Origin of the sequence: Kribbella sp. NPDC049227 (assembly GCF_043197265.1) — a bacterium.
Classification (GTDB): Bacteria; Actinomycetota; Actinomycetes; order Propionibacteriales; family Kribbellaceae; genus Kribbella.
The window spans coordinates 115721-564719 of record NZ_JBICST010000008.1 but is presented as its reverse complement, the minus strand read 5'-3'; the positions used below and the strand labels follow the sequence as shown (position 1 = coordinate 564719).

Annotated in this window: 427 protein-coding genes, 1 tRNA gene, 3 pseudogenes and 1 riboswitch (1 of these 432 only partly in view); of the genes and pseudogenes, 206 read left to right on the top strand and 225 right to left on the bottom strand. The window is 68.6% G+C overall.

The annotated features are described in order from the left end of the window. Positions 1-406 precede the first annotated feature (406 nt). Genes ACGFH6_RS35850 through ACGFH6_RS35835 form a run of 4 tightly spaced genes read right to left on the bottom strand, consistent with a single transcriptional unit; the run spans position 407 to position 2607 of the window. On the bottom strand, positions 407-910 hold the full coding sequence (locus ACGFH6_RS35850; RefSeq protein ID WP_393393217.1) for an NUDIX hydrolase: 504 nt from the start codon (positions 908-910) through the stop codon (positions 407-409). Continuing rightward, the gene (locus ACGFH6_RS35845) at positions 910-1389 is read right to left on the bottom strand and encodes a hypothetical protein (protein WP_393393215.1); all 480 of its coding nucleotides are present in this window, start codon (positions 1387-1389) and stop codon (positions 910-912) included. Before ACGFH6_RS35845 ends, ACGFH6_RS35850 begins: the two co-directional genes overlap by 1 nt. Continuing rightward, on the bottom strand, positions 1386-2222 hold the full coding sequence (locus ACGFH6_RS35840) for a hypothetical protein (RefSeq protein ID WP_393393212.1): 837 nt from the start codon (positions 2220-2222) through the stop codon (positions 1386-1388). The genes ACGFH6_RS35845 and ACGFH6_RS35840 overlap by 4 nt, the downstream gene beginning before the upstream one ends. A gap of 7 nt (positions 2223-2229) precedes the next feature. Further along, entirely contained in the window at positions 2230-2607 is a 378-nt protein-coding gene (locus ACGFH6_RS35835) for a hypothetical protein (protein ID WP_393393209.1), read from the bottom strand. A 201-nt stretch (positions 2608-2808) separates the two neighbouring features. On the opposite strand from ACGFH6_RS35835, the gene ACGFH6_RS35830 reads away from it, so the two are divergent. After that, positions 2809-3690, top strand: coding sequence for a peptidylprolyl isomerase (locus ACGFH6_RS35830; protein WP_393393207.1), 882 nt, complete (start codon positions 2809-2811; stop codon positions 3688-3690). 80 nt (positions 3691-3770) lie between these two features. Here ACGFH6_RS35830 and ACGFH6_RS35825 read toward each other — a convergent pair whose 3' ends face one another. From ACGFH6_RS35825 to ACGFH6_RS35815, 3 genes are all read right to left on the bottom strand, one after another. Next, a complete protein-coding gene (locus tag ACGFH6_RS35825) occupies positions 3771-4925 on the bottom strand; it encodes a glycoside hydrolase family 76 protein (RefSeq protein ID WP_393393204.1) in 1155 nt (384 codons plus the stop codon). Positions 4926-5002: 77 nt separating this feature from the next. Then, positions 5003-6223: a SpoIID/LytB domain-containing protein gene (locus ACGFH6_RS35820; RefSeq protein WP_393393201.1), complete on the bottom strand. Its 1221-nt coding sequence runs from the start codon at positions 6221-6223 to the stop codon at positions 5003-5005. After that, positions 6220-7605 carry an N-acetylmuramoyl-L-alanine amidase gene (locus tag ACGFH6_RS35815; RefSeq protein ID WP_393393197.1) on the bottom strand — a complete coding sequence of 462 codons (1386 nt, stop codon included), beginning with the start codon at positions 7603-7605 and terminating at the stop codon, positions 6220-6222. Before ACGFH6_RS35815 ends, ACGFH6_RS35820 begins: the two co-directional genes overlap by 4 nt. Positions 7606-7781: 176 nt before the next feature. Here ACGFH6_RS35815 and ACGFH6_RS35810 point away from each other — a divergent pair, with 176 nt between their 5' ends. Together ACGFH6_RS35810 and ACGFH6_RS35805 are read left to right on the top strand one after the other, a co-directional pair. Continuing rightward, positions 7782-8621 carry a hypothetical protein gene (locus ACGFH6_RS35810; RefSeq protein WP_393393194.1) on the top strand — a complete coding sequence of 280 codons (840 nt, stop codon included), beginning with the start codon at positions 7782-7784 and terminating at the stop codon, positions 8619-8621. Between the two features lie 168 nt (positions 8622-8789). After that, the gene (locus ACGFH6_RS35805) at positions 8790-12683 is read left to right on the top strand and encodes a S8 family serine peptidase (RefSeq protein ID WP_393393191.1); all 3894 of its coding nucleotides are present in this window, start codon (positions 8790-8792) and stop codon (positions 12681-12683) included. A gap of 4 nt (positions 12684-12687) precedes the next feature. On the opposite strand, the gene ACGFH6_RS35800 is transcribed toward ACGFH6_RS35805, so the two are convergent. Then, the gene (locus tag ACGFH6_RS35800) at positions 12688-14067 is read right to left on the bottom strand and encodes an NAD(P)H-quinone dehydrogenase (protein WP_393393188.1); all 1380 of its coding nucleotides are present in this window, start codon (positions 14065-14067) and stop codon (positions 12688-12690) included. Between the two features lie 31 nt (positions 14068-14098). Here ACGFH6_RS35800 and ACGFH6_RS35795 point away from each other — a divergent pair, with 31 nt between their 5' ends. Both ACGFH6_RS35795 and ACGFH6_RS35790 read left to right on the top strand, forming a co-directional pair. After that, on the top strand, positions 14099-14560 hold the full coding sequence (locus tag ACGFH6_RS35795; RefSeq protein ID WP_131352789.1) for a gamma-glutamylcyclotransferase: 462 nt from the start codon (positions 14099-14101) through the stop codon (positions 14558-14560). A 24-nt stretch (positions 14561-14584) separates the two neighbouring features. Beyond that, complete coding sequence (locus ACGFH6_RS35790) at positions 14585-16249, top strand: phospho-sugar mutase (RefSeq protein WP_393393185.1); 1665 nt, start codon at positions 14585-14587, stop codon at positions 16247-16249. A gap of 68 nt (positions 16250-16317) precedes the next feature. On the opposite strand, the gene ACGFH6_RS35785 is transcribed toward ACGFH6_RS35790, so the two are convergent. From ACGFH6_RS35785 to ACGFH6_RS35775, 3 genes are all read right to left on the bottom strand, one after another. Further along, complete coding sequence (locus tag ACGFH6_RS35785; RefSeq protein WP_393393183.1) at positions 16318-16770, bottom strand: hypothetical protein; 453 nt, start codon at positions 16768-16770, stop codon at positions 16318-16320. A 203-nt stretch (positions 16771-16973) separates the two neighbouring features. Beyond that, entirely contained in the window at positions 16974-17843 is an 870-nt protein-coding gene (locus ACGFH6_RS35780) for an alpha/beta hydrolase (protein WP_393393180.1), read from the bottom strand. Between the two features lie 14 nt (positions 17844-17857). After that, positions 17858-18418: a PH domain-containing protein gene (locus ACGFH6_RS35775; protein WP_393393177.1), complete on the bottom strand. Its 561-nt coding sequence runs from the start codon at positions 18416-18418 to the stop codon at positions 17858-17860. Positions 18419-18500: 82 nt separating this feature from the next. Between ACGFH6_RS35775 and deoC the strand changes: the two genes are divergently transcribed. From deoC to ACGFH6_RS35755, 4 genes are read left to right on the top strand one after another with little or no spacing between them, the layout of a single operon-like run. After that, complete coding sequence (gene deoC, locus ACGFH6_RS35770) at positions 18501-19457, top strand: deoxyribose-phosphate aldolase (protein WP_360438649.1); 957 nt, start codon at positions 18501-18503, stop codon at positions 19455-19457. 3 nt (positions 19458-19460) lie between these two features. Further along, the gene (locus ACGFH6_RS35765; RefSeq protein WP_393393173.1) at positions 19461-20897 is read left to right on the top strand and encodes an aldehyde dehydrogenase family protein; all 1437 of its coding nucleotides are present in this window, start codon (positions 19461-19463) and stop codon (positions 20895-20897) included. A 19-nt stretch (positions 20898-20916) separates the two neighbouring features. Next, positions 20917-21762, top strand: coding sequence for an aldehyde dehydrogenase family protein (locus ACGFH6_RS35760; protein ID WP_360438655.1), 846 nt, complete (start codon positions 20917-20919; stop codon positions 21760-21762). 40 nt (positions 21763-21802) lie between these two features. After that, on the top strand, positions 21803-22816 hold the full coding sequence (locus ACGFH6_RS35755) for a S66 peptidase family protein (RefSeq protein WP_393393170.1): 1014 nt from the start codon (positions 21803-21805) through the stop codon (positions 22814-22816). Here the strand turns inward: ACGFH6_RS35755 and ACGFH6_RS35750 are convergent. After that, complete coding sequence (locus tag ACGFH6_RS35750) at positions 22813-23430, bottom strand: hypothetical protein (RefSeq protein WP_393393167.1); 618 nt, start codon at positions 23428-23430, stop codon at positions 22813-22815. The two genes, ACGFH6_RS35755 and ACGFH6_RS35750, sit on opposite strands and share 4 nt — an antisense overlap. Positions 23431-23474: 44 nt before the next feature. Then, entirely contained in the window at positions 23475-24500 is a 1026-nt protein-coding gene (locus tag ACGFH6_RS35745; protein ID WP_393393164.1) for a serine/threonine-protein kinase, read from the bottom strand. Between the two features lie 55 nt (positions 24501-24555). Between ACGFH6_RS35745 and ACGFH6_RS35740 the strand changes: the two genes are divergently transcribed. Then, complete coding sequence (locus ACGFH6_RS35740; protein WP_393393161.1) at positions 24556-25095, top strand: RNA polymerase sigma factor; 540 nt, start codon at positions 24556-24558, stop codon at positions 25093-25095. Here ACGFH6_RS35740 and ACGFH6_RS35735 read toward each other — a convergent pair. The 4 genes from ACGFH6_RS35735 to ACGFH6_RS35720 form a co-directional block, all read right to left on the bottom strand. Continuing rightward, positions 25082-26383 (bottom strand): S28 family serine protease, encoded by a 1302-nt coding sequence (locus tag ACGFH6_RS35735; protein ID WP_393393158.1) that lies wholly within the window; start codon positions 26381-26383, stop codon positions 25082-25084. The two genes, ACGFH6_RS35740 and ACGFH6_RS35735, sit on opposite strands and share 14 nt — an antisense overlap. A gap of 72 nt (positions 26384-26455) precedes the next feature. Beyond that, positions 26456-28897 carry an aminopeptidase N gene (pepN, locus tag ACGFH6_RS35730; RefSeq protein WP_393393155.1) on the bottom strand — a complete coding sequence of 814 codons (2442 nt, stop codon included), beginning with the start codon at positions 28895-28897 and terminating at the stop codon, positions 26456-26458. Positions 28898-28922: 25 nt separating this feature from the next. Then, positions 28923-29411: a hypothetical protein gene (locus ACGFH6_RS35725; RefSeq protein ID WP_393393152.1), complete on the bottom strand. Its 489-nt coding sequence runs from the start codon at positions 29409-29411 to the stop codon at positions 28923-28925. Next, on the bottom strand, positions 29408-30289 hold the full coding sequence (locus ACGFH6_RS35720; protein WP_393393149.1) for a LysR family transcriptional regulator: 882 nt from the start codon (positions 30287-30289) through the stop codon (positions 29408-29410). Before ACGFH6_RS35720 ends, ACGFH6_RS35725 begins: the two co-directional genes overlap by 4 nt. An 88-nt stretch (positions 30290-30377) precedes the next feature. On the opposite strand from ACGFH6_RS35720, the gene ACGFH6_RS35715 reads away from it, so the two are divergent. Both ACGFH6_RS35715 and ACGFH6_RS35710 read left to right on the top strand, forming a co-directional pair. Next, complete coding sequence (locus ACGFH6_RS35715; protein WP_393393601.1) at positions 30378-31115, top strand: sulfite exporter TauE/SafE family protein; 738 nt, start codon at positions 30378-30380, stop codon at positions 31113-31115. After that, positions 31112-31375, top strand: a complete 264-nt coding sequence (locus ACGFH6_RS35710) for a hypothetical protein (RefSeq protein ID WP_393393146.1) — start codon at positions 31112-31114, stop codon at positions 31373-31375. The genes ACGFH6_RS35715 and ACGFH6_RS35710 overlap by 4 nt, the downstream gene beginning before the upstream one ends. A gap of 1 nt (position 31376) precedes the next feature. Here the strand turns inward: ACGFH6_RS35710 and ACGFH6_RS35705 are convergent, their stop codons facing one another. The 6 genes from ACGFH6_RS35705 to ACGFH6_RS35680 form a co-directional block, all read right to left on the bottom strand. Then, positions 31377-31871 carry a YkvA family protein gene (locus ACGFH6_RS35705; protein WP_393393143.1) on the bottom strand — a complete coding sequence of 165 codons (495 nt, stop codon included), beginning with the start codon at positions 31869-31871 and terminating at the stop codon, positions 31377-31379. A gap of 36 nt (positions 31872-31907) precedes the next feature. After that, entirely contained in the window at positions 31908-32612 is a 705-nt protein-coding gene (locus ACGFH6_RS35700; RefSeq protein WP_393393139.1) for a S1C family serine protease, read from the bottom strand. Positions 32613-32843: 231 nt separating this feature from the next. Continuing rightward, on the bottom strand, positions 32844-33782 hold the full coding sequence (locus tag ACGFH6_RS35695; protein WP_393393137.1) for a VWA domain-containing protein: 939 nt from the start codon (positions 33780-33782) through the stop codon (positions 32844-32846). Beyond that, entirely contained in the window at positions 33779-34720 is a 942-nt protein-coding gene (locus tag ACGFH6_RS35690; RefSeq protein ID WP_393393134.1) for a DUF58 domain-containing protein, read from the bottom strand. Before ACGFH6_RS35690 ends, ACGFH6_RS35695 begins: the two co-directional genes overlap by 4 nt. Then, complete coding sequence (locus tag ACGFH6_RS35685; RefSeq protein WP_393393131.1) at positions 34717-35703, bottom strand: AAA family ATPase; 987 nt, start codon at positions 35701-35703, stop codon at positions 34717-34719. The genes ACGFH6_RS35690 and ACGFH6_RS35685 overlap by 4 nt, the downstream gene beginning before the upstream one ends. Further along, positions 35700-35867, bottom strand: a complete 168-nt coding sequence (locus ACGFH6_RS35680) for a hypothetical protein (RefSeq protein WP_393393128.1) — start codon at positions 35865-35867, stop codon at positions 35700-35702. Before ACGFH6_RS35680 ends, ACGFH6_RS35685 begins: the two co-directional genes overlap by 4 nt. A 121-nt stretch (positions 35868-35988) precedes the next feature. Between ACGFH6_RS35680 and ACGFH6_RS35675 the strand changes: the two genes are divergently transcribed. Beyond that, the gene (locus tag ACGFH6_RS35675) at positions 35989-36681 is read left to right on the top strand and encodes a response regulator transcription factor (RefSeq protein WP_393393126.1); all 693 of its coding nucleotides are present in this window, start codon (positions 35989-35991) and stop codon (positions 36679-36681) included. Further along, on the top strand, positions 36678-37949 hold the full coding sequence (locus tag ACGFH6_RS35670; RefSeq protein ID WP_393393123.1) for a sensor histidine kinase: 1272 nt from the start codon (positions 36678-36680) through the stop codon (positions 37947-37949). Before ACGFH6_RS35675 ends, ACGFH6_RS35670 begins: the two co-directional genes overlap by 4 nt. Here ACGFH6_RS35670 and ACGFH6_RS35665 read toward each other — a convergent pair. Both ACGFH6_RS35665 and ACGFH6_RS35660 read right to left on the bottom strand, forming a co-directional pair. Beyond that, positions 37938-38726 carry a phosphotransferase gene (locus tag ACGFH6_RS35665; protein WP_393393120.1) on the bottom strand — a complete coding sequence of 263 codons (789 nt, stop codon included), beginning with the start codon at positions 38724-38726 and terminating at the stop codon, positions 37938-37940. The genes ACGFH6_RS35670 and ACGFH6_RS35665 overlap by 12 nt on opposite strands. A 4-nt stretch (positions 38727-38730) precedes the next feature. After that, the gene (locus ACGFH6_RS35660; protein WP_393393117.1) at positions 38731-39684 is read right to left on the bottom strand and encodes a sugar-binding transcriptional regulator; all 954 of its coding nucleotides are present in this window, start codon (positions 39682-39684) and stop codon (positions 38731-38733) included. 150 nt (positions 39685-39834) lie between these two features. Between ACGFH6_RS35660 and ACGFH6_RS35655 the strand changes: the two genes are divergently transcribed. From ACGFH6_RS35655 to ACGFH6_RS35625, 7 genes are all read left to right on the top strand, one after another. After that, entirely contained in the window at positions 39835-41175 is a 1341-nt protein-coding gene (locus tag ACGFH6_RS35655; protein WP_393393113.1) for an ABC transporter substrate-binding protein, read from the top strand. A 12-nt stretch (positions 41176-41187) separates the two neighbouring features. After that, the gene (locus ACGFH6_RS35650; protein ID WP_393393110.1) at positions 41188-42156 is read left to right on the top strand and encodes a carbohydrate ABC transporter permease; all 969 of its coding nucleotides are present in this window, start codon (positions 41188-41190) and stop codon (positions 42154-42156) included. Further along, the gene (locus tag ACGFH6_RS35645) at positions 42153-42995 is read left to right on the top strand and encodes a carbohydrate ABC transporter permease (RefSeq protein WP_393393108.1); all 843 of its coding nucleotides are present in this window, start codon (positions 42153-42155) and stop codon (positions 42993-42995) included. Before ACGFH6_RS35650 ends, ACGFH6_RS35645 begins: the two co-directional genes overlap by 4 nt. Beyond that, on the top strand, positions 42992-44458 hold the full coding sequence (locus ACGFH6_RS35640; protein ID WP_393393105.1) for a mannitol dehydrogenase family protein: 1467 nt from the start codon (positions 42992-42994) through the stop codon (positions 44456-44458). The genes ACGFH6_RS35645 and ACGFH6_RS35640 overlap by 4 nt, the downstream gene beginning before the upstream one ends. Before the next feature lie 9 nt (positions 44459-44467). Continuing rightward, positions 44468-45925, top strand: coding sequence for an FGGY family carbohydrate kinase (locus ACGFH6_RS35635; protein WP_393393102.1), 1458 nt, complete (start codon positions 44468-44470; stop codon positions 45923-45925). Positions 45926-45970: 45 nt separating this feature from the next. After that, positions 45971-46570: a uridine kinase gene (locus ACGFH6_RS35630; protein ID WP_393393100.1), complete on the top strand. Its 600-nt coding sequence runs from the start codon at positions 45971-45973 to the stop codon at positions 46568-46570. A 98-nt stretch (positions 46571-46668) separates the two neighbouring features. Then, on the top strand, positions 46669-47325 hold the full coding sequence (locus tag ACGFH6_RS35625) for a hypothetical protein (protein ID WP_393393097.1): 657 nt from the start codon (positions 46669-46671) through the stop codon (positions 47323-47325). 30 nt (positions 47326-47355) lie between these two features. On the opposite strand, the gene ACGFH6_RS35620 is transcribed toward ACGFH6_RS35625, so the two are convergent. The 10 genes from ACGFH6_RS35620 to ACGFH6_RS35575 are packed head-to-tail and all read right to left on the bottom strand — an operon-like array spanning position 47356 to position 56350. Beyond that, positions 47356-50175 carry a BTAD domain-containing putative transcriptional regulator gene (locus ACGFH6_RS35620; protein WP_393393095.1) on the bottom strand — a complete coding sequence of 940 codons (2820 nt, stop codon included), beginning with the start codon at positions 50173-50175 and terminating at the stop codon, positions 47356-47358. A 9-nt stretch (positions 50176-50184) separates the two neighbouring features. After that, positions 50185-50634, bottom strand: a complete 450-nt coding sequence (locus tag ACGFH6_RS35615) for a TadE/TadG family type IV pilus assembly protein (protein WP_393393092.1) — start codon at positions 50632-50634, stop codon at positions 50185-50187. Then, on the bottom strand, positions 50631-51071 hold the full coding sequence (locus tag ACGFH6_RS35610) for a TadE/TadG family type IV pilus assembly protein (protein ID WP_393393089.1): 441 nt from the start codon (positions 51069-51071) through the stop codon (positions 50631-50633). Before ACGFH6_RS35610 ends, ACGFH6_RS35615 begins: the two co-directional genes overlap by 4 nt. Next, positions 51058-51486: a TadE/TadG family type IV pilus assembly protein gene (locus ACGFH6_RS35605; protein ID WP_393393086.1), complete on the bottom strand. Its 429-nt coding sequence runs from the start codon at positions 51484-51486 to the stop codon at positions 51058-51060. The genes ACGFH6_RS35610 and ACGFH6_RS35605 overlap by 14 nt, the downstream gene beginning before the upstream one ends. 9 nt (positions 51487-51495) lie before the next feature. Then, on the bottom strand, positions 51496-51705 hold the full coding sequence (locus ACGFH6_RS35600) for a hypothetical protein (RefSeq protein ID WP_238163343.1): 210 nt from the start codon (positions 51703-51705) through the stop codon (positions 51496-51498). A gap of 28 nt (positions 51706-51733) precedes the next feature. Further along, positions 51734-52651, bottom strand: a complete 918-nt coding sequence (locus tag ACGFH6_RS35595) for a type II secretion system F family protein (RefSeq protein ID WP_393393082.1) — start codon at positions 52649-52651, stop codon at positions 51734-51736. After that, entirely contained in the window at positions 52648-53532 is an 885-nt protein-coding gene (locus ACGFH6_RS35590) for a type II secretion system F family protein (protein ID WP_393393079.1), read from the bottom strand. The genes ACGFH6_RS35595 and ACGFH6_RS35590 overlap by 4 nt, the downstream gene beginning before the upstream one ends. Next, on the bottom strand, positions 53529-54836 hold the full coding sequence (locus ACGFH6_RS35585; protein ID WP_393393076.1) for a CpaF family protein: 1308 nt from the start codon (positions 54834-54836) through the stop codon (positions 53529-53531). The genes ACGFH6_RS35590 and ACGFH6_RS35585 overlap by 4 nt, the downstream gene beginning before the upstream one ends. Continuing rightward, the gene (locus ACGFH6_RS35580) at positions 54836-55636 is read right to left on the bottom strand and encodes a hypothetical protein (protein WP_393393073.1); all 801 of its coding nucleotides are present in this window, start codon (positions 55634-55636) and stop codon (positions 54836-54838) included. Before ACGFH6_RS35580 ends, ACGFH6_RS35585 begins: the two co-directional genes overlap by 1 nt. Further along, complete coding sequence (locus ACGFH6_RS35575) at positions 55637-56350, bottom strand: SAF domain-containing protein (RefSeq protein WP_393393071.1); 714 nt, start codon at positions 56348-56350, stop codon at positions 55637-55639. 220 nt (positions 56351-56570) lie between these two features. Between ACGFH6_RS35575 and ACGFH6_RS35570 the strand changes: the two genes are divergently transcribed. Both ACGFH6_RS35570 and ACGFH6_RS35565 read left to right on the top strand, forming a co-directional pair. After that, positions 56571-57512, top strand: a complete 942-nt coding sequence (locus tag ACGFH6_RS35570; protein ID WP_393393068.1) for a hypothetical protein — start codon at positions 56571-56573, stop codon at positions 57510-57512. Positions 57513-57575: 63 nt separating this feature from the next. Further along, on the top strand, positions 57576-62144 hold the full coding sequence (locus tag ACGFH6_RS35565; protein ID WP_393393065.1) for an FtsK/SpoIIIE domain-containing protein: 4569 nt from the start codon (positions 57576-57578) through the stop codon (positions 62142-62144). Positions 62145-62237: 93 nt separating this feature from the next. On the opposite strand, the gene ACGFH6_RS35560 is transcribed toward ACGFH6_RS35565, so the two are convergent. After that, positions 62238-62543, bottom strand: coding sequence for a hypothetical protein (locus ACGFH6_RS35560; protein WP_131516966.1), 306 nt, complete (start codon positions 62541-62543; stop codon positions 62238-62240). Positions 62544-62709: 166 nt separating this feature from the next. Here ACGFH6_RS35560 and ACGFH6_RS35555 point away from each other — a divergent pair, with 166 nt between their 5' ends. From ACGFH6_RS35555 to ACGFH6_RS35540, 4 genes are all read left to right on the top strand, one after another. Further along, positions 62710-63042, top strand: a complete 333-nt coding sequence (locus ACGFH6_RS35555) for a hypothetical protein (protein ID WP_360438773.1) — start codon at positions 62710-62712, stop codon at positions 63040-63042. A 92-nt stretch (positions 63043-63134) separates the two neighbouring features. Then, positions 63135-65159 (top strand): hypothetical protein, encoded by a 2025-nt coding sequence (locus ACGFH6_RS35550; RefSeq protein ID WP_393393061.1) that lies wholly within the window; start codon positions 63135-63137, stop codon positions 65157-65159. Continuing rightward, positions 65134-65751 (top strand): hypothetical protein, encoded by a 618-nt coding sequence (locus ACGFH6_RS35545; protein WP_393393059.1) that lies wholly within the window; start codon positions 65134-65136, stop codon positions 65749-65751. The genes ACGFH6_RS35550 and ACGFH6_RS35545 overlap by 26 nt, the downstream gene beginning before the upstream one ends. Positions 65752-66048: 297 nt before the next feature. Next, the gene (locus ACGFH6_RS35540; protein WP_393393056.1) at positions 66049-66666 is read left to right on the top strand and encodes a hypothetical protein; all 618 of its coding nucleotides are present in this window, start codon (positions 66049-66051) and stop codon (positions 66664-66666) included. A 48-nt stretch (positions 66667-66714) separates the two neighbouring features. Here ACGFH6_RS35540 and ACGFH6_RS35535 read toward each other — a convergent pair whose 3' ends face one another. The 10 genes from ACGFH6_RS35535 to ACGFH6_RS35490 form a co-directional block, all read right to left on the bottom strand. Next, a complete protein-coding gene (locus tag ACGFH6_RS35535) occupies positions 66715-67695 on the bottom strand; it encodes a hypothetical protein (RefSeq protein WP_393393053.1) in 981 nt (326 codons plus the stop codon). Next, a complete protein-coding gene (locus ACGFH6_RS35530; RefSeq protein WP_393393050.1) occupies positions 67689-68330 on the bottom strand; it encodes a hypothetical protein in 642 nt (213 codons plus the stop codon). Before ACGFH6_RS35530 ends, ACGFH6_RS35535 begins: the two co-directional genes overlap by 7 nt. Positions 68331-68418: 88 nt before the next feature. Beyond that, positions 68419-69378, bottom strand: coding sequence for a hypothetical protein (locus ACGFH6_RS35525; RefSeq protein WP_393393047.1), 960 nt, complete (start codon positions 69376-69378; stop codon positions 68419-68421). Then, positions 69372-70007: a hypothetical protein gene (locus tag ACGFH6_RS35520; RefSeq protein WP_393393045.1), complete on the bottom strand. Its 636-nt coding sequence runs from the start codon at positions 70005-70007 to the stop codon at positions 69372-69374. The genes ACGFH6_RS35525 and ACGFH6_RS35520 overlap by 7 nt, the downstream gene beginning before the upstream one ends. 55 nt (positions 70008-70062) lie before the next feature. Continuing rightward, positions 70063-71340 (bottom strand): thymidine phosphorylase, encoded by a 1278-nt coding sequence (locus ACGFH6_RS35515; protein WP_393393043.1) that lies wholly within the window; start codon positions 71338-71340, stop codon positions 70063-70065. Beyond that, entirely contained in the window at positions 71340-71735 is a 396-nt protein-coding gene (locus ACGFH6_RS35510; protein ID WP_393393040.1) for a cytidine deaminase, read from the bottom strand. Before ACGFH6_RS35510 ends, ACGFH6_RS35515 begins: the two co-directional genes overlap by 1 nt. Before the next feature lie 4 nt (positions 71736-71739). Next, entirely contained in the window at positions 71740-73002 is a 1263-nt protein-coding gene (locus ACGFH6_RS35505) for an ABC transporter permease (RefSeq protein ID WP_393393037.1), read from the bottom strand. Continuing rightward, entirely contained in the window at positions 72999-74108 is a 1110-nt protein-coding gene (locus ACGFH6_RS35500) for an ABC transporter permease (protein ID WP_393393034.1), read from the bottom strand. Before ACGFH6_RS35500 ends, ACGFH6_RS35505 begins: the two co-directional genes overlap by 4 nt. Next, positions 74108-75619, bottom strand: coding sequence for an ABC transporter ATP-binding protein (locus tag ACGFH6_RS35495; protein WP_393393031.1), 1512 nt, complete (start codon positions 75617-75619; stop codon positions 74108-74110). The genes ACGFH6_RS35500 and ACGFH6_RS35495 overlap by 1 nt, the downstream gene beginning before the upstream one ends. 116 nt (positions 75620-75735) lie before the next feature. Continuing rightward, positions 75736-76797, bottom strand: coding sequence for a BMP family protein (locus tag ACGFH6_RS35490; protein WP_393393028.1), 1062 nt, complete (start codon positions 76795-76797; stop codon positions 75736-75738). Between the two features lie 233 nt (positions 76798-77030). Here ACGFH6_RS35490 and ACGFH6_RS35485 point away from each other — a divergent pair, with 233 nt between their 5' ends. Continuing rightward, entirely contained in the window at positions 77031-78218 is a 1188-nt protein-coding gene (locus ACGFH6_RS35485; protein ID WP_393393025.1) for an amidohydrolase, read from the top strand. A 4-nt stretch (positions 78219-78222) separates the two neighbouring features. On the opposite strand, the gene ACGFH6_RS35480 is transcribed toward ACGFH6_RS35485, so the two are convergent. From ACGFH6_RS35480 to ACGFH6_RS35470, 3 genes are all read right to left on the bottom strand, one after another. Next, entirely contained in the window at positions 78223-79233 is a 1011-nt protein-coding gene (locus ACGFH6_RS35480; RefSeq protein WP_393393021.1) for a hypothetical protein, read from the bottom strand. A 77-nt stretch (positions 79234-79310) separates the two neighbouring features. Then, positions 79311-79943, bottom strand: a complete 633-nt coding sequence (locus ACGFH6_RS35475) for a hypothetical protein (RefSeq protein ID WP_393393019.1) — start codon at positions 79941-79943, stop codon at positions 79311-79313. Positions 79944-80009: 66 nt separating this feature from the next. Next, on the bottom strand, positions 80010-81590 hold the full coding sequence (locus ACGFH6_RS35470) for a methylmalonyl-CoA mutase (RefSeq protein WP_393393016.1): 1581 nt from the start codon (positions 81588-81590) through the stop codon (positions 80010-80012). Positions 81591-81857: 267 nt separating this feature from the next. Between ACGFH6_RS35470 and ACGFH6_RS35465 the strand changes: the two genes are divergently transcribed. Together ACGFH6_RS35465 and ACGFH6_RS35460 are read left to right on the top strand one after the other, a co-directional pair. Then, positions 81858-82970 (top strand): glycosyltransferase family 4 protein, encoded by a 1113-nt coding sequence (locus ACGFH6_RS35465; protein ID WP_393393013.1) that lies wholly within the window; start codon positions 81858-81860, stop codon positions 82968-82970. Positions 82971-83046: 76 nt separating this feature from the next. Beyond that, entirely contained in the window at positions 83047-84186 is a 1140-nt protein-coding gene (locus ACGFH6_RS35460; RefSeq protein ID WP_393393010.1) for a glycosyltransferase, read from the top strand. 105 nt (positions 84187-84291) lie between these two features. On the opposite strand, the gene ACGFH6_RS35455 is transcribed toward ACGFH6_RS35460, so the two are convergent. Continuing rightward, on the bottom strand, positions 84292-85107 hold the full coding sequence (locus tag ACGFH6_RS35455; protein ID WP_393393008.1) for an MBL fold metallo-hydrolase: 816 nt from the start codon (positions 85105-85107) through the stop codon (positions 84292-84294). 181 nt (positions 85108-85288) lie between these two features. Here ACGFH6_RS35455 and sdhC point away from each other — a divergent pair, with 181 nt between their 5' ends. Genes sdhC through ACGFH6_RS35435 form a run of 4 tightly spaced genes read left to right on the top strand, consistent with a single transcriptional unit; the run spans position 85289 to position 88541 of the window. After that, positions 85289-85621, top strand: coding sequence for a succinate dehydrogenase, cytochrome b556 subunit (gene sdhC / locus ACGFH6_RS35450; protein WP_328526863.1), 333 nt, complete (start codon positions 85289-85291; stop codon positions 85619-85621). Position 85622: 1 nt separating this feature from the next. Continuing rightward, positions 85623-86087, top strand: coding sequence for a succinate dehydrogenase hydrophobic membrane anchor subunit (locus ACGFH6_RS35445; protein WP_393393005.1), 465 nt, complete (start codon positions 85623-85625; stop codon positions 86085-86087). A gap of 7 nt (positions 86088-86094) precedes the next feature. Then, positions 86095-87837: a succinate dehydrogenase flavoprotein subunit gene (sdhA, locus tag ACGFH6_RS35440; protein WP_393393002.1), complete on the top strand. Its 1743-nt coding sequence runs from the start codon at positions 86095-86097 to the stop codon at positions 87835-87837. Further along, entirely contained in the window at positions 87837-88541 is a 705-nt protein-coding gene (locus ACGFH6_RS35435; protein WP_393392999.1) for a succinate dehydrogenase iron-sulfur subunit, read from the top strand. The genes sdhA and ACGFH6_RS35435 overlap by 1 nt, the downstream gene beginning before the upstream one ends. Before the next feature lie 40 nt (positions 88542-88581). On the opposite strand, the gene ACGFH6_RS35430 is transcribed toward ACGFH6_RS35435, so the two are convergent. Both ACGFH6_RS35430 and ACGFH6_RS35425 read right to left on the bottom strand, forming a co-directional pair. Beyond that, a complete protein-coding gene (locus ACGFH6_RS35430; RefSeq protein WP_393392997.1) occupies positions 88582-89013 on the bottom strand; it encodes a DUF2000 family protein in 432 nt (143 codons plus the stop codon). 52 nt (positions 89014-89065) lie between these two features. Further along, the gene (locus tag ACGFH6_RS35425; protein ID WP_393392994.1) at positions 89066-89893 is read right to left on the bottom strand and encodes a M55 family metallopeptidase; all 828 of its coding nucleotides are present in this window, start codon (positions 89891-89893) and stop codon (positions 89066-89068) included. Positions 89894-89906: 13 nt separating this feature from the next. Here ACGFH6_RS35425 and ACGFH6_RS35420 point away from each other — a divergent pair, with 13 nt between their 5' ends. After that, on the top strand, positions 89907-90710 hold the full coding sequence (locus ACGFH6_RS35420; protein ID WP_393392991.1) for an AraC family transcriptional regulator: 804 nt from the start codon (positions 89907-89909) through the stop codon (positions 90708-90710). Here ACGFH6_RS35420 and ACGFH6_RS35415 read toward each other — a convergent pair. The 7 genes from ACGFH6_RS35415 to ACGFH6_RS35385 all read right to left on the bottom strand — a co-directional run bounded on the left by ACGFH6_RS35415 (position 90700) and on the right by ACGFH6_RS35385 (position 99007). Continuing rightward, positions 90700-90921 carry an SCO4848 family membrane protein gene (locus ACGFH6_RS35415; protein ID WP_393392989.1) on the bottom strand — a complete coding sequence of 74 codons (222 nt, stop codon included), beginning with the start codon at positions 90919-90921 and terminating at the stop codon, positions 90700-90702. The genes ACGFH6_RS35420 and ACGFH6_RS35415 overlap by 11 nt on opposite strands. A gap of 160 nt (positions 90922-91081) precedes the next feature. Next, a complete protein-coding gene (locus ACGFH6_RS35410) occupies positions 91082-93838 on the bottom strand; it encodes an AAA family ATPase (protein WP_393392986.1) in 2757 nt (918 codons plus the stop codon). A 267-nt stretch (positions 93839-94105) separates the two neighbouring features. Continuing rightward, positions 94106-94825, bottom strand: a complete 720-nt coding sequence (locus ACGFH6_RS35405; RefSeq protein ID WP_393392983.1) for a FadR/GntR family transcriptional regulator — start codon at positions 94823-94825, stop codon at positions 94106-94108. 9 nt (positions 94826-94834) lie between these two features. Beyond that, on the bottom strand, positions 94835-95611 hold the full coding sequence (locus ACGFH6_RS35400; protein ID WP_393392980.1) for a 3-oxoacyl-ACP reductase: 777 nt from the start codon (positions 95609-95611) through the stop codon (positions 94835-94837). Continuing rightward, on the bottom strand, positions 95612-96958 hold the full coding sequence (locus ACGFH6_RS35395) for an aldehyde dehydrogenase family protein (RefSeq protein ID WP_393392977.1): 1347 nt from the start codon (positions 96956-96958) through the stop codon (positions 95612-95614). Beyond that, positions 96955-97668, bottom strand: a complete 714-nt coding sequence (locus ACGFH6_RS35390; RefSeq protein ID WP_393392974.1) for a gamma-glutamyl-gamma-aminobutyrate hydrolase family protein — start codon at positions 97666-97668, stop codon at positions 96955-96957. The genes ACGFH6_RS35395 and ACGFH6_RS35390 overlap by 4 nt, the downstream gene beginning before the upstream one ends. Continuing rightward, positions 97649-99007, bottom strand: a complete 1359-nt coding sequence (locus ACGFH6_RS35385) for a glutamine synthetase family protein (protein WP_393392971.1) — start codon at positions 99005-99007, stop codon at positions 97649-97651. Before ACGFH6_RS35385 ends, ACGFH6_RS35390 begins: the two co-directional genes overlap by 20 nt. A 190-nt stretch (positions 99008-99197) precedes the next feature. On the opposite strand from ACGFH6_RS35385, the gene ACGFH6_RS35380 reads away from it, so the two are divergent. Beyond that, a complete protein-coding gene (locus tag ACGFH6_RS35380) occupies positions 99198-100139 on the top strand; it encodes a zinc metalloprotease (protein ID WP_393392967.1) in 942 nt (313 codons plus the stop codon). A gap of 33 nt (positions 100140-100172) precedes the next feature. Further along, complete coding sequence (locus tag ACGFH6_RS35375) at positions 100173-101309, top strand: D-alanyl-D-alanine carboxypeptidase family protein (protein WP_393392964.1); 1137 nt, start codon at positions 100173-100175, stop codon at positions 101307-101309. On the opposite strand, the gene ACGFH6_RS35370 is transcribed toward ACGFH6_RS35375, so the two are convergent. The 3 genes from ACGFH6_RS35370 to trpS are packed head-to-tail and all read right to left on the bottom strand — an operon-like array spanning position 101306 to position 103990. After that, positions 101306-102376, bottom strand: a complete 1071-nt coding sequence (locus ACGFH6_RS35370) for a YihY/virulence factor BrkB family protein (protein WP_393392961.1) — start codon at positions 102374-102376, stop codon at positions 101306-101308. The genes ACGFH6_RS35375 and ACGFH6_RS35370 overlap by 4 nt on opposite strands. Positions 102377-102404: 28 nt before the next feature. Continuing rightward, entirely contained in the window at positions 102405-102917 is a 513-nt protein-coding gene (locus ACGFH6_RS35365) for a 2'-5' RNA ligase family protein (protein WP_393392958.1), read from the bottom strand. Positions 102918-102925: 8 nt separating this feature from the next. Continuing rightward, positions 102926-103990 carry a tryptophan--tRNA ligase gene (gene trpS / locus ACGFH6_RS35360; protein WP_393392955.1) on the bottom strand — a complete coding sequence of 355 codons (1065 nt, stop codon included), beginning with the start codon at positions 103988-103990 and terminating at the stop codon, positions 102926-102928. Positions 103991-104062: 72 nt separating this feature from the next. Here trpS and ACGFH6_RS35355 point away from each other — a divergent pair, with 72 nt between their 5' ends. Next, the gene (locus ACGFH6_RS35355; protein WP_393392952.1) at positions 104063-104608 is read left to right on the top strand and encodes an alpha/beta hydrolase; all 546 of its coding nucleotides are present in this window, start codon (positions 104063-104065) and stop codon (positions 104606-104608) included. Positions 104609-104612: 4 nt separating this feature from the next. Here the strand turns inward: ACGFH6_RS35355 and ACGFH6_RS35350 are convergent, their stop codons facing one another. The 5 genes from ACGFH6_RS35350 to ACGFH6_RS35330 all read right to left on the bottom strand — a co-directional run bounded on the left by ACGFH6_RS35350 (position 104613) and on the right by ACGFH6_RS35330 (position 109274). Beyond that, positions 104613-105017: a hypothetical protein gene (locus tag ACGFH6_RS35350; RefSeq protein ID WP_393392950.1), complete on the bottom strand. Its 405-nt coding sequence runs from the start codon at positions 105015-105017 to the stop codon at positions 104613-104615. Between the two features lie 125 nt (positions 105018-105142). Then, complete coding sequence (locus ACGFH6_RS35345) at positions 105143-106036, bottom strand: carbohydrate ABC transporter permease (protein ID WP_393392947.1); 894 nt, start codon at positions 106034-106036, stop codon at positions 105143-105145. Further along, positions 106033-107046, bottom strand: a complete 1014-nt coding sequence (locus tag ACGFH6_RS35340; RefSeq protein ID WP_393392944.1) for a carbohydrate ABC transporter permease — start codon at positions 107044-107046, stop codon at positions 106033-106035. Before ACGFH6_RS35340 ends, ACGFH6_RS35345 begins: the two co-directional genes overlap by 4 nt. Positions 107047-107048: 2 nt before the next feature. Next, positions 107049-108467 (bottom strand): N-acetylglucosamine/diacetylchitobiose ABC transporter substrate-binding protein, encoded by a 1419-nt coding sequence (ngcE, locus tag ACGFH6_RS35335; protein WP_393392942.1) that lies wholly within the window; start codon positions 108465-108467, stop codon positions 107049-107051. Between the two features lie 24 nt (positions 108468-108491). Then, positions 108492-109274 carry a sugar isomerase domain-containing protein gene (locus tag ACGFH6_RS35330; RefSeq protein ID WP_393392939.1) on the bottom strand — a complete coding sequence of 261 codons (783 nt, stop codon included), beginning with the start codon at positions 109272-109274 and terminating at the stop codon, positions 108492-108494. A gap of 257 nt (positions 109275-109531) precedes the next feature. Here ACGFH6_RS35330 and ACGFH6_RS35325 point away from each other — a divergent pair, with 257 nt between their 5' ends. Continuing rightward, positions 109532-110521, top strand: coding sequence for an N-acetylglucosamine kinase (locus ACGFH6_RS35325; protein ID WP_393392936.1), 990 nt, complete (start codon positions 109532-109534; stop codon positions 110519-110521). On the opposite strand, the gene ACGFH6_RS35320 is transcribed toward ACGFH6_RS35325, so the two are convergent. Continuing rightward, positions 110518-110901, bottom strand: coding sequence for a YciI family protein (locus ACGFH6_RS35320; RefSeq protein WP_360451445.1), 384 nt, complete (start codon positions 110899-110901; stop codon positions 110518-110520). The genes ACGFH6_RS35325 and ACGFH6_RS35320 overlap by 4 nt on opposite strands. Before the next feature lie 167 nt (positions 110902-111068). Between ACGFH6_RS35320 and ACGFH6_RS35315 the strand changes: the two genes are divergently transcribed. From ACGFH6_RS35315 to ACGFH6_RS35305, 3 genes are all read left to right on the top strand, one after another. Then, positions 111069-111911, top strand: coding sequence for an alpha/beta fold hydrolase (locus tag ACGFH6_RS35315; RefSeq protein WP_393392931.1), 843 nt, complete (start codon positions 111069-111071; stop codon positions 111909-111911). Between the two features lie 163 nt (positions 111912-112074). Further along, positions 112075-112668: a helix-turn-helix domain-containing protein gene (locus ACGFH6_RS35310; RefSeq protein ID WP_393392928.1), complete on the top strand. Its 594-nt coding sequence runs from the start codon at positions 112075-112077 to the stop codon at positions 112666-112668. 2 nt (positions 112669-112670) lie between these two features. Further along, positions 112671-113945 (top strand): MFS transporter, encoded by a 1275-nt coding sequence (locus tag ACGFH6_RS35305; RefSeq protein ID WP_393392925.1) that lies wholly within the window; start codon positions 112671-112673, stop codon positions 113943-113945. On the opposite strand, the gene ACGFH6_RS35300 is transcribed toward ACGFH6_RS35305, so the two are convergent. Next, positions 113887-115215, bottom strand: coding sequence for a hemolysin family protein (locus ACGFH6_RS35300; protein ID WP_393392922.1), 1329 nt, complete (start codon positions 115213-115215; stop codon positions 113887-113889). The genes ACGFH6_RS35305 and ACGFH6_RS35300 overlap by 59 nt on opposite strands. A gap of 169 nt (positions 115216-115384) precedes the next feature. Here ACGFH6_RS35300 and galT point away from each other — a divergent pair, with 169 nt between their 5' ends. Both galT and galK read left to right on the top strand, forming a co-directional pair. Continuing rightward, a complete protein-coding gene (galT, locus tag ACGFH6_RS35295) occupies positions 115385-116431 on the top strand; it encodes a galactose-1-phosphate uridylyltransferase (protein ID WP_393392918.1) in 1047 nt (348 codons plus the stop codon). Further along, positions 116428-117558: a galactokinase gene (gene galK, locus ACGFH6_RS35290; RefSeq protein ID WP_393392915.1), complete on the top strand. Its 1131-nt coding sequence runs from the start codon at positions 116428-116430 to the stop codon at positions 117556-117558. The genes galT and galK overlap by 4 nt, the downstream gene beginning before the upstream one ends. 33 nt (positions 117559-117591) lie before the next feature. Here galK and ACGFH6_RS35285 read toward each other — a convergent pair whose 3' ends face one another. Both ACGFH6_RS35285 and ACGFH6_RS35280 read right to left on the bottom strand, forming a co-directional pair. Then, positions 117592-118812, bottom strand: a complete 1221-nt coding sequence (locus tag ACGFH6_RS35285) for an MFS transporter (RefSeq protein ID WP_393392913.1) — start codon at positions 118810-118812, stop codon at positions 117592-117594. A 4-nt stretch (positions 118813-118816) separates the two neighbouring features. Continuing rightward, positions 118817-119629, bottom strand: a complete 813-nt coding sequence (locus tag ACGFH6_RS35280) for a DeoR/GlpR family DNA-binding transcription regulator (RefSeq protein WP_393392910.1) — start codon at positions 119627-119629, stop codon at positions 118817-118819. A gap of 79 nt (positions 119630-119708) precedes the next feature. Here ACGFH6_RS35280 and ACGFH6_RS35275 point away from each other — a divergent pair, with 79 nt between their 5' ends. The 6 genes from ACGFH6_RS35275 to ACGFH6_RS35250 all read left to right on the top strand — a co-directional run bounded on the left by ACGFH6_RS35275 (position 119709) and on the right by ACGFH6_RS35250 (position 126386). After that, on the top strand, positions 119709-120839 hold the full coding sequence (locus ACGFH6_RS35275; RefSeq protein ID WP_393392907.1) for a GNAT family N-acetyltransferase: 1131 nt from the start codon (positions 119709-119711) through the stop codon (positions 120837-120839). Positions 120840-120996: 157 nt separating this feature from the next. Beyond that, positions 120997-121659, top strand: coding sequence for a GNAT family N-acetyltransferase (locus ACGFH6_RS35270; RefSeq protein WP_360451418.1), 663 nt, complete (start codon positions 120997-120999; stop codon positions 121657-121659). Positions 121660-121752: 93 nt separating this feature from the next. Beyond that, positions 121753-122538 carry a CAP domain-containing protein gene (locus ACGFH6_RS35265; protein ID WP_393392903.1) on the top strand — a complete coding sequence of 262 codons (786 nt, stop codon included), beginning with the start codon at positions 121753-121755 and terminating at the stop codon, positions 122536-122538. A 217-nt stretch (positions 122539-122755) separates the two neighbouring features. Further along, positions 122756-123700, top strand: coding sequence for a CAP domain-containing protein (locus tag ACGFH6_RS35260; protein ID WP_393392900.1), 945 nt, complete (start codon positions 122756-122758; stop codon positions 123698-123700). 190 nt (positions 123701-123890) lie between these two features. Continuing rightward, the gene (locus tag ACGFH6_RS35255) at positions 123891-126047 is read left to right on the top strand and encodes a CAP domain-containing protein (RefSeq protein WP_393392897.1); all 2157 of its coding nucleotides are present in this window, start codon (positions 123891-123893) and stop codon (positions 126045-126047) included. A gap of 78 nt (positions 126048-126125) precedes the next feature. Beyond that, a complete protein-coding gene (locus ACGFH6_RS35250; RefSeq protein ID WP_131352892.1) occupies positions 126126-126386 on the top strand; it encodes a hypothetical protein in 261 nt (86 codons plus the stop codon). 613 nt (positions 126387-126999) lie between these two features. On the opposite strand, the gene ACGFH6_RS35245 is transcribed toward ACGFH6_RS35250, so the two are convergent. Continuing rightward, on the bottom strand, positions 127000-127938 hold the full coding sequence (locus ACGFH6_RS35245; RefSeq protein WP_393392894.1) for a GlxA family transcriptional regulator: 939 nt from the start codon (positions 127936-127938) through the stop codon (positions 127000-127002). 81 nt (positions 127939-128019) lie between these two features. On the opposite strand from ACGFH6_RS35245, the gene ACGFH6_RS35240 reads away from it, so the two are divergent. Beyond that, a complete protein-coding gene (locus tag ACGFH6_RS35240) occupies positions 128020-128793 on the top strand; it encodes an MBL fold metallo-hydrolase (protein WP_393392890.1) in 774 nt (257 codons plus the stop codon). Here the strand turns inward: ACGFH6_RS35240 and ACGFH6_RS35235 are convergent. Further along, the gene (locus tag ACGFH6_RS35235) at positions 128776-130029 is read right to left on the bottom strand and encodes a M1 family metallopeptidase (RefSeq protein WP_393392887.1); all 1254 of its coding nucleotides are present in this window, start codon (positions 130027-130029) and stop codon (positions 128776-128778) included. The two genes, ACGFH6_RS35240 and ACGFH6_RS35235, sit on opposite strands and share 18 nt — an antisense overlap. Before the next feature lie 34 nt (positions 130030-130063). After that, positions 130064-130927 (bottom strand): MOSC domain-containing protein, encoded by an 864-nt coding sequence (locus tag ACGFH6_RS35230; RefSeq protein WP_393392884.1) that lies wholly within the window; start codon positions 130925-130927, stop codon positions 130064-130066. A gap of 77 nt (positions 130928-131004) precedes the next feature. Between ACGFH6_RS35230 and ACGFH6_RS35225 the strand changes: the two genes are divergently transcribed. Then, positions 131005-131523 carry a helix-turn-helix transcriptional regulator gene (locus tag ACGFH6_RS35225; RefSeq protein ID WP_393392882.1) on the top strand — a complete coding sequence of 173 codons (519 nt, stop codon included), beginning with the start codon at positions 131005-131007 and terminating at the stop codon, positions 131521-131523. Here ACGFH6_RS35225 and ACGFH6_RS35220 read toward each other — a convergent pair. Continuing rightward, positions 131486-132292, bottom strand: coding sequence for a spermidine synthase (locus ACGFH6_RS35220; RefSeq protein WP_393392880.1), 807 nt, complete (start codon positions 132290-132292; stop codon positions 131486-131488). The genes ACGFH6_RS35225 and ACGFH6_RS35220 overlap by 38 nt on opposite strands. 242 nt (positions 132293-132534) lie before the next feature. Here ACGFH6_RS35220 and ACGFH6_RS35215 point away from each other — a divergent pair, with 242 nt between their 5' ends. Beyond that, positions 132535-133527, top strand: coding sequence for a malate dehydrogenase (locus ACGFH6_RS35215; protein ID WP_393392878.1), 993 nt, complete (start codon positions 132535-132537; stop codon positions 133525-133527). Between the two features lie 58 nt (positions 133528-133585). Here the strand turns inward: ACGFH6_RS35215 and ACGFH6_RS35210 are convergent, their stop codons facing one another. The 3 genes from ACGFH6_RS35210 to ACGFH6_RS35200 all read right to left on the bottom strand — a co-directional run bounded on the left by ACGFH6_RS35210 (position 133586) and on the right by ACGFH6_RS35200 (position 138254). Continuing rightward, the gene (locus ACGFH6_RS35210; protein WP_393392876.1) at positions 133586-136804 is read right to left on the bottom strand and encodes a S8 family serine peptidase; all 3219 of its coding nucleotides are present in this window, start codon (positions 136802-136804) and stop codon (positions 133586-133588) included. A 291-nt stretch (positions 136805-137095) separates the two neighbouring features. Then, positions 137096-137806 (bottom strand): transporter substrate-binding domain-containing protein, encoded by a 711-nt coding sequence (locus tag ACGFH6_RS35205; RefSeq protein ID WP_393392873.1) that lies wholly within the window; start codon positions 137804-137806, stop codon positions 137096-137098. A 10-nt stretch (positions 137807-137816) separates the two neighbouring features. Next, entirely contained in the window at positions 137817-138254 is a 438-nt protein-coding gene (locus ACGFH6_RS35200; protein ID WP_393392870.1) for a GNAT family N-acetyltransferase, read from the bottom strand. A gap of 107 nt (positions 138255-138361) precedes the next feature. Between ACGFH6_RS35200 and ACGFH6_RS35195 the strand changes: the two genes are divergently transcribed. Further along, positions 138362-139633: a glycoside hydrolase family 18 protein gene (locus ACGFH6_RS35195; protein WP_393392867.1), complete on the top strand. Its 1272-nt coding sequence runs from the start codon at positions 138362-138364 to the stop codon at positions 139631-139633. After that, positions 139634-140269 carry a phosphotransferase gene (locus ACGFH6_RS35190; protein WP_393392864.1) on the top strand — a complete coding sequence of 212 codons (636 nt, stop codon included), beginning with the start codon at positions 139634-139636 and terminating at the stop codon, positions 140267-140269. Here the strand turns inward: ACGFH6_RS35190 and ACGFH6_RS35185 are convergent. Beyond that, entirely contained in the window at positions 140236-141192 is a 957-nt protein-coding gene (locus ACGFH6_RS35185) for a helix-turn-helix domain-containing protein (RefSeq protein ID WP_393392861.1), read from the bottom strand. The two genes, ACGFH6_RS35190 and ACGFH6_RS35185, sit on opposite strands and share 34 nt — an antisense overlap. A gap of 71 nt (positions 141193-141263) precedes the next feature. On the opposite strand from ACGFH6_RS35185, the gene ACGFH6_RS35180 reads away from it, so the two are divergent. After that, positions 141264-141575, top strand: a complete 312-nt coding sequence (locus tag ACGFH6_RS35180; RefSeq protein WP_393392858.1) for a cupin domain-containing protein — start codon at positions 141264-141266, stop codon at positions 141573-141575. A gap of 2 nt (positions 141576-141577) precedes the next feature. Here the strand turns inward: ACGFH6_RS35180 and ACGFH6_RS35175 are convergent, their stop codons facing one another. Both ACGFH6_RS35175 and ACGFH6_RS35170 read right to left on the bottom strand, forming a co-directional pair. Then, positions 141578-142516 (bottom strand): hypothetical protein, encoded by a 939-nt coding sequence (locus ACGFH6_RS35175; RefSeq protein ID WP_393392855.1) that lies wholly within the window; start codon positions 142514-142516, stop codon positions 141578-141580. Between the two features lie 72 nt (positions 142517-142588). Further along, positions 142589-143575 carry a pirin family protein gene (locus tag ACGFH6_RS35170; RefSeq protein WP_393392853.1) on the bottom strand — a complete coding sequence of 329 codons (987 nt, stop codon included), beginning with the start codon at positions 143573-143575 and terminating at the stop codon, positions 142589-142591. Between the two features lie 196 nt (positions 143576-143771). Here ACGFH6_RS35170 and ACGFH6_RS35165 point away from each other — a divergent pair, with 196 nt between their 5' ends. The 3 genes from ACGFH6_RS35165 to ACGFH6_RS35155 all read left to right on the top strand — a co-directional run bounded on the left by ACGFH6_RS35165 (position 143772) and on the right by ACGFH6_RS35155 (position 145570). Next, complete coding sequence (locus ACGFH6_RS35165; protein ID WP_393392851.1) at positions 143772-144629, top strand: bifunctional methylenetetrahydrofolate dehydrogenase/methenyltetrahydrofolate cyclohydrolase; 858 nt, start codon at positions 143772-143774, stop codon at positions 144627-144629. A 37-nt stretch (positions 144630-144666) separates the two neighbouring features. Then, complete coding sequence (locus ACGFH6_RS35160; RefSeq protein ID WP_393393597.1) at positions 144667-144936, top strand: DUF3017 domain-containing protein; 270 nt, start codon at positions 144667-144669, stop codon at positions 144934-144936. 148 nt (positions 144937-145084) lie between these two features. Continuing rightward, positions 145085-145570 carry a GNAT family N-acetyltransferase gene (locus tag ACGFH6_RS35155; protein ID WP_393392849.1) on the top strand — a complete coding sequence of 162 codons (486 nt, stop codon included), beginning with the start codon at positions 145085-145087 and terminating at the stop codon, positions 145568-145570. Here ACGFH6_RS35155 and ACGFH6_RS35150 read toward each other — a convergent pair. The 6 genes from ACGFH6_RS35150 to ACGFH6_RS35125 are packed head-to-tail and all read right to left on the bottom strand — an operon-like array spanning position 145560 to position 152932. Continuing rightward, a complete protein-coding gene (locus tag ACGFH6_RS35150; protein WP_393392846.1) occupies positions 145560-147551 on the bottom strand; it encodes a CoA transferase in 1992 nt (663 codons plus the stop codon). The genes ACGFH6_RS35155 and ACGFH6_RS35150 overlap by 11 nt on opposite strands. Then, complete coding sequence (locus ACGFH6_RS35145; RefSeq protein ID WP_393392843.1) at positions 147548-148303, bottom strand: enoyl-CoA hydratase/isomerase family protein; 756 nt, start codon at positions 148301-148303, stop codon at positions 147548-147550. The genes ACGFH6_RS35150 and ACGFH6_RS35145 overlap by 4 nt, the downstream gene beginning before the upstream one ends. A 4-nt stretch (positions 148304-148307) precedes the next feature. Next, on the bottom strand, positions 148308-149270 hold the full coding sequence (locus tag ACGFH6_RS35140; RefSeq protein ID WP_393392840.1) for a dihydrodipicolinate synthase family protein: 963 nt from the start codon (positions 149268-149270) through the stop codon (positions 148308-148310). Continuing rightward, the gene (locus tag ACGFH6_RS35135; protein ID WP_393392837.1) at positions 149267-149713 is read right to left on the bottom strand and encodes a Zn-ribbon domain-containing OB-fold protein; all 447 of its coding nucleotides are present in this window, start codon (positions 149711-149713) and stop codon (positions 149267-149269) included. Before ACGFH6_RS35135 ends, ACGFH6_RS35140 begins: the two co-directional genes overlap by 4 nt. After that, the gene (locus tag ACGFH6_RS35130; RefSeq protein WP_393392834.1) at positions 149706-150839 is read right to left on the bottom strand and encodes a hypothetical protein; all 1134 of its coding nucleotides are present in this window, start codon (positions 150837-150839) and stop codon (positions 149706-149708) included. The genes ACGFH6_RS35135 and ACGFH6_RS35130 overlap by 8 nt, the downstream gene beginning before the upstream one ends. Continuing rightward, on the bottom strand, positions 150836-152932 hold the full coding sequence (locus tag ACGFH6_RS35125) for an acetate--CoA ligase family protein (protein WP_393392831.1): 2097 nt from the start codon (positions 152930-152932) through the stop codon (positions 150836-150838). The genes ACGFH6_RS35130 and ACGFH6_RS35125 overlap by 4 nt, the downstream gene beginning before the upstream one ends. 319 nt (positions 152933-153251) lie before the next feature. Between ACGFH6_RS35125 and ACGFH6_RS35120 the strand changes: the two genes are divergently transcribed. The 5 genes from ACGFH6_RS35120 (at position 153252) to ACGFH6_RS35100 (ending at position 158271) form a co-directional block, all read left to right on the top strand. Continuing rightward, a complete protein-coding gene (locus ACGFH6_RS35120) occupies positions 153252-153875 on the top strand; it encodes a hypothetical protein (RefSeq protein WP_393392828.1) in 624 nt (207 codons plus the stop codon). A gap of 202 nt (positions 153876-154077) precedes the next feature. After that, entirely contained in the window at positions 154078-154650 is a 573-nt protein-coding gene (locus ACGFH6_RS35115; protein WP_393392825.1) for a tripartite tricarboxylate transporter TctB family protein, read from the top strand. Positions 154651-154656: 6 nt separating this feature from the next. Beyond that, positions 154657-156192, top strand: coding sequence for a tripartite tricarboxylate transporter permease (locus ACGFH6_RS35110; RefSeq protein WP_393392821.1), 1536 nt, complete (start codon positions 154657-154659; stop codon positions 156190-156192). After that, positions 156189-157178, top strand: coding sequence for a tripartite tricarboxylate transporter substrate binding protein (locus ACGFH6_RS35105; protein ID WP_393392818.1), 990 nt, complete (start codon positions 156189-156191; stop codon positions 157176-157178). Before ACGFH6_RS35110 ends, ACGFH6_RS35105 begins: the two co-directional genes overlap by 4 nt. Positions 157179-157272: 94 nt before the next feature. Further along, entirely contained in the window at positions 157273-158271 is a 999-nt protein-coding gene (locus ACGFH6_RS35100) for a LacI family DNA-binding transcriptional regulator (protein WP_393392815.1), read from the top strand. 15 nt (positions 158272-158286) lie between these two features. On the opposite strand, the gene purH is transcribed toward ACGFH6_RS35100, so the two are convergent. The 3 genes from purH to ACGFH6_RS35085 are packed head-to-tail and all read right to left on the bottom strand — an operon-like array spanning position 158287 to position 161745. Beyond that, entirely contained in the window at positions 158287-159846 is a 1560-nt protein-coding gene (gene purH / locus ACGFH6_RS35095) for a bifunctional phosphoribosylaminoimidazolecarboxamide formyltransferase/IMP cyclohydrolase (RefSeq protein ID WP_393392812.1), read from the bottom strand. Continuing rightward, on the bottom strand, positions 159843-160475 hold the full coding sequence (gene purN, locus ACGFH6_RS35090) for a phosphoribosylglycinamide formyltransferase (RefSeq protein WP_393392809.1): 633 nt from the start codon (positions 160473-160475) through the stop codon (positions 159843-159845). The genes purH and purN overlap by 4 nt, the downstream gene beginning before the upstream one ends. Positions 160476-160485: 10 nt before the next feature. After that, complete coding sequence (locus ACGFH6_RS35085) at positions 160486-161745, bottom strand: DUF6350 family protein (RefSeq protein WP_393392806.1); 1260 nt, start codon at positions 161743-161745, stop codon at positions 160486-160488. Positions 161746-161920: 175 nt separating this feature from the next. Between ACGFH6_RS35085 and ACGFH6_RS35080 the strand changes: the two genes are divergently transcribed. Next, positions 161921-163255 carry a hypothetical protein gene (locus tag ACGFH6_RS35080; protein ID WP_393392803.1) on the top strand — a complete coding sequence of 445 codons (1335 nt, stop codon included), beginning with the start codon at positions 161921-161923 and terminating at the stop codon, positions 163253-163255. A gap of 64 nt (positions 163256-163319) precedes the next feature. On the opposite strand, the gene sucD is transcribed toward ACGFH6_RS35080, so the two are convergent. Further along, on the bottom strand, positions 163320-164210 hold the full coding sequence (gene sucD, locus ACGFH6_RS35075; RefSeq protein WP_393392800.1) for a succinate--CoA ligase subunit alpha: 891 nt from the start codon (positions 164208-164210) through the stop codon (positions 163320-163322). Between the two features lie 13 nt (positions 164211-164223). Beyond that, positions 164224-165396, bottom strand: a complete 1173-nt coding sequence (gene sucC, locus ACGFH6_RS35070) for an ADP-forming succinate--CoA ligase subunit beta (protein ID WP_393392798.1) — start codon at positions 165394-165396, stop codon at positions 164224-164226. 189 nt (positions 165397-165585) lie between these two features. Between sucC and ACGFH6_RS35065 the strand changes: the two genes are divergently transcribed. Further along, positions 165586-167235 (top strand): alpha-amylase family glycosyl hydrolase, encoded by a 1650-nt coding sequence (locus ACGFH6_RS35065; protein ID WP_393392795.1) that lies wholly within the window; start codon positions 165586-165588, stop codon positions 167233-167235. Between the two features lie 60 nt (positions 167236-167295). Here ACGFH6_RS35065 and ACGFH6_RS35060 read toward each other — a convergent pair whose 3' ends face one another. The 5 genes from ACGFH6_RS35060 to ACGFH6_RS35040 form a co-directional block, all read right to left on the bottom strand. Beyond that, the gene (locus tag ACGFH6_RS35060) at positions 167296-167826 is read right to left on the bottom strand and encodes a ricin-type beta-trefoil lectin domain protein (protein ID WP_393392792.1); all 531 of its coding nucleotides are present in this window, start codon (positions 167824-167826) and stop codon (positions 167296-167298) included. 261 nt (positions 167827-168087) lie between these two features. Next, positions 168088-168966 carry a carbohydrate ABC transporter permease gene (locus ACGFH6_RS35055; RefSeq protein WP_393392790.1) on the bottom strand — a complete coding sequence of 293 codons (879 nt, stop codon included), beginning with the start codon at positions 168964-168966 and terminating at the stop codon, positions 168088-168090. Further along, on the bottom strand, positions 168966-170036 hold the full coding sequence (locus ACGFH6_RS35050) for a carbohydrate ABC transporter permease (RefSeq protein ID WP_393392787.1): 1071 nt from the start codon (positions 170034-170036) through the stop codon (positions 168966-168968). The genes ACGFH6_RS35055 and ACGFH6_RS35050 overlap by 1 nt, the downstream gene beginning before the upstream one ends. 94 nt (positions 170037-170130) lie before the next feature. Next, positions 170131-171414: an ABC transporter substrate-binding protein gene (locus tag ACGFH6_RS35045; protein ID WP_393392784.1), complete on the bottom strand. Its 1284-nt coding sequence runs from the start codon at positions 171412-171414 to the stop codon at positions 170131-170133. Positions 171415-171770: 356 nt separating this feature from the next. Beyond that, positions 171771-172190 carry a cobalamin B12-binding domain-containing protein gene (locus ACGFH6_RS35040; RefSeq protein ID WP_393392781.1) on the bottom strand — a complete coding sequence of 140 codons (420 nt, stop codon included), beginning with the start codon at positions 172188-172190 and terminating at the stop codon, positions 171771-171773. Between the two features lie 133 nt (positions 172191-172323). Here ACGFH6_RS35040 and ACGFH6_RS35035 point away from each other — a divergent pair, with 133 nt between their 5' ends. The 4 genes from ACGFH6_RS35035 (at position 172324) to ACGFH6_RS35020 (ending at position 176142) form a co-directional block, all read left to right on the top strand. After that, positions 172324-173184 (top strand): esterase/lipase family protein, encoded by an 861-nt coding sequence (locus tag ACGFH6_RS35035; protein WP_393392779.1) that lies wholly within the window; start codon positions 172324-172326, stop codon positions 173182-173184. Between the two features lie 211 nt (positions 173185-173395). Further along, entirely contained in the window at positions 173396-174286 is an 891-nt protein-coding gene (locus ACGFH6_RS35030; RefSeq protein WP_393392776.1) for a M23 family metallopeptidase, read from the top strand. Positions 174287-174328: 42 nt separating this feature from the next. After that, entirely contained in the window at positions 174329-174847 is a 519-nt protein-coding gene (locus ACGFH6_RS35025; protein WP_393392773.1) for a DUF6886 family protein, read from the top strand. Continuing rightward, positions 174844-176142 (top strand): lanthionine synthetase LanC family protein, encoded by a 1299-nt coding sequence (locus tag ACGFH6_RS35020; protein ID WP_393392771.1) that lies wholly within the window; start codon positions 174844-174846, stop codon positions 176140-176142. Before ACGFH6_RS35025 ends, ACGFH6_RS35020 begins: the two co-directional genes overlap by 4 nt. On the opposite strand, the gene ACGFH6_RS35015 is transcribed toward ACGFH6_RS35020, so the two are convergent. From ACGFH6_RS35015 to pcrA, 4 genes are all read right to left on the bottom strand, one after another. Next, positions 176132-177112, bottom strand: coding sequence for an NAD(P)-dependent alcohol dehydrogenase (locus tag ACGFH6_RS35015; RefSeq protein ID WP_393392768.1), 981 nt, complete (start codon positions 177110-177112; stop codon positions 176132-176134). The two genes, ACGFH6_RS35020 and ACGFH6_RS35015, sit on opposite strands and share 11 nt — an antisense overlap. A gap of 79 nt (positions 177113-177191) precedes the next feature. Beyond that, positions 177192-177869: a TetR/AcrR family transcriptional regulator gene (locus tag ACGFH6_RS35010; protein ID WP_393392766.1), complete on the bottom strand. Its 678-nt coding sequence runs from the start codon at positions 177867-177869 to the stop codon at positions 177192-177194. Positions 177870-177914: 45 nt separating this feature from the next. Continuing rightward, the gene (locus ACGFH6_RS35005; RefSeq protein WP_360451303.1) at positions 177915-178478 is read right to left on the bottom strand and encodes a hypothetical protein; all 564 of its coding nucleotides are present in this window, start codon (positions 178476-178478) and stop codon (positions 177915-177917) included. Between the two features lie 119 nt (positions 178479-178597). Then, the gene (gene pcrA, locus ACGFH6_RS35000; RefSeq protein WP_393392762.1) at positions 178598-180916 is read right to left on the bottom strand and encodes a DNA helicase PcrA; all 2319 of its coding nucleotides are present in this window, start codon (positions 180914-180916) and stop codon (positions 178598-178600) included. A 108-nt stretch (positions 180917-181024) separates the two neighbouring features. Here pcrA and ACGFH6_RS34995 point away from each other — a divergent pair, with 108 nt between their 5' ends. Both ACGFH6_RS34995 and ACGFH6_RS34990 read left to right on the top strand, forming a co-directional pair. Beyond that, on the top strand, positions 181025-181669 hold the full coding sequence (locus ACGFH6_RS34995) for a class I SAM-dependent methyltransferase (RefSeq protein ID WP_393392759.1): 645 nt from the start codon (positions 181025-181027) through the stop codon (positions 181667-181669). Then, positions 181669-182556, top strand: a complete 888-nt coding sequence (locus ACGFH6_RS34990; protein ID WP_393392756.1) for an alpha/beta hydrolase — start codon at positions 181669-181671, stop codon at positions 182554-182556. The genes ACGFH6_RS34995 and ACGFH6_RS34990 overlap by 1 nt, the downstream gene beginning before the upstream one ends. A 3-nt stretch (positions 182557-182559) precedes the next feature. On the opposite strand, the gene ACGFH6_RS34985 is transcribed toward ACGFH6_RS34990, so the two are convergent. After that, complete coding sequence (locus ACGFH6_RS34985; protein WP_393392753.1) at positions 182560-182937, bottom strand: hypothetical protein; 378 nt, start codon at positions 182935-182937, stop codon at positions 182560-182562. Between the two features lie 97 nt (positions 182938-183034). On the opposite strand from ACGFH6_RS34985, the gene ACGFH6_RS34980 reads away from it, so the two are divergent. Both ACGFH6_RS34980 and ACGFH6_RS34975 read left to right on the top strand, forming a co-directional pair. After that, entirely contained in the window at positions 183035-183631 is a 597-nt protein-coding gene (locus tag ACGFH6_RS34980) for a ClpP family protease (RefSeq protein ID WP_393392751.1), read from the top strand. Continuing rightward, positions 183631-184239 carry a ClpP family protease gene (locus ACGFH6_RS34975; RefSeq protein WP_393392748.1) on the top strand — a complete coding sequence of 203 codons (609 nt, stop codon included), beginning with the start codon at positions 183631-183633 and terminating at the stop codon, positions 184237-184239. The genes ACGFH6_RS34980 and ACGFH6_RS34975 overlap by 1 nt, the downstream gene beginning before the upstream one ends. On the opposite strand, the gene ACGFH6_RS34970 is transcribed toward ACGFH6_RS34975, so the two are convergent. Then, positions 184219-185349, bottom strand: coding sequence for a serine hydrolase domain-containing protein (locus ACGFH6_RS34970; protein WP_393392745.1), 1131 nt, complete (start codon positions 185347-185349; stop codon positions 184219-184221). The genes ACGFH6_RS34975 and ACGFH6_RS34970 overlap by 21 nt on opposite strands. A 58-nt stretch (positions 185350-185407) precedes the next feature. On the opposite strand from ACGFH6_RS34970, the gene ACGFH6_RS34965 reads away from it, so the two are divergent. Both ACGFH6_RS34965 and ACGFH6_RS34960 read left to right on the top strand, forming a co-directional pair. Beyond that, complete coding sequence (locus tag ACGFH6_RS34965; protein WP_393392742.1) at positions 185408-186136, top strand: PIG-L deacetylase family protein; 729 nt, start codon at positions 185408-185410, stop codon at positions 186134-186136. Between the two features lie 40 nt (positions 186137-186176). Next, positions 186177-186908 (top strand): alpha/beta fold hydrolase, encoded by a 732-nt coding sequence (locus ACGFH6_RS34960; protein WP_393392739.1) that lies wholly within the window; start codon positions 186177-186179, stop codon positions 186906-186908. Between the two features lie 9 nt (positions 186909-186917). Here ACGFH6_RS34960 and ACGFH6_RS34955 read toward each other — a convergent pair whose 3' ends face one another. Beyond that, on the bottom strand, positions 186918-188240 hold the full coding sequence (locus tag ACGFH6_RS34955; protein WP_393392736.1) for an aminopeptidase C: 1323 nt from the start codon (positions 188238-188240) through the stop codon (positions 186918-186920). 139 nt (positions 188241-188379) lie between these two features. On the opposite strand from ACGFH6_RS34955, the gene rpsR reads away from it, so the two are divergent. Then, the gene (gene rpsR / locus ACGFH6_RS34950) at positions 188380-188622 is read left to right on the top strand and encodes a 30S ribosomal protein S18 (protein ID WP_131352936.1); all 243 of its coding nucleotides are present in this window, start codon (positions 188380-188382) and stop codon (positions 188620-188622) included. A gap of 91 nt (positions 188623-188713) precedes the next feature. Here the strand turns inward: rpsR and ACGFH6_RS34945 are convergent, their stop codons facing one another. Then, complete coding sequence (locus tag ACGFH6_RS34945; RefSeq protein ID WP_393392732.1) at positions 188714-189355, bottom strand: response regulator; 642 nt, start codon at positions 189353-189355, stop codon at positions 188714-188716. Next, positions 189352-190905 (bottom strand): PspC domain-containing protein, encoded by a 1554-nt coding sequence (locus ACGFH6_RS34940; RefSeq protein ID WP_393392729.1) that lies wholly within the window; start codon positions 190903-190905, stop codon positions 189352-189354. The genes ACGFH6_RS34945 and ACGFH6_RS34940 overlap by 4 nt, the downstream gene beginning before the upstream one ends. 194 nt (positions 190906-191099) lie before the next feature. Between ACGFH6_RS34940 and ACGFH6_RS34935 the strand changes: the two genes are divergently transcribed. From ACGFH6_RS34935 to ACGFH6_RS34895, 9 genes are all read left to right on the top strand, one after another. Further along, on the top strand, positions 191100-192443 hold the full coding sequence (locus ACGFH6_RS34935) for a PspC domain-containing protein (RefSeq protein ID WP_393392726.1): 1344 nt from the start codon (positions 191100-191102) through the stop codon (positions 192441-192443). Then, complete coding sequence (locus ACGFH6_RS34930; RefSeq protein WP_131352940.1) at positions 192440-192619, top strand: hypothetical protein; 180 nt, start codon at positions 192440-192442, stop codon at positions 192617-192619. The genes ACGFH6_RS34935 and ACGFH6_RS34930 overlap by 4 nt, the downstream gene beginning before the upstream one ends. Before the next feature lie 336 nt (positions 192620-192955). After that, positions 192956-193156: a cold-shock protein gene (locus ACGFH6_RS34925; protein ID WP_131352941.1), complete on the top strand. Its 201-nt coding sequence runs from the start codon at positions 192956-192958 to the stop codon at positions 193154-193156. 152 nt (positions 193157-193308) lie between these two features. After that, positions 193309-194463, top strand: coding sequence for an L-histidine N(alpha)-methyltransferase (locus tag ACGFH6_RS34920; protein WP_393392722.1), 1155 nt, complete (start codon positions 193309-193311; stop codon positions 194461-194463). After that, a complete protein-coding gene (locus ACGFH6_RS34915; protein ID WP_393392719.1) occupies positions 194460-195035 on the top strand; it encodes a hypothetical protein in 576 nt (191 codons plus the stop codon). The genes ACGFH6_RS34920 and ACGFH6_RS34915 overlap by 4 nt, the downstream gene beginning before the upstream one ends. A gap of 114 nt (positions 195036-195149) precedes the next feature. Then, on the top strand, positions 195150-197171 hold the full coding sequence (locus ACGFH6_RS34910) for a hypothetical protein (protein ID WP_393392716.1): 2022 nt from the start codon (positions 195150-195152) through the stop codon (positions 197169-197171). A gap of 99 nt (positions 197172-197270) precedes the next feature. Continuing rightward, on the top strand, positions 197271-198539 hold the full coding sequence (locus tag ACGFH6_RS34905; RefSeq protein ID WP_393392713.1) for an ABC transporter substrate-binding protein: 1269 nt from the start codon (positions 197271-197273) through the stop codon (positions 198537-198539). Further along, positions 198536-199477, top strand: a complete 942-nt coding sequence (locus tag ACGFH6_RS34900) for a carbohydrate ABC transporter permease (RefSeq protein ID WP_393392710.1) — start codon at positions 198536-198538, stop codon at positions 199475-199477. Before ACGFH6_RS34905 ends, ACGFH6_RS34900 begins: the two co-directional genes overlap by 4 nt. Next, positions 199477-200349, top strand: coding sequence for a carbohydrate ABC transporter permease (locus ACGFH6_RS34895; RefSeq protein ID WP_393392707.1), 873 nt, complete (start codon positions 199477-199479; stop codon positions 200347-200349). Before ACGFH6_RS34900 ends, ACGFH6_RS34895 begins: the two co-directional genes overlap by 1 nt. Here ACGFH6_RS34895 and ACGFH6_RS34890 read toward each other — a convergent pair. The 4 genes from ACGFH6_RS34890 to ACGFH6_RS34875 form a co-directional block, all read right to left on the bottom strand. After that, a complete protein-coding gene (locus ACGFH6_RS34890; protein ID WP_393392704.1) occupies positions 200339-200830 on the bottom strand; it encodes a hypothetical protein in 492 nt (163 codons plus the stop codon). The two genes, ACGFH6_RS34895 and ACGFH6_RS34890, sit on opposite strands and share 11 nt — an antisense overlap. Beyond that, the gene (locus tag ACGFH6_RS34885; protein ID WP_393392701.1) at positions 200817-201935 is read right to left on the bottom strand and encodes a hypothetical protein; all 1119 of its coding nucleotides are present in this window, start codon (positions 201933-201935) and stop codon (positions 200817-200819) included. The genes ACGFH6_RS34890 and ACGFH6_RS34885 overlap by 14 nt, the downstream gene beginning before the upstream one ends. Before the next feature lie 16 nt (positions 201936-201951). Further along, positions 201952-202362 carry a hypothetical protein gene (locus ACGFH6_RS34880; RefSeq protein WP_393392698.1) on the bottom strand — a complete coding sequence of 137 codons (411 nt, stop codon included), beginning with the start codon at positions 202360-202362 and terminating at the stop codon, positions 201952-201954. An 83-nt stretch (positions 202363-202445) separates the two neighbouring features. Then, positions 202446-203420, bottom strand: a complete 975-nt coding sequence (locus ACGFH6_RS34875; protein WP_393392695.1) for an LLM class flavin-dependent oxidoreductase — start codon at positions 203418-203420, stop codon at positions 202446-202448. 96 nt (positions 203421-203516) lie between these two features. Here ACGFH6_RS34875 and ACGFH6_RS34870 point away from each other — a divergent pair, with 96 nt between their 5' ends. The 3 genes from ACGFH6_RS34870 (at position 203517) to ACGFH6_RS34860 (ending at position 206893) form a co-directional block, all read left to right on the top strand. After that, positions 203517-204632 (top strand): mandelate racemase/muconate lactonizing enzyme family protein, encoded by a 1116-nt coding sequence (locus ACGFH6_RS34870; protein ID WP_393392692.1) that lies wholly within the window; start codon positions 203517-203519, stop codon positions 204630-204632. An 8-nt stretch (positions 204633-204640) separates the two neighbouring features. Continuing rightward, positions 204641-205603, top strand: coding sequence for a dihydrodipicolinate synthase family protein (locus tag ACGFH6_RS34865; RefSeq protein ID WP_393392689.1), 963 nt, complete (start codon positions 204641-204643; stop codon positions 205601-205603). A 66-nt stretch (positions 205604-205669) separates the two neighbouring features. After that, complete coding sequence (locus tag ACGFH6_RS34860) at positions 205670-206893, top strand: hypothetical protein (RefSeq protein WP_393392687.1); 1224 nt, start codon at positions 205670-205672, stop codon at positions 206891-206893. A 7-nt stretch (positions 206894-206900) separates the two neighbouring features. On the opposite strand, the gene ACGFH6_RS34855 is transcribed toward ACGFH6_RS34860, so the two are convergent. The 6 genes from ACGFH6_RS34855 to ACGFH6_RS34830 form a co-directional block, all read right to left on the bottom strand. Further along, entirely contained in the window at positions 206901-207926 is a 1026-nt protein-coding gene (locus ACGFH6_RS34855) for a zinc-dependent alcohol dehydrogenase family protein (RefSeq protein ID WP_393392684.1), read from the bottom strand. Positions 207927-207939: 13 nt separating this feature from the next. Then, positions 207940-208320 carry a VOC family protein gene (locus ACGFH6_RS34850; RefSeq protein WP_393392681.1) on the bottom strand — a complete coding sequence of 127 codons (381 nt, stop codon included), beginning with the start codon at positions 208318-208320 and terminating at the stop codon, positions 207940-207942. A 50-nt stretch (positions 208321-208370) separates the two neighbouring features. Beyond that, positions 208371-208646 carry a ubiquitin-like small modifier protein 1 gene (locus ACGFH6_RS34845; RefSeq protein ID WP_360451231.1) on the bottom strand — a complete coding sequence of 92 codons (276 nt, stop codon included), beginning with the start codon at positions 208644-208646 and terminating at the stop codon, positions 208371-208373. After that, complete coding sequence (thrC, locus tag ACGFH6_RS34840) at positions 208643-209905, bottom strand: threonine synthase (RefSeq protein WP_393392678.1); 1263 nt, start codon at positions 209903-209905, stop codon at positions 208643-208645. Before thrC ends, ACGFH6_RS34845 begins: the two co-directional genes overlap by 4 nt. A gap of 13 nt (positions 209906-209918) precedes the next feature. After that, a riboswitch (SAM riboswitch) is annotated at positions 209919-210056 on the bottom strand. A 91-nt stretch (positions 210057-210147) separates the two neighbouring features. Continuing rightward, entirely contained in the window at positions 210148-211377 is a 1230-nt protein-coding gene (locus tag ACGFH6_RS34835) for a cation:proton antiporter (RefSeq protein ID WP_393392675.1), read from the bottom strand. A gap of 27 nt (positions 211378-211404) precedes the next feature. Continuing rightward, entirely contained in the window at positions 211405-212199 is a 795-nt protein-coding gene (locus ACGFH6_RS34830; RefSeq protein ID WP_393392672.1) for a DNA-3-methyladenine glycosylase family protein, read from the bottom strand. A gap of 406 nt (positions 212200-212605) precedes the next feature. Between ACGFH6_RS34830 and ACGFH6_RS34825 the strand changes: the two genes are divergently transcribed. Further along, positions 212606-213073, top strand: a complete 468-nt coding sequence (locus ACGFH6_RS34825) for a hypothetical protein (RefSeq protein WP_393392669.1) — start codon at positions 212606-212608, stop codon at positions 213071-213073. Here ACGFH6_RS34825 and otsB read toward each other — a convergent pair. From otsB to ACGFH6_RS34810, 3 genes are read right to left on the bottom strand one after another with little or no spacing between them, the layout of a single operon-like run. After that, positions 213039-213872: a trehalose-phosphatase gene (otsB, locus tag ACGFH6_RS34820; RefSeq protein WP_393392666.1), complete on the bottom strand. Its 834-nt coding sequence runs from the start codon at positions 213870-213872 to the stop codon at positions 213039-213041. The two genes, ACGFH6_RS34825 and otsB, sit on opposite strands and share 35 nt — an antisense overlap. Next, the gene (locus tag ACGFH6_RS34815) at positions 213869-214495 is read right to left on the bottom strand and encodes a LytR C-terminal domain-containing protein (RefSeq protein ID WP_393392663.1); all 627 of its coding nucleotides are present in this window, start codon (positions 214493-214495) and stop codon (positions 213869-213871) included. The genes otsB and ACGFH6_RS34815 overlap by 4 nt, the downstream gene beginning before the upstream one ends. Positions 214496-214497: 2 nt before the next feature. Further along, entirely contained in the window at positions 214498-214806 is a 309-nt protein-coding gene (locus ACGFH6_RS34810) for a DUF3263 domain-containing protein (RefSeq protein WP_393392660.1), read from the bottom strand. 148 nt (positions 214807-214954) lie between these two features. On the opposite strand from ACGFH6_RS34810, the gene ACGFH6_RS34805 reads away from it, so the two are divergent. The 4 genes from ACGFH6_RS34805 to ACGFH6_RS34790 are packed head-to-tail and all read left to right on the top strand — an operon-like array spanning position 214955 to position 220163. Then, the gene (locus ACGFH6_RS34805; RefSeq protein ID WP_393392658.1) at positions 214955-216358 is read left to right on the top strand and encodes an amidase; all 1404 of its coding nucleotides are present in this window, start codon (positions 214955-214957) and stop codon (positions 216356-216358) included. Further along, positions 216349-217350: a Gfo/Idh/MocA family protein gene (locus ACGFH6_RS34800; RefSeq protein WP_393392655.1), complete on the top strand. Its 1002-nt coding sequence runs from the start codon at positions 216349-216351 to the stop codon at positions 217348-217350. Before ACGFH6_RS34805 ends, ACGFH6_RS34800 begins: the two co-directional genes overlap by 10 nt. A 7-nt stretch (positions 217351-217357) precedes the next feature. After that, positions 217358-218755, top strand: a complete 1398-nt coding sequence (locus tag ACGFH6_RS34795; RefSeq protein WP_393392653.1) for a trehalose-6-phosphate synthase — start codon at positions 217358-217360, stop codon at positions 218753-218755. Further along, a complete protein-coding gene (locus tag ACGFH6_RS34790; RefSeq protein ID WP_393392651.1) occupies positions 218742-220163 on the top strand; it encodes an FGGY family carbohydrate kinase in 1422 nt (473 codons plus the stop codon). The genes ACGFH6_RS34795 and ACGFH6_RS34790 overlap by 14 nt, the downstream gene beginning before the upstream one ends. Here ACGFH6_RS34790 and ACGFH6_RS34785 read toward each other — a convergent pair. After that, on the bottom strand, positions 220160-221158 hold the full coding sequence (locus tag ACGFH6_RS34785) for a hypothetical protein (protein WP_393392649.1): 999 nt from the start codon (positions 221156-221158) through the stop codon (positions 220160-220162). The two genes, ACGFH6_RS34790 and ACGFH6_RS34785, sit on opposite strands and share 4 nt — an antisense overlap. Positions 221159-221258: 100 nt before the next feature. Here ACGFH6_RS34785 and panD point away from each other — a divergent pair, with 100 nt between their 5' ends. Together panD and ACGFH6_RS34775 are read left to right on the top strand one after the other, a co-directional pair. Further along, positions 221259-221681, top strand: coding sequence for an aspartate 1-decarboxylase (panD, locus tag ACGFH6_RS34780; protein WP_393392647.1), 423 nt, complete (start codon positions 221259-221261; stop codon positions 221679-221681). A 17-nt stretch (positions 221682-221698) separates the two neighbouring features. Then, positions 221699-223168 carry an aminopeptidase P family protein gene (locus ACGFH6_RS34775; protein ID WP_393392644.1) on the top strand — a complete coding sequence of 490 codons (1470 nt, stop codon included), beginning with the start codon at positions 221699-221701 and terminating at the stop codon, positions 223166-223168. A 53-nt stretch (positions 223169-223221) separates the two neighbouring features. Here ACGFH6_RS34775 and ACGFH6_RS34770 read toward each other — a convergent pair whose 3' ends face one another. Next, positions 223222-225156: a M13 family metallopeptidase gene (locus ACGFH6_RS34770; protein WP_393392641.1), complete on the bottom strand. Its 1935-nt coding sequence runs from the start codon at positions 225154-225156 to the stop codon at positions 223222-223224. A 129-nt stretch (positions 225157-225285) separates the two neighbouring features. Here ACGFH6_RS34770 and ACGFH6_RS34765 point away from each other — a divergent pair, with 129 nt between their 5' ends. Further along, positions 225286-226323 carry an SMP-30/gluconolactonase/LRE family protein gene (locus ACGFH6_RS34765; RefSeq protein ID WP_393392638.1) on the top strand — a complete coding sequence of 346 codons (1038 nt, stop codon included), beginning with the start codon at positions 225286-225288 and terminating at the stop codon, positions 226321-226323. Between the two features lie 7 nt (positions 226324-226330). Here the strand turns inward: ACGFH6_RS34765 and ACGFH6_RS34760 are convergent, their stop codons facing one another. Continuing rightward, a complete protein-coding gene (locus tag ACGFH6_RS34760) occupies positions 226331-226624 on the bottom strand; it encodes an HU family DNA-binding protein (RefSeq protein ID WP_131352976.1) in 294 nt (97 codons plus the stop codon). Positions 226625-226757: 133 nt separating this feature from the next. Continuing rightward, positions 226758-227543, bottom strand: coding sequence for a phytanoyl-CoA dioxygenase family protein (locus tag ACGFH6_RS34755; protein ID WP_393392634.1), 786 nt, complete (start codon positions 227541-227543; stop codon positions 226758-226760). Between the two features lie 71 nt (positions 227544-227614). Between ACGFH6_RS34755 and ACGFH6_RS34750 the strand changes: the two genes are divergently transcribed. The 16 genes from ACGFH6_RS34750 (at position 227615) to ACGFH6_RS34675 (ending at position 243441) form a co-directional block, all read left to right on the top strand. After that, positions 227615-228448, top strand: coding sequence for a helix-turn-helix domain-containing protein (locus tag ACGFH6_RS34750; RefSeq protein WP_393392631.1), 834 nt, complete (start codon positions 227615-227617; stop codon positions 228446-228448). A gap of 54 nt (positions 228449-228502) precedes the next feature. Then, positions 228503-229519: an LCP family protein gene (locus tag ACGFH6_RS34745; RefSeq protein WP_393392628.1), complete on the top strand. Its 1017-nt coding sequence runs from the start codon at positions 228503-228505 to the stop codon at positions 229517-229519. Positions 229520-229539: 20 nt separating this feature from the next. After that, positions 229540-230319, top strand: coding sequence for a YndJ family protein (locus ACGFH6_RS34740; protein WP_393392626.1), 780 nt, complete (start codon positions 229540-229542; stop codon positions 230317-230319). Beyond that, positions 230316-230879, top strand: coding sequence for a DUF1990 family protein (locus ACGFH6_RS34735; protein ID WP_393392623.1), 564 nt, complete (start codon positions 230316-230318; stop codon positions 230877-230879). Before ACGFH6_RS34740 ends, ACGFH6_RS34735 begins: the two co-directional genes overlap by 4 nt. A 146-nt stretch (positions 230880-231025) precedes the next feature. Continuing rightward, on the top strand, positions 231026-231703 hold the full coding sequence (locus ACGFH6_RS34730) for a uracil-DNA glycosylase (protein WP_131352982.1): 678 nt from the start codon (positions 231026-231028) through the stop codon (positions 231701-231703). 189 nt (positions 231704-231892) lie between these two features. Next, positions 231893-232594, top strand: a complete 702-nt coding sequence (locus ACGFH6_RS34725; protein WP_131352983.1) for a DUF969 domain-containing protein — start codon at positions 231893-231895, stop codon at positions 232592-232594. After that, a complete protein-coding gene (locus tag ACGFH6_RS34720; protein WP_393392619.1) occupies positions 232591-233562 on the top strand; it encodes a DUF979 domain-containing protein in 972 nt (323 codons plus the stop codon). Before ACGFH6_RS34725 ends, ACGFH6_RS34720 begins: the two co-directional genes overlap by 4 nt. A gap of 8 nt (positions 233563-233570) precedes the next feature. Next, positions 233571-234548 carry a DUF2891 family protein gene (locus tag ACGFH6_RS34715; RefSeq protein WP_393392616.1) on the top strand — a complete coding sequence of 326 codons (978 nt, stop codon included), beginning with the start codon at positions 233571-233573 and terminating at the stop codon, positions 234546-234548. A 194-nt stretch (positions 234549-234742) separates the two neighbouring features. Then, a complete protein-coding gene (locus ACGFH6_RS34710; RefSeq protein ID WP_393392613.1) occupies positions 234743-235942 on the top strand; it encodes an ROK family protein in 1200 nt (399 codons plus the stop codon). After that, on the top strand, positions 235939-237192 hold the full coding sequence (locus tag ACGFH6_RS34705; protein WP_393392611.1) for a 6-phospho-beta-glucosidase: 1254 nt from the start codon (positions 235939-235941) through the stop codon (positions 237190-237192). The genes ACGFH6_RS34710 and ACGFH6_RS34705 overlap by 4 nt, the downstream gene beginning before the upstream one ends. Continuing rightward, a complete protein-coding gene (locus ACGFH6_RS34700) occupies positions 237183-238208 on the top strand; it encodes an N-acetylglucosamine kinase (protein ID WP_393392608.1) in 1026 nt (341 codons plus the stop codon). The genes ACGFH6_RS34705 and ACGFH6_RS34700 overlap by 10 nt, the downstream gene beginning before the upstream one ends. A gap of 10 nt (positions 238209-238218) precedes the next feature. After that, positions 238219-238749 (top strand): hypothetical protein, encoded by a 531-nt coding sequence (locus ACGFH6_RS34695; RefSeq protein ID WP_393392606.1) that lies wholly within the window; start codon positions 238219-238221, stop codon positions 238747-238749. Between the two features lie 213 nt (positions 238750-238962). Continuing rightward, complete coding sequence (locus ACGFH6_RS34690; RefSeq protein ID WP_393392603.1) at positions 238963-240396, top strand: GntP family permease; 1434 nt, start codon at positions 238963-238965, stop codon at positions 240394-240396. Positions 240397-240423: 27 nt separating this feature from the next. After that, positions 240424-241674: a CaiB/BaiF CoA transferase family protein gene (locus tag ACGFH6_RS34685; RefSeq protein ID WP_393392600.1), complete on the top strand. Its 1251-nt coding sequence runs from the start codon at positions 240424-240426 to the stop codon at positions 241672-241674. Then, a complete protein-coding gene (locus ACGFH6_RS34680; protein ID WP_393392598.1) occupies positions 241671-242576 on the top strand; it encodes a hypothetical protein in 906 nt (301 codons plus the stop codon). The genes ACGFH6_RS34685 and ACGFH6_RS34680 overlap by 4 nt, the downstream gene beginning before the upstream one ends. Positions 242577-242652: 76 nt before the next feature. Continuing rightward, positions 242653-243441 carry an IclR family transcriptional regulator gene (locus ACGFH6_RS34675; protein ID WP_360455019.1) on the top strand — a complete coding sequence of 263 codons (789 nt, stop codon included), beginning with the start codon at positions 242653-242655 and terminating at the stop codon, positions 243439-243441. Between the two features lie 76 nt (positions 243442-243517). Here the strand turns inward: ACGFH6_RS34675 and ACGFH6_RS34670 are convergent, their stop codons facing one another. After that, the gene (locus tag ACGFH6_RS34670; protein ID WP_393392594.1) at positions 243518-244486 is read right to left on the bottom strand and encodes a hypothetical protein; all 969 of its coding nucleotides are present in this window, start codon (positions 244484-244486) and stop codon (positions 243518-243520) included. Positions 244487-244720: 234 nt separating this feature from the next. Here ACGFH6_RS34670 and ACGFH6_RS34665 point away from each other — a divergent pair, with 234 nt between their 5' ends. Beyond that, positions 244721-245176: a GNAT family N-acetyltransferase gene (locus ACGFH6_RS34665; RefSeq protein WP_393392591.1), complete on the top strand. Its 456-nt coding sequence runs from the start codon at positions 244721-244723 to the stop codon at positions 245174-245176. Here ACGFH6_RS34665 and ACGFH6_RS34660 read toward each other — a convergent pair. The 4 genes from ACGFH6_RS34660 to ACGFH6_RS34645 all read right to left on the bottom strand — a co-directional run bounded on the left by ACGFH6_RS34660 (position 245169) and on the right by ACGFH6_RS34645 (position 249694). Continuing rightward, entirely contained in the window at positions 245169-246074 is a 906-nt protein-coding gene (locus ACGFH6_RS34660; RefSeq protein WP_393392588.1) for a neutral zinc metallopeptidase, read from the bottom strand. The genes ACGFH6_RS34665 and ACGFH6_RS34660 overlap by 8 nt on opposite strands. Then, positions 246074-246994: a neutral zinc metallopeptidase gene (locus ACGFH6_RS34655; RefSeq protein ID WP_393392585.1), complete on the bottom strand. Its 921-nt coding sequence runs from the start codon at positions 246992-246994 to the stop codon at positions 246074-246076. The genes ACGFH6_RS34660 and ACGFH6_RS34655 overlap by 1 nt, the downstream gene beginning before the upstream one ends. A gap of 173 nt (positions 246995-247167) precedes the next feature. Continuing rightward, positions 247168-248478: a neutral zinc metallopeptidase gene (locus ACGFH6_RS34650; RefSeq protein WP_393392582.1), complete on the bottom strand. Its 1311-nt coding sequence runs from the start codon at positions 248476-248478 to the stop codon at positions 247168-247170. Between the two features lie 28 nt (positions 248479-248506). Then, complete coding sequence (locus ACGFH6_RS34645; protein WP_393392579.1) at positions 248507-249694, bottom strand: neutral zinc metallopeptidase; 1188 nt, start codon at positions 249692-249694, stop codon at positions 248507-248509. 205 nt (positions 249695-249899) lie between these two features. Here ACGFH6_RS34645 and ACGFH6_RS34640 point away from each other — a divergent pair, with 205 nt between their 5' ends. The 3 genes from ACGFH6_RS34640 to ACGFH6_RS34630 are packed head-to-tail and all read left to right on the top strand — an operon-like array spanning position 249900 to position 251884. After that, the gene (locus ACGFH6_RS34640; RefSeq protein WP_393392576.1) at positions 249900-250667 is read left to right on the top strand and encodes an SDR family NAD(P)-dependent oxidoreductase; all 768 of its coding nucleotides are present in this window, start codon (positions 249900-249902) and stop codon (positions 250665-250667) included. A gap of 12 nt (positions 250668-250679) precedes the next feature. Continuing rightward, positions 250680-251417, top strand: coding sequence for an SAM-dependent methyltransferase (locus tag ACGFH6_RS34635; RefSeq protein WP_393392573.1), 738 nt, complete (start codon positions 250680-250682; stop codon positions 251415-251417). 44 nt (positions 251418-251461) lie between these two features. After that, the gene (locus ACGFH6_RS34630; RefSeq protein ID WP_393392571.1) at positions 251462-251884 is read left to right on the top strand and encodes a hypothetical protein; all 423 of its coding nucleotides are present in this window, start codon (positions 251462-251464) and stop codon (positions 251882-251884) included. Positions 251885-251910: 26 nt separating this feature from the next. On the opposite strand, the gene ACGFH6_RS34625 is transcribed toward ACGFH6_RS34630, so the two are convergent. The 12 genes from ACGFH6_RS34625 to ACGFH6_RS34570 form a co-directional block, all read right to left on the bottom strand. Continuing rightward, a complete protein-coding gene (locus tag ACGFH6_RS34625) occupies positions 251911-252405 on the bottom strand; it encodes a class E sortase (RefSeq protein ID WP_393393594.1) in 495 nt (164 codons plus the stop codon). Positions 252406-252638: 233 nt separating this feature from the next. Continuing rightward, positions 252639-253166, bottom strand: a complete 528-nt coding sequence (locus ACGFH6_RS34620) for an MOSC domain-containing protein (protein WP_393392568.1) — start codon at positions 253164-253166, stop codon at positions 252639-252641. 19 nt (positions 253167-253185) lie between these two features. Continuing rightward, entirely contained in the window at positions 253186-253920 is a 735-nt protein-coding gene (locus ACGFH6_RS34615; protein ID WP_393392565.1) for a phosphotransferase, read from the bottom strand. After that, complete coding sequence (locus ACGFH6_RS34610) at positions 253917-254927, bottom strand: LacI family DNA-binding transcriptional regulator (RefSeq protein ID WP_393392562.1); 1011 nt, start codon at positions 254925-254927, stop codon at positions 253917-253919. The genes ACGFH6_RS34615 and ACGFH6_RS34610 overlap by 4 nt, the downstream gene beginning before the upstream one ends. Positions 254928-254948: 21 nt before the next feature. Continuing rightward, positions 254949-255824: a carbohydrate ABC transporter permease gene (locus ACGFH6_RS34605; RefSeq protein ID WP_393392559.1), complete on the bottom strand. Its 876-nt coding sequence runs from the start codon at positions 255822-255824 to the stop codon at positions 254949-254951. Then, the gene (locus ACGFH6_RS34600; protein ID WP_393392556.1) at positions 255821-256774 is read right to left on the bottom strand and encodes an ABC transporter permease; all 954 of its coding nucleotides are present in this window, start codon (positions 256772-256774) and stop codon (positions 255821-255823) included. The genes ACGFH6_RS34605 and ACGFH6_RS34600 overlap by 4 nt, the downstream gene beginning before the upstream one ends. A 3-nt stretch (positions 256775-256777) precedes the next feature. Then, entirely contained in the window at positions 256778-258412 is a 1635-nt protein-coding gene (locus ACGFH6_RS34595; RefSeq protein ID WP_393392554.1) for a sugar ABC transporter substrate-binding protein, read from the bottom strand. Between the two features lie 166 nt (positions 258413-258578). Continuing rightward, positions 258579-259427 (bottom strand): DUF11 domain-containing protein, encoded by an 849-nt coding sequence (locus tag ACGFH6_RS34590; RefSeq protein WP_393392552.1) that lies wholly within the window; start codon positions 259425-259427, stop codon positions 258579-258581. A gap of 141 nt (positions 259428-259568) precedes the next feature. Then, positions 259569-262103, bottom strand: coding sequence for an ATP-binding protein (locus ACGFH6_RS34585; RefSeq protein WP_393392549.1), 2535 nt, complete (start codon positions 262101-262103; stop codon positions 259569-259571). 259 nt (positions 262104-262362) lie between these two features. Then, positions 262363-263103, bottom strand: coding sequence for a TrmH family RNA methyltransferase (locus ACGFH6_RS34580; protein WP_393392547.1), 741 nt, complete (start codon positions 263101-263103; stop codon positions 262363-262365). Between the two features lie 18 nt (positions 263104-263121). Continuing rightward, entirely contained in the window at positions 263122-263415 is a 294-nt protein-coding gene (locus tag ACGFH6_RS34575) for a DUF4287 domain-containing protein (protein WP_393392544.1), read from the bottom strand. Positions 263416-263493: 78 nt separating this feature from the next. After that, positions 263494-264261 carry an ANTAR domain-containing protein gene (locus ACGFH6_RS34570; RefSeq protein WP_393392542.1) on the bottom strand — a complete coding sequence of 256 codons (768 nt, stop codon included), beginning with the start codon at positions 264259-264261 and terminating at the stop codon, positions 263494-263496. A gap of 61 nt (positions 264262-264322) precedes the next feature. On the opposite strand from ACGFH6_RS34570, the gene ACGFH6_RS34565 reads away from it, so the two are divergent. Next, positions 264323-264913, top strand: coding sequence for a TetR/AcrR family transcriptional regulator (locus ACGFH6_RS34565; protein ID WP_393392540.1), 591 nt, complete (start codon positions 264323-264325; stop codon positions 264911-264913). On the opposite strand, the gene ACGFH6_RS34560 is transcribed toward ACGFH6_RS34565, so the two are convergent. Further along, positions 264901-266280 (bottom strand): pyridoxal phosphate-dependent decarboxylase family protein, encoded by a 1380-nt coding sequence (locus ACGFH6_RS34560; RefSeq protein WP_393392537.1) that lies wholly within the window; start codon positions 266278-266280, stop codon positions 264901-264903. The genes ACGFH6_RS34565 and ACGFH6_RS34560 overlap by 13 nt on opposite strands. Before the next feature lie 166 nt (positions 266281-266446). On the opposite strand from ACGFH6_RS34560, the gene ACGFH6_RS34555 reads away from it, so the two are divergent. Beyond that, complete coding sequence (locus ACGFH6_RS34555; RefSeq protein WP_393392534.1) at positions 266447-267637, top strand: MFS transporter; 1191 nt, start codon at positions 266447-266449, stop codon at positions 267635-267637. On the opposite strand, the gene ACGFH6_RS34550 is transcribed toward ACGFH6_RS34555, so the two are convergent. After that, positions 267558-268772, bottom strand: a complete 1215-nt coding sequence (locus tag ACGFH6_RS34550) for an MFS transporter (RefSeq protein ID WP_393392531.1) — start codon at positions 268770-268772, stop codon at positions 267558-267560. The genes ACGFH6_RS34555 and ACGFH6_RS34550 overlap by 80 nt on opposite strands. A 41-nt stretch (positions 268773-268813) precedes the next feature. Here ACGFH6_RS34550 and ACGFH6_RS34545 point away from each other — a divergent pair. After that, a tRNA-Thr gene (locus ACGFH6_RS34545) sits at positions 268814-268889 on the top strand. 594 nt (positions 268890-269483) lie between these two features. On the opposite strand, the gene ACGFH6_RS34540 is transcribed toward ACGFH6_RS34545, so the two are convergent. Both ACGFH6_RS34540 and ACGFH6_RS34535 read right to left on the bottom strand, forming a co-directional pair. After that, on the bottom strand, positions 269484-269891 hold the full coding sequence (locus ACGFH6_RS34540; RefSeq protein ID WP_393392528.1) for a hypothetical protein: 408 nt from the start codon (positions 269889-269891) through the stop codon (positions 269484-269486). Further along, positions 269888-271078, bottom strand: a complete 1191-nt coding sequence (locus ACGFH6_RS34535) for a hypothetical protein (protein ID WP_393392525.1) — start codon at positions 271076-271078, stop codon at positions 269888-269890. The genes ACGFH6_RS34540 and ACGFH6_RS34535 overlap by 4 nt, the downstream gene beginning before the upstream one ends. 340 nt (positions 271079-271418) lie before the next feature. Between ACGFH6_RS34535 and ACGFH6_RS34530 the strand changes: the two genes are divergently transcribed. The 4 genes and pseudogenes from ACGFH6_RS34530 to ACGFH6_RS34515 all read left to right on the top strand — a co-directional run. Continuing rightward, positions 271419-272993: a hypothetical protein gene (locus ACGFH6_RS34530; RefSeq protein WP_393392522.1), complete on the top strand. Its 1575-nt coding sequence runs from the start codon at positions 271419-271421 to the stop codon at positions 272991-272993. Positions 272994-273279: 286 nt separating this feature from the next. Next, positions 273280-275109, top strand: coding sequence for a DUF262 domain-containing protein (locus ACGFH6_RS34525; protein ID WP_393392520.1), 1830 nt, complete (start codon positions 273280-273282; stop codon positions 275107-275109). Between the two features lie 808 nt (positions 275110-275917). Next, the gene (locus ACGFH6_RS34520) at positions 275918-276283 is read left to right on the top strand and encodes a hypothetical protein (protein ID WP_393392517.1); all 366 of its coding nucleotides are present in this window, start codon (positions 275918-275920) and stop codon (positions 276281-276283) included. A 96-nt stretch (positions 276284-276379) separates the two neighbouring features. Beyond that, positions 276380-276685, top strand: a pseudogene (locus tag ACGFH6_RS34515) (class I SAM-dependent methyltransferase); the annotation flags it as partial. A gap of 384 nt (positions 276686-277069) precedes the next feature. On the opposite strand, the gene ACGFH6_RS34510 reads toward ACGFH6_RS34515, so the two are convergent. The 4 genes from ACGFH6_RS34510 to ACGFH6_RS34495 form a co-directional block, all read right to left on the bottom strand. Continuing rightward, positions 277070-280237, bottom strand: coding sequence for a type I restriction endonuclease subunit R (locus tag ACGFH6_RS34510; protein ID WP_393392514.1), 3168 nt, complete (start codon positions 280235-280237; stop codon positions 277070-277072). Then, on the bottom strand, positions 280237-281331 hold the full coding sequence (locus ACGFH6_RS34505; RefSeq protein ID WP_393392511.1) for a restriction endonuclease subunit S: 1095 nt from the start codon (positions 281329-281331) through the stop codon (positions 280237-280239). Before ACGFH6_RS34505 ends, ACGFH6_RS34510 begins: the two co-directional genes overlap by 1 nt. Before the next feature lie 61 nt (positions 281332-281392). Further along, entirely contained in the window at positions 281393-282976 is a 1584-nt protein-coding gene (locus ACGFH6_RS34500) for a type I restriction-modification system subunit M (protein ID WP_393392508.1), read from the bottom strand. A gap of 40 nt (positions 282977-283016) precedes the next feature. Beyond that, a complete protein-coding gene (locus ACGFH6_RS34495) occupies positions 283017-284891 on the bottom strand; it encodes a helix-turn-helix transcriptional regulator (protein ID WP_393392505.1) in 1875 nt (624 codons plus the stop codon). A 180-nt stretch (positions 284892-285071) separates the two neighbouring features. On the opposite strand from ACGFH6_RS34495, the gene ACGFH6_RS34490 reads away from it, so the two are divergent. After that, positions 285072-286490, top strand: a complete 1419-nt coding sequence (locus tag ACGFH6_RS34490) for a Fis family transcriptional regulator (protein WP_393392502.1) — start codon at positions 285072-285074, stop codon at positions 286488-286490. A gap of 67 nt (positions 286491-286557) precedes the next feature. Continuing rightward, entirely contained in the window at positions 286558-287259 is a 702-nt protein-coding gene (locus ACGFH6_RS34485) for a DUF4352 domain-containing protein (RefSeq protein WP_393392499.1), read from the top strand. A 454-nt stretch (positions 287260-287713) separates the two neighbouring features. Here ACGFH6_RS34485 and ACGFH6_RS34480 read toward each other — a convergent pair whose 3' ends face one another. From ACGFH6_RS34480 to ACGFH6_RS34455, 6 genes are read right to left on the bottom strand one after another with little or no spacing between them, the layout of a single operon-like run. Next, a complete protein-coding gene (locus ACGFH6_RS34480) occupies positions 287714-288460 on the bottom strand; it encodes an SDR family NAD(P)-dependent oxidoreductase (protein ID WP_393392496.1) in 747 nt (248 codons plus the stop codon). Beyond that, positions 288457-289902, bottom strand: coding sequence for an ABC transporter substrate-binding protein (locus ACGFH6_RS34475; RefSeq protein ID WP_393392493.1), 1446 nt, complete (start codon positions 289900-289902; stop codon positions 288457-288459). Before ACGFH6_RS34475 ends, ACGFH6_RS34480 begins: the two co-directional genes overlap by 4 nt. Positions 289903-289927: 25 nt before the next feature. Then, positions 289928-290800 (bottom strand): carbohydrate ABC transporter permease, encoded by an 873-nt coding sequence (locus ACGFH6_RS34470; RefSeq protein WP_393392489.1) that lies wholly within the window; start codon positions 290798-290800, stop codon positions 289928-289930. Further along, entirely contained in the window at positions 290797-291756 is a 960-nt protein-coding gene (locus ACGFH6_RS34465) for a carbohydrate ABC transporter permease (RefSeq protein ID WP_393392486.1), read from the bottom strand. Before ACGFH6_RS34465 ends, ACGFH6_RS34470 begins: the two co-directional genes overlap by 4 nt. A gap of 22 nt (positions 291757-291778) precedes the next feature. Then, positions 291779-292615: an aldo/keto reductase gene (locus ACGFH6_RS34460; RefSeq protein WP_393392483.1), complete on the bottom strand. Its 837-nt coding sequence runs from the start codon at positions 292613-292615 to the stop codon at positions 291779-291781. A gap of 18 nt (positions 292616-292633) precedes the next feature. Continuing rightward, positions 292634-294352 carry a glycoside hydrolase gene (locus ACGFH6_RS34455; RefSeq protein WP_393392480.1) on the bottom strand — a complete coding sequence of 573 codons (1719 nt, stop codon included), beginning with the start codon at positions 294350-294352 and terminating at the stop codon, positions 292634-292636. Between the two features lie 216 nt (positions 294353-294568). Between ACGFH6_RS34455 and ACGFH6_RS34450 the strand changes: the two genes are divergently transcribed. After that, entirely contained in the window at positions 294569-295246 is a 678-nt protein-coding gene (locus ACGFH6_RS34450) for a GntR family transcriptional regulator (protein ID WP_393392477.1), read from the top strand. 109 nt (positions 295247-295355) lie between these two features. Here ACGFH6_RS34450 and ACGFH6_RS34445 read toward each other — a convergent pair whose 3' ends face one another. Then, positions 295356-295490: a hypothetical protein gene (locus ACGFH6_RS34445; protein WP_393392475.1), complete on the bottom strand. Its 135-nt coding sequence runs from the start codon at positions 295488-295490 to the stop codon at positions 295356-295358. Positions 295491-295657: 167 nt separating this feature from the next. Between ACGFH6_RS34445 and ACGFH6_RS34440 the strand changes: the two genes are divergently transcribed. Continuing rightward, positions 295658-296584: a DUF4394 domain-containing protein gene (locus tag ACGFH6_RS34440; protein WP_393392472.1), complete on the top strand. Its 927-nt coding sequence runs from the start codon at positions 295658-295660 to the stop codon at positions 296582-296584. A 65-nt stretch (positions 296585-296649) separates the two neighbouring features. Here ACGFH6_RS34440 and ACGFH6_RS34435 read toward each other — a convergent pair whose 3' ends face one another. From ACGFH6_RS34435 to ACGFH6_RS34420, 4 genes are all read right to left on the bottom strand, one after another. After that, entirely contained in the window at positions 296650-296964 is a 315-nt protein-coding gene (locus tag ACGFH6_RS34435; RefSeq protein WP_393392469.1) for a hypothetical protein, read from the bottom strand. A 30-nt stretch (positions 296965-296994) separates the two neighbouring features. Then, complete coding sequence (locus ACGFH6_RS34430) at positions 296995-297318, bottom strand: hypothetical protein (RefSeq protein WP_393392466.1); 324 nt, start codon at positions 297316-297318, stop codon at positions 296995-296997. Between the two features lie 276 nt (positions 297319-297594). Next, complete coding sequence (locus tag ACGFH6_RS34425) at positions 297595-297960, bottom strand: hypothetical protein (protein WP_393392463.1); 366 nt, start codon at positions 297958-297960, stop codon at positions 297595-297597. 117 nt (positions 297961-298077) lie between these two features. Continuing rightward, on the bottom strand, positions 298078-299823 hold the full coding sequence (locus ACGFH6_RS34420; protein WP_393392460.1) for a hypothetical protein: 1746 nt from the start codon (positions 299821-299823) through the stop codon (positions 298078-298080). A gap of 151 nt (positions 299824-299974) precedes the next feature. On the opposite strand from ACGFH6_RS34420, the gene ACGFH6_RS34415 reads away from it, so the two are divergent. The 5 genes from ACGFH6_RS34415 (at position 299975) to ACGFH6_RS34395 (ending at position 304442) form a co-directional block, all read left to right on the top strand. Further along, positions 299975-301405, top strand: a complete 1431-nt coding sequence (locus tag ACGFH6_RS34415; RefSeq protein WP_393392457.1) for an alpha-amylase family protein — start codon at positions 299975-299977, stop codon at positions 301403-301405. Between the two features lie 76 nt (positions 301406-301481). Further along, on the top strand, positions 301482-301751 hold the full coding sequence (locus tag ACGFH6_RS34410) for a hypothetical protein (protein WP_393392454.1): 270 nt from the start codon (positions 301482-301484) through the stop codon (positions 301749-301751). Beyond that, on the top strand, positions 301711-302604 hold the full coding sequence (locus ACGFH6_RS34405) for a DUF1028 domain-containing protein (protein WP_393392451.1): 894 nt from the start codon (positions 301711-301713) through the stop codon (positions 302602-302604). The genes ACGFH6_RS34410 and ACGFH6_RS34405 overlap by 41 nt, the downstream gene beginning before the upstream one ends. 175 nt (positions 302605-302779) lie before the next feature. Then, positions 302780-304084, top strand: a complete 1305-nt coding sequence (locus ACGFH6_RS34400) for a serine/threonine-protein kinase (protein WP_393392448.1) — start codon at positions 302780-302782, stop codon at positions 304082-304084. Between the two features lie 61 nt (positions 304085-304145). Beyond that, positions 304146-304442 (top strand): hypothetical protein, encoded by a 297-nt coding sequence (locus tag ACGFH6_RS34395; protein ID WP_393392445.1) that lies wholly within the window; start codon positions 304146-304148, stop codon positions 304440-304442. An 18-nt stretch (positions 304443-304460) separates the two neighbouring features. On the opposite strand, the gene ACGFH6_RS34390 is transcribed toward ACGFH6_RS34395, so the two are convergent. From ACGFH6_RS34390 to ACGFH6_RS34375, 4 genes are all read right to left on the bottom strand, one after another. Next, positions 304461-305291, bottom strand: coding sequence for a sigma-70 family RNA polymerase sigma factor (locus ACGFH6_RS34390; protein ID WP_393392442.1), 831 nt, complete (start codon positions 305289-305291; stop codon positions 304461-304463). 208 nt (positions 305292-305499) lie between these two features. Beyond that, entirely contained in the window at positions 305500-305715 is a 216-nt protein-coding gene (locus tag ACGFH6_RS34385) for a DUF6458 family protein (RefSeq protein ID WP_360452772.1), read from the bottom strand. Positions 305716-305802: 87 nt separating this feature from the next. Continuing rightward, entirely contained in the window at positions 305803-306969 is a 1167-nt protein-coding gene (locus tag ACGFH6_RS34380) for a protein kinase (RefSeq protein WP_393392438.1), read from the bottom strand. A gap of 199 nt (positions 306970-307168) precedes the next feature. Continuing rightward, the gene (locus ACGFH6_RS34375) at positions 307169-308185 is read right to left on the bottom strand and encodes a DNA topoisomerase IB (protein WP_393392435.1); all 1017 of its coding nucleotides are present in this window, start codon (positions 308183-308185) and stop codon (positions 307169-307171) included. A 329-nt stretch (positions 308186-308514) separates the two neighbouring features. Here ACGFH6_RS34375 and ACGFH6_RS34370 point away from each other — a divergent pair, with 329 nt between their 5' ends. From ACGFH6_RS34370 to ACGFH6_RS34355, 4 genes are all read left to right on the top strand, one after another. Next, positions 308515-311535: a ricin-type beta-trefoil lectin domain protein gene (locus ACGFH6_RS34370; RefSeq protein WP_393392432.1), complete on the top strand. Its 3021-nt coding sequence runs from the start codon at positions 308515-308517 to the stop codon at positions 311533-311535. Between the two features lie 40 nt (positions 311536-311575). Continuing rightward, complete coding sequence (locus ACGFH6_RS34365) at positions 311576-312706, top strand: serine hydrolase domain-containing protein (RefSeq protein ID WP_393392429.1); 1131 nt, start codon at positions 311576-311578, stop codon at positions 312704-312706. 89 nt (positions 312707-312795) lie between these two features. Further along, a complete protein-coding gene (locus ACGFH6_RS34360; RefSeq protein WP_393392426.1) occupies positions 312796-314106 on the top strand; it encodes an esterase-like activity of phytase family protein in 1311 nt (436 codons plus the stop codon). Between the two features lie 42 nt (positions 314107-314148). Then, positions 314149-315078 carry an alpha/beta fold hydrolase gene (locus ACGFH6_RS34355; protein ID WP_393392423.1) on the top strand — a complete coding sequence of 310 codons (930 nt, stop codon included), beginning with the start codon at positions 314149-314151 and terminating at the stop codon, positions 315076-315078. Positions 315079-315104: 26 nt separating this feature from the next. Here the strand turns inward: ACGFH6_RS34355 and ACGFH6_RS34350 are convergent, their stop codons facing one another. Then, a complete protein-coding gene (locus tag ACGFH6_RS34350; protein WP_393392420.1) occupies positions 315105-315767 on the bottom strand; it encodes a DUF998 domain-containing protein in 663 nt (220 codons plus the stop codon). Between the two features lie 193 nt (positions 315768-315960). Between ACGFH6_RS34350 and ACGFH6_RS34345 the strand changes: the two genes are divergently transcribed. Next, entirely contained in the window at positions 315961-316560 is a 600-nt protein-coding gene (locus ACGFH6_RS34345; protein WP_393392418.1) for a dihydrofolate reductase family protein, read from the top strand. On the opposite strand, the gene ACGFH6_RS34340 is transcribed toward ACGFH6_RS34345, so the two are convergent. Next, positions 316557-317027 carry a GNAT family N-acetyltransferase gene (locus tag ACGFH6_RS34340; protein ID WP_393392415.1) on the bottom strand — a complete coding sequence of 157 codons (471 nt, stop codon included), beginning with the start codon at positions 317025-317027 and terminating at the stop codon, positions 316557-316559. The two genes, ACGFH6_RS34345 and ACGFH6_RS34340, sit on opposite strands and share 4 nt — an antisense overlap. Beyond that, entirely contained in the window at positions 317014-318405 is a 1392-nt protein-coding gene (locus ACGFH6_RS34335; RefSeq protein ID WP_393392412.1) for an MFS transporter, read from the bottom strand. Before ACGFH6_RS34335 ends, ACGFH6_RS34340 begins: the two co-directional genes overlap by 14 nt. A gap of 92 nt (positions 318406-318497) precedes the next feature. Between ACGFH6_RS34335 and ACGFH6_RS34330 the strand changes: the two genes are divergently transcribed. Then, entirely contained in the window at positions 318498-319100 is a 603-nt protein-coding gene (locus ACGFH6_RS34330) for a TetR/AcrR family transcriptional regulator (protein WP_393392409.1), read from the top strand. A 21-nt stretch (positions 319101-319121) separates the two neighbouring features. Then, complete coding sequence (locus tag ACGFH6_RS34325) at positions 319122-320240, top strand: MalY/PatB family protein (protein WP_393392406.1); 1119 nt, start codon at positions 319122-319124, stop codon at positions 320238-320240. On the opposite strand, the gene ACGFH6_RS34320 is transcribed toward ACGFH6_RS34325, so the two are convergent. The 4 genes from ACGFH6_RS34320 to ACGFH6_RS34305 all read right to left on the bottom strand — a co-directional run bounded on the left by ACGFH6_RS34320 (position 320241) and on the right by ACGFH6_RS34305 (position 323577). Continuing rightward, a complete protein-coding gene (locus ACGFH6_RS34320) occupies positions 320241-320603 on the bottom strand; it encodes a cupin domain-containing protein (RefSeq protein ID WP_393392403.1) in 363 nt (120 codons plus the stop codon). It abuts the gene before it with no gap. 118 nt (positions 320604-320721) lie between these two features. Further along, the gene (locus ACGFH6_RS34315; RefSeq protein ID WP_393392399.1) at positions 320722-321243 is read right to left on the bottom strand and encodes a gamma carbonic anhydrase family protein; all 522 of its coding nucleotides are present in this window, start codon (positions 321241-321243) and stop codon (positions 320722-320724) included. A gap of 10 nt (positions 321244-321253) precedes the next feature. After that, positions 321254-321919, bottom strand: a complete 666-nt coding sequence (locus ACGFH6_RS34310; RefSeq protein ID WP_393392396.1) for a response regulator — start codon at positions 321917-321919, stop codon at positions 321254-321256. After that, positions 321916-323577, bottom strand: coding sequence for an ATP-binding protein (locus ACGFH6_RS34305; RefSeq protein ID WP_393392393.1), 1662 nt, complete (start codon positions 323575-323577; stop codon positions 321916-321918). Before ACGFH6_RS34305 ends, ACGFH6_RS34310 begins: the two co-directional genes overlap by 4 nt. Before the next feature lie 163 nt (positions 323578-323740). Here ACGFH6_RS34305 and ACGFH6_RS34300 point away from each other — a divergent pair, with 163 nt between their 5' ends. The 4 genes from ACGFH6_RS34300 to ACGFH6_RS34285 all read left to right on the top strand — a co-directional run bounded on the left by ACGFH6_RS34300 (position 323741) and on the right by ACGFH6_RS34285 (position 328166). After that, positions 323741-324751 (top strand): Bug family tripartite tricarboxylate transporter substrate binding protein, encoded by a 1011-nt coding sequence (locus ACGFH6_RS34300; protein ID WP_393392390.1) that lies wholly within the window; start codon positions 323741-323743, stop codon positions 324749-324751. Beyond that, entirely contained in the window at positions 324748-325260 is a 513-nt protein-coding gene (locus ACGFH6_RS34295; protein WP_393392387.1) for a tripartite tricarboxylate transporter TctB family protein, read from the top strand. The genes ACGFH6_RS34300 and ACGFH6_RS34295 overlap by 4 nt, the downstream gene beginning before the upstream one ends. Further along, on the top strand, positions 325260-326762 hold the full coding sequence (locus ACGFH6_RS34290; RefSeq protein ID WP_393392383.1) for a tripartite tricarboxylate transporter permease: 1503 nt from the start codon (positions 325260-325262) through the stop codon (positions 326760-326762). Before ACGFH6_RS34295 ends, ACGFH6_RS34290 begins: the two co-directional genes overlap by 1 nt. A 78-nt stretch (positions 326763-326840) precedes the next feature. Next, entirely contained in the window at positions 326841-328166 is a 1326-nt protein-coding gene (locus ACGFH6_RS34285; protein WP_393392380.1) for an MFS transporter, read from the top strand. Here ACGFH6_RS34285 and ACGFH6_RS34280 read toward each other — a convergent pair whose 3' ends face one another. Continuing rightward, positions 328167-328760 (bottom strand): TetR/AcrR family transcriptional regulator, encoded by a 594-nt coding sequence (locus ACGFH6_RS34280; protein ID WP_393392378.1) that lies wholly within the window; start codon positions 328758-328760, stop codon positions 328167-328169. It lies immediately after the preceding gene. Positions 328761-328857: 97 nt separating this feature from the next. Between ACGFH6_RS34280 and ACGFH6_RS34275 the strand changes: the two genes are divergently transcribed. Together ACGFH6_RS34275 and ACGFH6_RS34270 are read left to right on the top strand one after the other, a co-directional pair. Next, positions 328858-329493 carry a VC0807 family protein gene (locus ACGFH6_RS34275; RefSeq protein WP_393392375.1) on the top strand — a complete coding sequence of 212 codons (636 nt, stop codon included), beginning with the start codon at positions 328858-328860 and terminating at the stop codon, positions 329491-329493. 386 nt (positions 329494-329879) lie between these two features. Next, positions 329880-331061, top strand: a complete 1182-nt coding sequence (locus tag ACGFH6_RS34270; protein WP_393392372.1) for a winged helix-turn-helix domain-containing protein — start codon at positions 329880-329882, stop codon at positions 331059-331061. A 7-nt stretch (positions 331062-331068) separates the two neighbouring features. On the opposite strand, the gene ACGFH6_RS34265 is transcribed toward ACGFH6_RS34270, so the two are convergent. The 4 genes from ACGFH6_RS34265 to ACGFH6_RS34250 are packed head-to-tail and all read right to left on the bottom strand — an operon-like array spanning position 331069 to position 337428. Further along, positions 331069-332313 (bottom strand): MFS transporter, encoded by a 1245-nt coding sequence (locus ACGFH6_RS34265; protein WP_393392368.1) that lies wholly within the window; start codon positions 332311-332313, stop codon positions 331069-331071. Then, positions 332310-333674 carry a GH1 family beta-glucosidase gene (locus ACGFH6_RS34260; RefSeq protein ID WP_393392365.1) on the bottom strand — a complete coding sequence of 455 codons (1365 nt, stop codon included), beginning with the start codon at positions 333672-333674 and terminating at the stop codon, positions 332310-332312. The genes ACGFH6_RS34265 and ACGFH6_RS34260 overlap by 4 nt, the downstream gene beginning before the upstream one ends. Then, entirely contained in the window at positions 333658-334248 is a 591-nt protein-coding gene (locus ACGFH6_RS34255; RefSeq protein ID WP_393392362.1) for a YbjQ family protein, read from the bottom strand. Before ACGFH6_RS34255 ends, ACGFH6_RS34260 begins: the two co-directional genes overlap by 17 nt. Before the next feature lie 27 nt (positions 334249-334275). Then, the gene (locus tag ACGFH6_RS34250; protein WP_393392359.1) at positions 334276-337428 is read right to left on the bottom strand and encodes a penicillin acylase family protein; all 3153 of its coding nucleotides are present in this window, start codon (positions 337426-337428) and stop codon (positions 334276-334278) included. Positions 337429-337544: 116 nt separating this feature from the next. Between ACGFH6_RS34250 and ACGFH6_RS34245 the strand changes: the two genes are divergently transcribed. Next, the gene (locus ACGFH6_RS34245; protein WP_393392357.1) at positions 337545-338633 is read left to right on the top strand and encodes an aminotransferase class V-fold PLP-dependent enzyme; all 1089 of its coding nucleotides are present in this window, start codon (positions 337545-337547) and stop codon (positions 338631-338633) included. A 50-nt stretch (positions 338634-338683) separates the two neighbouring features. Here ACGFH6_RS34245 and ACGFH6_RS34240 read toward each other — a convergent pair whose 3' ends face one another. Further along, positions 338684-340621, bottom strand: a complete 1938-nt coding sequence (locus ACGFH6_RS34240) for a DEAD/DEAH box helicase (protein ID WP_393392355.1) — start codon at positions 340619-340621, stop codon at positions 338684-338686. A 418-nt stretch (positions 340622-341039) separates the two neighbouring features. On the opposite strand from ACGFH6_RS34240, the gene soxR reads away from it, so the two are divergent. Next, entirely contained in the window at positions 341040-341513 is a 474-nt protein-coding gene (gene soxR, locus ACGFH6_RS34235) for a redox-sensitive transcriptional activator SoxR (protein WP_131353068.1), read from the top strand. Positions 341514-341550: 37 nt separating this feature from the next. Here the strand turns inward: soxR and ACGFH6_RS34230 are convergent, their stop codons facing one another. Beyond that, on the bottom strand, positions 341551-342027 hold the full coding sequence (locus tag ACGFH6_RS34230) for a hypothetical protein (RefSeq protein WP_393392350.1): 477 nt from the start codon (positions 342025-342027) through the stop codon (positions 341551-341553). A gap of 216 nt (positions 342028-342243) precedes the next feature. Between ACGFH6_RS34230 and snpA the strand changes: the two genes are divergently transcribed. After that, positions 342244-342912 (top strand): snapalysin, encoded by a 669-nt coding sequence (gene snpA, locus ACGFH6_RS34225; RefSeq protein WP_393392347.1) that lies wholly within the window; start codon positions 342244-342246, stop codon positions 342910-342912. 173 nt (positions 342913-343085) lie between these two features. On the opposite strand, the gene ACGFH6_RS34220 is transcribed toward snpA, so the two are convergent. After that, on the bottom strand, positions 343086-344105 hold the full coding sequence (locus ACGFH6_RS34220) for a LacI family DNA-binding transcriptional regulator (protein WP_393393592.1): 1020 nt from the start codon (positions 344103-344105) through the stop codon (positions 343086-343088). A 231-nt stretch (positions 344106-344336) separates the two neighbouring features. Between ACGFH6_RS34220 and ACGFH6_RS34215 the strand changes: the two genes are divergently transcribed. Then, positions 344337-345416: an ABC transporter ATP-binding protein gene (locus ACGFH6_RS34215; protein ID WP_393392344.1), complete on the top strand. Its 1080-nt coding sequence runs from the start codon at positions 344337-344339 to the stop codon at positions 345414-345416. 9 nt (positions 345417-345425) lie between these two features. On the opposite strand, the gene ACGFH6_RS34210 is transcribed toward ACGFH6_RS34215, so the two are convergent. Continuing rightward, a complete protein-coding gene (locus tag ACGFH6_RS34210; protein ID WP_393392342.1) occupies positions 345426-346424 on the bottom strand; it encodes a glycosyltransferase family 2 protein in 999 nt (332 codons plus the stop codon). 156 nt (positions 346425-346580) lie between these two features. On the opposite strand from ACGFH6_RS34210, the gene ACGFH6_RS34205 reads away from it, so the two are divergent. After that, complete coding sequence (locus tag ACGFH6_RS34205; RefSeq protein ID WP_393392340.1) at positions 346581-349007, top strand: YfhO family protein; 2427 nt, start codon at positions 346581-346583, stop codon at positions 349005-349007. Here ACGFH6_RS34205 and ACGFH6_RS34200 read toward each other — a convergent pair. Both ACGFH6_RS34200 and ACGFH6_RS34195 read right to left on the bottom strand, forming a co-directional pair. Further along, complete coding sequence (locus ACGFH6_RS34200; protein ID WP_393392337.1) at positions 348997-349989, bottom strand: ABC transporter permease subunit; 993 nt, start codon at positions 349987-349989, stop codon at positions 348997-348999. The genes ACGFH6_RS34205 and ACGFH6_RS34200 overlap by 11 nt on opposite strands. Next, positions 349989-350909, bottom strand: a complete 921-nt coding sequence (locus ACGFH6_RS34195; RefSeq protein ID WP_393392335.1) for an ABC transporter ATP-binding protein — start codon at positions 350907-350909, stop codon at positions 349989-349991. Before ACGFH6_RS34195 ends, ACGFH6_RS34200 begins: the two co-directional genes overlap by 1 nt. 177 nt (positions 350910-351086) lie before the next feature. Between ACGFH6_RS34195 and ACGFH6_RS34190 the strand changes: the two genes are divergently transcribed. From ACGFH6_RS34190 to ACGFH6_RS34175, 4 genes are read left to right on the top strand one after another with little or no spacing between them, the layout of a single operon-like run. After that, positions 351087-351392 carry a metal-sensitive transcriptional regulator gene (locus ACGFH6_RS34190; protein WP_131353076.1) on the top strand — a complete coding sequence of 102 codons (306 nt, stop codon included), beginning with the start codon at positions 351087-351089 and terminating at the stop codon, positions 351390-351392. Between the two features lie 34 nt (positions 351393-351426). Further along, a complete protein-coding gene (locus ACGFH6_RS34185) occupies positions 351427-351645 on the top strand; it encodes a heavy-metal-associated domain-containing protein (RefSeq protein WP_393392331.1) in 219 nt (72 codons plus the stop codon). After that, the gene (locus ACGFH6_RS34180; protein WP_393392329.1) at positions 351642-352649 is read left to right on the top strand and encodes a hypothetical protein; all 1008 of its coding nucleotides are present in this window, start codon (positions 351642-351644) and stop codon (positions 352647-352649) included. The genes ACGFH6_RS34185 and ACGFH6_RS34180 overlap by 4 nt, the downstream gene beginning before the upstream one ends. Before the next feature lie 11 nt (positions 352650-352660). Then, complete coding sequence (locus ACGFH6_RS34175; RefSeq protein ID WP_393392326.1) at positions 352661-354880, top strand: heavy metal translocating P-type ATPase; 2220 nt, start codon at positions 352661-352663, stop codon at positions 354878-354880. Here ACGFH6_RS34175 and ACGFH6_RS34170 read toward each other — a convergent pair. From ACGFH6_RS34170 to ACGFH6_RS34150, 5 genes are all read right to left on the bottom strand, one after another. After that, complete coding sequence (locus ACGFH6_RS34170) at positions 354873-356414, bottom strand: alpha-amylase family glycosyl hydrolase (RefSeq protein WP_393392323.1); 1542 nt, start codon at positions 356412-356414, stop codon at positions 354873-354875. The genes ACGFH6_RS34175 and ACGFH6_RS34170 overlap by 8 nt on opposite strands. A gap of 9 nt (positions 356415-356423) precedes the next feature. Then, entirely contained in the window at positions 356424-357293 is an 870-nt protein-coding gene (locus ACGFH6_RS34165) for a carbohydrate ABC transporter permease (protein ID WP_131353081.1), read from the bottom strand. Then, positions 357290-358063, bottom strand: a complete 774-nt coding sequence (locus tag ACGFH6_RS34160; protein WP_393392320.1) for a carbohydrate ABC transporter permease — start codon at positions 358061-358063, stop codon at positions 357290-357292. The genes ACGFH6_RS34165 and ACGFH6_RS34160 overlap by 4 nt, the downstream gene beginning before the upstream one ends. Positions 358064-358410: 347 nt before the next feature. Next, the gene (locus ACGFH6_RS34155; protein ID WP_393392317.1) at positions 358411-359784 is read right to left on the bottom strand and encodes an ABC transporter substrate-binding protein; all 1374 of its coding nucleotides are present in this window, start codon (positions 359782-359784) and stop codon (positions 358411-358413) included. 174 nt (positions 359785-359958) lie between these two features. Beyond that, positions 359959-360951: a LacI family DNA-binding transcriptional regulator gene (locus ACGFH6_RS34150; protein WP_393392314.1), complete on the bottom strand. Its 993-nt coding sequence runs from the start codon at positions 360949-360951 to the stop codon at positions 359959-359961. 66 nt (positions 360952-361017) lie between these two features. Between ACGFH6_RS34150 and ACGFH6_RS34145 the strand changes: the two genes are divergently transcribed. After that, a complete protein-coding gene (locus ACGFH6_RS34145; RefSeq protein ID WP_393393590.1) occupies positions 361018-362265 on the top strand; it encodes a DUF4032 domain-containing protein in 1248 nt (415 codons plus the stop codon). On the opposite strand, the gene ACGFH6_RS34140 is transcribed toward ACGFH6_RS34145, so the two are convergent. Both ACGFH6_RS34140 and ACGFH6_RS34135 read right to left on the bottom strand, forming a co-directional pair. After that, the gene (locus tag ACGFH6_RS34140; RefSeq protein ID WP_393392312.1) at positions 362266-363033 is read right to left on the bottom strand and encodes an SDR family NAD(P)-dependent oxidoreductase; all 768 of its coding nucleotides are present in this window, start codon (positions 363031-363033) and stop codon (positions 362266-362268) included. It lies immediately after the preceding gene. Beyond that, the gene (locus ACGFH6_RS34135; protein ID WP_393392308.1) at positions 363030-364181 is read right to left on the bottom strand and encodes an acyl-CoA dehydrogenase family protein; all 1152 of its coding nucleotides are present in this window, start codon (positions 364179-364181) and stop codon (positions 363030-363032) included. Before ACGFH6_RS34135 ends, ACGFH6_RS34140 begins: the two co-directional genes overlap by 4 nt. A gap of 85 nt (positions 364182-364266) precedes the next feature. Between ACGFH6_RS34135 and ACGFH6_RS34130 the strand changes: the two genes are divergently transcribed. From ACGFH6_RS34130 to ACGFH6_RS34115, 4 genes are all read left to right on the top strand, one after another. Further along, positions 364267-364851 (top strand): TetR/AcrR family transcriptional regulator, encoded by a 585-nt coding sequence (locus ACGFH6_RS34130; RefSeq protein ID WP_393392306.1) that lies wholly within the window; start codon positions 364267-364269, stop codon positions 364849-364851. A gap of 18 nt (positions 364852-364869) precedes the next feature. After that, entirely contained in the window at positions 364870-366525 is a 1656-nt protein-coding gene (locus ACGFH6_RS34125; protein WP_393392303.1) for an alkaline phosphatase D family protein, read from the top strand. Positions 366526-366568: 43 nt separating this feature from the next. Continuing rightward, positions 366569-367450: a S1 family peptidase gene (locus ACGFH6_RS34120; RefSeq protein WP_393392300.1), complete on the top strand. Its 882-nt coding sequence runs from the start codon at positions 366569-366571 to the stop codon at positions 367448-367450. Between the two features lie 128 nt (positions 367451-367578). Continuing rightward, positions 367579-368463 (top strand): S1 family peptidase, encoded by an 885-nt coding sequence (locus ACGFH6_RS34115; protein WP_393392298.1) that lies wholly within the window; start codon positions 367579-367581, stop codon positions 368461-368463. 49 nt (positions 368464-368512) lie between these two features. On the opposite strand, the gene rlmB is transcribed toward ACGFH6_RS34115, so the two are convergent. Both rlmB and cysS read right to left on the bottom strand, forming a co-directional pair. Further along, positions 368513-369472: a 23S rRNA (guanosine(2251)-2'-O)-methyltransferase RlmB gene (gene rlmB, locus ACGFH6_RS34110; protein ID WP_393392294.1), complete on the bottom strand. Its 960-nt coding sequence runs from the start codon at positions 369470-369472 to the stop codon at positions 368513-368515. Position 369473: 1 nt separating this feature from the next. Then, complete coding sequence (gene cysS / locus ACGFH6_RS34105; protein WP_393392291.1) at positions 369474-370910, bottom strand: cysteine--tRNA ligase; 1437 nt, start codon at positions 370908-370910, stop codon at positions 369474-369476. Between the two features lie 220 nt (positions 370911-371130). Here cysS and ACGFH6_RS34100 point away from each other — a divergent pair, with 220 nt between their 5' ends. From ACGFH6_RS34100 to ACGFH6_RS34085, 4 genes are all read left to right on the top strand, one after another. Beyond that, complete coding sequence (locus ACGFH6_RS34100; RefSeq protein ID WP_393392288.1) at positions 371131-372162, top strand: neutral zinc metallopeptidase; 1032 nt, start codon at positions 371131-371133, stop codon at positions 372160-372162. A gap of 115 nt (positions 372163-372277) precedes the next feature. After that, complete coding sequence (locus ACGFH6_RS34095; RefSeq protein ID WP_393392285.1) at positions 372278-373114, top strand: lysozyme; 837 nt, start codon at positions 372278-372280, stop codon at positions 373112-373114. Positions 373115-373155: 41 nt separating this feature from the next. After that, positions 373156-373713, top strand: coding sequence for a GNAT family N-acetyltransferase (locus ACGFH6_RS34090; protein WP_393392283.1), 558 nt, complete (start codon positions 373156-373158; stop codon positions 373711-373713). A 63-nt stretch (positions 373714-373776) separates the two neighbouring features. Then, entirely contained in the window at positions 373777-375069 is a 1293-nt protein-coding gene (locus ACGFH6_RS34085; RefSeq protein ID WP_393392280.1) for a peptidase C39 family protein, read from the top strand. A gap of 3 nt (positions 375070-375072) precedes the next feature. On the opposite strand, the gene ACGFH6_RS34080 is transcribed toward ACGFH6_RS34085, so the two are convergent. After that, a complete protein-coding gene (locus tag ACGFH6_RS34080; RefSeq protein ID WP_393392277.1) occupies positions 375073-376755 on the bottom strand; it encodes a DUF2207 domain-containing protein in 1683 nt (560 codons plus the stop codon). Between the two features lie 102 nt (positions 376756-376857). On the opposite strand from ACGFH6_RS34080, the gene ACGFH6_RS34075 reads away from it, so the two are divergent. The 3 genes from ACGFH6_RS34075 (at position 376858) to ACGFH6_RS34065 (ending at position 381309) form a co-directional block, all read left to right on the top strand. Beyond that, positions 376858-377928, top strand: a complete 1071-nt coding sequence (locus ACGFH6_RS34075) for a neutral zinc metallopeptidase (RefSeq protein WP_393392274.1) — start codon at positions 376858-376860, stop codon at positions 377926-377928. Between the two features lie 167 nt (positions 377929-378095). After that, entirely contained in the window at positions 378096-379121 is a 1026-nt protein-coding gene (locus ACGFH6_RS34070; RefSeq protein WP_393392271.1) for a neutral zinc metallopeptidase, read from the top strand. A gap of 1174 nt (positions 379122-380295) precedes the next feature. After that, entirely contained in the window at positions 380296-381309 is a 1014-nt protein-coding gene (locus ACGFH6_RS34065) for a neutral zinc metallopeptidase (RefSeq protein ID WP_393392268.1), read from the top strand. Here ACGFH6_RS34065 and ACGFH6_RS34060 read toward each other — a convergent pair. Next, positions 381306-382991 carry a DUF2207 domain-containing protein gene (locus tag ACGFH6_RS34060; RefSeq protein ID WP_393392264.1) on the bottom strand — a complete coding sequence of 562 codons (1686 nt, stop codon included), beginning with the start codon at positions 382989-382991 and terminating at the stop codon, positions 381306-381308. The two genes, ACGFH6_RS34065 and ACGFH6_RS34060, sit on opposite strands and share 4 nt — an antisense overlap. Before the next feature lie 57 nt (positions 382992-383048). On the opposite strand from ACGFH6_RS34060, the gene ACGFH6_RS34055 reads away from it, so the two are divergent. After that, on the top strand, positions 383049-384137 hold the full coding sequence (locus ACGFH6_RS34055; protein ID WP_393392261.1) for a neutral zinc metallopeptidase: 1089 nt from the start codon (positions 383049-383051) through the stop codon (positions 384135-384137). A 44-nt stretch (positions 384138-384181) separates the two neighbouring features. After that, positions 384182-385317: pseudogene (locus tag ACGFH6_RS34050) on the top strand (serine/threonine-protein kinase); the annotation flags it as partial. Between the two features lie 420 nt (positions 385318-385737). Here ACGFH6_RS34050 and ACGFH6_RS34045 read toward each other — a convergent pair. Beyond that, positions 385738-386286 carry an NUDIX hydrolase gene (locus ACGFH6_RS34045; protein WP_393392258.1) on the bottom strand — a complete coding sequence of 183 codons (549 nt, stop codon included), beginning with the start codon at positions 386284-386286 and terminating at the stop codon, positions 385738-385740. A 207-nt stretch (positions 386287-386493) separates the two neighbouring features. Between ACGFH6_RS34045 and ACGFH6_RS34040 the strand changes: the two genes are divergently transcribed. The 3 genes from ACGFH6_RS34040 (at position 386494) to ACGFH6_RS34030 (ending at position 392795) form a co-directional block, all read left to right on the top strand. Further along, positions 386494-387285, top strand: coding sequence for a class I SAM-dependent methyltransferase (locus ACGFH6_RS34040; RefSeq protein ID WP_393392255.1), 792 nt, complete (start codon positions 386494-386496; stop codon positions 387283-387285). Between the two features lie 240 nt (positions 387286-387525). After that, positions 387526-391461: a Pls/PosA family non-ribosomal peptide synthetase gene (locus tag ACGFH6_RS34035; protein WP_393392252.1), complete on the top strand. Its 3936-nt coding sequence runs from the start codon at positions 387526-387528 to the stop codon at positions 391459-391461. Next, positions 391461-392795: a M1 family metallopeptidase gene (locus ACGFH6_RS34030; RefSeq protein ID WP_393392249.1), complete on the top strand. Its 1335-nt coding sequence runs from the start codon at positions 391461-391463 to the stop codon at positions 392793-392795. The genes ACGFH6_RS34035 and ACGFH6_RS34030 overlap by 1 nt, the downstream gene beginning before the upstream one ends. Here ACGFH6_RS34030 and ACGFH6_RS34025 read toward each other — a convergent pair. After that, on the bottom strand, positions 392792-393046 hold the full coding sequence (locus ACGFH6_RS34025; RefSeq protein ID WP_393393587.1) for a LysR substrate-binding domain-containing protein: 255 nt from the start codon (positions 393044-393046) through the stop codon (positions 392792-392794). The two genes, ACGFH6_RS34030 and ACGFH6_RS34025, sit on opposite strands and share 4 nt — an antisense overlap. A gap of 103 nt (positions 393047-393149) precedes the next feature. Then, positions 393150-393656: pseudogene (locus tag ACGFH6_RS34020) on the bottom strand (LysR family transcriptional regulator); the annotation flags it as partial. 16 nt (positions 393657-393672) lie between these two features. On the opposite strand from ACGFH6_RS34020, the gene ACGFH6_RS34015 reads away from it, so the two are divergent. Beyond that, positions 393673-394701: a nitrilase family protein gene (locus ACGFH6_RS34015; protein ID WP_393392246.1), complete on the top strand. Its 1029-nt coding sequence runs from the start codon at positions 393673-393675 to the stop codon at positions 394699-394701. Here ACGFH6_RS34015 and ispF read toward each other — a convergent pair. The 3 genes from ispF to ACGFH6_RS34000 are packed head-to-tail and all read right to left on the bottom strand — an operon-like array spanning position 394682 to position 396350. Beyond that, positions 394682-395092 carry a 2-C-methyl-D-erythritol 2,4-cyclodiphosphate synthase gene (gene ispF / locus ACGFH6_RS34010; RefSeq protein ID WP_393393584.1) on the bottom strand — a complete coding sequence of 137 codons (411 nt, stop codon included), beginning with the start codon at positions 395090-395092 and terminating at the stop codon, positions 394682-394684. The genes ACGFH6_RS34015 and ispF overlap by 20 nt on opposite strands. A 56-nt stretch (positions 395093-395148) precedes the next feature. Beyond that, a complete protein-coding gene (gene ispD, locus ACGFH6_RS34005; protein WP_393392243.1) occupies positions 395149-395844 on the bottom strand; it encodes a 2-C-methyl-D-erythritol 4-phosphate cytidylyltransferase in 696 nt (231 codons plus the stop codon). Positions 395845-395864: 20 nt separating this feature from the next. Beyond that, the gene (locus ACGFH6_RS34000) at positions 395865-396350 is read right to left on the bottom strand and encodes a CarD family transcriptional regulator (RefSeq protein WP_012918679.1); all 486 of its coding nucleotides are present in this window, start codon (positions 396348-396350) and stop codon (positions 395865-395867) included. A gap of 264 nt (positions 396351-396614) precedes the next feature. Here ACGFH6_RS34000 and ACGFH6_RS33995 point away from each other — a divergent pair, with 264 nt between their 5' ends. Further along, the gene (locus ACGFH6_RS33995) at positions 396615-397229 is read left to right on the top strand and encodes a hypothetical protein (RefSeq protein WP_393392241.1); all 615 of its coding nucleotides are present in this window, start codon (positions 396615-396617) and stop codon (positions 397227-397229) included. A gap of 30 nt (positions 397230-397259) precedes the next feature. Here the strand turns inward: ACGFH6_RS33995 and ACGFH6_RS33990 are convergent, their stop codons facing one another. The 3 genes from ACGFH6_RS33990 to ACGFH6_RS33980 all read right to left on the bottom strand — a co-directional run bounded on the left by ACGFH6_RS33990 (position 397260) and on the right by ACGFH6_RS33980 (position 400248). After that, complete coding sequence (locus ACGFH6_RS33990) at positions 397260-398276, bottom strand: iron-siderophore ABC transporter substrate-binding protein (RefSeq protein ID WP_393392239.1); 1017 nt, start codon at positions 398274-398276, stop codon at positions 397260-397262. An 83-nt stretch (positions 398277-398359) separates the two neighbouring features. Next, a complete protein-coding gene (locus ACGFH6_RS33985) occupies positions 398360-399037 on the bottom strand; it encodes a response regulator transcription factor (RefSeq protein ID WP_131353111.1) in 678 nt (225 codons plus the stop codon). Continuing rightward, entirely contained in the window at positions 399034-400248 is a 1215-nt protein-coding gene (locus tag ACGFH6_RS33980; RefSeq protein WP_393392236.1) for a sensor histidine kinase, read from the bottom strand. Before ACGFH6_RS33980 ends, ACGFH6_RS33985 begins: the two co-directional genes overlap by 4 nt. A gap of 209 nt (positions 400249-400457) precedes the next feature. Here ACGFH6_RS33980 and phoU point away from each other — a divergent pair, with 209 nt between their 5' ends. Next, the gene (phoU, locus tag ACGFH6_RS33975; protein ID WP_393392233.1) at positions 400458-401168 is read left to right on the top strand and encodes a phosphate signaling complex protein PhoU; all 711 of its coding nucleotides are present in this window, start codon (positions 400458-400460) and stop codon (positions 401166-401168) included. A 47-nt stretch (positions 401169-401215) separates the two neighbouring features. Here phoU and ACGFH6_RS33970 read toward each other — a convergent pair whose 3' ends face one another. Further along, positions 401216-402400 (bottom strand): FAD-dependent monooxygenase, encoded by a 1185-nt coding sequence (locus ACGFH6_RS33970; RefSeq protein ID WP_393392230.1) that lies wholly within the window; start codon positions 402398-402400, stop codon positions 401216-401218. Between the two features lie 115 nt (positions 402401-402515). Here ACGFH6_RS33970 and ACGFH6_RS33965 point away from each other — a divergent pair, with 115 nt between their 5' ends. Next, positions 402516-403226, top strand: a complete 711-nt coding sequence (locus ACGFH6_RS33965) for a TetR/AcrR family transcriptional regulator (RefSeq protein ID WP_393392227.1) — start codon at positions 402516-402518, stop codon at positions 403224-403226. Positions 403227-403259: 33 nt separating this feature from the next. After that, complete coding sequence (locus ACGFH6_RS33960; protein ID WP_393392224.1) at positions 403260-403481, top strand: hypothetical protein; 222 nt, start codon at positions 403260-403262, stop codon at positions 403479-403481. On the opposite strand, the gene ACGFH6_RS33955 is transcribed toward ACGFH6_RS33960, so the two are convergent. The 3 genes from ACGFH6_RS33955 to mshA are packed head-to-tail and all read right to left on the bottom strand — an operon-like array spanning position 403462 to position 405954. Further along, a complete protein-coding gene (locus ACGFH6_RS33955; protein ID WP_393392221.1) occupies positions 403462-404208 on the bottom strand; it encodes a phosphoglyceromutase in 747 nt (248 codons plus the stop codon). The genes ACGFH6_RS33960 and ACGFH6_RS33955 overlap by 20 nt on opposite strands. 10 nt (positions 404209-404218) lie before the next feature. Then, complete coding sequence (locus ACGFH6_RS33950; protein WP_393392218.1) at positions 404219-404707, bottom strand: YbjN domain-containing protein; 489 nt, start codon at positions 404705-404707, stop codon at positions 404219-404221. After that, positions 404704-405954 carry a D-inositol-3-phosphate glycosyltransferase gene (mshA, locus tag ACGFH6_RS33945; protein WP_393393581.1) on the bottom strand — a complete coding sequence of 417 codons (1251 nt, stop codon included), beginning with the start codon at positions 405952-405954 and terminating at the stop codon, positions 404704-404706. Before mshA ends, ACGFH6_RS33950 begins: the two co-directional genes overlap by 4 nt. Positions 405955-406037: 83 nt before the next feature. On the opposite strand from mshA, the gene ACGFH6_RS33940 reads away from it, so the two are divergent. The 4 genes from ACGFH6_RS33940 to ACGFH6_RS33925 all read left to right on the top strand — a co-directional run bounded on the left by ACGFH6_RS33940 (position 406038) and on the right by ACGFH6_RS33925 (position 408303). Beyond that, a complete protein-coding gene (locus ACGFH6_RS33940; RefSeq protein ID WP_393392215.1) occupies positions 406038-406790 on the top strand; it encodes an SDR family NAD(P)-dependent oxidoreductase in 753 nt (250 codons plus the stop codon). Positions 406791-406870: 80 nt separating this feature from the next. Then, complete coding sequence (locus ACGFH6_RS33935) at positions 406871-407314, top strand: helix-turn-helix transcriptional regulator (protein WP_360458525.1); 444 nt, start codon at positions 406871-406873, stop codon at positions 407312-407314. A 35-nt stretch (positions 407315-407349) separates the two neighbouring features. Continuing rightward, complete coding sequence (locus tag ACGFH6_RS33930; RefSeq protein WP_393392211.1) at positions 407350-407871, top strand: hypothetical protein; 522 nt, start codon at positions 407350-407352, stop codon at positions 407869-407871. 81 nt (positions 407872-407952) lie between these two features. Beyond that, on the top strand, positions 407953-408303 hold the full coding sequence (locus tag ACGFH6_RS33925; RefSeq protein ID WP_393392208.1) for a DUF2516 family protein: 351 nt from the start codon (positions 407953-407955) through the stop codon (positions 408301-408303). A 15-nt stretch (positions 408304-408318) separates the two neighbouring features. On the opposite strand, the gene ACGFH6_RS33920 is transcribed toward ACGFH6_RS33925, so the two are convergent. Beyond that, entirely contained in the window at positions 408319-409119 is an 801-nt protein-coding gene (locus tag ACGFH6_RS33920; protein WP_393392205.1) for a L,D-transpeptidase family protein, read from the bottom strand. 131 nt (positions 409120-409250) lie between these two features. Between ACGFH6_RS33920 and ACGFH6_RS33915 the strand changes: the two genes are divergently transcribed. Continuing rightward, the gene (locus ACGFH6_RS33915; protein ID WP_393392202.1) at positions 409251-409760 is read left to right on the top strand and encodes an O-acetyl-ADP-ribose deacetylase; all 510 of its coding nucleotides are present in this window, start codon (positions 409251-409253) and stop codon (positions 409758-409760) included. Here ACGFH6_RS33915 and ACGFH6_RS33910 read toward each other — a convergent pair. Then, positions 409748-410311: a L,D-transpeptidase gene (locus ACGFH6_RS33910; RefSeq protein ID WP_393392199.1), complete on the bottom strand. Its 564-nt coding sequence runs from the start codon at positions 410309-410311 to the stop codon at positions 409748-409750. The two genes, ACGFH6_RS33915 and ACGFH6_RS33910, sit on opposite strands and share 13 nt — an antisense overlap. Before the next feature lie 138 nt (positions 410312-410449). After that, on the bottom strand, positions 410450-412315 hold the full coding sequence (gene typA, locus ACGFH6_RS33905; RefSeq protein WP_393392196.1) for a translational GTPase TypA: 1866 nt from the start codon (positions 412313-412315) through the stop codon (positions 410450-410452). A 285-nt stretch (positions 412316-412600) separates the two neighbouring features. Here typA and ACGFH6_RS33900 point away from each other — a divergent pair, with 285 nt between their 5' ends. Both ACGFH6_RS33900 and ACGFH6_RS33895 read left to right on the top strand, forming a co-directional pair. Continuing rightward, positions 412601-413236 carry a TetR/AcrR family transcriptional regulator gene (locus ACGFH6_RS33900; protein WP_393392193.1) on the top strand — a complete coding sequence of 212 codons (636 nt, stop codon included), beginning with the start codon at positions 412601-412603 and terminating at the stop codon, positions 413234-413236. A 96-nt stretch (positions 413237-413332) separates the two neighbouring features. After that, positions 413333-414604, top strand: coding sequence for an erythromycin esterase family protein (locus ACGFH6_RS33895; RefSeq protein ID WP_393392191.1), 1272 nt, complete (start codon positions 413333-413335; stop codon positions 414602-414604). Here ACGFH6_RS33895 and ACGFH6_RS33890 read toward each other — a convergent pair. Together ACGFH6_RS33890 and ACGFH6_RS33885 are read right to left on the bottom strand one after the other, a co-directional pair. Further along, a complete protein-coding gene (locus ACGFH6_RS33890) occupies positions 414597-415553 on the bottom strand; it encodes an asparaginase (protein WP_393392188.1) in 957 nt (318 codons plus the stop codon). The two genes, ACGFH6_RS33895 and ACGFH6_RS33890, sit on opposite strands and share 8 nt — an antisense overlap. Positions 415554-415599: 46 nt before the next feature. Further along, positions 415600-416595, bottom strand: coding sequence for a YgfZ/GcvT domain-containing protein (locus tag ACGFH6_RS33885; protein ID WP_393392185.1), 996 nt, complete (start codon positions 416593-416595; stop codon positions 415600-415602). Positions 416596-416706: 111 nt separating this feature from the next. Here ACGFH6_RS33885 and ACGFH6_RS33880 point away from each other — a divergent pair, with 111 nt between their 5' ends. Then, positions 416707-417528 carry an LLM class flavin-dependent oxidoreductase gene (locus ACGFH6_RS33880; RefSeq protein WP_393392182.1) on the top strand — a complete coding sequence of 274 codons (822 nt, stop codon included), beginning with the start codon at positions 416707-416709 and terminating at the stop codon, positions 417526-417528. 246 nt (positions 417529-417774) lie between these two features. On the opposite strand, the gene ACGFH6_RS33875 is transcribed toward ACGFH6_RS33880, so the two are convergent. Beyond that, entirely contained in the window at positions 417775-419157 is a 1383-nt protein-coding gene (locus ACGFH6_RS33875; RefSeq protein WP_393392180.1) for a cation:dicarboxylate symporter family transporter, read from the bottom strand. A 126-nt stretch (positions 419158-419283) separates the two neighbouring features. Here ACGFH6_RS33875 and ACGFH6_RS33870 point away from each other — a divergent pair, with 126 nt between their 5' ends. Both ACGFH6_RS33870 and ACGFH6_RS33865 read left to right on the top strand, forming a co-directional pair. After that, complete coding sequence (locus ACGFH6_RS33870) at positions 419284-420540, top strand: sensor histidine kinase (RefSeq protein WP_393392177.1); 1257 nt, start codon at positions 419284-419286, stop codon at positions 420538-420540. After that, the gene (locus tag ACGFH6_RS33865; RefSeq protein ID WP_393392175.1) at positions 420533-421210 is read left to right on the top strand and encodes a response regulator; all 678 of its coding nucleotides are present in this window, start codon (positions 420533-420535) and stop codon (positions 421208-421210) included. The genes ACGFH6_RS33870 and ACGFH6_RS33865 overlap by 8 nt, the downstream gene beginning before the upstream one ends. Here the strand turns inward: ACGFH6_RS33865 and ACGFH6_RS33860 are convergent. Continuing rightward, a complete protein-coding gene (locus ACGFH6_RS33860) occupies positions 421207-421704 on the bottom strand; it encodes an FABP family protein (RefSeq protein WP_393392173.1) in 498 nt (165 codons plus the stop codon). The two genes, ACGFH6_RS33865 and ACGFH6_RS33860, sit on opposite strands and share 4 nt — an antisense overlap. Positions 421705-421871: 167 nt before the next feature. On the opposite strand from ACGFH6_RS33860, the gene ACGFH6_RS33855 reads away from it, so the two are divergent. The 3 genes from ACGFH6_RS33855 (at position 421872) to ACGFH6_RS33845 (ending at position 423909) form a co-directional block, all read left to right on the top strand. Then, the gene (locus ACGFH6_RS33855) at positions 421872-422234 is read left to right on the top strand and encodes a DsrE family protein (RefSeq protein WP_360443465.1); all 363 of its coding nucleotides are present in this window, start codon (positions 421872-421874) and stop codon (positions 422232-422234) included. A 71-nt stretch (positions 422235-422305) separates the two neighbouring features. Further along, positions 422306-423457 carry a molybdopterin-dependent oxidoreductase gene (locus tag ACGFH6_RS33850; RefSeq protein ID WP_393392169.1) on the top strand — a complete coding sequence of 384 codons (1152 nt, stop codon included), beginning with the start codon at positions 422306-422308 and terminating at the stop codon, positions 423455-423457. Continuing rightward, a complete protein-coding gene (locus tag ACGFH6_RS33845; protein ID WP_393392166.1) occupies positions 423454-423909 on the top strand; it encodes a hypothetical protein in 456 nt (151 codons plus the stop codon). Before ACGFH6_RS33850 ends, ACGFH6_RS33845 begins: the two co-directional genes overlap by 4 nt. Here ACGFH6_RS33845 and ACGFH6_RS33840 read toward each other — a convergent pair. Beyond that, positions 423846-424676 (bottom strand): 3-keto-5-aminohexanoate cleavage protein, encoded by an 831-nt coding sequence (locus ACGFH6_RS33840; protein ID WP_393392163.1) that lies wholly within the window; start codon positions 424674-424676, stop codon positions 423846-423848. The genes ACGFH6_RS33845 and ACGFH6_RS33840 overlap by 64 nt on opposite strands. Positions 424677-424710: 34 nt before the next feature. Here ACGFH6_RS33840 and dtd point away from each other — a divergent pair, with 34 nt between their 5' ends. Continuing rightward, the gene (gene dtd, locus ACGFH6_RS33835) at positions 424711-425136 is read left to right on the top strand and encodes a D-aminoacyl-tRNA deacylase (protein WP_393392160.1); all 426 of its coding nucleotides are present in this window, start codon (positions 424711-424713) and stop codon (positions 425134-425136) included. Positions 425137-425141: 5 nt separating this feature from the next. Further along, on the top strand, positions 425142-426047 hold the full coding sequence (locus tag ACGFH6_RS33830; protein ID WP_393392156.1) for a GIY-YIG nuclease family protein: 906 nt from the start codon (positions 425142-425144) through the stop codon (positions 426045-426047). A 264-nt stretch (positions 426048-426311) separates the two neighbouring features. Here ACGFH6_RS33830 and ACGFH6_RS33825 read toward each other — a convergent pair whose 3' ends face one another. The 6 genes from ACGFH6_RS33825 to ACGFH6_RS33800 all read right to left on the bottom strand — a co-directional run bounded on the left by ACGFH6_RS33825 (position 426312) and on the right by ACGFH6_RS33800 (position 431151). Continuing rightward, the gene (locus tag ACGFH6_RS33825; RefSeq protein WP_393392153.1) at positions 426312-427538 is read right to left on the bottom strand and encodes a choice-of-anchor P family protein; all 1227 of its coding nucleotides are present in this window, start codon (positions 427536-427538) and stop codon (positions 426312-426314) included. Positions 427539-427840: 302 nt separating this feature from the next. Further along, positions 427841-428137, bottom strand: a complete 297-nt coding sequence (locus tag ACGFH6_RS33820) for a DUF1416 domain-containing protein (RefSeq protein ID WP_131518391.1) — start codon at positions 428135-428137, stop codon at positions 427841-427843. Positions 428138-428140: 3 nt separating this feature from the next. Beyond that, positions 428141-428989, bottom strand: a complete 849-nt coding sequence (locus ACGFH6_RS33815; protein ID WP_393392149.1) for a sulfurtransferase — start codon at positions 428987-428989, stop codon at positions 428141-428143. 15 nt (positions 428990-429004) lie between these two features. After that, positions 429005-429481 carry a DUF4395 domain-containing protein gene (locus tag ACGFH6_RS33810; protein WP_393392146.1) on the bottom strand — a complete coding sequence of 159 codons (477 nt, stop codon included), beginning with the start codon at positions 429479-429481 and terminating at the stop codon, positions 429005-429007. A 275-nt stretch (positions 429482-429756) separates the two neighbouring features. Then, the gene (locus ACGFH6_RS33805) at positions 429757-430647 is read right to left on the bottom strand and encodes an RDD family protein (RefSeq protein ID WP_393392143.1); all 891 of its coding nucleotides are present in this window, start codon (positions 430645-430647) and stop codon (positions 429757-429759) included. 63 nt (positions 430648-430710) lie between these two features. Beyond that, positions 430711-431151 (bottom strand): TlpA family protein disulfide reductase, encoded by a 441-nt coding sequence (locus tag ACGFH6_RS33800; RefSeq protein WP_393392140.1) that lies wholly within the window; start codon positions 431149-431151, stop codon positions 430711-430713. 72 nt (positions 431152-431223) lie between these two features. Here ACGFH6_RS33800 and arfB point away from each other — a divergent pair, with 72 nt between their 5' ends. Further along, positions 431224-431649 (top strand): alternative ribosome rescue aminoacyl-tRNA hydrolase ArfB, encoded by a 426-nt coding sequence (gene arfB / locus ACGFH6_RS33795; protein WP_393392137.1) that lies wholly within the window; start codon positions 431224-431226, stop codon positions 431647-431649. Positions 431650-431663: 14 nt separating this feature from the next. On the opposite strand, the gene ACGFH6_RS33790 is transcribed toward arfB, so the two are convergent. Then, complete coding sequence (locus ACGFH6_RS33790) at positions 431664-432374, bottom strand: winged-helix domain-containing protein (RefSeq protein ID WP_393392134.1); 711 nt, start codon at positions 432372-432374, stop codon at positions 431664-431666. A 127-nt stretch (positions 432375-432501) separates the two neighbouring features. Between ACGFH6_RS33790 and ACGFH6_RS33785 the strand changes: the two genes are divergently transcribed. Beyond that, entirely contained in the window at positions 432502-432741 is a 240-nt protein-coding gene (locus ACGFH6_RS33785; protein WP_360443427.1) for a MoaD/ThiS family protein, read from the top strand. Positions 432742-432805: 64 nt separating this feature from the next. After that, positions 432806-433114, top strand: a complete 309-nt coding sequence (locus ACGFH6_RS33780; protein WP_393392131.1) for a hypothetical protein — start codon at positions 432806-432808, stop codon at positions 433112-433114. A gap of 2 nt (positions 433115-433116) precedes the next feature. Here ACGFH6_RS33780 and ACGFH6_RS33775 read toward each other — a convergent pair whose 3' ends face one another. Beyond that, the gene (locus ACGFH6_RS33775) at positions 433117-434895 is read right to left on the bottom strand and encodes a bifunctional metallophosphatase/5'-nucleotidase (RefSeq protein ID WP_393392128.1); all 1779 of its coding nucleotides are present in this window, start codon (positions 434893-434895) and stop codon (positions 433117-433119) included. 117 nt (positions 434896-435012) lie between these two features. On the opposite strand from ACGFH6_RS33775, the gene mshD reads away from it, so the two are divergent. Next, positions 435013-435930 carry a mycothiol synthase gene (gene mshD, locus ACGFH6_RS33770; protein WP_393392124.1) on the top strand — a complete coding sequence of 306 codons (918 nt, stop codon included), beginning with the start codon at positions 435013-435015 and terminating at the stop codon, positions 435928-435930. Between the two features lie 128 nt (positions 435931-436058). On the opposite strand, the gene ACGFH6_RS33765 is transcribed toward mshD, so the two are convergent. Continuing rightward, complete coding sequence (locus ACGFH6_RS33765; RefSeq protein WP_393392121.1) at positions 436059-437114, bottom strand: alpha/beta hydrolase; 1056 nt, start codon at positions 437112-437114, stop codon at positions 436059-436061. Positions 437115-437207: 93 nt separating this feature from the next. Here ACGFH6_RS33765 and ACGFH6_RS33760 point away from each other — a divergent pair, with 93 nt between their 5' ends. The 8 genes from ACGFH6_RS33760 (at position 437208) to ACGFH6_RS33725 (ending at position 445963) form a co-directional block, all read left to right on the top strand. Then, complete coding sequence (locus tag ACGFH6_RS33760; protein ID WP_393392118.1) at positions 437208-439367, top strand: RNA degradosome polyphosphate kinase; 2160 nt, start codon at positions 437208-437210, stop codon at positions 439365-439367. A gap of 9 nt (positions 439368-439376) precedes the next feature. Then, positions 439377-440255: an NUDIX domain-containing protein gene (locus ACGFH6_RS33755; protein ID WP_393392115.1), complete on the top strand. Its 879-nt coding sequence runs from the start codon at positions 439377-439379 to the stop codon at positions 440253-440255. Positions 440256-440416: 161 nt separating this feature from the next. Further along, positions 440417-440881 (top strand): bifunctional nuclease family protein, encoded by a 465-nt coding sequence (locus ACGFH6_RS33750; protein WP_165555556.1) that lies wholly within the window; start codon positions 440417-440419, stop codon positions 440879-440881. A 255-nt stretch (positions 440882-441136) separates the two neighbouring features. After that, positions 441137-442249, top strand: coding sequence for a phosphate ABC transporter substrate-binding protein PstS (gene pstS / locus ACGFH6_RS33745; protein ID WP_393392111.1), 1113 nt, complete (start codon positions 441137-441139; stop codon positions 442247-442249). Positions 442250-442410: 161 nt separating this feature from the next. Continuing rightward, positions 442411-443496 (top strand): phosphate ABC transporter permease subunit PstC, encoded by a 1086-nt coding sequence (pstC, locus tag ACGFH6_RS33740; RefSeq protein ID WP_393392108.1) that lies wholly within the window; start codon positions 442411-442413, stop codon positions 443494-443496. Then, positions 443493-444413 carry a phosphate ABC transporter permease PstA gene (gene pstA, locus ACGFH6_RS33735; protein WP_393392106.1) on the top strand — a complete coding sequence of 307 codons (921 nt, stop codon included), beginning with the start codon at positions 443493-443495 and terminating at the stop codon, positions 444411-444413. The genes pstC and pstA overlap by 4 nt, the downstream gene beginning before the upstream one ends. 22 nt (positions 444414-444435) lie before the next feature. Continuing rightward, positions 444436-445212 (top strand): phosphate ABC transporter ATP-binding protein PstB, encoded by a 777-nt coding sequence (pstB, locus tag ACGFH6_RS33730; RefSeq protein ID WP_393392104.1) that lies wholly within the window; start codon positions 444436-444438, stop codon positions 445210-445212. Positions 445213-445360: 148 nt separating this feature from the next. After that, entirely contained in the window at positions 445361-445963 is a 603-nt protein-coding gene (locus ACGFH6_RS33725) for a DUF4190 domain-containing protein (protein ID WP_393392102.1), read from the top strand. Positions 445964-446004: 41 nt separating this feature from the next. On the opposite strand, the gene ACGFH6_RS33720 is transcribed toward ACGFH6_RS33725, so the two are convergent. Next, positions 446005-446445: a DUF2752 domain-containing protein gene (locus ACGFH6_RS33720; RefSeq protein ID WP_393392099.1), complete on the bottom strand. Its 441-nt coding sequence runs from the start codon at positions 446443-446445 to the stop codon at positions 446005-446007. A 105-nt stretch (positions 446446-446550) separates the two neighbouring features. On the opposite strand from ACGFH6_RS33720, the gene ACGFH6_RS33715 reads away from it, so the two are divergent. Both ACGFH6_RS33715 and ACGFH6_RS33710 read left to right on the top strand, forming a co-directional pair. After that, the gene (locus ACGFH6_RS33715) at positions 446551-447252 is read left to right on the top strand and encodes an RDD family protein (RefSeq protein WP_393392096.1); all 702 of its coding nucleotides are present in this window, start codon (positions 446551-446553) and stop codon (positions 447250-447252) included. A gap of 82 nt (positions 447253-447334) precedes the next feature. Continuing rightward, complete coding sequence (locus ACGFH6_RS33710; RefSeq protein ID WP_393392094.1) at positions 447335-447955, top strand: RDD family protein; 621 nt, start codon at positions 447335-447337, stop codon at positions 447953-447955. A gap of 3 nt (positions 447956-447958) precedes the next feature. Here ACGFH6_RS33710 and ACGFH6_RS33705 read toward each other — a convergent pair whose 3' ends face one another. Then, entirely contained in the window at positions 447959-448513 is a 555-nt protein-coding gene (locus ACGFH6_RS33705) for a hypothetical protein (protein WP_393392091.1), read from the bottom strand. Beyond that, positions 448510-448999: the 3' portion of a transposase gene (locus tag ACGFH6_RS33700; protein ID WP_393392088.1), read on the bottom strand. Its footprint extends 68 nt past the window's final position; only the last 490 of its 558 coding nucleotides appear in the window; its start codon lies off the right edge, out of view; its stop codon occupies positions 448510-448512. The genes ACGFH6_RS33705 and ACGFH6_RS33700 overlap by 4 nt, the downstream gene beginning before the upstream one ends.

Sequence of the window (448999 nt, the reverse complement as noted above, 5' to 3'; positions counted from 1 at the left end):
AGACCCGGCGCAGCGACGCCGATCCGCGATGGAACGCCGATCCTGCGAGGGCACCGATCGACAGCGCCGCCGCCACCCCGGGACGACCGCTCGCCGTACTCTGACCAGCCAACGGCCGTCACGTGGTTGTGGTGGGGACGAGGACACCACCCGCCGATGATCGACTGTGCGGTCCATCCAGGTGACGCCGTCCGCAGAGCCCTCCGTCGCCCCACGGCACAACGCAGCGATCGTCCCGGAACCCGCGCCGCACCCGAACCCCGAACCCAAACCCTCGCCCTCGCCCGAACCCGCGCCCGAACCCGCGCCCGCATCCGCGCCCGCACCGGCCCCTCGCCCTCGCCCGCACCGGCCCCGGCCCCGCGCCCCGCACCCGCGCCCCGCACCCCCAGCCGCAGCCGCAGCCTCAACCGAGACCCGGCCGTGAGCTCGCTGACCCGTCGCCGATGTCGATGGGCGATGCGGGGTAGCCGTCGCGGAGGAGTGCTGTGAGCCGGGGGCCCAGGTCGGGTGGGAAGACGGGGTCTGGTGTCGATGCGAGTTCGTCGGCGGTCCACCAGTGGGAGCCGGTGAGGTAGGTCTGCTCGTTGTCGGTCAGCGCGTGTGGTGTCGGGGTGAAGTGGTCGGTCCGTGCGACGAACCAGCGCTCATGCGTGTCGGTCTGGTTGCCTCGCCAGGAATAGACGTGCCGTCGGAGCCAGACCTCCGGCCCGATCTCCACCTCGCGTCGGCCGGTTTCCTCCAGGATCTCCCGACGGCCTGCGGCCACGGCATCTTCACCGTCTTCGATGCCGCCACCGACCGGGTACCAGATGGGTTCGTGTTCAGGCGATTCACGGCCGCGCAGGAGGAGCAGCCGGTCGGTCTGATCGAGGAGGAGGATCTTGACTGTCCGCCGGAGTACAGACATCAGGCGGGCTTGATGGAGAGGTCGGTGACTTCGGATTCGCGGAGCGCTTTGACGACTCGGTCCGCGGCGGCGAAGTGCCAGAACTGGAAGCCGGTGGAGAAGTGCAGGTCCTTGGTGGTGTCGTCGTCGAGGACTGCGAAGCCGACGAAGTCGCCCAGCGGATGACCGTCGCGGTCGAGTACCTCGACCGGGAATGTGCGGTAGCCCGTCGCGCCGATCGACTCCAGTACGTCGACGAAGCGGCGGGACGCGATCTTGGCGGCACCGGTGGTCCAGACCAGGTCGCCCAGCCGCGTCCCCCGGTTCGACTGCACGAAGCGGGGGACGAAACCGAGACGCTCGGTCTCACCGTTGGGGATGAGCTGATAGACGTCGGAGCCGTCCGGAAGCAGCCACGGGACCGGACTCGGCCGACCGTCGTACTCGAGCAGCACCCAGACGTCACGGTTGGTCGAGCGTGCCTCGAGGAGATAGGTCATGGGCAAGTGTAGGTATATCTGCCCTGGATGGAGTCCTTGTAGGCCAGCACCTGCGCCGCGGTCGGCGCCGGATTCTGCTCGAAGAACGTCTGCCACTGCAGGTTGTAGTCGTACGCCATGCTCTGATGGTTGCCTGGGACACCTGTTCTCGAGCACCACCAGCGCAGGTAGATCGGGTCGTGGATGTTCGGTATGCCGGCCGCGTTGAACTGCGTCTCGAACTTCTTCGGCAGCGTGTGGTGGGCCTGCGACTCGGCCTGCGCACCGTGCGTCTGCAGCGTGAGGTTCGGGATCTTGTTGGCGTTGGTGAACGGCAGGCCGATCCAGAACAGGCTGGACTTGACGCCGGTCGGCTCCAGGCCCGGCGGGCCCATCTCGGCGGTGAACTCACCGTCCTGACTGATCCCCCAGTCGTCCGGCTGGGCAGCGCACTCCGGCGGCACCGTCATGTCCGCCGTGACTTCCTTGAGGTCCTCGAGACCCTTCGGCTCCTCGCCGGGATCGCCGGGAACCGTGACGATCTGCGGATCCGAGTAGACGTTGACCGAGTCGAGGTCCGCCGTGATGCAATAGATCCGGAACCTGACCTGCGCCAGCGACGGAGTCGCGCTGTAGTTGCCCAAGGTGATGGACAGCTCGACCTGCATGCCCGGCAGGACGACGACGCGAGCGTTGACGTCGACCGAACTGCCCGGGCTGACGGTGTACAGCCCGGCGGGAGCGGCCGCCGTCGTGGCGGGCCCTGCCTGGGCGTGTGCCGTGAGCGGCACGATCGCCAGTACGGCGGCACCGAGACCGATCAGGGTCTTACGGACGAAGGTACGCATGATCATGCCGCCCTCAGCCCAGGACCACTTGCTTGTCCCAGCCGTAACACAGGTCCTTGGTCGGCCAGGACTTGTCCACGCAGGTCTGCCACAGGACCGTGGTCCCCTTGCCCATCGGAACCGCGCCGACGGTGAACTCTCCGCAGCCCAGCTTGTTCGGGATCGTCTGTACGGCGCCGCCGACGGTCTTCCACTGCACATAGACCGAATCGTCGTCGCACGCCGTGTCGTAGACCCAGATGTGCTTGAAGACCAACTGGAACTCTCCGCGGGCTCCTGTGATGGTCTGGGTCGTGGTGACCTCGGTGGTCCTGGCCGACGCCGGCAGCGCCGCAGCTAGTAGTAGGGCGGAGGCGATACTGATGCCGGTGATGAGGCGATGCTTGCGCATGGCAACTCCTTGGTTGGGGCGGTGACGTGTCTGAGGCTAGGGAGGTGGCCGGGACCATGGCGCGGGTTTTGCAGGTTGTTGCAGCGCCCGTTGCACCTTGTTGCAGAGAACGGGCGGGCAGACGGGTTCGGGGGGCTTGACAGGGAGTTCTCAGGTTGAGGCGGTAGGTTTCCGCCAGACATCTCGTGAGGAGGGTTCTGCATGTCCAAGAAGACCCATCAGCAGCAGCTTGCGGCGCGGAAGGCCAAGCGGCAGGCCGAACGGGCGGCTGAGCACGCACGGCAGCGACGGAATCTGGCGATCACGATCACGGCGATCGTGGCGGTCGTCGTGGTCGTGGTCGGGGTCTTCGTGGTGATCGGGACCGGGAACGACGGGGACACGCCAACGGCAGGGGCGTCCACGGCGCCGACGGAGTTGCCGGCGTCGGCGGGGCCGGACAACAAGCCGAAGAGCATTCCGACCGCCCTCGCGGCGGCGCCGAAGCGGGCGACCCCGCTGCCGGCCGAGGTGAGCTGCACGTACAAGAAGGGCAGCGAGGACTCGGGCGGGAAGAAGGTGGACCCGCCGGCCGACGGGAAGGTCAAGGCGTCGGGTACGTCGAACGTCAGCCTGAACACGTCGATCGGCGACCTGCAGCTGAAGCTGGACAGCGCGCTGGCGCCGTGCGCGGTGAAGAGCTTCGTCAGCCTGGTCGGGCAGAAGTACTTCGACGGGACGAAGTGTCACCGGCTCACGGTGGGTGAAGGCCTGCAGGTGCTGCAGTGCGGCGACCCATCGGGGACCGGGAGCGGCGGGCCGGGGTACAGCTTCGCGGACGAGGTGTTCCCGACGCTGAAGTACGGTCGCGGGGTGCTGGCGATGGCGAACTCGGGACCGAACACGAACGGGAGCCAGTTCTTCATCGTGTACGGCGACGCGTCCGGGTTGGGCCCGCAGTACACGGCCTTCGGAACCATCGACGAGCCGAGCCTGAAGCTGATCGACAAGGTCGCGCAGGCGGGCGTCACCCCGCAGCAGGGCCCGACCGACGGAACCCCCATCACCCCGGTGGAGATCAAGACCGCTACGTCGGCTGCCTGACCAAAAGGACAAACCGCGCCGCCCGTCCCTCCGGACGGGCGGCGCGGTCTATTTCAGGAGCGCGGCCGGCTGTGCCTCGGTCAGGCGAGGAGGCCGTACTTGGAGCGGGGCCAGGACAGAAGGGCCTGGATCTGGGTTATGCCGGCTTGCTCCAGCAACTGCACGGGGCCGTCGGCGAAGTGGTAGAGGTTGGTGGCGGGATCCCGTGCCTCGGTCCAGGCGCGGTCGGCGTACGCCTGCATGGTCTTCTTGTAGCGGGGGTCGGGGGCGACCGAGTCGAGGATCAGCAGGTTCTTGAAGTAGATGGAGTTGAAGCGCGTCGGCTGCTTCCACAGCCGGTCCTCGGCGCCGTAGAAGGCGAGGGACGCGTTCGCGACCGACTTCGCGTCGCGGAGGTACTGCCCGTCACCCGTTGCCTTGAACAACAATACGCCGGCGCCGAGCATCACGCCCTGGTTGTAGCTCCACTGGGTCTTCTCGACGGTCCCGGCCAGGTCGATGTGGTCCCAGTACAGACCGTTCGGCGCCAGCATGCAGGTCTGCGCCCACTCGTACATCCGCTTCGCCCAGGTCAGGTACGACTTGTCCCGGGTGAGCAGGTACAGATGCGCACCGAGCTCAGCGCCCGGCCCGTTCGACACCGTGTTGCGGTCCTGGCTCCACGGCGCCTGGGTCCAGTACACCCCGCCGGCACACGGGTGCGACGGGTCGGTGTCCCAGCCGTGCACGACGAGCGCGAAGATCTCGCGCGCACGGTCCAGCGCCGCGCGGTCCCCGGTCCGCTTGTAGTGCTGGACCAGGTTCAGCCCGATCCACTCGTTGTCGTCGTAGAACTTGTCACCACCCTGGCCGAGCGGCGGCCGCACGTACGAGTCGTACCCCTTCGGCGTCGTCCCGGCGTTCCAGTACGGCTCGTACGCCGCGATCCGCCGATCCGCCTCCTCGGATGCCGTCCGGCCGGCGCCGGGCACCCCGGCGAGGTTCTCGGCCGCGATCGCCGCCTGCGAGTACGGCCAGACGTAGGAGTACGGGTTGGTCTGCGTGTTCGGGTACTCCTCCAGCAGGAGCCCTTGCTGCCCCGCGTCGAAGTACTTGTTCAGTGCCTCGTACGACGCCTTGGCGCGGGAGGCCGGACCGGTCACGGCGTCAGCCGCCGTGAGGTGAAGTGATCCGAGGACGGCGACCGCGAGCACACCCGCCGCGATCCGACTTGATATACCAAATTTCCTGGGCATCGACCTGCTCCTCCTGGGCGGTGGCGGTTGACATCGATGTCACGTTCTAACCGGCGGACCGACACCCCGTCAATGCCTCAGCGATCCAGCGTCATGGACGGATCGGTTGGTATATCAAGGGGATCGACCGGGAACGCGATCCAGCCGGACCGCAGATGCAACCGGATCCGGAACTGGTCGGCGGTGAGCGCCCGCTTCCCCTTGGACCCGACGGCCTCCACGGTGACCGCCCGCCCACCGGACGGCCCGACCCCGGTCCGCTTCACCACCCGCAGGCTCTGGATCGTCCCGACACCGAAGGCCGCTTCGACCTCCGCCGCCGTCCGCGTCACCGTCCAGGTCACGTTCGGATTCCCGTTGCCCGGATACGCGTCCCAGCCGTCCGCCTTCATCACCTGGTAGGGAATCGGCCCGGCCGCCGTCGCCCCGCCGTTGGACGACGAGAACTCCGCGATGATCGGCTTTCCCTTGTACAACCGCACCTGCCCGGCCGTCGCGGCGATCGCGGTGTTCGTCGACGACTTCTCCGAGTCGTAGCCGCCGTACACCTGGCAGGCCGTCGTGTCACACAGGTCGTAGGCCTTCCGCGTTGCCCGGCTCCGATGGAAGACCGAATACGTGCGCGCGGCAACCGCCTGCGCCTGCAGGGCGGCCGGCTTCCAGCTGGACACGGCCTCCCGCGGTACGACGCCGCGCAGGTAGTACTCGAGGGACACGACGTTCACCGTGTCCAGATGCACACCGGACACGTCGACCGCCCGCAGCGCACCGCGATACCGCCGTACGGCGCCACTCGGCAGGATCAGCCCGATCACCGGTGCACCCTCGAACTGGGTGATGCCCGTGAACGTCTTCCACAGCGTCCATGTGCGCGTCTTGGTGTTGAACGAGCGCACCTTGGTGCCGTGGTCGCCGTACGGATCGATCGACCACTGGTTCCGGGTCGATGCCCTGGGCAACTCGTAGACCTTGCGGGTGACGAGATCACGAACCTTCAGGTGGTTGACGACGCCGACACGGATGCCGTCGGTGGTGTCCGCACTGACCCTGACCCGGATGCTGCCGGTCGCCTTACCCGTGGTCGTTCCCGGGTAGTAGAAGTCGAGGATCTGCTTGACCGACTTCCCCGCGATCGCCGCGCCCTGAGCGCCGTACTGCGACATCCCCCGTCCGTGGCCGAAGCCGCGACCGCTGATGGTGGTGTCCGCGGCCGCGGTCGGGTCGATCTCCCGCGCCTGCGCGGTCGCGCTGACCAAGGTGGAGGACAAGACGATCGCGGCGACTGCGCGCTTGTTCATGTCGCACTCCTGTACTGGACGGTGATCTGGCGCCGGCTCTGGTTGTAGTTCAGCCAGCCGTGCTGGTACCGCTGCCGCGAGCCACCTGCCATCTTGTAGACCTCGGTGGTCGGCAGCCCGAGCCGCGACCGCTCGGCGCCGAGGCTGCGGTACCGCGAGCGGAACATGCCGACCGTCGAATGGGGGCCGGTAGCAACGGAGTAGAAGATGTCGCGCTTGGCGAAGTACGTCGCCCAGCCCGTCCGGGTCCGGTGTTCACCCCAGAACGGCGGGCCGACCGTGCCCAGGCCGAGCTTCAGCGCGAACCGGTAGATCGGCGTCGCGACGCTGCCGCCCATCAGCACGTCGACCCGGTGCCTCAGCCACGGCAACTGCTTGTACAGCTGGGCGCCCGGGCACGCCGTCGCCTTCGTGTCGCGGTGCCCGGAGATCGTGAGCAGTTTGGTGCCGGCGAGCACCACGGTCGACTTCGGCGACCGGTAGTAGGCATCGAACTTCCACGCGATCACGCGCGCGGTCTTCTCCAGCATCGCCTGCGTCGGTGCGGCCTTCTCGAAGTTGCCGATCAACGCGATGCCGAACGAGTTCGTGTTGAACGAGCCGGTGTGCGCACCGAGCACGGGCAACTGCGCACCGCCGTACCGGCCCTCGAAGACGCGGCCGAAGCGGTCGACGAGGAAGTTGTAGCCGAGGTCGCACCAGCCGCGGCTCTTCACGTGGTACGCGTACATCCCGCGCACCATCGCGGCGACCTGCGTGCGGGTGTAGTCGTTGCGATCCGCGGTGTGATGGACGAACGCGGCCATCACGGTCTGCGTGTACGTCGGCCGCGCGCATGCCTTCCCGTTGTGACTGCGCAACCGCTCGTCCGCACCCCACTGCTTGCGGCTCGCCATCGCCGGCATCGGGTACGGCGTACTGCTCGCACTCGCCTGCACATCGGGCGGTTCAAAAGAATCACCGGCCAATACACCCGGCTGGATCAACACCACTTTTGCATCGGCGACCGATATACCGTCACGTAAGACAGCACTCGCCTGAACCCCGGTCGCATTACCGACCCACAACGGTTCGGTACCGGAGCGCTCAATTCCTTCAGGCACCAATGGATCGGGACCGTGCTCGTCCTCGACGGTCAGCGACTCCCAGGCGCTCCACTGGCCGTTCTGCTGGACGCGGACCTTGGCCTGCACTGCCTGCACACCCACGGGCCACGTGATGCCGACCATCGCGAAAGGCTTCGTCTCGACAGCAACAGAAAGTCCGTCGAGCGACAGTTCCTGGTACGACAGCTCGATCTCGGCGGTCGTGTGCGGCAGGTCGGGGAGGACCAGTGAGACAACGGTGACAGCGAGCGGGAGCAGTCGGGAGAACGTGCTCATGGGCCAGCCTTCCGGCGGAGGTACGACGGTCGCTGGGCGGCGCTCATCGATTATGCGCGCTGGGTGACCGCTTTCCCGGTATTGCGTGACCCTGCGTGGCGGCGAGGTTTTGACGGATTGGATAGGCTCGGCGTAAAGCCGTCGAGGCTTGATCCCTACGTTTGAAGAGGCCCGGCATGGAACTCATCCTGATCATCGCGGTTGTGGTGATCGCGGTGCTGGCATATCGCTCGTACCGTCGGACCCAGCTGCAGAACAAGCAGCAGCACCAGATCACCGCCGCCGAACTGGAATCGGTGAAGCGGACCGCCGACGAGGACATCACGCGGTTCGGCGAGGAGTTGCAGGACCTCGACCTGGACATGGTGGGCAAGGACCTCGGCGACGGGGCCCGGCAGGACTACCAGCGCGCGCTGGACTCCTACGAGTCGGCCAAGCAGGCGGTCGGCCAGGTAACCGAGGCGGATCAGATCAAGCACGTGATCGAGATCCTCGAGGACGGCCGCTACGCGGCGGCCTGTGTGCGCGCTCGGGTGAACGGCGAGCCGCTGCCGCAGCGCCGCCCGTCCTGCTTCTTCAACCCGCAGCACGGTCCGTCCGTGGTGGACGTGACCTGGGCGCCGCCGGGCGGTGCGCCGCGTGAGGTGCCGGCCTGTGCGGCCGACGCCGAGCGGGTCCGCGCCGGCGCCGAGCCGGATGTCCGCAAGGTGATGGTCGGCCCGCAGCGAGTGCCGTACTGGGAGGCCGGTCCGGCCTACTCGCCGTACGCGCAGGGCATGTTCGGCGCGCTGGGCGGTGTGATGACCGGCATGTTCCTCGGCACGATGCTCGGCGGCATGTTCGCGGGCGGCGGCTACGGCGACTACGCGGCCGGGTACGACGGTGGCGGCGATGGTGGGGGTGACGGCGGCGGCGATGGTGGCGGTGACGGCGGCGGCGACTTCAACATGGGCGACGGCGGCGGCGACTCCGGCGGCTGGGACTTCGGCGGCGGAGACTTCGGCGGCGACTTCTGACCGACCGCTCCACAAAAACCACCCGCGGACAGGTGTCCGCGGGTGGTTTTTGTTGCTAGCAGCAACTGGCAGACACACGACTTGGCGGGTTCAGGCCAGTGGGAATGTCTTGCTGGGGTGTCGTGCGGGTGGTGAGGATCACGGCGACGAACCATCTGGGGAGGATCCGTGAGGCGACACCTTCGGCGTACCTTGATCGGCGTACTGGCGGCAGGGTTGCTCGCCACGTCGGCGGTGAGTGCGCAAGCTGAAGAACGACCCGGCAAGGTCGAGCCGGCGCTGGCGGCGCAGCTCGATGCGGGGCAGTCCGGCTTCTGGGTGCGCTTCGCGCGGCAGCCCGAGCTGAAGTCCGCGGCACGGATCACCGACTGGAAGGCGCGCGGCGAGGCCGTCGTCTCCGCCCTGCGCGCCAAGGCGGACAGCGATCAGGCCGGCGCCACGAAACTGCTGCGCGAGGCCAAGGCCGACTACGTCAGTCTGTACATCGACAACTCGATCTACGTCCGCAACGGCAGCCGTGAGCTCGCCGCCAAACTCGCGGCCGATCCCGAGGTGGTGTCGCTGCGAGCTCCGAAGACTTACACGGTGCCGAGGGACGAGATCGTCTCGAAGGATGCGGCGAAGACCCAGCTCGCGGCCGGGCCTGAGCTCGGAGTCAAGGCGATCCACGCCGATCAGGTCTGGAACCGGTACCAGGCGACCGGCCAGGGCATCGTGATCGGCAGCATCGACACCGGTGCGCAGTACGACCACCCGGCGCTCGTTTCGTCGTACCGGGGCACCAACGGTGACGGCACCTTCACCCACGACTACAACTGGTACGACCCGGCCAGAGTTTGTGCGACGGAGACCCCGTGCGACAACGTCGGGCACGGCAGCCACACGATCGGGACCATGGTCGGTGACGACCACAACGGTCGCCAGATCGGAGTCGCCCCCGGCGCCCGCTGGATCTCGGCGAAGGGCTGCGAGACCGACCAGGTGTGCACCGACGTCGCGCTGGGCCTGAGCGCGCAGTGGATGCTGGCGCCCACGAAGCTGGACGGCTCGGACCCGGATCCGTCGAAGCGGCCGAACATCATCAACAACTCCTGGGGCTCCCCGGTGAGCAACCCCTGGTACCAGGAGTACGTCCGGCAATGGGTTGCCGCCGGCATCTTCACGACCTACGCGGTCGGCAACGCCGGACCCGGCTGCGCGACCGCCGGTTCTCCGGGTGACTACCAGGAGGCGTACGCGGTCGGCGCGGTGGACCCGCAAGGGGCGATCGCGAGCTTCTCCTCGCGCGGCAACCCGACCCGTGACGACATCAAACCGAACATCGTCGCTCCCGGTGTCCTGGTCACGTCGAGCCTTCCCGACAACCGCTACGGCATCATCAACGGCACGTCGATGGCCGCGCCCCACGTCAGTGGTGCCGTCGCCCTGCTGTGGTCGGCCGCGCCCCAACTGATCGGCGATCTCGCCGCCACCCGGGCGCTGCTGGACCGCACCGCACGCGACCACGACGACGCCAGCTGCGGCGGTACGGCCGGCGACAACAACGTCTACGGCGAAGGCATGCTGGACATCTACGAGGCGGTCAGTGACGCGCCGCGCCCCAACGCCGGCCTGCTCACCGGAACCGTCACCGACAGCGCGGGCGCACCGGTGTCCGGGGCCCGGCTGAGCGCACCGAACAGCAATGTGGTCACGACCGGCCCTGACGGCAGATACGAGCTGTACCTCGACGCCGGTGACCACGACGTGTCCGTGCAGACGTTCGGCTACGACACACAGCACGTCGCCACCCACATCGACGCGCGCGGCACGACCACGAAGGACTTCCAGCTCGTCACCACGCCACGCGCGACGCTGAGCGGTTTGGTCCGCGACGGCTCGGGCCACGGCTGGCCGCTGTACGCCAAGCTGACGATCGACGGCGTCCCCGGCCAGTGGTACACGAACCCGGCCACGGGCCGGTACACGCTCGACATGCCGGTCGGCACCAACCACAAGCTGACAGTGCGGCCGGTGTACGGCGGTTACACCACCACACCGGTCGAGGTGGAACTGGCCGACGATCTGGTCAAGGACATCAGCATCCCGATCGATCAGCGGTCCTGCAGCGCACCGGGGTACGACGCCCAGTGCCAGAAGGTCCGTGGCGGTCTGATCCAGGGTGTGGTCAAGGACGTGAACACCGGCCTGCCGGTGAACGGTGCCACCGTCACCCGGGCCACGCAGTCCGCGAAGACCGTCACCACGCCGGACGACCCGACGCGGCCGGACGGGTTCTACTGGCTGTTCGCGCCGGCCGGGACCGACAAGGCCACCGCCGCGATGCGCAGCTACCAGCAGCAGAAGAAGGCTGTCACGGTCCAGACCGACTGGGTCCGGACGCTGAACTTCTCGCTCAAGGCCGGACGGCTGAAGGTGACCGAACCCGAGGTGAGCGCGACGCTGCAGCTCGGCAAGACCGCGCAGCGCACACTGACCATCACCAACGACGGCACGGCGCCGGCGTCGTACTCGCTGTCCGACGTCCAGCGCAGCTTCGAGTTGCAGGGTGGCAGTACGGGGGGATTCGCCGGGAGGAGCTCCGGTACACCAGTTCGGCGTGTCCCCGTCCAGCCGGACGCGGGCCCCGTCACCCGGGCCGAGGCGGCCCGGACAGACGCTGCCGCCCAACCGGCCGCCGAGTGGTGGCTCCCGATCGCCAATCAACCGCTCGCGCGTGAGGACGTCGCCACCGCCACCCACGACGGTCTGCTGTACGCGGCCGGTGGCGCGGTTCCCGATCCCGCGACCAGCGGCACCATCATCGTGCCGGTGTCCTTCGTGTACGACCCGGTGACGCTCGCCTGGCGACGGATCGCCGACATGCCCGAGGGCCGGCAGCGGCCGTCGGCCGGATTCGTCGGCGACAAGTTGTACGTCGTCGGCGGATGGGCCGGCGAAACCCATCAGGTGGCTGCGAAGACGCTGATCTACGATCCGGCCTCCGATCGCTGGACGACCGGGGCGGACAACCCGAAGCCCTGGGCCGCGTCCGGCTCAGCCGTACTGGACGGGAAGGTCTACTCGGTCGGCGGCTGCGCGGGCGAGTGCCAGGTCGCGACGGCGGACGTGACTGCCTACGACGCGGCGCACAACAGCTTCCAGGTGCTGGCGCCGTACCCGGAGCCCATCTCCTGGCCGTCGTGCGGTGGCCTCGACGGCAAGGTGTACTGCGCCGGCGGCCTGACCGTGAACGAGGCGGGCACGCGGCCGAAGAGCACCCTGCACAGCTACTCCTACGACCCGCAGACGAACGCCTGGTCGAGAGTCACCGACCTCCCGGTCGAACTCTGGGCGAGCGCCTACGCGGTCGCCAACGGGAAGCTCGCCGTCAGCGGTGGGGTCGTGGGTCCCGACTCGACGCTGCTCACCAACGAGTCGTTCGAGTACGACGCGGCGACCGACACCTGGACCAAGCTGCCGAACTCCTCCACGCCGATGTACCGCGGCGCCGGGGCGTGCGGGATGTACCGGGTCGGTGGTCTCCAGGACTCCCGGATCGTCGCCAGCGCCGAGCAACTGTCCGGTCACGGCAACTGCGAGGCGTCAGGCTCCGACGCGCCCTGGCTGTCGGAGACGGCCGCCGGCGGCACCCTGGCTCCCAACAGCAGCGTGACGGTCACGCTGACCGTCGACTCGACGCAGGTGACCCAGCCAGGTGTCTACCGGTCGGATGTCTCGGTCCGGGAGGACACGCCGTACGCCGTGCCGCCGGTTGCCGTCACGATGAACGCGCAGGCACCGGCCAGCTGGGCTCGGGTCTCCGGGACGGTGACCGGTCAGGCCTGCGAGGGCGGCACGGTGGCGTTGCCCGGGGCGACTGTCGCGATCGACCGGCGGACGGACTCCTGGACGTTGGCGACGGCGAACGATGGCAGCTACGCCCTCTGGGTGCCTGGTGCCGCGGCGAAGGCGCGGATCGTGGTCGCCGCGGACGGCTACCGGCCGGCCTCGGTCGACGTAGCGCTCCAGAAGGGGGCGAACGTGCTGCTGCCGTTCACCTTGCGGCCGCTGTACTGCTGAGTGGTCAGCTGCGGAGGTGGAGGCGACGGGCGGCTTCGGCGATGGAGCCGGTGATGGAGGGGTAGACGGTGAAGGACTGGGCGACCTGATCGACGGTGAGGCGGGCGCCGACGGCCAGTGAGATCGGGTAGATGAGCTCACTGGCCCGTGGCGCGACGACGACACCGCCGACCACGATGCCGGTGTTCGGCAGGCAGAACAGCTTCACGAAGCCGTCCCGGACGCCCTGCATCTTGGCCCGGGCGTTGTCGGCCAGCGGCACCTTCACCACCATCGCCGTACTGCCGCCGGCGTCGACGACCGCCTGGGTCAGGCCGACCGTGGCGATCTCGGGCGCGGTGAAGACGTTCGACGACACGGTCGACTGGTCCAGCGGGGAGACCGCGTCGCCGAGCGCGTGCGACATGGCGATCCGGCCCTGCATGGCGGCGACCGAGGCGAGCATGAGTACGCCGGTGCAGTCGCCGGCCGCGTAGACGCCACGAGCCGTCGTCCGGGACACCCGGTCGACCGTGACGAACCCGCCGTCGCCGAGCGACACGCCCGACTCGACCAGTCCCATGTCATCGGTGTTCGGCAGCGACCCGACCGCGAGCAACGCGTGCGAACCCTCCACCGTCCGGCCGTCGGTCAGCGTCACCACGACGCCGTCGCCCTGCCGCTTGACCGACTCGGCCCGGGACTTGCCCAGCACCGTCAGCCCGCGCCGCTTGAACACGTCCTCCAGTACGGCGGCCGCGTCGGCGTCCTCACCGGGGAGCACCCGGTCCCGGGACGACACCAGGACGACGTCGCTCCCCAGGGCGTCGTACGCGCTGGCGAACTCCGCACCGGTGACGCCGGAGCCGACCACGATCAGCCGCTCCGGCAGTTCCTCGAGCTCGTAGACCTGCTCCCAGGTCAGGATCCGCTCGCCGTCCGGCTCAGAGCCGGTGAGGATGCGCGGCCTTGCACCGGTGGCGATCAGGATCACATCCGCGTCCAGCCGCTCGTTGCCGACGACCACGGTCTCGGGGCCGTCCAGCCGGCCACGGCCCTTGATCACTCGCACCTTGTCGCGCTCCAGCCGGCGCTCGATCCCCTTGCCCTGGGCCGTCGCCAGCGCCTTCACGCGCTGGTTGACGACGGACAGATCGACCCGCACGGAGTTCGCTGGATCCTCGTCACCGTCGTCCAGCCGGACCCCGAGCTCACCGGCCTCCTCCACCTCGGTCATCACCTCGGCGGTGGCGATCAGCGTCTTGCTCGGGACAGCGTCGGTGAGCACGCCGGAACCGCCGATCCCGTCGGAATCGACAACCGTCACCTCCGCCCCGAGCTGGGCAGCCGCACTGGCCGCTTCGTACCCGCCGGGACCGCCTCCGATGATCACAACTCGCGCCACGGGAGGCCATTGTTCCGTATCCTGTGTCGTCGTGACCCTGTACGCCGCGTTTGCGTCGAATCTGGACCCGAACCTGATGGCCGAGCGGTGCCCGTACTCGCCCCTGCGCGGGACCGGCTGGATCACCGGCTGGCGCCTCACCTTCGGCGGCGAGGAGCTGGGCTGGGAGGGCGCCATGGCCACCGTCGTCGAGGACCCGGCCGACCCGGCCAACCAGGTCTTCGTGGCGCTGTACGACATCCACCCCAAGGACGTCGAGCGCCTGGACGAGTGGGAGGCGATCGACCAGGGCATCTACCGCAAGATCCAGGTCCGGGTGCAGACCCTGGACGGCGAGCAACTGGCCTGGATGTACGTCCTGAACGCCTACGAGGGCGGCCTGCCGTCCGCCCGCTACCTGGGCATCCTCGCCGAGGCGGCCGAGGCCGCGGGCGCCCCGGACGACTACGTCGCCGACCTCCGCGCCCGCCCCTGCCAGTCGTCCGGCCACTAAAGCTGGTACGCCGGTTATCGTGCGGTGGTGACCGTCAACGATGACCTCAGGGCAGCCGCCGAAGCCTGGCTGAGCGAAGATCCCGACCCCGACACGCGCGCCGAACTGCGGCAGTTGCTGGCCGACGGCTCCGCCGAGGCCGGCGACGAGCTGGCCGACCGCTTCTCCGGCCCCCTCGAGTTCGGTACGGCGGGGCTCCGCGGCGCCGTCGCCGCGGGACCGAACCGGATGAACCGGGTCGTCGTGATCCGCGCCGCCGCCGGCCTCTGCGCCTACCTGAAGGACAAGGGCCGCACCGACGGGCCGGTCCTGATCGGGTACGACGCCCGCCACAAGTCCGATGTGTTCGCGCGGGACACGGCGGCCGTGGTCCGGGGGGCCGGCCTGGACGCCGTCCTGCTGGACCAGCACACGCCGACGCCGGTGATTGCCTTCGGAATCAAGCATCTCACGGCCGTGGCCGGCGTCGTCGTCACCGCGTCGCACAACCCGCCGCAGGACAACGGCTACAAGGTCTACCTGGGTGACGGCTCGCAGATCGTGCCGCCCGCGGACGCGGAGATCGCGGCGGCCATCGCGGCAGTCGGCCATCTGGACTCGGTGCCGCGAGGAGACGACTGGCAGACCATCGGTGACGAGCTCCTGAACGCCTATCTGGACCGCATCGCCAAGCTGGTGCCGGCCGATGCACCCCGGGAGCTGAAGGTGGCTTACACACCACTCCACGGCGTCGGACGGGCCCTGGCCGAGGACGCGATCGCCCGCGCCGGGTTCGCCGTACCGGCGGTGGTGGCGGCGCAGGCGGACCCGGATCCGGACTTCCCGACCGTGTCGTTCCCGAATCCGGAGGAGCCGGGAGCGATCGACGCCGCCCTGGAGCTGGCCCGGGCCGTGGACGCGGACATCGCGGTGGCCAACGATCCCGATGCCGACCGGTGTGCGGTCGCCGTACCCGATCCGGCGGCCGACGGCGGCTGGCGGATGCTGCGTGGGGACGAGCTCGGCGCGCTGCTCGGTGAGTTCCTGCTGTCGCCGCGGCCCGATGGGGTCGCCGCGTGCTCGATCGTCTCGTCGTCGCTGCTCGGCAAGATCGCCGCGTCGTACGGCGTCCGGTACGTCGAGACGCTGACCGGGTTCAAGTGGATCGGGCGGGTCCCGGAGCTCGTCTTCGGTTACGAGGAGGCGCTCGGGTACTGCGTGGATCCGACCGCCGTGAAGGACAAGGACGGTATCTCGACACTGATCCGGGTCCTGCACATGTCCGCCGCGGCGAAGGCCGAGGGGCGCACCCTGCTGGATCTGCTGGACGATCTGGCGCTCGAGTACGGCCTGCACGCCACGGACCAACTGTCCGTGCGGGTCGAGGACCTGTCGCTGATCGGCGCCGCGATGGAGCGGCTGCGAGCCACCCCGCCCACGTCGCTGGGCAAGTACACGGTCGAGCGGACCGACGATCTGAGCCAGGGTTCGGAGACGCTCCCGCCGACTGACGGGCTGCGCTACACACTGTCCGAGGGAGCTCGGGTGGTGGTGCGGCCGTCGGGTACGGAGCCGAAGCTGAAGTGCTACCTGGAAGTGGTCGTGCCGGTGGCGGATGCGGATGTCTCGAGCGCCCGGAGCCAGGCAGCGAAGAACCTGGCCGGCATCAAGCAGGCGCTCTCCACCGCACTGGGGCTGGAGAACGCGTGAGTGGTCAGCCGCTGGAGCCGAGCTTCAGCGGCTGACGTCGGACCGGAACACCTGGCGGGTGGCTCCGGTCAGCGGGCCGCGGCGGCCGCCGCGTCGGCCTCTTCGGCGCGCAGCGAGCTCTGCAGCGACGAGTGCAGGATCCGCAGCGTGCTGGTCGACTGCATCAGCGCGTCGCGCTCGTCCGGGTTCCGGTTGGCGAGGTTGGCGATGTCGTTGATGCTCGCCTCGATCCGGGCGATCCGGTCGGCGACCGAACCCTCCTGGCTGCTGGCCTTGCGGATCGCGTCGGACGTGACCGTCCAGACGTCCTCCTTGTCGTTCGTCCGCCGGGACATGTCGACCATCTGGCTCAGCGCCGCCAGGTCGTGGTCGACCTGGGTCCGCTCCACCGGCACGGTGATCCCGGTGGTCGCCTGACGCAGCCGGGTCACGTGACCGGACAGCTCGGACCAGCTGCACCTGCCGCTCTTGATCTTGTCCAGCACCTTGGCGTACTCGGTGTTGAACTCGTCGTAGTTCACTGTCCTTGACTCCTGCCGTTCGACGCTCGACTTGGAACTGTAAGGCGTGCGGACCCGAAACAAGTAACCACACGATCGCAGATCGTGTAAGTGTCGGCAAAACGCAACAGCCGCCCGGTACGGCAACGCGCACCGGGCGGCTGAGTTACGTGCTATGGCGCATTTGAGTCAGGCTACTGCGCCGGCGGCTCTCCTGACGCCGGCTACCGCGGCGGAGTTCCCGTCAGTTTCTCGCCGAGGAAGCGCAGCTGCTCGGGCAGCATCCGGCGCCAGTAGCCACCGGTGTGCGCACCGGCCTGCTGCCCGCCGGCCGCGTGCAACTCCCGGCGCAGGTCCCCCGCCGCGCCGGCGAACGGGTCGTCCCGGCCACAATCGATGCGCACGGCAACATTCTCGAGAGGATGGCCGAAGACCTGGTGCCGCTCGAAGTCGTTTGCCCCGTCGAAGGCGCCGCCCGCCACGTCGTCGTACCGGCGCCACACGGCGGGGCTCATCGCACCGATGGCGACCGCGGATCGTCCGCCCCACAGCAGAGCGCCGTACCCACCCATCGACCAGCCGAGTACGCCGACCCGGTCGGTGCGCAGTCCGCGTTTCTCCAGCAGGGGAAGGAATTCCGCGGACAGCATTCGCAGTGGATCGTCCCCGGTGGCGCGGGGATGCCAGTAGTTGTCCCGTCCACCGTCCACGGTCGCCACCGCGAACGGCGGCGTACCGGACCGCATCGCCGCGGTCAGGTAGCGGTCCATCCCGAGCTCGGCGATCGCGGACGTGTGATCCCCACCGCGGCCATGCAGCGCCAGTACGACGGGCAGTTCCGCGGAGGAGCCGTACGGGCGGACGACGCTGTAGCCGACCGTCGTACGCCGGGCAGCGGACTCGAACGTCCCGGACTCCACCGGGCCGGGCGGCACATCGGGTACGACGCCGTCCGGGCCGCTCAGCCCGAGGACGTCGTGCACCTTCGCGCGGCCCGGGATCGCACCGGTCTCCAGACCCGCGACCGCGGCGACTCCCGCGACCGTGGCGGCGGCGCCGGTGCGGAGCAGGGCGCGGCGTGACAGCAACGGCATCGGAACGCCGACGGTCAGCGGAAGAAGGCGGCCACGATGGCGATGGCCGCGAGCACACCGACGATGGTCAGCTCCGGCCGGGCCCAGGTGGTCACCACCTCGCCGTCGGCCTGTTCGGAGTACTGGCTCATGTGGGTCTCGATCCGGCCGACCACGAAGTCGGCGCGGGAGATCGAACTGTCGGATGCCAGCTTGCGCCCGCCGACCCGCTGCTTCCTGAGATCGCGCATGACGAGTTGGACGCCGGGAGCACGCAGCCGGTTGTCGGCAGTGTGCACGCGCAGGATGTCGGTGACGTCGACACCGGTCACCTTCGCCCACGGGATCAGATGGTCGCGCAGGTGGTTACGCAGCAGCAGATGCTCGGGGCTGAGGGTGACCGACGGCCGGATCAGACCGACGTACGCCAGCACCATCAGGATGCCGATCAGGCTGGCGACCAGTACGCCGGTGGCGGTCCGCCACTCCAGCACGATGTCGAGCAGGCCGACCGCGCCGATCACCATCACCACCACCCCGGTGATCCGGTTCGACGCGGACAGGTACTGCTCGCTCTCGGAGGACTTCGACTTCACCCGCACAAACTAACCGGCGACCGGTAGCAGGCATAGGACCAGTACGTCCACCGGCTGTCCGGATCCGCACTAGACTGCGCAAGTGACCACACTCGACAGCGGCGTCGACTCCTTGGCCGACGTGACCTCGTCCGAGGACCGGCTGCGCCGGTTCCTGCTCGGCCTGCCGGGCGTCGACCAGGTCGGCGCCGAGGCCAGGGCCGCCACCCTGAGCACGCGGTCGATCAAGACCACCGCCAAGGCGTACGCGCTGGACCTGGCCATCCGGATGATCGACCTGACCACGCTGGAGGGCCAGGACACCCCCGGCAAGGTGCGGGCGCTGTGCGCGAAGGCGATGCGGCCGGACCCGGCCGACTCGACCGCCCCGCAGGTCGCCGCGGTGTGCGTCTACCCGGACCTGGTGGCCACCGCCAAGCACGAACTGCGCGGCTCCGGGATCAACGTCGCGAGTGTCGCAACCGCCTTCCCCAGTGGGCGTTCCAGCCTGCCGATCAAGATCCAGGACACCAAGGACGCGGTCGCGGCCGGCGCCGACGAGGTCGACATGGTGATCGACCGCGGCGCCTTCCTGTCCGGGCGGTACGGCCTGGTCTTCGACGAGATCGCCGCGATCCGTGAGGCGGCCGGCGACGCGCACCTGAAGGTGATCCTGGAGACCGGTGAGCTGGTCACCTACGACAACGTCCGGCGCGCGTCCTGGCTGGCGATGCTGGCCGGTGCGGACTTCATCAAGACCTCCACCGGGAAGGTGTCCCCCGCGGCCACCCTGCCGGTGACGCTGGTGATGCTGGAGGCGGTCCGCGACTACCACGAGTCCACCGGCCTGCACATCGGCGTCAAGCCGGCCGGCGGCATCCGGACCGCGAAGGACGCGATCAAGTACCTGGTCACGGTCAACGAGACCGCCGGACCGGACTGGCTGGACCCGGAGCTGTTCCGCTTCGGGGCGTCCAGCCTGCTGAACGACCTGCTGATGCAACGCACCAAGCTGGCCACCGGGCACTACCCCGGACCCGACTACTTCACGCTGGACTGAGGCATGAGCAGATTCGAGTACGCACCGGCCCCGGAGTCCCGGGCCATCGTCGACATCAAGTCGTCGTACGGGCTGTTCGTCAACGGCCAGTTCGTCGAGGCGACGGACGGCAAGCCGTTCAAGACCGTCAGCCCGTCGTCGGAGGAGGTCCTCGCCGAGATCAGCGAGGCCGGACCGGCGGACGTCGACAAGGCGGTCAAGGCGGCCCGGAAGGCGTTCGAGAAGGTCTGGGGCCCGATGTCCGGCCGGGACCGGGCGAAGTACCTGTTCCGGATCGCCCGGCTGATCCAGGAGCGCTCCCGTGAGCTCGCGGTGCTGGAGTCACTGGACAACGGCAAGCCGATCCGCGAGTCGCGCGACGTCGACATCCCGCTGGTGGCCGCACACTTCTTCTACTACGCGGGCTGGGCGGACAAGCTCGAGTACGCCGGTGCCGGCGAGGACCCGCAGCCGTGGGGTGTCGCCGGTCAGGTGATCCCGTGGAACTTCCCGATGCTGATGCTGGCATGGAAGATCGCGCCGGCCCTGGCCGCGGGCAACACCGTCATCCTCAAGCCGGCCGAGACCACGCCGCTGACCGCGCTCGCGTTCGCGGAGATCTGCCAGCAGGCCGACCTGCCGCCGGGTGTGGTGAACATCGTCACCGGTGCCGGCCGGACCGGTCAGGCCCTGGTCGAGCACCCGGACGTCGACAAGGTCGCGTTCACCGGGTCGACCGAGGTCGGCCGCGCGATCGCCAAGTCGGTCGCGGGCTCGGACAAGGCGGTGACGCTGGAGCTCGGCGGCAAGGCGGCGAACATCGTCTTCGAGGACGCGCCGATCGACCAGACCATCGAGGGCATCGTCAACGGCATCTTCTTCAACCAGGGCCACGTCTGCTGCGCCGGCTCGCGGCTGCTGGTCCAGGAGAGCGTGTACGACGAGGTGCTGGCGCGACTGAAGCGCCGGATGGGCTCGCTGCGCGTCGGCGACCCGCTGGACAAGAACACCGACATCGGCGCGATCAACTCCGCGGCCCAGCTGGCCAAGATCCGCGAGCTGTCCCAGATCGGCGAGGACGAGGGCGCCGAGCGCTGGTCGCCGGAGTGCGAGCTGCCGGCCGAGGGGTACTGGTTCCCGCCGACCGTCTTCACCGGCGTGTCCCAGGCGCACCGGATCGCCCGCGAGGAGATCTTCGGCCCGGTGCTGTCGGTGCTGACGTTCCGCACCCCGGCCGAGGCGGTCGAGAAGGCGAACAACACCCCGTTCGGGCTGTCCGCCGGGATCTGGACCGACAAGGGCTCCCGGATCCTCTGGATGGCCAACCAGCTGCGCGCCGGCGTGGTCTGGGCCAACACGTTCAACCGCTTCGACCCGACCTCGCCGTTCGGCGGCTACAAGGAGTCGGGCTACGGCCGCGAGGGCGGCCGCCACGGTCTGGAGGCCTACCTTGCCCACTAAGGACAGTACCCGTCTGGAAGTGCGCAAGACGTACAAGCTCTACATCGGCGGCGCCTTCCCCCGCAGCGAATCCGGCCGGTCGTACGTGGTGAACAATGCCAAGGGCAAGTTCCTGGCGAACGCGTCGCAGGCCTCCCGCAAGGACGCGCGGGACGCGGTCGTCGCGGCCCGCAAGGCGTTCGGCGGCTGGTCCGGCCGGACGGCGTACAACCGCGGGCAGGTGCTCTACCGGATCGCCGAGGTGATGGAGGGCCGGCACGAGCAGTTCAGCTCGGAGGTCGCACTGTCGGAGGGCTTGTCGATCAGCAAGGCCCGTGCCGTCGTGGACGCCTCGATCGACCGCTGGGTCTGGTACGCCGGCTGGGCCGACAAGCTCGCCCAGGTGGTCGGCTCGAGCAACCCGGTGGCCGGCCCGTACTTCGACTTCTCGTTGCCCGAGGCAACCGGTGTGGTCGCGGTGCTGGCGCCGCAGGAGTCCAGTCTGCTCGGCCTGACCAGTGTGATCGCGCCGGCGATCGTCTCCGGCAACACGGTGGTCGCGGTGTCGTCGTACGAGCGTCCGCTGCCTGCTGTGACGCTGGGCGAGGTGATGGCGACGTCCGACGTACCGGGTGGCGTGGTCAACATCCTCACCGGTTCCGCCTCCGAGGTCGGCCCGTGGCTGGCGTCGCACATGGACGTCAACGCGATCGACCTGTGCGGCATCGAGGACCCGGACGAGGCCCGCGACCTGGAGGCCGCGTCGGCCGAGAACCTCAAGCGGGTACGGCGTCCGGCCGAGGAGGACTGGACCGAGTCCCCCGGGCTGTCGCGGCTCACGCAGTACCTGGAACTGAAGACCGTCTGGCACCCGATCGGCCTGTAAATCAGTCCTGTCCGAGCCCGATTCGTCGTACAGTCGCCGCATGCTTCAGCCTGGTGACAAGGTCGCGATCGTCTCGCCGTCTCGTGGGTTGCCGGAGCTCTTTCCGGGGCCGTACGAGCTCGGCCTGCGGCGGCTGCGCGACGACTTCGAGCTGATCCCGGTCGAGTACCCGACGACCCGCGTCCTCGGCGCCACTCCCGAGGAGCGGGCGGCGGATCTGCACGCGGCGTGGTCGGACCCGTCGATCCGCGCGGTGATCGCGACCATCGGCGGCGAGGACCAGATCACTGTGCTGAAGCACCTCGATCCCGCGGTGTTCCAGGCGGACCCGAAGCCGTTCTTCGGGTACAGCGACAACACGAACCTGCTCAACTTCCTGTACTCGCTGGGTTTGCCGGCCTTTCACGGCGGCAGCGTGATGGTGCAGTTCGGCCGCGGCGGCGCGATGCACCCGGACACCGAGCGCTCGTTGCGCGCCGCCCTCTTCACCCCGGGCGAGTTCGAGCTGACCCCGGCCGAGGCCTGGACGGATCACGATCACGACTGGAACGTTCCCGCCAATCTGGAGACCGAGCCACCGCTCTTCCCCGGCACCGGCTGGACCTGGCAGGGCTCGCAGCCCGTCAGCGGGCGGTTGTGGGGCGGCTGCGTCGAGATCCTCGACTGGCAACTGTCCGTCAACCGCTGGATGCTGCCCACCGACTCCTACGGCGGCATCCTGTTCCTGGAGACCAGCGAGGAGATGCCGAGTTCCGAGACCGTCTACCGGATCCTCCGCAACTTCGGCGAGCGCGGTCTGCTCGAGCGGTTCGACGCCGTCCTCTGGGGCCGCCCGAAGTCCTGGTCGATCGAGAACCACAGCACGCCGGCGGAGTCCGTTGCCTACGTCACCGGGCAGTACCTCGCGGTCGATCGCGCGCTGATGGAGTACAACCCGTCCGCGGTCGTGGTCAAGGGCCTCGACATCGGGCACACCGACCCAGCGCAGATCCTCCCGTACGGCGGCCAGGCGCGGGTCGACCCCGTCAACCAGCGGATCACCGTGACCTACTAGCGCACCTCGGTGTGGGTGAGTGCGGGATTGGGGTCGGGGTAGCAGGCGACCGGGGCTGTGATGGAGAGGAACTTCCACTTGATCCTGGCCTGCAGGGTCAGGCCCGGGTCGTCGTAGCTGGTGCCCTTGAGTCTGGTCTCGATGACCGTACCGGCGCTGCCTGCCTGCAGCCGGACCGCGAGCGTCGGCAACTGGTAGTTCGCGCCGCCCGAGATCGGGCCCGGGACCTTCACGACCGCGGCCCGGCCGTCGAGCTGGACGGTCGGCGTCGAGTTCAGGCCGGACCCGCCGGTGAGCCGGGAACTGACGTACGACGAGTTGGCCGGGATCGGCACGCGCAGGGACAGCTCGCGCACCTCCTGAAGTTTGAAGCCCTTGACCTCACCCGGCAGCGATCCGGGCTTGAGGTCGACAGTGATCGCGAACCGGGTGTTCGGCCGGACGGTCGCCGGCGCCTTCGCGTCGACCCCCTGCCGCAACGACACGAGATGCCGGCCGAACTTGGTGTCCGCCCGGCAGGCGTAGCTGGCGGTCGGCGCTGCCTCGGCACCAGTGGCGAGCAGCAACGGGAGTACGGCGACACCGAGAACGATCAAACTGCGATGAGTAGCCACTCAACTACTCTAAGCAGCCACGACCGCTTGAGGGACCCCTCGTCTCACTGACCGAACAGGAACCAGCCGCCCACTCCGGCCAGCATGAACACCACCGGCAGCGAGAGCAGGAACCACGCCCGGTTCCGGCGCCGTCGTCGTCGTACCGGCGGATCGGTCGCGACCGTCGTCGGCAGCTTGTCGTCGATGGCGATGCTGGTCCGCTCCATCGCCCGGAACGGCGCCTCCTGCTCTAGCCGGTACGCCTCCGCCTCCAACCGCTCGGCGAGCGCATCGGCGCGCTCCCAGCGATCGGTGACCCGGTACGCGAGCGCTCGCCCGAGGACATCGTCGAGCTGGCCGACGGCGTCGTGCAGCAGCGCTCGGAGACTCGGTGGCGGTAGATCCGGATCGCGGTTGACCACCTCGCCGATCGAGGACGAGAAGAACGGCGGGTGCCCGGTGATCAGCGCATAGGTCACCGCACCGACCGCGTAGATGTCCGCCCGCTCGTCGAACCCACCGTCCCCGCGCCCTTGCTCCGGCGCCATGTACGACGGCGTCCCGACAGCCTGGGTCAGGCCCGATGCCTCTGCAGCACGCTTGGCCAGACCGAGGTCGGCCAGGACGATCCGATGCGTACCACCGTCACCGGATTCGCCACTCTGGTTCGGCCGGAGCAGAAGGTTCGCCGGGGTGACGTCGCGATGGACGACACCCTCGTTGTGCAACGCGGCGACCGCTCGGGCCAGGTCGGCACCCCACCACACGGCATCGACAACGTCCAGTGGCCCGTGCCGCAGGACGTCGCCCAGTGAGCCACCGCCGACGTAGTCCATCACGAAGTACGGGCGTCCGTCCGGGAGCCGGCCGAGATCGAAGACCCGGACCACCCGGTCGCTGGCGATCCGCCGCATCAGCCGTGCCTCGGACAGGAACCGCTCGCGGACATCGGCGCGCGATGCCCAGTTGTCGGCGAGGACCTTGACGGCCACGTCCACATCGAGGTCGTCGTCGTACCCACGCCAGACGGTCGCGAACGCGCCCGCACCGATCTTGTCCTGCAGCCGGTACCTGCCGATGACATCCATCCCGGCTATTGTCGTGCACGGCTCGGTTGTCCGGCCAACACCACCCTGGGGGAGCATGAACGAGGATCTGGAACATCTCGCTGCGCGCGCCGCGGCCGGGGACCAGAGCGTGCTTCCGACCATCCTGGCGGCGATCCGCCCGCAGGTGCAGCGGCGGGTGGCCAAGTTCCTGCCGTACCACGAGGACGCCGAGGAGGCGGTCCAGGACACCTTGCTCCAGGTGGCCAACAAGATCCAGACCTTCAAGGGCACCGGCAGCTTCGTCGGCTGGGTCACCGTCGTGGCCACCAACCAGGCACGGCAGACCTACCGGTCGCTGAAGCGGCGCTCGATCGAGCAGTCCGCCGAGCTCCTGCCCGAGTCGGCCGATCCGCGCACCACCTCGGTGATCGCCGGCTCCCGGCTGGACCTACTGGAAGCCCTCGAATCCCTCGAGTCAAGCCACCCGCAACTCGTCCAGCCCCTGATCCTGCGCGACCTCGGCTCCCTCACGTACGCCGAGATCGCCGTCGAGCTCAACGTACCGCTGGGCACCGTCAAGGCCCGGATCCACCAGGCCCGCAAGGCCGTCGCAGAGCGCCTCACCGTCCGCTGACCAGCCAGCCCCGCAGGATCCTCGTCGCCTCGGCCCGCAGCGCTGTGGGCAGTCCCGCGATCGCCGCGTTGTGGTTGCCTGCCGGAACCGTGAACCAGTGCGAGTCGCGCGTGCCCGGTCCGGGCTCGAACTTCTCGGCACTCCACGGGTCGTTCTCCCCGTAAACAAAGAGCATCCGGGTCGCTGAGGTCTTCACCCAGCGATCGATGTCGGCCATGGCCGCGTCGTCGTGCTTGGGTTCGATGCCGTCCGGGACAGCAGCCGGCGCAGCACCGGCCTCCCGATAGTGAAGCAAGCCTTTGAGCCACGTCGTACCCATAGCGACGTCCGGCCAGTTGAGTTGGGCGGTCGCCTGGTAGTAGTACGCGAGGTACGGCGCTGTGCCGGCGTCCGAATAGGACGACCAGTCGGCGATCTGGCCGATGAAATCGAACAGTTGCTGGTCGGTGGCGGCGCGGCCTGGAATCAGCAGGCAGTTCGCCTGGGTGCGGTACTGCCAGAACTTGAACGGTGTGTCGAGCACCGCGGCCTCGAACGCGCGATCCGCCGAGCCGAAGGTGTGGTCGTACTTCAAGCCCTGCCTGACGAGAATCGGGAGCAGCGTCGCGCGGCGGTACAACGCGTTGCGTTGACCGGTCCGCAGGGCTTCGTTGCACTGCGCATCGGTGCCCGCGTGCTGGATGAAGTCGACGTACGAGTCCTGCTCGTTCACCGTGTCCTGCGGCGCCACGTAAGCGACCGTCGCGTCCACATCCGCCGGGTAGAAGCGCCGGTGGTAGACCGAGGTCATCCCGCCTTTGCTGGCGCCGGTCGACGCCCACTTGCCGCCGTACAAGGCCTTGAAGGCCTGGACGATCCGGTGGTGGTCGGTCGCCGCCTGCCAGATGTCGAGCTTCGTCCAGTCCTTGGTCGCAGGCGTCGACCTGCCGAAGAACCGCTCCTCGACGTTCACCTGGTTGCCGTCGACCAGGCGCGTCGGCTCGGCCGTGAACACCCCGTCGATCCCGGCGTACCCGGTCGTGTGCAGGACCGTGGGCCGGTCGAATCCCTTGTGCCACAAGGTGATCCGCTGCTCGAACTGCTTCCCGTCCGGGTGGTGCTGGTCCACCGGTTGCCGGAACCAGAGCACGAAGAACGGTTTGCCGTTGATCAACTGCCCGCTCTCGATCCGCAGCCCGGGGACCGTCTCCAAGCGCGCCCGGACCACCGCGACCGGATCGGCGGCGACGGCGGGCGTGCCGAGACCGGCGACAAACCCGAGCACGAGGAGAAACCTCAGCAGACGCATTCGGTGACTCCTCGGGCTCGGGACGACACTCTGCGTAATCAGAGTACGCCGGGATCCCGCACGGCCGAAAGGTCAGCCGAAGGTACGCCGGACCGCGAGCGCCCGGCGCAGGTCGTCCAGGAAGTTGGCCGTCTGCCGCCGGACCGAGGAGACCACGGACTCGTCGGCGATCAGCCGCTCGGCCGGCTCGACCAGGCTCTCGTCGATCGCGAACCGCGGCGCGATCCGGCGCGCGGTCAGCCCGATCACCATCCCGGACCGGATGGCATCCGTGTCCGCGATGTCGGTGAAGTAGCGCTGCACGTACGGCGCCGTGATCGCGGCCTGTCCCGGATGCCAGAAGCCGTCGGCCACGGCGAGCAGTTCCTTCACGCCGATCGCCGGGTCCGTCATGATCCGCGTCCACGCGGCCTCCTTGCCGGCGGGTAGGGCGGCCCGGCAGCGGGCGGCGTGGTTGACGCCCTCGGTCGACGTGTCGCGCGCCAGCTCGGCGTCGATCTCCGCGGCGCCGAACGCGTCCAGCTGGACGAGCCGCAGTACCAGCTCCCAGCGGAGATCCTGGTCGAGCTCCAGACCGGCCGGAGTCTCGACACCGTCCAGCCAGGACTTCAGCAGCTCAGCGTCGTCGGTGGTCGCGACGACGCCGCGGACAGTCGCGAGCTGCAGGCTGCTCCCCGGCTCGACGGTCGCCAGCCTCGCGCCCAGGGCATCCGCGACAGGACCGCGCGACTCGTCGTACGGGAGGTAGACGCCGAGCACGTGCTCCTCCAGCCAGCGCACCAACGAGCCGACGGCGATGTCGCTGTCCTCGTCCTTGATCGCGGTGACGAACAGGTCGAGCGCCTGCCGGGGATCGAGCTCGGCGTCGGCGGTGGAGTCGCGGATCGAGTTCCAGATCACCGCGCGGGTGGTGCCGTCGGCGATCTTCGGCAGGACCGCGGGCAGGTTGGCCAGACTCGTCGCGTCGAGCCGGATCTTCGCCCAGGTGTCGTCGTTCGCGTCCGGCACGATCACGGCGTACTCGTTGCTCAGCGCAACTTCCACGCTGTCCTGGTCGAGCATCACGTCCACGATGGTGGCCGCGCCACTGGCGTCGTACCCACCGACGCTCAGCTTGTGCGGCCGGCGCGAACCGTCCGGGCTCCCGCGGTGCAGGACGACGCCGTCGGCAGTGCGCTCGATCGAGATCGTGTCCAGGCCGGAGGTCCGCAGCCACTGGTCCGACCAGTTGGCCAGGTCCTGCGCCCCGGCCTCGGTCAGCTTCGCGATGAACTCGGCCAGGTCGGCGTTGCCGTACTCGTGCGCCTCCAGGTGCGCGTTCACACCCTTCAGGAACACGTCGTCGCCGAGGTACTTCGCCAGTTGCTTGAGCACCGCGGCGCCCTTGGCGTACGAGATCCCGTCGAAGTCGTCGAGCGACTCCCGGGCGTTCTTCAGGCTGTCCGGCGCGACCGGGTGGGTCGAGCTGCTCTGGTCCGTGCGCAGGCCCCACCACTTGCGGACGAAGGCGAAGTCGGTCCAGTTGCCGCCGTGGCTGGTGGCGTCCTCCGCGACCCGGTGCGCCATGTACTCCGCGAACGACTCGTTCAGCCACATGTCGTTCCACCACTGCATGGTGACCAGGTCGCCGAACCACATGTGCGCCATCTCGTGGTCGACGATCCGGGCCCGGGTACTGCGTTCCGCCTCGGTCACCGGGCCGCGGAAGACCAGGTGGTCGGCGAACGTCACGCAGCCCGGGTTCTCCATCGCGCCGAGGTTGAAGTCCGGCACGAACGCCTGCCAGTACTCACCGAACGGGTACCGCTGCCGGAACATCCGGTGGTACTCGTCGAACGCCTCGCCGGTGGTCCGGAACAGGTCCCCGGCCTCCCGGTCCAGGTGCTCCTTCAGCGTCTGCCGGCAGGCCAGCCCGAGCGGGATCCCGTCGTGCTCACTGCGGATCAGGTGGTACGGCCCGGCGAGGATCGTGACGAAGTACGTCGACAGCGGCTTCGTCTCGGCCAGCCGCCACTCCCCCGGGCCGACCTGCGTCGCCGCACCGTTGCCCAGGACAACCCAGTCCTCGGGACACCTCACAGTGATCGTGTACGGCGCCTTGAGATCCGGCTGGTCGAAACACGGGAAGTACCGCGGCGCCGACTCGAGCGACGACATGCCGTAGGTGTAAACCTTGCCGTCGGCGGCGTCGACGCTGCGCTGCAGGCCCTCGCCGTCCGCGGAGTACTTCAGCTCGGCCGTCACCACGAGCTCGTTCTCGTCCTGCAGATCGGTCAGTGGAAAGCGCCCCTCGGCCAGCAGACCGACGTCCAGCGCCGTGCCGTTCAGCTCCACCGCGAGCAATCGCTCGGGTTTCACGTCGACCCAGCTCGTGCCGGTCCCGGCCGAGAACAAGATCCGGCTGGTCGTCACGAAGGTGTCGCCCGATCCGGTCAGGTCGAACTCGACCCGGTACGACCGCACGGCAAGGTCTGTCGCCCGTTGCCGGGCCTCTTCCACTGTCAGAGCGCGCATATGTGCACGCTATCCGAGAGCCGTTCTACGGACCCGTCAGTTTCTCCCGCACGAGCTTGGCCCGGGCCCGGTCGCGCTCGTCGAGCGCCTGGTTGTCCGCCATCGTCTCCAGGACTTGGAGCAGTCGCGGGTTGGGCGTCCCGTCGGCTGGTACGGCGGCTGCGGCGAGAAGCGCGGTCGAGCGTACGTCGGCGTCCGTGGTGTCTTCGACGATCGTCGCGATCAGGTCCGCGTCTTCGGCCTCGGCCAGGCTGGTCAGGACGTTGAGCGCACTCAGGTGGTCGAAGGCGGCACGCAGTTCCTCATCGGCCTCCATCGGCGGTGCGGACAGCACGTTGCGCGCGACCTGACGGACGTCTTGGGCGAGCGGCTCGAGCGGATTCCCACCACTCAACCGCGTGTAGGAGGCGGCCACCTGGTACATGTTCAGGGCCCTGCACACTGTGGCGATGTTGTCGCTGTGCAGCAGCGCGCTGAACGCCTGCAGGGGGATGCCAACCTCGTCCGCACTCATACCCGCACGCTAGCGGCCGCGTGCAGGTGGGTGGCCAGGAGGTGGGCGGATGCGGGTGCGTTCGCGGCGTAGCAGAGCAGGTGCTGGCGGGTGGACCAAGAGTCCTGCAGCGGGCAGATCTCGACGGCTGTGTTCGTGTCGACGGCCCTGCGGGGAACGATCGCGAGACCGGCGCCCGCGGTGGCGAGCGTGATCAGGGTGTGCAGGGTCGGGACGAGAGTGCGGAAGCGGGGCGCCGGGGCGTGCGGACCGAGGCGGTCGTCCATCCATTGCGTCAACGGCGAACGGCGGTCCAGACCGACCAGCGGGTGCTCGGCGACTTCGGCGTACGCGATCGAGGCGCGGCCGGAGAGGATTCCACCGGCCTGGCCGATCACCACCAGGGAGTCGTCGGCCAGCGGCTCGGTCCGAAGTGGGGTGGGCTCGTCGTCGAGGATCACGCCGAGATCGGCCTCACCGGCGGCGAGCAGGCGAACGCTGCGGGTCGTCCGGCGTTCGCTGACGTTCACGTCGTACTCCGGATGGTCGCGCAGGAAGGTGGCGAGCGCTGCGGGGACGAGTTGGTGCATCGCGGAACCACCGGCGACCAGGCGGATCGGCGCCGATCCGGAGACGGCGTACGACGCGACGGCGCTGTCCAGGCGAGTGGTCTCGGCCAGGACCTCGCGGGCGTGCCGGGCGAGGGTCGCGCCCGCCGGGGTGAGCCGGACGCCGCGGCGCTCGCGGATGAGCAGCGGTACGCCGGCTTGCGCTTCGAGGGCTCTGACCCGCGCGCTGGCCGAAGGCAGACTCAGGTGCATGAGCCGGGCTCCGCCGGTGATCGAGCCTTCCGCCGCAACGTGGGTGAACAGCCGGAGGTCGTCCAAGTCGTACCGCATGACCCCAGCCTACGTCTCAGCCTGAGGCTGGCTACGGGGATCGCGCATTGTGGACTGCCCGCCGAGCCGTGATCCTCGAAGGGTGCTGATGATCCTCCTGGCCGGTGTCGCCGCCGGCGCGCTCAACGCCGTCGGCGGCGGCGGTAGCTTCGTCGCACTCTCCGCACTGGTCGCGACCGGCATGCCCCCGGTCACCGCGAACGCGACCACGACCGTCGCGTTGCTGCCCGGGAACGCGACCAGCGCCTGGGTCTACCGGCGGGAGCTGGAGGCGTTCGCGCGGCCGTCCACGCTCGGGCTGACGCTGGCGAGCGTGGTCGGCGGGGCGATCGGCGCCGGGTTGCTGCTGGTGCTGCCGTCGGAGTCGTTCGACGCGGCGGTGCCTTGGCTGCTCGCGTTCGCGACGATCGTGCTCGCGTTCGGACGGCGGCTGACCCGAGCGCTCCGCCTCGGCGCCCCGGGACCGGCCGCGATCCTGGCGGGCCAGTTCCTGCTGTCGATCTACGGCGGGTATTTCGGTGGCGCGGTCGGGCTGATGATGCTGGCGTTCTGGACCGCCACCACGACACTCGACCCGGCTCGCGGAAACCCCCTGCGCGTCATCCAGGTGGCGGCTGTCTACCTCACGGCGACCGTCGTCTTCCTCTTCGCTGCCGACGTTCTGGATCAGCCGATTCGCCTGGTGGCGCTGCTGATCGGGGCCGTCATCGGTGGGTACGCCGGTGCGCAGCTGGTCCGGCGACTGCCCGCATCGTTGCTCAAGGCCCTCGTTCTCACGACCGCGGTGGCGATGACCGCGGTGTTCTTCGTGCGGGCGGCCCGATGAACCGGGCACAGCTCGCAATGGCCTGTCAGGCGTGCGAGGTGGCCGACCTGGCCCGCTCGGTGGTCACTCTCACGAACCCGGCCGACGCTCGTGCTCAGGCTGAACTCGTGGTCGAGGCAGCCCAACGGCTGTTGGCGGCCGCGTCCCGGTTGGCCGAGCCGGCGCCGTACCCTCCAGCCGACTCTCTCCAGCTGTTCGCGTACGAGCACCCGGAGGAAGCCGCCGCGGATGTCGCGGACTGGCTGCGTTCCTCGGGCTGAGCTACCTCGTCCCAGGTTCGCGCCCGAGCTGGTCTCCTCGCCTTTGCTGGTCTCGCTCGCGACCGAGGTAGAGACCTGTCGCCGTCGACACGCTCGTGAGCAGCCACACCGCGACTCCGGCATCGTCGGCCACACCAATGATCGGCAACAACTCGGGAAGGATGTCGATCGGCGAGATCAGGTACACCAACGCCAACGCCCACAAGGCCATCCGGCTCTTGGGCAGGTCCGGATACGCCCCCTGCCGCGCCGCCCGCAACAGCCGTGGCAACGCGGCCGCCCGCTCGAACACGTTCCCCACCGGCTCCGGTTCTCCCCGCGCCGCCCGGCGCCGTCGTACCGCACGGCGCCGTACCACTCCCAACCCGGCCACCACCGCGCCGATGATCATCAGGCCGATCCCGGCCCCGACCGCAGGCACTCCGACCACGTCGCCGTCGCGGAACACCAAGGTCCCCAGCCCGATCAGCCCGAGCAACCCACCAAACCACACCATCCACCCAGGCTAGAGGAAGAGGGGGACTGCCGCGTCTCAGTCCACCAGGTCTTCCACGATCGTGGTCATGCGGTCGACGGGGATGGCGAAGCCGATGCCGATGTTGCCGGAGCGGCTGGCGCCGAGGGTGGCGATGGCGGTGTTGACGCCGACCACCTGGCCGGCGGCGTTCACCAGCGGGCCGCCGGAGTTGCCGGGGTTGATGGCGGCGTCGGTCTGGATCGCCGACTGGCGGTTGCCGTTGTCGCCGAAGCGTGCCTGCCGGTCGACCGCGCTGACGATGCCCGCGGTCACCGTTCCTTCCAGGCCGAGCGGTGAGCCGACGGCCAGCACCGGGTCGCCGACCCGCAGTTGTGCGGACCGGCCGAGCGTGAGCGCGCGCAGTCCCTCGGCATCGGCGGCCGAGACCTGGAGTACGGCGAGGTCGTTGTCCGCGTCGGAACCGATGACGTCGGCGTCGACCCGGCGGCCGTTCGACAGGACCAGGGATACATCGCTCGCTCCTTCCACCACATGCGCATTGGTGACCACGTGCCCCTCCTGGTCGATCGCGAACCCGGACCCGGTCGCGCGTCCGGCCCGGACCGACACCACCCCAGGCAACACGCTCGCCGCCGCGGCCGAGATCGACCCCTGCGCAGCCGCGGGCGGTGCCGCCGCCTGCGGCAGGTCGATCGCCGCCGGGTCGGGGTCCCGCGAGCCGGTCACCGCGCCGGCGAGCCCGCCCGCCACGATCGACATCGCGACGGTGGCAACCACGATCCCGGCGCGGCGCCCGGACCTCGCGGTAGGAGGAGGGGCCGTCACCCCGGCCGGAGGTGCCGCCGGAGAGGGGGGAGCCGACGCAGCGGCAGCCGGGGTGACGGGGAAGGTGGGTGGTGCAGTGGGTGGGGGTGTCACAGAGGGTGGTGGGCCGGGGTAGTAGTGGGGGCCTCGGAAGGGATGGCCCAGGTGTGGGGGCATGGTGGCTCCTCAGGGGAGGCGCGAGAACCAGAGGAGGGACGCCAGGGCGGCCAGGAGTGCCGCGGCCAAGGCGATTCCCGCCACCAGGTTGGTGATCTCGCGTGGTTCGGTGGTCCAGCCGATCGACGACTGGAGGTCGGAGTACACGTCGCGCAACTGCTCATCGCTCTCAGCGGCGTAGAACGAGCCATTGGTCGCATCAGCGAGCCCCTGCAACGACTCCGTGTCGGCAGGAACCGGGATGTCGCGCCCTTCGAGGTTCACAGTGCCTTCAGGCGTCCCGTACGCGATCGTCGACACCGGTACGCCGGCCTGTGCCGCGGCATCGGCCGCCTCATCGATCGGCCGCCCAGCAGTGTTCCCACCATCGGACAGCAACACGATCCGGCTCGGCGGCGGATCATCGGGGTCGATGGTCCGAACCGCCTGCAGGCTGGTCAGCACGGCCTCGCCGATCGCCGTACTGTCGCTCAACTCCAGACCATTGATCGCATCAACCGTCGCCTGGTGGTTCGTGCTCGGCGTCGCCACCACGGTCGCGGTCCGTGCGAACGACACCAGCCCGACGTTGAACTTCTCCGGCAGGTCCTGGACGAACTGCACCGCCGCCTGCTTCGCCACCTCGAACCGGTTGGGCGCGACATCGGTGGCCGCCATCGAGTTGGACACGTCCATCGCGACCAGCACAGTGGCCCGCTCCCGCGGCACCCGTACGTCGGCCACCGGACGCGCGATCGCGATCGTCAGCACAGTCAACGCGGCCAGGAAGGCCGCAGCCGGTGCATGCCGGCGCCAACCAGGACGCACGGGCGCGACCTTCTCCAGCATCGGCAGCGTCGCGAACCGGACGGCGTACTTGCTGCGGCGGCGCTGGGCGATCAGGTAGGCGGCGATCAGGGCCGCCACCAGCACCAGCAGCCAGAGCCACAGCGGTTGCTCGAATCTCATCGGATACCGGTCCTCCCGGTCGGGTGCCGCCGGATGCTCGACCGGCGGCGGGCGGTGGCGAAGGCGGCGACGTCACGGACCCAGTCGGTGTCGGTCCGCAGCACGAGGTGTGCGGCACCGGCGGCCCGGATCGCCTGGGTGGTCTGGGTACGGTGGGCGGTCATCGCATCGGCGTACCGCCGGCGGAGTTTGCGGCTGCCGGTCTGGACTTCCCGCCGCCGGCCGGTCTCGGGATCGACCAGGGTGAGCAGACCGACCTCGGGCAGTTCGAGCTCCCGCGGGTCCAGTACCTCGACGGCGATCACCTCGTGCCGCGCCGACAGCCGGCGCAGCGGATCGGCCCAGCCGTCGTCGTGGAAGTCGGACACGACCACGCGCAGCCCGGGTCGAGGATGCTCGCGGTTCAGCCGGGTGATCGCGCGGCCGAGGTCGGTCCGCGGGAACTCCCCGGGAGTTGCTCTGGGCAACGAAAGCAGCGACCGCAACGATCGACGGAGCTGGACCGAACCGGCCGCCGCGGGAAGCCGGCGTACTTCGTTGCCGATCGCAACACGGACGCCGAGCCGGTTGCCGGGACGGTCGGCCAGCAGCCCGACCGCCCCGACGATCGCGATGGCGAGGTCCCGCTTCTCGTTGAGCGCCGTACCGAAGTCCATGCTGGCCGAGGCGTCCAGCAGTGCCCAGGTCTCCAGCTCACGCTCGGCCAGCGGCGCGCGGACGTGCGGCTCCAGCGAACGCGCGGTGACGTTCCAGTCCATCCGGCGTACGTCGTCCTGACCGGCTTGGTACGGCCTGGCCTCGTTCGGTTCGCTGCCGGGACCGCTGCGCAGGCCGGTGATCTCGCCGTGCAGGAACCCTTCCAGCTTCCGCTTCACCGTCAGCTCGAGCGCCCGCAGCGCGCGCTCACGCCCGGCCAGCAGATCAGGACCGCTGCTCATGCCGCCGACCCCTGCGCGTCGTCGGCCGGCACCACGTGCGGCTGCTCGATGGTGTGCAGGATGCGCGACACGACCGCCCGCGGGTCGACCCCGTCGGCGAGCGCGTCGAAGGAGAGCACCAGCCGATGAGCCATCACGTCGAGCGCGACGTCGTACACGTCGGCCGGCAGGACGTAGTCCCGCCCGCGCAGCAACGCCAGCGCCCGACCGGCCGCGACCAGACCGAGCGTGGCCCGAGGGCTGGCCCCGAACTCCAGTACGCCGCTCAGGTCGTGGATCCCGTACTGCTGTGGTTCCCGAGTCGCATGCACCAGGCGTACGACGTACTCCGCCACGGCATTGTGGACGAAGACGTCTTCCGTTGCCTCCTGCAACTGGGCGACCTGCTCCGGGCTGAGTACCGCGTTGGCGTGCGGCCGGTGCGCACTCATCCGCTGCAGGATGGTGAGCTCCTCGAGCGGGCTCGGGTAGTCGACCGTGATCTTCAGCAGGAACCGGTCCCGCTGCGCCTCGGGCAGTGCGTAGACACCGTCGGACTCGATCGGGTTCTGGGTCGCGAGGACGAGGAACGGTTCGGGCAGCCGGTAGCTGGTGCCACCGATGCTGACCTGCTGCTCGGCCATCGCCTCCAGCAGGGCGGACTGCACCTTGGCCGGCGCGCGGTTGATCTCGTCGGCGAGCACCAGGTTGGCGAACACCGGGCCGAGCTCGGTGTCGAAGCCCTCGGTCGACGGCCGCCAGATCCGCGTGCCCATGATGTCGCCGGGCACCAGGTCCGGGGTGAACTGCAGCCGGGCGAACCGGCCGCCGATCACCTCGGCCAGCGTCCGTACGGCGAGCGTCTTCGCGACGCCCGGGACACCTTCCAGCAGGCAGTGCCCGCGGGCCAGCAGCCCGACCAGCATCCGTTCGACCAGGTGGTCCTGCCCGACGACTACCTTCTTCACTTCGAACAGCGCGTGCTCGAGATTGGCCGCGGTCATGCGTTCCCAGCCGGGTTCTCGCCGCCACTCTTCGCCGGGCAGTCGTCCTCGACGGTGACGTACCCCTGGTCCGGCGCCGGGTCGTTCGTCGCCGCGTACGCCGCCACCCCACCGGCACCGAGTGCTGCGACCGCTACCACCACACCGAGAATGAGCCGTTTCATCAGATCTCCTTTCGACTGGCCTCCAGACCATCAAAGGAGTGCGAAAACGGCAGGAAAGCGGAGCGAAAGTCCGCCGAAAGAGCACGCCGGAAGTTGCGGATCCTGCGGCTACCTTGGTTGCGTGCGACTACTGGTGGTGGAGGACGAGGAAGGCCTGGTCAGCGCGCTGCGCTCCGGACTCGGCCGGGCCGGCTATGCCGTCGACACGGCGCTGACCGGTGCCGAGGCGACCGAGAAGCTCGCGACCACGGCGTACGACCTGGCGATCCTGGACATCACACTGCCGGACACCAGCGGCCTCGACCTGTGCCGCGCCGTCCGCCGGGGTGACATCGAGGTGGCGTCCGGACGGGAACTGCGAGTGCTGATGCTGACCGCGCGCGCCTCGCTGGCGGACCGGGTCCGCGGGCTGGACGAAGGCGCGGACGACTACCTGACCAAGCCGTTCGCGCTGGTCGAGTTGCTCGCCCGGATCCGTGCGCTGCTGCGCCGCGACGTCACCAACGGCAGCACGCAGCTGCACGTCGGCGACCTGGTGCTGGACTCCTCCCGCCACCTCGCCACCCGGTCCGGTCGCGAACTCCCCCTGACGTTGAAGGAGTTCGGCGTACTGCGGTATCTGATGTCGCGGCCCGGGCACGTGGTGTCGGCCGAGGAACTGCTCGAGCACGTCTGGGACGAGAACGCGGACCCGTTCACCCAGAGCGTCCGGGTGACGGTCGGAACACTGCGCCGCAAACTCACCCAGGACGGCGAGGAGCCCGTGCTGGAAACGGTGATCGGCCGGGGCTACCGGCTTCGAGGTGACGAATGAAGATCCCCCGCCCACCCTGGGCCCAGACGATCCGCTTCCGGCTGACGCTGACGTACTCCGCTGTACTGATCGCGCTCTCCGCACTGCTGCTCGGCGGCGTCTACCTGACCCTGTCGCAGCTCCTGGACCCGAAGCCGCTGGACCAGATCCAGGTGAACAAGGTCTACAAAGATGCCGAGGGCAACCTCAAGCTCAAGCAGGGCCAGGTGATCCAGGCCGCCGAGATCTCCAGCGTCGAGTCGGCGGTGAACTACCAGACCCTGCAGACGTTGCGGAACTACTCGGCCGCCGGCATGGGCGTCCTGTTCCTGGTCAGCCTCGGCACCGGCTGGTGGCTGTCCGGCCGGGCGCTGCGGCCGGTACGGCGGATCACCGCGACCGCGCAGGAGATCTCGGCGACCGACCTGTCCCGCCGGATCGCGCTGGGCGGACCGCACGACGAGCTGCGGAACCTGTCCGACACCGTCGACGACATGCTCGGCCGGCTGGAGTCGGCGTTCGTGGCGCAACGGCAACTGGTCGACGACGCGTCGCACGAGCTGCGCAATCCGCTCGCGGTGATCCAGGCGAACGTGGACGCGGTTCTCGCGCACGACGACACGCCGCCGGAGGACCGGGCCCAGGCGACCGCGATCGTGAGCCGGGCGATCCAGCGGATGACGCGGCTGGTCGAGGATCTGCTCGCCTCGGCCCGCCGGTCCTCGCCGGCGTTCGTCGACGCGGACGTCGATCTCGCCGCGATCGCCGGCGAGGCGGCTGAGGAGTACGAACTGCTCGCGGCCGATCGCGAGCTGCACGTCGTACGCCGGTTGTCCCCCGGACCGACCGCGGCCGGGGACGCGTCGGCGTTGCGGCGGGCGGTCGACAACCTGCTCTCGAACGCGGTCCGGCTGGCGCGCGGTGGAAGCGAACTCGTGCTCGCGGTGGGCAGCCGCAACGGTTGGGCCTGGATCGCGGTGCGCGACGAGGGTCCAGGGATCGCGGCCGACGACGCCGATCGCGTGTTCGACCGCTTCTTCCGCGGCGGTCAGCGGCAGCCGCCGGCGACCATCCCCTCGACCGGGCAACGCCGAGCCGGCCTGGGCCTGGCCATCGTCCGCCAGATCGCCGAATCCCACGGCGGCACTGTTGCCCTGCACTCCGAACTCGGCATCGGCAGCACGTTCATCATCTGGCTCCCCGAACGCTCCCTCACCAACAACACCCGCCGCACCCCCACCCCACCCGACGAAGACCCTCTCGGTCCCCGCCCGAGCTCAGGCCAGTAGAGCCTGGTGTAGGGCGTCTGCGTGGGCGGTGAACCAGTGGTTGGTGCGCTGGGTGAGCGCGGCTTCGCCGGTGGTCCAGCGTTGGTGGAACCACGGGTGACCGGTTTCGGCGCCTCGGCGGACGTAGTCCATGCACCAGACGTGATTGTCCGCGGCCGCCTCGACCAGTCGCAGCCGGTCGGCTTCGGACAGGCCGTAGCTGTCGGCGAAGCGGCGGAGACGGGCGAACGTGCGGCCGCGGCGGGCGTCGTGGATGTCGGTGGCCGGGCGCAGCGGCCCCCACAACCGGATCGCGGCCGCCACATCCCATAGCGCCGAGCCAGGACCGGCGAGGTCGAAGTCGATCAGCGCGACCGCGACCCCGTCCCGGAACACGATGTTGTCCAGGTTCGGGTCGTTGTGGCTGACGATGTCCTCGACGTACGCCGGGGGCACCGGCTCGGACCAACTGAAGTCGTCAGGCCGGAAGCCGGCGACCGCCTGGTGATACTCGCGCAGCAACGCGGCGACGCTGTCCAGTGCGGCATCCGTCATCGACCACGCCGGGTACGGCGGCGTCACCGTGTCACCGGGTAGGTACGACAACACCTCACGGCCCTGCCCGTCGATCCCCAGGATCGTCGGCGCACCCTCGAACCCGACGTCGTCCAGGTGCTGGAGCAGCGCATGGATCGCCTCGCTGTTTCCGCGCAGCGGACGGCGTACGGTGTCGCGGACACGCACCACCAGTCCGCGGTTGGCGGTACCACCGAGCAGCGGGGTCTCGACCTCGACCATCAGGTCAGGTTGTCTCGTCCAGCAGGGCCCTCGCAAGTGGACTGTGTGTCACCAGGCCGTTCACCAGCCCGCTGCGGACCGCGGCGCGCACCGCGCCGACCTTGGCCAGTCCGTACGGGATCGCGATCACCTCGTCGATCGCGTCCATCTGCTCGGCGTTGATCGCGATCACCCGGTCGGTCACCCGGCTCTGCACCGCTACACCGTGCGCGTCGACGAACACCCCGGAGATGTCCGCGACCACGCCGCGGCGGAGCAACTGATCACACGCCTTCTCGTCCATCGCGTCGTACAGCGTGGACTGGTCGGCCGCCCAGGACCCGAGCCCGACCACGGCCTTGGTGACCGAGTCGAAGTGGCTGATCGCCTCCGCGACCTCCGGCTGCTGCCGCAACGCCCGCGCGGTCGCGGCGTCCGGCACGACCAGCGGTGCATAGAACAGGTACGCCGCTCCGCCGGACAGACGAGCGGTGTGCCGGACCAGCTCCACCGAGTTCGCCTCGACATCCGGGCGGGTCAACGCACCGGTCAGCTGGACGACGGGCACGGGAGCGAGTGAGGTCAGCTGCTCGGTCATCGCGGTGACCGCCCGGGCCCACGCGAGCCCGAGCACGTCGTCCGCGGTGACGATCTCGGACAGCAGGTCCGCGGCAGCCTTGCCGAGCTGGAGCCGCAGCGCGGCCGGGTCCTCCTCGGGAGTGTCCACCACGATTGCGCGACGCAGCCCGAGGGACTCCTGCAGGCGAGCGGACAGATCGAGGTCGATGGCGCCCGGATGGCTGATCTCGATCCGCACCAGCCCGCTGCTGCGCGCCTGGTCGAGCAGCCGCGCCACCTTGAAGCGGCTCAGCCGGAACTCGTCGGCGATCTCCACCTTGGACCGGCCGTCGACGTAGTACCGCCGCGCGATCGACGCCGTCAGCACGAGCTGTGCCGGACCGCCCGTCATGGGCTCCATAAGGCCTCCCCGCTCATATGAGCACTCCTGCGCACTAGTGTTGCACAGACTCTTGACAGGTCAAGGACGTTCCCGGTTCACTCGTGGTGTGAGCAGACGCGTGCTCAAATGAGCGGATCGAAGGAGCGGCTCGTGCCCGGACGAAGGCTTATGACTGTCGGGGTCGCACTCCTGCTGAGTGCGGTCAGCGGCTGCGCCGGCTGGGGCGGCGGCGCCGGTGGCGGCGGGACCGACAGCATCAACGTGCTGATGGTGAACAACCCGCAGATGGTCGACCTGCAGCAACTCACCGCCGACAACTTCACCAAGCAAACCGGCATCAAGGTGAACTTCACCGTGCTGCCGGAGAACGACGTCCGGGACAAGATCAGCCAGGAGTTCTCCAGCCAGGCCGGTCAGTACGACGTGGCGTCGCTGAGCAACTTCGAGATCCCGATCTACGCCAAGAGCAAGTGGATCGCGCCGCTGTCGGACTACATCGCCAACGACCCGTCCTTCGACCAGGACGACGTCCTGAAGCCGATGACACTGTCGCTGTCGGCCGACGACGGCAAGGTGTACGGCGAACCGTTCTACGGCGAGTCGTCGTTCCTGATGTACCGCAAGGACGTGCTGGCGGACAAGGGCGTCACGATGCCGGCCAAGCCGACCTGGCAGGAGGTCGCGGACATCGCGGCCAAGGTCGACAACGCCCAGCCGGGGATGCGCGGCATCTGCCTGCGCGGCCAGCCGGGCTGGGGCCAGATCTTCGCACCGCTCACGACCGTGGTGAACACCTTCGGCGGCACCTGGTTCACCCAGGACTGGCAGGCGCAGGTGAACTCACCGGAGTTCACCGAGGCGACCAGGTTCTACGTCGACCTGGTCCGCGCGCACGGTGAACTCGGCGCACCGCAGGCCGGCTTCACCGAGTGCCTGAACAACCTGATCCAGGGCAACGTCGCGATGTGGTACGACGCGACGTCCGCGGCCGGCTCGCTGGAAGCGCCGAACTCGCCGGTGAAGGGCAAGATCGGCTACGCGCCGGCACCGGTCGTGAAGACCGACAGCTCCGGCTGGCTGTACGCGTGGTCGTGGAGCATCCAGGAGGCCAGCAAGAAGAAGGACAACGCCTGGAAGTTCATCTCCTGGGCCTCCGGCAAGGACTACGAGACGCTGGTCGGCGAGAAGCTCGGCTGGTCCCGCGTCCCGGCCGGCAAGCGGGCCTCGACGTACGACAACCCGTCGTACCTGAAGGAGGCCGCGGCGTTCGCGACGCCGACCAAGGAAGCGATCGAGACCGCCGACCCGCGCAACCCGGGCACCCAGCCGCGGCCGGCGATCGGGATCCAGTTCGTCGACATCCCGGAGTTCCCGGACCTCGGCACGCAGGTCAGCCAGGACGTGAGCTCGGCGATCGCCGGGCGGATGAGTGTGGACGAAGCGCTGAACCGCGGGCAGGAGCTCGCCGACGACGTCGCCGAGCGGTACCGCTCGCGCGCAGCGAAGTAAGGGGAGCCGGTCATGTCTGTGGACGCCAAGCCCGACACCGCAACGCAACCGGGGCGCCGCCGCCAAGCGCCGCCGCCGGGTGCCGAAGCCACGATGATGCGCAGGGCCGGCGACTGGGCCCGGCGTGCACCGCTGATGCCGGCGCTGGTGTTCATGATCATCGTGACCCAGCTGCCGTTCGTGGTCACCATCATCGTGTCCTTCATGGACTGGAACGCCTACTACCCCGACGAGCGCGGGTTCGCCGGCATCGACAACTTCCGCCGGGTGCTGACCGACGCGAACACCCGGCACGCGATCTGGGTGACGGTGATTCTCACGGCCGGCGTCGTCCTGCTCAGCCTGGTCCTCGGGCTGCTGATCGCGCTGCTGCTGGACCGGAAGTTCCGCGGCCGGGGTGCGGTCCGGACGATGATGATCACGCCGTTCCTGATCGTGCCGGTCGCGGCCGCGCTGCTGTGGAAGCACGCGCTCTACAACCCGACGTACGGTCTGTTCAACGGCGCGCTGAAGTGGATCTTCGGTGACAACGCACCACAGCCGGACTGGATCAGCAACCAGCCGCTCTGGGCGATCATCTTCGCGCTGGTCTGGCAGTGGACGCCGTTCATGATGCTGATCCTGCTGGCGGGCCTGCAGAGCCGTCCGCTGGACGTGATCGAGGCGGCCGGCATCGACGGCGCCAACCAGTGGGAGATCTTCCGCTACATGACGCTGCCACACCTGCGGCAGTACCTGGAGCTGTCGGCGCTGCTCGGCTCGATCTACATCGTGCAGAACTTCGACGCCGTCTTCGTCATCACCTCCGGCGGCCTCGGGACGGCGAACCTGCCGTACACGATCTACCAGACCTTCTACACCGCCCACGACTACGGGCGTGCCTCGGCCGCGGGCGTGATCGTGGTGATCGGCACGATCATCATCGCGACCCTCGCGCTGCGGTCGGTGTCCACGCTGTTCCGAGAGGAGACGGGACGATGAGCGGGCAGGTCACGATCGTGACTGGTCGGAAGAACCGCGGCGGACTCGTGCTGAGCGGGGTGGCCTGGATCGTCGGCATCCTGTTCGTGCTGCCGGTGCTGTGGATGCTGCTGACGTCGTTCCACTCCGAAGAGGACGCGGCGAAGAACCCGCCGGACGTCGGCGCACCACTCACGCTGGACGGCTACCGGGCGTTCTTCGACTCCGGGCCGTGGCCGTCGATCGCGAACTCGCTGACCGCGAGCATCCTGTCCACCGCGTTCGTCCTCCTGCTCGCGTTCCCGGCGGCGTACGCGCTGTCGATCCGGCCGGTGAAGAAGTGGACCGACGTGCTGTTCTTCTTCCTGTCCACCAAGATGCTGCCGGTGGTGGCCGGCCTGCTGCCGATCTACCTGTTCGCGCAGTCGGTCAACTTCCTGGACAACATCTGGCTGCTGATCATCCTCTACACCTCGATGAACCTGCCGATCGCGGTCTGGATGCTGCGCAGCTTCCTGTCCGAGGTCCCGGTGGAGATCCTCGAGGCGGCGTCGGTCGACGGTGCTTCGCTGAGCCGGACGCTGCGGTCGGTGGTCGCGCCGGTGGTGACACCGGGCATCGCGTCCGCCGCGCTGATCTGCTTCATCTTCAGCTGGAACGAGTTGCTGTTCGCCCGAGTGCTGACCGGCACAGTGGCGCAGACGGCTCCGGTGTTCTTGACTGGGTTCGTGACCAGCCAAGGATTGTTCCTCGCCAAAGTCTGTGCCGCGTCCATCGTGGTGTCGTTGCCGGTGCTGATCGCCGGGTTCGCCGCCCAGGACAAGCTCGTCCAGGGTCTGTCGCTGGGGGCGGTCAAGTGACGGCACTGACCCCCACCGCGTTGGATGCTCTGGGCAACGACATCGCCACACCGGGCTACGACCGTACGGCGGTGAAGCCGGGCATCGTGCACTTCGGCGTCGGCGGCTTCCACCGGGCCCACCAGGCGATGTACCTGGACCGGCTGATGAACGACGGGAAGGCCCTCGACTGGGGCATCGTCGGCGTCGGCGTACTCCCCCAGGACAGGAGGATGTACGACGTCCTGTCCGCGCAGGACCACCTGTACACGCTGGTGATCAAGCACCCGGACGGGACGCTCGAGCCGCGCGTGATCGGGTCGGTCGTCGGCTACCTGTTCGCGCCGGACGACCCGTCCGCCGTCCTGGACCGACTCGTCGATCCGGCGACGCGGATCGTGTCGCTGACGATCACCGAGGGCGGCTACAACGTGAACCAGGTGACCGGTGAACTGGACACCTCCGACCCCGCGCTGGCCGCGGACCTGGAGCCGGGCGCGACGCCTGCGAGCGTGTTCGGGTTCATCGTCGAGGCGCTCGCGCGCCGGCGGGCGGCCGGAGTGCCGCCGTTCACGGTGATGTCGTGCGACAACATCCCGGGCAACGGTCATGTCGCCCGGAAGATGCTGGCGTCGTTCGCCCGGCTGAAGGATCCGGAAACCGCCGAGTTTCTGGAGACGGAGGTGCGGTTCCCGAACTGCATGGTCGACCGGATCACGCCGGTGACCACGGATGCCGACCGGGCCGCGCTGGCCGAGAGGTTCGGGATCGAGGACGGCTGGCCGGTGGTGTGCGAGCCGTTCACCCAGTGGGTGCTCGAGGACGACTTCGGTGGCGTCCGGCCGCCGTACGAGGATGTCGGCGTACAGATCGTGGGTGACGTCGAGCCGTACGAGCTGATGAAGCTGCGGCTGCTGAACGCGAGTCACCAGGCGCTGTGCTACCTCGGCTACCTGGCCGGCTACCGGTACGCGCACGAGGTGTGCCAGGACAAGCTGTTCGTCGACTTCCTGCTCCGCTACATGGACGACGAGGGGACGCCGACGCTGCCGCCGGTGCCCGGGGTCGACCTGGACCGGTACAAGCACCAGTTGATCGAGCGGTTCGCGAACCCGGAGGTCCGCGACACCCTGGCCCGCTTGTGCGCGGAGAGCTCGGACCGGATCCCGAAGTGGCTGCTGCCGGTCGTCCGTGAGCAACTGGCGGCCGGACGGAGCATCACACGGTCGGTGCTGGTGGTCGCGTCGTGGGCGCGGTACGCCGAGGGCGCCGACGAGCAGGGCGAACCGATCGAGGTGGTGGACCGGCTGCGCGACAAGCTGGTCGAGCGGGCACAGCACAACCGCGACGACCCGCTGCTGTTCATCTCGGACCCGGATCTGTTCGGTGATCTGGCGTCGAACGACGTGTTCGTGACGCAGTACACCGCCGCCCTGAAGTCGCTGCACGAGATCGGCGCACGCTCCACTCTCGAAGCCCTCTAATGTGGACGCATGACTGAGCTGAGGCTGGTTGCCGGGGTGGACTGCTCCACCCAGGCAACCAAGGTTCTGGTGTGCGACGCCGAGACCGGAGCGGTCGTGCGGGAGGGACGTGCGCCACACCCCGACGCCACCCAGGTGGATCCGGCGGAGTGGTGGAAGGCCTGGGAGATCGCGTCGGACGGGCTGCTCGACGGGGTGGAGGCGATCTCGGTCGGCGGCCAGCAACACGGCATGGTGCTGCTGGACGAGGCCGGCGAGGTCGTCCACCCGGCGGTGCTGTGGAACGACACCAGCTCCGCGGACGCGACCGTCGAGCTCGTCGAGGAGCTCGGTGGGCCGGGTGCCTGGGCCGAAGCGGTCGGGTCGGTCCCGGTGCCTTCGTTCACCGTGACCAAGCTGCGGTGGGTGCGGGACGCCGACGCGACTGCTCCCGGTGACGCGGCACGGCGCGAGGCCGCGGCCCGTGCGGCCGCGGTCGTGCTGCCGCATGACTGGATGACGCATCGGCTGGCGGCCGATCGGCACGGTATCGACGGCATCACCACCGACCGCGGCGACGCCTCTGGCACCGGCTGGTGGTCGCCCGCGACGAACAGCTACCGGCCGGACCTGGTCGAGCTCGCCTTCGGCCGCTCGCTGAAGCTCCCGCGGGTCGCCGGTCCGGCGGAGATCGTGGGCCACACCGCGTCCGGCGCCGTACTGGCCGCCGGCACGGGCGACAACGCGGCGGCCGCGCTCGGTCTCGACCTCCAGCCCGGCGATGTCGCGGTGTCCCTCGGCACCAGCGGTACGGCGTTCGCCCGCTCGACCCACCCGACCGCCGACCCGACCGCTCTGGTGGCCGGCTTCGCGGACGCCACCGGCGAGTACCTCCCGCTCGTGTGCACGCTGAACGCCGCCCGCGTCCTGTCCGCGACCGCCGAACTCCTCGGCCTGGACCTCGACGCCTTCAACGAGGCCGCGCTGACGTCGTCCGGCAGCAACGGCCTCGTCCTGCTGCCGTTCCTGGACGGCGAGCGTACGCCGGACCTTCCACACTCGACCGGGCTGATCTACGGCCTCACCCGCGCCACCGCCCAGCCCGCGACCATGGCCCGCGCCGCCGTCGAAGGCCTGCTGTGTGGCCTGGCCGACGCTGTCGACGCCCTCCGGGCTCAAGGCCTCCCGGTCCGCCGCGTGCTCCTGCTCGGCGGCGCCGCCCGGTCCCGTGCGGTCCAGGCACTGGCGCCTGCGCTCCTGGGTGCCGAGGTGATCCTCCCGGAGCCGGCCGAGTACGTCGCCTTGGGCGCTGCCCGGCAGGCGGCCTGGGCACTGTCCGGCGCCGATGCCCCGCCGACCTGGCAGGTCCCGGTCGGCAAGCCCGAGCCGTCGGTGATGTCCGACGCCGAGGCGGCGCAGGTCCGCGCCCTCTACGGCCAGGTCCTGACCAACACCGTCCCGCTGCTGTCCACGCCGTACAACCGGTAGCTCCCCCGCCCCGGGGCTGACCGGGGTGTAGCGGAGAATGTGGCGGTGAGTTCGCGTGTGGTGTTGCTGGCCGGGCCTTCCGGAGCAGGGAAGTCGCGGCTGGCCGAACTGGTCGGGCTGCCGGTGGTCCGGCTCGACGACTTCTACCGCGACGGCGGCGACGAGGCGATGCCGCGCTCCCCGCTGGGGATCGTGGACTGGGACGACCCACGCTCGTGGGACGGCGACCGCGCGGTCGCAGCCCTCGAGCAGTTGTGTACGACGGGCTCGGCGGAACTGCCGATCTACGACATCGCCGCGGACGGCACGGTCGGTCACCGGCCGGTCAGCACGCAGGGTTCGCCGCTGATCATTGCCGAAGGCATCTTCGCCGACCAGATCACCGGCCGGCTGCGCGAGCGCGGCCTGCTGGCCGCTGCCATCTGCCTGCGGCACCACCGGCTCGTCACCTTCGCCCGGCGGTTCCAGCGCGATCTGCGCGAACACCGCAAGCCGCCGTTCACCCTGCTCCGCCGCGGTCTGCTGCTGCTCCGCGACGATCCCCAGGTGGTCCGGCGCTGCATCGAAGCCGGCTGCGAACCCCTGCACCCGAAGGCCGCCCGGCGCCGGATCGAGACCTTGCTCACCGAGTCGCGATCCCTCTGATTCGCAAGGCGTTCGCCATTCGTTCACCTTGCTCTGATGACATCTGGCCCGAGACCTTCTGAAGCTCTCGGGGGCGAGAAGCCGGACGGAGAAACACCGTGACGCGGACTGCGCCAGGCGTTGCCGCTGTAGTGACCGCACTCCTGCTGGGGGTGACCGGCTGCGGGAACGACGCCGGAGCCACGGTCGGCACCGTGCAGACCCCGGCGGTGCAGTCCTCGGGGGCCGCGGTGCAGAAGGCGCCGAAGAGCGCACTGGCCGGACTGGTCGTTCTGCCCCGCGGCTACGTCGCCGATCCGCGCAGTGCTGCCGGACCGTTCACCGCGACTACGTTCCTGGCCAACTGGTCCGCCGTACCCGCTGTCGATCGTGCGCTGCTGCTCAACGCCGGCTTCGTCGACGGGTACCGCGCGTCCCGGGTCAGCGCGGACAAGAAGAAGCAATTCACCGTGCAGCTGTTCAAGGCGGCCTCGGCGGCCAAGGCGCAGACCTTGCAGCAGGGCTTCTGGGACCAGGACACTCACGAGCACTCGTTCGGTGTCCCGGGCGCGCTGAGCGACGGCAAGGTCCAGTACGACGGCGGCACCGGGCAGTCCGAGGCGATCGCGGAGGTGAGCTTCGTGGTGAACACCCTGGTCGTCCAGCTCAGCGTCCGCCAAGCCAGTGCCCTGGGCACCGATCCCAAGCCCGACACCGCGCTGCTCAAGACCATCGCCAGAGAACAACGAGCCCGCCTCACCACCAGCAAGAGCTGACCGCCGGCCCGGACCGGGCCGGCCTACTCGTCAGCCGGCGTGGCGCGAGCGCGGCGCCGTTGCGGGCAGGATGTCCTCGATGAGGGCCTCGGTCTCGGGGCTGAGGACCAGGCCGTACCGCTGGATGCGGTCGCCGAGGGCCTCGACGATCCGCTCGGCCGCCGCCGTACCGCCGTACCGGAACTCGGCGGTCAGGAGGTCACGCCACAGCAGGTCGGAGCTGTCGGCGAGGCGCAGACCGGCCTGTACGGCGCTCACGGCACCCGCCGCGTCGTCCGCGTTCATCGCCAGCTCCCACAGCCGGTGCGAGGCGTCGACGACGACGTCCGGCACCAGCCGCTCGAGATGCACCCGGGCGATCCACGAGTAGCCGCCGCGGGGACGGCCGCTGAGGAACGCGCCACGCACCAGATGCAGGCCCCGACGCAGCAACTCGCGCTCGTCCCGGACAGTCTGGGCGGTCCGGCTGCGTCGGGCCAGCTCGGTGAAGCAGTCCCAGTCGACAGCGACCTCCGGACCCAGCGCGAGCCGGCCCGAGGCGTCCTGGCGCAGGTGGTGACCGCCGACGGTGTCGGTGCCCAGCCACTGGCGCACCCGCTCCACGGCACCGTCGCGAACCTCGGGGGTGACCCCACGCGGCCAGACCGAGGCGCCGAGCACGCTCGGGTGCACGCCGCCGGGGTGCAGGGCCAGGAACGCCACGATCTCGGTGGCGAGCGGGACCCGCTCCGACTCCAGCCGGTTGGGTGCCCGGACGTCCAGGGGTCCGAGGACGCCGATCCGCACGGTCGCGGTCGACCAGCTCGAGTCGTCGCCGATCCGGCCGGTGCTGGGGAGCCGGACCCGGCTCGGCCCGGTCGGCGTCGGGGTCGGGGTCCGCGCGGCACCCAACAGCTCGGTGAGGGAGTCGACGGTCGGCTCGGACAGCCGGCTAGCCGACAGCGTCAGGCCGAGCGCGGGGATGCGCAACGTGCCCGACTCGTCGACTCGCAGCTGCCACCGTGCGCCTGGCACGGCACCGGCGACCATCAGGCCGAAGCCGGCCCTCGTCCGCGCCGCCAGCGCGCCCAGCCGGTTCGCGGTGTCCTCGCGCGGAGGTGCACCGAGTACGACGTACTGCGGGGCGGCGTCGGCCGAGCGACTCACCCGGCCGGCCAGCACCTCGGTCTCCACCGTGCCTCGCTCGAGGTCCGGGATGACCGCTTCGATGTCGTCCACCACCCGCAGGCGCTCGCCGAGCACGTCCTCGATCGCCTCCGGCAGACCGGAGGTCGTCACGCGCAGCATGTCGGTCCACGGGTTGGTCGCCAGCTGGACCGCGACCGACGTAGCGACCTCACGGGCCACCACCGGGTCGCCTTCCAGGCTCAGCGCGCCGCTGGCCGCCTCGAGGTCGACCAGAACGTCGCGGTCGTACTCGTCCCGGCCCAGGCAGACCAGGGCGGGGAACGGCGCGGGACCGGAGAGGTCGGTCGGGATGTCGGTCCCGGAGATCCGCCAGCGTCGGCCGTTGTCGATGTCCTGCCACGGCGCGGGCGGGTTGCCCTGGGCCGGCGCGAGCAGGAGCTCCACGCCGTCGTCGTCGACCAGTGCACCGAACAGTGGCGGCAACGGCTGACCGGCCGCCTCGCACTGCCGCACCAGCGCCCGCATCACGCGGTCGAGTGCGTCGGAGCGCTCGGGGTCGGCACCGACCCGCAGCGCCACCTCGGCTGTGGTGGCCGTTGCCTCCGGATCACGTCCGCGCCGCCGGTACCGCTCGATCAGCAGCAGGCCGAGCAGGCCCGCGCCGACCAGTCCGCCGCCGAGCAAGTCGGCGGGCAGCCGCCAGCGCGAGTCCTCCTGCGCGTCGCCGGCGTGGACCGCGTGGTGGTCCCCGGCGGTCGTCGTACCGGCTTCCTCGCCTTGCTGAATCGTCGGAGTCTGCGCGCCCTGCTCGACCGTCGAACCGGACTCCGTCGTGGTGGGGTTGCCGGGCTGCTCGGTGTGCGTCGTCACCGTGGCCGGCGGCGTCGCGGTCTCCAGCGGCACCCGGCTGACGCCGACGGCGTCCTCGGGCATGATCAGGTCCCACCCCGGCATGATCAGCCGGGCGAGGTGCAGGTGACTGCCGTCGGGCTGGACCCGCTCCTTGTTGAGCTCGTAGATCTCCTTGTACCGGCGACCGTCACCGAGGTGCTTCTCGGCGATGTCCCAGAGGCTGTCGTGGTGGTGCCCGACCGGTGCCTTGACCGTGTAGACCTTCTTGCCGGCCAGCGGATTGTTCTGGTTCGTCGCCGTCGTCGTGGTCGGAGCTCCGCCGAAGCGGTTGTGGTCGACCTGCGCGTTCTCCTCCGGCGCCGGCTGCTGCTGCGTCGTCGCGCTGATGGTGACCTGGGACTTGGTCTCCGTCGGCGCACTGGAACCGTGCCCGGTCGCCGCCGCGGCCTGGCCGGCCGCGATACCGGTCAGCAGCAAGGCGCTGACGAGGATGCGTGCGAGCCGCTGGCTGCCACCGCCGAGCGGGACTGCCACCGGAACACCACGGCCACGGACGGCACTGGCCATCTCGGCGATCACGCACACAACGAAGTGCAACCAGGCGATCCACACGACGGCGCGCAGCACCGTCAGCAGTGCGTCCACACCGATGGGTGCGGTCAGGTCCTCGCGACTCGGCCAGCCCGACGGCAACGGCGGCGGGCCGGTCAGGATCCACAGGGCCAGCGGTACGCCGATCACGAGAAGCAGGAGTGCGAGCGCGGCGAGCGCGGTCTGGCCGGCCGAGCGCGGTTCCGGCGGCCGTTCCTGGTGGAAGCGCGACGGGTCCGGTGGGCTCGCCACGAATCGGCCGGCCTTCTGCTGAGTCATGGGTGTCTCCTAGCCGATTCCGGTCTCGGGCTCGGCGACAGCGGTGCCGTGCACATCGAACTTGTTGATACCGACCAGACCGAGGATCGCGGTGTCCACGGTGGTGTCGGCGGATACGGTCACCTGGTTCCCGTTCACGGTGACCCGGATGTTGGTGTAGCCGCGCCCGGCGAGGAAGTTGGTGGCCACCGCGCGCGCCTGGCCGGAGTCGACCACCAGCTCGCCGCGGTCGCGCAGTGCGGCCACGTCGATCGCGTTGGCCCCGGCACGGGCGGCCTGCTCGGCGTCGTCGGTCAGCCGGCTGCGCTGGTTCAGGGCCAGGCCGCCGTCGACGACCAGCCCGGCGCCGACCAGCAGGACGGCGGCGAAGCCGAGCATGAAGACGGTGGCGGATCCACGCTCGCCTCGCGTCCGCCCGCGGGCGACGGCGTGACGAAGCCGCCGGAGCAGCCTGTTCATCCGGTCCTCCGGTACAGATCGATCGGGGCCGAGCTCTCGATCGTGACGGTCTTCGACCCGGGCAGCCCGATCAGGCCCAGACCGTCGTACGAGACCTGGCAGGTGATGCTGACGGTGATGGTCCCGCCGGACACGAAGTTCCCGCTCAGGGTGGCGTTCTGGCACTGGCCGACGTCCTGCAACTGCGCGTCGGCGGTGTCGACGGCGGTGGCCCGGGCGGCCGCCTCCGTCCGCTCCAGGCTGGCGGCGCGGACCGCGTCCCGGCTGGCCGCCTCGATGTCGCCGCGGACCGCGACGTACCGGCCGCCGGCCACGACGAGCATCATGAAGGCCATCATCACCGGTGCGAGCAGCACGATCTCCACCGCCATCGAACCGCGGTCGGTCCGGCGACGGCGGCGACGACCGGAGACGCGGCTCAGGTCAGTTGTCCGCACGGAACTCCTCCAGTGGGCCTTGCACGACCTGGGTGACGGTCGGTGGATCGAGGAACGGCGTGATCTTCTGCGCGTGCCCGGTGACCTCGACCCGCACCTGATCGGTGCCGACCGGTGTCACGATCACCTGCACGTCCTCAAGGATTCCCTGGCCGATGTGGTCGGTGTAGGCGCGGCCGGCGGCCTCCGCCTTGCCCCGGTCGAGCGACGTCCGGGCCACCCGCGCCGCCTCCCGGGCCGCGGCCGAGGCCGCCTGGTTGCCCAGGTAGATCAGCGAGAACTGGATGGTCAGGAAGATCGCCAGCATCAGGATCGGCGCATACAGAACGAGCTCGACGCTGCTCGCGCCGCGCTCGTCCCGCCGTGCACGGGTGCACCTGCCCCGGATCGCCCGGGCCCACCGCCGAACCGTCATCGCCGTCGGTCAGCCCAGGTCCAGGCTGTCGGCCTTTTTGGTCAGCTTGTCCAGGATGATCTTGCCGACGGCCAGCGCGACGCCGATGAGCAGCGCCGAGATCAGCACCCACTCGAGCGCCGACGCACCGCCCTCGAGCCGGCGGGCACGCTGGATGCGCGCGGCGATGAATACCCGCATGAACATGACGGTCGGGTTGTTGGGGTTGAACATCATCATTTTCCCTCCTCGGGACCGGTGGGACGGTTCACAGTCCGACCACCCGGGCAACAGCTGGATACGTCAGGAAGAGCAGGAAGCCGACACACAGCAACATCTGGGCCATCAACATGGACTGGGACCGCGCCTGGGCACGGCCTTCGGTGTCGGCCAGTTCGCGCCGGCGCATCGACACCGCACGGGCGACCAGCGAGTCCCGCACCTTGGCGCCGTCCTCGGCGACCAGGGCGAGGGCGGCCGACAGGTCACGCAGTTCGTCGATCGCGAGTTCGTCACCGAGCTCGCCGAGCGCCGCCCACGGGGTGACGCCCTGCAGCCTGGCGGTCTCCAACGTGTCCCGGATCCGGACGAACGCCCAGCCGTCGCTGATCCCGGACGCCGACGACAACGCCTCCGGCACACCGCGGCCACCGGCCAGGTTCATCGCGACCAGGTCCAGGAAGGCGCTGACCACATGGCGGAAGTCCCGCCGCCGGTCCGCGGCCTTGGTCCGCAGCTGGAGCGTCGGCAGGATGGCACCGACCACCGCGCCGACGATCCCGAGCCAGATCGGCACGAAGCCCGGCAGCCCGGCGCCGACGATGCTCAGCGGAACCAGCATCACCGTCGGCGCGACGAAACCCACCACGGCGCCGACCAGGCTGGTGGCCAGATGCGTCTCCAGCGACCGGCCGGCGATGCCCAGGTCGGCCGAGAGCGACACCGGCACCCGGATGCCCCGCGCCTCCAGCGCGCGGCGCATGCCAGAGCCCAGCCGCCGCATTCGCAGCGACTCCTCCTGATGCCGACGATCGGCTGTGAGGCTGACCTCGTTGCGGTAGCGGCGCATGTCCGCGTCGAGCTGCAACAGACCGGCCGCACCGCTGGGCGCGGAGTTGCCGACCAGACGGATCAGCACCAGCACCCCGAGTCCTGCCAGGGCGCCGCCGAGCATGACGAGCGTCATCCGCGACCACCTCCGTCCGGCACCCGGTCCCGGGCGTGCAGGAAGCGTTGCGGGGTCTCGAAGCTGGCCAGCCGGCGCAGCCACAGGAAGCCGACCGCGAACAGCCCGAGGATCATCATCAGCACGAGCTGACCCAGCGCGGTCGAGTACGGCTCGACGTACTTGCGGTTGAACAGGGACAGGCCGAGCACGAACGCCACGGTCACGACCATGACGATCTGGACGCTGCGCCGGGTACTACGACGGCCGGCGTTGACCCGCTGCCGCATCTCGACAGCCGCACGGGCCGACTCCGACAACGAGCTCAGTACGTCGCGCAGGCCCGGGCCACGCAGGCGCGCGTTCAGGATCAGCGCGGCGACGATGAGGTCGACACTGGAGTCGTTCATCTCGTCGGCGAACCTTTGCAACGCTTGGGGTAGTGGCACACGCACCCTGAGACGGTCCGCGAGCGCGGTCAGTTCCGTCTGGATCGCGGGAGATGCCGCGTACGCCGTCGCCGGGATCGCCTGCTCGAGGCCGACCGCGCCGGCCACGGTGTCACGCAGGGATTCGGTCCAGGCCGCCAGCCCTTCCAGCCGGGCGATCGCCTTCGACTCCGCCGCCGCGCCACCGAACAGGGCCGGCCAGGCGAAGGCCAGTGCCCCGGTCGCTGCGGCCGCGACGGGCCACTGGGTCAGCAACAGCACCAGCAGCGCCGAACCGACAGCGATCGGGAGCCGCGTGCCCGCTGTCCGCAGATGGGTGACGATCGACGACGGCCCCCGCATCACCTCGGGTGTGGTCTGCGGGATCAGCGCCCAGACGAGCATCAGGATCGCGCCGCCGACAACCGCACCCAGCAGCACGATCAGCATCAGGTCCAGTGACGGGACGGTCACGACGCCCACCCAGCCGGAGCGCTCGCTTGGTACCCGGCCGCCTGGAGCTCGGCCAGGCAGCTGATCGGCGCGGCCGGCTGGACCATGCCGTCGGGTCCGGCCTGGAAGATCTCGCTGGACAGCACCCGGCCGTCCACACCGTTGACCTCGCGGACCGAGGTGATGATCCGGCGCAGCCCGCCACCGGAGGAGAAGTCGTTGCGTCGTTCAACGAACACGACGAAGTCGATCGCGCCCGCGATCAGCATCATGGTGGCGTCGGCCGGCAGCCGCTCGGCCGACTGGATCGCGTAGGTGCAGATGCGGTTGAACACCTCGAGCGACGAGTTCGCGTGGATGGTCGACAGCGAGCCGTCGTTGCCCTGGCTCATCGCGTTCAGCATGGTGACGATCTCGTCGCCGAGCACCTCACCGACGATCACCCGGCTGGGGTTCATCCGCAGCGACCGGCGGACCAGCTCGGCCATCACGATGGCGCCCTGGCCCTCGCTGTTCGGCAGCCGCTCCTCGGTCGCCAGCACGTTCGGGTGCAGGTCCTCGAACTCGCCGAGGCCCAGCTCCAGCGAACGCTCGACCGTGATGAGGCGCTCGTCCGGCGGGATCTCGTTGGCCAGCGCCCGCAGCAGCGTCGTCTTCCCGGCGTTCGTGGCACCGGCGATCATGATGTTCTTGCGGGCCGCGACGGCGGCGGACAGGAACGACGCCAGGTCCGGCGTCATCGTGCCGTACTCGATCAGCATCTCCAGCGACACCCGGGACAGCCGGGCGCGACGGATCGAGACCGACGGGCGGGGGCAGACACCCATCAGCGCCGACAACCGGCTGCCGTCAGGCAGTCGCAGGTCGAGCTGCGGGTTGGCGGAGTCGAACGGCCGGCTGGCAAGGCCGGAGTACGCCGCCAGCGTCTGGATCAGCTCGACCAGCTCGTCGTCGGACTCGGCGACCGGGTCGCCCAGCTCCTCGCGGCCGTCGGCGAACCCGATGAAGACCCGGTCGCAGCCGTTGATGTCGATGTTCTCCACCATCGGGTCGTCGAGCAGCGGCTGCAGCCGGCCGACGCCGAACAGTGCGGCGTGGATGCCGTCGGCAAGGTCATGCTCCTCGGACGCTCCCGGTGGTGTCCGGCCGGCGGCGATCTCGGCCCGGGCGTGCGTCTCCAGCACCCGGCCGACGACTGCCCGGGCGAACTGGCGCTCGTCCTCCGCGGTCATCTGCGGCAGGCCGTTGGCGGCATCCTCCCGGCGCTGCCGGGCCAGGACCTCGGCGACCTCTTCACGGAGGCGGCGTACCAGCGACTGGTCCATCAGGCGACACCCCATTCCGCGTTCTGCGGCGTCGGCGCCGGGCGGCCCAGCCGGTGCAGCCGCTCGGCCACCTCGGCAGCCGACCGCACCAGCAGCGACTTGCGGGCCCGGTGGCCGTCGCCCAGCCGGATGGCCTCGGCGGCCTTCTCGTCCTCGGCGATGATGCCCAGCACGGAGACCGGCAACCGCGAGCGCTCCAGGATCGACTGCACGTCGCCGGTCACCCGGCCGTCCCGGTACGACGCGACCAGCGCGACGCCCACCGGGACCGCCTCGTACTGGCCGAACTGGAGTACGTCGGCGAAGCTGTGCAGCCGCTCCCGCAGATGCGCGAGGCCCTCGATCGTCGGACGGGCCACCATCAGTACGGCGTCCGCGTTCTGCAGCACCGGCACGGTCGCGGAGCCTGGCATCAGCCGGCCGCAGTCCGCGATCACGTCGCGGCCCTCGGGGTCCGAGCGCAGCAGGCGGGCTAGGTGCAGCCAGGCCGGGCCGAGGCCTTGCACCTGACTCGGCGACGTCACACCGGTCAGCACCTGCAGGCCGCCGGAGACGCGCTGGACGTGGTCGGTCAGGAGCGCCTCGCCGCTACCCCGCCGGACGCCGGCGCCCAGCGACAGCAGCCCCCGATCCGGGTCGAGCGGCGCGCCGGCCTCGTCGCGGTACCGCAGGGCGACATCCCCTCCGGCCGGGTCGAGGTCCGCAAGCACCGGCTCCACCGGCCAAGCGCCGGCCAGGACCACGGACGTCGTAGTGACCCCCGGCGAGCCCTTCGCCGAGGCGATGACGTACAAGCCCATCTACTTGTCTCCCAGTGACGAGCCGCTCTTCAGCAGCGCGACCGCGATCCGGTTGTTGCCTGAGGCATCGGTAATGGCTTTGACGTCGGACCGGTCGACCAGCATCGTCGCGGTCTGCGCGTCGGCGGTGTCCTTGCCCAGGCCACTGCCCTCGTCGGCGGACTGCGGCGAGTCCAGGACGACGGCATCGCCCAGCTCGGCCGGCGGCGTGTTGCCCTGGCCGATCCTGATCAGCTGGACCTCGTCGCCGGGCAGCAGTCCGGTGGCCGGCACCCGGCCGTCGAGCAGTACGACGCCGACGGCGGCCTTGTCGTCCGAGATCGGGGAGGACTTGGTGGTCTGCAGGCCGTCGAGCAACTGGCCCTTGACCAGGTTGACCTTGGCGTACCTGCCGAGGATCTTGTCGACGTCGTCGGCCGGGATCAGGTTGAGGTTGTCACCGGACACGCGGGTCTGGGCCAGGTCCTCCTTGGTGATCTTCGAGCCGACGCTGACGTCGCGCGCCACCTGCACCACCGCGACCCGCTCGTCCATCCGGACCGCGAGCACACCGGCGATCAGCGCGCCGCCGACGATCAGCAGAGCGGCGAGCGCGGCGAGGGTCGGCCGGCGCCGTTTCGACGCGGTCGGCAGTCTTCCGCCCGGAGTACGGTTCGAGGCTCGGTTGGCACGCTGGCGCTGCCGGTCGACCATCTCGGTGCCGGTGGTGGACATCTGCCCTACTTCCTTCTGGATCCTTCACGGGCCGTTCCGGCACCGGATTCGGCGCTTAGCCCTCGTCTGGCAGCCTCTGACCTTACCGTCTGTCCGGGGTCATCCAGCACCAGACCCGGAGTCCGGAAACGGGCACCCTCAGCACCCTTGATCTTACTCTCCGTCATCGATTTCCGGGGTCATCCAGACGGTGGACCCGCGCGATGGTCGAATGGCCGGTATGGCGGATCGCGTGGACCAACGCATCGCGGCGGGACGCTCTGCCCGCGCGGAGCTGCAGCCCCTGAGCGAGACGATCCACCGGCTGCAGCGCCAGATGGACGGCCTGTACGCCGAGACCAGGCACTGGGACAAGAAGGTTGCCCACGGCTACGACCAGTTGGACCGGCTGGAGCGGCGGACCGGATCCTGGCTCGGATCACTGTTCGGCCGCGGCCAGGAACAGCAACTCGACGACCTCCGCGCGGAGCTCTACGAGGCCGAGGACCGGTACGCCGACGCCCGCCGCCGGTTCGAGGAGACCCGCACCGAACTGGACGAGGCACGAGACCGGCACGACGACCTGCAGTTGGTCGCCGACGACTACGCGGCCGCGCTGGACGACAAGGAATCCGGCCTGCTCACGGCCGGGGACGACACCGCCGACCGCCTGCGGGTGATCGCCACCGAGCTCGAGGACCTCGCCGTACGGCTGAGCGAGACCGACGACCTGCTCACCAGCGTGGGCTGGTCGGATCGCGCCCTGGACACCCTCGAGTTCCTGGTGGGCCGGGCGATGCCGGCGGCCGCCGGCGACCTCGCGGGTGGCGGCATCCTGGCAGGCAAGGCGAAGTTCGACGAGTTGCAGGCCGTCGACAGCGCCGCGGCGTACGCCGACCGCTGCCTGTCCAAGCTGAGCGAAGTGCTCCGGACGTACAGCGAACGCCGGCCACTGCGGTCCGGGCAGCCGCTGGATGCCGGCGCCCGGCTGCTCGACGTCTGGCTGGATCGCCCTGGTCTCGACGTGAAGGCGTTCGTGCTCGTCCTGCAGGCGCGCAAGCAGATCCCCCGCACCCGGGACGTGGTCCGCCAGGTGGCTGACGACCTCGCCGTCCGCCGGACCGAGATCCTCGCCGAGACCGAGGCGCTCACCACCGAACGGACCGCCCTGCTGTCCGGCTGAACCGGCGCCCCCGCACGGTCCTAGACTGCGGAGGTTCGAGAGGCCGATGAGGGAGCCCTGACAGTGCTGCTGTTCCTGACCGCCGTAGACGCCCGGACCGGTGTGGCCCGGGATCTCACCATCGACGCCGAGGACGACACCACCATCGGCGACCTGGCGGGAGCCCTGGCGGGCAACTACGCCCTGCCCGCGCCGGACAACGGCGACGCCGCCGTCCGGTTGCTGCGGAGTGCTCCCAGCATCACCGGCGAATCGAGCCCTGGGACACCAGGGTTGTTCCTGCGCGGCGTACGGCTGCCGGACGACACCGTCCTGAAGTCGTCCGCGGTGCGGCACGGCGCGGTGATCGGCATCGGTGGACCGGTCGCCGACCCCAGCATCGAGCCGGCCGGTGCGGTCGACCTGCGCTGCACCGGCGGCGAAGGATCCGGGCTCGTCCACCGCCTCAGCGTCGGCTCGTACCAGCTCGGCCTCGAGCATTCGGCACTTCCGCTGGTCCCGGACTCTCCCGAGGTCGCCGTCTACCTCGACGTCGACGTGTACGGCGAAGTCCGGCTCAGGCCTGCGGCGACCGACTTCGGCACCATCCCCGCACCGGAGCGGCGGGTCCCCCTGGACGGACCGATCATCGTCGGCGACCAGCTCCCCGAGCCGCCCAAGCGGCGCTGGTGGCAGCGCAAGAAGCAGTCGATGGAGAGCCTCAGCACGTCGCGGGACACGATCAGCCCGGAAGATCCGCTGCCGTACCTGCGCCTCGACCGCGAGCCGGTGACCGCCGAGGTCGTCTGGGAGCCAGGGATGGTGCTCGGCATCGGCCGGCAGTACTTCGAGCTCACCACGGTCACCGCACCGGACGCATCCCTGGTGCCGTCGAGCGACGGCGCCACGATGGACTACAACCGGCCGCCGCGGCTGCTGCCCAAGGTCCGCAAGACGGAGTTCTCCCTGCCCGGGGTGCCACACCGGCCGGACAAGATGCCGATCCCGATCCTGGTGGTCTTCGCCCCACTGCTGATGAGTGGCGCGTCGTACCTGTTCACGCATTCGCCGTACACGCTGCTGTTCGCGGCGATGTCGCCGCTGATGATGATCGCGAACTTCACCAGTTCCCGGCGGATGCAGAAGACGCAGTACATCCGTCAGCTGGCCGAGTACCACGACCGCCTGCGCAAGGTGGAGCAGGACGCGTTCGACAGCCTGGTCGAGGAGCGCGGTGCCCGGCGCCGCGACTGCCCCGACCCGGCATCGCTGCTGCTGTTCGCGAACGGGCCGCGCGCCCGGCTCTGGGAGCGCCGGCCGCAGGACCCCGACTGGCTGGTGGTGCGGATCGGTACGGCGGACGTACCGAGCGCTGTGACCGTCAAGGATCCGTCCCGGATGCAGCACGAGGGACCGATGCACTGGACGGCTCCCGACGTACCGGCCGTCGTGCCGCTGGCCAAGACCGGTGTGGTCGGCATCGCCGGATCGGCCGAGATGCGGCGGGCGGTGGCGCGATCGATCGTGATCCAGCTGGCCACCATGCACAGCCCGGCGAACCTGCGGATGGCGGTGATCACCACGCCGGGCCAGCGCGAGAACTGGACCTGGTCACCGTGGCTGCCGCACCTGCGCCGCCGCGACAGCACGCTCGGGCTCGCGTCGGTGGCGACCGACCTCGAGACGGCTGGACGCCGGGTGAACGAGCTGCTGGCCGAGATCGAGCAGCGCAAGGCCCTGGAGGAGCAGCAGATCCCGTACAGCGACCAGATCGTCGTCGTTCTGGACGGGGCGAACGAGCTGCGCCGCAACGGCGGCGTCGTCACCTTGCTGCGGCAGGGACCCCGCTACGGAATCTTCCTGATCTGTCTCGACGAGGACCAGCGCCAACTCCCCGAGGAGTGCCGTGCCCTGGTGATCGGTACGACGGACGAGGTCAGCCTGGCCACCACCCAGGAGGCCACTCTGGAGGGCATCCAGCCCGACCTGGTGCCGATCAGCTGGTGCGACCGGCTGGCCCGCGCGCTGGCACCGGTCCGCGACGCCACGGCCGACGGAGCCGCATCGTCGTTGCCGGACTCGTCCCGGCTGCTGGACGTCCTGCGGCTGAACGACCCGACCGGCGACGACATCATCGGCCGCTGGGCGACCGGTGGCCGGACCACCCGTGCCGTGATCGGCGAGGGCATCGACGGGACCTTCAGCCTCGACATCCGCACCGACGGTCCACACGGCCTGGTCGCCGGCACCACCGGTTCCGGTAAGTCCGAGCTGCTCCAGACCATCATCGCTTCGCTTGCCGTCGGCAACCGTCCGGACGAGTTCACCTTCGTGCTGGTGGACTACAAGGGTGGTGCGGCGTTCAAGGACTGCAAGCTGCTGCCGCACACCGTCGGTATGGTCACCGACCTCGACGGCCACCTGACGACGCGTGCTCTGGAGTCGCTCGGCGCCGAGCTGCGCCGCCGGGAGCACCAGCTCGCGGACGCCGACGCCAAGGACATCGACGACTACTTGGCCGCCAAGGAATCCGGCGACGCCCCGATGCCGCGGCTGCTGCTGGTCATCGACGAGTTCGCGGCCATGGTCTCGGAACTGCCCGACTTCGTCGACGGTCTGGTCGACATCGCCCGCCGGGGCCGGTCGCTCGGCGTCCACCTGATCCTGGCCACGCAGCGTCCTTCCGGCGTGGTCTCGGCCGAGATCAAGTCGAACACCAACCTGCGGATCGCGCTGCGGGTCACCGACCAGCAGGACTCGTCCGACGTCATCGACGCCTCCGACGCGGCGCACATCTCCAAGTCGACGCCGGGCCGCGCGCTGGCCCGCCTCGGCCACTCGTCCCTGATCCCGTTCCAGTCCGCCCGCGTCGGCGGCCGCCCCCGCGGCGAGCAGGTCCGCAGCGACGTCAACGTCCAGGCGTTCGACGTCATGTCGGCGGCCCGGGGACAGGCGATGGTCGTCGTCGACGACGAGGACGACATGAGTACGCCGACCGACCTGACCTCACTGGTCCGCGCGATCGACAGTGCGACCAGCAAGCTGGCCATCCCGCCGATCCCGTCGCCCTGGCTGCCGGCTCTGGGCGAGGAGATCACGCTGGACGACCTCGAGCTGCCGAAGCGGGTCGAACGCGAGGTGCCGCCCCTGCCGATCGGGCTCGCCGACATCCCGCACCAGCAGAGCCAGCGCACCGAGACCTGGGACCTTCCCAAGGCGGGTCACCTGGTCATCGCCGGCGCCAACCGGATGGGCCGTTCGACGGCGCTGCGCTGCATCGCCGGTGCGGTCGGCCGGTTCTGCGACCCGCGCGACGTCCACCTGTTCGGCATCGACGCCGGCAACGGCGCACTCCTGCCGATGCTGTCGCTGCCGCACACCGGAGCCGTTGTCCAACGCAACCAGGTCGACCGGATGTACCGGCTGCTCGGTCTGCTGAACGCGGAAGTCACGCGACGGCAGCAATTGCTCGCCCAGCAAGGGTTCGCGGACATCAACGAGCAACGCAACGCCGTGGAACCGACCGATCGGCTGCCCTACCTGGTCGTGCTCCTCGACCGGCTGGAGGGATATGTGGCGGCCTTCGAGTCCCTGGACGGCGGCGTGCTCATCGACCAGGTCACCTCGCTGCTGCAAGAGGGCGCAGGCGTCGGCATCCGCGTCGTGGTCTCGTCCGATCGCAGCGGCGTGATGGGACGGGTCTCCACTCTGGTCGAGGACCGGATCATGCTCCGGATGCCGGATTCGGCCGACTTCGCCGTGATCGGTATGCGGAGCAAGGACGTACCCACCTCGATGCCGCCCGGTCGCGGTTTCCGCGCGGCGGAGCGCCCGCGGGAAGTGCAGCTCGCGCTGCTGGCCGAGGACCCGACGGGTGTCGCCCAGGTCGCGGCACTGCAGCAGATCGGCCGCACGGCCACCGACGAGGCCGGTCAGCTGACCGCGGCGGAGCGGCCGATGCGGGTGGACGAACTGCCGCTCAGCATCAGCGTCCCGGCCGCGCTCGAGCTGGCCGGGGACGAGCCGCTCGGGCAGAGCCAGGTGGCGGTCGGCGTCGGCGGCGACACGCTGGGGCTGCTGCGCTACGACCCGGCCCTCGACGGACCGGGCTTCATCGTGGCCGGACCGCCGCGGTCAGGGAAGAGCTCGGCGCTGACGTTCATGGTGAAGGAGGCGACCCAGCGCGATTGGCGGGTGATCTTGATCACCCCGCGAATCTCACCGCTGCGCTCGCCCCGGATCAAGCGGGGCGTCAACGCCCGCTTCACGGCCGACACCGATCCGGCCGAGATCGACAAGCTGCTGAAGTCGGTCTCGTCGCGCCACCTGGTGGTCCTGGACGACTTCGACGTACTGGGGCCGGACCACCCGATCTCGGACGTCGTCAACCAGCACTACGCCCGGCTGCGTGACACCGGCAACGCCGTGGTGGTCGCCTGCGGTCTCGACGAGGTCAGTGGCTACTACCGCGGTCTGACCTCGGAGGTCCGCAAGGGCCGGACGGGGTTGCTGCTGGCGCCGCGCTCGTCGAGCGACGGCGACGTCATCAGCGTCCGGCTGCCCCGGTCGGCGACGGCCGCCATGCCGGCCGGCCGAGGCGTCTTCGCCCGTCCCGGCGGCTGGGCCTGGACCCAGGTGCCCTTCGAGGGGTAGGTCCCCTGCACCCGGGCCCGGATCCGGATCCGGGCCCGGACATGGATCGGTCCCGCTGCCTTGACAGGCAACGGGACCGACAGTCGCGCGACGTCAGCGCGGGGAGGTGACCTTCGGCAACTGCCGGTGCTGGCCCTCTTCCTTGGCGCCGATCTTGAAGTGCTCCTGCTGGAAGGCAACGTCGTTGCCCGCGGCAGCGAACGCCTGGCACATCTTCACCAGGCTCGACTTGAAGTCGACCCACGCGGTGTTGAAGTCCGTGGCACCCTTCGAGGTCCACTCCTCGTTGGCCCGCGAGAGCGCGGTGTCCACGTCGCCGATGATCTGGTCGGACGAGTTCATGCTCGAGACCAGCTTGTCGTACAGGTTCTCGAGGTCCTCGATGTTTGCCTTAGCCATGTCCCAACCTCCAAGTTTCCCGGTCCCCGCCCTGGAGACCTGCGGCCGATGAGCAGCACATTAGGACGGCAGCGGGTCACCGGGGCACTCGGGGCCACCCAGGGCCGGATTGGCCCCCTCGGCCAACTATTCTGATCGGCGCTGGTCACCCCTGGGAGGCGCGGAAATGGCAGACAAAGAGAACAACTACTACAAAGACACGCTGCACACGTGCTATGTGACGACGATTCCGAACGCTCGGGACGCCGTCCACCACGGCACCGGCCAGCCCGGTGACTCGATCTCCTCGGCGATCTCCAGCGGCGGCTGGAAGTGCGCCAAGGCCACGGACTTCGTCACCGACTTCAGCGCCAAGGCCAAGCAGATCATGCCGGCCTTCGACGACGCCGTGACGGCGGCCAAGTCCGCTCACGACAGGGAGCCGGACGAAGTACCCGCCAAGGACCCGCACGGGCTCGCCTGGCCCCGCACGTGGTCGATGCGCCACAAGATGATCTAGCTAGACGTACTCGTCCCGGCTCATGGTCGGGGCACGCACGGTGGACATCGCCACCGCAATCTTGCCTTGACGGAGTCGGGAGGGCTTGGAACATGTCGGAATCGGTCGAGATCGACAGCAAGAAACTGAAGGTGGCCTACGACGGCCTGGACACGCTGGTCAGCACCGTGAAGGGCCAGGCGAAGTCGGCCAGCGACAACACGCCGATCTCGCTGCCCAGTCTGGAGGGCAGCACGTTCACCGGGCTGATGTCCTGGCTCGAGGACCAGAAGCCGGAGCTGAAGACCCGCCTGGACCTGGCGGTCCTGCTGGACACCAAGGGCACCGGGCACGTGACCTACTCGGTCGACAAGGACACCCTCGACAACACCAAGACGATGCTGGGCAACGCGCTCGCCGACCGCGGCAAGGAGCTGATGCCCAGCGGCGACCCGAAGTTCATCAAGGCGTACAACGAGATCCTGGCGACGTACACGACCGATGGCAAGGTCATGTCGCCGATGTTCCAGAAGCTCGGCCCCGAGGGCACCCTGACCGTGCTGTCGAACGTCGGTCAGGCCAGCGTGCCGCCGATGTCGGAGGACGTCGAGGCCAAGAAGCGCCTGATCGACCTGTACCGCCAGGGCCTCGGCGCCGCCTCGAAAGAGCCCGGCTTCCCGCACGAGTCCTTCGCCGACGGCCTGGTCAAGGCCGCCACCAAGGACCCCGAGGACTACGTCGGCCGCGGCACCACCGGCTACGGCCTGACCTCGGCGCTCAGCGTCCTGATGTACAACGCGCACTTCAGCGACGACTTCTCCAAGGACCTGGCCACCGGCCTGGACAAGTACGAGCGCATCGACCACAAGGGCCAGGACGGGCTGTGGAGCAACCGGCCCGACGCGATGGGCAATGACTTCCTGTGGGACCAGATGGTCCCCTACGAGGCCGGCGATGTCACCAACGACCCGATGATCTCGATGAACTCGATGCTGGCCAACTCCCCGAACGCGGCCCTCGACTTCTACAAGGACGACGAGCGGCAGAAGTACTACATCAAGGACCGCACCTGGCAGGGCGACGGCTACCAGAGCCTGAGCCACGTCCTCGACGTCGCCACCACCGACCCCGACATCGTCAAGGGCCCGCACGCCAAGGATGCCGCCGAACTGGCCGGCGCCACGGTCAACCTGCTCAGCGAGCGGCGCGGCAGCGTCGAGGACATGCGGACGTTCATCGACGACATGCGCGGCGACTCGGCCAAGAACTTCGCCCACATCCTCGGCACCTACATGGTCGGCGCGGACCAGGCGGTCAATGGCGGCACCTACGACTACAAGGACGGGGTCGACCCCAGCCAGAGCACCAGCGTCACGATGGATGCGTTCGGCAACGTCGTCAACATCCCGCTGTTCGACAAGGACGCGCTCGCCAAGTTCGGTGTCGCCGCGATGAGCACCGAGGACGGCATGCTCGAGCTGCGCAACGCGACGAACCGGTACGAGTCACAGAAGCTGAGCGGCCTGGCCAACCTGGTCACCCACCCGAAGGACGGTGTCGACGGTGAGATGGCCCTGCAGAAGGGCATCAGCGAGAACGCTCACCTCGAGGGCCTGTTCCTGAAGGCGAACGGCGACGTCGCCATTGCCGAGGGCAAGGACAGGGACGAGGAGGTCGGCAAGTGGATCGATCTCGGTGAGCAGGTCGTCGACCTGGTTCCCGTCCCCGGTGTCGACAAGATGGTCGACGGTACGGCGAAGGACGTCGTCAACATGGCCATCGACGAGGGCAAGTCGTCCGGCGTCGACACGCTCAAGGAGAAGCTCGCACACTACGAGAAGGACGCGACGAAGAAGTCGAACGGCGACGTCGACTCCGCGGTGGAGCAGCAGCAGTACAACACCGCCGCCGCGCTCTACGAGAACGGCCTGGCCAGCCATCCCGAGAAGCTCGAGAACTCGCCGCTGTTCAAGGACGGGCACATGCTGAGCTACAACGAGTACAAGCAACTCAGCGACGGCGACCAGGCCACGGTGCGCTCGAACCTGTACGGTGGGTTGAATGGAGTCGGCAACCACTGGGATCCGAACGAGTACAAAGAGGACCTCAAGAGTGATTTCCACGACTACTTCGAGTAGGGCGGTCGCGCTCGCGCTGGTGATCATCAGCGGTCTCGCACTGCTGACAGGATGCAAGGACGACGACAAGTCGTCGACACCGGCGCCGATCGCGGGAATCGTGGAGGGATCGGACCTGCCCGGCTCGCCGCAGCAGGAGTCGCTGGACGAGGACGGCATACCGATCAACGGTTGCCACCTCGACGGCTCGATGAGCCTTCAGGAACGAGCGGATCACAAGCAGTTCGTCAAGTACACCCTGGGCGACACCGTGGTGAGCTCGTATCTCTACACCTACACCAACACCCGGAAGCTGAAGCAGGACTGGGACTTCCTGGTCAACGGTCAGAAGCGGTGCGTCGGCGGTGGCGAGAAGGAGCCGGACGGCTCGTACACCCTGCTGCTGGACCTGCCCGCCAACACGACCGGGTACGACGCCATCCACCGCAGCGACAACCAGGTCGTGCACACGCAGCGCGCCTGGGCCCGCAAGGGCGACGGAACCGTGGTCTCCGTCATGGTCACCCGCACGGTCGACAAGGCCGGAGCCGAGCAGAGCCCGAGCCTGCCGGTCGACGCCAAGGCGCTCACGGTGAAGGCCGCCGCCGAATAGTCACTCGCATCACCTGGAGGGCCCGGCAGCACACGCTGCCGGGCCCTCCAGTTGTCCGATTCTGCCCACAGACAACTTCGTCATACTGCGGATGCGCCGCGACGCATCGCGTTCCTAGGCTCGTTCCGATACACACTCGGGAGGACCTGGACACGCTGGTCAACGTCGTGAAGGGCCGGGCCAAGGCGGCGCGTGACGAGACGCCGATTCCGCTGCCCAGCCGCTCGCCCGTGAGGCCGGGCCGGTCTTTCTGTATGCTTCCTCGATGGAACTCGCGTTGAAGGCGGCCGTCGGCCGGTGATTCGTACGTCGCGACGTGTGGTGCTGCCCGCCCTCATCATGGCCGGCGCGACGGTGTTGACAGCTTGTGGGAACGACGAGCCGCCGACGCTGGGACCGCCCGCGCCGGTGGCTGGTCTGGTGACGTCGGGTGATCTGCCGGGCTCGCCGCAGCAGGAGGCATTGGGCGAGGACGGCGTACCGCCGAACGGGTGCACGCTCGGCGGCGCGATGAGCCTGCAGGAGCACGCGGATCAGACGCAGTTCGTCCAGTACGCCCTGGCCGGCGGGACCGTGGTGAAGTCGTTCCTCTACACCTACCAGGACGCGGCGCTGCTGGCCCAGGACTGGAATCTCCTTGTCGCCGGCAACAAGAGCTGCGTCGGCCGGATGACCGGTCCCCCGAACGGCGGCTACGGCCTGCTGGAGGACCTCCCGGCGACCGTGACGGGCTACGAGACGTTTCTCCGCACCAAGACCCAGGTGGCCCACTCCGAGCGCGCCTGGTCCCGTCGAGGCACCGACAGCATCGTCTCCGTCCTCGTCACCCACACCACCACCGACCTCGCCGCCGACCCGGTGGCAACCCTCCCCGCCGATGCCAAAGCCCTCACCCAGAAGGCCGCGGCCGAATAACAGCAAGGACCCGGCTCGGAGCTGCCGAGCCGGGTCCTGTTGCCTGGATCAACGAGCGACGGCCTGAACCTCCAGCACGCCGATGTTGGTCGTGTTGCTCTGCGGAGCCGGCTGCTGCGGGATCGCGCCCATCTGCGTGCCGTTGTACGACCAGGTCGCGCCCCACGTGGTGGTGGCGGTGACCGGGGTGGTGCCGCCGAGCGGGCTGGCCTTGGTGAACTGGATCGTGCACGGATTCGCGGCGCCCGCGGCGTACGGCGTCCCCATGCCGTTGCAGGTGGTCGATCCAGCACCCGGCGCGGAAACGGTCAGCGTGGACAGCTTGGCGTCGACGCGGGCGGTCTGCGTACCGGTCACCGAGTTCGCGGTGGCGTCGACGTACAGGTTGTCGACCCGGTCCTTCACCCAGACCCAGGTGTCCATGTTGACCAGCGTGGAGCCGTCACCGGTGCGCTTGGGGTTCCAGTCGAGGACCGGCTCGGGGATCGTCAGTTCGCGCGACGCGACGTCCCGCAGCAGCTGCGGCGGGACCGGCGGGGTGGGCGGATTCTGTCCGGCCGGGACGTACACCGACTTGTGGTTGGCGAACCACTCGTCGGCGAACTTGAAGAACGAGTCCAGGTCGTCGCCGAACGTCTCGGACGAGCAGACGCCGCCGTACCAGTGGCCCTTGTCGTCGTCCTTGTACTGCTCGTACCCCGGGTACGGTTCGAACGCTCCGTCCAGGTCACCGCCGGTGTGATGCCAGTCGGCGTTGGCCTTCCCGCTGCTGACCCACTCGTAGTACTCCTTGCCGGTCATCCCGGGCTCCATGTAGCACGGCGCCGGCACCGACACGGTCCGCGACGCGCTGTGCCCACCGCTGCCGCCCCGCACCCCCGTTCCGGTCACGGTGATGACGATGGTGCCGCCGCTCGTCGTGGGGGTCGTGCCGGGCGGTGGGTCGAAGGCCAGGGCGGGTCCGGCCGACGTCAGCAGCAGGCCGACGCCGAGCCCGGTGGTCACCAGAGCCGTGCGCAGTTTCAGCATCGAGCTTCCTTCAGGGCGTAGTTGGTCACTCGCCAGACCCCTGTCGAGCGGGACAGGGTGGCCTGGATGGTCAGGGTGGGATTCCTTCGAATGCTCGCGTCGACGTACTTCGTGCCGTTCGCGCGATACGTGACCAGTTTGGTCTGGTCGAGGCAGCCGTTGACCGCGGCAACCTCTCCGCCGGCCTGCGCCTTGGAGACCCGGACGGTCATCGTGCCGCCCGAGCGTTCCTTCCGGCCCAGTTGCGGTTTCAGCACCGCGTCGAGGTACTTCACCACCACGGGATCCGCGAACCGCGACATCGGCGGCGGCGAGCTCGCACCGGCCGCCAGAGCACCGAAGGCCACGTGCAGTTGCTGGAAGACGACGACAGCCGCCGAGGCGGCGTCAGGGAGTCCCGCGGGTCGCCGCAGATCCACCGTCAGGTTCGCGTACTTCGCGGCCGCACGCGTTGGCTGAGTCGTCGGGGCCGGGCTCGCGCTCGAGGTCGCGGACGGTGTGCCCGGCGTCGCCGACGTAGGCGCCGACGAGTCGGTGACCGTCGGCAGGCCACCGGTGTCGTCTCCGCCTCCGCAGGCCGCCGGCAGCACCGCGAGCGGAGCCAGCAGCAGTACGGCCAGACGCGAGCGGGCCACAGAAACCTCCGTCGATAGGCGCAGAGCCGGGAACACGTTACCCGCTCAACGGTTCACCGCGACGCCGGGGTTCAGAGGCCGAACACCGTTATCGGTTGGGGACCTGGACCTCTACTACCCGGATGTTGGTGGTGCCGGGGGCCGGGTCGAGTTGTTCGGGGGTGTCGCCCTGGGGGCCGCCGGGATTGGAGGACCAGGTGGTGTGCCAGTTGGTCTTCGCGGTCACGGGGCTGGTGCCACCGCCGGCGCTGGCCTTGTTGAAGGTGATGGCGCACTCGCCGGTGGCGCCGGGGGCGTACGGTACGCCGGCGTCCGGGCAGGTCACGGTGTCCGCGTTCGGGGCCGACACGGTCATGCCGGTCAGGTCCGCGTCCACGCGGGCCGAGATCCGGCCGACCATCGAGTCGACCGAGGCCTCGACGTAGTAGTTGGTGGTGCGGTCCGTGAGCCAGACCCAGGTGTCGAGGTTGACGAGGGTCGCGGCATCGCCGGTGTGCTTCGGGTTCCAGTCCAGGCGTGGCGCCGGCACGGTCAGGGCGTCGAAGGCGACGTTGCGCAGGATCTCCGGCGGCACCGGCGGGATCGGGGGCGTGCCACCGGCCGGCACGTAGACGCCGCGGTGCTCGGCGAACCAGGCGTCGGAGTACTTGAAGAACGCGTCCAGGTCGTCACCGAAGGACGCCGACGAGCACATGCCGCCGTACCAGTGGCCCTTGTCGTCGTCCTTGTACTGCTCGTACCCCGGGTACGGATCGATCGTGTCGCCGTTGGGTCCGCGGCCCATGGTGCCGCCGTTCTTGACCCATTCGTAGTACTCCTTGCCGGTCAGGCTCTGGATGTACATGCACGGGACCGGCGTCGGCACCGTCCGGGTCCCGCCCTGTCCGCCCGAACCGCCACGGACCCCGGTCCCGGTGACGGTGATGCTGATGGTGTTGCCGCCGGCGCCCGGTGTCGGCGTCGTGCGGTCGGCGAAGGCCGGCTGGGCTGCTGTCACCACGCCCGCCACTCCGAGTGCGGTCAGGATCGCCAGTCGTCGGATCAACATGGTTCCGCCTTGAGGTTGTACTCGGTCACCTTCCAGACACCGGCGATGTTGCCGAGGATGACGCTCGCACTGAGCTTGGGATCCTTCTTGGCCCCAGGTCCCACGTACGTCGTCCCGTTGGCCCGGACCAGCACCGACTTCGACTGGTCGTAGCAAGTGTCCAACGCCGCGGCGGCAGCGCTCGTCCTGACCACCTTGGTGGTGACAGTGATCGCGCCACCGGTGCGCACCTTCTGCTTCTTCTGGCTCTGCAGGATGCTCCGGATGTCCTGCAGAGCAGCGGCCGCGCCCCACGTCGCCAGGGTCGGATCCTCGACGTTCGTCGCCTGGGTCTTGTGCGAGGCACGCTCGAAGGCGTCGTACGCCTGCAGTGCCAGGGCGGCGGCGGCCGGCGGGGCCGGCTTGTGGTTGATGACGAGGGTCAGCGCCCCGTACTTCTGGGTGCTGGTGGTCGGCGCTGCCGTGGGCGTTGCGGCCGAGGCCGGCGTTGTGGCCGGGGTGCTGCTCGAGGGACCACTCGAATCCGAACCTGCCTCCGGCAGACCACCTGTGTCGTCCGATCCACCACAGGCTGCGGGCAGCACCATCATCGGCACCAGCAGCAGGGCAGCAAGGCGTGAGCGAACCACAGACACCTCCGACTATCCGGTCGCTGCGGACACCTTACCGTCGGAGAGGGCCAGGTCACTCGCCAATGCGGTCGATCACCAGCGGGGGCCGGTCGTAGGACGCTGCGACCTCGACGGCGTCCGTGAGGGACTCCAGGGCGCGGTCGAAGCGGGTTGGGTCGTCGGTGTGGAGGGTGAGGAGTGGCTGCCCCTCGGTCACCTGGTCGCCGGGCTTGGCGTGGAGTTCGACGCCGGCGACCGGGGAGACAGGGTCCTCCTTGCGGGCGCGGCCGGCGCCCAGCCGCCAGGCGGCCACACCGATGCCGAGGGCATCGAGTTTGGACAGTACGCCGGTGGCCGGAGCCGGTACGACGTGTTGCTCCGGGGCGACCGGGAGCTCAGCGGACGGGTCGCCGCCCTGGGCCGCGATCATGGTGCGCCAGACGTCCATCGCCGTACCGTCGCGGAGCTTCTCGGCCGGGTCCACGCCCGTGACGCCGGCCGCGGCCAGCATCTCGGCCGCCAGCGCGATCGTCAGTTCGACCACGTCCGACGGGCCGCCGCCGGCCAGGACCTCGACGGATTCGCGGACCTCCAGCGCGTTGCCCGCGGTCAGGCCGAGCGGGACCGACATGTCGGTGATCAGGGCAACGGTCCTCACCCCGGCGTCCGTGCCCAGGGCAACCATGGTCTCGGCCAGCTCGCGGGCGTCGGCGAGGTCCTTCATGAAGGCACCGGAGCCGACCTTCACGTCCAGCACCAGCGCACCGGTGCCCTCGGCGATCTTCTTGCTCATGATCGAACTGGCGATCAGCGGGATCGCCTCCACCGTGCCGGTCACGTCCCGCAGCGCGTACAGCTTCTTGTCCGCGGGCGCGAGGCCGTCACCGGCGGCACAGATCACCGCGCCGACCTCGTCCAGCTGGCGCATCAGTTCGTCGTTCGACAGCGCGGCGCGCCAGCCCGGGATGGACTCGAGCTTGTCCAGGGTGCCGCCGGTGTGGCCGAGGCCGCGGCCGGACAGCTGCGGGACCGCGACGCCGCACGCGGCCACGACCGGTGCCAGCGGCAACGTGATCTTGTCGCCGACGCCTCCGGTCGAGTGCTTGTCCGCGGTCGGCCGGGACAGCTCGGCGAAGTTCATCCGCTCGCCGGAGGCGATCATCGCCGCGGTCCAGCGAGCGATCTCGCGGCGGTTCATGCCGTTCAGCAGGATCGCCATCGCCAGCGCCGACATCTGCTCGTCCGCGACGTCGCCCCGGGTGTAGGCGTCGATCACCCAGTCGATCTGACCGTCGCTCAGCTCGCCCTTGTCCCGCTTGGTGCGGATGACATCCACCGCGTCGAAGCTCACTACTTCTCCAGGTCCTCGGGCCCGAACGCGTCGGGCAACAGCTCACGCAGCGGCCGCGGCCCGGTCGGCGTCTCCAGCAGCAGGTCCGGCCCGCCGTTCTCGTGCAGCAACTGGCGGCACCGCCCGCACGGCGTCAGCAGGTCGCCGTGCTGGTCCACGCAGGTGAACGCGACCAACCGGCCGCCGCCGGTGCGGTGCAGCTCGGACACCAGCCCGCACTCGGCGCACAGGGCCAGCCCGTACGACGCGTTCTCGACGTTGCACCCGGCAACGATGCGCCCGTCGTCGACGTACGCCGCCGCACCCACCGCGAACCCGGAGTACGGCGCATAGGCACGACCCATCACCTCGACGGCGACCGCCCGCAGCGCCGGCCAGTCGACATCCCCCGGCACGGCGCTAACCTGCCTGACCGCGTCGGTACCTGAGTCCGTCGGCGGCAGGCATCCGGAGCCGCTGGGCGGCCAGCCCGAGCACCAGGAGGGTCGTCACGTACGGCGTCATCCGGGTGAAGTCGGCCGGCACCGTGTCGGTGGTGAAGAACCAGACCGCGAAGCCGACCGCGATCACCAGCGAGGTGGCGGCGGCGATCTTGAGCCCACGCCGGAACTGCAGGATGGCCACGCCCAGCAGGATGATCGCGACCAGGATCAGCAGCGCGTGCACGGCCTCGCCACCGGCCCGGAGCTGGAGGGCGTCGGTGTAGCCGAACAGCACCGAACCCACCACCAGACCGCCGGGCCGCCAGTTGCCGAAGATCATCGCGGCCAGGCCGATGTAGCCACGGCCACCGGTCTGCCCGTTCTGGTAGATCCCGGACGAGACGAGCGCGATGAACGCACCACCGGCGCCGGCGATCGCACCGGACGTCAGGACGGCGATGACCTTGTACCGGTAGACGTTGACACCCAGGCTCTCCGCCGCCACCGGGCTCTCACCACACGACCGCAACCGGAGGCCGAACCCCGTACGCCACAGCAGCAGCGCGCTGCCGACGATCAGGATCACCGCCAGCACCGTCATGCTCGACAGCTCGGTGGTCACCGCGGCGACGAGCGAAGCCAGGTCGGAGATGACGAACCAGTGCTTGCCCTGCAACGTCGTCATCGCATCGGAGATCCCGGGAATCGTGATCGACAGCGGCGCGTCCAGTGGTGGTGACTGGGTCGGGCCACCGCCGCGCAGGCCGGAGAACCAGGTGTCGGCGAGGAAGGCCGCGGTGCCGAGCGCGATGATGTTGATCGCGACACCGGAGACGATGTGGTCGACCCCGAAGTACACGGTCGCGAGCGCGTGCAGGGCGGCTCCGATCATGCCGAACACCATCGCGCCGACGATCCCGGCCCACGGGCCGTACCAGAAGCCGAAGTACCCGGCGCCGATGGTGCCCAGGATCATCATGCCCTCGAGGCCGATGTTGACCACGCCCGCGCGTTCCGACCACAGGCCGGCCAGCGCCGCGAGAGCGATCGGGACCGAGGCGTTGACCGTCTCGCGCATGGTGCCGGCCGAGTCGACCTCGTTGGCGCCGGTGAGCACCCGGACCGCGGAGATCAGGACCAGGCCGACGAGCACCCAGACGTAGATGCCGATCCGCCGGCGCGGCACCATGCCCGCGTACGGGGCTCCGGCGGGCCGGAGCTCTTCGGGAGCCATCGTCATCGGGTCGCCTCCGGGGTCGCGTCGGCCGGAGCCGAGCTACTGAGTTCCGCTGCCACCTGCCGCTGTTCCAGCGCGTTGCGGTACCGGCGGACCACCTCGTAGGCGATGACGACGGCGAGCACGATGATGCCCTGGCTGATCGCGACGATGTCCGGCGAGACCTGCGCGTTGATCTCGAGCAGGTTGCTCTGCTCGGTCAGGTAGGAGAACAGCAGCGCACCGAACGCGATGCCGATCGGGTTGTTCCGGCCGAGCAGTGCGACCGCGATCCCGGCGAAGCCGATACCGGCCTGGAAGGTGGTGCCGTAGCTGTGCGAGTTGCCGAACAGCAGCGGCAGCCCGATCAGGCCGGCCACCGCGCCCGAGATCGCCAGCGAGACGACCACCATCCGCCGTACGTCGATGCCGCTGGCAACGGCCGCGCTGGCCGACGTACCGGTGGCCCGGAGCGCGAAGCCGAACTTCGACCGGTTCAGCAGGATGGCGTAGCCTATCCCGCCGAGTACGGCCAGCAGGGACAGGCCGAGCAACTGGTTCGGGGCCCCGGACAACAACTTGATGCCGCCGACCCAGCTGTCCCGCGGGATCTCCTCGGTGGCCAGGTTGCTGCCGGTCGACACCCCTACTTTTCGCAGCATGTACGCCGTCAGCGAGACGGCGATCGCGTTCAGCATGATCGTCGAGATCACCTCGCTGACGCCGCGGGTGACCTTCAGTACGCCGGCGATCGAGGCCCAGATCGCACCGACCAGCATCGCCAGCACGATCGAGACGATCACGTTGATCGGCCCCGGCAACCAGCCCTGCGCGGCGAACACGGCGGCGGTGAAGACCGCCATCTGGTACTGCCCCTCGACACCGATGTTGAACAGGTTCATCCGAAACCCGATCGCGGCCGCCAGGCCGGACAGGTAGAGGATCGAGGCGTTGTTCAGGATGTTGATGACGTTGCGCTCAGCAGGCACCGAGAAGATCGTGCTGAGGAAGCCGGAGACCGAACTGCCGGCCGCCAGCAGGATCAGGCAGGTGATCACCAGCGCGACGACGATCGCGAGCACCGGCGCGGCGAGCGCCAGGGCGATCCGGCGCAGATCGAGCTTGCCCATCACTCCTCTTCTCCGGCACCGGTCATGGCCGAGCCGAGCTGCTCCGGGGTGACCGTGTCAGGGTCGAATTCGCCGACCAGCCGGCCGCGCAGGATGACCTGGATCGCGTCCGACAGGCCGATCAGCTCGTCCAGGTCGGCCGAGATCAGCAGCACGGCCAGCCCCAGCCGGCGGGCGTCGCGGATGTGGTCCCAGATCGCTGCCTGGGCGCCGACGTCCACGCCCCGGGTCGGGTGCGACGCGATCAGCAGGACCGGGTCGCCGCTCATCTCCCGTCCGACGATGAACTTCTGCTGGTTACCGCCGGACAGCGCCCGGGCGGTGGTCTCGATCGACGGCGTCCGGACGTCGAACTGGTCGACGATGCGCTGACTGTCCTTGCGCGAGCCGGTTTTGTTGATCCACGGTCCGCGCACGGTCGGCGGACGGTCCTGGTGACCGAGGATCCGGTTCTCCCAGAGCGGGAAGTCGAGCAGCAGACCGTGCCGGTGGCGGTCCTCGGGGATGTACCCGATGCCGGCGTTGCGGCGGGCCGCCGTGGACCAGTCGGTGATGTCCTCGGTCCCGAGCAGGACCCGGCCGGAGGTGGCCGGCCGGATGCCCATCACCAGCTCGACCAGTTCGGTCTGGCCGTTGCCTTCGACACCGGCGACGCCGAGCACCTCGCCGCGGTGGATCTGCAAGGACACGTCGTCGAGCAGGTTCCGCTCTCCCGCGCCGGCCAGCGTCACGTTCTCGACCGAGAGCTGGACGTCCTCGGTGACGGTCGACTCCTCGGTGCTGGGTGAGGGCAGCTCCGAGCCCACCATCAGCTCTGCCAACTGGCGGGCCGTCACGTCCTTCGGCTGGACGGCGGCGACGGTCGTACCGCGCCGCATCACGGTGACGTCGTCGGCGACCGCGAGTACCTCGTCCAGCTTGTGCGAGATGAACAGCAGCGTGTAGCCCTTGGACTTCAGCTCGCGCAGGTTGCCGAACAGCGACTCGACCTCCTGCGGCACCAGGACGGCGGTCGGCTCGTCCAGGATGATGATCTTCGCGCCCCGGTACAGGACCTTGAGGATCTCGATCCGTTGCCGCTGGCCCACACCGAGGTCCTCGACCAGGTGGTCGGGCGACAGACCGAAGCCGTAGGAATCCGACAGTTCCTTGATCTTGGCCCGGGCCTTGTCGCCGATCCCGTACAGCTTCTCGGCGCCGAGGACAACGTTCTCCAGGACGGTCAGGTTGTCGGCCAGCATGAAGTGCTGGAACACCATCCCGACACCGTGCTGGATGGCATCGGCCGGAGAGTTCAGGACGATCTGGTCGCCGCCGATCTCGATGGTGCCCTCGTCCGGCTTCTGCACGCCGTACAGGATCTTCATCAACGTCGACTTGCCGGCACCGTTCTCGCCCACCAGGGCGTGCACGGTGCCGGTCCGGACCTCGATGTCGACGTCGTGGTTGGCCACCACACCGGGAAAACTCTTGCCGATTCCCCTCAGCCGGACGGCCATCGTCTGAGTCATGGTGTCGATGTCGCACGCTCCCAGGTCTTGCGGCGACCTCGTTGTCGCCGGGACGAGCCTCGGGCCCGGGCCGCAACGCTACCGCGTCATCGGCCCGAGCCCGAGGGTTTCACTCGTCAGAGTTTCGACGGTGCAGTCAGCTCGCCGGAGACCAGCTTCGCCTTGTACTCCTCGATCTTGGCGGTCACGTCGTCGAGGAAGCCACCGCTGGTCGCGTACCCGACACCGTCCCGCTTGATGTCGTACAGGTCGTAGCCAGGCTTGGTGGTGCCGTCCTTGAACGCCTTCGCGAAGTCGAAGACGGCCACGTCGACCTTCTTCAGCGACGACGTCAGGATGTGCTTCTGCTGCTCGGGCGTCGCGGTCTGGTACTGGTCGGAGTCGACGCCGATCGCCCAGATGCCGTCCGGCTTGCTCGCCACGACGTCGAACAGGCCGCCGCCGGACAGACCGGAGGCGTGGAAGACGATGTCCGCGCCGGCGTCGTACAGCGCGGTGGCGGCAGTCTTCGCCCCACCCGGGTTCGCGAACGCCTTGTCGTCACCCTTGTCGGACAGCCACTTCATGTCGACCTTGATGCTCGGGTCGACCGCGGCCACGCCGGCCTTGTAACCGGCCGCGAACGGGTCGATGATCGGTCCCCGGGTACCGCCGATGAAGCCGACGTGCTTCGCCTTGGTCTTCAGACCAGCGGCGACACCCACCAGGAACGAGCCCTGCTCGACCGAGAACACCAGGTTGGTGATGTTCGGGCCCTCGGCGAACCCGTCGACGACCGCGAACTTCTTGTCCGGGTACTCCTTGGCGACCTTGTTCACCTCTTCGGTGTAGACGAAGCCCACCGCCACGATCGGGTTGAAGCCCGCCTCGGCCAGCGTGCGCAGCCGCTCCTCCTTCGCGGAGTCGGGCTCCTGCGCGGCAGCCTCGGACTCCTCACAGGTGGCGTCCAACTCGTCCACGGACTTCTTCACACCGGCCGCGGCCAGGTCGTTGAAGGAATGGTCACCACGGCCGCCGATGTCGTAGGCCAGGCCGATCTTGGGACCCGTCCCGGACTTGTCCGCGCACAGTTCGTCGCTGCCGCCGCCTGCCGCCCCCGGCTCTTCCTTCTTCGCGCAGCCTGCCACCAACAGCGCCACGGTGGCGGCGAGCGCCGCCAACGTCTTCGTGTGCCGCAAGATGCCTCCTCGATCCCTGATCGCCCCGTGCAGGCGTTCGCAGCGAAACGATAGACCCGGTGAGACCCCCCAGCCACTGACGATGCGTCACTGAAATGCTCGTTACTCAATCGTAGTTTCGGTCGTGACGCTCAGCCAGAACGCCGACGCGGCGGGTGAGGTGACGCTGACCGGATCGGTCCGGTGCCTGAGCCCGGGCCGTTGTTCCGCCGCTGCGATGCGAGAATTCCCCAATGACCATTTCGCAGCACCTGCTGCTCAGCGACCTGCAGAGCCGTGTCGCCGCGGTCCGGGACGAGATCGTGACCGTGCGTCGCGACCTGCACGCGCACCCGGAGCTGGGCTGGCACGAGGTGCGGACCACCGAGCTGATCCGGCAGCGGCTGGTGGCGGCCGGACTGTCCCCGCAGGTGCTGCCGACAGGCACCGGTCTGATCTGCGACATCGGCTCCGGCGACACGTGTGTGGCGCTCCGCGCCGATATCGACGCCCTGCCGGTGACGGAGGGTGTCGATTCCCCTTTTCGGTCGACGTACGAAGGCGTGGCGCACGTCTGCGGTCACGACGTCCACACCGCGATCCTGATCGGAGCCGCCGAGGTGCTCGCGCGGATGGCCGCCGACGGGCTGCTGCCCCACCGAGTCCGGCTGATCTTCCAGCCGGCTGAGGAGGTCATGCCCGGCGGCGCGCTCGGTGTGATCGCGGCCGGCGGTCTGGAAGGGGTACGACGGATCTACGGCCTGCACTGTGATCCCCGGCTGCAGGTCGGGCAGGTCGGACTCCGGGTCGGTGCGCTGACCGCAGCGTCCGACCGTGTCCTGGTCCGGCTGACCGGCGACGGCGGTCACACCTCCCGGCCGCACCTCACCGGCGATCTGGTCTACGCCCTGTCCACCCTGGTCACCGAGCTACCGGCCGCGTTGTCGCGCCGCGTCGACCCGCGGGCCGGGCTGTCGCTGGTCTGGGGCCGGATCACCGCCGGCTCGGCCGCGAACGCCATCCCGTCCCGCGGCGAGGCCGAAGGCACCGTGCGCTGCCTGGACGTCAGCGCCTGGAAGCTGGCCGCCGACCTGATCCCCCTACTGGCCGAGCAGTTGATCGCTCCGTACGGCGTCGAGGTCAGCACCGAGGTCACCCACGGCGTACCCCCGGTCATGAACGACGCGGAGGCGATCGCGGTGTTCCAGCGTGCGGTCAGCGAGGCGATCACGCCCGACGCGGTGGCCGCGACCGATCAGAGTCTGGGCGGCGAGGACTTCGCCTGGTACCTCGAGCACGTTCCGGGAGCGATGGCCCGGCTGGGAGTGCGACCGCTCGGTGTGGACGCGGCCGCCGACCTGCACACGCCCGGCTTCTGCCCGGACGAGGACGCCATCACCGTCGGGATGACGGTTCTGGCGTCCTGCGCCCTCTTGGACTGAAGGCTCAGCGGTTCGGAACCTGAACCTCGACGACCGGCACGTTGACGGTGGTCGAGTGGTAGACCTCCGGCAACGCCTCACCGGAGCCGTCGTTGCCGGACCAGGTGCCGCCCCAGGTGGTGCTGGCGGTCACCGGCCAGCCGGCGCTCGACCGGTCGAACGAGATCGTGCAGGCCGAGCCCTCCGAGGCGCCCGCGCCGTACGCGTACTTGGCCTGGTTGACCGAACACGACGTGGAACCGGCCGGCGAGGTGAAGGCGACACCGTTGCTCTGGGCGTCCAGCGTCACCGTCGTGTTCCCGGCGGTGGCCGTCAGATGCAGCTTGCCGTCGTCGGCGAGCGCGGTCGCCGGGTTGGTCACCCAGAACCAGGTCGGCACGTTCACCAGCGTGGCGCCGCCGTTCCCGGTGACCTTCGGGTTGCGGTCGATGGTCGGGTCGGTCAGCCCCTGCTGGGCGTAGTCCCACAGCGACGTGGCCAGGTCCTCGGGCGCGACGTAAGGCTCCGGCTGCTGCCCCTCGATGAAGGCGGCGAAGCCGATGCCGATCTCGGTGCCGTAGTAGGTGCCACCAGACTTGGTGTAGCCCTCCTTGACACCGCTGTGGCCCTCCTGGCACCGCAGGCTGTACCAGCGGTACTTCGCGCCGTTCTTCGCTGCTTCCGTCACGCGCTTCACCTCGTCGGCGTCCGGCATCGACAGCCGGCCCGCCGCGGCGTGCCCGCTCAGCAGCGGGATCGACTCGTCGTAGAACTTCTGGAAGCCCTCGGGTGTGGTCGCGTCGTTGCCCCCGATGTCGGGGTTGTACAGCTCCCACCAGCAGGTCGGCGCGACGGCCAGCGACGTACCGCCGCTCTTCACGACGCCGCCGGAGTCGCTGGTGATCGTGACGCTGACCGAGATCTTGTAGCCACCGTCACCGGACTGCTCGAGCCCACCCCCTGCGTGTGCCGGCGCGGCGACGACCGCCGCGGCAGCCAGTCCCGCCAGGGCGGTGGCGAATACTGTGCGCTTCATGGCGAATACTCCCCAGTTTGGTGGTCACACTCTATCGAGACGTGGGTTCTGACGTTCTATGACGCGGTTCGGTTGCGTCAACGGCAGGCGTTGTCGCCGCCGAACTTGATCGTCTTGACCAGCCAGACCTTCCCGCCGCCCAGTTCGAGCGTGCTGGTGATGTTGTAGAACGGCTTCGGCGCGCTCAGCGGCTTGCCCTTCGCGTCCACGTCGACCGTGGTGTTCACCATGCAGGAGGTCAGCGTCGCGGCCGACCCGCGCGCGGTCACCTTCGGGATGTCCACCCAGACCTCGCCGACCGTGTGCTGGCCGCGGCTGCGCAGTCCCGCGACGTCGGACCGTACGGCGTTCAGCGCGGCACCCGTCGACGTCTTGGCCAGGGCATCGAGGTCGACCTGCACCTTGTTGTACGCCGTCAGCCGGACGGTGATGTAGCTGATGAACGCGTCCGCGGCCGCCTTGTCCGAGGTCGACGCCGCCACGACCTTGCGCCGGTGCACCGCGATCGTGTTCGGCGGCCCGCCGCTGGATGATCCTGCCGTCGGGGAAGCAGTCATCTCTCCCGGCGTCGTGGCCGCACTGGACGGCTGCCCGCTCGACTCCGGCCCCAAGGTCGGCAGTCCGCCGCCCTCGTCGTCGCCAGGGCCACAACCGGCGGACATCAGCAAGCCCAGCACCACACCGACGACCGCCATACCTCGACGCCGCATCCCCAACCCCTCTCGACCCGCAGGTCCGCCCAACGCTAGCGTTCGAGCGGACCATATCGGCTCGAGTCAGAAGGTGTCAGCGGGGACGTAAACACCCCACACATCTCTGAGGGTGTTGCAGACTTCGCCTACCGTCGCTCGGGCCTTGAGGGCCTGTTTCATCGGGTAGAGGCAGTTGGCGTTGCCTTCGGCCGCCTTCTTCAGGGCGGCCAGGGCCTCGTCGACGGCCGGCTGGTCGCGTTCGGCGCGGAGCTTGGCCAGGCGTTCGACCTGCTGGGCCTCGATCGCGGGGTCGACCCGGAGCGGTTCGTACGGCTCCTCCTCGGCGATCCTGAACTTGTTCATCCCGACGACAACACGCTCGGCCGAGTCGATCTCCAGCGCGATCGCGTACGCCGACCGCTCGATCTCCTGCTTCTGGAAGCCCTTCTCGATCGCGGCGACCGCACCGCCGTACTCCTCGACCTGATCCATCAACTCGACCGCGGCCGCCTCCACCTCGTCGGTGAGCGACTCGACGACGTACGAGCCGGCGAACGGGTCGACGGTGGCGGTGACGTCGGTCTCGTACGCGAGCACCTGCTGGGTGCGCAGCGCGAGCCGGGCCGCCTTCTCGGTCGGCAGCGCGATCGCCTCGTCGTACGAATTGGTGTGCAGCGACTGCGTCCCACCGAGTACGGCGGCCAGCCCCTGAACGGCGACCCGGACCAGGTTGACCTCGGGCTGCTGCGCGGTGAGCTGGACGCCCGCGGTCTGGGTGTGGAACCGCAGCATCATCGACTTCGGGTTCTTGGCGCCGAACTCGTCGCGCATCACCCGGGCCCAGATCCGCCGGGCGGCACGGAACTTCGCCACCTCCTCGAGCAGCGTGGTCCGGGCGACGAAGAAGAACGACAGCCGGGGCGCGAACTCGTCGACGTCCAGGCCCGACGCGACCGCGGCCCGGACGTACTCGATCCCGTCCGCCAGGGTGAACGCGATCTCCTGCGCGGGCGTCGCGCCGGCCTCGGCCATGTGATAGCCGGAGATCGAGATGGTGTTCCAGCGCGGCAGTTCCGCCTTGCAGTAGGCGAAGATGTCGCTGATCAGCCGCAGCGACTCCTTCGGCGGATAGATGTAGGTGCCGCGGGCGATGTACTCCTTCAGTACGTCGTTCTGGATCGTGCCGGTGAGCTTGTCACCGGCGACGCCCTGCTCCTCGGCGACGAGTTGGTACAGCAGCAGGAGCACCGAGCCCGGGGCGTTGATGGTCATCGACGTGGACACCTGGTCCAGCGGGATCCGGTCGAACAGCACCCGCATGTCGTCGATCGAGTCGATCGCCACCCCGACCTTGCCGACCTCGCCGTGCGCGATCGGGGCGTCGGAGTCGTAGCCCATCTGGGTGGGCAGGTCGAACGCGACCGACAGACCCATGGTGCCGTGGTCGATCAGCTGGTGGTACCGCTGGTTCGACTCCGCCGCGGTACCGAACCCGGCGTACTGGCGCATGGTCCACGGCCGCTCCGTGTACATCGTCGGGTACACACCCCGGGTGAACGGGAACTTCCCCGGCTCCCCCAGCTTGCCGCCCGGCTCGAACCCGTCCAGCACCTCCGGCCCGTACACCGGCGCGAACTCGAACCCCGACTCACTCCGATGACTCATCCCCCCACGGTAGGCCGAACCACACCTCCACTGGTATGCACGAGCGGGGTGAGATCCGGCACGGCCTGACCGGGGCGGTGGGCGGGGAAGAAAGCAGCACTGTGACGACTCCCACAGTTGGCCGGGGCCTCACCGAACACGGCCGGGCTGGCAACCTGAAGGACACTTCAAATCCGCGAACGCGTCGACAGGGAATCGACGCGGTGTTACGAGAGTGTCGCCGAGGGTTCATGCGCGGTGGGGAACCTCGCAGCTGTGAGGATCGTGATGGTGGCTGAGACCTTCCTGCCGCAGATCAATGGCGTGGCGAACACGGCTCGCCACGTCGCCGATCGGCTGCGTGCCCGTGGGCACGAGCTGCTGATCATTGCCCCCGGCCCCGGTCCGGACAGCTACGCCGACGTGCCCGTGATCCGGGCCCGCAGCTTCCGGACGCCTGGGTACAAGGAGTTCCCGGTCGGCCTGCCCGATCCGTCGATCGAGCGGGCGATGGCCGACTTCAAGCCCGATCTGGTCCACGTCGCGTCGCCGTTCATCATCGGCGCCTACGGGCTGCGCGCGGCGCGCCGGCTGGGGCTGCCGACGGTGGCGATCTTCCAGACCGACATCGCCGGGTTCGCCCGCCAGTACCCCTGGTTCGCCGCCGCGGACCGCGGGATCTGGCGCTGGGTACGGCGTACCCACTCGCGGGCCGATCGCACCCTCGCACCGTCCACCGCATCGGTGGAGGCGCTGGTCCAGGGCGGCGTACCGCGGGTCCATCTGTGGGGCCGCGGCGTGAACCTGGACCTGTTCGACCCCGCTCACCGCGACGAGAACTGGCGCCGGGAGATCTCTCCGGACGGCAAGCCGATCGTCGGGTACGTCGGCCGGCTGGCCGCGGAGAAGAAGGTCCGCCGGCTCGCCGAACTGACCGACCTGGACTGCCGGATCGTCGTCGTCGGCGACGGACCGGACCGCGCGTCGCTGGAACACTCCTTGCCCAGTGCAACCTTCCTGGGGATGCGCCGGGGCGCCGACCTGGCCTCGATCTTCGCCGGGCTGGACGTCTTCGTGCACACGGGGGAACACGAGACGTTCTGCCAGACGATCCAGGAGGCGCAGGCCTCCGGGGTGGCCACCGTCGGCCCGGCCGCGGGTGGCCCGCTCGACCTGATCCACCCGGGCGAGAACGGTCTGCTGTTCGAGCCCGGCCGGCCCGGATCGCTGCGCGAGGCGGTCAAGACGCTGCTCGATCACCCCACGGCTCGCGGCCGGATGGCCGCCGGCGGCCTCGAACGCGTGCAGTCCCGGACCTGGCCGGCGGTGGTCGACGATCTGGTTGACCGGCACTACGCCGAGGTCCTGCGCGAGGCGGCGGCCGTACGGCGGGTCGCATGAGCGAGCGGAGCGAGCTCATCAGAAAGCACAGTCGGATTCGCGCCTCATCGGCGCCCGGAGCGAAGCGAGGACGCCGATGAGCTCTTTGCGGATCGCCCAGCTGGCCAACTTCGTCGGGCCGACGTCCGGTGGGATGCGGACCGCGATCGAGCACCTCGGTCAGGGGTACGTCGAGGCCGGCGCCGAGCGGATCGTGATCACCCCGGGCGAACGGGATGTCGCGATCGACACCGAGTTCGGCACGGTGGTCCGGACGAAGGCCCTGAAGATCGCCGGCGGGTACCGCCTCATCACCGATCCCTGGAAGGTGATCGAGACGCTCGAGCGGTTCCGGCCGACCACGGTGGAGATCTCGGACAAGTCCACGTTGCTGCCGGTCGCGCGCTGGGCCCGCAAGAACGACATCGGCTCGGTGTTGTTCAGCCACGAACGTCTGGACGCGATGTTGTCGTTGTACACCGCCCGGCCGCGGCGGCTCGGCGGTGAAGGAGCGCAGTACCGCCAGGGCGTCATCGCCGGCGTGGGCGCGCTGTACAAGATCCTGAGCCGCACGTATGACGCGGTCGTGGTGACGTCGAGGTACGCCGCGGCCGAGTTCGACGAGGTGACGACGCCGCTGGTCCGGATCCCGCTCGGGGTCGACCTGGACACGTTCCACCCGTCACTGGCCGAGCCGGTGGACGACGGCGTACTCAAGCTGGTCCACGCCGGGCGGCTGTCCCGCGAGAAGAGCCCGCACCTGGCGGTCGCCACCGCGGCCGAGCTGCATCGCCGCGGGGTGAACCTGCGCATGGACGTCTACGGCTCGGGCCCTCACCTGGACGAGCTGGTCGCGATCGCCGGTGACGCCCCGGTCGTCTTCCACGGGTACGTCGACGGCCGCCTGCGGCTGGCCACACACCTGGCCGAGGCGGATGTCGCGTTGTCCGTCTGCCCCGGCGAGACCTTCGGCCTGGCCGTCCTGGAGGCCCTCGCCGCCGGTACGCCGGTTGTCACGGCGAACACCGGCGGTGCGCGCGAACTGGTCGACGAGACCTGCGGCCGCTGGGCCTCCGCAAACCCGGTCGCGCTGGCGGACGCCGTCCTCGAACTGGCGAAGCTGCCCGGCCGCAGAGCCGCGGCCCGTCGCCGGGCCGAGCTCTACGACTGGGACTCCTGCATCCGCCACATGCTCGCCCTCCACACCCGGCTGGGCCAGGCGCGCCTGGCGGCCTGACCGTGCAGCTCGACAGGAGGTATGGCCCGATCCGGCGGTCCACAGGGCCGGGCTGAGCGTCACGGCAGCGCCCGACGGGGTACACCTCCTGTCGTCCTGCACAGATCAGGTCAGGTGGTCGTAGTCACCCCGGACCCAGGCGGCGTGGCGATCGGCCGAACGGCGTACGACGGTCTTGGCGTCCACCGGGATGGACGCGCCGAAGTTGTTGTAGAGCCGGTCGTACTCGAACGGGTCGAGTGCACGGGCGACCCGGTCCACGACCGCGCCCGACAGCGGAATCCGGTTCGGATAGCTGCGCATGAAGCTGACCGACGTACGGTCCGGATTGGCGAAGATCGTGTCCCCGGACAGGATCACGCCCTTGCCCTCGGCACCTTCCGCCCAGTGCACCACCGCACTGCCCGGGAAATGCCCACCCGGCTGGATCACCGTCACTCCGGGCAACGGGTTCAGCTTGCCCGACCAGGTCCGGATCACCGGGTCCTGCCGGGCCACCCACTCCGCGTCCGGCTCGGACACGTACACCGGCACGTCACCGAGCCGGTGGCTCCACTCGACCTGGACGCCGTACATGTGCGGGTGACTCGCGATGATCCCGGCCACCTCGCCCCGTTCGCGGATCCGCCGGACCGCGTCGTCGTCGACGTACCCGATCGGGTCCCACAGCAGGCTGCCGTCCGGGGTCACCAGCAGCATCGACTGCTGGCCGATCCCGGCCGGCGGCTTCGACCTGACGCCGTACAGGTTCGGCTCGACCTCCTCGATGGTCACCTCGGTGCCGGCCGCCGCCAGCTCCTCCAGCGTGGTCCAGTGCTGGCCGTCGGCCGGCACCCACTGCCGCTCGTCGGCGCAGATCGCGCAGACCTCCACTTGTTCGGAGTGCTCCACCGCACAGGTCGCGCAGATCCAGAAACTCACCGTGTTCTCCCCTCAGTCGGCCGACGCGACCGATCTCACACGTATCGCGATCGATGTCACATCTGTCAGTACATTTCACCCCAAGGTGCGGGTCTAGCATCAAGACGACCTGGTGAACGCGGTAGAGGAGGATCTGGTGCCCAGCAAACCAGCCGGCACGCTGTATCGCGGCCGGGAGGGCATGTGGTCGTGGGTCGCGCACCGGATCACCGGCGTGGGGATCTTCTTCTTCCTGCTGGTGCACGTGCTCGACACCGCGCTGGTGCGGGTGTCCCCGGAGGCCTACAACGAGGTCATCGGCACCTACAAGAACCCGATCGTCGGCCTGCTCGAGGTCGGTCTGGTGGCGGCGATCCTGTTCCACGCCTTCAACGGCATCCGGCTGATCCTGGTGGATTTCTGGGCCAAGGGCCCGCGGTACCAGCGGCAGCTGATGATCGGCGTCGGGGTGATCTGGGTGGTGCTGTTCGTGCCGTTCGTGATCCGGCACCTGACCCACGTCTTCGGAGGCTGAGATGCCGGAAACCCCAGGGATCGCAGCACCCCGGTCCAGCTCCCGCTCCCGCTCGCTGAAGGGCGGCGGCCGGAACCGCTCCGGTCAGACCAACTTCGAGCTGTACAGCTGGCTGTTCATGCGGCTGTCCGGCCTCGCCCTGGTCGTCCTCGTGCTCGGCCACCTGTTCGTGAACCTGATGCTCGGCGGCGGCATCACCGCGCTGGACTTCGGTTTCGTGGCCGGCAAGTGGGCCAACCCGCTGTGGCAGGTCTGGGACCTGCTGATGCTGTGGCTGGCCATGCTGCACGGCACCAACGGGCTTCGCACGATCATCAACGACTACGCCGAGAAGGACCAGACCCGGTTCTGGCTCAAGGCCTTGCTGATCACGGCGGCGATCGTCATCGTCGTACTGGGCACCCTGGTGATCTTCACGTTCGACCCCTGCCTCGACCCCAGCAGCACGCTGTCGGTCTGTAAGTAAGGACGTTATGCAACAGCATCAGTACGACGTGATCATCGTCGGCGCGGGTGGAGCGGGGATGCGCGCCGCCCTGGAGTCCAGCAAGCGGACCCGGACCGCGGTGCTCACCAAGCTCTACCCGACCCGGTCGCACACCGGCGCGGCCCAGGGCGGCATGTGCGCCGCGCTGGCCAACGTCGAGGAGGACAACTGGGAGTGGCACACCTTCGACACGGTCAAGGGCGGCGACTTCCTGGTCGACCAGGACGCGGCCGAGGTGATGTGCCGCGAGGCGGTCGACGCCGTCCTCGACCTGGAGAAGATGGGCCTGCCGTTCAACCGGACCGCCGAGGGCAAGATCGACCAGCGGTTCTTCGGCGGCCACACCCGCAACCACGGTGAGGCGGTCGTCCGCCGGTCCTGCTTCGCGGCCGACCGCACCGGCCACATGATCCTGCAGACGCTGTACCAGCAATGCATCAAGCAGAACGTCGAGTTCTTCAACGAGTACTACGTTCTCGACCTGCTGATGACCGACGGCAAGGCCAGCGGGGTGGTCGCCTACGAACTGGCCACCGGGGAGCTGCACGTGTTCTCGGCCAAGTCGGTGATCTTCGCCTCCGGCGGCTTCGGCAAGGTGTTCCGGACCACGTCCAACGCGCACACGCTGACCGGCGACGGGATGGGCATCGTCTGGCGCAAGGGCCTGCCGCTGGAGGACATGGAGTTCTTCCAGTTCCACCCGACCGGCCTGGCCGGTCTCGGCGTACTGCTGTCCGAGGCGGCCCGCGGCGAGGGCGGGATCCTGCGGAACAAGGACAACGAGCGGTTCATGGAGCGCTACGCCCCGACCGTGAAGGACCTGGCGCCGCGGGACATGGTCGCCCGGGCGATGGCCAACGAGGTCCGCGAGGGCCGCGGCTGCGGCCCCGACGGCGCGTACGTGATGCTCGACCTGACCCACCTGGAGCCCGCGCACATCGACGCGAAGCTGCCGGACATCACGGAGTTCGCCCGGACGTACCTGGGCGTCGAGCCGTACACCGAGCAGATCCCGGTGTTCCCGACCGCGCACTACGCGATGGGCGGCATCCCGACCAACATCAGGGGCGAGGCGCTGGCCACCAACGACGACGTGATCCCGGGCCTGTACGCCGCGGGCGAGGTCGCCTGCGTGTCCGTGCACGGCGCGAACCGCCTGGGCACGAACTCGCTGCTCGACATCAACGTGTTCGGCCGGCGCGCGGGCATCGCCGCCGCGGAGTACGCCGCCACGGCCGCCTTCGAGGAGTTGCCGGACGACCCCTCGGCGTACGTCGTCGAACTGGTCGAAGGGCTGCGCAACTCCACCGGCGAGGAGCGGATCGCGGCGATCCGGTCCGACCTGCAGGCGACGATGGACCTGAACGCGCAGGTGTACCGGACCGAGGGCTCGCTGAAGCAGGCGCTGGTCGACATCGAGGCGCTCAAGCTGCGGTTCGCATCCGTCGGTGTGCAGGACAAGGGCAAGCGGTTCAACACCGACCTGCTCGAGGCCGTCGAGCTCGGCTTCCTGCTCGACCTGGCCGAAGTGCTGGTGGTGTCCGCGCTGGCCCGCAAGGAGTCCCGCGGCGGTCACTTCCGGGAGGACTACGCCACCCGCGACGACGTCAACTTCATGCGGCACACCATGGCCTACCGCGAGCTCGATGCCGAAGGCAACGTCAACATCAGGCTCGACTACAAGCCGGTCATCCAGACCCGTTACAAGCCGATGGAGCGGAAGTACTGATGGACGTCAAGGTCAAGGTCCTGCGGTACAACCCGGAGGTCGTCGACGAGGCGGAGTGGAAGACGTACTCCGTCACGCTCCAGCCGACCGACCGGGTGCTGGACGCGCTGCACAAGATCAAGTGGGAACAGGACGGCACGCTGACCTTCCGGCGGTCCTGCGCGCACGGTGTCTGCGGCTCGGACGCGATGCGGATCAACGGCCGCAACCGGCTGGCCTGCAAGACGCTGATCAAGGACCTGAACCCGGAGAAGGAGATCACCGTCGAGCCGATCAAGGGCCTGCCGGTGCTCAAGGACCTGGTCGTCGACATGGAGCCGTTCTTCGACGCGTACCGCGCGGTGATGCCGTTCCTGGTCACCAGCGGCCACGAGCCGACCCGGGAGCGGATCCAGTCGCAGGCCGACCGGGACCGCTTCGACGACACCACCAAGTGCATCCTCTGCGCCGCCTGTACGACGTCCTGCCCGGTGTTCTGGTCCGACGGCCAGTACTTCGGCCCGCAGGCGATCGTCGGCGCGCACCGGTTCATCTTCGACAGCCGCGACGAGGGCACCGAGCAGCGGCTGGAGATCCTGAACGACAAGGAAGGCGTCTGGCGCTGCCGGACCACGTTCAACTGCACCGACGCCTGCCCGCGCGGCATCGAGGTCACCAAGGCGATCCAGGAGGTCAAGCGCGCACTGATCTTCCGCCGGGTGTGAGCACCAACCAACTCTGTCCCTCATCGTCGGGCTCCGCTGGCTATGGGTGCATGTGGGCACCTTTGAGGGTCTTGTCGACGGCGTTCTTCGGGCCGTAGAGGGCGATCCCGACCAGGTCCAGTTCCTCGGTCGCGACCGCCTTCACGGCCGCCCGGTTGTCCCGGTCGTTGCCAGTGGCAAACAGTTCCTGGGTGAAAACCGAGTGCTCGATCCCACGCTGCAACGCCCGCTGGTGCGCGATCGCCATGAACTCCTTGGACCCCTCGAACACCAGCACCGGCTGCCGGAACATCGGTAGGTACTTCACCCCGTCGGCATCCTCATACGCCTCCCCCACCACCTCCGGCCGCGTCCCCGCAATCCCACTCACCAGGAACGCCGCCACATTCAACCGCTGCCAGACCGCCAGGTCCTCCCGCAGCAACACAGCAATCTTCGTCTCGAACCTGATCGGCTCATTCGCACTGTCCACACCCCCAGAGTCCCGCCCGACCGAGACCCCGGTCTTGTACGTTCTTCACCTCTCAGCAGTACGGAGGGTTGGTGGTGACAGCGGTGGCGACGCGGAGGAAGAGGTTGAAGAGGCGGTAGAGGGTGAGCATGTCGGCTTCCACGGTGACGGTGCGGTCGTCCTGGCGGGTGACGCCGGGGATCGCGGTGAGGTGGGAGACGACGGAGGCGGACTGCCAGCGGACGGTCAGGCGGCGGGTGGTGGACGGCGCGGTGATGGTGGGGAGGGAGCGCAGGGCCTCGGTGGTGGTGGATTCGATGGCGGCGCGGGCCTCGAGGACCGGGACGAGTTGGGCGGCGAAGCGATCCTTGGCCTGTTTGACGGCGACCGTGCGTACGCCGGCGTCCCACGCGCTCATCTCGGCACAGGCCGTGTCGTCGCCGGTCAGCACCGCGACCGGTACGCCGTACGCCGCGGCCCCGGCGTGGAAGAGGCCGATCTCACCGGTGACCTGATCGTCCAGCCAGATGTCCTCGATCTCGTGGCCCATGAAGCTGTGGCTGAGTACGCCGAGCACCCCGGCCCGGGCGTGGTAGCCGACGCAGAGGACAGCGTCGTACTCGCTGGTGAGGCCTTCCATCATGCCCATCGGCTTCGGGCGGCCCTTGATCAGCGTGGCGCGTGGGTCGAGCAGGTCCGGCAGCAGGTTGCGCATCGGGCCGTGGGCGTCGTTGACCAGGACGGCGGTCGCACCGGCGGCGTACGCACCGCGGACAGCGGCGTTCACGTCCTCGGTCATCATCACCCGGCCACGCTCGTAGTCCCGGCCCGGCGGCTGGACGTCCTCCGCGTCGACCAGTCCGGTGATGCCCTCCATGTCCGCGCTGATGTAAGCCTTCACGGGACGCAAGCGTATGTTCTTGACTGTGAGCGGTGGCGCCGAGGTCAAGGCGTGGCGGCCCGAGCTGAGCGGGGTCGTCGAGGTCCTGCACGCGCACTTTCCCTCCCACGCGTACCCGAGCCACACGCACGACGCGTGGACCGTGCTGATCGTGGACGAGGGCGTGGTGCGGTACGACCTGGACCACCGCGAGCACGGACTGGCGCAGGCACAGGTCTCACTGCTGCCGCCGAACGTCCCGCACGACGGGCGCTCGGTCCGGCCCGAGGGCTTCCGCAAGCGCGTGCTGTACCTGAAGCCGGAACGGCTCGGCCGCGACCTGATCGGTGCGGCCGTGGACCAGCCCGAGTACGTCGATCCGCTGCTGCGGCACCGTCTGCACCAGTTGCACGGCGTACTGCTGGACGGGCGGGAGGACCTGGAGGCGCAGAGCCGGCTGACGCTGATCGAGGAGCGGCTGCGGCAACATCTGCGGCGGAACGTGCTCGACCCGCCGGATCGGGGCGATCCCGGGATCGCCGCGCGGCTGCGCGACGTACTGGACGCGAACGTGCCGGCCGGGATCACGCTGGACGACGCGTCGAAGCTGGTGCATGCGCATCCGGCGCATCTGGTGCGGGCGTTCAGCCGCGAGTTCGGGATGCCGCCGCATCGGTACCTGACCGGGCGCCGGGTCGACCTGGCCCGGCGCTACCTGCTCGACGGGCATCCGCCCGCGGACGTGGCGACGCTGGCCGGGTTCTACGACCAGTCCCACCTGAACCGGCACTTCCGCAAGATGCTCGGGGTGACGCCGGCGAGCTTCGTCAGGCGTTGACCTTCTGCGCGGCCTTGTAGGCGCGGACGCCCCAGGTGCCGAGCAGGACCGCGATCAGCAGGTTGACCACGATCAGGACGGTGTGGGCGACGTAGTACCCGGTCGGTCGGCCCTCGGTGGCGGCCAGGTTCTTGATGAACGTCACGTAGGTGACGACGTTCCAGACCGCGATGCCGAGCAGCACCAGCGCGTGCTTGCGTTCGAGTTTCACCCGGCCATTGTCCCCGTCGTTGGTAAACGGGGCGGCCGCGCCTCACTCGGCCGCCCCGCCCGGGGGGGCGAGCTCCTGTCATCGACCTTGGTTCATGGTCGGCGCGGCGGCAAGCGATCCAACTTACCCACGGGTCACCTCAAGGGTTTCCCCGCACGGTTCAGCCGTGCGGGCGGTCGACCATCCGGAGGAGCTGGGTGCGGTTGGCGACACCGAAGCGGCGGTAGAGCCGGGTCAGCTGGGACTCCACGGCCTTGACCGAGAGGTAGAGGGCGGCGGCGATCTCGCGGTTGGTGGAGCCGTCGCGGACCATCGCGACGATCTGCTGCTCGTTGTCGGTGAGTTCGGACGGCTGGCGGCTGCGGCTCGGGACGTCGAGGCGGGCCAGTTCGGTCTCGGCGACCTCGCGCCACGCCGGGGCGCCGTACGCCTCGAACTGCTCGATCGCGTCCAGGAACGCCGTCCGTGCCACCGACCGCCGGCGGGCCTGCCGGGCCACCCTGCCGCGGGTGAGCTCACACCGGGCCAGGTCCAGCGGGTAGACGCGATCGCCCGCCGTAGCGATCGTCTCCTCGAGCAGATCCAGCGCCGCCGCCGGATCGCCCTGCTTCGCGATCAGCAACGCCTCCGCTCGCGCCAGCCCGACCCGGATCACCGCACGATCCAGCGTCTCGGCCCGCGCCCGGATGTCCGCGATCAGCGCCGCCGCATCGTCCAGCCGCCCCGCCGCGACCAGCGCCTCGGCGTAGTCCGCGTGCCACGGGATCACCGCCGGGTCGAACGGCATCGCCGCCTCACCTGAGTTCGCGATCGCGTCGAACGCCTCCACCGCCCGCTGCGGATCACCCGTCAGTACGCCGATCAGCCCGAGACTGGCCAGCGCCGGGCCGGTCCACTCGTCGTTGCCGACCAGGCGGACCCCCTCCAGCGCCGCCTCCGCGAGCTGCCGGCCCATCGCCGCCGTACCGCCGGCCCACTCCGCGCGGCTGGCGATGATCATGCCGACCTCGGCCTCTTCACCGATGTCCTGCATCAACTGGTAGCACTCGTGCCCGGCGGCGAGCGCATCCGCTCCACGCCCGCTGCGCTCGTAGATCGCGGTCGCCGAGATCAGCACCGACGCCAGCCACCGCATCGCACCGCCGTCGCGCACCTCGTCGACCAGCGAGCTGATCGCCGTGATCGCCTCGTCGGTCCGGCCGCAGAACAACTCCCGCATGGCCGCCATCTGCCGAGCGTTGACCACGGTCTTGGTGAGCGGCAGGTCGAGCGCGAGCTCGGCCGCCTGCTGCAGCAAGGCGTCCGCGGTCTGCTTCGCGTCCCGCGACATCAGCACCGAACTGGCCGCGCTCAACGCATCCACCAGCGCCTCGGTGTCGCCGCTCTCCCGCGCCAGGCCCTCCGCAACCCGTGCGTCTTCCTGCGCCTCGTCGAGCCGGCGATCGAAGTACTTGCTGTGGCTGCGCATGATCCGCACCCGCGCCTCGAGCCGCCGGTCCCCGACCGACGCCTCGAACGCCTCGGCCAGGATCTCGCTCCGGCGATCCGGGTCCGGCCACGCGGCATCGACCAGCAACAACAGCGCAGGCACCTTGGTCTCCGGCGCAGTGGCCGCCTGTACGGCGAGACGCGCCATCTCAGCGGACTCCGCGAGATGCCCCGCGGCTGCGGCGTCGTCAGCAGCCCGGGTCAAGCGCCGAGCACGCTCGTCCGGCAGGCTGGACGGCGTACGCTCGGCCGCCAGTCGCCACAGCGTCGCGGCGGCTCCGGGTGCACCCCGGCCGGCTGCGACAGCGGCGGCCTCTTCGATCGCACATGCGAGCTCCGGGTCGGCCTCCTGGGTGGCCAAGGCCCGGTGGGTCGCGTTCTCGACCGGTTCGTCGACCACTGCGGCCAGCTGCGCATGGGCCTGACGACGAGCTGCCGAGGTGGCTTCGGCGTACACGAACTCCCGCAGCAGCGGGTGCGCGAACCGGAGCCGCTCGGAGGACACGTCGATCAGCCCGAGCGACTCGGCCTCGGCCAGGTCAGTGTCGATCGGCCGTCCGAGCGACTGCGCCAGCTGGGCGGTGGTCGGCCGCGGCGACGAGGCTGCGTGCAGCAGGAGCTCGTGCGCGGAGGAAGTCAGGTCGGACAGCCGGTCGCCGAGCAACGTCTTGAGCCGGCTCGACACCGGGAGCGGATCGTTCGGCGAGACGCCTTGCGGGTGCCGCAACACCGCCCGGCCGAGCTCCAGCGCCATGAACGGGTTGCCGGCGCTGGCAGTGAAGATGCGGCGAGCCGTGCGTACGGGCAGCGGGCTGGAGAGCCGTTGACGCAGCAGACCGAGTACGTCCGGCTCGGCGAGCGGCGGGACCTCCAGCTGCAGCACCGGCTCCGGGCACGCCTCGGCCATGACCGGCAGGTCGCCGTCGGCCACCTGCTCCGTGGCCAGCATGTGCACGCCCTCGGACAGCCGGCGGGCGCAGAACGTCAGCACCTCCAGGCTGGACGGGTCCACCCACTGGATGTCGTCGACGACCAGCAGCACAGGCCCGTTCGCCGCGAGTCGACGCAGCACATGCAGTACGGCGAGGCGCACGGCCAGCTCGTCGCGGACCGTGTCGGGCGCACTGGCCTTCAGCAGCGCGACCTCGAGCGGCTGACGGAGGTGGTCGGGGAGCACCGTCCACGCGAGCTCGAGCTGGTTGGACAGCAGATCGAGGAGGGTGACATACGGGAGACCGGCTTCGCTCTGGGACGGGGCGGCGCTGAGGACGCGGCACCCGGCGCGGGTCCGGTCGGCGACCAGGGCGCGGCCCATGGCTGACTTGCCGATCCCGGTCGGGCCGTAGAGCAGCACGCTGCCGCTGGTCTCGAGCTGCTTCTTCGCACGCTCGACCAGTCCGGCGCGCCCGACCAGCTCGTCGTCAGTCATCGATCCCACATACTCCTCGAAGGATTACCCTCGTCGATTATCACAGTCAATGACCGGACGACACGGCGAGTGTCACATGAGGAAACCATCCCGTCACCATCCTGTCACCCGACGCTGCCCAGATCCGAGCAGTCAGGCGGCACGATGGTGCCGGGGCACGGATCGCCCACCCCGACGTTGTAGACAAAGGACACACCGGCTGGGTATCTGGTCCGGTACCCAGCCCGAGGTGGGTCCAGCCGACGATCAGCTGGATTCGAGGCGGAGTCAGGCGAGAAACGCGCGTAGCAAGGTGGCGGTGCCGGACAGGTGCTCCTGCATCGCCAGCCGGGCGGCCGGCGCGTCGCCGGCCAGGATGGCGTCGACGATCGCCTCGTGCTGTTCGTTGGAGTGCCGCAGATTGCGTTCCAGCAAGGGGATGGCGTCGAGCAACTCGTTCAGCCGCATCCTGACGTCCGCGGTCGCCGACGTCAGCGACGGCGACCCGGAGACCTCCGCGATCGCGAGATGCAGCCGCGAGTCGAACCGGCGGTAGTCGGACAACCTGGCGGCCGAGGTCTCCGCGAGACAACGCCGGAGATGCTCCTGCTCGGCGTCGCCCAACGCGCGGCACGCCGCCGCCTCCGCTGCCCCGGTCTCCAAGGCAGAGCGCAGTACGAGGGCGTCCTCCAGCCCGTCGCCCAGTTCGCGGGCGAGCCGTCTGGCCGGCGTACGACGGGGTTTCGGCAGCTGGGCGTTGACGAACGTGCCGCCGTACCGCCCGCGCCGGGATTCGACGTACCCGGCCTCGGTCAGCGCGTGGATCGCCTCCCGCAGGGTGACCCGGCTGACGTTCAGCCGGGCCGCCAGGTCGCGCTCGGACGGGAGCCGGTCGCCAGGGACGACGACGCCGAGCTTGATTGCCTGCAGCAACCTCTCGACCGTCTCCTCGAACGGGTTGCCCGTCCGGACCGGCCGGAACACCGCGTCGTCTGCCTGGGCGACCATGAGCACAGATTAGATCGGGGTGACGTAGGCGCCCGAGATTCCGCCGTCGACGAGGAACGTGTTGGCGGTGATGAACGACGAGTCGTCACTGGCCAGGAAGGCGACCGCGGCCGCGATCTCCTCCGGCTCACCGAACCGGCCCATCGGCACGTGCACCAGCCGCCGCTGCGCCCGCTCCGGATCCTTCGCGAACAACTCGGTCAGCAGCGGCGTGTTCACCGGACCCGGGCAGAGCGCGTTGACCCGGATCCCCTGCCGCGCGAACTCGACGCCGAGCTCGCGGCTCATCGCGAGTACGCCGCCCTTCGACGCGGAGTACGAGATCTGCGAGGTGGCCGCGCCCATCACGGCGACGAACGACGCGGTGTTGATGATCGAGCCGTGACCCTGCCGTTGCATGTAAGGGATCGCGGCCTTGCAGCACAGGTACACCGAGGTCAGGTTGACCTCCTGCACCTTCCGCCACGCCTCCAGTCCGGTGTCCAGGATCGACGCGTCCTCGGGCGGCGAGATGCCCGCGTTGTTGAAGGCGATGTCCACGCTGCCGTACGTGTCGTACGCCTGGCGGAAGAGGTTCTCGACCGCGGCCTGGTCGGTCACGTCGGTGGCCACGAACAGCCCGCCGGCCTCGTCCGCGGCGGCCTTCCCGGCGGCCGGATCGACGTCGCCGATCACGACCTTGGCCCCTTCGGCGGCAAGGCGTCGTACCGTGGCCAGGCCGATCCCGCTCGCACCGCCGGTGACCACCGCGACCCGGCCTTCCAGCCGGTGTGCCTGTGAGTCCATTCAGTCCTCCGTGCTGATGAAGATGTTCTTGGTCTCGGTGAACGCGTCCAGCGCGTCCGGGCCGAGCTCGCGGCCGAGCCCGGACTGCTTGTAGCCGCCGAACGGTGTGGAGTACCGCACCGACGAGTTCGAGTTGATCGACAGGTTGCCCGCCTCGACACCCCGGCCGACTCGCAACGCACGGCCGGTGTCGCGCGTCCAGATCGAGCCGGACAGGCCGTACTCCGAATCGTTCGCGATCCGCACCGCGTCCGCCTCGTCCTCGAACGGGATCACCGCCACCACCGGCCCGAAGATCTCCTCCCGCACCGCCCGACCACTCGCGGGCGCGAGAACGGTCGGCGGGAACCAGAACCCCGGACCTTGGGGCGCTGTGCCCTGAAAAGCCGGATTCTCGACGTACGACGCAACCCGGTCCAGTTGGGCCTTCGAGATCAACGGACCCATGTCGGTCGCCGGATCCGACGGGTCGCCCACCGTGAAGCTCTTCACCGCGGGCTCGAGCAACTCCAGGAACCGGTCGTACGCCGACCGCTCGACCAGGATCCGCGATCGCGCGCAGCAGTCCTGGCCGGCGTTGTCGAACACGCCATACGGCGCCTGGGCCGCGGCCTTGTCCAGATCCGCGTCCGCGAAGACGATGTTGGCCGACTTCCCGCCGAGCTCCAGCGTCACGCGCTTCACCTGGTCGGCGCAGCCGGCCATGATCCGCTTGCCGACCACGGTCGACCCGGTGAAGACCACCTTGCGAACGGCGGGATGCGTCACGAACCGTTGCCCGACCACCGTTCCCTTGCCCGGCACGACCTCGAACACACCTGGTGGCAGCCCGGCCTCGAGGGCCAAGTCGCCGAGCCTCAGCGCGGTCAGCGGCGTCAGCTCGGCCGGCTTCAGTACGACGGTGTTGCCGGCCGCCAGCGCGGGAGCGAGACCCCAGCCGGCGATCGGCATCGGAAAGTTCCACGGCACGATCACACCGACCACACCGAGCGGTTCCTGGAAGGTGATATCGATGCCGCCGGCAACAGGAATCTGCTTGCCGAACAGGCGTTCCGGGGCCGCCGAGTAATAGGTCAGCACGTCGCGGACGTTGCCGGCCTCCCAACGGGCGTTGCCGATGGTGTGACCCGCGTTCTCGACCTCCAGTGCGGCAAGGTTCTCCAGATCCGCGTCCACCGCGTCGGCGAAGCGGCGCAGCAACCGGCCGCGATCCGCCGGAGCGACGTTTCGCCAAGTGTGGAAGGCCTCCGCGGCCCTGGCGATCGCCGCGTCCGCCTCCCGCTCGGTGGCCAGGGCGATCGTGCGGACCACCTTCTCGGTGGCCGGGTTGATCACGTCGTACGTCATGAACGGCTCCTCGCGGCGGCGATCAGGGCGGCGAACAGCCGCAGGTCGTCGAGGTTCTCCTCCGGGTGCGACTGCACGCCGAGAACGAAGCTGTGCTCCGGCGCCTCGGCCGCTTCGACCGTTCCGTCGCCGGCGCGGGCCGTGACCGTGAGGCTCGGCGCCAATCCGTCGATGGCCTGGTGGTGGTAGCAGCGGACCCCGGTGCGCTCGCCCAGGATGCGGGCGGTGAGAGTGTCCGGCTCGACCTTGACCTCGGTGGTGCCGAACACCGCCGCATCCGGTCGATGCGCCTCGTGGGCGACGACGTCCGGGAGATGCTGATGCAGCGTCCCACCCAGCGTGACATTGAGCATCTGCAGGCCGCGGCAGATCGCCAGCAGCGGCAGATCCCGGTCGAGTGCGCCCTGGATCAGGACACGCTCGTGCTCGTCCCGGCCCGGCCTGGTGTCGACCGTTTCCGGATGCGGCGGGGCGCCGTACGAGGCAGGGTCGACGTCGCAGCCACCGGAGACGATCAGACCGTCGAGAACGTCGAGGACGCTCGGGTCGGTGCCGACCGGCGGCAACAGCAGCGGCACGCCTCCGGCCGCGACGACACCGTCGAGGTAGGCGCGTGGGAGGAGGGCGGCTTCGCGCTGCCAGATCCCCCAGGCGGCCGGCTCGAGGTACGTCGTGATGCCGATGCGAGGCCTAGAGTCGTTCGAAGCCACGGATGCGCTCCCAGTCGGTGACGGCGGCGTCGTACGCGTCGAGCTCGACGCGGGCCGCGTTGGCGTAGTGGTCGACCATCTCCTCGCCGAAGGCGTCGCGGGCGATCTTCGAGCCGGTGAACAGCGCGGCCGCCTCGCGCAACGTGGCCGGTACGTGCTGCTTGTCGGAGTCGTACGCGTTGCCCTCCAGCAGGGGCTCGAGTTCCAGTTCGTTCTCGATGCCGTGCAGGCCGGCGGCGACGATCGCCGCGACGGCCAGGTAAGGGTTCACGTCGCCGCCGGGGAGACGGTTCTCGACCCGGAGCGAGTCGCCGTGGCCGACCACGCGGAGCGAGCAGGTCCGGTTGTCCAGGCCCCAGGCGACCGCCGTCGGCGCGAAGCTGCCGCGGACGAACCGCTTGTAGGAGTTGATGTTCGGCGCGAGCAGGTAGGTGAACTCGGACAGGCAGGCGAGCTGGCCGGCGACGAACCGCTCCATCAGCTCGGAGAACCCGTGCTCGCGATCACCGGCCAGGACGGCGTCTCCCGCGGTGGACCGCAAGCTCAGGTGGATGTGGCACGAGTTGCCCTCGCGTTCGTCGTACTTCGCCATGAACGTGAGGCTCTTGCCGTGTTTCGCGGCGATCTCCTTCGCACCCGTCTTGTAGATCGAGTGGTTGTCGCAGGTGACGAGGGCCTCGTCGTACCGGAACGCGATCTCGTGCTGGCCGAGGTTGCATTCGCCCTTGGCGGACTCGACGTAGAGGCCGGCGCCGGTCATGCCGTTGCGGATGTCACGCAGGAGCGGCTCGACCCGCGAGGTGCCGAGGAGGGAGTAGTCGACGTTGTACTGGTTGCCCGGGACCAGGTCGTGGTAGCGCTTGTCCCAGGCCGACTCGAAGGTCTCGTCGAAGACCATGAACTCGAGCTCGGTGCCGACGTACGCCCCGAGACCCCTGGCGGCGAGGCGGTCGAGTTGCGCGCGGAGGACCTGGCGTGGTGACGCGACCACCGGGGTGCCGTCGAGCCATTGCGCGTCGCAGAGGACCATCGCGGTCGCTTCCAGCCACGGGACGATCCTCAGGGTGTTCAGATCGGGCGCCATCACCAGGTCGCCGTACCCACGCTCCCAGGACGCCATGGCGTACCCGTCGACGGTGTTCATGTCGACGTCGACCGCCAGCAGGTAGTTGCACCCCTCGGTCCCGTGGCTCAGCACCTCCTCGAGGAAGTACCGCGCGCCACAGCGCTTCCCCTGCAGCCGCCCCTGCATGTCCGTGATCGCCACCAGCACCGTGTCGATCCGCCCGGACCCGACCAGATCCCGCAACTCCTGCACCCGAATCCTGCCAGCAGCCACGTCCACTCCTCGGATCTATTGGTCTGCCCCCAGTCCATTGACTCAAGCCCAGCCGGTCCTGTCAATGCTGCTGCCTGGCTGCGGCGTGGTGGTGCCGTGACACTGCGGGGTCTGGGCAGGGACCGGGGTGGCGCGGAAAATCGGGGGATTCGGCCGCACCGCCCAAGCGGCCCGATTCTGGAGGACCGCTATGCGATCTTTCGTTACCCGCCCCCGCGCCCTGGCCGTCCTGCTGGCCGGTACGGCGCTCGCGTTCAGCCCACTCGGAGGCCAGGCGACCGCCCAACTGCCGGTCGACCAGGTCGGCAACCCGTGTCTCACCCCGGCCGACGGTCCCGCGGCCCGCGGTGGGTTCGGCGCCGACCACCGCGACCTGTCCGCGGCCGAGCAGCAGTCGATCGAGGCCAGGACGGCGCAGATCCTCAAGGCCAAGGCGGCCCGCGGTCTGACGCCCCAGGCCGGAACGCTCGCCGCGGCGAGCGTTCCGGTCTACATCCACGTGATGCGCAGCAGCACCGGCGCCGGCGACGTCACCGCGACCCAGATCAACCAGCAGATCGCCGAGCTGAACCAGGACTTCGCCGGTGGCGAGTCGTCCCAGGCCGCGAACACCGGCTTCACGTTCTACCTGGCCGGCACGGACCGGTTCAACAACAACACCTGGCACCGCGACGGCCAGAGCACGACATACCGGTCACAAACGCGCAAGGGTGGCAAGAACGCCCTGAACATCTGGCTGGTCGACTTCTCGTACCTCGGGATCGCGACGTTCCCGTGGGACTACGCGAGCAACCCGTCGATCGACGGCATCCGGGTGCAGTACACCTCGCTGCCCGGCGGCTCGGCGACGAACTTCAACCTCGGCAAGACCGCCTCGCACGAGGCGGGCCACTGGTTCGGGCTGTACCACACGTTCCAGGGCGGCTGCACGAGCACGAACGACTCGGTGTCCGACACGCCGGCCCAGAGCAGCCCCAGCAGCGGCTGCCCGACCGGCCGGGACTCCTGCTCACTGTCCGGACTGGACCCCATCCACAACTACATGGATTACTCCTACGACTCCTGCTACAACCAGTTCACTCCCGGCCAGAGCACCCGCATCAGCAACATGTGGACGGCCTACCGGGCGTGACGCAGGGACCCGAAGCCGTCTAGAGTGCCGCCGATGCGTTTGCTTCTGACGGCCTGCGCAACCACCGCACTGGTGGTCGCGGGACCTCTGACAGCGACCGCCGCCGGCCAGGGCCCACAAGGCCCGGTCGGCGGCGACCTGCTGACCGCGAAGCCGACGGTCGTCGCCGACGGGGCGGCACCGCCGGCTGTCCAGGCATCGGCGTACGTGGTGGCCGACATCGACACCGGCGACGTACTGGTCGCGAAGGCGCCGCACGCGAAGCTGCGGCCCGCCAGCACGCTCAAGACGCTCACCGCCCTGGTCCTGCTGCCGCGACTGAAGAAGACCGATCCGGTCGTCGGCACGGATGCCGACGCGGGCATCATCGGCAGCAAGGTCGGCGTCTACCCCGGACTCCGCTACACCGTCGACCTGCTCTTCCAGGGCATGTTCCTGGCCTCCGGGAACGACGCCGTGCACGCGCTCGCCGCCCACGACCAGGGCGGCATCCCGGCGACGATCCAGCGGATGAACCAGAAGGCCAAAGAGATCGGCGCGGACGACACCCACGTGACCGACCCGACCGGTCTGGACGCGGACGGACAGTTCTCCAGCGCCTACGACCTGGCCCTGTTCGCGCAGGCCGGCTTGGCCCGGCCGGACTTCGCCAAGTACGCGGCGACGAAGTACACGGCCTTCCCGAACGCCGGCAAGGGCGGCACGTACCAGGTCGCGAACCAGAACAAACTGCTGTTCAGCTACGACGGCGCTCTGGGCGTCAAGACCGGTTACACGACGCTGGCCCGCAACACGTTCATCGGCGCGGCGCGCCGCAACGGCCACACGCTGGTCGTGACGCTGATGAACGCACCGCACGGCGTGACCGAGGACGCGAGCAACCTGCTCACCTGGACCTTCAAGAACTACACCAAGCTCAACCCGGTCGGCACGCTGGTCAAACCCGCCGCTGCGGTGCCTCCGAAGGCCGAGACCGGCACCACCGAGGGCAAGATCACCACAGGGACCAGTACTGCGCACCCACCGCGCAGCCGGACCGTGCTCAACCCCGGCCAGGCGGTCCAGTCGCTCGCTTTCCGCGTCCCGGCCTGGGTGTACGCCGCCCCACCCGTTCTACTGCTCGGTCTGTTCCTCAGACGCCCCAAAGCACTCCGCAGACGCCGCCACTAGCGGCGAAGCGTCCGGGCCGCCTTGGCGAGCTGACTCACCAGAGTCATCGCGGTAATGCCCAGCACGGCCCCTGCGGCGACGGAGACGGTGTCCGCCTTGCGCTGAGGCACTGGCACCACCTTGTAGCGCTTCCCAGGCGGTCCGGGCAGGAGAGGCTCCTCCACGGACAGCTCCGGCGGCAGCGGCTCCTCCGCAATCCTGAGGCGGCCGTCCCCGGACACCTCCCTGGCACCGGCGTCGAGGGTCGCTTCCTTCGCCCAGGCCGCGACGACCATCAGGGCCCGGGTCATCAGGTAGATCCACACCAGCAGCGCCAGCGGCAACGCCAGAGCGCCGTACGCCGCGTTGGTGCCGAGGACATGGTTGACGTAGAGGCTGCCGAGCTTCTGGGCGAGGTAGTACAGGACGCCGCCGGCCAGCGCCGCGATCAGGGCGACCTTGCGCGGCAGGAGGATCCGCGGCAGCGCGGTCTGCAGGTAGAGGAACAGGACCGCACCGGCCCCGATGCCGACCACGATGCTGACCGCGTCGATGCCCCAGCTCGCCAGCCAGGTCTCCTCCAGGTCGGCGGCGTCCACGATCCGCGCGGACAGCCCGGTCAGGATCGAGGACGCGCCGGTGCTGATCAGTCCGATCAGGCCGAGCCCGACGAGCGCTCCGAGGTCCGCGAGCTTCAGCTTGACGAAGTTGCCGGGCTGGTCGTCCAGCTCGTGCATCGAGCGGATCGAGGCGCGCAGCGAGTCGATCCAGCCGAGCCCGGTGAACAGCAGGCCGACGGCGGAGATGAGGCCGATGGTGCCGGCGTGCGAGATCAGGGCGTCGACGTCGATCCGGTCGGCGATCCCGGGCAGGCTGTTCTCGAGGGTGTTCTTCAGCGCCTCGATCGCCTTCGGGCCGAGGAACGAGGAGACGATCGCCCCGGCCAGCACGATCAGCGGGAACAGCGACAGGAACGCGAAGAAACTCGTTGCCCCCGCCAACCGGTTGCCCCGGCGGTCGCCGTACCGCTGCCAGGCCCGCCAGACCTGCGTCCGGCTGAACCAGCGCCAGGCCCTCTTGATCCCCATGCTTCTCCTGTACCCCGGTAACGGAGTCTCAGCCTGCCAGGGGGAACGACCGTTGCGGGCGCCACACGCCGTCGGCACCGTGTTCGTACCGGCTGAAGGCGTCCACGTCGAAGGCACAGTCGTACTCCGCCAGGGCGTCGTACGCGCGGTCCAGCGCGTCCTTGTCCAGGTCGTGCGCGACCGTGACGTGCGGGTGGTACGGGAACCGCAGGTCCACCTGGAGCGGCCCGGACCGGACCTGCGACTGCAGCACCTCGCAGGACGAGATGCCCTCAGCCAGCGGGACGAACACGACCGGGGAGATCGGCCGGAACGTCGCCGTACCGCGGAGCCGGATCCGGAAGCTCGGGAACCGGGCCGCGACCTCGAGCAGATGGTCGTCGATCACGGCGAGATCGGCCCCTTCCACCTCGGTCGGCGGCAGCAGGGTCACATGGGTGGGGATCGACGCGGCCATCGGATCACCGAACTCGGCACGGAACTTCTGCAGCTCCGAGCCGTACGGCTCCGCGATCGGGATCGCGACACCGATCGTCGCCATCCTCGGCCCTACCGGCCCGACTCGCGGAGTGCCGGTCCGGGCACGAAGCCCAGCCGGTCGTACACCCGCTGCAGGGTCGGCTCGGTGACGGCGCGCGCCCGCTCCGCCCCGGCGGCCAGGATCGCGTCCAGCTGTGCCTTGTCGTCGAGATAGCCGAGCGTCTTCTCCCGGAACGGGGTGACGAACTCGACCACCACCTCGGCCAGGTCCTTCTTGAAGTCGCCGTACCCCCGGCCGGAGTACTCGTCCTCGAGCTCGCTGATCTTGCGGCCGGTGAGTGCGGAGTAGATGGTCAGCAGGTTGGCCACGCCGGCCTTGTTCTCCGGGTCGAAGACCACGTCCCGGCCGGAGTCGGTGACCGCGGAACGGATCTTCTTCGCGCTCACCTTCGGGTCGTCCAGGAGGTCGATGATGCCGGCCGCCGACGAGCTCGACTTGCTCATCTTCGCGCTCGGGTCCTGCAGGTCCGCGATCTTCGCGGTCTCCTTGACGATGTGCGGCTCGGGCAGCCGGAAGGTCTTGCCGAACCGGTGGTTGAACCGCTGCGCCAGGTCGCGGGTCAGCTCCAGGTGCTGGCGCTGGTCCTCGCCGACCGGGACCCGGTCGGCCTGGTAGATCAGGATGTCCGCGGCCTGCAGGATCGGGTACGTGAAGAGGCCGACGGTCGCCCGGTCGGCGCCGCCCTTGGCGGACTTGTCCTTGAACTGCGTCATCCGGCTGGCCTCACCGAATCCGGTGATGCAGCCCAGCACCCAGCTCAGCTGGGAGTGCTCGGGCACGTGCGACTGGACGAACAGGGTCGACCGCTCCGGGTCGATCCCGGCCGCGAGCAACTGGGCGACCGAGCGGCGGGTCCGCTCCCGCAGTTGCTTCGGGTCGTACTCCACCGTGATCGCGTGCAGGTCCACCACGCAGTAGAACGCGTCGTGGTCGTCCTGCAGGGCCACCCACTGCCGCAACGCCCCGAGGTAGTTGCCGAAATGGAAGGAGTCCGCCGTCGGCTGGATCCCGGACAGCACCCGAGGGCGACGCTGGGAACCGGCTGCGGAGGGGTCAGACGCAGCAACAGACATACCCACGATTCTGCCAGCGCCCCCAGTCCACCCGGCACCGGGGCGGGTCTGCCGACTCATAGACTCACGACTATGACTTCGCGCACAGTGGTCGTCCTGCCCGGCGGTCAGTTCGGTCCCGCCTCGCCCCTTCCCATGTACGCCGGCGACGCCGCCGAGCAGCGGGGAGCGGAGGTGATCCGCGTGTGGTGGGACGAGCCGGATCGGCCGTTGACACTGACCGACGACGAGCGCGGGCCGTGGGTCCTGCCGCAGGCGACGCGGGCGCTGGAAGGCACCGAGGGTGAGATCCTGCTGGTCGGGAAGTCACTCGGCAGTTATGCCTGCCCCCTCGCCGCCGAGCGTGCCCTTCCGGCGGTCTGGCTGACTCCGAACCTGGCCAGCCCCTGGGTGGTCGACGGGCTGCGCCGGTCCACCGCGCCGTTCCTGCTGGTCGGCGGTACGGCGGACAAGTTGTGGGATCCCGTTCTCGCTCGCGAACTCACGCCGTACCTGCTGGAGGTGCCGGACGCGGACCACGGGATGTACGTCCCGGGCCGGCTCGCCGCGTCGGCCGCTGTCCTTGGTCAGGTGGCAACGGCGGTCGAGGACTTCCTGGACGAGGTCGTCTGGCCCTGAGGCATCACCAGGACCAGCCGCGCGAGGCCAGCTCCCGCTCCTCGAGCCAGCGCTTCTCCTCACTGCGCTCCAGGTCTGCCTCCCCCGGTACGCCGGCCAGCCGGCAGGCCTCGTCGAGCAGATCGTCGTACGCCGCCTCGGCGGCCTTCAACCGGTGTGCTCGCGCATAGATCCGGGGCGTGGTCTCGATCCGCCTGATCTCGCCGGCCAGATGGCCGAGCCGGGTCTGCAACCACAAGGTGTCGAACGGGTCTGCCTCAACACACGGGCGACGGCGAAGACGTCCGATCAAACGATCGATCGGGGACTGCACCCACCGATGCAGGCGCGACGGCCTCGGGTGCGGCAGCACGGCGTCGAGCAGCGCACACAGAAAGAAGAACAAGAACAGAACAGCCAACCACTCCATCACCCTCACTCCCTCTTCGAGGCTACGGCGAGCCACCGACAAGGGCGAGAGCTTTTTTGGTAACTATGCGCTGGTCACAGGGCTGTCGGGCGGGCGCTCGTCGTACCCGAGGAGCACCCGCCCGGCTACTTGACGCCTCCGGCGGCGACGGAGACCTGCAGCTGACGCTGGAAGATGATGTAGACCACCAGAACCGGCGCCACAGTGATGACCACGGCCGCGAACAGGGCACCGAAGTCGACCGCGTAACCGGCTTGCGATGCGAACGAGGCCATGCCCTGTGAGAGCACGTAGTTCTTCGAGTCGGTGTTCAGGGCTACCGGGAGCAGGAACTGGTTCCACAACCCCAGGAAGTTGAAGATGGCGACCGACGCCATCCCCGGCCGCGCCATCGGCAACATCACCGAGAAGAACGACCGCCACTCACCTGCCCCGTCGATCTGCGCCGCCTCGTAGACCTCGCCCGGCAGCGCCTTGAAGAAGCTGTGCAGGAAGAAGACGGTGAACGGCAGCGCGAACGCGACGTAGGTGATGATCAACCCAGGCAGGGTGTTGAGCAGCGCGAGGTTCTTCAGCACGAAGAACAGCGGCACGATCGCCAGGAAGACCGGGAACGTCAGCCCGGCCAGCATGGAGTAGTAGATCAACCGGTTGCCTGGGAACGTGAATCTGGCCAGCACGTACGCGCACATCGCGCCGAGGATCATCACCAGCACCAGCGCGACACCGACGACGATCACCGTGTTCGCGAAGTAGCGACCGATGCCGGCCGTCGTCCAGGCGCTGGCGTAGTTGCCGAAGCGCAGCGTGCTCGGCAGCGACAGCGGGTTGCCCAGGATCTCCTGCGTCGACTTGAACGAGGACAGCAGTGTCCACAGCAGCGGCAGGATCACCAGCAGCGACCACAGGATCAGCGCGATGTGGGCGGTCGTGGCCACGCCCCTGCCCTCGCGGGACTGGTTCCCTGGTGCGCGGGATTCGCCGGCGAGTTCGGCCGGGTCGGCGGTAGTGGTTGTCATCGGCGTACCTTCCGCTCACGTCCGCCGGTCAGGGCGTTCACCAGGAAGACCAGGAGCGCGAACAGCATCGTCACCGCGGCCAGGACTACGCCCATCGCCGTCGAGTAACCGAACTGCCCCTTGGTGAAGGCTGTGGTGAAGAGTTGCTGGGGCATGACGAGGGTCGAGTTCTGCGGGCCGCCGCCGGGATTCAGCGCCTGCATGTAGACGAAGGCGTCGAGGGCGGCGATACCGAGATAGATGTACGCCGTCTGCACGTTGTCCCGGATCAGCGGAATCGTCAGGAACACCGCCGTACGGAACCGGCCGGCGCCGTCGATCCGGGCCGCCTCGAACACCTCGGGGTCGATGCCCCGGATGGCGGCGATGAACAGCACCATGTAGAAGCCGACGAAGCCCCAGATCATCACGAACATCGACGCCGGCATCGCGGTCCGCGCGTCACCGAGCCACGCGTAGTTCTCGAACTGCTCCAGCCCGATCTTCGACAGTACGGCGTCCAGGATGCCGGAGCCCGGCGTGAACACCTGCGCCCAGATCAGGCCGATCACGATCGCGGGGATCACGTACGGGAAGAACGACACGATCCGGTAGAAGCCGGAGTTGCGCAGTCCGCGGACGGTCCCGGTGCCCGAGCCTCCGATCGTCACCAGCGTGGCCAGGGTCAGCGCCAGCACGATCGTCACGATCGGCACGACGATCGCGAGCTCGACGTTGTTGCGTACGGCCTTCAGGAAGATGTCGTCGTGGAACAGCTTGACGTAGTTGTCGAAGCCGACGAAGTTCATCCCCGAGCTGAACCCCGACCAGTCGGTCAGCGAGTAGTAGAGCGCCTGCACGAACGGGGAGACCACGAAGATCACGAAGACCGCGAGCGGCAGACCGAGGAACACGACCATGAAGCTGATCCGGTCGAAGGTCAGCGGCCGGCGGCGCCGGGGAGCCGTCCCGCCGCGCCGCCGGGGGGCGGACCGCTTGGGCCCGCCCTCCGGCACGACATCTTGTGTCACGGTCACTTCGTGACCGGGATCTTCTTGACGGAGCTGTCGTTACGCACCTTGTCGGTGATCTGCTGCAGGCCCTTCGTCAGGCCCGCCGCGTCGAGCTGGCCGGACAGGAACGAGTTCCAGACCACCAGGTTGTCCGTGTTCATGCCGTACAGGCCGACGAACTGGTAGTCGAAGATGTTGGTGCCGGCGGCGTCCAGCATCGCGGTCTGCGACTGCAGCGCGGTCGAACCGAAACCGTCCGCGGGAACGAGTCCCTTGACGATCGTCGGCGCCAGCCGCGTCTTGGCGAAGTTGGTCGCCGCCTCCTTGGACAGCATGGCCCGCAGGAGCTCCTTGCCGCCCGCCACGTTCTTGCCCTTCGACGGGACGATGAACGGCTCGCCGGCCGCACTGCGCAGCGACTCGTACGGCAGCTTCGGGCTGTCGGTGAGCGTGGGCTCCGGGATGCCCTTCATGGCGAAGCCCGACTTGGTGGCCTTCTTCATCTCGTTCTCGATCCACGAGCCCGACGGGTAGAGAACGGCCTGCTGGTCGTTGCTCCACTTCGCCTGGGCCGCGGTGAACTGGGTGCCGGCGCCGCCGGGGACGAAGTAGCCGTTCTTGACCATGGTCTCCATGGCCTTGAAGACGCCCTGGAGCTGCGGCATCGACCAGCAGTTCTCCTTGAGGTTCTCCAGCGCCAGCCGGACCTCGTCGCCACCCTCCTTGATCGCGGAGTCGACGGCCAGGGTGTGGTAGTAGGTCGCGGCTTCCTTGCCCCAGACGAACAGGTACTTGCCCTTCGCCTTGGCCTTGGCGCCGAGGTCGAGCAGCGCGTCGTAGGTCTTCGGCGGCTCCCAGCCGTTCTCCTTGAACAGGCTGTCGGAGTACCACAGGCCGTAGAGGGTCAGCACGTAGTTCATGGCGACGAACTTGCCGTCGAAGGTACCGGGGAGCTTGGCGCCGGGGTACAGGGTGTCGGCGATCTTCGTGCCCTCGTAGTTGTTGGCCTCGAAGACGTCGTCCAGCGTCGCCAGCTGGTCCAGGATCGTGTTGAAGCCGATCTGGTTCGCGCCGGAGTTGTCGATCAGGTCCGGCGGGTTGCCACCGACGAAGCGCGGCTGCAGCTGCTGGGCGATCTGGGTGGACGGAGCAACCTTGAACGTCGAGCCCGCGAACTTCTGCTCCGCGATCTTGGCCGCGAACGACACGTAGTCGTAGCCATAGCCGCCGTTGAAGATCACCGAGTCGACGGTCGCCTTGTCCGCCATGCCGAACGGGTTGTCCGCGGTCTTGTCGGCGCCCTCACTGCCGGAACCGCTGTCGTCGCTGCCGCTGGCGGCACAGGCGGCCAGCAGCGTGCTGCCGCCGGTCGCCAGCAAGGTGCCGACCGCTGCGCGCTGCAGGAACAGCCGCCGCGACAGGTTGTTGGGAGTGGTCATTGGTCCCGCCTTCCAAGGAGTGTTTCACGCAGTACGCCGGATGCGACCGGCGTACCTTGCTTCAAGGGCGTGGTTGTGTTCGTCGCCGCCCGGGATGTTCGCGGACAGGTACACCGGTGGAGTCTCACCGGCGTCGGTGAGCCTACGGAGCACCTCGGCCACCAGCATCTGCGCAAGGAGGGCGGCTGTGATGGACGACACGGCGCAGACCTTGCCCCCACCGCCGGGAAGATCGAGCACGGAGTCGCCGAACGGCGCGTGGTTGTCGAGCACCACGTCCGCGAAGTCGATCAGTTTCTTGCCGGACGGATGGCGCGAGTCCATCCCGCCGGTGTGTTGCAGCGAGGTGATCGCGATCAGCGGGTGGCCCTTCTCCTTCACCACGGTGGCGAACTCGACGATCGAGCCGTTCACCCCGGAGTTGGAGGCGATCACGAACAGGTCGTCGGGGTGCGGCTCGGCCAGGTCGTAGAGCCGGCGCGCGATCGACGGATCGCGCTCCAGTTCGCCACCGCGCAGTACCTGGATCGATTCGCCGCCGAGCAGCACCAGATCGCGCAGGGCGATCCGGTTGGTCGCGATCAGGCCGCCGGCGCGGCCGGCGATCTCCATCGCGAGCGCCTCGGAGTGGCCGGACCCGAAGGCCTGGATCACCCCGTCGGCGCGCAAAGCCTTGGTCATCAGGTCCGCGGCCTGCTGGATCGGACCGTCGATCTGCTCGGTGACCGCGGTCATGATCGGCGTCAGCGCGTGAACATAGTCCTGCGCGCTCACTCCGCCGGTCTCCACCGGGTTACTGCTGGCCATCAGCGGCCCCACCCCTCCACTAATGTGTTCGCTGCGACACTCCGGATGCCGACAAGTGCGCAAGTTTGCGGTTTGCTGGACAGAACTTTTCTCAACTGACAGCTAAAGTCAAGGCTCATCTCACTCTTCTTCCCAGATCGGGACCGTTGCGTGACCTTGTTCTCTTGTGCTTACTAAAGGGCTCTTTTGAGCAGTTTGGAGCATTGCGTATGTCGGTCGAACGCCCGCTGTCAGAACCTGCGGACTCAGTGGTCTTGATGCCAGCCTCGGCACTGGTCCTGGGCGGCGACCTCGGCGGCACCTCCACCCGCATCGTGATCGCCGACCATGAAGGCAACGTAGTGGGAAGAGGGGCCGCGGCCGGCGGGAATCCGACCAGCCACCCCGCAAGCGCGGCGGCCAACTTCGGCCAGGCGCTTCACGCGGCGCTGACCGGCCTGGATCCGACCGCGGTCAAGGCCGCGGTGGTCGGCGCCGCGGGTGGATCGGCGCTGGGACGCCCGGATGTGAAGGCCCAGTTCGACGCCGCCTGGTCCGGCGTGGGGCTCGTCGTGGAGCCGGACTTCATCGGCGACCTGGAGGTCGCCTTCGCCTCCGGTACGGCCGAGCCTGACGGCACCGTGCTGATCGTCGGCACCGGCAGCAACGCCGGTCTGGTCCGCGATCACCAACTGGTCCGCACCGCGGGCGGCCACGGCTGGCTGCTGGGCGATGAGGGGTCCGGATTCTGGCTGGGCCGGGAGGCTGTGCGCAGTGTGTTGCTCGCTCTCGATCTCGGCGAGCCGATCGGCCTCCTCGGCGAGGCCGTCGTCCAGGCGATCCTGCCGGACCGCGAGGAGCCGACGATCGCCTTGCGTGAGGGGTACGACGTACTGCGTGACGATTTGATCAGGACGGTGAACAGCCGGCCCCCCGTCCTGCTCGCTGAGTTGGCGCGGACCGTGGTGACGGCGTACGAACAGAATGACGAGACCGCACGGGCGCTGGTGAAACGCGCAGCCGAATTGCTCATTGAAACAGTGAGCCGGCTCACGACAACGTCGGACAAAGGCCCGATGGTGCTCGCGGGAAGTGTCGCGGGTGAATCCTCACCGGTCGGCAAATTGATCCGGGAGAACATCCATCGGCAGTTCTCCGGCGAGGTCCTGACCGCTCGGGACGGGGTCGGCGGCGCCACCTGGCTGGCCCTCGGCGCCCTCGACCCCGCCCTCGCGACCCGGGAGAACCACACCCGGCTGGTCAGTTAGTCGAAAACGGAGGCCGGGCGGACCTCGACCGCGTAGAACTCGGCCTCCGGGATGGTCGCGGCGATCTCCTCGGCGCGTTCGGGGGTGTCCACGTCGACGAGGAAGACGCCGGCGAGCTGTTCCTTGGCCTCGGAGTAGGGGCCGTCGGTGGTGGCGCGGACGCCCTTGCGGACCCGGACCACCTTCGTGCTGGCCGGCGGCTCGAGCGGCACGGCGTTGATCAGTTCGCCGGACTTGTCCAACTCGTTGAGGAGGTTCTCGAGTTGCGCGGCCAGGGCGTCGCGGGCCTTCTTCGGCAGCGCCCGGCCTTCCTCGGTGTGCAGGAAGGACGGGTGCGCCCAGGTGATCGGGTTGCTGTGAATCAGCAGCAGGTACTTCATGACGGTTCCTTTCGGAGTCTGGATGGATCTTCGCAGCAGAGGTCGGAGGCGGTCCGGAGGACTCGACATTTCGCCTCCGGGCAGAGTTCGCCGCCCGAAATGTCGAGTCCTCCCGCGGCCCTCCGACGTACCGCTCGCCAAGCCACTACCGACCTAAGGTGAGCGACATGTACGAGATGAACTTCCGGCTCGCGGACGGGCGCACGCTGCACGTGTACGACAGCGCGCCCGGCGACGATGCGCGGCTGGCGGTGTTCTGGCACCACGGCACGCCGAATCTGGGCGCCCCGCCGGCGCCACTGGCCGAGGCGGGCGAGTGGCTCGGGATCCGGTGGATCTCGTTCGACCGGCCCGGGTACGGCGGTTCGACCGCGGCGCCGGGCCGGACGATGGCGTCGGTGACCGCCGACCTGACCGCGGTCGCGGACTCCCTCGGCATCGGCACCTTCGCACTGATGGGGTACTCGGGCGGAGGTTCGTACGCCCTCGGTGCCGCCGCGATCCTCGGCGATCGGGTCGAGGCAGTCACGACGTTCGCCGCCATCGCGCCGTACGACGCCGACGGACTCGACTGGTACGACGGGATGATCCCGTCGGGACTGGCGTCACTCCAGGCCGCCGCGGCCGGCCGGGAGGCGAAGGTGCGGCACGAGGCCTCGGGGGTCGAGTACGACCCGGAGTTCACCGCCACGGACCTGGCGATGTTCGAGGGTCCGTGGGGCTGGCTGGGTTCGGTCGCCGGCGACAAGTCGATGCCCGACGGTCCCGACGGACTGATCGACGACGACTGTTCTTATGTAGTGCCCTGGGGCTGCGACCCGACCACCATCACCGCGCCCACTCTGCTCTTCCACGGTCAGACCGACGGCATCATCCCCAGCTCGCACGGCGCCTGGCTGGCCGGGCACATCCGCCCGGCCGCCCTTCGCCTCCTCCCCGGCGACGGTCACATCTCCGTCCTGGCCCAGGCCGAGACCGGCCTCGAGTGGATCCGCGACCAGACCGGCTGACCGCCGTACCGACGAACGGGTAGTAGTCGACCCCAATTCAGCGCAGCCGGTCGACCTCCGCCGGGCGTCGTGCTGCGCCGCCGACCACTACCCGTTCGTCGGTACGTCACAACATTCCAAGCAATGGCTTGACATCGCATTCGGCCTGACGCATATTCCAAGCATGTCTTTGGAGAATGAGCCGCGGCGGATGCGGCTGCTCGACGATCCGCTCGCGATCCGGGCGATGGCACACCCGGTGCGGCTGGATCTGCAGGGGTTGCTGGGGCGGGAGGGGCCGATGACCGCGGCCGACGCGGCGCGCCGGCTCGGGATCAGCCAGGCACTCGCCTCACACCACCTGCGGCAGCTGGCGAAGTACGACTTCGTCGAGCCCGCTCCCGGCAAGGACAACCGGGAGCGGCCTTGGCGGCTGGTGTCGACGTCGCAGTCGTGGCGCGAGGCCGCCCAGACCCCGGAAGGCGCCGCGGCGGCCGACATACTCGAGCAACTGCTGGCCGAGCGGGCGCTGGAGTCACTCAGCAAGTGGCAGCAGCAGCGGCCGGCCGAGGACCCGATCTGGCGCGACCACTCCGGCATCGGGCAGAGCGGTGTCTACCTGACCGGCGAGGAGCTGGCCGAGCTCGTCGAGCAGATCAACGCTCTCGTGCAGCGGTACATCGACGAGCGGCCGATCGACGACAAGTCCACCCGTCCGGCCGAGAGCCGGCACGTCTCCATCACCCAGATCGTCACGATCACACCGGACGAGGAGTAGCGATGAAGGACCTGTGGGGCGTCCTCGTGCGGCAACGCGACTACCGGCTGATGCTGAGCGCCGGGCTGATCTCTCTCACCGGCGACTGGCTGCTCCGCACCGGCCTGGCGTTCCAGGTGTACGTGCTGACCGGATCCACGCTCGCGTCCGGTGGACTGCTGCTGGCGTCGTTCGTGCCACCGGTCCTGCTCGGCTCGCTGGCCGGCGTCTTCGTCGACCGCTGGGACCGGCGGACGACGATGATCGTGACGAACATCCTGAACGCCGTGGTCCTGCTTCCGCTCCTGGCGGTTCGGGACGAGAGCGCGATCTGGATCGTGTACTGCGTCGTCCTCGCCCAGAGTTGTCTGCAGCAGTTCTTCACCCCGGCCGAGCAGTCCCTCGTCCCGGCCCTGGTCGAGTCCGGGCAGCTCGTGACTGCCAACGCCCTGAACAGTCAGATCCGCGACATCGCGCGGCTCGTCGGCGCCGCACTCGGCGGTGTGCTCGCGGCCGTCGGCGGCCTGTCCCTGCTGGCGATCGCGGACGCGGCGACCTTCCTGGTCGCGGTCGCGCTCGTCGCCGGTATCCGCCACCGGGCCACACGCCCTCGTGCAGAAGAACAGACTGCGGAGGAGGCCGCCGAAGGGGCGATCAAGCGACTGAAAGCGGAATGGACCGAAGGACTCCGGCTGTGTGTCGGCAGTGCGGGGATGCGGCTGCTGTTCGGCTTCTGCGTCGTCACCAGTGTCGGCGAAGGCGTGATGAGCACGCTGTTCGCGCCGTTCGTCAGTACCGAGCTGGGCGGCGACGGGAAGGCGTACGGCCTGATCGTCTCGTCGCAGGCGATCGGCGGCATCGTCGGCGGCCTGGTGGCGGCGTCGATCGGCTCACGGTTGCCTGCAGCAACGATGCTCGGGGTCGGGTCACTGCTGTTCGGCCTGGTCGACCTGACGCTGTTCTGCTACCCGCTCGTCTCGGACAGCCTGATCCCGGCGTTCGTCTGCATGATCGTCGTCGGCGTGCCCGGCGCGTTCACGATCGCCGGCCTGATGACCGTGCTGCAACGCCTCACCGAGGACCGCATCCGCGGTCGGGTCTTCGGCGCGATCGCTGCCGCCGAAGGCGTCGCGGTGCTGGTCGGCATCGTGACCGCCGGTGTCCTCGGTGACGCGGTCGGCATCATCCCGGTCCTCGTCTTCCAGGGACTCGGGTACGTCGTCGCCGGTCTGGTGATCGTCAGTCGGCGGCGGACGCTGGCTCCGCATCCGGAACCGGCTCACCGTCTGCCGGCTTGATCAGGTGCACCCGGACGCGGGCGACCCGGCGGCCGTCCATCGCCATCACGATCAGGTTGTGGTCGGCGACCTGGACCTCCTCGTCCGCGGCCGGCACCTTGCCGAGCCGGGCGGCGATGAACCCGCCGACCGTCTCGTACGGGCCGTCCGGGAGCTCGACACCGGTCTCGTCGGCGAAGTCGTCCAGGTTGAGCAAGCCGTCGACCTCGATGTCGCCGCTGCGCAGCCGGGTGGTCTCGACGGACTCCTCGTCGTACTCGTCGCGGATGTCGCCGATCAGCTCCTCGACCAGGTCCTCCAGCGTGACGATGCCCGCCGTACCGCCGTACTCGTCCAGCACGATCGCCAGGTGAGTACTGCGGCGGCGCATCTCGGTCAGCGTGGGCAGCAGCTTCGCGGTGTCCGGCAGCATCAGCACCTCGCGGGCCAGGTCGCCGACCCGGACCGAGCGGGACGCGACCGCCGGGTCGAACAGGTCCCGGACGTGGACGAACCCGACGATGTCGTCGGCGGAACCGTTCATCACCGGGTAGCGCGAGTGCGGCCGCTCGGCCGCGAACTTCACCGCCTTGTACGCCGGCATCTCCGCGTCGACGAAGTCCACCTCGGTGCGCGGGAGCATCAGCTCGCGCAACTGCCGGCCGCCGGCCTCGAAGACGTCGTCGACGATCCGGCGTTCCTCCTCACCGAGCGACTCGTGCCCGGAGACCAGGTCGCGCAACTCCTCGTCGGACATCACCTCACGGTTCGCGTTCGGGTCGCCGCCGAGCGCGCGGACCACCAGGTCGGTGGACCTGGACAGCAGCCAGATGACCGGGCGGGCGATCGAGGCGATCCGGTCGACCAGTGGGGCGAGGCCGAGGGCGAACGTCTCCGCCCGCTGCAGCGCGAGCCGCTTGGCCGCGAGCTCGCCGAGCACGATCGAGACGTAGGAGATGGCGATGGTGATCAGCACCAGGGCGGCCGTGTTCGCGACCGACTCGGGCAGGCCCAGCTTCTGCAGGTGCGGGGAGAGTGAGTCGGCCAGCGTCGCGCCACCGAAGGCGGCGGACAGGAAGCCCATCAGGGTCACGCCGATCTGGACCGCGGACAGGAACCGGTTCGGGTTGGCGGCCACCTTGGCCACGATCTCGCCGCGCCGGCCGCGGTGCGAGAGGGACTTGAGCTGACTCTCGCGCAGGGAGACCAGGGCCATCTCGGCTGCGGCGAAGACCCCACCGATCAGCACGAAGACAAGAATCAGGACGATATTGAGCAGCGTGTCGTTCATGGGTGGGAGTTCCTAGCGCCCTCTCGTCACATGCCGAGAGGGCGTTCGTTGGGCGTAGTCGTCCATTGATCTACCCTACCGGCGGCAGGTGCCAGCATGCATGTTCGAGTTTGTTGGTTTACGATGATTCCTGGCTGACCAGTATCGGGGCGGCCGGGAGGGTCAATCGATGAACACACCGCGTGGCGCGCGCCGGACGGACACCAAGCTGTCCGACGGGCGCGAGCTCATCTACTACGACCCGGCGGATGCGCCGGTGCGGGTTCCGCTGGAGGACACCCGCGGGCTGCCGGCACCACAGCCCCAGGTCGAGATGCGGACCGACCCGCTGACCGGCGACGTGATCACGTACGCGACCCACCGCAACACCCGGACCTATCTGCCGCCGGCCGACCAGTGCCCGTTGTGCGCCAGCAAGCCGGGCAACCCGACCGAGATCCCGGACCACGACTACAACGTCGCGGTGTTCGAGAACCGGTTCCCGTCCTTCGCCGGCCCGGGCCGGACCGAGGTGGTCTGCTTCACCAGCGACCACAACCAGTCCTTCACCAACCTGTCCCAGGGCCAGGCCCGGCTGGTGGTCGACACCTGGGCCGACCGGACCGCCGAGCTCGGCGCCCGCGACGACGTCGAGCTGGTCTTCCCGTTCGAGAACCGCGGCCGCGAGATCGGCGTGACGCTGAGCCACCCGCACGGCCAGATCTACGCCTACCCGTTCCTGCCGCCGCGGATGCGCACCCTGATGACCCAGGCCCGCCGGCACCAGGAAGTTGCCGGCAGCAACCTGTTCGCCGACGTGCTGGCGGCCGAGCGCAAGGAAGGCACCCGGGTCATCGCCGCGAACGGCAACTGGACCGCGTTCGTGCCCGAGGCCGCCCGCTGGCCGGTCGAGGTGCACCTGTACCCGCACCGCCAGGTGGCCGGGATCGACGAGCTGTCGGTCGGCGAGCGCGACGACTTCGCCGAGCTGTACCTCGACGTACTGAGCCGCCTCGACGGTCTGTACGGCGACCCGCTGCCCTACATCGCCGCGTGGCACCAGGCCCCGGTCCGGATCGACCGCGAGCTCGGCTACCTTCACCTCGAGCTGTTGTCCATCCGCCGGGCCGCGGACAAGATCAAGTACCTGGCCGGGTCGGAGTCCGGGATGGGCGCGTTCATCAGCGACACCCGGCCCGAGGACGTGGCCGAGACCCTGCGGAAGGTTGGTTCGTGAGCTCGTTCGAGGACGTCTTCGGCACCATGCCGGACGGAAGGTGGCGGGCGCCCGGCCGGGTCAATCTGATCGGCGAGCACACCGACTACAACGACGGCCTGGTGCTGCCGATCGCCCTGCCGAACCGGATCCTGGTCACCGCGTCGCAACGCGACGACGGCCGGATCGCGGTCGCCTCCACCGGGCATCGGGGCGTGATCGAGTTCGCCATCGACGAGCTGACACCTGGTTCGGTCGGCGACTGGGCGGCGTACCCGGCAGGTGCGGCCTGGATCCTGCGGGAGTCCGGCTACCCGATCGGCGGCGCGAACCTGCTGGTCGACTCCGACCTCCCTTCGGGCGCCGGCCTGTCCTCATCCGCGGCGCTGCTGTGTGCGACGTCCGTCGCGCTGCTCGGGCTGCGCGACATCGACGTCGACCCCGGCGAGGTCGCGCGGCTCGCACAACGCGCCGAGAACCAGTACGTCGGTGCCCCGGTCGGGCTGATGGACCAGATGGCGTCGATGTGCTGCACCGCCGGTCATGCCCTGTACTTCGACATCCGCGCGATGTCGACGGAGCAGATCCCGTTCGACCCGGCCGCCGACGACCTCGCGTTGCTGGTCGTGGATGTGAAGGCACCGCATCGGCACGTCGACGGTGAGTACGCCGCCCGCCGGACGAGCTGCGAGCAGGCCGCGGCGGAGCTCGGCGTACCGGCGTTGCGATCGATCGCGTTCGAGGATCTCGCTGCGGCACTCGATCGTTTGCCTGACGACGTCGTACGGCGCCGGGTGCGGCACGTGGTCACGGAGATCCGCCGGGTCGAGGACGCGGTGGCGTTGATGCACGCCGGCCGGTTGCGCGACGTCGGGCCATTGTTCACCGCGTCGCACGCGTCGCTGCGGGACGACTTCGAGATCACCGTGCCCGAGTTGGACGTCGCGGTCGACACCGCTCTCGCGGCCGGTGCGCTCGGTGCGCGGATGACCGGCGGCGGTTTCGGTGGCTGCATCATCGCGCTGACCGAGGCGAGCGCGGCCGACTCCGTCCTGGCCGCGATCGAGAAAGCCTTTGCGGAACACGGTTTCAACGCCCCGAGCGCGCTGGCAGCCACGCCGTCGGCCGGAGCATCCCGCGCCGACTGAGATGCCCGAAGCTGTTCGGCCCGACGTACACGATCAAGGCGTAGCCGTCGCCGCTCGCACCTCGCGACGGATCAACGGCGCGGAGACGACGGTGGCCGCCAACTGGATCAGGCCCATCACCAGGTAAGGAGTGCGCAGGTCGGTGCGGTGGGCGAGGAACCCCGCACCGACAGCACCCAGCGGTGCCGCGCAGAACGCGACCATCCGATAGACCGCGGTCACCCGGCCGAGGAGTTCGGCCGGTACGACGCGCTGCCGCAAAGTGATCGAGACGACGTTCCACCAGGTGCTGCCGAAGCCGAGGGCCACCGCGGCCACGGCAACCGGGGCCAGGTCGGACAGTACGCCGAAGAGCACGACCGCGACGCCGCTGACGAGCATCGCCCCGATCAGGCTGGTGGAAGTCGAGAGCCGGCGGGACAATCGCGGCGCGACGAACGCACCGAGCACACCGCCGATCGCGTAGATCGCGACCAGCCAGCCGAAGCCCGCCTGCGGCAGGTGCAGCACCTCGAGGACGTACAGCACCAGGATCGCGACGATGCCGGCGCCGACCGCGTTCACGATCGTGAGCAGCAGGCACAGTGATCGCAGCAGCTTGTGCTGCCAGAGATAGACGAGTCCCTCCTTGAGTTCGCGGCCGAGGTGGCGGTCGGCGTCGACGACACGAGCCGGCGCGGAGTTCCGGATGATCCAGACGAGCAACGCCGCCCCGGCGAACGAGACGGCGTTCAGCAGGATCGGCAGTCCACGGCTCAGCACGAACAACGCCGCGCCCAACGGTGGTCCGATCAGGCTCGTCAGCACCACGAGCGAGGCCTGGCTGTAGCCGTTCGCCCGTTCGAGTGAGGCCGGTACGACGACGTCGGTCACCACGACCGACGCGGCGTTGTCGAAGAACGGTGCGAGCAGACCGAGCAGGAACGCGGTCAGCAGCAGGAGCAGGATCGTCCCGAGGTCGAGCAGGACGACCACCGCGAACGCGCCGGCGACCACGGCCCGGATCGCGTCGACGATCCACATCGTCGTCGTACGCCGCCAGCGGTCGACCATCACGCCGGAGATCAGGCCGAGCAGCAGCCAGCCGACTCCTGTGACCGCCTCGGTGAGCGAGACGATGCGGGGATCGCGGGTGATCGATGCGGCCAGCAACGGCAGCGCGCCGAACATGATCCCGTCACCGGCGAACGAGACAGCGCCAGCGGTCCAGAGAACCCAGTACGGCCTACCGAGCGGAGCCTCCCGGCTCCTCATCCCCTCATGACGCGATGACCAGATCGCACCCTGTGTCGCGCATGGCTTTGCGGGCTGCGGCGGACAGGCCGGAGTCGGTGACGATGACGTCCAGGTCCGACCAGGTCGCGAACGTACTCAGGCCGACCGTGCCCCACTTGGTGTGGTCCGCGACCACCACCACCTCGCGACTCGCGCCGATGAAGGAGCGGTTGGTCTCGGCCTCCATCAGGTTCGGCGTACTCAGACCGTGCTCCGCGTCGACGCCGTGCGCACCGAGGAACAGCAGGTCGAGGTGCAGCGACGCCAGCGCCGCTGTGGCGATCGGTCCGACCAACGCATCGGACGGCGTACGAATGCCACCGATCAGTACGACGGTGCGGTCGGAGCGACTGTTGCCGTGGAACACGTCCGCGATCCGCGCCGAGTTCGTCACGACCGTGAGGTTCTCCACCCGGAGCAGCTGACGTGCCAGCGCGTACGTCGTCGTCCCGGCACCGATGCCGATCGCGCTGTCCGGCTGCACCCGTCCGGCTGCCTCGGCCGCGATCGCCTGCTTGGCCGCGGACTCCTGCGTCAGCTTGGCGTCGAACCCGGGCTCGTGCGCACTCCGCAGCCCCACCGAGGTGGCACCGCCATGCACCTTGTGCAGCAGGCCGCTCGAGTCGAGCGCGTCCAGATCGCGCCGGATCGTCATGTCCGACACGCCGAACCGGTCGACCAGTTCGGCGACGGTGATCGCGCCACGACTGTTGACCTCGGCAACGATCGTGGCCTGCCGCTGGGCGGCCAGCTGCCCTCCCCGGCCCTTCGGAGCCTCTGTTCCAGCTGCGTTCACCCCCACAGACTAGTGGGAGAGCGTGCTGCTGTCAGGGAAATGGCATTGCCGCGACGATGACACCTTGTCACCCTGAAGTATGCGATTTCCCGAGGATGTTCCGGTCCTGACCGATGGCGTGGTGACCCTGCGCGCGCACACGGCCGACGACATCGAGTCCGTCTACCAGATGTGCCAGGACCCGCTGATGCAGCGGTGGACCACGATTCCGGTCCCCTACCTGCGCGAGCACGCGGTCAATTTCCTGACCGAGCTCATCCCGGACGGCTGGCGTGACGGCACCATGTGGGCCTGGGCGATCGAGTACGACGGCCGGTACGCCGGGACCATCGACCTGCGCGACGGTGAGGGCGGCGTCGGCGAAGTCGGGTTCGGGGTGACACCGGAGGTCCGCGGCGCCGGGGTGATGACCCGGGCGCTGAAGCTGACCGTCCGGCACGCGTTCGACATCCTCGGCTGGGACCGGGTGATCTGGCGGGCCTTCACCGGCAACTGGGCGTCGCGCCGGGTCGCCTGGAAGGCCGGCTTCCACGACGTGGTCGTCGTACCAGGAGGTGGGCGGTCGCGTGGCGTGCGGCAGGACGAGTGGATCGCCTCGGTCGGGCGGGACGACGAACTGGAGCCGCACGGCACCTGGTGGGACGTGGCCGTGCTCGAAGGCAACGGTCTGCGGCTGCGCCCGTTCCGGTCGACGGATGCCGAGCGGATCGTCGAGGCGTGCAACGACGAACGGACGCAGTACTGGCTGGCCGGGCTGCCGTCGCCGTACACGCTCGGGGACGCGCACGGCTTCCTGCGGAACCGGCAGGACAACCTGGCGTCCGGCGACGGGATCTCGTGGGCGGTCGCCGACCAGCAGACCGACGAACTGCTGGGTTGCGTCAGCATGTTCGGGATGAGTACCCGGATGGACAAGACCGTTGGCGAGATCGGCTACTGGATGCACCCGGGCGCGCGCGGACGCAAGGTGATGTCGACCGCGGTCGGACTGCTGATCGACCACGCCTTCAAGCCTGTGGCCGAAGGCGGTCTGGGCCGGCGGCGGCTGGTCCTGTTGGCTGCCGAGGGCAACAGCGCGTCGATGCACGTTGCCGAGATCAACGGCTTCACCCAGTTCGGCCGGATGCGGCAGGCGGCGGCACACCGGGACGGGACGTACGTCGACCACCTCGGCTTCGACCTGCTCGCGCCGGAGCGGCTGCCGGGCTGACCGCCGTACGGCCGGAATCGGACGGACCCGAGGACTTGCGGACTCACCGGTCCGGACGGTAGTGGTCACCGCCCGAAATCGGCGGAGTACGGCCAGTTGGTGCCAGACCACACCGTTTCCCCTCGCCGTCTCGGCATCTGGCTGCTTGAATCGACGGGTGAGAGATCGTGAGGAGCTGGTCCGCCGCTGGCAGGCCGGGTGGTCAGTCTCGCGGGGCTGGACCACAGTGGAGGACGACAACGACGGCATCCTGACCGTCCGCGCGGGTGAGGAGAACCGCGCGATGGAGTACGTCGTCCTGGATGCCGACGACAAACCGGAACGCGTCGAACGCGCCGCCGAGCTGGCTCTGGCCGAGGGCGGTGGTCGCGGGGCGGGCTGGATCACGCTGGCCACCGACGACAAAGAGGCCCGGATCGAGCAGCTCGAGGATCTCGGCCTCGAGGTCCAGCAGGACCAGGACTGGCTGATGACGATCCAGTTGTCGGAGCAGCCGGCGCTGAAGCTGCACGAACGCTATGCCCTGCACACCGAGCTCGAGTCCGACCTGATCATCACCCGCGCCACGCTGCACGGCGGCGTGGTGTCGAGCGGCCGGATGGCGGTGGTCGGCGCGGACGCTGTGGCGGACCGGATCGAGACCGATCCGGCGCATCGGCGGCGCGGTCTCGGCAGTGCGGTGATGGCTTCGCTGGTCGAGACGGCCGCTGCCCAGGGCGCGAAGCGCGGCATCCTGATCGCGTCGATCGACGGTCTGCGGCTGTACCGCAGCCTGGGGTGGAAGGTCGTGGCGGACATCATCATCGCCCGCTCTCGCTGACCCGGCGTTCAAACGCATGAGTTTGTCAAAGCTTCGTGAAGTGCGGCACGGGCGGGGAGTCACGCCGTACTGCCGTGGGCAAGGCTGCACACCATGACGAACCACAAACGGTCGCTTGGTAGCGGAGTGGCCGGTCCCATCCTCGCGTCCCTCTCCGCCCTGGTCCTGCTGACGGGTATCGGGTGGTTCGTGCTGCGGGACACCGGTTCGGGCAAGCCGACCAGCCAGGAGCAGCCGGTCACCTCGATCACCGACGACGCCTCGTCGACGCCGATCAGCCCGAGCACTCCGACGTACACACCGAGTCCGACGCCGACACCGCCGAAAGCGACGCCGACGCGGCCGAAGACCAAGAGCCCGACGCCGACGCCGACCCGGAAGAGTACGGCGCCCAGCCGCGACGCGACCCGGAAGCCGTCGCCGAAGCCGAGCCACACCTCTACTCCGAGGCCCACCAAGACGACGAGCAAGCCGTCCGGTGGATCGGGCACTGCCGAGGCACAGGTGCTGTCGCTCACCAACGACGAGCGGGCGAAGGCCGGCTGCGGGCCGCTGCGGATGAACAGTGCACTGTCCAGGGCCGCCGAGGCGCATGCGTCCGACATGGTCGACAAGCACTACTTCGCGCACGACAGCCTGGACGGCCGTAGTCCGTTCGACCGGATGAAGGCGGCCGGCTACAGCGGCGGCGCGATGGCCGAGAACATTGCCGTCGGCTATTCCAGCGCCGCGGCCGTGGTGAAGGGCTGGATGAACAGCCCGGGCCACCGGCAGAACATCCTCAACTGCACCTACAAGTGGCTCGGCGTCGGATACGACTCCGGCCAGGTCAAACCGGACTGGTCCAACGGCTCCTGGGTGCAGGATTTCGGCGGCTGATCCGCGCTGTTCACATCGTTGCCACCGGCCCGTGGGCGAGCCGGTGGTAAATCGGTTTCCGCAAACCTTCAGGAATCGTTAAGAGGGATCGCGGAGCTGTAACGGTGACCTATCTGATCGGTTAGGGTCACTGCCTGACACCAGGGGGGACCTGGCTGGCCCGAGGGGAACGACGAAGTACTCGGTACGACGAAAGACGAAGAGGACTCGCCCACCCATGACGGATTCGCCTCCCCCCCGGCGACACCGCGGAACCCGACGCGCGCCCCGGCGTAGTCGCGGCCTGATCGGCCCGATCGTCAGCGCCCTGTCGGTTCTGCTCGCGATCGGCCCGGTGGTCTGGCTGATGTCACGCGACCACTCGACGGTCCAGGACGCGACCAAGGTTCTGAACGTCTCCGAGGACACCCGGCAGGACTCCACGGGCGACGACGCCCGGCCGAGGACGCCGGGCATCACCGTGACCAAGACCCTGCCGAACGGCGCGACCACCATCGTCACCCCGACCCTCGGTGCGGCCGCGTCGACCACGACGTCGTCGGACACGCCGCAGACCAGCGGCACCCCGAGCACCACCCCCACGGACGGTCTCACCACGCCGACCGCCCCGGTCACGACGGTGACGGTGACCCCGGCACCACCGCGGACCACGAACGGCAGCGACCGGCCGAAGCCGCGGCCCAGCCGCAGTACGCCGACCAGGACAGCCACCAACGACCCGACACCGAGCGACCCGCCGCGGCCGCCGTCCGGAGGTGGCGGCACCAACTCGCAGGAGCGTGAGGTGCTGAACCTGACCAACCAGATCCGGCAGCAGCAAGGCTGCGGTCCGCTCCGGCTGGACAGCGCACTGGTCGAGGCGGCCGGCCGGCACGCGTCCGACATGGTCCGCCGGCACTACATGGACCACACCAACCCCGACGGCCAGGATCCGGGCGACCGGATGGCGGCCGCCGGGTACCGCGGTTCCAGCTGGGGCGAGAACATCGCCGCCGGCTACTCGACCGCACAGAAGGTCGTCGCTGCCTGGATGCAGAGCGACGGGCACCGCAAGAACATCCTGAACTGCCGGTTCACCTCGATCGGCATCGGCTACGACTCGGGTCAGGTCCGGTCCGACTGGGGCCCGGGCAGCTGGGTCCAGGACTTCGGCCGGAGCTGAGGGCTGTCATTGTGTGCAGAGCACTGAGTGTGACGGAGATGTTGTCTCACGGTCACAATGTCCGGCCGGTTCACGGCCGGTCACTGCGGGTAGGTCCGTTCTTGTCATGTCGCCGGTCCGTCCTGGGGGGCTCCGGTGCAACGACTGACGAGGCACGTCTTGGGGCGACAGTGAAGGGAACAACGACATAATGTCCGAGTCCGGCGGCAGCGGCCGGTACAAGCCACGCAGGAAGGCGACCCGCGCCTCCTCGCGAGCAGCCCGGTCCAACCGGTCCACCCCGGCGGAGAACACGACCCCGCCGGCCCCTCCCGAACCACCGCGGTACGCACCACGCCCGACCGACGACGCACCCCTCTGGTCCGGCCCCGACACCACCCCGCAGTACGCCCCGCGCTCCTCAGGCTTCAACTCGCCCGAGTCGGGCTTCGGCGGGTCGTCCGAGCCGGGCTTCGGGTCGTCACAGCCGGGGCTCAGTGGCTCCGGCACGCGCGCGGCCGGCGGCTCTCCTTCGTGGGTCACGCAGTCGGCGGCCGGTGCGCCGGAGGACGAGGCGTCCACCCGGAGCGGAGCGCGACGTGCGGCCCGCCGGCCGGCGTCCTCGGACACCCCGCAGTACAACGCGCGCCGGGTGGCAGCGCCCAGGATCTCGTCCGAATCCAGCGGACGCACGGCCGGGACAACCGCCTCGGCCTGGGACTTCGCCGCACAGGCGGAGTCCCGCGACCGCGGACAAGCCTCGGGTACTCCGGCCTCGGCGTGGGACTTCGCATCCCAAGCCGACGCCCGCGCCTCCGAACCACCCGCCAGCACGGCCGCCTCCGCCTGGGACTTCACCAATCCCGACGAAGGACGCTCGGGAGGAACCCCAGCATCTGCCTGGGACTTCACCACCCGAGCGGACTCGGCTGGCACGAAGCCGACCGGTTCCAGCGACACAACGGGCACGGACTCCACCCCCTGGACCAGCAGCAGCACGACCGGGACGGAGTACGGCCGAACCGGCAGCCCGACGGGGACGGAGTACGGCGCCCGGAGCGGCGGCATGTCCGGAGCCGGCGCGGAGTACGACGCCCGCAGCGGCGGCACGAGCGGGTCAGAGTACGGCGCCCGGGGCGGCGGCACGAGCGGGTCGGAGTACGGCGCGCGGAGCGGTGGCACGAGCGGGTCGGAGTACGGCGCCCGGACCGCGGGTCCGACCGGGATCGGGAACGAGTTCGGGACGCTGACCGCGACCGGGACCGCTCACCTGGGAACCAGCCCGCGGACCGGCTCCACCGGACTCGGTGGGTCGCGGACCGGGGCCACCGGGCTTGGTGGCGCTACTGGTACTGCGGACACAACGAGCCGGCTTGGGGCCAGCGAGTCTGTGGGCGCTGGGTCTGCCGCCGGTACGACGGGGGCTGAGCTCGGCGCTCAGAGCGGAGCGGGGAACAAGCGCACCGCGGACCGCGACGCGAGTGGTTCCGGCGTTGGGCGTCGTCTCGGCGGCGCCGGTGGTTCCGGTGGCGGGGGCGGGTCGCGGAGTGCGGCTCGTGCGGCGGCGGCCGGGAAGGCTTCCCGAGGACGGCGTTCGTTGATCGCGGTCGCGTCCGTGATCCTGGTGATCACCCCGATCTCCTGGATCCTGCTGCACCAGCCGCAGAACGACCAGGCCGACGCGTCGATCCCGATCGTCACCCGGACCGACGACACCTACATCACGCCGACGACCAAGCCGGTCGTCGCACCACCGACGCCGACGGGTAAGCCGACGGTCCCGCCGACCGCGACTCCCACCCAAACTCCCACGGACTCGGCGACCCCCAGCACCACCCCGTCGACCACGCAGTCCACCGACAGTCCGACCGCGTCCCCGACCGAGGACCGCACGACCACGGACCCCACCGCCACCCCCGACGACCGCCCGACCACCACCTCCCCGTCCGAACCCCCCACCACGTCAGCCCCACCGCCTCCTCCCGCGGATGACGGCACCATGACCTCGGCCGAGCTCGACCTCTTCAACCGCATCAACAGCGCCCGCACCAGCAACGGGTGCGCGCCGCTGAAGCGGGACACCGACCTCACCGAGAACGCACGCAGTTCCGCGGGTCAGCACGCCACGTCAGGCAACGGTCTCAACTCGAGCTCGTCCACGTCGGCGTCCGCCGGTGGCGACAACTGGAGCTCCAAGAAGGCGTTCGACAAGATGATGAGCGACTACCGGAGCACGATCCTGAACTGTGGTCTCACCACCCTCGGGGTCGGCGCCCAGCAGGCGAGCTACACCTCCGGGCTCTGCATCGGGCTCCCGGGGCTCTGCACCCACAAGACCCGGAACGCCTGGGTGGCGCAGTTCTCGTAAGACGCACGCGGATTTCGTAGGTTGTTGGTGCGACCATGTAAGAACGACTCATGGTCCACCAACCCTGCGGGAGGCCGGATGTACGGGGAACGTGATGATCTGGACCCAGCCCGGCCCGCGCACTTCGGAATCCCGCCGGACGCGCTCGCGGACGAGCGCCCGGACCCGCGGCCCGAGGAAGCACGGCGGATGGGCCTGAGCCGGCACACCGAGGAAGGCGCCGTCCTCTACTTCGCCTCATCGCTGGATCGCGACAAGCCCCGGCACCGGATGATCGCCTGGATCCTCCTCATCACCTTCGCCGCCCCCGCCCTCTACATGCTCCTCCTCATCCTCTGACCCGCCCGCCCGCTCCCCACCCCCACAACACGAACGGATATCCCCCACACCTGCCCCGTCTCCCCGCGCCGTACGACGTGAGAACGGACAACACGAGGGGATATCCCCCACACAGTTGCCTTCTCCCCCGCCATACGACCGGACAGGGCACAACACCAGCGGATATCCCCTGGAACGAGCAGGAGGGGGAGCAAGCCGGCGCGGTCCGGCACCCCGGCACCCCGGCACCCCGCCACCCCGCCACCCCGCCACCCGAGTGCGGCACCCCGACACACGAGGGGATATCCCCCACACAGTTGCCTTCTCCCCCGCCATACGACCGGACAGGGCACAACACCAGCGGATATCCCCTGGAACGAGCAGGAGGGGGAGCAAGCCGGCGCGGTCCGGCACCCCGGCACCCCGGCACCCCGGCACCCCGGCACCCCGGCACCCCGGCACCCCGGCACCCGAGTGCAACACCCCGCCACCCCGAGTGCAACACCCCGCCACCCCGAGTGCGGCACCCCGACACGCGAGGGGATATCCGGTGGTGTTGGTGGTCTCCTGCTGTTGTCCGACGGGAGAAGACACAACGCGAGGGGTTGCCCGTTGGATGAACGGGAACGTGGGGTCAGGCGGTGAACTCCTGGCGGTGGCGTTGGGGGGTTGTGCCGAGGATGGTGTGGAAGTGGTGGCGGAGGGCCGCGCTGCTGCCGAAACCGCTGGCGGTGGCGATCCGTTCGACCGGGTGATCGGTCGTCTCGAGCAACAACCTGGCCCGGTCCAGCCGCTGCCGCAGTAGCCACGCCTGCCCCGAGCTGCCGGTCCGCGCCCGGAACTGCCGCGTGAAGGTACGCCGCGACAGCGCAACCGCACTCGCCCATTCATCCAGCGACAAAGGCTGATCCAATCGAGCGCGAGCCCACAGCATTGCCTTCTCGATCACATCGTCACTGGGATCCGGCGGCACCGGGACCGGGATGTACTGCGCCTGCGAACCACTGCGATGCGGCGCCACCACGATGCTCCGGGCCAACCGCTCGGCCAACTCGACACCGTGGTGGGTACGCACCAGGTGCAGGCAGCAATCGAGCGACGCGGCCGTCCCCGCGGACGTCAGCAGATCGCCCAGATCCGACCACAGCACGTCGGCGCGCACCGTGATCCCCGGGTACCGCTCCTGCAGCCGATCCGCCCATCGCCAGTGCGTCACGATCTCGCGTCCGTCCGCGATCCCGCTGGCGGCGACCAGGAACGCCCCGATGCACAGCCCGACCACCGTGGCGCCGCGCGCATGCGCCCGCCGGATGGAGTCCAGCAGTACGGCGGACGCTTCGCGGTCCGGATCCCAACTCGGCAGGATGACCACATCCGCCCGCTCCATCACCTCGAGCCCGCGCTCGACGGTGATCCCGAAGCCCGCGTTGGTCCGCAGTTGCCCCGCCTCCTCGGCGCAGACCTGTACGTCGTACTGACCCTGTGCACCGAGGCGGTCGCCGAGGACCAGGCAGGGCACCGACAGATGGAACGGGCTCATCCCGTCGTACGCGAGGACGGCGACTGTACGCATGGAACCAGTATGGCCCGATCTTCAGGAACTGTGGCTCTCGGGCCAATGGTGGACGACGCCGCCGCGCCGGAAGATCGAGGAATGAAGATCACGCACATCGGCGGCCCGACCGCCCTGATCAGCCTCGGTGGGCTGAACCTGCTGACCGATCCCGCCTTCGACGAGCCCCAGGACTACGAGCTGCCGGGCGGGCGGGTGATGACCAAGCTGACCGGTCCGGCGGTGCCGGCCGCGGAGCTGGGGACGATCGATGCCGTTCTGCTGTCGCACGACCAGCACAAGGACAACCTGGACGACACCGGCCGTGCGCTGCTGCCGTCGATCCCCGTGGTCCTGTCGACTCCGGGTGCGGCCACCCGGATCTCCGGCGTCCACGGTCTGGCGAACTGGGAGTCGTACGACCTGCAGCGACCGGACGGCGGCGTGCTGACCGTGACCGGCGTACCCGCCCTGCACGGCCCTGAGGGCGCGGAGGCGGTCACCGGAGTCGTCACCGGCTTCGTGCTCAGCGGCGAAGGTCTACCGACCGTCTACGTGTCGGGCGACAACGCCTCGGTGGATCTGGTGAAGCAGATCGCCGACCGCTTCGGCCCGTTCGACGTCGCGGTCCTCTTCGCCGGCGCAGCACGTACGGCGCTCCTGGATGGAGCACCCCTGACGCTGACGACGGAGGCCGCGGTCGAGGCCGCGCATCTCCTCGACCCTGCGGTCATCGTCCCTGTCCACACGGAGGGCTGGGCGCACTTCTCGGAAGGCCCGGACAAGGTGACGGCGGCGTTCACGGCCGCGGGACTGAGCGACCGTCTGCGCGTCCTGGATCACGGCGTCGCGACGGCGCTAACCGACGGCGTGTGATCTCCAGAACGACGTCAGGTCGGTCGGACTGACGGCCTGCGCGGCAGCCTTGAAATCGGCCGGGGTGGACACCCCGAACCAATGGTCGCGCGCGTAGGTCGTCAGCAGCCGCGCCATCGCCGGCGCCCCGATCAGCCGCTCCAACTCGTGCAGCATGCACGAGCCATAGGTGTAGACATACGTCGCGTACGACGACTGATGCGCTCCCCAATACCCCATCGAACTACTGATTGCCACCGGCAACGATCCTGGCCAGCACCCGGCCTGCTGGTCGCCCGCGTGCAGATCAGTCGCGTACGTCGCGAAGGCCTCGTCCAGCCAGGGATCGGCGTACTCGTCGTTGCCGACGATCCCGTACCACCACTGGTGCGCCACCTCGTGCACCACCGGACTCGCGGGTGAGATCAGCAGCACGAACCCGGGATACTCCATCCCGCTGAAGGTCGTCCACCGGTCGTTCAGCACCAGATCGATCTCGCCGTACGGATAGTCGCCGAACCGCAGCCCGAAGTCGTCGATCGCTGCCACGGCTTCGGTCCGGGTCTCCGCCACCGCCTCCGGACTGAGCGTGGCCGTCGCCCAGGTGCGCACCTTGACGCCGCCGGGTGACGTTGCCTCGGCGGCCCGGAACGGTCCGGCTGCCCAGGCGAAATCCCTGACCTGCTTGGCGATCGCGACACCATCCGTCAGCTCTCCGGTCGACGGTACGCCGAGCTGACCCGGGTGCAGCAGCCGGACCGCGAAGTCCGCCGCCACCGTGTAGAAGCTCTCACCGATCCCGACATCCGGGTCGAGATGCCAGCCGCCGGCGTCGCGCACGGCAAGCACCGGCAGCGCGTTGCCGAAGAAGCTGTACGCACCCGACCGCCCGAACCGATCCTCCCGGTCCGGCGCGGTCATGGTGACGTCGAACCCGATCGTCGTCCGCTCTCCCGGCGCCAACGGCTCGGCCGGCACCACTTTGACCACAGTGCAGTCGGTCGTCGCCGTACCGCCGGAGAAGTTGCTCACGACAACCGAGGAGCACCCGCCGGTATTGCCCCACAGCCGCAGGTAGATCTCGGCCATCGGATCCGCCGACGTGTTCGTGAAGGTGACGCTCTCCCGCCCGGACCACGTCCTGCCGTCGGCATTGCTGGTCAGCTCCACCTGGTACGACGGCGTCCGCGGAACCTCGGCAGTCGCCGGGACGAGCAACGAAGCAGGTGCCAACAGCAACAACAGGATCCGGTGCACGACTCCCCCTCGCCGTCGGGTGGAGTCTCGGACGCTACCGCTCGGTCCGCGCCGGGTCCGCCCCGGCCGGGATCCATTCGTGTACCAAGATCTCATCACCCACGTGAAGGGTGCCCTCGGCAAGTACCGCGGCCTTCATGCCGAAGCTGACGCCGCCGCCGTAGTCGGGCTGACGCCGGTACGTCGCCAGCGTCCGGGTCGGCTCCGGCCCGCGCTTCTCACCGGTCGCCTGGTCCACGGTCGGAACCGCGCACCGGATCGAGCGGGCCGAGTACCCGATCTCGACCGAGCCGGCCGACATCCGCAGCACCTTGTCCTCGGTGTGCGGTTCGGGCCAGCCGGCCACGACGACGTTCGGGCGGAAGCGGTTCATCGGGATCGCGTCGCCGCCGCGCTCGAGGATCCGCTGATTCAGGCCGTCGAGCGACGACAGCGAGGTGATCATCAGCGCGTGCGCGTCGCCGAACCCGGTCTGTCCCAGATGCACACCCCAGCCCGGCCGCTCGTGCTCGGGCGTGACCCGGACCAGCGCCGCCGGCTTGCCGAGCCGTTCGGTGAACCAGCTGTCCGCGGCCGGGTCCTGGACGACGCCCTGGCCGAACCACTTCCCGAACAGGCTGACGTCGCGCCGCTTGCCGTCGTACCTGACCTGGATCTCCAGATCCGGTACGCCGGGGCCGGACAACCGCAGCGCGTCGCCGTCGCTGAGGATCTCGGCCCGCAGCGACGCCATCGCGGGCAGGCTGCGCTGGCTCAGGAACGTGCCGTCGGGCTCGACCAGCATGAAGTTCCGGTCGTGCCGGAGCCCGGTCGGCCCCACCTCGGCGTGCTCCACCGGCACACCGGACAGACCCTTCACCGGGTAGTAGGCCAGAGCGGCGACCTTCGCAACGGACATTGGCCAAGCCTACCTTGACTCCTGTCACTTGATCTGTTCATTCATGTTGGATTATGTTTGATCGCGAGGAGGTCGCAATGCAGGATGTGGAAGCCTTCGCCGCGGCACTGCAGCGGGTACGACGACAGGCCGGGCTGACGTACCGCGAACTGGCCGAGCGAGCGCACTACTCACACGCGCACCTGGTCCGCGCGGCCGGCGGCAAGCAGCTGCCGACCTGGGAGGTGACGGCCGCGTTCCTGACCGGCTGTGGCGTCCCACCCGACCTCATGCCCGTATGGCGGCGTCACTGGGAGACAGCCGGCCGCGATCCGCAGGACGTCCTCGGGCTGCTGCAGCTCGCCACCACCCTCGAAGACCTGGGGACCGCTCTGGCCACACTGGCACGGCCACGCTCACTGCGGACTCTGGCTCGATTGACCGGCATCCCGCGCACCACCCTTCAAGGGTGGCTGCAGGGCACGCGTCTGGCCGGTCGCGATCGACTCGACCACCTCGTGCGGGCCATTGGCGCGACGCCCGCCGAGCGGGCGGCGGTCGCGCAGGCCGTCGACCGGATCAGCTCCGGAAGGTCCCCGGCGGTGCCGGCGGCGTGACGAACCCTTCCGCGTCGACGAGCGGTGCCGCCTTCCCGGCCAGTTCACTCAGCGGCATCACGTCGTACGGCGGCTGAGCCCGTCGGCCGGCCGCGGTCAGATCGGGCACGGACTGTGGTGACGCGACCAGGATGACGTTGCCGAACCCCTTGCCACGCAGGACTTTCCGCTCGGCGAGGACGACGCCGTCGCCGAGCACCCCGCGGACGGTCGCCACGACCCGGCGGATGAACGGCAGGCCGGCCGACCCGTCGATCAGGTTCGCGACCAGTACGCCGGTCGGCCGCAGCACCCGCGCACACTCGGTGAAGAACTCGCTGGTGACCAGGTTCGCCGGCACCGCCTCGCGTTCGAACGCGTCCAGGATCAGCAGGTCCATCGAATCGTCGTACAACTGGGTGATCCCGGCCCGGCCGGTGACGGCGCGCACCTTGATGCCGGAGCGCTTCGGCAGCGGCAGCGCCTCCCGGACGAACTCGGTCAGGTCCTCGTCGGGTTCGAGGACGATCTGCCGCGACCGCGCCCGGGTGCCGGCGACGTACCTCGGCAGGCTCAGAGCCGCCCCACCGATGTGGACGACGGCGATCGGCTGGCGCCGTGGCGCGACGGCGTCGACCACGTCGCCGATCCGGCGCATGTACTCGAACGACAGGTGGGTGGGGTCCGCAAGGTCGACCTGGGACTGCAACGACCCGTCGACCCGCAGCACGAACGTCCCATCGGCGTCCGCCTCGACGGTCGCGGTCCCGGATCCGACCTTGCGCTCCACCCACCCATCCTTTCAGCTACCGGGCGGCCAGCTCGTACGACGCCAGCTGTGCTCATACCCCGGTGCCCGACGATGACGAAATCGTCGTGGTGGCGCGCGGCCGACTGGGCCGCACCGAGGACGTCAGGTGTCGGAGTGGTGAAGACAGATGTGAGGAAGTCGGCGCCGCCCCAGCGTTGGAGTGCGGCGCGCGGCTTGCTAGCGTCCGAAGCACACAGTCAAATCAGTTCGAGGAGCGTGTCGTGAGCACTACACCGGTGAAGGTGGCCGTTACCGGAGCCGCCGGGAATATCGGCTACAGCCTGCTGTTCCGGATCGCGAGCGGCGCGCTGCTCGGGCCGGACACTCCGGTCGAGCTGCGGCTGCTGGAGATCACCCCGGCGCTGAAGGCGCTCGAGGGTGTGGTGATGGAGCTCGACGACTCGGCGTTCCCGGCACTGGCCGGCATCGAGATCGGCGACGACCCGAACGTCGTCTTCGACGGTGTGAACGTCGCGCTGCTGGTGGGCGCGCGACCGCGGACCAAGGGGATGGAGCGCGGTGACCTGCTGGAGGCCAACGGCGCGATCTTCACCGTCCAGGGCAAGGCCCTGAACGACCACGCCGCGGACGACATCCGGATCAGCGTGACCGGCAACCCGGCCAACACCAACGCACTGATCGCGAAGAGCAACGCGCCGGACATCCCGGCCGAGCGGTTCTCGGCGCTGACCCGGCTGGACCACAACCGCGCGCTGGCCCAGCTGGCGAAGAAGGCCGGCGTCCACGTCACCGACCTGAAGAAGATGACGATCTGGGGCAACCACTCGGCGACCCAGTACCCGGACATCTTCCACGCGGAGGTGGCCGGCAAGAACGCGGCCGAGGTGGTCAACGACCAGACCTGGCTGGAGAGCGACTTCATCCCGACCGTGCAGAAGCGCGGCGCGGCGATCATCGAGGCCCGGGGCGCGTCCTCGGCGGCGTCCGCGGCGGCCGCCACCGTCGACCACACCCGCGACTGGCTGCGCGGCTCGGCCGACGGCGACTGGGTGTCGATGGCGGTCGTGTCCGACGGCTCGTACGGCGTCCCCGAGGGCCTGATCTCCTCGTTCCCGGTGACCACCAAGGACGGCAACTGGGAGATCGTCCAGGGCCTGGAGATCAACGACTTCTCCCGCGCCCGGATCGACGCCAGCACCGCCGAGCTGGCCGAAGAGCGCGACGCGGTCCAGGCGCTCAACCTGCTCGGCTGACCCAGCAGCACAGAAGGCCCCCGGGAGCACACAGCTCCCGGGGGCCTTCCGCTGTTCGTCAGCGCAGCGGGTACGCGCCGATCACGGTCTGGTCCGTGATGTTGCCTCCGGCATCGACCACGTGCGCCTTCAGCGACACGGACTTCGCACCCGCCGGCGTCGCGAAGATCGCCTTGTAGGTGCCGTTCCCGGTCGGTACGACGCCGGCCTTGTGCCAGCTCTTGCCGTCGTCGCCGGACACCTGCAGGTCCAGCTTGCGGATCCCCGGCCGGCTCGCGCCCGTCTGTGCGTCGACGACCACCGGCAGGACCGTCACCGGCCTGCGCTCGGCCACGTTGTGGTTGTCGACCGTCGGCTGGTACCGCACTCCGATCAGCGGCAGCAGCGTCTCCTTGGTCGTCGCGGCCGAGGAGAACCTCCAGCTGAAGTCCATCCGGGTCGTGAAGGTGGACCAGGTCTGCCGCGTCAGCGACGATTCCAGCGTGTACGTCGCCTTGCCGGCGGGCAAACCGGTCACCTCGGCCGAGCCGAAGTACGGCGACTCAGCAACGACCTGACCGTCCCGGGTCAGCTTGCTGGACTCGGTGTCGGTCCGGGTGGCGCCGGTGTTGCCGTCGGCATCGGCCAGCGAGTACGCCGCGACCACCAGGTCGTTCTCGGTCCGGCCGGCGTACGCCGGACTGGTCGAGAAGGCGGCCGAGTTCAACCGCTGCTGGTACGACTTACCGGCCTTGTACTCCTTGGCCGGTGACGCCAGCCGGGTGACCGTGACCGGGAACGGGTCCTCCGGATCCGTGCTCGGCACGATCTCGCTGATCTCCGAGCTCCAACTGGCCGGCTTGTCGTCGAGCAGCAGCTTCGTGGTCGCCGGGGTGTCGTACGGCAGCACGACCGCCCAGCCCCCGCTCGAGTGTGGCGCCGTACCGAACACGACCCGCTCGGCCTGGCGATCACCGGTGGCGTTGAAGGACTGGTTCACCACGGCCAGGTCCTTCGCCTCGACCTTGCGGTCGAGCCCGGTCGGGAATCCGCCCGGCGTCGTGTCCATCACGCCGTACAGGTACGGCGACTTGGCGAACGAGCCGTCCGCGGACTGCTTCGCCCATTGCGACGAGACGTGGCCGGTCATCTGCTCCGGCGGCAGCGAGTCACCCACCTGTGCGGTGTGCACACCATTGAAGTCCAGCAGCAGCGCCGACGAGAGAAGGCTGCGAACCCCGTCAGCAGCCGTCCGGTCGTACCCGATGTCGGCGACCGCCACGGCCGCGTCCCCTTGCGGCACGGTGACCTTGATGTCCTTGGCGGTCCGGGCATCCAGCACCACCGTGGTGGCCTTGGTCAGCTGAACGCTCGGCTGGACGAGGGAGTAGTAGTCACCGGTGTCACCGCCCGGCTTCGGGACGAACTGGTCGCCCTGCACCGCGTACTCACCCTTCTGCAACCGCATCTTCGCCGTACCGCTCGCGTCGTCGAGGAAGGTGAAGACCTCGGTCTCGAGCCCGAACACCAGTCCGCTGACCGGCGCCGGCTTGCCGTCCGGCCCGATCGCATTGACCGTCAGGTCGTAGCTCTCCTTCTCCTTGTTCACACCGATCGCGGACACGACCGAACTGTCACCGGCGGTCGCGGTGACCCGGCCGGAGTAGCCGCCGTCAGGGCCGCTGTGGTTCGTGTTCGACGTGGCCTGGACCGACGCGGTGCCGCCGGCCGGCACGGTGACGTTGTCCGCGCTGAGCTCGAGCGCGCTCGCCGGGGCCGAGTTCCCGTCCGGACCGACCAGGATCGCGGTCAGCGCGAGGGTCACCGGCTTGTCGCCGAGGTTGCGGTAGGTCAGCGTCTTGGTGACCGGGGAGTCGTCGTTGTGCGGCCAGACCGCCGTACCGAACGAGAGACTGCCGGGCTCGGAGATCACGCTCTGCTTGATGCCCTTGGCAACGTCGATCCGGCCGGCGCCCTGCTCGAACGCGGTCTGGTCGGCGGCAGGCTTCGCGGACGCCATCAGCGCGCCCTTGAGCTCGGCGGCCTTCCAGGCCGGGTGCTGCTGGGCCAGCAGTGCGGCCGCGCCCGCGGTGTGCGGAGTGGCCATCGACGTACCGTCGAGCATCAGGTACTGGTCGCCGACCGGCGTACCGATCATCGACTTCTTCGCCTTCGCCGCGACGATCGCGACACCGGGCGCGGTGACGTCGGGCTTGACCGCGCCGTCGCCGACCCGCGGACCGCGGCTGGAGAACTCGGCCAGCTTGTCCTGCTTGTCGACCGCTCCGACGGTCAGCGCGGCGTCCGCACTGCCCGGCGAACCGACCGTGCTGTCACCGGGACCTTCGTTGCCTGCGGCAATCACGAACAGGGTGCCGGTCTGCGCGGTCAGCCGGTTGACGGCCTCCTCGAGCGGGTCGACCTCCGGGGTGTCGGTGCCGCCGAGGCTGAGGTTGACGATCTTGGCCTTCACCTCGGTCGCGGCCCATTCCATCCCGCCGATGATCGCGGACTCGGTGCAGCCGCCCTGCTCGCAGACCTTGCCGTCGTACAGCTTCGCGTCCGGCGCGACGCCCTTGTACTTGCCGGCCGAGGCGGCCGCCGTACCGGCGATCGTCGACGCGACGTGGGTGCCGTGACCGACCAGGTCCTCGGCCGGCTCCTCGGTGAAGTTCTTCGCGCCCGCGACCTGGGTGGCCAGGTCCGGGTGCGAGGTGTCGATGCCGGTGTCCAGGACGGCGACCGAGATGCCCTTGCCGGTGTAGCCGGCCTGCCACGCGGCCGGTGCGCCGATCTGCGGCACCGACTGGTCGAGGCTGATCTCGCGCTTGCCGTCCAGCCAGATCTTGTCGACGCCGGCCGTGGAGCGGGTCGAGGTGACACCGGCCAGGAACGCACCGGCCTTCGCCTTGTCCACCTTCAGCGCGGCGCCGTTGACGACCGGCAGCTGGCGGGTCACCGTCGCACCGGGCGCGGTCGATCGCGTCTTCGCCTGACCGGCGTACGTCACGACCAGCGGGATCGCGCCGGTGGACTTGTCGTCGTACCCGGCCTTGATCAGACCGGTGACGTCGAACAGCCGGCGGTCCAGGTGCCCCTGGCCGATCCGCTCGCGGACATCGGACGGTACGACGTACAGATGATCCTTCACCCGCTGCGTCGAGAAGACGATGCCACGACGGCCGGCGCCCGGCTCGACCGAGGCGCGGCCCGGATCGCCGCCGTGCAGAGTGATCCGGTCGCCGGTGACCAGCGTGACCCGCTGATCCGGCGCATGGCCCGTTGCCTTGGCGGCCACGGGATGTGGTTGTGCTGGAGCAGCTGATGCTTGTACTGGGCCGGACAGCCCGAGACCCAAGGCAGCGATCGAGGCGACGGCGGCAACGCCGATACGCCTCGATCGTGGTGTGGATACCACGATGGAGACCCTCCCGTTCGGTTGTCCTCACGACGGACCGATCAACCACGCCTCACGAAGCGGAGCCGATCAGCCACACACCGTTAGATGTCCGGACCGTACCGGATGGTTTCGCGAATCGGCTGCCGTGGCATCAACCTGCACGGCCGGTGCCCGATCGGGCACCGAGCGTCAGGCGGGTGGCGCCACCGAGGCGTCGGGCTGCCCGGAGCGAAGGAGGGAGTCGGCAACGAACCCGTCCGCCTTGAGCTCCTCGACCAGGTCGTGGAGGAAGGCAACGGTCTCCGGACGGCGGTCCTTCGTCGTGCCGACAGCCTGCCGGATCTCCATGAATCGTTGGTCGATCAGCCGCACATCGGGGGTGGCGGCAACGAACCTGGCGAGCGGCTGCCGGATCCCGGCCGCGGCCTCGAGGCCTTCGGCGAGGAACACGTCGACACCTTCGTTGCCGCGGACGACGGTTGCGTTCCGCAACTCCCGCGTCAGGTAGAGGTCGTACGCCGACCCCTGCTTCACGCCGATGCGGACTCCCGGGCTGTCCACCTCGTCGACGGTCGTGAGGGCGGAGTCCCGCGGTACGGCGAAGACGCCCTCGATCACGACGTACGGCGCGGTGAACGCGACCTCCTTGGCCCGCGCGGGATCGACAGCGAGGAAGCAGATGTCCGCCTGGCCGGTCGCCATCGCCTCGAACGACTTCCGCGCGGCGTCGAAACACACGAGCTCCACGGGTACCTCGAGCCGCCGCCCGATCTCCCGGGCGATGTCCACCGTGACCCCGCCCGGCTGCTCGGGAGTCCCCTGCGCCAGCACCGGGTTGCCCAGGTTGATCGAAGCCCGCAACGCACCCGTAGGCGCCAGATCCGCACGCACGTCCGTCATAGCGGCGACCCTACGTGAGGTCCTTGCGGAAGAAGACGCGGTGCCGGTCTTCGACGGTCTCGCGGCCGGTTTCGACGTACCCGTGGCGCGGGTAGTAAGCGATGTTCTCGGTCATCGCGGCGTTGGTGTACAGGGTGATCCGGTCGAAGCCGCGAGCTCTCGCCTCGGACTCGGTGAAGGCCAGCAGGGCGGCGCCGATGCCGCGCCCCTGGGCGTCCGGCGAGACAGCGAGCACGTCCAGCAGCAGCGAGTCCGGCTCGTCCTCCAGCAACACGAGCCCCGCGATCGGCTCTCCGGCCACCCAGACCTTCCCGGCCGCGATGGCCGCGCAGTAGTCCGTCACCATCGGGATCGGGGCCACGCCCATTCGCGGGATGTAGCCCTCGAACGCGGCCCTCACGATCGTCGTGACCGCGTCCGCGTCGTCGTCCGTCGCTGGTCTGATCATCCGCGAATTCTAGGTCGGAGATTTTTTGGTAGAGACATTGTGTAAATCGTCGGAACAGTCCTACTGTGAGCGCACTTTGTCCCTCGAACCGCCAGGTGGGGAGTCGAATGAGACGTCGGAGTGTGGCGTTGCTGGTGGCGGCCGGGGTCGGGATGGCGGGCATTGCCGCCGTACCGGCCGAGGCGCACGACAGCAAGCGGGTGGTGGGGTACTACACCAACTGGAGCGGGTACGACCGGAACTTCCTGGTCAGCGATCTGGTCAAGAACGGGTCGGCCGCGCGGCTGACCCAGATCAACTACGCCTTCGGCTTCGTCGACGCTGCCGGCAACTGCCTGAGCAGCGACGCGTGGGCCGACTACCAGCGGCCGTTCAGCGCCGAGCAGAGCGTCGACGGCCAGGCCGACGAGCCGGGGCAGGTGCTCAACGGCAACCTCAACCAGTTCAGGAAACTCAAGAAGAAGTACCCGAAGCTGCGGATCAGCATCTCGCTCGGCGGCTGGACCGGCTCGAAGTACTTCTCCGACGCCGCACTCACGCCGGCCTCGCGCGCCGCGCACGTGAAGTCCTGTGTGGACATGTGGCTGAAGGGCAACCTGCCCGGCCTGCCCGCGGGTGCCGCCAAGGGTGTCTTCGACGGGATCGATCTCGACTGGGAGTGGCCCGGCAGCGAAGGCAATCCGGGCAACGTGATCCGGCCCGAGGACAAGCAGAACTTCACCGCGCTGGTGCACGAGTACCGCACGCAACTCGACCGGTTGTCCTGGCCGTTCAAGGGCCGCTACAACCTGACGGCGTTCCTGCCGGCGAATCCGACGATGATCGACAACGGGTTCGAGGTCCGCAAGCTGTTCAAGGACCTCACCTTCGGTACGACGCAGGGGTACGACTACCACGGCCCGTGGGAGCAGTTGACCAACCAGCAGTCCGCGATCGACGGCCCGAAGGGTGACCCGACCACACCGGAGTTCAGCTCGCAGGTGACGATCGACGCCTACCTGGCCCGGGGCGCACCGCGGAGCCAACTGGTCATGGGCGTGCCGTTCTACTCCCACGGCTGGACCGGCGTGACCGATCAGAACCACGGCCTGTTCCAGCCCTCGACGGGCGCCGCACCGGGCACGTTCGAGCCCGGCACGGACGACTACCGCTATCTCAAGGCGCAGCTGTCCAACTACACCGTCTACCGCGACAACAAGGCCGGCTTTGCCTGGATCTTCGACGGTACGACGTTCTGGACCTGGGACGACCCGGTGGAGATGAAGCGCAAGGCGCAGTACATCTCGAAGCGCGATCTGGGTGGCGCGATGATCTGGTCGCTCGATGGCGACACCGGAAATGGGGAGCTGATCTCGGCGTTGCACCGTAATCTTCGCTGAGTGGATCTGAACGCTCTCGTGGATCGGTTCGGCGCGGTCGGCGCCGAACCGATCCACCTCGGCAACTCCGAGGCTGTCGTCGTACTGCTCGACCGGGGCCGGGAACGCCTGTTCTACAAGGCCGGCCCGGGCGTCGACAACGAGGCCGACCGACTGGCCTGGCTCGGCACGACCGGCTTCCCGTGTCCGACAGTCGTTGACCGAGGCAACAACTGGCTGTTGACCAGCGAGCTGCCCGGCCGGGACGCGTCCCAACCGTGGCAGGCCCACGACCGGCCGGCCGTCCTTACCGCGATCGCGGACGGCATTCGTGCACTGCATGAGCTGACCGCCTGCCCGTTCACGTCGCCGTTCCCGGGCGGGCGGGACGTGGTCACGCATGGCGACTACGCGGCGCCGAACGTCTTCATCGACCCGGAGACGCTGCGGTTCACCGGCGTCCTCGATGTCGACGGGCTCGGCCTCGGCGACCGCTACGTCGACCTCGCCCTGATGTACAAGAGCCTGTCCGGCGAGCTCAATCCGCAGTACGGCGGTCCTCCCGCGGCCCGGCGTTTCGTCGAGGCGTACGGCGGCGACCCGGACGACCCGCGGATCCGCTACTACATCGACCTCGACAACTCCGGGGACTTCTGAGCCCGGAAGGCCCGGCGGTAGGCACTGGGCGTCGTACGGACGGCGGTGTGGAAGCGGCGGCGCAGGTTGGTGGCCGACGAGAGGCCCACGCGGGTCGCGATCGTCTCGATCGGGAGGTCGGTTTCCTCCAGCAGGGCACGGGTCCGGGCGATCCGTTGCGCGAGCAGCCACTGCCCCGGAGCCGCTCCGAGCTCGATCGCGAAGCGTCGGGCGAGGGTCCGCGATGACACGTTCAAGCGCGCGGCCAGGTCGTCCACGGTGATCGGCTCGGCGAGCCGCTCGGTCGCCCAGTCCAGCAAGGCACCCAACGCATCAGGAGACTGTGGGCGGTCATCGGTCCGGTACTGGACCTGGCCGCCCTCCCGGTGCGGCGGCATGACCATCGTCCGCGCGATCTGAGCGGCGTACGCGGCGCCGTGGTCGTTGCGGACGAGGTGGAGACACAGGTCGATCCCGGTGCCGGAGCCGGCGCTCGTCGCGATGTCACCGTGGTCGATGTAGAGCACGTCCGGATCCACCTGGACGGCGGGGAACTGCTGCTGCAGTACGTCGCATTGCCGCCAATGCGTGGTGATGCGGCGACCGTCGAGCAGACCGGTCGCGGCCAGCGCGAACGCACCCGAGCAGATGCTCACCAGCCGGGCACCACGGCGATGGGCCCGCCGCAAGGCCCGCAGCACCGCGTCGGACGGCATCCGGCCGACCGGCAGCCAGCCCGGAACGACGATCGTGTCGGCCCGGTCCAGCGCCCGCAACCCGGACGTCACCAGAAGGTCGAACCCTCCCAGCGTCCGGACCGCGCCCGGCTGCTCGGTACACACGCTGAACCGGTACCGGTCGTTGCCGAACACGCCGGCCGCGCAGCCCAGCTCGAAGCTCCCCTGCGGTGCCGACACCAGCGCGACGACCCGATGCGGACTCATGACAGAAAAGTACCTGAACGAGACTATCCAGACACTGGGGATTTCTCTGTGGATATCTCAGGATCGTAGGTATGCAGAACTACGAATGGGCGACGGTCGACGACGCACCGGTCCGTGAACTGTTCCCCGGAATCACCCTGCGCTCGCTGTGGACCAACGGCGTCGCCTCGGCGCACGTGCTCCGGATGGACCCAGGCTCCTGCTGGGAGGGCATCGACGTCCACGACCCGGGACCGGAGGAGGTCTACGTCGTCGACGGTGTGTTCAACGACGGGATCCGCGACTACCCAGCCGGTTCGTTCATCCACGCCCCGGCCGGGTCGTCCCACGTGCCGCAGTCGGAAAAGGGCTGCACCCTGTTCCTCTTCTACCCGGAGGGCTGACCTCAGGGCTTCCTGATCTGCACCACGTCGAAGTCGGTGCCTGCGGGTGCTCCCGGCCCGAACGGCGGCGGGAAGCCGAGGTCGAAGCGGGCGTTCACGAGCGCGAGCCGGTCGCCGGACTTCGCCACGGTGGTCGGGATGCGGAACAGATCGCTGGTGAAGGTCTCGGTGATCCGGCCGCGGGTCAGGTCCCCGCTGAGCTTGATCTTGACCAGCCGCTCGGCGAAGTTCTCCACCACCCACAGCGTCCGTCCGTCGAGCAGGATCCCGTCCGGTGTACCGGGGGTGATGGTGCCGCCGGTGATCGCGATCGTCCGGCTGGCACCGGTCCGCGGGTTCACCAGGTACAGCTCACCGCGGGACGAGTGCCCGAGGATGAGCCACTTCCCGCTCCGGGGCGCGTCGATCCCGTTCAGATTGGGGAACTCCCCCATCACGGCGGCCGGCCCACTGAGCGGAATCGTCTGCGGCGTGCCGATCCGGCCGTGGTGGCCGATCGGCACCTTGTAGATCACCGGAGCGAACGTGTCGGTGAAGTACGCCGCGTGCTCGGTCACCGTGACGTCGTTGATCAGGCTGTCACCGGTGGCGAGCACCAGATCCTTGACCGTCGAGCCGCTGCGAGTGCTGTACACGTACGCATGCCCAGTCGCGCCGCCGGCCACCCACAGCCGTTTCGCGTTTCGTTCGACCTTCATCCCGGAGGCCGAGCGGCCCGGCGGGGCGTCCACGAAGATCGCACCCTTGCCGGTCCGCAGGCTGCCCCGGAAGATGTCACCCGTGGTGAGCGATCCGGCATAGAACGTTGCCCCCGGCCCGGTGGCGATCCCCTCCGGCTGGAAGTCGTTCGGCAACCGGATCGAGGCCGGGAAAGGTACGCCGGCGGCGACGGTCAGTGCCACCGCGGACACGATCAGCGCAAGTTTCCGGAAACGCGACATGATGCCCCCTGAAATCCCCGTTTCCCCTTCATTTGAAGGTAGAACCGGGGTTTCAGGTTGTCCAGGGCAACGCTATTCGGTACTGCGCAGTTCGGTCGGAGCGCCGTGCACGGCGGGGATCGAGCCGAGCTTGCCGGCCTGGAAGTCCTCGAAGGCCTGGACGACCTCGGCGCGGGTGTTCATCACGAACGGCCCGGCCATCGCGATCGGCTCGCGGATCGGGCGGCCGCCGATGATCAGGACGTCCAGGTTCGGCTCCGCCTGGGGCTGCGCCGTACTCGCCGCGGTGCGGATCGTGTCACCCGGGCCGAAGACCGCCAACTGGCCCTTGCGGAACGGACGGTGCTCGGCGCCGACCGTGCCCTGACCGGCCAGCACGTAGACGAGCGCGTTGTAGTCCGGCTGCCACGGCAGCACCAGTTCGGCGCCCGGGCTCACGGTCGCGTGGACCAACGTGATCGGTGTGTGGGTCGAGCCGGGGCCGTCATGGCCGTCGACCGAGCCCGCGATCACCCGGATCAGCGCGCCGCCGTCCTCCGTGGACAGCAGGGCAGCGTCACCGCCGCGGATGTCCTGGTAGCGCGGGGGCGCCCACTTCTGCACCTTCGGCAGGTTCACCCACAGCTGGATGCCATGGAACAAGCCGCCGCTCAGCACCAGATGCTCCGGCGGGGTCTCGATGTGGAGCAGCCCGCTGCCTGCGGTCATCCACTGGGTGTCGCCGTTCGAGATGACGCCGCCGCCGCCGTTGGAGTCCTGGTGCTCCATGATCCCGTCGAGCATGTAGGTGACGGTCTCGAAGCCTCGGTGCGGGTGCCACGGCGTACCCTTCGGCTCGCCCGGCGCGTACTCGACCTCACCCATCTGGTCCATGTGGATGAACGGGTCCAGGTCGCGGAGGTCCACGCCGGCGAACGCGCGCCGTACCGGGAATCCCTCACCCTCGAAGCCGCTCGGCGCGGATGTCACCGACTTCACCGCCCGCTCGTGCGCGACGGCCGGATCCGGCTGGTGGACGCGGGGCAGCACAGTGATGTCGCTGACGGTCACGGCGGGCATGGTGGTCTCCTCGCTGCTCAGTAGTTCAAGAATAAACTATCCGCCTCAACCGGAGCAAGGGTGGACACATTCCCGGCGTACCGACGGACGGGTAGTAGTGGCCCGCCCGCGCTACTCGGGGGCGCTGTGACCGGCGGCGCGGCGACTACTACCCGTCCGTCGGTACCGGGCCGACGGCGTGGCAGACTCTGGAGGCGTGACGGCGCAGATTCTGGACGGCAAGGCCACCGCGGCGGCGATCAAGGACGAGTTGAAGGTCCGGGTCGCGAAGCTGGCCGAGCAGGGCGTGGTGCCCGGGCTCGGCACGATCCTGGTCGGGGACGACCCGGGCAGCCGGGCGTACGTGGCCGGCAAGCACCGCGACTGCGCTGCGGTCGGGATCGCGTCGATCCAGGTCGAACTGCCGGACACCGCGACCCAGGACGAGATCGCCGCGAAGGTCCGCGAGCTGAACGAGAACCCGGACTGCACCGGCTTCATCGTCCAGCTCCCGCTGCCCAAGCACGTCGACACGAACACGATCCTCGGCCTGATCGACCCGGCCAAGGACGCGGACGGCCTGCACCCGGTCAGCCTCGGCAAGCTCGTCCTCGGCCAGGACGGCCCGCTGCCGTGCACCCCGAAGGGCTGCGTCGAGCTCCTCCGCCGGTACGACGTTCCGATCGCGGGCGCGCACGTGGTCGTCATCGGCCGGGGCGTGACCGCCGGCCGCCCGATGGGTCTGCTGTTCACCCGCCGGAGTGAGAACGCCACCGTGACCCAGTGCCACACCGGCACCACCGACCTGGCGTCCGTCGTACGCACCGGCGACATCGTGATCGCCGCCGCCGGGTCGGCCGGGCTGATCACCGCGGACATGGTGAAGCCGGGCGCCGTACTGCTGGACGTCGGCACCAGCCGGAGCGCCGAGGGCAAGATCGTCGGCGACATCGAGGCCGCCGCCCGCGAGCAGGCTTCCTGGATCGCGCCGATGCCGGGCGGGATCGGCCCGATGACCCGGGCGATGCTGCTGACCAACGTGGTCGAGGCCGCCGAAGCGAGCCTGGCGCAGTGACCCGGCCTGGACGGAACGAGAAGAGCGTGACGTGCTGATGGCGGGCGAGGCTCAGCGCGGCAGCGAATGGCCGTTGGTGCTCTCGCTCCTGGTCGCCACGACCGGCCTGGTCATCCTCACCTTCTATGACTGGCGCAACGGCGTACTGATCTTCGCCGGCAGCGTCGTCCTGGCCGGCCTGCTCCGCGCCACCCTCTCCGACACCGCTGCCGGCCTCCTCCACGTCCGCGGCCGCATGTTCGACACCACCTTCCTCATCGCCGTCGGCGCCGCCATCGCCGCCCTGGGCCTGATCGTCCCTAACTGAAGGGCTTGCTCGCGAGCAAGAACCCGTCCGGGGCAGATGTCATCCTGCCCACCTTGGCTCTCCGTGCGACTACAGCGCAAAGGAGTTCCTGGCTGTCCTACTCTGCCCCCATGGCAGAACGACAACGCGTCCCCTCGACCCGATTCGGGTGGTCGGAGTGAGCATCCTGGTCCGGCCAGCGACGCCCGCGGATACAAGGCGAGTGGTGGAGATCTACGTCGACTCCTGGAACGCAGGCTTCACCGGCCTGATGCCACCCATCGAAGCCGATGCGGGCCGGATCCAACGCTGGGCAACCGATCTGGCCAGCGACCGCACCAGCTGGTGGGTCGCCGAAGCCGACGGCACCATCGCGGGTCTCGTCGGCGTCGGGCCCAGCCGCGATCCGCTCGATCCCCAGCTGGGCGAGCTCGACACGATCGCCGTCGACCCGGCCCACTGGCGCACCGGCCTCGGCACCACCCTCATGCACACCGCACTCGACGCCCTCGCCACCTACCGGCAAGCCATCCTCTGGACCCTGGCCAACTACCCCCAAGCCCAACGCTTCTACGAATCAACAGGTTGGTACGCCGACGGCACCACCCGCGCCGACGGCCACCAAGTGATGTTCCGCCACGACCTCAGGGCGTGAGGAACGAACGCTCGGCGTGAATGGCGCCCTCGGCATGGAGGGCTGCGATCCGCTCGGCCGGCAGCCCTAGTCCGGCCAGGATTTCGGCGGTGTCCGCTCCCGGCTGGGGCGCCGGCCAGCCGTCCGTGCGATGGAGGTCGCTCTGGTCGGGGCGAGGAGTCGCCTGCTCGAGCCAGCCGAGCTGGGGGTGCCGCCATCGGGTCAGCAGCCCGGTCTCGAACAGCCACGCACGAGTCTCCGGATCGTCGGGCGACGACTCGCGGACGGCGCGGTACCCGGCCGCTTCGAGGAACGCCACCGCATCACGCGCGGACTGGGTAGACGCCTTCGCCTCCAGACCGGACTCCAGCGCACCCTGCACCCAGACACCCCCGTCGACGCAAGCCACGTACCCGAACACCGCGGAGTCGTCGAGGTCCTGTTGCATGTACGTCGCACTGCGCGCCAGACTGGCCCGCACGCGGGACCCGATGCCCGTCGACTGCCGCCGCCGCAGCGCGACGAGTACGCCGAACGCACCCAGCAGGCCGGTCGCGTAGTCGTTCACCGGGAACGGGACCTGCCGCGGCACGCCGTTCCGCGCACGGTGGATCTGCATCCCGGAAGCGGCCTGCGCGTTGTGTTCCCAGCCGGGTCGATGCTGCCACGAACCGTCGAAGTCGAAGGCGTTCAGCGACGCATACACCAGGTCAGGCCGGCCGGTCAGCACCGACTCCGGGCCGAAGCCGAGCTCGTCGATCTTGCCGGCCCGGAAGTTCTGCACCACGACGTCCGCGCCCGCGATCAGCTCCCGGGCCAGCTCCGCGCCGCCGGCCGTGCGCAGATCCAGCACGATGCTTCGCTTGCTGCGGTTGACGTCCAGCCACGGATAGGGGCTGATGTGCCGGCGCGGATCGTCCACCTTGACGACGTCCGCGCCCAGCTCGGCGAGAATGCGGCCGCAGGTCGGACCGGCCAGCACGATGCAGAAGTCCACGACGCGCACGCCCGTCAGCGGCAACCCATTCCGATCGGGGCGCGGGCCGGTGCCGACCTGCGGGTCTGCTGGGTGCGCGGTCACGCGCACCGCCGGTCCAGGCGTGCTCTCCTCTGCCAGGATCTGCGCATCGAAGGGATGCGCCTCGGCAGCCCACTCGTCCCGGGAGCGAACCATCGTGGCGACGCCACCGGCCTCGTTGATCAACCGTTCCCACTCCAGCGCGGGTCGTTCCAGGAAGGCCTCGGCGAATCGGTCCCGCCACCGCTGGACGGCCTCGGCACCCGGCAGTTCGTGCAACCCCGCCACAGCTTCCTCGGCCCACTCCGGGCGGCCGATCACCTGACACAGGATGCGGACGAAGTTCTCGTACAGGCCATGCGGCTGCAGGTAGCGACCGTCCGCGCACCGGTACAGCTCCACGTTGGGCAGATGTGGCAGCGGACCGATGTCGATCAGGTCGGGATTGTCCGCGCGGACCAGATCCCGGCTCAGCGCAGTCAGCGCCGCCGACAGCAGCGGCACCCTGATGTCGGCCGGACCACCTCGCACCAGGGCCGCGGCGACGTACACACCGGCCATCAGCGCGCCGTAGAAACTCGCGACCCGCAGCGGCTCCGGCTGGACCGGCAGCCCGGATCGGCGGTGCAACCCGAGTACGGCGGCCAGCACCCGATCGTCGAGACCATCCCAGGTGTACGGCGAACCGCCGGGCAACCCGACCAGCGAACAATGCACCAGATCCGGGTACCGAGAGCGCAAGCGCCCGACCAAGGACGCATCCGCGTCGCCTTCGGTGATCACGACATCAAGCGCTGCCTCGAGCCGGTCGATCTCCGCCACCGTGATCCGGTGCACGGCTGCCCCCTGTTCGGTCAGCAGCCGGCTGAGGAACCTACTCGCGGGTGAGTCCCCGATCTGCGCGACCGTCACCTCGGTCAGCGGACCGGAACCGTTCGCCCCGGAGACGTCCATCACCGCAGTCTCCTCCTCGCCATCGATCATCGACCACTCCATCGCGGCTCGCGCTTCTCCTTGAAGGCAGCCAGTCCTTCGGCCGCGTCGTCGGACCGGGCCACCTTCTCAGCCGACTGCTGGGTACTCCGGATGTTCTCGGCCAGTGAGAGCTCGTACCCGTCGAGCACGGACCGCCGGATCGCTTCGACCGCGAGGGGTGCACAGGCAGCGATCTCGCGGGCACATTCCTGCGCGACGGCAAGCAACTCGTCAGCCGGTACGACGTCCTCGACGAGACCCCACCGGGCCGCGGTGGACGCGTCCATTGCCCGGCCGGTGAGCAGATGCCGGAGGGCGACGCCCGACGGCAGCATCCTGGCGACGAGACAAGGACCGCTCACCGAGACCAGGCCGAGCTTCGGTTGCGGCCAACCGAAGGACGCCTCCGGGGCGGCGAACCGGATGTCGCACCCGAGTGCCAGGCTCGCGCCGCCGGCCATACAAGCACCGTTGACTGCGGCAACGGACGGTTTGCGCAGAGACCGGAACAGGTCGAGGAAGTCGGCCACCGGCTCCTCGTCCGCGCCGGCCGGCGGCTCCTTGACGTCGTGTCCGACGCAGAACGCGCGGCCCGCACCGGTCACGACGTACGCGCGAACCGCCTCATCCTCGTCCAGCGCGGTCAGACAGCCCGCGAGCTCACGGCGCATCGCGCGATGCATCGCGTTGAGCTTGTCCGGCCGGTGCAACGTGAGGGTGGCAACACCACCGGTCACGTCGCACCGCAGGAAGTCGGTCACGGTCTCAGGACAGCTTCGCCAGGTCCGAGGTGGTCAGCCCGATCTCGGCGAGGCAGTCGGCGATCTCCCGCCGAGTGTGCTCGTCGACGCCGACCGCGGGCGGGCGAACCCGCGACGAGGTCAGCTGGCCGAGCTGGACCAGCGCTTCCTTCGTGGCGCCGGCCTCGCTGGTGAGTCCGGTCGGTTCCTGGTTCTCGAAGACCGTGTCCAGGATCGGCATGCAGCTGCGCACGAAGACCTGCCGGGCGTGCTCGGCCTGTCCGTTGATCGCCGAGTCCACCACCTCGGCCCAGATCCCCGGCTTGATCGCGGCCACGCCGATCAGTGCTCCGTGGGCGCCGTGCAGCAGCATCCCGAGCAGCGCGGGCGCATCGGTCGCGGCGAGCACGGAAACCTTGTCGTGCAAGGCGTTCCAGAGCGCGGCATGCCGGGTCGCGGTGAACGACGCCGACTTGATCGCGACGACATGCTCCAGTGCGGCCAGCTCCTCCAGTACTTCGAGCGAGTAGGCGCAGCCGGTGAAGTCCGGGTACTGGTGGACGATCATCGGCAGGCCGACACGATCGTTGAGCGGCTGGAAGAAGTGCAGCACCGAGGCCGGGTTCTTCGCCAGCCGCCGGTACGGGCGGACGTCGATCGGGGGAAGGACGAGCAGGCCGTCCGCGCCGGCGTCCTTGGCCCGCTGGCCCTCACGGACAAGGTCCTCGACGGTGCGCGCTTCGACGCCGGCGAACAACTTCTTGCCCTCCGGCCGCAGCTCCAGCGCGTGCCGGACGATCTGTTCGCGTTCGTCCGACGTCAGGGCGAGCACCTCGCCGATGTGACCGTTGACCACGACGCCGCTGACGCCGGGCGCCGCGAACGTCTCGGTCAGGTGCTTCTCCAGACCGGCGTAGTCGACCCGCAGGTCCTCGTCGAACGGAGTGACGGTGGCCGGATAGAGACCTCGTAGCTGTATCGCCTTCACTGTGGCTCCTCTGGAGTGTTCGGTTCGGATGGATCGGGGACCTGCCACCGCACGACCGTGAGACCGGGATCGCCACCGACGCGGTCGAACACGGCGGTCAGCGGCATGCCGATCCACAGGTCGTCCGGTGCGCCGGCGATGCCGCCGGTCAGCCGGATCCCTGGTACGGCGGTGAGCTCGACGATCCCCACGGCGTACGGGACCTCGGCGAAGCCGGGGACGGAGGGGTGACCGACGACGGTCCAGGTGTGGAGGGTCCCTCGTGCCTCGTGCGTCGACCACAGGGTCTCGTCGCTGTAGCAGCGGCGGCACAGCGCCCGCGGAGGCCAGCGGACCGTGCCGCACGCGGCGCACTCCGGAAGGACGAGTTCACCTCGCGTCGCGCCGGCCCAGAACGGGGCGTAGTCGGGATCGTCCACGTCGGGGATCGGGAAGTCAGCCACGGCGGCCTCCGAGTACGGCGATCGAGCCGTCACCGAGGTTGCCCCAGCCGGTCACGGCGATGTGCCGTGCTCCGTCGACCTGGCGGGGTCCGCACTCACCACGGAGTTGCCGGACGGCTTCGACGACGTGGTTCAGTCCGGCCATGTGTCCTTCGGACAACAGGCCGCCGTGCGTGTTGACGGGCAGCCGGCCGCCGAGCCGGATCCCGTCCTCGAGGATCAGCTTGGCCACCGTCGACGGCGTCGCAAAGCCGGCCGCCTCCAACTGGTGCACGACCTCGAAGGTGAAGCAGTCGTAGACCATCGCGGCATCCATGTCCGCCGGGCCGAGACCGCTCTGCGCCCAGACCCGTCGCGCGGCCTTCGTCAGCCCCACCTCGAGCAGATCGGGCCGGCCGGCGAGGTCGTCGGGGGTGTCGGAATGACCTTCGCTGACGGCGAGAATCTCGGCACCGCGCTCGGTCGGCGCGGCGGTGACCAGGACAGCGCACGCACCGTCACTCTCCAGGCAGCAGTCGAAGAGCCCGTACGGGTCGGCGATCATCCGGCCGGCGGCGTAGTCCGCCGCGGTCAGTTCCCGCCCGTACATCTGGGCGGACGGATTGAGGTTCGCGTGATAGCGCGCGGCCAGCGCGACCTCCGCCAGTACCTCCCGCTCCAGACCATGCTCGTGCATGTACCGCCGGCACAGCATGCTGTAGCGCTGGGCGGCCATGTTCAGTCCTGCTGTGATTTCCAGCTGAGCCCGGATCCTGGCGCCGGGAACGTACGACGGCCGCTGCGTCTTGCGGGCACCGGACCGGCCTTTGATTGCCCGCAGCAACAGAACGGTGGTGGCCGCACCGCCGCGGACCGCGAGTGCGGCCAGGCCCAGCCCGGACACCGCACTGGCACCACCCAGAGCCACCTCGGCCCGGAACCGCACGTCGGGCAGGCCGAAGGTCGAGATGATGCCCTCGGCATCGACATGGCCGGGGTAGGAGATGATGCCGTCGATCGATCGTGGATCGAGGCCCGCGTCGTTGGTCGCGGCCAGCACCGCCTTGGCCGCCAGCGCGTCGACGCTGTCCTCGAGTCGTTTCGCGTACGCCGTACTGCCGACGCCGGTGACGTAGGCGCCGGTCATGAGGCGAGGATCCGGGCGTCGACCACGAACGCACCGTGTTCATTGACGACGACCGGGTTCAGGTCGGCCTCGTGCACCGCACCCTCCCGGGTTACCGCCCAGGTCGACAGGGACTCCAGCAGGTCGAGCAGGGCTTCGCGATCTGCCGGAGGTGCACCGCGGTAGCCGGCGAGCAGAGTATCGAGGGTCTGATGGCGCGAGAGCATCGCGTCCAGTTGGGTCCGGGTGGTCGGGAGGACCGTGCTGACGGTGCCGATGGCGTCGGCGTACAGCTCGGCCGCGGTGCCGCCCAGACCTGCGACCAGCAACAGACCGAAGGCCGGGTCGCGCTTGAGTCCGACCAGCACCTCGACGCCGCGCACCATCCGCTGCACCACAGCCCTCGGCCGCTCGAACCCGTGCGTGGCGGCGAGCTCGGCAAATCCCTTCACCGCGGCCCGTACGGCGGCCTCGTCGCGGAGGTCGAGGATGACACCTCCGGCATCGGACTTGTGATTCAGCGACGGCGAGTCGATCTTCACGACAGCCGGGTAGCCGATCTGCTCCGCGAGCCCCACTGCTTCCTCGGGGTCGAGAGTGTCGGTGACGCCACTACCTCCGCCGATGCCGTTGCGCTGCAACTCGGCCATCGCATCGGCGGCCGTCTGCCATTGCGGCTCGGTCGTGGCGGTCTGCGGTGGGACACCAGCTGTCAGCTTCGCCAGCAATTCGTCTGCTGCAGCCTGCGGGAAGGAGCGGAAGCGCGCGCTGACATCGGCAGCGAAGGCCGCGCGGGCAGGATCGCCGAAGGGCGGCAGGCCGGCCGCGTCGAGTTTCGCCCGCACGCCGTCGCTCATCCCGACCCAGCCGACGTAGACCTCCTGCGGCACCTTCGGGCGGGCGTCCACCAGGGACTGCGCCACCGCCTCGCCAAGTTGCCCACCAGCCCCCGTCGCGATGAAGAACGCGTCCACGGTCTCGTCGGCCGCGAGCTCGGTCAGGATGCGGCCGAGCCGGCTCGGGTCACCGAACGCACCGGTGATGTCGACGGGGTTGTGCACACCTTCCTGACCACAGATCGCCTCCACGGCCGAGGCGATCTCCGGCCGCAGCTCGGGCAGGGTCCAGCCGAGCTCGCTGAGCCGGTCCGCGGTGTAGGTGCCCGCTCCGCCCGAGGTCGTCAGTACGACGGCCCTGCGGTTGTGCGGCAGCGCTGATCGTTCGATCGCCTGCTGCGACAGGGCAACGGTCGCGTCGAAGAACTCCTGGTACGTGCTGACGTCGATGATGCCGCTCTCGGCCGCGACAGCGTCGTACACGGCCTTGGTCCCGGCGATCCGGCCGGTGTGCGACTGGACCGCGCGCATGCCGCTCTCGGACAGGCCGACCTTGAGCATGACGATCGCCTTGCCGGCCCGCCGGGCACGCAGGGCCGCCTGCCGGAACCGCGCGCCGTCGCTGACACCCTCCACGAACAGCAGCACCACCTGGGTGTCGTCGTCCTCGATCAGCTCGTCGAGCAACTCCTCGGTCGACGCCGCGACCTCGTTGCCGGTGCTGATCAGCCAGCTGTACCCGAGGGTGCGGTGCTGGAACTCGGCCAACAGGTACGCGATCACCGCGCCGCTCTGCCCGAGCGCCGCCACGTTGCCGGGCCGGATCCCGCCGCCGTGCGCACCACTGGAGAACGTCGCGCTGAGCGACGCATGCCCGTGCAGGACACCCATCGAGTTCGGGCCGATGATGCGCATCCCGGTCGCGGCGGCCACCTCGGCGATCGCGGCGTCGAACGCCCGCCGGGCCGACTCCTCGCCCTGATGGTTGCTGATGACAACACTGATCGGTACGCCGAGACCGCCGGCCTCCCGCAGGATCGGTACGACGGTCTTGATCGGCGTGGTCACGATCACCAGGTCCGGCACCTCGGGCAGGTCCGTCAAGGAGGCGTACGCGAGGTGGCCGAAGATCTCGGTGCCCGCCAGCCGTGGGTTGACCGGGTAGAGCGTCGCCTTCGGACCGGCCGTGACCAGGTTCGACATCATCCGGCTGCCGTAGTAGCTGCCACCCTCGCCGTGCGAGGCGCCGACCACCGCGACGCTGCGGGGGATGCGCATCGCCGGGCCTGCGGCTGATGCGGGGGCTGAAGAGTGTGCTGACAAGTCCCTGCTCCCATCACCGGATCGCCGGGGCGCCCGCGGAGAAACGCGGCCGTCAGCACCTGGCGACGTGGTCGAGATATCGTTGTCTCGGGCAGAACGTAGCAACGCACCAGACCGCCGTCAACAGCCTGTCCGCCACCAGTTTGACCGGCACTGCTGATCCCTGATCGATGGAAACCCGCAGGTCAGATGCCTGTTGAGCGCTCTCTCGGCGCCTACTCGAGCATCTGAGACAACGAATCCAGCTTCCGATTCCCGAGCGGAGAACGACCTGATGACCGACGGACTCATCGCTGTCCTGTCCGAGCCCGGCGACGTGACCGAGGCCGAGTTCCACGCCTGGTACGACCAGGACCACGGACCGGCCCGGCTGAGCCTGCCCGGCTTCTCGAACGGCCTGCGCTACCGCGCCACGGACGACCTGGAGCCCACCTGGCTGGCGACCTGCGAGGTCGAACTCACGGCTCTGGCCGGAACGGCGTACCGGACGGCCCGGTCCGCCGAGAGGGCGTTCACCGGCCGGCTGCGCACCTTCGAACGGCGGGTGTACCGCGTCGACGGGCGGTACGGGCGGCGTACGGCGGAAGCGGCACCGATCGTGGTCTGCCTGAGCCTGACCAGCAGTGATCCGGCCGGGCTGGACGCGTGGTACCGCGAGGAGCACATCCCGCTCCTGCTGGCGATCGACGGATGGCGGCACACCACCCTCGGCCGGTTGGTCGAAGGTTCCGGGCCGGAACTCCTGGTGGTGCACGAGATCGACGACGCCCGGGTCTTCGGCACAGCCGCGTACCGGCACGCCATCAGCACCCCCTGGCGGGACGCGGTGATGGGGGCGGTCAGCAGCCGGGAACGACGGGTCTTCGCGCACCACAGCACCATCGTTCCGGCTGGCTGAGACCGTCTGAGATTTCGTTCTCTGGATCAGCACTCTCTGACCCGTGAGAGCGTGAATCACGCTCAAAACAACCGAGATAACGTTGCCTCAGGGTCTTGTGGCGGCTGTCACGTCGGGGCTAATGTGCGGCAGACACACGGCCGCAACAGGCCGTTCACACCATTCCACTGTCCACACCCATCCCCTGGGGAGCGTGTACGGAATGCCAGAGACCACCAGAGCCCCCGCCGAATCCCCCGGCGACCGGCGCTATCCGCTGTACCAGCGCCTGGCTGCCGGGACCGTCCTCCTGTTCGGTGTGGTCGTCGCCCTGACTTCCCTCGGCTACGGCCTGACCCGGGGCAAGGAGCCGGGTCCGGGCCTGTTCCCGTTCGTCATCGGCACCTTGCTGGCACTCCTCGCGCTCGTGTGGCTCTGGCGCCCCGGCGTACCGGAGCACGAGGAGGCCGTTCCCGGCCTGGCCGAGCAGGTCGAGGACAGCGGCGCCGATCTGGCGCCGGCCGACGAGGAGCTGAGCTGGACCCGGGACGGCGTCCGGCGCTTCGGCCTGACGATCGGACTGACCGCCGCGACCGTCGGGCTCTTCGTCTCCGTCGGGTACGTGATCGCGATGGCCTTCTACGCGGCGACGCTGCTGATCCTGGTGGCCAGGCAGCGCATGCTGTGGAGCATCCTCGGCGCGATCGTGGGCGCCGTGGCGAGCCGCTACCTGTTCGACTACCTGGGCATCGTGCTGCCGAGCCTGCCTGTCGACCTGCCCTGGAAGGTCCTCTGAACACCCATGGACACTCTCAACGCGCTGTGGTCCGGCTTCGGCACGGTCATGGACCCACAGATCCTGCTCTATGCCTTCGCCGGCTGCCTGATCGGCATGCTGACCGGAGTCATCCCCGGCTTCGGTCCAGCGGCGGCGTGTTCGCTGCTGCTGCCGCTCACCTTCGCCCTCGATCCGACCGGCGGCATCATCATGCTGCTCGGCATCTACTACGGCTCGATGTACGGCGGCACGATCACCTCGGTCCTGCTGAACGTCCCGGGTGAGGTCGCCTCGGTGGTGACCTGCATCGACGGCTTCCAGATGGCCCGGCAGGGCCGCGCCGGCAAGGCGTTGGCGATCGCCGCGATCGGATCCTTCATCGGCGGCGCGCTCGCACTGATCGGCATGCTGGGTGCGACCTCGCTGGCCGAGGCCGCGATCACCCTCGGCCCGGTCGAACTGTTCGGGCTCACCGTGCTGGCTCTGACCATCGTGATCGGGCTGGCCGGCAGATCGATGCCCAAGGCATTGATCTCCGCACTGCTCGGACTGTTCGTCGGCACGGTCGGGCTCGATCCCGTCTTCGGCGACCAGCGGTTCACGCTGGGCACCGTCTCCCTGCAGGGCGGAATCAGCTTCATCTCCGTGGTGATGGGCCTGTTCGGCGTCGCCGAGATCCTGGAGAGCACGCTGCGCCGCAACTCCGTCTCCGCCGTACGCCGGGTCGGCTCGCTGCATCTGAACCGTCAGGACCTCAAGGACTCGGCCGGATCGATCGGGCGCGGCAGCGTGATCGGGTTCTTCTTCGGGCTGATCCCGGGTTCGCCGGCCGCGGCCGCCACCTTCGCGTCGTACATCACCGAGAAGAAGTTCTCCAAGCGGCCGGAGCAGTTCGGCCGCGGCGCGATCCAGGGTGTGGCCGGGCCGGAGACGGCGAACAACAGCCTGGGCATCTCCTCGATGATCCCGCTGCTGTCGTTCGGCATTCCGGCCTCGCCGACGATGGCGATCATCCTCGGCGCGTTCCTGATCCAGGGCCTGCAACCCGGCCCGCTGCTCTTCCGGGACCACCCGGACGTCGCGTGGACGGTCATCGCCGGCCTGTTCGTGGCGAACCTGATGCTGCTGATCCTCAGCCTGCCGATGGTCCGGCTCTGGGTCGGCGTACTGCGGGTGCCCTACCAGGTGCTCTACCCGATCACGCTCGCGTTCATGATGGTCGGCGCCTACACCGTGAACAACTCGGTGACCGACATCGCGATCATGTGGCTGGCCGGGATGATCGCGTTCATCCTGCGCCGGCTCGACGTACCGCTCGCACCGGCGGCCCTCACCATCGTTCTCGGGCCGATGCTCGAGGCCAACTTCCGGACGGCGATGTCGCTCACCGCGGGCGACTCGCTCGGTCTGTTCCGCAGCCCGCTGACCACCGGCTGCCTGATCCTCACCGCGGCGGTGTTCGCCGCCCGCGGCTATCTCGGATACCGCCGCTACCGCGCCCGTTCCAGCGCCGACGCCGCGGATCCTCGTTTGCTCGACTCAGTTGGGAGCCCCAAATGATCGCACGGAAACTCCTGGTCGCGGCCCTGGCCGCCGCCGCCCTGGCCACTGGCTGCGCCCAGGCCGAGGTCTCCGGGAACGACGCCAAGGCCTCGTTCCCGGAGAAGAACAAGCCGGTCACGTTCATCGTTCCGTACAGCGCGGGTGGACCGGCCGACAGCCAGGCCCGGGTCGCCGCGACGATGCTGGAGAAGGAGATGGGCACCCGGGTCCTGGTCCTCAACCGGCCCGGCGGCAACACCGTCGTCGGCCTGTCCGAACTCGCGAAGGCCAAGCCGGACGGCTACACCTTCGGGATGCTGAGCATGCCGAACTCGCTGGCCTGGATCTGGCCGGGCCAGAAGGCGCCGTACGGCAAGGATGCCTTCGCCTGGTTCGGATCGCTGGCCGACGCCAGTGACGTGGTCGTGGTGAACTCCGACTCGCCGTACAAGACCTTCGCCGATCTGGTGCAGGACGCGAAGAAGCGGCCAGGTCAGATCATCGCGTCGATCGAGGGCGCGCAGAGCACCGACAACCTGGCCGTCACGAACCTGGAGCAGGCCGCGGGCATCGACCTGAAGACTGCGATCTACGCGACCGGTGGCGCGGAGAAGGTCACCGCCCTGCTGGGCAAGCAGACCCAGGTCGCGACCTTCGCGACCGCGACCGCGGCGACCCAGGTGGACGCCGGCAAGTTCCGGGTGCTGGCCAGCCTGAGCCCGCAGCCGGTGCCGCAGTTCCCCGACGTACCGACCGCGACCTCGCTGGGATACCAGGTCGTCTCGGAGACCTACTACACCGTGGTCGTTCCGGCGAAGACGCCGGAGCCCGTGCGGCAGAAGCTCGAGGCCGCGATGAAGAAGGTCGGCGAGAGCCCGGAGTACCAGGAGAAGATCAAGGCCCTGCGGCTGACCCCGAACGTCCGGAGCGCTGCCGACACGACAGCACTCGTCGGCGACGTCGAGAAGCGGACGCAGGACTCCCTGCACCGCTTAGGCTCTTGAGAACACCACTGGCCGTGCGCGGCGCGAGACGAGACGAGGTGACATGAGCCCCAGCGGTTCGGGGGGCGCGCGGAAGCCGCCCACACTGGTGGACGTGGCCAGGCTGGCCGGAGTGTCGGTCAGCACGGCCGGGCGAGCTTTGCGCGAGCCGGACAACAAGGTCGATCCCGATCTCGCCGCCCGCGTGATGGTCGCGGCCGGCGAGCTCGGCTACATGCCCAACGTCGCGGCGCGCAGTCTGCGCAGCGGCGGCGGGGCGATGGTGGGGCTGGTCGTCGGCGAGATGGTCGACCCGTACTACGGCGAGATCGCGGAGATCGTCACCGAGACGGCCGAACGGGACCACTCGATGGTCGCGATCGTCTCGAACATGCAGCGCGACGCCCTGCTCGAACTCAAGCACATCGAGCGGCTTTGCGGTCATCGCGTCTCCGGCCTGATCCTGGCCGGCGGCGGTTTCGACCAGTGGTCGTACTTCGACCGTTTCATCCACCTGATGGCGATCGCGGCCCGCTCCGGGGTCGCGGTCACGTCACTCGCACCGCGCGGCACCGACATCCCGACGTTCTGCGTGGACAACGAACTCGTCGGTGAGCTGTGCGCGACCCGGCTGCTGGAAGCCGGGCACCGGCGGATCGGCATCCTGCTCGGCCCACCGCACAGCGAAGTGACGCAGCAACGCCTGCGCGGCCTGACCAAGACCCTGGCCGACGCGGGCGCCGGGTTCGTCGTCGATCATGTGCCGTACACCCCGGAGGCGGGTGAGAAGGCAGTCCAGCAGATGATCGGCAGAGTGCCCGAACTGACCGCGTTCATCGCGGGCACCGACACCATGGGCGTCGGCGTACTCAGCGGACTCGTCCGCGCCGGCCGCACCGTCCCCACGGACGCCTCGGTCATCAGCATCGGCAACACCCGCCTGGCAACCTGGGCCTCACCAAACCTGACCACCGTCGACCTGGCCATCGCCGACTACGCCCGCGGAGCCCTCAACCACATAGCGGCCCACGTCAACGGCGCCGAACCTCCACCACCGCCCACCACGCTCCCAACAGTCATCGAAGGCGGGACCGTCGCCCCACCTCCCGACTGAACGGCGGCCCGGCGCTCAGTGGAAGAAGTGGCGGGTGCCGGTGAAGTACATGGTGATGCCGGCCTTCTCGGCGGCTTCGATGGCTGCTTCGTCGCGGATGGAGCCGCCGGGCTGGACGACTGCTTTGACGCCACCCTCGATCAGGACCTCTAGTCCGTCGGGGAAGGGGAAGAAGGCGTCGGAGGCAGCCACGGAGCCGGCGGCGCGGTCACCCGCGCGGGAGACGGCGAGGCGGCAGGAGTCGACGCGGTTGACCTGGCCCATGCCGACGCCGACCGAGGCGCCGTCGGAGGCGAGCAGGATCGCGTTGGACTTGACCGCGCGGCACGCCTTCCACGCGAATGCGAGGTCGGCCAGCACCTCAGGCGAGGCCGCGGAACCGGCCGCCAGCGTCCACGCGGACGGGTCGTCACCAGGAGCCTGGAAGCGATCGACGTGCTGCATCAGCAACCCACCGCTGACCCCGCGCATCTCCACCGCATCGCCGTCGGTCGGTGCGGCCGCCACCAGCAGCCGGATGTTCTTCTTGCCCTGAAGGATCTCGACAGCGCCGTCCTCATAGGCCGGCGCGACCAGCACCTCGGTGAAGATCTCCGCGACCTGCTTGGCCAGGTCCACCGAGACGGGCCGGTTGGTCGCGATCACACCGCCGTACGCCGAGACCGGGTCGCACTCGTGGGCCCGGCGGTGTGCCTCGGCGATGTCCTTGCCGACCGCGATGCCGCACGGGTTCGCGTGCTTGATGATCGCGACGGCCGGCTCACTGAAGTCATACGCGGTACGCCGGGCCGCGTCGGCGTCGACGTAGTTGTTGTACGACATCTCCTTGCCGTGCAACTGCTCCGCGGACGCGAGACCGCCACGACCGTTGGTGTACAGCGCCGCGGGCTGATGCGGGTTCTCGCCGTACCGCAGTACCGCCGCCTTCTCCCAGGTCGCACCGGCCCACGCCGGGAACCCGCTGCCGTCGGAGGTGTCGGTGAGCACACTGCCCATCCAGGACGCGACGGCCACGTCGTACGACGCCGTGTGCACAAAGGCGTCCACCGCCAGCCGCTGCCGCTCCTCCAGGCTGAATCCACCGGCAGCCAACGCCGCAACGATCTCCGGGTAGCGGGACGGCGAGACGACGACGGCGACGTTGGCGTGGTTCTTGGCCGCACCGCGGACCATCGACGGGCCGCCGATGTCGATCTGCTCGATGCACTCGTCGGTCGACGCACCGGACGCAACGGTCTCGGTGAACGGGTACAGGTTGCTCACCAGCAGGTCGAACGGCTCGACCCGCATCTCCGCCAACTGCTCGACATGCTCGTTCTTGCGTACGTCGGCGAGCAGCCCCGCGTGCACCTTCGGGTGCAGCGTCTTGACCCGCCCGTCCAGGCACTCCGGGAACCCGGTCAGCTCCTCGACCTTGGTCACCGGTACGCCTGCCGCCGCGATCCGGGCCGCGGTGGACCCGGTCGACACCAGCTGGACACCGGCCGCGGACAGTGCTGTCGCGAGCTCCTCCAGACCGGTCTTGTCGTAGACGCTGATCAGCGCCCGGCGGATCGGCCTGCGGTCGGTGCTCACTTCAGTCGAACCTTTCGTCCGGTGATGGTCCAGCCCTCGCGAACCAGCCGGCCGACCCACTCCACCAACTGGCGGCGCTCGACCTCCTTGATCCGCTCGGTCAGGGTTTCTTCGGTGTCGTCGTCCTCGACCGGTACGACGACCTGCGCGATGATCGGCCCGGTGTCGACGCCGCCGTCCACGAAGAACAGCGTCGCGCCGGCCACCTTCACGCCGTACTCGAGCGCGTCCCGCGGCCCGTGGATGCCGGGGAACGCGGGCAGCAGCGCGTTGTGGGTGTTGATGTACCGGTCGCCGAACGCGGCCAGGAAGTCGTCGCCGACCAGCTTCAGGAAGCCGGCCGACACGACCAGGTCGGGCTTGAGCTCGGACACCGACGCGGTCAGCGCACGGTCCCACTCGACCCGCTCGGCGTAGTCCTTGACCTTGTGTACGAACGTCGGCACACCGGCGGTCGCGGCCCGGTCCAGCCCGGCGATCCCGTCCCGGTCGGCGCCGACGCCGACGACGCGAGCGCCGTACGCCGGGTCGGCGCAGGCGTCCAGCAGGGCCTGCAGATTCGATCCCGATCCCGACACCAGCACGACGAGGCGTGCGGGTTCAGGAGAGGGCGCAACCGGGTCTGTCACGCCGCAAACCTTATCCCGCGGTGTCCGCCTCAACGTCAGCCGGTCGGCGGGAGGCGATCACCGCGGCGGTGATCGACGCCCCGATCGCCATCCCGGCAGCCAGTACGCCGGCCGCCGGCAACGCGGCCGGGATCCCCACGGCCGACATCCGCCCGGGACCGGCCGAGCCGCCCGACAACGCCATCAGCAGGTACAGCATCACGCCCGCGATCAGAGCCGCGATACCACCGCGGAGCGCGAACGCATCCCACCCGAGCGCATCCGCCTCCTCATCGACCAGACCGCGCCGCACCACGACCAGCCCGGCCACCACACCAGCGACCAGCGGGACCAGAGCGGTCAAGGCGAGCAGGTACGTCGGTGTCGCGCCGTCTTCAGGTACTGCGGCCAGCAGCGGCAGCGCCGGCAGGTTGCCGACATCCACTCCGGTCGGGGCGATCGTCGTCCCCACGCCCAGCTGGAATCCGGGTCCGGCCAGGAACGAGACGACGTACAGGATCATGTTCGGCACCAGCATCAGGCAGATGGCGAACAGCACGACCGACCCGATCACACCGGCGTCCAGCAGCTCGAGCATCCCGGTGATGCGGGAGAAGTGGATCGCGAGCAGTACGCCGTACAGGATCGATGCGATCGCGATCACGGTCAGGACGGCGGCCGCCGCGGCCGGCACGGTGTCGCGGAGACCGATCGGTGTCGCGTCGGCGATGTCCGCCGCCGCACCGGACTCGACCAGTATGCCGAGGGTCCCGGCGACGAACGCGATCGTCGCGGCACCGAGGAACGCCGCCAGCGGGTGCACCTTCAGCGACCCGTCCGCTGTGAGCAGCGCCACGATCAGCCCGCCCAGGCCGTAGACGACGGCGAACACTCCGGACAGCAGGACCAGGTCCCCGGTCCGGTCGGCCGCGCTGTTCCTGGCCGCGGACTTGCCCCCGCGGTACAGGCACCAGGCGAAGAACAACGTCAGACCGAGCGGTGCGACCGTGACGGAACCACTGCCGAGCGTCACACCGGCCTTGTGCGCGACCAGCCAGGCGGATGCGCCGGCGCGCAGAGCCCCGGAGGCGCCGCCGAAGGTCGCGGCCAACCAGCCGACCACGGCCACCGCCGCACACGTGAGCAGACCGGTCAGCAGGCAGGCTCCGGCCGAGAGCACCGCCGCCAGGACCACCGGCTTGGTCGGGGCGACGACGTCGGACGGGGCGGGCCCGGGCGTCTGGTGTGGTCCGCCGTCACGGGCGCCCGGGCGGCTCAGCATGTCGGTCATCTGACTCCCATCGTCACCCTGCCGCGAGATGCCACTCGTTCTGACACGCCGGATATGGAAGACTTCGGCGCGCTTGCTCACGCTCGGTTCACCCCCGCTGGCCGGCGGGTAGCTGACTGTGGGCGACCGGGATCCACCGGGTACTGTCGGGTGGAATCAGTCAGGAGGTCGAGCTTTGGCCGGTTCCCACCGCGCACCGCGCGGCGGCGGTCGTGCCGCTGCCCGGGAGGCGCGCCGGCAGAAGGCGCGTAAGCGGAACCAGACGATCGCGGCCGGTATCGCGGTCGTTCTTCTGGTCGGAGGCGGCGGTGTCGCCGCCCTGAACGCGTTCGGCGGCGACAACTCACCCGGCGCGAACGTCGGCAACGGCTCCTCCGACGACAAGTCCGCCGACTCGAAGGTGCTGACCGACGACAAGGCCCTGCTCGACGGCGCCACCGCGAAGCCGCTCGGCGCGACCGGGGCCTGGACGATCACCACGACCGCCGACGGCAGCACCGCACCGGACCGGGCGTTCGCCTGCCAGTCCCAGCGGTTCGCCGACCCGGCCGGACTGCGCACCTGGGTCCGCACGTTCCAGAACGCGGCCACCAAGCAGACCGCGGTCCAGTACGTCGAGGTCTCGAACGACGCGGCCGCGGCCGGCAAGGCGTACAGCGCGATCGTCGGCTGGCTCGGCCAGTGCAACTCCGAGAAGCAGACCCGGCTGTCCGCCAGTTACCTGACCACCGGCGTCGGTGAGCGCGGCTGGATCGCCGTGTTCGGGCAGCCTTCGGGCACCAAGACGAAGTACAAGACCATCGCCGTCACGTTGGCCGGTCAGGCGACCATGGTGCTGGAGCACGACACGATCGCCGGGACGCCGCCCCCGCCGAACGCCGTACTGGCCACGGCGGCCGCGGCCGCGAATCGGATCTGCGTGCAGTCCGGCGGCTGCAGCAAGGCGGCACCGGTGGCGAAGCCGAGTCTGCTGCCGAGCACCGAGGCCCCGGGGTTCATGGCGCCGGTCGACCTGCCGGTGCTGGCCGAGATCGACAAGCCGTGGGTGAGCACCCCGGCGAAGACCGGCCCCGGCACCCAGTGCGAGAACTTCGATCCGAAGAAGGCAAAGGCGACCAAGTACGGCTCCCAGACGTACCTCACGCCGGATGCGAAGGTGCCGACCGAGTTCGGCCTGGACGACACGGTGGCCAAGTTCGCGACCGCGAAGGCGGCGAGCGCCTTCGTCGCCCAGATCCGCAAGAACGTCGACGGCTGCGGGAAGACCGTGTCGAACGCGAAGGTGGACTCGACCGGCGAGATCGCGACCAGCGTGATGAAGGGCGAGACCTGGGAAGCGTCGTTCGACACCGGTCAAGGGAAGAAGTTCACCTACCGGATCGGCGTCGCGGCCTCCGGAGATCGCGTGGTCTACCTGCTGTTCCCGGTCCTGAAGGGTCTCGACGTCACCGACAGCGGCTTCCGGGACACGCTGATCCGCGCGACCGAGCGCTCCGCCGCCTACAAGTAAGCCCCTGCGAACAGCAACGGGACCCGCGCCCGGAGCCGCAGGTCCCGCTTGCAAGTGCTGATGCCTACTTGGTCAGGCCCTGCATGATCTCGCGCATCAGGTTGGCGGTCTCGGTCGGCGTCTTGCCGACCTTCACGCCGACAGCCTCGAGGGCCTCCTGCTTCGCGGCCGCCGTACCCGACGAGCCGGACACGATCGCGCCGGCGTGGCCCATCGTCTTGCCCTCCGGCGCGGTGAAGCCCGCGACGTAGCCGACCACCGGCTTGGTCACGTTCGCCTTGATGAACGCGGCCGCCCGCTCCTCGGCGTCACCACCGATCTCACCGATCATCACGATCGCGTCGGTGTCGGGGTCCTCCTGGAACGCCTGCAGCGCGTCGATGTGCGTGGTCCCGATGATCGGGTCCCCGCCGATACCGATCGCGGTCGAGAACCCGAAGTCCCGCAGTTCGTACATCATCTGGTACGTCAGCGTGCCCGACTTCGACACCAGACCGATCCGGCCCGCACCCGCGATGTCGGCCGGGATGATGCCGGCGTTCGCCTCGCCCGGCGTGATGATGCCGGGGCAGTTCGGGCCGATGATCCGGGTGGTGCCGGACGCCTGCGCGGCCGCGAAGAACGCGGCGGTGTCGTGCACCGGCACGCCCTCGGTGATCACCACGACCAGCGGTACGGCGGCCTCGACGGCCTCCAGCACCGCGTCCTTGGTGAACTTCGGCGGCACGAAGATGACCGACACGTCCGCGCCGGTCTCCTTGACGGCGTCCGCGACGGTCCCGAAGACCGCGACCGACTTGCCGTCGAAGTCCTGGCTCTGGCCCGCCTTACGGGGGTTCACGCCGCCGACGATGTTGGTGCCCGAGGCAAGCATCCGGGTGGTGTGCTTGGTGCCTTCCGAGCCGGTCATGCCCTGGACGATGACCTTGCTGTCCTTGGTCAGGAAGATAGACATGTTCAGCGATCCCTTACTTCGCAGCCAGCTCGGCGGCCCGCTTGGCGGCGCCGTCCATCGTGTCGACCCGCTCCAGACCGGCCAGGCCGGCCTCGTCGAGAATCCGGCGGCCCTCCTCGGCGTTGTTGCCGTCCAGCCGGACGACCAGCGGCTTGGCGACGTGCTCGCCGCGGCTCGCCAGCAGCTCGAACGCCTGGACGATTCCGTTCGCGACCGCGTCACAGGCGGTGATGCCGCCGAAGACGTTGACGAACACGCTCTCCACCTGCGGGTCGGAGATGATGATCTCCAGCCCGTTCGCCATCACCTCGGCAGAGGCTCCTCCTCCGATGTCGAGGAAGTTGGCCGGTTTCTGGCCACCGAACTCCTCACCGGCGTACGCGACCACGTCGAGCGTGGACATGACCAGGCCGGCGCCGTTGCCGATGATGCCGACCGAACCGTCCAGCTTCACGTAGTTCAGGCCCTTGGCCTTGGCCGCCGCCTCCAGCGGGTCCGCCGCCGAGACGTCCTCGAACTCGGCGTGGTCCGGGTGCCGGAAGTCCGCGTTCTCGTCCAGGGTGACCTTGCCGTCGAGCGCCTCGACGTTGCCGTCGGCGAGCTTGACCAGCGGGTTCACCTCGACCAGAGAGGCGTCCTCGGCGATGAACACGTCGTACAGCTTGACGATCTCCGGGACGACCGCGTCCAGCACGTCGGCCGGGTACTTGGCCGCCTCGGCGATCTCGCGGGCCTTCGCCTCGTCCACGCCGGTGGCCGGGTCGATCGAGATCTGCGCCACCGCGTCGGGATTGGTGTGCGCGACCTCCTCGATCTCCATGCCGCCGGCGGCCGACGCGATGCAGAGGTAGTTGCGGTTGGCCCGGTCGACCAGGAAGGAGAAGTAGTACTCCTCGGCGATCGCCGCGGCCGGCACGATGTTCAGGATCTTGACGACGTGGCCCTTGATGTCCAGCCCGAGGATCTCGCGGGCCTTCTCCTCCGCCTCGTCCGGCGAGGAGGCGAGCTTCACGCCACCGGCCTTCCCGCGGCCGCCGGTCTTCACCTGGGCCTTCACGACCACTCGGCCACCGATCTTCTCGGCCGCCGCGCGGGCTTCCTCGGGAGTCGTGACGACCGCACCCACGGTCGTCCGCACCCCGTGCTTGGCGAAGACCGTCTTCGCCTGGTATTCCATCAAGTCCACGACTGTGGTCCCTCTCTCGCACCTGTTCGAGTAGGCCGCGGCAGGCGGGCTGAACCCAATGGAGGGGCACGGTCGCCGGCGCGTTCCGTCGGCCTGAGACTAGCCACCGTGCCGGGCACGGCAACAGCCGGGGTACACGCTGAGACGACCGTCACAGGATTCTTCCCAGGCCGTGTCAGGCTTGGACGCATGACCGATCCAGTGTTCGACTCTGGGACCAGACCAGCTGACGACTGGTGGCGTAGCGCCGTCGTCTACCAGGTGTACCCGCGATCCTTCGCGGACGCCAATGGTGACGGCACGGGTGACGTCAACGGCATCCGCGCCCGGCTGCCGTACCTCGCCGACCTCGGCATCGACGCGATCTGGATCAGCCCGTGGTACCCGTCCCCGCTCCTCGACGGCGGGTACGACGTGTCCGACTACCGCGACATCAACCCCGACTTCGGCACGCTGGCGGACGCGGACGCGCTGATCGCCGAGGCGCACGCGCTCGGCCTGCGGATCCTGATCGACCTGGTGCCGAACCACTGCTCCTGGGAACACCCGTGGTTCAAGGCCGCGCTGGCGGCGGGCAAGGGCTCTCCGGAGCGGGACCTGTTCTGGTTCCGCGACGGCAAGGACGGCGGCCTGCCGCCCACCAACTGGCCGGCCGCGTTCGGCGGCGGCGCCTGGCAGCGGATCGACGACGGGCAGTGGTACCTGCACCTGTTCGACATCTCCCAGCCGGACTGGAACTGGGACAACCCGACGGTGATCGAGGAGTTCGACGCGATCCTGCGGTTCTGGTTCGACCGTGGCATCGACGGCTTCCGGATCGACGTGGCCGACTCGATGGCCAAGGACCCCACGTTGCCCGACGTACCGCTGCACAACGGGGAACCGACCCGGGAGAAGTACGTCGGCAACCCGTTCTACGACCAGCCCGGCGTACACACGATCCACCAGCGCTGGCGGGCGATCGCCGACGAGTACGCCGATACGCCGCAAGGGCCGCGGGTGTTCGTGGCCGAGGCGTGGCTCTCGCCGGCCGAGCGGCTGGCGCAGTACGTGCGGCCGCACGAACTGCACTCTGCGTTCAACTTCGACGTACTGCAGTGTGCGTGGGACGCGAAGGACTTGCGGGAGGTCATCGACCACACCACGGAGAACCTGTGGGCCGTCGGCGCACCGGCGACCTGGGTGCTGAGCAACCACGACACGATCCGGCATCGCACGCGGTACGGCCGGGATCAGCGGGACGCGCTGGAGGGTGCGGGGGTCGTACCGACCGATCTGGAACTCGGCCGCCGTCGGGCGCGTGCCGCGGCACTGCTCGAGCTCGCGCTGCCGGGTGGTGCGTACGTCTACCAGGGTGACGAGCTCGCGCTGCCAGAGGTCGAGGATCTGCCCGAGGACGTTCTCGACGACCCGACGTGGGAACGCTCCGGCCACACCGTCCGCGGCCGCGACGGCTGCCGCGTCCCGATCCCGTGGAGCGGCTCGGAGCCGCCCTTCGGCTTCGGCCCCGGCACCGGCCGGCCGTGGCTTCCCCAACCAGCCGACTGGTCGGCTCTGACCGCCGAGGCCCAGGCCGACGACCCCGGCAGCCACCTCAACCTGTACAAGGCCGCTCTCCGCATTCGCCGCTCACACCCAGCCCTCGGCGAAGGCCGCCTCACCTGGGACGACGAGACCCCCGCCGGTGTCCTGTCCTTCACCCGCGACGGCTTCCGCTGCCTGGTCAACCTCAGCGACGCTCCCATCCCGCTCCCGCCCCACTCCAACCTCCTCCTCGCCAGCGAGCCCCTGACCGGCAACCACCTCCCGGTCGACGCCACCGCCTGGCTGGAGAACTGAGCCCGGACGAAGCAAAGGCCGGAGCCGCACCCGCGGCCCCGGCCTTCGTGCACGCAAAGCTCACGGGGTGGAGAAGTAGATCTTCGCCCAGATCTGGTTCTGCGATCCGTTGCATTGCAGGTTGTACGCGGCCCCTCGCGAATTGCTGTCCAAACAGCGCTGACCGAGGTACGTGAACTCCGCGCCGGTGATATGCGCCTTCCACAGTTGATGCTGGTCCGTGGTGCTGCAGGGCTTCCCCGAGACCAGGCCGGTCGCGGAGCCGCTGCCGAGGACGTACTGCAGGCAGCGGCCGGTGGCGACGTTCCAGATCCGCTGGAGCGCCGTCTTGTGGAACCGCCACTGCTGATAGGTGCTCCGGCTGTTGCAGGCCCTGGTGTAGACCGTCCCGGCGCTGTTGCTCTCCAGACACAACTGCGTCGCGTTGTTGCGGATCAGCGCCCGGTAGTAGTCCGCCTGCGCAGTGGCCGAACTGTTCGCACCCTGGACGCCGCTCGGAGCGGACATGGCCGGAGTCGCGCCGGCCAGGCCCGCGACCACCAGCGACAGGGCAGTGAGGACCAGTACGGAGACACGTCGTGAAGTGCGCACGCAATTCCCCCCTCGAACTCGGCCTGCCCTCTGGGCAGGCGAACGGATTTCGATCGGATATGCATATCCATCCACAAGGTGTCGACACCGTTGACGCTATTGACCGAACCGGGAACAGGCAAGGTTTGACGATTGCAGGTTGATGCAGAAGGCAACGGTTTCCCGATCGTAGGGCGCGTCCGCTGCCCCTGGCCTACTCGTTGCCGCTGACAACAGAAGGCCGGAGCCGCGGGTGCGGCTCCGGCCTCCTGTCCGGCTGTGTTACTTGACGCCGCCCGCGGTCAGGCCGGCGACGATCCGGCGCTGGAAGATCAGGACGGCGATCACGAGCGGGATCGTGACGACCACACCGGCGGCCATCTGGCTGCCGAACGGTTGGTCACGTCCCGACGTACCGGTGAACTGCGAGATCACCACGTTGGCGGTCTGGTACTCCTTCTTGTTCACCATGCTCAGCGCGATCAGGAACTCGTTCCAGGCCGCGATGAAGGTGATGATCGCGGTGGTGAACACACCCGGTGCGGCCAGCGGGAGGATCACCTTGCGGAACGCCTGGGCCGGCGTACAGCCGTCCACCATCGCGGCCTGTTCGAGCTCTCGTGGCATTTGCCGGAAGAACGCGGTCAGGAGCCACACCGCCAGTGGCAGTGCGAACGACAGGCTGGGCACGATCATCGCCTGGTAGGTGTTGATCCAGTCGATGTTGACGAACAGCTTCTTCAGCGGGATCACCAGCGAGATCCCCGGGAACATCGAGGTGACGATGATGATCGCCAGCACGAAGTTCTTGCCCCGGAACTCCAGCCGGGCCAGCGTGTACGCCGCCACCATGCCGATGATCAGCGTCAGGATCGTCACCGTGCCGGCCACGATCAGGCTGTTCAGCAGACCGCGCTGGAACCCGGTGCCGGGCTTGAACACGTCGGTGAAGTTGGTGAACGAAATGGGCGACGGAATGATCGAGTTGTCGAACTGGTCGGTCGGCCGCCGCAGCGACGACACCACCATCCAGAAGAACGGCAACAGGCAGTAGAGCACGATCAGCGCGACACCGATCAGCGGCAGCCAGCGCCGGTACCACGGCGCCTCGGCAGCCTTGATGTCGATCCTTGCGGGAGCCTTCTCAGCAACAACAGCCATCATTCACCTCCCAATCCGCCACCGGCGGTCAGTCCGGCCACTGGGGCGCCTCGGTCCGCCTGCTTGCCCCGGCCTCGCCCGTTCCCGCCGTTCTTCTTCTTCGACTTGCGCTGGATCGCGTCACCGAACACGTCGGCACCCAGCAGCTTCACGAACACGTACGCGACCACAGCGACGTAGATGAACAGCAGGGTCGCGTACGCCGCCGCCGGCCCGTACCGGGTCTGGTTGGCTTCGAGGTACGCCAGGATCGACAGTGTCTCGACCGACTCCTTGTTCGGGCCGACCAGGACGAACGGCAGGTCGAAGATGCGCAGGGTGTCGAGGATGCGGAACAGCACTGCCACCAGCAGCGCCGGCTTCACCAACGGCATCGTGATGTGGACGAACGCCGACCACGCCTTGGCCCCGTCGACCTTGGCGGCCTCGTAGACCTCGTCCGGGATCGTCTGCAGGCCCGCGAGAACCAGCAACCCGATGAACGGCGCGGTCTTCCAGGTATCGGCGACGATGACCGACAGCACCGACTGCCAGCCCTCGGTGGACCACAGGATCTGAGTGCCGAGCATCTCGTTGGCGATACCGTCGGCTTGGAAGATCCACTTCCACAGCAGCGCCGACACGACGGTCGGGATCGCCCACGGGACCAGGATGCTGGCCCGCACGATGGCGCGGCCCCTGAACGCCTTGTGCATCACCAGGGCCATCGCGACACCCAGAATGGTCTCGATGACCACACAGGCGACGGTGAAGAACGTGGTGTTGTAGAAAGCGTTCCAGAATCGGTCGCCGGTTTCGCCGGAGAAGATCGCCGTGTAGTTGTCGAGACCCACGAACTCGGAGCCCTGGACGATGAAGCCCGACTCGTCGATCCGTTGACCGCTCGTGTACAGCGACTCGCGCAACGCGGCGAGGATCGGCAGCCCGACGACAAGGATCAGCACGATCATGGTCGGCGACAGCAGCAACGCCGCCAGCCTGCCGGTGCCCTCGTTGAACGAGCTCCGCCGCTTGGGCTTCTTGGTGGTCTCCGTTGTCGGTCGCTTGGCGACCGGGGCGGATGTACTCACCTCTGCCTCCTTCTCTCTGCTCGCTTCGAGCGGGCAGCGACAGGTCGGGGCCGGCACGAAGCTGTGAAGCTGCGCACCGGCCCCGCCGCTTCGGTCATTGAGTGATGAGCACGCTCAACTTGTTCTGCAGACCCGACAACGCGTCCTTCGGCGTCATCGTGCCGGTCAAAGCGCCGTACGCCGCTTCCTGGATCGCGGTGGTGACGTCGCCGTACTTGACCACCTTGGGCCGCGACTTCGCGCCCTCGATGGAGGCCTTCAGCGGGGCCAGGTAGGGGAACTGCTTGTTCAGCGTCGGGTCGTCGTACAGCGACGCCCAGGTCGGTGCCTGCGAGGTCTTCTCGATGTTCGCCTTCTGCCGCTCCTCGCTGGACATGAACTTGATGAAGTCCGCCGCGGTCGCCTTGTTCTTGGCGAACTCCGAGATCGCGTAGTTGTGACCACCCAGGGTGGACACGCCCGCACCGGTCATACCCGGCAGCGGCGCGACCGCGAACTTGCCGGCGATCTTCGACGAGCCGTCGGTCTTGCCCGCCAGCGCGTACACGTACGGCCAGTTGCGGTGGAAGAGCAGGTTGCCCTCCTGGAACGCCCGCCGGCCCGGCTCCTCCTGGTAGGTGATGGCGGCCTTCGGGATGAAGCCCGACTTGAAGCCCTCGGTCAGCGCGGTCAGACCCGCAAGCGCCTCCGGGGTGTCGACGTTCGGCTTGCCGTCATCACCGACGACGACACCACCGGCACCGTTGACGGCCTCGGAGAAGTTCACCGTGAGGCCCTCGTACTTCTCGAACTGCCCGGCGTAACAGCCGATCGTCTTGGCCTCCGGCAGTGCCTTCACCTTGGCACAGGCGGCGACCATCTCTTCCCAGGTCTTCGGCGGCTGCACACCGGCCTTGTCCAGCAGATCCTTGCGGTAGTACAGCAGACCACCGTCGGACGTCACCGGTACGGCGTACAGCTTGTCGCGGTACTTCGCGGTGTCGACCGTCGAAGGCAGCAGCTTGCCCAGGTCGGGGAACTGGTCCGGCTGCAGTTCGGTGACCCAGCGGTTGGCCGCGAACTCCGCGGTCCAGACCACGTCCAGGTTCAGCACGCTGAACGCGTCGGACTTGTTCTGGGCGTTCGAGATCATCTGCGCGCGCTGCTGGTCCGCGGACTCGGGCAACTCCGACACCGTGACCTTCTCGTCCGGGTGCTGCGAGTTCCACGCCGCGACCTGGTTCGTCAGGTTCCCGGAGGTGTCCTTGCCGGTGGCAAACGTGATCGGACCGCGGCCTTCGAGCGCTGCGCCCCCGGACGAGCCGCTGCCCCCGCTGCTCTCGTCGTCACCGCCACCACACGCGGACGCGAGCAGCACCAGGCTGCTGGCGACGGCCACGAACGCGGCCCTGCGTGTATGTGATCGTTCAAACCTCATCGTCTACCTGCCCTCTCCCGATGGGATATCGCTTGGTCCTGCGTAGAACGGGTCACCGTCCCCCACCGCACCGTGTCCCCGCCTGTCCGGACAGTAACCGACATCGAGGGCTATGTGTTCTGTGCCACACAGCCCGCCGCTGAACAGCCCTGAAACGGACAGCCGCATGGCTGTATGCGACCGCGATTCGACAGCCCGCACAACCGGGTGTTTCTTAACGATTCGGTATTACCGGTTAGTAACCTGGCTGAACGCGCCGTGACTGTTCAGAACGACTCCGGGCAGTCGTCATCACGCTCCGGAGCGGATCGCCCGGGTCAGGCCGTCGAGGCGGAGGCGTCGCCGACGTTCGCGCGGACCCACTCGACGATCTCGGTGGTGGTCGCGCCGGGGGTGAAGATCTTGTGCACGCCCAGCTCGGCCAGCGGCTGCAGGTCGGCGTCCGGGATGATGCCGCCGCCGAACACCACGATGTCGTCGGCGTCCCGCTCGGTGAGCAGTTCGCGGACGCGCTTGAACAGCGTCATGTGCGCCCCGGACAGCACCGACAGGCCGATCGCGTCGGCGTCCTCCGCGATCGCGGTCTCGACGATCTGCTCCGGGGTCTGGTGCAGGCCGGTGTAGATGACCTCCATGCCGGCGTCCCGCAGCGCCCGCGCGACCACCTTCGCGCCACGGTCGTGGCCGTCAAGGCCAGGCTTGGCGACAACGACCCGGAGAGGACTCGTAGGAGGCATGTTCGCAGGCTATCCGGTCCCTTCATCCCGGATAAGACACGAACGCGTGTGTTCCCCGACACGCCAGGTGGGAACTGGTTACCGTGGAGGTGATCGGACCAATCGGGGGGTCTGGTTGCGTGAGGAGGCGCCGATGAGTGCCTGGCAGGACGGCGTACGTGGCGCGGTGGACGGACTGCTGTACGGCGCCCGGTCCGCGGTCTCACCGCGGGTACTCCAGGGCGCGGCCGTCGAGATCGGCTGGCTCACCACGCACCTGGCGATGTACCCGCTCGGCCTGGTCGGCAGCTCGGGCTCCCGCACCGAGCGGCTCACCCTGACCGGTCTGACTCCGGCCCAGCGCGGCCTGCTGGTCAGCGACGTCAGAGCCGCCGGTACGCCGATCCTGCTGGCACACGGGATCATCGACAACCACACCATCTTCGCGCTGATGCGCCGGCAACTGGTGCGTCGCGGGTTCAGCAGCATCCACACGTTCTCGTACTCCCCGCTCACGCTGGACGTCCGTCGTACCGCAGAACGGATGGGCGAGGAGATCGAGGCGATCTGCGAGGCGTCCGGGTCGGACCAGATCCACGTGATCGGACACAGCCTCGGCGGGCTGATCGCGCGGTACTACGTCCAGCGGCTCGGCGGTGATCAGCGGGTGCACACCTGCGTCACGCTCGGGACGCCGCACCAGGGCACCGTCGCGGCCCGGCTGCTGCCGTGGCCCCTGGTGAAGCAGGTGCGGCCGGACAGCGACCTGATGGCCGAACTGGCCGAGCCGGCGTCCGGATGCCGGACGAGGTTCGTCGCGTTCTACAGCGATGTCGACCAACTGATCGTGCCGCAGCGGCGGGCCCGGATCCGGCACGCCGATCTGGTCGCGAGTAATCTGCGGGTTCGCGGCGTGGGCCACCTGTCGCTGCCGTTCCACGGCGACGTCGTGCGTCAGATCACCGAGATGCTGGCCCACCTGGACGAGCAGGACGCCGCTGCGGGAACCGCCTGACGAGTCAGCTTTCCAGGCACCGACGGCGAATGCACGTGCAGCCGCTCATGCAAAAGTTTCGTGAAGGACCTCGCCAAAAGGGGGTGGCGGGGTTTGTGGCCTCGTGACCCATCCGTTATGGTGCATGAGCCCGCCGGGGGAATAAATCCTCCGGAGGGTGCATAGATTCAAGCCCCTCCTAGCCCCTCCCCTGTGACCGAAAGGCCACGTTGTGTCCCAGCACCGTGCCGCGGGAGACCGCGTCACGCCCGGCAACGCTGCGCGCAATCCCGGCGCAGGACGTCACAGTGCCAAGCATCGCGTCGCCAGGCGTAACACCCCCAGCAGTACCCAGATCGTCGGTCTGACCGCGGCCCTGGCCGCGGCGGCAGGAGCTGTGGGATTCAGCCACAGCACCCTGGCCTCGCCGACGCAGGCCAACTCGGCGGTGAACCTCGCCGCACTCAGCCTGGACAACGGTTCGATGTCCGGCATCACCACGGCCCGCATCCAGGCGCGCCAGCTCGCCACCCGTGACTCCTCCCGGGTCCAGCTGGCCGGCAACGACACGAACAAGAAGCAGGCCGCGGCCGCTCAGCTGGCCAAGGCCCGGGCGGCGAAGCTCACCGCGACCCAGGCGCTGACCAGCAAGCGCGCCTCCGCCCTCGCCAAGGCCAAGGCCGCGGCCGACGCGGCGGAGAAGAAGGCCCGCGAGTCCGCCACCCGCTGCGAGATCATGCTGACCGGCTACCACATCACCGCGACCTTCGGTCAGGGCGGCAGCCGCTGGGCCCGCAACCACACCGGCCTGGACTTCGCCGCTCCGGTCGGCACCACCGTCCGCAGCGTGATGAAGGGCGTCGTGATCTTCGCCGACTGGGCCGGGGCGTACGGTCGCCAGGTTCAGGTCCGGCACGAGGACGGCACGGTCACCTGGTACAACCACATGTCGAAGTTCAGCGTGTCGGTCGGCGAGACCGTGTACGCCGGTGACCAGGTCGGCGCGGTCGGGATGACCGGCAACACCACCGGGCCGCACATGCACTTCGAGGTTCACCCCGACGGCGGCGAGGCGATCGACCCGGCGCCGTGGCTGCGCGACCACTGCGGCCTGAACCCGTAAATCCTCAGGCCCCCACCCGGCGATCTGACTAAGCTGCCGAGCATGCGCCCGGCACCTGGTGAGGTCCTGCATTTCTCCGAAGATCCGACCATCGAGGTCTTCCGGCCGCACGTCGCCAAGACGACGCGAGAGGCCACGCCGTATGTCTGGGCCGTCGGCTACGACCGCGCCCCCGACTACTGGTTCCCCCGGCAGTGCCCGCGCGCGATGGCATGGGTCGGGCCCAGCACCACCCCTGACGACCGTGACCGCATCATCGGAGTCGGCTCCGGGACTCGCGTGCACGCGGTCGAGTACGGCTGGCTGGACGCGATGCGCTCCGTCGAGCTGTACGCCTATCGCCTGCCGGCGAAGGAGTTCGAGGAGTTCGACGCAGCGTTCGTCGCGACCACTGAGGTCCGGCCGCTCGGTCCGCCCGAACGCATTGGCGACCTGTTCGAGCTGCACGACGAAGCCGGCATCCAGTTGCGCGTCCTGCCCCGCCTGCACGACTTCTGGGCGGAGACCACCACCAGCACCCTCGAGTGGAGCGGCATCCGGCTCCGCAACGCCCGCCCATGACGCCGTACGTCGAACTGGGCGAAGCATCCTGGACCTGGGTGCTCGAGCAGGTGCAGTGGGACGACGACGGGCCGTGGATCCCGGAGGCGGCCGGTGGTGAGAAGCCGACCGAGTACCGCGACGGCATGCACAGCGGCGTCGGCGGCCTCGCCCACACCCTGGCCGAGATCCAACTCACGCGCCCGTGGACCGCCGACGAGCAACGCCTCGCCTCAGCCCTCGCCGACCGCATCCGCACGACGATCCCGGCGGACACCTCGATCACGTACTTCGACGGCCTCGCCAGCTCGATCGGCGTCCTCACCGCGCTCGGCGAGCCTGGTTCCGGCGGCGCGGTCGGGCGCGCGCTGGAGATCGCTACGAAGGATGGCTGGCCCGAAAGCTTCCTGGAGGCGGAGGACAGGTACTACCCGGGTGCGGTCGCCAATGACGTCACGCTCGGGACCGGAGCCGCACTGATGGCCGCGCTGTGGGCCGTCCGCCGCGGCGAGAGCGGCCGCCCCCTGGCCGACCTGGCCGCGGACCTGCTGCTGGGCGAGAAGGAGGAGTTGCCCACCGGTCTGAACTGGCAGTTCGTGTCGCGACGGTTCAAGACCGAGGAACCGACCGAGATGCCGAACTTCTCGCACGGACTGGCAGGGATCGCGGCGGTGCTGACAGTCGCCGGGGTCGAGCTGGAGCGGCCGGAGTTGGTCGACGCGGGACGGCGTGGTGCCGAGCATCTTGTGACGCTGGGGATCAACGACAGCAAGGGATTCCGGGTGCCGCGAGTGATCCCGTGGGCAGAGCGCCACGGCGACGAGTACACCTACAACTGGTGTCACGGCGGCGCGGGTACGGCGTTGTTGTTCAGCGCAATCGAGTACGCCGGCGTGGACCAGGTTGCCGGTGAGTCGCCGACGATCTGGCGCCGGCGGTGTCTGGACAGCGTCCGGTACTCCGGGATCCCCGAGCGGCTCCACCCGGGCTTCTGGGACAACGACGGACGCTGCTGCGGTACGGCGGGAGCCGGCGACGCGTTCCTGGATGCGTGGCACCGCGATCGCGACCCGCGGGACCTGGAGTTCGCCGTACGGCTCGCGGATGCCGTGGTGGATCGGGCGATCCATGACGGCGGGTCGGCGTACTGGCGGTTCGTGGAGCACAAGAACGAGGATCCGCTGCTGCCACCGGGGGTGGGCTGGATGCAGGGTGCGGCCGGGATCGCGGCGTACCTGTTCCGGATCGAGCGGGTGCTGAGCGGCAGTGAGGACGCTGTGGAGCGGATGGACAACTGGTGGGCGCTCAGACGGTGATGACCACCTTGGCCCGGGCGTGGCCGGTCTCGACGTGGCGGATCGCGTCGGCCGCGGCGGCGAGCGGGTAGGTCCGGTCGACCACCGGCGTGAGCTTGCCGGCCTCGGCGAAGTCGCGAAGCGTCGCCAGATTGCCCCGGCTCGGGACCGCGTTGAAGAGCGTCACTCGCTGCGGCACGAAGGCGGCTGACAACTTCCCTCTGACCATCAGGCCGAGCGGACCGAAGAGGCTGCCGCCGGTGAACAGCCCGCCTCCTGACAGGAGGAGGGTGCCGCGGCGAACCAGGGCCCGCCGGAGGGCCGACAGGGACCGATTCCCGACCAGGTCGAGCACGACGTCGTACTGCTCACCGGTCCGGCTGAAATCGGTCTGCCGGTAGTCGACGACGTCGTCAGCGCCGAGTGACCGGACCAGGTCGACGTTCCCGGTGCTGCAGACCCCGGTCACTTCCGCGCCGAGGGCCTTGCCGATCTGGACGGCGAACGTCCCCACGCCGCCCGACGCACCGTTGATCAACAGGCGCTGGCCGGGCTGGAGCTTCGCGGTGTCACGCAGGCCGATCAGAGCGGTGTTCGCGGCCAGCGGGATGGCTGCGGCCTGCTCGTGGCTGAGGTTGGCGGGTTTGGTCTCGAACGATTGCGCCCGGACGGCGACGTACTCGGCGAAGGCTCCGGGCGCTTCGCCGTACACCTCGTCGCCGAGCTGCACCCCGGTCACCGCCGGGCCGACCGCTTCGACGGTGCCGGCGAAGTCGGTGCCGCGGATCGGGACGTTGGGCCGGCGCCAGCCGAGGTCGGCGGACGGGCGGGCGACGTAGGGATCGCCGCGCAGCACGTGCCAGTCGCGGGCGTTGACCGACGCCGCACGGACCTTGACCAGCACCTCGCGATCGGCCGGCACCGGCCGCTCGACGTCGGTGAACTCCAGAACATCCGGCGATCCGTACCGGCGTTGAACGATGGCTTTCATCGCATCCACCCCCAATTTTCTTACGTCGTAAGGCTGCCTTACGGCGTAAGAAAATGCAAGAGCTCGCAACGGCAGCGAACTACTTGAGTCGATCCAGACCGTCGAGGATCAGGTCGAGGGAGAACTCGAACTCGGCCTGGTCGTCACACCACCCGAGCGTGGACTCCGGGTCGTCGTGGGCGATCTCGGTCAGCATGCCGACCAGGTTCGGCAGTTGGTCCGCCAGGTCCGCGAGCATCCGCTCGGACTGGTCGCCCGCGCCGGCGGACGGATCGAACAGTTCCTGGGAGAACCCCAGCGCCCGGCTGCCCAGCGCGTGCAGGGCGTGGTGGGCAAGGTCGTACGAGAAGCCGCCGGACCGCATCAGCCCGACCAGGCGATCGTGGTACAGCACCACGGCCGGGCGCATCGTCGTACGGCTCTCGAGCAGTCTCGGCGCCCAAGGATGCCGGAGCATGATCTGCCGGGCGGTCAGAATCCGCTGCCGCATCGCGGACTTCCAGTCGCCCGGCTCACCGTCGTCGCGGTCGACGCTCTCGTTGAGCTCGGCCATCAGTACGTCGACGATGCCGTCGAACAGATCGTGCTTGTTGGCGACGTGGTAGTACAGCGACATGGCCTCGGCGCCGAGTGCTTCGCCGATCCGCCGCATCGTGACGGACTCCAGCCCGTCGGAGTCGGCGATCGCGACCGCGGCCCGCAGTACCCGGTCCCGGCTCAACGGGATCCGGGGTTCGGAGTTCGCCTGCACCGCCACGCGGATCCCCTTCCTACGCTTGATTCGTACAGCGTAAGGCAGGGTTCAGCGCTGCCAGACCTCGGCGGTGGTGAGGAACGCGGACGAGCCGGGCTTGTCGGGCGAGCCGTCGACCTGGACGAAGCCGGGAACGGACGCGCCGCCGATCGAGACCGTCGCCGACCGGACCGGGGCGATCACCAGGCTCAGGCTGTGACTGCCCTCGGCGAGCGGGAAGTCGTCGGTGGCGAACAGCCGCCGGTCCAGTACGCCGCCCATCTCGATCTGGATGTCGGCCGCCTTGGCGCTGAGGCCGTCGGCCAGGTTCATCGACACCTGGACCAGGTCGCGCTCGACCGCGGGCTCGTGCCACGGCAGGCCCTGCACCTCGATGAACGAGCGCACGAAGTACCGCTCCAGCCAGGAGGCCAGATCGACGTCCTCCGACACCACCCGGACGATGCCGTCGAACCAGAGCACGACCGCCGTACCGGAGCCGCGGATGGACCAGTCGACCATCCAGATCGAGGCGTACGCCGTCACCTTGCCGTTCTCGTCGAACAGCCGCAGCCCAGGGTTGGCCCCCGCCAGGATGATCCGGCGGTTGCTGCCAGCCGACGACTTGGACATGGGAGGACGCTTCCGGGAGGAGGCCGAAGAAGCCTTGATTGTCTCAATCTCCGGCTGGGACGCAATGTAAACGTCCAAAAGCTTGACCGGGATATGCCCGGGGCGTGACAGAGACGGTGTCAGATCTTCTCTACCGGCGCGTAGCGCAACAACAACCGCTTCACACCCTCGGACCCGAAGTCGATGTCTGCCTGCGCCTGCTGGCCGTCGCCGCGGACCACCACGACAGTGCCCATCCCGAAGCTGTCGTGGACCACCCGGTCCCCCGGGTTCAGGCTGATCACGGGCTTGTCGGACGCCGTACGACGGGCCGGCTCGTAGCGACTGGGGATGCCGCTGCCGGTCGACGTACCGGTGCCGGACCACCGGGTGATCGCCGACTCGTCCCGGCGCCAGTCGAGCAGTTCGGCCGGGATCTCCTCCAGGAACCGCGACGGCGGGTTGTGCTGCGGCGCGCCGTACGCCGAACGGACCGCGGCGCGGGAGATCGCCAGTCGCTGCCGGGCCCGGGTGATGCCGACGTACGCGAGCCGGCGCTCCTCCTCGAGCTCCTTCATGTCGGTCAGCGACCGGGAGTGCGGGAAGACGCCGTCCTCCATGCCGGTCAGGAACACCACCGGGAACTCCAGACCCTTCGCGGTGTGCAGGGTCATCAGCGTGACCACGCCACCGTCGTCGGCCGCGTCCGGGATCTGGTCCGCGTCGGCGACCAGGGCAACCCGCTCCAGGAACGCCTGCAGGTCGGCGGCCTCGCCGGCAGCGGTGCGCTCCTCGACGAACTCGCGGGCCACCGAGATGAACTCGTCCAGGTTCTCCAGCCGGGTCTCGTCCTGCGGATCCGTCGACTTCTGCAGCTCCTCGTAGTACCCCGAGCGGTGCAGTGCGACATCCAGGATGTCGTCCGGCGGTGCGCCCGAGTCGACCATCGCGGTCAGCTCGTCGAGAATGTCGACGAAGGCCTGTACGGCGTTCACGGACCGCGACGCCATCGCCGGGGCGTCCTGGGCCCGGCGCATCGCCTGCGCGAACGAGATGCGGTCCCGCGCGGCCAGCGACTCGATCGCCGCCTCGGCCCGGTCGCCGATGCCGCGCTTGGGCACGTTCATGATCCGGCGCAGCGAGACGGTGTCCTCCGGGTTCACCAGCACGCGCAGGTACGCGAGCGCGTCGCGGACCTCCTTGCGCTCGTAGAACCGGACGCCGCCGACCACCTTGTACGGATGGCCGGTGCGGATGAAGACCTCTTCGAACACCCGGGACTGTGCGTTGGTCCGGTAGAACACCGCCACGTCGGACGGCTTCACCCCGTCGGCGTCGGTGAGCCGGTCGATCTCGTCGGCGACGAACTGCGCCTCGTCGTGCTCGTTGTCGGCGACGTACACCGCGATCTGCTCGCCCTGGCCCTGGTCGGACCACAGGTTCTTCGCCTTGCGGCCCTCGTTGCGGCTGATCACCGCGTTCGCCGCGGACAGGATCGTCTGGGTGGAGCGGTAGTTCTGCTCCAGCAGGATCGTCTCGGCGTTGGTGAAGTCCTCCTCGAAGGCGAGGATGTTGCGGATCGTCGCGCCACGGAACGCGTAGATCGACTGGTCCGCGTCGCCGACCACCATCAGCTCCGCCGGCGGCGCGGTCGGGCCCATCCGGCCCGGCTCGTCCTCGCCACACAGCTCGCGGATCAGCGTGTACTGCGCGTGGTTGGTGTCCTGGTACTCGTCGACGAGGACGTGGCGGAACCGGCGGCGGTAGTACTCACGGACCTCCGGGAAGGCCTGCAGCAGGTTGACCGTGGTCATCAGCAGGTCGTCGAAGTCCAGCGCGTTCGCCTGGGCCAGCCGCTCCTGGTAGATCCGGTAGCACTCGGCGTACGTCTCCTCCAGGTGGTTGGAGGTCTTCGCCGCGGCCGTCTCGTGGTCGATCAACTCGTTCTTCTGGGTGCTGATCCAGTTCAGCACGGCGCGCGGGTTGTACCGCTTCACGTCCAGGTCGAGCTCGCGGCAGACCAGCGTCATCAGCCGGCGCGAGTCGGTGTCGTCGTAGATCGAGAACGTCGAGTTGATGCCGAACCGCTTGATGTCGCGGCGCAGGATCCGCACGCAGGACGAGTGGAACGTCGAGACCCACATCAGCTTCGCCCGCGGACCGACCAGGTCCACCACCCGCTCGCGCATCTCGGCGGCGGCCTTGTTGGTGAACGTGATCGCCAGGATGGACCCGGGGTGCGCGTCGCGGGCCGCCAGCAGGTAGGCGATCCGCCGGGTCAGCACCCGGGTCTTGCCCGAGCCGGCACCGGCGACCACGAGCAGTGGCTTGCCACCATGCACGACGGCGGCGCGCTGCTGCGGATTGAGCCCCTCGAGCAGCGCCTCCGGATCGGTCCGGTGCGTCGTGGGCTCCTCCAGCGGCACCGGCAGCTCATCAGGCGAGAACAGCGTAGTCATCACCCAATACCTTAGGCGCTCCCGCCGACAGTTACCGAACGCCGGTTCGAATCGGGTGTCGGCGTTCGTGGTTGACAGCACCCCACCGATGGGCCTTGGGTGGCATCGATGAGTGAGCGGGGGTCGCATCCGGTGTTCGCGCGGATCTACGCGCGCGTCCGTCCGGGCCTGGACGAGCACGGCGTGGCCGGGCACCGCAAGCGCCTGCTGGACGGACTGGCCGGCGAGATCGTCGAGATCGGTGCCGGCGACGGCGGGAACTTCGCCCACTACCCGGCCGAGGTGACGCGCGTGATCGCGGTCGAACCCGAGCCGTATCTCCGCTCGAAGGCCGAACGGCAGGCCGCGCTCGCCAAGGTCCGCGTCGAGGTCGTGACCGGTACGGCGGAACGCCTGCCGCTCGCGGACGGTTCGGTCGACGCCGTGGTGACTTCGCTCGTGTTGTGCTCGGTCCCGGACCAGGAGGTCGCGCTGGCGGAGGCCTTCCGCGCGCTGCGTCCGGGCGGCGAACTCCGCTTCTACGAGCACGTCGCAGCCGCACCCGGCCGGATGGAGACCGTCCAGAAGGTCCTCGACGCGACCATCTATCCGCGCGTGTCGGGCGGCTGCCATCTGCATCGGGACACGGCTGCCGCCATCGCCACCGCAGGCTTCACCATCACCGAGCTCGACCACTTCAAGTTCCCGCCGACAGGTTCCAACCCGGCCGCCCCGCACATCCTCGGCCGCGCCGTCCGCCCGGAGGACTCCTGATGCAGAGCGCTGAAGCCCGGTACAACGCCCTGGTCGATCAGGTCGAGGTGCTCTACAACGACGATCAGTTCGGTACGGCGCTCGGCCTGATGGAGACCGAGACCGGCGGACTGGACGAGTGGACCGCAGAGCTGGCCCACCTCAAAGCCTGTCTGTACGGCGCTTCCGGAGATGCGGACTCGGCACTGCGGACTCTCCAAGCGGCGAGCGCCGCAGGGGCATGGTGGCAGCCGTCGATCCTGACCGATGACGACGATCTGGCCGCGCTTCAGGAGCGACCTGAGTTCCAGGAGTTGGTCGCGGTGTCGGGTGAGCGGGTCGCGGACGACCCGCTGCCACCTCTCGTCGTGCTGCCCGCCGTGCCGGCTGTTGGCGTGGTGGTCGCGTTGCACGGTGCGGGACTGCGGGCGACACAGACAGCGCAAGACTGGGCCGGGGTGCTCGAGCTCGGCTACGGACTGGTGTGCGTGGAGTCGTCGCAGCGGATGTCGCCGATGTACCGGACCTGGCCCGATCGGGAGCGTGCCGCTGACGACATCGCCCGCGCGCTCGACCAGTTGCCTGCCGAGCTGAACGGCGTACCGGTGATCGCGGCGGGCTTCTCCGCCGGCGGACGTGCCGCCCTCGACTGGGCGCTGACCGCACATCCGGTCAAGGTTTCCGGTGCGGTCCTGGTGGCTCCCGCCCTTCGCGAGCTCCCGGCCACAGCGGCCGGGACGTTGTCTCCGGCAACGATTCTGATCGGCACCGACGACGACCTGCTCGAGGTGGTCGACGAGGCCGCCGGGCGGCTGACCTCGTTCGGCTTCACGATCGAGCGGCTGCCCGGCCTGGCCCACACCGTACCCACCGACTTCTCCAGCCGGTTGGAGAAGATCCTCGGCTGACGGTCAGGACAGCTGGCGGGTCAGGTGGAGTTCCACCGGGATGGAAGCGCCCAGCCACAGCATCTTGGCGCTGTGGTCGTCACACGAGGTGACGCGCAGTCCGGGGACGCCTTCGATCGTGCCCTCGTAGTCCTTGGCAGCGAGGTGGGCGACGACGTGGGCGAGCTCGGGGCCGTCCAGCCACTCGACCCGGGCCAGGTTGTGGCGCGCCTGCCACATGTCGACCCAACCGGCCGGATCCTCGCCGAACAGCGTCGTACGCAGGATGTCCGAGACCGCGCCGAGCAAGGTGGCGGACGGGGTGGCCATCAGTTCCAGCAGGAGGCGTTCCTGATCGGACAGGTCGTCGGCCACCAGGATCGCGTTGTCGCCCAGATTCACCCGCAGGAGCCTGCCACAGGTACAGCTTTGCTCTGAGCAGACTTGCCGTCAGCAGAAAAACTGGGGTGGGCCGGTTCGCCCGGTCAGTGTTGAGGGCATGGCTGAAGACAACAAACCCCCGCTGTTCAACGAGACCACGCGGCAACGGCTGCTCGCGCAGCGGATCGTCGTCCTGGACGGACAGCTCGACGACGACAACGGGACGCTGCTGGCGACCCAGATGCTGACGCTTGCGGCCGAGGACCCGAAGACCGACATCGCCTTGTGGATCCATTCCCTCGGCGGCTCGGTGCCGTCGATGCTGGCGATCCGGGACGTGATGCGGCTGGTGCCGTGCGACGTGTCGACGCTGGCGATCGGACTGGCCTGCAGCGCCGGGCAGTTCCTGCTGTCGGCCGGTACGCCGGGCAAGCGCTACGCACTGCGGCACGCGCGGGTCCTGATGCACCAGGGCTCGGCCGGGATCGGCGGGTCCGCGGTGGAGATCGAGATCCAGGCCAACGACCTGCGGCACATCCGCGACACGGTCCTGGCGCTGATCGCCGAGGACACCGGGCAGTCGTTCGACACCGTGCACGAGGACTCGCTGCACGACCACTGGTACACCGCCGAACAGGCCCGCGCGTACGGCTTCATCGACCACATCGTCGAGACCTTCGACCAAGTCATGCCCCAAGCAAAGGCGGCCGCCTGATGAGTACTTACACCATCCCGAACGTCATCGCCCAGCATCCGCGGGGCGAGCGGATCATGGACGTCTACTCGCACCTGCTCAGCGAGCGCATCATCTATCTCGGTACGGCGATCGACGCGGGCGTGGCGAACGCTCTGATCGCGCAACTGCTGCACCTGGAGGCGGACAAGCCCGACCAGGAGATCAACCTCTACATCAACTGCGAGGGCGGCGACATGACCGCGATGCTCGCGATCTACGACACCATGCAGTACATCCAGGCGCCGATCTCGACGTTGTGCGTCGGGCAGGCGATCGCGGCGGGCGCGGTCCTGCTGGCCGCCGGCGAGCAGGGGCGCCGGGCTCTCCTGCCGCACGCCCGCGTGGTCCTGCACCAGCCGGCCGCCCGCGGTCAGGGCACCATCCCGGACCTGATCCTGCAGGCCGACGAGGTGGTCCGGGTACGCGGACAGGTGGAGTCGATCCTGGCCGAGCACACCGGTCAGTCGATCGAGCGGCTGCGGCACGACACCGATCGGGACCACGTGCTGACCGCCCAGGAGGCGAAGGAGTACGGCATCGTCGACCAGGTGATCCAGCACCGGGTGTCACTGGCCGCCTTCGCCTGAGGCTGCGGTCCCGGCCGAGGTGGAGTCAGCGGCGGCGAGGACCGCGTCGGCGACAGCGGCGTGGTGAGCCATGTCGACCTTCGGGCGCCCGAGCCGGTCGGTGAGGTACGCGTAGGCGATCCGCCGGTCCGGGTCCGCCCAGCCGACACAGCAGTTGGTGCCGTTGTGCCCGAACGCGCGCGGGCTGCTCGTCGCGCCGAGCGACGAGATCGCGTCCGGCAGGAACCGCGGACCGCCGAGCTGGAAGCCCTGCGACCACCGGATCGGCGACCGCACGGTCCGGTCCAGCTCACCCTCGCTGGTCGGCTCCACTGCCACGGCCAGTGACTCGGGCCGCAGCACCCGTCCGGCCGGACCGACCCCGCCGTTCAACAGGGCCCGGTAGAACGCAGCCAGATCCCGTGCTGTGGTGGAGATGCCCGCCGCCGGTACGACGGCCTCACGGGTACTGCGCCGGTTCAGGACCGACTGGATGAACGGACCGGCAGGCCCGGACACCCGGACCGGGACGTGCCGGTCCCACTGGTCGGCGGGCAGCCCGAGATAGGTGTCGGCGACGCCCAGTGGTTCGAGGACGGAGCGCCGTACCAGCTCGTCGATCGGGAGACCGCTGCACCGGTGTGCGACCTCGCCGAGGATGAAGCCGAAGGCCAGCGGGCTGTACGCGACGGTGCCGAGCGGCCAGCGCGGTCCGGCTTCCTCGATCCGCTCCAGCGAGCGGTCCCAGTCCGCCATCGAGCGCACGTCTCCGAGGTACGACTTGCCCACGGTCAGGCCGGAGCGGTGCTGCAGCACGTGGCGGACCGTGATGTCGCGCTTGCCGTTGTGCGCGAACCCAGGCCAGTACGCCGCCACCGCATCGTCCAGGTGGAGCCGCCCGGACTCGACCAGCCGGTGGATCACGACGGCGATGTACGGCTTGCCGGCCGAGAACAGCCAGAACAGCGCGTCGGGCGGACAGCCGAACGACAGGTCGACGGCCACCCGGCCGTCCTTGATCACACACAGCTGCGCGACCCCGGGCCGGCCCCGGACCAGCTGGACCGCCTCACCCAGCCGGTCGGCGTCCAGACCGGCGTCCCGCGGTTCGCAGTCGCCCCCGAAATCCATCGGCTTCACCTCCCCCTGTCAACCAGCTTGCCGCGCAGGACAAGTTAGGGTCGATCAGGTGAGCGTGCCTGAGGGGAATCCGCGTCCGGACAACGAGATCGAGCGGGTGCTGGTGGTGGTCGCCCATCCGGACGACATCGACTTCGGCGGCGCCGGCACGGTGGCGCTGTGGACCAAGGCCGGCATCGAGGTGCAGTACTGCATCGTCACCGACGGCCAGGCCGGCGGCTTCGAGCCGGATCGGGACCGTGCCGAGATCCCCGCCGTACGACGGGCCGAGCAGACCGCCGCCGCGCAGCACGTCGGCGTCCGGGACCTGCACTTCCTCGGCTACACCGACGGCGCGGTCGAGCCGACGCTCGAGCTGGTCCGCGACATCAGCCGGGTGATCCGCAAGGTCCGTCCGCAGCGCCTGCTCACCCAGTCGCCGGAGCGGGTGTGGTCGCGCCTGCAGGTCTCGCACCCCGACCACCTGGCCGCGGCGGAGGCCGCGGTCCGGGCGTTCTACCCGGCCGCCGGCAACCCGTACGCGTACCCGGACATGGCCGAGGAAGCCTGGGACGTCGACGAGCTCTGGATGATTGACCACCCGCAGATCAACCACTACGTCGACATCACCGACACCTTCGACCAGAAGCTGGCGGCGTTGATGTCACACACCAGCCAGCACCGCGACCCCGACGGCCTCCGCACCGGAATCCGGGCCCACTTCGCCCAGGTCGCCACCGGCGCGGGCATGCCACCGAACCACTACGCCGAGGACTTCACGGTCATCCGGCTGCGCTAATTGCTTTGCGGGTACGTAGGCGAGGAGACAGGGTGCGCACATGACGATCAAACATTGGGTGGTTGGAGATGGGCCCGCCGTGCTGTTGGTGCACGCGGGCGTGGCGGATGCGCGGATGTGGGCCCGGCAGGTCGAGGAGCTGCGCCAGGACCACCGGGTGATCACGGTGGATCTGCGCGGGTACGGCGAGACTGCGCTCGAGGTGGGCGCGAAGTACTCCGACGCGGGGGATCTGCTCGCGGTGCTCGACGAGGCCGGCGCCGAGTCGGTGGCCGCCATCGGATCGTCGTACGGCGGGTACGTCGTGCAGCAGGCGGCGAGCCGGCAGCCGGAGCGGTTCAACCGGCTGGTGCTGCTGTGTGCACCGACGGATGACGTGCAGCCGACGGACGATCTGCGCGCGGTGTGGGCCCAGGAGAACGAGCTGATCGAGGCCGGCGACGTCGACGGCGCCACGGACCTGATGGTGCGGAGCTGGATCGGACCGGACGCGGACGACGACGCGCGGGAACTGCTCCGGGCAATGCAGAAGCGGGCGTACGAGCTTCAGCTCGCGGCGGGTGACGTCGACAACGAGGAGTACGCCGTCGAGCCGGAGAAGCTGACCATGCCGGTGCGGTTGATCACCGGTGCGCACGACTTCCGCTTCTTCGCCGACTGCGCGACGTACCTGGCCGAACGGCTGCTGAACGTCGAGCGGATCGACCTGCCGTGGGCCGGGCACCTGCCGACGCTGGAGCGCCCCGGCGAGGCCGGGGCGCTCATCAGCTAGCGGCCTACCTCAGTCGGCCAGGGCGCCCATCGGGTCCCAGGCCGGGAGCACGATCGGCTCGTCGTCGAGACGCGCCTGCAGCTCGGCCGGCAGGGCCGAGCGGCGGACCGCGATCTCGAAGACGTGCTCGGCGTACCACGAGTCGTTCATGGTCCAGAAGCCGCTGTCGGCCTTCTCGTCGCCCCAGCTGTTCTCGACCCGCCAGCGGCGCGGCTTGCCGTCGAGCACGTCGACACCGGTGAACAGCATCGCGTGCGTCATCAGCGTCTCGTGGTGCACCAGCCGCTCGGCCTTGTCGAGCGAGAACTCGGTGTCGTAGACGGAGCCGTAGTCGTACAGCTTGGCGTCCCAGAAGCCGAGGTCGCCGCTCATCTGCTTGCCGACGTCGCAGCCGAACCAGACCGGCTCACCGCCGACGATCGCGTCCTGGGTGAGCTGCTTCATCAGGTCGATGTCGACGTTCAGGTACACCACCGGCGGCGCGTCGATGACGTTGCCGAGGTAGTCGACGGTGAAGGTCTTGCCGACCGGGCTGGACTCGCGCGGGTCGTGCACCAGGCAGACGTACTCGTCGACCGGCAGTTGCACGTACGCCGCGGCGAACTCGGCCGGTGTGGTCCAGCCGTCGCGGTGGAAGCCCTTGTCGCTGTCCTTCCACTGCCACAGGAACTTCTGCGGCGGCGTACCGAGGTGGATGCTCAGCACCCGGTGCACGGTGGTCAGGATCTCCTGCTTGCGGGCCCGCTGCGCCTCCAGGCCGTCCAGCGCCCGCAGGTCGCGCGCGCCCTGGCGCAGCAGCTTGCGGAGGATGTCGTTCATCTGCGCGGTCGCCGACGAGCTCTCGGTCTCCGGCATCGCCGTCTTCGGCACCAGGCCGTGCTTACGGACCAGTGCGACGAACATGTTCCACTGGCCGCCGTCACCGATCGGGTCGGACAGCAGGTGCGCGACGGTCCGGTCGTCGGCGTCCCGCCCGGCGGTCTCGATGATCGCCTCGAGGAAGAAGTTCGAGCGCTCGAACTTGTCCCAGAACAGGACGTAGTTCTGCGAGAACTCGAAGTCCTTGACGCCCAACTTGCCGGCCGCGCCGACGCGGAGCAGGTTGAGTCCGGCGAACAGCCAGCAACGGCCGCTCTTCTTCTGGTTGGTCACCTTCCAGTCGTCCAGCAGATTCGACACCGAGTGGTCGATCGAGGTGACGACCTGGCGGTCGAGGGCAATGGTGTTGACCGGCGTCTGCGTGACGGCGTTCTGCATCACCCGGTACTGCGGGTTCGATGCGAACTCCTTCTCGAAGAGCGCGAGCTGTTCGGCTGTGAGATTCCGCTCCATAGTTGTCGACGGTATAACAGCGACCAAGCCGGTAGCGCCTCAGCCGGGGTGGCGAATCAATGCCCTGTCCAAAACCCGCCACCCACGAGGCCTTGCGTTATGCTAAATGAAAACGACATTCAAATAAGGAGGACAGCAGATGCCCCGACGTCCGGCCCCGACCGGCAAGCGCAAGCCGAAGCAGAATCCGCTCGACCGCGACGGCATCACCTACATCGACTACAAGGACACCGCGCTGCTGCGCAAGTTCATCTCCGACCGCGGCAAGATCCGCTCCCGCCGCGTCACCGGCCTGTCGGTGCAGCAGCAGAAGCAGGTCGCCCGCGCGATCAAGAACGCTCGCGAGATGGCACTGCTCCCCTACACCTCGGCCAATCGCTGAGGTCGACGGCGGGTTATGTCACCGCTGACGTGATCGGTTCCCGTCAGTCGTGAAACAACCCGCCAGCGGGCCGGACAGTTGCCGGTGGCAATCAGACCAGGCGGCGGTCGGTGGCCCAGCGGGTCAGCTCGTGGCGGTTGGACAACTGCAGCTTGCGCAGTACCGAGGAGACGTGCGTCTCGACCGTCTTGACCGAGATGTACAGCTCCCGGGCGACCTCCTTGTACGCGTAGCCGCGGGCGATCAGGCGCAGTACCTCGCGCTCGCGCTGGGAGAGCCGGTCCAGGTCCTCGTCGACCGAGGCGATGTCGATGGCGCCGGAGAAGGCGTCCAGCACGAAGCCGGCCAGCCGCGGTGAGAACACCGCGTCACCGTCGGCGACCCGGCTGATCGCGTCGACCAGTTCGGCGCCGCTGATGTTCTTGGTGACATAGCCGCGGGCGCCGGCCCGGATCACGCCGATCACGTCCTCGGCCGCGTCCGACACCGACAGCGCGAGGAACTTGATCTCCGGGTGCCGCTGGTGCACCTGCTTCATCACCTCGGTGCCACCACCACCGGGCAGGTGGACGTCGAGCAGCACGACGTCCGGCTCGGTTCCGACGATCGCCTTCACGGCGGTGTCGACGTCGGATCCCTCCCCGACGATGTCGACCGAGGCGCCGATCTCGCTGCGCACCCCGGCCCTGAACATGTCGTGATCGTCGACGACGACAACGCGCCTGCTGCTCATCTGTCCATCTCCAGTCGCACTTCGGTCCCTGTCTCCGGATCGGACCGCACCGTTGCGCGGCCGCCGTGCCGTTCCATCCTGCCCAACACACTGTGCCGCAGGCCGAGCCTGTCGTCCGGCACGCCGTCGACGTCGAACCCCTTGCCGCGGTCCCGGACGAACATCTCCGCCCGGTCGCCGTCCACCTCGACGAACACGTCGATCTTGGCCGCACCGGAGTGCTTGGCCGCGTTCACCATCGACTCGCGCGCGGCCCGGACCATCGCCGACAGCCCTTCGGTCATGTCGCAGTCGCCGACCGTGACCACCTCGACCGGAACCCCGTGCGAGTCCTCGACCTCGGCGGCGGCCCGCTTGGCGGCTCCCGCCAGCGTCTGGTCGGTCTTGTCGTCCTCGTCGTACAGCCAGGACCGCAGTTCACGCTCCTGCGACCGCGCCAGCGTGGCGACGGCGCGCGGGTCGTTCGCCTGCTTCTGGATCAGCGCGAGCGTCTGCAGCACCGAGTCGTGCAGGTGCGCGGCCATGTCGGCGCGCTCCTGGGAGCGGATCCGCTCGGCCCGCTCGGTGTTCAGGTCGCGGGTCAGCCGGTGCACCCACGGCCCGGCGATGACACCGATACCGACGACCGCGAGCAGCAGCGCGATCAGTACGTCGCCGACCATCGAGAGCCGGCCGTTCTGCACCAGGAACACGGTCACCGCGGTCCCGAGCAGGATCAGGCCGATGCCGATCCGGATCAGCGACTTCCAGCCGCCCTTGCCGAGCAGGATGCCGAGGAACGAGAAGCGCCCGTAGTCCCGGGTCCAGGCGGCCTTCTGGCTCTCGTCGGCCTGCCGCCAGATCAGCGCCAGACCGGTGACGGCGAACACCAGCGGCCAGAACATCTTCCCGGCGATCCCGAGCCCGGCCACCTGCAGCAGGAGCAGCAGCCCGACACCGATCGCGACCAGGGCCGTCACCTGGCTCTTGCTCTTCTCCCGCCGCCGCGCCTTGGCCTCGGTCACCGGGGGCGGAGCCTCGTCGGACCGCAGTCCGCTTCGCGTGTGCGCGGCCAGCCCCGGCGCCGCCGGCATCCCCGGGGTCGCCAGCGGCATCAGGAACCACAGCGCGGCGTAGATCAGGACGCCGAACCCACCGAACACGGTGGTGGCGATCAGCACGAGGCGTACGACGGTGTCCGAGACGCCGAGGTGGTCCGCGATCCCACCGGCCACACCGGCGATGATCCGTCCCTCGGTACGGCGGTAGGCCCGGCGTACCGGCGGTGCGTCCGGCGTCGGCCGGGTCTGCTGGCCTGCTCCGGCGTACGCGGCTCCCGCGGGACCGGAGTACGGGCCCTGGCCGGAGTACGGCGGGCCGGCGTACGGCGGGACCTGTCCGGCGTAGGCGGCGTACGGGCCTTGGTACTGTCCAGGTCCTTGCGGGCCCCAGCCCTTGTACTGCCACTGACCGTCGCCCTGTTGGCCCGGTCCCTGCCCATGCGGCGGCTCGGGTGGGGTCCCGGAAGGGGAGGACCCGCCCGACGGCGCGGCTGCGGCTGGATGGCTCATCCCCACGATCGTCACACGCCGGAAGGGCCGACACCAGCAGGCTTGTCCCGGGCCGGCTCCTCAGCGGCGGTCCGCCAGGCTCAGGGTCGGCTCGGGGAGAACCCCGAACCGGTGCTCGACTCCTGGCGACTCCGGGGGTGCTCAGGGGGTATCCCCGATGTTGTACCGCCGCCGAGCGAGCCAGTATCGATGACATGGAGCAGAACTCGAGCGGGCCCGGTGGGTTCGACCGCAGCCGCCTGCAGGACGTGCAGACGTGGCAGCGTAGCCGGTCGGACCGGATGGTGGCCGGTGTCTGCGGCGGGATCGGCCGCGCGCTGAACATCGACCCGGTGCTGATCCGCGTGGTGATGGCGGTGCTCATCATCAGCGGACCCGGGATCATCTTCTACATCGCCGCCTGGGTGCTGATGCCCGACGAGGGCAGCCAGCGCTCCGCGGCCCAGGGTCTGCTCGGCGACCGGGTCCGGCCCGACCACCCGTGGCTGTGGCCGGTCATCATCGGCGTCTGCGTGTTCGTCGCCATCGCGATGATGTCGTCGTTCAACATCGGCCGGTTCGTCCCCGGGCCGCTGATCGTGCTCGCCGTGATCTGGCTGGTCGCGCGGCACCGCCGGAGGGATCGGCGTGGCCGGCGCGCAGGCTGGGCCGGTCCCGGCATGCAGTGGCAGGGCGGCCAGCCCACCGCACCGGGTCCGCAGGACTCCACTGCGGCCAACCAGCAGCCGATGACCGGCACCTCGGCGTACATGTCACCCCAGAACGGCCCGTCAGCTCCCCCGGCGGGTCCGTCGTCCTCGGCCACACAGAGACCCCAGGACCGCACCGTCGAACCGGTCCAGGCTGTGTGGACCGAGGACGACCCCCTCGGCCTGTACGTCGACGAGCCGCCGGCCGGGCCGCCGTCGGAGCCGGCCCGGGCCGCGAAGGCCGAGCCGCCCGCCAAGGGCATGCGCGGGGTCAAATCGATCATCGTCGTGCTGACCGGTATCGCGATCGCGATCGCCGCGGCCGCCGGTGCCTCGACTGCCACCATGCTGATCATCGGCCTGATCACCCTGGGCGGCGGCATGCTGGTCGGTGGCTTCGTCGGAAAGACCGTCGCGCTGCTGCCGCTGGGCATCCTGCTCGCCGTCGGCGCGATCGTCAGCACCGTGTTCACGGAGGTACCGCGCAACTTCGCCGACACCAACTACGTCGCGCCGACCGGTGAGAAGATCGGGGCGACCGGGCAGTCGTACACCTTCGATGCCGGGTCGGTGCACCTGGACCTGACCAAGGCCACCTTCGCACCGGGTGCGAAGGTAGAGGTGCACGGCGGCGTCGGCGAGGTCGTGGTGAAACTGCCGGAGACCGTGGACATCGACGGCAACCTGACCACCAAGATGGGTGACGTGAGCTGGCTGAACGAGCACCACGGCGGCCGGAACGCGGAACTGACCATCAAGGACCTGGGCCCCGACGGCAAGGCCGGGCCGCAGCAGGTCACCCTCGACCTCGACCTCAAGGTCGGCAGCATCACAGTGGAGCGCGGATGAGGAAGACGAAGCCGGACGTCCCGGGCGTCATCGCGGGCACCATTCTGTCCGGCGGCGCCACCGTCTGGATGCTGACCGACAACGGCGTCCTGCAGACCGACGACCTCGGACTGACCGCCGCCCTCCTGCTCGTCGCCGCCGGCGTCATCGGCCTCGCCGCCTCCCACCGCGGCTGAGTTCGATGGACCGTCGTCGCGACGGTCCCTGAACTCCCCCGGCTCGCCGCCCTCGCCAACGCGGGCTTCCTGGCGATCGCGCTCGCCACAACCGGATGGTGTTCGTTGCCGGTGGCATCTTGCTGGCCGGAGGCCCGGCCACCGCGGCGCTCACCGTGGGCGCTGCGCTGGGTCCGCCGCGACGGTCGGTACGGCGCTGTGCGTCGCGATCACCGCCCACCTGGCAACCCCGCGGGATCGGAGGCTCGGCTAGGCTTGTGGACCGCTCATCGGCTTCGGCCGGGGCGAGTACCCGAGGGGCCCGGGTGAAGCGGGCCCCGTTGTCAAGGAGTTCCGATGGTGCGCGGCACCGTGAAGTGGTTCAACGCCGACAAGGGCTATGGCTTCCTTGCCGTCGACGGACAGGACGACGTCTTCGTCCACTGGAGCAAGATCGTCTCCGACGGCTACAAGACGCTGGAGGACGGTCAGCAGGTCGACTTCCAGATCGTCGACGGGCCGAAGGGCCGCGAGGCCGACACGGTCACTCCGGTCTGACCGCGAAGGACCGACCGCGCGAAGGACCGACCGCGCCAGGGACCGATCGCGCAAAGCTGTTGCCCCCGGCCCACGCCGTTTCCCGCTTTCCGGACTGCACCGGGAGTCGTCAACCGATAACCTGACCACCTCACCTTGGGAGGGTCAGAGACGTGACAGAGCCGGTACCCGTCATCCGCAGGCTCGAGCAGGCGCTGGCCGACGACGACTTCGCCTGGTCGCTGCTGCTCGTCGGCGAGGACCAGACCGACAAGCTGGCCACGCTGACCGGCGACCTGCGCGGACCGTTCTCCAGGACCGGCGACGGCAAGCAGATCACCTCGGGCTTCTCCTACTGGGGTATCGGTCCGACGATCGCCTGGGCGAACGCGACCAACGACCCGTTCTACCTGGTGATGAAGGCCGGCGCGGAGTCGTTCCTGCGGCACTGGCGCAAGGTCCGCCCGCATGTCGAGAACGGCGGCTTCCACCTGGTCAGCCTCGGGGTCGGCACCGGCGTGAAGGACCGCACCATCCTCGGTGACATGCGCCGGCAGAACCGGAACATGTACTACATCCCGGTCGACATGAGCTCGGAGATGCTCCGGATGGGCACGCTGGAGTCGGTCCGCGGCGTCCGGTTCCCGATGTCGCAGGTGCTGCCGGTGCAGCTCGACTTCTCGATCGACGACAACATGAGCGAGCTGGCCCAGATGCTGGCGCGGCTGGTCGGCGAGGACCCGCTGCTGTTCACGCTGACCGGCAACACGCTGGCGAACTTCGAGAGCGACGAGGACCTGCTCCGCACCGTCACCCGAGGGCTGCGCCCGCAGGACCGGCTGCTGCTCGAGGTGGCCAGCACCAGCAGCCTGGACCAGGACGCCGCCAAGGCGGCAGCCGACGAGTACCACCAGACCCGGGCGTTCGCCGAGTTCGTCACCAGCGCACTGCGGTACAACACCGACCTGAAGATCGACAACGACCGGATCGACTTCCGTGGCGAGGTCGAGACCGACGACGCCCTGCGGGTGAAGATCGTCTGGCAGAACAACACCGGCGAACCGATCGTGATGGGTCTGCCCGACCACACCGAGGTGGTGCTGGACCCAGAGGACACGATCCTGCTGTACACGACCCGCAAGTTCTCCACCGAGCGGCTGAAGCGACTCACCGCCGCCTGTGACCTGACGCCGATCGAGCACGCGCACTCCGGTTTCCGGCACACCCGCCGGCCGAGCCCGTTCGGACTCGACCTGCTGCTACTCGCTCCGGGCACCGTCGAAGGCCCGGCCGTGACCACGCTCGCCGACGACATCTGGTCGACATGATCCCTGCCAGTGCGCGGCGGACGGTGGTCACCGCACTGAGCTACGGACTGCTGGGCCTCGCGTTCTCGCTGGGAGTGATCTGGTTCTTGTGGCCGGAGAACTCCCGCTGGGAGCCGGCGGTGAACTCGCTGACCCTGGTCGCCGGGCTGACCGGTATCTTCGTCGAGCGCCTGACCGCCGAGGCCGAACGTCGTACCGAAGTACTCCGGGCTGTCGCTGACGAACTGCAGGAGAACAAGCGGCTCCTGAACGACGAGCGGTTCTCTCCGGCGACGCCGACGACCCGGCAGGTGTACCCGCGGCTCGTGGTGTCCGCCGTGGACCTCGCGCTCGTCTCCGGGGCTCTCGGGTTGCACCGCGACTCGGAGCTGGTCGGTCTGCTGCACCGGTGGCGCGACACCGTGCACCTGTTCAACCGGCGGCTCGACCTGACCGAGATCAGCACGTTCTCCAACAGCATCTCGCCCGAGGAACTGGCCGCCTTCCACCGGGCCCTGCATCGGGAGAACAGCTACTTCGCCGCCACCCGGGACAAGCTCGAGACCCTGCTCACCCGGCTGCCCACGTCTTAACGGCTCAGACCGTAAACGGACCGTCCGCATTTGGCCTGAGCGGTTGACTTCGCCACATGCCCAGGGCTTCACTTTCGGACAGGACCGTAAATACGGCACCCCGGAGGCCTTCGCATGCGATCAGCCCGCTCGCTCATCGCGGTGGCACTTGCCGCCGTACTCGTGACGACCCTGACCACTCCCGCCCAGGCGAACCACCAGCAACCACCGACAGGCAAGCTCGTGTCACTCGGTATCCCGCTGTCCGACGTACTCCTGATCGGGGGCACCGTTGCCCCCGGCCCGAACGGCAAGACCGCGATCTGGAACGTGTCGACCGGCAGTCCGGCGTACCTGAACGCCGTCGACCCTGCCACCGGCGAGAGCCTGCTGTCCGCGGCGCTGCCCGGCGCCGACGGTAGCTACGCGGTCGCCGCGACCCCGGACGGGACGATCTACGTCGGCACGTACAACAACGGCCATCTCTATCGCCTGCGTCCCGGCTCCGGGACCACAGTCGAGGACCTCGGCCGCCCGATCGCCTCCGAGACGTTCATCTGGCGCATCACCACCGATGAGCAGGGCAACGTGTACGGCGGCACGTTCCCGAACGGCAAGGTGTTCCGGTACGACGACCAGACCGGCGCCGTCCGCGACTACGGCCAGCTGAAGGCCGGCCAGCCGTACGTCAAGAGCATCGACTACGCCGACGGCAAGATCTACACCGGCTCGCTGCCTGACGCGCACATCATGGAGCTCGACGTCGCCAGCGGAGCGATCACCGAACTGCCGTCGCCACCCGGGCTCGGCGACCCGACCGACAAGGTCGTGTACGACCTGAACGCCCGCGGGGGCCGCGTGTACGCCCGGATCAGCACCGCCTTCCCCGGCCCGCTGTACGTCTGGGACATCGCCTCTCGCACCTGGGTGGACGAGATCCCGAACGCGCACGGCCTGGACATCTCCCCGGTCGGCGCGAACGGCGAGATCTACCTGATCCAGGCCAGTGAGCTCAAGAAGTACGACCCGGCGACGAAGACACTGACCGGGACCGGCCTCACCTTCACCGGCCGGATCCAGAACGCCCGCGCGATCGGGTACGCCGACCTCGGCCTGCCCGACTACCCGGGCACGAGCGTCGTCGGCACGCTCTGGCGCGGCGAGGAGTTCCGGTACAACCCGCAGACCGGCAAGTCGGAGATCTTCGAGACCAAGGTCCGCCGCGAGCCGATCGAGATCCTGTCCGTCGCCGGCAGCAAGTCCAAGGTGTACGCCGGTGGGTTCCTGAACGGCGGCGTCTCCGTCGTCGACCCGGCCACCGGCGAAGCGACGTACAACAGGTTCTCCCAGACCGAGGCGCTGATGGAGGGCTCCGACGGCAAGCTGTGGATCGGCGCCTACCCGGAGGCCCGGCTGTACTCGTACGACCAGACGCAGCCCTGGAGCAGCCCGGAGTACTCCCCCGGACCGCCCGGTACGCCGGACAACCCGACACTGGCGGTCAATCTGCACTCCGAGCTGCAGACACGCGCCCGCGCCCTGGCCGAGGTGAACGGCAAGATCGCGGTCGGCACCGTCCCTGACGGCGACCGGCTCGGTGGCGTGCTGGCCATCTTCGACCCGAAGACCGGGACCACCCAGTCCTTCCGCAACGTGGTCCAGGACGAGAGCATCTTCGGCCTGACCGCCCGCCGCGGCATCGTCTACGGCGGTACCTCGATCGTCGGCGGACTGTCCACCACGCCGCCCACCCGGGACGCGGGCACGGTGTTCGCCTGGGACGCGGCCAAGTCCCGCAAGTTGTGGGAGACCGTGCCTGTGCCCGGTGCGGCCACGGTCTCGTCCGTCACGATCGGCCCGGACGGGCTGCTGTACGGCGTGGCCGGCAAGACCGCGTTCGCGGTGGACCCCCGAGACGGCAAGCTGGTCAGGTCCTTCACGCTCGGGACCACCACATCCAGCGGCGACATCGTCGCCACCAACGAGGCGGTGTACGTGAGCATCGACCTCGACAAGGTCTACCGGATCGCGCCGGGGAAGAAGCAGACCCCGACGCTGTTCGTCGAGCACGCCCACCGGCGGCTCGGGGTCCGGGGAGATCACCAGCTGCTGCTCACCAGCGGCTCCGAGCTGTTCCGAGTTGATATCAGCCGTTGACAGCCGAAATTCGACCCAGCTACTTTCGGTCCTGACCGTTATTCGGCGATCTGCTTTCCGGCCCTGACTTCCGGACACCCTGGGGGTGCGATGTCTTCCATGCTTCACACGACCGTCCGCCGCATCGCGGCACCACTCACGGCGCTCGTAATGGCCGCCGCACTCTCCTCGTGCGGCGGCGACTCGGGCTCCTCGTCGACCGAGACCAAGAGCATCACGCTCTGGATGTATCCGGTGATCGGCGACCAGGCGGCCAGCGACGCCTACTGGCAGAAGGTCGAGAAGGACTTCGAGGCCGCGAACTCCGGCATCGACCTGAAGCTGGAGATGCAGCCGTGGGCGAACCGGGAGGAGAAGGTCGCGGCGGCGTTCTCCGGCAAGAAGGGCCCGGACGTCCTGCTGATGATCCCCGACCAGATCCCGCAGTACGTCACCAACGGCTCGCTCGAGCCGGTCGACGACGTGGTGACGCCGGACAAGGACAAGTTCCTGCCGGCCGCGATCCCGGGCCTGAGCGTCGACGGCAAGGTGTACGGCGCACCGATCTACCACACCGTCACCTCGACGATGTACAACAAGACGATCCTGACCAAGGCCGGGATCACCACGCCGCCGGAGACCTGGGACGAGATCAAGGCCGCGGCGCCGAAGATCAAGGCGGCCGGGTTCTCCACCCTGGACTACTCCGCCTCGCCGGAGGCGTCGCTGAACCTGAACTTCTACCCGCTGTTGTGGCAGGCCGGCGGCAAGGTGTTCGCCGACGACGGCAAGTCCGTCGCCTTCAACCAGGCTCCGGGCCTGGAGGCGCTGACCTTCCTCAAGTCCCTGTGGGACGAGGGCGGCATCCCGAAGAGCGCACTGAGCAACGGGAACACCGTCGCCGACTCGCCGCTGGGCAAGGGCCAGGTGGCGATGGCCTTCACCAGTACGCCGGCCGACGCGGGCACCGTGGCGAAGACGTGGGGTGCGGCCAACATCGAGATCGGTACGCCGCTGACCGGTCAGAAGCAGGTCGGCTTCGGTCTGCCCGGCGGGCTCGTCCTGAACGCCGCCTCGGAGAACAAGGACGCCGCGAAGAAGTTCATGTCGTTCATGATCCAGCCGCCGCAACTCGAGGGGCTCAGCAAGGCGTCCGGGTTCTACACTCCGCGCACCGACGTGAAGGCGCCGGCCGCGGACGCGACCGCGGCGAAGTTCGCCGACGCTCTGCAGTACGCCTTCCCGGGTGAACCGAACCCGGCCGCCCGGCAGGTGAACTCGCTGCTCGGCGTCGAGATCCAGGCCGTGCTGACCGGCAAGAAGCAGCCGCAGCAGGCGCTCGACGACGCCGCCAAGCAGGCCAACGACCTCCTGTCGAGACAGCGTTGACCGTCACTCAGCAGGTGCGGGACGGCTCTCGCCGCCGCTCCGTCTTCTCCCGGTCCGCGTCGCCCGCAGGGCGGCGCGGACCGGGGCGGCGACCTTGGGTCGGGCTGCTGTTCGTGGCCCCAATGCTGGCGTTGTTCCTGGTGTTCCGGTTCCTGCCGGTGGTCGGCGCGTTCCTGCTCTCGCTCACCGACTACCGGCTCAGCGGCCGCTGGACCTTCGTTGCCGTGGACAACTACACCCGGCTGCTCCAGGACGACCTGTTCCGGCAGAGCCTGGTGGTCACCCTCACCTACACGGTGATCTTCGTCCCGCTGACCGTGCTGCTGTCGCTGGGCACCGCGATCATGTTGCAGCAGGTGGTCTGGAACCGCGGCTTCTTCCGCAGCGTGTTCTTCCTGCCGTACGTGACCAGCATCGTGCTGGCCGCGGTCATCTGGAAGTGGATCTACGACGCCCAGGACGGCCTGCTGAACGCGGTCCTCGGGCTGGTGTCGGTCGGGCCGGTGGACTTCCTCGGCCAGTCCGGGTCGGTGCTCCCGTCGATCGCGGTGACGTCGGCCTGGAAGGGCTTCGGCTACTCGATGCTGATCCTGCTGGCCGGGCTCCAGGCGGTGCCGAAGTCGTACCTCGAGGCGGCCATGATCGACGGCGCCGGCAGCTGGCAGCGGTTCCGCTACATCACGCTGCCGCAGCTGCGGCCGGTGCTGTTCTTCGTGCTGGTGATCGAGACCATCGGCGCGTTCCAGGTGTTCGACGCGATGTACGTGATGACCGGCGGCGGACCGGTCCGCTCCAGCTACTCGCTCGTCTACCTGCTCTACGACAGCGGATTCAAGTACTTCGACTTCGGCTACGCCAGTGCGATCGGACTGGTGCTGTTCCTGATCGTGCTCATCGTCTCGCTCGTACAGCGACGGCTCGTCGGGAGGGACGACTGATGGTGAACCTGCTCGAACGACCCAAGGTCCAGGACCGGACCGAGTCGCCGCGGGTCGACCGCCGCCCGGTCGCCCGGCTCACCCTGCCGACGCTGCTGGCACTGACCGCGATCGTCACCGTCGTGCCGTTCGCGGCCATGGTCCTGGTCGCGTTCGCTCCGCCGAGCGGCCGGACGTTCCCGGACGCGCTCAACCCGGGCAACTTCACGTTCGAGAACTTCGAGCGGGTGCTGTCCAGCTCGGACATCCCGCGCTGGACGGTCAACTCGCTGCTGTACTCGCTGGTGTCGGTCGTCTGCGTGCTGCTGTTCGCCTCGATGGCGGGCTACGCCTTCGCGAAGAAGCGGTTCCCCGGCCGGGACATCATGTTCTGGGCCTTCCTGGCCACTTTGATGGTGCCGTTCCAGGCGACGCTGATCCCGTCGTACATCCTGGTCTCGCGGCTGGACTGGGTGGACAGCTTCTGGGGTCTGATCGTGCCCACGCTGGCGAACTCGCAGGCGGTGTTCCTGCTGCGGCAGTTCATCAGCCAGTTGCCGGACGAACTGTTCGAGGCGGCCGAGATCGACGGTGCGCCCGAGTGGCGGATCTTCACCCAGATCGTGCTGCCGCTGATCCGGCCCGCGCTGGCCACGCTCGGCATCTTCGTGTTCCTGTGGCACTGGAACGACTTCCTCTGGCCGCTGGTGATCGGCCAGTCCGCGGAGATGCAGACGCTGACGGTCGGCCTCGCGACACTGCAGACGCAGGCGGTGCCGATCAACCAGGTGATGGCCGGCGCGACCATCACCGTCGTACCGAGTCTGCTCGTGTTCGGCCTGCTGCAGCGCTACCTGACCGACAGCATCGCGATGTCCGGGCTCAAGGGCTGACCTCGGGATCGCTCTCGCGGATGACGCGCATCTCGTCGCCGTGGACGGTCAGCGCCCAGATGACCAGGATGTCGACCGCGATCATGATCATCGACCAGATCGGGTACGCCGCGAGGAACGCCACGTTGACCATGACACTGACCACCGCCAGGACCACGCCGACGATTCGGCCCCACAACCGGCCGTTCAGCAGCCCGATCCCGGCCGCGATGACGACCAGCCCCATGAACAGGTGGATCCAGCCCCAGCCCGTGTAGTTGAGGTGGATGCTGAGACCACGTCTGCCGACCAGGAAGTAGTCGTCCTCGAACAGCGCGATGAACCCCTGGAACGCGTGGAACATGCCGAGCACGATCATCATCACGCCGGCGAAGAGGATCCAGCCGACCCACCGGCTCGGCCATTCCGGAACCTCGACCTCACCGGGCGCCGGCGGTTGCCGGTGCCTCGCCGCGGTGGGGTTGGCATCAGTCTCCGACATCGTGACCTCCTACTCGTGGTGGCGGGGGTTGCACGGCCTCCGGATGGGCGGCGCGGTAGTCGGCGACCGGGTGGTACCGGTCGTAGAGCATGGTCAGGATGCTCACCAGGAAGACGAAGAAGAGGGTGTCGGACAGCCGCAGATCGCCGTTCCCGCGCCGCAGCAGCACCTCGGCGAGGACGACCAGTCCGACATTGACCGCGAAGACCGCGGCGAAGGAGATCATCGCGGAGTCCCACCCGTAGCCCCGCCGGGCCGACCAGAGCCCGATCGCGGAGTTCAGGACGACGAAGACGGCGATACCGAAGAACAACCGGAGATCGCTCGTCTCGACCCCCGGCAGCACCCGTCCGTAGATCACGCTGATCAGGCCGATCAGGAAGATCTTCTCCAGGGAGGCCAGGTCGAACACCTTGCGGTGCGCGGCCTGGTACGCGGCGCGTTCGCTGGCCTCGTCGATCTCGACCGGCAGCGGGTCGGCCGCCAGTCGCAGTGGCCAGTCGGCCGGACTGAGCCGGGGCCGGACCACGAACCACAGGACTGCGGCGAGGGCGAGGATCGCCACCACCAGGGCCGGCAGGAACCACGAGACGTCGCGGATGGTGTCGGTCAGGTCCAGCTGGGCGATGTGGATCCAGTACTCCTGCGGCAGCTTGATGAAGATCCAGATCCCACCGGCCACCAGCACCCAGAACCGGAACGAGTAGCGCAGCGGATTACGCCGGGCGCGGACCAGTTCGTAGGCGATGAAGAAGTACTCGAACGTGTTCGGGAACAGCAGGAGCAGGAACCTGGCGCCGCTGAGCTCGAAGGCCACCACACCGATCTGGCGGTAGAAGAACAGGAACCGGCTGATCTTGACCGCCGACAGGTTGGTCCAGTTCCGCAGGCTGGCCAGGTACGCGATGGACAGGTAGAAGACGTCCATCGCCTTGTCGTAGCTCTGGTAGTTCGGCGGGTCGAATCCGAAGGTCTGGAAGATGGTCTGGTCGACGCCGTCCAGCAACAGGCAGGCGACGATCGCGGGCAGCGGGAAGCGCGGGATGAGCAGCGGCAGGAGGAACCGCGCCAGCACCACCGTCCAGAAGACAACGTCGACGCCCATGTCCGCGGGGACCCGGTCAGGTGTGGATCATTCTCGGCCGGGTGAGGGCCCAGATCACCCAGACGTCGAGCGCGATCACCAGCAACGACCACACCGGCGCGTAGGGAATGAAGAAGAAGTTGTCGATCGCGCTCAGGATGGCGAGGACCAGCGCCGTCACCCCGGCCCAGGTGGCCCGGTAGAACAGGCCGAAGCCCGCCGCCACCATGAGCAGGCCGAGGAGCAGGTGGATCCAGCCCCAGGCCGTCGTGTCGAGGTGGAAGGCGTACCCCTGGGCGGTCACGAAGTACCGGTCGTCGATGATCGCGGCGAGCCCGGCGATCACCTGGAACGCGCCGATCAGGACCATCATGGTCGCGGCGAACATGACACCGGTCATGGCGAACACGGACTGCTGCCGCCGGTCGTTGGTCTCTTCCTGGGTCATCTGCGCCCACCCCTCAGTGGCCGGCCACCCCGAATGGGTGCCGAGTGCTCATCGACACTAAGCGCGCACAGGCGGTCAGGGGATCATCCGAGTTGGGTGATGTCCCCGAAGGCTTCGATCGAGCGGAGTACGTCGGCCTGCGGCATCCCGGGCGGCTGGATCCGCAGGATGATGCCGTCGGCACCCATCTCCTCGTAGTGGGCCAGTCGCTCGGCGCACTCGGCCGGGGACCCGATCACGCTGCGTGCGGCGATGTCGTCCCAGCCCTGCGTGTAGCGGCTCGCGTCCGTCGAGGTGCGCTTCCAGCCGGTGTAGGCGTCGTACAGGTCGCGCAGCGGCTCCTCCAGCGCCTGCCGGGCGTCCTGCGAGGTCGGGGCACAGAAACCCTCCCGGCAGAGGATCACCTCGGCACCGAGCGTGCCCTCGCCGCGCGGGTACGACAGGTACTCGGCGATCTTGTCCGGCAGGTCGGAGTCCAGTTCGTTGAACGACGTGGTCCAGCCGTCGCACATCCGCGCGGTCCGCTCGAGGACGGCGGACACCCGGCCGCCGTTCCACAGCCGCGGCCGCGGGCTCTGCACCGGACGCGGCGAGAGGTACGCCTCCTGGATGCTGGTGAACTTGCCGTCGTACGAGACCTCGTCCTCGGTCCAGAGCCGGGTGACGATCTCCAGGCACTCCTCGAACCGCGCGACCCGCTCCGGCTGCGTCACGCCATACAGGGCGAACTCCTCCGGCCGGTAGCCGAGCACGAAGCCGGCGGTGACGCGGCCGCCGGACAGTACGTCGAGGTGCGCGAGGGTCTCGGCCAGGACGACGGGGTGGTAGAGCGGGGCAACGATCCCGGCGGTGGCGATCCCGATCCGCTCGGTCTTCGCCGCCAGCCAGGTCAGCGAGGTGAGGATCTCGTGGTACCCGGGCCGGTGCAGGTGCCGTTCCCCGAGCACGATCCACTCGAACCCGGCCTGCTCGGCCAGCCGCGCCTGCTCGACCGCGTCCTCCAGCCGGGGCCGTTCGCCGGGGGTGCCGTAGAGGTTCAGATAGAGACCCAGGCGCATCGGGGTGCCACCTTCCGTTGACAGAGAGCGCTCGCGGTATTTACGGTCTTGACCGTAAATGCTTTCGCGACAGATTGCGACCCTTAGGAGCCGGAATTGAGTGTTGCATCGCATCCGGTCGGGTTGCCCGCCGGGACCGGCTCGGGGCCGATCAGCGCGATCAAGACCCGAGTGGTGAGCGCGCGGTACCGCCGGCCGTTCCGGATCAGCAGCGGGACCAGCACGGAACTGGTCAGCCTGGTCGTCGAGGTGCACACCGCCGACGGCGCCATCGGCATCGGTGAGACCTCCCCGATGACGGCGTACACCGGGGAGACGCTGGCCGGGGTCACCGCCGCGATCGAGGAACATCTCGCCCCGGCTCTGATCGGCCACGACCCGCTCGACCGAGCCGGGGCGCATGTGGTGATGGACACAGTCCTGCGCGGTCAGCAGGTGGCCAAGTCCGGCCTCGACATCGCGCTCTTCGACCTGGCCGGCCGGATCAGTGGCTGGCCGGTGCACACGCTGCTCGGCGGCAGCGTCCGGGACCGGGTGCAGACGACCTGGGTGGTCGGGCTGGGCACGCTGGACGAGATGGCGGCCGAGGCCGCCGAGTACTCCGCCAAGGGCTTCAGCCATCTGAAGGTCAAGGGCGGCCATGTACCGGCCGACGACCTGGAACTGATCCGCGCGGTCCGCTCGGTCATCCCCGCCGACGCCGAACTGTGTCTCGACGCCAACGAGGGGTACGACGCGACCGCGCTGCCGTACCTGGCGAAGATGGCGGACGCCGGTCTGACGCTGCTGGAGCAGCCGCTGCCGCGGTGGGACCTGGACGGCCTGGTCCGGCTGCGTGAGCGCCTCGACGTACGGCTGATGGTCGACGAGAGCATGCACTCGCTGCACGACGCTCTCGAGATCGCCCGCCGTGGTGCGGCCGACGTACTGAACATCAAGATCCTCAAGGTCGGCGGACTGCACCGCGCCCTGCAGATCGCGAACGTTGCCGAGGCTGCCGGGCTGGCCGTGAAGGTAGGCTCCATGCCGGAGCTGGGCGTAGCCACGCTGGCCGCGGTTCACCTGGCCGCCGCCGTACCGGGAGCCACTGTCGCGGCCGATCTGGTCGGTCCGCTGATGGTGCACGAGGATCCACTCGCTCCGACCGTCTTCGCCGACTGTGACGGCTGGATCGACGTACCCAAGCGACCAGGCCTCGGCCACGACGTCTGAGAGGTCCCATGCACGCACTCGTCTCACGGCTCCGCGGCACGTTGCTTCCCGCGGTCGTCACTCCGATGTCCTCCGAGGGTGTCGTCGCGTACGACGTACTGGCCTCGTACGCCGGTGCTCTCGCTGCTCAGCCCATCGGCGGGCTGGCCGTCTGGGCTCACACCGGGCGGGGGCTCTACCTGACGGCGGCTGACCGGTCCAAGGTGCTGGAGACGTGGCGACAGGCCACGGACCTCCCGATCGTCACGGGGGTCGGCGTACCCAGGTCCGAATCGGCTCAGAGCCTGCAGGAGGCTTCCGACGCGACTGTGGCGATGGCACAGCAGGCGGCAGCGGGTGGAGCCGATGCGGTGATGGTCTACCCGCTGGCTGCTCTCGGAGACCTACCGGACGGGCATGCGCAGGCGGTGGCACTACACGAGCGCGTGGCGGCCGAGAGCGGGCTGCCGCTGGTCGGCTTCTATCTGCACGGGGAGGCGGGCGGGTACCCGTACTCGCCTGAGCTGATCCGCGACCTGCTGAGCCTGGACTCCATGCTCGGGGTCAAGACGGCCACTCTGGACCGCGCCATCGGCTGCCAGGACGCCATCTGGGCCGGGCGCGGCACCGGAAAGCTCCTGATCACCGGCGAGGACCGGATGTACGGCCCGTCGTTCATGTGGGGCGCTGACACGGCTCTGGTCGGGATCGCCGCGGCTCAGGTCGAGCTGTCGGCCGCCGTACTGCGGACTTGGACGTCAGGCGACCACAGCGGCTTCCTGACGGCCTCCGACCGGCTGGACCGCTTCGCTGCGGCGACCTTCTACGCACCTATCGAGGGCTACGTGCAGCGGATGCTCTGGGCGGCCGTGTGGGAGGGCCTGATCCCGGAGGACGCGGCCCACGACCCCTACGGCCCGGAACTGCCGGCGAGTGAGCGCGACCTGGTGATCCGCTGCCTCGAGGAACTCAGCCACTATCCTGCGATTTAAGGGCCAGACCAGAAGTCTTCGAAGGAGTGCCGTGCAGATGAGCTCAGCCCCTGGCGCGGTGGCCTGATGGCCCTCACCGTCGGCGTCGTCGGCCCCGAGGACCTGGTCCAGCGTGTCATCGCCGTCGGTCCGCCGAGCGGTGCGAATCTGCTCCCACTGCCCTACCGGCACGAGACCGAAGCGGTCGAACTGGTCGAGCAGGCACACGAGAAGGTCGACGCGCTGCTGTTCACCGGCGTCGTGCCGTACACCATCGCCACCGAGGCCGGCGTGATCGACCGGCCCGCGATGTACGTCTCGTACGACGGCGCCACGCTGCTGCGTGCGCTGGTCGAGCTGCTTCGGCTCGGTCACAACGTGACCCAGTTCTCCATCGACACCCTGCGCCGCAGCGAGGTGATGGAGACGCTGATCGAGGCCAAGCTCCCGACCGACCAGATCCAGGTGCTGCCGTACCGGCCCGGCCTGACGTCCGACGACATCGTCGAGTTCCACCGGACCGCGCGGGACAAGCACGACACCAAGGTCGCGATCAGTTGCCTCGGCTCCGCCTTTCACCTGCTCGAGAACGAGATGCCCTCGGTCCGGCTCGCACCGTCGCGGTACTCGATCCGGTCGACGTTGCAAGCTCTGGTTCTGACGACGACCGGCCAGCACGTCGGCGACGCGCAGGTCGCGCTCGGCGTCATCGACCTCCCCGAGCCGGACGACGCCCTGGCCGCCGACCTGATCACGCTCGGCGGCAGTCTGGCCCTGCTCCCCGACGGCCGGCACCTGGTCGTGACCACCCGCGGCCTGCTCGAGCAGGCGACCGAACAGTTCTCCCGGATGCCCCTCCTCGACCACCTCGCCGCAAGACACAGCACGGCGTACGTCGGCTTCGGTGTCGGACGTACTGCGGCCGAGGCAGAGGCACTCGCCCGTCGGGCGGTCAGCCGGGCGGGCTCGATCGGCACGGTCGCCGGGGTGGTGTCGATGTCCGACGACGTGGAGATCGTGATCGAGCCGTCCGGCGATCACCCGGCCGCCGCACGCGGCACCGAAAGCCTCCCACTCCTGGCGCGACGGGTCGGCCTCAACACGCAGACCCTGGCCCGGATGCGCGAGCTCACCGCCACCCTCCCCGACGGCCTCACCACCCAAGACGTCGCCGACCACCTGGCCGTCCAGCTCCGGACCGCCCGCCGGGTCCTCAAACGCCTCGAACGAGCCGGCCTCGCCGACCCCATCGGCAGCCAGCAACACGGCCGAACCGGCCGCCCACCCACCGTCTACCTCATCCGCTTGTAGCCGCCCATCAGCGGGTGCCGGGGTGGATGACGGTGACGCCGGCTGGGGTGCCGGTCGACAGGGCGGCCAGGGCGGCCGGAGTTTCGTCGAGCGTGATGGTGCGGGTGATCAGGTCCGCGGGCTTGAGGTTGCCGTTGGCAACTAAGGCGAGCATTTCGGGGTAGGCGTGCGCAGGCATGCCGTGGCTGCCGAGCCATTGGAGTTCCTGGCCGATGAGGCGGCCTACGTCCAGCTGCACTCCCGACGGCAGGAGGCCGACCTGGAGGTGGCGGCCACGGGGTTTCAGTGCGTGCAGGGCCTGCTGGACGATGTCGTTGGAGCCGAGAGCGTCCATCGTCACGTGTGCGCCACCGAGATCCCGGATCTCCTCCACGGTGGTCGACGAGGCTTGCAGCGTGTCGGATGCGCCGTACTCGCGGGCGAGCTTCAACGCATCGGGATTGGTGTCGACGGCGATCACCCGCGCACCGAGAGCCGCGGCGATCATGACGGCCGACAGACCGACGCCGCCGCAGCCGAAGATCACCACGTTCTCCCCGGCGACCACCTTGCCCACCTGGTGGATTGCGCGGAACGACGTGGCGAAGCGGCACCCGAGGCCGGCCGCGGTCGCGAAGTCCAAGTCGTCGGGGAGCCTGACGAGATTCACCTCGGCGTAGGGCACGGCGACGTACTCCGCGAACGAGCCCCAGTAGTTGAACCCAGGCTGCAGCTGATTCGGGCAGACCTGCTGATTCCCCTCGCGGCACTGCTCACACGCACCACACGCACAGATGAACGGCGTCGTCACCCGCTCCCCGACCCGCCACCCCTGTACGCCGGACCCGACCGCAGCGATCGTCCCGGCGAGCTCATGCCCCGGCACATGCGGCAACACGATGTCCGAGTCGTGTCCCATCCACCCGTGCCAGTCGCTCCGGCACAACCCGGTCGCCTCGACCTTCAGAACGACCGAACCATCCGCCGGCTCGGGCCGCGGAACCTCTTGTACGACGGGCAGTACGCCGTACTCCTCGACAACGACAGCGCGCATGGCGGCATCGTAGTCAGCCCACGCAGAACTCGTTGCCCTCGGGATCGAGCATCACGATGTGGCCGAGTTCGGGGCCGTAGAAGTCCTCCCGTACCTGGGTCGCGCCGAGCTCGACCAACGCGGCGGCCTTCGTGCGCATGCGTTGCGCGGAGGCGGCGTCGCGCTCGCCAGGACCGGCCACGCGGATGTCGATGTGCAGCCGGTTCTTCGAGGTCTTGGGCTCGGGCACCCGGAGGAACCCGATCGCCGGTCCCACGTCATCGGGATCGACGATCGAGGCTCCGTCCGGGTCGTCGTACCCGGGCTCGAGGATGTAGCCGAGCGCGGCCGCCCAGAACTCCGCCAGCCGCCGCGGATCGGCCGCATCCCCGCCAATGGTCCAGTGAGTCGCCATGCAGGCGACGCTAGCGCCCATTCCGGACGATGCACGCCCGGAACAACAGATCAGCCGCCGGCGACCGCGGGGATGATCGAGACCTGACCGCCGTCCTTGATCGAGGTCTGCAGGCCGTCGGCGAACCGTACGTCGTCATCGTCGACGTACACGTTCACGAACCGGCGCAGCTCACCCGACTCGTCCAGCACCCGGCCCTTGATCCCGGGGTAGGAGCTGTCCAGCGAGTCGAGCACCTCGACCAGCGTCGCGCCCTCGGCGGACACCTCGGACGCGCCCTGGGTGTAGGGCCGCAGGATGGTCGGGACCCGTACGCTCACGCTCACTGCAGGCCTGCCTTCACGAAGGCGTCGTACGACGCGGGGATGGTCACCTTGGGGCCGACCCGGTCGGCCACGGCGTCGAGCGTCTTCAGCCCGTCGCCGGAGTTGATGATCACCGTCTCGGCCTCGGGGTCGAGCTGACCGGTCTCGATCAGCTTCTTCAGCGTCGCGACCGTCACCCCACCCGCGGTCTCGGTGAAGATGCCCTCGGTCCGTGCCAGCAACTGGATGCCCTCGACCACTTCCTCGTCGCTGACGTCCGCGATCACACCGCCGGTACGGCGGGCGACGTCCAGCACGTACGGACCGTCGGCCGGGTTGCCGATCGCCAGCGACTTCGCGATCGTCGACGGCTTCACCGGCTTGACCACGTCGTGGCCGTCGCGGAACGCCTGCGCGACGGGCGAGCAGCCGGTCGCCTGCGCGCCGTACACCTTGTAGTCGGTGGCGTCGACAAGGCCGAGCTTGCCGAGCTCGGTGAAGCCCTTGTCGATCTTGGTCAGCTGCGAACCGGAGGCGACCGGGACGACGATCTGCTGCGGCAGCCGCCAGCCGAGCTGCTCGGCGATCTCGAAGGCCAGCGTCTTGGAACCCTCGGAGTAGTACGGGCGGACGTTGACGTTGACGAACGCCCAGCCCTCCTCCTCGCCGGCGATCTCCGACGCCAGCTTGTTCACGTCGTCGTAGTTGCCCTCGACGGCGACCAGGGTGCCGCCGTACACGGCGGTGGTGATCACCTTCGGGCGCTCGAGGTCGTGCGGGATGAACACGACCGAGCGGATGCCGGCCCGGGCGGCGGCCGCGGCGACGGCGTTGGCCAGGTTGCCGGTGGAGGGGCAGGCGAAGACCTTCATGCCGAGCTCGCGGGTGGCGCTCAGGGCGGACGCGACCACGCGGTCCTTGAAGGAGTGGGTCGGGTTGCCCGAGTCGTCCTTGACCCACAGTTTGCGAAGGCCGAGCTCGCGGGCGAGGTTGCCGGCGTCGATCAGCCGGGTGTAGCCCGGCTCGGTGTTCGGGAAGCTGGCCACGTCGACCGGGACGGGCAGCAGCGGCTGGTAGCGCCAGATGTTCTTGGGTCCGGCCTCGATCTGCTCGCGGGTGATCGCCGGGTAGTCGTACCCGACCTCGAGTGGACCGAAGCACTCCATACAGGCGTAGAACGGACCGAGCGGCGACTTCGCCCCACAGGCGCGACAGCTCAGGTGCGTACCGTTGCCGAAGGCACCTTCACGGATCGTGTGGGTGGCGGCGGTCAGGCTCATGAGTGAGGTTCCCCTCTCATCTTCCCCGGACCGGATCTCGGCGCGGGACGGATTTGGCACCGTTCCGCCGCGAGGGTCCCGGATTGGACCTCAACGGGGAGGGTTGCCGGGACGTCAACGGGCCGTTTCCCTCAGTCCCTCTGGATGAGCTCCCCCGAGATTACCCAATCGGGTCCATATTGTGTCTTCACTTCCCACCATCCGAGACGCCGGATCTCAGCGCCGTACCGCCTGGATCGGCATCACGGACTCCGCTGTTCCAGGAAGTGCATCACCGGCGTGGCCGCGATGCCGTGCAGGACGACGCTCAGGACCACGGTGAAACCGAGCGTCGCCCACAACCACGGCAGCTCGGAGCGGAAGTCCGCGCCGACCGCTGCAAGGTAGTACACCGACGACACTCCACGGACCCCGAAGGCCGCGGTCACCCAGCGCTCCGACCGGTCCAGCTCCGTCCGCGCGAGCGACAGCCAGGCAAGCAGCGGGCGCACCACCAGCACGAGCAGTACGCCGATCGCCGCGCCGGCCGGCGTGAGTGGCCCGAGCAGACCACCGGTGATCGCGACACCGAGGAGCAGCAACACTCCCCAGGTCAGGATGTGTTCGAGCTCACCGATGAAGTCGTGCAACTCCTCGTGGAAGTCGTGACGACGCTCGGCGGACCGGAGCGTGAGCGCCGCGACGAACACCGCGATGAAGCCGTAGCCGTGCAGGACCTCGGTGAGCCCGTAGACGCCAAGGGTCATGGCCAGCGCCAGCACCGGCTCTCGGGAGTCCGCCAGGCGGAAGCTCCGCGCCGGGGCCGAGAAGGTCATCCTCCCTAGCAACCAACCCGATCCGAAGCCGACGGCGACTCCGATGACCGACTTGCCGACCACGTCCCAGGCCAGCCACTCGACCGGCGAGAAGCTCTTGGCGGCGATGAACACGGCGAGGTAGACGAGCGGAGCGGCCAGACCGTCGTTCAGGCCGGCCTCGGAGGTGAGCGCGAACCGTACTTCGTCGTCCTCGTCGAGCTCGGCATCCTCTCCGGTGGTCGGCCCGCCGACCTGGACGTCGGACGCCAGCACCGGATCGGTGGGCGCCAGTACGGCGGCGATGAGCAGCGCCGTCGCCGGCGCGAGGCCGAGCAGCCAGCCGACTCCGGTCAACGCGGCGACCCCTGCGGGCATCGCGACGAACAGCAGTCGCCAGGTGACCCTCCACTGCAGCAGGCTGATCGGGCGGTCGATGGCCAGGCCGACGCCCATCAGGGCGACGATCACCGTCAGTTCGGCCAGGTGCTTGGTGACCTCGGGTTGGGCGAGCGGGCTGAGCTCCCGGTCGCCGACCGCCAGGCCGAGCAGCAGGCCGGCGCCGAGAAACGCGATCGGCGCGGAGACGGCGTACCGGCGAAGTAGACGCGGGAGCACTGCGCCGAGCAGCAGCGCCAGCCCTGCCACCAGGTAGAGCCCGTCCCCGTTGATTGTCATGGTGGCGCTCCAGTGCCCCGGCGACGGCTACCTCAAGCGATGGGTCGCGCCCGGGGTGTGCGTGGGCAGGGACTTGCGCGGGCCGTAGCGGGGGTGGCGGATGCCGGCCATCTCGAGGAGCCGCTGCACCCGGAACCGGTGGCCTCGGTACGGCTCGATCAGCTCGGCGCACCCGTCGTCGTCGAGTTCCTCGCCGATCAGCGCGTACGACACGTCGCGGGACACGTGGTAGTCCGCGAACGAGAACGCGTCGGCGTCACCGTGCGCCCGCTGCCGCACCTCGGCCGCGGTCCACACCCCGACGCCCGGCAGCGACCGCAGCCGCCGCTCGATCTCCGCCGAGTCCGTCAGCTCCAGCGTCCGCTCCAACGCCTTGGCCCGGGTCGCAGCCGTCACCACAACCCGCGAACGCCGGCCCTCCACCCCGGCCCGCAGCCACTGCCACGACGGGATCTGACGCCACTCCTCCGGCGACGGCGGGACCATCATCACGCGCCCATCCCGTGTGCTCGGACCTGGCGCCGGCTCGCCGTACTCACGCAGCAGGAGCCGCCAGGCCCGGAACGCCTCCTTGCCCGTGACGACCTGCTCGATCCCCGCGGCCGCCATCGCCTCGAACACCGCCCGCGTCCGCGGCACCCGAACATGCGGGAACCGCCGAGCCGCATCCACGAGCGCCCCATGCTCCGGCAACGGCTCGAACCCGTCCCAGCTGTCCGCCTCGCCCAGCAACTCCGGCACCCCGTCGAGGACCCAGGCGGCCCCCGGCCCCCACGCCTCCGCCTCGACTTCCCCGGCGTACGGCGTCAGTCGCAGGAGCACCGGCCCCTCCGGCGTTCGCGTAGCCCGCCAGACCGTACGACGACCCCCCTCGAAGTAGTACGCAGGGTCCCCAGGCCCCTTCCGCAACCCTCCGATCACCGAATGCGGATCAACCATCCGCCCAGCCCGCCAAACCCGCACCACCGAACTCACCCACCAAGTCTTACTCACCCCACGGACATCCCTGCGCAGGCGGCGTGCAGATCGACAGGTAGTGTCGGGCCGCTCGTAGTGCACCTGAGCGCACGGCGTGTCCTGCGTACGGCGTATCGCAGGTGCACTACCCGTCGAGCGGTACACCGCCGGTCGATGACCCACACCGTTGTCCCGGCCATGGCATTGCCGAGTCCGGGATCCCGATGTCCTGAGAATTGAGACATCAGGACATCGGCTCGATACTGACCACATGGGTGGGTGGCAGTGGGTGAAGGTGGTGGGGAACTTCCTGAATCTGTCGACGGTGGCTGGGTTGCTGGTGGGGGCTGTCGGGCGGGCTCGGGTGAGTCGGGGGCCGCGGGGGTTGTACTTCGCGAACGGGTACAAGATCAAGTTCCCGGTGGCGGGGGCGTTCACGATCGGGAACGTGGTGCTGAGCAAGCACGAGCGCTCGTACTTCGACGACGAGGCTCTCGTGCGGCACGAGGAGCGGCACTCCTGGCAGTACTTCTGCCTGCTCGGGTTGCCGATGCTGCCGCTGTACGTCGTCGGCGTGATCGTGTCGTTCCTGCTCACCGGCGACCCGGCGTCGCGCAACCCGTTCGAGCGGATGGCGAGCCTCAAGGACGGCGGGTACGTCGAGCGGCCGATCCAGCCGATCGGTCAGACCCTGACCCAGGCGTTCAGCGGGCTGCGATCGCGTCCGAAAGGGCCGTGAGGACCGTCACCACGCCGGTCGGGTCGTCGACCACGATGTCCGCGGCCTCGATCAGCTCGGTCGCGCCGGACGACCGCGTGGCCAGCAGCACCGCGCGCAGTCCGGCCTTGCGGTGCTCGTCGATCGCCCGGAACGCCGCCAGGTCGCCGAGGTCGTCCCCGGCGTACAGAACCGACTCAGCGCCGGTGACCTCGATCAGACCGCGCAGCGCGACGCCCTTGTCGATGCCGGGCGGCCGCAGCTCGAGCACCAGGTTGCCCGGCTCCAGCCGCAGCTCAGTGGCCGCGGCCAGCTCGGTCAACGGCATACGCAGGCGCTCCAGCGCACCGACCGGATCCGGCAGCCGGCGGGTGTGGACCGCCAGCGAGCTCTCTTTGTCCTCGACGAACGCGTCCGGCAGACCGGCCTCCTGCAGCAGCCCCGGCAGCCGCGAGCGGGCCACAGCGACACCCTCAGGCACCGGCTCGCTGGTCACCCGGCCGGTCGACGCATCCCACCGCTCCAGACCGTAGTGCCCGAGTACGACGAGACTCCCCAAACCAGCGTGGCCGGTGACACCCATGAGCTCGGTCGCCACCAGGGCCGGACGACCGGTGACGATCGCGACCTGCTTGACCGACCGGGCCAGCCGGGCCAGTGCGTCCAGCGCCCCGTCGACCGGGCGGGCTCGCGCCGGGTCCTCGACCAGCGGCGACAGCACACCGTCGAAGTCGGACGAGATGACGGCTCCGGCCGGGTGGGCGACGATCGCCTCCCAGCCCTCCTGACCTGCGTCCGTCTGGATGACCGGCGTACTCATCCGGTGTAGTCCGAGGTGAGGATCACGGTGAGGCGGTCCTTCTTCATGTTGTCCAGCGCGCCCTTGGTCCGGCTGATGCCCAGGTCGCGGGCGAGCTGGTTGGCGGCGTCGAGCATGCCCGGCGGGTAGTACACGGTGCTCTCGGCGATCTTGCCGTGCCAGTTGTCGGCACCGGCGACGGTCCAGCCGGCCTGCCGCGCCCGGCCTGCGACCGAGTCGGCCAGGCCCTTGCGCCCAGTGTTGTTGTAGACCTCGACCGCGGGCCGCTCAGCCGGCGGGATGGCCGGCTCGGTGGCCGGCGGCGGCGCGGTGGTCGGCTCGCTCGACGGCGGCTCCGTCGGCTCAGGGGTCGGCTCCTCAGTCGGCGCACCGGTGGGCTCGGTCGTGGGAGGCGCCGGCGTTTCGGATTCACCGGGCTTCGGCACGCTCGCGACGATCGTCGACGGCCCGGTCGTCGGCTTGGTGCTCGGCTTCGGGGTGGTCGCGCTGGACGGCTGGTCCGCGGTGCTGTCGCCACCGCGCGTGCCGAACAGCACCAGCAGGCCGGCGACGATCGCGACGACGGCGAGCACGGCGACGAGGGACGAGAGGACCTGGCCCCGTTCGTCCGTCGGGCGGGACATTCTCAGACCTCGATGCCCAGCCGGCGTGCGGAGCGGGCTCGCTGCCGGGCGGCACGCAGGCGGCGCAGCCGTTTCACCAGCAGTGGATCGTGGGCGAGAGCCTCGGGCCGGTCGATCAGTGCGTTCAGGACCTGGTAGTACCGGGTGGCCGACATCTGGAACTGGTCCCGGATCGCCTGCTCCTTCGCACCGGCGTACTTCCACCAGTGCCGCTCGAAGGCGAGGATGGCGCCGTCACGCTCGGAGAGCCCGGCGAGAGCCGGCGGCGCAGCCTCGGCAGGACCGGGAGAGCTGGCGTTGGCGCTGTCCATCTGTTGGTGACTCCTGTGCGGTCGGTGATCGTCCGTCCGCGCTCCACTGTACGTGCTGAACAACAGCGATGTCATTCACCGATGACCGACACGAAGCGTGTCGTTGAGCGGACAGCCAGACGTGGCCAACTCTGGCAGGATCGACGCTGTGAGCTCAACTCTCTCCAGCGTGGCGCTGGTAGAAGAGCTGCAGGCCAGGAGCCGTGAGGTGGACCCGCTGGTCAACGCCATCTGCACGCCGAACACTGCCGCTCTCACCCATGCCGCCCAACTCGACACAGAGCGTGACGATGGGCGCGTCCGCGGCCCGCTGCACGGCGTACCGATTCTGGTCAAGGACAACGTCGACACCGCCGACCTGCCGACGACTGCCGGCTCGCTGGCGCTGGCCGATCAGCCGCCGCCACCGGAGGACGCCCCACTGGTCCGCCGGCTGCGTGCGGCGGGCTGCGTCGTCCTCGGCAAGACCAACCTGAGCGAGTGGGCCAACTTCCGCGGCTCGTCGTCGTCATCCGGCTGGAGCGCGTACGGCGGCCTGACCCGCAACCCGTACGCCCTGAACCGCTCGGCCGGCGGCTCCTCGAGTGGATCCGGCGCAGCCGTGGCCGCCGGGCTGGCGGACTATGCCATCGGCACCGAGACCAACGGGTCGATCGTCTGCCCCGCCGCGCTGAACGGCATCGTCGGCCTGAAGCCCACGGTCGGCCTCGTCTCGCAGCAGGGCATCGTGCCGATCTCGCACTCGCAGGACACGGCCGGGCCGATGACCAGGACCGTGTTCCAGGCCGCCGCCTTGCTGACCGTGCTGACCGGCGGTGACACCGACTACACAGAGCACTGCCGTGGTGACGATCTCAGTGACCTGCGGATCGGCGTACCGCGAGGACCGCTGTGGGGGTACTCGACCGGCCTCGACGAGGTCAGCGAGCGGGCCCTGGAGATCCTCAGTCGCTGTGGCGCCACGCTGGTGGACCACTTGTCGCTGCCGACGCCCGGTGGCGACGAGGACCAGTTGCAGGTCCTGGCCCACGAGCTGAAGGTCGATCTGGCCGCCTACCTGTCCACCCGCGTGCCCGGGGGTCCTCGCACGCTGGACGACCTGATCGCGTTCAACAAGGAGCATGCGGACGTCGAGCTCCAGTGGTTCGGTCAGGAGCTGTTCGAGCGGGCCGCGGAGACCGAGGGCCTGGGCTCCCCGATCTACGTCGCTTCCCGGCTGACCGCGCTGCGGGCCGGCCGGGACGGCATCGACAACCTGCTCCAGGACAACCAGCTCGACGCCCTGGTCTCGCCGTCGTACTCGCCGGCCTGGACGATCGACCTGGTGAACGGCGACCACGTGCTCGGAAGCTCGTCCTCGCATGCCGCGCTGGCGGGCTATCCGCTGCTGTCGGTGCCGTCCGGAACGGTCTCCGGACTGCCGGTCGGGATCACCTTCAGTGGTACCGGCCGGAGTGACGCCACGCTCATTCGCTTGGCTCACGCGTTCGAAACGGCGAGAATCAAGGCAGACGGACCGTTTCCGACCCCGGAGTTCACACAGTGGGTGTAGATCGCGTCAGGTGGGGCGTTGTTGCTACTGGCAACATCTCTACGTCGTTCACGAGGGACCTGAAACTACTCGCCGACGACGCCGTGGTCACCGCTGTCTCGTCCCGGTCCCAGCAGAGCGCGGACCGGTTCGCCGCCGAGTTCGGCATCGAGCACGCGTACGACGACTACCGCCGACTGATTGAATCCGGCATCGTCGACGTGATCTACATCGGTACACCGCACCCACAGCACTACGCGATCGCCCGCGCCGCACTGCAGGCCGGTATCGCGGTCCTGTGTGAGAAGCCGGTCACACTCACCGCCGAGCAGGCCCGGGACCTGATCGCAGTCGCCACCAAGCACAACACGTTGTTCGCCGAGGCGATGTGGATGCGGACCAACCCCGTGATCCAGGCGATGTTCGCCGATCTGCACAGCGGGGTGATCGGCGAACCGCAGCAGGTCGTCGCGGATTTCGCGTTCCACAAGCCGTCGCTGCCCGCACGCCTGCTCGACCCCGCGCTGGGCGGCGGTTCGCTGATGGACGGCGGCATCTACCCGATGACGTTCACCTATATGGCCCTCGGGCGACCCGCCGAACTCAAGGCGGTCGGCTCGCTCAACGACGACGGCATCGATCTGAACGTCGCCATGGCCTGGCGGTACGACTCCGGCGCGGTGGCCGCGATCACCTGCGGCCTGCGTTCACAGAACCCGTGGACAGCCTCGGTGAGTGGCCCCGACGGCAGCCTGCAACTCCCACACCGCTTCCACCACCCGGAGTACTACGTGCGCAGTACGGCGTCCGGCGCGGAGCGGATCGACGTACCGACGCATGGGCTTGGGTACCACTACGAAGCCGCCGCAGTGATGCAGGCGCTGCGCGATGGACTGGTCGAGGTCCCGTCGCTGCCGCATGCCGCCACGGTCGGGATCCTCGAGCTCCTCGACGAGACACGGAGACAGATCGGGGTCCGTTACCCCGGTGACGACGACGACCTGAGTGGATGAACTGAATATGCCGAACGGACGAAGTTCCTTCGTAGTGGTGGCCAACCGGCTGCCGGTCGACCGGATCGAGATGCCCGACGGCAGTACGGCGTGGCGGCGCAGCCCAGGTGGTCTCGTCACCGCCCTGGCCCCGGTGATGCAGCGGGCCCACGGGGCGTGGATCGGCTGGACCGGGAGCGCCGACGAGAAGGTCGACCCGTTCGAGAACGACGGCATGCACCTGGTCCCGGTGATGCTGTCGGCCGAGGACGTCCAGCTGTACTACGAGGGCTTCTCGAACGCGACGCTCTGGCCGCTGTACCACGATGTCATCGTGGCGCCGGAGTTCCATCGTGAGTGGTGGGAGTCGTACGTCGCGGTGAACCGGCGGTTCGCCGAGGCCGCGGCGGACGCCGCCGAGGACAACGCCGACGTCTGGGTGCACGACTACCAGCTGCAGCTGGTGCCGGCGATGCTGCGCCGGCTGCGTCCGGACGTCCGGATCGGCTTCTTCCTGCACATCCCGTTCCCGCCGACCGAGCTGTTCGCGCAGATGCCGTGGCGGCGGCAGATCCTGGACGGGCTGATGGGTGCGGATCTGGTCGGCTTCCAGAGACCTGGCGCCGCGTCGAACTTCGCCCGCCTGGCCCGCAACCGGATGGGGCTGCGGACCCGCGGCGACCGCATCCACCTGCCGGACGACCGGATCGTCCGGGCCAAGGCGTTCCCGATCTCCATCGACGTCGGCGAGCTGGAACAGCTGGCCCGCCAGCCGGAGACCGACCAGCGCGCCCGCGAGATCCGCAAGGAGGTCGGCGATCCGGCGCACATCCTGCTCGGGGTGGACCGGCTCGACTACACCAAGGGCATCCGGCAGCGCCTGCGCGCGTTCGGTGAACTGCTGGACGAGAAGCGCATTTCCGTCGACGACGCGGTGTTCGTCCAGGTGGCGACGCCGTCGCGGGAGCGGGTCGAGCAGTACCGGGTGCTGCGCGACGAGATCGAGCTGCTGGTCGGCCGGATCAACGGCGAGCACGGCCGGATCGGTACTCCGGCGATCAACTACCAGCACACGTCGTACTCGCGGACCGAGATGGCCGCGCTGTTCCGGGCCGCCGACGTGGCCGTGGTGACGCCGCTGCGTGACGGCATGAACCTGGTCGCCAAGGAGTACGTCGCCTGCCGGTACGACGACACCGGCGCGCTGGTGCTGAGCGAGTTCGCCGGCGCCGCGGACGAGTTCCGGCAGGCTTTCCTGGTGAACCCGCACGACATCAACGGCATGAAGGACACCATCGTCGACGCGATGAACACCGACGACCGCCAGCTCGGCCGCCGGATGAAGGCGATGCGCAAGCACCTGGCCGCGCACGACGTGAACGTCTGGGCCCAGTCCTTCCTGAAGGCCCTGCATGACGACGACTGACGGCCGGGTGCTCGCGCTCGACTTCGGGACGTCGTCGTCGCGAGCCCTGGTGCTGACGGCCGGCGACGCCGCGCCGGTCCCGGGCGCGCTGGCCCGGCACAAGATCTCCCCCACCTACGGCACCGGCGGCTCGGCGACGCTGGACCTGCACCAGTACGTCGAGGGCCTGCTGGGCTGCGTGGACGAGCTCCAGCAGAACGGGCACCTGGACGACATCGGCGCGATCGTGGTCTCGTCGCAGTGGCACTCGATCGTTGCTCTGGACAACAAGGGCGAGGCACTGACGCCGGTCGTCACCTGGGCGGACACGCGGTCGGTCGACCTGGATCTGGGATCGTCGTTCGACGAGCACGCCTTCCACGCGCGCACCGGATCCTGGCTGCACCGCCTCTACTGGACGCGGCGGATCCCTTGGCTGCTGTCCGAAGGATCCCCGGCGGGCTTCGCCGGTCTGCCCGACCTCGTGATCGAGCGGCTGACCGGCGAGCGGGTCACGTCGGTGTCGATCGCCTCCGGCACCGGGACCCTCGACCTCGCCACCGGCGAGTATGACGACGAGGCGCTGGAGATCGCCGGGGTCAAGGCTGACCGGTTGCCGTCGATCGTGCCGACCGGCTGGACCGCTCGCCTGTCCCCCGAGTACGAACGCCGATGGCCCGGCCTGGTCGGCGTACCCGTCCATCCGCCGACCGGCGACGGCGCCGCGTCGAACGTCGGGACCGGTGGGTACGACGAGACGACCGCTGCTGTGACCGTGGGGACATCGGCCGCGGTGCGGGTGGTGCATCCGATCGACGGCGCGCCGGAGCTGCCGTGGGAGCTGTGGCGGTACCGCGTCGACGACAAGCGGGCAGTGACCGGGATGGCGTTCTCGGCCGCGGGGAATCTGCATGCCTGGCTGACCGGCGTACTGCGGCTGACCTCGGACGAGCCGACCGGTGTGGAGATCGGGGCGACGCGAGTGATCGCGGTCCCGTTCCAGGCCGGGACCAGGCCGCCGGCCACGGTGCCGAGCGGATCCGGGGCGTACTTCGGCCTGTCCTTCGACGACACCGCCGCGGACCTGTTGGCCGCCTCGATGCAGGGCGCCTCGCTGGAGGTCGACCGCGGGCTGCGGATGCTGGACTCGCTGTTCGGGCGTGAGCTGTCCGTCGTCCTCGGCGGTGGTGGCATCGACGCCTCTGCCTGGTGGCGTCGCTGCCTCACCGCGACCTTCGCCCGGCCCACCACGGTCTGCGCGGAAGCAGAGGTCGGCGCGCGCGGTGCCGCGGCTGTGGCCCTCGGCCTGTCACCACAGCCTGGCGGCGAGCACCTCGACCCGGTTCCGGCCGACGTGGACCGCGTCGCCGCGCTTCGTCCGCGCTACGAGGCGCTACGCGAGCTGGCAGTGCAGGCCTCCGCACTCTAGGTCGTCAGGATCTTCTCGGCCAGGTCGGCGTAGCTCCAGCCGTGGGCGGCGGCCGCTCGCGGGACGAGGCTGACCGGAGCCAAGCCGGGCAGAGCGTTCACCTCGAGGCAGTGGGGACTGCCCGACGCGTCGCAGCGGAAGTCCGCCCGCGAGTACGCCGGAGCGCCGAGCGCGTCGTGAGCGGTGCGGGCCAACTCCTGCAGCCGCGCGGCGAAGTCCGGAGTCACCTCAGCCGGGCAGATCTCCCGCGCGGCACCCGGCTGGTACTTCGTCTCGTAGTCGAAGATCGCCGTGGACAGCTCGATCTCGACCACCGGCAGGACCTGGTCGCCGACAACGCCGACGGTGAACTCACGACCGGGCAGGAACGGCTCGACCAGGAGGTCGGTCCGCGGTGTGATCGCGGCGAGCTCCTCGAGCGTCCGGACCTGGCGGACGTCGACACTCGAGCCGTCCGCGATCGGCTTCACCACGACTGGTCCGGCGTCCAGGAACTCCTTCACCCGGTCCGGCAGCCCGGCGCCGGACCGGAGTACGACTCGCTCGGCGACCGGGACGCCGTACGCGCCGATCAGTGCCTGGCAGCGGTCCTTCTGCCAGCTGAGCGCGCAGGTCGCACTGCCCGCACCGGTGAACGAGATGCCGGCCATCTCCAGCAGCGCCTGGACGTGCCCGTCCTCGCTCCAGCCGCCGATCAGTCCCATGAAGACCCGGTCCGCCGCGCGCATCCGCCGCAGTACGTCGCCTCCGGTGAGAGCGGCGTACATCCGCTCCCGCCAGAGCGGCTGCTCGTCCATCACAGGCGGTGTCTTCGGGATCGGGTACGACGTTCCGTTCCCCTCCACCCTCTCCACGAGCACCGGCTCGGCTGCCGCCGGGTCGATCACCGACACCTCGTGGCCACGCTCGGTCAGCGCACCCGCCAACGCCCAGCCACCGGACAGCGAGACATCTCGCTCCGAGCTCTCGCCACCACACAGCATCACCACACGCATGAGCCGCCCTCCTCTGGGACAGTCTGACGCCCTGGACACCTCGGTAGTTGGGTGACCGCCGCCACTGACAGGATCCGGGCCTGCCGGGATCATGACGCGCATGCTGCGCGAGATCATGAAGTCGAAGGTCCACCGGGCGACCGTGACGCAGGCGGATCTGCACTACGTCGGGTCGTGCACGCTGGACGCGGACCTGATGGATGCGGCCGACCTGCTGCCCGGCGAGAAGGTGGACATCGTCGACATCACCAACGGCCAGCGGCTGTCGACGTACCTGATCGAGGGACCGCGCGGGTCCGGGGTGGTAGGGATCAACGGGGCCGCGGCGCACCTGATCCATCCGGGCGATCTGGTCATCCTGATCGCCTACGGGATGTTCGACACCACCGAGGCCAAGGTCTTCGAACCGAGCGTAGTCTTCGTGGACGAGCACAATGCGATCACCCGCATCGGCTCGGACCCCGCCGAGGCGCTGCCCGACTCCGGCACGCTGCGGGGCGACCAACTGCACACCCCGCGCTGAGACAGGACTGGTCCAGGATGACCGAACCCGGCGAGACCACCGCTGACACCACCGCCGCCACGACCGGCGAATCCGCACCGAAGACCGCGTCGCACGACAACGAGCCGAACCCGAAGCTGCGCGCGTTCATGAACTCGGGCTGGGCCGACTCGGAGCGACACGACGTGACGCTCAGCGACGTCGGCGTGTGGGCGTCCAAGCGGCGGGACGCGCTGTCGCAGGCGTTCCCGGGTGAGCGACTGGTGATCCCGGCCGGCACCTACAAGGTCCGTTCGAACGACACCGACTTCGTCTTCCGCCCGCACACCGACTACGTCTGGCTGGCCGGCGACCAGACCTCCGACGCCGTCCTGGTGCTGGAGCCGAACGGCACCAGCGGCCACGACTCGGTGCTGTACTTCCGGCCCCGCGCGGACCGCAGCGAGGGCGAGGAGTTCTGGCGCGACCGGATGTACGGCGAGCTGTGGGCCGGCCGGCGTCCGTCGCTGACCGAGACCGCCAAGGAGTTCGGGATCGAGACCCGGCACGTCGACCAGCTCGCGGACGCGCTCAAGGGCGACGTACCCACCCGGGTCCGGCGCGACGAGGACGCGTCGATCGCGTCGCTGCTGACCGGCGCCCGGACCGACGACCTCAAGGACAACGAGCTCGCGGCCACGCTGTCGGAGCTGCGGCTGGTCAAGGATCCGTTCGAGCTCGAGCAGCTCCGGGACGCGGTCGCGATCACGCACCGCGGCTTCTCCGACGTACTGGCCGAGATGGACAAGGTCCGCGAGTACGGCGAACGCTGGATCGAGGGCACGTTCTTCCGCCGGGCCCGGGCCGAGGGCAACGATCTCGGCTACAGCTCGATCGCCGCGTCCGGTCCGCACGCGACCACGCTGCACTGGATCGAGAACGACGGCACCGTCGACAACGGCACGATGATGCTGCTCGACATGGGCGTCGAGAACCGCCAGCTGTACACGGCGGACATCACTCGCACGCTGCCGGTGAACGGCGAGTTCACCCCGCGCCAGCGCGAGCTCTACCAGCTGGTGCTGGACGCGCAGAACGCCGGCATCGCGGCGGTCAAGCCCGGTGCGCGGTTCCGCGCCCCGCACGAGGCAGCGATGGAGGTCATCGTCCACGGCCTCGACGCGATGGGCCTGCTGCCGGTCTCGGCCGAGGAGGCGCTCGACCCGGAGAGCATGCTCTACCAGCGCTACACGCTGCACGGCGTCAGCCACATGCTCGGTCTGGACGTGCACGACTGCTCGGCGGCGCGGTCGGAGAAGTACCGCAAGGGCGAGCTGAAGACCGGCTACGTGCTGACGGTCGAGCCGGGTCTGTACTTCCAGGCCGACGACCTGACCGTGCCGGAGGATCTGCGCGGCATCGGCATCCGGATCGAGGACGACATCCTCGTCACCGACGACGGCGCCGAGAACCTCTCCGACGCGATGCCACGCGACATCGAGGGCATCCAGAACTGGATGGCTTCCTAGCACAGCCCGAAAGGGGCCGCACCGGGATCGGTGCGGCCCCTTTCGCTTGTCTGCTACCAGATCCGGACGCGTTCCTCGGGGGCGAGCCACATGCCGTCGCCTTCGGTGCTGTCGAAGGTCTGGTGGAACTGGTCGATGTTCTTCACCACAGCGTTGCAGCGGAACTCGGGCGGCGAGTGCGGGTCGATCGCGAGCCGCCGCGCGGCCTCTTCCGGCCGGGTCTTGGTCGACCAGGCGTGCGCCCAGGAGACGAAGAACCGCTGCCCGTCGGCCTGCGCCGGCTCGGCGCCGTCCAGCGACAACTGGTAGGCGACGTACGCGATCGACAGGCCGCCCAGGTCGCCGATGTTCTCGCCCAGGGTGAGCTTGCCGTTCACGTGCTGACCGGGCGTCTCGGCCGGCTCGAGGACGTCGTACTGCGCGACGAGCTTGTCGGTGCGCTGCTCGAACGCGGTCCGGTCCGCGTCGGTCCACCAGTCGTTCAGGTTGCCGTCGCCGTCGTACTTGGAGCCCTGGTCGTCGAAACCGTGGCCGATCTCGTGCCCGATCACCGCGCCGATCGCGCCGTAGTTGACCGCGTCGTCGGCGTCCAGGTCGAAGAACGGCGGCTGCAGGATGCCGGCCGGGAAGACGATCTCGTTCATCCGCGGGTTGTAGTACGCGTTGACCGTCTGCGGCGTCATCTTCCACTCGGTCCGGTCCATCGGCTGACCCAGCTTGGCCAGGTCCCGCGCGGTCTCCACCGCGACCGAGCGGCGGACGTTGCCGAACAGGTCGGCCGGGTCGATCTCGAGCGCGCTGTAGTCCTTCCACTTGTCCGGGTAGCCGATCTTCGGCATGAACGTGCCGAGCTTGTCGAGCGCGCGCTGCCGGGTGTCCGCGCCCATCCAGTCAAGCGTTTCGATCCGCTGCCGGTAGGCCTCGACCAGGTTCTGCACCAGTTCGACCATCCGGGCCTTCGCGGCCGGCGGGAAGTGCTCGGCGACGTACAGCTGACCGAGCGCCTCGCCCAGCGCCTGCTCGACCACACCGACGCCGCGCTTCCAGCGCTCGCGCAGCTCCGGGGCACCGGTCAGAGTCTTGCCGTAGAAGGCGAAGTTCTCGTCGACGAAGGCCCTGCTCAGCAACGGCGCCGCGCTGTGCACGATCCGCCAGCTGAGCCACTCCTTCCAGCGGTCCAGCCCGGCGTCCTGCACGGCCGCGGCGGCTCCGGTGAAGAAGTCCGGCTCACGGACGACGACCTGCTCGAAGGCGCTCTCCGGTACGCCGGCACCCGCCAGCCACACCGACCAGTCGAACTCCGGGGTCAGTGCCTCCAGGCCGGACCGATCGACCTTGTTGTAGGTCAGCGTGACGTCGCGGTTCTTCACCCGGTCCCAGTGGTGGCCGGCGATCCGCGTCTCCAGCTCCATGATCCGCTCGGCGGACCCGGCCGGATCGGGCAGTCCGGCCAGCTCCAGCATCCGCGCGACATGCGCGACGTACGCCGTCCGCTCGCCGGCGAAGTTGTCCTCGCGGTAGTACGACTCGTCCGGGAGGCTGAGGCCGCCCTGCATCAGGTACACGACGTACTCGTCGGACTTCTTCGCGTCCGCGTCGACCCAGTAGTGGAACAGGCCCGGCACGCCTTGCAGCTCGAGCTGCCCGAGCGCCGACACCAGGCTGGGGACGTCCTCGATCGCGCGGACCAGGGCCAGCTGCTCGGCGATCGGCTCCGCGCCGAGACGCTCGATCGTGTCCTCGTCCATGAAGCTGCCGTACAGGTCGCCGATCTTGCGCGCCTCGCTGCCGTCCGGATGCCCGGCCGCGACGGTCTTCTCGACGATCGCACGGACGTCCTGCTCGGCGGTGTCCCACAGCGCATGGAAGGCGCCGTAGATGGCCTTGTCCGCCGGAATCTCGTGCTCGGCCAGCCATTGCCCGTTCGCGTGCCGGTACAGATCGTCCTGCGGGCGCACCGTGCCGGAACTGTCGATCCCTGCTGTCATCCCTGCCCCTTGTTCCCGAAGTCGAGTTGCTGCCAGTGACAGTACCCGCTCGCACGGACGAGGATTTGAACCATCCACAGGGATGCGCCGTTGTCCCTGTAAAGGACATCGGATCAGGAGGGCCCGCCCATGTCTAACCTTGTCCGCCGGCTCACCACAGTGCTGAGCGTGCCCGCTCTGCTGCTGGTCCTGGTGAGTTCGCCGGCCGACGCCGCCCCGGCCATGACCCAGACCACGACCCAAACCACGACGCAGACCACGACCAAGTTCCCGGCCCGCATCGACCTGCCGGACGGGTTCCAGCCGGAAGGCATCGCGATCGCCGGCGGCAAGGCGTTCTTCGGCTCGCGGGTGGACGGTGACATCTACCGCGCCGACCTGAAGACCGGGACCGGGAAGGTGTTCAGCCAGGGACCGGGCACCGCCTCCCTGGGAATGAAGGTGGACCGCTCCGGACGGCTGTGGGTGGCCGGCGCCGGCGCCGGCAACGGCCGTGTGGTCGACCTCCGCACCGGCCGCATCCTGAAGAGCTACACGTTCACCACCTCGACCGCGACGTTCGTGAACGACGTGATCCTGGGCAAGGACGCCGCCTGGTTCACCGACTCGCAGCAGCCGGTGCTCTACAAGGTTCCGTTCGGCCGCCACGGCCGGCTGGCCGGGCAGTCCGCGGTCAAGACCGTCCCGCTCAGCGGCGCCTACCAGCACACGCCCGGCGTCACCAACGCGAACGGCATCTCGCTGACGCCGGACGGCCGCGGCCTGATCATCGTGCAGTCGTCGACCGGTTTCCTCTTCCGGGTCGACCCGCGCACCGGCGTGACGACGCGCGTCGATCTCGGCACCGAGGTGATGACGAACGGCGACGGCCTGCTGCTCATCGGCAAGACCCTGTACGTCGTCCAGAACCGGCTGAACACGATCGCGGTCGTCAGCCTGAACTCCGCCGGCACCAAGGGGATGGTGGAGCGGCGCATCACCAGTGACGACTTCGACGTACCGACCACCGCGGCGGCGTTCGGGAACCGGCTCTACCTGCCGAACGCCCGGTTCACCACACCGCCGACGCCAACTACGGAGTACTGGGCCACCGCGGTCCAGATCTCGCCGATCAAGCACTCGGCCGACGACGGCCAGTGCGACCCGATCCGCTTCCTGAAGGGGTGATCGGGGGTCAGGAAACGGTCCGGAGGTCACCTCGTGCGGCAGCCTTGAGACGGCTGCCGCACGAGAGGCGCACGGAGTAGCCGGCCGGGATCGCCAGCGGTTCGCCGGTCTGCGGGTTGCGGCCGGTGCGCGGTGCGCGCAGCACCCGCTCGATGCTGAGCAGACCGGTCAGCGACACCTTGTCGCCCTTGTGCACGGCCTCGGTGACGACGTCGCCCAGCGCGTCGAGGACCTTCTCGGCCTGGTTCCGCGGGATGCCCGCCTTCTGCGCCACCCCGGCGACCAGCTCGTTGCGGTTCACGGCTCTCCTCCGATTCGCTAACCCTTCGATCGGCACCGTAACCGAAATGATTGTCGTTAGCGAGAAGCGCCCGGAATCCGGTCGACCGCACCGGAGCGGGAACTTCGCCGGCGGGGTCGGCGTCTTGAGTCGCTCAGAGTCCGTCCTGGTCATGCCAGTGGTTCTGCCAGCGCGCGTCGACGGCGTCGTCGGCCCGCTGGTAGCGAATGTCGGTGGAGAGCCGCATGTCGGTGGACACGTTGTCGAGCGCCGCGTGGATGGTGTGGGCGGTGTGGATCACGACGTCTCCGGCGGCATAGTCGGTGACGAGCCAGTTGGCGTCGTACTCCTCGGCCAGGCCCGGCAGGTCGGCGGTCATGGAGGCTGCGGGTCGCTTGAGTCGTCCTGAGGCCTCGTCCGCGAGGACTCTGTGGTGGCTGCGTTCCAGATAGGTCAGGCCGCCGCGGCTGACCGGGCAGTCGCCCAGTGGGATCCACGCCGACAGCACCTGGTCGCTGCCCCCACGCAGGTAGACGAGGTCGTAGTGGGCCTGCGTCGCCGTACCGATGCCGTTCTCGCCCGGTGCGGTCTGCCGGATGATCTTCCGCTTGTGCAGGAAGGGATCACCACCCAGGAACCACTCGAACCACCCCTTCAAGGCCGGCTGCGTGCAGAAGGCGGCGTACTCCGCCCCCTGCACGATCTGACCGAACAGCACTTTCCGGTACGTCGCCCGCTCGGTCACCGATCCGATGAGCCCGAAGTAGTAGCGCCGGAACGCCAGCACCTCCTCGGGATCCAGCAGCCCGGTCAGGAACAGATACCCGTCCCGCTGCAACCTCTCCCGCAACCGCGACCGGTCCCGACGCTCCCGCTGCGGCACGACGCTCAGCTCACCGAGCCGCCGCTCATCCAGCACATACCCGTTCGAAGTCAGCACACGTCCATTGCATCCGGGTCGCGGCCGCACCGGAATGGACAGCCGGGACCCGATTCTTGGACTCTTGTGTCATGCCGAACTGGTCGATCTACCTGACTCCTGGCGCTTCTGAGCGTGAGCTTGGACTCTTCTGCCTCGGAGCCGGCGAACAGGATCACCCGCCTGACGCACCCCCGGAGCGAGCCCTCGGCTGCCACGCTCTGGTCTGGATCAAGGAGGGCCGCGGGCAGCTTCTGCACGGCCCCGACCGCCGGCTGCACGAGGTGAAGGCACCCGCGATGCTCTGGCTCTATCCCGGCGTTCTGCACGGCTACCGACCGACGACCCGCTGGCGTCAGGCATGGGCGCTGTTCGGCGGTCCGGCCACCGCGGCCCTCACCACACTGGGCCATCTCGACCCGTCCGCGCCCGTACGACGGTATGCCGACGCGCGACCGGTCGACCGCGCATTCACCCGACTGCTGCGAGTCAGTAGGACGCATGACGCCGTACAGACGGTCGCTGCTCTGTATGAGCTTCTCGCGGCGGCCGCACCGCCGCGTGCTGATGATGTGGCCGGGCGGTTGAGCGAGTTGGCGTGTACGCCGATGAGCATTCAGGACTACGCCACTGAGCTCGGGCTCACGGTGAAGGAGTTGCGCGAGGCGGTCCGTCGTACCACCGGATCCACGCCGCAGGAACTGGTCCTGACCACAAGACTCAACACTGCAAAGGTTTTGCTCGCGGAGGAAGACCTGTCCGTCGCCGCGGTCGCCCGGCAGGTCGGGTACGACGATCCGGCGTACTTCACGCGCTTGTTCACCACCCGGGTAGGGCTTTCGCCCGGCGGCTTCCGGCGTTCTGGTTCGGTTTCGGGCCGGATTTCCTCCTTCCGGAGGAGGCGGGATCGACTTTCCGCCATGTAAAACCGTTCAGTGGGGTGACGTGCACCAGTACCCGGCACCGCTACGGTCGTGGGTATGAGTCAACCGCAGCCCATCGACCCACGCTACGTGAGCCGGCCGCCGCAGGCACGACCGAAGAAGCGGCGCAACTGGTTCCTCCGGACCGTCGGACTGATCGTCCTGCTGTTCATCCTCATGCTCGTCGCGGTACCGCTCTACGCCTGGAGCCGGATCGACAAGATCGACGCGATGCCGACCGGCGATCGGCCGGCCGAAACCCCTGGAACGACCTACCTGATGGTCGGCTCCGACGCCCGCGAGGACCTCAGCCGGGCCGAGCGGGCCCGGCTGCACACCGGCTCCGACAGCGGTGCCCGGACCGACACGATCATGATCATGCACGTGCCCGACTCCGGACCTACGGCGCTGATCAGCGTCCCGCGCGACAGTGCCGTGACCATCCCCGGGATGAAGGGCAGGCACAAGATCAACGCTGCCTTCAACAAGGGCCCGGCGCTGCTGATCGAGACCCTCGAGAACGCGACCGGCCTGCGGATCGACCACTACGTCGAGGTCGGCTTCGGCGGCTTCGCCTCGGTCATCGACAGCGTCGGCGGGATCAAGATGTGTTTGCCCAAGGCAATGAAAGACAAGGACGCGCACATCGACCTGCCGGCCGGCTGCCAGGAGCTCGACGGTGTGAACGCGCTCGGGTACGTCCGCTCCCGCAAGGCCGACGGCAACAACGACTTCGGCCGGGTCGAGCGGCAGCGCGCGATGGTCGGTGCGGTCGCGAAGAAGGCCAGTTCGCCGTCGACGTTCCTCAACCCGGTGCGTTACTTCAACGTCGCCACCAAGGGTGTGGACGCGTTGACCGTCGACAACGACATGAGCCTGTTCGACTTCATCCGCTTCGCCCGCGGGATGCGCGCGGTCTCGGGCAGCGGCGGTGTCAGCCTGACCGTCCCGATCGGCGACGACAACTACCGCCTGTCGGACGGCAGCGTCGCGGTGAGGTGGGACCAGAAGAAGGCGCTGGCTCTCTTCAATGCCCTCAAGCAGGACAACACGAGCGGTCTCAAGAGCGCTTGACCGTCCTCGTCCATGCTGTCGTGAGCCTGGGCATGCTCGTCGTCGTACCGCTCGGCCTCACGCTCCTGCCAACGCGAACCACCAGCACCCGCTGGTGGTTCGCGTTCGCCATCCCCGGGGCACTCGCCCTCTGGCTGCCACGTGGCCCGGTGTCGATCACCCTCGCGTCGATCTACCTCGCCGGCACGCTCGTGCTCATCGTCCTGGCCGGCCGCCATCTCCTGCAGCACAAGGCGATCCGCCCTCGCGAGGTCGCGCTCTACACGGCATTGGCAACACCGTCCATCGCCGCTCTCGCGTTGGTCGCCGAACGCTCGTCGTACGAACTGTTCGGCTTCAGCCTGACCGTCCTCACCCTGACCGTCGCCCATTTCCACTTCGCCGGATTCGCGGCCGCGCTGATCGCCTACCTGGTCTCTGATCGTCCGGGCCCGACGACCACCGCCGCCGCGATCAGCGTCCCGCTCGGCACCGGGATCGTCCTGCTCGGGTTCTTCCTCGGCGACGCGGTGGAACTCGCGGGTGCCGCCGTACTGACCGCAGGGATGTGGTTGGTCGGGTGGAACCTCTGGCGGCGCTCACGGCAGGCCGGGCGCACCACCGCCGCCCTTCTGCTCGTCTCCGCGTCGGTCCTCGTGGTGACGATGGTGTTGGCGTTGACTTGGGCCGCGGGGCATGTCGTTGGTACGCCGTACCTACCGTTGGAGTGGATGGTTGCGACACACGGCCTGGCGAACGCTGTCGGGTTCGCATTGTGCGGAGTACTGGCGTGGCGACGGCTGAGGGAAGGGGTTCGATGAGGCTGGAGGATCTGGCCGGGCTGCGGTTCAACTACGACGTGGTCGGTTCGACGCGGTACGACGAGACGCCGCAGGGGTACCACCGGCTCGAGTACCGGGAGCGGATCGGCGTGGGCGACGAGGTCTTCCGTCGTGCCGGTGAGGCGCTGCTGGGATGGCGCATGCACCGCGCCGCAGGCATGCCGATGACGGCGACCGACACCCCGCCCGCCATCGGCACGAACAGCCTCGGCAGGCTCGGCGCCGGCATGCTCGTCGGCCGCCTCCGCACCCTGTCCCCGGTCGGCCTGCTCGGATTCCCCGTCCCGTGCCGCGTCGTCTGGACCGTCGACGAACCGGACCGCACCGGCTTCGCCTACGGCACTCTCGAAGGCCACCCGGGGTCCGGCGAGGAGTCGTTCGTCGTCACGCGCGACCCCGACGGCATCCACTTCACCGTCCGCGCCTACAGCCGCCCCGCCACCTGGTACACCCGATTCGGCGGCCCCGCCACCCGCAAGGCCCAACACCTCGCCGCCCGCCGCTACACCCAAACCCTCCGCCGCCTGGCCACCCCCTGACCAAAGCAAAGGCCCCGCAAGCTCATACCTTTGCGGGGCCGGGTCCTTTGTATCGTGGGGCGCAAGGCTGGGGGCTGACCAACACGCGAACAGGTGTCGACAACCCGGGGTGCGCGGGTGGGTGGGGTGCTGCGAAACTGTGGCGGGTGAGCCCGAAGACGTTGACGGATTTGGTGGCGCCGGACTGGGCGGAAGCGCTGGCGCCGGTGGAAGAGACGGTCGCGCGGATGGGTGAGTTCCTCCGGGCGGAGATCGCGGCCGGGCGGCCCTACCTGCCGGCCGGGGAGAACGTGCTGCGCGCGTTCAAGAGTCCGCTGCAGCAGGTCAAAGTGCTGATCGTCGGCCAGGATCCGTACCCGACGCCCGGCCACCCGGTCGGGCTCAGCTTCTCGGTCGCGCCGGATGTCCGGCCGATCCCGCGCAGCCTGGCCAACATCTACCGCGAGCTGATGGCGGACGTCGGCGTACCGGCTCCGTCGAACGGCGACCTGACGCCCTGGGCCGACCAGGGCGTGCTGATGCTCAACAGAGTGCTCACCGTGCAACCGGGCAAGTCCGGTGCGCACCGCGGCAAGGGGTGGGAGACCGTCACCGAGCAGGCCATCCACGCGCTGGTGAACCGCGGCGGTCCGCTCGTCGCGATCCTGTGGGGCCGCGACGCCCAGACCCTGAAGCCGATGCTCGGCAGTACGCCGTACGTCGAGAGCGCGCACCCGAGCCCGATGTCGGCCGATCGCGGCTTCTTCGGCTCCCGCCCGTTCAGCCGCGTCAACGCCCTCCTGGTCGAGCAGGGCGCCACCCCGATCGACTGGCGCCTCCCCTAGCAGTCCAGTACGCCGACAACCAGCAGCCCAGTACGACGACAACGCGCCGGACCCACGCGGTCACGGCGCGTTTCATCGTTCTCCGAAGAAACTTGTTCGAATGATGCATTGCAGGATCGTTCAACAATCTCTTATGGTGGCCGGACTCGCGTCAATCGATGCAACACCGTTCCGTCCCCGGGAGGAACCATGTGGGTTCTGCTCGCCATCGCGGTGGTCGTCGTCGGGTTCGCCCTCCGGCTGAACTCGATGCTGGTCGTGACCGCGGCCGGCATCGTGGCCGGCCTGATCGGCGGCCTGTCACCGGTCAAGATCCTGAACGCCTTCGGCGACGGGTTCGCCGGCAGCCGGTCCGTCACCGTCTTCATCGTCACGCTGCCCGTGATCGGGCTGATCGAGCGCTACGGCCTGCAACACCAGGCCCGCAAGCTGATCGGCAAACTGAAAGTCATGACCACCGGCCGGCTGCTGGCCGTCTACCTGCTGATCCGGCAGGGCACGGCGGCCCTCGGCCTGACCAGCATCGGTGGTCCCGCCCAGGCGGTCCGGCCGCTGATCCATCCGATGGCCGCCGGCGCCGCGGAGCGCCGCTACGGCTCGCTCTCGGAGCGGGTGCAGGAGAAGATCAAGGGCTTCGCCGCCAGCGCCGACACGGTCGGGCTGTTCTTCGGTGAGGACATCTTCGTCGCGATCGGCTCGATCCTGCTGATCACCGGCTTCGTCGACACGACGTACGGCCTGCATCTGGAGGCGATCGACATCGCGCTCTGGGCGATCCCGACCGGCATCTGCGCACTGCTCATCCACGGCGTCCGGCTGTTCCTGCTGGATCGCCAGCTGGACAAGCTCGCCGCCGAGGACCGGGCGAACGCGAAGGAGGTGGCGCAGTGATCAAGGTCGAGTGGTTCTACTGGCTCTGCGGCATCTTCTTCGTCCTGATCGCGGCGCAGGTGATCAACGACCGCAGCAACCCGAAGCGGATCGGCTCCGCGGCGTTCTGGGGCATCCTCGGTCTCTCGTTCGGCTACGGCACCTTCGTGGTGAACAAGCAGGCGCCGTCCTGGCTGCTCGGCATCGCGGTGATCGGACTGGCACTGCTGGCCGGGGCCGGCTTCCCCGGCCGGGGCAAGGAGCGCACCACCAGCCCGGAGGAGCGGATGCGCTTCGCCGACCGGTTCGGCAACAAGCTGTTCCTGCCGGCGCTGGTGATCCCGGTGGTCGCGGCGATCTTCGGCGCCTGGCTCGCCAAGGTGCATGTGGGTGACGGCAAGCTCCTGCTGCAGTCCGGCTCCGCCACCATCATCGGCCTCGGCGTCGCCTCGCTGCTCGCCCTCGCGGTCGGAATGGTGCTGCTGAAGCCCAAGTCCCCCGCGGTCCCGATGCACGAGGGACGACGGCTGCTCGAGCACATCGGCTGGACCGCGATCCTGCCGCAGATGCTGGCCACGCTCGGCCTGCTCTTCAACGCCTCCGGTGTCGGCACGGCAGTCGGCCGAGTGACCGACCACCTGATCCCGAAGGGCTCACTGATCGCGGCTGTGGCTCTGTACTGCATCGGGATGGCGGTCTTCACGATCATCATGGGCAACGCGTTCGCCGCGTTCCCGGTGATGACGGCCGCGGTCGGCTGGCCGCTGCTGGTGCAGCAGTTCGACGGTACGCCCGCGGTCGTGTTCGCGATCGGCATGCTGGCCGGCTTCTGCGGCACCCTGTGTACGCCGATGGCCGCCAACTTCAACCTGGTCCCGGCGGCACTGCTCGAGATGAAGGACCAGTACGGCCCGATCAAGGCCCAGGTCCCGACCGCGGTTCCCTTGCTGGCCTGCAACATCGTCCTGATGTACGTCTTCGCGTTCTGAGGAGTCCCATGAAGTACGCCGCCGCCTGGGCCGCCATCGCCTGTCAGGTGCTCGAAACCCCGTACCCGTACGGTTCCGCCCACGCGTCGGCGAGTCCGGACGACGTGGACGTGACCCCGGACCGGTTGCATCCGGCGTTCCACGGCTCGTACGATTGGCACTCCAGTGCACACATGCAGTGGTCCCTGGTCCGGTTGCTCACGCTGGCACCGGACCAGGCCGGCCACCGCCCGATCGAGGTCCTCGACCAACGGCTGACCCCTGAAGCGATCGCGACCGAGGCGGCGTACCTGCGGGATCGCCCGTCGTACGAACGCCCGTACGGCTGGGCCTGGGCGGCGATGCTGGTCGCGGCAGCCCACAAGTTGCCCCAGGCAAAGAACTGGGCGGACGCCCTGACCCCGCTCGGCGACACGATCGCCGACCTCGTGCTCGGTTGGCTGCCGCGGCAGGCCTACCCGGTCCGGCACGGCGTCCACCTCAACAGCGCGTTCGCGCTCGCCTTGCTCCTCGAGGCGTACGACGACCTCGGCCGCGCCGATGTGGTCGACGCGATCCGAGCCCGCGCGCTTGAGTGGTTCGGCGCGGACACGGCGTACGACACGCGCTTCGAGCCGTCCGGCACCGACTTCCTGTCGCCGGCGCTGACCGAGGCGGAGTTGATGCGTCGGGTGCTGCCGGCCGACGAGTTCGCCACCTGGCTGGCTGCCTTCCTGCCCGGTCTCGGCGGCGACGCACACCAGCACCTCCTGGACGTGCCGATCACCGACGACTCCGGCGATGGACAGCTCGCACACCTGTCCGGGTTGGCGTTGTCCCGCGCGTGGCAGCTCCGCACCATCGCACCCGCACTGCCTGACGTCGCTGAGGTGCTCCGCCATGGAGCAGACCGTCAGCTCGAGGCAGTCCTGCCGACCGTGACCGATGGCGACTTCATGTCGACGCACTGGCTCGTGTCGTTCGCCCTGCTGGCGAGTCAGGCGTAGCCACTCCCGCCCTGCCGATCGCCACAGCCTCAACAGCTCCCGGTCGACATCGTCAGGTAACGCTCACCCCATCGGATCGATTGACACCCGGGTCGGTCCGCCGTACGGTCACGCGTTAATAGGAAACTTTCCTAACAGTCGCGAGATCAGCGAGCCGACCACACGGCAGCGGCGGATGGAGGCAGGGTTAGCTCATGGCAACGACACCCGGAACTCCCCGCCTGCTGCGGGCGATGAACGACCGCGCCGCCCTGGACCTGCTGCTGTCCCAGGGTCCGCTGTCCCGCACCACCCTCGGCAACCTCACCGGCCTGTCGAAGCCGACCGCGTCGCAGCTGCTCGCCCGGCTGGAAGCCGCCGGCCTGGTCCGCGCCAGCGGCACCAGCGCCGGCCGCCCGGGACCGAACGCCCAGCTGTACGAGGTCAACGGCGGCATCGCGTACGTCGCCGGCCTCGACGTCACGCCGACCCGGATCCGCTCCGCGGTCGCCGACCTGACCGGCAAGGTGGTCGGAAGCTACGAGCTGCCCACCCCGGGCCGCAGCGCCAAGGGGACCGTCGAGCGTGTGCTGAAGGCGATCGACGGCGCCGTCGGTGAAGCCGGGCTGACACGCGAGCGGCTGCGCCGCGTCGCGATCGGTACGCCGGGTGGGTTCGACCCGACCACGGGCCGGCTCCGCTACGCGACCCACCTGCCCGGTTGGCACGCCCCGCACCTGCTCGACGAGTTGGCCGCCGCGATCGCCGTACCGCTGGAGGTCGAGAACGACGTCAACCTGGCCGCGGTCGCCGAGCAGCAGATCGGGCACGCCCGGGACACCGACAACTTCGTGCTGCTCTGGGGCGAGGAGGGCATCGGTGCGGCGGTCGTGATCAACGGCCGGCTGCACCGCGGCGCGACCGGCGGCGCCGGCGAGGTCGCCTTCCTGCCGCTGCCCGGTACGCCGCTGGTCCGCAACGTCGGTCGCAACAACGCAGGCGGCTTCCAGGAGCTCGCTGGTGGCGAACCTGTACTGGAGCTGGCCCGCTCACACGGCCTGAAAGCGCGGACGCCCGAGGCAGCGATCGCGGCCGCGCTGCAGAGCGAGGGCGCCGGCGATGCAGTGCTGGCCGAGTTCGCCCACCGCCTGGCAGTCGGTCTCGCAGCGATCGTCGCGGTCGTCGACCCCGAGCTGATCGTCCTGGCAGGCGGTGTGATCACGGCCGGCGGCGAACGCCTGCGCGGCCTGGTCCAAGACGAGCTCGCGGATCTCGCCGTACCCCGGCCGCGCTTGCTGCTGACCGCGATCCACATCGACCCCGTGCTCTCCGGCGCTCTGCAATCCGCCCTGAGCGTCACTCGTGACGAAGTGTTCGACACCGCAGGTCCACCCATCCCGCAGGAGCCCGGATGAAACTCACAGTCGTAGGCGGCGGATCCACCTACACGCCCGAACTCGTCGACGGTTTCGCCCGGCTGACCGACTCGCTGCCGGTCTCCGAGCTGGTCCTGGTCGACCCGGATGCCGACCGGCTCGAGCTGGTCGGCGGACTGGCCCGTCGCATCTTCGCCAAACAAGGTCATCCCGGCCGGGTGATCACCACGTCCGACCTCGACGCCGGCATCGACGGCGCGGACGCCGTACTGCTGCAACTGCGCGTCGGCGGTCAGGCCGCCCGGAACGAAGACGAGACGTGGCCGCTGGAATGCGGTTGCGTCGGCCAGGAGACGACCGGCGCAGGCGGCCTGGCGAAGGCCCTGCGGACAGTCCCTGTCGTTCTGGACATTGCGGAGCGAGTACGGCGTACCAATCCGGACGCGTGGATCATCGACTTCACCAACCCCGTGGGGATCGTGACGCGGGCGCTGCTGTCACAGGGACACAAGGCCGTCGGGTTGTGCAACGTGGCGATCGGGTTCCAGCGGCGGTTCGCCGCGATGCTGGGTGTCACGCCGGACCAGGTGTCGCTGGACCACGTCGGACTCAACCATCTGACGTGGGAGCGCGCCGTCCGCGTGAACGGCGAGGACATGCTGCCGAAACTGTTCGCCGAGCACATGAGCGAGCTCACCGACGACCTCTACCTGCCGGCGGAGGTGCTGCTGCATCTGGGCGTCGTGCCGTCGTACTACCTGCGCTACTACTACGCGCACGACGAGGTCGTGCAGGAGCTGCTGACCAAGCCGTCACGCGCCGCCGAGGTCGCCGCCCTGGAGAAGCAACTCCTGGAGATGTACGCCGATCCGATGCTCGACGAGAAGCCCGCACTGCTCGAACAGCGCGGTGGGGCGTACTACTCCGAGGCCGCGGTCGCACTCGCTTCGTCGCTGCTGAACAACATCGGCGATGTGCAGGTCGTCAACGCCCTCAACAACGGCACGCTGCCGTTCCTGCCGGACGACGCGGTGATCGAGGTGCCGGCAACGATCGGTGCCGAAGGCCCTACACCAGAACCGGTCGCACCCCTTGAGCCCTTGTACGCCGGTCTGGTCGCGCACGTCACGGCGTACGAGGATCTGGCGTTGGAGGCCGCAATCAAGGGTGGATCGGAGCGGGTGTTCGAGGCTCTGCTCGCCCATCCCCTCGTCGGGCAGATCTCCATCGCGCGCGAACTGACGGACCGGCTACTCGCGCACAACAAGACGTATCTGCCATGGGCGTGACGGTCCCCGGCGGCGTGCTCGCGTTCGACGCGGGCAACAGCAAGACCGATGTCGCGCTGGTCTCGGCCGACGGGACAGTCCTCGGTACGGCGCGCGGCGGCGGGTTCGAACCGCAGATCGTCGGACCGAACGCCGCCATCGCGGGGTTGCAGCCGTTGGTGCGGGCTGCCGCGGCGAAGGCCGGGCTGACGCTCGGCGACGTACCGCTGGTGCAGCAGATCTCCTCGTGCCTGGCGAATGCGGACCTCCCGGTCGAAGAGGAGCGACTGGCCGCGGCCTTCGAGTCCTACGGTTGGGCGGAGTCGGTGTACGTCACCAACGACACCTTCGCGCTGCTCCGCTCGGGCGTCGACGAGCCGCGCGGCGTCGCGGTGGTGTGCGGGGCGGGGATCAACTGCTCCGGCCTGTTACCGGACGGACGCACTGCCCGGTTTCACGCACTGGGCAAGCTGACCGGCGATTGGGGCGGTGGGCCACAACTCGCCGAGGAGGCGTTCTGGTCGGCGGCCCGCGCCGAGGACGGCCGCGGTCCCGCGACCGCGCTGTCGACCGCACTGCCGGCGCACTTCGGGCTGCCGACACTGAGCGCGGTGATCGAGGCGCTCCACTTCGGCGATCTGCCGGCAGAACGCCAACTCGAGGCCGGGCCGCTGCTGTTCCAGGTCGCCGCAGCTGGCGATGCTGTTGCCCTCGGGGTCGTGCAGCAACAGGCGGAGGAGATCGTCGCGATGGCGGTCAGCGCGCTGCGTCGACTCGACCTGCTCACCGAGCCGGTCACGGTCGTTCTCGGCGGCGGGGTCCTCACCGCCGGCCACGCTGTCCTGGTCGATCGCGTCGTACGTCTGCTGGCCGAGGTTGCCCGAAGGCGGTGCCCAAGGTGGTCGACGTACCGCCGGTGGTCGGGGCGGCGCTGCTCGGGCTCGACCACACAGGGGCGTCCGCGGCAGCACAGGCCAGGCTGCGGGCGGCGTTCGCACCACCTCCGGCCGCTTGAAGGTCTCTTGATTGAGGTGTAATCATGATTACATGAGTACACAGACAGAGACCGAACGGGTGAGAGGCTGGCTGACCGGACGGCTGCCGGCCGAGTGGTTCGAGGGTGAGCCGGAACTGAGCATCGACCGGGACGAGATCCTGATCGTCGGGCGGATCGCGGCGCCCGAGCAGAGTGGCGACGTGAGCGCGGCCGAGCGGTCGGCCGCCGAAGAGGGCCGGATCAAGCAGTACCGGGAGGACACCCGGGAGCGCCGGATCGAGATCGCCCGCGAACTGGAGCACGCGACCCGCCGCAAGGTCGCCTGGGGTGTGCGGTGCGGCGAGACCCGGACGGTCTTCACGTCCCTGTCCGCGCCGGTGATGACCCGGCTCCGCCAGCCCGAGCGCCAGGTCCTCGACACTCTCGTCGACGCCGGCGTGGCCCGCTCCCGCAGCGACGCCCTCGGCTGGTGCGTCAAACTCGTCGCCCAGCACAGCGAATCCTGGCTCGCCGACCTGCGCGACGCCATGACCAAGGTCGAGGACGTTCGCCGCGCGGGCCCCGACGCCGCCACCGACTGAGTACTCGGAGCAGTAGCCACAACGTGAGACCTTGATCACCCGTCGCCACGGCGGCCGCACCCTCTGGGAGCGGCCGCCGTTGTCGTTGCGCGGAGATTCCGGGGACGTACCAGGTTCAACCTCTTGCCTACTTCGTGGGTCTATGTTCACATTGTGAGCCAGAAGATGTCCGCACTGTCCCCCGCGATCCCCGTTCGAAGGACTTCTGCCCCCATGACTTCTGACGTCGGAGTACTGATCAACACCGCGGTGGCGATCCTCGCCATCGTGGTCCTCATCGTCCGCTTCCGGGTCAACCCGGTGATCTCGCTGGTGGTCGGGTCGCTCTATCTCGGCCTGGTCAGCAAGCTCGGGCTGGACAAGACGGTCGAGACCATCACCAAGGGCTTCGGCGACATCATGGCCGAGGTCGGCCTGCTGATCGCCTTCGGTGTTCTGATGGGCTCGATCCTGCAGGAGCTCGGCGCGATCGAGCGCCTGGTCAAGCACCTGCTCCAGCTGTTCGGCCCGAAACGGCTGCCGTACTCGATGGCGCTCACCATCGCGACGCTGCTGCAGTCGATCTACCTCGACGTTCTGCTGGTGATCTCGGCTCCGCTGGCCCGCTCCGCGGCGAAGCGGATCGGCCCGCTGGGCAACGCCCGGATGGCGACCGCGCTGGCGATCGGCCTCGAGTGCGGCATCGTCCTGATGGTTCCCGGCGTCGGCGCGCTGGCGCTGTCCGCCCTGCTGCACGTCCCGCTCGGGAAGATGCTGCTCTGGGGTCTGGTGCTGATCATCCCGACCGTGCTGATCGCGATCACGATCATGACGTTCCTGTTCCGCCGCGGCTTCTGGAACGAGGCGGTGGACGAGCAGCAGGCCGTCGCCGGCGAGGCCGTCGCGATCGACGAGGACGTGAAGGAGACCGTCACCGTCGGCGGGGGCAGCGGCTCGACGGACGTGCGTCGTACTGGATCGGCGGGTGGCACTGGTGATGTCGCCGACGTGGACGAGACCGGCCAGCCGCCGCTGTTCGTGCTGTTCGTCCCGCTACTGTCGGCCTTGGTGCTGATCGGTTTCGGGGCGATCGCCGAGGCCGCCGACTGGGAGAACAAGGTCGTCGCACTGATCTCTGACCCGGTCGTGGCGTTGCTGGTCGGCCTGGTCGGCACCTGCCTGATCGGCCGGTACGCGATGGGACAGCCGCGGGTCGAGAAGGCGATCGCCCGCGGGTTCAAGGAGAGCGGCCAGATCCTGATCCTGACCGCGGTCGGCGGCTCGCTCGCGGCGGTGGTCGCGGCCGGCGGCCTCGGCGACATCCTGCGTGGTTACTTCAGTGCGAACACCGTCGCCCCGCTCCTGGTGGTCTGGGTGATGGCCGCCGCGCTGCACGTCGCGGTCGGCTCGGTCACCATCTCCGCGATCACCGCGGCCGGCATCCTGGCACCGATCGCCCCGGCGCTCGGCCTCGACCCGGTGCTGATCGCACTGGCCGCCGGTGCAGGTTCGCTGTTCGCGGTGCACGTCACCAGCAACACCTTCTGGCTGCTGCAGGCACTGATGGGCCAGACCACCCGCGGCACGTTGAAGAGCTGCACGATCGGGGTGTCGGTCGCCTCGGTGGTCGCCATCCTCCTGCTGATGCCGATCAGCCTGCTGTTCTGACCCACCAACCCTTGGAGAAGCACTGCTATGACCACGAGCGAGTCGCCGGCGCCACTGGCCGGAGTCCGGGTCCTGGAGCTGGGCAACTACATCGCCGCCCCGACGGCCGGACGCCTGCTGGCGGACTTCGGCGCCGAGGTGATCAAGGTCGAACGGCCCGGCACCGGTGACGAACTGCGCAACTGGCGGTTGTACGCCGGGACCACGTCGCTGCTCTTCCGCACGATCAACCGCAACAAGCAGTCGATCGAGCTGGATCTGCGCAGCGAGTTCGGCCGCCGGACGGTGCTCGATCTGGTCCGGCACTGCGACGTCGTACTGGAGAACTTCCGGCCGGGCACGCTCGAGGCCTGGGGACTTGGCCCCGAGGTCCTCAGCGCGGCGAACCCGGAGCTGGTGCTGACCCGGATCTCCGCCTTCGGGCAGACCGGGCCGATGTCGGACCGGCCGGGCTTCGCGGCGGTCGCCGAGGCGCACGGCGGCTTCCGCGAGCTGGTCGGTCACCCGGACCGGCCGCCGGCCCGGGTCGGCATCTCCATCGGCGACTCCATCGCCGGCCTGTACGCCGGCTTCGGCTCGGTGATGGCGCTCTTCCAGCGCGACGTCCGGCGTACGGCGGGACTGCCGCCGGCGCCGCTGACCGAGCGCGTGATCGACGTGGCGCTGAACGAGTCGATGCTGTCGATGATGGAGTCGCTGATCCCGGACTACGAGGCGTACGACGTACTGCGGGAGCGGATCGGCGGCCGGATGGAAGGCATCGCACCGTCGAACGCGTACCTGTGCCAGGACGGCGACAGCATCATCGTGGCCGGCAACGGGGACCGGATCTTCCAGCGGTTGATGGGACTGATCGGTCGTGCCGATCTCGCCAACGACCCCGACCTGCGGTCGAACGCGGGGCGATGGGCGCGGCGGGACGAGCTGGACGAGGCCATCGGTGCGTGGACGGCCGGACGGTCGGCGGCGACCGCGATCGAGGAGCTCGAGCAGGCCGGGGTTCCGTGCGGACCGATCTACACCGCGCGGGAGATCAGCCAGGACGAGCAGTACGCCGCCCGCGCGATGATCCAGCGGTTCGACGTCTCCAACGGCGCAGAGGTACTGAAGGATGTCGGGTTCCCGGGTGTGGTCCCGGTGATCGGCAAGCAATCGCTGCCGATCCGCAGCCTCGGGCCCGACCTCGGCGAGCACACCGAACAGGTGCTCGGCGGGTTGCTCGGACTGACCGCGGCCGAGATCCGGCGCGGATCGCAGGACCTGGAGGAGGCGTCGTGACCGTCGTACTGCGTGATGTCACGCTGCGGGACGGTCTGCAGCTCACCGGCAAGCCATTGCCCGTGGCCCGCAAGGTCGAGATCGTCAGATCCCTGCTGGCATTGGGGGTTCCGGCCCTCGAGATCGGCTCGATGGCGCGGCCGGATCTCGTGCCCGCGATGGACGGCACGCTCGACGTGATCCGCGAGCTGACGCCCGCGGAGCTGGAGAAGTGCTGGATCTGGGTCGCGACGCCGCGCCACGTCGCGCGGGCGGCCGAGGCCGGCGCGCGGAACTTCCAGTACTGCCTGTCGGCGTCGGACAAGCACAACCAGGCGAACCTCGGTCGCTCGACCGATGACAGCCTGGCTGCATTGCCGCAGGCGCTGGAGCTGGCGGCCGACGTCTCGGGCGAGGTCCAGCTGTGCATCGCGACCGCCTTCACCTGCCCGTTCGAGGGTGAGGTCTCGCCAGGCCGGGTGCTGGACATCGTCCTCGATCCGCGCACCGACGGGACCAGCGACGTCGTACTCTGCGACACGCTCGGCCAGGCGATCCCGGAACAGGTCCGCCACCTCGTCGGCCGGACGGCCGCCGTCGACGACCGGCCGATCGTGTACCACGGCCACGACACCTGGGGGCTCGGCGTGGCGAACAGCCTGGCCGCGATCGATGCCGGCGCGACCGTCGTGGACGGATCGCTCGGCGGGCTGGGTGGTTGCCCGTTCGCGCCTGGGGCGGCGGGGAACACGGCGACCGAGGACCTTGTGTTCGCGCTCCGGCCGGACTGGCTGACCCCTGCGAAGTTCGGCGACCTGGTGCGCCTGGCGGGCGGGCTGCTGGCCGAGCTCGGCGAGCCGAACCGTTCCCGCGCCGGCCAGGGTGCACAGGCCAGTACGACGTCCTTTCCCTGGGCGTCGTGATCCGGAGTACTGAGCGAGGTATCGAGGGATGATCGGCGACAGATCGGTGCGACGGCAGGTCGCATACCCTGATTCCATGGCGACTGCGGATCCGGTGGGTGGGAACGGTCAGCCCCTTCTGGTGCTGGGCAAGATCGGCGAGATCCTCGATGCGTTCTCGCTCGACCGGCCGTCGTTGACCCTCAGCGAGATCCGCGACGCCACCGGGTTCCCGACCTCCACCGTGCAGCGGCTCGTCACCAACATGGTCGCGCTCGGGTTCCTCGACCGGCAGGGCGATCAGCTGCGGGTCGGCGTGAAGATGGCGTACTGGGCGGCGCCGGCGGTGAAGGGGGTCGACGTACTGGATCTGATCGTGCCGCTGCTCCGGCAACTGCGCGACGCCACCGGCGAGACGGCCGCGTTCTTCCGGGCCGAGCAGGGGCATCGGGTCTGCGTGGCGCTGGCCGAGACGAATCATGCGCTGCGCCGGGAGATGCACGTCGGCAAGATCATGCCGCTGCACGCGGGGTCGGCCAGCCGCGTCCTGCTTGCCTGGGACGACGAGCTGGCGAAGTCGGTGCTGGCGCAGCCGCTCGGGTCGATCACTGACAGCACGATCACCAGCGCGGACGAGCTCGCCGCCGTGATCAAGCAGACCCGCGCCGACGGCTACGCGATCACCATCGGAGAACGCGAACAAGGCGCCTCCGGCCTGTCCACCCCCGTCTTCAAGGCGAACGGCGAACTAGCCGGCTGCCTCACCATCAGCGGCCCCACCATCCGCATGCCCCTGGACCGCTGCCTCGACTGGCTCGACCTCCTGGTCGAATCCGCCGAACACGCCACCCGCCTCCTAGGCGGCCGCTTCCCCACCACCATCTAAACCCCGCGGGCATCCCCACGGCTCACCCACACATCCCGCGTGCCTCCGCGCGGAGCGCGGAGGCACGCGGGGGTGATCAGGGTTGGCCGCCTCCTTGCCAGGTGCCGTTGGAGGGGGTGGAGCCGTTGGACCAGCCGCCGTTCTGCGGGGCGCCGTGGGTGGCTGGGTGCTGTTCACCCGGCTGGCCCTGGTAGCCGGGCTGACCCTGGTAGCCGCCCTGACCCTCGTAACCAGCCTGACCCTCGTAACCAGCCTGGGGTTGATAGCAAGCCTGGGGTTGGTAGCCGGGCTGGGCTTCGTAGCCAGCCTGGGGTTGGTAGCCGCCCTGACCCTCGTAACCACCGTCGGCCGGGTAGGCCGCCGTGCCGTTCGCGCCGGTGGCCGGCTTCTTGATCATGTCTCGGTCGAACAGGTTGCTGAGCGCACGGCCGGCCATCTCGCGACCCCCGAGGCCGAAAGCGAGGCCGAGGGCGAGCGCCGCACCCGCGAGCACGATCAGCAGCGTGTTGCCGGTCAGCTGGACCGCGATCCCGAGCTGGGTCAGCGCGGCGAACGCGGCGTACACGAGGATCGCGTACTTGCCCACCTTGGCGAGCATCTCGTTGCCGGTGGCACCCCGGATGATCGCGGCCAGGAAGTTCGCGAACAGCGCCGCCAGGCAGATGATCACGATCGCGGCGAAGATCCGCGGGATGTAGCCGAGCATATCGCTCATGAAGTTCGAGATCTCCGGTACGCCGAGCGCGGAGGCGAACATCGTGAAGCTGATCAGGAACACGAACCAGAACACGACCTTGCCCAGCATCGCCGAAGCGGTCAGCCCCGTGCCGGACCGCTGCAGCACACCGGACACACCGGCCCGCTCCATCCACTGGTCGAACCCGACCCGCCCGAGCAGCCTGCCGACGAGCTTCCCGAGCACCTTGGCGACGAAATAGCCGATCACCAGGATGACGAGACCGCCGAGCAGGTTCGGGACGAACGAGAGAAGCTTGCTGAAGGCATCTTCGAACGGCTGCGTGAAGTCGATCGCTAACGCGGACATCGGACCAACCTTTCCGGAACTGGGCCCGCATCCGCTGCCGCGCACACCGCACACGACCCCGGCACGGGCGGATGCAGTGGTGTCCAGTATCACTCGTACCCTTCGTTGCGCAGGGCAAACGGATGACACCGGCGTGTGACAGCGAAAGGTCCTTGCATAAGGCAATTACCGTTTCGGTACTACGGTCGTTACCCCGGCCGCTGAACCGATTCAGCGATTTGAGATGCTGCCGGTATGAACGATGTGGTGATCCGCCGCGCCACCAGCGCCGACGTTGCCGGGATCGTCGCGATGATCGCCGACGACCAGCTCGGCGCGACCCGCGAGTCGCTCGACGACCTGACGCCGTACCTGGACGCGTTCGAGCGCATCGACACCGACCCGAACCAGCTGCTGATGGTTGCTGAACGCAACGATGAGCTGGTCGGCACGCTGCAGCTCACGATCATCCCCGGCCTGTCCCGCCGCGGTTCCTCCCGCGGCCTGATCGAAGCCGTCCGCGTCGCCGCCCCCGCCCGCGGCTCCGGTCTCGGTACGACGCTGATCCAATGGGCCATCGAAGAGTCCCGCACCCGAGGCTGCACCCTGGTCCAACTGACCTCCGACAAGTCCCGGACCGCCGCCCACCGCTTCTACGACCGCCTCGGCTTCCTCAACACCCACGAAGGCTTCAAACTCAAGCTCACTTGATCTTCGCCCACGGCACCGCCCAGGTGTTGCAGGCCGACGGCCCTTCGGCCCGGAACCCCTGCCGCAACCACCAACCGAAGTTGTCCCCGACCTCACTGCGCTGGAATCCCGGGTGTCCGTAGTGCGCCAGCTGGCCTCCGTGCAGACGGAGCGTCTTCTGGTTGGCACCGAAGAAGGCCGCAGCGAAGCAGTGCGCCTGCATCTCGTTCCGGTCCTCTTCCCGTTGACGCGCGACAGTCCCCGTGGCGGCGCTCCAACGCCCGCCATAGCCATCGGCCAGCCCCGTCAACCACTGCACGTGATGGCCGTACTCATGCGCCATCAGATACTGGACCGACGCTCGACCCGCCTCCTGCCAATATCCCTCTTCGACCTTGTAGATCGGCCAGTTGAAGTAGATGCCCTGGTCGGCGTCGCAGTAGTACGCCCCCACGTCCTTCTCCATCACCCCGCACACCGAGGAGCTTCCCGTCGCAGCGGCATGCACCGCAGCAGGCGGCGTGAACTTGAAGTCCGACCGCTTGATCAGCGGCGCCCAGGCTCTGTTCAAACACTCGACGAACGCACTGGCGTAGCGGATCATCGCCTGCTCGGTCGCCAACCTCGCGGTCGGCAACGACGCGCACTCGGCCGCCGCCACTCGACCGGCCGAGTACAGCGGGTTGTGCAGCAGGATCTCGTTCTCCGCCAGCGCGGCTCGGTCGGCATCCGACACGTCGACCGCACTCAGAGACCTCGGAGCAGCTGTGGGAGATCGTTTCCCGGTCACCGCCGAAACCGGAGCCGGAGCCGTCGACTGCTCGGGCTCATTGAACGACCACACGACCCCCACAGCACCGACCCCAGCCACCAGGACCGCCACGATCGCGAGCACCACGGCTTTCGCCGTACTGGACATCAGCTGACTCGCTTCGCGGGGGCGACGAAGGTGTTGCAGGAGGAGGGGTTCGTGGAGTCGAAGGCGCGCAGGCTCCAGTAGCCGTGGTTCTTGCGGGAGCCGTGGTCGCGGACCTTGTCCGGGGCGTACTCGTCGCCGGTGTGAGTGACCTGGTCCTCCCACACGTCCAACCGCCAGCCGGTCAGGCGGAAGGGCTTGCGGTTCGCGCCGAGGAAGGCCGCGCCGAAGCAACTCGCCTGCAGTTCCAGCCTGCGCTCGTCCTCGAGCCGGACCGCCTTGGACGCTTCCGCATGGCGTGTCCAGTACGTCGTGAGGATCCCGACGGACGCCTGCAGATGATGACCGAACTCGTGCGCCAGCATGGTCTGGAAGTCCACCAGGTCCCAGGTCGCGTCGCCGGAGCCGACGAACTCGCCCCACTCGAAGCAGATGGTTCGCGCGGACGACTCGTAGTACGCATCGGTGTCTGTCGGACCGTCGTCGCAGGCCACACTCGCCGACTTCGCCCCGGCCTTGTACGCGACGACCACCGGACGATCGAAGTAGACGTCTGCGCGGGCTACGACCGGTGCCCAGGCCCGGTACATGCAGTCGACCATGACGCGGGCATACACCAGAAGCGCGGTCTTGGACCTCGGCGCCGACCCGGGCACCTTGCAGGACACCGCCGGGACCTTGCCCGCCGTGTAGAGCTTGTTCTTGAGGGTCATCGACATCATGTCGATCGAGAGCGCGCTCGACGGGGTCGTGGTCCGCGTCACCGGCGGCGTCGGCCGAGGCGATGCGCCGGCAGATGGTGGCGCGGCCACAGTGGCTGCCGTCGCCGGGGCCGCGACGCTCGTCACCGTCGATCGAGTAGCGGTTCCAGCAACCACAGCCACCACCACGACGAGAACCGCCAGCCCGACGGTCCTCACCACCCCCCGCACTAGGGCGTGTCTCCCAATTCCACGCCGTAGCGAGCAGGTGCTCGGCGGAGTGCCTCGGTGAGCTGGAGCGGAGGGCTCGATGTGGTTCCATCGTGCCCTTCGCTCCAGCTCAGCGAGGTGCCCGCCGAGCGCCGCGCAGTAGGCGTGGGACTGGGAGACACGCCCTAGCTCACCTTGCTAGCGGGCGCCGTGAACGTGTTGCAGGAGGCGGGGCTGGCGGACTTGAAGGCCGGCTGGCCCCAGACCCAGTGGTTCTTGCGGGACCCGTGGTCGCGGATCTTCTTCGGGTTGTACTCGTCGCCGCTGTGCTGGGTCTCGTACTCCCAGACCTCCAGCTTGGTGCCCTTCAGGCCGAGCGGCTTCTTGTTCGCGCCGAGGAACGCCGCGCCCAGGCAGCCCGCCTGGAGTTCGGTACGGCGGCTCCACTCGAGTTCCTCGGCCTTGGTCTTCGCCCAGCCCTCGCGTGACGACGCCGCGGTCAGCATCTCCGTCATGTTCTGAACGTGGTGCCCGTACTCGTGCGCCATCGTGTCCAGCATCCAGACCCGGGCGCCGAGCGCGTCGCTGCGGTAGTTCCTCAGATCGTTCTTCCAGCTGATGTTGATGCTCTCGTCGTACGAGCAGTAGTAGGCGACATTCTCCTCGCCGGCGCACGACGACGCCACGATGGTGCCGCTCTGCAGCACGATCTTGGGCGCGCGGAACTCGTACCCGGCCTTCTTGATCACCGGGGCCCAGGCCTGGTTCAGGCACGGCAGGAGGGCCCTGTAGTACTTGAGGATCGCGGACTGGGAGTTCGGCTTGATCGCGGGCTCTTTGCAGGCGACCGAGGCGACCTTGCCGGCCTTGTAGATCTCGTTCTTCTGGAGGCGGACGAGGTCCGGGACGACCGGGGCGGTGACGGTGACGGTGGGGTCCGGGGGGACCGGGAGCGGCGGCTCGGTGTTCTTGACCGAGGGGCGGGCCAACGGGTTGGCGACGGGGTTGTCGTAGGAGTCGATGAGTTTGAAGCCGCCGATCGTCGCGCCCGTGAGCATGATGACGACGAGGACGGAGAGGGTGACGATGATCGCCTTGGAGTAGTGCCGCGGGGGTTTGACCAGCGGCGCGTCGGCGGAGAACTGGGCGCCGGTACGGGAGGCCGGTGAGTGCCAGCCGACCGGGCGCGATCCGCCGGGGCGACGGGTGCCGGTCAGCGGAATGAGCGGAGCGCCGGCGAGCGGCGCCGGCGGAGGTGCGCCGTACTCTCCGGCCGCGTCGGGATCCGTCGGGAGCGGCTGCGCCTTCCGGCGCGCAGCCGGGTTGACGGTGCCGTGGAGTTCTCGAGCCTTGCCGAGGCTGCCCGGCATCTGGCGGCTCAGAGTGAGGGGACGCAGGCCTGCGCGGCTGCCGTCGGGCAGGACGTCACCGGCGCCGCCGGGCATGAAGTGCCCCGGCTCGGGCGCGCCGGCACCGTCAGGGTGCTCCTCAGGCATCGCTCGTCCCCCTCGTTCGTCCGTACCGTCAACTGACCTTCGCGGATGATGCCACGAAAGTGTTGCAGGTGCCCGGATCGGTGCTCGCGAACCCCTGGTTCATCCAGAGCGCCAGGCTCTTGCCGGAGCCGTGGTCGCGGACCTTGTCCTCGGCGTGCTCGTCACCGCCGTGCTGGATCAGCAGGGTCCACTGCCGCAGCAGCTCGCCGCGCAGCGGGAAGCTCGCCTTGGCCGCGCCGAAGAAGGCCGCCGAGAAGCAGCTCGCCTGCAGCGCCGCACGCCGGTCCTGTTCCAGCTGGCCGGCCTTGTTCGCCGCGGTGTCGCGCAGGTTGCCGTTCGCTTCGAAGATGCCGACCAGGTTCTGCAGATGGGCGCCGTACACGAAGCCCATCGACTCGGCCATCTGGACCCGGGCCAGCGCCTTGTTCTTCGGGTACTCGTCCATCAGGTCCTGCCACGGCATCGTCACGCTGCCGCCCTGGTCGTCCTGGCAGTACGACGAGACGTCCTTCTGGAAGCCGCATGCCGTCTCGTCGCCCTCGTCGAAGACGATCAGCCGCGGCGACCGGAACTCGAACCCGGCCTTGGTGACGATCGGCTTCCACGCCTTGTCCATGCAGGCGATCAGGGCCTGGTAGTAGGAGTAGACGTTCTCCTTCGAGGTCGGCCGGTACGCCGGCTCCTGGCACTTCACCGCCGGCAGCTTCCCGGCCGTGTAGAACGGGTTCTGCCTGACCACCTCGGCATCCGGCTTCGGCTTGCCGGCCGGCACGACCGGGCTGTCGCTCGGCCGGACCGACGGCGTGCCCATCGGGTTGGCGACCAGGTCGTCGTACGACGAGAGCAGCTTCGTGGCGAGCGCGATGCCGCCACCGGTGATCAGGAGGGCGACGACCACGATGGCCGAGACCATGATCCTGGACCGCTTCTTCGGGACGAACGGGATCGGCTCGGGGTGGAAGACCGCCTGGTACGCCGCGGCCGCGGGGTCGTCGGGCGGCGGTGGGCCGAGCCGGCTGCCGGTCAGGGTCGTACGCTTCGACTCGATCCGTGACCCGCGCAGAACCGGCGCCGCGTCCGGCGCGTCTCCGCTCAGCCGCGGCGTCGGCGCGGCCAGCGGGGTGGACCCACGCTGCGGTTCCCCGCCGGCCGGGGTGTTGTGCCCCTCGCCGCCGGGCAGAAAATGGCCAGGCTTAGGCGCCGGCTTGTCCGCCATGCTTCCCCGCTTCTCCCCAGTACCGGACTCCGCCGGTCCCACCCACTCGTCAGAAACGGCCGGGACACCCCCTGTCCCAGACCGACGAGCGATATTAAGCGCTGGACGAACGTCGCGGAAACCGCTTTGCAGCTTTTGACACCGTTTCGCGACCCGGTCCCGCCGGGAAACTTACTCCGGGTAACCATCGACAGAGGAGCAACGCATGAACGTCCTGGACACCTTTGCCCTAACGGGCAAGCGAGCCCTGATCACCGGCGGGAACCGCGGTCTCGGGCGGGCCTTCGCGCTCGCCCTGGCCGAGGCCGGCGCCGACGTCGCGATCGCCGCCCGGGACACCGAGCGGAACGCCGCGGTCGCCGGTGAGATCGAGGCCCGCGGCCGGCGCGGTCTCGCCATCCAGGCCGACATCACCGCTCCGGACGACGTACGGCGCCTGGTCGCTGACGTGACGGCGGAGCTCGGTGGGATCGACATCCTGGTCAACAACGCCGGGGTCGCGATCCACCGTCCGGCCCTCGATATCCCACCGGACGAGTGGCAGCAGGTCATCGACCTCAACCTGACCGCGCTGTGGAACTGCAGTACGGCGGTCGCCCCCGGCATGATCGAGGCCGGCGGCGGCGTGATCGTCAACGTCGGCAGCATGTCCGCCGGGATCGTGAACCGTCCGCAGTGGCAGGCGTCGTACAACGCGTCGAAGGCCGCCGTACACCACCTGACCCGCAGTCTGGCCGCCGAGTGGGCACCGCACGGCATTCGCGTCAACGCGCTCGCGCCCGGCTACGTGAAGACCGACATGTCGCCCGTCGACCAGCCTGAATTCCGCCAGAACTGGATCCTGGACGCCCCGCTCCAGCGCTACGCCACCCCCGAGGAGATCGCTCCGTCCGTGGTCTACCTCGCCAGCCCCGCGTCCTCCTTCATGACCGGCAGCGTCCTGTTAATCGATGGCGGATATTCCGTTTTCTGATTGGGTGGACGGATGGTGGAACTGCAGCGGGAGGCCTACCCGCGGTCGAACAAGTACGACGCCGAATGGGTGCTGGGTGGAGACATGGGCCCGCATCCGTTGTGGTTGCTCGAGGATCTCGCGCGGGACCTCGACCTGCGGCCGGGGATGCGGGTGCTCGATCTCGGGTCCGGGAAGGGCGCGACCTCGGTGTTCCTGGCGAAGGAGTACGGCGTTCAGGTGTGGGCCGCGGACCTGTGGGTGGACCCGACCGACGCGGCCGCGAACATCGCGTCGCAGTCCGTCGACGGGGTGGTGACCGTCAAGGCCGAGGCGCACACTCTGCCGTTCGCGCGGGAGTTCTTCGACGCGATCGTCTGCGTCGACGCGTACGAGTACTTCGGCACCGCGGACACCTACCTCGCCTACCTCACCAGCTTCCTCAAGCCCGGCGGTCAACTCGGCGTCGCCACCCCCGCGCTGCGCACGGAGATCCGCGACCTCGGCTTCATCCCCGACCACATCAAGAAGCTGGTCGGCTGGGAGGCGCTCGCCTGGCACACCGCGGACTGGTGGCGGTTCCAGTGGGAGATCACCGAGCTCGTCGAGGTCACCGCCGCGCGGCTGCAGGAGTCCGGCTGGGACGACTGGCTCACCTGGGCCCGCGCGGTCTCGGCGTACCGGGGTGAGCGGGACGGCAGCCTCGACATGCTCGAGGCCGACCAGGGCGAGTACCTCACCTTCGCGATCCTGGCTGCTCGCAAATCCTGAACCCGGCTGTCGCTCGTGGGCCCGCGGTAGGGGATGCTGGGGGCATGAGTTGGGCTGTCTACGCGATGCGAGGGCCAGGAGGCGTACGTCGCCTCGACGACATTCCCGACGGCTATGAGCCGCCGTCGGTCGGTACGTCGGCCGACGTGGTGGCCATCGTCCGTGAGGTGGTGCCCGACGTGGACGCGAGCAAGCCGTCCTGGCTGGCGCTGCGAAGTCCGGAGTACGACGTCGAGATGACGATCGGCAAGGGTGTCGAGGTCCGCGACATCACGTTCTACCTGAACGACGGCCCGCGCTCGATCCCGCTCGTGATGGAGATCAGCCGCCGCCTCGGCGTCACGCCGTACGACACCGAGTCGGGCAACTTCCTCACCGAGGAGTCCCGACCGCCGGTCCCGCCACCGCTGACGCCCGACGAGATCAAGATGAACAAGCCGAAGTGGTGGAAGTTCGGCCGCAGCTGACACCCCGATGCGCACCGGCCGGTTGATCAGATCTGGCGGGTGGCGACGAGGGTGCCGATCTTGTTGATCCGGTGCTCGGGGTTGCCGAGGTCGTCGGACCAGAAGTTGCCGGCGGCGTGGTCCTCCGGGGTGGCGCAGGTGGAGATCGTGATCATCGCCTGCGTCGGCGCGACGCCCGGGCGGCCCGGGACGGCGGCGTTCTGCTGTGCCTTCTCGGCCGGCTTCCGGAACGAGATCGTCATCGTCCGGTTCACCACGTAGTCGTACACGGTCCCGCCCACGGTGATCAGGATGTGGTCCCCGTTCACCATCTCCGGCGCCCGCCCCAACGGCCGCCCGTGGCTGGTCCGATGCCCGGTGATGATGAAGTTCCCGATCTGTCCCGGTCCCACCCCACCCGCCGGGCCGCGCGGACTCGCCGCTACGCCCCGATCCTGGATGCGCGTCCCGGCCCGATCGTCCGCCGTCCCCGGGTAGGCCACCACCCGCAACCCGCGTACCCCGATCGCCGGAATCGCCATACTCACCGGCCCGGACACCGTGGGTTTCGGGGTCGGCTTCCGTGTCGGCGTCTCAGTGGGGCTGCTGGGCGCGGTGGTGGGCGGCGCGCTGGTCCGCGTGGGGGATCGCGTGGGCGACGAGCCGCCGGTAGGCGCCACGTCGCTGCATCCGACCAGCCCCACCACCAGAACCAGACCTACCGCCAGCCTCACCCTCCGACGGTAAGCGACCCCACCGAAAACCGCCCGAAAGTTCAGTCCAGCAGCGTGAGCGTGGCAGACCCGAGACGGAGAGTCCCGTCGCTCAGCGGGGTGGTGCGGACGCCGCCGTGTCCCCGGAGAGCCTTCATGGCGCCAGGCGCCAGTACGACGTCCATCCACGCGCACGGATTGGCGGGCCGATAAGCCTGGAACTCCACAGCGCCGGACCCGGAGTCGAGACTGAACCGACGACCCGGCCTGCCAGGGCGCGAGGCGAGGGTGTCGATCGGAAAGCCGCGCAGAACGATGTTCCGGCGCATGACGTGCGGGTCTGGCGGCTCCGGGAGCTCGAGCGTGCGGGCCAACTCGTCCAGAGAAGCCGCGTCCACGAAGGTGACCGCCGCGTTCCGGTGCACCTTCTGGCCGAAGTACCGGTCCCCCACGATGCCGAGCCCCGCCCGCACCTCGACCTCGGACCGGCCCACCGGCTCGGGATCCGGCTGCGGGCCGCCCTGCGGCCGACCCTCGAACGCATGCACCCGCGAGACCACGAGTGCGACGATCTCGACCGGAATGCCCACCCGGTCAACAGTACGGCCGTCAGCCCCAGGTCAGCGGATCGAGCCGCCGGTAGAACTCCAGGCGGCGCTGGTCGGGGTGCGGCAGACCGTACGAGGTGAGGAACGGCGCGGGATCAGCCGACCACTCGTCGTGAATCTGGATGGTGAGGAGCGCCAGATCGATGTACCGGTCGGCGATCCCGAGGCGGCCGAGGTCGATCAGCCCGGTGACCTCGAGTGTCGACGGATCGAAGAACACGTTCGGCAGGCACGCGTCGCCGTGGCAGACGGCCAACTCCTGCACCGATTCGGCATAGGGGCGCTCGGCAACAACCCGCTCGAGCAGCTCCACCGGTGCGAGCTTCCGCCACTCGTCGGTGAGGTACGCCGGATTCACCGCACCCCGCCGTACGACGTCCTCCGCGAGCGCCACCACCGACGCGAGCGGACGCTCGAACGGGCAGTCGGTCAGCGAATGCAACTCCCGAAACACCCGCCCGAGACTGGCCATCGCGCCCGCCTGATCCTCAGCAGCCAGCGCGTCCCCCGGTACGCCGGGCACCGCGGTGGTCATCAGACACGCGCCATCCGCCGACTCGACCCAGTCCACGACCGTCGCGCAGGGAATCGGGGTCCCGGCGAGCCACTCGGCCCGGTCCCGCTCGTCCCGCAGCTCCGACACGCCGTCCGGCCCACAGCACTTGGCGAAGACGTCACCCCGCCGATAGACCGACGCGTCGGACTCCCCGACCGTCACCGGTTCCCAACCCTTCAACCAGGAACCACCTTCGACGAATCGCGGACGATGAGCTGCCACGGGAAGTCGAAGACCTCGCCGGGCGCGCCCTCACGGTCGGTCAGCCGCCCGACGATGATCCGGGCCAGCGCCTCGTTGAACCCCACCGGCCCGACGGTCGACAGCGACGGATCCAGATGCTCACCCTCCGGTGTGTTGCCGACACCGACAACGGCCAGATCCCGCGGTACGTCGATCCGGAGCCGATGCGCGGCGCGGACGACGGCGATCGCGGCGAAGTCCGTCGTGCAGTAGATCGCCGTCGGCCGGTCCGGCTTGCTCAGCAGGGCCATCGCGGCGCGGTAGGCGCCCTCGGGGTGACGTTCGAAGATCTCGATGTCGTCCTCGCGGATCGGTTTGCCGGCCGACCGCAGCGTGTTCAGGTACGCGTCGAAGCGGGCGAAGCCGGAGGTCCGCGAGGTGAGCGCACCGACCCGATCGTGGTGTTCCAGCAGGTGCTCGACGGCCAGGTGGCAGCGCGGCTCGGCGCCGGACCGGATCACGTCGAAACCGCGCGGCTCGAGCGTCTCGCTGAACGCCACGATCTGCACACCCTGCGCCGCGAACGCCTCCAGTTCGGCGATCTGCTCCGGGTCCGCGCTGACGCTGTCGATGAAGATCACGTCCGGGGTCCGGTTCGAGAGCACGGTCCGCCAGTCGCCGTCGGCCACGATCAGCGCGGTCTTCCCGTACGGGCCGACCGCCGTACTGACCGTGGCCGCTACCGCCTGCGACCACGGGTCGGCGAGCACGCTCAGCGAGAGCAGGACCAGGTCCGACTTGCCGGTGCGGATCGCGCGGGCCGCGTCGTTGCGCCGGTAGCCGAGCCGGGTCGCGGCCTCCCGGACCCGGTCGGCGGTCGAGTCCTTGATGGTGTGGCTGCGATGCCGCCCGGACAACACGTAGGACACGGTCGCGACCGAGACACCCGCTTCCTTCGCGACCATCCGCAGCGTCGGCCGGTCCTGCGTGCGCCCCATCGCCATGCGGTCGATTCTCGCAGACCGTCAGCCTTTGACGGCTCCGGTGATGACGCCCTTGGTGAAGTGTCGCTGCAGGAACGGGTACAGCAGCACGATCGGCACCAGCGCGACCACCACCACTGCCATCTGCAGCGACTGCGGTTGCGGCAGCGGTTCCACCCCGAGTTGGTCCGCCGACAGCGACTTGCCCTGCAGTACGTACGTCCGCAGGATCACCTGGACCGGCCACTTCGAGGTGTCGTTGAGGTACAGCAGCGCGTTGAAGAAGGCGTTCCAGAAGCCGACCGCGTAGAACAGCGCGACCACCGCGATCACAGCCTTCGACAGCGGCATCACGATCCGGCGCAGGATGGTGAAGTCGCTCGCGCCGTCGATCCGCGCGCTCTCCAGCAGTTCGCCCGGCACATTCATGAAGAAGGTACGCAGGACAACGAAGTTGAACGCCCCCAGCGCACCGGGCAGGATCAGCGACCACAGGCTGTCCAGCAGCCCGAGCTGCTTCACCACCAGGAACATCGGGATGATCCCGGGCGCGAACAGCAACGTGAACAACACCATCAGCAGCACCGGCCGTCCGAACAGCACCGGCCGGGATGTCGCGTAGGCCAAGGCGATCGTGACCGCGACGGCGATCGCCGTACCGACGACCGTGACGAAGACGCTGACCAGGATCGCTCGTCCCATCAGGCCGCCGCTGAACAACGTCCGGTACGCCTTGATCGTCGGATGCGACGGCCACAGGACGTACCCGCCGGCGTCGATGATGTCCTGATCGCTGGCCAGCGACGTGGAGATCACCACCAGGATCGGGATCACGATCACCAGCGCGAATCCACCCAGGACGAGGGCCTTGATCGCCTGGTAGCCCGGCGACGGATTCTCTTTCCACACAGGTCTCATGAGCGCCTCTGGAAGATCCCCGGCTCACCGAGCCGATGAGCGAGCGAGTTCGCGCCCCACAGAAGCAGCGCGCCGACCACACCCTTGGCCAGACCGGCCGCGGCTCCACTGCTCCAGTCGCCGCCGACGACACCCGCGTAGTACGTGAAGGTGTCCAGGACTTCGGCCGCGCCCGGGCCGACGGAATCTCGTTGCAGGATGAACTGCTCGAAGCCGACGCTCAGGATGTCGCCGATCCGCAGGATCAGCAGCAGCACGATGACGGTTCGCAGCGAGGGCAGTGTGATGTGCCAGAGCCGACGCCAGCGGCCGGCCCCGTCGGCCGCTGCCGCCTCGTACAGCGAGACGTCCACGGTGGTCAGCGCGGCCAGGAAGATGATCATCGCCCAGCCGGCGTCCTTCCAGATCAGCTGTGCGACCACCAGCAGCGGGAAGGTGTCCGGGTTGGTCATGAACGGGATCGGATCCAGCCCGGCCTGCCGGAGCAGGTTGTTCAGGAACCCCGCCCCGCCGAGCGACTGCTGGAACAGGGTCACGACCAGAACCCAGGACAGGAAGTGCGGCAGGTAGGCGATGGTCTGGAACCAGCGCCTAACCCGGTTGCTGACCAGCGAGTCCACGATCAGCGCCAGCCCGATCGGCACCGGGAAGAACAGCAGCAACTGCACCGCGGCCAGCACAAGCGTGTTGCGCAACGCGTCCCAGAAGTCCGGGTTGTCGTACAGATTGACGAAGTTCTGCAGACCGTTCCACTCGCTGTGCATGATGCCGAGGTACGGCTGGAAGTCCTGGAACGCCACCACGTTGCCCAGCACCGGCAGGTAGAAGAACACCAGCAGGAACAGGACTCCGGGGATCATCAGCAGGACCATCTGCCAGTCCCGCCGCCACTTCACCGCGAACGGCAGACCGCTCTTGACCCGCGCCGTCGAGGAGGCTCGCTTCAGCATCACTCAAGACCCGGTGACCGGCACGCTCGACGGTAGGACGGCGGCGAACTCGTCGCGCATCTTGTCGCCGCCGCCGTTCTTCCAGCGCTTGAGGGCTTCGTCGTACGCGTCCAGCTTCTGCCGGCCGGTGACGATGTCGACGATCGTGTCCCGGAACGCTGCGGTGAGCTTCGGGCCGACCTTGCTGCTGGTGTCGGAGTACGTGCCGGCGGTCGGGTTGCGCATCGCGTGCTCGAGCAGCTTCTGCTCGGTCGCGTAGATCTTCTTGGTGTCCTCGGGGAACGCCGGGTTGAAGATGACGCTCTCCGGCGCGGTCATGATCTGCAGCGCACTGACCAGACCCGGCCCTTGCTGCGTTCCGGCCTTCGTCAGCACGGGATTCTTCTGACCGTCCAGCTGGTACTGCTGTCCCTCGACACCGAAGTTCTTCTGCAGGTACTCCTTGGTCCCGAACGGCGCGGACAGGTAGTCCATCAGCGCAAGCAGCTCACGGATCCGGCCTTCGTCGGTCTTCTTGAACGGCGTGAACCCGACGGTGCCGTAGCCCATGTCGTACACCGGCTTCGCCTTGCCGTCGTGGCCGAACGGGATCATCGTGTCGACGAACAGCGTCGGGTCCATTGCACGGAAGTCGGCAGTCGCCCGCGGGCCGACCGTGACCTGTGCGGCGATCTGGCCGTTCACGGTCTTCGGGGTGGCGTCGGCCAGGTTCAGGTCGGGGTAGAAGACCTTCGCGGCCCACAGCTTGGCGGCGTACTCGACCGCGGCCTTGTAGTTGTCGGTCTCGTACAGGTAGGTCAGCGAGCGATCCTGGTTCACCCGCCAGCCGTTCGGGGCGCCGAACCACTCGCCGAACATGTGCAGCATGTTGATGATCGCCGGCTCGAGCGCGTAGTTCGTGCCGTTGGTGAGCTCCTTGCATTTGGCAAAGAACTCGTCCGCCGTGCTGCACTGCAGGCCGCCGACCTTCTGCCAGGTGCGCGGGTTGCCCATCATCACCTGGCCGAACGGCGTGGACGGGATCGGCGCGCCCCAGATCTTGCCGTTCACCACCGCGGTCCGCCACGACGCCGGCTTCAAGGCGGCGAGGTTCGGATACTCGAGGACGGCGTCACCCGAGAGGTACTTCGTCAGGTCCTGGAACTTGGCCTCCAGCATCGGGCCGATGTTCGGGATGCCCTGGTTCGGCGGCAGCCACATCAGGTCCGGGAGCGAGTCGCTGGCCAGCAGCGTGGCGAACTTCTCCGGGTAGCCCGGGTCGGTACCGATGGTCAGCCGCAACTCGGCGCCGAGGGCCTGGTTCAGCGACTGCCACATCGGGTTGCTGCCCATCGGCGGCGGAGGCGTCGCGAACGTCTCGGTCAGCGCAGTCACCGCGTTCTTCAGCGGCGGCGCCTTCACACTCGCGGTCGCGTCCGGTGGGAAGCGCAGGAACCCGGGCTCGAGCCCCGACTCCGCGCCGGCCAGATCCGGCCGCACCCCCTCGAACGGCTTGTACGTCGGCAGCGCCAGGTCGCTCGAGGCCTTCGCACCACCGTTCGCCGTACCACCGTCACCACAGGCCGCGAGCGTGGGACCGGCGACAGCCGCCCCGACCACGGCACCGCCCAACTGCAGGAATCGCCGACGACTGACCATAGCTGCTCCAAGTTCTGAACAAGTGCTCACTAACGCACACTTAAACGTTAACCCGGACCGTAAACCCCGTCCGCCCATCGATGCAAGGCGTGAACCACGAAAAGACCGGCGACCGCGGGACTCGAGAACCCGCGGCCGCCGGCCGGATGTGTGACCTACCAGGTGATCAGCAGCGCACCATCAGGCTGGTCAGTGCCGTGCAGGTCCGGCTGGCCACGTCGTTGCCGGCCGCCGGGTCGTCCGGCGAGCTCGCCGTCCGCTCGGCGGTGGCGACCAGCTTCCCGACCGTGAGCAGGCCCGCGTCGGCCGCGAATGTCCGGGTCACACTCGCGCCACTGGCCAGTGAGCCCACATCACAGTTCACAGTCCGCGTCGTCCCCACCCGGGTGCAGCTGCCACCGGCGTACAGCAGCCGGTTCGGGTACGTGCCGACCACGCGGACGTCTGTGGCCGCGGAGGGACCGTTGTTCTTGATCGTGACCGTGTAGGTGATCCGCGAGATGAGCAGCGTCCGCACCGAAGCGGTCATGCTGACCGCCACGTCGGCGTTCGTGGTGGGCGGCTCGATCGTCAGCGACGGCCCGTCCAGGATCTCGAACGCGTAGTTCTCCCCGATGAACTGGTGCTGCAACTGGATGGTCCCGGCCGGAGCGTCGTCCTTCACCCGGAACGTCCAGTGCAAGGTCACGGACTCGCCGGCCTTCACCTCGTGGAACCCGCCGCGGACGCTGCTGCCCAGCGTGTCGCAGGCGTACGCTTCCGGGCACGCGACGATGTCGATCAGGCTCGGCAGCGACGCCGGCTCCTTGGCGTACAGCCCCGCCTTCGCCCCGATGATGTCGAAGTCGCGGTCGTTGTTCAGAGTCTGAGTGATCGTGAAGGTCTGCCCCGGAGCCACCGAGGTCGTACCGACCGAGATCTCACTCGACGGCGGCGCGGCCGCCGCCACCTGGGTGCCGGCCACCAGGCCCGTACCCACCAGCGCCGTTACCAGCGCAGCACGAAACGTCCTCAAAGCACGCACAGTAAAGCCCCCCACTCCAATGTGAACCCCAGACATGCTTCTGCCCCCACAGAACCGCCGACGGCGGTGAGAAGAGTATGGAGTCCTTTCGGGGCCTCGCACAACCACTCAGCGCCACCACGCATGTCGGATTCAGAGCCGGGCCAGCAGCTCCTCGACCCGCATCGACCGGCCGGCCCGGCGGTGATCCTCCCAGTCCGCCCGCGACATCACGCCGTTGATGAGGGCAACCGCCTCCTCGAGTTCCTCTTCCAGGTAAGGGTTCGCGATCCCCAACCGCTCGCCCATCGCCTCCTCGGCGCCGAACAGATGCGCGGCCCCGACCGGATCGCCTTCCCGGAGCAGGATGTTCATCGCCGTGTTGGCGAACGCCAGGGTGAGACTCGGGCTGCCCATGGCGAGGATGGTCCTGGCGAGCTCACGGACCAGTTCGCCCGCCTCCACGACCCGCCCGGCGACCACCAGCAGGAAGGCCAGGTTCTGCCCTTGCAGGGCGGCTTCGTACACGTCACCGAGCGCCTCGTAGAGCCCGATCGACTCGCGCAGCAATGCCTCGGCGCGCTCGAGCCGGTCCAGTTCCTCCTCGACGCCACCGAGGTTGCCGAGTACGCGGGCCAGCCGGCTCTTGTCCTCCAGGTGGCGATGCAGGTCGAGCGCTTCCTCGAGAGTGCGTTCGGCCGCGTGGACATCGCCTTGCTGGCGCTGCGCCGTACCGAGGAGGGTCAGGGCATAGGCGATGCCGGGGCGGTCGTCCAGAGCTCTGGACATCTCGAGACTTCGCAGCGCGACCTCGTGGGCCCGATCCGTTTCGCCTTGGAGGAGAAGGAGATTGCCGAGTCCACGCAGGCAGGCCGCGAGGTCGGCCGACGGATGGGCGGTCTGTGCGACGACCTGCTCGTGCCACCGCCGGCTCTCGGCGATGTAACCAGCCATCAGCCAGGCCCAGCCGAGGGCCACGCAGAGACGCCGGCTCGTCGGGATGTCGGCCGAGGTCGACCAGGTCAGCGCGGCGCGGAAGTTGTCGAGCTCGGACTCGGCCAGTTCGAGGGCGGTGTTGTGCCGGGATTCCCGCAGGGCTTGGAGATTCTCGGCGACGCCGGTGTAGTACGACGCGTGCGCCACACGTACGGCCTCGGCCTCGTCGGTAGCCTCCAGCTCGTCGCCGGCGTACTGCCGGATCGTCTGCAGCAGGCCGATCCGGCTGCGCCCCTCCGGACCCTCGGAGATGGTGATCAGGTTGGCGTCGTTCAGCTCCGCGACCGCGTCGAGCGGATCCTCGGCGTCGCATGCGACGGCGGTGATCGCGGCCAAGTCGGCAGCGCCGGAGAAGACGGCGAGGCGGCGGAAGATGCGGCGATGCTCCGGACTGAGCAGCTCGTAGGACCAGGCGATCGTGTCGCGCAACGTCCGCTGCCGGTCCGGTGTGACGCTGCTCGTGGACGCGATGTCGAGCCGCTGGTCGATGCGAGCGAGCAGTTCGCTGATGCTGAGCACACGCACGCGCGGAGCACACAACTCGATGGCCAGTGGCAGCCCGTCCAGGTGACGGCAGATGGCCACGACATCGGCGACGTTCGCCGGGCCGAGAGTGAATCGAGGCTGGACCGCCTGCGCGCGTTGCACGAACAGCTGTACGGCGGGCGAGTCCTCGGCGGCCGTGTCCAGCGGCATCACCGGATGCTGGTGCTCGGCCATCAGCCCGAGCGGCCGCCGCGACGTCGCGATGACTTCGACCTGCGGCGCCCGTTCGATGATCTGGGCAACGACCGTGCCGGCACCGTCCACCTGCTCCAGGTTGTCGAGAACCAGCAATAGCGAACGCTGCGCCAGGTACGACGTCAGCCGCGCGGGACTGCGCTCGCGCGGCGGTACGTCGAGGACCTCGGCGATCGACGTCCACATCACCTGCTCCGACGTCGCTGCCGCGAGCGGTACGAAGTACACCCCGCCGGGGAACTGGTTCGTCAGCTCGGCCGCCACGGATATCGCGAGCCGGGTCTTGCCCGCACCGCCGGGTCCGGTGAGGGTGACCAGCCGGATCTCCGGCCGGCGGATCAACCCGGTCAGGCGGGCGAGGTCGGGATCCCTTCCCAGCAAGGGATTCGCGGGCACCGGGAGGCTGCTCGCCGTACCGACGGTGCGCGGCGGAGGGAAGTCCTGGTCGAGACCCGCGACCGTCACCTGGAACAGGTGCTCAGGCTCGGGAATGTCCTTCAGATGGTGCATGCCGAGATCACGCAACGACGCACCCTGGGGCAGTCGCGCCACGGTGCCGGTCGCCGCCGAGATCACCACCTGACCGCCGTGCGCGGACCCCGCGATCCGCGCCGCCAGGTGGACGTCCATGCCCCAGTAGTCGTCCTCGTACACGCCCGGCGTACCGGTGTGGATCCCCATCCGCACCCGGAGCCGCTCGCCGCCCGGCCACCGGTTCCCCGCGAGCCGCCGCTGCCCCTCGACCGCCGCCCCGACCGCGCGGTCAGCCGTCGGGAAGACCACGAAGAAGCTGTCTCCTTCAGTTCCGAGCTCGGTCCCGCCGTACTCGCCCCACACCCCGCGAAGGATCCCGCGGTGCCCCTCGAGCGCCTCCAGGTAGCGCTCCCCCAACCGGCGCAGCAGCATGGTCGAGCCCTCGATGTCCGTGAACACCATCGAGACCGTCCCCACCGGCAATCCCCCACCCACACCGCCAGTCTCGACCACCGGGTCGCGCCACGTCGAGAACCATCGGTGGCCTTCGTTTTGTGGATGGTCCTTTCGCCACCGTTGTTGCCGTCGTACCGCCCGCCGGGAGACGGTAGACAGGCACCGCCGGAAACCCCCCACTCCGGCATTGCATTGTGCTTGGCCGCACAATTCAGAAGAGCCCGTCGCATCCCCCCGCGGTCGGGCTCTTCGTCTGTCTCAGCGCTGCGCGGCGGGCCGATCAGCGATTCGTGACCTCGAAGGCTACGACCGCCGCGGCGACCGCGACGTTGAGGGACTCGACACCGGCATGCAGCGGGATCTGGAGGTCGGAGTCGGTCGGCACCGTGATGCCGTTGGTCTCGCCGCCGAGGACGTAGACGGCGCGCGGCGCGAGCTCGGCCTTGAACAGGGAGTCGTGCGACCGGGCGGACAGGCCGTACACGTGGTAGCCGGCCGTGCGCAGCAGGTCGACGGCCGCCTTCGCGGTCGAGGTGTTCACGATCGGGGCCTGGAACGCGATCCCGGCCGACGCCTTGATCACCAGCGGCCCGACGTGCGGCGTCCCGGCGCGCGGCAGGATCACGCCGTCGAAGCCGGCTCCGGTCGCGGTCCGCAGGATCATCCCGACGTTGCCGGGGTTCGTGACGCCGTCCAGCAGGAAGACGTTCGTCGGGCGCCGGCCGCGCGCCCGGACGAACTCCTCCAGCGGTGTCATCCGCGGCGCGTCGACATCGGCGACCACGCCCTGGTCGTGCTTGCCGTTCCCAGCCAGCCACTTCACCCGGCTGGCCGTCGCGCGCTCGACCGGCGTCCCGTACTTGTCGGCGGCGCGCAGGATCTCCTGCAGCGAACCGCCGGTGGCGTTGTCCGCCACCACCACCTTCGCCACCGACAGCGCGGGATCGTGCAGCGCCTCGAGCACGGGCTTGCGCCCGTAGATCGTGATCCACTTGTCCCGCGGTGACCTCTTCGAATCCACCCGCTTACGGTACGCCGTTCAGCCGGCCGGGTTTGTCGCCTTCCCATCCAGCCACAGGGTGTCCGACGGGTCCCGGTGGGTGCCGGTGCTGCCGACGTGCTTGTCGCTGATCCCCGGGCCGTTCTTGATCACGTGCACCAGCGCCATCGCGTGCCCGCGGCCGAGGTCGTAGTCGGCCTTCAGCCAGTCACAGATCACACCGGCCTTCACGCCTGGAGCGTCGTACCCGCGCTCCTTCGCCTGGTCGACCAGCGCCCGCGGGGTCAGGCCGGTCTTCTCCTCGATCTTGTCCAAGTACGCCTGGAACGACATCTGTGCAGCCTCCTCGTGACCGGCGCCTCCTGCGCCGTACACCACTGCGTCGAGCGGCCGGGCCGGAAATCGACAGGGTCACTCGTCGGAGTTCAGGCCGTACTTGCGCAGCGCCTCGTTGAGCCTGCCCTGGTTGTGCGCCTCGACCATCTCGAGGGACAGCTGCCGCAGCTTGACGTTGGAGTCCTGGGAGCAGCGCTTGAGTACGTCGAACGCCACCGAGGCGGTGACGCCGTACCGGTGCATCAGCACCCCCTGGGCCTGACCGATGACCGTCCGGGTGCCGAGCGCAGTCCGCAACTGCTCGATCAGCGTCCGGCTGTCGTTGAACAGCTGCACGTTGTCGAACGCGACCCCGGCGTGCATGGCGAACAGCAGCACGATGTCGTACGACGTACTGCCGAACGCGTCCGGCTTGGCCGAGAACAGGCTGAACGCGGCTGCCGCGTCACCCCCGGCAGGCAGCGGGAGGAACAGGCAGCTGCGGTAGCTGGCGTTGATCGCGGCGGCACTGAACTTGGGCCACCGGTGATCGGCGGCCAGGTCGCCGATCCGGCGCGGCTCCCCGTAGGTGAGCGCGTCGAACAGCGGACCGCCGCCCTTGGTCAGCTGCTCGGCCAGTGTGGACCGGGCCGGCTCCGCCATCGGATCAGCGGTCTTGTGGTACCGCGCGACGATCTCGGCCGAACCCTCGGCGAGCACCGTGATCACGGCCTCCTCGCAGTCCGGCACCGTCAGCACGACTCGTTGCACGAACCGGCCCAGCGTGGTCGGGACGTCATCGTCCTCGACCAGCCGGCTCACTTCGGCCAGTTCCTGCGCCAGCTCGAGAATCCCCTCACCCATAGGACCATCATGCGCCTCCGTTTCTGGGTTCAGAACCCCAGAAGCGGCTAGTCTCGATGAGGTGGACGATCGACTGACCGCGAAGGGCCGGGCGACCCGGGCCCGGATCCTCGCCGCCACGGCCGACCTGGTCCGGCGCAAGGGCGTGACGCGGACCCAGCTGGACGACGTACGCCGGGCCGCCGGCGTGAGCGGATCGCAGCTGACGCACTACTTCCACGACAAGCGGACGCTGATCGACGACGTGATCACCTGGCAGGCGGACGCCGTCGCGGACCACGAACCCGCACTCGACTCGTTCGCCGCCTGGCATCGCTGGGCCGACCAGGTCGTCGCGCGGCACACCGGGCGGAAGTTCCAGGGCGGCTGCGATTTCGGCTCGCTCGCCGGGCAACTGGTGGAGTCGAGCCCGCAGACGCGCTCCCACCTGGCCGACGGCTACGGCCGCTGGCTCGACCGGTTCCGGCGCGACCTGTCCGGCATGCGTGACCGGGCGCTGCTGCGCGCCGATGCCGACCCGGATGCGCTGGCCAACAGCATGCTCGGGGCGATGCAGGGCGGCGTACTGCTGGCTCAGACCCTCCGCCGGGTCGAGCCCCTCCGCGACTCGCTCGACGCCGCCCTTGCCCGCCTCGAGTCCTACGCTCGCTGAGCCTGGTCTCGGCACCGCAGTACAGCCGCTGCCGAGCGGTCGATGTCGGACTCGTCGGTCGTCCAGTTGGAGACCGAGATGCGCATCGCCGCCTTGCCCTGCCAGGTGGTGCCCGACATCCAGCAGGTGCCCTCGTCCTGCACCGCGCGGACGACTCGCCTGGTCAGCTCGTCGTCCCCGAAGCGGACCAGGGCCTGGTTGAGGACGACGTCGTTCAGTACGGCGACCCCGTCAGCAGCCAGCGTGTCCGCGAACCGTCGCGCCATCGCGTGACACCGGTCGACGATCTCGGCGATCCCCGACCGCCCGAGGGCGCGGATGGCGGCGTACACGGCGAACCCGCGCGCCCGGCGGGAGAACTCCGGGTTGTAGTCCAGTGAGTCGCGTTCGCCGTTCTCGTCCTGGATCAGGTACGCCGCCCGGATCGACATGGCGGCGCGGTGGGGCTCGGGGTGGGCGCAGAACACGAGGCCGGAGTCGTACGGGACGTTCAAGGTTTTGTGCGCGTCGGTCGCCCAGGAATCGGCGCGGTCGATGCCGTCGACCAGTGATTTCAGCGTTGGGCTGACCGCAGCCCAGATGCCGAAGGCGCCGTCGACATGCACCCAGGCACCCTTCTCGTGCGCGAGGTCGCAGATCGTTTCGACAGGGTCGAACGCGCCTGTGTTCACGTTGCCGACCTGGGCGCAGACGATCTGCGGGCCGTCGTCGCTCAGCGCCTCGGCGAGAGCTTCAGGCTCGAGCCGGCCCTGGTCGTCGACGGCGATCGGCACGATGCAGTTCGTGCCCAGGCCGAGGAACCGCAGGGCGCGGTCGATCGTGTCGTGCCGCTCGGCGCCGGCCAGCACCCGGATCGGGGGTGCGCCGATCAGGCCGTCGCGCTCGACGTCCCAGCCGGCCCGCCGCAGTACCTCGTGCCGGGCGGCGGCCAGGGCGGTGAAGTTGGCCATCTGCGCGCCGGTGACGAAGCCGACCGACGTACCTCTCGGCAGGCCGAACAGCTCGACCAGCCAGTCCGCCGTGACTTCCTCGACCACGGCCGCCGCGGGTGAGGCGGCGTACAGGCCCGCGTTCTGGTCCCAGGTCGTCGTGAGCCAATCGGCGGCAAGCGATGCCGGGGTCGCGCCGCCGAACACGAAGCCGAAGAACCTGCCGCTGCCGCTGGGCAGCAGTCCGTCCTCGACTCCCTTCGCCAGGTGCGCGATCACGTCTCTGGGCTCGCCGGGTCCGGTCGGCAGTTCCCCGCCGAGTGCTTGCCGGAGCTCGGCCGCGGTCGCGCGCGGGCCGACCGGGCGCTCCGGGAGCCCGGCCAGGTACGTCGTCGCCCGCTCGAACGCCTCGGTCAGCGGGCCATCCCAATCCACCATGTCTCCGTTCTACGCCGGGATCGTGTGATCGAGCGTGTGACGGCACTACAGTTCGGTTGCTGAACCGCCAGGCCATCACAATGACCCGCCCGGAGCCCGCTCCCGCGTGCGGCGGCGTACCTGCCGCGATTGTGATGGCCTGGGGGTACGAGATCGGAGGGATCAGATGGCACGAGTCGTGACCGGGAGTCGCTGGTCGGCGATCGTCGGTTATTCCCTGGTCGGCGCGGCCACCCAGCTCGTTTGGCTCAACTTCGCCGGCGTGACCACGGTCGCGGCATCGCACTACGGCGTCTCGGAGAGCGCGATCGGGTGGCTCGCCCAGGTGTTCCCGCTGCTGTATGTCTTGCTGGCGATCCCGTGCGGGTTGATCCTCGATCGGTGGTTCCGGGCCGGGTTGCTTGCCGGCGCGGCCTTGACCGCGGTGGGTGCGCTGGTACGGCTGATCGGGGACGACTTCGGCTGGCTGCTGGCCGGGCAGATCATTGCCTCGGTCGCCCAACCGCTCGTACTGAACGCGGTCACCGGCATCACCGGCCGCTACCTCGACGAGGACGACCGCCCGACCGGCATCGCCGTCGGCACCGCCAGCATCTTCGCCGGCATGGTGATCGCCTTCACGCTGGACGCCATCTTCACCACCGGCGACTCGTTGGGGACCATGCTGGCGATCACCGCGGTCTTCTGCGTCGCCGCTCTGCTCGTCCTTCTCGTTGCACTACGCAACGAAGGCCCGCACTCCCCCGGTGCCGTCGCTTCCCACGACCGGGGCGCTCTCGAGATCGCCTGGGGCGACCCGTTGATCCGGCGCCTCTGCGTCCTCGCCATCTTCCCGTTCGGCGTCTTCGTTGCCATGACCACCTTTGCGCAGGCGCTGCTCGAACCGGCCGGCGTCTCCGGCGGTACGGCGAGCACGATCCTGCTGGTGACCGTCGTCGCCGGCGTCATCGGCAGCGCGATTATCCCGATCGTCGTCGTACGCCGGCGGGCCGAGTCGGCACTGCTCGTCGTCAGTCTCACCACGACCTCGGTCGCCTGCGCCGTACTCGCGCTTGCTCCCGGCGTACTGACCGGGTTCGTCGCCATCACGCTCATCGGACTGCTCCTGCTCCCCGCGCTACCGATCGTGCTCGAGCTGGTGGAACGTCGTACGGGAGAGGCCGAGGGGACCGCGGCCGGGCTGATCTGGATGTCGGGCAACCTCGGCGGCCTCCTGGTCGCGACCGTGGTGGGTCTGCTCGTCGACTACCCGACTGCGGCATTCCTGGTGATGGCGGTCATTCCGCTGATCGCGGTACCGGGTGCTCGTGCCCTCCGCGGCCCTGTCGACGAACTGCGAGAGCTGCCACAGCCGTAGCCAGCAGTCCGCCGATGCCCGCGGCAACGAACGTGACCCGGGCGTCGGTGTGCTCGAGCAGCAGTCCACCGAGGATGTATGACAGCCCGGCAGCCAGGCCGATAGCGCCGTACAGATTGCCGAAGACGCGACTCCGCATGTGCTGCGGCACGATGCGCTGCAGATGCGTGTTGATCCCCACGTCGACGCCCGCGATCCCGAACCCCCGGATCACCTGCAGTGCCAACGCCGCCCACACCGCCCAGGCAAGCCCCGTGACCAGGTTCCCCAGACTGCTCACCGCGAACCCGAGCAGGATCAGCGTCGTCATCCGGAACCGGCTCGCATACCGCGCCAGCACCGAGAACCCGAGGATGAGTCCGATGCCAACCCCGGCGTACAGCGCCGATGCCGCCGAATCGCTCGCGCCCAACTCGTCCTTGGAGAGGAACACCATCGCGACGTCGTCCACCCCGTTGAACGCCACCGTGGCAAAGAACGCGATCCCGATGACGCGCACAGCCTTCGTCCGCCAGATGTACGTCAGCCCGTCCCGAGCATCCCTGAGTACGCCGGTCCCCGCCCACTCCGCAGGTGCCATCCTCGGCAACCGGCTCAACAACACCGCCGACACCAGGAACGTCGCCGCATCGATCAACAAGATCCCGCGAACGTCCGTCACCAAGAACAACGCCGCAGCAATCAGCGGGCCGATCGCCTCGAGCCCGTTGGTCCCAGCCCCGAGCGCGGAGTTCGCCGACTCCAGATCCTCGTCCCGCACCAACGCCGGCACCGCACTGCGCGAACTCGCCTGGAACACCTGCGCCACGACACTCCGTACGGCAACCATCACCAGCAACACCGGCAACGGCGGCAATGTGACGGCCATCACGACCACCAGCGCCCCCTGCAGTACGTCGCACGTCACCATCACCCGGCGCAGATCGAACCGATCCCCCACCACCCCCGCGAACGCCCCGAACAACCCCGGCGTCAGATCCCCCGCCAGCAACAACAACGCCACCGCCAACGCGGCCCCCGTCGACGCCTCCACATACAGCAGCAGCGCCACCAGCCCCAGCGAGTCCCCCAGAAACGACACCGCCCGAGCCACCCACAACACCCGAAACCCGCGTGCCTCCCGCAGCACCCCCATCCCCCCACCTCCCATCCCCTAAGATGGTCCAGCAAACACCCGCCGGTGTGGCGCAACTGGCAGCGCACCGCTCTTGTAAAGCGGTGGTTAGGGGTTCGAGTCCCCTCACCGGCTCCAAAACTGCCCGACAGGGCAACTGTGGTCTACCCCACGCGTGCTACGCAGTCGCTCCTCCGTCGCGCCAGCTACGCGCGCTCCCACCCACCCGACCTCCCTTGCGGGCTACCGCCCGCCTCCGCGTGCTGCCGCACGCCATCACCTGCTACGGGTCGGCGTCCGGCCGCAGACGACTGCTCGTCATGCCGACTGCATCCTAGAAGTGCATTCCTCCACGTTGGTCTTCGTCAACGAGACGATCCGGCCCCACCCGACACACGGTGTGTCAGCAGCGGCGGGAGAGCACGGATAGCAATGTCCGGTCATGGCTCAGGGTCTCGACCTTGTCCGAGCCTAGAGATCGCGGCCGCTGATCCCCACGATCGCGCTTACGGCCGCCATCGAGCTAGGCAGCGCTTCGCGGAAGACTCTGGGGCATTCAGCGTGGGCTGCCTACGGCATGCGGCCGAGGACAGCACTCTCCTGCTAGCGGGCGGTTGGCGGCCGTATCCACGTGGCGCCCCAAGACGAGTTTGACCTGATGACCTCTGATGGAGCAGTCGCCCGCTAGAACGAGTCGGCCCGCACATCATCGCCGCCATCGCCGACTGCACACTAGGGGGCATCGAGGGACGAGTTGTCTTTGGTCGTGAAGCCGAGGTCTGCAACCGAGGGTGGACCCTTGGCATCCCAGACTCTGGCATAGGCCCCTGCAACGAGCGGCCAGATCTGTTGCAGGCCGTCTTCGACCGACTCGATCGCAGCGGCCAAGTCTCCGAACACGACGAACTCGTGCGGAATGACGCGACCAGCTGCATCTTTGCGCCCCGACGGATCGGGAAAGCGCAGCGCGACCCGCCCGGCGGCACGGCGCCACATCGTCGGCTCGTCCACGAGACCCGCGAAGCTGCGTTCGTAGTCCAGAAGTGGGTCGGGCCGCCCTCCGTTGAGGAGGAACCGGAATCCCCAGGACCGTCCTCGAGTGGCCCAGATAAAGCTGTCGGGTAGGTCCTGAGTGCTCACTTGAGGCTCCTGATGAGCAGCTTGTCCTCGACGCCTTGGTCCAGATCCAACTTGAACTGCGTGAGCGTCGCGGTCAGGAAGTCGTGATCCTTCCGAGCCTGGGCATTGATCTGCCTGACTTGCGAGCCGGCCATCTTGGCGGCCGCAGCCAGGGCAGGGAGCGCGGCCAGACTCGCGAGGGGGCCGACCTTCGGCAGCTTCCCGACCAGCTTGTCGACACCAAAGCCCTTCCCGCCTACCAGGACCGCAGCCAGGGTCTCGGCGCCGTCGGCCAGTGTGTCCAGCACCTTCCGCGGGATCTCCATCCGTTCGTTCCACTGAACTCGGCGTTCGAGGGGAAGCATTGAGGCCACCGGCAGGATGAGGTCGAGCCCAACCCGTTGGGTCACATCAATCTCCACCGGCTCCGGACCAGCTACGGAGAGTTCGAACTTGGCCGAGGAGAGCAGCATGAAGTCCTCGCCCACCGACAGCGCATCAGGCGTGTCCACGAGGTCCTTGAGCGTCGAGCGCAGTTCGTCGAGGTGATCGGCAGCCTTCTCGATGAGGAGATCGCGGAACGAGTAGACGTCCCAGTCCGGGAAGAGATCCGCCTTTGACAGCGCCATGATCCAGATCCGCGGGAACTCGTCCAGGCGGCCCTCGTCGCCCAGCAGGTCGTCCTTGAGTCGCAGCACGCCTTGGCGGAAGTTCGTCAGGAGCGACTTGAGGTACCGCTCCTCCTCGCCGGTGTGGTCCAGCAACTTCTGGCCGTCCACCAGCAAGAACGCGACATCGGACCGCAGCAGTGACCGGAACGTGTCGACACGGCGATTGGCCTCCTCCTCGGTGCTCGGCGACTCCTCGAACCATTCCCCCGGGTAGTCGTGCCATGCGAGTCGCAGGGCGTCGAACGGCCGCTTCTTCGCCTCGGCATTGTCACCGCCCTTGAGCTTCACCGTGAAGTAGTAAGTCGTGGCCTCGAACCGGGTAGTCAACGGCGCCCTCGCGCGGTCTCGCATGCCGAGGTAGTTCCGGTAGAGCCGGTTGCCCTGTCCGGTGTCGTCTGCGACGAGGTCCCAGAGATCGTTCGAATATGAACCCTCCTGCGTCGGACCGAAGAACGAGGAAACAAGCACCGTCTTCCCCGAGCCGCCCTCTCCGAAAACGGCGATGTGCTGCTCCCGCACCCTGGGGTATTTAGCCATGGCGCGAACGTACCTCACCCCTCGGCCCACACCCGGATGCAAGGTACAGCTGCCGGCTATGCCCGCCGATCCGCTTCCGGCTATGCCCGCCGATCCGCGCGCGGCCTGGCCCCATGGGCAATCACACCCACCCGGTTGGCCTGGGATGCTGTAACGCTGCGTGCACATGAGCGATATAGGGGCATCAAGCACCGAGAGGCGCGCGGTGGTGACGTGGGCGGGTGGATATCTCAAGCCGCGACGTCGCCGCCGCAGGACAGCCGAACCCGACAAGTGACCATCGTCCCCGCCGTTCGAAGCGCTTGCGACGGTCTACCCAGGTGTGAGGAAGGGGCGGGTTGTGGAAATCCTGTATGTGGTTGAGCTCGACGTGACGTCCGCAAAAGCCGACCAGCTCGCGCCAGAGCAGCTTCGCCAACGGGTGCTCGAGCATGTTGCCGAATGGCTGAGCTTTGAGCATGCTCCGCTACTCAGCGCTGCGTCGTTTGGAACCAACGGGTCTGCGATGCTCCACAGTAAGCGCGACAATCGGGCGGACACGCGCGTTTCGTGGTCGACTGAAGGCACCGCAGACATAAGCGCTTTCGTGATCACCGTGAGGACCGAGATCACGCGCAGCGGGCGAGCGGACTTCATCTGCCTTGTGACGGTGTTTAGGGACGGAGATCGCACGACTGTGCGGCTTGAGCTGGGCAGAGAGTCCTTGGACGGTGTCCTGGCGCCAGCGGGGATCGACTTTTTCCGGCGGCCTTACCTCCTGGTGCTGCTTCTCCGTGATCCGGACCTTCAATGCTGGTCCGGGCCGAGCAGAGTTGACGGCAGGTTCGACTGGGTCAATCCGAAGCATGCTGAGTTTGTCTGGGAGGCCATCGCTGCGAACGGGCGGCTTCTGCCGATCCTCCTGGTGGACGGGAGCGACGACGCCGGCGAGCGGTTGGCGCGGAAAGCGGCTGGCGAGCTTGCTGGTCTCGCACAGGTCTTGGCAATCGACGCTCGTTCGCAACGCCTTCTGGCAGAGCGGCTCATGGAGATCGACGCCTCCATCCCGCTCGGCGGTGCCCGTCTCGTGTGGCCCGACGTGCTGCTGCGACATCCTGCCTTCATGGCTGACCAGGCACGGTTTGCCCCTGGTCGACTTCTTCGGATGCTGAGTTCCGTGTCTGTCACGGTTCGCGGCATTAACCAACTCCTGCGCAAGGCGAGTGCTGCTCAGCGCGCGGCGCGAAATGAGCAGCTTGCAGCCGACCTGGCTGCCGCCAAATCTCACGGTGACCTGGCGCAGGAGGTGGACGCGCAGGCTTTCGTGATCGAGGAGCTAAAGAGCGAGGTCGAGCAATACGACTCCTGGTTCCGCCAGGTCGAAGAGGAGCGTGACAGCTACAAGGCCCAGGCTGCCCAGGCTGCCTACTGGAAGCAGGAGGCCGAACGCGCACGACAGGCCAGCGGGGTTCGGGTCACAGATTGGACTGAGGCACCGGAGCTCGATCCGGCAGACCTGGCCGACTTGGCGACCTTCTTGGAGAAGCAGTCTCAGGGCGCAATCGTCTTCACCCGCGAGGCCCACCAGGCATGGAAGCGCGACGATTATCCAAAGATTGATGTCATGAGGGATGCGTTGCTCACTCTCGCGAAGGCCGCGATTGAGTACCGTCGCCTCGGTTGTCAGTTGGGCATGCTCCCCGACGACTGGTTCAAGCAGGAATGGGAGCTGAACCTTGCCTCGACCGACAAGTATATGAGCAGGAACGGCCTCGACACATTTGCATTCGACGGCAAGACACACAGTCGTCTGCCGCATCTGAAACTGGGCGACCACACATCACCGAACGAGGTCGGACGCGTGTACTTCGCGATGGATTCCGAAGGTGAGCGGTTCATCGTGGATCACGTCGGCCTGAAGCTTTACGGATTATGAACCGGATGGAGAGCGATCGTGTACCTCGAGTGCGGATCCTCAGGACCGCTGACATGTGGATGCCGCACGTCCGCCTGCAGATCGATGGCCGGCCAGTCAGCGCAAGGACGCATCACGTGCGGGCGCTGACTTCGCCTCGCGCATCCGACGGCGAATTGAGGTCGCCCGCCGACCTTTCGTTCGCGCAGCAAAGGGATCTAGTGAATACTCGCTTGATTCACGAGCACCGACTGCTTCATGTCATGGGGGGTTATGCCTGATGGGGTTTCAGACGCCACTGTACGAGTTGAGTGAGTTCCTGAAGTGGACCACGGGTGGAAAGATTCAGCTGCCGGACTTCCAGCGTGGGTACAAGTGGGAGGACGAACGTATTCGTCAGCTCCTCGTGACGATACTGCGTGGTCACCCGCTTGGCGTAGTGATGTTGCTGAAGACTGGGAACGATCAGATCAGGTTTAAGCCGCGGCCCGTCGAGGGTGTCATTCTTGCTGACGAGACGGAGCCGGACTGGCTACTGCTCGATGGTCAGCAACGGCTGACGTCGCTGACGCAGGCCCTCACGGGCGCCGGCGTGGTCGAAACTGAGGACAGCCGGGGCAAGAAGCTGAGTCGTCGGTACTACGTCCACATCAAGACAGCGCTTGCCGGTGACGACAGGCTCGATGATGCGATCGTGTCGGTGCCGGGCGACGGTGTCGTCCGGAGCAACTTCGGCAGGGATATCGACCTTGATTTGTCTGATGAGGACAAGGAGCGCGAGCACGGGTACTTCCCGCTGCGGCTGCTGTTCGGCGGTGCGGAGACAGTCAACTGGCTGTTCGCGCTTCAGGACGGCACCGGTGCGGAGTTCCATGCGAACGTGGTCGGCCCAGCATCGACGTACAACATCCCGGCGATTGAGCTCGATACGTCTACCAGCAAGTCCGCGGTAGCGACTGTCTTCGAGAAGGTCAACACGGGTGGGCTCGCACTGAACGTGTTCGAGTTGCTGACCGCGACCTTCGCTGGCGACAAGGCGTACTACGACACCCACGGCGTGGACTTCAGGCTCAACGACGACTGGCGCGATACTCAGCAGGTCTTGTCGGCCTATCCAGTGCTGGCAGGCCTGGAGAACACCGACTTCCTCCAGGCCATTGGACTGCTCGCGTCGTACCACGGTCCGACGGCGACGACCGCCAAGAAGGAGGACATCCTCCGGCTGGAGTTGACCGACTATCTGACCTGGGCGCCGAAGGTCCGTGAGGCACTCAAGTGGGTGGCCGGCTTCCTTGACTCGCAGCACATCCACACCGCCGCCGACGTTCCGTATCCAAAGCAGATCGTGCCGTTGGCGACGATCAAGGTCGTTCTCGGCGATGACGCCGACGTCCATGGCGTTCACAAGGCTCTTCGTCAGTGGTACTGGTGCGGTGTGCTTGGCGAGCTGTACGGGGCCGCGATCGAGAGCCGATTCGCGCGTGATCTCGAGCAGGTGCCGGCCTGGGCGCGGTCGCACGATGACAAGATGCCGCGCCCGAAGACCATTGAGGATGCAAGCTTCGTTGAGTCGCGGCTGCACTCCATGCGTACCCGCAACTCTGCGGCCTACAAGGGCGTGTACGCACTGCTGATGGCGCAGGGGACTGTGGATTGGCTGGTGAACCAGCCGTTCGACAAAGCACACTTCCTCGACATGCAGGTCGACATCCACCACATTTTCCCGAAGGCGTGGTGCCTCAAGAACGACATCGACGACGAGCTCCGCGAGAGCATCGTCAACAAGACGCCGTTGGCGAAGAAGACGAACATCAAGCTCAGCGGCCATGCACCGTCGGTCTACCTGAAGAGCCTCGAGAGCCAGGTAGGGATACCGATCTCCGAGCTCGACACGATCATCGCCGCTCACCAGGTCGACGTGGCGGCACTGCGTGAGGACCGGTTCGTGGCCTTCTTCGTCGCCCGGCGGGCGGCACTGTGTGCCCTGATCGAAGAAGCCATGAGCAAGGCGGTGGCACATGACATCGAAGCCCGCGCGGTGGAAGGCGGTACTGAGACATCGCAGGCGTTCGAGTCCGAGCCAGACGATCCCGAAGACGAGCCGGCTGATGAATGTGGCGACAGCCTGATCCCCTAGAGAACACCTCGAGATTCCGCGCGTCGATGCGCTGCCGGGCACGGAAGTTGGGCGCCAGCGTGCCCGTCAGCGGTCGAACCGCGAGCACGCATCAGCGCCCAAGCAAGTGCGCGGATCATTGGCCGTTTCTGCCGCTTTGAACGGTAAGCGTTAGTCGATGATGGATGTCAATGGCAATTGAAAAATCTGTCTTTCCGCAGGTCACGGCCACCACCGGCAAGCCTTGCGATGTGTCGAGACAGCAGGATTGATGAGGCGGTGGTTAGGGGTTCGAGTCCCCTCACCGGCTCTCACAATCGCATTATCGGGCAGATGTGGTTGACCCACGCGTGCTACGCACCCGCTCCCTCGTCGCGGGCGCCACGCGCGCTCCCACCCGACCTTCCTTGTGGGCTACCGCCCGCCCAATGCACGCTGCCGCGCGCCATCAACTGCTACGGGTCGGTGTCCGGCCGAAGACGACCGTTGGTCGCGCTGACTGCGGTCCCTTGCGTCCGTTGGGGGGTGTGGATCAGCCAGTCGTACCCATCCATTCGCACCGTTGCGTCCCTGCTCGGCCGGATCACTATCCGACACTGAAGGCAGCAACCTACGAGGGTCACGCAGTATTCAGGGTCCTTGGGATCGACGGTGGAGTGTCGTGCGCTTGTCACCGAACATCCCTCGCACGCCGGTCGGCCCGTCAAATTGGCGAGGTCGCGACCGCGGACTTCCGAGGCAGCGCATCGCAGGCCGATCGGCATGCCGAAGCGATGCGACGCCGCTTTCCGAGTCTGCAGGTCAGTACAGAGCCGCTCCCGGATGAGCAGTGACCACCGCTGCAGTCTGGCGTGTGCAACTGTGGCTCAGCGAGCACCTCATCGAGGAGCACGTCGCGCCGGCCGAGTTGGCTCAGGAGTACGCCAACGTGATCCAACTGCGCATCGCGGGATTGCCTGGCCGCCAGTTGCGCTGCATCCCGACTGAGTACGCCGATCCCGCCAAAGCCGTATCGCCATCCCGAACTGGCGAGACCCGCATCAATCTCGGGCGCGAAGTAGTCGTCGCGCTGGCGACGGCCTCGCCCATCAGACCGGAGCCCTCCCTCCCGAGGCCGAAGGCTCCTCCACAGACCAGCGGGCGGGTGCACAGCCTGCAGAGCGGACGCCCGCCCGCTGTTCCTCCTCGACAATAGGAGTGCAGTGGAAACGCCAGTAATCGCGATCGATGACCCAACAGTCGATCCCGCGATCGAGTCCCATTACTCAAGCCGCTGGACGAAGCCGTCCGTTTGACTTCAACCGTCAAGGGCCGCCTGGAACAGGCCAGACTCCACGACTTCCTCCGGCAGTGGTTCCCACCGGCACCTGCTCGCATCGCCGACATAGGCGGCGGCCCAGGCATCCACGCCAGATGGCTAGGCGACCAAGGGTACGACGTCAACCTGCTCGACCCAGTGCAGCACCACATCGACCAAGCTGAAGCCGCAGGCATTCCTGCTCAGCTCGGGGACGCGCGCCGCCTGCCGTGGCCCAACGAGTCCTTCGACGCGGCCCTGATGGCCGGACCGCTGTACCACCTGCCCGAGCCCAGCGACCGCCGCCTAGCGCTGCGCGAGGCCCTGCCAGTCCTGCGGCCGGGCGGTGTCCTGGCCGCAGTCGCGATCAACCGAGCTGCCAACCTCATCGGCTCAACCCTTGCCAACACGCAGCTGGCGCGCCACGGCATCGTGCGCGGTTCCCAACACTTCCTTGGCGAGGGCAACGATCGGCCGGATCTGATCCCTGAACGATCAGCTTGTCGTGATCCGAACCTATGCCCAATCGACCATCCGGTCGACGAGCTGCTCGGCGAACCGTGCGACCACCAATCGCTGCTCTCTCTGCCTCCACTCATCGACCGCAACCAGGGCTGTTCGGATTACGTCACACGCACCCGACACTCCGGATCGTCGCCGGCCGACGGCGCAATCGGCTCGGCCTCACGCCGCGTAGCGCGGCGCCATGGCCTCCATCTGTTCGATGACGAGCTTGATTGCCCCGGCCTGCTTGTCGGGTGGGTACTTGTACTTGACCAGCAGCCGCTTGATGGAGGACCGGAGCTTGGCGCGTACGTCGTCCCGCACGGTCCAGTCGGTCTTGATGTCGCGGCGCATGACCTCGACGAGCTCGCGGGCGATCTGCGCGAGGACGTCCTCGCCCTGTACCTCAACGGCCGACTCGTTGGTGCTGACGGCGTCGTAGAACGCCAGCTCGTCCTCGGACAGCGGCGGAGTGAAGTGCCTGCCTCGGTTGGCTTCGGCGGCGACTTCCTTGGCCATATCGATCAGTTCGGCGATGACCTCAGCCGATGTGAGTTGTTGGTTGGTGTATTTGTTCATCAGCTCGCGGATGCGTTCGGAGAACGCCCGCTGGCGGATGAGGTTGTTGCGCGTCACCTTGCCGGATTCCTCGGTCAGCAGGTCCCGCAGGGCTTCGATCGCGAGATGGGCATTCTCGGCCTGCTGCGCCTTGACCTGGAACTCCGGCCCGAGGTCGGAGAGCGACGGCTTGGGCAGCCCGGCAGCTTCGTAGATATCGACGATCTCACCGGTCGCGGTCGAAGACGCGACCAGGTTCGAGAGGAGCCGCTGGACCTCCTCGGGCACAGGCCGACCGGACGCCTGCCGCTCCTGGGCGTCGAACTTCGCCATCCAGACCCGGACTTCCTCGTAGAACTTCGCCTCGGTTCGTACGTCCGCGAGGGTGTCTCCACCACAAGCCAGCGCCCACGCGCGAGCGAGCTGATTGGCAAGCTTCCGGAAGCGCTGATTCAGCGTCTCCTCGCCGTCCGCCGGTTGATTGCCTGGAGTCGCCGGCGAGCGGAGATAGTTGGTGAGCCCGAGAGTCGCTTTGATCCAGCTCGTGGTACTTGCCTGGATCTTGCTGCGCCAGTCGTACCCCGTGCACAGCTGGTCCAGGTTGGCGATCAGCGTGCGGGCCAGATCTGCGGCCTCGTCGACGTTCTTGCCAACCGGCTTCTCGGTCTGGTCCGTCTTCGTGTACTCGGCCAAGGCCTTGTTCAGGTTGTCGGCCAACGGCGCATACGCGACCAGCAGACCGTCAGGCTTTCCCCGGAAGGTGCGGTTCACCCGGGCGAGAGTCTGCATCAGCAGCGCACCCTTTAGCGGACGGTCGAGGTAGAGCGTGTGCAGCGGCGGCGCGTCGAAGCCCGTGAGCATCATGTCCTTGACGATGACGAGCTGCAGCGGGTCCTCGGCGTCCTTCAGCCGCTTCTGGATGACCTTGTTCAGTCCGTCGCGTCTTACGTGCTTGGCGATCCGCCCGGTGTCGGTCGCGGAACCGGAGTAGACGACCTTGATCACGCCCTTGTCGACAGCCTCGTCGTGCCAGTCGGGGCGGAGCTTGATGATCTCTTCGTACAGGCTGGCGCAGATTTCACGCGTGGCGCCGACGACGAAGGCCTTGCCCGGTGAGGTGATGAACGGAACCATCGCTTCGGACCGCTTCTGCCAGTGGTCGAGGATATCGGCCGCCAGAGCCCGGAGACGTTCCGGTGCACCGTAGACCGCGTTGATGACGGCAACGGATTGCTCAATCCGCTCGCGTTCCACGTCGTCGAGGCCGACCGTTGCCTCATCCGCGGCCTCGTCGAGCTGGTCCTCGCTCACATCGCGCGCGAGCTTGACGCCGATGATCCGAGGCTCGAAGTACACCTGCACGGTGGCGCCGTCGTCGACGGCCCGGGTCAGGTCGTACGTGTCGATGACGGAGCCGAACACCTCTTGCGTGTTCCGGTCGGCGAACGAGATCGGCGTACCGGTAAAGGCGATGAACGCGGCCTTCGGGAGAGCGTCCCGGATGTGTCGGGCATAGCCGTCGAGGTCGTCGTAGTGACTGCGATGCGCCTCGTCGACGATCACGATGATGTTGCGCCGGTCGGTCAGCAGGGGGTGGTCGAGGCCTGCCTGCCGTTCCTTGTCTGTCAGGCCGAACTTCTGCAGGGTCGTGAAATAGATGCCGCCCGTGGTGCGGTTGGACAGCTCACCTCTGAGCTGCGAGCGGGTTGTCACCTTGACCGGAGTCTCGGCGAGGAGCTGCGACCTGTTGAAGGTCTCGAAGAGCTGGCTGTCGAGTTCGTTGCGGTCTGTGACGACGACGAGCGTCGGGTTCTTCAGCTTGGGCTGAAGGCTGACGAGGTGCGCGTAGAGCTCCATCTCCATCGACTTGCCGGAGCCCTGCGTATGCCAGACCACGCCGGCCTTGCCGTTGCTCTCGACCGCCTCGACGGTGGCCCCGACCGCTTTGGTGACTGCGAAGTACTGGTGCGGCTTGGCGATCCGCTTCGCGTCTCCGTCGCCGCCCGCATCGAAGGCCACGAAGTTCCGCAGCAGCTGCAGGAATCGTTCCTGGTTGCAGACTCCGTTCAGCAGGTACTCCAGCTCGATTCCCAAGCCGTCATCGGGATCGATCAGGCCGAGCTTCAGCGGCTCGCCGTCGTCGTCGACGTTCCAGGGTGAGTAGTGATTGAGGGGAGTGTACGGCGTGCCGTACCGGGCGGTAATGCCGTCGCTGACGATCGACAGCACACAGAACCGGAACGCCAGCGGGAACTCGCGCAGGTACGTCGCCAGCTGGGCATGAGCCGCCGCGATGTCCGCGTGCTCAGATCCAGCCTTCTTCAGCTCGACGATCACGACGGGCATGCCGTTCAGGTACAGGACGACGTCGAACCGCCGCTCGTGCTCCGAGGATCGGATAATCACCTGGTTGATGGCGAGAAACTCGTTGTCCTCGACAACATGACTGACGAGCCGGATCGTCGGGTTCTGCTCGATCCCATCGGAGTCGATGTAACTGATCCCGCGGTACCCGTGAACCAAGATGTCGTGCAGCCGATAGTTCTCCGCCAACGCATCCTGCGACTTCGGCGCCACGATCTCCGCCAGCGCCTGCTCGACGTACTCTCCCGGCACCTTCGGATTCAGCCGCCGCATAGCCTCCAGCAACCGTCCCCGCAGCACGATGTCGTCCCAGGATGTCCGCCCGCCCTCAACCCCCGGCGCAACCTCCGCCCCGTGCAGCGGCTCCCACCCGTGCTCGAAGAGTTGATCCAGCGCAACCCTCTCCCACTCCGCCTCACTAACCATTACAAAGCCCCCTCCACAACCTTCTCGGCCTCCCGAACCCGAACCTTCCCCGCCATCAGCAACGGCAGCAGCCCATCTCGTGTTGCCGACAAGCGCCTGCTCTCCAGCGCCAACGCAACTCGGCTCCGAAGGATCGGTTCGGCTGCCGCTTCGAACTCAGCCAGCGCTGATGCAGACGGAATCTGCACTACCGATCGCTTGAGATCGGCCTTGTTGAGGTGGATCACCGTGGTCGCCGACTTCTCTTTTTCCAGAGCGTTCAACGGTTTATGTAGAGCGCAAGCAACGAAAGCATCCCCAAAACCCTTCCCCCTGACTCTGCAAACCCGCTGATTGAGCAAACCAGGATCCCCAAGCCAGATGACTGGACGGAACTCGGCATCCATACCAACGAGTACATCGCCAGGTTGGACCGTAACTTCATTCGCTCGCGACTCAACAGTCCAAGTCCGCGGTGTTAATGTTTTTAAGTCTCGGATGCGAATCAGTGGGCGACCATGACCCAGATCGCCGAACTGATCACCCTTGAACGCCTCGCCGAAGTCGAAGGCGAAGACGTCGAACAGAGCGCGCACAACCGCACCGCTTCCCTGAACCGCGCGACGATGGAGCGCCTGCATCAGGGCTTCTGCGTCTCTGGCTGCGTGCTCGTTAGCGGCGATTTTGTCGTCGAGCGCACCCAGCACTTCCGCGATCGCGCGCTGCTCCGTCGGATGAGGTAGGTCGAGCACGATCGCCTGCGCGGACTTGACGTTGAAGTGTTGCTGAACAGCGCCAACCAGGTGGACAGCGATGTGGCTATCCGTGATCCAGTTGAGGTAGTAACTGAGCCAACGGGCATCGAGTCCAGGCCCCGGGCGAGTGATGACAAGGTCGGAGCAGTTCGCCTCTGGGAGCCAATCCGGGATCACTGCCGTCTGCCCTGGCTTGCCCGTCCGGACAGTGACGACGTCCCCTGGCCGAATCGAGGACTTCTTCAGTCGCTCATGAAACTCGCGACCGATGTACTTCGCGTCTGTGATATCGATCCTGTGCGGACGAACGTTCAAAGACCGAAGGAAGGGGATCCCCGATGCACGATACTCGTCCGCCATCGTCCCAACATGCCCCACGGTCACTTCCTCAGCAACGTCTCCCAAGCGCACCTTACGTCGATCAGGCATCGAGGCGCTCCAACTGCTCGCGAACGACCTTCTCCAAGCGCGCCGTCTCGTCAAAGGCTGCGAGGAGTTCCTTGGCGAGGCGCTCGACTTTCGCGTCGATGGGCTCGCCGTCGTCCTCGACTTCAGGAGCGCCCACGTACCGGCCAGGAGTGAGGGCATAGTCGGCTTCCTTGATGTCTGCCAGAGTGGCTGACTTGCAGAGGCCTGGGATGTCTTCGTACTTGTGGCCCTTGGTTGCTGCAGACTCCGAGCCGCGCCAGGCGTGGTAGGTGTCGCCGATTTGGATGACTTCCTCCGTGGTGAGGTCTCGTTCGGCTCGGTCGATCATGTAGCCGAGGTTGCGGGCGTCGATGAAGAGGACCTGGCCGGTGCGGTCGATCGAGCCTTGTTTGCCGGCGGATTTGTCCTTCGCGAAGAACCAGAGGCAGACGGGGATACCAGTGCTACGGAAGAGTTGGGTGGGGAGGGCGATCATGCAGGAGACCAGGTCGGCTTCGACGAGCTGGGCTCGGATGTCGCCTTCGCCGTTCGAATTGGACGACATGGAACCGTTGGCCATGACAACGCCGGCCCGGCCGCCGGGGGCCAACTTTGACAGGATGTGCTGGATCCAGGCGTAGTTGGCGTTGTTGGCCGGTGGTACGCCGTACTTCCAGCGCGGGTCCTCGACGTTACGGGCCCAGTCCTTGATGTTGAACGGCGGGTTCGCCATCACGAAGTCCATCTGGACATCCGCGTGCTGGTCGCGGGCGAACGTGTCGCCCCAGCGTGCGCCCAGACCCTTGTTGTCGATGCCATGGATGGCGAGGTTCATCTTCGCCATCCGCCAGGTCTCTTCGTTGGCCTCCTGGCCGAAGACTGAAACGTCCTTCGGATCTCCGTCGTGCTCATAGATGAACTTCTCGGTCTGGACGAACATGCCGCCCGACCCGCAGCACGGGTCGTAGACGCGGCCGCTGTGCGGCTCCAGGACCTCGACGATTACCTTCACCACGCTGGGTGGTGTGAAGAACTCGCCACCCCGCTTGCCCTCCGCGCGAGCGAAGCTGCCGAGGAAGTACTCGTAGACCTCGCCCATCAGGTCCCGCGCGCGATGTTCGCCTTGCCGGCTGAACCGGGCGCTGTTGAAGAGGTCGATCAGTTCGCCGAGCCGGCGCTGATCGATGTTGTCCCGGTTGTACAGCCGCGGCAGCGTCCCGCGAAGGCTCTCGTTCTCCTTCATGATCGCGTCCATCGCGTTGTCGATCAGCGACCCGATCGACCGCTCCGGCTGATCACCTGCAGCCGGCTTGCCCTTGGCGTTCTCGGCGAGGTATGACCACCGGGCCTCAGGCGGTACGACGAAGACGCCGTATCCCTGGTACTCCTCCGGGTCGTCGATGAGGTCGGCGATCTGCTCCTCGTCGTACCCCTCTCGCATCAGATCCGCCCGGATCGCCTCGCGACGCTCGTCGTATGCGTCCGAGACGTACTTGAGGAAGACCAGGCCGAGGATGACGTCCTTGTACTGGTTGGCCGAGAGCGAGCCGCGGAGTTTGTCGGCCGCCTTCCAGAGCGTGTCCTTCAATTCCTTCATCGTGGAAGGAGCCTCTGGTTGCTTCTTGCGTGGTGGCACGTCAGCCTGCTCTCTTGGTGTTGATCGGATCGATCGAGACTGCACCACTCGCAACGCCTCGGATGAGGCTGGTGGTGAGGTCGTGGGTGGCTTGCACATGACGCTGGAGGTTCGCCAGGTATTGCGCGGCGCCCGACAGCGCGGTGTCGAGCGCCTCGGCTTCACTCGCGTGAAGATCCGGCGCGCTCCAGGTCTGCCAGTCGGTTCCGGGCCGTGCCAGCAGGTTGATGATCGCCGCGAGGACCTGCGGACCTATGGACGCACCAGGTTGAAGCCGGAGGATCCGGCTAGGCGACGCGACCAGGGCACCACCCTCGAGGTCCACGCGAGCAAGCGGTCGCGGCCGCTGCAGGAAGATGACGTCGCCCGGCTCGGTACGCGTCGCGCGGGGGTACAGCCGTACGGCGTCGAACGGGTCGAGCCGGGCGTCCTCGACGTTCGCATCGGCGGTCAGCACTCGTACGGTCCCGTCGAGGTCCCGCCCTCCGATTTCGATGCGAGTGCCACGCTTCATCGCCAGCTGCCCCGCTGCGACGAGCTCTCCGAGGGAGCGCTGCTTCAGCAGGATCTGCCCGGGCGCGGGTGCGGCAGTGACGTCGTACCCAAGAACAGGTTCACTCGTCGTCAGGGTCGCGGTGTGGATCTGGTCGAGGTGGCTGGTGGAACCTGCGGTTCCGAGGCGGACCGCCCGTACGCCGCGAGGCACAACCGGCCCGCCGGCGAGTACCGGGGCCAGCTCGCCGCCGCGCGCGTACCGGTAGGCGCGGGCCTCAGCGAGCATCAAGGCGGCGGAGATGTCGGACGCGAGATCCGTCAGGTCAATATTCTCGGAGGTCAGGTCGGCCATCCGGAGCGACTGGTTGTGCCGCCCTCCCTGGACGATCCACACCGCGAGGCTCTGCTGGTGCGCAGCCTTCCAGAGCCCGCGGGGGAGGCGGATCGCCATCGCGAGATTCCCCGCGCGGAGAGTCTGTGACCGCCGTTGCTCGGCGTTGCCGGTCAGTTCGTCGCAGAGGACGGCGGCCGAACCCAGGGCGATTCCGATGTCAGTCGGTCCCAGCGAGACGACCAGTTCGTCCAGGGCGTCGAGCGCGACCGTCTCGGACTCGCCCACGACTGACACCACTCGCACCGTACCGCGAGCTTCGGTGATCACCTCAAAACCCTCGATCACGGCACGGCGCCGCAAGTCGCGTCCCGACACAGCAGGACCGGCCAGAATCCCGGGGAACCCATCGGCCAGCCGGCTCGCGAGTCGATGGTCGGACGGAGGCACAAGGGCGACCGATTCGCCGCCGAGGTGTGCCTGCGCGGCATCGCAGACAGTGCACAGCAACTCGACCACCCCCTCGGAAAGTCCCCGTTCGGCCGCCTGCCTCTGCAGACGACCAGATTCGAACCGCGCCAGCGCGTCGGACACGCCGTACGACGCCCCGACCAAGTCGTCCACATAGCTGAACAGGTCGGGGTCGGCACGAAGCTGGTGGACCTCCCGCTGCAGGATTTCATCGGCCGGATCGATCTGCTCCGCGAGTGCGTGCAGTTCGGCCGTGTCGAGGTTGGCCAACTCTGTCCCGCTCATCGCGTGCAGGCAGAGCAGCATTACGACGTGCTGCGCGTCCGCGGAATCAGGAATCGACAGAGCGGGCGCGTCTTGCCGTGCCTCGGGGTTGTTGCCTCGGCCCGTCTGCTCGAGCCAGGTGACGATCTCGTCGCGATCGAACCGCTTGACACCGCCGACGGTAGCGATCGCCGACGGGAACGGGACCTGCTGCCCCCGGACCCGCGGACGCCGGCGCCACATCGAGACCACGGGACGGCTGACGCGAGCGAGGAGCGCCACATCGGTCAGCGTGAGCGTCGGCCGTCGCTCCATCCCGCACCCTCCCTCGATCGTCGGTGGCCAAATGCTACGGCTATTCGCGGCACGGCGTGCCTTCTATTGACTGATAAGCCCACTTATCAGCTTCTGCGATTGTCGGCGGGGATGGTCGCCTCCAAGCTCGTCTCACCGCCGTCACCGGGACGGCACCGAGCCGAGGAGCACAGCCTTCCCATGACCAGAGGTGAGAACGCGGCGCACTTCGACGCCGCTCTGACAGGGCTCGTCATCGAGTCGCTGACCGTCGCCGGGGCTGACGTCGTACGCGAAGCACAGCACTGGACCACCGGCCGTCGCGGCCCGGTCGTCGAAGATCTGATCCAGCTGGCCGGCGCCGACCTGTCGGCCTTCGCCACCGAGGCCGTCCTGCTCGGAGCGCGGGCGCTGGCCGCCACCGCGCAGACCTCCGAGGCGCGCCTGCTGGAGCAGATGCTGAAGGAGGTCGGCGAGAAGACGGAGGCCGCGAGCTCGAAGGCGGCCGAGTTGACCGAACTCGCCGTCAAGGACGCCTCAACCGCGGTCGTCCAGGTCGCGAACGACGCGAAGAAGGCCATCACGGAGGCTGATCAGCAGAGCCGCAAGGAGTTCACCGCGGCGGTGCAGGGCGCCAAGACCGATCTGACCGCCGAGATCAGGCGCCTGGTCGGCGGCGAGAACCCGGAACTCCTCGAACGTCTCCAGCCGGTACTGGACAAGTTCGGTTCCGGGCTCGAGACACAGGTCCGGACGAGCACCCGTGAGCTGCTCGAACGGGCAGCGAAGCAGTTCGATCCGACCGACCCGTCGTCGCCGATGGCGAAACACGCAGCGGCGCTGACGACGCAGCACGAGAAGGTGACTCAACAGCTCGAGAAGAACCACGGTGAGCTGGCGACGAAGGTGGACGAGCTGACGACCATGCTCAAGGTCCAGCAGGCTAAGACAAAACTGGTCAACGTCACCCCGATCAAGGGCGGTTCGTTCGAGGAGCAGATCCACGACCTGCTGCGCGGCATGGCCGCGGCGCTCGGCGACGAGTACGTCGACACGACCGCGAAGGTCGGTCACGTGCCGCGGTGCAAGAAGGGCGACGGCGTCCTCACTGCGGCCGGCTCTGCTCACGTCGTCCTCGAGATGACCGACTCGCCGCGCACCGGCTGGGGCGAGTACTTCGACGAGGCCGAGCGGAACCGTGGCGCGGTCGCTGCCATCGGCATCGTCCGTACGCCGGAGCAGAACGACGGCCAGTCGATCCGCGTCCTCGGGCCGCGGCGCGTCGTCCTGGCATTCGACCCGAACGGCGACGACCCCGAGCTGCTGCGCACCGTCGTACTGCGGATCCGCACGGTCGCACTCGCCGCGACATCGCGGACCGGCACCAGCGAGGTCGCCACGGCCGAGGAGAAGATCGGCGAGGCACTGACACAGCTGGACAGGATCGCGAAGGTCAAGAAGCTCGCGAACGGGATCCAGAAGAACGCCGGGACCATCGACAGCGAGTGCACCGGACTGAACGTGTCCATCCGCCGCCTGCTCGACGAGGCTCTTGTCGCCCTGGCCGGATCTTCCGCCGCGCCGGCTCCGTTGACCGGCCTCGCGTCGGGCGCTGCCTGAACACGCGCCCACAACTCACGACCACTTTGTTCATCAGCTCGATCCGACCCAGTGGGGGAATCAGAGAATGTCACAGCATCAGCAGAGCCCGCAGTACCAGCCTGGCCTGCCGCCGCAGCCGCCGATCAAGAAGCGACACGCGCTTCGCAACACGGTGATCGTTCTGTCCGTCGGCTTCATCGTGTTCGCGGGCGGTTGCGTCGCCGTACTGGCGAACGGATTGAACGACGCCACGGAGGAAAGCACGGCCACCAAGGCCGAAGCGCCGACTGCCTCGTCGCCGGCGACCCAGCCGTCGCAAACGAGCGAGCCGCCGGCCAGCGCCGAACCGACAACGACGCCGACCGACGAGGATCATGTCGCGAAGGTCGGGGCGACGCAGTGGTTCGAGTACAGCGACGGGATGAAGGTCCAGGTCACCAGCCTGAAGCGGTTCCGGATCAGCCAGTACGCCGCCGGTGGCAAGCCAGGCGACGTGGGAGTCGTCGTCACGGTCACGCTCCAGAACGCGTCCTCGAACACGTTCGACACGAGTCTCGTCGACGTCAAGCTCGCCAGCGGAGAGAACGGCGATCAGGCCGAATCGGTCTTCGACTCGGACCAGAACCTGGGCAGCGGGCTCGAGGGCACGATCCTGCCGGGCAAGAAGAAGACGGCCCGGTACGGCTTCGCGATCCCGAAAGGCCACGTGAGCTCGACGCTCCAGCTCGAGGTCGCGCCCGGCTGGGACTACGAAGGCAGCCACTTCGAAGGCAAGCTGTCGAGCTGACCTCTCTGGCCAGAAGACCGGCTCTGCGGAGGGAGAGAGCCGGTCTTCTGCTGATGGTTCAAGGCCTGCCGGGCGGCACCCACCAACGTACTGACAGGCTGCGAAAATCCACATCTCCTGTCGGCGACGTCTCAGGAAGGCACGACGGGTTCGACTGGAGGAGCGCAAGATGAACCGGTACGTGGCCAGCGGCGATGCTCTACTCCGCCGACCGCCAGCCGACCTGGCACGCCGAACTGGAGCACCCAGCCAAAGAGTTCCGGGACGGTCTTAGCAGATTCAAAACCGGGCGCCACTTCTTCGGCCGACCTCAGGGCCTGAGGCAACCGTTACGTCGGACCTCGTCCCACGTTGCAGATTGTTCTCTCAGTGGATCCAACACCGGACTGGAGCGGGCCCTGGTGGACATGCTTCTTGCCGGGCCGTGTGATCAGTGATTGTAGGCGTGGGGTGGTCAGTGCATGTAGAGGCCGCCGTCTGTGTTTAGGGTGTGGCCGGTTATGTAGCTGGAGTCTTCGGATAGTAGGAAGGCTATGGCGGTGGCTACGTCGTGGGGTTGGCCTACTCGGGTGACTACCAGGTCGTCGATCAGGGAGGCTCGGCGGGCTGGGGTTAGGGGGCCGCCCATGATGTCGGTGTCTATGGGGCCGGGGGCTACTGCGTTGACGGTGATTCCATAGGGGCCTAGTTCTCGGGCCAGGGCTCGGGTCAGGCCTATTACGCCGGCTTTGGCTACGGAGTAGGGGGTTTTGCTGTAGGTGCCGCCGCCTCGTTGGGCGGAGGTGGAGGAGACGCTGACGATTCGGCCGTAGTTGTGGCGGACCATGGATTCGGCGACTCGGCGGGTGACGTAGTGGACGCCGTTCAGGTTGATGTTGATGACGCGGTGCCACTCGTCAGAGGTGAGTTCGAGGTAAGGGACCGGGGAGCTGACGCCGGCGATGTTGGCGAGGGCTGCGATGGGTGGGAGGACGGCTTCGAGGTCGTCGATCGCTGCACGGACCTGGGACTCGTTCGCGACGTCGGCCACGACCGCAAGGGCTTTGACGTTGTGTTTCTCGGTGATCTCCTGAGCCAGGTCCTGGCCGGGTTCGATGTCGAGGAGGCCGATGTTCCAGCCCTGTTCGGCGAGCAGCATGGCCGTCACACGTCCGATGCCCCGTGGTGATGCTGCCCCGGTCACAACCGCAGTACGGCTCATTTGGCTCCCTCGTAGTCCTGTCCGGGCTTCCAGTCGGTGAACACGTAGTCGTCCTCCGAGACCTTGGCTCCGGCTGCCTTCGCCTTCTGCAGCGCCTGGGCCCGGTCTGCGGTCGTCGCGTCGCTCAGCTTCTTCAGCTCGCTCCTGAGGTCGCTGATCGATCCGCCCAGGTAGCCCTGGACGATGTTGCCGACGTGCGGGGTGACCGGCTTGCGGAACGCGTCCACCTTGGCCTGGGCGGGGTTCTTCACGATCGCCTGCGGCATCAGGAACACGTTGGTCTTGCAGAACTCGACGCCCTTCTTGTACGCGTCGATCGCCTTCGACGGCGGGACCAGGTCGAGGTTCAGCGGCGGCTGGTCCATCGCCTCGATCATCCCGTTCTGGTACTCGTCGGACATGAAGGACGCGAGCAGCTTCCCGGCCGCCTCGGGGTTCTTGCTGTCCGCGGCGACGAAGTAGCCCGAGGACGGCCGGCCGCGGTAGCAGAAGGGCTTCACGTCGGCGGTCGGTGCCAGCACCCACCCGGAGGCGAGTTTGTCGACGATCGGCGGCGCCAGGGCCTTCGACCCACCGGCACACCAGATGCCGTCGATGAAGGTGCCGACCGCACCGGACGCGAAGCGGGTACGGGCGTCGACGACACCGAAGTTGTTCGAGCCCGGCATGATCAGCTTGGCGTCGTTCAGTTCCTTGAGGAACTCGATCACCGTGACGTAGGCGTCGTCGTGGTAGGCGTACTCACCGGTGGTGAACTGCAGACCCTGGTAGCCGGGGAACCCCGCCGTCTGCGCCATGTCGTCGATCTGGTCGCGGATGCGCCCGCCGTCGGCACCGATCGCCAGGGTCAGCGGCTGGATCCCGGCCCCCTTCAGCTTCCCCAGGGCGTCCTTGAACGCCGCGTAGTCCTTGGGCACGTTGTTCGGGTCGAGCCCGGCCTTGCCCCAGTGATCCTTGTTCACCCACACCAGCGTGGAACTCTGCCGGAGGCTGAACATCGGGAACCCGTAGAGCTTGCCGTCCAACTGGGTGATGCCCTCGGTGAACGCGTCCTTGGGCAGCTTCGACTTGATGTCCGCCGGCAGCGTCACCTCGTGCACCCACTTGCCGCTCACCAGGGCCGACAAGGGGAGCCCGACCACGTTGGAGAAGATGTCCGGCATCTTGTTGGCCTGATGCGCCAACTGGAACGCCTGCGGTGCTTTGGACGCGTCGTAATAGGTGTGCGCGACGTTGGTCTTCAGCGCCGACGACTGGTTCTTCGCCCAGTCGTCATTGAGCTTCTTGAACGAACTGAAGTGATCCCACCAGTCCAGCGTTCCGGTGGCACCGCCGCCACTCGTGCTGCCGGCCTCGTCGGTCGAGCTGCTGCATCCCACCGCGGCGCCGGCGACGGCAAGTACCGATGCGCCGAGCAGACTGCGACGTGTCATTCCGGTCATGATCGTTCCACTCCTTCGGGTGTTGCTAAGACTTGACTGCGCCGGAGATTCCCTCGACGAAGTAGCGCTGCAGGAAGATGAAGAGCACCACGACCGGGACGATCGAAATCACGCCGGCCGCGGCCATACCGGACCAGTCGGTCGCGGTTTCCCCGACGAACGCCTGCATGCCGACGCTCACCGTGCGGAGCTCTGGCCGGCTGAAGGTGAACACCAAGGGCAGGAAGAAGGCGTTCCAGGTGGCGATGAAGGTGAGTACTGCGACAGTCGCCGTGACCGGCATCGCCAGCGGCAGCATCACCGAGAAGAACGTACGGACGAAGCCGGCGCCGTCGACGAGCGCGGCCTCCTCCAGCTCCCGGGGGATCTGCCGGAAATAGCCGTAGTACAGCAGGATCGCGGACACGTACGCCCCACCGCTGAGCGCCAGGATCATTCCGCTCAGCGAGTCGATCAGGTGCAACTGCATCGAGATCTTGACCACCGGGATGATCGTGTAGCCGGTGGGGACGAAGAGCGTCGCGACCAGGATCCCCAGGAAGAGCTTGGATCCGCGGAACCGGTAGCGGGCCAGGACGTAGCCGGCCAGCGCGCACCGGACGGTGACGATCACGACCGTGATCACGGTGACCAGGACGGTGTTGATCAGGTACCGGCCGAAGTGTGCGTCGTTCCAGGCCCGTGCGTAGTTGTCCCAGACGAACTTGTCCGGCCACAGCCGCAGGCCGCCGGAGAACATCTCCATGCTGTCCTTCAGCGATGCCGACAGCATCCACAGGAACGGGAAGATCCAGACCAGGGCGATGCCGACCAGGACGAGCGCGGCGATCCACCAGGGCAGTCGGTACAGAATGCGTCGTTGCCGGTCCGAGCGTTGGACGGTCAGTTCAGCGGTCATCGCTGTTCACCTCTCAGCCGACGGCCGGTGTACAGGGCCCACAGCTGGAGGGCGCCGACGATCGCGACCAGCAGCCCGAAGACCACGGCGGCCGCGGACGCGTGCCCCAGTTGCGGGATCGGGGCGGCGAACGCCCACCGGTAGATGTAGATCTCGATGATCTCGGTGTGGAAGTACGGCCCACCCGAGGTCAGCGTGTACATCAGGTCGAAGTTGTGGAAGGTCTCCTCGATCGTCAGCACGGTGATGATGATCAGGAACGGCTTGAGCATTGGCAGTGTGATGTGCCGGAAGATCTGCCAGGTGCCGGCGCCGTCGATCCGGGCCGCCTCGTACAACTCGTACGGGATGGTCTGCAGCGCCGCGAGCCAGTAGATCATCGTCACGCCGAAGAACTTCCAGATGTACAACACGGCAGCGGCCGGCAGCGCCAGGTGCTGGTCCCCCAGGAAGTCGACGCCACCGAAGCCGAGCTTGGCCAGTACGGAGCTGACCGGACCACTGGCCGGGTCCAGGACGAAGCGCATCACCACGCCGATGATCGCCGTCGTGGTGACCACCGGGATGAAGAACGCCGATCGCAGTACGCCGATCAGTGGCAGCTTCGGAGAGTTGAGGATCATTGCCATCAGCAACGTGAGCAGGACCCGCGCCGGCACCACCAGCAGCATGAAGAGCAGCGTGACCTTGAACGAGTTCCAGAACAGCGGATCGGCGAAGACCTCGCGGTAGTTGCTCAGTCCGACGAACTTCTGGCCGGAGTCGAACCCGTTCCACTCGACCAGCGAGTACCAGTAGCTCGCGATGATCGGATAGATGGTGTAGAGGCCGTAGAGAACCACGGTCGGCAGCAGGAAGACCCAGATCCAGGTGGTCTTCTGCCAGCCGTGACGTGGCCGGTCGACGGCTGCCGTGGCGGACCTCGATCGGCGGTCCTGCCGCCTGCTGAGTTGCACAGATCTGCTCGTCATCGTCGGGCTACCTGATCTGGCTGATCGCGAACGTGCGCGGATCGTTGCCGAGCCGGTTGCCGTTCTCCAGCGCGGTGACGGACGCGACCTCGGCGTCGGTCAGCGCGAAGCCGCCGAGCTCGAAGTTGGCGCGGATCCGCTCGGGATTGACGGACTTCGGGATGACGATGTGCCCGAGCTGCAGATGCCAACGCAGGACGACCTGGGCCGGGGTCACAGCGTGATCGCTCGCGATCGACACCAGGACCGGATCATCGAGGTCGCCACCCTGGCCGAGCGGAGAGTACGCCTCGACCGCGATCGACCGCTCGCGACACAGCTCGGTCAGTTCGCGCTGCTGATACGTGGGGTGCAGCTCGATCTGATTGACCGCCGGAACGATCTCGCCCTCCTTGGCCAACCGGTCTAGGTGCTCGGTAAGGAAGTTGGACGTACCAATGGCCCGCACCCGCCCCTCGGTGTGGATCCGCTCCAGCGCACGCCAGCTGTCGACATAGAGATCGGCCGCCGGATTGGGCCAGTGCAGGAGATACAGGTCGGTGTAGTCCAGTCCGAGGCGCTGCAGAGTTTCGTCGTACGCCGTCAGTGCCGACTCGTAGCCGTGCTCGCCGTTGCGGAGCTTCGTGGTGACGAACAGCTCCTCGCGGGGAAGCCCGCTCGCCCGCACGGCTGCGCCTACACCAGCCTCGTTGTTGTACGCCGCCGCCGTGTCGATGTGCCGGTAGCCGATCTCGATCGCCTGCTCGACCGCGGGTTGAGTGTCGTTCGGCGGGACCTGGAAGACGCCGAAGCCGCACTGAGGAATCCGTACGCCGTTGTTCAGCGTGATCACGTTCTGGTCCATCGTCTGCCCTCTCGTCCGTCAGCTGCTCGGCTCGAGGATCAGCAACGATGCCGACGGCAACGGAAGAGTGACCTCCAGGGACACGTCGCCATCCACCGTGAGCCGGCGTTCGGCTTCGAACTCCTCGAGACCCTGCCGACTGGTGATCGTGGCCAGCTGTTCCGCGGTCGGGTCCTGAGGTGAGCCGAGCTGCTGCCAGACGGTGAAGGAATTGCTGTGGTCGGCGTCGATGCGCAGATGCCGCAACCGGTACGACCCGGCCGGCAGGTTGCGTACGGTCACGCTCACCGGCGTCAGGTCCTCGCTGGTCTGGTACTGGTCGTCGATGTGCCGCCAGACCAGCACGGCGACGCTCCCGTCCTCCGCACGCGAGGCGAGGGCGTCGACCTCCTCGGGCATGCTGCTGCCATCGGTGTGCTCGAGCTCGCCGACCTGCCAGGCCGCGTCCGAGGTCGTCCGCAGCCGGTCGGGACCGAGCAGTGACAGCATCCGATAGGCATTGAGGAAGGGTTTCTCGACGCCACCCGCGGTGAGGAAGGACCGGGTGCCTTCGAAGTAGCGTTCGGCCTCGAAGTAGAAGCTCCAGGAGGTCGCGTAGGCGACCTTGGCCGGCTCGGTGGCGTTCAGGTCGAGGATCTTCTTCATCAGCTTCGCCTGGAAGACCGGGTAGTACTCGGTGTTCTGGAAGCTGTAGTTGCGGTTGTCGTAGCGTCCGAAGTGCGCCGGCACCGCGGCGTCGCACTCGTCGACGATCACCGGCAGGTCGGCGTACGCCTCGTACGAACCGATCAGCCGGTTGAACTCGCGCAGGTCGTACAACATCTTCGTCGACGACGGGCTGAGCAGCTCGGCCGCCGGTTCGGCGAACGGCCGGTAGTCGCGGGTCGGGAAGCGGCAGCCCTTGGTGTGATAGGCGATGAAGTCCAGCGGCTCGTCACGGCTCGACGTGTAGTCCAGGAAGCCCCGCAGAAACTCGAGTCCGCCGCTGGTGACAGCCGGTCCGCCGACCTTGGCCTCGGGCAGCACGGCCCGGATCGCCTCGACCGTTGCGGTGTACAGCTCGTTGTACTGATCGAGAGTGCCGCGCCAGTAGCTGATGTCCGGCTCGTTCCACAGCTCCCAGAGCCAGGTCTTCACCTCCGCCTCGCCGTACCGCTCGATGCAGTGCCGAACCGTGGCGCTGATCAGGCCCGCCCACTTGCCGTAGTCCTTGGGCGGATACCCCCAGGCTCCCGCCTCGTAGTTGGTGTACGCCGTGGGGCTCGGTACGACGGTCAGCTCAGCGGCCTCGGGTGGCAGCAGATCCCGCGGGGTGAAGCCGAGTTCCACCAGCAGGTGATGTCCGGCGCCGACGATCGCGTCGTACGCCTGGTCCAGCAGCGTGAAGTCGTAGTACGGATTGCCGTCGGCGTCTTCGTGGTAGACGTTGCCGGAGCTCCAGTGCGGGATCCCGAAGCCGCTGCCGGAGCAGTACATGTAGTGCGGCCGGACGAAGTAGCCGCCGCCGGAGAAGTCGGCGAACGTCTGCAGCAGCCGCTTGCCGGTCGGCGTGTACGTCCAGTTGAACTCGTCGTAGCCGAAGCTCTCCCAGATCCGCGTCAGCGGACCCTCGATCTCCGCGGCGTCGACGTCGATCGTCGCCGTCGTGACGTGCGGCGCGTCGGGATTGCTGGGAGCGGCCGGCGGAAACGGGCCGAGTGACTTGCGTCCGGTGTGAACCGCTGTGTCGGTGGTCATCGTCGTCGTGACCTCTCTGCCCTGGGGGATCGGGCTGCCTCACGGTCGGCCGGCTTCGCGCCGGCCCTCTGCCTGAGTGGAGGTTCCGAGTCTGCTCTTGCGATTGATTTACTGTCAATGACTTACTGTTTACAATCTACAGAGAGACCTGACAGGGGTTAGAGTCGTCCTACTTCGGATACTGGCGGTAACTGCTTCGAGGAGGTGGTCGGCGTGATGTCCGACGACGTCGTGCCCTCGCTGCCTTCGCAGCGCGCTCTTGGTGATCTGGTGACCGACGTACTGCGGGAGATGATCACCGGCGCCAGGTTCCAGCCGGGACAGCATCTCAAGGAGACCGAGCTGGCCGAGGCACTGAAGGTGAGCCGCGGGCCGATCCGGCAGGCGCTGGCCCGACTCGAGGAGGAGGGCCACGTCGAGCTCCGGCGGCACCGCGGGGCGTTCGTCAGCACCCTGACGAAGACCGATGTCGAGGAAGTGCACACCCTCCGCGGCGCCATCGAGCGACTGGCCGTCAGCCGGGCGTGTACGCGGATGCAGGGTCAGGGATTCATCGAGATGGATGCGGTCCTGGAGCAGATGAAGAGCGTAGACACCAAGATCGTCCCGGAGGACGCCGTACGGCTGGATCTCCAGTTCCACGACATCATCTACGCCTACTGCGACCACGCCCGGGTGCAGCGCGTCTGGGAGTCCATCCGCGGTCAGGTGACGGTCTTCCTCCGCGCCCGCAACGCGAGCTTCCCGGACTTCCTCGACGTCGGTTACAGCGAGCACAAGGAACTACGCGACGCCTTGGCCCTGGGCGATCCGCAAGCCGCCCAGGACGGAATCGACAAACACATCCTCGGCGCCTACGAACGCCTGAAACGCCTCAACCTCCCAGACCGCTGATCCCCCGTCATTCCAGGAGTTCTATGGCTCGAGCCGATAGAACACCTTGCTGTCCTCCGGCTCCACGCCAAAGGTCTGGTAGAACGCCTGAGCTGTGGAGTTGTCGCGATCAGTCGTCCACTCGACACGGCTGCAGACGGCGGAGCTCGAGGTTCTCGAACTCGGTGGTGCCGTAGAAGCGATCCATTTCCTCCGTCAGCGTCAGTAGCGAGCTGATGTCGTCGGCGGTGGCTGGGCGAACCACGATCACTGAAGGTGTTCCTCTCGGGTTGGTGGTGGTTGGGCACATCCGGTTGGGTGGTGGTGCCGAAGTGGGGGTGCGATGCCGCGGGAGTCGGGCCCGACCGGTGGTGTTGCTGGCGACCGGACGCGAGAGGTGGACGGCGCCGCTACCCCGAGAGGTGAATCGGCATGTATCAACCACGACGACGTGCTCGTATCGTCGCCGCGACGCTGGCGGCGATTGCGTTGCCTGCCACGGCCCTGGTCCTGAGTGGTGCGACGCAGGCGACGGCCGGCGACAAGGTGGCCACGACTGTGGCGGGTCCGGCAGCGAAGGGTCCCTCCCAGAGTTCCGATGTGGTCGGGCTGACTGACAAGGGGCGGCTGGTGAAGTTTCGCAGTACTTCGGCCGACAGGATTCGCGATGCGGCGCGAGTGCTGGGGCTGAGGGATGATCGGCGGCTGGTGGGGATCGACTTCCGGGTTCAGGACGGAAAGTTGTACGGCGTTGGGGACCGCGGTGGGATCTACACGATCAACACCGGGGCGTCCTTCGGCCGGACGACGAAAGTCTCGCAGCTCACCGTGGCGTTGGACGGGCAGAACTTCGGGGTCGACTTCAACCCGGCGGCGAATCGGCTGCGGGTGATCAGTGATACCGGCCAGAATCTGCGTCACAACATCGACGACCCCGCTGGTGCTCCTGCGGCGGGCATGACTGCCGTCGACGGCACGCTGGCGTACCCGGGTGTGCCGCCTGCACCGGCGACCACAGCTACCGGGGTGACGGCCGCGGCGTACACGAACAACGACCTCGATCCGAACACCGCGACGACGCTGTTCGACATCGACACCATGCTGGACCAGGTCGTGATCCAGTCGCCCGCGAACGCCGGACTACTCGCGCCGACCGGCAAGCTCACGGTCGATGCCGGCCCGTGGGCCGGGTTCGACATCTCCACGCAGAACGGCGGCAACCGCGGGCTCGCAGTACTGAGCACCGGCAACCGGATGCGGCTGTACGACATCGAGCTGACCACCGGTCGGGCGAGTCGACTCGGGACGTTCCCGCGTGACTTCCAGGTCGTGGACCTGGCCGTTCCGCTCGGTCGATAGATCCCCCCGCGGCCAGGCTCCGATGCTCTACCGGAGCCTGGCCGCACTTTTGCTGCAGGCACCCTTCATCGTCCCGCTTCCCATGCGGGGTGGTGGGGGTCGTCGTTGTGGACGACGATGTCGGCGTGGTCGGTCGGGCGGACCGTGTCGAAGTAGAACTGCTGGGACGGCATGTAGCGGCTGCGATAGCGGCGCTCGACCTCGGTGGCGGATCTGGACGGAGTCTGGTCTCGAGTCCGGGCGCGGCGCAGCGTGTTCTCGAACGGAACGGACACGAAGATGCGCAGGTCCCACCGGTCGATCAGTTCCGGGCGCATGAGGAAGACGCCGTCGAAGACGAGTACGGCGACGGCGGGTGCTGTCCTGATCGGCTCGGACAACGGGGTGTCCGTGACCTTGTCGTAGACCGCCTACCGGAACCTTCGATCTCCGCCCGGACCCAGCGGATCGAGCAGTACGACGGCCAGATCGTCGGCCAGTGTGGTCTTGCCTGCGGCCGGCGGTCCGTCGACGGCGGCCCGTGTCGGGTGCGCCGCGTTAGCGACGGATCCGACCGCTTCGGCCAGGCGGCTGAGGAGCTCACTCCGGGTGCCGTTGTCCATGTACTGCCGCCGATCCTCCGTCGTGAATGCCGCGTCGAGCGACCCTATGCCGGTCCGGCTGTCACCCGCGAGGGATGAGGCGCGGACCGGTCGGGCCGCCGAGAATCGGCTGGGAGCGGGAGGGATCAGCATGTGGTACATATTCATGTTCGCCGGGCTGGCGATTCTGTGCGTGGTCGTGGTTCTGATCCGCAACGCCCGCGTCAAGGCTCGTGGAGACACAGGGGCGACAACGACGGACAGCGCTCACAGTCATGCCGAAGAGGATCGGGCTCGACGCGAGCGTAAGCGTCGTCGTGCGCAGTCGAAGGCGGACCGTCGCAAGCGCCACTGACCACCTGGCAGCCTGCCCCCGGCCATCCGACAGCCCCCTCCCCCGGCTCGGCACAGGCCGCGGCGCCCGAGGTGTCAGACGCGGATCCAGTCGGTGCAGGTGTCTGGGCCGGTGCCGTGGTTGGTGTTCTCGCACAGCATCATGTAGATGGCGCCGACCGGGAACTGCGCTGTGTCGCACCCACGGTCGCCGCCGTCCCACTCGACTACGGGCTTGCGGTTGGGACCCTGCGTCCACATCGCGTAGACAGCGTTGCCGTCGACCTCTCGATCGCAGACGCTGCCACTGGTGTGCGTCTCGCTCACGGAGATGAAGTCCTTGCCCTGGTACGCGTAGTTGTAGTGTGCCGAGGCCACCGGAGCCGTTGCCGTGAGCAACGTCGATACGGCGAGCAGCGCGGCGGCACCGATGGCCAGCCGGCGGATGGTTCCCGTGTTCATGACTCTCCCGAGACGGTTGACGAAACTGATCTCAGCAGTCTCGTCAACCGGCCCGGCCGAGTCTTTGGCGTAGCGTGCACTGCTCTTGTACGACGGTGCACTCCGGAGCGTGGTCGGTCAGCGGGCGGATCCGCCCGGCGTGCGTGGGGATCCCGGGGCCTTGCACACGTTCTGCGATCTGCACCGGTCCCGCTTCTTGTCGTCCCGGTCGTTGTCGCCTCGCGTCTTGTCGCTCCGGTTGTTGTCGCGGTTGTTCTTGTCACGGTTCTTGTCGTCAGGAGCCGCGGAGGCGTCGGGGCAAGTCTTGGACGGCCGCGCCGGTGGGGTTTGGGGTGTCGCGGGTTGGGCGCAGGTGGGTCGGGTCAGGGCTCGGCCGACTACCTGGCGCATTGCCGGGGCCCAGCCGACTGCGGCCGTGGTCGGCTCATGCGTCGGAGTGGGTTCGGCGGATGGTGCTGGTGTTGGCGAGTCGGACTCCGACGGCTTCGGCTCGGATGGCTTCGGAGCGGATGGCTTCGGAGCGGATGGCTTCGGTTCCGAGGGACCGGGCTCGGAGGGCTGAGTCGGCTTGGGCTCGGATGGTCGGGGGGCGGTCGGCTTCGGTGCGGACGGTCGCGTCGTGTCCGGCGAGGACGGACTGGTTGACGGCTTGGGCTCGGACGGGCGAGTCTGCGTCGGCTGAGGGTCGGCCGGGATCGGGCGGGTTGTCGGTCGCGGTGGTTGCGCGAGGGGAGGCTCCGAGGTGGTGGGCGGCTCGGGTACGACGGGTTTCACCGGCGCGGGCGAGGCCGGCTTCGGCGCCGGAGCCGTCGTCCGTGGTGGAGCAGTCGTCCGTGGTGGCGCCGGCTTAGCGGGCGCTGTGACGTCCAGCGACGGACCAGCGGGCCAAGGCCGGAGTACTGGCGACGGACCCGCCGGCCACGGTCGCAGAGCCGGCGGGTCGACCGGCTCGTTCGGGAGCAGTTCGCCGGTCGACGGCAGCCCGACCACCCGGCCAGACTGGTACATCCGGGCCAGCTCGAGCACGACGCGGACATACGAGTCGGCGTTGTTGTAGCGCCGTACGGCCTGCGCCGCCCCGGCCGGGCTGCGGAGGTTCGACGTACCTGTGCAGAGGTACTGCGCAGCGCCCAGCGCGGCGTCGAACATGTTGTTCGGGTCGCCGACGCCGTCGCCGTTGCCGTCCGCGTTCACCGAGCGCCACGTCGACGGGATGAACTGCATCGGCCCGACCGCACGGTCGTACACGGTGTCGCCGTCGAGCGCACCGTTGTCGCTGTCGCGGATGACCGCGACGTTGGGCCGGCCGTCCAGCGGGATGCCGCGGATCCGCCGGGTCGCCGAGCCGTCGTCGCGCAGTTGGGCGCCGCCGAACCGACCGTGGTTGGACTCCACCCGTCCGATCGCGGCGAGCAGCGTCCACGGCACTCCGCAGCCCGGATCACTGGCTGCCAACCGCGCTTCCGCCTGCTTGTAGGCCCGTACGGCGACCTCGGGGATCCCGCTCTCGCCGAGCGTCTTGATCACCGGTGCGCCCGAGAGCACCATCTGCACAGGTTTCGCCACCCGGCCGGGCCCTACGGGTACCGCGGCCAACTGCTCCGGAGCGACGAACTCGGCCAGCGTCTCGTCCTCGATGAACGGATCGTCCGCTGGCGAGTCCACAAGCCCGGCGGCGGCGGTGTCGTCGTACCAATCGGTCATGGGACGGTCCGGGAGCGAGGCCGCCGCCAAGGCAGCGAGAGTGATCACCGCAGCGCCCGCACCCGCCAACTGCCAGCGGCCCTGAGCCGCCGGCCGACCGCGGCGATGCCGTCCGTGGCGTCGTCGTTGGCGTGCCTTGATGAGCTTGGGCACTCGCATGATCCCGATCCCTCCGCCGTCGCAGTCCAGTCCCCCAGGCCTCTCGACGTGTTCGGGGTGGACCGTGTCGTGGATCGGTCCGACACGCTGCGTGTCCGGACATTGTCGGAAGGGGATGGTTCGATGGCCTCAGCCGGTGAAAGGACTCGGGATGATCCGGAGAGCGCTGATCCTCGCCATCTGCCTCTGCCTGCTGCCCTTCGGTGCGCAGACGGCCGAGGGCGCCCCGCCCGGGCAGCGCGACGTCATCGTGCAGCTCTTCGAGTGGAACTGGAAGTCAGTCGGACAGGAGTGCGGCCAAGTGCTCGGCCCGAAGGGGTACGGCGCGGTCCAGGTCTCCCCGCCGCAGGAGCACGTCGTACTCCCCGGCGCCGGATATCCGTGGTGGCAGGACTATCAACCGGTGAGCTACAAGCTCGACAACACGCGACGGGGCACACGCAGTGAGTTCATCGCGATGGTGAACAGTTGCCACGCAGCCGGGGTCAAGGTGTACGTCGATGCCGTGATCAACCATATGACCGGCGGCTCGTCAGGTGGGGTGGGCAGCGCGGGATCGTCGTACAGCCACTACGACTACCCGGGCACGTACCAGACCCAGGACTTCCATCATTGCGGGCGGAACGGGAACGACGACATCGTCAACTACGGTGACCGCTACGAGGTGCAGAACTGCGAGCTCGTCGACCTGGCCGACCTGGCGACCGACACCGACTACGTGCGCGGGCGGATCGCGGCGTATCTGAACGATCTGCTCGCGATCGGCGTCGACGGTTTCCGGCTGGATGCCTCCAAGCACATGCCGGCCGGTGACATCGCCGCGATCAAGGCCCGGCTGTCGCGATCGGCGTACCTGTATCAAGAGGTCATCTACGGGGCTGGTGAACCGATCACGCCGGACGAGTACGTCGGCAACGGGGACGTGCTCGAGTTCCGCTACGGCAAGGATCTCGCGAAGATCTTCAACACCGAGAAGCTCGCGTACCTGCGGACGTTCGGCTCGCCGCTCCCGTCGGATCAGGCGGTGGTGTTCACCGACAACCACGACACGCAGCGCGGCGGTGGAGTCCTGACGTTCCGGGACAACGGGCGCTACGCGATGGCGAACGCGTTCATGCTGGCCTGGACGTACGGGACGCCGAAGGTGATGTCGAGCTACGAGTACAGCTCCAACGACCAGGGCCCGCCGTCGGCCGGCGATGGGCGCACGACCGACACCACGTGTTTCAGCAACGGGTGGCGATGCGAACACGAATGGCGGGTGATCGCGGATATGATTGCCTTCCACAACACCGTTCGCGGTACGCCGGTGACCGATTGGTGGGACAACGGCAACGACGCGATCGCGTTCGGGCGTGGCGACAAGGGCTATCTGATCCTGAACGATGAAGGCTCGGCGCTCGCCGGCCGCAGCTTCCACACCAGTCTGCCGGCCGGCGTGTACTGCGACGTCTTCCACGGCGACTATTCCGCGGGCCAGTGCACAGGACCGACCTACACAGTCGACTCAGCCGGCTGGTTCAAAGCCGACATCGCCCCCCAAGACGGCCTCGCCCTCCACACCACCGCCAAACTCCCCTGACCGACCGCATAGGTTAGGCCCAGGGTTGCACTGACTTTCTGGGGATTGGGTGATTCGTGTGAGCTTGATGAGGCGGTTGACCGTCGTGGTGAGTCTTGGAGCTGCGTTGTGTGCGACGACGCAGCTCGTGGCTGCGGCGGGTACGCCGATCCAGCCTGTTCCGGGGTTGCCGGATGGGCCGGGGCACACCGTCGTCATGGACGTGCAGACTGGTGAGGTGTTGTCGATTGCGTCGGCCGGAGGGCTGTCCGATGCAGCTGTGAAGCAGTTTGGTGATCTGCCGGGACCCAAGACCTACACGGTGGATGTCCGCACCGGGCGGTTCTTGTCGATCAGCCGCGGCTGAGTGGAGGAGTGGGATGACGTTCTCGGTTGTGGGGTTTGAATCGGGGTCTGGGTCTTGGGGGATTGCGGTTGCGTCGAAGTTTCTGGCGGTGGGGGCGGTGGTGCCTTGGGGGCGCGCTGGGGCCGGGGCGGTCGCTACGCAGGCGATGGCTGAGCTTTCGTTCGGGCCGGACGGGCTTGATCTCCTTGCCGAGGGCAACACTGCTGAGCAGGTGATCGCGCGGTTGACCGGTGGTGACGACGAGCGTGAACACCGTCAGGTCGGCGTGGTCGACAGCCAGGGGCGGGGAGCGACGTTCACCGGCGACTCGTGCCTGGACTGGGCGGGTGGCACGGCCGGCGACGGCTTCGCGGTCCAGGGCAACATCCTCGCGGGTCCACAGGTGGTGGCGGCCATGGCCGAGACATGGCAGAGAACCGCCGGAGACCCCTTCGAGCGGCGGTTGCTCGCCACGCTGACAGCCGGCGACCAGGCCGGCGGTGATCGCCGCGGCCGCCAAAGCGCAGCACTGCGTGTGTGGCGCGAGGGAGCGGCGTACGGCGGTGCACTCGACATCGCCATCGACCTCCGCGTCGACGACCACCCAACCCCGGTCGACGAGCTGGCTCGTCTCCTGGACCTCCACGAGCTGTACTTCGGCAAACCCGACCCAGCCAGCCTCCTGCCCCTCGAAGGCGCCCTGGCCACCGAAGTAGCCGCCCTCCTCCAAAAGCTCGGCTACGACACCAACGCCCTGGCCGAGGCCCTCGAGACCTGGGCCAGCGTGGAGAACTACGAAGAACGACTCGTCCCCGGCAACCTCGACCCAGTCGTCCTCCACCAACTCCGCCAAGCGGCCAACACGAGCCAGTGACCCTCGACGGGCTGCCCGCCGCGCTCGATTGCACGTCCGGATCAGCACGCGCGCAGTGGAACCGGCCCGAGCAGTGGTGGCACGGCGCCGGGGTGGCCTGCTGGTTAGCCGGACCTAGTTAGGCTGGGCGGTGCGTGGTGGTTCGGTGACGGTAGGGGTGGGTACGGGTGTCAGGATGTTGGTAGCGGAGCGGTACAGGCTGGGCCCCTCCATCGGCCGGGGTGGGATGGGCGAGGTGTTCCGCGGCACGGATGAGCAGTTGGGGCGTCCGGTCGCGGTCAAGTTGCTGCTGCCGTCCGACAAGGATCCGCGGGCTGCCGAGCGCTTCCACCGTGAGGCGCGAGCCGCTGCGAGACTGAACGATCCGCATGTGGTCGCGGTGTACGACTTCGGCAACCACGGCGACGGGTTCTTCCTGGCGATGGAGCTGGTCGAGGGTGGGTCCGTGGCGGACGAGCTCGCCGAGAAGGGGCCGCTGCCGAAGGACCGGGCGATCGACCTGATCGAGCAGAGCGCCGCGGGGCTGGCGGCGGCGCATCAGCAGGAGGTCGTACACCGTGATGTGAAGCCGAGCAACCTGCTGCTGACGGCCGACGGGACCGTCAAGGTCGCCGACTTCGGTATCGCTCACGTCCCCGAAGAAGGGGCGACCACGCTGACGGGCACCGGCCAGATCATCGGCAGCGTCCATTACCTCGCGCCGGAGCGGGCGCGCGGCGAGCGGTCCGGCAAGCCGGCGGACGTCTACGCGCTGGGTTGCGTGCTCTACCAGTTGGTCACCGGCCGGCCGCCGTTCACGGCAGACCATCCGACGGCGATCCTCTACCAGCACGTCGACGCTTCTCCTGGTCAGCCGAGCCTGATTCGACCCGAGCTCGGCGGCTCCTTCGAGATCGGCCTGCTCGGGATGCTCTCCAAGGATCCCGCTGACCGTCCGTCCGCCGAGGAGGTCGCGACCGGTTATCTCCGTACGGCGTCCGTTGGTGCGGCCGCGCCCGCAGCAGGGCCAGAGACGACCAGCCCACTCGAGCCCGTGCAACCGCCGAACACCCAGAGACGGCGGAACGCTGTGCTGATCGGAGTGATCGCGGCCCTCGCGACGGCCGCCGCGGTCATGGCCGGCTTCATCCTCAACGGCAACGACACACCGCCGCCGACGACCGACGTCGGGCCGCAATCGACCCCCAGTACGGCGAGGTCGAACCCGACCACGACCGAGCCATCCCGGTCCGCAACGGAGAATCAGCAGAGTCAGACGACGAAGACTCAGCCCACGCAAAGCCCTTCACCGTCACCCACCCCGTCCGAGACTCCCTCGACCACTCCGTCGGACACGCCGTCACCAACCGAGCCCACTGAGACCAGCACCACCAGCGAACCCACTGAGTCGACGCCGACATCCCCCTCGACCACACCGCCACCCGAGACCAACTCACCGAGCGCGCAACCGACAGTCACGCCACCACCTGGCGCAGAGTAGGAGGCGTAGAAATCCTTGCGTGGGGCACCGAAGATCTGTCCGCGTTTTCGGGAAGAGGACCGTGAACGAATCCGTCGTTGAGATCAACGGCCATCGGGTCGTGGCTGTGTCGCGGGTGACGACCTTGGCACATCTCAGCGCGGGGTCGGTCTGCATCCGCTGCGGCGCCCACTTCGTGGACCGGCTGGAGATCGACAACACCTCCTGCCCGGTCGGGGGCGACACGCACGGTCACGAGCTGTTCACCAATCCCGACGACGGGCTCCTGTACTGCCGGCGCTGCCCGCTGGTGGCGTACGACCTCGACGACGTCGCGACCGAACCGCAGTGCCCGATGCCCCTGCACTTCTGGCACTAGCCAGGCACCGAGCCGCGCTCACGCGGCGGTCGGCAGCGGGTCGAGCTTCCCGCGGAGATCCCTCAGGATCCTGTTCAGCAGCCGGGAGATCTGCATCTGGCTGACGCCGATGTCGTCGCCGATGTCCGACTGCGTCCACCCCTCCACGAACCGCAGCTCCAGGATCCGCCGATCGCGCGGGTCCAGGTCGTCGACGACCGGGCCGAGCATGTCGACGGCTTCGAGCTGATCGAAGTACCGACGGTCGCTGTCGTCGGCCACGGTCTCGCCCAACGGGGACTCCGACTCGGTGGCGGGACGATCGAGCGACAGTACGTTGAAGCAGCCGCGCGCGGCCTCGGCACCGTTCACCTCGGTGACCTCGACGCCGATCCGGTCCGCGATCTCCGCGAGCGTGGGTTCCCGGTTGAGTTCCTGCTCGAGCACCGGCACCGCGGCCGCGATCATGCCCTGGAGTTCCTGCATCCGCCGTGGGATCCGGACGGTCCAGGAACAGTCGCGGAAGTACCGCTTGACCTCGCCGCGGATCGTCGGGATGGCGAACCCGATGAACGGCGTACCGTGGTCGAGCCGGAAGTTGTGCACGGCCTTCAGCAGACCGAGGTACGCGACCTGTTCGAGGTCCTCGTCCTCTGCGCCCCGGCCGCGGAACCGCCGCCCGATCCCGCGGGCGATCTCGATGTTCAGCTCGACGATCTCTTCGAGCAGCCGCTGCCGCTCGAACTCGTCGGTACTGCGCTCTCTGGCTTCGAACAACGCCCAGGTCGCCGCCTCGCGGCGGGCTCTGTCCTCGGGAGTCGAACAGTCCTTGCGGACCGGGGCGATCGTGGCGGATTGGGTGGGAACCATGAAACTGACCTCGCGACGTGAGTCACGGCGTAGCCCACCTCCGGACCACGGTCATTACCTACGGAAAACCAGTACCCCATCGCATGCATGGATGGGCAGGACGCGGGTACCCGATGCGCCCCGAGGCACGGTCGGTGGAGTGCGGCCAGAACTGCGGGCCGGGTCTCCACCACCGTGCCATGGGGGTACGACGTACGCCCATGGCGCATCAGTAGTCGCGCAGGTCGCGGCGCTCCTGGACGGTCGTGTGGGTTGTTCTGCTGCGCTGGTTCGCCAGCACGAGAGCGACGGCCAGGCCGATCGCTCCGGCGCCCATCAGCACGTACCCGACCACGGTCAGGTCGACTCCGCTGACCCGATCGGACACTGCGAAGGCGAGCACTCCGCCGACTGCGAGCAGGAACACCGATACGCCGATCCCCATGGGATCCTCCTTGCGAGCTCCCCGTTCGGACAGTTGCGACAGATGACGCGGTACCCACGCCGATCAGCACAAAACGGCGAGGTCTGCTCAGGGCTTCGGCTTCTTCGGCTTGTGCCGACCCGGCTTGTCGTCCTTCGGGCGATCAGTGGATCCGGCGTCCGGCGGCTTCGGCTTGCTCGGACCCGACTGCGGCAACGGCCGGAGCGTCGTCGTCCGGGCGACCGTCCGGACCGCGGCCGGGCTCGGTGGTCGAGACGTCGTGGGTACGGCGGGTGGTGGCGTGATACGGCTGTCGTTCGGGGACAGCTCGTTCGTCGTCGGGAGCTTGACATCCCGTGTGTCGAAGACGATGCCGAGGGTTGCCGACAGCACCAACGCCAATCCTGCGACCACCGCGGCGCCCACCGGCCTCGCATCCGTCCGGCGTACCGGCAGAACTCCGGGGTCCGCTTCCTCGACCGGTGGCTGGACGCCGTCCGCAAGCTGTGCCGCGGTCGGTCGTCGGGTCGGGTCCTTGCTGAGCATCCAGAGAAGCAGCGCTTCGACGTCGCCGGCCAGTTCTGGCCGGAGTTCGCTCGGCGGCACTGGTTCGCGCTCCACGTGCTGGAACATGATCGACGCCGGCTCGTCGGCGAGGAACGGCGGATGGCCGGTGACCAACTGGTACAGCACACAGCCGAGCGCGTAGACATCGGACGGCGGCTCCGCAGGACGACCCAATACGCGTTCCGGGGCGAGGAAGTGACTCGTGCCGACGATCTGCCCGGTCGAGGTCAGCGTCGTGGTGCAGTCCTCGAGAAACCGGACGATGCCGAAGTCGGCGATCTTCACCGTCCCGTCGCCGGCCAGCAACAGATTGCCCGGCTTGATGTCGCGGTGGACGATGCCCAGCCGGTGAGCCTCTGCCAGCCCAGCCGCGGCCTGCCTGACCACGTGTACGGCGCGATCCGGTGAGAACGGGCCCTGGCGCCTGAGTTCGTCGCCGACCGTACGACCGCCGACCAGTTCCATCGCCAGGTAGCAGCAGCCGTCATGGTCACCGAAGTCGTACGCCGCGACGACGTGTGGATGACGAATCCGCGCGGTAGCACGCGCCTCCCGCAGGAACCGCGCCGAAGCCGCGAGCGTCCCCGGAACCGGCAGCATCAGCTTGACCGCAACGTCCCGCTGCAGCGCCTGATCCGTCGCCCGGTAGACCTCCCCCATCCCACCGCGACCGATCGCCCCCACGACCCGGTATCGGCCCGCAATCACTTCCCCTGCTCGCATCACCGCCAATCGGTACCCCCGCCGAACCGACGTATGTACCCCGGACACCCGCGTTTCGCCCTGGGTACCGGGCAGCCATACCGCTTCGCGTCGAGCAGCACCGGCCAGGCCGAGTGCAGCCAAGCTCGAGAGCCGGGTCTCGTCCTGGCACTGGGGTTCGGCGCTCGGCGCGGAGCACCCTTGATTACGCTCGGGTGTCCTGATCCAGGAGTCGGTTGACGGAGCGTTCGAGGGTGGCTCGGGTCTTGTCGTCGTCGAGGTCGGTGCCGGCACGGTCGACGGCGTCGGTGATCGTGTGGCCGTGCTCGTACTGCTCGATGACGCGCGGATCGACGTACGACGTACGGGCGACGGTAGGGGTGTTGCCGAGGTGGTCGGACACCTCCTCGAGCATCTCCTTGACGGCCGCGTTCAGGGCCTTCTTCGTCGTCGGCGGGTCCGCCTCGGCCAGGTCCACCGCCGCGTGCACGGTGGCGGTCCAGGTCCGCAGATCCTTGACCGTGTAGTCCTCTCCGACGAGTTCCTGGAACCGCTCGTTGATCGTGCCCGCGTCGATCTCGTGATAGCCGTCGTCGTCGCGGTACATCAGGAGACGCGGGTTCTTGTGCCGGCCCCGCTTCAGCGACCGTACGGCGGACACCAGACGATCGTCGTCCAACTCGATCGTGCGCTGCTGCCCGCCCTTCGCCACGAAGTCGAACACGACCTTGCCCTTGCTGACCCGGACATCGTCGCGCAGCAACGTCGCCGCACCACGACTGCCGTGTTCCTCGGCGTACTCCGTGTTGCCGGTCCGGAACACGCCGTAGTCGAGCATTCGCAGCGCTACGGCGAGTACTCGACGCCGATCGAGACCGCGCCTGCACAAGTCCGCGTCGACCGCTTCACGGAAGGCCGGCAGTTTGCGCGCGAGTCGCCGGACACGGTCGTGTTTGTCCTCGTCCTGGGCCGAGCGCCAGTCGTCGTGATACAGGTACTGCCGCCGGCCCGCCTGGTCCGTGCCCATCGCCTGGATGTGACCGTTCGGATACGGACAGATCCACACGTCGGTCCAGGCCGGCGGGATCGCCAGCGTCCGGATCCGCTCGACCACGTCGGTGTCTTCGAGAACCTTGCCATCGGCATCCACATAGCTGAACCCACGCCCACGCCGCCGGCGCGCGAGGCCCGGCTCGTCAGGATGGCTTCGCCGAAGTCGCATACCGCCCCGGTACCCGACTCCATGCCCCGCGGCTGACAGGAACCGGACAAGCCGGCGGGCTCGAAGTGGTCACCCTCTACGGTCACACCCGCTCACGCTGGGTAGAGATCACCGTGGTCGGCGGAACTGCGCTCATCGTTCTCATCGCCGCACTGCGGTTCCTGCTCACGCGTGTCCGTGGGTCGCGGGAGTGATCGGTCACTGACGCCAAGTAGGCGTTTGAAATGGGGTATTGCGCGGGCTGGGTTCTTGGCTTCATGCTGGCGGTCACTTGGGTGCTCACGGGGGGCTGTGAGGGCTGGTGAGGACAGGTGGGCCTGGGGGGCTTCGTGAGGCGTTACGCCGGACTACGCCGGTGGGTGGCTGCGGCCTGTGTGCTGTTGTTGGTGCCGTTGGCAACGACTGGGTCTGCGAGTGCCGCGGCGGCGGTGCCGGGTGGATTCAGTGAGCAGGTGGTGTTCACCGGGCTGAGCAACCCGACGAACGTCGCGTTCTCGCCGGACGGGCGGGTGTTCGTCGCGGAGAAGAGCGGCCTGATCAAGGTGTTCGACTCGCTCGACGATCCGACGCCGTCGATCTTCGCCGACCTGCGGACCCGGGTCTACAACTACTGGGACCGCGGCCTCCTCGGGATGGCCCTGCACCCCGACTTCCCCGCCGATCCGCGCATCTACGTGCTGTACACGCACGACGGCCTCATCGGCGGACCGACACCGAAGTGGGGCACCGCCGGCGCCACCGACGATCCGTGCCCGTCACCACCGGGTCCGACGAGCGACGGGTGCCAGGCGAGCGCCCGGTTGTCGGCCGTCACCCCGAACGGCGCCGAGCAGGTGCTCGTCGAGGACTGGTGCCAGGTGTTCCCCAGCCACTCGATCGGCTCGATCGAGTTCGGGCCCGACGGCATGATCTACGCCGGCGGCGGTGACGGCGCCAGCTTCGGGTACGCCGACTACGGCCAGGACGGCTTCCCGGCATCGGACGTAACCCCCGACAACCCCTGCGGCGACGGCAAGGCACCCGTCGGTGCGCAGCTCACCTCGCCGACCGCTGAAGGCGGTGCGCTGCGCGCCCAGGACGTACGCACCAGCGGCGACCCCGCAAGCCTCGACGGCTCCATCATCCGGATCGATCCGGACACCGGCCTCGCCGCACCGGGCAACCCAGCCGCGGGGAGCTCCGATCCGAACACTCGCCGTATCGTCGCGCACGGACTGCGCAACCCGATGCGGTTCGACTTCCGCCCAGGCACCAACGAGCTCTGGATCGGCGACGTCGGCTGGACCAAGTGGGAAGAGATCGACCGCATCGTCAACCCCACCGCGCGGGTCACGAACTTCGGCTGGCCCTGCTACGAGGGCCCGGGCCGCACGGCCGCCTTCGACGCCCTCAACCTCAACCTCTGCGAGAACCTGTACGCCGCCGGCGCGAGCGCGGTCGCCACGCCGTACTACACCTACAACCACACCTCGCACATCGTCACCGGCGAGACCTGCAGCACGGGCAGTTCGTCGCTCTCCGGCATGTCCTTCTACGAGAACGGCAACTATCCGCCGGAGTACGACGGCGCTCTGTTCTTCTCCGATTACAGCCGGCAGTGCATCTGGGCGATGCTCCCCGGCACCAGCGGCCTCCCGGACCCCGCCAAGATCGTCAACTTCGCGTCGGGGTACGGAGCGACCAGGCTGCAGAACGGTCCGGGCGGCGACCTGTTCGCCGTCGACTACGACAACGGCAGGGTCCTGCGCTACGTCTACAGCGCGACCAACAACCCGCCGACCGCTGTGATCGACGCGGATCCGTCCAGCGGGCCGACACCGCTGACCGTCACCTTCGACGGGACCGCGTCGAACGACGCCGACGGCGACGCGCTCACGTACGCGTGGGACCTGGACAACGACGGCCAGTACGACGATTCGACGGCGCCGACTGTCCAGCACACCTACACCACCAGCGGCGCCGCCATCGCCCGGCTGAAGGTGACCGACAGCCACGGCGGAACCGGTACGGCGACGACCCAGATCAACGTCGCCAACACCGCACCGACGGCGCTGATCACGTCACCCGGCCCGGCGACGACATGGAAGGTTGGCGACACCATCAGTTTCGCCGGCACTGCCACAGATCCGGAGCAGGGCGCGCTTCCCGGCTCGGCGCTGACGTGGGCGCTGATCATGCACCACTGCCCGAGTGATTGCCATGCGCACCAAATCACGACGATGACCGGAGCGAGTGGCACGTTCACCGCACCCGATCACGAGTACCCGTCGTACCTGGAACTGCGGCTGACCGCGAGGGACTCCGGCGGGCTGACCGACGTCAAGAGCGTGCAACTGGAGCCGAAGACGGTGAAGCTCACGTTCGCCACACAACCATCGGGTCTGCAACTGACCTACCTGAACAAGACCGCGACCGCCCCGTCGACCGGTACGGCGATCGTCGGCTCGAGCGGATCGTTGTCGGCGGGCCTCCTGCAGTCGTCGGCGAACAACCTCTACCGGTTCGCCTCCTGGTCGGACAACGGCGCCCGCAACCACAACTTCGTCGCACCGGGGACGCCCGCGACGTACACGGCGACGTACGTGCCGAAGCGCAATCTCGCCCGCGGCCGGGCGGTCGCGGTGTCGAGCGTCTACGCGGCCGGCCGGGAGGGATCGAAGGCGGTCGACGGGTCCATGACGACGGCCTGGATCAGCAAGCGCAGCGATCCGCAGTGGCTGCGGGTCGACCTCGGCTCGGTCCAGGTGGTCAACCAGGTGCTGCTCAACTGGTCGTCGGCGTACGCGAAGGCGTACCAGATCCAGGTGTCGGGCAACGCGCAGTCCTGGAAGACCGTCTACTCGACCACCGTCGGGAACGGCGGCACCGACAACGTGGTGTTCGGGGCGATCTACGCGAGGTACGTGCGGATCAACGCGACCGCTCGCGTTGCGGCAGGCAACTACTACGCACTGTGGGAGTTCGGGGCGTACGGCGACCGCGGGCCGATCACCGGGATCGCCGGCAAGTGCATCGACATCTACCAGGCCCGGACGGACAACGGCACGCCGACCGTCCTCTACACCTGCCACAGCGCCACGAACCAGCAATGGACGCAGTACGAGGACGGCACGGTGCGCTCGCTCGGCAAGTGCCTGGACGTGCGGGGTACGACGATCCGGTCCGCAGCGGTGCTGTGGACGTGTGACGGCAGCGCCGGGCAGAAGTGGCGGCCTCGCCCGGACGGCTCGCTGCTGAACGTTCGCTCCGGTCAGTGCCTCGACGCCGCCGGTGCGTCCAGCGCCAACGGCACGAAGCTGATCATCTACACGTGCCATGTCGCCGCGAACCAGAAGTGGGTGCTGCCGTAAATCAGTCGAGTCGTCACCTGGCCGCACCTACGCTGGAGGTATGAACAGCGGCTGGGCAGACGAAGGTTTCGGCGCGGTCGCCGATGTGTTCGCGGACAACTTCACCGCGTTCCCGGAGCTCGGAGCCGCCGTCACCGTGTACGTCGGCGGCCAGACGGTTGTCGAGCTGTGGGACGGCGAGGCGGCTCCTGGACGCCAATGGGACCGCGACACCGTCGTACCCGTTTTCTCTTGTGCCAAAGGGATCGTGAGCCTCTGCGTCCACCTGCTCGCGCAGGACGGACGGCTCGATCTGGACGCACCGATCGGTCAGTACTGGCCGGAGTTCGTTGCGGAAGGCAAGGAGAAGATCACCTCGCGGATGGTGCTGGGGCACCGGGCCGGGATCCCGGTCCTGGACAAGACGCTGTCCTTCGACGAGATCGCCGCCTGGACTCCGGTGATCGAGGCGATCCAGGAGCAGAAGCCGCTCTGGGAACCAGGGACGTCGTACGAGTATCACGGCCATGTGTTCGGCTTCGTGCTCGGCGAGGTGGTACGGCGGATCACCGGCCAGCGACCGGGTGCCTACTTCCGCCAGGTCGTGGGCGATCCGCTCGGGCTGCGGGCGTGGATCGGGCTGCCCGCCTCGGAACTGCCGGCACTGGCCCGGCTCTCGGAAGCTGAGGGCCGCCCGCCGATGCCGGGGCCGGAGCATCTCCTCACCCGGATCGTGACGATGAACGGCGTGCTCGTCTTCCCCGGCCTGGACGTCCCGCACGGCTGGAACGATCCGGCGCTGCTCGGGATGGAGCTTCCCGGCGCCGGGGCGGTGGCGTCGGCGACCGGTCTCGCCGGGCTGTACGCCGCGGCCGTTACCGGCATCGGCGGCCACGACCGCCTGCTCTCGGCGGAGACCGTGACGGATGCGGTGCGCGAGGTGTCGTCGGGCCAGGGATTCCTCGGGTTCGACGCCGGCGCGCGCTGGGGCTCGGGCTATCTGCTCGACTCCGCGAGCTTCCGGCCCATGCTGGGTGCACGCAGCTTCGGGAACGACGGCGCCGGCGGCCAGTTCGCCTTCGGCGACGACGAGTACGGCGTCGGATTCGCGTACGTCGCCAACCGCATGGTCGGTCACGGCGACGCACGAGCCAACCGCCTGATCGAGGCCGTACGCGACTGCTTGGGGTAGCGGCCTGCCAGGGTTCACGACGGTGTCAGCCGGTGTTCACCTGCTCCGGCGAACGTCACGCTGACGTCTTGGTGGAGGGGAGCACGTACATGTCTCGTGTCATCGGCCGGCTGGCTCTGGTGGGCACCTCGGTGCTGGTCACCGCGGCTCTGCTGGCGAGCGGAGCGCAAGCGACTCGCGGGCACGAGCCCAGGGTCACGGGTACGGCGACGCTCCCCGACCTGTCGCTGTCGACGTTCTCCAACGGCCTGCTGCCGCACTCGGTCTCCAACGACCGCGGCGTCGACCTCGGCGGCATCGGAAGCGACATCTTCCCGGGCGACCGTCCCGGCGAGTTCTGGACGGTCACCGACCGCGGTCCGAACGGGCAGATCAAGATCGACGACGTGAACCGGCGTACCTTCCCGGTCCCCGGCTTCGACCCGGCGATCGTCAAGGTGAAGGTCGACGGCAGCAAGCTCCGCGTACTGTCGGCGATCCCGATCACCACCCGCCACGGCAAGGCGGTGACCGGTCTGTCCAACCAGGCGAGCCGGGACGAACTCCCCTACACCTTCAACGCCTCCACCGAACTGCCCTTCAACCCGAACGGGCTGGACACCGAGGGGATCGTCCGCGCGCACGACGGAACGTTCTGGCTGGTGGACGAGTACAGCCCGTCCCTGGTCCACGTTTCGAGCCGCGGCCGGGTGCTGGCGCGGTACGTGCCGAAGGGCCTGAAGCTGACCGGCGCCGACTACCCGGTGATCGAGGCGCTGCCGTCGATCTTCCTGACCCGCAAGATCAACCGCGGCTTCGAGGGGCTGGCTCAACTGCCGGGCGGTGACCTGGTGCTGGCGCTGCAGAGTCCGCTGCTCAACCCGAGCAAGAAGGTCGGCGAGGCTTCCCTGAACACGCGGCTGCTGCGGTTCTCTCCGCACCGCGGCAAGGTCACCGCGGAGTACGCCTACCGTTTCGACCCGGTCGGCGTCGTCGACCCGGGCGAGGACGACACGAGCGAACTGAAGATCTCCTCGGTGGTTGCCGCCGGCCCCGAAACGTTGCTGGTCCAGGAGCGCACCGACAACGCGGCCCGGCTGCAGCGCGTCGTACTGCGGCCTTCCGCCAACATCCTGGGTACGGCGTGGGACTCGACGACCACGACGCCGTCGTACGAGGCCCTGACTGACCCGGCGGCCGCCGGTGTACCGGTTCTGTCGAAGAAGCTCTTCCTCGACCTGAACACCGTCGCCGGTGCCCCGAAGAAGATCGAGGGCGTCGCGCTCCTGCCGCACGACACCCTCGTCGTCATCAACGACAACGACTTCGGCATGACCGACGGCCCCGAAGCCTTCGATGCCCACGGCAACCTGGTGGACAGCACCATCGAGACCACCCTGGTAACCGTCAAACTCCGTTAGGCCCGGCAGGCGGCTGATCCGCCGATCGTGTAAACCAGGTGGATGGTTCTTCCCGCTGAAGTCGTTCCGCCGGTGCGGATCGAGGTTGGTCAAGGGCATCACCTGGCGGTGCGGCGGCGTGGGGACGGGGGTGTGCCGCTGCTGCTCATCCACGGGTTCCCGTGCACGAGCCGCATCTGGTCGCACAACCTGGGTCCGCTGGCCGAGGCGGGGTTCGACGTGGTCGCGCCGGATCTGCGCGGGTACGGCGACTCCGACTTCGCACCGGACGACTTCTACGACTTCAACGCGTTCAACACCGACCTGACCGGCCTGTTCGACCGGCTCGGCTGGGACCGCGCAGCAGTCGCCGGGCACGATCTGGGCGCGATGATCGCGATCGACCTGGCCACCCGCCATCCGGATCGGGTGGACCGCCTGGTGATCCTGGACGACTCCATGCCCGACCTCGGTGAGGCGTTCACGGCGGCGGGTCTCCCGCCGATCGACCCCAAGCCCGCCGTCTACGACTACCAGCGCCGCCAGGGCCACGAGGCCGACGCCTTGGTCGCCGAACTGGCCACGCCCGAGCAGCGTCGGCGCTATATCAGTGAGTTCTACGGGCACCGCCTGTGGTGCCCACCTGACGCCTTCGACGAGGACGACCTGGCCTTCCTGACCGAGCCGTACGGCGATGCGGCCCGGCTGCGGGCCTCCTTCGCCGACTACGAGGTCGCCATGGGCACCCGGCCGCTGTCGGCCCCGGAAATGATCGACCGGCCGGTCCAGCACCGCGCCCTGCTGCTGATCGGCACCGACCAGGCAACCATGCGCAACCACATCGAGGAACGGTGTGCGCTCGCCTTCCCCGAAGCAGTCGGTCCGTTCTGGGTCAAGGGCGCCGGCCACTTCATGGCCTGGGAGCGGCCAGCGATCGTGAACCGCGCCGTCCGCTCCTTCTGCGGCGACCTGCTGGCAGCACTCACCCCGTGAACCTGCTGAGGTGAGTGCTGCTGTGGTCAGTGGTTGTGACGGCGCTGGTCGGTGCAGACCACGGTGAGCCAGATCCAGGCGAGAGTGACTGCGACATCGAAGGCGATGATCGTCGGCCGGCTGCCGGCGCCTGCGCTGAGACCGGCGAACGCTCCGAAGAACAGGATGCCGGTGACGGCGGAGAAGCGGCTGAGCGCGCGGCGTCCGACGCTGCGGAAATGCACCGCCAGCACCAGACAGGCGGCGATCAAGCCGGAGAACCCGATGCCCCCAGCAACGAAGTGCCCCAGGCCGCGCGAGCTGATCTCGGCGTAGTCGGCCGGCGTACCCACCGGGAAGCCGGCGGACGGGTCCGCCTTGAAGATCGCGGCCAGCAACAGCCCCACGCCGTACGCGACGAGCAACCGCGGGCCCCAGGTGCTGCCGCGACCGGTGAGCGTACGTCGAAGTCCGACGGCGGCGCCGATCGACAGCACGCCACTGACGACGAAGTTCAGCGTCTGGATCCAGCCCGGCCCACCGTTGGCCAGCAGACTGGCCGGGTGCCGCGTGATGTCGAACCCTTCCCGTGTGAACGCCTGCCCCAGCCACACGGCGACGTACAGCGGGCCGGCGACAATCCCGCCGGTGAGCAAGGCCCGGGTCGAGATCCGGGTGGAGGTCGGGATGGTGAGGTCGTTGGTGGTCATGGTCCGGGTTCCTTCCGAGTGACTGCGGGGCTTCCTTCACCCCTGCGTCGACCGGCCTCCCCCGTTTTCGACATCCCGGACCGACGACGAACGTAACTTGGGACGAGACAGGTGTCGGATCGGGTCGGTCGTGTTCGTAGCAGGAGTGACGCCGGCCCACCCGAGGCGGCGCAGGAAAGGAAGGGACTACCACATGAGCACCACCTTCACTGTCGACTTCTTCTGCAGCGTGGACGGCTACGGCATGGCCACAGGCTGGCCCGGATACTGGGGGAAGGAGGGCCCCGAGATCCGCGAGGACCGGGTGCGCACCTTCGCGCAGGACCAGGTACTCGTCTTCGGCGCGACGACGTTCCGGCAGTTCCGGAAGTTCGTGGTCGACTTCGACGAGCCCTACTACGACAGCCTGAACGCGCTGCCGAAGATCGTGTTCTCCAGCACGCTCGAAGAGCCGCTCGGATGGCAGAACTCGACGGTTCTCAACGAGGATGCGGTGACGGCGATCGAGCGCCTGAAGCGCACCACGGACGTCCCGATGCGATCGCACGGCAGCGTCGCGCTGAACCGCGCCCTGCTCGCCGCCGGCCTCGTCGACCGTCTCGAGATCATGATGTTCCCCGCCGTGTCAGGCCGCGCCGGGGCGGCGGCCCTCCTCCACGGCGGGGCCGAGCTCGACCTCGAGCTCGTCGAGTCGACCGTGCTCGACGGCCAGACGCAGAAGCTCGTCTACATCCCGCACCTTCACGGAGAGATCCCCGAGGGCGCCGGACCGCAGCGCCGAAACGCGGATTAGTCACCCACCAGCTTCTCGTAGACGTCTGGGCTCCAGCTCGCGGCGGTCTTGGTGGTGAGAGTGGCGCCGAGGCGTTGGTAGAAGCGATAGCCGGCCTCGTTCTCGAGGCGTAGGCCCCAGCCGATCGTGAGGCGGTCGGGGAGTGCGTGCCGGGCCAGCTCGAGCATGAGGGCCCGGCCGACGCCGGCGTCGCGGAACTGTTCGCGCACGTACAGGTCGTCGAGCGCCAACTGGTCGCCACCGACCCAGAGGTAGGGCCGGCGCAGCGACGACACATAGCCGGCCACCTCCCCATCAACCTCCGCGATCAGCACGATCACCTCTGAGCGACCGAGGAAACCGCGCCAGTCCTCGACGCTCGCGGTGACGTACGCCGACTGGTCCTGATACCCGGCCAGTTCCCGCAGCATGGTCAAGACGGTCTCGGCATCCGCGGGGATCGCGCGGCGGATCTCAATGGACGGCATGGGCTTCTGCTCCTGTCGAAGGCTTGGCGGCCGGTACGACGGCCAGCGCGAGGACCGCGGCGACGGCCGCAACGATCGCGGCGAAGGTGAAACCACGGGTGAATCCGGTCGTCACGGTGCCGGCCAGGCTGGCCGCGGCGATGCTGGACACCACTGCAACCCCGAGCGAACCACCGAACTCGTGGAAGGTGCTCAGAATCCCGGACGCGACCCCAGCCTCGCGGTAGTCGATCTGGCTGAACGTCGTGGTCGACGCGGCGACGAACGCGGCCCCGATCCCGGCGCCCCCGATCGTCGTCCCGATCACCACCATGAGTGCACCATCCCAGATCGCGGGGACAGCGATGCCGATCGCGGCGACGGCCAACCCGACCATCGCGATCGGACGAGCACCCACCTTGCCGACCAGCTGTCCGGACAGGTGTGCCCCGATGGTCGTGGCGACGGCGATCGGGAGGAACGACAGTCCGGTGCGGAGCGCGCCGTACCCCTGGTAGTGCTGAAGGTAGAACGATCCGAGGAAGAAGATCGAGATCATCAGCGCGGTCGCGACCAGGATCAGGAAGGAGCCGGCGGCAACCGGTCGGCGGGTCAGGATCCGCAGGTCCATCAGCGGCGACCGGACGACCCGCTGCAGCCAGGCGAACGCGGCGTACAGCACGACCGCACCGGCCAGGGTCAGAAGAGTCGCGGCGGACAGCCAGCCCCGGTCGCCGGCGTTGATCAGCGCATAGATCGCCGTACCCGTTCCGGCGGTGACCAGGATCGCGCCCGGCAGGTCCAACCGGCCCTGACGCTCAGCCGGCCGGTCGGCGGGCAGCATCCGGAGCAGGAGCGCGAACACGACCAGTCCGACCGGGACGTTGACGTAGAACACCCACTGCCAGCCCGGTCCGGCGGTCAGCAGTCCGCCGATCAGTACGCCGATCGCCGCGCCGCCGCCCCCGATCGCGGACCAGATGCCGAGCGCCTTGTTCCGTTCCTCGCCGTCGAACGTCTTGGTCACCACGGACAGCGCGCTCGGTGACAGCAACGCCGCGCCGACGCCCTGCGCGATCCGGCCGCCGATCAGTAGTTCGGCGCTGTTGGCCAGTCCGCTGGTCAGCGACGCCGCGGTGAACACCAGCAGCCCGGTGAGCACCACGACGCGGGATCCGAACAGATCGGAGGCCCGGCCGCCGAGCAGCATCAGGCCGCCGAACATCAGTGTGTAGGCGCTGACCACCCAGGTCAGCGTGCTGCGATCCAGGCCGAGGTCGGTGCCGATGTGCGGCAGCGCGATCGCCACCACGGTCACGTCCAGGATCAGCATGAACTGCGCGACGGCGAGCAGTCCGAGCAGCCGCCACCGACGCGGGTCCGCTCCGGTTTCTTCCATGATTCTCATCCTCATCAGTCAAGTCGAACACCACTGTTCGAGTTATTGCAGGTACAGTAACTCGTACAGCAGTGTTCGACAAGGGAGTTCCGATGCCGGTGAAGCAAGCGGGTACGACGGGCAAGCGGGCGGACGCGCAGCGCAACATCGCGGCGATCCTGGACGCGGCCACGGAGTGTCTGGGCCGCGATCCGGCGGCCAGTACGAGCGAGATCGCGAAGGCTGCCGGTGTGGGGCGAGTCACCCTCTACGGCCACTTCCCGTCCCGGGCCGAGCTGCTCGACGCGGTGTTCGTGCATGCGATCGAGGGCGGCGAGGAGGCACTCGGTCAGGTCGACCTGAGCGGGGATCCGCGCGAGGCGCTGGCCCGGTTGATCGAGTCCAGCTGGCACCTGGTCGACCGGTATCGCTCGCTCCTGATCGCCGCTCAGAACACGCTCCCGCCGGGCCGGGTGCGGGAGCTGCACGCCGACCCGATGGCACGGGTCGAGAAGCTGATCGAGCGCGGCCGGAAACAGGGCGTCTTCCGCAAGGACCTGCCGACGTCCTGGCTCGTCGGCGTCATGCACAACGTGATGCACGGCGCGGCCGACGAGATCAACGCCGGCCGTGTCACCCCCGACAAGGCGGCCGCCTACATCACCACGACCATCCTGGCCGCCTTCACCCCACCCGGCGACCGCGTCCCGGACTGAGCAATTGGGTACATCCTCGGCATGCTGAAGGTTGCCGAGCTGGCGGAGTTGCAGAAGCGGCGCAGTGAGAAATGGTCCGGCTACGCGCCCGGAGTGATCTCGGCGACGGTGGCGGAGATGGACTTCGACCTCGCCGAGCCGATCGCGCGGGTGCTGCACGAGGCGGTGGACCGCAGCGATCTCGGGTACGCCTTCGAGGTCCCGAAGTCGTTGCGGGAGGCCTTCACCGGCTTCGCCGACCGACGGCTCGGGTGGACCGTGGATCCGGACCGGATCACGTTGGTACCGGATGTGATGGCCGGGCTGATCGAGCTCTGTCTCGCCCTCGCACCAGGTGGTTCGGTCGGCTTCGCGACCGCCGCGTACCCGCCGTTCCTCAGCCAGATCCCACGCGCCGGCCTTCGCACCGTGCTGATCCCGCTGCGTGAGGACGGCTGGTTCGACCTCGACCGGCTCCGCGAGGCGCTGGCGGACGGGCTCGAAGTACTGGTCCTCGCCAACCCGCACAATCCGACCGGCCGGGTGCTCCCGCATGAGGAGCTCGCGGCGATCGCGGAGCTCTGCGCGGCGTACGGCGCCTGGGTTCTGGCGGATGAGATCCATGCGCCGTTGGTGCTGCCGGGCGCGAGACACGTGCCGTGGCTCGAGGTGTCCGACGCGGCCCGCGAGTACGGGATCGTGCTGACGTCCGCCTCGAAGGCGTTCAACCTGGCAGCGCTGAAGGCGGCGATGGCCGTGACCGCGTCCGCCCGCGCGCAAAGCGTCGTCGATCGCCTGCCCTACACCGCCGAGCAGGCCGGACTGCTCGGCGTCCTTGCAGCGGAGGTGGCGTTCTCCGAGTGCGACGACTGGCTCGACGCCGTACTGCGACAACTCGACGACAACCGCGCGTACCTGCGCGACCATCTGCCCGCGGGCATCACCTGGACCCCGCCCGAGGCGACGTACCTGGCCTGGCTCGACTGCCGTGCGCTCGGGCTGGACGAGGAGCCGAGCGAGTTCTTCCTCCGCCGCGCGAAGGTTGCCCTGGGTCCGGGACGCGACTACGACCCGGGCGCCACCGGCTTCGTGCGCCTGAACTTCGGCACCGGCCCCGAGCTCCTCGAGACACTCGTCGACCGGATGCGGTCCGCCGGCTGACTACTCCAGCCAGGTCGTCTCGAACGTCGGGTTGGCGTGGATGTGAACGGCCTCGTAGCCGCCCGGCCCGGTGCGGAACTTGTGCGGCGTGTTCGCCGGTACGACGAGGATCTGGCCGGCCTTGCCGACGATCTGCTCCTCGCCCACGGTGAAGGTCGCCGTACCCCGCCGGATGATGAACGTCTCGGCGTACGGATGCAGGTGCAGTCGCGGGCCGACACCCTCCTTCGTGGTGGCTTCCAGGATCAGAGAGACACCGGCGCCACCAGGCAACTCGGTGTAGTTCTCGGTCCACTCCTCGCCGTCGTCCCGCCCGTCCGCGCGGTTGATCACCACGGCGCCGGTGTTCGCGATATCGGTCATGAGCACCCTCCCTCGGTCTGCTGCCAACCTAACCTCGCACCGGGTCCTTTCACTTTCCTTTCCGGCAGACGACGGGATCGGTCCGGCGTCCGACGGGATCGGTCCGGCGTCCCGGGGCTCAGCCGACCTGCTCGACCGAGGCGGCGTGGCGTTCGGCGAGGTTGTGATAGACGGCGGCGTTGTGGTCGACGAAGAGCTTGGCGGTGCCGTCCAGCGGGACGATCTTCTTGGCCGGGCTGCCGAGCGCCACCGATTCCGGCGGGATGACCGCGCCCGGCGTCACGGTCGAGCCGGCCGCGACCAGGGTGCGCTCGCCGACGACCGCGCCGTCGAGCACGATCGCACCGTTCCCGACCAGCGCCTGCTCGCCGATCGTGCAGTCGTGCACCAGACAGAGATGACCGACGGTCGCGTTCGGCCCGATCTCACAGCCGTTGCTGCCGGAGTGGATCACGGTGTTGTCCTGGATGTTGGCCCCGGCCCGGATGGTGATCGTGCCCAGGTCGGCCCGGATCACCGCGCCGTACCAGATCGACACGCCCGCCTCGACCACGACGTCGCCCACCAGGGTGGCGGTCGGCGCGATCCACGCCTCCGGATGCACGCTCGGGCTCTTTCCCTCAAATGAGAACAACGGCATACGCCGCACCCTACTTGCGCCAGTGGTAGCGGCGTTCGGGACGGCCGGTCGTGCCGTACCGGAGGGCGACCTCGACCTGCCCGCGGGTGCAGAAGAACTCGAGGTAGCGGCGGGCGCTGACGCGGGAGATGCCGACCTTCTCGGCACACTCGGCGGCCGACAGGTTCTGCGCGGCGGCGCGGAGGGCCGCCGCGACCAGGGCCGCGGTCTCCTGGCTCAGTCCCTTGGGCAGCCGGTTGACCGTCGGCCGCACCGGTCCGAGGACCCGGTCGACGTCGGCCTGGCTCGTCACCTGGTCGGGCACACTCGCCCGCCGTCGCGCGTACTCCTCCAGCCGCGACCGCAGGTCCTCGAAACCGAAGGGTTTCAGCAGGTAGTTGACCACTCCTTGCCGCACCGCACCTCGGACGGCGTCCGCCTCGCGCGCCGCGGTGATGACCAGGATGTCGCAGTCCGGCTGCGCGGCCCGCATCCGCGCGATCAGGTCGAGGCCGAAGATGTCGGGCAGGTAGAGGTCGAGCAGCACGAGATCCGGCTGCAGTTCCCCGATCGCCTCCAGCGCCTGCTTCCCGGAGTTCGCCGTACCGACGACCTCGAAACCTGGCACCCGGTCCACGAAACCGCGGTGGATGCGGGCGACCATGAAGTCGTCGTCGACGACCAGGACGGAGATCATCGGGCTCCCTCGGGCAGGCGCTGGACGGACATCCGCGCGATGAACGCCGCGCCGCCGTCCTCGGTGTTCGTGACCGCGACCTCGCCACCACGCCGCCGGCAGACCAGCCGTGTCATCGCCAGACCGATCCCGCGCTCACCGCCGGCCGCGGCCTTGGTGGTGAAGCCGTGCGCGAACACCTCCTGCGCCAGCTCGGGCGCCACCCCGGGACCGGAGTCGCGAACCACGATCTCGACGCTGGCGGCGTCCTGCCGCAGCTCGACCTCGACCCACGCGGGCGACAGCGGCGTACCCGACTGGGCGGCCGCGTCGATCGCGTTGTCGACCAGGTTGCCGATCACGGTCGCCACGTCGGCCGACAGTTCCGGGTCGAGCCGGAGCAGCGTGGTGCGTTCGGACACGCGGAGCTCGACACGGCGTTCGGCCGCGACGGAGGACTTCGCCATCAGCAGGGCGGCGACCGCGGTGTCCTGGACCCGCCGGGTCACGGTCAGGTCGAGCGACTCACGATAACGGTTGAGCGCGCCGACGTACGTGACGACCTCGTCGTACTCCCCGATCTGGATCAGCCCCGAGATCGTGTGCAACTGGTTCGCGAACTCGTGGGTCTGGGCCCGCAGCAACTCGGTGGAACTGCGGAACGAGCCGAGCTCACGCTCCAGCTGAGCCAACTCGGTGCGGTCGCGCAGAGTGGTGACCGAACCGAGCGAATGCCCGTCCTTGGTGACGCTCATCCGGTTCATCACCAGCACCCGCCCACGCCGTACGACGACCGCGTCGCGGGCCTCGTCACCGGAGTGCTCCCCGGCCAGCACCTCCCGGAGCCGGCCCTCGATGCCCAGCTCACGCAGGCTCCTGCCGACCGCGTTCTCCGGCAGGTCGAGCAGCCGCCGGCCGACGTCGTTCACCAGCGTCACCCGCAGGTGCGGATCGAGCGCGACGACGCCCTCGGCGAGTCCGTAGAGCATTGCCTCGCGGTGCTCGGCCAGCCCGGCGATCTCCCGCGGTTCGAGTCCGAGCGTCTGCCGCTTGATCCGGCGGGCGAGCAGCCACGAGCCGAGCAGCCCGAGCACACACGCGATGCCCAGATAGATGGCCAGGTACGACGATGCGCCGCGGAGCCGCTGCCAGATCGACGGAGCCCGCTCACCGACCATCACCGTGCCGATCTGGTCCCCGAGCGTCCCGTCCGGCTGGTTGTCCGCGTCCGTTCCCTGGCTCAGCACCGGGACCTGCGAGACCAGCTCGGTCCCGTCGCCGACACCCAGTTCGCCGGACCAGCCGCGGCCTTTCGCGACGCCGGGATCACCGAGCGTCAGCGTGCTGCCGAGCGCGGACAGGTCGGTCGCGGCGATGACACGGCCCTTCGAGTCGGCGATGGTGATCGAGGTGACGCCGGACTGGGTCAGCGTGGTCTGGAGCAACGGTGCCAGGACCTCGGCCGGCGCCGGGTGCCGGATGCCGAACCGCAGCGTCTGATTGCCGGACAGCTGCTCGGCCAGGGCGGTCACTCTGCGTCCCTCGACCCGGTTGAAGGTGGCCGCGGACTGGGCGAGCGAGACCGCGGCGACGGCGACCAGCACCACCACGACGATCGCCAGCTGCAGCACCAGCAGCTGACCGGCCAGCGTCGGCCGCTTGCCCAGTCTCAACGCCATGCCGCATGATCACCGGTCGAGCGCCGGCTTTGCCACCTCTCGGCCGGATTCGGCGTGTGACCACAATGAACTCAACCTCCGCTGCTGACACAAGGCAGACGGCACTCCGCGGGGAAGGTCACGATCATCGCCTGAACCCCTTGGACGTGAAAGGACTCCGCCGATGAGGTCTCCCCGGTTACTGGTACCGACCGCGGCAGCGATGCTCGCCCTGTTCACCGCGACCGCCTGCGGCGCGACCGCGGACAAGGAGGACAGCGCCGACGCCGGCAGCGGCAAACCGGCCACCGGTCTGCGCCTGATGGTGCCGAACACGGCCGGCGGCGGGTACGACACCACCGCCCGGGTGGCGGCGAAGGTGATGGACGACGCCAAGATCGCCACCGGCGTCCAGGTCTTCAACCTGCCCGGCGCCGGCGGCACGGTCGGCCTGCAGCGGACCGTGAACGAGAAGGGCAACGGCAAGCTCGCGATGCAGATGGGCCTCGGCGTGGTCGGGGCGACGTACACCTCGAAGTCGAAGGCGACGCTGACCCAGACCACTCCGCTGGCCAAGCTGATCGAGGAGGCCGGCGCGATCGTCGTACCGAAGGACTCGCCGTACAAGTCGATCGGGGACCTGGTCACCGCGTGGAAGGCGAACCCCAAGGGCCTCGCGGTCGGCGGCGGCTCGTCCCCCGGCGGTCCCGACCACCTGCTGCCGATGCAGCTCGCGCAGACCGTCGGGATCGACCCGAAGGACGTCAACTTCGTCTCGTACGACGGCGGCGGCGAACTGCTGCCGGCTCTGCTGGGCAACAAGATCGCCTTCGGCGCCAGCGGATTCGGTGAGTTCCTCGATCAGGTCGAGAGCGGCCAGGTCCGTGTCCTCGCGGTGACGAGTGAGCAGCCGATCCAGGCGCTGAAGGACGTGCCGACGCTGAAGTCGTCCGGCATCGACCTGGTCTTCACCAACTGGCGTGGGATCGTGGCACCGCCGGAGATCAGTGCCGAGGACAAGCAGGTCTGGGTCGACGCGCTGACCAAGATGCACGACTCCCCCGAGTGGAAGGCCGAACTGGCCAAGCGCGGCTGGACCGACGCCTTCGTCACCGGTGACGCGTTCGCCACCTTCCTGACCGACCAGGACAAGGCGGTCGCGGACATCCTGACCAAGCTGGGGCTGGCGGCATGAGCACCGCCGAGCCTCAGGTCGAGACTCGGCGGGATCGGGCGCAGTACGCCGTGTGCGGGTTCCTGGCTGTCGTCGGTGTCCTGGTGATCATCGACGCGGCCCGACTCCGGCACATTGCCAACAGCAACGACCCGATCGGGCCCAAGCCGGTCCCGATCGTGCTCGGCGTACTGCTCCTGGTGGTCGCCGCCCTGTACACCGTCGACGTCGCGCGCGGTGGCACCGGTGCGGCCGAGGAAGGCGAGGACATCGACCCGACGTCGCCGGTCGACTGGCGGACGGTCCTGCTGCTGGTCGCCGCGTTCGTGGTCAACCTCGTGCTGATCGAGCCGCTGGGCTGGGTGATCAGTGGCGGGCTGCTGTTCTGGGGCTCGGCGTTCGCGCTCGGCAGCCGGCACCACCTCCGCAACCTGGTCATCGCCGCCGGGTTGTCGCTGGCAACGTTCTACGCGTTCGCGATCGGCCTCGGTGTGAACCTGCCGGCCGGCGTACTGCAAGGGATCCTGTGATGGACAACCTGAACAATCTGCTGACCGGGTTCGGCGATGTGCTGACGCCGATGAACCTGCTGCTCGCCCTGCTGGGAGTGACGGTCGGGACCGCTGTCGGCGTACTGCCCGGCATCGGCCCGGCAATGACGGTCGCACTGCTGCTGCCGATCACCTACGGCCTCGAGCCGGTCCAGGCGTTCATCATGTTCGCCGGCATCTTCTACGGCGGCATGTACGGCGGATCGACCACGAGCATCCTGCTGAACACCCCCGGCGAGTCGTCCTCGGTGGTGACAGCCATCGAAGGCAACAAGATGGCCCGGGCCGGACGGGCGGCACAGGCACTCGCGACCGCGGCCATCGGGTCGTTCGTGGCCGGCACCATCGGTACGGCGCTGCTGGTCCTGGTCGCACCGCAGGTGGTGAAGTTCGCGATCAGCCTGGGCGCGCCGGACTACCTGGCGATCATGCTGCTCGCGTTCGCCGGTGCCACCTCGGTGCTCGGCTCGTCCCGGATCCGCGGGATCGCCGCGTTGCTGCTCGGCCTGGTGATCGGGTTGGTCGGGATCGACAAGGTGACCGGGCAGGAGCGGCTGACCTTCGGCCTGCCACAGCTTGCCGACGGCATCGATGTCGTCGTCGTTGCCGTCGGCATCTTCGCGGTCGGCGAGGCGCTCTGGGTGGCCGCGCACCTGCGCCGGAACCCGGGCACGGTGATTCCGGTCGGGCGGCCGTGGATGGGTCGCTCGGACTGGCGTCGTTCGTGGAAGCCTTGGCTGCGCGGGACGGCGTACGGGTTCCCGATCGGTGCGCTGCCGGCCGGTGGGGCGGAGATCCCGACGTTCCTGTCGTACGCGACGGAGAAGAAGCTGTCCAAGCACCCGGAGGAGTTCGGGCACGGTGCGATCGAGGGCGTGGCAGGGCCCGAGGCCGCCAACAACGCGTCGGCCGCGGGGACGCTGGTCCCGATGCTGGCTCTCGGGCTCCCGACCAACGCGACGGCCGCGGTGATGCTGGCGGCGTTCACGTCGTACGGGATCCAACCCGGTCCATTGCTGTTCCAGCGGGAGTCGTCGCTGGTGTGGGCGTTGATCGCGAGCCTGTTCGTCGGCAACCTGATGCTGCTCCTGCTCAACCTCCCGCTGGCGCCGGCCTGGGCGAAGCTCCTGCAGATCCCGCGGCCCTACCTGTACGCCGGGATCATCTTCTTCGCCTCGATGGGCGCGTACGCCGTGAACGCGCAACCGCTCGACCTGCTGCTCCTGCTGTTGCTGGGCCTGCTCGGCTTCACCATGCGCCGCTTCGGCCTCCCGGTCCTGCCGCTGATCATCGGCGTCATCCTCGGCCCGATCGCCGAACGCCAGGCCCGGATGTCCCTCCAACTGTCCAACGGCGACCCCTCCGGCCTCATCGGCGGCCCCGTCTCCTACGTCATCTACGCGGTCATCCTCATCCTCCTCACCTGGCCCCTCGCCGCCAGGCTCCGCTCCCGCAAGCCGCAGCCGGTCACAACTTCCTGATCGGAGCGTGTCAATTTGCCGTCGGGGACTTCGACGTACAGGTGAGAGGACGAACTCACCGAGGCGAAGGGCGATCCGATGAGCACGACAGGGACTGCGGCGAAGTCCAGGACATTCCGGCGGTTGCTGGCGAACACGCTGGTGGCGAACGTGACGACCACCTTCCTGGCGTTCGCGCTGGCGTTCTGGGTCTACCTGGAGACCAAGTCGGTGCTGGCCGCGTCCATCGTGTCGGGCGTATCCATGCTGATCGGCGCGATCTCCGGCACGATCTTCGGTGCGGTCGTCGACACCCACCGCAAGAAGACGGCGATGGCACTGTCGAGTGCCATCACCGGAGTCGCGTTCACGACAGCCGGCGTCGTGTACGTCGTCGCCGGCGAGCGGGCCAGCAACTGGCACGGACCGTGGTTCTGGGCGTTCACCGGCCTGATCCTCGTCGGCAGTATCGCCGGCCAGCTCCGCAGCATCGCCCTCTCGACGACCGTGACACTCCTGGTCCCCGCGGACCGCCGGGACAAGGCGAACGGCCTGGTCGGGACGGTCAACGGCGTGGCCCACCTGCTCACCAGCATCCTCAGCGGACTGTCCGTCGGCCTGCTCGGCATGGGCGGAACGGTCGCCATCGCCGTCGTCTTCACCATCGTTGTCCTGGTCGACCTGCTGGTCTCGATCCACATCGACGAGCCGCGGCCCGAGGGGCACCACCAGGCGCGCTTCGATCTCCGCGCCACCTGGCAGACGCTGCGCGGCGTACCCGGCCTGCTCCCGCTGGTGCTGTTCAGCAGCTTCAACAACCTGGTCATGGGCGTGTTCATGGCGCTGATGGACCCCTACGGCCTGAACCTGTTCTCGGTGGAGTCCTGGGGCGTCGTGCTCGGCATCACCAGCATCGGCTTCATCGCCGGCGGTGCGCTGGTGGCCCGCTTCGGCCTGGGCCGCCGGCCGCTGCGAGTCCTGCTGGTGGCGAACGTCGCCATCGCGGTCATCGGTATGGGTACGGCGATCCGCGAGTGGCAGTCGCTGCTGGTGCTGGGGATGTTCGGGTTCATGCTGGTGATCCCGATCGCCGAGGCGGCCGAGCAGACGATCCTCCAGCGGCTGGTCCCGTTCCAGCAGCAGGGCCGGGTGTTCGGCGTCGCGCAGAGCATCGAGGCCGCGTCCACCCCGATCGCCGCGTTCGTCATCGGCCCGGCCGCGCAGTTCCTGCTGATCCCCTACATGGAGTCGGCGCCGGGCCGGTCCACCTTCGGCTGGCTGCTGGGCGACGGTCAGGCCCGCGGCATGGCCCTGGCCTTCGTGGTCGCGAGCCTGCTGATGCTGATCGTCGTACTGCTGGCCTTCCTCAGCACCGCCTACCAGCGCCTCAACATCCGGTACGCCGCCGAGCCCGTGCCGGCCTAGTCAGCCGTGCGAGCGCAGGAGCGGCAGGTACACCTGGTCGACGATCTCGACCAATACCGCGTCCGGGACGGACGTCGCGCCGTTCAGGGAGTACTCGTTCCGCAGCAGGTCGACCGCGACCGTGGCGACTCTGGGGGTGAGCGCGGAGGGGTCGACCTCACCGCGGCTCACCGCCCGGGCCAGGACCTTCAGCCAGACGGCGACGCCCGCGCGCGAAGCCTGCTCGCGGAGGTCGCGGATCCGCTCGGGCTCGCCCTGGATGCCCGCGATCAACTCCCGCAGGATCTGCCCCAGTGGCGTTGACATCCGGTCGTTGGCCCGCTGGAGGAGCGCCAGCGCGTCCGAGCGGACCGAGCCGGTGTCCGGCGCATCCTCGGGGTCGGTCGGCAACATCCGCAGATAGGCGGCGACGCAGAGCGCCCCACGGCTCGGCCAGCGCCGGTAGATGACGTTCTTCGCGGTCCCGGCGCGGGCGGCGACGGCGTCCATGGTCAGGCCGCGGAACCCGACCGCGTGCAACTCCTCGATCGTCGCCTGCAGGATCGCCTCGTCCAGCGCCGCGCCGCGACGGCGGGTCGGTCTCGCGCTTGTCACTCAACCTCCCCTGAGAGATACCCAGAGTATCCCATGACATTCGGCATGTTCACGCTCACTTCCGCTCGCTTAAGCTACTGCCAGTATCTTACTCGGGATGGAGATGACGATGCAGAAGAAGGCAGTCCTGATCGGGTTGCTGTGGGACCTAGGCCTGCCGGCCGCGGTCTTCTACGGAGCCCGCGCGCTGGGGTACGACGTACTCCCGGCTTTGGTGGCCGGTGGAGTGGCGGCCTTGATCCGGGTCGCCTTCGTGGCCGTCGTACGGCGACGGCTGAACGGGCTCGCGGCCCTGGTGGGTGGCACGTTCGCGGTGCTGGTGATCGTGTCGCTGCTGACCGGGGATCCGCGGATCCTGCTGGCGAAGGAGTCGGTCCTGTCCGGTGCGGCCGGTCTGCTCCTGGTCGGTTCGTGCCTGCTCGGCAAGCCGTTGGTCTACACGCTGGGGCGGAAGCTCAACACCGGCAAGCCGGACGTGCTGGCGCAGTGGGACGAGCGGTGGCGGACCGAGCCGGCGTTCCGCGGGCACTTCATGAAGCTGACCGCGGTGTTCGGCGGTGTGCTGCTGGCCGACGCGATCGTCCGGTTGGTGCTCATCTACTCGCTACCGGTCGACCTGATGGCGAACCTGTCGCCGGTGCTGCATGTCGCGGCGCTTGCGGTCCTGGTCGGCTTGGCGCTGTGGTTCCGGAGCCGTCGGCAACGAGCGATGGAGCAGGCGAATGCGCGGTAAGGGGATCAACTACGACCACAGCTGATCCCGCAAGGCCGTCTTCCACGCCCTCAGCACGACCTACGCCACGATGGCCCCCTCCTCATGACCACCCGCCTCTCCCTCACCGCCGTCCTCTGGCTCGCAGGCCGCCGAAGATCCCGCGAGACTGTGCAGATGGACGGGTAGTGCGCCTGCGAGACGCCGTACACACTCCGCAGGCACCGCTCAGGTGCACTACCGACCGACCAGTACCTCCTGTCCACCTGCACGCCGCCGGATAGGTTCGGGGTATGGGTCGGCGGGTTGTTGGGGACGCGGTGGGGGTTGATGCTGCTCGGCGGATTGTGTTGGGGGCGCAGGGGTTTGGGGGGCGGCGGTCTTCTGGGCGGGGCGACGTACGGCAGGTGCGGAAGGCTGTTGGGCGGGCCGGGGTACTGCAGGTCGACTCGGTGAATGTGTTGTGCCGGTCGCACTATCTGCCGGTGTTCGCGCGCGCCGGGGACTACGCGCGTACGACGCTCGATCGGATGAGCTGGGGTGAGCCGCGGGAACTGTTCGAGTACTTCTGGGGACACAAGGCGGCGCTACTCCCCTTGAGCTACTACCCGTTGCTGAAGTACCGGATGCGGGCGGCGGAGCGGCAGGTCTGGGACGCCAAGCTCGACCCGGACGTGACCGCGCCGTGGTCCGTGGTCGTCGGGATGCAGCGGTTGACCGCCGAGCGGCCCGGGTTCGTCGACGAAGTACTCGCACGGGTGACCGACCAAGGCCCGATCTCCGCCGGCGAGGCGAGCCCGGACGGCGTACGTCGGAAGCGGTCCGAGCCGGACCCGGATCCGAGCACCGGCCGGATGTGGAACTGGCAGGACGCGAAGATCGCCATCGAGTACCTGTTCTGCACCGGCCGCGTGACGATCGCGGGGCGGCGGAACTTCGAGCGCCTCTACGACCTGACCGAACGCGTCCTGCCCGCCGACGTCGTCGCCAGCCCCGCGCCGGACGCCGCAGACGCCCGTCGGGAACTGGTCCGGATCGCCGCCCGCGGCCTGGGTATCGCCACCGCCCGCGACCTCTGCGGCGCCGGCACCGGCCACTACCCATTGCCCACAGCAACCGCCCGCGAGATCATCGGCGACCTCGTCGACTCCGGCGAACTGATCCCCGTCCAGGTCGAAGGAGTCACCCAACAGAGCTACCGCTGGCACGAGTCGACCGACCGCCCCGTCGACGCCCGCGCCCTCATCTCCCCCTTCGACCCCCTGATCTGGAGCCGCGACCGCACCCACCATCTGTTCGACTTCTTCTACCGCATCAGCATCTACACCCCTGCCCCCCAGCGCATCCACGGCTACTACGTCCTCCCCTTCCTCCTCGGCGACCGCCTGGTAGCCCGGGTAGACCTGAAGTCCGACCGCCCCACCTCCACCCTCCTGGTCCCCACGCTCACCCCAGAACCCAACGCCCCCGACTTCACCCAACCCTTGGCGGACCAGCTCCGCGTCCTGGCCCAGTGGCTCGACCTGAACCACATCCGTGTCACGGCGAGCTCGCCCGCCGTACCGCTCACCCAAGCCCTCAACAGTTGAGGGCCGCTCAGCTGACGGACTTCACCTTGGTGACCAGTACGCCGGCGAGCACGGTGACGAAGGAGGCCAGGAGGTACAGGACCGGGTAGCCGCCCAGGTGTTTGACGATGGGGGCGGCGATGGCGGGGGCGAGGACCTGGGGGAGGGAGTTGGCGATGTTGATGACGCCCAGGTCTTTGGCGCGGTCGCGGGCGTTGGGGAGTACTTCGGTGAGCAGCGCGAAGTCGACCGACAGGTAGACGCCGAAGCCGGCGCCCAGGACCACGGCACCGAGGATCGCACCGGGCCAGGTCGGCCAGACAGCGAGGATGACGCCGGCCACCGCCATCACCACACCGGACCACGTCACGAAGATCTTGCGGCGGGCGGTCCGGTCGGACCAGCGTCCGAAGCTGATCGCCGTGGTGAGAACGCAGACGCTGTAGATCGCGGTCAGGATCAGTACGCCGGTGTCCGCGTCCGAGATCCCCACCTCGTCCTGCAGGTAGTAGAAGAGATACAACGTGCCCAGCGCGTTCCCGACGTTGAACAGGAACCGCGTCAACCACGCCCAGCCGAAATCCGGATACCGACGAGGGCTGATCCAGAACCCCCGCAGGAACTCCCCCACCACCAACGGCGAACGCTGCAGCAACCGCACATCGCCACTACGCAACAGATAAGGCACGACCGACAGAAACAGAAAGACGGCACAAGCCACATACCCCAGCGCGAACCCACCGAACGCTGCCGCCAGCGCAGTACCGACCAGCGCCCCGAGCACCTGTGAGATCGCGACCCATCCACCGACAACCCCGCGCTGCGCGACCGGAACCCGATCCGGCACGGTCGCAGTGATTGCCGCAAGCAACGCATTCCCGAACAGCTGCACCAGGCACCACCCGAGCAGCATCAACCCAACGGCCCGCGAGTCCGCCAGGATCAGTAACCCGGCAACCCCACCGACAGCCCCGGCCAGCACCCAAGGCACCCGCCGCCCGTGCCGCGACATCGTCCGGTCGGAGATCGCCCCGAACGCCGGATTGGCCACCACCGACACCGCGGCCCCGACTCCGGTCACCAACCCGAACACGAACTCCTTGTTGCCCGGAGCAACCGCCTCCGACTGCTGCGCCAGCAACACCTGGATCGGCCCGAGCCACGCGGCGAACACTCCCACGTTCGCCAGTACGACGGCCGACGTCCACCCGGCCCGGACCCGCACGGTCGGTTCCGCCAGCGCGGCGGGCACGACCCCGGGCTCGGGAATCATCCGCGGCCGATCACGTCACGGAACCAGTGGTACGACGCCTTGGGCGTCCGCTCCAGCGTCTCGAAGTCGACGTGCACCAACCCGAACCGCTGCGAGTACCCGGCAGCCCACTCGAAGTTGTCCAGCAACGACCACTGGAAGTACCCGCGGACGTCGATCCCGTCGTCGATCGCCTCCTTCAACGCCCGCAGATACCCGTCGAGGTAGTCGATCCGCCGCTGGTCGTTCACCACCCCGTCGACCGGTTCGTCGTTGATCGCGCACCCGTTCTCGGTGATGTAGAGGGGCGGCAGCCGATCGCCGTACCGGTCCTTGAAGGTCCGCAGGATCTCGCCGAACGCCGCCGGCACCACCGGCCACCCGAAGTCCGTGGTCGGGTACCCGGTCAGCTGCCGCGGCTCGAAAGGCAACCCGGGCGGCAGCGGGATCCCGTCGGTCGCCGCCGTATCGGCCTGCCCCGTCGCGGCGCCGACGGACACCGGCGAATAGTGATTGATCCCGAACCAGTCCAATGGCGTCGAGATCACCGCCAGGTCATCGGCAACCGGCCCCGGCATCGCCGCCTCGAACCCAGCCGGGTACGTCCCGAGCAGCACAGGATCGGCGAACAGCCAGTTGATCAGATTGTCGTAGAGACCGGCCGCCTCCTTGTCCTCGACGCTGTCGCTGGCCGGCCACGTAGGAGCGTGGTTGCTGGCGATCCCGATGGACGACGCGCCGCCCGCCCGCAACGCCTGGACGGCCCGACCATGCGCGAGCAACTGGTGATGCGCGACCGGAAGTGCATCGAAGAGCAGTTGCTTCCCGGGCGCGTGCGCACCGAGGGAGTAGCCCATCAACGTGAGCACCATCGGCTCGTTGATCGTGATCCACATCGGCACCCGGTCCGCGAACCGCTCCGCCAGCAGCAACGTGTACTCCGCGAAGCGATCACAGATGTCGCGGGACAGCCAACCGCCCGCGTCCTCGAGCGGCTGCGGCGTGTCCCAGTGGAAGAGCGTCGGCGCCGGCTGGATCCCCGCCCCGAGGAGCGTGTCGATCAGCCGGTCGTAGAAGTCCATCCCGCTGGCCACGGCCGGCCCGGTCCCCGACGGCTGGATCCGCGACCAGGAGAAGGAAAACCGGTAGGTGTCCACCCCGAGTTCCCGCATCAGCGCGACGTCCTCGGCGTACCGGTGGTAGTGGTCGCAGGCGACCGCGCCGGTGTCGCCGTTCAGGATCCGGCCCGGCTCCGCGCAGAAGGTGTCCCAGGTGGAGGGGCCGCGGCCGCCCTCGGCCACGGCCCCCTCGATCTGGTACGCCGACGTCGAGACCCCCCAGCGGAAGCCGGGTCCGAAAGACAGGTCAGCTGTCACTCGCATCATCCTCATCGGGTGTGGTGTCCTGCGGCCGCGGCGGCTCGTCCTGGCGCACGATGACCGCCGTACCGTAGGCGGCGACCTCGCTCATCGTGTTCGCGATCTCGTTGCAGTCGAACCGCATCGCGAGGATCGCGTTGGCGCCCATCTGCTGCGCCATCTGGCACATCCGCATCACCGCCACGTGCCGCGACTCGGCCAGCATCTGGGTGTACTCCGGGACCTCGCCACCACCGAGCGACCGGAAGCCGGCGGCGAAGTTCGACCCGAAGTCGCGGCTGCGCACAGTCAGCCCGAAGACCTCGCCGAACACCTTGTCCGCGGTGTATCCGGGCAGGTCGTTCATCGTCGAGACCAGCACCGGGTACGGCGATCCCTGCGGCGCGACGTGCGGCGCGTTCTGCTGAGTCGGCTGGTAGTTACCAGGAGCCTGTCCGTACCCGGGCTGCTGCCCGTAGCCCTGCGGCGGACCCTGCTGATATCCCTGCTGCTGCGGCGGGGCGTACCCGGGCGGCGGACCCTGCTGGTAGCCCTGCTGCGGCGGGTATGGCTGGTTCGGAGGAAAGTTCTGGTTCATGCCCTCATCCTGACAGGCGCACGGTCGTCATTGCCGGAAGACCTGAAGCTCGTACAGCGAGTACCCGTACGACGTCCCCCGCTGTGTCCCGGTCACCCGCACATACCGCGCAGGAACCGCTCCGAAGCGAGCCACGTCCTCCCCGCCGTCACCGGTCGTCGTCGCAGACACCTGCTGCCAGGTCGTCCCGTCCCGCGACACCTCGATCCGGTACGCCTTCCCGTACGCCGCCTCCCACCGCAGCACCACCCGGCCGACCGACTGCTCGTTGCCGAGGTCAACCTTCAGCCACTGCGGATCGGACCAGTTGCTCGCCCAGCGTGTGGTGAGCTTCCCGTCGACCGCCTGCGCCGGCGGTGAGTTGAACAACCCCGACTCGTGACTGCTGGCGGTTGCCGTCTTCCCCAGCGCCAGGTTGCTGACGTCGTCACCCCGCCGCGCCGGGAACTCGACCACCTGCTGGTACGTCGGCCTGTTCACCCAGGCGATGCGGTCCTGGGTGATGCCGCCCATCGGGTTGTGCGCGATCTGATCGGCACAGAACTGGTCACCCGCCGAGCAGTCCGCGGTGGCCGGATAGGTCGTGGCGGCCGGGACCTTCGTTGCTGCCAGCAAAGAGTCCGCCAACACCTGGCGGCAGGCAGCGAGCGATCCGCCACCGCAGAACGTGACCGGTTGCGGCGTCTGCACCGGATCGCCGAGCACCTTGCGCAGGTCACGCTGCACGAAGCCCCACCACCCGCTCTGGAAGGCGGATCCCTGCGCGCTCGGTCGCTCGTCGATCTTCAGGTTCGCAACCAGAGCGCCGTACAGGTCGGGGCCGAGGTCCTTGAACTCCGCCGGGACCAGCAGCGGCCACCACGCGTCCAGGATCCGGATCGCGTCGGCGTGGTCGTAGGTCCTCGACGAGGCGTTGGGCGTCTTGCGGTGACTGCCGGCCGCCTCCCACGCCGTGAGCTTGGCGACCGCGTCGGCGACCGCCGGATCCGTGATCGGCGCGCTCTTCAGGACCCGGATCAGGTACGGCAGCACCTGGTCACCGCGAAGGTCGACGGTGGCCGCGTCCTCCATCGCCTCGACCAGCTTGCCGCGGGTGAACTTCTGCCCGTTGTCGATGACGGCCTTGATCCGGTCGTCGAGCGGCTGGCTCCGATAGACGGAGTTGTACCCGAACTGCCCGTCCGACGCGGAGAACCCGGGCGCCTGCTTGTTGTTCCAGCTGGTCAGGTAGTCCTGGTCGACCACCTGCGGGTGCTGCGCGGCCGGGGTGTAGGTCGCCCGGTTGGTGGCCGGATTCCAGCCCTGCCACTCGTACGAGCTCCACGTCGGCAGGTTCGGGTCGCCGCCGGCCGCGCGGACCGGGTTGTCGCCGGAGTTGAAGTACGCGATCGACGACTTGTCGGTGTAGAACCAGTTGAACGTGTAGCCGATCTTGCTCGCGGCACTCTGGAAGTCGGCCGCCGAATGGATCCGGTCCGGGTCGTTCAGCTGCATGAACCCGAGCGCGGAGCCGGCCTCGTTGCCGTACGTCGACCGGTTCTTGGTGAACACGACCGGCCGTCCGCCGACCGTGCCGCGGTGCGTGACAATGCCGAACTTGGTGCGCAGGGCAACCAGAGTGTACGACCCGGCCGGTTCGGACGAGCCGAGGCTGGAGTACCACTCGTTGTGCCGCTCGAGCCGTTCGATCGGTTGGCACTGGCCACGGAACTCGTAGTACTGCGAGTTCTTCGTCGGCGTTCCGCCACCCGGCTCACACAGCGGTACGGCGAACGTGTCGGTGATGTCCTGTCCCGCGGAGGTAGCGCTCCACGAGTAGTCGGGTCCGCGACCGATCAGCGTGTAGAAGTTCAAGCCGGCGAACGCGATGCCGCGTGAGCTGACACCTGGTCCCTGCAGCTCCTGACGCATGAGCAGCTGCGGAGCGAAGTACCCGGTCTGTGGACCGTAGACCGCGACCGGATTGCCGCTCTCGGTGTGCGCTCCGGAGACGAGCAGAGCGTTGGACATCCCCTTCTTGCCAAAGCCTTCGGGGAACAGGCCACCGTCGAAGATGCCGCGAAGCGCCTCCGAACCCGCAGGTGCCGGTTTCGCAGCCTTCGCCTTCGCGACGGTCTGGTTGATCACCTCGGGCTCGGGCGTGACCGACCCGCGGTCCGGCATGGCGCGACCGGCCGGGTTCGGACCTGTCTCGCCGTACGGGAAGGTCGTCCCGTTGTGCACCGTCGTACTGGCTTCCGGGTCGTTCTGAGAGCGGAACGACTCCCAGACCTTGGTGCCTTCGGCAACGCCGTACTTCGCCTGGGCCTCGAGCAGAGCCAACGCGGAGTTGACTTCCTGGCCGCCGCCTGTGCCGAAGATGCCCGCCACAACGGCCGCGGTGGCGACGACGTCGGTCACCTTCCACGGCTGGGTCGGCCAGTCGAGGCCGAGCGCGACATACTCACCGGGGTACGCGATTCCGACGGTGTTGATGTAGTTGTTCACCCCGTCGACCCAGGCCTGGATGTCCTGCTGCATCTTCACGCCGTCGGCGCCGTACAGTTCGTCGGCGTCGTCGTACTGCCGCTGCAGATCCGCTTCCGTGTACGGCGCGGTCCGCCAGAACTCCTGCTCGAACGCGCGATTCGCCGCCGCACCACCCGCGAACGGAGTGAGCTGACCGCGGCCGAGATGCCGGAACACGTCCATCACGAACAGCCGGTCCTGCGCGCCGGCGTACCCGGAGCCGAACATCACCCCCTGGCGGGTGGTCCCGGTGATGTGCGGGATGCCGCGCGACTTGTCCCGCACGATCGTGACGTCCGAACGCGGGTGGATCGTGCTCGCCACGTCGTTCGGCTGCACCCCGAACGAGGCGTCGTCGTAGTACGGCGCAAGGCCGTCGTCGGTCATGCCTTGCGAGTTCCAGACCAGGTCCTGGTACGGCTTCAGCGAATCGCTGAAGTGTGGCGGGCGGACGCCCAATCCCTTGAAAAGAAGGAGATCCGTGAAGGTGGCGTTGCCGTTCTGGCCGGGCGGAAGGATGTCGCGACATTGCCCGGCGCAATAGTCGGTGGGTGTGGCGGCCGCTGCGTCGGGCTCGGCCTGACTCGGCGACGGCAGGGCAGCCAGCACGGCAGTGACGGCGACCGCGGCGGTGATCGTACGAAGGTGGGTTCGGCGTGCGGGGCGGGGCACAAGAAACCTCCTCTGCTCAGTAAAACTGAGAATGACTCACCAGTAGGTTTCGGGTCAAGATCTTGCGCTCGGGCTCTCGCCAATTGCTGTGCGTGACCACTAGGCTCAGCCGCACCATGAGCATCCATGAGCGATATCGGTTGAGTGTGGTGATCAACGCCAAGGGGACGTACACCCCGCTGGGGGTGTCGCGCAGTTCCGACGGGGTGGCGGCGGCCGTCGCACAGGCACTTCCTGAATTCTTCGTGATGGACGAGCTCGGCGACCGGGCCAGCGAGGCCATCGCGCAGTTCACCGGTGCGCAGGCCGGTGCCGTCGTGCACTGCACCGCGGCCGGCATCACGCTCTCGGTCGCGGCCACGATGACCGGCGGCGACCCGCGCCGGATCGCAGCGTTGCCCGACACAACGGATCTGCACCACCGCGTCGTGCTGCCCGCCTGTCACGTCGTCAACTACGGTCACACCAACCTGCAGGGCATCCGGCTGGCCGGTGCGCACGTGGACCTCGCCGGGGACGAAACCCGTTGTTCCATTGGGGATCTGGAGGAAGAGCTCGACGGACCGGACGTCGCCTGCCTGTTCCTCGTCTCGTCCCGGCTGACCGAAGGCGAGCCGATCGATCTGGTCGCCGCGGTACGTGCCGCGCATCGTCGCGGCGTACCCGCGATCATCGACGGCGCCGCTCAGTTCCCGCGGATCGCGGACCTGCTCTCGACCGGCGCGGACCTGGTCCTGGTGAGCGGGCAGAAGTACCTCGGCTCCCCCACGGCGGGGCTGGTCGCCGGGACCTGGTCGCTCGTCCAGGCCGTGCGCGCCCAGGAGCGAGGCATCGGCCGGGGGATGAAGCCGACGAAGGAGGCCGTCATCGGTGTCCTGGCCGCACTCGAGGAGTGGCAGGCGTTCGACCGGATGAAGTGGGAGGCCGACGAGCTGGCGAAGGTGGTCGCGTTCGCCGATGCCGCGGGCAAGATTCCCGGTGTGGTGGCCGAGGTCGTCCCCGATCCGACCGGCCTGCAGGTGTCGCGAGCCCTGCTCAAGGTCCCGGACGCCAAGCGCCTGGCAACCGAACTCGAGGCCGGGTCACCGTCGATCTACGTGATGACCGATCGCGTCGACACCAATGAGCTGATGCTCGAGCTCGTCCCGCTGGACGACACCGAGATCGCCGCCGTACTGGCCAGGCTCTGGGCGATCCTGACATAGCAAAGGCCCTGATCCCCTTTGTGTCACAGGGAATCAGGGCCTCGCGTCGATCAGTGCTGGTACGACTTGCCGTCGGTACGACGGGGTCCGTTGCTGCGACGCGGTCCGCTGCCGCCGCGGCTGTCGTGGCCACGACCCGGCCGGCTGCTGCCGAACCGCTTGCCACCCTTGCCGCCGCCCTTGCCGAACCGCTGCGGCTTCGGGGCGGGCAGCTTCACCGGGTACCCGGACGGCTTGTTGCCGCCGGTCAGCTCGGTGACCAACTGGTCGCCCGGACGCGCGCGCACCGGCTCGGCGTCGACACCGGCGGACTCGGCCAACCGGACCATGCCGCGCCGCTGGTGCGGAAGCACCAGCGTGACGACCGCACCCTTGCCGCCGGCGCGTGCCGTCCGGCCGGCCCGGTGCAGGTAATCCTTGTGGTCCGCTGCCGGATCCGCCTGGACGATCAGGCCGACGTCGTCGACGTGGATGCCGCGGGCCGCGACATCCGTTGCCACGAGCACCGGTACCGAACCGTCCTTGAACTGGTCCAGCGTGCGGTTCCGGGCGCCCTGGGTCAGACCGCCGTGCAGCGCCGCGGCCATCACGCCACGGTCGCGCAGCTGCGTCGCAACGCGATCGGCACCCAGCTTGGTCCGGACGAACACGATGGTCCGGCCGTCGCGGCTGGCCAGCTCGGCCGTCAGCGACTGCTTGTGCCCCGGCTCGATCACCAGCAGGTGGTGCTCCATCGTGGTGACCGTGGCCTGGCCGGACTCGGTCGAGTGCTGCACCGGGTCCTTCAGGTAGGTCTTCACGATCTTGTCGACGTCGTTGTCCAGCGTCGCCGAGAACAGCAGCCGCTGCCCGTCGGCCGGCGTCATGTCCAGCAGCGTGGTCACCGCCGGCATGAAGCCCATGTCGCACATGTGGTCGGCCTCGTCGAGTACGGCGATCTCCACCGCACCGAGGTCGGCCGCACCCTGCTCACACAGGTCGATCAGCCGGCCCGGCGTCGCGATCAGCAGGTCGACACCACGGCGCAGTGCGTCGATCTGCTTCGGGTACGGCAGGCCGCCGGCGATCAGCTTCAGCGACACATTCATCACGTGCGCGAGCGGCTCGAGCGCGTCGTGCACCTGCATCGCGAGCTCACGCGTCGGGACCAGGATCATCCCGCGCGGCCGCCGCGACTCGGTCCGGCCACCGGCCAGCCGCGTCAGCGTCGGCAGACCGAAGCCGAGGGTCTTGCCGGAACCGGTCTGGCCACGGCCGAGCACGTCCTTGCCGGCCAGCGCGTCCGGGATGGTCGCGGCCTGGATCGGGAACGGCGTGGTGATGCCGTCCCGCGCCAGCCGCTGGATCAGCCGCGGCGCGAGCCCGAGCTGGGCAAACTGGTTGTCAGGAGCAACAGTCCCGAGGTCCACCGGCGCCTCGTCCCGCTTGGTGTACTGCTTGTCGTCCCGCCGGTACGTCGGCCGCTCAACGCGATCGTTCCGCTCGAAACGCGGCCGCTCATCCCGCTGCTGGTACGACGGCCGCTCGTCACGCTTGAACGACGGACGGTCATCCCGCTGCTGGTACGGCGTACGGTCGTCGCGCTTGTACGACGGACGCTCGTCACGCTTGTACGACGGACGCTCGTCGCGCTGCTGGTACGAGGGACGGTCGTCCCGCTTGAACGACGGACGGTCGTCGCGGCGGTACTGCGGGCGGTCGTCCTCGCGGCGCGGCTGGTTGGCGCGCTCGGCGCGGTAGCCCTTCACCGGGGCGCGGTCATAGCTGCGCACACCGCGGTCGGAGTACTGGGTGGGTCCGCCCCGGCGCTCACCGCGGGCGGTGTCGTCCCGGACCTCACCGGCCGCCGGGGAAGCGGGCGCGGCCTCGGCCGCCATCCGCTCGCCGTACGACTGGGTCTGGAACTTCTTGTGCCGCGGCTTCTTGATCCGGCCGTCGGCGGTGTTGCCGGCGGCAGGCTCGTGCTGGTCCTGGTGGTGCTGGGTCACGCAATCTCTCTCTCAACGTCACGGACGAAACCCGACCGGTACCCGCGCGCAAAGGCCGGCCAGGAGAAACTGGCCGGTCTGGACGAACTGGCAGGAGATAGGCATCGACCTGCGGGTGCTATCGCGTTGCACCCTCGTCGCCGGGAACCTTCAGCGGGATGCTGAAACCGACGGGTCGGAGCGCCTGGGAAATGCTCTGGTGACGCGACGCGCGCACCGACACAGCAAAAAGTATACCCGACCTCGGTCCGCCCCTTGACCAAGGGGACGACGTACCCCCAGGCCACCACCATCGCCCCGTCCAGAACCCGCCGAGCGGGTCTGACGCGCCCGAGGCACGATTGTGATGGCCTGGCGGTCCACAGTGCTCCAGTTCAAGTGCGGTTGAGTTTTTGGAACCCGGTTCTAGGGTGGCGGTATGGCGCAGGAGAACGTCCCCAGCAAGGAGCACTGGCTCTCCATCGGGGAGATCGCACATCGGTCCGGAGTAGCGGCGTCGGCGTTGCGGTTCTACGAGGACCAGGGCCTGATCACCTCGCGGCGGACGGCCGGCAACCAGCGGCAGTACCAGCGGAGCACGTTGCGGCGGATCGCCTTCGTGCAGGCGGCCCAGCGGGTCGGGCTGGCACTGTCCGAGATCAAGGGGGCACTCGACTCGTTGCCCGAGGACCGGACCCCAACCCGCTCGGACTGGAGCCGCTTGTCCAAGACGTGGCGCGGCCGGCTCGACGAGCGGATCTCCGAGCTCGAGCGGCTGCGCGACGACCTGGACAGCTGCATCGGCTGCGGCTGCCTCAGCCTGCAGCGCTGCAACCTCTACAACAAGGCCGACCGACTGGCCGAACGCGGCCCCGGCGCCCGCATCCTCAACGTCGGCATCCCCGGCGAATGACCCGCACCGCCTGGGTGTCCTGAGTCGGCTCAGGACACTATCGGCGGGTCGCCTTGCGGATCACTGTGATCGGCACCATTAGCGAGAGCAGACCCAGCACTCCCAGCCTCCAGCCCCACAGCCACGGGTGCTGAGGCAAGCGCTCCGGCGGCAGGGACGCGACGATCTGGTCGACCCGCCGCTGCACCTGGTCGCGCTCGGCGTCGGTGAAGCCACCCGCGCCCAGCTCCCGGGCCAGCGCGACCACTTCCGCGTTCTGCTCGTCACTGAACCCCGGCAGCTCCCCGGCCGACCCGCCGAACCCACACCCCAACGGCTCGCCATCCGCCACGTCGACCGACAGTTCGTTGTTCCCACAGTCGTCACCGGGATGCTTGAAACCCACCTTGTAGTCGTAGTGCGACGCGTACTGGTCGGCGAATCCCCACAACGCCGCCATAAGCCCGCCGAAGGCCAGCCCCAGCACCCCGAGAACTGCCAACAGGACCAGCAGCACTTTCCCCAGGGAGCGCATGGGTTCACCTTAGGCAGGAGGCCAGGTCATAGGTGGGGCGTTATGGATGACATAGAACCGGCGGGGTGAGTCGCGGGTTAACCCCCGAGTTTGGGGTGATCCGGTGCGGAAGTTCCGGAGTCTTGGCAGCATCCGGGGGTAGCGAACAGTAATCCGCTGGTCGCTATCCGCCACAGATCTTCGGAGTGAGGCCCTCCCATGTCGCATCGCCGTGTCTTGAGTTCGTTAGCGGGGCTCGCCGCCGCCGCGCTCGCCGTCCCCGCCTTCGCCGCCGCGTCCCCCACTGCGTCGGCCCCCGCCACCAACCCGTCCGCCTCCACCGCCGCGACCCGGGCGGCGTACGTCGGTTCGCCGCAGGACGAGGCCGCCACCAAGGCCTTCTACGACGCGGTGATGAAGTCCGCCCGCGCCAAGATGGCCCAGCAGGCCAAGTCCGGCCAGAAGGTGGCCGCGGTCACCGTCACGTACGCCGTCGACGCGCCGACCTTCCAGTCCCAGATCAACTCGAGCACGCAGATCTGGAACTCCTCGGTCAGCAACGTCCACCTGGTCGAGGGCAGCAACTACGACTTCTACTACACCGAGGGCAACGACCCACGCGGCTCGTACGCGTCCACCGACGGGCACGGCAGCGGCTACGTGTTCCTCGACTACGCCCAGGCGCAGGAGTACGACCCGACCCGGATCACCGCCCACGAAACCGGCCACGTGCTCGGCCTGCCGGACCACTACACCGGCCCGTGCTCCGAGTTGATGTCCGGCGGCGGCCCCGGCCCGTCCTGCACCAACCCCTACCCGGACGCCACCGAGCGGTCCAGGGTGAACTCGCTCTGGGCCAACGGCAAGACCAGCCTGCCCACCGCGGCCTTCCACGTCGCCAAGTGACCAACCTCGACTGATCCGGTTCTCCGGCTCGACCGTCCGGCAGGGGGCGGCCGGGCCGGAGTCAGAGGGCGTCTGTGCCGAGTGCCCCGCAGTAGGCGCAGGGTTCTCAGACGCCCTCTCAGTCCGGTCTGCCCGGGCAGCCCGCCCCGATGCCCGGGCAGGCCTTGTCGTCGTCAGCGGGCGGGACCCGTCGTACCGCGGACCACCAACTCGGGGCGGAAGAGGAACTCGGTGTGGGGCGTGGCGTGGCCGCGGACCTCTTCCAGCAGGGACTGGACGGCCGCGAGGCCCATGGCCTGGACCGGCTGACGGATGGTGGTCATCGGCGGATCGGTGAACTCCATCATCGGGGCGTCGTCGTAGCCGACCACCGAGATGTCGCCAGGGACCGAGAGGCCGCGCTGACGGGCCGCCCGGATCACGCCGAGGGCCATCATGTCGGAGCCGCAGATGACCGCGCTGACGCCGGCGTCCACGAGCTGCTGTGCGGCCGCGGCGCCACCCTCGACACCGAACATGCTCAACGCGACCATCGGGTCCAGCTCGTCGTCGGACAGCCCGAGCTGGGCCTTCATCGCCGTCCGGTAGCCGGCCAGCTTGCGCTGCACCACGATGAACCGCTCCGGCCCGGACGCGAACCCGATCCGACGGTGGCCGAGGGCAACCAAATGGGTGACCGCCAGCTCCATCGCGGCGTTCTCGTCGGACGAGACGAACGGCGCCTCCACCCCGGGCAGCCAGCCGTTCACGAACACCACCGGCAGCCGCCGCTCCACCAGCGACTGGTACCGCGCATGGTCCGCGCCGGTGTCCGCATGCAGACCCGAGACGAAGATGATCCCGGAGACGCCGCGCTCCAGCAGCATCTCGACGTACTCCTCCTCCGTCGCGCCCGACGGGGACTGTGTGCACAGCACCGGGGTGAAGCCGCGCTGGGACAGCGCCGACTCGATCACCTGGGCGAACGCCGGGAAGATCGGATTGATCAACTCCGGCATCACCAGCCCGATCAGTCCGGCCGACCGGCGCCGCAACCGGCTCGGCCGCTCGAACCCGAGGACGTCGAGCGCGGTCAGCACCGATTGTTTGGTGTCCTCCGCGACCCCCGGTTTGCCGTTCAGTACCCGCGAGACCGTCGCCTCACTGACCCCCGCCTTGGCCGCGATGTCCGCCAGCCGGGCCCTGCCGTTCACGCTGCTGCTCACGCCCGGCACTGTACCCAGGCCGCCGTTGATCTTGCAGCAAGATCCTGCAAGAACTTGCAGGATGCGCGGGAGTGTCCACAACGTGAACAGTACGGGCACGTCACACGCCGTACACCTTGTCAGGACGAGCGGGGCGGGTGAGGATAAGCGAACCCCCGCCCGGGGGCCTTTACTCGGATCGTCCGGCACGTTCCTGCCGGTGAAGGGATGTAAATCGTCATGGCCACTGTGTCGTTCAAATCGGCAACCCGGGTCTACCCCGGCTCCGACACCCCCGCGGTCGACAAGCTCAACCTCGAGATCGAGGACGGCGAGTTCATGGTGCTCGTCGGCCCGTCGGGTTGCGGCAAGTCCACCTCGCTCCGGATGCTCGCCGGCCTCGAAGAGGTCAACGAGGGCTCCATCTACATCGGCGACCGCGACGTCACGCACCGTCCGCCGAAAGAGCGCGACATCGCGATGGTGTTCCAGAACTACGCGCTCTACCCGCACATGTCCGTCTCGGACAACATGGGCTTCGCACTGAAGATGCAGGGTGTCTCCAAGGAGGACCGGGCCAAGCGGGTGATGGAAGCCGCGAAGCTGCTCGGCCTGGAGGAGTACCTGGACCGCAAGCCGAAGGCGCTGTCCGGTGGTCAGCGTCAGCGTGTCGCGATGGGCCGCGCGATCGTGCGTAACCCGCAGGTCTTCCTCATGGACGAGCCGCTGTCGAACCTCGACGCCAAGCTGCGTGTCCAGACCCGTACCCAGATCGCCGAGCTGCAGCAGCGCCTCGGTGTCACCACCGTCTACGTCACCCACGACCAGGTCGAGGCCATGACGATGGGCGACCGGGTCGCCGTACTGAAGGACGGCCTGCTCCAGCAGGTCGACACCCCGCTGAACCTGTACGACGCCCCGAAGAACAAGTTCGTGGCCGGCTTCATCGGCTCGCCCGCGATGAACCTGCTCGAGGCGGACATCACCGAGAGCGGCGCGAAGGTCGGGGACTACGTGATCCCGATCGAGCGCAGCGTCCTGTCGAAGGCCGGCAGCGACAAGACCCTGACCATCGGTGTCCGTCCGGAGGCCTTCAAGGTCGCCGACAACGGCCTGCCGGTCAAGGTCGCCGTGGTCGAGGAGCTCGGCGCCGACGCGTACCTGTACGGCACCGCGGAGCACAACAACGAGCACCAGCAGATCGTCGCCCGGATCGACGCCCGGATGCCGGTCGAGAAGGGTTCGACCATCCGCCTCGCGGCGGTGCCGGACAAGCTGCACCTGTTCTCGACCTCGACCGAGGAGCGGCTGACCGCCTGATCCTCGGCTCTACACCACACGCCGGCCTCGGGTGGCTCTGCCACTCGAGGCCGGTGTCTTGTCCAGACGGTCGGCCGGGTCCATGTTGGTCTGCTTGAGCAGGTAGTGCGGGCGCTGCTTGGTCTCGTAGTAGATGCGCCCGATGTACTCGCCGATGACCCCGAGCATGACCATCTGCAACCCACCGAGACCGGTGATGGCCGCGATCAGCGTGACGTACCCCGGCATCTTCACCCCGTTCAGGGCGGCCACCACGATCACCCAGACCGCGTACGCGGCCGCGATCGCGGTGAGCACCCCGCCGACGTAGATCGCCAGCCGCAGCGGCTTGTTGTTGAACGACAGCAGCCCGTCCAGCCCGTACTCGAGCAGCCGCCGGAACGTCCACCGGCTCTTCCGGTCGGTCTGCTTCACGTTCTCGTACTCGAACAGGATCGACTCGAACCCGATCCAGGCGAACAACCCCTTGGAGAAGCGGTTGTACTCGCCCAGCTCCAGCAGGCCGTCCACCGCGCGCCGGGACAGCAGCCGGAAGTCGCCGACCCCGTCCATCAGCTCGACGTCGGCCCAGTGGTTGATCAGCCAGTAGTACGCCCGGGCGAACATCGTCCGGGTGGCCGGGTCGCCGACCCGGGTCCGTCGCGCGATCACCTGGTCGAAACCGCGCTCGTAGTGCTCCAGCATCCGGCCGACCAGCTCCGGCGGGTGCTGCAGGTCCGCGTCCATGATCACCACGGCGTCGCCGCTGGCGTAGCGCAGGCCGGCCAGCATCGCGGCCTCCTTGCCGAAGTTCCGGCTGAAGGACAGGTAGCGCACCGACTCGTCGGTGGCGGCCAGCTCGACCAGGGCGTCCAGCGTCCCGTCCGCGCTGCCGTCGTCGACGTACACGATCTCGTACGGACGGCCGGTGGCGGTCAGCTCGCGGCTGACGGCCTGGTGGAACTTGGCGATCACCTCGGCCTCGTTGAAGCATGGTACGACCAGACTCAGTCGCATCGTCGTTCTCATCGATCCCACCCGTCCGCGCCGATGCAATTTTTGTCTAGACCTGAACTAGGCGTTAGCTTTGCACGCCGGGGTGACCGAACAAAGGGGCGGGTTGTGGGATCGGAACAAGGCACGGCGGTACAGGACCGACCTGCCCAGGCGGGCAGAGCGGCGCTGGTGGCCGGGCTAGTGGTGGCGGCGGTCTTCGCCGCCTCCGGAGTCATCCGCGGTACCTATCCCTTCGGTTCAGTGTCCCGCAGCACCAATGATCTTGGCACGCAGTACATCCCGTTCTTCGCCCATCTCTGGGACGTCCTGCACGGCCGCGCACAGGGCGACCTGTTCTTCAACTGGCAGAGCGGCTTCGGCGTGGGGTTCCTCGGCGACTACGGCGTCGTCCTGGGCAGCCCCCTGTCGCTGCTGGTGGGGCTGTTCCCCCGCGACCAGATCGATCTGGCCGTCTACGTCATCACCGTCCTCAAACTGAGCCTCGCCGCCGCCGCGATGGCGGTGCTACTCATCAAGATGCATCCAGGACCCCGTTGGGTTGCAGCAATTCTCGGAGCTTCGTACGGCGTTTGCGGCTGGGCGATCGACGACGGCGCGTACGTGCCGATGTGGCTGGACGGCCTGATCGCACTGCCGCTGTTCTTCCTGGTCGCGGAATGGTCACTGCGACGGACGAACCGCCTGCTCAGCGTGCTGGTGGTCGGGGTCTTCTGGGTCTCCAACTTCTACACCGCCTACATGGCCACGATCGCCGGCGGAATCTATCTGATCGCACGGGTTTTGACCAGCGACTTGAGCTGGGTGGACCGGCTGCGGGTCGTCGTCCGGCACGGAATCTCGTTCGTTCTCGGGATCGCCCTGTCGGGGCCCATCCTGCTCCCGGTCCTGATGGCCAACCGCGACGCAACGCCGTCGCCGCCCGGGATCTTCACGCCGAACGAGCTGAGCGAGTTCCTGTCCCGTCTGCTCCCGCTGTCCGAGGGCGTCGGCCGCACGGCCAGCCTGTACGTCGGAACGGTCGCGCTGCTGCTCGCCTGCACGCTGCCGTTCAACCGGGCGGTGCCGATCCGGACCAAGCTGGTCTGGGTGGTGGCCACCGTCCTGGTCACGATGTCGTTCCGGTGGGCGCCGACGCAGTCGATGTGGCACGGCTTCGACACGCCGAACGGCAGCCAGTACCGCGAGGCGTTCGTCCTGTGCGGCCTGATCGTGGTCCTGGGCTGGTTGTCGGTCGCGTACCGCCTGCCCGGGCCGATCGCGCTGCTCGGCGGCGGCGCCCTGGTCGCCGTGATCGCGGTGTGGTCGGACGGGAGCCCCTACCTGACCGAGTACGCCGTCACCCTGCTGATCGTCTCCGGCGCCGTCACCCTGGTCGCGCTCACCATCGTCTGGGCGGTACGACGCTCGCCCTCGCTACGACGGTCGAAGTGGCCGGTGGCAGCGGCGTTCGCGCTCGTGCTGACCGTCGTCGCGGTCGAGACGACCTGGTCCGCGGTGGTGACGGACGAGCAGCGCAAGGAGATCCTCAGCGCGTCGCTGCGCCCCTGGGACGAGCGGCAGACCCAGCGGTTCGACGCGATCGAGGCGGCCGGCGACTGGCCGTCGTACCGGACGGATCCGGGGACCACGGTGACGCCGAACGACCCGGTGTTGCTCGGTGGGCAGGGTCCGGGTCTCTACAGCAGCCTGCTGCCGCACTCGCTGAACGAGACACTGACCGATCTCGGCTTCGGCTGGACCGGCTACGGCAGGGCCAACCGCGACCTGGACAACCCGGCGGTCGACGCGATCTTCTCGGTCGGGGCCCGGATGCACCTGAACGGCGGCGACCCGGAGTTCACCCGCGCCACCGTACCGCCGCTCGTCACGGTCCGGCCCCAGCTCGGCATGACCCAGGCGCCGAACGTCTTCGTCGCCCAGGACCGGCTGCTCGGGACCCAGGTCTACCAGGTGCCGACGTACAAGGGCACCCGGATGCCCGGCGGCGGAAACGTGGTGCTCGTCGGGCAGTGCCGCCCGGGCTCCAAGATCTTCCTGAACCTGCCTCACACGGTCGGACAGGTGCGGCAGACCGGTGACGCCGAATGGACGGACCTGCTCGCGAGCCGCCGGCCAGGCGTGACGACGAACAGCGGGGTGGTCGGCCTCGGCACGACGCCGGCCTCCGGTACCGCGTCCGTGGAGGTCAAGTTCGTCGGGAACGCGAAGCGTGGCATCGCACCCCGGGGCGCGATCGGCTGCCTGGACGAACCCGCGCTGGCGAAGGCGGTCGAGACGTTGCGCTCGACCGGGGCGACGGACGTCGAGGCGGGCGGTCATTCGATCAGCGCGACCCTCCCGGCGGGCAGCCAGGGGTACGCCGTGGTCGCCGTACCGAAGCTGCCCGGCTGGAGCTGCTCCGCCGGAGACGGCGCTGCCAAGACTCCACGGGACTTCGGCGGCCTGATCGCCGTACCACTCGGCGACTCGGCCGACCGGATCGACTGCAGCTACACGCCGCCCGGTCTGCGGCGTGGCCTTGCACTGGCCGCCGTCGCCGTTGCGGTCGCCGTCGGGGTGGCGCTGTTCGGACGGATGCGGCGGCTCAGGAGTTGATGTCGCGGCGGTGGAACACCGCGGCGCCGAAGACCACCAGGACGACCGCGAGGATGCCCAGGTACCACGCACCGCGTTCGAACGTCAGCGTCTTCACCACGCTGTTGCACAGGTAGCCGCCGTCGCTGGTCGACGAACACTGGTTGACGTAGTACGTCGTGTCGTGCCGGATGAACGCGTCGAAGTTCAGCTTCACCAGCCACGGCTGGACCTTGTTCAGCAGGTTGCCGAAGATCGCCTCGACCAGGACCAGGTACCCCATCGCGAGACCGAGCGCGGCCGCGGTGTGCCGCAGCAGCAGGCCGACCACGCCGCCGAGAGCCGCGCCCAGCGCGGTCAGTACGACGGCTCGCCCGGCGGTCGCCAGCAGATCACCCCAGACCTCGCCGGTCGTGGTCGCGGTGCTGCCGAGCTGGTCGACGATCAGGTAGGTGCCGACCACGAGGACTCCGAGGACGACGACCGCCACAGGCACGAATCCGATCGCGGCCGCCAGCAGCTTGCTGCCGTAGACCCGTAGCCGGCGTGGTTCGAACGTGAGCCAGTTGCCGATGGCACCAGTGCTGAACTCGGCAGCGACGAAGCTCGCGCCCACCAGGAAGGCAGCGAACAGCAGCAGGTACGACACTCCGTGGAGCAACTCAGGCATCAGCTCGGCGAACACCGCCGGCGGCTTGCCGAACTCCTCCGGTCTCGGCTCGGGGTAGCTGCACATGTCCTCGCGCTTGGGCTTCGGATCGGGCTGCTTCTCCCACTGCTCGTTGCACGCGGCCTCGTTCGCCACATGACCGTCCACCCACTGCTGATGGGCGATCTCGTACTGCGACTGGGCCGCGCGCTGCTCTTCCGCCGACGACGGCCGTGCCTCGAGCCAGGTCGCGAACAGCAGGAGCAGGATGATCAGCAGGAGGCCGATCACGCCGACGACGGTCATCCGCCGGGCGACCAGCCGGCGCAACTCGACCGTGGTGAGACGGACCATCAGATCTTCTCCTCCGCGGTCAGCTCGAGGAAGACGGACTCGAGGTCCGCGCGGACGGGGACGAGTTCGGACACGTACAGCTCCTGATGCGCCAGCCGGCGCGTGATCTCGGCCGGTTGCCCGGCGCCGTCCACCAGCAGATAGTTGCCATCGGCCCGCACCGTCATCCCTGCCGCGGTGAGGATCCGGGTCGCCGCCTCGTGGTTGTCCACGGCAACCTTGACGGTGGTCGCCGTACCGCCGCCGATCACCTCCGCGACGGTGCCGGAGGCCAGCAGCCGGCCGTGGCCGATGATCGACACGGTGTCGGCGACCTGCTCGACCTCGGCGAGGATGTGGCTGCTCACCAGGACCGTCCGGCCCTGGTTGCCGAGTCCGCGCATGGTCTCGCGGATCTCCCGGATGCCGGCCGGGTCGAGGCCGTTCGTCGGCTCGTCGAAGATCAGCAGATCGGGCTCCTTCAGCAGCGTGGCCGCGATCGCCAGCCGCTGCTTCATGCCCAGCGAGTACGAGCGGAACCGGTCGTCACCGCGCTCCGCGAGTGATGTCTGCTCGAGCACCTCACCGACCCGCCCGCGGGGTACGCCGATCGCCTCGGCGAGTAGCTGCAGGTTCTTCGCACCGGTGAACGCCGGGAAGAACTTGGGCGACTCGACGATCGCACCGACCCGGCCGACCACCTCCGGCAACTGGGCCGGCACCCGCCGGCCGAACACCGTCATCGTCCCGGCGTCAGCGCGGATCAGGCCGAGCAGCATCCGGATCGACGTGGTCTTGCCCGAGCCGTTCGGCCCGAGGAAGCCGTGCACTCCCCCGGCCGGCACGTCCAGGTCGAGACCCTGGACCGCGACGACCTTCCGGCCCAGCCGGGTCCGGTAGGTCTTGCGCAGACCGCGCGTACTGATCGCCAGCTCCGGCATCGTGCTCCTCTCGTCCGGTGGCAGACGCACAGCGTGACAGGTTTGTTGCCGGACCGCTCGATGTGATACCCCCCACCCGTATTCGGCGAAGACTTGCATTCGATACCCCAAGGGGGTAACTTCATGCCTGTCGACATACCCCCGAGGGGTAGCCGCGGACCGCTGGAGGAACCTGAGATGACCACCGACGCCGACGCTCATGTGCACGGATACACCGCCGAGAAGAGCAGCCACCTGAAGCGGCTGCGGCGGATCGAGGGCCAGATCCGCGGCCTGCAGCGGATGGTCGAGGAGGACAAGTACTGCATCGACATCCTCACCCAGGTGTCGGCCGCGACGAAGGCACTGCAGTCCTTCTCCCTCGAGTTGCTCGACGAGCACCTGTCCCACTGCGTGGTCGAGGCCGCGCAGAAGGGTGGCGCCGAGGCCGAGGAGAAGGTCCGCGAGGCCTCCGACGCGATCGCCCGCCTGGTCCGCAGCTGACACACCTGAACGCATTCGAGCTAGGAGCACCGCTATGACCACCACGATCTACTCCGTCTCCGGGATGACCTGCGGCCACTGCACCGCGGCGGTCACCGAGGAGCTCAGCAAGCTGGCCGGCGTGCAAGAGGTCAGCATCGACCTCGTCGCCGGTGGCACCTCCGCGGTGCACGTGACGAGTGAGTCCGCGCTCGACGAGGCCGCCGTTCGCGAGGCCGTCGACGAGGCGGGTTACGAACTGGCGGAGTCATGAGCCGGGCCGTCGCGCTCCGGCTCGGCGCGTTCGCCGGTGCGCTGGCGCTCGCCTTCGGGGCGGCGTACGCGATCGGCTCAGCGGTCGACCCGATCGCGGCGGCCGACACGCCCGCGGCTCCGGCGCACGGAGAGGAAATGGGCGGTATGGAGCAGACCTCAGGACACGGCGCGGGACACGATGCCCCCGGGCAACTGCCCGGGCTGGCGGTGTCCGACGCCGGCTACACCTTCGCGCCCGCGACGACGTTCTACCAGTCCGGCGCGAAGACCCGACTGCGCTTCACGATCCAGGGACCGGACGGCAAGCCGGTGACGCAGTACACGAAGACCCACGAGAAGGACCTGCACCTGATCGTGGTCCGGCGTGACCTGTCCGGCTTCCACCACGTGCACCCGACCAGGGACGCGAGCGGGACGTGGAGCATCCCGTTCACCTTCACCGCCGGCGGCACCTGGCGGCTGTACGCCGACTTCCAGCCGGCCGGACTGGACCGCGGCCTGACGCTCGGCACCGACGTCAACGTGTCCGGTCTCTACATCCCGGTCCCGCTGAGCGAGCCGGCGAGCATCTACAGCTTCCACGGGTACGACGTGACGCTGTCAGGCACTCCGGTCGCGGGGAAGGAATCCGAGCTGACGTTCCGGGTCAGCCGGGGCGGCAAGCCGGTCACCGACCTGCAGCCGTACCTGGGCGCCTTCGGGCACCTGGTCTCCCTGCGCAGCGGCGACCTCGCCTACCTGCACAACCACCCGGCACAGCACGCCGAGCCCGGGACGAAGGGCGGCCCGGAGATCACCTTCGGCACCACCTTCCCGACCGCCGCGACGTACAGCCTGTTCCTGGACTTCCAGCACGCGGGTGCTGTGCACACCGCCGAGTTCACCGTGAAGGTGGGCCCGAACGGGACCACGATCGTGCCGCCGACGCCGGTGCCCACCACCACGGCCACCACGACAACCACGACCACACCGGGGCACGAAGAGACCCCGCACGGCCACTGAGGAGGCTTGCCATGAGTGATTCCGTCGAACTCATCATCGGTGGCATGACGTGCGCCTCGTGTGCCGCCCGGGTGGAGAAGAAGCTGAACCGGATGGACGGCGTCACCGCGACCGTCAACTACGCCACCGAGAAGGCGAAGGTGACGTATCCGGCCGGCATCACCACCGACGACCTGGTCGCCACCGTGGAGAAGACCGGCTACACCGCGACGCTGCCGGCCCTTGCGGTTGCCGACGGCAACGAGAACGAGCCGGACGAGCTGAAGCCGCTGCGCGAGCGGCTGATCGCCAGCATCGTGCTGGCGGTGCCCGTGATCGCGTTCGGGATGATCCCTGCGCTGCAGTTCGACTACTGGCAATGGGCGTCGCTGACGCTGGCCTTCCCGGTGGCGACGTGGGCGGCCTGGCCGTTCCACAAGGCCGCCTGGACGAACCTGCGGCACGGCGCCACCACGATGGACACGCTGATCTCGCTGGGCGTGGTCAGTGCGTTCCTCTGGTCGCTGTACGCACTGTTCCTCGGCTCCGCCGGTGAGCCGGGGATGACGATGCCGTTCACGTTGATCCCGTCCCGCGGCACCGGCGCGGAGGAGATCTATCTCGAGGTCGTCACCGCCGTGACGACGTTCATCCTGGCCGGACGGTACTTCGAGGCCCGCGCCAAGCGCCGGTCCGGCGCGGCCCTGAAGGCGCTGCTGGAGCTCGGCGCGAAGGACGTCGCCGTACTGCGGAACGGGGCCGAGGTGCGGATCCCGGCCGACCAGCTGGCCGTGGGTGACGAGTTCGTCGTCCGGCCGGGCGAGAAGATCGCCACGGACGGCGTGATCGTGACCGGCAGCAGCGCGGTCGACGCGTCGATGCTGACCGGGGAGTCCGTCCCGGTCGAGGTCGGCCCGGGCGACGCGGTCGTCGGCGCCACCGTGAACGCCGGCGGTCGGCTGATCGTCCGGGCCACTCGGGTCGGCGCCGACACCCAGCTGGCGCAGATGGCGCGACTGGTCGAGGACGCGCAGAACGGGAAGGCCGAGGTCCAGCGGCTGGCGGACAAGGTGTCCGGGTTCTTCGTGCCGATCGTGATCGGGCTCTCGCTGACGACGATGGGCTTCTGGCTCGGCAACGGTTCCCCGGTCGAGGTGGCGTTCACCGCGGCGGTCGCCGTACTGATCATCGCCTGCCCGTGTGCGCTCGGGCTGGCCACGCCGACCGCGTTGATGGTCGGCACCGGCCGCGGTGCGCAGCTCGGCATCCTGATCAAGGGTCCGGAGGTGCTGGAGTCCACACGTCGCGTCGACACTGTGGTCCTGGACAAGACCGGCACCGTGACCACGGGCCGGATGGAGCTGATCGACGTACTGCTGGCTCCCGGACAGGAGCGGGCCGACGTACTGCGTCTGGCCGGCGCGCTGGAGCACTCCAGCGAGCACCCGATCGCGCAGGCCATCGCCCGCGGTGCCCAGGCCGAGCTCGGTCAGTTGCCCGAGGTCGAGGACTTCGGGAACGTCGAAGGCCTCGGGGTCCAGGGCATCGTCGACGGGCACGCGGTCCTGGTCGGACGCACGCGGCTGCTGGAGGAGTGGAGCCAGTACCTGCCCGACGACCTCGCACACGCGAAGGACCACGCCGAGGCCGAGGGCAGTACGGCGGTCGCGGTCGGATGGGACGGGGAGGCGCGAGCGGTCCTGGTGGTCGCGGACACGGTGAAGCCGACGTCGGCAGAGGCCATCGGCCAGCTGAAGGCGCTGGGACTGCGGCCGGTGCTGCTGACCGGGGACAACGAGGCCGTGGCACAGAAGGTCGCGGCCGAGGTCGGCATCGACGAGGTGATCGCCGAGGTACTGCCGGCCGGCAAGGTCGACGCGGTGAAGTTGCTGCAGGGCGAGGGCCGGGTCGTCGCGATGATCGGTGACGGCGTCAACGACGCCGCTGCCCTGGCCCAGGCCGACCTCGGCCTGAGCATGGGCACCGGCACCGATGTGGCGATCGAGGCCAGTGACCTGACCTTGGTCCGTGGCGACCTGCGCGCGGCGGCGGACGCCATCCGCCTGTCCCGCAGCACGTTGCGCACGATCAAGGGCAACCTGTTCTGGGCCTTCGCCTACAACGTGGCCGCGCTTCCGCTGGCGGCCGCCGGACTGCTGAACCCGATGCTGGCCGGCGCCGCGATGGCCTTCAGCTCGGTCTTCGTCGTCTCGAACAGCCTGCGGCTGCGGCGGTTCCGTCCGCTCACCTGATCCAGGCCGTGCTGTCGCTCGGCAGCCTGCCGTCGTCGAGTGGGGTGCTGGTCAGCAGCACCACCTCGTGCGGCGGCAGGTCGACCGGGTCGGCCGTCAGATTGGTGACACAGGTCAGGTTCTCCCGCTGGAATGTCAGCACACCGGATGGCGAGTCGAGCCAGCTGAGCGTCCCGTCGCCGAGATAGGTACGGCGGAGTGCCAGACCGGTGCGGTAGAGGGTGAGCATCGAGTTCTGGTCGTCGTGCTGGGACTCAACGGTGAGGTTCTTCCAGTCGGCGGGTTGCGGAAGCCACGGCGTACCGGTTCCGAAGCCGAACGGCGGTTCCTTGCCCGACCACGGTAGGGGCACTCGGCAACCATCCCGGCCGCGGTCGGTGCCGCCGGAGCGGGCGAAGATCGGGTCCTGGAGCAGTTCGTCAGGCAGGTTCTCGACCTCCGGCAGACCGAGTTCCTCGCCCTGGTAGACGTACACCGCACCCGGCAGCGCCATCGCGAGCAGGGCCGCGGCGCGGGCGCGCCGTTCGCCGAGAACGAGGTCGGTACGCATGCCGTGCTTGCGGTCCTGATGTGAGAACGACGTGTCCGGGCGCCCGTACTTCGTCACCGGCCGGGTGACGTCGTGGTTGGACAGCACCCAGGTCGGCGGGGCCCCGATCGGGACGTGGGTCGTCAGCGTGAGATCGATCGACGCCCTGAGTTCGTCCGCCTGCCACGGGCGGGACAGGAAGTCGAAGTTGAACGCCGTGTGCATCTCGTCCGGGCGCAGGTACAGCGCGAACCGTTCCTGGTCCGGCATCCACATCTCGCCGACCAGGAAGCGGCCGTCGTACGAATCGGTCACCTGCCGCCAGCCGCGGTACACGTCGTGCACCTCGTCGTGGTCGGTGTACGACTCCTCGACACTGTCCAGGTCCTTGAACAGCACGGCGGCGCTGTCGATCCGGATCCCGTCGACGCCGCGGTCCAGCCAGAACCGCAGGATCGCGTGGAACTCCTCGACCACGTCGGCGTTGCGCCAGTTGAAGTCCGGCTGCTCCGGGGCGAACAGGTGCAGGTACCACTCACCGTCCTCCACCCGGGTCCAGGCCGGGCCGTTGAAGATCGACTGCCAGTCGTTGGGCGGCAGCTCACCGCGTCCCGGACGGAACAGGAACCGCTCCCGCTCGGGCGACCCCGGACCGGCCCGCAACGCCTGGACGAACCAGTCCTGCTGATCGGACCCGTGGTTCGGGACGATGTCGATGATGGTCCGGATGTCCAGCGCGTGCGCCTCCGCGATGTACGCCTCGGCCTCCTCGAGCGTGCCGAAGGCCGGGTCGATCGCGCGGTAGTCGGCGACGTCGTACCCGCCGTCGGCCATCGGGGACGGGTACCACGGGTTCAGCCAGATCGCGTCCACGCCGAGCTCGGCCAGGTACGGCAGCCGCTCGCGCAGACCGGCCAGATCGCCGATCCCGTCACCGTTGCCGTCGGCGAAACTGCGCAGGTACACCTGGTAGATCGCCGCGTCGCGCCACCACTCGTCAGCCATCGAATCCCCTTATCCTTTGAGACTTCCGGCAGTGAGGCCGGCCATGATGCTTCTTTGGAACACGAAGAACACCAGGATCGTCGGCAGGCTGGCGATCACCAGCGACGCGATCAGCACGTTCTGCGGCATCTGCGCGGACAGCGACGCGATGCCGACGCTGATCGACATCTTGTCCGTCTCCGGCAGCACCAGCAGCGGCCAGACGAAGTCCTTCCACACCGTCACCACGGACAGGATCGACACCACACCGAGGATCGGCCGCGACACCGGCAGCACGATCGACCACAGGATCCGCAGCGGCGAGGCACCGTCGATCTCCGCCGCCTCCAGCAGTTCGCGCGGGATCGAGTCGAAGAACCGCTTCAGCAGGAACACGAAGAAGCCGTTCGCTGCCGCCGGCAACCAGATCGCCCACGGGGTGTTGAGCAGGTCCAGGTGGAAGATCGGCAGATCCTTGGCCACCAGGTACGTCGGCAGCAGCAGAACCATCGGCGGGATCATCAGCGTCGCCAGCATCGCGCCGAGGATCAGCTTGCCGAAGAACGGCCGGAGCTTCGACAGCGCGTACGCCGCGGTGACGTCGACGGCGAGCGTGAACAGCCACGCGCCACCGGCGTACAGGGCGGTGTTCTTCAGGAAGACGCCCAGTTGCAGCTGTTCCCAGGCGTCGGCGTACACCCCGAGGTCGAACGACTTCGGGAAGAAGCTGGGCGGGATCTGGGCCAGCTCGTCCGGGGACTTGAGCGCGCCGGTCACCATCCAGTACAGCGGGAACACGAACGCGCCGGTGAAGCCGACCACGACGACCGTCAGGATCGTCCAGTAGATCAGCCGGCCGCGCGGGGTCCGCAGCGCGAGCGGCGACACCAAGGTCCTCATCGGGCCTCCTCCTCGCGGGACACGCGCAGGTAGATCGTGGAGAACACCAGCAGGACGAGCATCAGCATCAGGCCGAGCGCGCCGCCGCCACCGAAGTCGCCGAAGTTGAAGGCGTACTGGTACATCAGGTAGGCGACCGTGACGGTCGCGTTCTCCGGGCCGCCGCCGGTCAGCAGGTACGGCTCGATGAAGACCTGCATGGTCGCGACGACCTGCAGCAGCAACATCACCAGCAGGATCAGCTTGGTCTGCGGGATCGTCACGTGCCACACCCGCCGGAACAGACCGGCGCCGTCGAGCTCGGCCGACTCGTACAGGTCGCCCGGGATGCTCTGCAGCGCGGCGAGGTAGATCAGCGTGCCGGTGCCGAGGTTCATCCAGGTGGACACCAGCACCAGGCTCACGAGCGCCGTACTGGTGGAGTCCAGCCAGCTCAGCGGCGGGAGATGGAAGACGTCGAGGATCTGGTTGAACAGGCCGGAGCCTGGGTCGTAGAACCACTTGAACAGGAGGACGGCGACGGCCGGCGGCAGCATCACCGGGAGGTAGACGACGAACCGCAGGTAGGCCTTCGCGTGCCTGAGTTCGTTGAGGACGACGGCCAGCACGAACGGTACGGCGTACCCGATCACGAGAGCGAGACCGCTGAACGCGGCGGTGTTGAGCCACGCGGATCGGAACGCCGGGTCCTCGATCACAGTCCGGAAGTTGTCGAACCCGACCCACTTCCCCGGGTCGACGAAGTTGTTCTCCTGGAAGCTGAGAATCACCTCGCGCACCATGGGATACCAAGAGAACAAGGCGAAACAGATCAACGCCCCACACAAGAACCCGTACGCCGTGAGATTCCGCCCGACCGCCCTCCGCAAAGCCCCCTGGCTGTCGGGAGTGGGCGTTCGGTCAGCAGCCCAAACCCCATCAAGCCCCCGCCCACCACCCGCCGCACCCACCGCAAACCCGCGGCCCCCACCGCCCACCGCACCGTCCGCAGAGCTGCCGCGGCGGGGCCATTTGCGGCGGGGGGCTGCTGCGTCGCCGCCGGTTCGGAGGTCTTCTTCCCCAGCGCCCGCCGGCCCCGCGGAGCGGGGTCGGCGGGCTTCTGTTCGGTTGTCCACCATCAGGTGTTCTTGGCCAGGATCTTGTTGGCCTTGCCCTCCGCATCAGAGAGCAGCTTGTCTATGTCGGCGTCCTTCCGGGTGAGGACCGCGGACATCGCCACATCCAGCACGGCGTACAGCTCCTGCGCCTTCGGCGGCTCGAGCTTGTTGGTGATGGTCGACTGCGCCGCGACGTACGGCGAGAAGTGGTCGACCGGGACCGTCGCGTACTGCTTGCGCAGGTCAACGATCTGCTTGCCGGGCGCGGAGTCGCCGTACAGGTCCGGGATCGGCAGCCCGACCGGACGTCCCTGCTCCTTGGCCCGCGCGTAGTTGAACTGCCCTTGGCCCGGCGTCAGCTCGTGGAAGTTCAGCCACAGCAGCCCGGCCTTGATCTTCTCCGGCGTGGCCTTCGGGTTGAACATGTAGCCGTCGCCACCACTCAGCGACGCCTTGCCCTCGGACTCCGGTACGGCGGTCACACCGTAGTCCTCGAACTTGCCCTGGAAGTCGTTGTTCACGCCCTGCACGACATCCGGCGCGCCGATCATCATGCCGAGCTTGCCGGAACCCATCATCCGCATCAGGTCCTCCCACTGGAGGAGCTGCTTGCTGCCCATCGAGTTGTCGTTCCAGCGCATCTGCTTGAGGTTCTCCAGCACCGCCTTGCCTTCGGCGCTGTTGAACGCGGCGGTCTTGCCGTCGTCGCTGACCATCGACCCGCCACGTGCGTACAGCGACGCGGCGAAGTGCCAGCCGCCGGTGTTGCCGGCGGAGTACTCACCGAAGCCGACGTACCCGGGGCCGATCGCGGCGATCTTCTTCGCCGCCTCCTGCACCTCGCCCCACGTCTTCGGCGGGCTGTCCGGGTTCAGGCCGGCCTGGGTGAACAGCTTGCGGTTGTAGACCAGGCCCATGTTGTAGTTGTTGCGCGGCAGCCCGTAGGTCTTGTCGCCGTCCTTGAACACGCCCATCACGTCTGGCCGCAGGTCCTTGACCGCCTTCACATCGCCGACGTACTGGCTGATGTCGGCGGCCTGCTTGGCCTTGATGATCTTCTGGACGTCGGTGTAGTAGACGTAGAACACGTCCTCCTGGCTGCCGCCGGCCAGCTTCGCCTGGAAGGTGTCCGGGTTGATGCAGGGGAACGCGTCCTTGCTCTGGATGGTGATGTTCGGGTGCTGCTGCCGGAACGCGGCCACGTCGGCGTCCCAGGCTTCCCGCTCCTTCGGATTGCTCTTCGGCGGCTGGCAGCCGACCGTGATGGTCACCGGGCCGTCGCTGCTCGCTGATGCCTGAGCACTCGGTTCGTCGTCCCCCGACCCGCAGGACGCGGCCACCAGCCCGAGTCCCGCGACCAGCAGCAGGCTGAGCCCGCGCCGCGTTGTCCTCATCGATCCACCCTCTCCCTCGATCTTGCGGACACCGTAGGCAACTCGACACCACTGCGCAATACTCAAATAGAAGATTGCAAAAACGTGACTTCAGATGGGAAGGTGGCTCGCGCAGGGCAGACGGCAGCAGCCGCCGACCGGTGACCGGTCAGCGGCTGCGGAGGGGGTGGTGGGTCAGATCCTGGCGCGTGCGGTGGAGGCCCGGACGACCAGTTCCGGCTCGAACAGCAACTCGTCGGCAGGTACGGCGGCCCGTTCGATCAAGGCGACCAGCATGTCGACGGCGGCCCGGCCCATCGCGTCGATCGGCTGCCGGACCGTGGTCAGCGGCGGGTCGGTGCAGTTCATCATCGCGGAGTCGTCGTACCCGATCACGGAGACCTCGTCGGGCACGGACAGACCGGCCCGGCGGACCGCGCGGATCGCGCCGAGCGCGAGGATGTCGCTGGCGCAGACGATGCCGGTGACCCCGTTGTTGACCAGCCGGGTCGCGGCCGCGTGCCCGCCCTCGAGCGAGAACATGGTGTGCTCGACCAGCTCCGGATCCGCCTCGTCCGCGGCCATGAACGCGTCCAGCTTGCGCCGCGACGGGATGTGGTCGCGCGGCCCGAGCACCATGCCGATCCGGCGGTGGCCGAGTGCGCGGAGGTGACCGAGCGCCATCTCGGCGGCGACGAAGTCGTCCGAGGACACCTGCGGGAAGCCGAGGTGATCGACCGCCGCGTTGACCAGGACGGTCGGCAGCTTGCGCTCCTGGATCAGCTCGTAGTGCGCGTGCGGTGCGTCGGCCTGGGCGTAGAAGCCGCCGGCGAACACCACCCCGGACACCTGCTGCTGCAGAAGCAGGTCGACGTAGTCGGCCTCGGACACACCGCCGACCGTGCGGGTGCAGAGCAAGGACGTGAAACCTTGCTGCGCGAGCGCGCCACCGACGACCTCGGCGAACGCCGGGAAGATCGGGTTCTGCAACTCCGGCAGGACCAGCCCGACGAGCCGGGCCCGGTCGCCGCGCAGCTGGGTGGGACGCTCGTACCCCAGGACATCGAGGGCGGTGAGCACCGCTTCCCGGGTCGCCTCGGACACACCCGGCTTCCCGTTCAGAACCCGGCTCACGGTGGCTTCGCTGACGCCGACCTTCTTGGCCACCTCTGCAAGTCGTCGTGTCATAACGCAAACTCTACGCCTGTTCACGCAAGTTCTTGCAATAGCTTGCGTACCTCCTGAACTCTCAGGATTCCTGACAGACTTGGAGCCGTGCCCCGATTCGTCGCCACCCGCCCGGACACCGGCCTGCTGTCGCTTCCGTGGGACGTCCCCCTGGAGGACTGGCCCGAGGACCAGCTGGTCGCGCTGCCGCGCGGTATCTCGCGGCACGTGGTCCGGTTCGTCCGGGTCAACGGCAGCGTGTACGCGATCAAGGAGGTGCTGGAGCACCTCGCGCTGCACGAGTACCGGCTGCTGCGCGACCTGGAACGGCTGGAGTCGCCCTCGGTCGAGCCAGTTGGCGTGATCACCGACCGGCTGGACCGCAACGGTGAGCCGATCGACTCGATCCTGATCACCCGGCACCTGCAGTTCTCGCTGCCCTACCGCGCTCTGTTCTCCAGCACGCTGCGGCCGGACACGGTGAACCGGCTGATCGACGCCCTGGTCGCGCTGATCGTCCGGCTGCACCTGCTCGGGTTCTTCTGGGGCGACTGCTCGCTGTCCAACACGTTGTTCCGCCGCGATGCCGGCGCTTTCGCGGCGTACCTGGTGGACGCCGAGACCGGCGAACTGCACCAGGACATCTCCGACGGCCAGCGCGCGCACGACCTCTACACCGCGGAGATCAACCTCTTCGGCGAACTGCTCGACCTGCAGGAGGGCGGGTTGCTCGACCCGGACATCGACCCGCAGGAGACCGTCGAGTCGATCCAGAAGCGGTACGAGGCGCTGTGGGCCGAACTGACCGCCCCGGAGGAGTTCACCACCGACGAGATGCACCGGCTGGACTCGCGGATCCGGCGGCTGAACGAGCTCGGCTTCGACGTCGCCGAGATCGACATCATCACCGACTGGGACGGCAGCCAGGTCCGGATCCAGCCGAAGGTCGTCGACGCCGGGCACCACTCGCGCCGGCTGCTGCGGCTCACCGGCCTGGACGTCGAGGAGAACCAGGCCCGCCGGCTGCTGAACGATCTGGACGCGTTCTCCGCCTCGACCGACCAGCAGAACGAGGACGAGGAGATCGTCGCGCACCAGTGGCTGACCACGGTGTTCGAGCCGGTGGTCCGCTCGGTCCCGCGCGACCTGAACCGCAAGCTCGAGCCGGCCGAGGTGTTCCACGAGGTGCTCGAGCACCGCTGGTTCCTGTCCGAGCAGGCCGGCCACGAGATCGACACGATGGAAGCCGCGCGCTCCTACGTGGAGGATGTGCTGGCGGCCAAGCCGGACGAGAAGCTTGCGCTGCCCACCCCGACCTTGTCCGAACCGGAGTGATCAGCGCGGTGGCATCCGCAGGGCGCCGTCCAGCCGGATGACCTCACCGTTGAGCATCTGGTTGTCGACGATGTGACCGACCAGAGCGGCGTACTCGGCCGGGCGGCCGAGCCGCGACGGGTGCGGGACCTGCTGCTCGAGGACCGTGCGGGTCTCCTCCGGGAGACCGGCCAGCATCGGTGTCTCCATGGTGCCCGGGGCAATGGTGACGACCCGGATCCCCTTGTCCGCAAGGTCTCTGGCCGCGGTCAGGGTGAGGCCGACGATGCCGCCCTTGCTGGCCGCGTACGCCGCCTGCCCGACCTGACCGTCGTACGCCGCGATGGACGCGGTCATCACCACGACACCCCGGTCGCCGTCGTCGCCGGACGGCTGCGCGATCATCCGCTCGGCGGCCAGCCGGAGCACGTTGAAGGTGCCGATCAGGTTCACCTCGACCACCTGCCGGAACGTTGCCAGCGGCAACGGACCCTTCCGGCCGACGACCCTGCCGGGTGTCGCGATGCCCGCGCAGGTGACGACCACCCGCAGCGTGCCGAGCCCGGCGGCCGCGTCCAGCGCTGCCGTCACAGCCGCCTCGTCGGTGACGTCGGCCGGCGCGAACACGACCCGGTCGCCCAGCTCGTCGGCGATCGCCTTGCCCGCGGAGGACGCCAGGTCGACGATCACGACCGCGGCCCCGTCGGCGGCCAGCCGCCGTACCGTCGCCTCACCGAGACCGGAACCACCACCGGTGACCAGGGCGACGTCGGAGGGGCCAAGCTTCATCGAACACTCCTCAGGAGATCTCGGCTGATCACCAGCCGCTGGATCTGGTTGGTTCCTTCGAAGATCTGGGTGACCTTGGCCTCGCGCATGTACCGCTCGGCCGGGAACTCGCGGGTGTAACCGTACCCACCGAGCACCTGGACCGCGTCGGTGGTGACCTTCATCGCGGCGTCGGTGCAGATCAGCTTGGCGATCGCGGCCTGCTGGGTGAACGGGCGGCCGAGGTCGCGGCGGCGCGCGGCCTGCAGGTACGTCGCCCGCGCGGACTCGACCGCGGCGGCCATGTCGGCGAGCAGGAACTGGACGCCCTGGAAGTCCGCGATCGCCTGACCGAACTGCTGCCGCTCCAGCGCGTACGCCGCGGCGACGTCGAGCGCGGCCTGGGCCAGACCGACCGCACACGCCGCGATGCCGAGTCGGCCGGAGTCCAGTGCGGACAGGGCGATCCGCATCCCGGCGCCCTCGGCGCCGATCAGGTTCGCGGCCGGGATCCGGACCTGGTCGTAGTTGACCAGCGTGGTGGTCGACCCGGTCAGGCCCATCTTGCGCTCGGGCGCGCCGAAACTGAGGCCCTCGGCGGACGCCGGCACGTGGAAGGCGGAGATGCCGCGCTTCGGGTCCTCCGACGTACGGGCGAAGGTGGTGTAGAAGTCGGCGTGCGAGCCGTGGCTGATCCATGCCTTGGTGCCGGTCAGGACATAGTCGTCTCCGTCGCGGACCGCGCGCGTGGTCATCCCGCTGATGTCGGAGCCGGCCTGCGGCTCGGACAGCGCGTACGCTCCGAGCAGTTCGCCGCCGATCATGTCCGGGAGCAACCGGGCCCGCTGCTCTTCGGTGCCGAACGTAGCCAGCCCGTAGCTGGTCATCGTGTGCACGGAGACCCCGACGCCGACCGACATCCAGGCGGAGGCGATCTCCTCGAGCATCTGCAGGTACACCTCGTACGGCTGCTCGGCGCCGCCGTACTGCTCCGGGTAGGGCAGGCCGAGCAGACCTGCCTTGCCGAGTGTGCGGAACGCATCCCGCGGGAAGGTCTCGCTCTCCTCCGCCTGAGCGGCGTACGGCGCGAGTTCGTGCACGCACAGGTCACGGACCAGGGCGAGCAGATCGGTGGATTCCTCGGTCGGCAGGAGACGATCGACAGCCATCAGGCACCCCTCTCAACGGCTGACGAAATGATACTCGCAACGATACTGAAGCACATAGTTCCGTATCGTTCTATGCTGTCTCGATATGACAACAGTCGTTCCGGGGCGCCGTACCCGCAGGCAGTCCGAACTGCTCGACCGGCTCCTGACCCTGTTCCTCGAGCAGGGCTTCAGCCGGTTCACCCTGGACGACCTGGCCGCCGAGCTGCGCTGCAGCAAGACGACCCTGTACGCGCTCGCGCCGAGCAAGGAGCAGCTCGCCGTCGAGGTGGTCAAGCACTACTTCAAGAATGCCACCGCCCAGGTCGAGTCCGCGGTCGCCCGGCAGACCCGGCACGACCGGCGGATCGCGGCGTACCTGAACGCGGTCGCGGACGCGCTCCGGCCGGCCAGCCGGACCTTCCTGGACGACGTCGCGACGTTCGCGCCGGCCCGGTCGGTGTACGAGCGGAACACCCGGATCGCGGCCGACCGGGTCCGGGCGCTGATCGAGGACGGGATCAACAACAAGACGTTCCGGCAGGTCGACATCGCGTTCGCGGCCGAGATGGTCGCGCACACCATGCAGGCCATCCAGCGCGGCGACATCGCCCGCCGGACCGGTCTCAACGACGCCGAGGCGTACCGCGAGCTCGCGTCGTTCGTTCTGCACTCGCTGCGGTTGGACTGAGCTTGTAACTTTGCCCGGATGGAACTCAGGCTGGGCCCGCTGCTGCGGTACGTCGACGAGACCCAGGCCACCGTCTGGGTGGAGACCAGCGGTCCGGCCGAGGTCGAGGTGCTCGGCCACAAGGCCCGGACGTGGTCGGTCCACGGCCACCACTACGCGCTGGTCCGGATCGAGGGCCTCGCGCCGGACTCCACGACGCCGTACGACGTGAAGCTCGACGGCAGCACGGTGTGGCCGCTTCCGTACAGCCCGTACGGCCCGAGCGTGATCCGGACGCCGCGTGCGGACGGGACCTTCCGGCTGACGTTCGGGTCGTGTCGCCGATCCGCGCCGTTCGACGAGACGGGGTTCAAGGAGTTCGGCCCGGACGCGTTGGTCGCGCTGGCCGAGTCGGTCGCAGCCGGTGACGGTGATCAACCGGACGCGGTCCTGCTCCTCGGTGACCAGGTGTACGCCGACGACCCGTCCGACGCCGTACTGCGCCGACTGCACGAGGCCCATGGTGGGCGGCCAGGGTCCGAGGTCGCCGACGAGATCGGGAACTTCGAGGAGTACACCTGGCTGTACGACGACGCGTGGACCACGCCGGCCGTGCGGTGGCTGTTCTCCACGATTCCCCTGTGCATGCTGCTCGACGACCACGACCTGCGCGACGACTGGAACACCTCGCTGACCTGGCGTCGCTGGGTGACCGCGCAGCCGTGGTGGCACGACCGGGTCGTCGGCGCCTACGCGTCGTACTGGGTCTATCAGCACCTCGGCAATCTCTCGCCCGAGCAGCTCGACCAGGACCCGACGTACCGCGCGATGCTCACGATCGAGGACGACGAGGAACGTACGGCGTACCTGGACAGCTTCGCGTGGACCGCCGACGAGGATGCGGCGTCGACCCGTTGGAGTTTCTACCGCGACTTCGGCGGCGTCCGGCTGCTCGCGATCGACTCACGGTGCTCCCGGCATCTGGAGCCGGGCGAGCGAGCGATGGTCGACGCGCACGAGTGGGACTGGGTACGACGCCGCACGGTCGGGGCGAACCGTTCGATCCGGCATCTGCTGCTGGCCTCCACGCTGCCGTTCCTGCTCGCGCCCGGACTGCATCACCTGGAGGGATGGGACGAGGCGATCTCGTCCGGCGCCTGGGGGCAACGCAGTGCCCGGGTCGGCGAGAGGATCCGGCAGGGCATGGACCTGGAGCACTGGGCGTCGTTCCGGAAGTCGCTCGACGACGTGACCACGCTGCTGACCGAGGTGGTCGGTGGCGAGGATCCGCCGGCGTCGATCCTGATGCTGTCCGGCGACGTGCACTGCAGCTACCTGGCCGAGGCCCACCTGACGACCGTCGAGCATCCGGGTACGGCGATCCGCCAGCTCACCATGTCGCCGTTCCGGAACCCGGTGCCGCAGCACATCAGATGGGCGAACCACATCCTCGGCACCCGGTGGATGACGGCGCTGCTACACCGGCTCGCACGATCGGCCGGCGTACAGGATGTGGCGGCGAACTGGCGGCTGTCGCACGGGCCGTGGTTCGAGAACGGGGCGATGACGGTGACGCTGTCCGGCGAGGAGTGGGCGGTCGACGTCGACCACGCGGTGTTACGTGGTGATCTGCAGGTGTTGCGGCGCACGGTGACCTGCAGCGGCCTAGACTCATCCAAGCGTTTGACGTCCTGAAGCTGCCATCGAACTCATCAGAACCGCACGCCACGGAAGGCTGATGACCATGCGACCCTCCACCGTCCGGCGAGCAGCCGCTGCGCTCGCCGTAACCGCTCTGACCCTGACCGCACTGCCGGCCAAGGCCGATCCGGTCAAGCCACCGCGACTGTCCGCCGCGGCGATCACGTCTGCCCTGAACGAGGACGTCTCGATCCCGGGCACCACCTGGATGACCCGGCCGGACGGCACTGTCGAGGTGTCCTACGACTCGACCGTCACCGGTTCCAAGCTGACCTCGCTGACCGGCGTGACCAAACGACTCGGGGAGGGCGTCGTACTGACGAAGCTGCCCGGCAAGCTGACCACCCGGACCAGCGGCGGCAGCGCGATCTACGGCGGCAACGTGAAGTGCTCGGCCGGCTTCAACGTCTCCCGGCGGGGCATCTACTACCTGCTCACCGCCGGTCACTGCGGAGCCGAGGCCGCGACCTGGTACAACAACTCGGCCAAGACCTCCCGGCTCGGTTCGCGGCACCACTTCAGCTTCCCGGGGAACGACTACTCGCTGATCGTCTACCGGACCGACATCCCGAAGCCCGGCGGCAGTGTGAACCTGTACAACGGGCGGTCGCAGGACATCAGCCGGGCGATCAACCCGAACCTCGGCAAGTACGTGTACCGCGCCGGCGCCACCACCGGCCTGCAGCACGGCACGGTCACCGGGCTCAACGTCACGGTGAACTACCCCGAGGGCCGGGTGACCGGCATGATCCGGTCCAGCGTCTGCTCGGAGCCGGGCGACTCGGGCGGTCCACTGTTCTACCGGCAGTACGCCTACGGAGTGCTGTCCGGCGGCAGCGGCGACTGCAGTTCGGGCGGCGTCAGCTACTTCCAGCCGGTCGTCGAGGCCCTCACCCGGTACGGCGTCGCCGTGTACTGAACGGAGGATTACCCTCACGCTCCGAATTCGGGCGAATACTCACGGACAGATCTGGGTACGACTGCTCACGGTTTAAGTCAAGGACGCACCCGCCCCGAGCGCGTCCTCATCGTGAGGAGGCTGAAACCGTGAATTTCTCCCTGATTCGCCGTACCACCGCGATCCTGGCCGCCGCCGGGCTCGCCGCCGCCGGGCTGCTGGCCACCCAGGCCAGCGCCGCCCCGATCAACCCGTCGGCACTGTCGGCGACCGCCATCACCGCCACGCTGAGCAAGGACGCGTCCATCCCGGGCACGGCCTGGCAGACCAACCCCGACGGCCGGATCATCGTCTCCTACGACGACACGGTCACCGGCGCCAAGCTGTCCTCGCTCACCGGGGTCACCAAGCAGTTCGGCGACCGGGTCACGCTGGAGAAGATCTCCGGCAAGCTGACCAAGTACATCGCCGGCGGCGATGCGATCTACGGCGGGCAGTATCGCTGCTCGCTCGGCTTCAACGTCCGCAGTGGCAGCACGTACTACTTCCTGACCGCCGGTCACTGCGGCAACATCGCGTCCAGTTGGTACTCGAACTCGAGCCACACCACGCTGCTCGGCACCACCTTCGGGTCGAGCTTCCCCGGTAACGACTACGCGATCGTCAAGTACAGCACGTCGTTCACGAACCACCCCGGAACGGTGGACCTGTACAACGGCACGAGCCAGGACATCACGACCGCGGGCAACGCGTCCGTCGGCCAGGCCGTCAAGCGCAGCGGTAGCACCACCGGTGTGCACAGTGGCTCGGTCACCGGCACGAACGCCACGGTGAACTACGCCGAAGGCACCGTCACCGGCCTGATCCGCACCAACGTGTGCGCTGAGGGCGGCGACTCCGGCGGCGCGCTGTTCGCCGGTACCACGGCCCTCGGTCTCACCTCCGGCGGCTCCGGCAACTGCAGCAGCGGCGGGACGACGTACTTCCAGCCCGTCACCGAAGCGCTCTCGCGCTATGGCGTGAGCGTCTACTGACCCCTGCAACAACAGCGCCCCGGACCACTCGGTCCGGGGCGTTGTGCTGTCACGCGCGGCGGCGGGAGATTTCGTAGAGCGCGACGCCGGTGGCGATTCCGGCGTTCAGGGACTCGGTGGCCGACGTCATCGGGATCGAGACGATCAGGTCGCAGTTCTCGCGGACCAGCCGGGCCAGGCCCTTGCCTTCGGAGCCGACGACCAGGACGAGCGGCTCAGTCGCGACGTCCAGGTCGGGGAGCTCCACGGCGCCACCCATGTCGAGGCCGACGACCATCAGGCCGGCGTCCTTGTACGACTTCAGCGCGCGGTTGAGGTTGGTGGCCCGCGCGACCGGGATCCGCGCCGCGGCACCGGCCGACGTCTTCCACGCCGACGCCGACACCGACGCGGCCCGACGCTCCGGGACCAGTACGCCGTGGGCACCGAAGGCCGCCGCGGACCGGGTGATCGCGCCGAGGTTCCGCGGATCGGTCACCCCGTCCAGCGCGACCACGAGCGGCACCTCGCCCGCGGCGTACGCCCGGTCGAGCAGGTCGTCGGGATGCGCGTACTCGTACGGCGGGATCTGCAGCGCGACACCCTGGTGGGCGCCGCCGGCGGTGACCCGGTCGAGCTCGGCCCGCGGCACCTCGAGCACCGAGACACCGTGCTCGACCGCGAGCAGCAGTGCCTCCCGCAGCCGGGCGTCCCGTTCGGTGCCTTCGGCAACATGAAGGGCCGCGGCCGGTACGCCGGCCCGCAGTGCCTCGACCACCGGGTTGCGGCCGTAGACCCACTCGACCGTGGAGTCGGTGTCCTTGCGGGCCGGGCGTCGATTGCGCTCGCGTTCGTTGGCGCGCTCCTTCGCCTTGGCCCGCTTGTGCGCCGGGTGCTTGACCCGGTCCACCGCCTTCGGGGTCGGGCCCTTGCCCTCCAGACCGCGGCGGACCCGGCCACCGGATCCGGCGGTCGGGTTGCCCCGCGGCTTCTTGCGGATGGCGCCCTTGCGCTGGCTACTTCCCGGCACGTCAGCTTCCTTCGTCGGTTGTAGTCGGTGCCGCCAGCGACCAGCGTGGTCCCTGCGGTGTGTCCTCGACGACGACGCCGAGCGCCTTCAGCCGGTCGCGGATCGCGTCCGACGCGGCGTAGTCCTTGCGTTCGCGGGCGGCCTGCCGCTGCTCCAGCAGCGCCTTGACCAGGCCGTCCACCACCTCGGTCAGCTCGCCACCGACGTCGGACCGCGACGCCCAGGGGTCGGCCAGCGGGTCGAGCCCGAGGACGCCGAGCATCCCGCGCACAGCCGCCAGGCTCTCGCGCAGCGCGGGCGAATCCCCGTCCGCGAGCAGCTTGTTCCCGTCCCGGACAGTGTTGTGCAGGACGGCGAACGCCGCCGGCGTCCCCAGGTCGTCGTCCATCGCGGCGCCGAAGTCGGACGGCAGCTCGGCGGCCGGCTCGACCCCACCGGTCACCTCGGTGGCCCGGGTGACGAAGCCCTCGACGCGCTGGAATCCCTTCGCGGCCTCGTCCAGCGCCTCGAACGAGAACTCCACCACCGAGCGGTAGTGCGACTGCACCAGGTAGTACCGCAGCTCGATCGGCCGCACCCGCTGGACCACGTTGCGCACGATCGCGCCGTTGCCCATCGACTTCGACATCTTCTCGCCGGCGGTGGTGACGAGCGCGTTGTGCATCCAGAACCGGGCGAACTTCCGCCCGACCGCGGTCGACTGGGCCAGCTCGTTCTCGTGGTGCGGGAAGCGCAGGTCCAGCCCGCCGCCGTGGATGTCGAACTCGTCGCCGAGGTACTTGCCCGCCATCGCCGAGCACTCCAGATGCCAGCCCGGGCGGCCGCGGCCGTACGGCGCCGGCCAGGAGGCCGTCCGGGGGGTGTCCTCGGTGTATCCCTTCCAGAGCGCGAAGTCGCGGGGGTCGCGCTTGCCGCGCGGGTCCGCGTCCTCGGCGGCCTCCATGTCGTCGATCTTCTGGTGCGACAGCTCGCCGTACGACGGCCAGGACCTGATGTCGAAGTAGACGTCGCCGGATCCGTCCGGGGCGACGTACGCGTGGCCGCGCTCGATCAGCTCGTCGATCAGCTCGAGCATCTCCGGGATGTGACCGGTGGCGCGCGGCTCGTACGTCGGCGGGCGGCAGCCGAGCACGTCGTACGACCAGTGCAGTTCGCGCTCGAACTCGTAGGCGTGCGCCCACCACGGCACACCGCGCTCGGCCGACTTGGCCAGGATCTTGTCCTCGATGTCGGTCACGTTCGCGATGACGGTGACCTCGTATCCGGACCGCTCCAGCCAGCGCCGCAGAACGTCGAAGACGACCTCCTTGTAGATGTGCCCGACGTGCGGCGCACCCTGCACCGTCAGCCCACAGTGGTAGATCCCGACCTTGCCCGGATGGACCGGCTCGAAATCCCGCACTGCTGCCGTCATGGTGTCGTACAAGCGAAGTGTCACCGGTCAAGGGTAACGGGAAGTGGCACTCCCTCTTGACAAAATACCGGCAGGAGCACTTGTCAGGAGGAATCCGTTGCCGAACCAGCCGCCGTACGGCCCGCCGCCGCAACAGCCGGGGCCGTACCAGGGGCCGCCACCCCCGCAGTACGGACCGCCACCGGGTCCGCCACCGCAGTACTGGGGACCACCGCAGGGTCCACCTCGGCAAGGGCCGCCCCCGATGGGTCCGCCGCCGGGACCGGGATTCGGCTGGGGGTCGAACGGATTCCCGCCGCCGCCCAAGAAGAAGAGCAAGGCGGGCTGGATCGTGCTGCCGATCGCCATCGTGGCGCTCGCCGTCGTCGGATTCTCGGTGCTCAGCAGCATGGTGAAGCACAACAGTGACGACTACACCCAGCCGGAGCCGACGTCGTCGACGTACGAGCCGACCGAGGGGCCGACGTACATCCCGACCACCACCAAGGCCCCGACCACGAAGCCGACCCAGCCCAAGCCGACCCAGACCAGGACGACGCCTCCGCCGCCGTCGGACTCCGACATGGTCACGAAGAACCGGATCTACAGGACCGGCAAACAGAGGACGGTGAACTGCCGCGAGTCCAAGTCGCGGGCCAGCAGCCTGGCGAACGCGCGCAAGTACTACACGAACGTGCTCAATTGCCTCATCCGCGCGTGGCCGAGGCAGGTGACGGCCAGCGGCTCGCGCTTCATCACGCCGCACCTCATCGCGTTCACCGGCAGCGTGTCCACCCCGTGCAGCGGGAACGCGCCGAGTTCGTTCTACTGCCGGTCGAACCACACCATCTATATGGACGCCGGTACCGACGTGACCTGGTACCGCGGGCACAGCAACGACTCGGTGGCGACCACCTGGCTGCGGGCCGACATGAGCGACACGGTGGCGCACGAGTTCGGCCACCACGTCCAGGCGATGACCGGCATCCTGGCGGCGGAAAGCAACCTCGAGTACCAGTTCTCCGGCGACAAGTCGCTGGAGATGAGCCGCCGGACCGAGCTCCAGGCGACCTGCTTCGGCAACGTGTTCATGGGCGCGAACAAGAACAGTTACAAGTTCACCGGCTCACTCAAGAGGGAACTGGACTACCTGCACTCACACTCGGGCGACGAGTACGGCACGGTTCGGGACCACGGCAGCCGTGCGGTCCAGCCGCGTTGGGCCAACTCCGGCTTCAAGACCCTGAGCCCGGGTGGCTGCAACACCTTCGTGGCGGCCTCGAAGTACGTGAAGTAGCCGATGGGTAAATAGTCACGTTTCATACATGCTGGAGGGTTTGATTCTTTCCAGGTACGGGTAAGACCTCCGCCGAGCGCTCTGTCCGCCCCTCATCGCTCTGTGGAGGTTCACCGTGAAGTCCGTCCTCACGGGTGCCGCCGTCACTCTTGGCCTGCTCCTGGCCTCGATCGGCTCCGCCCAAGCCAGTACGCCGAACACCGACGCGTCGACCGCGTCCCACCAGCCCACCCCGCAGGCCCGCCAGCACGGCATCGACAAGGCCGGCGACGCCTACATGGGCTGGCTGCAGAACACCACGACCAGCGCCGCTCCCGCGGTGATGGCCCCGGCCGCCTCGGTCGAAGGCATCGACGTCTCCAGCCACCAGGGCAACGTCAACTGGGCCTCGCAGTGGTCGGCCGGCAAACGGTTCGCTTATGTGAAGGCGACCGAAGGCAACTACTACACGAACCCGTACTTCGCCCAGCAGTACAACGGGTCCTACAACGTCGGGATGATCCGCGGCGCCTACCACTTCGCCACCCCGAACGACTCCAGCGGCGCCAACCAGGCCACCTACTTCCTGGCCCACGGCGGCGGCTGGTCCCGGGACGGCAAGACCCTGCCCGGCGCGCTCGACATCGAGTACAACCCGTACGGCGCGACCTGCTACGGACTGAGCGCGGCCGCGATGGTCAACTGGATCCGCGACTTCCTCAACACCTACAAGGCCCGCACCGGCCGCGACCCGGTCATCTACACCAACCTCGACTGGTGGAGCCGCTGCACCGGGAACAGCACCGCCTTCAACGCGACCAACCCGCTCTGGGTGGCCCGCTACGCCTCGGCGCCCGGGACCTTGCCGGGCGGCTGGCCGTTCCACACCATCTGGCAGTACAGCTCGACCCCGATCGACCAGGACCGTTTCAACGGCGACCAGTCCCGGCTGGTGGCCCTCGCCAACGGCTGATCCGGGGAAATCGGGTTGCGGCGGTCTCATAGTCTCGATCGGTGACCTATTCGCTGCCGATCGAGACTGACCGCCTGACCCTTCGCCGCTACCTCGACACCGACTACGACGACCTGCTGAAGCTGCAGTCCAACCCCGACGTCACCCGGTTCCTGCTGTACGACCCGAAGACGCCGGAGCAGGTGCAGGAGTCCCTTGCCGGCCGGCTGGCCGACGTACCGATGGACACCGACGGTCAAGCGCTCACCGTCGCTGTGATCCTGCGGGAGACCGGCCGGCATGTCGGCGAGGTGACGTTGTTCGTGCGGAACGCGGAGCACCGTGGCGGCGAGCTCGGCTTCGTCTTCCACCCCGAGTTCCACGGCCGCGGGTTCGCGGCGGAGGCCTCGATCGAGGTGCTCCGGCTCGGCTTCGAGGAACTCGGCATGCACCGGATCATCGGCCGCCTGGATGCCGCGAACAGCAGCTCGGCGAACCTGCTCGAGCGGCTCGGCATGCGCCACGAGGCGACGTTCGTGAAGAACGAGTTCCTGAAGGGCCGATGGACCGACGAGGCAGTGTTCGCGATGCTCGCCGAGGAGTGGGACAAGCGCTCGTAATTATCTGACCGCGCGACACGCGATCGCGGCACGCGTTCACCGGCTCGGGTCTACCGTCGAAGAATGACCACCGCCCGTTCCGTCACCGCCGCCCTGATCTCCGGTGTGGTCGTGCTGACCGCCGGTTCGCTACCGAGCGAGGCCGCCAAGGTCGCCCCGCCGCGTCAGATCGCCTACCACACGTGGACGTCGACCACCGACTTCCTCGCCGGTGCCCAGCACGGCACCACCGTCACCGACGGTGCCCTGACCTTCGGCACCTCGACCGGCTCCACGTCGTACGTCGATCCGTTCGGCGACGGCACCGCGAAGAGCTACGACCAGACCAGCTGGGTCTCGCCGCACGTGAGCACCGGCTTCGGGCTGACCGAGCTGGTCGCGTCCTGGAACGCGACCACACCGCCCGGCACCTGGATCGAGGTCTCGATGGCGGGCCAGACGAACGCCGGCGCCACGACCAAGTGGTACGTGCTCGGCCGCTGGTCCGGCGGGGACGACACCGCGGCCGGTGACATCCACCGGACCTCGGTGCCGAGTCAGGGTGACGCGGACGGATCCGTTGCCGTCGACACCTTCACCGCCGCCTCGGGCCGCTGGCTGGATCGTTGGCAGCTCAAGGTGACCCTCTATCGGCTGAGCGGTACGACGCAGAGCCCCGTGGTCCGGTCGGTCGGGGCGATGGCGTCCCGGCTGCCCGACGAGAAGAAGGTTGCCGCGAGCCCCCTTGGCGGTGCCGAGGGCATCGTTCTCGACGTACCGACGTACTCGCAGGAGACGCACCTCGGGCACTATCCGCAGTGGGACGGCGGCGGCGAGGCGTGGTGCTCGGCGACGTCGACGGCGATGGTGCTCGACTACTACGGTGCCGGGCCGACCGCCGGCGAGACGTCCTGGGTCGACCCCGCCGACGCGGATCCGCAGGTGGACCACTCGGCCCGGTCGGTCTTCGACTACGCCTACGACGGTGCGGGCAACTGGCCGTTCAACACGGCGTACGCCGGATCCCGCGGAGTGGACGGGTTCATCACCCGGCTGCGGTCGCTGACCGAGGCGGAGCAGTTCATCAAGGCCGGCATCCCGCTGGTCGCGTCGCTGTCGTTCAAGAAGGGCGACCTGCCCGGCGCGGGCTACGGGACCAACGGGCACCTGATGGTGATCGTCGGGTTCGACCAGGACGGCAACGTGGTCGTCAACGATCCGGCCTCGCACCTGATCCCGAGCAACGGCGAGGTACGGACGACGTACGACCGGACCGCCTTCGAGAACGCGTGGGTGCCGCACTCGGGCGGGCTCGTGTACGTCATCCACCCGAGTGGCCTGCAGCTCCCGCCACGGGAGCCACAGGCCAACTGGTAGAGATCAGCGGGCGAAGAGCGCGCCGGTCAGGTTCGTCGTGAGGTTCCGCAGCGAGTCCGGCAGGTACTGCAGGTGCCATCCGCGCGGACCGCGGTACCACGCGAAGCCCTCGTCCTCGTCGGCGTCCTCGTCGGTCGCGACCAGCGCGTCGATCCAGCGCTCCGATCCGCCGAGGACGACGGCGTACGGCAGTGCGCGCGAGCAGAGCTCGGCGTGCTGGTCCGAGGGCAGTTCGCTGACGTCCATCTCGAGCAGCTCGCCGCGGATCGCAGCCACCTGGCCGAGCACCCGTCCGGCCGCCGGCGCCTTGGACGGCATGTAGCGGCCGACCACGATCAGGCCGACACCGATGGCAGTGACCGCCAGGCCCAGCAGGCCCCAGGTCGAGAACAGTGCGAGGAGGACAGTCGCGATCACGCCGACCACTGTGGTGGCGATACCGATCGTCGCCCACAGCGACCGGGTCCGGTCCGGGCGCTCGTTGAACCAGCCGCGCTTGACCACACCGTCGTACAGGGCGTCCTGGACCTGGCCGAGGTTCTCCCGCACCTGGCGGCCGAGCTCCGAGACGAGCACGGAGTCCCCGTCGCCGAAGATCGCCCGGATCAGGACGTTCTCGTACCGCTGCAGCTCCTCCGACGGCGCGTTCGCGACCCGGCGCAGTTCCCAGTCCGGTCGCGCGTACTCGGTCTCGTGCTCCAGCTCGATGATCGTGATGTGCCCGCGGACCGCCAGGTCGATGATCGTCGCGGTGACGTCGACCGGGTCGATCCGCTCGTCGATCAGCGTGCCCACCTCGCCGGGCCGCAGGTCGGACGGCGGGGTGAAGTCGATCCGGGTGTCGTTGCCGAGGCTGAACAGCGAGGCCGGTACGACGCGGCGCGGGTCGATCTGGTCGCGGCCGCGGACCCGGTAGAGCAGCAACAGCCCGATCAGGCCGAGCAACAGCACGGCCAGCGCGGTGATCAGCTGCGCGGTGTCGGTGGAGAACGCGCGCTTCAGAGTCTTGCGGTACTCGACGATCGAGTTCGCGGCGATCTCGCCCTCGGGGAAACCGATCGTCATCCGGACCGTGTTGCCCGGCGGCAGGCTCTGCTGCTGGAACGTCGGCCCGGACGTCTCACCGATCTGCGCCAGCGTGCACGGCGTGTTGCTGTCGATCGCCCCGGCGAAGCACGAGACGTGCGAGACCTCCGGAGTACTGAAGACGATGTTGGCCTGCTGGACGGTCAGGTTGATCCCGGTCAGCGGCGCGAACCGCGCCTCGGTGCCGTTCAGCGTCTGGGCGACCGCGCCCTTGACCGTGTAGGTGAAGTCCAGCTGGGTGTTGCCGCCGCTGACATCCGCGACCGCCATCGAGGTGACGTCACCGTCCGTGCTCAGCTCGGCCTGCTTCTCCTCGCCGCCCGACTTGACCTGCAGGTCCTGGATCTCCTGCACGTGGTCGATGTCGTCGGGCAGATGGTCACGGGTGACGACGAACCGGGTGAACGTCCCGGTCACGTTGCTGAGCTTCCAGGTCTCGGAAACCCGTAGCAGGCCGTCACGTTCGACCCGGATCTGGCTGTCGAAGTTGGTCACGACCGGGTCGGCCGCACCATTTGAACCGGTCGCACCGGCGGGGAGGCCGGTGAGAGCGGTAAGGCCGAGGGCACACAGGGAGAGCCCGAGCAGACGAAGACGCATTGCTCAATCACACCGTATCGGAGGGGTCAGTGTTGACCTGGGCACCATATCGTGACGCACGTTCAACTGTGGTTGAGCCGGGGCTCCGCTACCGTCTGCCGCGTGTCAGGCAACCAATGGGGACCTCCACAGCAACCCGGGTACTACGGTCCGCCACCGGCCGGCCCGCAGTACGGCTGGGGACCGATGCCGCCGCAGCCACCGAAGAAGTCGCGCGGTGTGGCCGTCCTGGTCCTCGGCCTGCTCGCTGCCGCGGGGGCGGCCGCGGTCATCATCGCGCTCAAGATCGCCCAGGGTGACGACGACGATGTGGCCGTGACCCGGCCGGTTGCCACGAGCGCTCCGACGTACTCGACCCCTTCGGTGCCGGTGGCAACGACCACCTCGTTGCCGCCGCCACCTACCACTCACCCGCCGACGGCCCAGCCGACGCGGACGACCACCGCGCCGAAGGAAGTCACCCCGCTGCAGTTCATCGCCACCCACCGGCTCTACAAGACCGGTATGCAGCGGTCGGTGAACTGCAAGGAGTCCCGCTCCGGGCTCGGTAACGGGTCGAAGGCAACGGCTTACTACCGCGCGGTCAAGGCCTGCCTGGACCGTGCGTGGCCGCGGCAGATCCAGGCGTCCGGCAGCCGGTTCCGGAAGCCCGGACTGATCTCCTGGGTGGGCAGCGCGAACTCCCCGTGCGGCAACTCCGACCGGAGTCTGTCGTTCTACTGCTCGTCGAACCACACGATCTACATGGATGTTGCCGACGACATCCAGTACTGGCGGCAGAACCAGCAGTTCACCCGGGCCCTGGCCATGCACACGGTGGCCCACGAGTACTCGCACGCCGTCCAGCAGATGACCGGCATCCTTCCGGCGTACTACAAGGTCCGCTACCAGATGCCGAACCAGGCGGCACAGCTCGAGGTCAACCGGCGGATGGAGTTGCAGGCGTCCTGCCTGGGCAACACGTTCCTCGGCGCCAACCGGGGCAGCTACCCGATCTCGGGCGGGCTCTACCGGCAGTGGCTCTACATCGTGAACAACAGCGGTGACATCACCTCGCTGCCCCGCGACCACGGGAGCCGGAAGAACCACGGCGCCTGGAGCCGGTCGGCGTTCACCAGCCGGAACCTCAGCAAGTGCAACACCTACACGGCGTCGGCGGCCAGAGTGAGTTGAGCCGGGGCTCGGATAGCGTCGGGCGGGTGTCTGGCAACCAGTGGGGCCCACCGCCGCCCGGGCAGTATCCACCACCTCCACCACCACCTCCTCCGCCCGGACAGTTCGCTGGGTACGGCGGTCCGCCGCCGCCACAGTTCGGGTGGGGCGCACCGCCTGGTGGGCCGATGCCGCCGCGGAAGAAGGGCAGCGGTGGGAAGGTGCTGCTCGCGATCCTGGGGGTCGTCGTACTCGGTGGGATCGGTCTGGCGGGTGTGTCGAACGCCCTGAGGCACAACGACTCTCCCTACAGCAGTCCGTCGATTCCGACGTCGACCGACAGCCCGACGTACGAGCCGTCCGAGGAGCCTTCGCCGGCGCCTGCCACTGCCACCAGCCGGCCGACAGCGACGCGGACCACGGCCAAGCCGACGACCACGCGGCCGACCGCGCCGCGGACGACCAGTACGCCGAAGCCCAAGCCCGGTCCGACCGATTCCGACCTGGTGCTGCGCAACAAGCTGTACAAGGCCGGCGGCATGAAGCCGGTGAACTGCAAGGAGAGCCGGTCGCGTCCGTCCACTGTGTCCGGTGCGCGGGCGAACTACTCCACTCTCCTCAAGTGCCTGAACAAGGCCTGGCCGTCGATCGTCGCGAAGGCCGGTGGCCGATTCCGGTCACCGCACGTGCTGTCGTTCAGTGGCACCATCCAGACGCCGTGCGGGAGCTACAGCGACAGCGGTCCGCCGTTCTACTGCGGCAGCACCGAGACCATCTACATGAACCTCAGCGAGGACATCGGCAACTACAACCGCCACCCGGAGACCTATCAGAAGGTGTGGGCACGGATGTGGATGCTGCACCAGTTCGCCCACGAGTACGGGCACCACGTGCAGAACATGACCGGCATCCTCGCGGCCAACAGCCGGATCCGGTACGAGGCGCCGACCCAGGCGGCCGAACTCGAGGGCAGCCGGCGGCTGGAACTGCAGGCATCCTGCTTCGGCGACATCTTCATCGGGTCCAACCGGCGTACCTACCCGGTCACCGGCGAGTCCCTGTTCCAGTGGAAGTGGCTGATCCTGCACTGGACGGACTACAACAACGACCACGGCGACGGGGTGAACCACCAGTACTGGGCCACCCGCGGCTTCAACAGCCGCAACCCGAACGTCTGCAACACGTTCGCCGCCTCGGCCGGGAAGGTTCGGTAGACCGGAATGCCCGCCGACACCGGTCTGATGCGCGGTGACAGCCCGGGGTGACTAGCCTGGGTGAACCCGGATCACGCAAAGTATGTCCGGGGATGTGCATCGTTGTCCGGGGGGAACCGACCGGGCGCGGCTTCGGCACCCCGAAACAGCGCCGGATGCATCACGTTGACGGCAACACCCAGCAAGGTCGTGAGGAGTATCGATGTCGGACAACTGGAACCCACCCCCGGGACACGACCCGGCAGACCGCGAGCCGGCTGAGGGAGATCAGCCGACCGGTCCGCCGGAGCGGCCGGCCCGGGACGGTCGGCCAGGCCAGTGGTGGACCGAAGAGGACATCGAGGCCAAGCGCGAGTTCCAGGACCCGTCCGGCGGCAAACGCCCGCGGAACAACTGGTTCGGCGAAGGCTGGGCCAACCGCCGCCCGGTAGACCCCGACCAGCCCTCCACCTGGCAAACCACCCCGGACCAGTCGAGGCCCACCCAGCAACGCCCACCCCAGCCCGGTTCCCGGCAAGCCGGTCCCGCACAAGGTGGTCCGAGGCAGGCCGGTCCCTCGCAGTCCGGTCCCTCGCAGTCCGGTCCTGGGCAGGGCGGTCCGAGGCAGGCCGGTCCTGGTCAGCAGGGTCCAGGGCAGTCCGCATCAGGCCGGCCCGGTCCCGCACGCCCCGGTCCAGGACAGTCAGGTCCCACTCCAAGCGGTCCCCGCCAGTCCGGTCCTGCACAGGCCGGTCCCGCTCAGACCGGTCCGGCACTGAGTGGTCCGGCACAGGGTGGTCCAGGACAGACCGGTCCCACGCAATCCGGTCCCGCACAGGGTCGTCCAGGTCAGTCCGGTCCCGCGCAGTCCGGTCCCGCGCAAGGTGGATTCACGCAGTCCCGTCCTGCCCAGTCCGGTCCCACGCAGTCCGGTCCGACGCAGTCCGGCCCTTCGCAGGCTGGTCCGGCACAGTCCCGTCCAGCGCAGTCCGGGCCGTCCGGCCCCGGGCAAGGTCAGCCGCCGCAGCAAGGGGGACCGTACTCGCAGGGGTCTTACCTGTGGGGCCCGCCCGAGCTCGGAAAGCCCCAGCAGGAAGGCTCCTCGGCCTGGAGCGCAACACCACCGAGCGCCCAGCAAGGCGCCCGCTCCGGCGGTGCCCGCCACGCCGCCACACCAGGCAGCCAGACCGGCCCGATGGGTCAGCCCGTCCAGCAGGCGCCGACCTGGCAGTACCCGCCGGTCCCGATCCCCCAGCCACCCGGCTCCGGCCGCGGTCGCCGGGCCAAGCGGAACTCCCGCACTCTCCTGATCGGCCTGGTCGTTCTCGCCGTACTCGTCGTCGGCTCCGGCATCACCCTCCTGGTCCGCAACACCGGCGACGACACGCCACAGGCGACCAGCACCCCGTCGACGGCAACGTCGGAGTCCCCTTCGGAGTCCCCTTCGGAGTCGCCGTCCCCGAGCCCCACCCCGACGAAGCAGGTTCCGTCGCGCGACGACCAGCTCGTCACCGCGAACAAGCTCTACAAGATCGGTCCGATCGCCACCGCGAGCTGCGCCGAGCCGCCGTTCGCGCCGGCCAACTTCGCCGCCGCGCGGAACTACTACAACCGCCTGCTGCCCTGCCTCAACCGCACCTGGTCGCTGGCGATGAAGAAGGCCGGCATCCGGTTCGTCCCGCCGAAGGCGGTCGTCTACGTCGGCCAGATCGCCAGCCCGTGCGGCGTTCAGCGCAGCGCCCGGGCGGCGTACTGCGCGACGAACCTGACCATCTACGTCCCGTACGGCGTTGACAACAGGAACTTCAAGTCGAACGCGGTCTACTCCCGCGCGCTGCGGCTGAACACGTTCGCGCACGAGTACGGCCACCACGTGCAGTACCTGACCGGCATCTTGGTCGCGTCGATGGCCCGGGCGCAGAAGATGAGCCCGGCCCAGAAGCTGCTCGAGAGCCGGCGCCGCGAGCTCCAGGCGACCTGCCTCGGTGGGGCGTACCTGGGGGCGAACGCCGCGGTCATCCCGATGAACGGTCCGCTGCTGGTGAACTTCAGGTTCCTGATCGCCCACACCGGTGACGACTACTCGCGGCCGCGGGTGCACACCCACGGCAACCGGGTGAGCAACTACCAGTGGCTGATCGCCGGGTACAACCGCAAGTCGCCCAACTACTGCAACACGTTCACCGCTGCGCCCGCCCGGGTGGCTTAGAACAGCCGGCGTCCGGCGGTCAGCGAACCGCCGAACGCCATCACGAAGTTGCTGAGCGATTCGCCGATGTCGGACAGGTTCCAGTTCTCCGGACCGGAGTACCAGCCGATGCCTGCGTCCGCCTCGGCGTCGTCGTCTGTCGCTGCGATCTCCAGTGCCCACTTCTCGGTGAGCCCGAGAACAGCGGCGTACGGGAGGCATCGGGAGGCGAACTCGAGCCGGTGGCTCTGCGGCAGGTCTGCCGACGTCTCGTTGGCCAGGTACTGCTGCAGGCCCGCCACCCGGCCGAGTACGGCGGCGCCGCGGGCAGTGCGGGCCGGTGCGACCTGGCCGACGAGTGCGAGCGCCAGTCCGGCCAGCATCATCGCGAAGCCGACCAGACCGAACTTGCTGACGATGGCGAGCACGATGGTCAGTACGACGCCCGCCCCCAGCAGCACCAGGCCCGCAGTGGTCCAGCGGTTCCGTACGGCGTCCGGCCGGCTGCTGAACCAGCCCTGGGTGACGACATCGGCGTACAGCTGCTCGCGTACGAGGTTCAGCCGCGGCCGCAGCGACGGGCCGAGCGCGGAGACGACCACAGTGGCGCCGTCGGCGAACACCGCGTCGAGCAGAGCCTTCTCGTACGGCAGCAGCTCGGGACCGCCCTGGTTGAGACGGCGCAGCTCCCAGTCCAGCTTGCCGAAGTGTGTCTCCCGCGGCAGCTCGACGATGGTGAGGTAGTTGCGGACAGCAAGGTCCAGCAGCGTCGCGGTGATGTCGACGACGTCAGCTGTCTCGTCCACCACCGTGCCGACCTGACCCGGACGGATCCCATCCGGCGCGGCGAACTGCGGACCGTCGGGCCCATCCAGCACCGGCCGCTCCGGCGCGCCTCCGGCGACCTTGCCGGCGTCACGCCCGCGGAGGAACCAGAGTGCCGCTGCACCGAGCAGTCCGATGCCCAGCACGATCACTGCGAGGCCGATGGTGCTGGAGTCGGCGGTGAACGCGTGGCCGAGCGTCCAGCGGGTCTTGAACTCCGCATTCGGCTGCACCGTCGCCTGGTCGCTCAGTCCGGTCAGGAAGGTCAGCCGTCCACCGGCCGGTACGCCGTTCTGCTCGATCTGCAAGGCGGCTGACTCGGCCAGCTGCGACGACGTACACGGCATGCTCGATCCGACGCGTCCGGCGATGCAGGTCACCCAGGTCGCGAACGGCACGTTGACGGTGACGCTCGCCTTCGGGACCGCCGTACCGAAGCCCTGCAGGATCGGCCAGCTCACCTCGCGGCCCTCGGTGGAGTCGGCCACCACGTTGTCCACGGTGTAGCTGTAGACGACCTTGGACTGGCCGGACACGTTCACGGTGAGCCGGCGGCCGTCATCGGTGCCGTCGTTCTGGAAGCCCTGGGCCGGCTGGCCGTTCACCGTCGCCGACACGTCACTCAGGCCGTACGTGCGGTCCCGCTCGGCGTCCGCGCGGACCCGCGTGGCCAGCGTCCGGCTGAACGTGCTGCCACCGGCGGCCAGGTCGACCGTCTCCTTGACCTGCAGCTTGCCGTCCTTCGTCAGCGTCGCCTCGGCCGAGTACGCCGTGATCTGATCGTCCGCGGCCTGCGCGGGCAATGTGCTCAGGGCAACGATCGGGGCGGCCAGAGACAGCAGCAGGGCGGCCGGCAGGACGCGGCGCTTCAGTGACATGGGTCGAGGGTAGTCTCGTGCCGGTTCGTCCAGTGCAGGGGCAGGAGGGCAAGATCCGTGAGCAGCCAGTACGGCTACGGCGGTCGTCCACAGGACCGGCCGGTGGGCCCGCCGCCCGGCGTTCTGCCACCTCCACAAGCGGCGCCACAGTTCCAGCAGCAACCGCCGTACCAGGGCCAGTGGGGTCAGCAGCAGCCGTACTACGGCGGCGGTCCGGGCCAGTTCAACGGGTTCCACCCACCGCCCCGCCGGTCCGGCGCACTCCGGCTGATCCTGTTCGGCGTGTTCGTCGTGGTGGTCCTCGGTGTCTCGCTGACTGTCATCAGCATGATCATGTCCGGCGGCAACAGCGACGACAACACTGCCGGCCCCGGGGTGACCGGCCCATCGATCGTGCCGACCGCGACCAGCCACCCACAGCAGGGCAGCGCCGAGGACTACCTGCTCCACGCCGACATCTACGACACCGGTGCGCTGCCGGAGCAGAGCTGCAAGGCCGCCGACCTCGGTGACGGAAGTCTTGCAGCGCAGAAGGTGTACTACGAGAAGCTGTTCGGCTGCCTGAACGAGGCCTGGCGGCCGATCTTCAAGGAGATCGGGCAGGAGAAGCCGGACCCGGGCCTGGTCGTGTTCGACAAGCCGGTGACCACGCCGTGCGGCCGGTTCGAACCGCTGTCCGGCCGGGTACTGGCGTTCTACTGCTACGGCAACCAGGTGATGTACACCGACGTCGCGCAGATGAACAAGGCGTTCGGCCCGACCGAAGACCTGGCGTACCTGATGACCATCGCGCACGAGTACGGTCACCACGTTCAAGGCGTCAGCGGGCTGTTCTACGCGCGAGCGGTCTACCTGCAGGACCACCCGGACCAGAAGCTCGAGTCGTCACGGCGCAACGAACTGCAGGCGTCCTGCTTCGCCGGCGTGTTCAGCAAGGCGGTCGAGGAGTCGTATCCGCTCACCGGCCGGCTGGCCGAGTTCAAGCGGCAGTCCAGCAGCAGTTTCGGCGAGTCGCCGGACACCCCGGAGGACGAGCGGACCCACGGCCTGGCGACCAGTCAGGGTTTCTGGATCCAGAACGGTTTCAACATCGGTGAGAACAAGGCCTGCAACACCTTCGCGGTATCGGCAGATCTGGTGAAGTGACCGATCGGCTGATTGGGGGCCGCTACTTACTGGGGGAGCCGCTCGGCAGGGGTGGCATGGGATCGGTCTGGCGTGCTCACGACCAGCAGCTGGACCGTGTGGTCGCGCTGAATCGTGCGCACCCGGGGGTCGACGACCCGGAAGGCCGGAGGCTGCACCGCGAGACGCGGACCGGTGCCCGGATCCACGATTCGCACGTGGTGACGATCTTCGACGTGGTGAGCGACGGCGACGAGCACTGGCTCGTGCTGGAGTACCTGCCGTCTCGCAGTCTGGACGAGCTGATCGCGGACCGCGGCACGCTGCCGCCGACGAGGTCGCACGGATCGGCCTGCAGGTCGCCTTGGCGTTGCAGGCCGTGCACGCGGCCGGAGTGATCCACCGCGACCTCAAGCCCGGCATCGTCCTGGTCACGACGGACGGTACGGCGAAGCTGGCCGACTTCGGGATCTCCCGCCGGCTGTGGGCCGAGGCGACGCTGACCGACAGCTCGACGGTCGGCACTCCGGCCCACCTCGCCCCGGAAGTTGCCAACGGCAATGAACCGACGGCGGCGTCGGACGTCTTCTCGCTGGGCGCCGTGCTCTACACGGCACTCGAAGGGCATTCGCCGTTCGGCACGGATCCCAATCCCCTTGCGGTCCTGCGCAGGGCTGCACACGGTGAGATCGATCCCGTTCGCCGGGCAGGTCCACTCGCGCCACTGATCACGCAGATGCTCGCGGTCGACCCTGCCGCGAGGCCGAGCGTCGTACAGGTGATCGATCAGCTCGGTGGCACTCCTCTGCCGCCGCCTCCCAGGAAGCGGCGGTGGCTGATCCCCGCCGCGGCCGCCGCGGCCGGTGCGGTCGTGGTAGCCGTGGTGTTGGCGTTGGTGCTCGTCAACGCGTTGCGCGACACGACGGCGCCCGAGGGATCTGGTGTTCGCGCGACGCGTGATCCGGTGGGTGACCCGTTGACGGTCGACCCGTGCGCGCTGATCGACGAGGCGTCCTTGAGCTCGTTCGGCGAGACCACGCTGGAGCCGAGCTATGGCAACTTCGACCGGTGCGATGTGGTGGTGACCGGCAAGGGTGAGCAGGAGGTCGACGTACGCGTCGATTTCGAACTGCCGGACTCGGATGAGATGCCGCCTGGTGAGGTCGAGAAGCACGGGAGGGGCCCGGGCGACCGGACTTAGCTTCGCGGCACACCCCCCGCTCGAAGCAGGAGTCCCCATGTCCTCGCAGACCGTCGCCACGACCGCGACCCTCCCGGCCGCCGTCGCTCCCCCCGCCGCCCACCGAGACAACTCCATCAACACACCGGTCTAGCTCCAGCAACCAAAGACGCTCGAAGGTCTGGGCCGACGCCACGTCCCGGCTCGAACAAGGGCTCGTATCCGGTCGCCATGCTGACCGCGCGCATTGGGTCCCAATGCAGGAATCGGTCCCGGACAATGCCGGCTGCGTTAGGCAGGTCGTCGGTGTAGTTGCAGAGGCCACCTGGCGGAGCGTGATCCCGTCGCCTGCAGGCACAGCACGCCTTCGCCTATCAGCTTGCGGTACGACGGTCGCGGTGAAGGGCTTGGTGACGCTGCCAATGCCGCATCCCCCCACTACTACACGAAGGCGATCACATGCAGGAGACCGACCAGGGAGGCTGCTCCGACGATCTCGCCGGCGGCGATGCGTTCGCGGAGTGAATCGATGCGGATCCACTCGACACGCTCCGCCTCGTTGATGTCCTCAGGGTCGCCGATGTACTCGGCGCCGTGTGACATGAACAGCAGATGCTCGGCGTCCGTCGTACCGACAGATGGTTGCAGCGACACCAGGGGTACGACGTTGCGCGGCCGCCAACCGGTCTCTTCCTCGACCTCACGGGCGGCCGTGACGGCTGGATCCTCGTCCGGGTCGACGTACCCGCCCGGCAACTCCCAGAGCCAACGATCGATGATGAAGCGGTGCCGCCACATCATCAGTACGTGCTCGCGGGCGTCATCGAGAACGACCACGATCGCCGCCTTGGGCATCCGCAACACGTACTGCTCGAACCGCAGCCCGTCCGGTAGCTCAACCGACGCGATACTCAACCGCAGCCGACGCGTGTCGTCGACGACCCGCTCGCCGAGAACCTTCCAGACCGTCGACTCATCCTGACCTGTCACATCGCGACAGTATCCGACCTGTTTGATTGCCGTCTGCCGGTGCATATCCGTTCGTGCAGGTTTCTGAGGTGTGAGGTTTTCCCTTGTGGATAACGGATTCCAGCATCTGCTTGGGTTGGCCTGGGCTTTGTCTGTTGCTTGAGCCAGAAGACAGGTCCGACGAGGATCTGTCCGCGCTGCCGGGGCGGCGCGGCTAGCATTCGGCGCATGAACGAGCCGCACACCGATCCTGTCGCCCACAACCGCCGCGCCTGGGACCGCGAGGTGGAGAAGGACAACGAGTGGTCGCGGCCGGTGACACCCGAGGTGGTGGCGAAGGCGCGGGCCGGTGAGTGGTCCATCGTCCTCATCGGGCACGAGCCAGTCGACCCGACCTGGTTTCCTCCGGACATCGCCGCCTGCGACGTGCTCTGCCTCGCCTCCGGCGGCGGGCAGCAGGGTCCGGTGCTCGCCGCGGCCGGCGCGCGGGTGACCGTCTTCGACAACTCGCCCGGCCAGCTCGCGCAGGACGAGATGGTCGCCGCACGGGAGGGGCTCGACGTGCGCACCGTGCTCGGCGACGCGCGCGACCTGAGCGGGTTCCCGGACGCCTCGTTCGACCTGATCGTGCACCCGGTCTCCAACCTCTTCATCCCCGAGCTGGGCCCGGTCTGGCGGGAGTGCCACCGCGTGCTGCGGCCGGGCGGCACGCTGCTGTCCGGCTTCGTCAACCCGGACGTCTACCTCTTCGACGCGGACGCGATGGACACGCGCGGCGAGCTGGTCGTGCGGCACCGCCTGCCGTACAGCGACCTCACCCATCTCGAGCCAGGCGAACGGGAGCGACTGTGGGGCGCCGACTCGCCGCTGGAGTACAGCCACACGCTCACCGAGCAGATCGGCGGGCAGACCGCCGCGGGGTTCGCCATCACCGCCTTCGCCGAGGCGCCACACCAGTCGGAGGTAACGGCCGGCTGGCTGCCTGGCTACTTCGCCACCAAGGCGGTCAAGAGGTCCTAGGCCCGCGTCCAGTTGTGAGGCCGCCGATTGGTGTGACGAGATCTGCCGGTTGGACCAGCGCGCCGCAACAGACTCACCAGGCTGAGCGCGAGGCGCCACCATCACGAGCCGCGGGTACTTGGTTACAGCGGATGGCTTGTGGGCGTTGGGGTTTCACGGAGGGTTGGGTGGTGGTGGAGTGGGTGTCTGGTGGTTGGTTGGAATGCGGGGATTGTCGACTTTGCGGCGTATTATCCGGCCGTGACGTTGCGACGCGGGGAACTGGCGGCGCCCGCGCGCACGTTGGTGGGGGTGCTGCAGGACACGGCCGACAAGTACGCCGATGAGCCGGCGCTTGATGACGGCAGCGTGAGCCTGAGCTACCGCGAACTGCTGGCCCAGATCACCAAGTTCGCCGGACGTCTGACCGCGGCAGGGATCGGCCCGGGCGATCGCGTCGGCGTACGGATCTCGTCCGGTCACAACGACCTGTACGTCGCCATCCTCGGCACCCTGCAGGCAGGCGCGGCGTACGTCCCCGTCGACGCAGACGACCCGGATGAGCGCGCCGAACTGGTCTTCGGCGAGGCCGCGGTCGCGGCGACTGTGGGCGACGATCTCGAGCTGACCGTACTGCGCTCGCAGCCTGGCCCGATCCCGGACAACGAGAACGCCGACGGCTACTTCGACTACCCGTACAGCGCCCGGATGGATTCCCCCAGTACGGCGGGCACCCGGCCACCGCAGCACGACGGTCCGCGACCGGAGGACGACGCGTGGATCATCTTCACGTCGGGCTCGACCGGCGTACCGAAGGGTGTCGCGGTCACACACCGTTCGGCGGCCGCGTTCGTGGATGCGGAGGCACGGCTGTTTCTCCAGAAGGAACCGATCGGCCCGGACGACCGCGTACTCGCCGGCCTGTCGGTCGCGTTCGACGCGTCCTGCGAGGAGATGTGGCTGGCCTGGCGTCATGGTGCGTGCCTGGTCCCGGCGCCGCGGTCGCTGGTCCGCAGCGGCATGGACCTCGGCCCCTGGTTGGTTGCCCAAGGCATCACTATCGTCTCGACCGTGCCGACCCTGGCAGCACTCTGGCCGGCCGACGCGCTGGACCAGGTCCGGCTGCTGATCTTCGGCGGTGAGGCCTGCCCGCCCGAGCTCGCGGAGCGGCTCGCCGTCGACGGCCGGGAGGTCTGGAACACGTACGGCCCGACCGAGGCAACCGTTGTCGCCTGCGGCGCACAGCTCACCGGTGAGGGCCCGGTCCGGATCGGCCTCCCTCTGGACGGCTGGGATCTCGCCGTCGTAGATGCCGAAGGCAACGAAGTACCGGAAGGCGGCATCGGCGAGCTGATCATCGGCGGCGTCGGCCTGGCCCGGTACCTGGACCCGGCCAAGGATGCCGAGAAGTTCGCCCCGATGCCGCCCCTCGGCTGGGACCGCGCGTACCGCAGCGGCGACCTCGTCCGCTACGAACCCGAGGGCCTCCTCTTCCAGGGCCGCGCCGACGAGCAGATCAAGCTCGGCGGTCGCCGGATCGAGCTCGGCGAGGTCGACGCCGCTCTCCAAGCGCTACCCCAGGTCACCGGCGCCGCAGCCGCGGTCCGCGCAAGTGCGGCCGGTAACCAGTTGCTCGTCGGGTACGTCGTACCCGAGGACCCGGACACGTTCGACCAGGCCAAGGCGACCGAGCGACTCCGCGAAGCTCTCCCCGCCGCGCTCGTACCGCTCCTGGCCATCGTCGACACGCTCCCCACCAGAACGTCGGGGAAGGTCGACCGCAACGCCCTCCCCTGGCCGCTGCCCGGCATGGACTCCGACGGCCCAGCCGTGATGCTCGACGGCACGGCAGGCTGGCTGGCCGAGCGCTGGACGAAGGTCCTCGGGGCCAAGGTCACCGGCCCGGACAACGACTTCTTCCTGCACGGCGGCGGCAGCCTCGCCGCTGCCCAACTCGTCTCGGCGCTGCGCGAGCGCTACCCCGATGTGACCGTCGCCGACATCTACGAGTACCCGCGACTAGGCGCCCTGGCCGATCGGCTCGACGAGTCGACCGTCCTGATCACCGGCCCAGTCGAGGTCCGCGAGATCAGGCCTACGCCGAGGTCCACCCAGCTGCTCCAGACCGCCCTGACTCTGGTGCTCCAGACTGTCGTCGGCGTTCGCTGGCTCGTCTACCTCTTCACGCTGAACAACCTCCTCGCCGAGCTCGTCGGACCACTGCCCTGGCTTCGGACCGTCTCGTGGTGGTGGATCCTGGCCGGCTGGCTGATCCTGATCACCCCGGCCGGGCGAATGGGCATCGCCGTCGTCGGTGCCCGCCTGCTCCTGCGCGGCGTGAAACCCGGCACCTACCCACGCGGCGGCAGCGTCCACGTCCGGCTCTGGGCGGCCGAGAACCTCTCCGACGCCGCCGGCGCGGCCAACCTCGCCGGCGCACCCTGGATCGCGTACTACGCCCGCGCACTCGGCGCGAAGATCGGCCGCGGCGTCGATCTGCACACGCTCCCACCGGTCACCGGCATGCTCACGATGGGCCGCGGCGCGTCGGTCGAGCCCGAGGTGGACCTGTCCGGCTACTGGATCGACGGCGACCGACTCCACGTCGGCACGGTGAGCATCGGCGCCGAGGCGGTCGTCGGCTCCCGCAGTACCCTGCTTCCCGGTGCCGAGATCGGCCGGAACGCCGAGATCGCCGCCGGATCGGCCGTCTCCCGCAAAGTCCCCCCGAACGAGCGCTGGTCCGGCTCGCCCGCCACCCGCGTCGGCCGCGCCCGCCATCCCTGGCCGGACCACCGTCCCGCCCGCGCGCCGTGGTGGGTTCTCGCGTACGGCGCTCAGTCCGCGGTGATGTCGTTGATCCCGGTGGCCGCTGCCGCCGCGGCGATCGTCGTACTGGGTCGCGCTCTCAGAGGAACCGAGACACTGCAAGCGGCAGCGCTCAAGGCGCTGTCCGCCATCCCGCTGATGACGCTGGTCGGATTCGTCACGCTGGCCCTGCTGACTCTGATCGGCGTACGACTGCTCGGCATCGGCATCAAGCCGGGCCATTACCCGGTGCGCAGCCGGATCGGTTGGCAGGTGTGGGCGACCGAGCGGCTGCTGGACTCGGCCCGCACCCTCCTGTTCCCGCTGTACGCGAGCCTCCTGACACCGTGGTGGCTGCGCGCGCTCGGCGCGAAGATCGGCCGGGACGTCGAGGCCTCGACCGTCCTGCTGCTGCCGAAGATGACGACGGTCGGCGAGGGTGCGTTCCTGGCCGACGACACGATGATCGCGTCGTACGAGCTGGGCGGCGGCTGGCTGCACGTGGCCGGTGCGAAGGTCGGCAAGCGCGCCTTCCTCGGGAACTCCGGGATGACCGCACCGGGCCGCTCAGTGCCGAAGAACGGCCTGGTCGCGGTCCTGTCGGCGGCGCCGAAGAAGTCCAAGGCGGGTACGTCGTGGCTCGGTTCGCCGCCGGTGAAGCTGCGCCGGCAGGCCGTCGAGGGTGACCAGAGCCGCACCTTCAACCCGCCGACGCGGTTGAAGGTCGCCCGCGCGCTGGTCGAGCTGTGCCGGTTCGCGCCGATGATGTGCACGGTGCTGATCGCACTCGGTGTGCTGTTCGCGCTGCAGGCGATGGATCTGTGGATCGGCCCGTGGGCGACGTTGCTGCTGTCCGGCGCGGTGATCCTCGCCGCCGGCGCGGTCGCGGGCGGGATGGCGACGGTCGCCAAGTGGCTGATCGTCGGCCGGACCCGCGCGGTCGAGTACCCGCTGTGGAGCTCGTTCGTCTGGCGCAACGAGGTCGTGGACAGCTTCGTCGAACTGGTCGCGGCGCCCTGGTTCGCGAACGCGGCCGCAGGTACGCCGGTCCTCGCGCTCTGGCTGCGCTCCCTCGGAGCCAAGATCGGCAAGGGCGTGTGGTGCGAGACGTACTGGCTGCCGGAGGCGGATCTGGTCACCCTGGGCGACGGTGCCACGGTGAATCGCGGCTGCGTGCTGCAGACGCACCTTTTTCATGATCGAGTTCTCTCCATGAGCACAGTCACCTTCGGACCAGGCGCCACCCTCGGGCCGCACGGCATCGTCCTGCCGGCCGCCACGGTGGGCGCGGGAGCTACCATCGGTCCGGTGTCTCTGGTGATGCGTGGTGAAGGTGTGCCGGCCGGGACGCGCTGGGCCGGGAACCCGATCGCCCCCTGGCAGGGCTGATGGTTGCCCGCACGACAGGGCAGCCCGGAGCGTCGACCGCAGGCGATCCCTACGTGCCCTCCCACGGCAACGGCGGCTACCACGTGGAGTCGTACGAGCTGGACCTGGACTACCGGGTCAACAGCAACCGGCTGAGTGGCAAGGCGACGATCACCGCGGTCGCCAACCAGGCGCTGTCCCGGTTGACCTTCGACCTGTCCGGTCTGCGGGTCTCGAAGGTGGCGGTCAACGGCCGCCGCGCCGCCCGCTACATCCACCGCGCCGGCAAGCTGCATGTGTCGCCGCAGGCCGCGATCATGGACGGCGCCGAGTTCGTCGTCGACGTCCAGTACGCCGGCAACCCCAAGCCGGAGGACAGTCCGTGGGGTGAGCTCGGCTGGGAGGAACTCACCGAGGGCGTGATCGTGGCCAGCCAGCCGAGCGGCGCGGCCACCTGGTTCCCGTGCAACGACCACCCCGGCGACAAGGCCCACTACCGGATCACGGTGACCACCGACTCGCCGTACCAGGTGGTCGCGAACGGCCGGCTCGTGTCGCGCCGGGTGAAGGCGAGCCGCACCACCTGGGTGTTCGACCAGGCCGCGCCGATGGCGACGTACCTGGCGACGGTCCAGATCGGCCGGTACGACGTCCTCGACCTGGCCGCGTCACCGGTGCCGACCCGGGCGGTGCTGCCGGCGGGCCAACTGCGGGAGTTCCGGACGGATTTCGGTCGGCAGCAGGAGATGATGAAGCTGTTCTGCCGGCAGTTCGGGCCGTACCCGTTCGAGGGCTACACGGTCGTGGTCACGGACGACGACCTGGAGATTCCGCTGGAGGCACAGGGGATCTCGGTCTTCGGCAGCAATCACGTGGACGGCCGGAGGACGTCCGAGCGGCTGGTCGCGCACGAACTCGCCCACCAGTGGTTCGGCAACAGCCTGACTCCGTCGACCTGGCAGCACATCTGGCTCAACGAGGGCTTCGCCTGTTACGCCGAGTGGCTGTGGTCGGAGGCGTCCGGCGGCCTGACCGCCGACCAGCAGGTGGCCAAGGCGTACGCCCGGATGAGGGGCCTGTCCGCGGATCTGATGCTGTCGGATCCCGGGCCGGAGATGATGTTCGACGACCGGCTCTACAAGCGCGGCGCGATGACCTTGCATGCCCTGCGCAAGCATCTCGGCGACGACGCGTTCTTCGATCTGCTCCGCACCTGGACCAGGACGTACCGCCACGGCTCGGTGACCACCGACGACTTCATCAGCCTGGCCGCGACGTTCAGCCCCGACGAGACCGCGCTCCTGAACCTGTTCGCCGCCTGGCTGGACACCTACGAACTCCCACGGCGGCGCTAGCCACGAGCGACCTCTGCCGCGGCCTTCAGGAAGCGTTCCGTGAGCGGGGTCCGGGTGGACCAGGCGGCGCCGATCCACCACGACGCGGCCCGGCCGGGGAGCGGGGTCAGGCGGAGCTCCGGTGGGGCGATCCGTTCGGCGGACTGCGGTACGACGGAGGGCCCGGCGCCGGCGGCCGTGAGAGCGAGCACCGTCTGCAGGTCGGCAGCCTCCTGAAGCACTTGCGGATGGCAACCGAGTTCGGCGTACAGGCCGTTGATCTGGGCGGTCAGGCCGGGCCCCCCGGGACGGCGTGAGGCGGACCAGCGGACGGTCGTCGAGCCAGCGGCCGAGGTCGCGCGGTACGTCCTGACCGACCGGGAGGGCCAGGGCGAGCCGATCCCTGCGGAGCCGGAGGCGTTCGAGGCCGGCCGGGACCGGCAGCCGGACGAAGCCGATCTGGAGGCTGCCGGCGAGCAGTCGTTCGCATTGCACCGCCGAGGACATGTCGTCGAGGGAGATCGACACTCCCGGCCACCGACTGCGAAACAAGGCGACGGCTCGTGGCGCGAGGTCGATCGCGGACAGCCCGAACCCGATCGCCAGCGATCCCTCGTCACCTGCTGCGACCTGTACGGCGCGCCGGTCGAAAGCCTCGGATCGCTCGAGCAGTTCGAGTGCGTCGGGTAACAACAACTCCCCGGCCGGCGTCAGCCGGGCACCGTGCCTACCACGAGTGAACAGGACGGATCCGACCCTGCGCTCGAGGACCTGGATCTGCTTGGTCAGCGCCGGCTGGCTGGTCGCCAACTCGTCGGCCGCGGCCCCGAAGTTCCGCAGCCGCGCCACCGTGACAAAGGTCCGGAGCAAGCGGAGATCCATAACCCCAGGATATGGAATGTCGACCAATCGCTATTGGACGTCATGGATCGATCGGCGTTTCGATGGGCGCATGACCCTCTTCCGCAGCGCCGTCGTCCAGTTCGAGCCGGTCCCGGACCAGCCCGCGACCAACCTCGCCACCGTCGAGCGCCTGGCCCGGGAGGCGGTCGCCGACGGCGCCAAGCTCGTCGTACTCCCGGAGATGTGCCTGCTCGGCTACTGGCACCTCCGCAACCATTCCGCCGAGCGGCTGCACGAGCTGGCCGAGCCCGCCGACGGACCGCTGGTCCGCCGGATCGCTGCCCTGGCTCAGGAGTTGGACGCCGGCCTCGGCGTCGGCTTCCTGGAAGCTGCCGACGGCAAGCTGTTCAACTCGTACGCCGTCTGCCTGCCCGACGGGGACGTCCACGTGCACCGGAAGCTGCATGCGTTCGAGCACGAGGAGATCGCGAGCGGGTCGTCGTACACGGTGTTCGACACGCCGTGGGGCTTCCGGGCGGGAGTTCTGATCTGCTGGGACAACAACCTGGTCGAGAATGTCCGGATCACCGCGTTGCTCGGAGCAACCGTCCTGATCGCGCCACACCAGACCGGCGGGACGAACTCGCGCAGCCCGTATGGAATGAAGCCGATCCCGGTGGAGGTGTGGGAGAACAGGAAGCAGGATCCGGCGGCTGTCGAGGCCGCGTTCAACGGCCCGAGCGGCCGCGAGTGGCTGATGCGCTGGCTGCCGGCGCGGGCGCACGACAACGGGCTGTTCCTGCTGTTCAGCAACGGTGTCGGGCGCGACGACGACGAACTGCGGACCGGCAACGCGATGATCTTGGATCCGTACGGCCGGATCGTTGCCGAGACCCCGGTACCGGACGAGGCCGTGGTTACCGCGGACCTCGACCTGGATCTGGTGCCGTTGGCAACCGGACAGCGGTGGATGCGCGGTCGCCGGCCGGAGCTGTACGGCCTGCTGACACAGGTGATGGGCAACGAACTCGATCCGCGGGCAGCCCGGTTCTCGAGCGAGCCGGTCAGTAGATCAAGGCGGTAGCGAACGCCGCGATGCCTTCGCCGCGGCCGGTGAACCCAAGGCCGTCGGTGGTTGCCGCGCTCACGGACACCTCGGCATCGCAGCCGGCGCTCAACACCTTCTCCGCCTCCTCGCGGCGGGGTCCGATGCGGGGCCGGTTGCAGACGATCTGGACCGACACGTTGCCGATCTCGAACCCGGCGGCTCGTACCCGCCGCGCCGCTTCGGTCAGCAGTGCGATCCCGGACGCGCCGGCCCACTCGGGCTCGGCGGTGCCGAAGTTCGACCCCAGGTCACCCAGCCGGGCCGCACTCAGCAACGCGGTGCAGATCGCGTGCGCGGCCGCGTCGCCGTCGGAGTGACCCGCGAGCCCAGCCGTCTCGTCCGGCCAGTGCAGGCCGGCCAGCCACATCGGCCGGCCGTCCTCCAGCGGGTGTACGTCGATGCCGTTGCCGACCCGTGGGATCTTCACCCGAGCCGCCTCTCCGCCAGCAGCGCCTCGGCCAGCAACAGGTCCCGCGGCCGCGTCACCTTGAACGCGTCCTGCGAGCCCTCGACCGTCATCACCGGCACCCCGAGCCGCTCACACATCATCGCGTCGTCGGTCGCCCCCACGATGCCGGCGGCATGCGCACGACGCAGTACGCCGGGCTCGAAGCCCTGCGGAGTCTGCACAGCGACCAAAGTCGAACGGTCGGGCGTGTCGACCACCTCGCCCGTCGGCGACACCCGCTTGATCGTGTCCGTCACCGGCACCGCCGGTACGACGGCCGGTGCGCCGCCACGAACCGCCGCGACCACCCGCTCGACCACGTCGACCGGGACGAAGGCGCGGGCCGCGTCATGGACCAGGATGCAGTCGATGCCCTCGGTCGGGACCACCTCCAGGGCCGCCCGGACCGAGTCGGGGCGTTCGGCGCCGCCGGGGACCACGAGCAGCCGGGCGTCACCGGCGTACGGCTCGAGTTCCTTGGCCACCGAGTCCTCGAACCCGGGCGGAACGGCGACGACGAAACAGACGAGGTCGGCGGCGGTCGCTGCCTTCAGTCCACGAACGGCGTGGACCAGCAGCGAATCGCCACCGACCTCTCGAAATGCTTTGTAGTTCTCACCACCGAGTCGCAGTCCCAGTCCGGCCGCCGGGATGATGGCCGCAGTGCTCATGCGACGCGATCTGACCGAAGTCAGGAAGCGAGAACCTCATCGAGGATGGCTTCCGCCTTGTCCTCATTGGTGTGCTCGGCCAGGGCCAGCTCGGAGACCAGAATCTGACGTGCCTTCGCCAGCATCCGCTTCTCACCGGCGGAGAGACCGCGGTCACGCTCACGGCGCCACAGATCGCGGACGACCTCTGCCACCTTCATCACGTCACCGGAGTGCAGCTTCTCCAGGTTCGCCTTGTAGCGACGCGACCAGTTGGTCGGCTCCTCCGTGTGCGGTGCGCGCAGCACGTCGAAGACGCGCTCCAGGCCAGCCTGATCCACGACGTCACGCACGCCGACGAGATCGAGGTTGCACGCGGGGACCCGGACGACCAGGTCGTTCTGAGCGACGATCCTCAAGACCAGATAGGTCTTGTCCTCACCTTTGATCTGACGGGTCTCGATGTCCTCGATGACGGCCGCTCCGTGATTGGGGTAAACAACCGTCTCGCCGACTGTGAAAGTCATATGTCACGTGCCCCTTTCCGAGATCCATCTTACCACGTGCTGGGTGGTCCGGTTTCGGCGTTTGCGCTGGTCAGAGGCCTATTCGTGCCTTGACAAACGCTGTCCGCCGTGCCTCGTGCGCGCGTGAATGGTTGCCGGGGACACCGTCGCCACACCCCGTGACGGGCATCCCGCCGTCGGGGTCGCGTCGGCCGCGGGCTACGCTTTCCTGCGCCGGAGGCTGCTGCCTGACGGCGTCGAACAGCTTGCAGAAGAGGGATTCCAGTGCCGATCACGTTGTCCTCGCGGTTCGTCCGGCGTACCGCGCTGGCCGGTGCCGCCGCCACTCTCAGTATCGCGCTGGCGGCGTGCGGCGCGAACTTCAGCGCCCAGACCGCGAAGCCGTACCAGGCCGCCGAGGGCACCAACGCCGACTCCGGCTCGATCAAGGTTCGCAACATGCTGGTGCTGGCCACCGCGGACGGCAAGGGCGAACTGCACAGCGCGATCATCAACGACGGCAGCACCGACGACACCCTGGTCAAGATCGAGCAGGCCCCGCCCGGCACCCAGGACGGCCAGGCCGGCGGCGATCAGCCGGGCCAGGTCACGTTCAGCGAGTTCGCTCCCATCGACCTGGAGGCCGGTACGTCGACCATGCTGCCGCCGGCGGCAGGCGAAGAGGCGGCCAGCGCGACCCCCACGGCGGACCCGACCGCGACGCCGACAGAGACTCCGACCGCGGACCCGGGTAGCAAGGGCATCGCCGTCACCGGAGGCAAGCCGGGCCAGATGATCAACGTGGTGATCACGTTCGGCCAGGCCGGCCCGATCACCACCTACATCCCGGTGCTGACCGAGGACCACTACTCGCCGACGCCGCAGCCGGCCGAGCAGTAGCCCCATTCAGTCAGCGGAGGGCGGCCTGCGTCAGCCGGCCGCCTCGGCAGCTTTGGCCAGGTTCGGGATGGTCTTGTCCAGCACCCACGGGACGCTCAGCACGCTGACCGCGCTCATCCCGGAGATGACCTGCTGGTCCTCCATCGCGTACGCGCTGCCCCGCTTCACCGCGCCGAGCGAGGAGTAGACCGGGTCGGCCAGGAACTTCTGCGCTCCGAGGCCGTCGACGTACGCGACCAGTATGTCGGCGTCCACGTCGGCCACCTTCTCCTTACTGATGGCCAGCGAGAACTCCTTCTTCGTGTTCGTCTTCTCCAGCGCCTCGACCCCCGGCGCGTTCTTGAAGCCCATCTCGTTCAGGATCTGCACCCGCGGGTCACCCGGCATGTACACGTAGTTCTCGGCGCCGAACGAGCCGACCGTGATCGTCTTGCCCTTGAACTCGGGGTGATCGGTCGCGACCTGCTTGATCTTGTCCTGGATGCCGCTGATCAGCTTCTCCGCGTCGGCCTTCTTGCCGAGCGCCTCGCCGACCAGCAAGGTCTGGTCCTGCCAGGTGGTCTGCCACGGCGCGCCCGGGTACGCGACCGTCGGCGCGATCCCGGACAGGGTCTTGTACGTCGCCTCGTCGAAGCCCTCGTACGGCGCCAGGATCACGTCCGGCTTGAGCGCCGCGATCTTCTCGAACGGGTACTTGTCACCGGTGTCGAGCAACTGGGTCTTCGCCGGGTCGAACTTGCCGGCGTCCCATGCGGTGACGCCGGCCGCGGTCGGGCCATAGGTCACCTTGGGCATCCCGACCGGCGTCTCGCCGAGCGCGTAGACCACGTCCTGCGCGTTCCAGCCGAGCGTGACGATCCGCTCCGGCTTCTTGGTGATGGTCGTCTCACCGAAGGTGTTCTTCAACGTGACCGGGAACCCGGCGGCCGCCGTACCGGCAGAGCCGCCGGCCTGCTCGTCGGCGTCGTTGCCGCACGCGGCCAGCGTGGTGGTCGCGACCACCACGGCGGCGACCGCGCTGACCACCCGGGAACGGGACCAGGACATGGTGACTCTCCTTAGACCGATTGCCTCAACTAAGGAGAGCCTAAGCTAACCCCGAAGACCCTGGCGACCTGCGGGGATGTGAGTCAGGACTCGAACTTGTAGCCCAGACCACGCACCGTGACCAGGTGTTGCGGGTTGGACGGGTCCTTCTCCAGCTTCGAGCGCAGCCGCTTCACGTGCACGTCCAGGGTCTTGGTGTCGCCCACGTAGTCGGCGCCCCAGATCCGGTCGATCAGCTGCCCGCGGGTCAGCACCCGGCCGGTGTTGCGCAGCAGCATCTCGAGCAGCTCGAACTCCTTGAGCGGGAGCCGGATCTCGGTCCCGGACACGGTCACCACGTGCCGCTCGACATCCATCCGGACCGGACCGGCCTCCAGCGTGTCGGGCAGCAGCTCGACATCCTGGCCGCGGCGCAGCACCGCACGGATCCGGGCCAGCAGCTCGCGCGGACTGTAGGGCTTGGTGACGTAGTCGTCGGCACCCAGCTCCAGGCCGACCACCTTGTCCACCTCGGTGTCCTTGGCACTGACGATGATCACCGGGACGTTGCCCCGGCTGCGCAGGGCCCGGCACACCTCCGTGCCGGACAGACCCGGCAGCATCAGGTCGAGCAGGACGATGTCCGCACCGGCCCGGTCGTACTCGTCCAGCGCGTCCGGGCCGGTCTCCGCGACGGCGACCTCGAACCCTTCCTTGCGCAGGACGTACGACAACGCGTCGCTGTAGCTCTCTTCGTCTTCGACGACCAGCACTCGGGTCACGAAGCTGCCTCCTTGGTTCTTTCCGACGGGGTAGGCGTCAGATAAGGGGCCGGCTCGTCCTGGCTGGAGGAGTCGGTCTGACCCGCTGCGGGTTCGAGCCGCAGCGGGAGTCTCACGGTGAAGGTGGAGCCCTGGCCCTCGACACTCCAGACCCGTACGTCGCCGCCGTGGATGGAGGCGATGTGCTTGACGATCGAGAGGCCGAGACCGGTGCCGCCGGTCTCCCGGCTGCGGGCCCGGTCGACCCGGTAGAAGCGTTCGAAGATGCGCTCCAGGTCGCCGGTCGGAATGCCGACGCCCTGGTCGCTGACGGTCACCTCGACCAGATCCCCGATCGGGTGCGCGGCGACCGCGACCCGGGTGCCGTCCGGGCTGTAGTTGACGGCGTTCTCCACCAAGTTGCCGATGGCAATGGACAGCTGGTCCTCGCTGCCCATCACCTCGAGCTCGGGCTCGGTCTTCACCACGATCTTGATGTCGCGGTCCTCGGCGTCGACCCGGCAGCGGTCGACAGCGGCCTCGATCACGGCGTTGATGTCGACCGGGCCGGGGTTCTCCAGCGGGTCGTCGCCCTGCAGCCGGGACAGCTCGATGATCTCTTTGACCAGCCGGCTCAGCCGGGCCGCCTCGACCTGCATCCGGCTGGAGAACCGCTGCACCGCCTCCGGGTCGTCGGAGGCCTCCGAGACCGCGTCGGCCAGCAGGATCAGCGCCCCGATCGGCGTCTTCAGCTCGTGGCTGACGTTGACGGTGAAGTCGCGCCGGATCGCTTCCAGGCGGCGCTCCCGGGTCCGGTCCTCGACCAGGACCAGCACGAGTTGGCTGCCCAGCGGGGCCACCCGGGCGCTGACGTACTGCGTCGCGCCCAGCCGGCCGCGGACGATCTCCAGGTCCTGCTGCCGGATCTCGCCGTCGCGGCGGACCGCGCGGACCATGGTCAGGATGTCGTCGACCACCAGGCGTTCGCCGCGGACGATGCCGAGCACGTGGGCCGGCGCACTCGCCTGCAGGACCTGGTCCTCCGGACCCATCACGACGGCGGACGAACGCAGTACCGACAGCACCGTGGCGACGCCGGTCGGGACGATCGGGTCCGGGGACTCCGGGATCTTGCGCTGGGCCCGCTCGCTGAGCATCATCGCACCAAGTGAAAGCAGAGCCAGGGCCGCGCCGATGACGCCGCCCAGCACCGCAGCCAGCGTGGGGTCCACGGCAACGATGCTACGCGGGCAACCAGCAGGGAAAGACCGAATGATCGCGGGATGACCGGGACGCGACCTAACTGTTCATCAGGCGTTCACCACTCGTCGCCATCCGGCAACCTCGACGGCATACGGTCACCGTTGGGCGGGTACCGGGCCGGCACCGGCCCGCTCCGCCCGTCGCGGCAACCGGACACCAGAGATCGGAAACGAACACAATGCGTGACACCTACCACGAGCAGCTCGACGACATCCTCGCCGAGCTGGAACGGATGACCCGCACGGTGTCCACCGCCGTACGCCGCTCGACCTCGGCCCTGCTGGAAGCCGACATCCGGATGGCCGAAGAGGTCATCGCGTCGGACATCCAGCTGGACGCGGCCGGCGAGGGCGTCGAGGAGAAGGTCTTCGAGCTGATGGCGCGGCAGTCGCCGGTCGCCAACGAACTGCGGATGCTGGTTGCCGCGCTGCGGATGGTCGCCGACCTGGAGCGGATGGGCGACCTGGCCGCGCACGTGTCGAAGATCGCGCGGCTGCGCTACCCGTCGCCGGCCATCCCGGACGAGCTGCACGACGTGGTCCAGGAGATGGGCACGGTGGCCGGCAAGATGGTCGACGCCGCCGGTGACGTGATCAAGAGCCGCGACGTCGAGGCGGCGAGCAGGCTGGAGTCGACCGACGACCAGATGGACCAGCTGCGCAGCAACCAGTTCCGGCTGATGATGGACGACGCCTGGCCGCACGGCGTCGAGGTCGCGGTCGACATCGCCCTGCTCGGCCGGTACTACGAGCGCATCTCCGACCACGCGGTCTCGATGGCCCGCCGGGTCGTCTACCTGGTCACCGGCGAACTCCCGGTCGCCATCGGCGGTACGGCGGCGGGCTCCGGCGCCGGCGCCTCCACCCCGAACCCCAACGGCACCAACTGACCCATCGGATGCCTCCGGCAACAATTGCCGGAGGCATCTTCTTGCGTTCAGGTGGCAGCGGGGACGGACGGGCGACTCGGAGTGAGGTGCCTGCGCAGCCAGCCTCCGGCGGCCGCCGCGGGCCAGAGCCGCGTGGCCAGGTTGCGTACGGCGACGCCGCGCCTGGTCGCCGGCACCATCAGAGCCGCCGCGACCGACACGTTCCCCTGGCGCGGCGCGACCAGTCTGCGGTGTTCGCGCTCGTACCGTGCGAAGGCTGCCTGCGGGTCAGCGGGTGACGCGGCCAGCTCCCGGGCCAGCGTGTCGGCGCCCGCGATCGCCAGCGTCGATCCCTCGCCGAACAACGACACCGACGAGGCCGCGTCGCCGAGCAGCCCGATCCGGCCGTCGGACCAGCGATCGATCCGGACCCGGCTGACCGAGTCCAGCCAGATGTCGTCGGCGGCCCGCAGACGCTCGAGCAACTGCGGCACCTGCCATTCGGCGTCGGCGTACGCCGTGGTCACCAGCCGCTTGTGCTGCTCCAGGTCGCGAGAGTCGAAGTCGCCGGGCATCGGCGCCCGGAAGATGAAGGCTGCCAGCCCTTCACCCCGGACCGGGTGAATCGACGCCAAGCGGCCGGGCGCGTTGTACAGAACGACCTCACGATCGCGCTCGGCCGGCTCGCCCAGCCGCAGGGTGGCGACAAACAGGCCCATGTGGCGGACGAACTCCGACTCCGGCCCGAACGCCAGCTTGCGCGTCGTCGAGTGCAGCCCGTCCGCCCCGATGACAAGGTCGAACCGGCGGGGCGCGGCGTTCCGGAACGTCACCTCGACGCCGTCGCCGTCCTGCCGCACTGCGGTGATCGTGTCGTGAAACAGGAACTCGGCCGAGTCCCGGCCGGCGTCGTACAGGATCGCCGCCAGGTCGGTGCGGGTCACCTCGACTTCCCGGCTGCCGGAGGCACGCTGCATCGCCTGGAGGTTGACCCGTCCGACCTGGCGACCCGCTCCGTTGACGAAGCTCAGCGCGGTCACATGGGTCGCAGCCTCCTGCAGGGCGCCGAGCACGCCCATTCGCTCGACCACGTCGACGGCCGGGCCACGCACGTCCACCGGGTTGCCACTGGACCGCAGACCGGCGGACCGCTCGACCACGGTCACCCGGAAGCCGTGCCGGGCCAGCCAGTACGCCAGCGTCGTACCACCGACGCCCGCTCCGGAGATCAGCACGCTGGGGCTCGTCATCATCGTTCGCTCCTGTGGTCATGAGGTGATTGATCTGACGATATGACCAGATTTGAAATCTGGTCAATCATTTATGGAAGATTGACCAGATCTGACATTTCGTCATAGCGTGCTCACCATGACGACGGAGCGGCTGCGGAGTGCGGACCGGCGGGCCGAGCGGGGTACCCGGATCCTGGACGTGACGGCCGACCTGCTGCTGCGCCACGGTGCCCGGCGGGTCACCATCGACGACGTCGCGGCGGGGGCAGGGATCGGCAAGGGGACGGTCTACCTGCATTGGAAGACCCGCGAACAGTTGTTCGGGGCCGCCTTCCAGCGCGAGGTGCTGGCCGCACTCGGCGAGCTACGCAACGAGCTCAGGAAGGATCCGCAGGTCAGCCGCCTGCATCGGTTCGCCCGCGCGTACTTCCTGGCCATCACCGACCGGCCGTTGCTGCGGGGATTCCTGCTGGCCGACGCCGACCTGCTCGGGAAGCTGGCAGGCTCGTCGGACGCGGCGCTGGACGAGCGGCACGGCAAGCTGTCGCACCGGTACTTCGAGTTGCTCGCCGAGCACGGCCTGGTCCGCGACGACCTGGCGCTGGACGAGCTCGGCTATGCCTATCAAGCGACGTTCGAGGGGTTCCTCCGCGCCGAGGGCCTGGCGGGACACAGCCTGCAGCAGCAGGCCGACCTGCTCGCCCGGACGATCGAGCGAGCCTTCGAGAGCGGACAGACGCCCGCCGAGACCGAGCTGCGAGAGCTGGCAGACGCGGTCGCCGAGCTCCTCACGGACCTGATCGATGCCGACAGCGCCGAGGCCGGCATCCCGTCTCCTCCAGCCTGACCCCGGACACGCGGTGCCGATACGCTCACCGGCATGGACGAATCTGTGACCGAGCGGCTGGTCAACACCGATGTGTCAGCCCTGGACGACGCCGGGATGCTCGCGCACCTCGACGCGGTGGAGCAGCAGCTGAGAAACCTCCAGAAGAGCAAGCTCGCTCTCCTGGAGGACAATCCTCAGCTGGTGGCTCAGAGTCCCGAGCTGCAGGCCCTGCTCGAGCAGCTTCGGGCCGAGGTCAGCGGCCCTGGTTCTTGACGGCTTCGATGGCTTCCTTGGCGGCCACCGGGTCGAGGTACTCGCCGCCCGGAGTGATCGGGTGGAAGTCCTCGTCCAGTTCGTAGTACAGCGGGATGCCGGTCGGGATGTTCAGGCCGACGACGGTCTTCTCGTCCAGGTTGTCCAGGTGCTTGACCAGGGCGCGGAGCGAGTTGCCGTGCGCGGCGACCAGGACGGTCTTGCCGGCGCGCAGGTCCGGCACGATCGCGTCGTACCAGTAGGGCAGCATCCGCTCGACGACGTCCTTCAGGCACTCGGTCGTGGGCATGATGTCGGACGGGAGCCCGGCGTACCGCGGGTCGCCGGCCTGGTCGTACTCCGAGCCGCGCTCGATCGGCGGCGGCGGGGTGTCGTACGAACGGCGGAACAGCATGAACTGCTCCTCGCCGAGCTCCTCCAGGGTCTGCTTCTTGTCCTTGCCCTGCAGGCCGCCGTAGTGCCGCTCGTTCAGCCGCCAGGACCGGCGGACGTCGATCCACTGACGGTCGGCGACCTCGAGGGCGATGGTGGCGGTACGGATCGCCCGGCGCAGCACCGAGGTGTGCAGTACGTCGGGCAGCAGGTCGCGGTCACGCAGCAGCTCGCCACCGCGCTGCGCCTCCTCGACGCCCTGGGCGTTCAGGTCGACGTCGACCCAGCCGGTGAAGAGGTTCTTGGCGTTCCAGTCGCTGTGGCCGTGGCGGAGCAGGATGAGGCGATAGGTCATGACCCTCAGACTACTTGGGCTCCAGCCAGCCTTTGAAAGCGTCCAGGTTGCGGGTGGATTCGCCGCGGGACACGCGCCACTCGTACTCCTTGCGGATCGACGATGCGAAGCCGAGTTCGAGGATCGTGTTGAACGACGAGTCGGCGTACTCGAGCACCGCGCCGAGCAGCCGGTCCACCTCGGTCGGGGTGATCGCGTGCAGCGGGACCTTCCCGTCCAGGTGGATGTCACCCAGGTGGTCGACCGCGAACGCGACGCCGTACATCTTCAGGTTCCGCTCCAGCAGCCAGCGGTAGACGGCCTCGTGGTTCTCGTCGGGGTGCCGGGCCACGAACGCGTGCACCTGCACCGCCTGCGCTCCGACGACGAGCGAGACGGTGGTCTTCAGCTTCCGCTCGCCCGGCAGGTCGGCGCTGAACTCCCCCGGACTCGTCTCGGTGAACTCGAGCTCGTTCTCGGTCAGCACCTGGCGGATCACGTCCGCCGCCGAAACTCTCACCCAGCCACCTCCGCGGCCAGCTCGGCCGCCATCGTGTCCGCGGCCGTCCGGTACGCGGCCAGCGTCTTCTTGGCGGTCAGTTCCCATCCGAAGGCCTGCGCATGCTTGACCGCCGCCCGGCTCATCGTCTCGCGGGTGTGCGGATCCGTCGCGATCCGGGCCAGCGCGTCGGCGAACTCACCGACCCCATGGCCTCGCACCAGCAGCCCGGTCCGCCGGTCGACGACCGCGGTCGTCAGCCCGCCGACAGCCGCCGCGACCACCGGCGTACCGCAGGCCTGTGCCTCCAGCGCGACCAGACCGAAGGATTCCGAGTACGACGGAACGCAGACGACCGACGCGGCCCGGTACCACTGCGCCAGGCCGGGCCGCTCCATCGGCTTCACGAACCGGGTCACGTCGTCGACGCCGAGCGCCCGGGCCAGCTCCGCGTGTGACTCCGGGTGCTCCATCCCGTTGCCGGACGGGCCACCGATGATCGCCACGACCAGCCGGCTGCGCAGCGACGGGTCCTGCTCGAGCATCCGCGCGGCGGCCCGGATCAGCAGATCGGGCGCCTTCAGCGGCTGGATCCGCCCGACGAACGCCAGTACGACGGCGTCCTCGGGTACGCCGACCGCGCGCCGGGCCGCGGCTTGGTCACCGGGGCTGAACATGTCCAGATCCACGCCTGGGTTGACCACACCGACCTTCGCGGGCTGAGCGCCGTACAGGGTGATGAGCTCGTTGGCCTCGTCGTCGGTGTTGGCCAGCAGCCGGTCCGCGGCCTCGACCACCTGCTCCTCGCCGAGCAGCCGCGCCGGTGGCTCGGGTACGTCGTCCTCCGCCAGGCTGGCGTTCTTCACCTTCGCCATGGTGTGCATGGTGTGGACGAGCGGCACAGCCCAGCGGTCACGGGCCAGCAGCCCGACCTGGCCGGAGAGCCAGTAGTGCGAGTGGATCACGTCGTACCAGCCGGGCTCGTGGATCGCCTCGGCCCGCAGTACGGCCCGCGCGAACGTGCACAGCTGGGCGGGGAGCTCGTTCTTGCTCAGGCCCTCGTACGGCCCGGCGGCGACGTTGCGGACCATCACGCCCGGCATCAGCTCGACCCTGGCGGGCAGCGCCGACGCGGTCGCCCGGGTGAAGACGTCGACCTCGATCCCCAGCCCGGCAAGCCGTTTGGACAGCTCCACCACGTAGACGTTCATCCCACCGGCATCACCGGTACCCGGCTGATCCAGCGGCGACGTGTGCAGGCTGATCATCGCGACCCGCCGAAGGGGACGGTCAGCGGACGGTACGGTCACCTGGTCAGGGTAACTCCGCCCCGGTTTGGGAGAATCGGGGTATGACTTCCAGCAACAGTCGTCCTCTTGCCGTGGTGACCGGAGCGAGCAGCGGGATCGGGGCCGCGTCGGCGCGGTACCTGGCCCGTGAGGGGTTCGAGGTGGTGTGTGCGGCCCGCCGGCTGGACCGGATCGAGGCGCTCGCCAAGGAGATCGACGGGCGCGCGGTGCAGTGCGACGTCACCTCCGCCGAGGACGTGGCGGCGCTGACCGAGGCCGTCGGTGAGCAACTGAAGGTGCTGGTGAACAACGCCGGCGGCGCGTTCGGGTTCGAGCCGGTCGCGGACGCGGACCTCGAGGCCTGGCGGCAGATGTACGAGGTGAACGTGATCGGCGTCGCGGCGGTCACCAAGTCGTTGCTCCCGGCCCTTGTCGCCGGGAAGGGCACGATCATCGTGATGGGATCGACCGCCGGTCAGGTCGCCTACGAGGGCGGCGGCGGGTACGTCGCCGCGAAGCACGCGGCCAAGGCGGTCGTCGACACCCTGCGCCTGGAACTGTTCGACCAGCCGGTGCGGGTCTGCGAGATCGCCCCGGGCATGGTCCGCAGCGAGGGCTTCGCGCTGACCCGCTTCAGCGGCGACCAGGCCAAGGCCGACGCCGTGTACGCCGGAGTCGCCGAACCGCTCACCTCCGAAGACATCGCCGACATCGTCGCCTGGATCGCGACCCGCCCGTCGCACGTGAACATCGACCGGATCACGGTCCGCCCGCGCGCCCAGGCCGCGCAGCACAAGGTTCACCGGGTGCAGTAGACCGCCGTACCTCCCCGACGTGAGCGGCCTCACGGCCGGGCTGCTTGCAATTGCAAGCACTCTGCTAGCACACTGGACGCATGGCCAGGTTGAGTGATCGCGTCGCAGGTTCGGTGGGCTCCGTCGGGGAGTACCTCGCCGAGCAGCGGCGGAACGCGCAGCTGTCGTTGCGGCAGCTGTCCGACCTGGCCGGTGTGTCGAACCCGTACCTCAGCCAGATCGAGCGCGGCCTGCGGAAACCGTCGGCCGATGTGCTGCAACAGCTCGCGAAGGCGCTGCGGATCTCCGCGGAGACGCTGTACGTGCGGGCCGGCATCCTCGATCCGGACGACGGTTCGGACGGCCGGAGCGCTTCCGGTGTGGTCGACGCGGTGCTGCTCGATCCCGTCCTGAACGAGCGGCAGAAGCGTGTCCTGCTGGACGTCTACGCGTCCTTCGTCCGAGAGAACACGCCCTCCGACGAGCCGGCCGCGGCCAAGCCGACGGCCAAGAAGTCCCCGGCAAGCAAACGCACCACCAAGTAATCGCATCCTGCTGCAAACATCCGAGGAGAAGCCTGATGGCCACCCGTACGCCTGTCACCCCGTTCTACGCGATCGCCGGCGCCGGCGACCTCGCGGTGGAGAAGTTCCGCGCGGTCAGCGAGGACGTCACCGCCCGGTTCGCCAAGCTGGACCAGAAGACCCTGCAGACCGAGCTGACCAAGGCGCAGTCCGAGGTCACCAAGCGCTTCGACGCCTTCGTGGCCGACGCGAAGACCGCCCCGGCCAAGCTGCGTGAGCTGCCCGCCGTCGCGCAGGCCGGCTTCACCACCGTGCTCGGCCAGGCCGAGGAGACCTACGAGGACCTGGCCGGCCGCGGCAAGGACCTGGTCGAGCGGATCCGCAGCCAGAAGGCCACCGAGGATCTGGTCGCCCAGGCCAAGACCACGGTGAGCAAGGCGAAGGCGACCCGCACCACCGCGAAGAAGACCGCCCAGACCGCGACCCGCAACGTCAAGGCGACCGCGACCAGCGCCCGCAAGACCGCGAAGACCGCCTCCAAGGCGGCCACGGACGCTGCCGACAAGGTCGGCGACTGACGGTAGTTTTCCTCACCGGGCGGCCCCGATCTGCGACCGAGCAGAGGTGGGCCGCCCGGTCTTTCGGTTAGGCTCGTGTGCATGCTCCCACTCGCCACGTTCCCGAACCTCTTTCCCGGGTTCGCAGGTCCGCTCGAGATCATCTGGTGGGTGCTGCTCGGACTCAAGCTGGTCGCGCTGCTCGACGCGGCGTTCCGGCCACGGGCGGTGTTCGTCGCCGCGGACAAGCTGACCAAACCCGGCTGGATGCTGATCCTGATCGTCTTCACGCTCAGTCAGATCTTCCAGGGCTGGCTCAGCTTCTTCGGCCTGATCGGCATCGTCGCCGCCGGTCTCTACCTGGTCGACGCCCGGCCTGCGCTCCGCGCCGCCTCCGGCCGTGGTCGGGGCGGCTGGGGCATCCGGCGCCGCCGCGGACCTCGCCCGCTGTAAGGCCCGCGCTGAGCCCTACGAGCGGTAGACGATGACCTTGTCGCCGACGTTGACCTCGTCGAACAGGACCTTGATCTTGCCCAGGTCCCGGACGTTCACGCAGCCGTGCGAGGCGCCGTTGTAGCCGCGGGCCGCGAAGTCCGACGAGTAGTGCACCGCCTGGCCGCCGCTGAAGAACATCGCGTACGGCATCTTCGAGTCGTACAGCTTCGAGACGTGGTTCCGGCTCTTCCAGCCGACCGTGAAGCTGCCCTCGCGGGTCGCCGTCTTCACCGCGCCGAACCGGACGTCCAGCTGCATCTTCACCACACCGTCGACGACGTACCGCAGCTTGCGGGTGGTCTTGTCGATGCAGAGCGCCACCCCGGTCGCGCAGCGTGCGTCCAGCTTCTTGCCGTTGACCACCGGCGCCGGCGGGAAGAGCTCGGCCTGGGTGGGCTCGTGGGTGACCGCGGACAGCTTGTTCCACGTGTTCTGGTCGACGTACCCGAGCTGCGGGATGCCCTTGGACTTCTGGAACTTCTTCACCGCGGACCGGGTCATGGTGCCGAAGTCGTTGTCCTGGTAGCGCTTCTCCAGCAGCTTCAGCTGGACCAGCCGGGCCTCGACCTTGCGCACCGAGGTGCCGGAGGAGCCGTTCTTGTACAGCGCCTTCGGGTAGATCGGCAGCTCGCCGCTGACCTCGAACGGCACCGTCTTCAGGTCCGTCGTGGCCGTCGGCGCCGCACTTGCGCTCATTCCTAGACCAGCAAGTGCCGCAATCACGGCACCGGAGACGACACCGGCCAGCACGTTGCGAATGATCAGCGCGCGCATCGAAACCCCTTTGGTAGACCCCGTCCTACCTACATAGGACGTCCTCACCGGTCTTTTGGTTGGCGGTCAAGCGTAGGTTGAGAACCGCGGATTGTGCAGCTCTTGTGAGCAAGTCGTGACCGGAGGAGCCGATGGAGATCGTCCTGAGTACGGCGGACATCACCACGATTCCGGCCGATGCGATCGTCAACGCGGCCCATCACGCACTGCGCGGCGGAGGCGGCGTGGACGGCGCGATCCACCGCGCCGGCGGACCGGAGATCCTCGCGGAGCTGGTCGAGCGGTACCCGAACGGAGCCGCGACCGGCGAGGCCGCTTGGACGACCGCGGGAGCGCTGCCGGCGTCGTACGTGATCCACGTGGTCGGGCCGAACTACACCGCGGGACAACGGGATCCGGCGTTGCTCGAGTCCTGTTACCGCAACGCGTTGCGGATCGCGGACGAGCTCGGGGCCAGGACTCTCAGCCTTCCCGCGGTGTCCGCGGGCATCTACGGCTGGCCGGCCCAGTCAGCGGCGGAGGTCGCCGTACGGACAGTTCTCCGTACGGCGACCTCCGTCAGCCGAGCCACGTTCTGTTTGGTCGAGCCCCGGCTCTACAAGGCCTTCCAGACCGCGCTGCGGTCTCGTCAGGCGTTGTAGACGACGACCTTGTCGCCGACCTTCACCCGGGCGAAGATCCAGGCGATCTTCTTCTTGTCGCGGATGTTCACGCAGCCGTGCGAGGCGCCGTTGTACCCGCGGGCCTTGAAGTCCGCCGAGTAGTGCACCGCCTGGCCGCCGCTGAAGAACATCGCGTACGGCATCGGCGAGTGGTAGATCGACGACACGTGGTTCTTCGACTTGCGCTGGACCTTGAAGACGCCCTGCCGGGTCGGCGTCTTGCGGCCGCCGAACCGGGCGTCGGTGATCTGGATCGCCTTGCCGTTGACCATGTACACCAACTTGCGGGTGCGCTTGTTGATGCACAGCACCCGGCCCTTCGTCATACACCGCTTGTCGATCCGCAGCTTGCCCCGCACGAGTGTGGTCGACGACGCCGCCGCGGTCGCCTGCTGTGGCGCGACCACGGCCTGGGGCGCAACCTTCGGTGCCACTACGGCGGCCTCGGCCGTGGTGGTCGCGGTCAGTGCGCCCACCCCCACGAACGCGGCTGCCGTGACGGTGGCGCCGAGCTTACGCAGAATTCCCATGTTCCTGCTTCCTTCCCCCAATGAGTGTTTGCACATGACAGACGTCAGCGCGTCACGTCTGGTTGTAACGATCCGGAACTTTGTCCCCCCGGACCGACCGAGGAATGGTGTATCACACCGGTGTGATTCCCCGGTGGATCAGGCCTTGTTCTTGCGGCCGAGTTTCGAGCGCTCCACCTGGGTGAGGGCGACCTTGCGCATGCGGATCGCGTCCGGGGTCACCTCGACGCACTCGTCCTCGCGGCAGAACTCCAGCGACTGCTCGAGCGACAGCTTGCGGGCCGGGACGAGCTTCTCGAACTCGTCCGCGGTCGACGACCGGACGTTGGTCATCTTCTTTTCCTTGGTGATGTTCACGTCCATGTCGTCACTGCGCGAGTTCTCGCCGACGATCATGCCCTCGTACACCTCGGTGGTCGGCTCCACGAACATGGTGCCGCGCTCCTGCAGGTTGATCATCGCGTACGACGTCGCCGCGCCGGACCGGTCCGACACCAGCGAACCGCTCGGGCGCGTGCGCAGCTCGCCGAACCACGGCTCGTACCCCTCGAACACGTGGTGGGCGATGCCGGTACCGCGGGTGTCGGTGAGGAACTCGGTGCGGAACCCGATCAGCCCGCGGGCGGGGACGAGGAACTCCATCCGGACCCAGCCGGTGCCGTGGTTGGTCATCTGCTCCATCCGGCCCTTGCGGACCGCGAGAAGCTGGGTGACCGTGCCGAGGTACTCCTCCGGGCAGTCGATCGTCAGGCGCTCGACCGGCTCGTGCCGCTTGCCGTCGATCTCGCGGGTGACCACCTGCGGCTTGCCGACGGTCAGCTCGTAGCCTTCGCGGCGCATCTGCTCGACCAGGATGGCCAGCGCCAGCTCACCGCGGCCCTGCACCTCCCAGGCGTCCGGCCGCTCGGTCGGCAGGACCTTCAGCGACACGTTGCCGACCAGCTCGCGGTCGAGCCGGTCCTTGACCAGCCGCGCGGTCACCTTGGTGCCCTTCACCCGGCCGGCCAGCGGCGAGGTGTTGGTGCCGATCGTCATCGAGATGGCCGGCTCGTCCACGGTGATCAACGGGAGCGGCTTGGGGTTCTCCGGGTCGGTCAGGGTGTCGCCGATCATGATCTCCGGGATGCCCGCGATCGCGACGATGTCACCCGGACCGGCCGAGTCGCCGGGCACCCGCTCGAGCGCCTCGGTGATCAGCAGTTCGGTGATCTTGACCCGCTGGATCGAGCCGTCATGGCGGCACCAGGCAACCTGGGCGCCCTTCTTCAGCGTGCCTTCGTGCACCCGGACCAGCGCGAGCCGGCCGAGGAACGGCGAGGCGTCCAGGTTGGTCACATGCGCCTGCAGCGGCGCTCCCTCGGTGTACTCCGGGGCCGGCACGTTGGCCAGGATCGTCTCGAACAGCGGCTCGAGGTCCTCCGAATCCGGCATGCCGCCGTCGGTGGGCTGGGTCAGCGAGGCCCGGCCGGCCCGCGCGGAGGCGTAGACGACGGGGAAGTCGAGGGCGCTCTGGTCCGCGTCGTGGTCGAGCAGGTCGAGGAACAGTTCGTACGTCTCGTCGACGACCTCGGCGATCCGGGCGTCCGGGCGGTCCACCTTGTTCACCACCAGGATCACCGGCATCTGCCGCGCCAGCGCCTTGCGCAGCACGAACCGGGTCTGCGGCAGCGGCCCCTCGGAGGCGTCCACCAGCAGCACGATCGCGTCCACCATCGACAGGCCGCGCTCGACCTCACCACCGAAGTCGGCGTGGCCGGGGGTGTCGATGATGTTCAGCGTCATCTGCTCGCCGTTGGCCATCTTGTGCCGTACGGCAGTGTTCTTGGCCAGGATCGTGATGCCCTTCTCACGCTCCAGGTCACCGGAGTCCATCGCCCGCTCGTCCACGTGCTGATGCGCGCCGAAGGCGCCGGACTGCCACAGCATCGCGTCGACCAGGGTGGTCTTGCCGTGGTCGACGTGGGCCACGATCGCGACGTTGCGCAGGTCGTTACGGACAGGCATGGGGAAGCGCTCCAAGCAATGGGGACTGGATGTCAGGCGGCGGCTACGGCGTGTTGTGTCGCACGAGATGGCCACTCGACGCAGGGCGCAGCCCTTTCATCTTACCGGTGACGGCACGTGTCCACGAAACGGGAAGGCCTTTGACATTTGTTGACTGGACGTCCAGTCTATAGAAGGCGCCTGGGGAGGGGCCTGAAACAACGGGGGGTCCGAGCCCGGGAGCGCCGAGCACCTGAATGGGGGGTAGCTCGGCCTCCGGGGTAACGACCAGCAGGGAAGGAACCCGTGCCGCGCTCGGCCACCGTCAACCAGGAGCTGCGAGAGCGCTCCCGGGAGCGCATCCTGGCCGCAGCCCTGGAGGTCTTCGCCGCCAAGGGCTACGAGGCCGCATCGATCTCCGAGATCACCGAGGCGGCCGGGGTGTCCCGCGGCCTGGTCTCGTACTACTTCGCCGCCAAGGAAGAGTTGGCCGCCGAGCTGCTGGACCGCTGGCTGGACGGCATCGCCGGGATCCTGACGATCCAGGGCAGCCCGGACGAGCGCCTGGCCGGCATCATCGACGGCGCCCTGATGGCGGCCGCCACCACGCTCCCGATCCAGCGGCTCGCGATCACCCTGATGATGCAGCCCACCACGCACGACGTGTTCGCGCGCGTCGAGGCCGACAAGTCGGCCCGGGTCAGCCAGGTCGAGGACGCCATTCGCTCCGTCTTCGCCGCCCGCGGTGCCGCCGACCCGGCCGTCGAGGAAATGTTGCTTAGAGCAACTTTGGAGGGCGTCACGGTGAAGCTCGCGATCTACCGCGAGACGTTCCCGGTGGAAGACATCCGCCGCCGCCTGTACGCCGGTTACGACCTGCCGACACCGGCCGCCCCGCTCCCGATCAGCTCACCGCGAGTGGACCGCCTCCGCGCCAAGTGACCTGCGGCGGACTCCGTGCGTACGACGGACGGCGTAGCTGTGAAGCCCTCCAGCGGCGGATGCCGGGAACGCCTCGCATGGCCAGAGTGGTGTGGCATGACCATCACACGAAGAACTTTCCTGGCCGGCTCGGCGATGGGTGTGGCGGCCGCGACCGGACTGGCGCCGGCGCAGGCCTCCGGCGACCCGATCACGAGCTGGATCGCCCGCAACGCCGAGCCGTTGGGCGATCTGGACCATCTGCGCCGGTCCATCGGTGGCGCACAGATCGTCGGGCTCGGGGAGGCCGTACATGCGACGGCCGAGCTCACGCACCTGAAGCTGCGGGTGGTCCGCTACCTCGTGGAGCGGCTGGGCTTCCGGGCGATCGCGTTCGAGGACGACTGGTCGCTGGGCACCCAGCTGAACGAGTACGTGCTGACGGGACGCGGTGATCTCAACGCACTCGTCGGCCAACTGAGCACCGAGAGCCGGACCCACGAGATCGCCCAGCTGTTCGTCTACCTGCGCGCGTACAACGCCACGCACCGGGACAAGGTGCGGTTCGCCGGCGCCGAGTACTTCGCCACCCGGCAACTCGCGTACGACGCCATCGACGAGTACGTCGCCCGCCGCGCACCGCACCGGCTGGCCGAACTGCGCCGCAGCCTGAAGCCCATCCGGCCGCATCTCGAGGACATCGGTGCGTATGTCCAGTGGTACTGGAAGGAGGTCAAGGACAAGGCGCCGTACGTCGCGAAGGCGCAGGCGGTGCACGCCCTGGTCCGCGGGCTGCCGCATCGGCCGAACGACCGGGACTACGCGCTCACCGAGCACCACGCCCGGCAGATCCTCTCGTTCTATACGGCGTTCAGCCTGCCGGAGGCCGAGATCTGGAGCTATCGCGACGCCCGGGCAGCGGAGAACGTGCGGTGGTGGCACGGCTTCACCCGGAACAAGGTCATCTACTGGGCCGCGAACGCGCACACGGCGAACGCCCCCGGCCTACGCGTCACCGTCCCACCGGACCCGGACGTCGTCTTCCGCAACGCCGGTTCGTACCTTCGTGACTGGTACGGCGACCGCTATCGCTCCGTCGGCTGCACAGTCGACCACGGCACGACGCTCGGCCCGGTCACGCTGCCGCCGCCGGCGTCCGACTGGTTCGAGCACCAACTCACGGCAGCACGGACGGGTCAGTTCGTCCTCGATCTCCACAGCCGCCAGCAACCGGACGCGGTCCGCGCCTGGCTGCACGGCACCGCCAAGACGCGCGGCTTCCCGGAGTACGGCGCCGCGTCGTCCATGACCGGCAACAGCCTCTCCGACTGGTTCGACGTCGTGATCCACACGCCGGAGGTGACCCCGACGCACCCGCTGGTCAGCTGAACGCCGGATCGTGTGGCTGTACGGCGCCGACGTCGACGCCACCGCCGTACAGCGGGAAGCGGAGGTGGCTCTCGACGACGTCGTCGGTGAAGCCGAGGCGCTGGAGGACGGCGGCCATCACGACCTTGCGGGGCCGGGCGGCGCCGTCCTCGATCTTGAGGGCGATGCCGCGGCCGTCGGCCAGACCCACGGCGTACACGCCCTCCGCTCCGGCCTTGCAGAACAGGCCGTCGACGCCGTGCATCAACTCGGCCTCGTCCCGCGTGCTCCCGCTGGCGTACTCCGGGTAGGAGCGGAAGGCATCCTTCACCCGCGCCTCGAGCGTGCCCGGAGCAGCGGCCGCGAAATGGCCGAAGGAGCGAGCCAGGCCGGCGAGGCTGAGGGCGAAGATCGGCGCGCCGCAGCCGTCGACCGCGACGTACGAGACCTTCTCCCCCGCCGAGTCCTCGATCGCGGTCCGGATCACCTTCTGCAGTGGGTGATCCGGGGCACGGTAGTCGTCGAACGCCCACCCGTTGACCTGGCAGGTCAGCAGCATCGCCGCGTGCTTGCCCGAGCAGTTCATCGTGATCCGCTCCGGTCCGTGGCCCGCGCGTACCCAGGCGTCCCGGGCCGCGTCGGCCAGCGGGTACGCCTCCGGGGTCCGCAGCGCGGTCTCGTCCGTGCCGGCCATCGCGAGGATCTCGCGAACGCCGTCGAGGTGGATCTGCTCGCCCGAGTGGGAGGCGCCGGCCAGGGCCAGCAGTTTGCCGTCGAGGGTGAGGCCGTTGCGGAGCATGCCGAGCGCCTGCATCGGCTTGTTCGACGAGCGCGGGAACATCGGCTGGTCCACCACACCGGCCGCCCACGCGACGGACCCGTCGGGGTTCGTCACCACGACTGAGCCGCGGTGGTGGCCCTCCACGAAGCCGCTACGGACGACGTCGGCCAGGATCACAGGTTCGGTCACGGCTGAACTGTACAGGTGCAAAAAGCAGTGTTGCGAATGATCCGGCTCACAACCGCGAGCGCACGTGCAGCCCCACCTCGGGGTCGACCAGGACCTCCTGGGTCGCGGTCACCGTCGGCTGGTCCTCGGCGACCACCTCGATCACGACCTCGGGGTCCACGTTCCGCTTCACCAGTGCCAGTGCGATCGGGCCCAGCTCGTGATGCCGCGCCGCGGACCCGATGAACCCGACCTGCTTGTCCCCGACGCGTACGGCGTACCCGTGTGCGGGCAGGTGGTCGACCGAACCGTCCAGGTGCAGCCGCACCAGCCGGCGCGGTGGCCGGCCGAGGTTGTTCACCCGGGCGACCGTCTCCTGGCCGCGGTAGCAGCCCTTGTCCAGGTGGACGGCGACGCCGAGCCAGCCCAGCTCGTTCGGAATCGCGCGCTCGTCCGTGTCCAGGCCCAACCGCGGGTTGCCGGCCTCGATCCGGAGCGCCTCGTACGCCCAGACTCCGGCCGCCGGACCCTCCAGACCCGCCAGCTCGGCGCGCGGCAGGAACACCTCGTGACCGCCGAGCGAGTCCGCGCCGCTGCGAGTCAGCGGACCGTCCGCGGGAGCCGGTCCGGGCCGCCAGACGATCGCGTAGTCGTCGGTCACATCCGCGATCTCCACGCGGGACATGAACACCATCTTCTGCAGCCACTCGACCAGGGCCGCGGCCGCGCCGGGCTCGGTGTGCAGCCAGAACGTCTCGCCGTCGTCGACGCCGTACATCACGTGCTCGACATGGCCGGTCGGCGACAGCAGCAGCGCGGTCGTCGACGTACCGGGCGTAAGCCCCTCGAAGTACTGCGTGGTCAGCGCGTGCAGCCAGGTCAACCTGTCGGGACCGGTGATCGTGACGACCTCACGGTGCGACAGGTCGACGAACGCCTTCACTGCGACCAGGGCGCGTTGCTCCCGCAGATCCGAGCCGTAGTGGGCCGCGACCCCGGCGTCGAGTCCGTCGGCCTCGACCGCGCCGGGCCGGTCGAGCAGGGGGCTGCGCATCCGTGACATGTCACCAGAGTACGTCGGCCGGCGTACGGCGAACGCCTCCCGTCGTGGGATGTGGACAACCCTGCCCATCGGCAGGCTGGAGGCATCGAATCCAGTGAAGGGAGCAAGGCGATGAGTGACAAGCGATTCCGCTTCGGCGTCGTGGGCAGCCCGACGACCGCGGAGCAGTGGACCACGACGGTGCGACGGGCCGCGGAGCTCGGCTACACCAGCGTGCTGATGCCCGACGGCCTGCAGCTGCCGTCACCGTTCGCCTCGCTCGCGATGGCCGCGACGCTGGCCGACCTCCGGGTCGGGACCTTCGTGGCCGCGGCCCCGCTGCGGACGCCTCGGCAGGCCGCGTGGGACGCACACACGCTGACCGTGCTCACCGACGGCCGCTTCGACTTCGGCATCGGAACCGGTCGCCCGGGTGTCGAGCAGCAGGCGGCCGAGATCGGCCTGCCGTTCGGATCGGGCAAGGAGCGCCGCGACCAGGTCCGGGAGACCCTCGACCTGCTGGCGGACCTCGACGGCGAGCGGCGTACGCCGATCATGCTCGCCGCCGGTGGACCACGGGCGCTGGCGCTGGCCGCGGCCCGGGCCGACATCGTGTCGATCGCCAAGGACGCGATGACGCCGCGTGCGGAGATCCTGCGACTCGTCCAGGACCTACGTGAACTGGCCGGACCGCGGGCGGACGAGATCGAGCTGGCGATGAACCTCTTCGCGGCCGGGACGCGCGAGCTCCCGCCGTGGACGAAGCAGGCCTCCGGTGTCAGTCCGGAGGAGCTGGAGGCGAGCGACTCGCTGATGATGCTGCGCGGTACGCCTCAGCAGATGGCGGACGAACTGGAGCGCCGGCGCGACACCTTCGGAACGACGTACATCACGGTCAACTCGACGTACCTCGACGACCTGGCCCCAGTCGTCCAGAAGCTCACAGGGAGCTAATCCCTCCGCCACCTCCCCCACCGCCCTCCCGCCTTGGGGCCGCATTTGAACGGATATCCCCTGCTCTTACGGGTTCTCCCCCCGCATACGACCAGAGAACCCCCAACACCACGGGATATCCCGTCAAATGCATCCGGGGGGAAGGGCGATGGCGAGTGCGGGGTGGGGCGGGCCGGGTGCTGAACGCAGCACTGCCCGTCAGCGGGGGGAGCTGACGGGCAGTGCCGGAGGGGTGGGACAGGTGGCTCAGTGGTCGATACTGCGGCTGGGCTCGGTACTGCGCCTGTCCTCGAGGGGAACGTCGCCCGCGTGGGTGTCTCCGGCCGCGAACGCGGCCTCGTCGAACGGATCGTCACCGGCGAAGACCTGCTTGGCCTGCTCCTTGTCGAACGCCCCGACCCAGTGGCCGACCAGGACGGTCGCGACCGCGTTGCCGGCGAAGTTCGTCAGCGCCCGGGCCTCGGACATGAACCGGTCGATGCCGACGATCAAGCCGACGCCGTCGACCAGCTCCGGCCGGTGCGACTGCAGGCCGCCGGCCAGCGTGGCCAGGCCCGCACCGGTGACACCGGCGGCGCCCTTCGACGCCACGATCATGAACAGCAGCAGGGAGATCTGCTGGCCGATCGAGAACGGCGTGTCCATCGCCTCGGCGATGAACAGCGACGCCATGGTCAGGTAGATCGCGGTGCCGTCGAGGTTGAACGAGTAGCCGGTCGGGACGGTGATACCGACGACCTGCTTGCCGACGCCGAGATGCTCCATCTTGCCGATCAGCCGCGGCAGCGCGGTCTCCGACGACGAGCTCGACACGATCAGCAGGAACTCCCGGCCCAGATAGCGCAGCAGCTGGAAGATCGACATCCCGGTGACCACGCGAAGAACGGTGCCCAGGACAACGATCACGAAGAGCAGGCAGGTGATGTAGAAGGCCAGCATGATCTTGCCCAGGCTGACCAGCGCGTCCCAGCCGGTGGCGCCGACGACGGCCGCGATCGCGCCGAACGCACCGATCGGCGCGGTCCACATGATCATCGACAGGATCTTGAACACCAGCCGCTGGATGTGCCCGATGGCGGTCAGGATCGGCTCACCCTTGGCAGCCATCGCCTGCAGCGCGAAGCCGACCAGCAGGGCGACCAGCACGGTCTGCAGCACCTCGCCCTCGGTCAGCGAGGACAGCAGCGACTTCGGGATGATGCCGAGGATGAAGTCGGTCGTGCTCTCGTGCGCGCCGGCGGCCTGCTTCTGACCGGTCTCCCGGAGCTTGTCGGTCAGGTTCAGACCGGAACCCGGCTGGACGATGTTGCCGACCACCAGGCCGATACCGAGCGCGACCGTCGACATCACCAGGAAGTAGAGGAGCGCGAGACCGCCGACCTTGCCGACGCTGGCGGCCTGCCGGACCGAGCCGATGCCGAGCACCAGCGTGCAGAAGATGATCGGGCTGATCAGCATCTTGATCAGGTTCACGAACCCGGTGCCGAGCGGTTTCAGCTCGACCGCGAAGTCCGGGAAGAGGAAGCCGACACCGATGCCGAGCAGGACGGCGACGATGACGGCGATGTAGAGGAAATGGGTGCGGTCGTTGCGGACCGGGGTCGGTCGCGGTTCGGTCGGGCTCGACATGGTGGGACTCCCTGTATCGGCCGGCGGGCAATGGAGGAGGGGCCGGGTGCTGCTTGGGTAACTGTGACGTGACGCACAGGAGAAGGGCGCGTTTCGTTCATATCGTTCTCGGTGCAAACTGTCCGCATGCGTCGCCGGCCGTGGGAACTGCGCCGCCAGGTTCTCTGGCTGCAGACGGTCACGGTCGCGATCCTGATCCTGATGGTGTCGATCACCATGGTCAGCCGCTCCCGGGCCCAGGCCGAGCGGGATGCGTCGGCTGCCGGCGTCGCGCCACCCGGCTGGTGGGAGCTGATCCGGCTCGACTTGCGCTCGATGCTCGGCGTCGCCAGCCTCATGCTCGGCGTCGCGATCGCCGGCAACGCGCTGGTCACGTGGCGGGTCCGCCGGGCCACCCGCGGGATGGGCACCCAGTCGCTGGCCCGGATGCTCGACTTCTACGAGGGCGTGCTGCACGCGGCCCGCGAAGGCCTGATCCTGCTGGACGCCGACGGCCGCGTCCAGCTCGCCAACGACGAAGCCCTGGAGCTGCTCGGCCTGAGCGAGGTCATCCCGGGTACGCCGATCGAGGACCTGCATCTGCCCTCCACCCTCGCGGAGTTGCTGCGCGCGGGCCGAACGGCGTACGACGAACTCCATCTCGGAGTGCAGGGCGTGGTGGTCGTGAACCAGCAACCGTCACGCTCCGGCCGCATCGTGACGCTGCGAGACCACACCGAGCTGCAGCGGCTGCTGGGTGAGCTGGATGCGGTGCGCAGTCTGGCCGAATCCCTGCAGGCGCAGAACCACGAGGCGTCCAACCGCCTGCACACCGTGGTCAGCCTGATCGAGATCGGCAGGCCGGAACGGGCCCGCGAGTTCGCGGTGTCCGAGCTGCAGTTCGCACAGGCGATGACGGATCGGGTGGTCGGGACGGTCGGTGATCCCGTGCTCGCGTCGCTGCTTCTCGCCAAACTCGCGCAGGCGCAGGAGCGCGGTGTGGTGCTGACGCTGGAGCTTGGCCAGGAGCCGCTGAACACGCGGTTGCCCGCACAGGACGTGGTCACGGTCGTCGGAAACCTGCTGGACAACGCGATCGAGGCCGCGCGGGGCGGTCCCGCTCCGCGCCGAGTCGAGCTGCGGGCCGGTACGACACGCGACGCGATCGACCTGATCGTCACGAACACCGGTGCGGAGCTGGGTGCGACCGAGCTGGCGCACATGTTCGACCGGGGCTGGACGACGAAGGCGGAGCCGGGCCACGGACTCGGCCTCGTGCTGGTGCGCAGCACGGTCGAGCGCTGGCAGGGCACGCTGATGGTCGACCCGGACTCCGAGCTGGACGACGTACCGGCGCTGACCGTCCGGGTCCGGCTGCCGCGGGCGGTGAGCGCGAGTGCCTGACCTGCGGGTCCTCGTCGTCGAGGACGACCCGGTCGCCGCGGAGGCCCATCGCACGTACGTCGAGCGCCTGCAGGGCTTCACCTGCATCGGCGTCGCCGGTACGGCGGCCCGTGCGCTGCAGGTCCTGGCCCGTGGCGAGATCGACCTGGTGCTGCTGGACATGAACCTGCCCGACGGGCACGGACTCGACGTGGTCCGCCGGCTGCGGGCCCTGGGCAACCAGATCGACGTGGTCGCGGTGACGTCGGCGCGCGAAGTGGCCGCGGTACAGGCCGCGGCGCGGATCGGTGTCGTGCAATACGTGCTGAAACCCTTTGCCTACGAGACTTTGCGGGACCGGCTGACGGCGTACGCACGGCAGCGGCGAGCGGCGGAGGCGGGGCAGGTGGTCGCGGATCAGGACGAGGTCGACCGGTTGTTGCACCCAGCAACCGTCTCGTCGGTGCCGAAGGGTCTGGCCGGTTCGGTGCTGGATCGCGTCGTACAACTGCTCGGCAACCGGGAGGGCTGGACGGCCGAGGAGGTCGCCACGTCGCTCGGCACCTCCCGGATCACCGCACGCCGTTACCTCGAGCACCTCGCCGACCAGGGACAGGCGCTCCGCACCCAGCGCTACGACGGCCGCAGCGGACGACCGAAGGTCGAGTACTCCTGGGTGGCCGAGAGTTAGCTGGACCGGACCAGCGTGGCCCAGAGGTGGGGCTGGAGGGCCTGGCCCTCGGCGGCCATGTCGTAGGCCCAGAGCAGCTCGCCCTTGACCAGGCCGTAGAGGCGGTGGCCGGCGGTGACTTCCTTGGCGCTCACGGTCCGGGCGATGACGTCGGTCTGCAGTTCGATCTTCGCGCCGTCGATGTCGCCGTACCAGATCTCGGCGAAGCCGGTCGGGTGGGCCAGGATGACCTCGACCTTGTTGTCCGGCTGCGGCCGCCAGAAGCCGGTCTCGACCGCCAGCGGGCGCTCCTTCGTGCCGTCCTCGCCGACCACGTAGGTCTGGCTGACGTAGTGCAGGTACGGCTTGCCGTTGTGGCTGAAGTCGATCTGCTGCCCGAACTCGAACTTCTCGATCGTCGGGTAGTCGCCGTGGCCGCGGCCCTCCCAGCGACCGAGCAGCCACGCGAGTGGGATCAGGTCGGGGTGCAGGTCCTGCGGGATCTCGAACGCCATCAGGTCACTCAGTTCGCGCTGCGGCCGCGGTACAGCCGGTAGACGACGAATGCCGAGAACCAGCCCATGAACACACAGACCAGGACCAGCAGCGTGGTGAAGATGACGTGCAACACGTCGGCCAGTCTAGGGGATACCGGCCCGGAAGCTTCGGTTACCGTGGCGTGATGTCCCGCACCCTGGTGATCAAGCTGACCGCAGGCGCCGAAGAGGCCGAACGCGCGAACCAGGCGTTCACCGTCGCCGCGACCGCCGTGGCCGCCGGAGCCACCGTCTCCCTGTGGCTGACCGGCGACGCCGTCTGGTTCGCCGTCCCCGGGCGCGCCGAGACGTTCGAACTCCCGCACGCGGCGCCGCTGGCGGACCTGGTCGGCGCGGTTCTGGAGGGCGGGCAGCTCACGGTCTGCACCCAGTGCGCGAAGCGCCGCGACCTCACCGAGGCCGACCTGCTCCCCGGCACCAGGATCGCCGGCGCCCCGGCGTTCACCGAGGAGATCCTCACCGACGGGACCCAGGCGATCGTCTACTGACGGTCCCGCCGTTCGCGAGCAGTAACCGGTGAGCGGCGTTCGGGGCAGGTGATCTGCGTTGTAGTGGAAGCATGAAGCTTCCGGCGCCCCCGACGGAAAGGTCGTTCCCCTCCCCGCTGCACCATCCGCGGGTCGCGACGGTGATCGGACGCTGGCTCGGGATCGCGGTGACGATCTGCTTCCTCACCGGGCTGTTCAGCCACTTCCAGCAGGACACCCCTGGTTGGCTTCACATCCCGAGCCGGCCGGCCTCCCTGTACCGCGTGACCCAGGGGCTGCATGTCCTCAGTGGGACGGTCGCCGTACCGTTGCTGCTGGCAAAGTTGTGGACCGTTTATCCCAAGCTGTTCGCGAAACTCCCTTGGCCGCCGAGCCGACAGGCACTCGCGGGCGTCCTCGAGCGGCTGTCGATCCTGGTACTGGTCTCCACGATGGCGCTCGAGTTGTTCATCGGATTCGTCAACACGCTGCAGTGGTATCCGTGGCCGTTTCCCTTCAGACAAACGCATTACGCGCTGGCCTGGATCATCAGCGGGGCGCTGCTCGTCCACCTCGCGGTCAAGTTCCCGCTGATCGTCGCGCACTGGCGCCGTACGACGGACGAGCTGACCGACTCGTTGCCGCCAGCAATCACCGGCCTGACCCGCCGCGGCCTGTTCCGGACAGTCGCCGGGGCGGCCGCGCTGGCCGGCATCACGTCGGTTGGCCAATCCGTTCCGGCCCTGGGCCCGGTCGCGGTGCTGGCGCCTCGCAAGCCGAACGTCGGTCCGCAGGGCCTTCCGGTCAACCGTACGGCGCACGACGCGGGTGTCAGCGGGATCGGACCGGACTGGCGCTTCACGATCAAGGGACCGCAGGAGCTGTCGTACACACTCGACGAGTTGCGGCAACTGCCGCAGAGCCGGTCCGATCTGCCGATCGCCTGCGTCGAAGGCTGGAGCCAGGGCGCCCGGTGGGAAGGCATCCGGATCCGCGATCTCCTGCAACTGTGCGGCGCGGCGAAGGGCTCCCGGATCCGGGTGGTTTCAATGGAGAAGGGCGGCTTCTACGCGACCAGTGAGCTCCCACCCGAGTTCGCCGGCGATCCGCTCACGCTGCTGGCGCTGCGGCTGAACGGCGGTGAGCTGGCCCTCGACCACGGCTACCCGGCCCGCATCATCGCCCCGAACCGGCCCGGCGTACTGCAGACGAAGTGGGTCCACCGCCTGGAGGTCATCGCATGAAACTCCGAGCATCCCTCGCAGCCGCCGGTATCGGCGTCGGCCTCTGGGGACTGTGGCTCCTGCTGGACGCGGTGCAGGTCCAAGCGCTTGTCCGGCTGCCGCTCTGGCTTGCCGGCGCGGTGCTGGCCGACGACTTCGTCCTTGTCCCGCTCACGGTCGGCACCGGCTGGCTGGTGACCCGGTGGTCCGCCGGTCCGGACCATCACCGCACCATCAGCGCGGTCCGAACCACCTTGCTGTACGTCGGTCTGACCACACTGATCGCGCTTCCGCTACTGCTGCGGCAGGGCAAGGGCGTCAACCCGACCGTGCTGCCGCGCGACTACCTCCGCGACTGGCTATTGCTGGAGGCAACGATCATCGTGGCCGGCGCGGTGTGGTTCGTGGTTCAGCGGTCGCGCTTCACGTTCAAGAGGTCGCGGGCCTCGTCCGGCGACATCGGCGGGCGCTGAGCCATCGTCGCGAGGGCAGCGGCACGCTCGACCAGTTCGGCGTTGTGCGTGACCGGCCGGCCCTTCGCCAGCGTCAGCGTGTCCTCCATGCCGACCCGGAGGTGACCGCCCTTCGACAAGGCGGCCAGCGCGACGTTGAGCGACGTACGCCCGATCCCTGTCGCCGACCAGGACGTGACGGCGGCGGGGAGCGCGTTGACGGCTGCCACGAGGGCGTCCGTCGTACCCGGCATGCCGCCCGGGACGCCCATGACCAGGTCGCAGTGCACGCGGCCGCCGTACGGCAGGCCGAACTTGTCCAGCAGGCGGTGCAGCGCGGCCACATGCCCGAGGTCGAACAGCTCGAACTCCGGCACCACCTCGCGCTCCTGGCTCAGCTGGTAGAGCTCGGCGACGAACGGCCACGGGTTCATGAACACGTCGTCACCGAAGTTGACGGTCCCCATCGTCAGGGAGCAGGAGTCGGGACCGGCGTCGAGCACCCGCAGGCGGTGGTCGTACGGATCCGTCACCGCGCCGCCGGTCGAGAGCTGCACGATCAGCCCGGTGTTCGCCCGGATCGCGGCGACCGCGTCGGTCAGGCGGCTGAGCTCGAGCGTCGGCCGGTGCTCACCGTCGCGGATGTGCAGGTGGATCATCGCCGCCCCGGCGGCTTCGCACCGCTTCGCCGTCTCCACCAGCTCGTCGAGCGTGGTCGGCAGGGCCGGGCAGTCCGCCTTCGCGGTCTCGGCACCGGTCGGGGCAACGGTGATCAGAGTGGACGCCATGACCGGACCATATCCCGCAGGGCAGGATGGTTCCATGAGAGCTGTAGTACAGCGGGTGAGCCAGGCGTCGGTGACCGTCGACGGCGAAGTGGTCGGAGCGATCGAGGGGCCGGGGCTGGTGATCCTGCTCGGCGTCACCCATGACGACACCGAGGAGAAGGCGAAGGCCCTCGCCGCCAAGATCTGGACCCTGCGCATCCTCCACGACGAGCGGTCCGCGTCCGACGAGCAGGCACCGATCCTCGCGATCAGCCAGTTCACCCTGTACGCCGACACCCGCAAGGGCCGCCGCCCGTCGTGGAGCGCCGCCGCGCCCGGCCCGGTCTCCGAACCCCTGTACGACGCCTTCTGCGTGGCCCTGGAGTCACTCGGGGCCAAGGTCGAACGCGGCAGGTTCGGCGCCCACATGGACGTCGCCCTCGTCAACGACGGCCCCGTCACCCTCATCCTGGACGCCTGACACCCGTGACCGCCGCACGCGCCGTGGCCCGCCGGCTCCCGCAGGAGCCGGGCGTGTACCGCTTCCGCGACGACGCCGGCAAGGTTCTGTACATCGGCCGCGCGGTGAACCTCCGCCGCCGGGTGCAGTCGTACTGGACCCACCTCGGCGACCGGCCGCGGCTGGCTCGGATGGTCCGCCGGATCGCGCGGATCGAGAGCGTGTGGTGCGACTCGGAGCACGAGGCGGCCTGGCTGGAGCGCAACCTGCTGGAGCACTCCAAGCCGCGCTGGAACCGCATGGAGGGCGGGGCCGAGGTCGTCGGCTACATCCGCTTCGACAACGGACCCCAGCGGCCGGGGCTGCGGTTCACGCACACCGTCAGCCCGGCGGCGCCGCACTTCGGTCCGTACCTGGGCGGATTGCGCGTGCGGCAGGCGATCTCGGCGCTTCAGCGCGTGCTGCCGTTGCAGTACACGGCGGACTCCAACGGATCGATCCGTGAGTTCGCCGAGTTGTTCGGCATCGGGCCGGACGACCGCGAGGCGCTGGCCCGGACGGCGTGCGCCGTCCTCGAGCGTGATCCGGCCGCGGTGACGGCGTTGCGCGCCGAGCTCGTCCGTCGCCGGGATCGGGCCGCGGCCGGGCTCCGGTTCGAGTTCGCGGCCAAACTGCAGGACGAGCTCGCGGCGTTCGAGTGGATCGTCGCGGAGCAGAAGGTGTCCCGACTCGATCCGCAGGATGTCGACGTCCACGGCTGGTCGGACGGTGTGCTGGTGCGGTTCCGAATGCTCGGTGGACGGATGCAGACCTGGACGCAGCAGGCGGTGGCGGAGACGACGGCCCGCGACCGGGTGGAGGCCACACCGGTTGCCTGGCGGACGTTCGCGCAACGCAACGCGGAGCTCGCGGCGCGGTTGCGGCAGGAATAGTGCCCTGCGTCGGAGATCGCTTGAGCGATTGCGGTGTCCAGGTGCGTGCATCGCAAGGCGGAGAAGCGTCCTCGATGCGGAGCATCGTGGATGCTTCTCCAACGCCGCGAGGTGCGTGCCTGGGCGCCGCAATCGCCAAGGGATCTCCGACGCAGGGCACTAGCACCAGCCCCGGACCCCGGATCGTGAGATCCGGGGCCCGGGGCCGGGTGTGTGCTGTTCTGGGTCGGTGAGGTGCGACTCAGAAAGGTGCGTCGAGCTGGGTCAGCTGACGACGCCGGCGGCCGAGTGGCCGACGATGACCTTGGTGTTCAGGCTGTAGACGTCGATCACCAGGGCGTTCACGGAGATGTACCGCTGCTGCCGCAGGACCTGGTTGAAGGTCAGCCGGGCGACGCCCGGGATCTCCAGCGTCTTGTTCTCGCCGGTCGCGACCGGGTAGGTCTTGTTGCCGACCTTGATCGAGGCGATGCTCGAGGACGAGCTCACGCCGCCCTTGCCGTCCTTGGTCTTCCACGCCGACGCCGAGGACTCGATGGCGCCGATCGACAGGTTGCCGACCTTCACTCCACCGACGTGCGAGGTGAAGTTGATGTAGGACTTGTTCTCGCCGATGGCGCCGTTCTTCGTGGTGTAGACCGCACCCACGTAGGCGACCTTCGGGATGTTCAGCTCGCCGACGGCCACCTTCACCGTCTTGCCCTCAGTCCCCTGGCAGGTGGTCTGGAGCGACGTCGGGCCGGAGACGACCAGCTTGTCGGCGTTGGCCTTGGTGCCGTACGCGTCACCGATCACCAGCGCGGTGGCCGGCTTGGAGATCTCCGCGCGGGTCTTCAGCACCGCGACGTCGACACCCTCCGGGATGTACTGGTTCTTCACCGTCGCGTGCAGCACGACCGCCTGCGCGTACGAGTAGATGCCGGAGCTGGTCTTCACGCCACCGACACGGTTCAGCACGATGTAGCCCAGGCCCGGAACGGCGACCTTGGTGTTCCACTTCGGCTTGATCAGCGACGGCACCGAGAGGGCGCCGATCTTCACGCCGGCGAACGTCGTGTTGCCGGTGTAGGACAGCTGACCCTTGGAGTACTTCGCCGTGGTGGTGGTCTTCACACCCGTCAGCGTGAGCAGGTTGCCGACCTTGATGTCGACGGCGGTCGCGTTGCTGGTGACGCCGGTCCCGCTCTTGTCGTTGAACGCGTGCGTGTCGGTCCGCACGCTGCGGGCGATCGCCTGGTTGTTCACGTTCGCCGTGGCGATGTCGTTCTTGTCGGCCTTCGTGGCGTCCGTGGTGCAACCGAACTTGCTGACCACCTGCGGGCCGCTGTTCGCCAGCCCGGATTCAACGTCGGTCCCGTACGAGTAGCCGCTGTATCCGAAAACCGGCGAGGCGGACGCAGAACCCGAAGTCAGCGCGATCGTAGAAGCCACGCCGACAACCGCCGCAACTCCGACGGCGGCGAGCTTCTTGTATCCGATGCGGGGTCGCATTGACCCCTCCTCCCTGAGTGATGACGTGACCCGAAGTGCGGGTCAGGACACAGACACAACTCAGCCGATTGCGGTAGGTGACGAGCTGACCCCGCTCCGAGACCAAACCGTTACCTGGCCGCCCGGCAGCCGAGATTTCCCGCCGTACCCGTAACTCGGGCACGATGACCGCAAAGGCCCTGTACGGCGGCGGATCCGGACATGCCGAAGGGCCCGGACGCGCAAGGTCCGGGCCCTTCGGTGCCTACTTCAGGGTGGGCCACCATCGGGTGGAGGTGGCACCATCAGTAACGATCGACGACTCAGACGGTGACGGACACTTCCGCGACCGCGCCGTACTGGGCGACGACCTGACGGTCGACCGGGTCGGCCTTCGGCGCCAGCGTGCGCAGCGTCCAGCTGCCCGGCGCCGCGAAGAACCGGAAGTGCCCGGTCGCCGACGTCGGCACCTCGGCGGTGAACTCACCGGAGGAGTCCAGCAGCCGCACGTACGCGCCACCGACCGGCTCCTCGCCGCGCAGGACCTGGCCCTGGATGACGGCTTCCTTGTCGACGTCGACACCCTTGAGGTCGAGGCCGCCCTTCTTCGCTCCGCACATGTGTCAGGCCTTTCCGGGCTCGTCGCCGAGGGCAACGGGTACGCCGACCAGCGAACCCCACTCGGTCCAGGAACCGTCGTAGTTCTTCACGTTCGCCTGGCCGAGGATCTCGTGCAGCACGAACCAGGTGTGTGCCGAGCGCTCGCCGATCCGGCAGTACGCGATGGTGTCCTTGCCGAAGTCGACGCCCGCGTCGGCGTACAGCTTCTGCAGCTCGTCGTCGGAGCGGAAGGTGCCGTCTTCGTTGGCCGCCTTGCTCCACGGGATGCTCGCGGCGGTCGGGATGTGCCCGGCGCGCTGCGCCTGCTCCTGCGGCAGGTGAGCCGGAGCCAGCAGCCGGCCGGCGTACTCGTCGGGGCTGCGGACGTCGACCAGGTTCTTGACACCGATGGCGTCCTTCACCTCGTCGCGGAAGGCGCGGATGTTCAGGTCCTGCGCCTTCGCCTTGTACTCGGTGGCCTCGCGCTTGACGACCTCGTCGGTCAGCTCGCGGCTGTCCAGCTCCCAGCGCTTGCGGCCGCCGTCGAGCAGCCGGGCGTCGGCGTGCCCGTACAGCTTGAAGTACCAGTACGCGTACGCCGCGAACCAGTTGTTGTTGCCGCCGTAGAGGACGACGGTGTCGTCGTTCTTCACACCGCGGTCGGACAGCAGCGCCTCGAACTGCTCCTGGCTGACGAAGTCCCGGCGGACCGGGTCCTGCAGGTCGTCCTTCCAGTCCAGCTTGATCGCGCCGGCGATGTGGCCGGCGTCGTACGCCGAGACGTCTTCGTCGACCTCGATCAGGACGACCCCGGCGTCGTTCTTGTGCTCTTCGACCCAGTCGGCCGAGACGAGCGCGGATTCCCTGCTCATGTGTGCTGCCTCTTCTCAGTTGGTAGCGGCGTTGGTGTCATGGGTTGGCGTACGAATGCGGTGGATCAGCAGATAGGCCTCGCAACCGAGGCAGAGCCCGACGGCCGCGTTCACGAACGCGGCGACCAGGGCGAATCCGGTGGCGACCACGCCCAGCACCGTCGCACCGGTCAGATACCCGACCAGACCGACGACTGCGAAGATGAGGCCGACCAGCTGGGCGAACCGCGGCGGGGCGGCATCCTCCAACTCCTCGGGCGGACCGAGCCGTGGCCGGATCAGCCGCTTGAACAGTTGCCCGTACGGCGATGCCTGGACGCCGAACGCGACCGAGATCGCGAACACCACGGTCTGCACCGCGAGCGGCCAGGGGCTGTTCAGTACGAGCGTCAGCGCCAGGAGCACCGTGGTGACGCCGGCTGCGAACCGGAGTCCCCGCGGGTCGACCTGGGGGTGTTTCGCCGTGTGCTGTTGCGCCGTCCGATCGGACATGACAACTCCCGGAGAAGGAGTGGTTCGAGCCGGACCCGCCCGGGTCTGCGGGGAGACGACGTACGCGGAACCGTGCTCAGCGACCGGTTCCGCAGCGCTCGGGACGCCGCCTGGTCAGCGGCGACGACACAGCGACGAGCGCACCCGGCAGTTGTCCACTGCCCGGCGCTTGGTCAGCCATGTCGTGTATGCCACGGATCGAGACTACGGAAACCCGGGTGACTGTCCGTCCCTGGTCCCATTGAGTGAGACAACTGATCAGATTTCGGACAGGGCTAGGTCCGGACCACGTTCGTGGCGGCCACCTTGTCGTGCAGGGCCTGCTTCTTGTCGTCCCAGAGCGGCCAGAGGTAGTTGATCAGCGCGATGAAGCCGAACAGAGTGCCGACCAGCGGGATGCCGCCGAGCACGCTGAGGCCGATGATGAAGCCGTAGCGCTTCGCCACCGCCTGCCCCGGCGGCAGGCCCGCGACGTCGCGCAGCCGGACCGCGATACCCAGCGCCATCTTGCCTGGCGTCGCGCCCTTCTTGGTCAGGAAGAAGTACTCGTAGACGAAGGCGACGACCACGCCGATCAGCACAGCCGGGATCATCCACTTGTACGCCTCGGCCGGCAGCGTGCTGCTCGTCTGGGTGTTCCCGGCGGCCGCGGCGTCCATGGTGTCTTCGAGGTAGTCCCAGATCACCTGGAAGTACTGGTAGTAGAAGTAGCCGGTCAGCGGCAGGCCGATGAGCCCGACGATGATCGAGTCGAGGACACGGGCCCAGACGCGGCGCCACCAGCCGGACAGCGGCTGACCGTCCGGAGTCGACGGCACCCGCAGTCCGGGGTAGCCGTAACCCTGCTGCTGTTGCGGGTACGCGGGGTAGCCCTGCCCCTGTTGCTGCGGTTGCCCGTACTGCTGGGGCTGTCCGTACTGCTGGGGCTGGCCATACTGAGCCGGCTGGCCGTACTGCGCGGGTTGGCCGTACTGGGGTTGGGTCGGCGAGCCGGACTGCCCTCCGCCGTACACCTGGCCGTGCTGGGCGGGCTGCCCGTACTGCTGGCCTTGGTACGGACCGGGACCCTGCTGGCCACGGCGCTGATCAGTCCAGGCGTTGCCGTCCCAGTAGCGCTGCTGGGTCGGGTCCTGTGGGTCGTCGTACCAACCGGCTGGGTAGCTCACGTGGCACAGCATTCCCTAAGAGGCGGTGCCTCCGCCATCGGGTTGGCAGCTACTGGACGCCGTCTACTGCGGCTGGCGGTCGAGCGCGGTCGCCAGCGCGGCGATCACGTCGGGCTTGCGCGGCGCACCACTGGCGCGTTTGACGACCGCTCCGGTGCGGTCGAGCACCAGTGTCGTCGGGGTCCGCAGGATGTCGAGCCGCCGAACCAGATCCAGGTGCGACTCCGCGTCGAGCTCGACATGCCGCACGCCTTCGACCATGCCCTCGACCTCGGCCAGCGTCCGCCGGGTCGCCCGGCACGGTGCGCAGAACGCCGACGAGAACTGCAGCAGCGTCGCCCGCTCCCCCAGCTCGGCACCGACCTCCGCCGCGGAAACCCGCTCCACGCTGTCCACTTCCCGCGTCACGACCTTCCGGAACCGCCCGTCCCACCACACCTTGGCCAGGCTGAACAGGACACCAGCGGCAACCGCCGCGACCAGTACCCATGTCCCCAGGCTCATAGCAATCCACAGTACGTCGCAGTGTTTACGCTTCAACCAGCCGTTTCACTCCTCGGACTGGACAATGGGCGGGTGGAGAACGGACTGGTGGTGCGGGCGGGGGTGGTCATTCCGGGCAGCGAGTTGGGGTGGAGGTTCTCGCGGTCCAGTGGGCCGGGCGGGCAGTCGGTGAACACGACGGACAGCCGGGTCGAGCTGAGTTTCGATGTGGCGGCGACCACGGCGCTGAGCGACGTACTGAAGGCGCGGGCGCTGGAACGGCTGGGGTCGCGGCTGGTCGACGGTGTGGTGACGATCGCGGCGTCGGAGTACAAGTCGCAGTGGCGGAACCGGGAGGCGGCTCGCGAGCGGCTCGTGGCGCTGATCCGGGAGGCGATAGCGCCACCGCCGAGGAAGCGGCGGCCCACCAAGCCGAGCAAGTCGTCCGTCCGGCGCCGGCTCGACGACAAGAAACGCCGAAGCCAGACCAAGCGCCTCCGGGGCCGCCCGGAGGACTGAGACGGCCGCCTGGTTCAGGCCGGGGTGTCAGCGGTCTCGCGCGTGGAGACCGGTGGGACGACGAAGCGGTAGCCGACGTTGCGCACGGTGCCGATCAGGGACTCGTGCTCCGGGCCGAGCTTCGCGCGCAACCGTCGTACGTGCACATCGACCGTCCGGGTGCCACCGAAGTAGTCGTAGCCCCAGACCTCCTGCAGCAGTTGCTCGCGGGTGAACACCCGGCCCGGGTGCTGCGCGAGGAACTTGAACAGCTCGAACTCCTTGTAGGTGAGGTCGAGCGCCCGCCCGTTCAGCTTCGCCGTGTACGAGGCCTCGTCGATCACGACGTCGCCGGTGCGGATGAGGCTGGAGTCGGGGTCCTCGTCGCGGGCCGCGGCGAGGCGGCCGATCACCAGCCGCAGCCGCGCCTCGATCTCGGCGGGACCTGCTGTGTCGAGCAGTACGTCGTCCGCGCCCCAGTCGGCGTTCACCGCGGTCAGACCGCCCTCGGTGACGACGAGGATCAGCGGCACCTCGATCCCGGTGGTCCGGATCAGGCGGGAGACGCCCCGGACGGCGACCAGGTCCCGGCGGGCGTCGAGCAGGACGGCATCCGCGTCGGGAGCATCGACCAGCGCGGCGACCTCGGCGGGGAGGATCCGGATCTGGTGCGGAAGCAGCGCGAGCGACGGCAGCACCTCCGTGGAGGCCTGCAGGGCGTTCGTCAGCAGAAGCAACGTACTCACGCTGTCTCCTTGTGCCCGGTCGTCAGGCCCCGGCGGCGTCGTTGCCGCGGACCTGAGACACACTGGGTAGCAACAGCAAGCTGACATAATAGCGGAAGAGCTCTCGACCAGTGAGGCGTACTCCCAGATGCCGGAAGTGACCATCAGGTACTTCGCCGCCGCGCGCAGCGCCGCCGGCGAGTCCTCCGCGACGGCCGACGCAACCTCGATCCGCGACCTGATCGGCACCGTCTCCACCGACCGGCCCGAGCTGGCCCGGGTGCTCGGCATCTGCACGTTCCTGCTGGACGGCCAGCGCGCCGACCCCGCCACACCGCTGCACGCCGGCGCCCAGGTCGATGCTCTGCCCCCGTTCGCGGGCGGCTGAGGCTTTTACCTTCTGGGGAAGATGCTGCTACCTTGCGTACTCGGTTCTTTTCGGAAGGTGACCGATGGCGCACGTTGCTCCGACTTCGCATCGCCGTGCGACCCGAGCGTCGCATCGCGGGCATCGCAGTGACGACGGGCCGATCCAGATCACGACCTGGCTCGGGCTGACGTTCGCATTCGTCCTCGGCCTGGTGCTGACCGGGCGATCGCATGTCGGAGTGCATGCGGCCGGGATCACGCTGCTGGTCATGCTGGTGCCGCTGACGGTCGCCGTGTTCGGCGCCGCGTTCAAGCGCGGCTTCGGCTCAGGGAAGGCGGCGTTGACCACCGCCGCCTCCCTGGCCTTCGTACTGGTGAAGTTCTTCGTCTGAGGTCAGGAACCGATCGAGATCCGGTCCGTCGCCACCGGCGTGTACGGGTCGTGCGCGGTCAGGTAGTTCGCGAAGGCGTCGATGTCGAGGCCGCCGAAGAACTTGCTCGTCGCGGTGGTGAAGGCCGGGAAGCCGTCACCGCCGTCGGAGAGGAAGTTGTTCGTGACGATCCGGTACGACGTCGCGTCCACCAGCGGCTGACCGGCGATCCTGATCGATCCGGCCACCACCTTCGAACCCGCCGCCGCGGCCGGGTTCCAGGTGTAGGTGATGCCGGCGACCTGGAGCACCTTGAACTTGGCCGGCTCCGGACCGTTGACCCCGGAGAACTGCTGCTCCAGCAGGGCCTTGATCTGGGTGCCCGTCATGTCCATCGACACCAGGAAGTTGTTGAACGGCTGCACCGTGAACGCCTGTCCGAAGGTGACCTGACCACCGGTCGACGCCAGGTCGGCCCGGATGCCGCCCGGGTTCATGAACGCCACCACCGGCGTCTTCCCGTCGGTCACCACCGTCGGATCGGCCAGCTGCGCGTCCGCGATCAGATTGCCGAGCGGTGACTCGAGCGAGTCGTCGTTCGTGCGCACCACCGACGGGGTGGTGATGTGACCGATCACCTTGTTCGCGATCGGGTCGACCAGCGTCTTGTACTTCGCGATCAGCTCGCTGGTCTTGCGGTCCTGCGGCACGTCCTGGGTGACGATCTGGTTGTTCGCCAGCGTGTTCAGCCGGTCGACGTCACCGGTGGCGTTGTCGATGCTCAGCCGGACCTCGGTGACGAGGCGGCCGAACGACGAGGCGCTGGTGACGAGCCGGGGCTGGGCGCCCGGGACCGGCAGCGAGCAGTTGTACGCCTGGTGGGTGTGGCCGGAGATGATCGCGTCGATCTCCGGGTCGAGCCCGGCGTTGATGTCGACGATCGGGCCGGAGATGCCCGGGCAGCTGTTGTAGGCCCGCGGGTCGGCCGGGAAGCCGCCCTCGTGCAGCAGCACGACGATCGACTCGACGCCCTTCTTCTTCAGCACCGGAACCAGCGCGTTGGCCGTCTCGACCTCGTCCTTGAAGGTCAGCCCCTCGACGCCGGACTTGGTGACGATGTTCGGCGTGTTCTCCAGCGTCATGCCGATGAACCCGACCTTGCGGCCGTCCTTGAAGCTCTTGATCGTGTACGGCGCGAACAGCGTCTTCTGCGTGTTCTCGAAGAACACGTTCGCCGACAGGTACTTGAACTTCGCGCCCGTGAACGGGTGCTTGGCGTCCGGGCAGGAGTTCTGGTTGTTCTGCCCGTCGCCGTCCGGCAGGCAGCCGCCGGTCTGCATCCGGAGCAGCTCGTGCCAGCCCTCGTCGAACTCGTGGTTGCCGACCGAGGCGGCCTCCAGGCCCATCCCGTTCAGAGCCTCGATCGTGGGCTCGTCGTGGAACGCGGCCGACAGCAGCGGCGAGGCGCCGATCAGGTCACCCGCGGCGACCGTGACCGAATCCTGGCCCTTGGCCTCCGCGGCCGCCCGCATCTGCTTCAGGTGCGTGGCGAGGTACGCCGCCCCGCCGGCCGGCGTGCCGTTGATGTTGCCGCTCGAGCCCGTCGCCGGCTCCAGGTTGCCGTGGAAGTCGTTGATGGCGAGCAGCTGGATCTGGGTGTGCGTCGGCTTCGGTTTCGCCGGCGCCGCCTGGGTCACGGTTCCCCCCGTGGCCAAGCCGAGCACCGCGGCCGTCCCGGCGGCGACCAGCCCGAGGGCCCATCGCTTCCTCGGCCACGTCTTGTCTCGTCCTGTCAAGGCCATGTCTTCTCCGTCGTCGTTGCGATCACCTTTGATGCGCGGTGCCGCGAAATTACCCGACTCGCCGGGCCTCTGAAAGGACTCGAGCATGAACTCGTCCGGACCTTTTACGGTATTCGGGTGACTCTCGAAGCCGTACCCTCACCGTTGCCCTCGGCTACTGCCGCCGCCGTCACAGAGCTCGCCCACGCGGCGGCACAGAGCGACGGAGTGAACCCGTTGTCGGAGCGCACGCTGCTCCATCTCGACGGTGAACACTCCGGAGACGTCCATGTCCTCGCGTACGAAGGCGAACCCGGCATCATCGAGGTCTCCGGCCTGCAGAGCGCCCGGAACCTCATCGGGTACGGCGCCCTGGCCGCCGACGGATCCGCCGAGCTGGTCGTCACCCCAACGGCTCGACGCCGGGGCACCGGTACGGCGCTGCTCCGGATGCTGCTCGACCACGGTGGCAACCGGATCCGGGTCTGGGCCCACGGGCGGCTGCCTGGCTCCGACGAGCTCGCGGCACGGCTGGGTCTGGAGGTCACCCGGGAGCTCTACTTCCTCCGGCGTACCCGGGCGGCACTGCCCGACCCGGTGTGGGCCGAGGACATCGACGTACGGACGTTTGTGGAGGGACAGGACAACGCGGCCTGGCTGCAGGTGAACGCGCGGGCGTTCGCGGACCACCCGGAGCAGGGCAGCTGGACGGCGGAGGATCTGGCCGAGCGGCTGCAGCAGCCGTGGTTCGATGCGGCCGGATTCTTCCTGGCGGTGGATGCCAAGAGCGGCGATCTGGCCGGTTTCCACTGGACGAAGGTCGAGGACGGGGTCGGAGAGGTCTACGTGGTCGGCGTGTCCCCCGACTACCAAGGCAGCGGCTTGGGCAAGGCGCTGACGCTCCAGGGTCTCCACTATCTCCAGGAGGACCGCGGCCTCGACGCGATCGTTCTCTACGTCGACGGCACCAACACTGCGGCCCGTCGTCTCTACACGTCCCTCGGCTTCACCACGGCCGCGCTGGATGTCCAGTACGCACCGTCCACCACCCTGTGAATGACGTCACAGCGAAGTCGCTAGCTCACATCGCGTCATAAACCGCGGCCGGAAACGTCACAACATCAACCAGGAGCCGTCCGTGCCTCTTACCCCCCAGCCGGGCGGCTCCTGGCCCCCAACACCGGTCAGCGGAGCGTGGCTCTGAGGTGATCGGTGAGGTGAGCGCGTGCCTCCTGGACTGCACCGGGGACGGCGAGCAGATTCATGAAGCCATGGGTCAGCGACGTGTGGCAGATGTGGGTGACCGCGACACCGGCGGCCTTCAGGGCGTCGGCGTACTCGTTGCCGTCATCGCGGAGGGGATCGAAGCCGCCGGTGGCGATGTAGGTGGGGGCCAGACCGGTGAGATCGGGGGCCAGGATGGGCGAGACCAGTGGGTCCGGCCTGACTCCGGGGTCAGGGGTGTAGTGGTCCCGGTACCAGATGATGTCGTGCTCGGTGATGATGAAGCCTTCCGGGAACAGGTCCCGGCTGGGGCGACGATGGACGAGGTCGAGCCCCGGATACAGGAGGACCTGGAGCGCCGGACGCGAGAGGTCGCGCCTGACGCACTGCTGGGCGACCACAGCCGCCAGGTTGCCGCCGGCACTGTCGCCGCCGACAGCGACCAGAGCGGGATCGACCCCGAGGTCCTCGGCGTGGTCGACCGCCCAGGTGAAGGCCGCGATGGCGTCCTCGGCGGCCGTGGGCGCGGGCGCCTCCGGGGCCAGGCGGTAGTCCACCGAGAGGATCCGGATACCGGCGTCGTCGGCCAGCGCCCGGCACAGGCAGTCGTGGGTGTCGAGGTCGCCGACGACCCAGCCGCCGCCGTGGAGGAACACCAGGAGCCCACGACCGGCGTCCTTGGGCACGTACAGGCGGGCGCCGAGCTGGCCGTCGGCACCGCGGACGGTGAGCTCGGTCACACGGTGTAGTTCCCGCGGGTTGCCGGCGACCAGTTTGCACGCTGTGCGCAGATGCGCACGCGCCGTGGCCACGCTCGATTTCGTTGTACTTGGCAACAAGCCCTCGGCGCGCAGGAGCAGCTGCACCTCGGGGTCGAGGATGTTGCCGTCGATCTGGATCGGCGCACCGGCCAGCCGCCTCCGGACGGCCGTGGGCAGCGCGTACAGCGGCTTCACCGCGTTCGCCTGAACGGCGGACACCGCGTTGCCGAGCAGCGAGTCCAGTCGTGGGTTCACAAAGCGAGACGCTAGCAACAGCGGCCGGTCCGGGGCGGGACCGGCTGCGATTCGAACATGCCCATGGCTACCTCCCGTTCACCAAAGGGTGGGATGCTGGACAACGTGGCAGGAGACTTGCTGGCGTCCCACAACCGGGAGTACGACGTCGAGCCGCCGTACGACATCGCGGCGGCCGGCGACCTCCCGGAAGACCGCTTTTCCGATCGCGAGCTGAGCTGGCTCGCATTCAACCAGCGGGTTCTCGAGCTGGCCGAGAACGACCGGATCCCGCTGCTCGAGCGGGCCAAGTTCCTGGCCATCTTCGCCAACAACCTGGACGAGTTCTACATGGTCCGGATCGCCGGTCTGAAGCGCCGCATCGCCGCCGGTGTCGCGGTCCGTGCGGCCAGCGGCCTGCTCCCGCGCGAGGTGCTCGACCGCAGCCTGGCCCGCAGCCGCGAGCTGATGGACCGGCACGCGGAGACCTGGCAGAAGGTGGTCCAGCCGGCGCTGACCGAGCAGGGCATCGACATCCTCCGCTGGGACGAGCTCGAGCACAGTGAGCGAGAGGAGATGACCCGGTTCTTCCGGGATCGCGTCTTCCCCGTGCTGACGCCGCTGGCGGTCGACCCGTCGCACCCGTTCCCGTACATCTCCGGCCTGTCGCTGAACCTGGCGGTCGTGGTCCGCAACCCCGACACCGGCGGCGACCACTTCGCCCGGGTCAAGGTGCCGCCGCTGCTGCCGCGGTTCGTGCAGGTCGCCGAGGGCCGGTTCGTCCCGCTCGAGGACATCATCGCGACCCACCTGGGGCAGCTGTTCCCGGGGATGGAGGTCACCCAGCACCACACCTTCCGGGTCACCCGCAACGAGGACCTGGAGGTCGAGGAGGACGACGCCGAGAACCTGCTGGCCGCGCTCGAGAAGGAGCTGCTGCGCCGCCGGTTCGGGCCGCCGGTCCGGCTCGAGGTGGAGGAGTCGATCGACCCGCAGGTGAAGGCGCTGCTGCTGTCGGAGCTGGGCGTCACTGCTGCCGAGGTGTTCGAGCTGCCCGGCCCGCTGGACCTGCGTGGCCTGTTCAACATCGCCGGTCTGGACCGGGCCGAGCTGAAGTACCCCGGCTTCGTGCCGTCCACCCACCCGCACCTGGCGGAGGTGGAGACGTCCAACCCGGCGGACATGTTCGCTGCCCTGAAGCAGCGCGACGTACTGGTGCACCACCCGTACGACTCGTTCTCGACCAGCGTGCAGCGGTTCATCGAGCAGGCCGCCACGGATCCGCACGTGCTGGCGATCAAGCAAACGCTCTACCGGACGTCGGGTGACTCCCCGATCGTGGACGCGCTGATCGACGCGGCCGAGGCAGGCAAGCAGGTGCTGGTGCTGGTGGAGATCCAGGCCCGCTTCGACGAGCAGGCGAACATCAAATGGGCCCGCCAGCTCGAGCATGCCGGCTGCCACGTGGTGTACGGCGTGATCGGCCTCAAGACCCACTGCAAGCTGTCGATGGTGGTGCGCGACGAGCCGGACGGTCTGCGCCGCTACGCCCACATCGGCACGGGCAACTACCACCCCAAGACCGCCAGGCTGTACGAGGACCTCGGCCTGCTCACCAGCGACCGGGTGGTCACCGAGGACATCGCCCACCTGTTCAACCACCTGTCCGGCTTCGGCCGCAGCTCGGGCTACCGGCGGATCCTGGTCGCACCCCAGTCGGTGCGGCGGGGCCTGATGGAGCGGATCGAGCGAGAGGTGCAGCACCACCTGGCCGGCCGGCCCGCGAAGGTCCGGATCAAGGTGAACAGCCTGGTCGACGAGGCTCTCTGCGACGCGCTGTACCGGGCGTCGCAGGCCGGCGTACCCGTGGAGTTGTGGATCCGTGGCATCTGCACACTCCGGCCCGGCATCCCCGGCCTGTCCGAGAACATCCAGGTGCGCAGCATCCTGGGCCGGTTCCTCGAGCACAGCCGGGTCTTCTACTTCGAGAACGGTGGTGAACCGGAGGTGTGGATCGGCTCGGCCGACCTGATGCACCGCAACCTGGACCGACGGGTCGAGGTGCTGGTCCAGCTGAAGCAGCAGGACCACATCACCGAGCTCGACGAGCTCTTCGACCTCGCGCTCGACGAGGGCACCCAGTCGTGGTGGCTGCAGGCCGACGACACCTGGCAGGCGCGACTGACCGGACCGGACGGAGAACCGCTGCGCGACCTGCAGGAAAGACTCATCGCTACGCGTGGCCGACGCAGAACCGCTGACCCGATTACCTAGGCTGACATCATGAGCAACCCGGCGACCGTCATCGCCGCGGGTGGTGTCGTGTGGCGTGAGCGCCGCGACACCCGGCAGGTGCTGCTGGTGCACCGTCCCCGGTACGACGACTGGTCCCTGCCCAAGGGGAAACTGAATCAGCACGAGCACGTCCTGGTTGCGGCCGGACGCGAGGTCGAGGAGGAGACCGGACACCGGGTGGTGCTCGGCCCACCGGTCGGCGTGCAGCGCTACACGGTCCGCAAGAACGGCGGGACCGCACAGAAGCTCGTGCACTACTGGTCCGCCACACCGGTCGACGACGGCGACTTCCGCCCCGGCGACGAGGTGGACGAGATCGCCTGGCTGCCGGTGGACAAGGCCCGCACCAAGCTCAGCTACCCACGGGACGTGGACATCCTGGACAACCTCGACCGGGTGATCCCGGTTGTCGCCACCCTCGTCCTGGTGCGCCACGCCGCGGCGGTCAAGCGCAAGGAGTGGGACGGCAAGGACACCAACAGACCGCTCAACGGCGACGGTACGGCGGTTGCCGAGCGCATGACCGACGTACTGGCCGCGCTGGGAGTGGACCGGGTGATCAGCAGCGACGCGGAGCGGTGCGCCGCGACCCTCACGCCGTACGCCGCCTCGATCGGTCGGCACATGCACCTGTGGCCGGAGATCTCCGAGCGTGGGTACGACGCCGATCCGGACGGGATCCGCGGCCTGGCGGACCGTGCCTGGAAACAGGGCAAAGTGACCGCCATCTGCTCGCACCGGCCGGTGCTGCCGGCGTTGGCCCGGGAGCTGGGGCTGAGGGTCGGCAAGTTCGCTCCCGGCGCCTTCGTGGTGGCGCACCAACTGGCCGACGGGCGGCTGGTGCACGAACGCTTCAGCGCCCCCTGAAGGTGATCGTTGACACACCCCGGGCACGGCTCGGTGACGATCCAGGCACAGCCGCTGGGGCACCGGGGTGACACTGGTGGTCACGGGTATGTTCCTACCGAGGAACCGGCGTCCCACCGGGTGCCGGCCTGAGGAGAGGTTCGGGGCGCACCATGACGATGATGCGAGAACTGACACTGATCGGGATCCGGATGGAATCGCCCAACCGGGCCCCGGTGATGATGCTGCGCGAGACCGAGGGCTACCGCTACCTGCCGATCTCGATCGGCTCGGTCGAGGCGACCGCGATCGCCTACGAGGAGCAGGGCCTGCGCCCGTCGCGTCCGCTCACCCACGACCTGATGCGCGACCTGATCGAGGCCTTCGGCGTCCACATCGAGGCGGTCGAGATCGTCGAGTTGCGCGACGCGGTCTTCTACGCCGAACTTGTCCTCGGCAACGGTGCCCGGGTGTCCGCGCGGCCGAGCGACTCGGTCGCCCTCGCGGTCCGGCTCGGTACGCCGATCCGTTGTACCGAACAGGTGCTCCGCGAGGCCGGCGTGGCGACGCCGGAGGAGGAGCAGGCCGAGCTCGAACGGTTCCGCCAGTTCCTCGACGGCGTGGCCCCGGAGGATTTCTCCAGCTGAATCCGACGCCGGTTGTTCACCGAAGAGAATGTGCTCAGCGTCACCGAAACGTGCGCCGCACAGCGTTCGGATCTACACAGGGTCACGGCTCTTAACGCAGTTCACCTGCTGGCCGCCTGGCGGCACGCCAACCGTCGCACACGCTATTGGAATCGTTCACCGGTCGTTCACCGGCGACGGACCGGTCGGTCACCTGGTCTCCCTACCGTCTGTGGAAGTTCAGAAGTCTGATTCCCGCAGAAGGGCAACACTCTCGTGTCCGTCAATCGCCTGCTCCGCGTCGGCTCCGTCGCCGTGGCATCCCTCGGTGTGCTCGCTCTGAGCGCCTGTGGCAGTGACCCGGAGCCGTCCGGCTCCTCGAACCCGAGCAGCTCGGATTCCTCGGCCGCCGCCGACTGCCCGCAGGGCACCCTGAACGCCGAGGGTTCCTCGGCGCAGAAGAACGCCATCGACGAGGTCATCAGCAAGTACAACGAGAAGTGCGCCGACGTCACGGTGAACTACAACCCGACCGGTTCCGGTGCGGGCATCAAGCAGTTCAACGCGTCGCAGGTCGACTTCGCCGGCTCCGACTCGGCCCTCAAGCCCGAGGAGATGACCGCGGCCACGAAGCGCTGCGCGAACAACGCGGCCGTCGACCTGCCGATGGTCATCGGCCCGGTCGCGATCGCCTACAACGTGGAGGGCCTGGACAAGCTGGTCCTGGACGGCCCGACCGCCGCCAAGATCTTCCAGGGCACCATCAAGACCTGGAACGACCCGGCGATCGCCAAGCTGAACTCGGGCGCCACCCTGCCGTCGGCCCCGATCTCGGTGTTCTTCCGCTCCGACGAGTCCGGCACCACCGAGAACTTCTCCAAGTACCTGGCCGCCTCCGGCGCCGGTGCCTGGACCGGTGAGCCGGCCAAGAAGTGGACCGGCACGGGTGCCGGCAAGGAGAAGTCCGCGGGTGTCGCCGAGGGTGTGAAGAGCACCAAGAACTCGATCACCTACGTCGAGTGGTCGTACGCCGTCGACAACAAGCTCGGCATCGCCCAGATCGACAACGGCTCGGGCACCCCGATCGAGCTGTCGGCCGAGTCCGCGGGCAAGGCGCTGGCCGCCGCGAAGCCGGCCGGTACCGGCTCCGACCTGGCGCTGAAGCTGGACTACGCGACCAAGGAGGCGGGCGCCTACCCGATCATCCTGGTCACCTACGAGATCGCCTGCACCAAGGGTCTGCCGGCCGAGAAGACCGCGCTGGTGAAGAGCTTCCTGAGCTACTTCGCGAGCAAGGACGGCCAGGCGTCGCTGACCGACCTGAACTACGCGCCGCTGCCGGAGGAGATCCGGACCAAGGTCGACGCGGCGATCCAGTCGATCAGCTGAGTCGGTCGATCCGCTGACGACGAAGCAGCACTGATGCGAGCCCCGGCCGGTCCGAGTCATCGGAAGCGGCCGGGGCTTCGCCTCGTCGGACCCGGGAGCGGGTACGGCGTGATCCTCAGTCCGGACCTGACCCCACGACCAAGGCGCTTGGAGCACCATCGATGAGTAGTCCAGACGGCACGGAACCGCCCGACCGGCCGGCGGAACCCGCCGCCGTGGCAGCAACCGACGACCAGGCGGGACCGAAGCTCGACCTCGGTCCGGTCGGCCACCTCGGCGACCGGCTGTTCAGCGGCCTGGCGCACGGCTCCGGCGGCCTGGTGATCGCGATCGTCTCGTTCGTCGGCATCTTCCTGCTGGCGCTGGCGATCCCGGCCCTGGCCGACGACCAGAGCAGCTTCCTCTTCTCCCGGATCTGGGAGCCCGGCGGCGACCAGCCCCGGTTCGGCATCGCGGCGATGTTCTACACCACCGTGATCAGCTCGATCATCGCGATGATCATCGCGGTCCCGATCGCGGTCGGCGTCGCGCTGTTCGTCACGTACTACGCGCCGAAGCGGCTGGCCACGCCGGTCGCGCACGCGGTCGACCTGCTCGCCGCCGTCCCGTCGATCATCTACGGCCTGTGGGGCATCCTGTTCTTCGCGCCGATCCTGCGGCCGGTGATCGACGGCCTGGCCGCCGCGCTCGGCTGGCTGCCGCTGTTCGAGAAGCCCCCGGGCGACAACGTCGGCGTGGTGTTCACCGCGTCTGTGGTGCTGGCCATCATGATCCTGCCGGTCGTCACCGCGATCAGCCGGGAGATCTTCACCCAGACCCCGGTCGCGCACCGCGAGGGCGCACTCGCCCTCGGCGCGACCAAGTGGGAGATGATCCGGATGGCGGTGCTGCCCTACGGCCGGTCCGGCGTGGTGAGCGCCTCGATGCTCGGCCTGGGCCGGGCCCTCGGTGAGACCGTCGCCGTACTGATCATCCTGTCGGTGCCGAACGGCAACGACCCGTGGAACTCGTCGATCTTCGCCGGTGGCGAGACCTTCGCGTCGAAGATCGCCAACAACGCCGCCGAGTTCGACTCGCCGGAGAAGACCGGTGCCTACATCGCGGCCGGCCTGGTGCTGTTCGTGGTGACGTTCCTGGTCAACTCCGCGGCCCGGCTCATCGTCGCCCGCAGCGGACCGGGTGGGAAGCGGACACGGCGCAACCGCAGCGCCGGCGGAGCCGCCGCGAAGGAAGGAGCCGTAGCGTGACCACGATTGCTGCCAACAAACCGGCGTACGACGGGCAGGCTCTGGACCTGACCGGGAAATCGGGCGCTCGGGCCTTCAAGAACACTCTCGCCACCGTGCTGATCACGCTCGCCTTCGTGCTCGCGATGATCCCGCTGGTGTGGATCCTGTGGACCGTCATCAGCAAGGGCTACCACCTGTTGTTCGACGCCAGCTGGTGGAGCGAGTCGCAGCGCGGGATCACCGTCCGGCGCGAGGGCGGCGGCGCCTACCACGCGATCATGGGCACTCTGATCATGGGCCTGATCACGGCCCTGATCGCGGTCCCGATCGCCATCCTCGGCGCGATCTACCTGGTCGAGTACGGCAAGGGCACCCGGCTGGCCCGGGCGGTCAGCTTCATGATCGACATCCTCACCGGTGTTCCGTCGATCGTCGCCGCGCTGTTCATCTACGCGGTCTGGATCACGATCTTCGGCTTCAACCGGGTCGGTTTCGCGGTGTCGCTGTCGCTGGTGCTGCTGATGTTGCCCGTCGTACTGCGTTCGACCGAGGAGATGCTGAAACTCGTGCCGGACGAGTTACGGGAAGCGTCGTACGCACTCGGCGTGCCGAAGTGGAAGACGATCCTCAAGGTGGTCGTGCCGACCGCGTTCGGCGGCATCATCACCGGCGTGATGCTCGGCCTGGCCCGGGTGATGGGTGAGACCGCGCCGCTGCTGATCCTGGTCGGCTACTCCAAGAACATCAACCTGAACCCGTTCAACGGGTTCATGGGCGCGCTGCCGACGATGATCAACCAGGACCGGACCGAGCTGGCGCTGCAGCCGGCCGCGGACCGAGTCTGGGCGGCGGCGCTCACGCTGATCCTCCTTGTCCTGGCACTCAATCTGCTGGCCCGGCTGGTCGCCCGGTTCAGCGCCGTCAAGTCGAAATAGTCACGAGAGGTTCTGAGTCGATATGGCCAAGCGCATCGAGGTCAGTGGCCTCAACGTCTACTACGGCGATTTCAAGGCCGTCGAGGACGTGTCGATGACGATCGAGCCCCGCTCGGTCACCGCGTTCATCGGTCCGTCCGGCTGCGGCAAGTCCACCTACCTGCGGACCCTGAACCGGATGCACGAGGTGATCCCCGGCGCCCGGGTCGAGGGCAAGGTGCTGCTGGACCAGCAGGACCTGTACGGCTCCGGCATCGACCCGGTCGCCGTCCGCCGGGTGGTCGGCATGGTGTTCCAGCGGCCGAACCCGTTCCCGACCATGTCGATCTTCGACAACGTCGCGTCCGGGCTGAAGCTGAACGGCGTCAAGGACCGCAAGCGGCTCACCGAGACGGTGGAGAGGTCCCTGCACGGCGCGAACCTGTGGAACGAGGTCAAGGACCGCCTGGACAAGCCGGGCGCGGGCCTGTCCGGTGGCCAGCAGCAGCGGCTGTGCATCGCCCGGGCGATCGCGGTCGAGCCCGAGGTGATCCTGATGGACGAGCCGTGCTCGGCGCTCGACCCGATCTCCACGCTCGCGATCGAGGACCTGATCGAGCAGCTGAAGGACCGGTTCACCGTGGTCATCGTCACGCACAACATGCAGCAGGCGGCCCGGGTATCGGATCAGACCGCGTTCTTCAACCTGGCCGCGACCGGCAAGCCCGGCCGGCTGATCGAGATGGGCGCGACCAAGCAGATCTTCTCCAACCCGACCGAGAAGGCCACCGAGGACTACATCACCGGCCGCTTCGGCTGATCCGGTCCACCCGATGGCACGGCCGTCGCGAGGGTTTCCTCGCGGCGGCCGTTCGCCGTTGGGGGCTGGGAGCGGCGCGGGGACGTGACCGGGAACCTGCGGAAAAGATAGCCTGCGAGGATTCCTAGACGTCTCAGAAGGGACTGCGGTGAGTACTCCGACGCCTCCCCCAGGCGATGACCAGAACGACCAGAACAGGCCGCAGGACACTCCCGACGAGAGCGGGACCGACCAGCCTGGGCAGTACGGCCAACAGCCGGGCCAGTACGGGCAGCCCGGGCAGTACGGTCAGCAACCCGGTCAATACGGTCAGCAGCAGCCGGGCCAGTACGGCCAACAGCCAGGGCAATTCGGGCAGCCCGGGCAGTACGGCCAGCAACCTGGTCAGTACGGGCAACAGCAGCCGGGCCAGTACGGCCAACAGCCCGGCCAATATGGTCAGCAGCAGCCGGGCCAGTACGGGCAGTACGGTCAGCAGCCCGGTCAGCCGGGCCAGTACGGGCAGTACCCGGGCGGGGCCTACGGCTACGGCGCTCCGGCCGCGCCGCAGAACAACACCCCGCAGGTGCTGTCGATCATCGGCATCGTCTGCTGGTTCTGCTGCGGTATCGCCTCGGTCGTCCTCGGTCTGGTTGCCCAGGGCAAATTCCGTGAGCAGGGCAAGCCGGACACGCTGGCGAAGGTCGCCTGGATCGGCGGCATCGTCTCGATCGTGCTCTCGACGATCTACACCATCACGCAGTACAACTGACGGCTCGTCGCGGGCGGCGGCGGTGGTCCGCCCGCGACGTCTCAGTTCAGGTTGCGGGCGACGCCGTACACGATCAGGATCACGGCCAGTGCCTTGGTCAGCCGGCCGAAGGTGCGCGGGCTGACCGTCAGCCGGGGCAGGCGGATCAGCCGCAGGGATTCGAGTGCCCAGGCAAGCATTTGGTAGCCGATGGCAACACCGATGAGCGGGCCGATCACCAGCACCACCGGGTTGAAGTGCCAGGCCGCGTCCAGATCCCCACGCAGCAAGGCGGCCGCCATCCGGGTCGCGCCGCAGAACGGGCAGTTCAGGCCCGTGGTCGCGTGCAGGATGCAGGGTATGCCGATCCGCTGGCCGGACAACTGGTACACGGCCGCGAGGGCGAACCCGCCGACTCCGACGGCCGCCGCGCCGAGCGCTCGACGGTCCAGCGGGCGGACCGGACCGGTCGGCCGGAGTACGACGCTCAGCGAAAGACTCACCGGACAACGGTAACTCTCATCTCGTGGGATCCGTAGCCGGAGCTGAGCCGTCGGACCGTTAGCCTGCAACTCACTCCTCATCTGTATTCACTAGAAGGGATCGTCGTGAGCAATCCGACGCCACCGCCGGGTTACGGCCCGCAGGACTCCCAGCAGCCGGGTCAGTACGGCCAGCCAGGCCAGTACGGGCAGCCCGGGCAGCAGCCGGGCCAGTACGGGCAGCAGCAGCCCAGCTATGGCGGCCAGCAGCCGGGCTACGGGCAACAGCCCGGGCAGTACGGTCAGCAGCCCGGCCAGTATGGTCAGCAGCCTCAGCAGTACGGGCAGCAGCCGGGTTACCCGCAGTACGGCGGTCAGCCGGGCTACCCGCAGCAGTACGGTCAGCCGGGCGCGTACGGCGTACCCAGCAACCTGGCGGCCTGGCCGAACCGGGTCGGCGGCTGGCTGGTCGACGTCCTGATCATCGGCGTGCCGTACGGCATCGGCGCGGCGCTTGCGAGCGGCAACAACTCGGCGATGGCCATCCTGGCGCTGCTGTTCTACCTGGTCGGCATCGGCCTGGGGATCTGGAACATCGTGTTCCGCCAGGGCACCACCGGGCAGACCCTCGGCAAGTCGGCGCTGGGTCTCAAGCTGATCGACGGGATGAGCGGCCAGCCGGTCGGTCCGGGCAAGGCGTTCCTGCGCCAGCTCACCCACATCCTGGACGGCATGGCCTGCTACATCGGCTACCTGTGGCCGCTGTGGGACGAGAAGCGGCAGACGTTCGCGGACAAGATCAACAACACGTACGTCATCAAGCTCTGACGTTTCAGCATTCGTCCGGACGCCGTGGCCTGTTCAGGCCGCGGCGTTCGGCGTTCCCGGCGCGGGGCAATACGATGCCGCGGTGAGTACACCGACGCCACCGCCGTACGGGCAGGACGGCCGGCCCTACCAGGGTGGTCACCAGCAGCAGGGCTACAGCCCGTACGGTCAGCAGCAGTACGGTCAACCGCCCTACGCGTATGGGCAGATGCCGCCGCCGTACGGGCAGCCGCAGTACGGCTACGGCTACGGACCCCAGGTCCCGCTGGCCGAGTGGGGCCCGCGGGCCGGCGCCTTCCTCATCGACTCCCTGATCAGCTCCGTGCCGATCCTGATCGGGTACGGCGTACTCATCGCGAACATCGCGACCCGCGAGAACAACACCTATCCCGATGACGGCCCGCAGGCCTACGCGATCATCCTCTTCGTGCTCGGCATCGCCGCGAGCATCGGCCTGACCCTGTGGAACCGGGTCTTCCGCCAGGGCAGGACCGGGCGCAGCGTCGGCAAGAGCGCGCTGAACCTGCGGCTGGTCGACTCCGTGTACTTCCAGCCGGTGGGCGCCGGCAAGTCGTTCCTGCGCGAGTTCCTCAGCGGGCTGTTCAACAACGCCTGCTTCCTGAACCTGCTGTGGCCGCTGTGGGACGACCAGAAGCAGACCTGGCACGACAAGGTCATGTCGACGTACGTCGTCAGGGACTGAGGGTCAGCGCGACAGCAGGAAGCCGGCGCAGGTCACTGCCCACAGCACACTGGTGAACGTGCCGATGATGAACCGCTCGGCGACCGCCTGGGGCGTGACCGAAGCCGGCTGGTCGGGACTGCGCAGCTCCGGATAGCGAGCCAGGCCCTTGATGGCCAGCACGATCGCCAGTCCCTCGGGCCAGCCGGCCACCAGCGCCGCGTAGATGGCCAGGCGCTCGAGCGAACCGATCAGAGCGCCGCCGCGCAGCACCTCACCGGCCTTCTGCGTCGACTGCGCTCTCGTGTTGCCCCGGTCGACGAGAGCCAGCACAGAGGTCGTCAGTGGGCCGCCACCGGTCACCGCCAGCCCGCCGGCCAGCAGGAGCAGCACGTTCCACCAGCGCTCGCGCCAGCCCTCGACACCGTCACCGGCCAGCAGCAGGACGCCGACGGTGATCAGGCAGGCAAGCATCACGCCACTGAGCACGATCTCGAGAGTCGACCCGGCCTTGGGGACCCACGCCAGCACGGCGAGGATCAGGCCGACGGCCGTGAACGACAGGATGAGTGCCGTCACGCGGTGGCTCCGGCGTCGAGTAGCTCGGCCGCCAGCACTCGTCCACGTTGTTCCTCGGCGAATCCGGCTGCCTGGGCCCGCTGTGTCACCGCGGACTGACTGATGCCGAGCTTCACGCCGATCTCGCGCCGGGTGAGCCCTTCGGCCAGCAGGTCGGCGACAGCCCACCCGCGGTCGCTCCGCCGCCGCAGCACCGAAGCCATCAGCCACAGCACCGTCTCGACCTGCTCGGCACAGTGCGCGTCGGAGCCGACCACGTTGACGTGGTGCGGGCTCGACTTGGCCCGGTTCACCGCCTCCCGCGCGAACACGAACGCGTCCCCGCTGCCAGCCCGCGTACTGCGCGGCAGAGGCTGTGCGACCGCACCGACTCCGAGCCCGATGTACCAGGTGTCGGCGCGCAGCAGCTGGACGATCACGTCGATCGTGGCGCGCGCTTCGGACAGCACGCCCTGCACCTCGTCGCCGGCCGTCCGCTCGAACTTG

What these genes read in the sequence shown, in the direction of transcription:
- ACGFH6_RS35850 (WP_393393217.1), bottom strand. Translation starts at nt 910, where the DNA reads ATGTCTGTACTCCGGCGGACAGTCAAGATCCTCCTCCTCGATCAGACC.
- ACGFH6_RS35845 (WP_393393215.1), bottom strand. Translation starts at nt 1,389, where the DNA reads ATGACCTATCTCCTCGAGGCACGCTCGACCAACCGTGACGTCTGGGTG.
- ACGFH6_RS35840 (WP_393393212.1), bottom strand. Translation starts at nt 2,222, where the DNA reads ATGATCATGCGTACCTTCGTCCGTAAGACCCTGATCGGTCTCGGTGCC.
- ACGFH6_RS35835 (WP_393393209.1), bottom strand. Translation starts at nt 2,607, where the DNA reads ATGCGCAAGCATCGCCTCATCACCGGCATCAGTATCGCCTCCGCCCTA.
- ACGFH6_RS35830 (WP_393393207.1), top strand. Translation starts at nt 2,809, where the DNA reads ATGTCCAAGAAGACCCATCAGCAGCAGCTTGCGGCGCGGAAGGCCAAG.
- ACGFH6_RS35825 (WP_393393204.1), bottom strand. Translation starts at nt 4,925, where the DNA reads ATGCCCAGGAAATTTGGTATATCAAGTCGGATCGCGGCGGGTGTGCTC.
- ACGFH6_RS35820 (WP_393393201.1), bottom strand. Translation starts at nt 6,223, where the DNA reads ATGAACAAGCGCGCAGTCGCCGCGATCGTCTTGTCCTCCACCTTGGTC.
- ACGFH6_RS35815 (WP_393393197.1), bottom strand. Translation starts at nt 7,605, where the DNA reads ATGAGCACGTTCTCCCGACTGCTCCCGCTCGCTGTCACCGTTGTCTCA.
- ACGFH6_RS35810 (WP_393393194.1), top strand. Translation starts at nt 7,782, where the DNA reads ATGGAACTCATCCTGATCATCGCGGTTGTGGTGATCGCGGTGCTGGCA.
- ACGFH6_RS35780 (WP_393393180.1), bottom strand. Translation starts at nt 17,843, where the DNA reads ATGCCGTTGCTGTCACGCCGCGCCCTGCTCCGCACCGGCGCCGCCGCC.
- ACGFH6_RS35765 (WP_393393173.1), top strand. Translation starts at nt 19,461, where the DNA reads ATGAGCAGATTCGAGTACGCACCGGCCCCGGAGTCCCGGGCCATCGTC.
- ACGFH6_RS35755 (WP_393393170.1), top strand. Translation starts at nt 21,803, where the DNA reads ATGCTTCAGCCTGGTGACAAGGTCGCGATCGTCTCGCCGTCTCGTGGG.
- ACGFH6_RS35745 (WP_393393164.1), bottom strand. Translation starts at nt 24,500, where the DNA reads ATGGATGTCATCGGCAGGTACCGGCTGCAGGACAAGATCGGTGCGGGC.
- ACGFH6_RS35740 (WP_393393161.1), top strand. Translation starts at nt 24,556, where the DNA reads ATGAACGAGGATCTGGAACATCTCGCTGCGCGCGCCGCGGCCGGGGAC.
- ACGFH6_RS35735 (WP_393393158.1), bottom strand. Translation starts at nt 26,383, where the DNA reads ATGCGTCTGCTGAGGTTTCTCCTCGTGCTCGGGTTTGTCGCCGGTCTC.
- pepN (WP_393393155.1), bottom strand. Translation starts at nt 28,897, where the DNA reads ATGCGCGCTCTGACAGTGGAAGAGGCCCGGCAACGGGCGACAGACCTT.
- ACGFH6_RS35725 (WP_393393152.1), bottom strand. Translation starts at nt 29,411, where the DNA reads ATGAGTGCGGACGAGGTTGGCATCCCCCTGCAGGCGTTCAGCGCGCTG.
- ACGFH6_RS35720 (WP_393393149.1), bottom strand. Translation starts at nt 30,289, where the DNA reads ATGCGGTACGACTTGGACGACCTCCGGCTGTTCACCCACGTTGCGGCG.
- ACGFH6_RS35715 (WP_393393601.1), top strand. Translation starts at nt 30,378, where the DNA reads ATGATCCTCCTGGCCGGTGTCGCCGCCGGCGCGCTCAACGCCGTCGGC.
- ACGFH6_RS35710 (WP_393393146.1), top strand. Translation starts at nt 31,112, where the DNA reads ATGAACCGGGCACAGCTCGCAATGGCCTGTCAGGCGTGCGAGGTGGCC.
- ACGFH6_RS35705 (WP_393393143.1), bottom strand. Translation starts at nt 31,871, where the DNA reads ATGGTGTGGTTTGGTGGGTTGCTCGGGCTGATCGGGCTGGGGACCTTG.
- ACGFH6_RS35700 (WP_393393139.1), bottom strand. Translation starts at nt 32,612, where the DNA reads ATGTCGATCGTGGCGGGCGGGCTCGCCGGCGCGGTGACCGGCTCGCGG.
- ACGFH6_RS35695 (WP_393393137.1), bottom strand. Translation starts at nt 33,782, where the DNA reads ATGAGATTCGAGCAACCGCTGTGGCTCTGGCTGCTGGTGCTGGTGGCG.
- ACGFH6_RS35690 (WP_393393134.1), bottom strand. Translation starts at nt 34,720, where the DNA reads ATGAGCAGCGGTCCTGATCTGCTGGCCGGGCGTGAGCGCGCGCTGCGG.
- ACGFH6_RS35685 (WP_393393131.1), bottom strand. Translation starts at nt 35,703, where the DNA reads ATGACCGCGGCCAATCTCGAGCACGCGCTGTTCGAAGTGAAGAAGGTA.
- ACGFH6_RS35680 (WP_393393128.1), bottom strand. Translation starts at nt 35,867, where the DNA reads ATGAAACGGCTCATTCTCGGTGTGGTGGTAGCGGTCGCAGCACTCGGT.
- ACGFH6_RS35670 (WP_393393123.1), top strand. Translation starts at nt 36,678, where the DNA reads ATGAAGATCCCCCGCCCACCCTGGGCCCAGACGATCCGCTTCCGGCTG.
- ACGFH6_RS35665 (WP_393393120.1), bottom strand. Translation starts at nt 38,726, where the DNA reads ATGGTCGAGGTCGAGACCCCGCTGCTCGGTGGTACCGCCAACCGCGGA.
- ACGFH6_RS35660 (WP_393393117.1), bottom strand. Translation starts at nt 39,684, where the DNA reads ATGGAGCCCATGACGGGCGGTCCGGCACAGCTCGTGCTGACGGCGTCG.
- ACGFH6_RS35655 (WP_393393113.1), top strand. Translation starts at nt 39,835, where the DNA reads ATGACTGTCGGGGTCGCACTCCTGCTGAGTGCGGTCAGCGGCTGCGCC.
- ACGFH6_RS35650 (WP_393393110.1), top strand. Translation starts at nt 41,188, where the DNA reads ATGTCTGTGGACGCCAAGCCCGACACCGCAACGCAACCGGGGCGCCGC.
- ACGFH6_RS35645 (WP_393393108.1), top strand. Translation starts at nt 42,153, where the DNA reads ATGAGCGGGCAGGTCACGATCGTGACTGGTCGGAAGAACCGCGGCGGA.
- ACGFH6_RS35635 (WP_393393102.1), top strand. Translation starts at nt 44,468, where the DNA reads ATGACTGAGCTGAGGCTGGTTGCCGGGGTGGACTGCTCCACCCAGGCA.
- ACGFH6_RS35620 (WP_393393095.1), bottom strand. Translation starts at nt 50,175, where the DNA reads ATGACTCAGCAGAAGGCCGGCCGATTCGTGGCGAGCCCACCGGACCCG.
- ACGFH6_RS35615 (WP_393393092.1), bottom strand. Translation starts at nt 50,634, where the DNA reads ATGAACAGGCTGCTCCGGCGGCTTCGTCACGCCGTCGCCCGCGGGCGG.
- ACGFH6_RS35605 (WP_393393086.1), bottom strand. Translation starts at nt 51,486, where the DNA reads ATGACGGTTCGGCGGTGGGCCCGGGCGATCCGGGGCAGGTGCACCCGT.
- ACGFH6_RS35600 (WP_238163343.1), bottom strand. Translation starts at nt 51,705, where the DNA reads ATGATGATGTTCAACCCCAACAACCCGACCGTCATGTTCATGCGGGTA.
- ACGFH6_RS35595 (WP_393393082.1), bottom strand. Translation starts at nt 52,651, where the DNA reads ATGACGCTCGTCATGCTCGGCGGCGCCCTGGCAGGACTCGGGGTGCTG.
- ACGFH6_RS35585 (WP_393393076.1), bottom strand. Translation starts at nt 54,836, where the DNA reads ATGGACCAGTCGCTGGTACGCCGCCTCCGTGAAGAGGTCGCCGAGGTC.
- ACGFH6_RS35580 (WP_393393073.1), bottom strand. Translation starts at nt 55,636, where the DNA reads ATGGGCTTGTACGTCATCGCCTCGGCGAAGGGCTCGCCGGGGGTCACT.
- ACGFH6_RS35575 (WP_393393071.1), bottom strand. Translation starts at nt 56,350, where the DNA reads ATGTCCACCACCGGCACCGAGATGGTCGACCGGCAGCGCCAGCGTGCC.
- ACGFH6_RS35570 (WP_393393068.1), top strand. Translation starts at nt 56,571, where the DNA reads ATGGCGGATCGCGTGGACCAACGCATCGCGGCGGGACGCTCTGCCCGC.
- ACGFH6_RS35560 (WP_131516966.1), bottom strand. Translation starts at nt 62,543, where the DNA reads ATGGCTAAGGCAAACATCGAGGACCTCGAGAACCTGTACGACAAGCTG.
- ACGFH6_RS35555 (WP_360438773.1), top strand. Translation starts at nt 62,710, where the DNA reads ATGGCAGACAAAGAGAACAACTACTACAAAGACACGCTGCACACGTGC.
- ACGFH6_RS35550 (WP_393393061.1), top strand. Translation starts at nt 63,135, where the DNA reads ATGTCGGAATCGGTCGAGATCGACAGCAAGAAACTGAAGGTGGCCTAC.
- ACGFH6_RS35535 (WP_393393053.1), bottom strand. Translation starts at nt 67,695, where the DNA reads ATGCTGAAACTGCGCACGGCTCTGGTGACCACCGGGCTCGGCGTCGGC.
- ACGFH6_RS35525 (WP_393393047.1), bottom strand. Translation starts at nt 69,378, where the DNA reads ATGTTGATCCGACGACTGGCGATCCTGACCGCACTCGGAGTGGCGGGC.
- ACGFH6_RS35505 (WP_393393037.1), bottom strand. Translation starts at nt 73,002, where the DNA reads ATGACGATGGCTCCCGAAGAGCTCCGGCCCGCCGGAGCCCCGTACGCG.
- ACGFH6_RS35500 (WP_393393034.1), bottom strand. Translation starts at nt 74,108, where the DNA reads ATGGGCAAGCTCGATCTGCGCCGGATCGCCCTGGCGCTCGCCGCGCCG.
- ACGFH6_RS35495 (WP_393393031.1), bottom strand. Translation starts at nt 75,619, where the DNA reads ATGACTCAGACGATGGCCGTCCGGCTGAGGGGAATCGGCAAGAGTTTT.
- ACGFH6_RS35485 (WP_393393025.1), top strand. Translation starts at nt 77,031, where the DNA reads ATGACCATTTCGCAGCACCTGCTGCTCAGCGACCTGCAGAGCCGTGTC.
- ACGFH6_RS35480 (WP_393393021.1), bottom strand. Translation starts at nt 79,233, where the DNA reads ATGAAGCGCACAGTATTCGCCACCGCCCTGGCGGGACTGGCTGCCGCG.
- ACGFH6_RS35475 (WP_393393019.1), bottom strand. Translation starts at nt 79,943, where the DNA reads ATGCGGCGTCGAGGTATGGCGGTCGTCGGTGTGGTGCTGGGCTTGCTG.
- ACGFH6_RS35470 (WP_393393016.1), bottom strand. Translation starts at nt 81,590, where the DNA reads ATGAGTCATCGGAGTGAGTCGGGGTTCGAGTTCGCGCCGGTGTACGGG.
- ACGFH6_RS35465 (WP_393393013.1), top strand. Translation starts at nt 81,858, where the DNA reads ATGGTGGCTGAGACCTTCCTGCCGCAGATCAATGGCGTGGCGAACACG.
- ACGFH6_RS35460 (WP_393393010.1), top strand. Translation starts at nt 83,047, where the DNA reads ATGAGCTCTTTGCGGATCGCCCAGCTGGCCAACTTCGTCGGGCCGACG.
- sdhC (WP_328526863.1), top strand. Translation starts at nt 85,289, where the DNA reads ATGTGGTCGTGGGTCGCGCACCGGATCACCGGCGTGGGGATCTTCTTC.
- ACGFH6_RS35445 (WP_393393005.1), top strand. Translation starts at nt 85,623, where the DNA reads ATGCCGGAAACCCCAGGGATCGCAGCACCCCGGTCCAGCTCCCGCTCC.
- sdhA (WP_393393002.1), top strand. Translation starts at nt 86,095, where the DNA reads ATGCAACAGCATCAGTACGACGTGATCATCGTCGGCGCGGGTGGAGCG.
- ACGFH6_RS35435 (WP_393392999.1), top strand. Translation starts at nt 87,837, where the DNA reads ATGGACGTCAAGGTCAAGGTCCTGCGGTACAACCCGGAGGTCGTCGAC.
- ACGFH6_RS35420 (WP_393392991.1), top strand. Translation starts at nt 89,907, where the DNA reads ATGTTCTTGACTGTGAGCGGTGGCGCCGAGGTCAAGGCGTGGCGGCCC.
- ACGFH6_RS35410 (WP_393392986.1), bottom strand. Translation starts at nt 93,838, where the DNA reads ATGACTGACGACGAGCTGGTCGGGCGCGCCGGACTGGTCGAGCGTGCG.
- ACGFH6_RS35405 (WP_393392983.1), bottom strand. Translation starts at nt 94,825, where the DNA reads ATGGTCGCCCAGGCAGACGACGCGGTGTTCCGGCCGGTCCGGACGGGC.
- ACGFH6_RS35400 (WP_393392980.1), bottom strand. Translation starts at nt 95,611, where the DNA reads ATGGACTCACAGGCACACCGGCTGGAAGGCCGGGTCGCGGTGGTCACC.
- ACGFH6_RS35395 (WP_393392977.1), bottom strand. Translation starts at nt 96,958, where the DNA reads ATGACGTACGACGTGATCAACCCGGCCACCGAGAAGGTGGTCCGCACG.
- ACGFH6_RS35380 (WP_393392967.1), top strand. Translation starts at nt 99,198, where the DNA reads ATGCGATCTTTCGTTACCCGCCCCCGCGCCCTGGCCGTCCTGCTGGCC.
- ACGFH6_RS35375 (WP_393392964.1), top strand. Translation starts at nt 100,173, where the DNA reads ATGCGTTTGCTTCTGACGGCCTGCGCAACCACCGCACTGGTGGTCGCG.
- ACGFH6_RS35370 (WP_393392961.1), bottom strand. Translation starts at nt 102,376, where the DNA reads ATGGGGATCAAGAGGGCCTGGCGCTGGTTCAGCCGGACGCAGGTCTGG.
- ACGFH6_RS35365 (WP_393392958.1), bottom strand. Translation starts at nt 102,917, where the DNA reads ATGGCGACGATCGGTGTCGCGATCCCGATCGCGGAGCCGTACGGCTCG.
- trpS (WP_393392955.1), bottom strand. Translation starts at nt 103,990, where the DNA reads ATGTCTGTTGCTGCGTCTGACCCCTCCGCAGCCGGTTCCCAGCGTCGC.
- ACGFH6_RS35355 (WP_393392952.1), top strand. Translation starts at nt 104,063, where the DNA reads ATGACTTCGCGCACAGTGGTCGTCCTGCCCGGCGGTCAGTTCGGTCCC.
- ACGFH6_RS35350 (WP_393392950.1), bottom strand. Translation starts at nt 105,017, where the DNA reads ATGGAGTGGTTGGCTGTTCTGTTCTTGTTCTTCTTTCTGTGTGCGCTG.
- ACGFH6_RS35345 (WP_393392947.1), bottom strand. Translation starts at nt 106,036, where the DNA reads ATGACAACCACTACCGCCGACCCGGCCGAACTCGCCGGCGAATCCCGC.
- ngcE (WP_393392942.1), bottom strand. Translation starts at nt 108,467, where the DNA reads ATGACCACTCCCAACAACCTGTCGCGGCGGCTGTTCCTGCAGCGCGCA.
- ACGFH6_RS35330 (WP_393392939.1), bottom strand. Translation starts at nt 109,274, where the DNA reads ATGGCCAGCAGTAACCCGGTGGAGACCGGCGGAGTGAGCGCGCAGGAC.
- ACGFH6_RS35325 (WP_393392936.1), top strand. Translation starts at nt 109,532, where the DNA reads ATGCCAGCCTCGGCACTGGTCCTGGGCGGCGACCTCGGCGGCACCTCC.
- ACGFH6_RS35320 (WP_360451445.1), bottom strand. Translation starts at nt 110,901, where the DNA reads ATGAAGTACCTGCTGCTGATTCACAGCAACCCGATCACCTGGGCGCAC.
- ACGFH6_RS35315 (WP_393392931.1), top strand. Translation starts at nt 111,069, where the DNA reads ATGTACGAGATGAACTTCCGGCTCGCGGACGGGCGCACGCTGCACGTG.
- ACGFH6_RS35310 (WP_393392928.1), top strand. Translation starts at nt 112,075, where the DNA reads ATGTCTTTGGAGAATGAGCCGCGGCGGATGCGGCTGCTCGACGATCCG.
- ACGFH6_RS35305 (WP_393392925.1), top strand. Translation starts at nt 112,671, where the DNA reads ATGAAGGACCTGTGGGGCGTCCTCGTGCGGCAACGCGACTACCGGCTG.
- ACGFH6_RS35300 (WP_393392922.1), bottom strand. Translation starts at nt 115,215, where the DNA reads ATGAACGACACGCTGCTCAATATCGTCCTGATTCTTGTCTTCGTGCTG.
- galT (WP_393392918.1), top strand. Translation starts at nt 115,385, where the DNA reads ATGAACACACCGCGTGGCGCGCGCCGGACGGACACCAAGCTGTCCGAC.
- ACGFH6_RS35285 (WP_393392913.1), bottom strand. Translation starts at nt 118,812, where the DNA reads ATGAGGAGCCGGGAGGCTCCGCTCGGTAGGCCGTACTGGGTTCTCTGG.
- ACGFH6_RS35275 (WP_393392907.1), top strand. Translation starts at nt 119,709, where the DNA reads ATGCGATTTCCCGAGGATGTTCCGGTCCTGACCGATGGCGTGGTGACC.
- ACGFH6_RS35265 (WP_393392903.1), top strand. Translation starts at nt 121,753, where the DNA reads ATGACGAACCACAAACGGTCGCTTGGTAGCGGAGTGGCCGGTCCCATC.
- ACGFH6_RS35260 (WP_393392900.1), top strand. Translation starts at nt 122,756, where the DNA reads ATGACGGATTCGCCTCCCCCCCGGCGACACCGCGGAACCCGACGCGCG.
- ACGFH6_RS35255 (WP_393392897.1), top strand. Translation starts at nt 123,891, where the DNA reads ATGTCCGAGTCCGGCGGCAGCGGCCGGTACAAGCCACGCAGGAAGGCG.
- ACGFH6_RS35250 (WP_131352892.1), top strand. Translation starts at nt 126,126, where the DNA reads ATGTACGGGGAACGTGATGATCTGGACCCAGCCCGGCCCGCGCACTTC.
- ACGFH6_RS35245 (WP_393392894.1), bottom strand. Translation starts at nt 127,938, where the DNA reads ATGCGTACAGTCGCCGTCCTCGCGTACGACGGGATGAGCCCGTTCCAT.
- ACGFH6_RS35240 (WP_393392890.1), top strand. Translation starts at nt 128,020, where the DNA reads ATGAAGATCACGCACATCGGCGGCCCGACCGCCCTGATCAGCCTCGGT.
- ACGFH6_RS35230 (WP_393392884.1), bottom strand. Translation starts at nt 130,927, where the DNA reads ATGTCCGTTGCGAAGGTCGCCGCTCTGGCCTACTACCCGGTGAAGGGT.
- ACGFH6_RS35225 (WP_393392882.1), top strand. Translation starts at nt 131,005, where the DNA reads ATGCAGGATGTGGAAGCCTTCGCCGCGGCACTGCAGCGGGTACGACGA.
- ACGFH6_RS35205 (WP_393392873.1), bottom strand. Translation starts at nt 137,806, where the DNA reads ATGACGGACGTGCGTGCGGATCTGGCGCCTACGGGTGCGTTGCGGGCT.
- ACGFH6_RS35200 (WP_393392870.1), bottom strand. Translation starts at nt 138,254, where the DNA reads ATGATCAGACCAGCGACGGACGACGACGCGGACGCGGTCACGACGATC.
- ACGFH6_RS35195 (WP_393392867.1), top strand. Translation starts at nt 138,362, where the DNA reads ATGAGACGTCGGAGTGTGGCGTTGCTGGTGGCGGCCGGGGTCGGGATG.
- ACGFH6_RS35185 (WP_393392861.1), bottom strand. Translation starts at nt 141,192, where the DNA reads ATGAGTCCGCATCGGGTCGTCGCGCTGGTGTCGGCACCGCAGGGGAGC.
- ACGFH6_RS35180 (WP_393392858.1), top strand. Translation starts at nt 141,264, where the DNA reads ATGCAGAACTACGAATGGGCGACGGTCGACGACGCACCGGTCCGTGAA.
- ACGFH6_RS35175 (WP_393392855.1), bottom strand. Translation starts at nt 142,516, where the DNA reads ATGTCGCGTTTCCGGAAACTTGCGCTGATCGTGTCCGCGGTGGCACTG.
- ACGFH6_RS35170 (WP_393392853.1), bottom strand. Translation starts at nt 143,575, where the DNA reads ATGCCCGCCGTGACCGTCAGCGACATCACTGTGCTGCCCCGCGTCCAC.
- ACGFH6_RS35160 (WP_393393597.1), top strand. Translation starts at nt 144,667, where the DNA reads ATGGCGGGCGAGGCTCAGCGCGGCAGCGAATGGCCGTTGGTGCTCTCG.
- ACGFH6_RS35150 (WP_393392846.1), bottom strand. Translation starts at nt 147,551, where the DNA reads ATGATCGATGGCGAGGAGGAGACTGCGGTGATGGACGTCTCCGGGGCG.
- ACGFH6_RS35130 (WP_393392834.1), bottom strand. Translation starts at nt 150,839, where the DNA reads ATGACCGGCGCCTACGTCACCGGCGTCGGCAGTACGGCGTACGCGAAA.
- ACGFH6_RS35125 (WP_393392831.1), bottom strand. Translation starts at nt 152,932, where the DNA reads ATGCGCATCCCCCGCAGCGTCGCGGTGGTCGGCGCCTCGCACGGCGAG.
- ACGFH6_RS35120 (WP_393392828.1), top strand. Translation starts at nt 153,252, where the DNA reads ATGACCGACGGACTCATCGCTGTCCTGTCCGAGCCCGGCGACGTGACC.
- ACGFH6_RS35115 (WP_393392825.1), top strand. Translation starts at nt 154,078, where the DNA reads ATGCCAGAGACCACCAGAGCCCCCGCCGAATCCCCCGGCGACCGGCGC.
- ACGFH6_RS35110 (WP_393392821.1), top strand. Translation starts at nt 154,657, where the DNA reads ATGGACACTCTCAACGCGCTGTGGTCCGGCTTCGGCACGGTCATGGAC.
- ACGFH6_RS35105 (WP_393392818.1), top strand. Translation starts at nt 156,189, where the DNA reads ATGATCGCACGGAAACTCCTGGTCGCGGCCCTGGCCGCCGCCGCCCTG.
- ACGFH6_RS35085 (WP_393392806.1), bottom strand. Translation starts at nt 161,745, where the DNA reads ATGACCGACATGCTGAGCCGCCCGGGCGCCCGTGACGGCGGACCACAC.
- sucD (WP_393392800.1), bottom strand. Translation starts at nt 164,210, where the DNA reads ATGTCTATCTTCCTGACCAAGGACAGCAAGGTCATCGTCCAGGGCATG.
- ACGFH6_RS35065 (WP_393392795.1), top strand. Translation starts at nt 165,586, where the DNA reads ATGACCGATCCAGTGTTCGACTCTGGGACCAGACCAGCTGACGACTGG.
- ACGFH6_RS35055 (WP_393392790.1), bottom strand. Translation starts at nt 168,966, where the DNA reads ATGGCTGTTGTTGCTGAGAAGGCTCCCGCAAGGATCGACATCAAGGCT.
- ACGFH6_RS35040 (WP_393392781.1), bottom strand. Translation starts at nt 172,190, where the DNA reads ATGCCTCCTACGAGTCCTCTCCGGGTCGTTGTCGCCAAGCCTGGCCTT.
- ACGFH6_RS35035 (WP_393392779.1), top strand. Translation starts at nt 172,324, where the DNA reads ATGAGTGCCTGGCAGGACGGCGTACGTGGCGCGGTGGACGGACTGCTG.
- ACGFH6_RS35025 (WP_393392773.1), top strand. Translation starts at nt 174,329, where the DNA reads ATGCGCCCGGCACCTGGTGAGGTCCTGCATTTCTCCGAAGATCCGACC.
- ACGFH6_RS35020 (WP_393392771.1), top strand. Translation starts at nt 174,844, where the DNA reads ATGACGCCGTACGTCGAACTGGGCGAAGCATCCTGGACCTGGGTGCTC.
- ACGFH6_RS35015 (WP_393392768.1), bottom strand. Translation starts at nt 177,112, where the DNA reads ATGAAAGCCATCGTTCAACGCCGGTACGGATCGCCGGATGTTCTGGAG.
- ACGFH6_RS35005 (WP_360451303.1), bottom strand. Translation starts at nt 178,478, where the DNA reads ATGTCCAAGTCGTCGGCTGGCAGCAACCGCCGGATCATCCTGGCGGGG.
- pcrA (WP_393392762.1), bottom strand. Translation starts at nt 180,916, where the DNA reads ATGACTACGCTGTTCTCGCCTGATGAGCTGCCGGTGCCGCTGGAGGAG.
- ACGFH6_RS34995 (WP_393392759.1), top strand. Translation starts at nt 181,025, where the DNA reads ATGAGTGAGCGGGGGTCGCATCCGGTGTTCGCGCGGATCTACGCGCGC.
- ACGFH6_RS34990 (WP_393392756.1), top strand. Translation starts at nt 181,669, where the DNA reads ATGCAGAGCGCTGAAGCCCGGTACAACGCCCTGGTCGATCAGGTCGAG.
- ACGFH6_RS34980 (WP_393392751.1), top strand. Translation starts at nt 183,035, where the DNA reads ATGGCTGAAGACAACAAACCCCCGCTGTTCAACGAGACCACGCGGCAA.
- ACGFH6_RS34975 (WP_393392748.1), top strand. Translation starts at nt 183,631, where the DNA reads ATGAGTACTTACACCATCCCGAACGTCATCGCCCAGCATCCGCGGGGC.
- ACGFH6_RS34970 (WP_393392745.1), bottom strand. Translation starts at nt 185,349, where the DNA reads ATGGATTTCGGGGGCGACTGCGAACCGCGGGACGCCGGTCTGGACGCC.
- ACGFH6_RS34960 (WP_393392739.1), top strand. Translation starts at nt 186,177, where the DNA reads ATGACGATCAAACATTGGGTGGTTGGAGATGGGCCCGCCGTGCTGTTG.
- ACGFH6_RS34955 (WP_393392736.1), bottom strand. Translation starts at nt 188,240, where the DNA reads ATGGAGCGGAATCTCACAGCCGAACAGCTCGCGCTCTTCGAGAAGGAG.
- rpsR (WP_131352936.1), top strand. Translation starts at nt 188,380, where the DNA reads ATGCCCCGACGTCCGGCCCCGACCGGCAAGCGCAAGCCGAAGCAGAAT.
- ACGFH6_RS34945 (WP_393392732.1), bottom strand. Translation starts at nt 189,355, where the DNA reads ATGAGCAGCAGGCGCGTTGTCGTCGTCGACGATCACGACATGTTCAGG.
- ACGFH6_RS34940 (WP_393392729.1), bottom strand. Translation starts at nt 190,905, where the DNA reads ATGAGCCATCCAGCCGCAGCCGCGCCGTCGGGCGGGTCCTCCCCTTCC.
- ACGFH6_RS34935 (WP_393392726.1), top strand. Translation starts at nt 191,100, where the DNA reads ATGGAGCAGAACTCGAGCGGGCCCGGTGGGTTCGACCGCAGCCGCCTG.
- ACGFH6_RS34930 (WP_131352940.1), top strand. Translation starts at nt 192,440, where the DNA reads ATGAGGAAGACGAAGCCGGACGTCCCGGGCGTCATCGCGGGCACCATT.
- ACGFH6_RS34925 (WP_131352941.1), top strand. Translation starts at nt 192,956, where the DNA reads ATGGTGCGCGGCACCGTGAAGTGGTTCAACGCCGACAAGGGCTATGGC.
- ACGFH6_RS34915 (WP_393392719.1), top strand. Translation starts at nt 194,460, where the DNA reads ATGATCCCTGCCAGTGCGCGGCGGACGGTGGTCACCGCACTGAGCTAC.
- ACGFH6_RS34910 (WP_393392716.1), top strand. Translation starts at nt 195,150, where the DNA reads ATGCGATCAGCCCGCTCGCTCATCGCGGTGGCACTTGCCGCCGTACTC.
- ACGFH6_RS34905 (WP_393392713.1), top strand. Translation starts at nt 197,271, where the DNA reads ATGCTTCACACGACCGTCCGCCGCATCGCGGCACCACTCACGGCGCTC.
- ACGFH6_RS34895 (WP_393392707.1), top strand. Translation starts at nt 199,477, where the DNA reads ATGGTGAACCTGCTCGAACGACCCAAGGTCCAGGACCGGACCGAGTCG.
- ACGFH6_RS34890 (WP_393392704.1), bottom strand. Translation starts at nt 200,830, where the DNA reads ATGTCGGAGACTGATGCCAACCCCACCGCGGCGAGGCACCGGCAACCG.
- ACGFH6_RS34885 (WP_393392701.1), bottom strand. Translation starts at nt 201,935, where the DNA reads ATGGGCGTCGACGTTGTCTTCTGGACGGTGGTGCTGGCGCGGTTCCTC.
- ACGFH6_RS34880 (WP_393392698.1), bottom strand. Translation starts at nt 202,362, where the DNA reads ATGACCCAGGAAGAGACCAACGACCGGCGGCAGCAGTCCGTGTTCGCC.
- ACGFH6_RS34875 (WP_393392695.1), bottom strand. Translation starts at nt 203,420, where the DNA reads ATGCGCCTGGGTCTCTATCTGAACCTCTACGGCACCCCCGGCGAACGG.
- ACGFH6_RS34865 (WP_393392689.1), top strand. Translation starts at nt 204,641, where the DNA reads ATGCACGCACTCGTCTCACGGCTCCGCGGCACGTTGCTTCCCGCGGTC.
- ACGFH6_RS34860 (WP_393392687.1), top strand. Translation starts at nt 205,670, where the DNA reads ATGGCCCTCACCGTCGGCGTCGTCGGCCCCGAGGACCTGGTCCAGCGT.
- ACGFH6_RS34855 (WP_393392684.1), bottom strand. Translation starts at nt 207,926, where the DNA reads ATGCGCGCTGTCGTTGTCGAGGAGTACGGCGTACTGCCCGTCGTACAA.
- ACGFH6_RS34850 (WP_393392681.1), bottom strand. Translation starts at nt 208,320, where the DNA reads ATGGCGACTCACTGGACCATTGGCGGGGATGCGGCCGATCCGCGGCGG.
- thrC (WP_393392678.1), bottom strand. Translation starts at nt 209,905, where the DNA reads ATGAGCCTGACCGCCGCCACCCACACGATCCGTGAAGGTGCCTTCGGC.
- ACGFH6_RS34835 (WP_393392675.1), bottom strand. Translation starts at nt 211,377, where the DNA reads ATGACAATCAACGGGGACGGGCTCTACCTGGTGGCAGGGCTGGCGCTG.
- ACGFH6_RS34825 (WP_393392669.1), top strand. Translation starts at nt 212,606, where the DNA reads ATGGGTGGGTGGCAGTGGGTGAAGGTGGTGGGGAACTTCCTGAATCTG.
- otsB (WP_393392666.1), bottom strand. Translation starts at nt 213,872, where the DNA reads ATGAGTACGCCGGTCATCCAGACGGACGCAGGTCAGGAGGGCTGGGAG.
- ACGFH6_RS34815 (WP_393392663.1), bottom strand. Translation starts at nt 214,495, where the DNA reads ATGTCCCGCCCGACGGACGAACGGGGCCAGGTCCTCTCGTCCCTCGTC.
- ACGFH6_RS34810 (WP_393392660.1), bottom strand. Translation starts at nt 214,806, where the DNA reads ATGGACAGCGCCAACGCCAGCTCTCCCGGTCCTGCCGAGGCTGCGCCG.
- ACGFH6_RS34795 (WP_393392653.1), top strand. Translation starts at nt 217,358, where the DNA reads ATGCCGAACGGACGAAGTTCCTTCGTAGTGGTGGCCAACCGGCTGCCG.
- ACGFH6_RS34790 (WP_393392651.1), top strand. Translation starts at nt 218,742, where the DNA reads ATGACGACGACTGACGGCCGGGTGCTCGCGCTCGACTTCGGGACGTCG.
- ACGFH6_RS34785 (WP_393392649.1), bottom strand. Translation starts at nt 221,158, where the DNA reads ATGCGTGTGGTGATGCTGTGTGGTGGCGAGAGCTCGGAGCGAGATGTC.
- panD (WP_393392647.1), top strand. Translation starts at nt 221,259, where the DNA reads ATGCTGCGCGAGATCATGAAGTCGAAGGTCCACCGGGCGACCGTGACG.
- ACGFH6_RS34775 (WP_393392644.1), top strand. Translation starts at nt 221,699, where the DNA reads ATGACCGAACCCGGCGAGACCACCGCTGACACCACCGCCGCCACGACC.
- ACGFH6_RS34770 (WP_393392641.1), bottom strand. Translation starts at nt 225,156, where the DNA reads ATGACAGCAGGGATCGACAGTTCCGGCACGGTGCGCCCGCAGGACGAT.
- ACGFH6_RS34765 (WP_393392638.1), top strand. Translation starts at nt 225,286, where the DNA reads ATGTCTAACCTTGTCCGCCGGCTCACCACAGTGCTGAGCGTGCCCGCT.
- ACGFH6_RS34750 (WP_393392631.1), top strand. Translation starts at nt 227,615, where the DNA reads ATGCCGAACTGGTCGATCTACCTGACTCCTGGCGCTTCTGAGCGTGAG.
- ACGFH6_RS34745 (WP_393392628.1), top strand. Translation starts at nt 228,503, where the DNA reads ATGAGTCAACCGCAGCCCATCGACCCACGCTACGTGAGCCGGCCGCCG.
- ACGFH6_RS34735 (WP_393392623.1), top strand. Translation starts at nt 230,316, where the DNA reads ATGAGGCTGGAGGATCTGGCCGGGCTGCGGTTCAACTACGACGTGGTC.
- ACGFH6_RS34725 (WP_131352983.1), top strand. Translation starts at nt 231,893, where the DNA reads ATGTGGGTTCTGCTCGCCATCGCGGTGGTCGTCGTCGGGTTCGCCCTC.
- ACGFH6_RS34715 (WP_393392616.1), top strand. Translation starts at nt 233,571, where the DNA reads ATGAAGTACGCCGCCGCCTGGGCCGCCATCGCCTGTCAGGTGCTCGAA.
- ACGFH6_RS34710 (WP_393392613.1), top strand. Translation starts at nt 234,743, where the DNA reads ATGGCAACGACACCCGGAACTCCCCGCCTGCTGCGGGCGATGAACGAC.
- ACGFH6_RS34705 (WP_393392611.1), top strand. Translation starts at nt 235,939, where the DNA reads ATGAAACTCACAGTCGTAGGCGGCGGATCCACCTACACGCCCGAACTC.
- ACGFH6_RS34700 (WP_393392608.1), top strand. Translation starts at nt 237,183, where the DNA reads ATGGGCGTGACGGTCCCCGGCGGCGTGCTCGCGTTCGACGCGGGCAAC.
- ACGFH6_RS34695 (WP_393392606.1), top strand. Translation starts at nt 238,219, where the DNA reads ATGAGTACACAGACAGAGACCGAACGGGTGAGAGGCTGGCTGACCGGA.
- ACGFH6_RS34690 (WP_393392603.1), top strand. Translation starts at nt 238,963, where the DNA reads ATGACTTCTGACGTCGGAGTACTGATCAACACCGCGGTGGCGATCCTC.
- ACGFH6_RS34685 (WP_393392600.1), top strand. Translation starts at nt 240,424, where the DNA reads ATGACCACGAGCGAGTCGCCGGCGCCACTGGCCGGAGTCCGGGTCCTG.
- ACGFH6_RS34675 (WP_360455019.1), top strand. Translation starts at nt 242,653, where the DNA reads ATGGCGACTGCGGATCCGGTGGGTGGGAACGGTCAGCCCCTTCTGGTG.
- ACGFH6_RS34670 (WP_393392594.1), bottom strand. Translation starts at nt 244,486, where the DNA reads ATGTCCGCGTTAGCGATCGACTTCACGCAGCCGTTCGAAGATGCCTTC.
- ACGFH6_RS34665 (WP_393392591.1), top strand. Translation starts at nt 244,721, where the DNA reads ATGAACGATGTGGTGATCCGCCGCGCCACCAGCGCCGACGTTGCCGGG.
- ACGFH6_RS34660 (WP_393392588.1), bottom strand. Translation starts at nt 246,074, where the DNA reads ATGTCCAGTACGGCGAAAGCCGTGGTGCTCGCGATCGTGGCGGTCCTG.
- ACGFH6_RS34650 (WP_393392582.1), bottom strand. Translation starts at nt 248,478, where the DNA reads ATGCCTGAGGAGCACCCTGACGGTGCCGGCGCGCCCGAGCCGGGGCAC.
- ACGFH6_RS34645 (WP_393392579.1), bottom strand. Translation starts at nt 249,694, where the DNA reads ATGGCGGACAAGCCGGCGCCTAAGCCTGGCCATTTTCTGCCCGGCGGC.
- ACGFH6_RS34640 (WP_393392576.1), top strand. Translation starts at nt 249,900, where the DNA reads ATGAACGTCCTGGACACCTTTGCCCTAACGGGCAAGCGAGCCCTGATC.
- ACGFH6_RS34635 (WP_393392573.1), top strand. Translation starts at nt 250,680, where the DNA reads ATGGTGGAACTGCAGCGGGAGGCCTACCCGCGGTCGAACAAGTACGAC.
- ACGFH6_RS34630 (WP_393392571.1), top strand. Translation starts at nt 251,462, where the DNA reads ATGAGTTGGGCTGTCTACGCGATGCGAGGGCCAGGAGGCGTACGTCGC.
- ACGFH6_RS34625 (WP_393393594.1), bottom strand. Translation starts at nt 252,405, where the DNA reads ATGGCGATTCCGGCGATCGGGGTACGCGGGTTGCGGGTGGTGGCCTAC.
- ACGFH6_RS34610 (WP_393392562.1), bottom strand. Translation starts at nt 254,927, where the DNA reads ATGGCGATGGGGCGCACGCAGGACCGGCCGACGCTGCGGATGGTCGCG.
- ACGFH6_RS34605 (WP_393392559.1), bottom strand. Translation starts at nt 255,824, where the DNA reads ATGAGACCTGTGTGGAAAGAGAATCCGTCGCCGGGCTACCAGGCGATC.
- ACGFH6_RS34600 (WP_393392556.1), bottom strand. Translation starts at nt 256,774, where the DNA reads ATGCTGAAGCGAGCCTCCTCGACGGCGCGGGTCAAGAGCGGTCTGCCG.
- ACGFH6_RS34595 (WP_393392554.1), bottom strand. Translation starts at nt 258,412, where the DNA reads ATGGTCAGTCGTCGGCGATTCCTGCAGTTGGGCGGTGCCGTGGTCGGG.
- ACGFH6_RS34575 (WP_393392544.1), bottom strand. Translation starts at nt 263,415, where the DNA reads ATGTCGTTCCAGGCGTACTTGGACAAGATCGAGGAGAAGACCGGCCTG.
- ACGFH6_RS34570 (WP_393392542.1), bottom strand. Translation starts at nt 264,261, where the DNA reads ATGGGTGAGGGGATTCTCGAGCTGGCGCAGGAACTGGCCGAAGTGAGC.
- ACGFH6_RS34560 (WP_393392537.1), bottom strand. Translation starts at nt 266,280, where the DNA reads ATGGTGGATTGGGATGGCCCGCTGACCGAGGCGTTCGAGCGGGCGACG.
- ACGFH6_RS34555 (WP_393392534.1), top strand. Translation starts at nt 266,447, where the DNA reads ATGGCACGAGTCGTGACCGGGAGTCGCTGGTCGGCGATCGTCGGTTAT.
- ACGFH6_RS34550 (WP_393392531.1), bottom strand. Translation starts at nt 268,772, where the DNA reads ATGGGGGTGCTGCGGGAGGCACGCGGGTTTCGGGTGTTGTGGGTGGCT.
- ACGFH6_RS34535 (WP_393392525.1), bottom strand. Translation starts at nt 271,078, where the DNA reads ATGGCTAAATACCCCAGGGTGCGGGAGCAGCACATCGCCGTTTTCGGA.
- ACGFH6_RS34510 (WP_393392514.1), bottom strand. Translation starts at nt 280,237, where the DNA reads ATGGTTAGTGAGGCGGAGTGGGAGAGGGTTGCGCTGGATCAACTCTTC.
- ACGFH6_RS34505 (WP_393392511.1), bottom strand. Translation starts at nt 281,331, where the DNA reads ATGGCGGACGAGTATCGTGCATCGGGGATCCCCTTCCTTCGGTCTTTG.
- ACGFH6_RS34500 (WP_393392508.1), bottom strand. Translation starts at nt 282,976, where the DNA reads ATGAAGGAATTGAAGGACACGCTCTGGAAGGCGGCCGACAAACTCCGC.
- ACGFH6_RS34495 (WP_393392505.1), bottom strand. Translation starts at nt 284,891, where the DNA reads ATGGAGCGACGGCCGACGCTCACGCTGACCGATGTGGCGCTCCTCGCT.
- ACGFH6_RS34490 (WP_393392502.1), top strand. Translation starts at nt 285,072, where the DNA reads ATGACCAGAGGTGAGAACGCGGCGCACTTCGACGCCGCTCTGACAGGG.
- ACGFH6_RS34485 (WP_393392499.1), top strand. Translation starts at nt 286,558, where the DNA reads ATGTCACAGCATCAGCAGAGCCCGCAGTACCAGCCTGGCCTGCCGCCG.
- ACGFH6_RS34480 (WP_393392496.1), bottom strand. Translation starts at nt 288,460, where the DNA reads ATGAGCCGTACTGCGGTTGTGACCGGGGCAGCATCACCACGGGGCATC.
- ACGFH6_RS34475 (WP_393392493.1), bottom strand. Translation starts at nt 289,902, where the DNA reads ATGACCGGAATGACACGTCGCAGTCTGCTCGGCGCATCGGTACTTGCC.
- ACGFH6_RS34470 (WP_393392489.1), bottom strand. Translation starts at nt 290,800, where the DNA reads ATGACCGCTGAACTGACCGTCCAACGCTCGGACCGGCAACGACGCATT.
- ACGFH6_RS34460 (WP_393392483.1), bottom strand. Translation starts at nt 292,615, where the DNA reads ATGGACCAGAACGTGATCACGCTGAACAACGGCGTACGGATTCCTCAG.
- ACGFH6_RS34455 (WP_393392480.1), bottom strand. Translation starts at nt 294,352, where the DNA reads ATGACCACCGACACAGCGGTTCACACCGGACGCAAGTCACTCGGCCCG.
- ACGFH6_RS34450 (WP_393392477.1), top strand. Translation starts at nt 294,569, where the DNA reads ATGTCCGACGACGTCGTGCCCTCGCTGCCTTCGCAGCGCGCTCTTGGT.
- ACGFH6_RS34440 (WP_393392472.1), top strand. Translation starts at nt 295,658, where the DNA reads ATGTATCAACCACGACGACGTGCTCGTATCGTCGCCGCGACGCTGGCG.
- ACGFH6_RS34430 (WP_393392466.1), bottom strand. Translation starts at nt 297,318, where the DNA reads ATGCTGATCCCTCCCGCTCCCAGCCGATTCTCGGCGGCCCGACCGGTC.
- ACGFH6_RS34425 (WP_393392463.1), bottom strand. Translation starts at nt 297,960, where the DNA reads ATGAACACGGGAACCATCCGCCGGCTGGCCATCGGTGCCGCCGCGCTG.
- ACGFH6_RS34420 (WP_393392460.1), bottom strand. Translation starts at nt 299,823, where the DNA reads ATGCGAGTGCCCAAGCTCATCAAGGCACGCCAACGACGACGCCACGGA.
- ACGFH6_RS34415 (WP_393392457.1), top strand. Translation starts at nt 299,975, where the DNA reads ATGATCCGGAGAGCGCTGATCCTCGCCATCTGCCTCTGCCTGCTGCCC.
- ACGFH6_RS34405 (WP_393392451.1), top strand. Translation starts at nt 301,711, where the DNA reads ATGTCCGCACCGGGCGGTTCTTGTCGATCAGCCGCGGCTGAGTGGAGG.
- ACGFH6_RS34400 (WP_393392448.1), top strand. Translation starts at nt 302,780, where the DNA reads ATGTTGGTAGCGGAGCGGTACAGGCTGGGCCCCTCCATCGGCCGGGGT.
- ACGFH6_RS34390 (WP_393392442.1), bottom strand. Translation starts at nt 305,291, where the DNA reads ATGGTTCCCACCCAATCCGCCACGATCGCCCCGGTCCGCAAGGACTGT.
- ACGFH6_RS34385 (WP_360452772.1), bottom strand. Translation starts at nt 305,715, where the DNA reads ATGGGGATCGGCGTATCGGTGTTCCTGCTCGCAGTCGGCGGAGTGCTC.
- ACGFH6_RS34375 (WP_393392435.1), bottom strand. Translation starts at nt 308,185, where the DNA reads ATGCGACTTCGGCGAAGCCATCCTGACGAGCCGGGCCTCGCGCGCCGG.
- ACGFH6_RS34365 (WP_393392429.1), top strand. Translation starts at nt 311,576, where the DNA reads ATGAACAGCGGCTGGGCAGACGAAGGTTTCGGCGCGGTCGCCGATGTG.
- ACGFH6_RS34360 (WP_393392426.1), top strand. Translation starts at nt 312,796, where the DNA reads ATGTCTCGTGTCATCGGCCGGCTGGCTCTGGTGGGCACCTCGGTGCTG.
- ACGFH6_RS34355 (WP_393392423.1), top strand. Translation starts at nt 314,149, where the DNA reads ATGGTTCTTCCCGCTGAAGTCGTTCCGCCGGTGCGGATCGAGGTTGGT.
- ACGFH6_RS34350 (WP_393392420.1), bottom strand. Translation starts at nt 315,767, where the DNA reads ATGACCACCAACGACCTCACCATCCCGACCTCCACCCGGATCTCGACC.
- ACGFH6_RS34345 (WP_393392418.1), top strand. Translation starts at nt 315,961, where the DNA reads ATGAGCACCACCTTCACTGTCGACTTCTTCTGCAGCGTGGACGGCTAC.
- ACGFH6_RS34340 (WP_393392415.1), bottom strand. Translation starts at nt 317,027, where the DNA reads ATGCCGTCCATTGAGATCCGCCGCGCGATCCCCGCGGATGCCGAGACC.
- ACGFH6_RS34335 (WP_393392412.1), bottom strand. Translation starts at nt 318,405, where the DNA reads ATGGAAGAAACCGGAGCGGACCCGCGTCGGTGGCGGCTGCTCGGACTG.
- ACGFH6_RS34330 (WP_393392409.1), top strand. Translation starts at nt 318,498, where the DNA reads ATGCCGGTGAAGCAAGCGGGTACGACGGGCAAGCGGGCGGACGCGCAG.
- ACGFH6_RS34325 (WP_393392406.1), top strand. Translation starts at nt 319,122, where the DNA reads ATGCTGAAGGTTGCCGAGCTGGCGGAGTTGCAGAAGCGGCGCAGTGAG.
- ACGFH6_RS34320 (WP_393392403.1), bottom strand. Translation starts at nt 320,603, where the DNA reads ATGACCGATATCGCGAACACCGGCGCCGTGGTGATCAACCGCGCGGAC.
- ACGFH6_RS34315 (WP_393392399.1), bottom strand. Translation starts at nt 321,243, where the DNA reads ATGCCGTTGTTCTCATTTGAGGGAAAGAGCCCGAGCGTGCATCCGGAG.
- ACGFH6_RS34310 (WP_393392396.1), bottom strand. Translation starts at nt 321,919, where the DNA reads ATGATCTCCGTCCTGGTCGTCGACGACGACTTCATGGTCGCCCGCATC.
- ACGFH6_RS34305 (WP_393392393.1), bottom strand. Translation starts at nt 323,577, where the DNA reads ATGGCGTTGAGACTGGGCAAGCGGCCGACGCTGGCCGGTCAGCTGCTG.
- ACGFH6_RS34300 (WP_393392390.1), top strand. Translation starts at nt 323,741, where the DNA reads ATGAGGTCTCCCCGGTTACTGGTACCGACCGCGGCAGCGATGCTCGCC.
- ACGFH6_RS34295 (WP_393392387.1), top strand. Translation starts at nt 324,748, where the DNA reads ATGAGCACCGCCGAGCCTCAGGTCGAGACTCGGCGGGATCGGGCGCAG.
- ACGFH6_RS34290 (WP_393392383.1), top strand. Translation starts at nt 325,260, where the DNA reads ATGGACAACCTGAACAATCTGCTGACCGGGTTCGGCGATGTGCTGACG.
- ACGFH6_RS34285 (WP_393392380.1), top strand. Translation starts at nt 326,841, where the DNA reads ATGAGCACGACAGGGACTGCGGCGAAGTCCAGGACATTCCGGCGGTTG.
- ACGFH6_RS34275 (WP_393392375.1), top strand. Translation starts at nt 328,858, where the DNA reads ATGGAGATGACGATGCAGAAGAAGGCAGTCCTGATCGGGTTGCTGTGG.
- ACGFH6_RS34265 (WP_393392368.1), bottom strand. Translation starts at nt 332,313, where the DNA reads ATGATTCCCGAGCCCGGGGTCGTGCCCGCCGCGCTGGCGGAACCGACC.
- ACGFH6_RS34260 (WP_393392365.1), bottom strand. Translation starts at nt 333,674, where the DNA reads ATGCGAGTGACAGCTGACCTGTCTTTCGGACCCGGCTTCCGCTGGGGG.
- ACGFH6_RS34255 (WP_393392362.1), bottom strand. Translation starts at nt 334,248, where the DNA reads ATGAACCAGAACTTTCCTCCGAACCAGCCATACCCGCCGCAGCAGGGC.
- ACGFH6_RS34245 (WP_393392357.1), top strand. Translation starts at nt 337,545, where the DNA reads ATGAGCATCCATGAGCGATATCGGTTGAGTGTGGTGATCAACGCCAAG.
- soxR (WP_131353068.1), top strand. Translation starts at nt 341,040, where the DNA reads ATGGCGCAGGAGAACGTCCCCAGCAAGGAGCACTGGCTCTCCATCGGG.
- ACGFH6_RS34230 (WP_393392350.1), bottom strand. Translation starts at nt 342,027, where the DNA reads ATGCGCTCCCTGGGGAAAGTGCTGCTGGTCCTGTTGGCAGTTCTCGGG.
- ACGFH6_RS34215 (WP_393392344.1), top strand. Translation starts at nt 344,337, where the DNA reads ATGGCCACTGTGTCGTTCAAATCGGCAACCCGGGTCTACCCCGGCTCC.
- ACGFH6_RS34210 (WP_393392342.1), bottom strand. Translation starts at nt 346,424, where the DNA reads ATGAGAACGACGATGCGACTGAGTCTGGTCGTACCATGCTTCAACGAG.
- ACGFH6_RS34200 (WP_393392337.1), bottom strand. Translation starts at nt 349,989, where the DNA reads ATGGTCCGTCTCACCACGGTCGAGTTGCGCCGGCTGGTCGCCCGGCGG.
- ACGFH6_RS34195 (WP_393392335.1), bottom strand. Translation starts at nt 350,909, where the DNA reads ATGCCGGAGCTGGCGATCAGTACGCGCGGTCTGCGCAAGACCTACCGG.
- ACGFH6_RS34190 (WP_131353076.1), top strand. Translation starts at nt 351,087, where the DNA reads ATGACCACCGACGCCGACGCTCATGTGCACGGATACACCGCCGAGAAG.
- ACGFH6_RS34185 (WP_393392331.1), top strand. Translation starts at nt 351,427, where the DNA reads ATGACCACCACGATCTACTCCGTCTCCGGGATGACCTGCGGCCACTGC.
- ACGFH6_RS34180 (WP_393392329.1), top strand. Translation starts at nt 351,642, where the DNA reads ATGAGCCGGGCCGTCGCGCTCCGGCTCGGCGCGTTCGCCGGTGCGCTG.
- ACGFH6_RS34175 (WP_393392326.1), top strand. Translation starts at nt 352,661, where the DNA reads ATGAGTGATTCCGTCGAACTCATCATCGGTGGCATGACGTGCGCCTCG.
- ACGFH6_RS34170 (WP_393392323.1), bottom strand. Translation starts at nt 356,414, where the DNA reads ATGGCTGACGAGTGGTGGCGCGACGCGGCGATCTACCAGGTGTACCTG.
- ACGFH6_RS34165 (WP_131353081.1), bottom strand. Translation starts at nt 357,293, where the DNA reads ATGAGGACCTTGGTGTCGCCGCTCGCGCTGCGGACCCCGCGCGGCCGG.
- ACGFH6_RS34155 (WP_393392317.1), bottom strand. Translation starts at nt 359,784, where the DNA reads ATGAGGACAACGCGGCGCGGGCTCAGCCTGCTGCTGGTCGCGGGACTC.
- ACGFH6_RS34150 (WP_393392314.1), bottom strand. Translation starts at nt 360,951, where the DNA reads ATGACACGACGACTTGCAGAGGTGGCCAAGAAGGTCGGCGTCAGCGAA.
- ACGFH6_RS34140 (WP_393392312.1), bottom strand. Translation starts at nt 363,033, where the DNA reads ATGAAGCTTGGCCCCTCCGACGTCGCCCTGGTCACCGGTGGTGGTTCC.
- ACGFH6_RS34135 (WP_393392308.1), bottom strand. Translation starts at nt 364,181, where the DNA reads ATGGCTGTCGATCGTCTCCTGCCGACCGAGGAATCCACCGATCTGCTC.
- ACGFH6_RS34130 (WP_393392306.1), top strand. Translation starts at nt 364,267, where the DNA reads ATGACAACAGTCGTTCCGGGGCGCCGTACCCGCAGGCAGTCCGAACTG.
- ACGFH6_RS34125 (WP_393392303.1), top strand. Translation starts at nt 364,870, where the DNA reads ATGGAACTCAGGCTGGGCCCGCTGCTGCGGTACGTCGACGAGACCCAG.
- ACGFH6_RS34120 (WP_393392300.1), top strand. Translation starts at nt 366,569, where the DNA reads ATGACCATGCGACCCTCCACCGTCCGGCGAGCAGCCGCTGCGCTCGCC.
- ACGFH6_RS34100 (WP_393392288.1), top strand. Translation starts at nt 371,131, where the DNA reads ATGGGTCCGCCGCCGGGACCGGGATTCGGCTGGGGGTCGAACGGATTC.
- ACGFH6_RS34085 (WP_393392280.1), top strand. Translation starts at nt 373,777, where the DNA reads ATGACCACCGCCCGTTCCGTCACCGCCGCCCTGATCTCCGGTGTGGTC.
- ACGFH6_RS34080 (WP_393392277.1), bottom strand. Translation starts at nt 376,755, where the DNA reads ATGCGTCTTCGTCTGCTCGGGCTCTCCCTGTGTGCCCTCGGCCTTACC.
- ACGFH6_RS34070 (WP_393392271.1), top strand. Translation starts at nt 378,096, where the DNA reads ATGCCGCCGCGGAAGAAGGGCAGCGGTGGGAAGGTGCTGCTCGCGATC.
- ACGFH6_RS34065 (WP_393392268.1), top strand. Translation starts at nt 380,296, where the DNA reads ATGGGTCAGCCCGTCCAGCAGGCGCCGACCTGGCAGTACCCGCCGGTC.
- ACGFH6_RS34060 (WP_393392264.1), bottom strand. Translation starts at nt 382,991, where the DNA reads ATGTCACTGAAGCGCCGCGTCCTGCCGGCCGCCCTGCTGCTGTCTCTG.
- ACGFH6_RS34040 (WP_393392255.1), top strand. Translation starts at nt 386,494, where the DNA reads ATGAACGAGCCGCACACCGATCCTGTCGCCCACAACCGCCGCGCCTGG.
- ACGFH6_RS34030 (WP_393392249.1), top strand. Translation starts at nt 391,461, where the DNA reads ATGGTTGCCCGCACGACAGGGCAGCCCGGAGCGTCGACCGCAGGCGAT.
- ACGFH6_RS34015 (WP_393392246.1), top strand. Translation starts at nt 393,673, where the DNA reads ATGTCGACCAATCGCTATTGGACGTCATGGATCGATCGGCGTTTCGAT.
- ispF (WP_393393584.1), bottom strand. Translation starts at nt 395,092, where the DNA reads ATGTGGCTGGCCGGCCTGCACTGGCCGGACGAGACGGCTGGGCTCGCG.
- ispD (WP_393392243.1), bottom strand. Translation starts at nt 395,844, where the DNA reads ATGAGCACTGCGGCCATCATCCCGGCGGCCGGACTGGGACTGCGACTC.
- ACGFH6_RS34000 (WP_012918679.1), bottom strand. Translation starts at nt 396,350, where the DNA reads ATGACTTTCACAGTCGGCGAGACGGTTGTTTACCCCAATCACGGAGCG.
- ACGFH6_RS33990 (WP_393392239.1), bottom strand. Translation starts at nt 398,276, where the DNA reads ATGTCCTGGTCCCGTTCCCGGGTGGTCAGCGCGGTCGCCGCCGTGGTG.
- phoU (WP_393392233.1), top strand. Translation starts at nt 400,458, where the DNA reads ATGCGTGACACCTACCACGAGCAGCTCGACGACATCCTCGCCGAGCTG.
- ACGFH6_RS33970 (WP_393392230.1), bottom strand. Translation starts at nt 402,400, where the DNA reads ATGATGACGAGCCCCAGCGTGCTGATCTCCGGAGCGGGCGTCGGTGGT.
- ACGFH6_RS33965 (WP_393392227.1), top strand. Translation starts at nt 402,516, where the DNA reads ATGACGACGGAGCGGCTGCGGAGTGCGGACCGGCGGGCCGAGCGGGGT.
- ACGFH6_RS33960 (WP_393392224.1), top strand. Translation starts at nt 403,260, where the DNA reads ATGGACGAATCTGTGACCGAGCGGCTGGTCAACACCGATGTGTCAGCC.
- ACGFH6_RS33955 (WP_393392221.1), bottom strand. Translation starts at nt 404,208, where the DNA reads ATGACCTATCGCCTCATCCTGCTCCGCCACGGCCACAGCGACTGGAAC.
- mshA (WP_393393581.1), bottom strand. Translation starts at nt 405,954, where the DNA reads ATGATCAGCCTGCACACGTCGCCGCTGGATCAGCCGGGTACCGGTGAT.
- ACGFH6_RS33940 (WP_393392215.1), top strand. Translation starts at nt 406,038, where the DNA reads ATGACTTCCAGCAACAGTCGTCCTCTTGCCGTGGTGACCGGAGCGAGC.
- ACGFH6_RS33935 (WP_360458525.1), top strand. Translation starts at nt 406,871, where the DNA reads ATGGCCAGGTTGAGTGATCGCGTCGCAGGTTCGGTGGGCTCCGTCGGG.
- ACGFH6_RS33930 (WP_393392211.1), top strand. Translation starts at nt 407,350, where the DNA reads ATGGCCACCCGTACGCCTGTCACCCCGTTCTACGCGATCGCCGGCGCC.
- ACGFH6_RS33925 (WP_393392208.1), top strand. Translation starts at nt 407,953, where the DNA reads ATGCTCCCACTCGCCACGTTCCCGAACCTCTTTCCCGGGTTCGCAGGT.
- ACGFH6_RS33920 (WP_393392205.1), bottom strand. Translation starts at nt 409,119, where the DNA reads ATGCGCGCGCTGATCATTCGCAACGTGCTGGCCGGTGTCGTCTCCGGT.
- ACGFH6_RS33915 (WP_393392202.1), top strand. Translation starts at nt 409,251, where the DNA reads ATGGAGATCGTCCTGAGTACGGCGGACATCACCACGATTCCGGCCGAT.
- ACGFH6_RS33910 (WP_393392199.1), bottom strand. Translation starts at nt 410,311, where the DNA reads ATGGGAATTCTGCGTAAGCTCGGCGCCACCGTCACGGCAGCCGCGTTC.
- typA (WP_393392196.1), bottom strand. Translation starts at nt 412,315, where the DNA reads ATGCCTGTCCGTAACGACCTGCGCAACGTCGCGATCGTGGCCCACGTC.
- ACGFH6_RS33895 (WP_393392191.1), top strand. Translation starts at nt 413,333, where the DNA reads ATGACCATCACACGAAGAACTTTCCTGGCCGGCTCGGCGATGGGTGTG.
- ACGFH6_RS33885 (WP_393392185.1), bottom strand. Translation starts at nt 416,595, where the DNA reads ATGTCACGGATGCGCAGCCCCCTGCTCGACCGGCCCGGCGCGGTCGAG.
- ACGFH6_RS33880 (WP_393392182.1), top strand. Translation starts at nt 416,707, where the DNA reads ATGAGTGACAAGCGATTCCGCTTCGGCGTCGTGGGCAGCCCGACGACC.
- ACGFH6_RS33875 (WP_393392180.1), bottom strand. Translation starts at nt 419,157, where the DNA reads ATGTCGAGCCCGACCGAACCGCGACCGACCCCGGTCCGCAACGACCGC.
- ACGFH6_RS33870 (WP_393392177.1), top strand. Translation starts at nt 419,284, where the DNA reads ATGCGTCGCCGGCCGTGGGAACTGCGCCGCCAGGTTCTCTGGCTGCAG.
- ACGFH6_RS33860 (WP_393392173.1), bottom strand. Translation starts at nt 421,704, where the DNA reads ATGGCGTTCGAGATCCCGCAGGACCTGCACCCCGACCTGATCCCACTC.
- ACGFH6_RS33855 (WP_360443465.1), top strand. Translation starts at nt 421,872, where the DNA reads ATGTCCCGCACCCTGGTGATCAAGCTGACCGCAGGCGCCGAAGAGGCC.
- ACGFH6_RS33850 (WP_393392169.1), top strand. Translation starts at nt 422,306, where the DNA reads ATGAAGCTTCCGGCGCCCCCGACGGAAAGGTCGTTCCCCTCCCCGCTG.
- ACGFH6_RS33845 (WP_393392166.1), top strand. Translation starts at nt 423,454, where the DNA reads ATGAAACTCCGAGCATCCCTCGCAGCCGCCGGTATCGGCGTCGGCCTC.
- ACGFH6_RS33840 (WP_393392163.1), bottom strand. Translation starts at nt 424,676, where the DNA reads ATGGCGTCCACTCTGATCACCGTTGCCCCGACCGGTGCCGAGACCGCG.
- dtd (WP_393392160.1), top strand. Translation starts at nt 424,711, where the DNA reads ATGAGAGCTGTAGTACAGCGGGTGAGCCAGGCGTCGGTGACCGTCGAC.
- ACGFH6_RS33825 (WP_393392153.1), bottom strand. Translation starts at nt 427,538, where the DNA reads ATGCGACCCCGCATCGGATACAAGAAGCTCGCCGCCGTCGGAGTTGCG.
- ACGFH6_RS33820 (WP_131518391.1), bottom strand. Translation starts at nt 428,137, where the DNA reads ATGTGCGGAGCGAAGAAGGGCGGCCTCGACCTCAAGGGTGTCGACGTC.
- ACGFH6_RS33815 (WP_393392149.1), bottom strand. Translation starts at nt 428,989, where the DNA reads ATGAGCAGGGAATCCGCGCTCGTCTCGGCCGACTGGGTCGAAGAGCAC.
- ACGFH6_RS33810 (WP_393392146.1), bottom strand. Translation starts at nt 429,481, where the DNA reads ATGTCCGATCGGACGGCGCAACAGCACACGGCGAAACACCCCCAGGTC.
- ACGFH6_RS33800 (WP_393392140.1), bottom strand. Translation starts at nt 431,151, where the DNA reads ATGAGCCTGGGGACATGGGTACTGGTCGCGGCGGTTGCCGCTGGTGTC.
- ACGFH6_RS33785 (WP_360443427.1), top strand. Translation starts at nt 432,502, where the DNA reads ATGCCGGAAGTGACCATCAGGTACTTCGCCGCCGCGCGCAGCGCCGCC.
- ACGFH6_RS33780 (WP_393392131.1), top strand. Translation starts at nt 432,806, where the DNA reads ATGGCGCACGTTGCTCCGACTTCGCATCGCCGTGCGACCCGAGCGTCG.
- ACGFH6_RS33775 (WP_393392128.1), bottom strand. Translation starts at nt 434,895, where the DNA reads ATGGCCTTGACAGGACGAGACAAGACGTGGCCGAGGAAGCGATGGGCC.
- ACGFH6_RS33760 (WP_393392118.1), top strand. Translation starts at nt 437,208, where the DNA reads ATGCTGGACAACGTGGCAGGAGACTTGCTGGCGTCCCACAACCGGGAG.
- ACGFH6_RS33755 (WP_393392115.1), top strand. Translation starts at nt 439,377, where the DNA reads ATGAGCAACCCGGCGACCGTCATCGCCGCGGGTGGTGTCGTGTGGCGT.
- ACGFH6_RS33750 (WP_165555556.1), top strand. Translation starts at nt 440,417, where the DNA reads ATGCGAGAACTGACACTGATCGGGATCCGGATGGAATCGCCCAACCGG.
- pstC (WP_393392108.1), top strand. Translation starts at nt 442,411, where the DNA reads ATGAGTAGTCCAGACGGCACGGAACCGCCCGACCGGCCGGCGGAACCC.
- pstB (WP_393392104.1), top strand. Translation starts at nt 444,436, where the DNA reads ATGGCCAAGCGCATCGAGGTCAGTGGCCTCAACGTCTACTACGGCGAT.